Origin of the sequence: Rhodoferax sp. (assembly GCF_034520025.1) — a bacterium.
Lineage (GTDB): Bacteria > Pseudomonadota > Gammaproteobacteria > Burkholderiales > Burkholderiaceae_C > Allorhodoferax.
In genome coordinates, this window is the sequence record NZ_JAXHNZ010000002.1 from 458,766 (window position 1) to 915,429 (window position 456,664).

Below are 456,664 nucleotides of genomic sequence, written 5' to 3' on the forward strand. Positions count from 1 at the left end.
TTTTGTCCTGTTTGGCCACGTCAGCGTCGGCCAGTGCGACACGTTCGCGCGCGTTCATCACGGTGATGTCGGGATGCTGATCGATTTGGTGGGGGAGCTGATGCCCCGACAAGCGGGTGCGATGGATCGAGGGTGGCGACGAGCCCAGTGGCTGGCTTGCCGCTTCGCCCACCCAGCGCTGCAACAGCGCCAGTGCATTGGTCAGATCGGCACGCACCTCGTGCAGCCGGTCGTCAATGCGTGCCACCGCTGCGTGGGTGGCCAACACGTCGGCCTGGGCTGAGCGCCCGCCGCGATAGGCGGATTCCACAGCCTCGATCACCCGGCCGGCTTCCTCGCGCTGCCGCTGCAACAGGCCAAGCATTTGTTCCTGGAAATAGCGCTCGAACCAGGCGCGGGCGGTTTGGGTGGACAGCTTGGCCAGCTGGAGGGAGCGCATGGCCGATGTGGCCTCGGCTTCGCGCTCGAAACGCGTGCTACCAGCCTGGCGTTTGTCCGAGTTGGGGAGGGTCTGCATCAGGCTGACCGATCGCATCGTCATGAAGTCGTCCGTCAGGCTGTAGCGCATTGGCCCTTCGATGGGCAGGTTGTCTACCGACAGGCGCAGCACAGGGTCCGGCAGGCGACCGGCGGAAACCGCCATATCCCGGGCCACGCGCGTTGCAGCGTCCTGCGCTTGAAGCGTCGCAGAACGTGCCTGCGCAGCATCCAAAGCTGCTCCGAGTGTCAGGACGGGGGAGTCCGCTTGTGCCGCAGCCACGCCGACCATACCGAACAAAAATAGGGCAACTGGTACGACAACAGTGAGCGGCCTGAGCCCGCGAAGCCTGCGCTGACGAGCGCGGTGAACGGGAGGCGTACTACCCCCCAGAGAGTGAGGTAAATGCATTGACTAACTCCATGTGAGATGAATGCCCGCGCGATTGATCGAGCGCAGACAAGGAACTGTTGACCACAGCGTGGTCAACAGCCGAATCGCTGTTACACGGAATTAGCTAAGGGATGGTGGGCGCCAGATGCCCGAGGGATCAAAGGAGGCGATCAGCGCGGTCGACGCAGGCGCAAGGTCTTGCGATGCCGGTGCAAGGGGGAGGTGAGCGTGAAGCATCGGCGGGACGCAAGCACCCGATGTGCTGCATGGACTATCCGTCTTGCAGAGCTTGCCCGTCTTGGCAGCCGTCTCGGCGTCATTGCAGCAATCGTCGGCCGCTTGAACCGACTCGCCGACGAAAGCCGATTCACCACCTGCGTGATCCATGGGGCAATGGCTCTGGAACGCGTAAGCGTTCACGCTGCCCTGGAAGGCAACCACGAAGCAGAGTAACAAGGCCAAAAGGATGCGCATCGTTCGATTTTAACAGACATAGCCTCTTGGCTGGGGACAGGCTTAGCGTGCTTTATTTTCCGTTTTTTGAGACGACCCCAAGTAGCTGGCACCAAGCGCCACGAACCAGCTGGCGGCCATGAAAAGCAGGGCCGCGTCGCCATGGTCTGAGCCGATTTCGGCCCAAGCAGCATTAGCCAGCAGCAGCACGGCGTAGTGCACTAAAAACAGCGCGTAGGAGGTGCGGCTGAGCAGGGCGATGGCCCGGTCCAGAGCTTTGGCAGGCCGTTGAAAAATTCCCCGCCGCCACCTGTTTCGGCCGGTACGATCTGAAGCCATCCGATAGCAACCCAGAGTCATACGATGAGAGGCAACCAAGACTTCCAAGGTGCGATGTTCAGCTACATCAGCCTCGAAGAGCGAGTGCCAGCGGCACACCCGCTTCGTAAACTGCGCGCCGTGGTCGATGCGCTGCTGGCGACGATGAGCAGCGAGTTCGAAGCGGTGTATGCCCGCCGTGGTCGCCCCTCTGTGCCGCCAGAGATGCTGTTGAAAGCCCTGCTGCTGCAGATCCTTTTCTCCATCCGCAGCGAGCGCCAGTTGGTCGAATCGGTCAACTACAACGTGCTGTACCGCTGGTTCGTTGGTCTGAACACTGAAGACAAAGTCTGGGACCACTCCACCTTCAGCGCCAACCGCGAACGCCTGTTCAACGAAGACCTGGCCCGCGCCTTCTTCGAACGCGTCAAGCTCAGCGCCCAGTGGGGCAAGCTTGCCAGCGACGAACACTTCAGTGTGGACGGCACACTCATCGAAGCCTGGGCTTCGCACAAAAGCTTCAAACGCAAAGACGATGACAGCGCCACGCCACCCGGACGCAACCCCGAGGTGGATTTCAAAGGCCAAGAGCTTAGCAACGACACCCACGCCAGCACCACAGATGCCGATGCCCGGCTGTTCAAGAAAGCCAAGGGCGACAAATCCCGCCTGTGCCACATGGGACACATCCTCATGGAGAACCGCAACGGCCTGATCGTGGACGTTGCGATCACCCATGCCAGCGGCACCGCAGAACGCGAAGCGGCGCTGGCCATGCTCAAACGCAGGGACAACAAAAACAAGCGGGCCACGGTGGGCGCTGACAAGGGCTATGACTGCAAGGCATTCGTCAAGGGTTGCCGAAAGCTCAAAGTCACACCGCACGTAGCAGCCAAGAAGAAGCACTCTGCCATTGACGGGCGCACGAAACGCCACGAGGGCTACCGCCAAAGCATCAAGGTGCGAAAGCGCATCGAAGAGGCTTTTGGTTGGATCAAGACGGTGGGTGGACTGGCCAAAACCAAGCTGATCGGACAGGCCAAGCTCACGGGCCAGGCGCTGCTGTGCTTTGCTACCCATAACCTGGTGCGCATGGGCAGTCTGGGCGGCTGGTGGGACGCGCATCATGCGTAAAACCGGGGATACGTGCGCCCGAAATGGGCAAAACGGCCTGCAAACAGGCCGAGATGGCCCTAGCAATCGCTGTGCGAAGGCATCCGGGCGACCCGTTTCTTCGAAATCCATGACCCTGATGCGCTCGATGTGCACTTTTTCAACGGCCTGTAAGGGAACTGCAGCTGCGAGCTGCCGAAACTCGACAGCAAGGCCGACACGCTTATGGCCAGCGCCATGCGCTCCCGGAAGCTCACAGCCAGCGCGACCAGCCCGATACACAGGGTGGTGGCGTACAGGCCCACGGCATACATGCCATGGCGGGCCCGCTGACCAGCCCACCACGCCAAGGCGCCCAAGCCATACGCGCCAAAGAAATACACCGACCAGATATCCCACTCCGCATCCGTATTGAAGCAAGTGATGGATGCCACACACAGCAGAGCCACCAGCGCCATGCTCAGCCAGCGCTTGCCGCCACCCAGCCACAACACAAGGGCCAAGGTGGCATAGAGCTGGAAGTCGATGGCCACATACCAGACCCCGGCCGACAAAGATTCCACGTCCGCCACGCTATGCAGCAGGCTGGCATGGGCCAGCAGTTGGGGCAGGGCGGGGGCGGCTGGAACGACGCCCGCCTCCAGAAACGGACGCGCCACCGCGGAGCACAGAACCGTGATCAACAGGGCCGCCACAAAGGGCAGGGTCAGGCGCTGGTAGCGCTGCCAGATCGCGCTGAGCACGTCGGCGGTCGGGCGCTTGGTGAGGGCGAAGCTACGAGCGGCCAGATAGCCGGCAATCACCAGAAACACCTGCACTGCGATACGGGCGTTGTCGTACAGCCACTCAAATACCTCGGGCAAGGCACTCGAGGCTGCTTCTGACAGCGGGCCATAGGCCGAAAAGTGGTGCAGCACGATGCATTGGGCTGCAATCACTTTCAAGATATCAATCAGCCGGAACGAGGCAAGGATGGGCAGGCGGGCAACAGTCATCAGGTTTGGCAAAGTAGGCTGCGCCGGCCCGAGAGGCTCAAGCCAGCGTGTAAAGCGGTATGTCGTGGGTGCTTGCAAGCTGGTCAAGCTGCGCGCGGGTTTGGCCGGCCACAAAAGCAGCCACGGCGGCGTGGGCCTCGGGGGTCATCATCGCCACGGGGTGCGATTGTCGCAGACCAGCCGCCGCGGCCAAGCGGCCCGAGAAATGGGGCTCTAGGGCCGCCATGGCGACTCTTCCGTCTTTGCAGGGGTAAACCCGGTAACCGGCATGGCCGCCACCTACGGCGGCACCGGTTTGGGTCAGGCCCCAGCTGCGGGGTAGCGCGAGGTAGCCCGCAGCATCAGAGAGCGCGATTTCAAGGAAAACCCCTTTCCCCTTGGCTTGGCTGAGGATGCGGGTTTGCAGCACCGCTTCGCTGGTCATCAGCGAGCCTCCCATGTCTGCATACAGGGTGGGGGGCATTTCCAGGCCGGTGACGAGGTCGTTTTCAGCCAGGTAGGTGAGGTCGTGCCCGGGCTCTTCTGCACGGGCACCCAGTGCCCCGACGATGGCGACCATCGACAGCCCGGGGTATTGTTTGCGCAGGGTTTTCCACTCCAAACCCAGTTTTTTAAGGGCGCTGGGGCGAAAGGAGGTGAGCAGCACATCCGCCTTGGCAAGCTCTTTGTGCAGGGCGCGCTGACCGGCTTCTGTCTTCAAATCAGCAGCAAGCACCCGCATGCCGCGGTGCATCGCCTCATAGGCCGGGCGGTTGTAAAGCCCCATCGGATCGCCCGAAGCGCCTGCCCGTGAGCCTGCTGGTGCGGGCGGCTCGAGCTTGATGCAGGTCGCCCCCATATCGCGGCAGCGCATCAGTGCCGCAGGGCCGGGCAGATTGAGCGCAAGGCTCAGTATGCGGGTGCCCTTGAGGGGGCGCAGGCGCTGTGCAGGGGTGGCGGCTTGGAGGGGCATGGTTTGCTATCAAAAAAGAAGCTAGATGCGCTTATTCTGCCAGCGCTAGCGGCATATTTGTTACTTAAGTGTCGCCCACTCGACCGCCCAGCTCTGGAGCCAGACCACAGCATCGTCTTCCGGGGTCATGGTTTCCATGGCGTCGAGCACACAGATGTCGCCCATTTTGCGGGCACCCAGGTCTTGCAGCTTGGCGTCGAATTGTTTGCCGCCACCCAAAAAGCTGTCGCCATAGCTGCTGTCGCCCAGCGCGACCAGGCCGTAGCGCACGTGCCCGAGGTATTTGGCTTGTGCATCCAGGCTGTTGAGCAAGCCCACTGCATTGCCCGGCACGTCACCGGCGCCCGTGGTGGAGGTGCAGATGATGAAGGTGCCGGACGTGTCGAATACGGTGATGTCGAGGCCGTCCATCGGCAGTACATCGATAGTGGCGCCGATATCGTCGGCACAAAACTGGAGCGCCTCGGCCACGCTTTGGGCGTTGCCATTGACGGTGCCGACAAGAATAGTGATATGCATAGCGAGATTCAGCGGGTCTTCAAGAGGGTGTCAGGGATGATAGGGGCAATAATGTCGGCCTCTCCCGGCAACGGGATTCCCGTTTTTCTCAGGCGCACCGTGACCCAAGCTTTTAACCCTCAACTCGGCTTCGCTTTTTTGGCTGATCTGCCCACATTGGACCTCGATCCACCCAAACGCGCCATTCGCAGCCCCAAGGCCTCGGCCCCCAAAACGCCCAAAGTAGTGCCCGCCACCCAGGCTCCTTTGATGGATGCCGAAGCCATGGCCCGCGCTCTCGAGGCCCATGCCGATTACAAGGTGCAGCGCCGTCTCAAGCCTAGTCTGCAGTGGCCCGGCGAGGCGCATAGCGGCGTGAAAACCATCCTGGTGCTTGATACAGAAACCACCGGCCTGGACCAGGCCAAAGAAAAAATCATCGAACTCGCGCTATTGCGGGTTTCAGTCGATACCGAAACCGGGCTGCCGGTCGGGCCGGTGCAGGTGTATGACGGTTTGGAGGACCCGGGCAAACCGATTCCCCCTGAGGTAGTTGCCATTACTGGCATTGAGGATGCCCAGGTGCAAGGCCAGGCACTGGACGAGGCCCGCATTGCCGAGCTGCTGCAGGGTGTGGATGTAGTGATTGCCCATAACGCAGGATTTGACCGCCCGTTTGTGGAGGCGCGGCTACCGGCGTTTGCCGGATTGGCGTGGGCATGCTCTTTTGCCGACATCGATTGGAAAGCCCAAGGGCGCGGGTCTGCCAAGCTGGAGAGCCTTGCGGCGGAGCTAGGCCTGTTTTACGACGCCCACCGCGCCGAGATGGATTGCCATGCGCTGTTGGCAGTGCTGGCTGCCCCTTTGCCAAAGGCCGGTGTAGACACCACCCAGACTGGCCTTGCACACCTGCTCTATGCCGCCGGTAACCCCAGCTATCGATTGAGCGCGACCAACGCCCCTTTTGAGGCGAAAGACCTGCTCAAGGCCCGCGGCTATCGCTGGAACGGAGACCAGCGTGTGTGGGCCACCCGCTTGAGCGACGATGCCGCGCTGCACACCGAGTTCGACTGGCTGCGCCAGCAGGTCTATGCCGGCCGCCATGCTGCGGTGCAGGTAGAGCAAATGGACGCTAAAACCAAGTACTCCAGCCGCAGCGGCCACACGGTTTACCAGCAACTTTAAAGGGCCCGCTGATGACGCGACAGCTGCTCAGTGTTCAGGTGGGGCTCGCCCGCAAGGTACAGATCCAGGGCCGCAGCATTCTGACGGCGATCCACAAAACCACAGTCGACGGGCCCACCCCGGTTACGCCGCTGGGCTTGCTGGGAGACGAGCAGGCGGATCCCTCTGTGCATGGCGGGTTGGACAAGGCGGTGTATGCCTATCCATCGGAGCACTACGGCTTTTGGCGAGACGCGCGCCAGGCGGCCGGTGCCAGCGGTTTCGATGACAGCTTGCCCTTTGGCTCCATGGGCGAGAACCTGACGCTGGCAGGCCTGTTGGAAAACGAGGTGTGGGTGGGCGATGTACTGCGGTTTGCCAATTGCGCGCTGCGGGTGGTGCAGCCGCGGGAACCTTGTTTCAAGTTCAATGCGGCAATGGGTTTTGCAGGCGCTGTCAAAGCCATGGCGCTGAATGGCCATTGTGGCTTTTATCTGGCGGTTGATGAGCCCGGGCAGCTTCGTGCCGGGGAGTCGTTTGAGTTGGTGCCCGGTTCTCGGCAGACCTCGATCGCCGAACTTTTCAAGGCCCGGCTTTTCAAGCACTTGCGCTAGCCCCAGCAGGGGGGGCGGCCCTTAAGTTAGCCGCGGCTCAAGGTGGTACTGATGGCGTCGGCCAGCTCGTGGGGCTCAAACTTGGCGACATAGGCGTCAGCGCCCACGCCGGTGGCATGACCTTCGCTGGCACTGCCGGTCAGGGATGAATACACAATGACTGGAATGCCTGCGAAGCGGTTGTCGCTTTTGATGCTGCGGGTGAGGGTAAAGCCGTCCATTTCGGGCATTTCCAGATCCGTCAGCACCAGTGCGACTTTGTCGCTGGCCCGCTTGCCGTGGGCGACTGCATCGCTGTGAATCTGGGCCAGGCGGTCCCACGCTTCCTTGCCGTTTTTGACAGCCACGTAAGACACACCCATGGACTTGAGGCTCTCCTCCACCAACATGCGGGCGATGGCGGAGTCGTCGGCAAACAGGATGGTGGAGCCTTCGGGCAGCTTGATTTTCTGGATGTTGCTCGAGGACTCTGTTTGGCTGTTTGGGAACACGTTGCGGATGATTTGCTCCACATCGAGCACCTGTGCCAAGCGGGAGTCGGTGGCATCGCCGTCGATACGGGCAACGCCTGAGAGCAAGCCAGAGCTGTTGTTATCAGAGGCGATCAGGTGCTTCCAGTCGAGCTGAATGATTTCGACCACTTCGTCCACCAAAAACGCTTGGGTTGTGCGGGCAAACTCGGTCACCAGTACGATTTTGGAGTCTGTTTTCGGCACACAGCCCGCGAGTGCAGGCAGGTTGATCACCGGAATCAATTGCCCGCGCACATTGGCTAGCCCGAGGGCGTGTTGGGGTGCATTCACGATGCTGGTGATTTCAGGTGCCACCACGATTTCGCGCACCTTGAACACATTGATGCCAAATAGCTCACTGCGTTCGCTGCCGGTAGGGTCCCCGAGACGGAACAGCAGGAGCTGGAACTTGCTCTCAGCCGCCTGGCTGCTGTGTGTAGATGGTTTGCTGTTGAGTTTGGGGCTCATGGTCTCGCCTGAAAGGGGTTGAGTGTCCCTCACTTTACCCCTTATCGTGTGGGTCCTACAAGGAGCGAAGCCCGAGTCTGAAATCTTGACAAGAGCGGTGCAGAATATCCTGATTGCGTGATGTGTTGACGAAGGAATTTCATGAAGCTTGTTCGTTATGGTGCACCCGGGCAGGAAAAACCGGGCTTGCTGGATGCAGCTGGGCGTGTGCGGTGCTTGTCAGCGCACCTGACTGATGTCGGCGGCCAAGCCCTTGCGCCTGAGACTCTTGCGCGTTTGGCCCTTTTGGAGGTAGCTCAGCTCCCAATTGTGCCGGGCGTGCCCCAAAAAGATTACCGGTTAGGGGCTTGCGTGAGTGGGGTGGGCAAGTTCATTTGCATTGGTCTCAATTATTCAGACCATGCCGCCGAAAGCGGGATGCAAGTTCCACCAGAGCCGGTGGTGTTCAGCAAGTGGACCAGCGCGATCACAGGGCCCAATGATCCGCTGCAGATCCCTCCGGGATCGCGAAAAACTGATTGGGAGGTGGAACTAGGCGTCGTGATTGGGAAAGGGGGGCGGTATATCGACGAGTCTGATGCACTGTCTCACGTTGCCGGGTACTGCGTGGTCAACGATATTTCTGAGCGCGAGTATCAATTGGAGCGTGGCGGCACCTGGGATAAGGGGAAAGGGTGTGATTCGTTCGGCCCACTTGGCCCATGGTTGGTAACGACTGACGAGGTGCCGGACCCGCAAGCGCTCTCCATGTGGCTCGATGTGGACGGCAAGCGATTTCAAAGCGGCAGTACCGCCACCATGGTGTACGGGGTTCGTTTTCTCATTGCGTATCTGAGCCGCTTCATGAGCTTGCAGCCGGGTGATGTGATTTCGACTGGCACGCCACCTGGTGTTGGGATGGGGCAAAAGCCGCCCGTCTATTTGCGTGCCGGGCAAACGGTTCGTGCCGGAATCGATGGCCTCGGTGCACAGACGCAAACCACCATTCAGATGTGAGTGGGCTCGTTCTTAGCCGCTTACGTTGCACTCGCGGCGCAACAAGGCCACCGCATCGTTGAAGGTGTAGTCGTGGTCACTGGCCAGGGTGGCGCTCGACTCTTCGATAAAGTTGTTCCACAGGCTTGCGTAGTCTTCCAGGTGTTCGGCAGGCGCGTTGGCTTGGATGAACTGCAGGGGCAGGGAGGGCTGCAATCCAGATTTACGGATCTTCTTCACCAAAGTGGAGGCCGCCTTTTCGGTGAGCACCGTCTTGGCCGTGCTACCTGCCGCCATGCACAAGAACAGGGTGAGCAGGGAGCTTTCGTCGTCATTGCCACCAGTGGCTTTGGCCCAAGCCTTGGAAACATTCTTGTCGAACTGATCCACCTCGTGGATGGCGTCCTCGAGCCAAAAATACCGGCCCATGAAGGCAGGCGTCTGGTCGAACAGCTTGCGCACGGACAGGTCGGATTCCAGCCATTTGGCGGAGTCTGCCCAGACCGAGTCACGTATGGACTCCACCAACTCTGTCCATTCGGCGGGTAGGTCGGCGGGCACGGTCAAAGGCAACTTGCCCGGCTTGGCCAGATAGCGCTTGCGCAGGGCAAGGATCATCTTTTCAAACGTGACCCAGTCGGGTAGGCTGCTGCGCTTGCAGGCGCGGGCCAGCAGGGCGGTGCGGATGACGGCTTCTGCGTCTTTGCCAGCCTCTTCGAGTTCTTCAATATCCATGCCCATTTGCCCGGCCATCCAGATGGCCGCATCCACTACCGCGGAAGCCCGGCTCCGGCTAGCCAACTCCAACTGGTACTCGGTCAGGGTTTTAAGGCTCCATTTGGCCAGCAGGGGAATGTGCTCATCGCGAAAACCACTGCGCTCATTCATCCCAAAGTGCGTGGTCTGCGGCATGGTGATCAGTGCCTTGAGCATGTCAGAGCCGGCTTTGGATCGGGAAAGGAAGCTGTGATCCCTCAACAACTCAGCCGCTTGGCGGAGGTCGCCTTGGGTGCTATAGGCTAGATGTAGACTGACCAGATTGACGATACGTTCTTTGGCTAGCTCCAACTCGGGACGCAAGTATTCAGTACCGAAATAACGCGCAATCTGCACCATGCCTTTGGGCGCATCGGCGCGAATGGCGTCGAGTTTGTCTAGTCCGATCAGGCCGTGTTCTATGCCGTAGCTGAGCGCCTTTTCAAAGAAGGGTCGACTATCAAACAGGGAGACAGATTGGGGTACAACGGACATGGCGCTGGCACAAGTGGATTTAAATGGCGGATTCTTCGTCGTCTTCGCGGGCTGCCGGCGTAGCTTTGCCGCGGTCGGTGTCGCCCGTTTCCACCTTACCGTCGTCCTCCTCTTCGGCCACTTCTTCTTCATCAAGGCCCAGGTCAAACGCACGAGCCTTGGCTCGCAACACAATCAGCATTTCGATGAAGAGATCGGGGAGCTCATGGCGTAGCAGCCAGGCCATTTGCATCCAGTCCTGGTCCGCCACCTCATCCAGATCGACGCGTGGGCGCACGTAGGCGGATTGGTACAGCGCCTGCTCCGACAAGATTTCGCCGTCATCTTCGACGGTGTCAAACGTGCCACTGCGGGCAAATGCCTCCACGCGGCTCCACTTTTCAGTGAAGTAATCGGCCAGCGCTTCGCTGCCACCTTCCAGATCACCAATGGCCGTCAAAAACTCAATCGCATCCACCGCGTCGTCCCGGAAAATGACCGAGTTCATCATGCCGCGCAAATGGGTGCGGGTCAGGTCCTTGTATTGCTTTTCGATCACCACCGCATGCGCAAACTGCTGCGGTGTGATCAGCAAATTCACGATGGATTCCTTGGAGTCGTCGTACTCGCGGATCACCGCCAGAATGTCTTTGGCAGGCAGCTGCTCCAGCACCACCATCAGGGCGCCGTCGCCCTCAGAGTCGGCAAGCTCGGTCAACACGGACTCAGCCCCCACGATATCGCCGGCAGCGATCAGGGCTTGGGTTCTTTCAATTAGGGCTAATTGGCTCACAGGGGCGTCCTCTTGGTGCGGGCTCGGGATTTATTCTTTGTGGTCGAAGCCTTGCTCGACCATCCAGGCAGCGCCTTCTTCTTCGTTCACACGGCTTTGGCGTTCGTCTTCGTCCATACCTTCCGGGTCGCGCTCGATGTCGTCGCGGTCATCTTCTTCATCATCAGATTCGTTCGCTGCAGCGAATCGCGCGTCTGGCTTGTTGAGCAGATATTCCAGCGCAGCAGCCACGGTCATAAACCACGCACCCGCTGGTTGTTGCAGTACTTGCTGTGCAAGTGTCTGGGCCCAAGGTGCCAACTCCACCGCATCGGCTAGCGAGTCCCATTCCGGCAAGTCTTCTGACTCCTGACGTACCAGTTCTTCCATCACGGCTGGGCGCTTGAAACGGAAGCCCTGATGGAACACCACGGCCACCATTTCCGGGCTCAACTCCAACATACTCAACAAGAACTTGAGTTCTTTGCGGCGTTCTGCCAGCTTTTTGGTGAGTACGTTGCTGCCTTCGGAATCCGACGTCAGGTCGTCGAGTTCGGCTTGGTAGGCGCTACGAAGATGATGGAAAAAAGGAGAGAGGCTCATGGGGGTGCCTGTTCAAATAATGCGGGAAAAATAAGTAGACCAGATCTCTCGTGCCGTATCGATGGGGCTGTCGAGCAAGCCGCGGCGGCGGTTGTCGTCATAGGCCTGGCGTTTGTCCAAATCGGAAAGCACATCGTAGGCTTCCTGGACTTCACGGAAATACGCTGCTGCGTTGGGATCTGGATTGCGGTCGGGGTGATACCGCGCAGCCTTTTGACGGAAGGCTTTTTTGATGTCAGCCAGTGTGGCTGCACTGTTCAATCCGAGACTGGCGTAATGGTCTTTCATGCAGCACGTTTCCTGCCGGAAAAGAAAAAACCCCACTGCGATCGCAGCGGGGTTTTTTAATACCCTTGCGGGTTAATTTGGCTCCTCAACCTGGGCTCGAACCAGGGACCTACGGATTAACAGTCCGGCGCTCTACCAACTGAGCTATTGAGGAATGGAGCCTCAAATTATAGCGTGTTTTTTAAGTGATTCTAGAAACACGCCAAATTTTTAGATTCTGTCGCTAACTTTTTTCTTGGGTTCCAACACCGAGGAGCTGATGCAAACGCGGGCTCGTGGTGGTGTACTGCAAGAGCACTTTTTTCTCGGGAGAAATAAAGGCCATCGCTGCAAAGGTCGCTAGTGTAGCCTCATGAAAGCCACTCAAAATCAATTTTCGCTTTCCTGGATAAAAATTTATATCGCCGACCGCAAAAATTCCTGGAATTTCGCTCTGGAAGGTCTCTGTACTCACCGGTACCTGCTTGCGCTCAAGGGTCCAACCCCAGTCGGCAATCGGTCCCATCTTTGGTGAAACACCCAAGCGCACCAGCACATGATCAGCGGCTACCGATATCTCGGTGCCTTCCGCCGTCAATACGCGCAATGAATTCAAGCGCGAACCATCAGTCCCGCATCCGGTGACCTGCGCTGCCAATACCCGGATGGTGCCGCTCTCGCGAGCGGCATCGAGTTGCTGCAGTGTGGCGGTCTCACCCGTGAAAACATCGCGCCGGTGGATCAAGGTCACACTGGCAGGACGATCGTCATTCACTGGCGCATGTGCCGCTTGCAATGCTGCAGTGACTGCCGATTCATCCCCACCCAGCACCACGAAGTGGGCACCCTGCAAACTGCCTTCCGGCAGGGCGGCGTCGTGGGGGTAATGCACCTGGAGGTTCTCGAAAGGCTCAAGCTCCGGAACAGCCGGTTTGCGAGGAACGAAAGCACCCACACCGGCGGCTACAAACAAGGCCTTGGTGATGAATGTGGTGCCGGCGTCGGTGACCAGATGCAAACGACCATCCTCCAAACGGGTGACCGATTCGACCAACTGGGAAAAATGCATCTGCGCCTGAAAAGGCGCTATCTGCTGCAGCAGACTTTGCGTGAGGCCGCGGCCGGTGGTGACCGGTGTGCCGGGGATGTCGTAGATAGGCTTGTCGGCATAGAGCTCCATGCATTGGCCGCCAGCGTAGGGCAGGGCATCAATGACATGGGCCTGCACATCGTGCAGGCCCAGTTGGAACACTTGGAACAGGCCCACCGGCCCGGCTCCTATGACGACAGCATCCGTTTCGATGACGGCTGCGGTCATGGTGCGTGTGGAGTTAGCGGATCAGCTGCGAGAGCTTGCCGGTCTTGTCTTTCCAGTCGTCGGCGTCCGGCAAAGGTGCCTTGCGCTTGGTGATGCTCTTCCAGCCGGGCAGGCGGGCGAGTTCTGCGTTCAAGGCGATCATGTGTTGCTGATCTTTGGGAGCGTCTTCTTCGGCGTAAATCGCGTTGGCAGGGCACTCGGGAATGCAGACCGCACAGTCGATGCATTCATCGGGGTCGATCGTCAGGAAATTGGGGCCTTCGCGGAAGCAATCCACGGGGCACACGTCCACGCAGTCGGTGTATTTGCACTTGATACAGGCTTCGGTGACGATGTGTGTCATGTTGTTTGAGAACAGTAATTAAAGGGGCGGGCACTGAAATGCCAAGCCCTTGATTTTATTGGGTTTTGCAGACGCCCCTTGTCACGGGGGCATCTCCTTTGCGTTGTATCAACTCAGCAGCAGGGCGCCCGAGGTCTTGTGGGTGGCGGTGTCCACCAGAATCAGCGAGCCCAACACGCGACTTTGCGCGTACGGAACGGCGGTAATGGCTTCTTGCAACGCCAGCTCGATATGGCCGATGGCATTGGGCGCAATCTCGGTCGCGTCTTGCTCTTGCAGGGTGTTGATGTCCACGCTGTGCACGATGCGCTTGACCTTGGCCTTGATCCAGCGGTGGCCATGCAGCGCAAGGTACACGCGGCCTGCAACCAAGGGCTCATCGTCCATCCAGGCGACGGTCGCCTTGATTTCGCGAGTGGCTTCGGCAAAAGCCCGGGGCTTGGGCGTGTCGGCAAACTCGTCGTCGGGATCTGCGTCGGGCGTGACTTGCGCCAACAGCCAGTCGCCACGGGACACATCGACTTCACGGTCCAGCGTGATGCCTGCGCCATGGCCGGCAGTGATGCTGCCGGGGACGCGGGCGTGGTTCACCACCTGGGCCACCACGGCAGTCTGGCCGCTGGGATGGATGCTGATGGTGTCGCCCACCTGCACGGTGCCAGTAGCTACACGGCCCCAGAACACGCGGCGGCCTTGGGTGGTGTCGGCAGAGTTGTGGAATTTTTCAACCCATTGCACCGGGAAGGAGAAGGGCACATTGGTCTCGGCGGCGGTGACAGGCAGTGTCTCCAGCAGTGCCAACAGGCTAGGGCCTTGGTAGCCGCACCAGCCGGGCGTGGCTTCCACCACGTTGTGGCCCTTGAGGGCGGACATGGGGACGGTGGCCGTCACGGCAATGCCGGCTTGTTGGGCAAAGGCTTGCAGCGCTTCGCTGATTTTGGCAAACGCGGCGGTGGCGTCATCGCCCAAAGCGTCGAGCTTGTTCACGGCAAAGATGATGCCGGGTACGCGCAGCAAATTGACCAGCAGGCTGTGGCGCCGGGTCTGCGGCAGCAGGTCCACCAGGCCGTCCACATTCCACTTGAGCTTGGTGGCATCCACCAGCACCACGGCGGCGTGGGCGCTGCTGGCGGCGGTGACCATGTTGCGGGTGTACTGCTCGTGGCCGGGCGCATCGCCAATGATGAACTTGCGGGTGGGCGTGGCGAAATAGCGGTAGGCCACATCGATGGTGATGCCTTGTTCGCGCTCAGCGCTCAAACCGTCGGTGAACAAGGCCAGATCGGCCTCGCCGCTTTTGGAAACGTTGGCCAGCTGGTCTTGCAGCACCGCTTTGCTGTCCACCAACAGGCGTCCGATCAGGGTGCTCTTGCCATCGTCCACGCTGCCGCAGGTGATGAAGCGCAAGGCGGATGAAGTGTCATTTTGGCTGCTAGCCCGCGTCGATGTTGCGAGTGAAGCTATCGTATTCGTAGCGGTCATCAGAAGTATCCGTCCTTTTTGCGCTTCTCCATGGAAGCCTCAGAAGTCTTGTCGTCCATGCGGGTGGCGCCGCGTTCGCTCACGTCGGCGGCCAGCGTCTCGATCACGATGTCGGCAGCGGTGGCGGCCAGGCTCTCTACCGGGCAGGTGCAGGTGATGTCGCCCACGGTGCGGAAACGCACGTCGCGGCTCTCAATCGTTTCGCCTTCTTTGGCAGGCGTCAGGTCCGTCACCGGCACCAGCAGACCCTTGCGCTCCACCACATCACGCTTGTGCGTGTAATACAGCGAAGGCAGCGCAATTTTTTCTCGCTCAATGTACTGCCACACGTCCAGCTCGGTCCAGTTGCTGATGGGGAACACGCGGAAGTGTTCGCCGGGTTGCAGGCGGGTGTTGAACAGGGTCCACAGCTCGGGGCGCTGGGCCTTGGGCTGCCATTGGCCGAAGCTGTCGCGGTGCGAAAAGATGCGCTCCTTGGCGCGGGCTTTTTCTTCGTCGCGACGAGCACCGCCAATCAGTGCGTCAAAGCGGAATTCGTCGATGGCTTCCAGCAGCGTGACGGACTGGTGCACATTGCGGCTCTCGCCAGGGTGGGCCAGGCGCACGGTGCCTCGGGCCATGGAGTCTTCCACGCTGCGCACGATGAGCTCGGCGCCCAGTTCCTTGGCGCGGAAGTCGCGGAAGTCGGTCACTTCATGGAAGTTGTGGCCGGTATCGATCATCAGCAGCGGGTAGGGGATGCGGCCCACGCCAAATGCCTTCTCGGCGCACTTGAGCATGACCAGCGAGTCCTTGCCGCCCGAGAACAGCAGGGCGGGGCGCTCAAAGGCGGCCGCCACCTCGCGCAAGATGAAAATGGTCTCTTCTTCCAGCGCATCCAAGTGCTGGTTGGAGAGGCGGTCGAAATGGGTGGGTTCAGTCATGGCGTTCATGCTTTGGCTTCTTCGTGTTTCACATGCAGGCCGCATTCCTTGGCGGCTCCACCTTCGAGGTTGGCTTCCCACCACCAGCGGCCGGAGCGGAAGTCTTCACCCAGGCTGATGGCGCGGGTGCAAGGCTCGCAGCCGATGCTGGGGAAAAACTGGTCGTGGAGGGGGTTGTAATCCAGCTTGTTGGCTTGGATGTAGTGCCACACATCGCCCCAGGTCCAGTTGGCCAAGGGGTTGATCTTCACGCGCTTCTCTGAGCTGTCCACCAGCGGCACATCGGCGCGGGCGCCCGACTGCTCGCGGCGCAGGCCGGTGATCCAGGCGTCTTTGCCCTTGAGGGCGCGCTCCAGCGGTTCCATCTTGCGGATGCCGCAGCAGGCTTTGCGCAAGGCGATGCTCTTGTACATCGCGTCTTTGCCTTCGCGGTCCACAAACTGCACCACGGATTCATTCACCGGTTGGAACACCGTGACGGCCGCGCGGCTGGACGCCTGGAAGCGCTCCAGCAAGTCCAGGGTTTCTTTGTGGAGGGCACCGGTTTCCAGCACAAAGATGCCGGTGTCTAGCTTCAAGCTGTTGATCAGGTGGCTGATAACGACGTCTTCTGCGCCCAAGCTGGAGGCTTGGGTCACAGTCGCCACGCCACCGTCGGTGCCCGCGTATTGGGCTGCTGCTTGTGCGAGCACGCCTTGGGCTTCGGCCAGCTTGATGATGTATTCGCCGCTGGCCTCCGCGTTGCGGGCCATGGCGCTGCCGGCAGGCTGCACTTGCACCGCAAAACGGTTACCTAGGCTGGAGGTTTCCGTGCTCATGCGGCTTCGCCTTCGCGGGCTGCAATGGAATCGCCCTCGCGGGCGAAGTGCGGCTTCACCGTGACCGCATCACCTTGGTAGAAGCCGCGATAGCGGTCGAATTGGCGCTGTGCAAAGTCGATGTTCTGGTCGGCGCGCAGCACGGCTACGTCAAAACCGGTGCGTTCCATTTGCACCAGCTGGTCGATCAGCACGTCGCCGGTGGCGCGCAGTTCGCCAGTGAAGCCAAGGCGGCGGCGCAGCAAAAAGGCTTGGCTGTAGGCACGGCCATCGGTGAACTTGGGGAAGTTCAGGTCGATGCGGGTGACACCCGCAAGGTCCAAGGTGCGGGGGTCTTCGGTATTGGCCAGTTCAATGACGTTTTGGCCCTCAGCGCCCGTGGAATGTGCGGAAGCAGCTATCAATTTCATAGTGTTTTCTTTCTTTCAGCGTCCGGGGCTTCAGGCTTCCTGGGCGTCTTTGGCGTAGCCGTCTTGCTTGGGCAAGGCGTGCAGTTCTTCGTGCTTGTCGGCCAAGCGTGCAGCGTTGGCTGCCGCCTTGAACGGCTCCATGCCCACCCGCTTGAAACAGTCGATGAAGGTTTCGCTGCCCGCGCGATGCTGGCGGAAGGTGTCAAGCACCGCCTCAATCACGCCCGGCACCTCCAAAGCGCCAAAAGAGGGGCCTACGACCTTGCCGGGTACGGCATCGCCGCTCAGGGCAGAACCGTCAGAACCGCCCAAGGACACCTGGTACCACTCCTTGCCGTCCTTGTCCACGCCCAAAATACCGATGTGGCCGCTGTGGTGGTGGCCGCAGGAGTTGATGCAGCCGCTGATGTGCAGGTCGATCTCGCCCAGGTCGTGCAGCTCGTCCATGTCCTGGTAGCGCTCGGTGATCTGGGCGGCAATCGGGATGGAGCGGGCATTGGCCAATGCGCAGAAGTCGCCGCCGGGGCAGGCAATCATGTCGGTCAGCAGGCGCACATTGCTGCGGGCCAGGCCGGCGTGGCTGGCGGCCACCCACAGGGCAGGCAAGTCCTCTGCGCGCACCCAAGGCAGCAGCAAGTTTTGGTCATGCGTGACGCGGGTTTCGCCCGCGCTGAACTCATCGGCCAAAGCAGCAGCAGTGTCGAGCTGGTCGGCATCCGCATCGCCGGGGGCCTGGCCGAGGCGCTTGTATGAGAGGGTGACGGCGCGCAGCGCAGGGTTCTTGTGCGGGGCCACGTTTTGCTGCAACCAGCGGTCGTAGTCCTTCTGGCGCTCCGCGGGAATTGCTACTGTTTTGATAGCTGCTGGCGCACGTTCGGCGAGCGCTGGGGGCACAAAACATGCAGTAACGCGGTCCAGCTCGGCTTGGCTGATGGTGTGCGGCGCGCCGTCGCGGGTGATGATTTGCTCGTACTCGGCTTCCACCTCGTCGATGTAGCGCTGGCCTTCGGCCTTCACCAGAATCTTGATGCGGGCCTTGTACAGGTTGTCGCGGCGGCCCCAGCGGTTGTACACGCGCACCACCGCCTCCAGGTAATTCATGATCTGGTTCCAAGGCAGGAAGGCGCGGATCTCGGTGCTGATCACCGGAGTGCGGCCCATGCCGCCGCCCACAAACACGCGGAAGCCCAACTCGCCGGCGTTGTTTTTGATCAAGTGCAGGCCCACGTCGTGCCAACGCACGGCGGCGCGGTCTTCGGTAGCGCCGGTGATGGCGATCTTGAACTTGCGGGGCAGGAATGCGAACTCGGGGTGCAGCGTGCTCCACTGGCGCATGATTTCGGCAAAGGGGCGGGGGTCGGCAATCTCATCCACCGCCACACCGGCCAGCTCGTCGCTGGTGATGTTGCGGATGCAGTTGCCGCTGGTCTGGATGCCGTGCATGTTCACGGTGGCCAGCAGGTCCATCACGTCGGCGCTCTTGTCCAGGGGAATCCAGTTGAACTGCACGTTCTGGCGGGTCGTGAAGTGGCCGTAACCCACCGGCAGGTGGGTGGTGCCCCAGGTGGCTTGGGTGCCAATGGCCTTGTCGAACACCTCTTTGCTGGGGTGGTCGTACTCGCGGGCAATGCGGGCCAGCACGCGCAACTGGGCGCTGGACAGCTCGCCATAAGGCACTGCTACGCGCAGCATGGGCGCGTAGCGCTGGATGTACCAGCCGTTTTGCAGGCGCAGGGGGCGGAACTCTTCGTCACTCAAGGTGCCGGCTAGGTTGCGCTCCAGTTGGTCGCGGTGCTGGGCCGCTCGGGCGCGGATGAACTGGCGGTCAAATTCGGTGTATTGGTACATAGACGTGGTGCAGCAAAGATCAGAGAGCGATGAGTTTCAAGCCGGCATAGGCCAGCAGCAGGGACAGCAGGGAGCGGATCACCCGCTCCGGGGTTTTGAACATCAGGTGCGAGCCCAGCCAAATGCCGGGCAACGAGCCTGCCAGCAGCTTGGCCAACATGGGCCAGTCCACCGAGCCGAGCGACGCGTGGCCCATGCCCGCCACCAGCGTCAGGGGCACTGCATACGCAATGTCCGCCGCCACAATGCGCGGGAGGGGCAGCAGGGGGTAAAGCAGCATCAACACCGTAACGCCGATCGCCCCAGCGCCAACGGAGGTGAGTGTAACCAGCGTGCCTATGAGCGCCCCAAACAACAGCGGCAGGCTCCAATGGCGGGGGCGCGTGGCAGCGGCTTCATGGCCTGCGGCAATGTTTGTGGGGCCGGATTTGCCACGAATGGCCTTGTACAAGGTGGCCGCCGCCGTGAGCAGGAGCGCAAAGCCCAGGGTGGTGGTCATGATGTGCTGCACGGTGGTGCTAGTAGCGCCCAGCTGGTGCAACACATATAGGGTGATGAGCGCGGCGGGGATGCTGCCTGCGGACAGGTTCAGCACCACCGGCCAGTCGATGTGGCGGGAACGCGCCAGTTTGACTGTGCCCCCCATCTTGGTGAAGGCGGCAAATAGCAGGTCAGTGCCAACCGCCATATAGGGCTTGACCCCGAAAAAGAAGATCAGGATGGGCGTCATCAGCGAGCCGCCCCCCACACCCGTGAGCCCCACGATGGAGCCCACAAAAAAGCCCGCCAGTACAAACGCCAAATCTTGCATGGGGGCGAATGTAGGCGGACCGCCTTAGATTGAAAACTACTTTTTAGCTATGGGGGTATGAGGGTTGGTTATATGGGGCAAAGTGGGGAAGGGGTCTGCGTTAGCTTTCGATCCAAAGCGGGCTTCCGGCAAAACGGATTCACGGCCCGAAAGCGAACACTCAAGTCAGGCTTAAGGGGCGGGTACGATGGACAGTCGAAATTCTGCTAACGAGGACGCCTTTGCCGATAGCTGTCAACTTGGGCGCGCGCCTAGCCACGCCCTGAAGTCAATGTGTGGTCGCGCGAGTTCGTCGGCAGCATCGTTTTCGCTGTGTAGTTCATATTTTTTCTTCTGTTCATGCTCACAAGTCATGCCTTCAGTTGTGCATGATTCGCACTTTGGGCAGATCAGGCGACCGCACTTGCAACTAGTTTCCTTGCCATAGACCAATGGCCAGTGGCGACATTCTGCGAAATTTTGCTGACGCCCTCCGCAATGCGCGACGAGCGTGCGCATCATCCCGTCAGGAAAACGGCAGCGGAAAACACCGTTGGGATGTAGCGTGAATCGCGTCATGCCGGCGAACACATCGTTCGGCACGTTCGAATCTAACAGTGCAAGCACGCTCAGCAAGGCCTCTAAAGTGCGGGCTGGGTCTAGAACACCGACGCTTGAGGCTAGCGAGGGGGCTATTACTGTCGGTATCGATGCATCTGGATCGTCGACGGCTCGGAACAAGGGAGCGATGCGCGCTGCAACAGAGAGTTGTCCCGTCTGCCGCCACCGAAGCCAAGCGTGTAGTGTGAAGAGATATAGCCAAGGCAGCCTGGGAACCAGTGACACACCGTTTGACCTAGTCCTCTCCGCGCGCCATTGAAGTCGAATCCACTCCAGGTAGGCTTGCTGCTGCAATTCCAACTCCGCCAACGTCGCAGCCGGGAGGTCAAGGTCGAGAAGACTGACCAGAACCGGCGGCGCAAAGGCGAGCAAGCGCTGCATCAAGGGCGAACCGCTCTGCTCCCATTCGAGCCGTGCCGCCGCTAAGACTTCATTGCGCTCACGATAGTGCAGGTTCGGATAGTCCCACGACCAGGCAGGCATCTCGGTGAGGCGGCGCGGCGCGGGCATGTCGATGTCAGCCACATCCTTGAAGCGCGCCATGAGCTTGTGCATCTCCACTGCGTTCGTCACACCTAGCACAACCATGGGGTCTGGGCCTGTTTCGGGCAGTAGATGGGAAAGTGCAGCTGCGGAGTTCCAGTCCATTCTTGCAGTCAGAATACCGTAGCCGTCGAAAGCGGTGAAGGGGCTGCTGACGCCTAGCAAGGTGACAGGATTTCCGGCTGCATCTGATTTCAAGGCCTTGACCTTCCACTTGCCAGACCGAAGGCCTCCGTTCGGAGTGTGTCGGCAGTTCTTCACGTCAATGCCGTGCTGCCCGCTCAGTTGCTGATCCATCAGCTGCCAGTCTGTCGCACCGTCCTCAAGCTGGGAGATGGCGATGTCACGGACAGACTGGCCAAACCCCGCAAAATAGCTGAGCGCGCACTTCTCTGCCGCACGCGCCGTTAGCATTTGCGCGCGAAGCCGACGCTCGATCTCAGGTTTGTCCGTTCTCACATTCGCGCTCCATTTGCCAGCCAAAGCTTTGTCATCTGCATCAAGAGAGGCCAGCATAAGATCCGCACTGAACACAATCATCTTGGTAGTGCGGTTGACGACCGAGTGCAGTTTCGTCATCGCCGCCAGCCAGTTGCCGTGTCGTAACCCGCCGAGCGACCATGCGACTGTGGACGGTGCGTTCGTGAGCGCACCCCAAGTGTCCCAAGCTAGTGGCCATGCAGCGTTTGGTCTCGACATGGTATTTTGGATCACCGACCAAGCCGTTTTCCGTCTGGACGCATGGTGTTCGTAGTCTCTGGATGCCCACGCCAACATGGCATCCGAGGGCGCCTCTTTGCTCCAGGCAACGAGCCATGAGCCAACTGGGTGCACACTGAGCTCTCCGACGGACCACAGCTTTTCGATCTGCGACTCAGTCAGTGTGATCCCCACACGTACGCGGCTAGACTGCAGCAGATCGTAGGCACGGAGCGATTCGTGCTTGATCAATTTCGAGATCACCTTCTTCTTGACGCCAGGGCTCGCATATTCGAGCGGCAGACCCAGGTCGCTTCCAATGGCAGTCCAAGCGTGCTCAGGTAGACGCCCTACAAGGGTCTGTACTAGGGGTTCGGAGCAACCCGCATCAAGTAGGACTAATGTCAGAGGCAGCAGTGCCGGCAACTCGGGCAGCAGTGCATGCGCTGAAACCAGAACGCTTGGATCGATTTTTCGATGATCTGCCACGCGCTCCCAAAGCCGTGAGGCTGTGTAGCTATCACCCATCTCGACCGGCCAGGCTTGCAACGCAGAAACCCGGCCGTCCAACTTGTTGATCGGTTGAACGGCAACGACTGCGCCAATAAGGCTTGGACACTCCGCCAATAGGGCGGCAACCCGAGCCTCGTTTAGAAAAATTTCGCTGGCCCCAGCGCCCGTCAGAAGCTTTGCGAACGCAAACCCTCGCTCATGTATGGATATGATGCACGCAACCTCTAGAGTCAGGGACTCGGACCTACCTACCTTTGGTGATCGATGGCGATGGTCATTATTTGCCGGCAACGATGTAGCTCCCGATTCTGTTGGGCGACCAACTCGGCTATTCGCCCGTAGGGTAGTGTGTCGCACTGGGTGATTATGTCCAGACGCTTTATTACACGTGCCATTGTGCTGTGTAAATCACACTCTGTTCGTGCCGGCAATCCTGTGACGTTGCGATCACCGCAAAGGGTGGCTGCGAAATCCACTGCGCTAAGCCGGACACCCCTCAATGGCTTCAGCTGGCCCAATGCCGCCTTTACGCTGCCCACGCAGAACACAACTGCTTGCCTAATCTGCTACAAAAAAAGAAGCTGCTGGTGCCCATCCGTAGGGCGCTAGCAGCCTTTTTACTACAAAAATGCATGCAAGCCAGTGGCGCGGGTTATCTCAGTACTTCTTGCCTCGCAGTTCTTCCATGCGCTCATCAAAGTACTTTTCCACGGTGTAGCGCTCAGAGAGCACCACTTCGCGGCGGGGGTGCAAAAACAGTGGCAGCGAGATGCGGGACTTGGTGGCGCCTTCGCCGGTGGGGTTGAGCACCCGGTGCACGGTGCTGGGGTAATAGCCGCCGGAGGCTTCGGCCAACATGTCGCCGATGTTGACGATCAGCAGGCCAAAGTCACAGGGAACGTCGTGCCACGCTTCGTCCTTGCCCAAGACCTGCAGGCCGGGTTCGGTAGCTGCGGGCAGGATGGTCAGCAGGTTGATGTCGCCATGCGCCGCAGCGCGCACGGCGCCGGGCTCTTCGTCACCACGCAGGGGCGGGTAGTGCAGCACGCGCAGCAGGGTGTGGTCGCTGCCCTCAATCATGGCGGGCAGGGGCATGGAGTAGCGCGCCTTCACCTCTGCCGGCGAGTTGGCTTCCACCCAGTTCAGCAGCGTGGCGGCAAGGCTGGCGCCTTCTGCGTAGTAGCGCTGGGCGGCGTCGCTCACCTCGGCGGGGTAGCGGCCCCAGGGGTAGATGTGGAAGAACTCTTTCAAATCCTTCTTGGTGAAGTTCTTGGCCGTTTCTGACACGCTGGGCGAGAAGTAGCCGTCATGCTTGACCGGATCATTGGGGTACTTCGCCTTGGCCTCGGTTTTAAAAAAACCCAGCCATTCGGCATAAGTGCTTTCCACCAGCTCCTGGCTCAGAGGGTGGTTCTTGAGCACCCCAAAACCCGTCTCGTGCAGGCTTTTGCAAAACTCTTGGGGAGCGGTTGGGCTGGTGAAGTCAACGACGGGCAGGTGCATGACGGTCTCTCGCGCAAACGGGTCGGTAAAGCTGGCCTTACAGCCAGTTGGACATCAGGGTGGATTCGATGAGCTGCAGGGCCTCATCGGCCTTGAGTTGCAAGCAGGCGTGGGTGTCGGGCACCTCATCGCCCCAACCTGGCTGGGGATAGAAGATGTCCTTGCGGCGCATCATGGTCTGGCCATTGGCGGGGCCTTCTGTTGCCACCCGGATGCGGCCGGTCTGGATTTCAAACAGCTCGGGGTTAGTGAGCGCCGCAAAAGCCAGCACGTCGTGCCCGAAGCAGCCATGGATCTTGGCCACATGCGGGTAGATGCCGCTGTAAAAGTCCGCATAGAAGCTCACTGCGTGATGCAGGGTGTCGGTAGCGACGTGCTTGTGATGTTCTGCCACCTTTTTGAACAGGGCCAAAGGCACGATCAGTTGGTGGGTCACGTCCAGGCCCACCATGGTGAGCTTCCAGCCGGCGGTGAACACAAAGTCGGCGGAGTGCGGGTCGTTCCAAATATTGGCTTCCGCCACTGGGGACACGTTGCCGGGCTCCACGATGGTGCCGCCCATGATGATGACTTCTTGCAGCAACTGGGGCAGCTTGGGCTCCAACTTGAGCGCAGTGGCGAGGTTGCCCAAGGGGCCGACAGCGACCAATGTGATTTCGCCGGGGTGGGCGCGGGCCATGTCCACAATGAATTGCGCGGAGGGGCGGGGGTCCAACACGCTGGTGGTTGCCACGCGGGAGGGCAGGTTACCCAGGCCATCGCCACCGTGGATGAAGTCTGGCGGTGTGCCGGGCGCTTTGAGCCAAGGGGTTTTGACGCCTAGGGTCACCGGAATCTTTCTGCCGGCAATCTCGGTCAGGTACAGGCCGTTGGTGGCTGCTTGCTCCACGGTCACATTGCCGAAAGTGGTGGTGATGCCCACGACATCGATGCCGGGATGGGCCAATGCGTAATAAAGGGCCATCGCGTCATCGACACCGGGGTCGGTGTCATAGATGACTTTGCGGGCGGTGCTGGCGGTAGTGGCGTTGTTCATGGGGTATGTCTCGGTTAAATGTCGGTAGGGAAGGGCTAGCTCAAGCCGCAAAAACTGCGCAATGCGCTTTCGCTGGCGGCATCAGTAGTGGATGATGCGTCGAGCAGGGCTTGGACCTCGGCGGTGTCCGGGATGCTGGACTGGGCGCCCCAGCGTGTGCAGGCCAAGGCGCTGGAGGCACTGGCGAACCGCAAAGCCGATTTCAATGTTTGCCCCTGGCTCAAGGCAGCCACAAGGCTGCCACAGAAGGTGTCGCCCGCGCCGGTGGTATCGACTGGCGTGATTGGGAATGCGCTTTGCAGCACAAAGTCGCCCTGATGGCGCGCACAGCTGCCACGGTGGCCCAAGGTGACCACCACGGTGGGCACCGTGAGCCGCTCTAGGCACGCTGCGATGGTGCCTTGGTGGCCGGACACCACGGCAAGTTCGCCTTCGTTGACCACCAGCACATCAATGGCTGCCAGCAGTTCGGCGGGCAATGGTTGGGCGGGCGCTGCATTCAGCACCACTTGTATGCCTTGGGCACGAGCCGCCTGCGCATAGGCGGTGACGGTGTCCAAGGGGGTTTCCAATTGGAGCAAGAGGTGGGTAAACCCATGCAGTGGAGGCAGGTGGTGCGGCCGCAACTCTGCATTTGCGCCGGGGGCTACCGTGATGGCGTTTTCAGCATCGTCGGATACGCAAATGAACGCGGTGCCGGTGGGATGGTCGGGGGTGCGCACGGTGTGCAGCGTGACACCTGATGATTGGAGCGAACTCTCTAAAGGTGCTGCAAACGCATCATTCCCCAAGCCCAAGAGCATGTGGGTTGGCTCACCGCCCGCCTTGGCGGAGGCCACGGCCTGATTGGCGCCTTTGCCACCGGGAAAGGTCTTGAAGTCGCGGCCGAGCACCGTCTCTCCGGGGGCCGGAATGTGAGGGGCGCGGACTACAAAGTCCAAATTGGCAGAGCCAGCCACAAGTATCATCGTTAGCACTCTCAGTTTGCGAAGCCGCTTATTTTGACGCTGAATTTGCAGGCGCCAGATAAGCCCTTCGATATAGACCTTAATGACCCCTGATCCGTCCGCTGCTTTTCTCTCGGTCACCGTGGTAGGTGGCTCCAATATGGACGTGAGCGCCAAAGCGCATAGCGCAGTGACCGCGGGGGATTCCACGCCCGGGAGCATCCAGTATTCGCCCGGCGGAGTCGGCCGCAACTTGGCCGAGAACCTGGCTCGACTCGGTGCGAGTGTGCAGTTGTTGTCCGTGGTGGGCGATGATGTATTTGGCCCCCAAGTACTGACCAGCACCGCCGCAACCGGCGTGGGCGTGGACGCTGTGTTGACGATTACCGGTCAACGCACTGCAACCTATTTGTCCTTGCATCAGCCCGATGGCGAGGTGGCGATGGCCGTGAATGACATGGATATTCTTGAATTGCTCACGCCTGAGGTGTGTGCGGCTTCTCCCGCCTTGTCAGATGCCCATGCTCTGCTGCTAGTGGACTGCAATCTGGCGCAACCAACGCTGGCCTACCTGTTGGGCCTGAAGCGCAAGGTAGTGGTCGATGGCGTGTCGGTGGCTAAGTGCCGCCGACTGGTGGGGCTCTTGGCGGGCGTGTATCTGCTCAAACTGAACCACCTCGAGGCCAGTGCGCTCAGCGGTTTGCCCGTTGACTCACCCGAGCAATGCCTGGCCGTTGTGCAGCACTTCCTGGATGGCGGTGTTGAGCGAGTGATCGTGAGCCACGGAGCAGCGGGCCTTGCTTGGGGGCAAATGGGGTCAGAGCCCTGTTTCAGGCAGTCTCGCAAGGTGCAGGTAGTGAGCAGTACAGGGGCGGGCGATGCCTTGTTGGCAGGGGCAGTGGCTGCCCTGCTGGCGGGTAAAGTGCTGAAAGATGCGGTGGAGTACGGCGCTGCCTGCGCAGAGATCACGCTTTCAAGTACATTCGCCAACTCGCCGGATTTGACCGATGCCGCCGTCCGGCACCATATGAGCAAGAACGCATGACCCTGAATCCTTATCTCGATATCGCACCCGAGGTGCAACACGCTTTGCAAAACGGCGTGCCCGTGGTGGCCTTGGAGTCCACCATCATTTCCCACGGTATGCCGTATCCGCAGAATGTGCAAACTGCCTTGATGGTCGAGGCAGAGGTCCGGGCCCATGGCGCGGTGCCAGCCACGATTGCTATCGTCAACGGGCGCCTGAAGGCGGGTCTTCCGGAGGCGGACATCGAGCAACTCGGCCGCTCCGGCCGCGACGTTGTGAAGGTCAGTCGCCGTGATGTGCCGTTTATTGTGGCGGCGGGTGCGACAGGCGCCACCACCGTGGCATCGACCATGATCATCGCCGCGATGGCCGGGATCCGCGTGTTTGCGACAGGTGGTATCGGTGGCGTCCACCGGGGGGCGCAGGAGAGTTTTGATGTGTCCGCAGATTTGCAAGAGCTGGCACAGACCCCGGTTGCTGTGGTGTGCGCGGGGGCCAAGTCCATCCTCGACTTGCGCTTGACCCTCGAGTACCTTGAAACGCACGGTGTGCCTGTCGTGGGCTACCAGACCAAGGCTCTACCCGCATTTTTTACCCGCGACAGCGCTTTCTCGGTGGATTACCGCCTGGACACACCATTGGCAATCGCCCAGGTGTTGCATGCCAAATGGGCGATGGGCTTGAGCGGTGGCATGGTTATTGCGAATCCGATTCCTGCTGAATTCGCAATGGCCAGCGATGCGATAGACGCTGCGATTGAACAGGCATTGGCGGAAGCCCAAGCCCAGAAAATTGGTGGGAAAGAATCCACTCCGTTTTTGTTGGCGAGAGTGTGCGAAATCACCGGGGGCGATAGTTTGGCATCCAATATCCAGCTGGTGCTGAACAATGCACGACTGGCCAGTGCCATCGGACAATCGTTGCAGTCGCTGCGCTAGGCTTGTGATGCATCTGTCGGCCTGCGGAGTTGCGTAAGAGGTATATAACGACCCAGTTATATACGGAGAAGCCCTGATGCGGACACTGGAGCGCGCTGTGATTCTTGAACTACAGTGTGGCGTTGTCTGCTACGGGCGGCAAATGTGTGATTGAAGTGGCATCCGTGCCATTGGTGTGTTGAATAGACCGTTTTTTTAACTTGAATGAGAACTGAGAGAAGCTATGAACGTTAAATCTCCTGTGCGCATGACGCTGTTGGCCGCTACCCTGGCCGCCAGTTTCCAGGCTATCGCTGCTGACCCAGCGGTGGTGTTCGATATGGGCGGCAAGTTTGACAAGTCCTTCAACGAAGCGGCTTACAACGGCATCGAAAAGTGGAAAAAAGAGACCGGCAAGAAGTACTTGTCGTTCGAAATCACCAACGAATCTCAGCGCGAGCAAGCGATCCGCCGTATGGCTGAGCGCGGTGCCAGCCCGATCATCGGTATCGGTTTCGGCCAAGCCTCCAGCATTGAAAAAGTGGCCAAGGAATTCCCTAAGCTGCAATTCGCCATCATCGACATGGTGGTAGACCTGCCTAACGTGCAGTCCGTGGTGTTTAAAGAGCAGGAAGGCAGCTTCTTGGTCGGCACGATTGCAGCCATGGCTAGCAAGACCGGCAAGGTCGGCTTTGTCGGCGGGATGGACATCCCCTTGATCCGCAAGTTTGAGTGCGGCTACAAGCAAGGCGCTTTGTTCGCCAACCCCAAGGCAGAAGTTATCGGCAACATGACCGGCACGACCGGCGCTGCTTGGAACGACCCTGCGCGCGGCGGTGAATTGGCCAAGGCACAGTTCTCGCAAGGCGTGGATGTGGTGTTTGCAGCAGCTGGCGGCACCGGTATCGGTGTGTATCAAGCAGCCAAAGACAGCAGCAAGCTGGCCATCGGTGTGGACAGCAACCAGAACCACTTGCATCCCGGCACTATGCTTACCTCCATGCTCAAGCGCGTGGACACTGCGGTGTACAACGTGGCCAAGGGCCACAAGGCTGGCATGACCGTGTTGGGTCTGAAAGAAGGCGGCGTGGACTACGCGGTTGATGCCAACAACGCCAAGCTGATCACCCCTGAAATCAAAAAGAAGGTGGAAGCTGCTAAGGCCGACATCATCAGCGGCAAGATCAAAGTTGCTGACTTCATGGCTGACAACGCCTGCAAGTTGTAATCTGAAAGGGACCTCCGCGTGCGGAGGTTTTCTTTCCTGGTTGTAAAGCCCGCGGTGCTTGCACGTACCGTGGGCTTTTCGCTTCAGGGCAAGAGCCCAAAGAGGAGCAGGATTTGAGTGTAGAGAGCACAACGCCCCCGGCGATTCACATGCAAGGCATCAACAAACGGTTTGGGGCGGTAGCCGCCAATGCCGACGTGAACTTGCGGGTGAACAGTGGCACGGTGCATGGCATCGTGGGCGAGAACGGTGCGGGTAAAAGCACCTTGATGTCCATTCTGTACGGCTTCTACCAAGCGGACAGTGGCCAAATTTCGGTTCTGGGCAAGCCGGTGACGATCCGCAATGCGGATGATGCGATTGCACAAGGCATCGGTATGGTGCACCAGCACTTTATGCTGGTCGATACCCTGACTGCGCTTGAAAACGTCATGTTGGGTGCCGAGCCCCATTGGTTGTTGCACAAGGCCGATGCGACTGTGCGCGGCAAGCTCGAGACCTTGATGCAGGCGACTGGCCTGCAGGTGAAGCTGGATGCGGTAGTCGCCGATCTGCCGGTAGGCGACCGCCAACGCCTGGAAATCCTCAAAGCCTTGTACCGTGGCGCCAAGATTTTGATTCTGGACGAGCCGACCGCCGTCCTGACCCCGCAAGAGACCGAACACTTGTTCAAGGTGCTGCGGGTGCTGCGCGGGCAGGGCACCACGATTCTGTTGATCACCCACAAGCTCAAAGAAGTCATGGGCTTGTGTGACTCCGTCACCGTGATGCGTGGCGGCAAGGTGGTGCAAGAAATGCCGATTGCGCAGGCTTCTGTAGAAAGCCTGGCTGAGGCCATGGTCGGCCGCAAAGTGCAAATGGGTCGGCTGGAGGCTGATGCGCGCCCGGTAGGCGATGTGTTGCTTTCGGTGCGTGATGTGGTGGTGAAAGATGCACTGCAAGTCATTCGTCTGCATGGACTCAACCTCGACTTGCGGGCCGGTGAAATTGTGGGTGTTGCAGGTGTCTCCGGAAATGGTCAAAGCGAGTTGTTGGATGTGCTGTCTGGGCTGCTGGTCCCCGACGCAGGCAGTTTGGCAACCGGTGGACAAACGTTCAGCGCAGCTCGTTGGCTGGATCCACAAACCGCGCGGGAACTAGGGGTTGCTCATGTACCGGAAGACCGCCACGCACGCGCTATGGTGATGGACTTTGTCGCCTGGGAGTCTGCTGTGCTCGGCTATGACGGCTTGCCCGCTTACTCAAGCGGCGGCTGGATGTCGCACGCTGCCATGCGAGAGGCCACTGCCGGTTTGATGGAGCGCTTTGATGTGCGCCCGCGCGACCCTGAGCTCAAGAGCAGCAAGTTTTCCGGCGGCAACCAGCAAAAACTCGTGCTGGCACGGGAGCTGGGGCAGTCACCAAAAGTGCTGCTGGTGGGGCAGCCGACGCGTGGGGTCGATATCGGCGCGATTGAATTTATTTACTCTCAGCTGCGCGCGATGCGCGATGCAGGGTGTGCAGTGCTGGTGGTATCCAGCGAATTGGACGAGATTTTGGCGCTGTCGGATCGGGTGATCGTGATGAATCAAGGACGGGTCAGCGGAGAACTGGCCATTGAGGATTGCACAGAGGCGGGCATCGGCTTGCTGATGACCGGAGGGTCGCAATGAACGCAAACTATGCATTGCCGCGTTGGGCAGACTTGGTTCTGTTGCCTGCGGTCTGCCTTTTGGTGGCCTTGCTTGCTGCTGCCGGTGTGGTGGCTATGGTGGGGCAGGACCCTGTAGAAGTCATTTCGGTACTGGTGCAAGGTGCCTTTGGTAGCCAGCGCGGTATCAGCTACACGCTTTACTACGCCACCACCTTCATCTTTACCGGGCTTGCAGTGGCAGTGGCCTTTCACGGCGGGCTTTTCAACATCGGTGGTGAAGGGCAGGCCATTCTGGGCGGCTTGGGTACCGGTTTGATGGCCTTGTGGTTGTCTCATGCCTTGCCTGCTTGGGTGATGCTGCCCCTGATGGTGCTCAGTGGTGCCCTGTTCGGGGCAGCCTGGGCTGCGGTGCCTGCGTATTTGCAGGCGTACCGCGGCAGCCATGTGGTGATCACCACCATCATGTTCAACTTCATTGCCAGCAGCCTGTTGGTCTACTTGTTGGTGAACCACCTGCGCCCAGCCGGCTCAATGTCGGTCGAGAGTGCCGCATTTGCAGCCTCTGCCAAGTTGCCGGGTATGCATGAAGCGCTGGCGGCAATTGGCGTTGAGTGGGATGCATCACCCCTCAATATGAGCCTAGTCCTAGCTTTGCTCGCCTCAGCCGGGGTGTACCTGTTTTTGTGGCGTACCCGTGCGGGCTATCGCCTGCGGGCGGTGGGCTCCAGCCAAAGTGCGGCGGAGTATGCGGGCATCAACGTGCGGCACCAGATCGTGATTGCGATGGCGATTTCCGGCGCTCTGGCCGGCATGGTCGGCATGAACGAAATCGCCGGCGTCAATGGCAAATTGCTGCTGGAGTTTGTGAGTGGTGCCGGCTTTACCGGCATTGCGGTGGCCTTGATGGGGCGCAATCACCCGGTGGGCATCATCTTTGCCAGTGTGTTGTTTGGCGCCCTGTTTCAGGGTGGTGCTGAGGTGGCATTTGAGGTGTCAGGCTTCAGCCGTGAAATGGTGGTGATGTTGCAGGGGTTTATTGTGTTGTTCTCCGGGGCAATGGTCTATGTGATTGCGCCAATGCTGGCGTGGGTTTTGTCAAAGTTGATGAAGTCGGGGGTGCAACATGGATGACACTTTGATCGCAGCCATGTTGGCCTCGACGCTGCGTGTGTCCACGCCGCTTATTCTGTGCGCGCTTGCGGGCATGTTTTCTGAGCGCTCTGGCGTGGTGGACATCGGCTTGGAAGGCAAGATGTTGTTTGCCGCCTTTGCGGCCGGCGCAGCAGGGGCGGCTTACCAGTCCACCGCTTTGGCGCTGGGCTTGGGCGTGCTGGTAGCGGTGGCCTTGTCTTGGATGCATGGCTTGGCCTGTGTCAGCCATAAAGGGGACCAAGTGGTGTCTGGGGTGGCGATCAACATCATCGCAGCCGGCATGACGGTCGTGCTCGGTATTGCCTGGTTCTCCCAGGGTGGACAGACGCCGCCTGTGGGCAGCGACGTCCGTATCCAAGTGCTGTTCCCTGGGCTGCCCGAAGCACTCAATGGCATCCCGCTAGTGGGCCGGATCGTGGGCGAGGGGCTGTTGAGCCACAACGCCATGGTCTACCTGGCGCTGGCACTGGTGCCCGCGTGCTGGTGGGTGCTGTTCCGCACCCGTTTCGGACTCCGTTTGCGGGCAGTGGGCGAGAACCCTCAAATGGTGGATGCCGCGGGTGTTTCGGTGAGCCGCCTGCGTTATGCCGCCTTGACCATCAACGGGGTGCTGTGCGGACTGGCGGGTGCCTATCTGGTACTGGCGCAAAGCGCGAACTTTTCTGCTAACATGACCGCGGGGCGTGGCTTTATGGCCCTGGCTGCGCTGATTTTTGGCCGCTGGCATCCGGTGGGCGCATTCTGGGCTTGTTTGTTGTTCGGATTTCTGGATGCAGCGGCCATCCGTTTGCAAGGAGTCCAAATCAGCGGATTCGGCGAGGTGCCCGTGCAATTCATTCAGGCGCTGCCTTATGTCTTGACGGTGGTTTTGCTGGCCGGCTTTATCGGCAAGGCAGTGGCTCCGCAGGCACTGGGTCGGCCCTATTCCAAGGAGCGGTAAGCGTAACGTCGCTTGCAAGTCACCATGGCAATCACTGTGTGGGTCAAAGTAGTGGGGTTCAGCGATGCCGAGCGGCATACGCTGAACACGCTGTTCCGGATCTCCCGCACCGATGGGCCGAAATATGTGCTCTGGACCCCGCTGGACGGAACTTCGCCCAACGTGGCCCTGATTGATGTGGATAGCTATGAGGCCGGTCTGGACCTGGTGTCACCCGGCTTCAACCCGCACCTCAAAATCATTGCGGTGGGGGAGTCGGCACCCACGGGCGCTTGGCGCAGCCTGCAACGGCCTGTGGATTGGGGTGGGCTGGTGCAGTCACTGGATGCACTGTTTGCCAGCTCCCAAGAGGTGGACATTGACATTTTTACGGACACCTCTGCCGCCCCATCCCCGCCACCGCCACCGCCGGGAATCCGGTGTGCGCTGCTGGCCGGTATACCGCCTGTCGAGACCTACTACCTGAGGGCACGCTTGGCTCTGGCAGGTGTGCTGGTCGCGGACGAGGCGCAAACCTTGGAGGCTTGTGACCAGCGCTTGCAGTCCCGCCACTATGGTCTCGCCCTGGTGTTTGTAGATGCTCGAAAACCGGACCCCTGGGAATTTGCCAAGCACATGGGGGGCTTGGCCTCCCACCCGGCCAAGCTGATGGCGGTGATGGCATCGCCGGATTGGAGAGCCATCCGGCAGGCGGAGACCATGGGTTACTCTGATGTCCTGGAGTTGCCATTCAACCCCCAGCAGGTGTTTAGCGCCTTCCAAAAAGTCTGAGTGGCCCCGGGCGGCGCTCAGGTGCTGTCACTCTCTGCCTCTCGGACGGCACGTCGCTTGCGCAGGCGTTGCGAGTCCATCGATTTGGCCAGTGCACTCTCCACCGGCCAAGGCTCATGGCAGATGCGTGCGGCGATCATTTCTGCGCCCAGTGCTGAAAACGTCAAGCCGCGTGCGCCCATTCCCACATGCATCCACAGTCCGTTAAGACCGCTTGTTTCGACCGGTCCGGCCAAAGGCAGCCGATCGTGGGTGACGCAGCGGGTTCCGGACCATGCGTTTACTCGGCCGCCCTGAAACAGGGGGGCCGTGGCTTCGGCAGCTTCAGGCAACAGGGTTTGCAGGCGCTCCAGATTCGCGCGGTGTTGTTCTGCCAGCGGGGCTAAACGGTGTTGCGCAAGGCTCTCCGGGGTTGGTGTGCTGTTGGGCTCAAAGCTGGAGCCCGCTAGCCAGAAGGTGCCAGCCGGCCCCGACACCGAAGGGATAAAACAACCATGGCCGTTATGCGGATGACGCCAGGTGGGCGACTCGATGTGCTGGGGCATCAGGCCCATGCTGGCGGTGCCGTGGACGGCTTGCAGGTCGCCTAGCGTCAAGTGCAGCGAGGGGGCACGGTGCACTTGCATGGCGTCTGTCTCCAGCAGCGCGCGAGTGGCAAATGCAGTGGCCAAGACCACCACCTTCGCTTCTGCCAGCGGGCTGCCGTTTTGGCCCCAAAGAGACCAAAGGTCACCGTTACGCTGCAGTTGGGCTACTGGTTTTGCGTGGTGCACGGTAATGTTGGGGTGCTGCAGCCAGGCTTTTACCAAGGCCGCCGGCTTGACCCACGCAGCCGCATGGTGCAGACGGTCCGGGCCCTCTGAAAAACGGTGCTCCAGCACACCGCTCAGTGCCCACGCTTCGCCGCCTTGCAGTAGATCTTTGCAGTGTTGCAGCATTAACCTGGCACCGACCCGCGAGAGCCGTGAGCGTGGGCTGTCATCGGCCGACACGTGGGGCACTACCAAGCCGACCGGCAAGCCGGACGCCCCGGCAGCGGCTTGTGGCGCTGCCTCCAGCACGGTGACTTGCCAGCCGCGGCGGGCGAGGGCGTAAGCCACACTGGCACCTGATATGCCCGCGCCGATCACGCAGCATGAGGGTGACTTTGCAAGTAGCTCCGCCGCCACGGGGGGCTCTTTGTTGCCCAAGGGCCAAGGCGGGTCGAAAGTGGCGTTGAGCGTGCCCGTCGCTGAAACGGGGCTGCAGCGCACAAACCCAGCTTCCAGCAGCCATTCTGCGGGTGCATCCGGGGGAAGCTGCGCCTCCAGCGTTGCACCACGGGCGCACAGGCGAGACAAGGCTTTGGCCGTCCATTTGCTCCACAAGTGTGCGCTGGCCGAAAACCAGACGGTGTTGGCAAAGAGCTTGTGATCCCCCAGGAAAGTGTGGCTGTCGCCAACGCACAGGGTCAGCGACACCTGGCCCCCATCGAGCAAGATGCGGTGGATACCAGCGTCGCGGTCTTGCAGTTCTTGCAATAGAGATGGGAGCAATTCATCCGCATCGGACGGGGTCGCAGCAAGTTCACTCTGCAGCAGAGCAAGTCCGTCGGGCGAGATGTGCCCCACGTAATGCAGCATGACCGGGCGCGCCGGGTCGGCGCGCCATGCACGCCAGGTGGCTATAAATCGACGGGCTTGCTGAAAGTCGGTATCCAGAATAGTCCACGCCGCGCGGTGCGCCCAGGCACCGGGCAAGCCGCTTTGGGCGGAGTGTGCCGCGCAGGCGTTGGAGTCAGGCACCTCAGGCGCTGGGGGGAACGTAGCCTTGCGCTGCGTCTGCACCATCGCCGAAGAAATGGTTTTCCATCTGGCGGGCCAGGTACTGGCGAGCCCGGGCGTCGGCAAGGTTCAGGCGGTTCTCGTTGACCAGCATAGTTTGGTGCTTGAGCCAGGCAGCCCAGGCCTCTTTGCTGACGCCTTCCCAGATGCGTTTGCCCAATTCACCGGGGTAGGGCGCGAAGTCCAGGCCTTCAGCCTCTTTGCCCAGCTTGATACAGTTAACGGTGCGTGCCATGGGGAAAACCTCTTTGTCGATGGTGTAAGAACGAAAGGCCGCATCTTATTCGCTTTGGCCTGACCTTTGCGGTTCAGGGAACTTCGGTCGCGCTTAGCGCATCAACCCACGACGGCGCTGCGCCGCTGTGCAACTCATTGAGGGATAGATTTTGAATTTGGTTTTTAGCTGGATGGATAAAGCACCGCGTCGTGTGTTCAGTGCGGTCTTTCTCGCCTGCACCGCTATGTTGGCGTTTGGCATGTACCTGCAGCATGTGGTGGGCCTGGAGCCGTGCCCGATGTGCATTGTGCAGCGCTATGCACTCATTTTGGTAGCTATCTGCGCAGCATTGGCGGCGGCTAGCGGTCGAAAAGGCTTGCAAGTGGCCGGTTCCATATTGCTCGTGGTGTTTGCAGTTGCCGGCGCCTATGTGGCCGCACGCCAGAGCTGGCTGCAGTGGTACCCGCCCGAGGTGGTGTCCTGCGGGCGCGATCTCTACGGGATGATTGAAACCTTCCCCCTCAAGCGCGCATTGCCCATGATCTTCCGCGGCGGTGGCGACTGCAGCAAGATCGACTGGACATTCCTCGGCGGCACCATCGCCAACTGGTCGTTTATTTGCTTCAGTGCCTTTGCTGTATTTGGCGGTCTGATGACCTGGCGCCGGCTTAAAGCCGCTTGACCAAGACCTGACTCTTACGGTCCCAGTTGTATTTGCGCTTGCGAGCCTCGGGCAACCATTCGGGGTCTACCTGCGCAAAACCGCGCTTGATAAACCAGTGCATGGTGCGCGTGGTCAGCACAAAAATACTGTCGAGACCCGCAGCTTTGGCGCGTTGCTCAATGCGTTTCAAAATGCGCTCACCATCCCCTTGGCCTTGCACCTCCGGTGATACGGTTACTGCAGCCATCTCGGCGGTCTTGGCTTCGGGGTAGGGGTAGAGTGCCGCGCAGGCGAAGATCACCCCGTCGTGCTCAATGATGGTGTAGTTGCCCGCATCGCGCTCGATCTCTGTGCGGCTGCGTTTGACCAAGGTGCCGTCGCGCTCAAAGGGTTCAATCAGCTGCAGAATGCCGCCCACGTCTTCCTCGGTGGCCTCGCGCAGACTTTCCAGCTTCTCGTCCACCACCATGGTGCCTATGCCGTCGTGCACATACACCTCTAGCAGGATGGCGCCATCCACCGCAAACGGAATGATGTGGCTGCGCTCCACGCCCGATTTGCAAGCCTTTACACAGTGCTGCAGATAGAACGCGACATCGGTGGGCTGGTTGGCGGCGGGTAGGGCCTTGAGCAGTTTTTCTGCTGCCGCTAAGGGCAGCTCGGTATCAATCGGGTTGTCTTCGCTGGCGGGCAGCTCCGGATCCATGCGGATGCCGGGCACCTCGGTCAGAAAAATCAATTTGTCGGCCTGCAGCGCAGTGGCCACACTGGTTGCAACCTCTTCCATGGCGAGATTGAACGCCTCGCCGGTGGGCGAAAAGCCGAAGGGCGAGAGCAGCACCATGGCACCCATGTCGAGCGTTTTGGTGATGCCTGCGATATCCACCTTGCGCACCAGCCCGCTATGCTGAAAGTCCACCCCGTCCACGATGCCTACCGGGCGCGCGGTAATGAAGTTGCCTGATATCACCCGCACCGTGGAGTCAGCCATGGGCGTGTTGGGCAGGCCTTGGCTGAACGCTGCCTCAATCTCGTAGCGCAGCTGGCCGGCGGCCTCTTGGGCGCAGTCCAGTGTCACCTCGTCGGTGATGCGGATGCCGTGGCTGTATTTGGGGGTATGGCCCTTGGCCTTGAGCTGCTCGTTCACCTGGGGTCGGAAGCCGTGCACCAGCACAATCTTCACGCCCATGCTCTGGATCATGGCCAGGTCTTGCGCCAGGTTGTGCAGCTTGCCGGCAGCGATCGCTTCCCCTGCAATACCCACCACAAAGGTCTGGTTGCGGAACTTGTGGATGTACGGCGCGACCGAGCGGAACCAGGGAACAAAGGTGAAGTTGAAGACAGAGGTCATTGAAGGGCGGGTAGGCCGGTAAGGGTTTGCCAAGGCGGGGATAATCCGTGATTCTCTACGAAGACCATGCCTTGACTGCCAGCACCTTGAAAATCGAATTCCCAGAGTCGCTCCCGGTGTCGGGCAAACGCGACGAAATCATGGATGCCATCGCGGCGCACCAAGTGGTCATCGTCTGCGGCGAAACGGGCTCGGGCAAAACCACACAGCTGCCCAAAATTGCCCTGGCCATGGGCCGCGGCAAACTCAACTATCCCGCAGGCGAGCGCGGCAAGCTCATCGGCCACACCCAGCCCCGCCGGATTGCGGCCAGCAGCGTGGCCAAGCGTATTGCCGAAGAGCTGAAGACTCCCTTGGGCGATGTGGTGGGCTACAAGGTTCGTTTTAACGACCGGTTGGGCAAGGATGCGTCGGTCAAGCTGATGACCGATGGCATTTTGCTGGCCGAGACGCAGACGGACCCTCTGCTCAAGGTTTACGACACGATCATCATTGACGAGGCGCACGAGCGCTCGCTGAATATTGATTTCTTACTGGGCTACTTGCGCCAGATCCTGCCGCGCCGCCCGGACCTGAAAATCATCGTCACCTCGGCCACGATCGACGCGCAGCGCTTCGCGGACCACTTCAAATCCTCTAAAGGCCCTGCACCTGTCATCCTGGTGTCGGGGCGCATGTTCCCGGTAGAGCAGCGCTACCGCCCGTTTGAAGAAAGCCGCGAATACGACCTGAACGACGCGATCGCCGATGGTGTGGACGAGCTGTGGCGCGACCCGCATAACCAGGGCGACATCCTCGTCTTTTTGCCCGGCGAGCGCGAAATCCGCGAAGCGGCGGACCACCTGCGCAAACACCTGAGCCACCAGCCAGTGATGCGCAATGCCGAAGTGCTGCCCCTGTTTGCCCGCCTGAGTCCCGCAGAGCAAGACCGCATTTTTGACGGCCACACTGGCCGGCGCATTGTGCTGGCCACCAACGTGGCCGAGACCTCGCTCACCGTGCCAGGCACCCGATACGTGATTGACGCAGGTACTGCGCGCGTAAAGCGCTATAGTTTCCGTAGCAAAGTGGAGCAGTTGCTGGTAGAGCCCATCAGCCAGGCGGCGGCCAACCAGCGAGCCGGACGATGCGGGCGGGTGGCCAACGGTATCTGTATCCGTCTCTATGACGAAAAAGACTTCGCCGGCCGCGAGCGCTTTACCACCCCGGAAATTCTGCGCAGTTCGCTAGCTGGCGTGATTCTGCGGATGAAGTCGCTGCACCTCGGTATCGTGGAGGACTTCCCGTTTCTCGAGCGGCCAACTGGCCGAGCCATCGCCGATGGCTACCAACTGCTCAATGAGTTGGGCGCGGTCGACGAGGCCAACGAACTCACCCCCCTGGGCCAGGAGCTTAGCCGCTTGCCGCTGGACCCACGCGTCGGCCGTATGCTGCTGGAGGCCCGCAGCCGTGAAGCGCTAGACGAGGCGCTGGTGATTGCCAGTGCCCTCAGCGTACAAGACGTGCGCGACCGGCCCATGGAAGCACAGCAACAGGCCGATGCGGCCCACCAAAAGTTTGATGATGAGAAGAGCGAGTTCACCGGCTACCTGAAGCTGTGGAAGTGGATCCACGATGCGCGCGGTGGTGGTACACCTGCAAACGCGGGAGTTGGGGCGTCCGGGCGTTCTGCGCAGGTCAAGGAGGAGCCCGCAAAGCGGGCGGGGGACACGGAGCAGAGCGCCCGGATGTCCCCAACTCCCAGCGAACACCCAAGGGTCTGCACCTACAGCAACCCACAAACTCACCAACCGCCAATACGAACAACTCCTGCGCCAGAACTTCGTCAACATCCGCCGCGTGCGCGAGTGGAAAGACATCTACAGCCAGCTCCACACCGTGGTGGCTGAACACAAATGGCGCCTGAACACCAAGCCGGCGAGCTACGAGCAACTGCACCTGTCCATGCTCTCAGGCCTGCTGGGCAACATCGGCTGCAAGCTGGAAGAAGGGCAAAACGGTGAATACCTGGGCGCTCGGAGCATCAAATTCTTTGCCCATCCCGGCGCACACCTGACCAAAAAACCGGGCAAATGGATCGTGGCGAGCGAGCTGGTGGAAACCACCCGCTTGTTCGGCCGCGGCATTGCCGCCATCGAGCCCCACTGGCTGGAACAGGTGGGTGGCCATTTGCTCAAGAAGCAGTTGCTGGACCCGCACTGGGAAAAGAAGGCGGCCGAAGTCGTGGCACTGGAGCGAGCCACGTTGTATGGCATCTTGGTCTACAGCGGCCGCAAAGTGAACTACGGCCGGGTCGACATGACCGGAGCGCGCGAAATCTTCATCCGTGAAGCCCTGGTCGGCAAAGAGTGGGAAACCACCTTGCCGTTCCTGGCCGCGAACCACAAGCTCATCAAGCAGGTCGAAGAGCTGGAGCACAAGGCCCGCCGCCAAGACGTGCTGGTGGACGACGAGCTGATCTACGCGTTTTACGACCAGCAATTGCCCGCCGACGTGTGCAGCGGCTACAGCTTTGAGCGCTGGTACCGCGAAGAGGTCAAAAAGCAGCCCGATCTGCTCAAGCTCACCCGGGAAGAGCTGATGCGTCACGAGGCGGCCGGCATTACCACCGCGTCGTTCCCCAAAACTATCCGCTTAGGCGGCGTCGATTGCGCAGCGACCTACCTGCATCAACCCGGCGACGCAAGAGACGGCCTGACCGTGACCGTGCCATTGTTTGTGCTGAACCAGGTCAATGACGAGCGCTGCGAATGGCTGGTGCCCGGCATGCTCAAGGACAAAGTGCAGGCCTTGCTCAAAACCCTGCACCAGCGGCCGCGCAGTCGCCTGGTGCCGCTGCCCGACACCGCAGCCAAGTTTGCAGAGGCCTTGAATGCGCCCGAAAAATTCGGAACCGGCGGGCTGGTGGAGGCGGTGCTCAAGCTGGTGCGAGACGCCACATCGCTAGACATCGTGAAAGCCGATATCAAGGTCGACATGCTAAGCCCGCACTTCTTCATGAACTTCCGGGTGGTGGACGAACACGGTCGCCAGTTGGGCCATGGCCGCAACCTGGGTGCATTGAAGGCGGAGCTAGGCAGCCAAGCGCGCGGTGCTTTCCAAGCCCTAGCCAGCTTGAAGCTGGCCCAAAACCAGTCGGCAAGCCAAGAACAAAGCAGCGCCCGAGGAAGCGGGATGACTGGGCGTTCTGCGCAGGTCAAGGAGGAGCCCGCAAAGCGGGCGGGGGACACGGAGCAGAACGCTCAGTCATTCCGCGTACTAGCGCCCGCCAACATTGCGCAACCAGCTACAAAATCCGTAGCAAAGAGCAACGCCTCCAAAAATACTGCGCCTAGCATCCTGGACGGCCGCTTCACCGCTTGGACCTTCGGCGAGCTCCCCGAGCTGCTGGAAATCCGCAAAGGCGGCCAAACACTCATCGGCTTTCCTGCACTGATTGACGCCGGCGATGCAGTCACGGTGGAAGTGTTCGACGAACCCGAAGTAGCCGCCGCCAAACACCGTGCCGGCTTGCGACGCCTCTTTGCGCTGCAAATCAAAGATGCTCTCAAATACCTTGAGAAAAATATCCCCGACCTGCAAAAGATGGCGGTGGCCTTCATGCAGGTCGGCACCCTGGAGGGCGGCAAATCTGCCACCGGCGGCACCGTAGAAGAGTTGCGCGAACAAATCATTGCCGTGGCCCTGGACCGCGCGTTTTTGCTGGACCCTTTGCCAACCGATGAGTTCGCCTTCAAACGCCGGATCGACGAAGGCCGGGGGCGCCTCACCCTGATTGCCAACGAAGTCGCACGCTTGGCAGGCACGGTGCTGCAGGAATACGCAACAGCCGCTCGCAAAATCAAAGACACGAAAAATGCCCCGGATGCGGTGGCCGATGCCGCCCAGCAAATTAACCGCCTGATTCCCAAGCGGTTTCTGCAGGCCACGCCGTGGGACCGCTTGCAACATCTGGCGCGCTACCTCAAGGCCATCACCCTGCGCCTTGAGAAATACCGTGCCGATCCAGCCCGCGATACCGCACGGTTAACCGAATTGCGCCCGCAAGAGCAGCGCTACTGGCGCTTGGTGGCGGAGCGTAAAGGCGTGCAAGACGATCGGATGCAAGAGTTCCGCTGGTTGCTCGAAGAGTTGCGGGTCAGCTTTTTTGCCCAAGAGCTGCGCACCCCGCAACCGGTGAGTGTGAAGCGCTTGGACAAGGCCTGGGCACAGCTGGGGACCTAAGCTTTCGGGCTCCAGTGCTCCGGGGCTATCAGCCTTCTGGGGGCAGCAACATGGCGATGCGTTCGCTGATGGAGTCTGCCCGTTCGTGGCCGGCAATTTCTTCTACCGCAATGATCATGTCGCGTGCGGCAGCGAGCATGGTGTCGCGGTCCTTGGCGTTGCGGAGCGCTTCGCGGAATGCGTCGGCACGCGCGGGGTCACGTCGCACAAACATGCGCTCGCAGATGTCAAACAAGAACATCCGCGTGGTGGCCAGCGACCGCTTCCCCTCGAAACTATCGGCCGAAGATGCAGTAGTGACGTTTCCTGTCAGCACCTGTGGTGCGACCGGCTGTGGAGCCGGCGCCGGTGCAGGCGCGCTTTTGGGGGTGGCGCGCGGTGCTTTAACCACGGATGCAGGTTCATCCTGCGGCACCAGGTAGCCGCTTTGCATCAGATGGGTGGCCAAGCGCATCGCATCGCCGTGGAACAGGTAGTTGATGGCTTCAACCGTGTTGCGGCCATCTGCGAGGATCAGCATCGCCCGTTCACGCTGCCCGAGCGTGCGATTCCCGATTTGCAATTCTGTCCGCGCTTTGTCGGTTTTTAGTAGTTGCATGGTCCTTCTCCAACGAAGGCAGCATTACAACCACACCAGATGACAAGCCGGTGAAAGTGCCAAGTGTGCCGCAGTGGCTTAGCGCGGCAGAACCCGCAGCAGGCGACCGCGCGAGGCATCGGTCAGTAGATAGAGCCAGCCATCAGGGCCCTGACGCACATCGCGTACCCGTTCTTTCAGGTCTTGCAAATAGGCTGTTTCGCGCACTACCCGGCCGCCAAAGGGCTCGCTGAGCTCGAGTCGTGCCAGGTAGCCGAACTTGAGGGAGCCGACCACCAGGCTGCCGTGCCAACCGGGGCCGTAGCGCTGGCTAGTCACAAAGGCCATGCCGGAGGGGGCGATGGAGGGTGTCCAGTAATGCGCTGGTTGCTCCAGCCCGGGCTGTGTGGTGATGCCCGCGCCGATTTTTCCGCCCCCGTAGTTTTCGCCATAGGTGATCAGGGGCCAGCCGTAGTTACGTCCGCGTTGGACTTTGTTGATCTCGTCGCCGCCTTGGGGGCCATGTTCGAGCTCCCACAAGGTGCCATCGGGTGCTAACACCGTGCCTTGGGGATTGCGGTGGCCCAGGCTCCAGATTTCAGGTAGTGCTCCGTTGGCGCGCGCAGCGGCGGTGACAAAAGGGTTGTCTGCAGGCACGGTGCCGTCTTTGCGGATGCGAATCACCTTGCCATGGTGGTTGTTCAGGGTCTGGGCGTCGTCTTTTTTGCTGAAGCGTTCGCCGAGGGCCAGATACAGGGTGCCGTCGGGTTTGCCATCGCGCTGCCCTTCAGTGATGCGGCACCCGAAGTGCGCGCTGCTGCTGAACTTGGGTTTCTGGCTGAACAAGACCTGCAGGTTCAGCAAGCGGGTGTTGTCCGGGCTGAGTGTGGCGCGTGCCATGGCAGTGCTGTTGCCGGATTCGCCCGGCTCGGCATAGCAAAAATACAGCTGGCGGTTGCTGGCAAATGCGCTGTCCAGCACCACGTCGAGCAGGCCGCCCTGACCGCGGGCATCGATAGCCGGGAGCCCCTCCACCGGCGGGTTGACCTGGCCCTTGGCGCTCACCACGCGCAAGCGCCCCGGCCGCTCGGTAACCAGAAAGCCGCCCTGAGGCAGAAACGCTACGGCCCATGGGTGCTCCAAGCCAGCAGCCACCGTCTCTGTGCGCAACGATTCGGTTTGTGCAGCCGCAAGGCCTGCCCACAGACCGGCGCTTGCGGCCAGACACAATGCCGATTTGCGCAAGTGACGCATTACGGTGATAGTGGATGCCATGCAGTGTTTATGCATAAAAAAAGCCTTTAGCCCAGATAAAGGTTGCGGGTGTAGCTATGAAATAAATAGCAAGAGAGTCACAAGGTCTTGAGGCGCTCTAAGGCGCTTTGGAGTGTGCTGTCTTGTTTGGCAAAGCAAAAGCGCACCACCCGTTGGTCAAAACCATTCCCGTAAAAAGCCGAGAGCGGTATCGCGGCCACCCCTATCTCGCGGGTCAGCCATTGGCAAAAATCGGCCTCGTTCAAGTCGCTCACGTCGGAAATGTCCACGCACTGAAAATAGCTGCCTTGGCTGGGCAAGAGCTTGAACCGGGTACCTTCGAGGCCGGCGCGGAAGAGGTCGCGCTTGCGTTGGTAGAACGCGGGCAGTTCCAGGTAGGGCGCAGGGTGGGCCAGATACGCGGCCAGCGCATACTGGACCGGGGTGTTGACGGTGAATACATTGAACTGGTGCACCTTGCGGAACTCTGCCATCAAGGCCGCAGGGGCGGCGACCGTGCCCACCTTCCAGCCGGTCACGTGAAAGGTTTTGCCGAAGCTCGACACCACAAAGGCCCGTGCTGCGAGGCCGGGAAAGCGGGAGGCGCTCTCGTGTGCTTGGCCATCAAACACCATGTGCTCATACACCTCGTCGCTGATGAGGAACACGTTGGTCGGTGCCAGCACGTCCTGGAGGGCCAGCATATCGGCCCGGCTCCAGACCGTGGCGCTGGGGTTGTGTGGCGAGTTGATGAGCACGGCCCGTGTTTTAGGCGTGATGGCCGCGCTGATTTTGGCGAAGTCGGGTCGGAAGGTGCCGGGAGTCAGGGGCACACGCACCACGACGCCACCGGCCAGCTCGATGTTGGGGACATAGCTGTCGTAGCAGGGTTCCAGCACAATGACTTCGTCACCAGGATGCACCACGGCAAGGAGGGCGGTCAGGATGGCCTGCGTTGCACCGGCGGTGATGGTGATTTCGGTGTCGGGGTTATAGGTCTTACCATGCAGGCCAGCGATCTTGGCCGACACGGCCTGCCGCAAAGCCGGCACTCCGGCCATGGGCGGGTACTGGTTGTGTCCCGCTTGCATGGCTGCGGTCACGGCATCGACCAACTGCGGGTCGCACGCAAAGTCCGGAAAGCCTTGCCCGAGGTTGACCGCTTGGTGCTCTGTGGCGAGCGCCGACATGACGGTAAAGATGGTGGTGCCCACACTCGGCAGGCGGCTGGAGAGTGGGGGTGTCAATGCAGTGGTCATGCTTTCACAACTCATAGTCGTTTACGTGGCCTTCCATGGCCTTGGCGATCAGCGTGCGGTTCAGGCGACTGCTCAAAAATTCCGCAAACGTGAACACAAAATTGCGCAAATAGGCGCTGCGTTTGAAGGCGACTCGGGTCACGTTCTGGCCGAACAGGTAGCCTGCAGGTCGCACCACCAAGCCGCCACGGGCGCCGTTTTTCTCCATGTCCTCCACCACATCGGTGACCGCCATTTCAGCCGCAATGCCGATACCCAAGCCGAGGCGCACGTAGGTCTTGATCACGTCGGAGTCGATGGCTTCGAGCGAAATCCGGGGTTCGAGCTTGCGGGCCTCAAACGCCTGGTCAATTTTGGTGCGTCCGGTAAAGGACGGGTGGTAGGTGATGAGCGGCTCAGCGGCGACGTCTTCCAGCGTGACATGCTCTTTCTGGGCCAGAGGATGTTCCGCGGGCAATACCAGCACGTGTTGCCACTCGTAGCAGGGCAGGGTGATCAGTTCGCTGTAGTTGGACAGGGATTCGGTGGCGATCCCGATTTCGGCCACATCGTCGATCAGCATGCGAGCGACCTGGTCAGGCGCGCCTTGGTGCAGGCTCACATTGACCTTGGGGAAGGCCGCACGGAGTTGTGCCACTTTTTCCGGCAGCACATAACGTGCTTGGGTGTGGGTGGTGGCGATTGAGAGCGTGCCGCTGTCCTGTGAGCTGTATTGTTCGCCGATGCGCTTAAGGTTGTTGACCTCGCGCAGGATCAACTCGATGCTTTTGAGTACATGTTGACCGGGCTCGGTGATGCGCTTGAGGCGCTTGCCGTGGCGGGCAAAGATGTCGATGCCCAGCTCTTCTTCCAGCTCAATAATGGCTTTGGACACACCCGGTTGCGAGGTGTGGAGTGCCTTGGCCGCCTCGGTCAGGTTGAGGTTGCGGCGCGCGGCTTCTTGCACGAAGCGGAATTGGTGAAGGTTCATATCGAATTCCAGCTAAAGAAGGAATTCATTATGCCTCAGGGGATTTATGCCTCGGTCGGATCCAACGCAATCGATGCCAACATTTGCACCAGCCGATCGTCTTCCCCTACCGCCTTCTGGAGGTGGAAATGCACCGCAGGATGGCTGGCACGCAATTGGGTGACCAATTCAGGCAAATCTTCGCGGGCGTGGCGGCCGACCCCCAAAAACATGGGCACGATGGTGATGCTGCCAACGCCTGCGCTGGTGAGTTGCGCCACGGTATGGGGCAGGTCGGGCTGGCTGAGCTCCAGGTAGGCGCAGGCTACTTCGACGTCAGCGGACTGGCTGCGGATGCGCGCTGCCACCGCTTCCATGGGCTTGTGCCACAGTGGGTCGCGGGAACCGTGGGCGAACAACACAATCGCGTGGCGTGGGGCGGGGCTTGTCATCGTCGAAGTACCAACCAGGTAAAGGCTGCAAGAGAAAAGAAAGAGTAGATCATGCCCGGCAGGGCCGCTGTGATCCAGGGCTGCCAACCCTGTAAGTTCCCAAGGTCATTCACCACGTTGTTCAGCAACACAAAGCTGATGCCCGCCATCACGCCACCAAAGGTGTAGCTGGCGATGCCACCCGAGCGGAAATGCAAGTAGGCAAAAGGCAAGGAAAGCACCACCATCACCAGACAACTCAAGGGGTAGAAGACTTTTTTCCAGAATTGGATTTCATACTTCTGGGCGCTCTGGCCGTTGGCATTGAGGTGGCGTATGTACTGGAACAGGTCAATCGTGCCCATGCGCTCGGGCCGCAGTACCGCTGCGGCCACCATTTCGGCGCTGATTTGGGTGGGCCAACGGAAGGTCTCGAACGCCGCGCGGTCCACTCTCGGGATCTGGTTCGGGCCGGATGTGAATTCGGTGCGCTCGCCGTTGGCAAGCATCCAGGATTCATCGCTACCAAAAGTGCCTGTTTGGGCCTCGGTCAGAGAGACCACAAACCCCTGGTTGTCGAATTCGTAGACCCGGATGTCTTTCAGGGTTGCATCTGACGCCAGGGAACCCACGTTCACCGAGTAGCTGCCATAAGCCTGCTTTTCTTTCAGCCAGGCGCCGGTTTTGCCCACACTGATCTTGCCCTGAAAGCGGGACTTAAGTAGTTTGGCTGTTTTGTCCGCCAAAGGAGCCACATAGTCACCAACGGCAAAAGTGAACAAGACAAAGCCCAAACCCAGCACCATCAGGGTTCGCAAGGCCTTCCAGGGGCCCAAGCCACTGGTACGGAGAATCGTGAACTCGGAACTCCTGGCCAAACGGGCCATCACAAAAATGGTGCCAATAAGCACCGTGATGGGAAACAACTCATACACGTGAGCCGGGATCATCAGCGCGACATAAATCAGCGCCTGCGGCACTTGGTAACCACTTGCGCCCAGCCGGGTGACCTGCTGGAGTTCTTCCACCACGTCAAAGAAAAAAAACAGCGCGATGAATGCCAGGGTGACCAGCGCGACGGCGGTCACCACTTCGCCGTACAAGAGTTTGCGCAGCGTCTTCATGCGGAGCCCTCCTTACGGGGGTTGCGGCGCGGTAGCCGAAGCGTCCAGTGGTTGTGTCGCTTCAACAACCACAGCATGCTCACCACAAAGACACCGCCATGCAATTGGAGCAGCATGGGAATAAGCTCTGCCTGCCCGCTCTCGACCCAATTTTTGGCCAGCACCAGCAGATTGAAATACACCACAAAGGAGAGAAACGCGAAGATCAGATTGGTGCTCCGCCCTGCACGAGGGTTGGCCCCTGCGGCGGCCAAGCCGATCCAGATCAAGTTGAACGCGGCAAGGGTCAACCCCGCTCGCCAGGCGAGTTCTGCAAAGTGCTGAGGGTTTTGGGTCCGCAGCAACTCGAGAGTGGTTTTGGCATTGGACGGTGAGTAGTCGCGACCGGAGTTGTCGTCAGCACCGACCCGGGCGCCGTAGCGCTCGAAGGTGCTGAGTGTCATGTCATTTTTGCCGGTGGTCCGTTCCAGACGTTGTCCCTCCTGGAGTACCAGAAACTTATCGCCATTCATGACCTCGACAGTTCCAGAGCGCGCGCTGGTGATGGTTTGCTTGTTGCCTTCTTGGGCAGAGATGAAAACGTTCTTGCCTGTTTGTTGGCCCTTGCTGTCTTTTTCAATAAAAAAGACGCGGTCACCATTCGCTGACTCTTGAAACTGCCCCGGCTCAATGCGCGCGATGTCGCCGCGCTTGTCGTACCGGTCGCGCAGGTCTTCAATCTTGCTGAATGACCAGGGCAAGATCACGAATGCCAACGTCAAAACCACCAGCAAAATAGGCCAAGCGAACCGGAAGAGGGGGCCGACCAAGCCCAATAACCCGCGCCCGCTGCCGAACCAGATCACCATTTCGCTGTCGCGGTACATCCGGGTAACAACCGTCAACACCGAAATAAACAGACTCATCGACAGGATCGTCGGCATATCCGAAAGCACGGTGTAGCCCATGATGATCAGCACGTCGGCTGGATTGAAGGTGCCGCGCGAGGCTTCGCCCAAGGTGCGCAGCAGCGTCATGGTCATGACGACGGTCACCAGAACGACCAGCGTCGCGCCGAAACTGCGGCCTAACTCTTTGCGAATGGAGGAATGGAATAACATTGTGCGAAACGAAAGAGCGAATTATGAACTTTGAACTGAAGCCTCTGAACCTCGTGGCCTTGGCCAATGAAAAAGCCGACCTGTTGGTGCTGCTCATTGCGCAGGATTTCAAGCCTGGCAAGGACGAACTGTCCATCTTGATCGGCAAGGCCTTGAAGCAGGGGGATTTCAGTCCCAAGCCAGGCACGGTGTTGGCGCTGCATCGGCCGGTGCAAGCCAATGCTGCGAAAGTTTTGTTGGTGGCCGTAGGGGAGGGTACAGCGCGCCAAGTGCGCTCTGCAATTGCCGCGTGTGCAGGTAGCTTGAAGGCGCCGGTCGTGAAAAAGGCAGTGATCGCGTTTGCAGGTCCTGCCCGGGAAGATGCGGTCCGTGCAGTGCCCCTTGCGGTTGCGGATGCCACTTACGTGTACACCCACACGAAATCCAAGCCCGAAGGGCGCCAGTTGCAAAAAGTGCTGGTCGGCGCGAGTAATGCATCAGAGATCGCTGCCTCATTTGCGGTGGCGGTAGGCACTGTGGCGGGCGTCGAGTTTGCCAAAGAGTGGGCCAATCGCCCAGCCAACTATGCAACGCCCACCTTGTTGGGGCAAGCCGCTCAAAGTCTGGCGGAGTTTGCAAAAATCAGCTGTGAAGTGCTGGGCCCTAAAGAGGTTGCCAAGCTGGGCATGGGCTCCTTCATGGCGGTCGCTCAGGGATCTGACGAACCTTTGCGCTTCATTGTGTTGAAGTACAGCGGCGCCACCAAGGCGCAGGCGCCGCTGGTGCTGGTGGGAAAGGGCATCACCTTTGACAGTGGCGGCATTTCCATCAAACCTGCAGCGGAGATGGACGAGATGAAGTTCGACATGTCCGGTGCTGCCAGTGTGCTCGGAACTTTCAGGACGCTGGCGGAGCTGAAGCCCGCGATCAACGTGATCGGCTTGATCCCGGCCTGCGAGAACTTGCTGAATGGCAAAGCCGTGAAGCCTGGCGACGTGGTGACCAGCATGAGCGGCCAGACGATCGAAATTCTCAACACCGATGCCGAAGGCCGGCTGGTGCTGTGTGATGCACTGACCTATGCAGAGCGTTTTAAACCGACCGCAGTGGTAGATATTGCCACCTTGACCGGGGCGTGCATGGTCGCGCTTGGTGGGGTCCGAAGCGGCCTGTTTTCCAGCAAGCCAGCGCTGGCTGATGCGCTTTTCAAAGCCGGTGAGACCAGTGGTGACTTGTGCTGGCAGCTGCCTCTCGATGAAGACTATGCGGATGGCTTGAAAACCAATTTTGCGGATGTGGCCAACGTCGCGGGTCGTGCCGGTGGTGCGATTACTGCTGCCAAGTTCCTCCAGCGCTTTACCGAGAAGTTTGACTGGGCGCATTTGGATATCGCGGGCACCGCTTGGAAAGGTGGGGCCGCCAAGGGCGCTACCGGACGGCCCGTGCCGCTGTTGGTGGAGTTTGTGCTGAGTCAGGTTGCCGGTAAGTGACAGAAGTTGCCTTTCATTTCGGGGCCCCGAACAAACTAGAGTACGTAGGGCGCTTGCTGAGAAAGGCCGTCGCCCGAGGAGCGCGTTTGACAGTGCTCGCCGTTCCTGCCCAAGTGCAATATCTGGATGCCAGTCTATGGGCAACCTCGCCAACCGATTTCTTGGTGCATGGTGTCGACAACGGTGCGTCGCCTGATCTGCGTTGCCCTGTTGTGTTGACATCCAAAGTTCATCCAGCTTTGTCGAGCCATGGCGTGTTGGTCAACCTGACCCATGAGATGCCCGAGGGCTTTGGTGTGTTTGACCGGGTCATCGAGGTCGTGTCTGTGGATGAGGAAGATCGCGCCACGGCTCGTCTTCGTTGGAAGCAATATGTGCAGCAGGGCTATGCGATTCAACGACATGACCTGAAGCTGAAAGGCGCAGAGTGATGCAGGCACCCAAACATCCCCCACGTTTTTTACCTACCCTGACCGAGGTAGTGAAGCATCCCGCGCTGGCTGCGGAATCAGCCGACACTCCAGTGCTTCTTGCGGAAGATGCGCAGGCGGCAGTCGTCGATTCAACGTTCGTGGAGCCGGTGGCTTTCGTAACGACAGATGCAGAACTGATTACCAAAGTGATGGTTCAGTTAATCCCTGTTTTGGAGCAGGTGGTGCAAGACGCTTTGCAGCAGAGTTTGCAGGCGCGTTTGCAGGCATTGTTGCCCAGCGTCATGCACGATGTGGAAGCAACCGTCAGCCGTGCGGTAGCGGATGCGTTGCAGGGCGTGCATGCGGCGCAAGAGCGCCAATGACGCGCAAGCTTTCAGCTGAAAGACAGTTTTTTCTAAAAAGTGTCCTCTATCAGCTGGAATGCCCAAAATAACGGGCTAGAATACGAGGCTCAGGAGCGGTGGATGAGCGGTTTAAGTCACACGCCTGGAAAGCGTGCGTGGGGTAATACCCACCGCGGGTTCGAATCCCGCCTGCTCCGCCAGTATTGAAGAACCCTCGTAATTCAATGGGTTACGAGGGTTTTTTGTTTCTTCTATCAGGTGCGAGTCAAATGATAGGCCGTTGCGAACGAGTATACTGACCGGCAAAAACGGGGGGGGTGGGCAGGCCTGTATGGGCGTACGCCTTCATGCACCCATGGCATCTAGTAAGTGCGTCAATGCTGTCCCTCAGCCACAGTAACGCCAAGCTCTGAGTCCAGAGTGCTTTTAGCTTTCATTCAGAACAATCAAGAGGTCTTGCTTTGTTAAATGCACTCGCATCCGCTATCAAGGCGGTGTTCCATATTGCTAGCCCCACGGTAATCGGACGTTCCTTATCGCGCAGTGTTGGCCTGGTCTTTGCCGTGAGTGCGATTTATTGCAGTAACCCTGCTTTGGCTCAACGGGGCCTGCCTGCCTCCGGCTTGGGTGATGAGGCTGCATCCGCTGCGCTTTTTCCCGCAACGAGCGCCGTGGGTACCGGTACCATAAGCCCAAGCCTCCTCCAGGGTACGGAAACCACAGGTGCAAAAGCCATGCTGCCTCAGGACAGCGCGCCCATTGCAAGCCCTAAGCCGGTGATTCGCCCGCAGTTGCCCAGTCAGTTTCAGCGCTTTGTGCAAGAGTCAACTGGCAAGCTGCTTCCCATTTATGGCAGCGACTTCTTTGAATCCCAGCAGTCCACTGCAGACAGCACCTTGCCCGTGCCCGCGGAATACATTCTGGGCGTCGGTGACGAGGTGCGCGTGCAAATCTGGGGCGCTGTGGACTACTCCGGCAGTCACACCATAGACCGCAACGGTCAAATCAGCATCCCAAAAGTGGGTACCTTTTCTTTGATTGGCCTCCCGGTACAAGACTTAGATCGTGCCTTGCGCAGTCAAGTAGGAAAAGTATTTACCAACTTCCAGCTCAGCGCCACATTGGGTCGCCTGAAATCCATACAGGTCTACGTGGTAGGGCAAGTGCGCGCACCCGGCCCGCACAAGGTGCCCGGCATGGGAACCGTGGTGAATGCGCTATTTGCCAGTGGCGGCCCTGCAAACAGCGGCTCCATGCGCAACATACAAGTAAAGCGCGCAGGGCGCTTGATCGCAGTGTTTGACCTGTATGACCTCATCAGCAAGGGTGACAAGGGCCAGGACATAGCACTACAGGCCGGCGACGTCATCGTCGTTCCCCCGGTTGGCCCGCGAGTCGCAGTCACTGGCGCATTGGACCAAGCCGCCATTTATGAACTCAAAGCCACTGGCACGACCGTCGCAGAAGTTTTGTCATCCGGCGGCGGAGTGCCGACACTAGCCCAAACACAAAAAGCATTGTTAGAACGCATTGACGCATCGCAAACCCCGCCTCGCCAAGTGCAGGAACTTTCATTGCAAGGCGACGGCTCCAAATACGCTTTGCGCGACGGCGACTTGCTCACCCTGCTACCCATCAGCCAGGCATTTGGTAATGCGGTCACGCTGCAAGGTGCTGTGGCTGAACCCCTTCGTTACCGCTGGGCCGCTGGCATGCGGGTTTCTGACCTGATACCCGAGCGTGAAGCACTGATCACTGCCGCATACTACAAAAAGAAAAACCTGCTCGTGCAAAACATAGGCCCGGATTCCCGCAATCCCGAGTCTTCAAGGGCGGGCTCCAAAACCTTGTCACGCATTGGTGCCACCGATGAGCAAATCAACTGGGACTACGCCGTTGTAGAGCGTTTGGATAAGGGGCAGCTCGTTAGCCGTCTTATTCCTTTCAACCTAAAAAAAGCAGTGGTTGACAAAGACCCCGCAAATAATCTGGAGCTTCTGGCAGGCGATGTGGTCACCATCTTGAGCCACAACGACTTGCGCCTCCCTCAGGAAAAGCAGAGCCGCATGGTTCGGGTAGAGGGTGAAGTGCCCGCCCCCGGCGTCTATCAGGCACTCCCCGGTGAAACTATGCCGCAACTGCTGCGCCGTATCGGCGGCATCACCGCGCATGCCTATGTTTTCGGTATCGAGTTCAGCCGCGAAAGCGTGCGACAGCGCCAGCAAGAAAACATTGAGGCACTTATTCGCCGCCTCGAATCCCAAGCCCAAGCCCAAATCTCTGCAACTGCAGCAAACAGCAAATCCCCTGAAGCAGTCGCCCAAGCGCAGCTTGTACTGCAACAGCAGCAAGCGCAGCTTAAAGCCCAAATCGAGCGACTAAAAACCCTGCGAAGCAATGGCCGCATGGCACTAGAGCTAAATACTGCTGCGGCAACTCTGGCAGCCTTGCCTAGTGTGGTTTTGGAGGAAGGTGACCGCATCGTCGTCCCCGCCACGCCGAGTCATGTGTCTGCATTTGGCTCTGTCAACAATGAAAACGTGTTTTTGTATCGTCCGGGTAAAACGGTCGGCGAAATCGTCAAGTCTGCCGGGCTCACCGAAGACGCAGAGCCCGACCAAGCCTTCGTCCTGAGGGCCGATGGCAGTATCGTCGCCCGCCGGGATAGGTCAGGGTTCTTTGGTGGCGGCTTTGAATCTGTGGTCGTCATGCCTGGTGACACTCTGGTGGTGCCCGCACAAATCGACCGCGAAAGCCGCTACAACTTCACCGTGCGCGCCCTGAAAGACTGGACCCAAATTTTGTCCAACTTGGGCCTGGGTCTGGCAGCCATCAGAACATTGAGGAACTGAGCGCGACATGACAGACAACACAACGCCCGCCACGGGCGAAGACGACGAAATCAGCCTGCTAGACTCGCTGCAGGTGGTAGTGGAAAACCTGCGCTTGTTGGTGCTAGGGCCGTTGGCTGCGGGCTTGTTGGCCTTGGGCATCAGCTTTTCCATCACCCCCACCTTTACCGCCACCACCAAATTCATGCCGCCCCAGCAGCAGGCTAGTGGGGCTGCAAGTTTGTTGCAGTCGCTGGGGGCTTTGGGTGGGTTGGCAGGTGCTGCGGGGGGCATTAAAAACCCGGCGGACCAGTACGTAGCGTTCGTTAAAAGCCGTAGTGTGCAAGACGCTTTGATTGACCGTTTTCAGCTGACCGAGCGCTACGAGCAAAAATTCAAGCAAGACACGCGGCTTGAGCTGGACAGTAACATTCGGGCCAGCAGTGGCAAAGACGGCCTTATCACCATCGAGGCTGACGACAAAGACCCTGCCTTTGCCGCCCAATTGGCCAACGCCCACGTGGAAGAGCTGGGCAAGCTGTTAAGCCGACTGGCCGTTACCGAAGCCCAGCAACGCCGCGTGTTCTTTGAGAAGCAGCTGGCCCAAGCAAAAGACAGCTTGGTCAAAGCCGAGCAAGCGCTCAAGGCCAGCGGTGTTAGCAGCAATGTTCTCAAAGCCAACCCGCAGGCCGCAGTGGAAGGCCTGGCCAAGCTTAAAGCCGCCATTACCGCCCAAGAAATCAAACTAGCCAGCATGCGCGGCTACTTAAGCGAAAGTGCAGCCGACTTCAAGCAAGCTCAAACCGAGCTGGCGGCCATGCGCGCGCAAATGGCCCGTGCCGAGGCTGAAGAGCCCGCTGCAGGCAGCGGCGCAAATAGTGGCAACGGGAGCAATAGCGACTACATCGCCAAGTTCCGCGAGTTCAAATACAACGAAACCCTGTTTGAGCTGTTTGCCAAACAGTACGAAATAGCCCGAGTGGACGAGAGTCGCGAAGGCGCTGTTATTCAAGTGCTAGACGCTGCCCAAGCACCTGAGCGCAAAAGCAAGCCCAAGAAAGCAATGATTGCACTGGTCGCCACGCTGGCCACAGGCTTTGCCCTGTTGCTATTCGTTTTTATCCGCCACGCATTGCGCAGCGCGGCACAAGACCCGAATTCCGCAGAGAAGTTAGTCCTGCTAGGCCGTGCCTGGGGCAAAGCCCTTGGACGGGCGTAACCGGTCTTTCTAAAAATATCAAGGGCGACGCGTATGTCAATTTTGGCTATTGGGTTCGGGGCATCGTTGCTAGTAGCTTTGCTGCTGGTGTTATCTCAAAATTGGCATGGTCATTTCAGCATGGATGGCATCGCCGGTGTGCAAAAGCACCACGAGCACCCCACGCCGCGCATTGGCGGTGTGGCCGTCGTGTTGGGTTTGCTGGCGGTTTGGGCATTTGCTGCTGCAAATGTGCAGGCTATTCTGGGCCCCATGTTGCTAGCCAGCCTTCCAGCTTTTGCAGCTGGCTTGCTGGAAGACGTTACTAAAAAGGTAGGCGTGGTGCCCCGCCTGCTGGCCACCATGATTAGCGGTGCGGTGGCTTGGTACCTTACGGGGGTCGCCATGCGCAATACAGGTGTGGGTCCGTTGGATTGGCTGTTGGCATTTACACCCGTTGCAGTGCTGTTTACAGCGTTTGCCGTGGGGGGTGTGGCCAATGCGGTGAATATCATCGACGGTTTTAACGGCTTAGCCTCGGGCTCGGTGGCCATCATGCTGGCCGCCATGGGGTGGATTGCATTTGGCGTGTGCGATGCATCTGCTGCCACCGTTTGCTTTGCTGTAGCCGCCGTAGCGCTAGGCTTTGGTGCCATGAACTGGCCGCTGGGAAAAATCTTTCTGGGGGATGGCGGTGCCTACTTGCTGGGCTTTTTGCTCGCCTGGATGGCCGTGCTGCTGCCCATGCGGAATGCGCAGCTCACCGCCTGGACCACCATGCTGGTGTGCGCCTACCCAGTGCTGGAGGTTGCCTTCTCGGTGCAACGCCGTCGCAAACGCGAAGGCCACCATCCAGGCCAGCCTGACAAGGCGCACCTGCACCATTTTTTGCACCGTCGGCTGGTGTGCAAGTTGTTTCCTGGCCACAGCGCCGCCCTCAAAAATGGTTTGACCAGCCCCTTTTGCTGGTTGTACGCGGCGCTGCCAGCCGGGTGGGCCGTGGTATTCGCAGAACAGCCCGCCATGCTGGCCGTAGGTTTTGGCGTTGCGGTTTTTACGTATGCCGTCATTTATGCCCGCCTGACCCAATTCCGCTGGTGCCTGCCCTTTTTTGAGCGAAAAGCGGCAGTAGCTCCCGTCAATGTTGAGTAAGCAGCTATTAAAAATATAGCAAATCGACGTGACTATAAACACACCGATTACCCCAGACACCGCTGCAGCTTCTGCGCGGCAGCTCTTGAGTGGGTTGCTACTTTTTGGAGAATCTCAGACGTTGGAGTTCAAATCCAGCTTCGACAAAGCCACCGTGGAAACCTTGGTTGCCTTTGCCAACGCGCAGGGCGGTACGGTGCTGATCGGCGTTACCGATTCTGGCAATGTGCAAGGCATCACCTTGGACAAGGAACGCCTTAACGAATGTCTGGTGCACATCAAAGCAGCCACTAGCCCGTCCATCATTCCTGATCTTAAACCGCATCAGATTGGCGGTAAGGCAGTCGTTACCGTCGACGTGGCCGAGTTCCCTGTGAAGCCAGTCAGCACTAAAGGCCGCTACTACAAGCGTGTGGCTAACACGAACCAAGCGCTCAACGCCAGCCAAATTGCCGATCTGTACATGCAGACCCTGCAACTCTCGTGGGATGCTTACCCGGCGCCCCACGCCAAAGTTGACGATCTATCGCCAGCCAAAATAGAACGGTTTGTGAGCCAAGTCAACGCCAGTGGCCGTTTTGCACTTGATACCGCGACGCCAATGCAGGCACTTGAAAAGCTCAATTACATCCAGCAAGGCCAGCCCACTTGGGCTGCCATGCTGCTATTTGCCCAAGAGCCATTGCGGCACCACATTCATATTGGCCGCTTCAAAACGCCCGACTTGATCATTGATGACCGTCAGATCACCGACACCCTATTTGAAGCGGTTGACCAGGCGATGAAGTTCATCGTTTCATACGTCGCCGTAGCCTTTGAGTTTGATGGCAGCATTCAGCGCAAAGAGCGCTATGCCTACCTATTGCCCGCCTTGCGCGAGGCGCTGCTCAATGCCGTGGTGCACCGCGACTACACCGATGGTTCAGACATTCAGGTCAAAATTTTCGACAAACAAATCACTATATTTAGCCCGGGCACCTTTTTCGGCAAGCTGACGGTGGCAGACGTACAGGCCGACAGCTACCAGTCTAGTCTGCGTAACAAGCTCGTAGCCAAAGGTTTCTATCTGGTGAATGCCATCGAGAAATACGGTAGCGGCTTCATTCGCATCCGCAAGGCGCTGCTCGACTACCCTGAAGTTGAATTTACCGTTGAGGAAAAATTTGGCGGTGTTGTGGCAACCTTTACCCAACTTAAAAGCCAAACCAGCACTGCGGGTGAGGGTGTAAATGGCGGTGTAAATACGCCAGAGGACCTACTAGCGATCATTCGGGTGCGGCCGGGCTTGAAAGCCGCAGAATTGGTGACGCTGTCAGGCAAACCACAGCGAACCATAGAGCGCTGGCTCAAACAACTTAAAGCCGATGGACAAATACAGTTCACTGGCGCGCCCAAAACGGGCGGGTACTTCCTGACGGAGCAAAAGAAATGAGCCCGCAACACGTTGTCTATGCACGGGTGGTGCAGTTTTGCTGGTGCTTGCCGATGGTGGAGAGAAAAGTAACTTTAGCCCAGGTTAGGGTTACCTAAGTTGATATTTATTCTATAGCGAATATTCTGTGATGAGTCATCAGACGATTGCCCAAACCGTGTTAACACCCTTCTCAGTTCCGTTAGATCCTCAAGTTGTCCTGACCAATGAAGTGCCATTGGAATCGCGCGACCTAATTTGGGCGACATTTTTCGAGTCTCGCAATCGGGGCATAAGCTTGGATGTCCATTTTCCCTGGATGAGTGATGCAAGTAGCACTTACTGTTTGACAATTTACGACCAGGCTTTGAGCTGGAAAAAGACGGCTGTGGCCGCATTGGTAATACGGGTAATTCAGTCTGCAGTTGGCGATAGTTTTGGTTTGATAGGGTTGGTGTGCGTCACGCCAAAATTCAGGCGCCTGGGAATTAGTAGCAAACTTATGCTAGGTGCCGTTGAAGTTGGCATTGCTCGCCATTGGAAAGGATTGATGTTATGGACCCAAAAACCTGACGTCTATTTAGGACAAGGATTCTTCATTGCGGGGCGTGAACTGTTCGGGTCAGTCGAATGCCTGTCGGCCACGCCTATTAGCGCAGTTACACTTTCAGCCATTTGTCAAAAGGACTGGCCTACGACCACCGATATCGGATTGCGAAGAGGATTACCGCCCTTTGCCACTGGGGCAATCGAATATTCGCAGGATGGAAGCCGGCTCGTTGTTCTGCAGACACAAACGGGGCCAACAGTAGCCGATTGGGATGGGGAGGCTGATGTCGTTCTGAAAATTATAGGACAGGTGCTTCCCAGAAAATGGTTTCTAAACACTTACCCGGACGATGCGGTCATGACGCTACTGGCATCAAAAGGCATGGAATTCCAATTAACCGCTGCAACAAGTCGAATGACAAAATTGCTTTCTGACCAAGTTCCATTTAGGTGGCCGAAGGTGGGAATATTGGACCGTATTTGAATTTACCCAAAAGCACTATTTCATGAACGCAATATCTATTCCTTTAGTTAAGGTCGCGATGCCACCGCGCGAAGTATTAATGCCAGCCTTAGAACAAGTCCTCTACAGCGGCATGATTGCGGAAGGCGAGCATGTGTATCGTTTCGAGAAGGAGTTTGCTGCCACATTTGAGCTGCCAATGGCTATAGGAATGAGTAGCGGCACAGCAGCCTTACACATTGCACTCCTCTTGGCTAACGTAAATGCAGGCGATGAAGTCATTACCACGTCAATGACGGCGGAGCCCACAAATACTGTGATCCTTCAGTGTGGTGCTGTTCCGGTGTTTACGGATGTGGATGCGCAGACTGGAAATCTTTCGCCCGAGGCAGTAGCAGCAGCGGTAACGCCACGTACTAAAGCCATTGCTGTGGTTCACTATGCCGGGTTTCCGGCTGATTTGGCAGCCCTACGGCGAGTAGCCGATCTACACGGCATCGCGTTGATTGAAGACGCGGCACATGCTCTGGGAGCGAAACACAACGGCCAACCTATCGGCACTATTGGTGACTTTGGTATTTTTTCGCTGCAGGCAATTAAGCACATGACCACTATCGATGGTGGTGTGCTAACTATGCGCGATGCCAATTATGCGACGCTAGCTCGCAAACTTCGCTGGTTCGGTATGGCCAAGGGTGTACCCCGTACCGAGGTTGACATTTCTCGCTCGGGCTTTAAGTACAACATGAGCAACGTGGCCGGCGCGATGGGCGTCGTGCAACTGGAGTATATCCAGCCACTCATCGATCGCCACATAGAGAACGGCCGCTTTTTCGATCAGGAAATAGCGAAAATCCCGGGCCTTGATGTAACCAGAACCGATCTAGGCTCTGAGCCTTCTTACTGGCTCTACAGTGTGCTTAGCGAGGATTCGGACGACATTGAGCGTAGACTTGCCGCTGCCGGAGTTTCGGCGTCTAAATTACATCGGCCCAATCACCTTCATTCGGTGTTTGAACCATTTCGAAGGCCGATGCCCAACTTAGAAACCTACTACCGTCGCCTGACACATATTCCTTGTGGATGGTGGGTTACTGACGAGGATCGTCAACACATCGTCGAGACTCTTCGCAAAGGTTGATCAGTTGTGGGTACTCAAGCCGCCGTTATCCCGCTTTTCTATCCGGTTCGCCTACCGGAAATGGAAGATGCTGCGTTGAGCGTTCTGCAGTCGGGGCAGATTGCCGCAGGTCCGAATGTGGCTCAGTTCGAAAATGAATTCGGTCTCCTCGTCGGAAGTGATCATGTGGTTACTACTAGCGATATGACAAGTGCGCTTGTACTCGCGCTACGGCTCGCTGGCGTTCAGCCGGGCGACGAGGTGGCTACCCTGGCGTTTTCATGCCTCTCTTCAAACTCGGCGATTAGCATCTCTCAAGCGCGTGCTGTTTGGGTTGATCTCGACCCCGAGACAATGTCCATGTGTCCGCAAGATCTGGCGCGTAAATTGGGGTCGACCGTCAAGGCCGTTGCGCTTTATCACGTCGCAGGCTACCCTGCCAATACGGACGAAATCGCAACAATATGCCGTGCTCGTGGCATTCCGTTGATTGAGGACTGCAACAACGCATTGGGGGCCACACTCCATGGCCAGCCTGTCGGACAAGCTGGTGACTTTGCGGTGTATTCTTTTTATCCGAATCGGCAGATCAACGGGTTGGAAGGCGGTGCATTGGTCTGCCCCGATGTGCAGACTGCGCAACATGCACGTAAGCTGCGCCGTTTCGGCATCGACTTCAGTACCTTTCGCGATGCCCGTGGCGAAATTAACCCAGACTCTGATGTCCCCGAGCTTGGCATATCGGCAGTGTTCAGCCAACTGAATGCCACCGTAGCGATATCGCAGTTGCCGACACTCGCAGCCCGCCAGCAACGGACAAAGCAAAATGCGGCCCGATTGGGTGAACTGCTGGAGGGTACGGCGGGCATTCGTCTTGTGAATACAGTACCAGGTGGCTCACCTGCATATTGGGGCTTGTTGCTCTATGTTGAGCGTAGGGACCAAGTGCTTGCGGCACTTAAGAGCAATGGAATCCAATGTTCGGTTCTGCATCAGCCAAATGACACGTACTCGGGGTTTCACAGTTTGCCCGTTGATATGCCCGGTACGGGTTATGTCTTGGATCACCTACTGGCCCTGCCGTGTGGTTGGTGGCTGGACGATGATCAGATCACCCACATCGTTAACGCTGTTAGGCATGCGTGTCAACTCCGATGACAGCACCCAGCCAGTCGATATCGCGTTATCGCACAGCACTTGACTTGTTGATGCTATTCATTAGCAAGTCTGGTGCGATCGTTGTTGGTATGTTCTTTTTACCTTGGTATCAGCAACTGTTGGGGCCTGAGGCCTTTGGAATTGTGGCCCTGGTGTTGTCGCTTCAAGCGTTCTTGCTCATGTTGGATCTGGGTACGTCAACGTTGGTTGGTCGTGATTTGGCATCCGGTCAAAGTCACTACCCCGCCGACGTCACCTTGAGTGCAGCGCAACTAGTGCTGCACATCGCCTATCTTGTGCTTCTCGTCACAGCGGTTGCTGTTGGCAATATCTGGGCAAGCACAGTTTCGGTATGGCAGCTTATTGCCTGTGTTGTCTTCTTTTGGGCCCTAACTGTACAAAATGTGGGCCAGTCGGCCCTACTTGCTCGCAGGGCGTATCTGCAAGCTGGCAAAGCACAAACCATCGGTGTGATTGTCAGAGCGGTCATCACCCTTGCGGCACTCAAATTAGTCAGTGCGAACCTCACTACTTTCCTTCTTGCGCAAACGGTCACTGCAGTGATTCAGATGGTCGCCACCTCTTGGCTGTGTAATCGCGCCTTAGACAGTAGGCAGTTAAGTTTCAATATCCGACCTCTGCTGCCCATCGCCCGGGAGATCGCCTTACGTGGAAAGCCATTAGTGCTTTTTGGGTTGGCTGGTGCTGCAGTAATGCAGTTGGACAAGGTCATCATCTCCACTTTTTTATCACCATCTGAATTAGCCCCTTATTTCTTGGCCAGTGTGTTGTGCCTTACTCCCATCAGCGTTATGGCTGGTCCTATCACGCAGTATTTTCAACCCCGAATAGTCGCGAGCATCAGCAACGGCACAGCCAAGGAAACTGAGCGTCAACTACGACTATTCACTACTGCAGTTATTTGCGCTGTAGCCATACCCTCCGCCTTACTTTGGCTGGGCAGGGATTTTGTAGTGCACGCGTGGCTACACGGGCAATCCAACTCGATTGTCGTGTCGCAATATGTGTCCATACTGCTTCCCGGTATTGCATTTGGTTCACTAGGCTTCATCCCATACACCCTGTTGGTCGCCCATCAAGATTACGCGGCACAAGCTGGCATGTCTACCGCCATGACCGTTATCACACTGGTGGCAACGATTGGCTTTGCAGCAAAGGGCAGTGCTGAAGGTGTTTGCTGGGTTTACGCTGCTTATCACAGCCTATCCGCTGTGGTGTCTTGGTTGCGAGCGATACAACTGCAGCCACCCCCACCCCACCAATACGCTAGCCGCACAGCGGCTCGCGCGTTGGTAATGTTGTTACCACTTGCTGCTGGCGGGGTACTAATCGCTTACGCAGCGCCTCACTTTTAACCTCGAAACCCTGGAATTGGAAATGCTACAAGAAAAAGTTCTCATGATCACCGGCGGTACCGGATCGTTCGGCAACACCGTGCTCAATCGCTTTCTCAACACCGACATCAAAGAAATTGTGATTTTTAGTCGGGATGAAAAGAAGCAAGAGGACATGCGGATTGCACTAAACAACCCAAAGGTGAGATTTCAGATTGGCGACGTGCGTAACTACGAAAGCATTTCCAGGGCCATGGTGGGGGTGGACTACGTCTTCCATGCGGCAGCACTGAAACAGGTGCCTTCCTGTGAGTTCTTCCCGATGGAAGCCGTGCTGACCAACATCAACGGTACGGAAAATGTCATGAACGCCGCAATCGACAGGAATGTCAAAAGAGTAGTTGTACTCAGTACTGACAAGGCTGTGTATCCCATCAATGCTATGGGTATCTCCAAGGCAATGGCAGAAAAGCTGCTTATTGCAAAATCGCGCACCGTCCAGGCAGGCGGGCCTGTTATCTGCGCAACCCGTTACGGCAATGTCATGGCATCTCGCGGCTCGGTCATCCCGTTATTCGTCGATAAACTTAAGGCAGGTCTGCCGCTGACCATTACAGACCCGAGCATGTCTCGCTTTCTGATGTCGCTAGAAGACTCGGTGGACTTGGTAATGCATGCCTTTGAGCACGGTCAACAGGGCGACATTTTTGTTCAGAAAGCTCCGGGTTCTACCATTGGCGATTTGGCTCAAGCAATTCAGGACTTGTTTAAGACAGAAGTACCAATCAAAATAATCGGAACGCGGCACGGTGAAAAGCTTTATGAGTCGCTAGTATCTCGCGAAGAAATGGCTAAGGCAGAAGATATGGGCGACTACTATCGAATCCCAGCGGACAACCGGGATCTCAACTATGACAAGTTCATTCTTGAAGGGCAACCAGACGCGAATGCCCTCGACGACTACACGTCTCACAGTACTGAGCGGTTGACAGTGCCTCAAATCAAAAAATTGCTGCTCACGCTCAGCTATATCCAGGAAGAACTGAAGAAATGAGCCAGCCGGTCGTTTCGGTCGTTATCCCTACCCATGAACGGGCGCAATATGCTGTTCCGACCATTCGGTCTATGTTGGCGCTTCAGGGCGCGGTCGAAATAGTGGTTTGTGACACCAGCGCTGAAGATCTCATCTCTGCTGAGTTGCACGACAGCCCTCATCTGTCGCGACTCAAACTTGTCCGTCCTGGCAAGACCTTGAGCGTGGTGGGCAACTTCAACACCGCGCTGGCAGCGGCCACAGGCAAGTACCTGACCTTCATCGGAGATGATGACTTCGTCTCCGAGCAGATTGTGACCGTGGCCAAATGGGCAGAAATCCACCAGATTGACGCCATCAAGTTTAGCTTTCCCACCCTCTACTTCTGGCCTGACTTCCGCCACAAGACTCAGGATGACGCCATCGCGGGAACCTTGCGGACCGGTACTTTCAGTGGCAAGGTTACCCCGCACGATGCCAAAGCGGCCGCATTGCAGGCGCTCGTGAACTTTGGCGGAGGTGTCATGGAGATGCCCAGGGCATATGCAGGTCTTGTCTCAATGGAATTGGTAAAACGCATTCAGGATGAACACGGCCCACTGTTCGGCGGCGTCAGCCCCGATATATACAGCGCGTTCCTGATCTCGCAGGAGGCGCGAAAGTGCGTTTACATAGATTACCCGGTCATTGTCCCCGGCGCGTCCGGCGCTAGCACGGCAGGACTGAGTGCAAAGGGAAAGCACGTCGGAGCCTTGAGAGACAACGCACACATCCGGCCCTTCCGCGATCTCGTATGGGATGCATGTATTCCAGAGTTCTACAGTGTTCCCACAGTCTGGTCATACTCGTTGTTGAAGGCCGTGCAAAAACACGGAGCCCTCACAGAACAAATTAACTTCGTCCGGCTGTACTTGAAGTGCCTGATGTTTCACAGGCCGTTTTTGCAGGAAACACTCAAAACCGCTGCCGCATACAGACGTCAAACCACTTGGGGTCTGATTGTTCGTTCGGCATTCACAGCGACCTTTTCAGAAGCGACCTGGATCGCAAAAAAAGTCATCGAACGCCTATTGCAAAAAATCAAGAAGAACCAAGACCAACAAGTGCTCCCGAATCTGGACGACACCGAGGCAGCCAGCTTAGCGTTCCAAATGAGCATGAGCCGGCACGCGACCCAGCTAGAGTTGCATTGAACTAACATGGCCATCTATATCTTCACTTACGCGCTCTACTTCGCCATCCTCGGCGTCGGGCTGAGGCGCAAGAACACCAGACGATGGGTTGTGGCAGCGACACTTCCTATGTTTGCGTTGGTATGGCTGCGAGGGACTGTGGGCGTGGATCTCCCGATGTACGTGCAGTCCATCGAAGTAATTCAGCAGAGTGGGGGCTATAACTTCCTTTTTGAACCGGGGTTCGAATTTCTGATTCTTGCATTGGGTCATGTTTCAGCCGATCCATTGATTTCTGTGAAATTGATTGCAACAATCACAACACTGCTGCTACTGTGCACGAGGTGGCGTACCAATACCGCCTATCAGGCAATTAGCCTAGGAATCATTCCCTACTTCTATTTCGACATGACCATGAATGGCCTGCGATACGGCCTAGCATTTGCAATCATGCTGGTATCGTTGAACAGTCTCATGTCCACTCAGAGATTACGCTACGCATCATCAACACTGATTGCTGCTTCAATGCAGGTATCCTCATTGTATTTGAGTGGCATCCTCCAGATACTGCTCAAACCGAATTGGAAGTACTTGCTTTTCATGCTCACCTTTTTGATTGGAATGATATCGGTGGGCTCAGAGTACTTTCTGCTGAAAGCATCGGTCAATGCCGAGCTTTCAAAGCCGGGTATTACTGCTGGTGTGGCGCCGCTATTCCTGTCCGTTCTTGTGCTCATTGGCTGCTGGAAGAGCAAGACGATTCTGCAATCGCACCGTAGAAAATTGCAGACCCTGTTCATTCTGTCCATCTCCACTTATTGCGTGACACAAATCAGCTACGCGGGACTGCGATTTCAGCAACTAAATTACTTTTTGATATTGCTCTTCGTGATCTATGCAAGTGAAAAATCCGAACTGAAAAGCTCCAAGATAATTCTCACAACACTCATCTTGACATCTGTGATTGGCTCGGCATTCAGACTCAACAATTTTCAATCAGAAGCCGGCATTGGCGACGCCCCTTTCGTGCCATACAAATTTTACTGGTCAGAGTAATGTCGAACAACACAACCAATGAGCTCGGCATCTCTTTCATATTGCCTATATTTAATGTTGAGCCGTACTTGAAAAAATGCCTGAATAGCATCGAACATCAGACCTCCGTTCACTGGGAAGCAATACTTGTGGATGATGGATCAACCGACAACTCCTCAGACATTTGCAAATATTATGCATCACAAAATTCAAAATTCAGATACATCAGACAGGCCAATCAAGGCCAAGGCAGCGCTAGAAATAATGGATTGAAATTAGCAAAAAAGAGTTTTGTTTGCTTCGTAGATCCAGATGACTGGATCAGCAAAGAAACAACACACACCTTACTAGAGCTGATGAATACAAGTGATGCAGATTTTGCCAACTTCGGAATAGAATTCATCACAAGCAGCGGAAAAATAAAGCGAAAAATTAATAAATTCGAACAGATAGAGCTTACAGGCAGGGCGATTTTCCATAAGGCGTTGCTAGATTCTGATGTATACACCTCTCCATGCAACAAGATATACAGAACATCATTTCTGAAGATAAACAAAATTCAGTTCCCACATCTTAGAGCCTACGAAGACATATTCTTCTCAAGAAAGCTCTCATTACACTCAAGGAAATGTCTGTTTATTGAGAGTGTTTTGTATCACGCACTGATCCGAACAGAGAGCACAACAAGAACTCTTACCCCTCAAAAGATTACACAAGCGAATGATGTAATTCTCCTCGAAAAATCTGCCTTCATTGGTCCAGAGACATCAGGAAGTGAGCTAGAAATTTTCAATGCCCACATCCTAAAGTTCACAACCTACATGATTTTCCAGGCGGCCTTTCGGGTGCGCACTTATAGCGACTACATGACTTGTGTTTCGGCTATGCACTCAGCATCCAAGCCTGCATTACTTGAAACACCGCGAGCACCTCACCACCTTTCGATGAAGAATAGAGTCATGACTTACGCCGCATTCAATGCCAAAATTACCTACTGGAGCGCCAAGCTTTTTGGCTTGCTTGGTTACAGGCCTTATTGAATTAATAAGGTCAGTTTTAGGGAAAAAATTACAAGAAGCCGACATGCCATCACTCAAAAACAATCACATCACATTGTCCATTGTTAGCCACGGACAACTTTCACTTGTTTGTAATCTTTTGAGAGATCTTCAAAAATTTGAGTTACTCGAAACCTCAATCATCCTCACCATCAACATTCAAGAAGAACTGTCTGCACTTAAGGAATTTCGAAATCTGCCGATTACGATCATTCAGAACAATCAACCAAAAGGGTTCGGCGAAAATCACAATTCTGCATTTGAAGCAAGAAAATGTGATTTTTTTGTGATTATCAACCCTGATATTCGCATAGGCGAATTCAACAAAATCGCTTTGTTAGGCCCTTTCCAAGACGCTGGTATAGGCGCAATCGCGCCACTGGTTCTTTCTCCCGCGGGCCATACCGAAGACAGCGCGAGACGCTTTCCTTCGTTGACACGGTTGATCAAGAGAACCGTTTTCGGGAAACGTGAGCCCGATTACGCGTGGAATGACAAGCCAATAGACGTTGATTGGGTTGCAGGAATGTTTGTCGTTTACAGATCGGCGGCGTTCGAAGGGATCGGCGGCTTCGATCCCAGGTACTTCATGTACATGGAAGATGCGGATATCTGTCTCCGCCTGAAAAGGGCGGGGTGGCGCACAGTTCTTCAGCCGGCCTGCTCTGTGGTCCACGACGCCCGCCGAGCCAGTCGTCGCAGTTTGCGCCATCTTCGATGGCACCTCGCAAGCGCGTTTCGCTTTCTTTTTCTGTAAGCGTCCGGCCGACCCATCTTGATGGAATGAGAGCACCCGAGTTCGACAGTTCACGTCCAATTTCCCGGTGGGAATCCAATGAAATCAACGGCTTACAGCTTGTTTTCTAGATATTTGTGGTGGCACGTGTCGTATGGTTTTACTTCAGATCGTGGCTTCGCGCGATCTAACCTTATTCGTTATGCGGAAGTTTTGATGGTGGGTGACGCCAGTAGCCCTAGAAATCTAGTTCTATCCTGTGTGTGGATTGAAGTTGTGCATATCTTGCGTGAGAAACGTTTATTTTCATTAGCTATCGTTAAAAATGATTCTGTTTTGTGGTTGTGGTAACGGTGATACGAATCGAACTGAATGTCACAGATTGACATCTGCTAGATGAAGTACACTGTGGACTGTTTTTTCAAATGGAGGTTCTGATGAACGTTTCTAAATTCTTGGCGGCTGTAGTAGCTGTTTCCGCTCTGGTGGCTCAACCGGTGTTTGCGCAAGCAGCTGGTGCTGGTGCTGGTGCTGGTGCTGGTGCTGGTGCTGGTGCTGGTGCTGGTGCTGGTGCTGGTGCTGCTGCAGCAGCAGGTTCTGCTGTTGGTGGTCTTTCTGCTGGTGCTATTGCTGGTATCGCTGTCGGTGTTGCTACTGCTGTTGCTGTTGCAAGTAGTTCGAATAGCAGCTCGGCTTCCGCTTCTGTAAACTAATTCGTTGTAAGCTCCAAAAATGGCGCCTCATGGCGCCGTTTTTTTATGCCTGACCTTTCCTCAACATCTATGCGGCGCACTTTTTGGCTTTTTGTTTTCTGTTGGGCTGTGCTATCTGCGGGTTGTGCGTCTAGCACTGCGCAGCAGGCTTTGGTCGCGGCTTTACAAGGCAATTTGGCCAAGTCGGGGCCTTCTGTTGACACTGCACCGCTGAACCCAGCGTATCGCTATCTCCGGGTGGATGTGGACGGCGCTGGTTCTGCTCTTCTGGTTCTGGGGTATGTGGAGCCTCACCCCGCCGGTGCCGTAGAGGTGTGGTATTCGTCTTTGGGCGAAGTGCTCAAGACGCAGCAAGGTCGCATCGTTGGTACGGTGGGTTTGCCTACGGACTGGAGTTCTGTAAGCTATCACTCGCTGCCTGTGGCTTGGTCAGATGCGGGTGCCCAAGCGTCTGCCTACGAGCGAGTGCGCAGCGTGCTTCCGAGTTATCGCTTTGGGGTGAAGGAGCGTGTGTTGCTTGCCCCTGTTCCGCAAGCGGATTTTGGGCAGATGTCCTCTGCCATGTTTGCCGGTGGCTTGCGCCAGTCGGATGTCACCAAATACCGGTGGTACCAAGAGCAGGTGGCCGGTGCTGTGGCCCAAAGATTGCCGATAAGCTGGTATGCCCTTGGGCAGCGGGATGGACGTGACACGGTGGTTTTTTCTAGGCAGTGCCTAGCGCCTGACTTGTGTATGAATTTGCAGCTTTTGCCGGTGCGAGATAAGGCTTTGAACCCATGATTTTTCCTATGCGACAGATTGCTTGGGTGGTTTCGTTGTGGGGGCAAGTTGCTTTGCAGGCGTATGCGGCAGATGTGCCGGTGTTGCCGGGCGAGCGTGCAAGTGATTGGCTGCTGCGCACAGCGCCAGCAAGCACGCCTTCAGACATGGTGCAATGGCGTGTTGAGGGTGAGAAGGGGCCTCAGCTGCGCTTGAAAGAGGCTGTATTGGCCTACTTGACGGCGCAGCCTCCAACAGAGCAAAACAGTGGTTTGGCTGCGACTTTGCAGTCCTTGCCAATCACAGGGCGTGTGGTGCTGGCGAGCAGCGATGCGCGTTGGTTGCAAGGAACCCCCAAGCAAGACCCTGTGCTGGCGAGCGGGCAGACCATGCACCGCTATGGGGCGGCTGGTTCGGTGGCCGTTTTGTCTGATAGTGGTGGCGTTTGCTTGGTAGAGCAGGGCGCTTTCACTTCAGTGGGGGCGTATGTGCGGGCCTGCCTTGCCGATGCAGATGAGGTTGACTGGGTATGGTTGGCGCAGCCCGATGGCCGCGTCAGCAAAGAAGGTATAGCCGCGTGGAACGCCGATAAATTGGCCACCCTGGCTCCGGGTGCATGGTTGTTTGCGCCCCGCCGTGGAGTGTTGCCACTCAGCCAGTCTGAGAACATAGCCCGGATTTTGGCCACCCAAGCGCCTGCCCATGTGCTTTTCCCCGGCAAACTGGTGTTGCCTGTGGGGGAGCCGGTAAGTGGTTTGCCTGCTGCACCTGCAGAGGTCCGGCCGTTGCAGCTGACAGTATCTGATTGGGGTGATATCGGGCTGATTCAAACGCCGTCCGCGCGCATGGAGTCGGCGGGCACGGTGCGCACACATGCCTCTGCCATTTACCCCTACACCAGAATGAGTGTGCTTTTGCAGCCCATGGATTGGTTTGAGTTGGGGTTTAGGTACACCGATATATCGAACGCTTTATACGGCCCGGATATTGCCGGTGACCAGACCTACAAAGACAAGTCGATTGATGTGAAGCTGCGATTGCTCAAAGAGGGCGTTTTGACGCCCCAGGTAGCCGTGGGTTTGCGTGATTTGGGTGGCACTGGGTTGTTTGCCAGCGAGTACTTGGTGGCAAACAAGCGCTGGGGTGCTTGGGATGCAAGTGTGGGCTTGGGTTGGGGCTATATGGGCGCGCGCGCGGGGGTGTCTGCACCTTTTGCGTTTTTGGGCTCCGGCTGGAGAACGCGTTCTGTTTTCACGGTGAAACAGGGTGGTGCGACGAATGATCAGAGTTACTTCCGTGGAGACGCCGCTGTTTTTGGTGGGGTGCAGTGGACATCACCTTCGGGCAAGTGGGTGTTTAAGGCGGAGCTGGATGGAAACAATTACCAAAATGAGCCCTTCGCAACGACCCAGCCCCAAAATAGCCCGCTGAACTGGGGAGCTGTGTACCGGTATTCGCCGAATGTGGATTTCTCGGCGTATGTGGAGCGAGGCAACCGCGCGGCTGTTGGTTTGACTTTGCATTTCAACGTCAACCAGGTAGAAATGCCTAAGCCTTTGGACCCTGCGCTGCCGCGTTTGGCTGCTGCATATCCGGTGTCTTTGCAGTCGGCTCTTCTGGCGGATGAGGTCAGGCTGTATTCCGGTTGGCGGGTGCAAAGCGCGGCTGTGAATGGCACTACCTTGGAACTGCAAGCCCAAACGGATGGTGCGCTCTATATCCAAGAGCGCTTGGACCGGGCTCTGGTGATTGTGAATAAATGGGCGCCTGCCCATGTGCGCCATTTTGTGATGGAGTTGCACGAGCGTGGTTTGCCCATGACACGGGTGCAGGTGGATCGCGCCGAATGGCTGGCAAGCCAAACCCGAGCGGATGCGCCATCGCTCAAGCTGCCTCCTTTGGAGGTGTACGCAGCTCCCTCGCATATTTCTGATAAGCGAGGCACCGATCAAGCGGACAGCGCGGGTTTGCTTGGTCGAGCGCCGGTTTTGGAGGTTGAACCGAGCTACAGCCAGATTTTGGGCGGCCCGGATTCTTTTATCTTGTATCAGGCGGGTGTGCAAGCTAAATTGAACCTGAGCCTGCAGCCCAATACTTGGCTGAGTGGCAACGTCAATGCGCGTGTTTTGGATAACTACGATTCGTTCAAGTTTGATGGGCCAAGCAATTTGCCCCGCGTCCGGACGGATGCGCGTCAGTACGTCACTACCTCTCAATTCACTGTGCCCAATCTGCAGCTAACCCATGTGGAAGATTTGGGCGGTGGCCACTATGCGAGTGTGTATGGTGGCTACTTGGAATCCATGTTTGCGGGCATCGGTGGTGAGTGGCTATATCGGCCTTGGAAGGGGCCGTTAGCCTTTGGCGTGGATGTGAATCAGGTGCGGCAGCGTTCTTTCGCGCAAAATTTTGGTTTGCGTGACTATGGGATAGCTACGGGGCACGCGACGGCTTACTGGGACACCGGCTGGAACGATTTGCAAGTGAAGTTGCAGGTCGGGCGCTATTTGGCAGGCGATGTGGGTGCCACGCTGGACGTGCGCAGGGTTTTTTCCAATGGCACGACGATTGGTGCCTGGGCGACCAAGACCAATATTTCTGCCGCGCAGTTTGGCGAGGGTAGCTTCGACAAGGGTATTTATGTGTCTATACCTTTTGACCTGTTGTTGCCCAAGTCTTCACCCAGCGTAGCGAGAGTCACATGGGCACCTTTGCTGCGCGATGGGGGCGCTCGCTTAAACCGCAGCTTTGCTTTGTTTGACCTGACAGCGCAACGCGATTCGCGGGCGATGGCGTTTACCTCGAACCCTACCAGCCGGTCTGCAAACCGGTTTGTAGCAGGGGGTAATTTGTCGCGAATAGATTCAGAGCCCGTTGACCGTTGGAAGAGTGGCAAGGATGACGTTTGGGGTGCAACCCGCAGCGTCGGGGATGTGCCTTCCTCCACGTGGTTACTGGGTGCTGGTGTAGTGCTGGCTGCCAGTGCATTTGACTCTCAAGTGGACAAGTGGGTTGTGAAGCACCAAGCCAGCGAAGCTGGTCGCGCTGCCAAGATAGGCAGCGCCATTCCTTTCTTGATGGCAGCGGGCTCTGGTGTTGCGTTGACGGGCCTTGCAGGTGAGCATACAGCCAACACGGCCCAAACGGCATTGTTGTCAGCTGGCGTGGCCGTGGGCGCTAATTTGGGCTTGAAGTTTGCAGTGGGCCGAGCGCGTCCGTTGGATGGCCAGGGTGCAGCTGCTTTTCAAGGTGGGAATGCGGGGGATTCAAGCTTTGCGTCCAACCACATGGCAGCTGCATTTGCGTTGGCGACCCCCTTTGCCCAGCAGTACGACATGCCTTCGCTCTACCTCTTGGCCGCTGCAACAGGATTTGGCCGCATGCAACAGCGTGAGCATTGGCTGTCTGATACGGTAGCAGGTGGTTTGCTGGGGTATGCAGTCGGGTCGCTGATGTCTAACCAGCAACTGCGCAGGGAGAAGGGCTGGAAGCTAGAGGTGTCTCCAAGCAAGATAGGTGCCACGAAGAGTTTCTAAACCATGGATTCTTATACGGATCCCAATAAATACTGTTGAGGTGGCACTAGGGTCTCGTCGGTATGGTCCATGATGGGCATGCTGGTCGATCGGACCCAACTGCTTTCGCTTACTTGCTGGACTGCACCATTTTCATGGCCGTCGCAATCAAACCGGACACTTCACTCATGTTGCCGGGGATGATGAGGGTAGTGGTGGCGTCCGCAGCCACTTTGGCGTACGCGTCAACAGCTCGTTCAGCGACTTTCAGTTGCACCGCTTGCTCACCGCCGGGCTGGCGAATGGCGGCGGCAATACGCTCGATCGCGTTGGCCGTTGCTTCAGCCACTGCAGTAATGGAGGCCGCTTCACCCTGGGCGCTGTTGATGGCAGCCTGCTTTTCGCCTTCTGAGCGGGCAATAAAGGCCTCGCGCTCACCGGTTGCAATATTGATTTGCTCTTGGCGGCGGCCTTCGGAGGCCGCAATCAGCGCGCGTTTTTCACGCTCTGCGGTGATCTGGGCCTGCATAGCGTGCAAAATTTCTTTGGGTGGCGTGAGATCTTTGATTTCATAGCGCAGCACCTTTACACCCCAGTTGAGAGCCGCCTCATCGATGGCTGCGACCACTTGGGCGTTGATGATGTCGCGCTCTTCAAATGTTTTGTCCAGCTCCAATTTGCCGATGACTGAGCGCAAAGATGTTTGAGCCAGTTGGGAGATGGCAATGATGTAATTGCTGGAGCCGTAGCTGGCGCGCATGGCATCGGTCACCTGAAAGTACAAAATGCCGTCTACCTGCAGTTGGGTGTTGTCTTTGGTGATACAGACCTGGCTCGCGATATCAAGCGGGATCTCTTTGAGCACATGCTTGTAGGCTACGCGATCAATGAAGGGCACCAGAAAGTTCAGGCCAGGTGTCAGGGTGCCGTGGTACTTGCCCAAGCGTTCAATTACCCATGCGTGCTGCTGTGGCACGACTTTGACCGACCGCGTCACAAAAATAATGGCGACGACCAGAAGAAGAATTGCGATTTCCATAAATTTCCCTCGTTAAGATTTATCTACCAGCAGGCGATTGCCCACCATTTCTGCTACCCGGTGCGCGCCGGGTATCGGGCTGATTCCCGTGCGATGGATTGCGGTCCATGCCGCGCCGCGGTAATGGACTTGGGCAGTGCCGTCGGGGCTCCAGGCGCCGATCTGCACTACTTCGCCGATATCCAGGTTCACATTAGGGTTGGCCTGCGCAAGTGGCTCCGACCGGCCGCGTGAGCGGCGGAGGTGCCACACTGCCACCGCACCGCCACCCACCAATGAAGCCCAGACGAGCTGCGCAGTGACGCTGGCGCCAACATGGGCTGCTAGTGCCGCCGCGGCTGCGCCCAGCCCGAGCATCAGCAAATAAAACGTTCCGGTGAGCAGCTCCAGTGCGACCAACGCACCCACGGCCAGCCACCACAGGTTGGGTTCCGACATGACGGGGACTCCAGTTGTATTGATGACGCCACATTGTGGGCCAATTGCGGGACGCTGCCGCCGCGTTGCCACATTTAGTCCTTACACTTCGCGCCTGTTTGCCATTTTTAGCCCGCCGTTGGAGCCTGTAGATGAAGTTTCGTTTTCCCATCATCATCATTGACGAAGATTTCCGTTCGGAAAACACGTCGGGTCTTGGCATCCGTGCCTTGGCGCAGGCGATCGAATCCGAAGGTTTTGAAGTCTTGGGTGTCACCAGCTACGGCGACTTAAGTCAGTTCGCCCAGCAACAGAGCCGTGCGAGTGCTTTTATTCTGTCGATTGACGATGAAGAGTTCACACCGGGCCCGGATTTGGATCCTGCGGTGCTGAACCTGCGCCACTTCATTGAAGAAGTGCGCCGCAAGAACCTGGATGTCCCGATTTACGTGTACGGCGAGACGAAAACCAGCCGCCATATCCCCAACGACATCCTGCGTGAACTGCACGGCTTCATTCACATGTTTGAAGACACGCCCGAATTTGTGGCGCGCCACATCATTCGCGAGGCCAAGGGTTATCTGGAGGGCGTGCAGCCTCCGTTTTTCAAGGCCCTGCTGGACTACGCCGAGGACGGCTCCTACAGCTGGCACTGCCCCGGCCACTCCGGTGGTGTAGCGTTTTTGAAGAGCCCTGTTGGCCAGATGTACCACCAGTTTTATGGTGAGAATATGCTGCGCGCCGACGTATGCAATGCGGTGGAGGAGTTGGGCCAGTTGCTGGACCACAACGGGGCCATTGGTGCCTCCGAGCGCAATGCAGCGCGCATTTTCAATGCCGACCACTGCTTCTTTGTGACCAACGGCACCTCCACATCCAACAAGATGGTGTGGCACCACACGGTGGCACCCGGTGACATCGTGATCGTGGACCGCAACTGCCACAAGTCCAACCTGCACGCCATCATCATGACCGGGGCTATTCCCGTGTTTTTGAAGCCCACCCGCAACCATTTCGGCATCATCGGTCCGATTCCACAGAGCGAGTTTGAGCCGGCCACTATCCAAGCCAAGATCAAGGCCAACCCGTTGCTCAAGGGCGTGGATGCAAAAAAGGCAAAGCCCCGCATCCTGACGCTGACGCAAAGCACCTACGACGGGGTCCTCTACAACACCGAAACCATCAAGAGCATGCTTGATGGCTATGTGGAAAACATCCACTTCGACGAAGCCTGGCTGCCGCACGCAGCGTTCCACCCGTTCTATGGCACTTACCACGCCATGGGCAAGAACCGCGCGCGCCCCAAAGAGGCCGTGGTTTACAGCACCCAGTCGATCCACAAATTGTTGGCCGGCATCAGCCAGGCCAGTCATGTATTGGTGCAGGACTCGCAAACAGTCAAGTTGGACAAGCACTTGTTCAATGAGGCCTACCTGATGCACACCAGCACCAGCCCGCAGTACAGCATCATTGCCAGCTGCGACGTGGCCGCCGCCATGATGGAGCCACCCGGCGGCACCGCCTTGGTGGAAGAGAGCATTGCTGAAGCACTCGATTTCCGCCGCGCCATGCGCAAGGTAGACGAAGAGTACGGTGACGACTGGTGGTTTAAGGTCTGGGGACCGGACAAGTTGGCCGACGAAGGTATCGGCAAGGCTGCGGACTGGATCATCAAGGGCGAGTCCAAGAGCGCAAAGGCCAACTGGCACGGCTTTGGCAAGCTGGCCAACGGCTTCAACATGCTGGACCCGATCAAATCCACCATCGTGACGCCCGGCTTGGACCTGAACGGCAAGTTCGCCAAGACCGGTATTCCGGCTTCGATCGTGACCAAGTTCTTGTCTGAGCATGGCGTAGTGGTCGAGAAGACCGGTCTGTACAGCTTCTTCATCATGTTCACCATTGGTATCACCAAGGGCCGCTGGAACAGCATGTTGACCGCCTTGCAGCAGTTCAAGGACGACTACGCCAAGAACCAACCCATGTGGCGCGTGCTGCCTGAGTTCGTGCAGAAGTACCCGCGTTACGAGAAGATGGGTCTGGCAGACCTGTGCCACCACATCCACCAGCTCTATGCCAAGTTCGACATCGCCCGCCTAACGACCGAGGTGTATTTGAGCGATCTGGTGCCGGCCATGAAGCCTAGCGACGCCTACGCTCATATTGCCTTGCGCAAAACCGAGCGTGTCGAAATCGACCACTTGGAGGGCCTCGTATCGGTGGGCATGGTCACGCCTTACCCGCCCGGCATTCCTTTGCTGGTGCCCGGCGAAGTGTTCAACAAGAAAGTGGTGGACTACCTCAAGTTCTCGCGCGAGTTCAATGCCCAGTGCCCCGGTTTTGAGACCGATGTGCACGGTTTGGTGAGCGAAGTGGGTGAAGACGGCAAGGTCCGTTACTACGCTGACTGTGTGAAGGCTTGATTCGCCTCTGAGGGTCTGAGTCCCCAAGAAAAGAGCGCCTCCAGATCACTCTGCAGGCGCTCTTTTTTTGATAGCTACCCGCGCACATTCCATGAGCGCGAGCGGCGTATTTGGCTCAAATGTCTGTGGTTACGCCCATGGTCTGGCTGTAACCGCCGTCCACATAGGTAATCTCTGCAGTCACACCACCGGCTAAGTCGCTCAACAAGAACGCAGCCACATTGCCAACGTCTTCCGTTGTTACGTTGCGTCGAATTGGGGACGCCCCGGCCACCGTATTGAGCAGCTTGCTAAAGTCTTTGATACCGCTGGCGGCCAGGGTCTTGATCGGGCCTGCACTGATTCCGTTCACGCGGATGCCCTTGGGGCCCACGGCTTCAGCCAGGTAGCGCACGCTGGCTTCCAGCGATGCCTTGGCCAAGCCCATGGTGTTGTAGTTGGGGATGATGCGCTCAGCACCCAAGTACGACAGGGTCAGCAAAGCCGCTTTGGGCGACAGGTAGGGCAGGGCTGCCTTGGCCATCGCCGGGAAACTGTAGGCGCTGATGTCGTGGGCGATTTTGAAATTTTCGCGGGTCAGGCCGTCCAGGAAGTTGCCGGCAATCGCATCACGGGGCGCAAAGCCAATGCTGTGCACAAAGCCGTCAAAAGTGGGCCAGTGGGCCGACAGGTCTTTGAACAACTGGTCGATCTGCTCGTCATTGCCGACATCGCAATCAAACACCAGCGTGGAGTCGAAGTCTGCTGCGAACTCAGTGATCCGATCTTTGAAGCGCTCGCCCACATAACTGAAGGCCAATTCGGCGCCTTGTTCTTTGCACGCTTTGGCGATGCCATAGGCGATGGAGCGGTTTGACAGCACTCCGGTAATCAACAACTTCTTGCCTGCTAAAAAGCCCATATCGTCCTCTTAAAAATGCGTGGTCTGGTGCAGAATTGTCGCATGCGGAATTGGGCACTATTACTCTGGAGTTTCATGGCGGGCAGTGCGTGGGCGGCCCACGGCTACGCGCTTTGGGGCGACTTGCGGTACCCCGCCGGTTTTGAGCACTTCAAGTATGTGAACCCGGATGCTCCCAAGGGCGGTGAGCTGCGCTTGGTCAGTAACCTGCGGGTGTCTACCTTTGACAAGTACAACCCCTTCACGGTCAAAGGCTCGGCCCCGGCCTATCTCAGCAATCTGATGTTTGATAGTTTGCTGGCCGGTGCACTGGATGAAACCGCGGCCGGCTATGGGCTCCTTGCAAAAGATATCTCCGTAGCCCCAGACCGCTTGAGTGCTACCTTTGTGCTCAGGGCAGAGGGCCGATTCCACAATGGAGACCCGGTGTTGGCGCGCGATGTGAAGCACAGCTTCGACATGCTCAAAAGTGCGCAAGCGGCCCCCGGATATCGCAGTTTGTTGGAAGAGGTGTTAGCCGTCGAAGTGCTCGACACGCGCACGGTGCGCTATCGGTTCGCCAAGCCCAATCGGGAGCTGCCGCTGACCGTGGGAGGGCTGCCCGTCTTCAGTCATCGGTGGGGCGAGTTGGCTGGTGTGGCCAAGCCGTTTGACCAGATCGTGATGGACATCCCGATTGGCAGCGGGCCCTACAAAATTGGGCCGGTCAATTTCGGCAAAGACATTACCTATGTGCGCGACCCGCAGTATTGGGCGCGAGGCCTTCCGGTGCGGCGTGGGACGGCCAACTTTGACCGCATCACCGTGAAGATCTACAAAGACAGCACGGCGAGGCTGGAGGCATTGAAGGCCGGTGAGTTCGATCTGATGCGGTTTTTCTCTGCTGGTGACTGGGCAAGGCGGGTCAACGGTCGCAAATTCGACAGTGGTGAGCTGGTCAAGGAAGAGTTTCGCCATACCTTGCCCACCGGCTTCCAGAGCTATGTGCTGAACACCCGCTCACCCAAGTTACGGGACGCGCGAGTGCGTCGGGCGCTTGGCTTGGCGCTGGATTACGAGTGGATGAACCGGCAGATGTTCTACGGCGCCTACCAACGCGTCCAAGGTTTGTTTGGCAATACGGCCTGCCAGGCCCAAGGATTGCCCACCGATACTGAGCTGGCCCTATTGGCGCCTTTGCGCGGCCAGGTGCCGGAGCCTGTTTTCGGGCCCATGGTGCAAGCCCCCCGCACCGATGGCGCACGCAGTCTGCGGGACAACCTGCGCGAGGCTCAGGAGCTGTTGCGGCAGGCGGGCTGGACCTACCGCGATGGCGCCTTGCGCAATTCCAAGGGGCAGGCGCTGGAACTCGAATATCTGGATAGCAATGAAAGCGGCGTTCGGGTCGTCACCCCGTGGGCACGCAATTTGGAGAAGATCGGCGTCAAGCTGAATTTCCGCCCAGTGGACTTTGCGCTGTATCAGCAGCGGTTGCAAAAATTTGAGTTTGAGGTGACCTCGATTGCCTACGCAGGAACCCAAAACCCCGGACAGGAGTTTGTGGATCTTTTTGGAAGCAAGGCCGCGCTGCAAGAGGATTCTGGCAACCTGAGCGGTGTGCAAAGCCCCGCGGTAGACACGCTAATTCAACACATGACTTCTGCCAACTCGCGGGACGAGTTATTGCCCGCCTGCCGCGCCCTGGACCGGGTCATTGCCCATAGCTACCTGCTAGTGCCTCAATGGTCAGCCAGCACGCACCGGTTGGCGTACAACCGTTGGCGCTTGGACAAGCCTGCCGCCATGCCACCCTTTGCCGCCGGTGAGGGCTGGGCGATTGATACTTGGTGGGCCAAATAACCATGAACTTATTGGCTTACACACTGAAGCGCTTGTTGTTGATGGTGCCGACCCTCTTCGGTGTGCTGCTGCTGACGTTTGCAGTGGTGCAGTTCGTGCCTGGCGGGCCGGTCGAGCAGTACCTGGCCGAAGCCAAGGCAGGCGCCAGCGTAGGGGCCGAAGGCGGCTTGAGTTACCGCGGAGCGCAGGGGGTGGATCCTAAGCGCCTGGAGCAAGCCAAAGCTTTGTACGGATTCGACAAGCCGGCCCCGGAGCGCTTTTGGCAGATGCTCAAGCAGTTCGCACGCTTCGACTTGGGAACCAGTTTTTTTCAGAACCGCAAGGTGTCTGAGCTGATTTGGGAGAAGTTGCCGGTCTCCATGAGCCTTGGCCTATGGACCTTTTTCATCAGCTACGGCATCGCGGTGCCATTGGGAATTGCCAAAGCCGTCCGTGCAGGCACACGGTTTGATCTAGTGACCAGTACTCTCGTGCTGGTGGGGTTTGCGATTCCTGGCTTTGTCCTTGGTGTGGCGTTGTTGGTGGTGTTTGGCGGGCAACTGCAATGGTTTCCACTGCGCGGACTGACCTCCTCGGACTGGGAGAGCCTGAGTTGGGGGGCCCGCATCGTGGACTATTTGTGGCATATCGCTATGCCAGTGACCGCCATGGTGATGAGCAGCTTTGCCACCATCACCATCCTGACCAAAAACTCTTTTCTCGAAGAAATCCGCAAGCAATATGTGTTGACGGCCCGAGCCAAAGGCCTGCCAGAGCGTATGGTGCTTTGGAAACACGTGATGCGTAATGCGCTGATTCCCATCGTCACCGGCTTTCCTGCGGCGTTTATCGGCGCGTTCTTCACCGGATCGCTGCTGATCGAAACCCAGTTCTCACTGGATGGACTGGGGCTTCTCAGTTACGAGAGTGTGATCCGGCGGGACTATCCCGTAGTCATGGGCACCCTCTATTTGTTCACTCTCATAGGTTTGGTCACCAAGCTGGTGTCCGATCTTTGTTACGCCTGGGTCGATCCCCGTGTCACATTCGAATAACCCCGGACCCGCCGCCCGCGCATGGCGCCGCTTTCGTCGCAATCGGTTGGGATTCTTCAGCCTGTGGATCTTTGTCGCGCTGGTATTGCTAAGCCTGTGTGCAGAATTAGTCTCCAATGACCGCCCCTTGGTGGTGGTGTACCAGGGCCAAACCTATTGGCCACTGGTGCGCGATTACCCGGAAACCACCTTTGGTGGAGACTTTGCCACCCCCACCGACTATCTGGATCCCTTTATCCAGCAGCGCTTGTCGCAAGAAGGCAATTGGGCCTTGTTCGCCCCCAATCGCTATGGCCCCAAGACCTTGAACTATTTCGCGACAGCGCCCAACCCGGCGCCGCCCAGTCGTTCCAACTGGTTAGGCACCGATGACCGGGGCCGCGACTTGCTGGCCCAGTTGATTTACGGGTTCCGGGTGAGTGTGCTGTTTGCGTTGGCGCTCACGCTGACCGGCGTGGTTTTAGGCGTGTTGGCAGGCGCGGTACAAGGGTTTTTCGCCGGTAAAACCGATTTGGTGATGCAGCGCGCCATTGAAATCTGGGGCTCCATGCCTGAGCTGTACTTGCTCATCATCTTCAGCGCAGTGTTTGCACCCAGCGTGGGTTTGCTTTTGGTTTTGCTGAGTCTGTTTGGCTGGATGGGGTTGTCAGACTATGTGCGGGCCGAGTTTTTGCGCAACCGGCAGCTTGACTACGTGCGGGCGGCAAGGGCGTTGGGTGTGTCCGACCGGGTCATCATGACCCGTCATATTTTGCCCAACAGCTTGACGCCGGTCGTGACCTTTTTGCCATTCCGCATGAGCGGTGCCATCTTGGCACTGACATCACTTGATTTTCTCGGCTTGGGCGTGCCGCCGGGGACACCTTCTTTGGGCGAATTGCTGTCACAGGGCAAGAACAACATCGATGCCTGGTGGATCTCACTATCGACATTTGCAGTGCTCGTGGTGACCTTGCTTTTGTTAACCCAGATGGGGGATGCCTTGCGTGATGCCTTGGATCCACGGAAGCAGGATTTATGAGCACATCGCCGGTATTGCTGCAAGTCGAGCAGCTCAGGGTGTCATTTGACGGCAAGGACGTGGTACGGGGCGTCGACTTCATGATCCGGGCTGGTGAAAAGCTGGCGTTGGTGGGGGAGTCCGGGTCCGGTAAAACGATAACCGCGCTGAGCCTTTTGGGCTTGGCGCAAGGGGCTCGCACTTCAGGGGCTGCGCATTTCGCCACCGCGTCAGGGGCTGTCGATTTGTTGGAGCTGTCGGAGCAACAGCTCCGCGGCATCCGCGGGCAAGATATCGCCATGGTGTTTCAAGAGCCGATGACCGCTCTGAACCCATTGTTCACCATTGGCGAGCAGATTGCTGAGGTCTTGCAAGAAAGACAGGCTCTATCCCGCGCAGAGGCTGCGCAAATGGCTATCAATTTAATAGCGGATACCGGGATCGATGATCCCGCGCGTCGTGCTGGTGCCTACCCGCACCAGTTATCGGGCGGGCAGCGCCAGCGCGCCATGATCGCAATGGCCTTGGCCTGCTCACCCCGCTTGTTGCTCGCTGATGAGCCGACCACCGCCCTGGACGTGAGCGTTCGCCAGCAGATTCTCGATTTGTTGGCAGAGCTGCAGGTGCGCAAAGGCATGGCGATTTTGCTGATTACCCATGATTTGCACCTGGTGCGCCGATTTGCAGACCGGGTGGCGGTCATAGAGCGGGGGCATATCGTGGAGCAGGGCAGCGTGGGTGACGTGTTTGCCGCCCCCCAGCACCGCTATACCCGCGAGTTGCTGGATAGCTTGCCAGTGCGCGATGTGGCGCCGCTCAAGCCGGACGCGCCCGTGGTTTTGGAGCTGATGGGTGTCGACGTGGACTATCCGGTCGCCCGGCCTGGTTGGCGTGGATGGTTCTCCCGAGGGCGATTTGCTGCGGTGCAACAGGTGGGCTTTCAGCTGCGCCGCGGTGAAACCTTGGGCGTGGTGGGCGAGTCCGGTTCGGGCAAATCGACATTGGCACTGGCTGCACTGGGCTTAGTGCCGTATGCGGGCGTTGTGCGCGTCGGTGGGGTGGCTTGGACGAGGCGCTCTCGGGCAGACGTCTCTCTCAGAATGAAAGTACAAGTCGTTTTTCAGGATCCTTTTTCCTCCTTGTCGCCCCGGCTGACGGTCGAGGAGTTGGTGGGGGAGGGTTTGGATGTCCATTGCCCGGGCATCGGCCGGGAGCAGCGGCAGCAGCGAGTGGTCGATGCACTGGCAACCGTGGGCATCACAGAGACCCAGTTTCCCGGCATGCTCGAGCGTTACCCGCACCAGTTCTCGGGCGGACAGCGGCAACGTTTGGCAATTGCGCGGGCTTTGGTTTTGGAGCCAGAGGTTTTGGTGCTGGATGAGCCCACGAGTGCCTTGGATGTCACATTGGCACAGCAGGTTCTCCGTCTGTTGCAAGGGCTGCAAGAGTCCAGGGGGCTCTCTTATCTGCTGATCACCCATGATGTGGCGGTGGTGGAGGCCATGGCGCACCGGGTTGTGGTGATGCACCAAGGGCGGACGGTGGAGGCGGGGCTCCTCTCGGATGTGTTCAGTGCGCCCCAGCATCCTTACACTGCAAAATTACTCGCTGCCAGCCGGTAATTTCCTTAAGAATCAAGGGCTTTGGGCCGCTTTTCAGGTACAATCCAAACTTCACGACCAAACGGGCGGGTAATTACCGCCCGTTTTTTTTGGTCGATCGTTTTTCATCCCTACATCAGGCAGGCATTACAGACGTGGCATTACAGGACATCGTTGAACAAACCGTAGCAGGGCTGGGATATGACTTGATTGAGATCGAGCGCTCCGCCGGTGGCTTGCTGCGCATCACCATCGATTTGCCCTGGGTTGCCCCTGTTGAAGACCAGCCGGTTGTAGAGCAGTTCATCAATGTCGAGGACTGCGAAAAAGTCAACCGGCAGTTGCAGTTTGCGCTGGAGGTGGATGGCATTGAATACAAGCGCCTCGAAATCTCGTCGCCGGGTATCGACCGGCCCCTGCGTCATGTGCGGGATTTCGAGCGTTTTGCCGGCCAAGTGATCGACATCACTTTGAAGGCGCCCATGGGTGCGGCTGCCAATGGGCAGGTCAGTGCCAATCGCAAAAAATTCCGCGGCACGTTGGAGCGGGTTCCTGCTGCTGACGGCAGCACTGGTTGGCAAATCGTGTGGAGCGATGCGCCCGAGCCCAAGCCTGGTCAAAAAGTAAGTAAAAAGCGCGTTCCGCCACCTTTGCAGGCTCTGGGCTTTGCACTGGATGAACTGCGCGAGGCCCGTTTGGCGCCGATTGTGAATTTCAAAGGCCGTAACGGTCAGGCGCAAGTGGACGATGTCTGAGTTCCTTGCCCCGTATTCGATTTGTATTGGTTGATTAGAGTGTTCAGGAGAGTCATGGCATGAATCGCGAACTGTTGATGCTGGTTGAAGCAATTTCCCGTGAGAAAAACGTGGAGCGTGATGTGGTGCTGGGCGCCGTAGAGGCTGCTTTGGCGCAAGCCACCAAAAAGCTGTACGCCGGTGATGTGGATATCCGCGTCGCCTTGGATCGCGATAGCGGCAATTACGAGACGTTCCGCCGCTGGCACGTGGTCCCCGATGAGGCGGGCCTGCAGTTGCCTGACCAGGAAATCCTGTTGTTCGAAGCCAAAGAGCAAATCGCTGACATCGAAGTCGATGAATACATCGAAGAGCCTGTGGCGTCGGTGCCAATCGGCCGTATCGGTGCGATGGCTGCAAAGCAAGTGATTTTGCAAAAAATCCGTGATGCTGAGCGCGAAATGTTGCTCAACGACTTTATGTCGCGCGGCGAGAAGATTTTCGTGGGCACCGTCAAGCGCATGGACAAGGGCGACATCATTGTCGAATCCGGCCGTGTGGAAGGGCGCTTGCGTCGTGGCGAAATGATCCCCAAGGAAAACCTGCGCACAGGTGACCGCGTTCGCGCCATGATCATGGAAGTGGACCTGACCTTGCGTGGCGCACCGATTGTGTTGTCCCGCTCTGCGCCCGAATTCATGATTGAGCTGTTCCGCCAGGAAGTGCCCGAGATCGAACAAGGCCTGCTGGAGATCAAGTCGTGCGCCCGTGATGCTGGCTCCCGCGCCAAGATCGCAGTCTTGTCCCATGACAAGCGCGTTGATCCGATCGGCACCTGTGTGGGTGTCCGTGGTACCCGCGTCAATGGCGTGACCAATGAATTGGCCGGTGAGCGTGTCGACATTGTGTTGTGGAGCGAAGATCCAGCCCAGTTTGTGATTGGTGCTTTGGCTCCGGCCAACGTGTCGTCTATCGTGGTGGATGAAGAGCGTCACGCCATGGATGTAGTGGTCGACGAAGAAAACCTTGCGATCGCGATTGGTCGTGGCGGTCAAAACGTGCGCTTGGCGTCCGAGCTGACCGGTTGGAAGATCAACATCATGGACGCTGCAGAGTCCGCCCAGAAGTTGGCGAACGAAACAGACTCCGGTCGCAAGCTGTTCATGGAAAAGCTGGATGTGGACGAGGAAATCGCCGACATCCTGATTGCCGAAGGCTTTACCAGCTTGGAAGAAGTGGCTTACGTGCCGCTGCAAGAGATGCTGGAGATCGAGTCCTTCGACGAAGACACCGTGCATGAGTTGCGCAACCGTGCTAAAGACGCACTGTTGACCATGGAAATTGCACACGAAGAAAGTGTGGAAGAGGTCTCGCAGAACTTGCGTGACTTGCAGGGCTTGACCCCTGAATTGATCGGCAAATTGGCAGACGGCGGCGTGCACACCCGTGACGAACTGGCTGACCTTGCCGTTGACGAATTGACAGATATTACCGGCCAGTCTGCGGACGAGGCCAAGGCCCTGATCATGAAGGCGCGTGAGCATTGGTTTACCAATGACGGCGCTTCTCAAGAGTAACGGTCATGAAAGGTTTCACAGAATATGTCCAGTACGACCGTTGCCGAGTTTGCCAATGAACTCAAAAAATCTACCGATACCCTGCTCGAACAGCTGAAGTCCGCCGGAGTGCCTAAAGCCTCCGCCGCAGATCCGCTGACCGATGCAGACAAACACAGCTTGTTGAGCTATCTGCAGAATAGCCATGGCACTACCAGCCCAGAGCGCAAGAAGATCACCTTGGTGAAAAAGCAAACGACCGAAATCAAGCAGGCCGATGCCACCGGCAAGGCTCGCACTATCCAGGTGGAAGTGCGTAAAAAGCGCACGTTTGTGCGTCGCGATGATGGCGTTGAGTCCACGGTAGAAGTGGAAGAGCAAGACATGGCTGCGGCCAATGCTGCGCAAGCCGCTGAGGACGCCGAGCTGGCTCGCCGCGAAGAAGAAGCCAGCCGTCAGGCTGAACTGATCCGCCGTCAAGAAGAAGAGTTAGCCCAGCGTCGCCGCGAACGCGAAGAGCAGGAAGCGCGCGCCAAGGCTGCTGCTGAGCAAGCCGCTGCACAAGAGCGTGAAGCCCAAGCCGCTGCTGCCCGTAAAGCGCAAGAGCAGGTGCAGGCGACGGTGAAAGCCACGCCTGTGGCCGCCGCTCCGGCCGTGGATGCCGCCGCCGCAGCGCAAGCAGCAGAGGCCGCTGCGAAGGTCGCTGCTCAAGAGCGCGCGAATGCTGCCGCCCAAGCATCCAAGGCGGCTGCGGCCGAAGAAGCTGCACGTGCAGCGGATTTGGGTGAGCGTCGTCGTAAGGCAGAGGCCGAGGCTGCTGCTATTCGCTCGATGATGGCTGCTCCCAAGAAGGTCATGATTGCGCCCAAGAAGGTGGAAGAGCCCAAGCCGGCTGCTGACGCCAAGGCAGGCATGAAGGGTACGCTGCACAAGCCGGCCAACGGTTCGGCAGTTGCCAAACCCGGTAAGCCTGCGCCCGGCGCAGCCACCACTACTGCACCTGCTGGCAATGGCAAAGAGGTGAAGTCCGCCAAGCTGTCCAGCAGCTGGGCTGGAGATCCTGCCAAAAAGAAAGAATTGAAAACCCGGGGTGATACGTCTGCCGGTGCTGGTCGTTCTAGCAACTGGCGTGCGGGTCCCAAGGGACGCCGTGGCAATGATCGTGATCGTGATGACCATCACAACCAGCAGGCAGCGCCTGTGGAAGCACGCGTCATTGAGGTCCACGTGCCGGAAACCATCACCGTGGCTGAACTGGCGCACAAGATGGCGATCAAGGCCTCTGAAGTGATCAAGGCGCTCATGAAAATGGGTCAGATGGTCACGATCAACCAGCCGCTGGACCAAGACACCGCCATGATCATGGTGGAAGAAATGGGTCACAAGGCCATTGTGGCTGCGCTGGATGATCCGGAAGCGTTTACCGACGACGAAGTGCAGGGCCAAGAGTCTGTGTCGTTGCCGCGCGCTCCTGTGGTGACCGTGATGGGTCACGTGGACCACGGTAAGACATCTTTGCTGGACTACATCCGGCGCGCCAAGGTGGCTGCGGGTGAAGCCGGTGGCATTACCCAGCACATCGGTGCTTATCACGTGGAAACTCCGCGTGGCATGGTGTCCTTCTTGGATACTCCCGGTCACGAGGCTTTTACGGCCATGCGTGCCCGCGGTGCACAAGCGACTGACATTGTGATTTTGGTGGTGGCAGCTGATGACGGCGTGATGCCACAGACCAAAGAAGCGATCAAGCACGCCAAAGCGGCTGGCGTTCCTTTGGTGGTGGCGATCACCAAGGCGGACAAGCCCGATGCCAACTTGGAGCGCGTCAAGCAAGAGCTGGTGGTGGAAGAGGTGGTGCCGGAAGAATACGGTGGCGATTCGCCATTCGTTCCTGTGTCGTCCAAAACTGGCATGGGCATTGATGACTTGCTCGAGCAGGTGTTGTTGCAAGCTGAAGTCCTGGAGTTGAAGGCTCCTGTCGACGCCATGGCCAAGGGTCTGGTGATCGAAGCCAAGCTGGACAAGGGCCGCGGCCCGGTTGCCACCGTGTTGGTGCAGTCCGGCACTTTGAAGGCGGGCGATGTGGTGTTAGCAGGTCAGACCTATGGCCGCGTTCGTGCCATGCTGGACGAGAACGGCCACAAGATCGAAACCGCCGGCCCTTCCATTCCAGTAGAAATCCAGGGCTTGACCGAAGTGCCCCAGGCTGGTGACGAGTTCATGGTGTTGTCCGACGAACGCCGGGCGCGCGAGATCTCGACCTACCGTGCTGGTAAGTTCCGCAACACCAAGTTGGCCAAGCAACAAGCAGCCAAGTTGGAAAACATGTTTGCAGACATTGGTAGTGGCGATGTCAAGATGTTGCCGATCATTGTCAAGGCCGACGTGCAAGGCTCGCAAGAAGCATTGGCTCAGTCCTTGCTCAAGCTGTCGACCGACGAGGTCAAGGTGCAGATGGTCTACTCCGCTGTGGGTGGTATCAGCGAATCTGACATCAACTTGGCGATTGCATCCAAAGCTATCGTAATTGGTTTCAACACCCGTGCCGATGCCGGTGCACGCAAGTTGGCTGAAGGCAATGGCGTGGACATCCGCTACTACAACATCATTTACGACGCCGTGGATGAGTTGAAAGCAGCCATGTCCGGCATGTTGGCGCCCGAGAAGCGTGAGGAAGTTATCGGAACTGCCGAAATCCGTACGGTGTTCGTGGCGTCCAAGATTGGTACGGTCGCGGGTTGTATGGTGACCAATGGTTATGTGACGCGCAGCGCCCATTTCCGTCTGTTGCGCGACAACGTTGTGATCTACACCGGCGAGTTGGACTCCTTGAAGCGTATGAAAGACGATGTGCGCGAGGTCAAAGAAGGCTTCGAGTGCGGTATCAAGCTCAAGAATTACAACGACATCAAAGAAAGCGATCAGCTCGAGTTCTTTGAGATCAAAGAGATCGCCCGTACCCTGTAAGCGAGAGTCACTGCGTGCGTAAAAAGTCTTCTACCCCCAATCGGAGCTTTCAGGTGGCCGACCAGATCCAGCGTGATCTGGCGGAATTGATTGCTCGCGAATTGAAGGACCCCCGGGTCGGCATGGTCACGATTCAAGGCGTTGAAGTGACGCCGGACTATGCCCATGCCAAGGTGTTTTTCAGCCTGTTGGTGGGCGATCCTGTAGGTACGGCTGAAGGCCTGAACCAAGCGGCGGGCTTTTTGCGCGCGGGCTTGTTCAAGCGTCTTCACATTCACACGGTGCCTACACTGCATTTCATTTTTGACCAGACCACTGAACGGGCTGCAGACATGAACGCATTGATTGCCCGTGCGGTGTCTTCGCGCGCCAAAGAGGATTGACACCATGAATGCGCCGCGTGCACGGGTTGCAAGGCGCCCCGTTCACGGGGTGCTGTTGCTGGACAAGCCTTTGGGTTTGTCCAGTAATCAGGCCTTGCAGAAAGCCAAGTGGTTGCTCAGGGCCGAGAAGGCTGGGCATACCGGTACCTTGGACCCTCTGGCGACGGGTGTTCTGCCCTTGTGTTTTGGTGCGGCGACGAAATTCAGCCAGATGCATCTGGATGCCGACAAGGCTTACGAGACAACCGTCCGCCTAGGCATCAAAACCAGCACCGCGGATGCCGAAGGTGAAATCTTGCTTGAGCGCCCTGTGGCGTTCACCCAAGAGCAACTGGATGAAGTGCTGTTGCGGTTTAAAGGCCCGATTGCGCAGGTGCCGCCGATGCACAGTGCCTTGAAGAAAGATGGTAAGGCCCTGTACGAGTATGCGCGGGCCGGTATCGAGATAGAGCGCGAGGCTCGCCACGTGGTGATTCATGGGCTTAAACAGCTTTCCGCCCACATGGATAGTGCGGAGCCTGCTATCAAATTGGTAGTGGATTGCAGCAAGGGGACGTATATACGGACTCTTGGCGAAGACATTGGTGAAGCCTTGGGTTGCGGCGCGCATTTGAGCGCCTTGCGCCGTGTGCGGACGGGTGGATTTGACACCACGCACTGCATCACGCTGGAGGCACTCGAGGCCATGACCGAAGCTGAGCGCATGGCTTGCCTGCTGCCGGTGGACGCCTTGCTTGCGCAGCATGTCGCTGTCACATTGGACAGTGACAATGCGGCACGATTTTTGAGTGGAATGCGGCAGCGCGGGAGTTGGGCCGACGCAGAACAGGTCGCGGTGTACGCCGCTTCCCCCAAAGCCTTGTTGGGTACGGCGCAGGTCAAGGCCGGGGAGCTGATCCCGGTGCGGTTGTTGAGTCCGCTGGAAATCAGTGAAACCCTGGGGCAGCAAGCCGCCATGGAAACAAGTTTGAAACAGAGTAGCGAAAACTGGGCCCCTGTGGCTTAAGCAAGAAAGTGAACCATGAGTAAACAAATCCGAAACATCGCCATCATTGCGCACGTTGACCACGGTAAAACCACCATGGTGGACCAGTTGCTGCGTCAGTCCGGCACCTTCGCCGAACACGAAAAAGTGGTCGACACCGTGATGGACAACAACGCCATCGAAAAAGAACGTGGCATCACAATTCTGGCCAAAAACTGCGCGGTGAGCTGGGAAGGCACCCACATCAACATCGTGGACACCCCCGGACACGCGGACTTCGGCGGTGAAGTAGAGCGCGCCTTGTCCATGGTAGACAGCGTGTTGTTGCTGATCGATGCCCAAGAAGGCCCCATGCCCCAGACCCGCTTCGTGACCAAGAAGGCCTTGGCCCTGGGTCTGAAGCCCATCGTGGTGGTCAACAAGGTGGACAAGCCCGGTGCGAACCCCGACAAGGTGGTGAACGCTGCGTTTGACTTGTTCGACAAGTTGGGTGCGACTGACGAGCAGTTGGACTTCCCCGTGGTGTACGCCTCCGGTATCAACGGCTGGTCTTCCCTCGAGGAAGGTGCTCCTGGTGAGCAGTGGGGCCCCGACATGTCGGCCCTGTTCAACACCATCTTGAAGCACGTTCCGCCGAACTCCGGTGATCCAGCGGCGCCTTTGCAGTTGCAAATCTCCGCACTGGACTTCTCCAGCTTCGTGGGCCGCATCGGTGTGGGCCGTATCAGCCAAGGCACGATCAAGCCCATGCAAGACGTGGTGGTCATGGAAGGCCCGGACGGCAAGGCTGTCAAAGGCCGTGTGAACCAGGTGTTGACCTTCCAAGGTCTGGACCGCATGCAGAGCCCCTTGGCAGGCCCGGGCGACATTGTACTGATCAACGGTATCGAGGACATCGGTATCGGCGTGACAGTGACCGACCCGGCCAACCCTCAGCCCCTGCCCATGTTGAAGGTGGACGAGCCTACCCTGACCATGAACTTCTGCGTGAACACCAGCCCATTGGCCGGTCGTGAAGGCAAGTTTGTGACAAGCCGCCAGATCTGGGACCGCCTGCAAAAAGAACTGCAGCACAACGTGGCGCTGCGCGTCAACGAAACCGACGAAGAAGGCGTGTTTGAAGTGCTGGGTCGCGGTGAATTGCACCTGACCATCCTGTTGGAAAACATGCGCCGTGAAGGCTACGAAATGGCCGTAAGCAAGCCCCGCGTGATGTTCAAAGACATCAACGGCGAGAAGCACGAGCCTATCGAATTGGTGACGGCCGACATCGAAGAACAGCACCAAGGCGGCGTGATGCAAGCCATGGGCGAGCGCAAGGGCGAGTTGATCAACATGGAACCGGACGGCCGTGGCCGTGTCCGTTTGGAATACCGTATTCCTGCCCGTGGCTTGATCGGTTTCTCGAACGAGTTTCTGAACTTGACCCGTGGTTCCGGCTTGATCTCCAACATCTTTGACAGCTACGAGCCGCACAAGGGTGAAATCGGTGGCCGTAAGAACGGCGTGTTGATCTCCATGGACGACGGTGAAATCTTCACCTACGCCCTGGGCAAGTTGGATGACCGCGGCCGCATGTTTGTGAAGGCGAACGATCCGGTGTACGAAGGCATGATTGTGGGTATCCACAACCGTGACAACGACTTGATCGTGAACGCCACCCGTACCAAGCAGCTGACCAACTTCCGCGTGTCCGGCAAGGAAGATGCAATCAAGATCACACCTCCGATTGAGCTGACCCTGGAGTACGGCGTGGAATTCATTGAGGACGACGAGTTGGTAGAAATCACGCCCAAGTCCGTGCGTCTGCGCAAGCGTTTTTTGAAAGAGCACGAGCGTAAGCGCGCTTCCCGCGACTGATCCTGTTGCGCCGGACTTGTCCGGCGCATGGCAGGTAAGCCCAAACGGCCGCGGCCCAGCCTTGCTGGTTCCGCGGCGTTTTTACGTCTGGGCTGCCTTTTCGAAACGAAAGGGGAGGGTGATGAAGTTAAGCCACAACCGCGCTGTGCTTTTGATGGTCATGGTGACCTTAATGTGGTCCACCGCGGGTGTTGTCACGCGGCACTTGGAATCAGCGCGTAGTTTCGAGATAACCTTCTGGCGCGCATTCTTTACGGTGGCGTCATTGAGTCTTTTGCTGCCTTGGGTGAGTGGCAAAGCAGTTTTTCGCAACACCTTGAGGGCGGGCCGCAGCTTTTGGCTCAGCGCAGTGTGTTGGAGCATCATGTTCACCGCCTTTTTGGTGGCGCTCACACTCACCACTGTGGGGAACGTGCTGGTGACTATGTCTATGGGGCCGCTCCTGACAGCGATCATTGCGCGAGTCTTCATCGGCCAGACGATTCCGAAATGGACTTGGGTGGCTGTGTGGGTTGCGGGGGCAGGCATTGTGTACATGTATGCCTCGCAGCTCGGGAGCGTGTCGCTGGCCGGTACCTTGGTCGCCTTGTGTGTGCCGCTAGCCGGCGCCACCAATTGGACGGTGACCCAACATGCCCACGATCAAGGTCACGATGTGGACCTGATGCCGGCGGTGTGGGCAGGCGGTTTAATTTCCTGCTTGGCAACCCTTCCCTTGGCCTTGCCTTTGCAAGCGACTGGTCATGATGTGCTGTTGCTCGGCTTTCTAGGCGTATTTCAGCTGGCCGTGCCTTGTGTGCTGAGCGTGCGCTGTGCCCAGATTCTGAAGGCCCCTGAAATATCATTGCTGCAGCTGCTAGAGGTGATCTTCGGCATCCTGTTGGCGTGGTGGGGCGCGGGTGAAGAGCCGGGTGCTGCCGTGTTAACTGGAGGTGCACTGGTCATCGGTGCGCTGGTGGTCAATGAATGGATAGGATGGAGACAAAGAACATGACAGATTTTTCACAGTGCGATGAGGTGTTGACGGAGGTTCGCGGTGGCGTGGGCTTGGTTACTCTGAATCGGCCACGAGCCTTGAATGCATTGAGCTTGCCCATGGTGCGAGCGCTGACAGCGGCCTTGAAGCACTGGAGCAACGACCCGTTGGTGCATGCGGTGGCTATACGCGGTATGGGCAAAGAGGGGCCTTTTGGTGCGTTTTGTGCCGGTGGGGACATCCGCTTTTTCCATACCGCAGCCTTGTCCGGTGATCCTGCGCTTGAAGATTTTTTCACCGAAGAGTACGCGCTGAACCACTTGATTCACACTTATCCCAAGCCCTACATCGCCTTTATGGACGGAATCGTGATGGGCGGTGGCATGGGGGTGAGCCAAGGCGCCTCGCACCGTATCGTGACGGGGCGAACCAAGATGGCAATGCCGGAAACTGGTATTGGCCTCTTTCCTGATGTGGGTGGGGGCTACTTTTTAAGTCGTTGCCCCGGCCGTGTCGGTGAATGGTTGGCACTAACGGGTGAGCTGTTGGACGGCGAGGGTGCGGTTGCTGCCGGCCTCGCCGACGTGATGATGGAGTCTGCATCATTACCCTCCGCCTGGGATGCACTGTCGCAGATCGATTGGCAGTCACCGGCCTCGCTGGGCGAATGTGTTGCTACGTTTTCTATAGCTACAAGCGCAGTTTCTATGAGCGCTAGGCCCCTGATTGATGCAGTTTTTGCAGGTAAGGATGTGCCGGCCATCGTTCAGGCTCTGGAGTCCGATGGCTCAGAGTGGGCGCAGTCGACCCTGGCTACGCTGCACAAGCGATCACCATTGATGTTGCATGTGGTGCTTGAACAGATCCGCCGTGGGCGCGGCATGTTGCTGGCCGACGAGCTGCGCATGGAGCGTGAAATGGTCCGCCATTGCTTTGCGACCCGCCATCTGGCGCGTAGCGGCGCAAGCAGTGAAACAGTGGAAGGCATTCGCGCCTTGGCGGTTGACAAAGACCACCACCCACGCTGGTCACCTGCTGCTATTGAAGAAGTAACACCGGAGATGGTCGCGCCGTTCTTTGAGAGCCCTTGGCCTGCTGCGGCTCATCCCTTGCGGCACCTGGCGTAAGGTTCTGAGGCTGGCCCCGGCAAGTGGTCAAAGCCTAGCGGTTGCGGTCTTTCATTGCACGTTCTACCTCCCGCTTGCCCTCGCGGTCTTTGATGGTGTCGCGCTTGTCGTGCTCAGCCTTGCCCTTGGCCAAGGCTATATCGCATTTGACTTTGCCGCTTTTCCAGTGCAAGTTGATGGGTACAAGGGTGTAGCCCTTTTGCTCCACCTTGCCGGTTAGCCGTTTGATCTCCTCTTTGTGCAGCAGCAGCTTTTTGGTACGAACTTTGTCCGGGCTCACGTGGCTTGAGGCTGTGTGCAAAGGGTTAATTTGCAACCCGATGATGAACATTTCGCCATCCCGAATTACCACATAGCCGTCGGTGAGTTGCACTTTTCCCTCGCGCAGGGATTTCACTTCCCAACCTTCCAGTACCAGTCCTGCTTCAAACCTCTCTTCAAAGAAATAGTTGAAGGCGGCTTTTTTGTTGTCAGCGATGCGCGATTGAGTTTCGGGTTTCTTGGCCATGAGGTGCAAATGGGGATAGCGGGCAGGTTTGAAAGAGACGCATATGGGCTTGTCTACAATCCCACGCAACCTCGCATTCTATGAAAACCGTTCACAAGTCCGTCCTTATTTGGTACAGCCCTGCAGAAATGTATGCTTTGGTGACTGATGTCGCTCAGTACCCACGCTTTCTGCCATGGTGTGACCATGCCCAAGTCTTAAGCCAAGAGGAGGGCGGAATGACGGCGGAGGTGGGTATTTCGTTCAGCGGAATCCGTCAGACTTTCGTCACCCAGAACAATCACACGCCCAATGAGCGAGTGGGCATGCAGTTGGTGAAAGGCCCCTTCTCCAAATTAGAGGGGGAGTGGGTATTTGCCCCCGTGGGGGATGGAAGCCAGCGTGCCTGCAGGGTGAGCCTGGTGCTGAACTATGGTTTTGATAGTGGAACCCTTGCCAAGTTGGTAGGCCCGGTGTTTGACAAAATCGCGGCCAACCTGGTTGATGCGTTTGTCAAGCGTGCGCAGGATGTCTATGGTGAATGATTCACCTGAAATCGTGGTCGATCCGATCGAGGTGATGGTGGCCCTCGTCGTAGCGCCAAGACATGTCGCAGAAATCAGAGTCAAACTACCAATCGGCGCAACAGCCGCACGCGCTGTTGCTGCAAGCAGCTTGCTCGCTAATGTTCCCGATGCGCAAGTCGACACACTGGTTTTGGCGATTTGGGGTGAGAAAATTGCGCCCACGCATGTACTGAGACAGGGTGACCGTCTGGAGCTGCTGTCTCCTTTGAGGGTCGACCCCAAGGTAGCCCGACGAGAGCGGTTTGCCCGGCAGGGGTCCAAATCGGCAGGTTTGTTTGCCCAAGACAGGGGAATGCGCCCACCCCGACGCTAAAAGTCAGGCGCTATTTGCAATCTGCGTCAATCACACCTTGGATTCGCTGCATCTCACTGGCCCGGGCCGCATCATCCAAAACTTCACGTTCGCCAGCTGAATTGGTGCGTGCCAAGCGAATTCCGGATTCAAATGTAGTTTTGGCCTGACGCGCAAGTTTGCAGTTGTCCGCTTTCGCTTTGGCGACTTTTTCAGCTTCGGCTTTTTTCTGGGCTGCCTCTGCAGCTTCGGCTTGTTTCTTCTTTGCGTCTAGCGCTTTGTCTACGCCTGCGTCCTTGGCGGCGGGTGCTGCAGCACCATCCGCTTTGCTTCCTTCTGGGGTAGCTTGTGCGTTGGAATCTGCGGCAGGCGCTTTCGCGCCGGCTGGTCGTTTCAAGATGTTTTTTTCAGGCACTTCAGGCCCCGGAGCCCGATCGCTGAAAATTTTTCTGCCGTCTTTGTCCAGCCATTGCCACTGTGCTGTGGCCATCGAGGCTGCGAGTGCCAAGGGGAGCGCAACAAGAAATTTAGAGATCTGCATGGGGCCAGTTTAGCGTTTCTCGCGGAAAGAAGCTGTGTCGTCACGGGTACAATCCGATTTTTGGAGCTTTGACATGCGCCTTCTCGGCAAAGCGCTGACCTTCGACGATGTGTTGTTGGTTCCAGCGTTCTCCCAAGTCCTTCCTAAGGACACCAGCCTCGCCACCCGTTTCTCCCGCAACATCGCACTGAACCTTCCACTGGTATCGGCTGCGATGGACACCGTCACCGAGGCGCGTCTTGCGATTGCAATCGCCCAAGAGGGCGGCATGGGCATCGTGCACAAAAACCTGACGGCCGCTGAGCAAGCTGCGCAAGTCTCCAAGGTGAAGCGCTACGAGTCCGGTCTGCTGCGTGACCCTGTGGTCATCACGCCGGATACAACAGTTCGCCAGGTCATTGCCCTTTCCGAGCAGCTCGGAGTTTCCGGCTTCCCGGTATGTGATGGCGGCAAAGTCGTGGGTATCGTGACTGGCCGTGACCTCCGCTTCGAGACTCGCTATGACCAGCCAGTGCGCGAAATCATGACGCCTCGTGAGCGCTTGATCACCGTGCCTGACGGTACAACGCCTGAGGCTGCCAAGGCCCTATTGAACAAGCACAAGCTGGAACGTCTGCTGGTGGTCAACGAGGCCTTTGAGCTCAAAGGCTTGATCACCGTGAAAGACATCACCAAGCAACTCAATTTCCCCAATGCCGCTCGTGATGTGACCGGCCGCCTGCGGGTTGGTGCGGCAGTGGGCGTCGGTGAAGGTACCGAAGCCCGTGTGGAGGCTTTGGTTCAGGCGGGTGTCGACGCGATCGTGGTCGACACGGCGCACGGCCACAGCAAAGGTGTGATTGACCGTGTGCGTTGGGTCAAGCAAAACTTTCCTCAGGTGGATGTGGTGGGCGGGAACATTGCCACCGGTGCAGCAGCGCTGGCGCTGGTGGAGGCGGGTGCCGACGCCGTCAAGGTGGGTATCGGCCCCGGTTCGATTTGCACGACACGTATTGTGGCTGGTGTGGGTGTACCCCAAATCATGGCTGTCGACAGCGTGGCCACGGCCTTGCGCGGCACAGGTGTTCCATTGATCGCGGACGGCGGCATTCGCTACAGCGGTGATATCGCCAAGGCCATTGCCGCTGGTGCTGGAACCGTCATGATGGGCGGCATGTTCGCGGGTACCGAAGAGGCCCCTGGTGAAGTGATCTTGTACCAAGGTCGCAGCTATAAGAGCTACCGCGGAATGGGCAGTATCGGCGCGATGCAGCAAGGCAGCGCGGATCGCTATTTCCAAGAGTCGAGCACCGGAAACCCTAACGCGGACAAGCTGGTGCCCGAGGGTATCGAAGGTCGCGTTCCTTACAAAGGATCCATGGTGGCGATCGTGTTCCAGATGGCCGGTGGTATCCGCGCCAGCATGGGATATTGCGGATGCGCAACGATTGCAGAAATGCAAGAAAAAGCGGAGTTCGTCGAAATCACCACTGCGGGCATTCGTGAGAGCCACGTCCATGACGTGCAAATCACCAAAGAAGCACCGAACTACCGAGCCGATTGAACGTTAGCCGCCCATGCATCAAAAGATTCTGATTCTTGACTTCGGATCGCAAGTCACCCAGCTTATTGCTCGCCGAGTACGTGATGCCTACGTGTTCTGTGAAGTTCATCCCTGTGATGTTTCTGACGAGTGGGTGCGAGCCTACGCTGCAGATGGCAATTTGAAGGGCATCATCTTGTCTGGTAGCCACGCCAGTGTCTATGAAGACGAGACGGACAAAGCCCCCGAAGCTGTCTTTGGCCTAGGCGTTCCCGTATTGGGCATTTGTTACGGCATGCAAACCATGGCGCAACAACTCGGCGGCAAAGTGGAAGCAGGGCGCACGCGGGAGTTTGGATCTGCACAGGTGCGTGCCCATGGTCACACCCAATTGCTGGATGGCTTGGAAGATCTTCGTACGGAAGAGGGGCACGGCGTTCTGGATGTTTGGATGAGCCACGGGGACAAAGTGACGGAATTGCCCCCCGGCTTCTCTGTGATGGCTTCGAACGCAGCCTGCCCGATCGCGGGAATGGCTGACGAGGCGCGTCGCTTTTACGCGGTTCAGTTCCATCCCGAGGTGACGCATACCAAAAAAGGGCAAGAGCTGCTGGAGCGATTCGTTTTGCAAATCTGTGGCACCAAGCCAGATTGGATCATGGGAGACTATATCGCCGAGGCGGTGCAAAGGATCCGCGAGCAGGTGGGTGATGAAGAGGTGATACTCGGTTTGAGTGGAGGGGTTGACTCCTCCGTCGCTGCTGCACTCATCCATCGTGCGATCGGTGACCAACTGACCTGTGTGTTTGTAGACCACGGCCTGCTTCGCCTCAATGAAGGTGACATGGTCATGGAAATGTTCGTCGGGAAACTGCATGCCAAGGTTATCCGGGTGGATGCTTCCGAGCAATTCTTGGGCCATTTGGCAGGTGTCAGCGATCCCGAGGCTAAGCGAAAGATCATCGGGCGCGAGTTCGTGGAGGTCTTCAAGTCCGAAGCCTCTAAGTTGACTGCGTCTGGTGCGTCGAAGGCTGGCGCCAAATGGCTCGCGCAAGGCACCATTTATCCGGACGTGATTGAATCGGGTGGCGCGAAAAGCAAGAAGGCTGTGACCATCAAGAGTCATCACAACGTGGGTGGACTGCCTGAGCAACTGGGACTGAAGCTTTTGGAGCCTTTGCGGGAGTTGTTCAAGGATGAAGTTCGTGAGCTCGGCGTCGCGCTTGGGTTGCCGGCAGATATGGTGTACCGCCATCCTTTTCCCGGGCCTGGCCTCGGTGTTCGTATTCTGGGCGCGGTCAACAAGGAATTCGCAGACCTTTTGCGGCGTGCCGATGCTATTTTTATCGAGGAGCTACGCAACACGCCGTACACCGGGGGCAGTTTGGCCGGTGCGAATCCGCGCAAGCCTCCTAAAACGTGGTACGACGCCGTGTCTCAAGCGTTTACGGTTTTTTTGCCTGTTAAGAGTGTCGGTGTGATGGGTGATGGTCGGACATACGACTACGTCGTTGCACTTCGTGCGGTGCAAACCAGCGATTTCATGACCGCAGACTGGGCTGAGCTGCCATACAGCTTGCTCAAGACAGTTTCAGGGCGGATCATCAACGAAGTACGGGGTATCAACCGTGTGACCTATGACGTCAGCAGTAAACCCCCCGCAACTATTGAGTGGGAATAGTTTGATTATCTAGATCTGAATGAGGCGCAAAAAGCTGAGGTAACGCTCCCGTTGCCTCAGCTTTTTTAATTTTTGAGCTGTAGCGGCGTTAAATCATCATTCGATGGTTCACCATTATTCTTTGCTTGATGCACAATGTTTATATGAGTACTGGCAACTTGTTGGAACAGACCGTGGACACAGACGCCCTGCAGTTTTTAGACGATGAGGTGGCGGGAGACAGTGGCAAGCCACTTGTTTGGCGTCTGCTGGTTGTCGACGACGAACCTGATGTGCACAGAGCAACAACCTTTGCGCTGGCTGGCATTGAGATATTGGGACGTCAGTTGGAGTTTCTGCATGCCTACTCAGCAGCGGAAGCGGCCAATATTCTTTCTACGCAGTCTGATGTTGCGATTGTTCTGCTTGACGTGGTGATGGAGAGGGAAGACGCTGGTCTCGCCCTTGTCAAGACGATCCGCACTGAGCTTAACTTGACGGACCTTCGCATTATTCTGCGGACGGGACAGCCTGGTTACGCGCCAGAAATCGAAACGATTCACGACTACGACATCAACGACTACAAGACCAAGTCGGAATTAACCCGTACCAAGTTGTACGCGACGGTAACTGCTGCGCTGCGCGCATACGAACAAATCCGCAAACTAGATGAAATGGCTTTTTACGATCGCCTTTCCTGTTTGCCAAACCGTAACAAGTTTATTGACCTCAGCGAAGCTCGACTCGCTTGTGCGGCCAGTTGCAACGAGATCATCGCGATACTGGATATCGATGACTTTTCAGAGATCAATGATGCCCTCGGTCACCAACAGGGTGACAGGTTGCTTCAGTCTGTTGCAGATCGCCTCAAATTTGAATTAGGCCCTGATGCTGTTTTGGCAAGAATCGGTAGCGATACATTCGGGCTTATGGGACCGCATGATGTGGTCGATCCGATCAGAATTCTCGCGCTTTTCCGCCGTCCTTTTGTGGTTCAAGACGATGCAATGGTTGTCACTGCGACCATGGGGTTGACGAGCCTGATGAGCGGAAGTACGTCCGGCAGAGACGCGTTGAAGGATGCCAATATCGCCCTAAAGCGCGCCAAGAAAAGCCGTCGTGGAGGATTCGTGATGTTCTCCGCCGAGATGGGCTCAGACATCCGCGAACGGGTTCGTTTAATGCAAAGCTTGCGCAGTGCTGTAGAGAGCGAGCGGCTTTTTATTGTGTACCAGCCGCAAGTTGATCTGATGACAAACGCGGTTGTCGGTTTGGAAGCCCTTATACGTTGGCGCAACGAAGATGGAACTTTCGTTCCGCCCGACAGATTTATTCCACTTGCTGAAGCTTCCGGGATGATCATTGCGATTGGTGATTGGGTATTGAGGATGGCCTGCCATGAGTTGGTTCGGCTGCAGGGGCAGGGTGCGAAGCACATCCGGATGTCAGTCAACGTGTCCCAAATTCAATTCCGAAATCCTGAGTTCATTGACAAGCTGAAGTCGGCTCTATCAGATACATCTATTCAACCCGAGTGTCTGGAATTAGAGATTACAGAGTCAGTTGCAATGGAGGATGCGGACTTCATGCTGGAGACTCTTCACAGCGTGCGTGAGCTTGGAATATCGATCGCGATTGATGATTTTGGAACCGGATATTCATCACTCAGTCAGTTACGGCAATTGCCCATCGATAGGTTGAAGATCGATAGGGCCTTTGTTTCGGAATTGAGTGACGATGTGATGGGTGGCCACATTGCGTCGATGGTGATCGAATTAGGCAGGAACCTGCAGTTAAAAGTCATTGCTGAGGGTATCGAATCCGAGGAACAAGCAGAGCGCTTAAAGCAGTTGGGCTGCCACGAAGGGCAAGGGTATTTGTACGCCAAGCCCATGACCTCCGTATTGTTGAAAGAGTGGCTGAGGGAGCGCGGGGCAATCGTTGGAATCTGATGATTTTTTTATGACACTGGCCTTGGAGGAGGCTGTGTTAGCAGAGTCTGCTGGTGAAGTCCCTGTGGGTGCTGTAGTGGTCCACAAAGGACAGGTGATTGGCCGGGGACGGAATAGAACCCGAGAGTTGAACGACCCTAGTGCCCATGCCGAAATACTTGCACTGAGAGATGCCTCTCAATCCGTTGGCAGTCACCGATTGAAGGGTGCTGAGCTGTTTGTCACGCTGGAGCCGTGCACTATGTGCAGCGGAGCAGTTTTTCATAGTCGCCTCGCTCGAGTAGTTTTTGGTGCGCCTGATGCCAAAACAGGCACTGCGGGGTCTGTTTTGGATCTTTTCAGCCAGAGTCAACTGAACCATCACACGCGGGTAACCGGTGGCGTCCTCAAAGAAGAGTGTCAGAGAATTCTGCAATCTTTTTTTGTGCTGGCGCGAAAGAGAAACCGCGAAGAGCAAATTTCGCTTCGGGAAGATGCATTGCGACTAGATGCGGGGGCATTACCTTGTCTCGATGAGTTGACGATCACAGGTAGCTATTTTCATACCAGTGAAGGTTATCGAATTCGGTATCTGGATTCGAACACTGTAAACTCAGAATACATCTTGCTTTGTATTCATGAATTTGGTTTTTGGTCTTTTCAGGCGCGGTCCTTAATGAGCCGCATGGCGCGTCGTGGTGTGCGCGTCATCGTTCCGGACCTGCTTGGCCATGGCTTGAGTGATAGGCCGAAAAAAAGTGAATGGCATTCTGTGCGAGCGCACGTAAGTTCGCTTGCCGAATTGACGAAACATATGGACCTTACCCCAACCCATATCGTGGCCATAGGTAACGCAAATGCTCTTGGGACAGAACTTTGCTCTGTTTTGAACTTAGATGCATCTTCAGTTTTATCAATTCGGACAACCATGCCGCCAGCGTTGGAGGCTCTAGCCAAGCCGTCCTGCCATCAAAGTTATAGGTCGACGGGTGGTTTGTCCAGAAAACACTTGAAGGATCTGGATGGTTTTCCAGGCGATGTGGTGAGAGCCTTGATTGCGCACTTTCCAGATAAAGGGCATGCCGCCGTATTAGATGCCATAAAAAGGCCTGATTTCTCAATCGGAAATACGATCAAATCACCATCATTTTGTCCGGTCGTTGTGGATGAAGTTCATCTCGATTTTCTCGAGCGTCAGTTATTGATCCAATGAGCCCTGTTAAAAAAGTTATTTATCTGTATTCCCCATCGGGTGCTGTTCGCGACCGTGCTGCGTTCAAAAGAGGAGTTCGTCGTCTTACTGAATTGGGATATGACGTGGAAGTTGACCACGATGCCTTGACTCGATTTGAGCGTTTCGCTGGGGATGATGCGACTCGAATCCGAGCTGTCGAACGTGCTGCGAATAGTCGGGCAGATGTCGCCCTGATAACTAGGGGGGGTTACGGTATCACACGGATCATTGACCGACTGCCCTATGCATCTATTGCGTCTGCCATTGAGAACGGAACTCAGTTTGTAGGAATCAGTGATTTCACTGCCTTACAACTAGCTTTGTTCGCGCAAACTGGAGCTAGCACTTGGGCCGGTCCTGCACTGTGTGAAGGTTTTGGCGTTGGCGGTGTCAGCGGTGAAATTCCAGACGACATTATGGAAGACTGCTTTGCAGATCTGTTGACGGGGCAGGGGGAGGGGGCAGGTTGGCGACAGGACCGGAACGGTCACAACTCAGTCACCGATTTCATGATCGAGGACGCTACCCTCTGGGGCGGCAATCTGACGGTCCTAACGTCTCTGATTGGTACTGCTTACCTTCCGAATATTCGAGAAGGAATCCTGTTTCTTGAGGACGTCGCAGAGCATCCTTACCGCATCGAGCGGATGTTGACGCAACTAATAAGGAGTGGCATCCTGGCGCGTCAACGAGCCATTGTTTTAGGTCAATTCAGTGCCTACAAGCTGACTTCGCATGACAGCGGTTTCGGCTTACCAAAGGTAATCAATTGGTTGCGTAATCAGCTAAATATTCCTGTCTACACCAACCTTCCGTACGGCCACGTACCGACTAAAGTTCTCTTACCATTTGGCTCGAAAGTAGATTTAACCTCGAGCGGCAAAGACGTACTTTTGTACTGGGGGCATCACTAGTTTTAAGACAAACGCACTGGAAATTTGTTCGTCAGGTTGTGAGGCACCAGGCCTATAAACATGGTGCTAATTTGAAGAAGTTTTTCCTTCGCCACTGCCTCGCCACGCAGAGAGGCGATTGCTGCCATAACATCACCACGCAAATACCAAAAATCATCGATATCACTTGCGTAGGTAACTCGAAGCTGAACTAAAGGAAAGTGCTTTTCTGCAACATCGCCTAATGCCGCTAGCATTTCCGAGCGAATCTCGTGCAAAGTGGTCACCGACGCTTCTTTGGAGGGCGCAATGAGTCCTTGCAACAATGCACCAACGCGGCCAAGCCAGTTATTTGCAATCCAACGCATGTATATTTTCCTTGCTTTTGTGCGAACATAAAGCCATAGGGTGAGCGGTGCAATAGGGGTTTTGCGAATTGTTCCCGTTACGCAACGGCGCCGCGTGGACTTAACCGTCTCGTAACAATGTTGGAGGGTGATTCAGTTAACGCGCAATTCGCACAAACACTTGTAATGCGCTTGTAACTTATCTCACACGACGTTTCTCGGAAGATTACGGATGGGTATCAAATCAACTGTCGTTTTTACAGATCTACATGGAAGCACTGCTGCATTCGGGGCTCTAGGGAATGCGCGCGCGACCGTTGCTATTACTCAAATCCTTGACCGAATCACGGCGCTTGTTTATGCGCATCAGGGGCAACTCGTAAAAACGCTTGGCGACGGTGTCATGGCGGTATTTGGGCAGACTGGCAAGGCGTTAGATTTCGCAGTCGAGGTGCAACGGGTCCATAGCCGCCATTTGTACAATTTTGAATCAAGAGTGAGTTTGCCCGTCAAGATCGGAATCGCATTTGGTGACACTGAATTCACTGCGGGTGATTACTACGGCGATGCGGTAAATGTGGCGGCCCGACTATGTGATTTAGCTGGGCCGAGTCAAATTTGGGCGAGCAAAGGAAGTGTGGACCCGCTGTCACTGAAGAAGGGAGTGTCTGTCCGTGCTGTTGGCAACATTGCTATCCGGGGGCGTTCGCAAAACTGCGAAGTTTTACAGGTCGAGTGGAAAGAGGACGAACAGTCTGATTTCTTGACCATGCAAGCGCAGATTATGTTGAACGCGACGTCCGGCAAAGATGTTTTGGGCAAGCAAGTTGATCTTAGGTATCGGGAACAGCACATGACATTCCGCTCGTTCGAATTACCGGCACATATAGGCCGGGTGAAAAGTGCTGAGTTTGTCGTTGGGGATCCACGAGTCTCTCGGATGCACGCGCGGCTGGTTTGGCGCAACGGAGGGGTTCTGGTCGAAGACCTCAGTACTTATGGCACGTGGGTGCGGTTTGCTGAGGATTCGTCTGGTGAAATCTTATTGCGTCGTGATGAGTGTGTCTTGCACGGGTCAGGCGAGCTAGGACTTGGGGCTTCCTTTGGCGACAGTAGTGCGCCCGTCGTGTCGTTCTCTGTGAGCTGAGAATTTTCCATGAACATTTATTAACATAATATACATCGTATAAAATACAAACGTTGCAATGGCTGTAAAATAAACTGCTAACGTGGCTTGCGGATTTCTAATGCGGCGTTCGCAGTTTAAGGGGCGCGTCTAAGTAACTGACTTGTTGCACAAAGATCTTCCAGATTTAGCGCCTACCAAACGCCCTTGGGACGTAGAGCCCTCACGAAGGCTCCGAGGATTTCCATAGACTCATCTTTTTTTGCCTGTCGTGCAAAGTCCATGGCCGTGAGCCCTTTGTTATTCTTGAGACTGGGATCTGCGCCAGCCTCTAGCAAAAGCTTCACTGCAGAACTATTGCCGTACATGGCCGCCATCATCAATGGTGTTGATCCATTTGGTGATTCAGCATCAATGTAGGCGAAGTTTTCCAACAATAGCCGCACCACAGGGATACGGGCGTTAGTAGCTGCGTAATGCAATGGAGTCCAACCCGTTTTATTCACATCTGCGTCTTTGGCGATCAATGCGGCACACAAATCCACATCTCCGGCGAATGCCGCCAACATCAAGGGGCTTTCATCATCTGGAGATCTGACCTCTACACGAAGACTGGGTTGTTCCAAAAGAAGCTTCGTGGCCTTCTTTGCCGACAACTTGATGGCTAACAGCAGCGCTGGTAAGCCCTTGGGATTCACTGTGTTGGGGTCAAAGCCGCGACTCAAGAGACTTTGGATTACCAAGGGGTTGTCAGTTTCGATGGCCTTAAAGAAATCCTCATACGATCCCGCATGAGCGCCGCCGCACCAGAAGGGCAAAGTGCCCAAAACCAAGAGGAGACGTCTTTTGGGATGATTGCACATGGTTACACCTGGAACAAAACATCGAAATTCAAGCTGGTCTGCTCTGCAATCTTTTCAATAGTCACGTTTTTCACCCGAGCTAATTCTTGGGCTACATGAGGAACGTAGGAAGGATTGTTTAGCTTGCCACGGTATGGCACTGGTGCGAGGTAGGGGCTATCTGTCTCAATCAGTAAACGATCGAGTGGCACCATGGCTGCGACATCCCGGGTACTCTGAGCAGACTTAAAGGTAATGATTCCAGAAAATGAAATGTAGAAGCCCAAATCAAGAGCTTTGCGCGCGACATCCACGTCTTCCGTAAAGCAGTGAAAAACCCCCCCTGCACTACTTTGATCACCGCACTCCCCTGCTTCCTTAAGAATTGCCAAGGTATCGTCTGAAGCGCTTCGTGTGTGAATCACCAGTGGCTTGTTCAGTTTGCGTGCAGCTTCGATGTGCACACGGAAGCGCTCTCTTTGCCACTCCATCTCCGAGATGCTTCTTTGGCCGAGGCGGTAGTAGTCGAGACCTGTTTCACCGATGGCGATGATTTTGGGTAAGCTGCCCCATTGCAAGAGACGCTCAAGATCTGGCTCTCGCACTCCTTCATTGTCCGGGTGTACTCCAACCGTTGCCCAAATATGAGGCTGGGCCACCGCAAACTCTTGTACCGTCGGAAACTCTTCAAGCGTCGTGCAGATGCACAAGGCGCGAGTGACCTGCGCTGTTTTCATCGCATCAGAAATATCTGGCCATTGGGATGCGAGCTCGGGAAACGTAAGATGGCAGTGGGAATCAGTAAACATGCAAAGTCCGCAAGAAACTCGCAGCCGTCCTCGACACTACATCTGACGCCCGCCGAGTCGTGAGTTTTAAACCGTTTGGGTAGGGCGCTCAGAGGCCATGTGTGCACCCAAGATCTCTTCTATTTTCAATTTGAGTGCCCGTGACTTTTCGTCTTTGGGAAACAAAATACCCACGCCCTGGGTTCTCCCGCCTGCTGCTTTGGCGGGTGTAACCCAAGCAACTTTTCCGGCAACGGGGTAGCGCTGCATGTCTTCGGGCAACGAGAGCAAGACATAGACGTCATCACCCAAGCTGTAGTCGCGCGTTGTCGGAATGAACACGCCGCCCTCAGTAAACATTGGGATGTAGGCAGCATATAGCGCAGCTTTTTCTTTGATCGAAAGCTGGATAACACTGGGCCTCGCACTGGCGGTAGGTGTACTGGTCATGGTCTCTTGGGCACCCCAGAGTTTAGGACGGTTTGCGCTTTAGACACAAGCGACTCGGTCAATAGGCCTGCATTGAATGGATGATCAATCGTCTTCATCGACTGCGCTAATTCCTTGGACCATGCAGACAGCACAAACATGGGCACCCGCACATCCTGTAGCGCTTGACGTGGAAAAAAGCGGGGATTTGCACCCGTAGAAACTACCATGAGATCGTGACAAACTTTCTGAATCGCATCGATTTGGGAGGACGCGCTCCAATCTTTGAATATGCTCGCATCTCCCATGCGCAAAGCATGGGGAATAGAGGACCACCGGTTGAGTGCGCCTTCAGTTTGCGCCAGTGTCAAGGCGAACTCAGGTCTCCCACCTGATGCCTTAAGCGCCAGATTCATCTGCTCAGTTGCGACTGCTTGGCCTGTCAACCAACTTTCGGCTTCTTGAATAGGCGGCCATTGCAATGTGTGAGAGATACAGCGACTACGGATGGTGGGTAACAACTGGTGAGCAGATTCCGTGGCAAGGACAAACCGTACATCACCAGGTGGTTCCTCCAGAGTCTTGAGCAAAGCGTTCGCGGTAATGTGATTCATCTGCTCTGCAGGGAACACCACTACCACTTTGCCTCGGCCTCTTGCACTAGTGCGTTGGGAGAACTCCACTGCATCCCGCATTGCATCGACTCTGATTTCTTTGCTCGGCTTGCGTTTTTTGTCATCCACCTCGGCTTGGGCCTTTTCACTCAACGGCCAACCGAGCTCGATCATGGTGGTTTCGGGCATCAGCATGCACAGATCCGCATGCGTTCGCACCTCGATACCATGACAACTGCCGCAGGTGCCGCACGCCCCTGCCCCGCTCGGTGCTTCGCAAAGCCAGGCACGCGCAAGCTCCATAGCCAGAGCGTACTGCCCCAGTCCGGACGGACCTTGCAAAAGCCAAGCGTGACCATTTTGGCTCAATAACGCGCTTCGCTGGCGCTCAATCCATGGTGCAAGGTTCATGCTTTCAGCAGTCCTCGCGTCACAAGTGCTGCCAATACATCAGTGCGCACGGCAGCCATTGTTTGATCCGCATTGATCCTGGCAAAACGTATAGGGTCCTCTTGTGCCCGCCGTTCGTAGGCCTGTGCCACTTTTTCAAAGAACGCCTGAGGTTGAGATTCAAATTTATCCGGGATCCGCGCAGCCGTCAGCCGCTTGGCCGCTACTGCGGCCGGCAAATCGAACCAAATAGTCAACAGCGGCTTTATGGGTTGCGGCGAAGTAGCGTCGTTCTTCGCAACCTGCGGAGTTTGCACCCAAGCTTCAAGGGTCTCCAAGGTGCTCCAAGCGCAACCTCTGCCTCCGCCTTGATAAGCAAAGCTGGCATCAGAAAAGCGGTCACACAAAACTACATCGCCACGCGCTAATGCTGGCCAAATCACCTGTTTCAAGTGATCACGCCTCGCAGCAAACACAATCAGCGCTTCAGTCATTGCGTCCATCGGGTCATTCAAGACCAAACCCCGAAGCTGCTCCGCCAGCGGCGTGCCACCGGGCTCCCGGGTTAAGGTGACATTAGCACCCGCTGCCACAAACGCAAGCCGTACAGCATCGATATGGGTCGATTTGCCCGCTCCATCGATGCCTTCAAAACTTATAAACAGTCCCTGCATAACTTCTGGCTCAGCGCCCTCTTTGGTACTTGTCGACTGCTCTATTGTGCTCGTCCAAAGATTCGCTGAAATAGCTGCTCCCATCTCCTCGGGCTACAAAATAAAGCGCCTTGGATGACAACGGTTGAATCGCGGCAATAAGTGCAGATTTCCCCGGTAAAGAAATCGGGGTCGGTGGCAGACCGTTACGGGTATAGGTGTTGTAAGGGGTATCTGCCAGCAAATCGGAGCGTCGCAAGTTACCGTCAAAACGTTCGCCCATGCCATAAATCACCGTCGGATCTGTTTGCAAGCGCATCCCTATTTGCATCCGGTTGTGAAATACTGATGAAATCAAAGCTTGGTCGGCCGTCTTGCCTGTTTCCTTTTCAATGATGCTGGCAAGAATCAAAGCCTGCTCCGGCGTCTGTAAATGCTGGTTTGCCCGGCGAAGGCTCCATGCGGCTTCAAGCTGCTTGTCCATTGCTTTGAGGGCCTGCCCGAGCACATCCATGTCACTACTCCCCTTGGCATAGGTATAGGTATCAGGGAAAAAGCGCCCTTCCGGATGTTGCCCGGATCTTCCCAGCGCTGCCATGATGGCGTCGTCTGACAAAGCCCGGCTGTCTTGTTTGAGTGCGTCGGCTTTGGCCAATGCTTGTCTCGCTTGGCGGAATGTCCAGCCCTCCAGAATGGTGACGGACCTGAGCGCTTGGTCACCGCGTACAAACTTTTCCAGCAACGTCTTGGGCGTGATACCTGTAGTCAGCTCGTAACTGCCAGCGCGGATTTGGCGCGATTTACCAGAGAGCCGGAACCATGCATAGAGCAGGTCTTCCGACACATCCACGCCCGAACCTGCCACCTGATGTGCCACTTCACGCGCACTACTACCTGCGTCTATATGAATATCAACCACTGTTGCTTCCAACTTCAGCGGTGACTGAACCCATGCAAAGCCTGAAGCCAACAAAGCAACGACTGCCAAAACGACGGCAATGAAAAAGCGCACGGCCTACTCTCTGTCTGGATGAAACGAAGAATGATAATTGAGGCTATGACCGTACTGAACGCATCCACACCATTTGCCCTGCCTGCCGGGGTGGCAAGACTGACACATTGGGGCGTGATCCGACTTCACGGCGCCGACGCTGCCAAATTCATTCATGGCCAATTGACGCAGGATTTCTCCCTGCTGGACTCAGATCAAGCGCGCTTGGCGGCTTTTTGTAATGCCAAAGGCCGCATGCAAGCCAGCTTTGTTGGATTTAAAGCATCAGATGGCGATATTTTTTTGCTTTGTAGCAAAGATCTACTGGCTCCTACGCTCAAGCGTCTATCGATGTTTGTGATGCGCGCCAAGGTTCAGTTGAGTGACGTGTCAGACAGCTCCGCCATCTGGGGACTCTCCGGAGACGCCATCAAAACCACACCTGCGACGCATGACCAGGCATGGTCCAAGGCTGACTTGGCGGACGGCACCGCCATTACGCTTTATCCCGCGGGCCCCACCAAGCGCCAACTCTGGGTGAGCCCGTTCGATGCACCTCAACCAGAAGGTGCTGCAATGAGCTTGCAGACTTGGCAATGGGGAGAAGTTATCAGTGGCATCGCCTCCGTAACACAGCCGGTCTTTGAGGCGTTTGTGCCGCAAATGTTGAACTACGAGTCTGTGGGCGGGGTCAACTTCAAAAAGGGCTGCTACCCGGGCCAAGAGGTGGTAGCTCGCAGTCAATTTCGAGGCACATTAAAGCGACGCACCTACCTCGCACACACCACTGCCGAACTGTCGCCAGGCCAAGACGTCTGTGTGGCTGAAGACAGTGACAGCGTCGTTGGCCAAGTCGTGCAAGCTGCGGCATGCCCTGCAGGGGGATGTGACGCGTTGGTAGTGTTACAGACATCTCACCAAGACGCCGAATTGGCAGTAGCAGGGGCCAAGCTGGCACTTAAACCTTTACCGTACCCGTTGTTGGAAGACATCTGAGGCCTGTTTACCGTCTGTTTATCGGGGTTCACGGGTTGCATGTGCCGGAAGGCAGCCCATAATAAGCACTGAACGACACCGCGCCCGAAGGACTACGACCGCTTATGTCTACACCGCTTAGCAAAGAAGAAGCTTTTTCCCGATTGGGTTCCATCACCCGTGAAATGCACGAAGCACTCTCGGTTTTGGGCGCCAACCAACTCCACAACATCGTCGAAGAGATCCCGAACGCCCGTGATCGCTTGGCCTATGTGGGCAAGATGACCGAAGATGCAGCCAACAAGGTGTTGAACCTGGTCGAAGAAGCCAAGCCTGCTTGTGATGACTTGGCGAAACGAGGCGATGAACTGGGTGCTGCGCTCACGCGCTTGGCGCAGAGCGCGGACTACAGCGATGAGAAAGCCAAAGGCCTTTTGGTGACCTGCGGGAAGTTTGCCCACTCCACGGCGCAGTTTTCATCCAAGCAGGCCGAGGTCTTGAGTGACATCATGATGGCCCAGGATTTCCAGGATCTGTCGGGCCAGGTGATCAAGAAGGTGATCGACATCATCACTCGGACCGAAATGCAATTGGTCCAGCTCCTGATTGACAGTAGCCCGGACGCTGTGGTGAGCACAAAGGCTGCTGCAATCGAAGGCACTGTGTCGGTAGACGACCATGTGCTCGAGGGGCCTCAAACTGCAGACAATGCGCTCAAGCAAGATGATGTGGACGACTTGCTAGCCTCGTTAGGCTTTTAATTTAAGCCCGGCGGCCGCTCTTCAGGGCCAGCGGAATTCCATCTCTTGGTGGGCAATGCCCGCCTCTTCGAATTCTGGCCCTACGGGCTCAAACCCCTCTTTCCGATAGAACCCGGCAGCGCTTGTTTGGGCGTGCAGCACGATGGAGCTATCCCCGCGCTGCTTGGATGCGTTCATCAAGGCGTGCAGTACCCGGCGGGCCAAACCCTGCCCGCGCAAGGTAGGGTCTGTGGCCATGCGTCCGATGCGGCCGGTACCGGGTGCGTGCACCAAAAGCCGTCCGCTGGAAACTACGAGCCCTAAACCATTGACCACAGCCGCGTGTACCGCCGATTCATCGGCGTCGTCATAGACCAGAGCGGGCGAAATCTTTTGTTCGTTGACAAACACGCTATTTCGCAAGGGCGTGATGCTTTCGCCCAGAGCCTGCCATGGCCCTGTAACAGTCTCAATCATGGGCGTGCCTGCTTCGAAATCCGAGAGAACCTTTCTTAGTGCTGTGGGCACTTGGCGCGACGTACGGCTTGCGGGATCAGCGAACACATAAATCAGCTCAGCGCTGACGAGTAGCGCGCCGTTGCGAAACACCGCACCTGCATACCGCACTGAACTATTGCCGATGGACTCCAGCCGGAGCCCCACTTGCAGCAATTCGTCATACAGCGCCGGAGCGTGGTACTCCAAGGTGGCTTTTTTGACAAACAGATCGCCCGCCAAAGACGCCATCGTGTCGGCATAAGGAAGCGCCAATTCACGCCAATACGCGCCCATGGCAGTGTCGAGATACATCAGATAGTGCGCGTTGAACACGATCTTTTGCATATCCACCTCCGACCATCGCACCCGCAGCGGATGCAAGAATCTGAAGTCTTGGGGCGCATAACTCATGATCTCATCCTCCGGTAGTGGTGTGGAGTGCCGCGCGCAGTGCGCGGGCAGCGTCGGCATGCGCGTGGGCAGCCTCCGGGATGGCGCGGCCCATTTTGATGAACTCGTGGACAACGCCCCGGTAAATTTCCAGATCTACCGGCACACCCGCCATGCGCAGGCGGTCGGCATACTGCACCCCCTCGTCTACCAAGGGATCGCATTCGGCAAGCCCTATCCATGCAGGTGCTGTGCCGGCAAGATCGGCCTCCAGTCCGTCCGGGCGCACGCCGTCCAGCGGGGCAAAGCGCCAGTCATCCCGGTCAGTGACCGTACGGATGTAGTGATTGAAAAAGTAAGTGATATTGGTCTCGTCGAGAACAAAGCCTTTGGCATAGCGGCGGTGTGACGGCGTGTTTTGGTGTCCGGCACAACCTGGATAAAAAAGCAACTGCAAGGCCAAAGGCAAGCCATGGTCCCGCGCTTCAATAGCGCATGCCGCGGACAAAGTGCCTCCGGCACTGTCACCGCCAACGGCCATGCGCTGGCCATTCAACCCGCGCTCAGCACCATGGTGGGCAAGCCATTGCAGGGCATCCCAGCAGTCCTCATGCGCTGTCGGAAATTTGTACTCCGGGGCCAACCTGTAGTCGAGGGCGACCACGGCACAACCAGCCAGGTGGGCCAAGCGGCGGCAAAGGCCGTCGTGGGTGGCGAGGCTCCCCACGGTAAAGCCACCTCCATGCAAATACAGCAGCACCGGTAAAGCCGTGTGATCCGGTGCGTAGTGGCGAGCAGGTATCGCATATCCATCGCGCGCCGGGATTGAAAAGTCTTCGACCCGCGCAAGCTTTTGTACCGGCAACTCCAGCACATTGGCCGCCGCCGCATAAACCGCTTTGGCTTGGGTTGCTGAGAGTGCATGCATGGGCACGTGCCCAGCCCGGGCAATACTGTCCACCACCTTCAGCGTGGCCGGAGTGAGCAAGGCACGCGGGTTGGCGTGGCGGTCAAAATGGGGACTCATGGAACGTAGTGAATTGGGTACATTGGAAACCTGTTCAATCCTACACGGCGACACCATGGCTTTGATTCAATACCTGACCCAGATCCAGTTTGAATGTGGCGCACTGCGCCTGCTGCGCAGCGAGTGCGAGCGCGTCGGCATCAGCCGCCCGCTGATCGTGACGGATGCGGGCGTCAAAGCCGCCGGTATTTTGCAGCGGGCATTGAATGCCTTGGGGGACATGCCCGCAGCCGTCTTTGACCAGACCCCTTCCAACCCCACCGAAGCTGCAGTCCGGGCCGCCGCCGCGCTGTACCGGGCGCAAGGCTGTGATGGCTTGATTGCGGTGGGCGGCGGCTCCGCCATCGACTGCGCCAAAGGTGTTGCCATCGCGGCGACCCATGCGGGGCCGTTAACCCATTACGCCACTATCGAGGGCGGCTCTGCCCGCATCACCGACAAAGTCGCTCCCTTGATTGCGGTGCCGACCACCAGTGGCACCGGCAGTGAAGTCGCGCGGGGTGCCATCATCATTGTGGATGACCATCGCAAGCTTGGCTTCCATAGCTGGTACCTGGTGCCCAAGTCGGCCATCTGCGACCCGGAGCTGACCCTCGGCTTGCCGGCGCGCCTGACCGCCGCAACCGGCATGGACGCGGTGGCACACTGCATGGAGACCTTTATGTCCGCCGCCTTTAATCCGCCGGCGGACGGCATCGCCCTCGACGGCTTGGAGCGGGCATGGGCCCATATCGAACGCGCGACGACCGATGGCACCGATATCGAGGCGCGCCGCCAATTGATGAGCGCCAGCATGCAAGGCGCCATGGCGTTTCAAAAAGGTCTGGGTTGCGTGCATTCGCTCAGCCACAGTCTGGGCGGAGTGGATCCGCGCTTGCACCACGGCACCCTCAACGCCATGTTTTTACCAGCGGTCATTGCATTCAACGCAGACGCTGATTCTGTGAAAGCAGACAAACGCCTGCAGCGCATAGCCCATGCCATGGGTTTGAACTCCGCTGCAGATATCGGAGACGCTGTCAAAGACATGAATGCCCGGCTAGGCCTGCCCTCAGGGCTTTCCGCTATGGGCGTCACCGAAGACTTGTTCGACAAAATCGTCGCAGGCGCTATGGCGGACCACTGTCACAAGACCAATCCACGGTTGGCCAGTGAGGATGACTACAGGGCCATACTGGCGGCCTCCATGTGAGAGATGGGGTCGTAGGCTAGCGCAATCGGCTGGAGAGCGCCGGGCTCAGCGTGGCCAGAAAACCCTCTACCGTGTCGGTATAGCTGCCGGCCAGACCGAGGTTTTTGTTGATCTCGCCATGGCTGAGATCCTGGCCGGAGACTTGCACCCTCACCCCCATGGCGATGGCCTGTTGGCTGAATGCTTGGGCTTGGGCGCAGGAGTCGCCCCTGCGGGTGGAGCACACTGCCAGCATCGGTTTGGCAGAGCCCTGCAACTGGTGCTGTGGGGACACCGCGCGCCAAAAATCCGGATCGGTACCAAACGCCGGGTCGTACAGCCTGTGGTGCCGCGTTTTCATGATGCCGGCCACATCGAGCGCTGCACTGTCGAGCAGCACCGAACCCAGCCAGCCCTGGGCACCCGCTTGAGGCCCGTACACGGATGATGCCGAAAGCAAAGCCACCAGATGGGCCCCGGCCGAATGCCCCATAAGCACAAATTGCTTGGGATCCGCACCCCAGCTGCGCGCCTGGTTTTGCGCTACGGACAAGGCTTGCGCCACATCGCGCACCTGGTCGAGTGGATCGGCTTCGGGCAGCAGGCGGTTGTTGATCGAAACGAATACCAAGCCCTTGGCAAGCCAGCGATGGGCCTTGTTATCCACCACATTCCCATTGCGTTTGTCGCCGGTGCGCCAGGCCCCCCCGTGCACCATGAAAACGACCGGTGCCGGGCCCGCCGCTTGGGTGTCGGGCAGATAAACATCCATTTTTTGCAGCGCGTCGTTGCCATAAGGCACGTCGCGCAAGACCCTGAACCGGGCTTCGCTAGCTGTGCCGTCGTCCGGGGCCTCGAGGGACTCTTCGGCGCCGCGCCGGTCTCCGTTGTCCCGCCGCTCCAAGATGCGCTGCTTGATGCGGTCCAGCACATTGTCCGCATGGCTTGGCGTAGCACTGGCCCAGAGGGCCGCACACAGCAAAGGGAGTAAGGATGCGCGGAAACCGGAGCGCGGAAGGTTCATAGCGGGTGTACCTGGTTCATGTCTGGCTTATCCAGCCAGGCGATGAACTCGTCCACCATCTGCTGGCTTGCGCTTGTCGCGGCATTCCATGCTTTGACGCGCGCATCCAGATCATTGCCGTAGTGCGTAAAGTCTGTGCGGTCCGGAAGTTTGCTGTTCGGTAAAGTTTTTACCCAATCCGGGTCAGGGGCCAGCAAGACCATGGTGTCCAGAAACGGCGTGCTCCGGTGGCGCCATTTCAGCCCTTTGTCCAACCAGCCGGGCACCACACTTTGCTGGAAATGCGGGTACAGCACCAAGCCTTTAGGGTAAAAAGTGCCGGTAGCCCCCGTATTCATTGCGGGAGTAGCTCCTGAATATGTAGCAAGCTCCGCCCCCGGGTAGTTGAGGTGCAGGTGGTAATCGGTGATGCCACCATCCCAATACGCGCCTTTGGGTGCGCCGGGGATATCGTGGATGGCCCGCAACACAAACGGGATCGAGCAACTGGCCTGCAGCGCAGGGTTGAAGTTGGCCTCGCTCAACAGCACGCGCCGGGTGCGGTAGTCCTGGGTCGCAAATGGCAGGGGCGCCGGGCCCTCGCCTGCCCCGCCGCTGGAGAACACCACCCGCTCCAGCCAGGCGCCCATGGCCTTGCGTTTGACGGTGTTTGTCAAAAAGGCGCCCAAATAGCCCAGCGGGGTGCGCAAGCCATGCTCGGTGCCCAGCATGTGCCTGCCTCGGGAGGTCACGATGTGCAACCGGTACCGCGGGTGGTTCAGCACCTCGGGGACGCGCCCGCCATAAAAAGCAAGCAGGTTGCCCCCGAAGGTTTCGCTCACCTGGTCTGCGCTGACCCGCTTTTGGCCGGGCGCGAGCTCGTAATGCTGGTGAATGTAGTCGTGCTCCAGGCGCTGAAATGCGGACACCGGGTCAGTCAGACAGGCAGTCGCCATGCGCCACGCTCCGATGGAGGCGCCCACCAGATCCACCGGCTGGCTGGATCGCTGTAGCCAATCTCCAAACAAAAAGCGGTCCATCGGGCCGAGAATCAGCCCTTTAGGCCCGCCGGCAGCGCCGGGAATCGTGCGGATGTGTTCCGGTTGCAAGCCGTGCGCGGCCAATGACGCGCGGGCTGTCGGACCCGCATAGATGCGAAGTGCTTTCATATCTGGTTCAGGTGTGGGCTGCCCAGTCAAATGGGTCTTGTTGCAGCACCATGTCGATGTTCAGTCCCAGCGCAATGCCGACGGCATCCGGATAGGTAACGGCCAGCCCTTTTTCGGTCAAGCCCGCTTCTTTGGCGCGTGCACGCCAGGCTGCTAGGTGAATCACGCCGGCCAAGGGCTCATACACATTGTTGTCAAACGGGGCGTATTGGTGCTCGATAGCGTCCACCATAGGCTTCGGAAACTGCCACATCCGCGCATAGCCGGCACCCACGCTGGCATAACAGTAGCCCAGCACCGTGCGCTCTACAAAGGCCCGGTTCATCGCAAGGGGCGCGATTTCGTTGTCCAGCATGGCGCACACATCGGGCATCGCGAGGTGCATGGCAAGCTCGCCCACCGCATGTATCAGCCCCGTGGTGAATGCCGCTTGGGCGTTGAGCCGCACCAGCGTGGCCAGCGAGCGCGATACCTTGGCCACGTTGAGGCTGTAGTCCCAGAACTGCGGCAGCTGGATACCCGGCACCGCTTTGGGGGACGCCACCTCTGCGGCGGCTTGCGCCATCATCCGGACGTGGCTCAAATCCAGCAGCGCAAGGGCCTCTGAGACCGTGCTGATCTTGCCCGACTGCTGAAAAAAACTGGAGTTGGCCAACTGAAGCAGCCGGCTGGTGAGCGCAGGGTCTTTGCTGATCAGGCGATTGATTTTGTGGAGGTCGGCCTCAGGCTGGCCCAGCTCACTCAGGAGGAGTGCCACCACTTTAGGAATGCTGGGCAGGTGAAACTGCTGCTCCAGCAACGCACTGAGAATCATGTTGGCTCACTCCGGAAAACGACCTGGCTAGCTCCGCATTATCGCTGGGGTGCTATCAGTTCAACCATTGGCTGGCCCTGGGTAACGGAGCTTTGAATCCAGCGCGTACGTTGCTGCGTATAGACTGCTGAGCACTCGAATAATCCTATTCATTCCGGAGTATTTCCATGAACTTTCATCAGCAATCAGTGGGCAGGAAGCTTTTTATCGCTTTTGCCATTTTGGTCACCATTTTGGTGGGCGTATCCACGCTGGCCATTCAAAGTTTGAGCGAAGCGCAGCAAAACTTCGACGGGTTTGTGAGCGATGAGTTCAGCCGCGGTAGTTTGGCGCGTGATATCCGTGCAGCCACCAGTGCGCGCGCCATTTCGGCCCGAAACCTCATCATTCTGAATGGTCCTGAAGACATCAAGGCCGAATCCCTCGCGGTCCAGGTTGCCCACGACCGGGTCCAGGAGCGTCTTGCGTTGCTCAAGAACACGGTTGCCAGTGCCAAAGACGTGAGCCTCGAGGAGCGTGAATTGCTGGTCAAAATTGACAAACTTGAGCAACAGTACGGCCCGGTGGCGCTGTCCATCGTGGCCAAAGCTCTCGCCGGCCAGAAAGAGGCCGCCATCCTGCAAATGAACGAGCAATGCCAACCCTTGCTCAAGCAATTGATCGGGGCAACCACTGACTACTCCAAGCTCATCGCTGCAGCGGGAGGCAATGAGATCAAACGTTCCAGCGACAAATTCCGTAGCAATCGGTTGCTGCTGATCGGCGTGTCGATAGCCTCAGTCGTGATTGCCATATTGCTGGCGACCCTGATACACCGCAGTTTGATGCGCTCATTGGGGGCTGACCCCGCTCAACTAAGCGCAGCGGCACGTCGCGTGGCATCTGGCGATCTCAGCACGGTAGAGGGAAGTGCCCATGCCTCTAAAGACAGTGTGCTGGCTTCCCTGGGTGAAATGCAGGCCGCACTCGCAGGTATTGTTTCAGGTGTTCGCAGCTCAGCAACCTCGATTGCGTCTGGCTCACGCGAAATTGCCAGTGGCAACAACGACCTGTCACAGCGCACCGAGCAACAGGCCCATAGCATTCAGCAAAGCGCTGCCTCGATGGAAGAGATGACCGCCAACGTCCAGCAAAGCTCCGAGACTGCTCAGCAAGCAAGCCGCCTCGCCACTAGCGCTCGCGCCGCCGCGGAACACGGCGGCAGCGTAGTCTCCAAAGTGGTGAGCACGATGGAAGACATCTCCAGCAGCTCCCGCCGGATCGGAGACATCATCAGCGTGATCGATGGCATTGCCTTCCAAACCAATATCCTTGCGCTGAATGCAGCGGTCGAGGCAGCCCGTGCCGGAGAACAGGGACGCGGCTTTGCGGTGGTGGCGACAGAAGTGCGGACTCTTGCACAGCGCAGTGCGCAAGCGGCCAAAGAAATCAAGACACTCATTGAAGCCAGCGTAGAACGGGTAGAGGCAGGCACCACCCTGGTTCACACCGCGGGCACTGCAATGACGGACATCGTCAGCGAGGTCAACCGCGTCGCAGACCTGATCGGCGAGATCAGCACGGCTACCCGCGAACAAAGCGCGGGCATCAGCCAGATCGGGACCGCCGTTACGCAAATCGACCAGTCGACCCAGCAAAACGCTGCTCTGGTAGAGGAAATGGCGGCGGCCGCTGCCACGCTCAACCAGCAAGCCAACGCACTGGTGCAGTCAGTGGAAGTGTTTCAGGTCGAGGGCTACTCCGCCACAGCCAGGGCCCAAGCCAGCAGACTTGCCCTGCGCTGAGTCAAAAAAGGCCCCGATGTCGGGGCCTTTGATCGGGGTTGCGCCGGCTGCGCGAATCTCGGGTCTTAGCGCTTGAGCTTGGCAAACGCCGCTGCCATGGCGTTGCCTGCGGAGGGTGCGCTGTCCTGGTAGCGGCCAGTTTGGCGCTCGCCACGGGCCGGGCCCTGGTAGCGGTTATCACCGGCTTTTTGCCCTCCAGCGCCCTTGGCGCCTGCGGTAGCTGCTCCTATTTTCATAGTAAGGCCGATGCGCTTGCGGGCCACATCCACTTCCACCACCTGCACTTTGACGATGTCGCCGGTCTTCACGACCTCGCGCGCGTCGTTCACAAACTTGTGTGCCAGCTGGCTTACGTGCACCAAGCCGTCCTGGTGCACGCCGAGGTCGATGAAGGCGCCGAACTGGGCCACGTTGCTCACAGTGCCTTCCAAAATCATGCCTTCCTTCAGGTCGGCAATATCCTCCACACCATCGTTGAAGCGGGCCACCTTGAAGTCAGGGCGCGGGTCACGGCCGGGCTTTTCCAGCTCGGTGAAGATGTCCTTGACGGTGATCACACCGAACTGTTCGTTGGCGAACAGTTCGGGCTTGAGTGTCTTGAGCATGTCGGCACGGCCCATGATCTCGGCGACGGGCTTGCCGGTTTTGGACATGATCTGCTCCACCACCGGGTAGGTTTCAGGGTGCACGCCCGTCATGTCCAGCGGATTGCTGCCACCGCGGATGCGCAGGAAACCAGCCGCTTGCTCGAAGGTTTTGGCGCCAAGGCCGGTCACTTTCATCAAGTCTTGGCGGCTGCTGAATGCACCGTTGGACTCGCGCCAGCGCACCACGGCCTTAGCCACGGTGCCCGACAGGCCGGAAACCCGGCTGAGCAACGGCACAGAGGCAGTGTTCAGGTCCACGCCCACCGAGTTCACGCAGTCTTCGACTACCGCGTCCAGGGTTTTGGCGAGCTCGCTCTGGTTCACATCGTGCTGGTACTGGCCCACGCCGATGCTCTTGGGGTCGATCTTCACCAGCTCGGCCAATGGGTCTTGCAGGCGGCGGGCAATCGAGGCCGCGCCGCGCAGGCTCACGTCCACATCGGGCATTTCTTGGCTGGCGTATTCGCTGGCGGAGTACACCGAGGCACCCGCCTCGCTCACCACCACTTTGTCGACCTTGATTTCCGGGGCACCGGCTTGGTCCGCCATCGTGGCCAAGAGCTTGATCAGGTCCGCGGCCAGCTTGTCGGTCTCGCGGCTGGCCGTGCCGTTGCCGATGGCGATCAGGTCCACGCCGTGTTTGGCGCACAGCTTGCCCAGTGTGTGCAGCGAGCCCTCCCAGTCCTTGCGCGGCTCATGCGGGAACACGGTTACGGTCTCCACCAGCTTGCCGGTGGCATCGACCACCGCCACTTTCACACCGGTGCGGATGCCGGGGTCCAGGCCCATGACCACGCGCGGGCCGGCAGGTGCTGCCAGCAGCAGGTCGCGCAGGTTGTCGGCAAACACCTTGATGGCAACTTTTTCTGCATCTTCCCGTAGGCGGGCGAACAAGTCGCGCTCGGTGGACAGGCTGAGCTTGACCTTCCAGGTCCAGGCCACACATTTGCGAATCAAGTCGTCGCCGGGGCGGCCCTGGTGGCTCCAACCCAGCTTGAGCGCCAATCGGCCTTCCGCCAGAGACACTACTGCCGCAGGTCGTTTTGCTACTGAATTCGTAGCTGCTTGCGCAGATGCTGCGGGCGCTACAGCCACATTTGCTACAGGTTCTGGTAGTACCAGCTTGGCATCCAGAATATCCAGCGACCGGCCCCGGAACACCGCCAGCGCACGGTGGCTGGGCACGCGGCCAATCGGCTCGTCATAGTCAAAGTAATCACGGAACTTGGCCACATCGGCGTTGTTTTCGTCCTTGCCGTCCATCAGCTTGGAGCGAAACAAGCCCTCTTGCCACAGCCATTCGCGCAGGTCTTGCACCAGCACCGGATCTTCGGCCCAGCGCTCGCTCAAAATGTCGCGCACCCCGTCCAACACTGCCAAGGTGTTGGAGAAGTCGGGTTGTTTGTCTGCGATTTGCTCAGGCGTAAGTGGCGGCTGCACATAAGGCAGTGCTGCCTCAAGAGGTACCAAGGTGGGGTCGGCAAACAAAGCGTCGGCCAGTGGCTCCAAGCCGGCTTCTTTCGCCATTTGGCCCTTGGTGCGGCGCTTGAGTTTGAAGGGCAGGTAGATGTCTTCCACTTCTTGCTTGGTGGCTGCGGCATCGATGGCCACCAGCAGCGCCGGCGTGAGCTTGCCTTGTTCGTCAATGGCTTTGACCACGGCCTCTTTGCGGTCGCGCAGTTCGCGCAGGTAGCCCAAACGGGCTTCCAGTTCGCGGAGCTGGATATCGTCCAGCCCGTCTGTCACCTCTTTGCGATAGCGGGCGATGAAGGGCACAGTAGCACCTCCATCTAACAAGGCTACGGCGGCCTCGACCTGCTGGGGCCGTACCCGGATTTCTTGCGCAATTTGCGCGATGATTTTCTGCATTGCGAAAAAGCCGGTCAAAACCGGTGATGGAATTCAATCAAGGGCGCGAGTGTGCCACAGAGAGGATCTACACTTTGCCGATGCCGCGTGTTCTCTCTTTCCTGCTGGGTGCCAGCCTATTAGCCGCCTTTTGTGGCGCGGCATGGGCGCAGCCGCTGACGGTGGGAATGGGCCTGAACAAGCCGCCGTATGTGATGGACGGCGGGCAGGCCGGCCTTGAAGTGGAAATCGCCCGCGAGGCATTGCAAGCCGTGGGGCTTAGCATGCAGGCCCAGCAGTTTCCTCCGTCCAGAGTGCTTATGGTTTATCGCGCTGGCCAGCTCGACGTGCTTTTGACAGTGGATGAAGGTATCGGAGGTGATGGCTTCTTTTCAGAGGTTTATATTGCTAACCAAAACGTGGCCATTACGTTGGCTGCCAATCGCTTCCCGATCAAACAAATAGAAGACCTGGCCGGCTATTCGGTGGCGGCTTTTCAAAATGCGAGTTTTTTGTTGGGCGAGCGGTTCAAACGGGTCGCGGGTAGCCACACCCGATACACCGAATACCCCCTGCAGGTCACTCAAAATAATTTGTTATTCGTCGGGCGGGTTGACGTGGTGGTGGGGGACAAACGCATCCTGTAACATCTTTTGCGAGAGCTCGATCCCAAGCTCGACCGCAGCAAGCCCCTCACAACCCACCCCATTTTTCCGCCCAACCCGCGGAAAGCCGTGTTCAAAAACTCTGCTGTGCGTGACCAGTTCAATGCCGGCTTGAAGATCATCCAGAGCAACGGCGTGTACGACGCGATTGTCAAAAAATACGCCAATTTGTGGTACTCCGTCTGGCCCCGGTGGCTTAATGCGGTACAACCTACCCTCTTCCCTTCCGCCCACCACTTCTCAGCGAACAAACCGATGCAGTCGATTACCCCCAGCGTCGGCACCTTGCCCGCCCGCGCCCCCACGCAATACATCCATTGGACCGAAAAGGGCCAAGCCTGCTCCGCGGTCTGGCGCTCTGAACGCGGTGCGGCGCCGCCTACGAAAGTGGTGCTGGCGGACGACACCTGGACTGCTGATGCGGCGTACGAGATGGCCTGTGGCGGTACGGCCCTGCTGTGGCGGGGCGACTTCCATAACGCGCGGCAACTGCTGCAGGCCCTGCAACGCCGCATTGACACCCCGCCCAGACGCAAAAACCGGGGTGCAAAAGGCCCGAGTGCAGCGCCTACAGACGGCCCGATGGACCCCCAGGTTTTTCATTTGCACCGCCAGGCCCAAGCGCAGCGGGCCCGGATTCTGGCCATGGTGCTCGTGCCCTTGGATGGCAATTACGACATCACGCTGCGCCGCGCGCCCGACTCGCGCCTCGCCTGCACAGAAGCCTGGGGACCGGTGGTCGAACCGGCGCAGGCAAGCGTGGCCTCGCTGCGTGATGTTCTGGCGATGCGCAGTGCGAGCGAATGGCGCAAAAATGGCGTGGAGATTGCCGCTCTGGGCCCCGCACCCGGCAACAGAATCCACCCGCACTACGGCGTTTTTTCGCCGGTCCGTGGGGAGTACATCGACTTGGTGGCCGCGCAGCCTTTGCCTGCGCAAGACGCAGCAGGTGTTCTGGAGAGCGTCCCCTACCGGGCTTTTGACATTGGTACGGGCTCCGGCGTGCTGGCGGCGGTGCTGGTTCGCCGGCAGGTGCCTCAAGTTGTAGCCACCGATCAAGACAAGCGGGCACTGGCCTGCGCCGGCGAAAATTTCGCCCGATTGGGCGTGGCTGCTTCGATTGAATTGCAGCAAACCGACATGTTTCCGGAGGGGCGCGCCAACCTGGTGATGTGCAACCCCCCGTGGCTCCCCGCCAGGCCGAGTGCGCCGGTGGAATATGCGGTTTACGACGAAAACAGCCGGATGCTGCTTGCGTATTTGGCGGGCTTGTCGAGCCATTTGCTGCCCGGTGGCGAGGGCTGGCTGATTTTGTCGGATCTGGCCGAGCGCTTGGGGCTGCGCAGCCCCACGATGTTGACGGACGCCATAGCGGCTGCTGGCTTGGTGGTGCTCGGCCGCAGCGACGCAAAACCTATCCACGCCAAAAGCCAAGCCCGTGAAGATGCGCTTCACCCGGCGCGTAGCCGCGAAGTTACCAGCCTGTGGCGCTTGGGCGTAGCCCCGGCAGTGCATTAAGTCACTGAAACTTTCCACCAAAACAAAAGGCCCTGAAACAGGGCCTTTTGTTTTGCAAGTCTGCCGGCCATCAGCCGGCAGCGGTTGCAGGGCTTAGCGGTGACGCTTGCCTGGGTTCTTCTTGCTACGGGTAGCAACACCACGCTCCAAGCTCACGCGCTGGCCACGGCCGCCGGTAGGCAGGGTGAAGCCGGGCAGTGGCTGGGGAGCGGGAGTAGCTTTGCGGTCTGCTTCAGTAAAGATTTTGTTGCCCATGTGGCGATCCTGTTGAGGTTGGTGAGAAAACCGCTATTTTCTCATTTTTTTGGGCCGCTATCGGCGACCATGTCAATCAAGGCCCCACAGCATGGCGAAAAGCGCGGATTTGCCACAATCCAAACATGCTTGCCTACTACTCGGACCAGTTTGTTTTGCCCTTGCCGGACGGTCACCGCTTCCCGATGGCCAAGTACCGTATGTTGCGCGACCGGATCGCGGCGGAGCTTCCCGCAATCGCATTGCACGAAGCACCGCCCGCCACCGAGGGCGAGTTGGCGTTGGTGCATACGCCGGCCTATATTGACTCGATCTTGCAAGGCACGGCGGAGCCTGCGGTGCTGCGGGAAATCGGTTTTCCATGGAGCCCTGCGATGGCCGAGCGCGCACTGCGGTCGGTAGGCGCGACGGTGGCAGCCGCCCGCTCCGCCCTCGTGGCGGGCGTAGCAGCGAACCTTGCCGGCGGCACTCACCATGCCTATGCCCACAAGGGCGGCGGTTTTTGCGTGTTCAACGACCTTGCCGTAGCTGCCCGGGTCATGCAAGCAGAATGGGGCCGCAGCCGCAGCCCGGACGGTAGCCGCCGCAGTGAATTGCAGGTGGCGGTGATTGATTTGGATGTGCATCAGGGTAACGGCACCGCCAGCGTGTTTCAAGGCGACAACACGGTGTTTACCCTCTCGTTGCACGGCGAAAAAAATTTCCCCTTCCGGAAGGAAGCCAGTGACTTGGACATCGGGTTGCCCGACGGCTGCACCGATGATGAATACCTAAGCACCCTGGACCACGCCCTGCAGGAGCTGGAGCAGCGCTTTACCGCAGATTTTGTGTTTTTTCTCGCCGGTGCGGACCCACATGAAGGGGACCGCTTGGGGCGGCTCAAGCTCACTGCGGCCGGTCTTCAAGCCCGCGACCAAAGAGTATTGGAATGGTGCCTGGACCGGCGGCTGCCTGTAGTGATCACCATGGGTGGTGGCTACGGCCACGACTTGGAGCAGACGGTTGCGGTGCAAATGCAAACCTATAGGCTCGCCGCTGCCCATGCGCGGCGCTGGGCAGAGCCTGAGGTCTATATTTGAAAAGTGGGAGCGGTCTGAACCGCAGCGGTTTCAGAGAACTTCAAGCGCCAGGCGTTGAACTGATCCAAGGGCAGAGGCCGGCTCAAGTGGTAGCCCTGAGCCTCATCACACGACAAAGCACGCAGCTTATCAGTGATCGCCTGGTTCTCCACCCCTTCGGCCACCACGGTTTTGCCAAGGTTATGGGCGAGTTCAATAGTTGATTTCACAATGAGACTGTCGCTCTCGTTGCTGTCCATCCCCATCACGAAGGATTTGTCAATTTTGAGCTCATTGACCGGCAAACGCTTGAGATAGGCCAGTGACGAGTAGCCCGTTCCAAAATCATCAATGGACAATTTAAAGCCGCGCTGCGAGAGGCGGTTAAGGGTTGCCTCGGCCCGATCCGGGTCGTCCATGATGGCACTTTCGGTGATCTCCAGGCAGAACGAGTCGGTAGCCACACCGTGCTTGCGCATCAGGTCTTCCAGCTTGTCAGGGAAGTCCTGGTCCAGCAAGTCACGGGTCGACAAATTCACCGACACACACAAGGGCCCGCCGCCAGCGTTCAGCAGCTGCATATTGCGGGCTACTTCTTCAAACATCCACAAGGTCATTTGCCGGATATAGCCTGTTTGCTCTGCAAAAGGGATGAACTGCATCGGCGGCACCAGGCCGCGCACAGGGTGCTGCCAGCGCACCAAGGCCTCCGCAGACGAGACGGTGCCGCTGGCGATGTGGAGTTTGGGTTGGAGGTAGACCCGCAACTCGTTGTTTTCCACGGCGTGACGCAGCTCCGAGAGCATCGAGAGTGTTTCCGGGCTGGAGGAATCCAGAGCCGCGTGGTAAATCTGGATGCCGGTCGACTTATTCTTCGCGACATACATGGCAATCACGGCGCGGCTCAGCAGGCGGTCTACATCACCTGCATCACTGGGCCAGCTGGCAATGCCGATGCCCGCGCTGATGTCGACCGTTTGGTCTTGCATCTTCATCGGAGCCTCGAACGCCTGCGCCACCTGTTTCGCAAACGGCAGCGCGCCGGCTGAATCCACACCCTCCAGCACGATGGCGAACTCATCGCCGCCAACCCGCGCGATGTTTTCACGCACGATACCGGGGATACTGACTAGTCGCTCGGCCACTGCGATCAATAGTTGGTCGCCGAACGCGTAGCCGAGCACGTTGTTGACAAACTTGAAGCGGTCCAGGTTCAGCATCACGATGGTCACGGGCTGGCCGGTACCCGACTCTTGGTTGTTGCTATTGATGGCCATCGTCACCAAATCGCGAAACTGGATCCGGTTGGGTAAGCCGGTCAAACGATCCCAAAAAGCCAATGCGCGGATTTCGTCTTGCTGGCTCTGGATGCTGGTCCGCATGTGGTTAAACGCACGCGAAAGATCACCAATCTCATCCCGGTGCCGCAGCGCAGGCAGGGCCATGGAGTAGTCCCCGGCGCTCAGCTGGTCAGACGCCTTGGAAAGTTTGCGCAAGGGTACCGTGATTCGCCGGGCAAGAATGAAGCTGCCCACCGTAAACAGCAGCAAAGCGATCGCGGCCAGTGCGAGCAGTGCCTGCTCCACCCGGGAGAAAGGCTCCACAAACACATCAATCGGCCGCAGCATGTAGACCTCGAGCCCCGATGAGTGGCTGCGGTCGCTCGATTTGCGCGCCACGTATTCGCGGCCGTTCAAAATGCCGTTGCCGCCATCTTTGAGGTTCAAGAGTGCCGGATACGTGGATGACGGCAAACTGCTGACCGTCACTCCACCGGTGGAGCCGATGATGGCCAAATCGGCCCGGCTCACTTTGACCAGGTCCTCCACCTGCTCTCGGGTGATGGGGAAGGCCATCATCACCCAGCCCGCCTGAACCGGAGCGTTCAGGGGGACCATGACGGTAACCAGCAGCTTTTCGTCAAAATCGATGAGCGCATAGCCATCGCCGCCGGAGGCCAGTCGGCTCGCCGTTTGCTGGAAAAACTCGACCAAGCCGGCTTCGGTGAACTCATCAGTGCTCGAGGCTTGCAGCTTGTAGTCCACCGTCAACAGAGCTGCGAAAGTCGCACCAATGCGGCCGGAGCTGTTGTCCAGCACCGAGCGGATCGTCTCGGTATCGCCACTCAGCACCGCATCGCGGAAGCCAAAATCGCTGGCGAGTACCAAAACGCTCTGGCGCAAACTGGCTGCCCGCTGCTCCATCAAGGCCCACCAATTGGCGTCGACCGTAATCAGTTCATCTTTGACCTGCTGGCGAACGATGGAGTCAATGTTGCGCTCGGTGACCAAGTAGGAAGCTGACTGAATCACCAAAAGGATAGCGATTGACGTGGACACGAACTTGGTGCCCACCCCGAATCTGCGCATAAAACGAAACAACTTCAAGCCGAGCTCCCCGCAACTTTGACGCTGAGAGTGTCATTACCCTGCGTTATTTTGACCGGCTGCTCACTCAAGGGCGCGCCTGGCAAAACCGTGGAATGCCACGCTTTGAGTTGGTAATTACCGGCCGGAGCATCCAGGGTGAGACGGCCCTTGCCGTCAGTAATGCCGAAGTACGGGGTTTCTACGATCAATACCCACGCCACCATGTTGTCGTGGATGTTGCAGCCCAGCACGGCCACTCCGGGTTTGTCGAACACTACGGGAGCTGACGGAACGCCGGTATACAGCTTCAATTCAAATTTCTTGGCCGGAGAAAACGAATAGACGTGGTGCCTGACCGTGTCTTTGTTGGGAAACAGAACCGATGTGTTGGGTGTCACCACGGCGATTTGGGGTGAAAACTGTTTCGCAATTTGAATGACCTCGACCCCGGACAGCGGCTTGGCTGCGGCTTTTGCGGCGGGCGACTCTAGAAAAATCACCGCATTAGCGAGAGGCTTGCCGTCTTTGTCGGTCACCGTCACTTGGGTGTCGGCAAAAGCCATGCCCGCGGTGCAAAGGGTGACGAATGAAAGCAGTCGTAAGGGCAGTAAATTCCAACGCATCGAGCTCTCCAACCAAGTGTTCAGTCCGGGCTTTGATCCCATTTTGCCTGAAACTAACAGATAGTCAGTGTTTCAGCGGAGTAATCTTTTCAATTCCTCTCCTAAGTGAGGCTTATGTGCAAACGGGTCGGTGGGGTTGCGCGCCAGCATCACATCTTCCAGGCGGGTTTGCACAGAAGCAATCGCCTTGGGATGGCTGTAGATATAGAAGCGCCCCTCGGCCACCGCATCGAACACCATTTGTGCGACTTCGGCGGCCGTGACCTTGCCGCTTGTCACTGCCTTGTCCGTCATGGCTTGGCCGATCAGCTGGCTGCGGGTGAGTTGGGCGGGCGCCGCACCCGATGGGCGATTGCGCTCGCTCTGGCTGATGCCGGTGGGCACAAAGAAAGGGCACAGCACGCTAGCGGAAACCTGGTCGGTTACTAGCGCTAAGTCTTGGTACAGGGTTTCGCTTAGCGACACCACCGCATGTTTGCTCACGTTGTAAACACCCATGTTGGGCGCATTCAACAGGCCGGCCATGCTGGCGGTGTTGACGATGTGGCCGTGCCACGCCGGGTCTTGTTGGGCGGCCTCCAACATCATGGGAGTAAACACCCGCACGCCGTGGGCAACGCCCATGAGGTTGACGCCCAGTACCCATTCCCAATCGCGAGCGGTGTTTTCCCAGATTAAGCCCCCTGCCCCCACGCCGGCATTGTTGAACACGAGGTGCGGCGCGCCAAAGCGCTGCAGCGTGGCGGCGCCCAGGGCCTCCACCTGCTCCGCCTGCGACACATCCACCCGCATGCCCAGTACCTGGGCGCCTGCGGCTTCCATTTCGGCGACTGCCTTGTCCAGCGCGTCTTGCTGCACGTCAGCCAGAACCAGGTTCATGCCCAGTTTGGCGCCTATGCGCGCACATTCCAGCCCGAAACCGGAGCCGGCACCGGTCAATACGGCGGTTTTGCCTTGAAAGTTTGATATCACAGGGGTTCTCCTCGTTATAGGTGTGGGTCAACGCTGCTTTTCAGGCGCCGCGTAGCATTTCCAGATGGGGAATGCCGTCTTCGATGTAGGGCATGCCCACGTCCACAAATCCGTGTTGCTCATAGAACGACTTGAGGTGGGCTTGCGCACCGATGCGAATCAGCTGAGGGCCCCATTCGCCTTCCAGCGCTTTGACGGCCTCAGCCATCAGCACGTGGCCCAGACCACCACCTCGGGCATCGGGCTTGGTCACCACGCGGCCAATGCTGGCCTCGTCAAAAGCCACGCCGGCAGGGAAGCAGCGCACATAGGCGACTAGTTCGGTCTTAGCCCGACCAACAAGTTCGCCAAGGAGTTCAGGTAGCAGTGGGTTCTGCGCAAGTAAAGGAGGAGCCCGCAACGCGGGCGGGGGACACGGAGCAGAGCCCGCTGCTGCCCGAACTCCTAGCAAATGCATGGCCTTGTCGTCCAGCCCGTCCATATCCAGGAACACACAGTTCTGTTCCACCACAAACACCGCGCTGCGCAGGCGCAGAAGCTCATACAACTGGTCGCGGCTCAGCGCATCAAAGGCGAGCCACTGCCACTGGATGTCCAAACTCATGCCTGCGCCGCCTTAATCACATAGCCGATGCGCGGAAAGTGCACATGCACCGTACCGGCACGCTCGTCCACACGCTTCAACGTGAAGCGGGTGCGGGTGGCGGCGACCAAGGTGCCGGCAGTGGTTTCCTGGCCGAAGGTCTCGGCGGCGATGGTCACTTCGCTACCCAGCGGGATACCGTGCTCGTCCTGGAAATAAGTGTCTGATGGGGCTGTAGCCCCCGCGGAATATGCGCAAGCTGCTATGGCTTCTGTAGCAGATAACTTCTCAAAGCTTCCGTGGCCGATGGCCGCCATGCGTGCCATCCAAGCTTGCACCAAGGGCGTGGCATTCAAGATGTCGGCCATCACCGGCACCCGTTTGGCGGTGAACCACAGGGGGTGGTAGGCAGCGAAGTCGGCCACGCAGGGAGCACTGCCGAGCAAAAAGTCCTGGCCTTCGAGCATGCTGGCAATGCGGCGCAAGTAGCTCTTGTAGGCCGCAGCAGCGTCACCGGGGCGCAGACGCGTCATGCCACTGGACATGGCGGCGCGGTCGGCGCCGAAGGCCTTAGCGGCTTCAGGGGGCGCTCCTTCAAACATGCTGGCTGCCCCTTTGGGCTGCAGGTTGTAGGCCATGGCAGCCCAGAACAAGGTGCTGTCTGCCCACTGCGCCACGATGCGGCTCAGGCCTTTGTCGTTTTCGGGGTAGAGGGTGGGCGTGGGGCGCAGCTGCTCCAGCACTTCGCAAATGAGCGCGCTGTCGCAGTACACATCAGCACCGATCTGCAAAAACGGAGTCTTGCGGTAGCCGCCGGTCAGTGCCACCACATCAGGCTTGGGCATGATGGCCGGGATGATGACCGACTTCCAAGCCAGCTGTTTGTAGCCCAGCACCAGGCGCACTTTTTCAGAGAATGGTGACGTGGGGTAGTGGTGAAGAATGAGGTCTGTCATGGGTTTCTCCAGAAAAATCAATAAGGCATGGCGCGCTGCAGGATGGTGTCAAAGTCCACTGCAGCCCCCAGGGTGCCGAAGCTGTAACCCCAATTGCCACCTAGCCGGGAATCACAAAATGCCTCGAACACCGCAGTGGGCGCCGTTTGGTAAAGCAGCGCAGCTTGCACGGCGAGTGACACGTCTTGCGCCAGGCGGCGGGCTTCCATCTCGGTAGCCATGAGTTCCACCCTTGTGGGCAAGGACGCTGCCAGCCGGTCGAGTGCGGGGTGGGCCCCATGGGCGGGAGCAAGTTCACGGGCCAGGGCTGCTGCGGTATCGCCCTTGCGCAGCGCGCGCAGCAGGTCCAGCGCCATGATGTTGCCAGCGCCTTCCCAGATGGAGTTGAGAGGCATCTCGCGGTAGATGCGGGCCATGGTGCCTTCTCCGCCCTCTTCCGCATACCCATTGCCGCCCAAGCATTCCATGGCCTCTTGGGCAAAAGCAGCGCCGCGCTTGCAGATCCAGTACTTAGCCACCGGCGTCAGCAGGCGTCCCATCAGCAGCTCGTGCGGGTCAGAAGCATGATCAAAAGCGCTTGCGATGCGCATGGAAAGTGCGCAAGCTGCTTCGCATTCAATAGCAAGGTCAGCCAGCACATTGCGCATCAGTGGTTGCTCGATGAGCGCTTTGCCGAAAGTCTGACGCTGCGCGGTGTGGTGCAGCGCGATGCTGAGCGCCTGGCGCATCAGACCTGTCGTGCCCAAAGCACAGTCCAGCCGGGTCATGGTGCCCATTTCCAGAATCTGCGGCACTCCGCGCCCCTCCACGCCCACCAGCCACGCAGTGGCGTGCTGGAACTCCACTTCCGAGCTCGCGTTGGCGTGGTTGCCCAGCTTGTCTTTGAGTCGCTGGATGCGGATGGCGTTCACCGTGCCGGGTGCTTGCGGATCCGCAAAATCGGGAAGGATGCGGGGCACAAAAAAGCAGGACAAGCCCGCCGGGCTTTGCGCGAGCACCAGAAAAGCGTCGCACATAGGGGCCGAGAAAAACCACTTGTGGCCCAGCAGCTTGAAGCGCGGGCCCCATGCGTCCTCACCGTCGGGGATGGCTTGCGTGGTGTTGGCGCGCACATCAGAGCCGCCCTGCTTCTCCGTCATGCCCATGCCCATGGTCAGGCCGCGTTTGTGGCGGTAGAGCTTGAACTCGGGGTCGTAGGCACGCGCCATCAGGCCCGACGCCCAGGCCTCAAACACGGCCGGGTTGCCCCGCAGCGCCGGTAGCACCGCGTAGGTCATGGAAATCGGGCACAGGATGGACGGCTCGGCTTCGGTAAACAGCATGAACGCAGCCGCCCGCCGCAGGTGGGCGCCCTCTCGCGCCGCGGGGTCCCAGGGGCTGCCATGTAGGCCGGCTTGCGCTGCGGCATCCATCAGCGCGTGGTAGCTGGGGTGGAACTCCACCTGGTCCACCCGGCGGCCCAGCCGGTCGTGGCTGTGGAGTACCGGTTTGTGGGTGTTGGCTAGGCGTGCATGGGTTTGCATGGACAGGCTGCCCATTTGCGCGCCCACGGATTGCAGTGCGGATGTGTCCAGATTCGGAGCATGAAAACGCAGTGCGCTCTGCAAGGCACGATTACCGGTCAGCAGATTGGTGTTGAACAACGGCTCAGCCTGGTTGAGCACCGTATGGGTGGCGGGGAACGCTGTCTCGCTGTGCATGCTATCTCCTCAAACGCTATTCTTTTGATAGCTGCTTGCACTCGCTGAACGGGCGCTAGAGGCCAATTTGGCTAATAGTGTGTTAGTCAGTGGCAATACTGGCGCCCGGTGCGCTCAGCGCGTTCACGCTGCGTGCGCCGGTGGCCAGGCGCTTCATATACTTGAAGGTACCGGTGGCATGCGCACAGGCTTTGCCGTTGGCGTCATACACAGTCGCCTGGGTAAAGGCCATGGTGGCGGTGCGGTGCATCAGTTCGCCCTTGGCGGTCAGGGCGCCGACAGCGGGTTGCATAAAGCTGGTTTTCATCTCAATAGTGACCACGCCCAGCTCAGGTGTTTCACTGCGCGCCGCGCTGGCCATGGTCACATCCAGCAGCGTCATTTGCGCGCCACCATGGGTGACGTTGAACGAATTCAGGTGCTCGTGTCGTGGCGTGTAGCGGATCTCGGAGCGTCCGCCCTCAAACACCGTGAGCTCGAAGCCGAGATGGGTGGCGAAGGGAATCTCAACGCCGAAGCCCACCGCTTTTTCCCAAAGGTTATTCATGCACCGGTAACCACGCTGACGCCGCCATCCACCGCCAGCCATTGGCCCGTGATGTGTTTGCCGGCGTCAGAAGCGTAAAGCACACACAGGCCCTTCAGGTCTTCGTCGTCGCCCAAGCGCTTGAGCGGTGCGGCAGCGGCCAGGTTCTCTTCGCCCATGGCTTGCAACAAACCGGCTGTCATCTTGCTGGGGAAAAAGCCCGGGCACACTGCATTGACCGTAATGTTGTACTTGCCCCATTCCGCTGCCAAAGCGCGGGTGAAGTTTATGACTGCACCCTTGGAGGTGTTGTAGGCAATGGTTTGCATAGCTGGCGGATTGCCGTTTAGCCCGGCAATCGAGGCTAGGTTGATGATGCGACCGGTTTTGCGTGGAATCATGCTCTTTTTGGCGATGATCTGGCTCAGCAAAAAGTAGCCACGCACATTGAGGTTCATCACCTTGTCCCAGGCCTCCAGTGGATGGTCTTCAGCGGGTGCACCCCAGGAGGCGCCGGCGTTATTGACCAGAATGTCCACATCGCCCAAGCGCTGCAGGGTTTCATCCGCCAGGCGCTGAATTTCGGACTCTTTGGCGCAGTCGGCAGCCACCCAGCGGGCATCGATGCCGGCGGCTTGCAGCTCGGCACAGGCTTCTTCCAGATCCGCCGCTTTGCGCGAGCTGATCAGCACTTTGGCGCCGGCTTCGCCCAAAGCGTGGGCCAGTTGCAGACCCAGGCCGCGAGAGCCTCCGGTAATCAAGGCGTTCTTGCCAGTGAGGTCGAAAAGTTGTTGGATGGTGCGTGTCATGCTGTCAGCCTAGCGTTGCAAAAAAGATGGACGGAATTGTGTGCAGAACCCTGCGTAAAAGCCTGTCCCCTCAGCGATAGAAGCGGGTGCTTGGCCCTATTCGCCGCGCAAGCGCGAGCGGATAAACACCATGACCACCCCGCCCACGACCGCGAGGCCGCCCAGGTTGTAAAACAAGGCTGCGTCTTGCGCCTCTTGTTGGTCAATAAAGTAGCCCAACACCATGGCCAGCAGGCCGCCGTAAATCAGCGCCCAGATCAAGCGCTCCATGCGCACCAATTTGACGTTGGTGGTGCCGTTGTATTTCTTAAAAAATGCCATCAGAAAGCTCCTTCGGGGAATGTTGCGCAAGTCAGATCCCTCGATTGCACCACACCCAGCCAGGCATTTATCTTTGGCAACTCATAGTGGAAGAAGAATTTGGCGCAACCCACATGGCCCTGCGTCTCCAGCGTCTCCTGTTGCGGGTCGTTGTCCAGCGCGCAGGCGGCCACATCGAGCCAGATCCAGGCGAGCACCGTGTGGCCGAATGCCTGCATGTACGGCACCGCGTTAGCCAAGGCCTCGCCGGGCACGCCGGTGGACCAGGCTTTCTGGGTAGCAGCGCCCACATCCTGCAGAGCTTTGCCGAGCGTTTTCGCATGGGGCGCCAACGCGGGAATGCCGTTGCAGCGGTTAACGGTCGCCAAGATGCGGTGGCTCAGCAGTGTGAGGCCTTTGCCCTCCTCCATCAGCACCTTGCGGCCCAGCAGGTCCAAGGCTTGAATGCCATGGGTGCCTTCGTGGATCATGTTCAGGCGGTTGTCGCGCCAGAATTGCTCCACGGGGAAGTCGCGGGTATAGCCATAGCCGCCATGCACCTGGATCGCCAGTGAGTTGGCCTCCAGGCACCATTCGCTGGGCCAGCTTTTGGCAATCGGGGTCAACACCTCAAGCAGCAAGCGGGCTTCTTCAGCGTCTTGCGCGGTACCGGTGTGCTGCTCGTCAATCAGTCGGGCGCAATACAGTTCCAGCGCCAAAGCACCTTCGCAATAGGCCTTTTGCGTGAGCAGCATGCGCTTCACATCGGCGTGTTCGATGATGCGGGTTTGCGGAGCTGCGGCATCCTTGCCGGCACCAGTAATGGGCCTACCTTGCGGACGATTCTTGGCATAGTCCAGCGAGGCGTAGTAGCCCGCCATACCCAGCATGGTGGCCGCAATGCCCACGCCAATGCGGGCCTCGTTCATCATGTGGAACATACAGGCTAGGCCTTTGCCCGGCTGCCCCACGAGGTAACCCACGGCGCCTGCGCCGTTTCCAAAGGGTCCGCCGGCTTGGCCATCCACGGGGAACTTGCCCTCACCAAAGTTCAGCAGCGTGTTGGTGGTGCCGCGCCAGCCCAGCTTGTGGTTCAGGCCGGCGAGCGCCACGTCATTGCGCACGCCGGTCAGCTCACCCTGGGCGTTCACCATCTTCTTGGGCACGATAAATAGCGAGATACCACGGGTGCCCGGCACCAGTTTGCCATCTGCATCCGGAATTTTGGCGAGTACCAGGTGCACGATGTTTTCGGTGAGCTCGTGCTCGCCGCTGGAGATCCACATCTTGTTACCGCGCAGACGATAACGCACGCCCAGCGGGTCAGACTCAAAGCCCTCGCCGTCCGGCACCGCACGGGTCGCCACATCGCTAAGGGATGAGCCGGCCTGAGGCTCGCTCAAGCACATGGTGCCGGCCCAGCGGCCCGAGAACTCGTTGTGGGCAAACACCTGCTTTTGCAGTTCGGTGCCATGCGCCATCAGCAGGTTGGCATTGCCCACCGACAGCAAGCTGGAGCCGATGCTGACCGACGCGCAGGCGAAAAATGCATTGGCTGCGGCTTCCACACTGTAGGGCAACTGCATGCCGCCTATGTCGTAGTCTTGTGCGGCGCTGAGCATGCCGGACTCGGCATACGCCTTGAAAGCGTCATGCGTGGCCTGCGGCAGCGTGACTTTCTCGCCATCAAAGTGAGGCTCCTGCGTATCCACCAGCCGGTTGAAGGGCGCGTATTTCTCGCGTGCAATGCGCTCGCAGGTGTCCAGCACCGCGTCAAAGGTTTCGCGGTTGTGGTCCGCAAAGCGCTCACGGCTGGTGAGGCCAGTGGTGTCCAGCCAATCGTGGAGCAGGAAATCGAGGGTGGTGCGCAAGGTCATGGACGGAGTCTCAAGAAAATAAAAAAGCCGGACTGCGGATTGTGCGCAGACCGGCTCGTTTCAGATGGCCAATAGTGTCGTGCGGGTTACAGCACTTCAAACACGCCCGCTGCGCCCATGCCGCCGCCGATACACATGGTGACGCAGACTTTTCTGGCGCCGCGGCGTTTGCCTTCGATCAGCGCATGGCCGGTCAAGCGCTGGCCGGATACGCCGTAGGGGTGACCCACCGCAATGGCGCCGCCGTTGACATTGAGGCGATCTGCGGGGATGCCCAGTTTGTCGCGGCAATAGAGCACCTGCACCGCAAACGCTTCGTTAAGTTCCCACAGGTCGATGTCGTTCATGGTCAGCCCCAGGCGCTTCAAGACCTTGGGGATGGCGAAGACGGGGCCGATGCCCATTTCGTCAGGCTCGCAGCCGGCCACCGCAAAGCCCAAGAAGCGACCCAAGGGTTGCAGGCCTTTTTGCTCGGCCAGCTTTTCATGCATCAGAACCGCAGCACCACCGCCATCGGAAAACTGGCTGGCGTTGCCTGCAGTGATCAGGCCGCCGGGCAGCGCCGAGCGCAGCCCACTGATGCCTTCTTTGGTGGTGCCGGCGCGGATGCCTTCGTCGTCGCTCACGGTAACCTGTTTGGTCATCAGGCCCATGACTTTGTCGGCCACACCCATCGTGACCGTGATGGGGGCAATTTCGGCGTTAAACAAGCCGGCTTCAAGGGCTGCGGTGGCTTTCTGCTGGCTCGCAGCGCCGTACTCGTCCATCGCGTCGCGGCTGATGTTGTAGCGCTTGGCCACGTTCTCAGCGGTTTGCAACATGTTCCAGTAGATCTCGGGCTTGTTTTTGCTCAGCCACGGGTCGTTGAGCATGTGGATATTCATTTCCTGCTGTACGCAGGAGATAGCTTCCACACCACCCGCCACGTAGACATCGCCTTCATTGGAGATGATGCGTTGGGCCGCGGTGGCAATGGTCTGCAGGCCGGATGAGCAGAAACGGTTGATGGTCATGCCCGACACAGTGACCGGGCAGCCGGCGCGCAGGGCCACTTGGCGCGCGATGTTGGCACCGGTAGCGCCCTCGGGGGTGGCACAGCCCATGATGACGTCGTCCACCTCAGCGGCGTCGATGCCGGCGCGCGCAATCGCGTGCTCCACGGCGTGTCCGCCCAGCGTGGCGCCATGGGTCATGTTGAAAGAACCCTTCCAGCTCTTGGCCAGGGGGGTGCGTGCGGTAGAAACAATAACTGCTGATGTCATGGTGATTCCTTGAATGATGTGAACGGCGCGAACGCTCAGTTGAAGGTTTTGCCTTCAGCGGCCAAACGGGCCAGCAGCGGCGCGGGTTGCCAGAACTTGGCATCGTCCAGCGGGTTCTTGGCAAAGCGGTTCATGGCTTGCACTACATTGAACAGGCCCACTTCGTCGGCGTAATTCATGGGGCCACCGCGGTGGGCAGGGAAGCCGTAGCCGAAGATGTACACGATGTCGATATCGCTGGCCTTGGCGGCAATGCCCTCTTCCAGAATGTGAGCGGCTTCATTCACCAAGCTGAATACCAGCCGCTGCACGATTTCTTCGTCGGAAATTTTGCGGGGGGTGATGCCCAGCGCCTTGCGGTGTTCTTCGATCATGGCCACCACTTCCGCATTCGGGATGGCGTCGCGCTTGCCGGGCACGTAGTCGTACCAGCCGGCACCGGTCTTTTGGCCAAAGCGGCCTTTTTCGCACAACAAGTCAGCCGTTTTGCTGTACTTCATGTCGGGCTTCTCGGTGTAGCGGCGCTTGCGGATGGCCCAGCCAATGTCGTTGCCGGCCAGATCGCCCATGCGGAAGGGGCCCATGGCCATGCCGAATTTCTCCATGGCCTTGTCCACTTGTTCGGGGGTGCAGCCTTCATCCAGCAGGAAACCGCCCTGGCGGCCGTACTGCTCGATCATGCGGTTGCCGATGAAGCCGTCGCACACGCCAGACACCACGGCCGTCTTTTTGATCTTTTTGGCGACCGACATGACAGTGGCCATCACGTCTTTGGCGGTCTTTTCGCCGCGCACCACTTCCAGCAGCTTCATCACGTTGGCAGGGCTGAAGAAGTGCAGGCCCACCACGTCTTCCGGGCGCTTAGTGAAGCTGGCGATTTTGTTGACGTCCAAGGTAGAGGTGTTGGATGCCAGGATGGCGCCGGGCTTTATCACGCGGTCCAGCTCTTTGAACACGGCTTCTTTAACGCCAATCTCTTCAAACACCGCTTCAATCACCATATCGGTGCCGGCAAGGTCGTCGTAGCTCAGCGTGGTGGTCAGCAGGCTCATACGCTGCTCGTACTTGTCTTGCTTGAGCTTCTTCTTGGCGACTTGGGCTTCGTAGTTTTTGCGAATGGTGGCAATGCCACGGTCCAGTGCCTCTTGCTTCATTTCCAGCATCTTCACGGGAATGCCGGCGTTCAGGAAGTTCATGGCAATGCCGCCACCCATGGTGCCGGCGCCGATCACTGCTACAGAGTTGATAGCGCGCTGCGCAGTGTCCGAGGGCACATCCGCGATTTTGGATGCCGCACGCTCTGCCAGGAACAGGTGGCGCAGCGACTTGCTCTCCGCAGTAAACATCAGGTTAATGAACGCCTCGCGCTCGACCTGCATGCCTTCGTCAAACTTTTTCTTGGTAGCGGCTTCCACCACATCCACACACTTGGCGGGAGCCGGGAAGTTTTTGCTCATGCCCTTGACCATGTTGCGGGCGAACTGGAAGTAAGCATCGCCTTGCGGGTGCTTGCACTTCAGATCGCGCACCAGTGGCAAGGGGCGCACATCGGCCACCGAACGCGCAAAGTCCAAGGCCTCTTCAGCGAGGCTTTCTGCGGAGGCGGACAGTTTGTCGAACAGCTTTTGGCCGGGCAACATGGCGAGCATTTCGCTCTTGATGGGCTCGCCACTCACAATCATGTTGAGCGCAGGTTCCACACCCAGCACGCGTGGCAGGCGCTGGGTACCGCCGGCACCGGGCACCAGCCCTAGCTTGACTTCCGGCAGCGCAATGCTGGTTCCGGGGGCCGCAATGCGGTAGTGGCATCCCAAGGCCAGCTCCAAACCGCCGCCCATGGCCACGGTGTGGATCGCCGCGACCACCGGCTTCGCAGAGTTTTCAAGCACCTTAATGACGCTGATCAGGTTGGGTTCTTGCAGGGCCTTGGGGCTGCCGAATTCAGTGATATCCGCACCGCCGGAAAACGCCTTGCCGGCACCGGTGATCACAATGGCTTTGACCGCGGCATCGGCATTGGCCTGGGCCATGCCGTCTGCAATTCCCTGGCGGGTGGAAAGGCCCAAACCGTTGACCGGCGGGTTGTTCAGGGTGATGACGGCGATATCGCCATGGACTTGGTACTGGGCGGTCATGCAGGCTCCGTGGGTGAGGTTAATTTCAAAATAGAACGATCGTTCTTTTTTCGATTGTAGGAGCTTTACCCCCCTCACCAAGCCCCTTTGTCACCGCTGGGACAAAGGGTTTTCCCGAATCTCAGCGCTGGCTCACCCAGCCTTTGAACGCTCGCTTACGCGCCGGGGAGCTTGTAGTCTTTGAGCAGTTCCCGCAATTTAGTTTTCTGCATTTTGCCGGTGCCCCCCAAGGGAATCGCCTCGACAAACACCACATCGTCCGGCACCTGCCATTTCGCGGTTTTGCCGTCGTAAAACGAGATGAGCTCATCGCGGCTTACTTCGCTGCCCGACTTTTTAACGACTGCAATGATGGGCCGCTCGTCCCATTTGGGGTGCTTCATGCCGATGCAAGCCGCCATCGCTACTGCGGGGTGGGCCATGGCGATGTTTTCGACATCGATGGAGCTGATCCACTCGCCGCCGGACTTGATCACGTCTTTGCTGCGGTCGGTGATTTGCATAAAGCCGTCGGAGTCGATGGTAGCCACGTCACCGGTGGGGAACCAACCATCCACCAGCGGCGAGCCGCCCTCGCCTTTGAAGTACTCGCTGATGACCCACGGGCCTTTGACCAGCAAGTCGCCATAGGCTTTGCCGTCCCACGGCAGTTCTACGCCCTCGCCGTCCACGATCTTCATGTCCACGCCATAAATGCCACGGCCTTGCTTGAGGCGGACCTTCATCTTGTCGGCGGAGTCCATGGCGAGGTGCTTGTTCTTTAGGGTGCACACCGTACCGAGGGGGGACATCTCTGTCATGCCCCAGGCATGGAGCACTTCCACGCCATACACATCGTTGAAGGCGGTGATCATCGCTGGCGGGCACGCCGAGCCGCCGATGACGGTGCGCTTCAGGGTCGAGAAGCGCAGGCCGCCCGCTTGCATATGGCTAAGCATCATTTGCCACACGGTGGGTACACCGGCCGCAAAGCTGACCTTTTCGGCTTCGATCAATTCAAAAATGGACTTGCCATCCATCGCAGGGCCGGGGAACACCAACTTGGCGCCGGTCATGGCAGCCGAATACGGCAAGCCCCAGGCATTGACGTGGAACATGGGTACCACCGGCAGCACCGCATCACGGGCGCTCATGTTGAGCGCATCGGGCAAAGCGCCGGAGAACGCATGCAAGATGGTGGAACGGTGGCTGTAGAGCGCCGCTTTGGGGTTGCCGGTAGTGCCACTGGTGTAGCACATGCTGGAGGCCGAGTTTTCGTCAAACTCGGGCCAGGTGTAGGTGGCGGGCTGCTGGCCGATCCAAGCCTCGTAGCTTTGCAGGCCGGGAATGCCGGAGTCGGCGGGCAGCTTGTCCGCATCGCACAGCGCGATGAAATGTTTGATGGTGGTGCAGCGGCTGTGCACGGCTTGCACGATGGGCAAAAAGCTCATGTCGAAACACAAGACTTGGTCTTCGGCGTGATTGGCGATCCACACAATCTGGTCGGGGTGCAAGCGCGGGTTCAGGGTGTGCAGCACGCGACCCGAACCACTCACCCCGAAATACAACTCCAAGTGGCGGTAGCCGTTCCAAGCCAATGTGGCTACGCGGTCGCTAAACGCGAGGCTCAGACCATCGAGGGCGTTGGCCACTTTGCGGGAACGGGCGGCCACCTCTTTGTAATTGGTGCGGTGGATATCGCCCTCCACCCGACGGGAAATCACTTCACCTTCACCATGATGGCGCTCGGCAAAATCAATCAAGGTGGAGATCAGCAACTGCTGGCTTTGCATCAGACCTAACATCAAGTCACCTCTGTCTAAATTTTTGTAACAAACACACCAACGCGCGAAACACACTGTTGCAACTTCGGCGACACACATAGTAATGCGAGCAAGTCCCCTCGGAGACGCTGAATTAGTCATATGCGGGACAATTCATCCATGCCCCATTTGCCCCCTGCGCCCGACGCTCTGGACCTCCCCCTCCGCTGGAATAACCGCTTTGCCACACTCGGAAGCGCGTTTTATGAGCCCCTCTCCCCCACCCCGCTTCCGGCACCTTACTGGGTGGGCACCAGCGCAGCTGCCGCGCGCAGCGCCGGTTGGGACGAGGCTTTGTTGCGCGACGCTGAGGTGTTGCAGGCGCTCACCGGCAACCGCCCGCTGAGCGGCAGCTTGCCGCTGGCCAGTGTGTATAGCGGCCACCAGTTCGGCCAATGGGCCGGGCAGTTGGGCGATGGGCGCGCCATCCTGTTGGGCGAAGTCGATGGCTTGGAAGTCCAGCTCAAGGGCGCGGGCTTGACCCCCTTCTCCCGCATGGGCGATGGCCGCGCTGTGTTGCGCAGCAGCATCCGCGAGTTTCTGGCCAGTGAGGCGATGCATGGTCTGGGCGTGCCCACTTCGCGCGCGCTGTGTGTCACCGGGGCCGATGTGCCAGTACGGCGCGAGACGATAGAAACAGCCGCAGTGGTGACGCGTATGGCACCAAGTTTCATCCGCTTCGGGCACTTTGAACACTTTTGCCATCACGGCATGCCCGGCGAGCTGAAAACCTTGGCCGATTTTGTCATCGACCACTATTACCCCAAGTGCCGCAACGAAGTGCGTTGGAACGGCAACCCCTATGTGGCGCTGCTGGCCGCTGTGACCGCGCGCACCGCCGAGATGGTGGCGCACTGGCAGGCGGTGGGCTTTTGCCATGGGGTGATGAACACCGACAACATGAGCATCTTGGGCCTGACGATCGATTACGGGCCCTTCCAGTTTATGGACGCTTACGACCCCGGTCACATCTGTAACCACTCGGACACCAGCGGTCGCTACGCCTTTTACAAGCAGCCTAACGTGGCCTACTGGAACCTGTTTTGCTTGGGCCAGGCCATGATGCCGTTGATTGACGAACAAGAGCATGCAATTGCTGCGCTTGAGACGTTCAAGGATTTGTACCCCCACGCGTTTGCGCGTCGCATGGCGGCCAAGCTCGGTTTTACCGAAGTGCAAAAAGCCCAGAAGCCGGTCATCGAAAGCGTTTTGAAGTTGTTGGCGGCTGACAAGGTTGACTTCACCATCTTCTGGCGGCGCCTCAGCCACTGGGTGGCTGACCCAGCAGCAGCTGCTGACTCGGTGCGCGACCTGTTCCTGGATAGAGCCGGCTTTGACGCCTGGTTGCTATCTTATTCGGAGCTACTCGCGCAAATTCCACGGGCGCCAGCGGCTGATTTGATGCTAAAAACCAACCCCAAGTATGTGCTGCGCAACCATTTGGGCGAGCAAGCCATCCAAGCGGCCCGGCGAAAGGATTTCAGCGTGGTCGCTGATCTGCTCAAAGTACTGGAGACGCCGTACGACGAGCATCCGGAGTTCGAGCCATGGGCCGGCTTTCCGCCTGACTGGGCCGCGCAGATTTCCATCAGCTGCAGCTCCTGAACTTTCAGCGCTGCATTGCATCCACTCACCCATTGGAGTTTCCATGACCTTCCCTATCCAAAAAACCGACGCTGAATGGAAAGCCCTGCTCGCCGAAAAAGGCGCGGAGCCGGTCGCGTTTCAGGTGACCCGCCACGCCGCCACCGAGCGGCCGTTTACCGGCAAGTTTGAGGGCCACTGGGCCGACGGCAGCTATCACTGCATGTGCTGCAGCGCCAAGCTGTTTGACTCCGGCACCAAGTTTGACGCGCATTGCGGTTGGCCCAGCTTTTCGCTCGCGATTCCGGGTGCGATCACCGAAATCACCGACCGCAGCCATGGCATGGTGCGGGTGGAGACCGTGTGCAGCCAGTGCGGCGCGCACTTGGGTCATGTGTTCCCAGATGGCCCTACCGACACCGGCTTGCGCTACTGCATGAACTCGGCCTCGCTACACTTCACGCCCAAATGAAAACACTCCTCGACTTCATCCCCATCCTCTTGTTCTTTGCGGCCTACAAGCTGCATGACACCTTCGGCATCAGTAAAGACGAAGCGATCTATTTCGCCACGCCGGTGCTCATGGCAGCCACCGTGGCGCAAATGGCGATCATCTATTGGATCGACAAAAAGCTCACTACCATGCACAAGATCACCTTGGGCATGATTCTGGTGTTTGGCGGTATCACGCTTGCGTTGCACGACAAACGCTTCATCATGTGGAAGCCCACCGTGTTGTACGCGGGCATGGCGATTGCACTGGCCGTGGCGATGTGGGGCATGAAGATCAACTTCCTCAAGTCCATGTTGGGCAGCCAGCTGGAGCTCCCCGACCCGGTGTGGCACAAGCTCAATATCGCTTGGATCGGCTACACCCTGTTCATGGCAGTGAGTAACGGATATGTCGCCGCGTATTTCAGCGAAGACTCATGGGCCAACTTCAAACTCTGGGGCTATGTGTTCCCGCTGGCCTTTTTGATCGGCCAAGGTCTCTATATTTCGCCGTACCTCAAGGGGGATAGCGCACCCGAGGAGCCCCCTAAGCCATGAGCGCCCAAGCTCCCACTGCCCACAACCTGGAGCAGCGCCTGCAAGCCAAACTGCAGCCGCTACGCCTCGAAGTCATCGATGAAAGCTATCAGCACGCCGGCCATGTAGGTGCCAACGACAGTGGTGTCGGTACCCATTTCCGGGTTCGAATTGCTTCACCTTTATTTACCGGTTTGAGCCGGGTAGCACGGCATCGCCTTGTGTATGATTCGTTGCAAGATTTCATTGATCAAGGCCTCCATGCCTTGGCCATTGAGGCCGAAGCCTCGCCCTCTGGCAACACTAAGATTTAAGCATTCCTGAAGGAAACGGTATGAAGAAGCACATTTTGTCCTCCTTGGCTGTAGCCAGCCTGATGGCGGTCTCCCAAGGCGCTGTGGCGCAGAACATTGCCATCGTGAACGGCAAGGCAGTTCCCACTGCGCGCATGGAAGCCCTGGCCCAGCAGGTCGCCCGCTCCGGCCGCCCGGTAACGCCTGAAATGCAAGGCCAGATGCGCGAGGAAATCATCGCCCGCGAAATTTTTGTGCAAGAAGCGCAGGCCCGCGGCTTGGACGCGACCGATGACTACAAGAATCAGCTCGACCTGACTCGCCAGTCCATCCTGATCCGCGAGTTGTTTGCCGATTTCCAGAAAAAGAACCCGGTCACCGACGAAGAAACCAAGGCTGAATACGACAAATTTGCCTCGGCCAACGCCGGTAAAGAGTATCGCGCCCGCCACATCCTGGTGGAAAAAGAAGACCAAGCGAAGGCGCTGATTGCCCAGCTGAAAAAAGGCGCCAAGTTTGAAGATCTGGCCAAGAAGAATTCCAAAGACCCAGGTTCCGGCGCCAACGGGGGTGACCTCGATTGGGCCAACGCCAGCAGCTACGTGAAAGAGTTCTCGGACGCGCTGATGGCCTTGTCCAAAGGCAAGATGACCGATACACCAGTCAAGACCCAGTTCGGTTTCCACATCATCCGCCTGGATGACATGCGCGAAGCCCAATTGCCCAAGTACGAAGATGTGAAGCCGCAAATCACCCAGCAACTGCAGCAACAAAAGATTGCCAAGTTCCAGGAAGACCTGCGCGCTAAAGCCAAGGTCGAATAAGCCTCTACAGGCTGATTCCACTCAAGCGGCGTCGGCCGCTTTTTTGTTGCCTGGCACTGGCTTGCACCCCAAGTCCGCTGCACCCGGCGAGGGTGTGCGGCCGTAAAGCTAGCGGCCTACTCCGGCCAACCAAAGCAGGCCCAACAACACCGGCTGGTGCAGCAGGTAGTAACTCAAACTCCACTGCCCCAGTGCTGCCAGCTGCCGCGTCAGGGCTTCTGGCAGTGGCAGCCGCCCTGTGCGGGGTTGGCGCTGCCACCCGTGCATGAACGCAAAACCCAGCAACATGACGCCCAGCCACGGAAACAGGGGCACATAGTCTTCAGTCCGCGGCAGGCGGGTAACCCACCCGATCCAGTTCAAGGCACGGCCATTCATATCTAAGCCAAATTGAGCGCTAGCCCAATTAGATATTGCGCTACCTGCTATGAAATGCGTAGCAATGATCGTAAGGCCCAGCAAACCGCAGCCAAGCCCCAGTGGTGCTGCCAGGCGGGTGATGAGCAGCATCACCGCCATGGCGTGCAACACCCCGAAATAGATATAGCTGCCGGGAAACATGAACCATGAACCCACCGACACCAACGTAGCGGCGGCAGCAATCTGGAGCCAACGCCGTGCGAACTGCCACCCGCTCTGGCCGCAGGCATGAGCCAGCGCCTGTCCGGCGCCCGCACAGCACAAAAACAGGCTGAGGATGGCAGTGCGCTGCCACGTCCAGACGGGGTCTTGCAAAAAGTTTTGTTGGATGACGCCAGCGTTGTTCAGGTCGAAGCAAAAGTGAAACACCGTCATCCACACCATGGCCAAACCACGCACAGCGTCCAAGGTGTCCAAGCGGCGGGGGGTCATGGCCGTTTCAAGGGCTTTGAGGCTTGCCGGTGGCAGACCGTTGCATGATGCTGCCCCATTGGGTGAGCACAGCGCCGGTCGACGCTAACAAAAGCACCGGTATTGCAAGCCCCCAAGCGTTGTGCATGGCGGTGGACCATGCAAAAAGGGGTGGCCCTAGCGTAGCGCCCAGATTGCCCATTTGGGCAACTGCGCCGTTGGCCCGGGCTTGTTGAGCGCTGTCGTGGTTGAGGTGGGGAATCAGAGCAAACGCGCTGCCCCCGGCCAGGCCGGAGATCAGCATCAAGGCGATGGCCGCCTCGACGTAGCCCCAGCCGGTCATGGCGCTCCAAGCACATAAAACGCCTGCCAGGCCAAGGCTGGGATACAGCATTCGTAGCAAGCGCAAGGGGCTACTCCGCTGGGTGAGCCACCCCGCACCAAAAGTGCCGGCGATGCCCATCAGGGGCAATACCGTGGCGGCCCAGCGGTCTGTGTCGGTCAGCCCCCTGGGTAGAAACGTCAACAGCGCCACCGCCATGCCGGTATAGCAAAAGAAACACAGGCCCGGTAGTGCGGTGCGCCAGTCGGTATAGGTGCGCACATGGCGTGCCAGCAAACCGGCTCCATGGGCGGCGGTGGCGGGCGGCGGCTGGTCCAAGGGCAATACGACCCAAGCCAGTACCGCTGCCATGAGCAGCAGCAACGCATGCAGTGCAAACATGGAGGGCACACCGGCATACGCCAAAAACTGCTGCCCTCCTGCGGCGGTGAGCGCGAACGCGGTGCCCACAAAGGTGCTCCACAAGCCCATGGCAATGGAGCGGTGACGTGCAGCAGTGGTGCCTGACAGGAGCGTGGGCGCAGCCACCACCACGGCCAGGTGCGACGCTCCTTCCAGCACCCGGGTCACCACAAACCAATGAAACGGCAAGTCCAGTGCCTGCATGCCCGCGAGCACCGCGCCCAGCAGCATGCCACCGCACAGCAGACGCCGGTAGCCGATGCGCGGGGCCAACAAACCCATGCTGACGCCCAGACTCAAGCCCACAACCCCCACGACTGACAGCGCCCACCCCATCTGGGTGGCGCTCACGCCAAACTGCTGCTGCAACAAAGCAAACGCGAGGGACACCTTGGCGAACTGCATGGCCGCCAAAATGCCGCAGCCCCACAACAGCAAAACGCGGGGCCAATGGGTGATGAGTGTGTGAGGCATGGGAGCCGGTGAGTGTAGCGGCAGCCCGCGCGCCGGCGGGGCCACGCTGCGGGATAATGCCCCCCCATGTCTTTGCAAGATTTTCAACTCGAATTGCTGGCTCCCGCCCGTACCGCCGAGATCGGCGTCGAGGCGGTGAACCATGGTGCCGATGCGGTTTACATCGGCGGGCCCGGCTTTGGCGCACGGTCCAGCGCCGACAACAGCATTGCCGATATCGAGCGTCTGGTCGCCCACGCCCATCGCTTCAACAGCCGCATTTTTGTCACGATGAACACCATCCTGCGGGATGACGAGCTCGAGCCCGCCCGCAAGCAGGCTTGGCAGTTGTACGAGGCGGGTGTGGATGCCTTGATCGTGCAGGACATGGGCTTGCTGGCGATCGACATGCCGCCGCTGCAGCTACACGCCAGTACCCAGACAGACATTCGCACGCCCGAGAAGGCGCGCTTTTTGCAAGATGTGGGCTTGTCCCAAATCGTGCTGGCGCGCGAACTCACGGCCCGGCAAATTGCGGCCATTCGTGCGGCGACGGACCCTGAAAAATGCACGCTGGAGTTTTTCATCCATGGTGCACTGTGCGTGGCCTACAGCGGCCAGTGTTACATCAGCGCAGCCCACACCGGCCGCAGTGCCAACCGGGGTGAGTGCAGCCAAGCCTGTCGCCTGCCCTACCAGGTGGTAGACGACAAAGGCCGCTTCGTCGCCCATGACAAGCATGTGCTCTCGATGAAAGACAACAACCAGAGCGAGAATCTGGCCGCTTTGGTGGATGCGGGCATCCGCAGCTTCAAAATCGAGGGGCGCTACAAGGACATGGGTTATGTGAGGAACATCACCGCCCACTACCGCAAGCTGCTCGACCGCCTGATCGAAGACCGCCAGTACTCAGACCAACCCCTGGCCCGTAGCAGCAGCGGTAGCACCAGCTTCACGTTTGAGCCGGATCCCAACCAGAACTTCAACCGCGAGTTCACCGACTACTTTGTGCAAGGCCGGCAGATCGACATTGGCGCCTTCGATACGCCCAAAAACCCCGGCCAGCCGATTGGCTACGTCACCAAGGTGAACGCCGACAGCGTGGAGCTGGAGCTGAGTGACCGCAGCAAGACGCTGAGCAATGGCGACGGTCTCTGCTACTACGACTTGCAAAAAGAGTTGGCGGGCTTGGCCATTAACCGGGCCGAAGCCATCAACGCGGCCAAGGGTTTGTGGCGCGTGTTCCCCAAGGACCCCCTCCCCGGGCTTAAGGACCTGCGCAAGGGGGTCGAGGTCAACCGCAACCGGGATGTGAACTGGACCCGGGTGCTCGATAAAAAGAGCAGCGACCGCCGCATTGCTATCTGGGCGGTGTTGGCGGAAACCGATGGCGGCATGGCACTGACCTTGACCGACGAAGACGGCTTTACCGCCACCGCCAGCACCAGCATGCCGTTGGAGCTGGCCAAAGACCCGGCGACGGCGCTCGACACGCTGCGCGCGAACGTGAGCAAAATGGGCACCACGATTTTTGCCACACTCGATGTGCAAGTGCAATTCAGCCAGCCATGGTTTGTGCCAGCGTCGGTGCTGAACCCCTTGCGGCGCGAAGCTGTCGAGGCCCTGGAGCGTGCCCGCAAGGGGGGCTTTGTGCGTTTAGCAGCCGGCCATGTGGTGGAGCCACCGGTGGCGTATCCGGAGGACACGCTCAGCTACCTGGCCAACGTGTTCAACCAGGCAGCGCACGGTTTTTACGCCAAGCACGGGGTGAAAGTCATTGCGCCCGCTTATGAGGCGATTGAAGAGTTGGGTGAAGTGAGCTTGATGATCACCAAGCACTGCGTGCGCTTTTCGCTCAGCCTGTGCCCCAAGCAAGCCAAGGGCGTGACGGGGGTGCAAGGGCAGGTCAAGGCCGAACCCTTGCAACTGATCAATGGCAAAGAGAAGCTTACCCTGCGGTTTGATTGCAAACCCTGCGAAATGCATGTGGTCGGCAAGATGAAAACCGGTGTCGCCAGCCAAAGCCGCCTGGAGCTACTGGAAGCTGCGCAAGGCGTGCCGATGACTTTCCACAAAACCCGCCCGAAACAAGAGTTCGGACACTGACCGCTTAGTGGGGGCGTTGGGGTCTGCGCTTTTCAGGCGCCTGCGTTTGCAGCAGTTGGCGCATAAAGTAAAGCCCCAGCACCATGTTGCCCACCGCAAACACCACCACTGCGGTGGCCGCTGCGGGCTGCAGTGTGTGGTGTTGCACGATCCAAACCAGCGCCGTCGACAGTGCATTCAACACCAGCATGAGCCAGAAGGCCGGCTTGCGAGGCTGAAACAGACGGCGCAGATAGTTCACTTCAGCTCAGTGACAAAGTGTTCACGGCTGCGGCGCACTTTTTTCAGGTTTACCAACCAATCGCCTTCCTCGGCTCGGTAGCCCAGGGGCATGATCACCACGCTGCGCAAGCCGCGCTTGTCCAGGCCCAGGATTTCGTCCACGGCTTTGGGGTCAAAACCTTCCATGGGGGTCGCGTCGACCTTTTCTTCAGCAGCCGCAATCAGGGCGGTGCCCACGCCAATATAGGCTTGGCGGGCTGCGTGCTGGTAGTTCACCTCGGCCTCGCGGGGCACGTAGGCCCCCAAAATCATCTTGCGGTAGTTTTCCCAACCTTCGTTCACGAATCCGCGCTCAGTATTCACCAGGTCGAAAGACGCATTGATGCGCTCCGCGGTGTAGTTGTCCCAGGCAGCGAATACCAACAGGTGCGAGCCATCGGTGATCTGGGCTTGGTTCCAGGCCACGGGTATGATTTTTTCCCGCAACTCTTTGTTGCTCACGACGATCAGCTCATAGGGCTGCAAGCCGCTGGAGGTGGCCGTCAGGCGCACGGCTTCCAAGATGCGGTCCAGCTTGTCTTGCGGTACCACTTTAGTGGGGTCAAGTTTTTTGGCGGCGTAACGCCACTGAAGTGTGTGGATTAGATCGGACATGAAAACTTCCTAAGTAAAAGCCGCCTCCCAAGATGGGCGACATGTGTGGACTATTTGGTGACAAACACCCGCGCTTCAAGCCCGCGAATGTACCGGCTCCGACATAACCTCGTGGAACGTCGCAAATGTCTGCACAGCCGCGGCAACTGCTTCATCCACCATACTGGGCGGCACGGCCGCCTCCAGCCGCCCACAAAACTCCTGCCAGCGCAGTGTCACCGACTCGGATGGATCGACAAAATAGAGAGAAGGCCGCAAGGTGTGCCCACGACTTTTCCACTGGCGCGCAATAAACTGACCTCCGAGTGCAGACCCCTCCAACACATACAGCACGCCCATATAGTCGGCGAAAGTCCGAACTTCAAGGGTGTGTGCCTCGGGCAAAGGTCCACTGCATTCACCCAACGCAACCAGGTCGAGTTTTCCCCTGGCGGACAAGCCGGGATGCTTCCAATGCCCTTGCGGGTGAACAGCACTCCAACGCTCAAGCGCTGATTCTGCAGTTTGAGCTACGGCAATAAGGCCACGCAAGGTATCCGCATGGTCTGCAATCGACAGCGAGTCGCTGAGCAGGCGTCTCACCCTCGGAAGCCGGTTTAAGGCACGGTGGGCTGCGCTTGTTCCTTGTTGCAAAATCAATCGAACGGAGTTGTTCACAAAGAGCGCCCCGCAACCGCCCGCACCCGCAGCGCACTCAGCCGATGGGCAGAAGTCCACTCGCGGCTATTCCCGTGACGTATTTCCACCCATTTTTCAAACGAACGCCTTGGACTCAGCGCCGCCGACGCGGCCTCGCGCGGCTTGTCAGGATGTCCCGCCCATGTGATCTGCTGCGACTCACTTAGACGAAACCAGTAAAAACGCAACCAGCCGCGTTGTGCGCTCCAAGCCCTGACCGCCAACACACCTGCAAAAAGCGTCGCAACGGCGTAAGAATGAACGCCGAACTCCGTGAGCCGGTGTGACATCAACAAATAATCCTCATACTCCTCGACAAACCAGCGGTCGAAGTCGGCCAATGCATCCAAGTTCAAACCTTCGCCTGCGAGGGCCGCACGGTCTTCCATGGCCACTGCAACCGCATCTGCCTCCATGAGCTGCTGCAATGCATGCGCACAGGTGTGAAGGGCATCAAATGGGTGGTCTGCCTGCAGCATAGATTGCAGTGCGGCATGGACTCGCCGATCCACCGAATCGACAAGCCGCAAACTTTCCGCTGCACGGTAATTGGCCAGTCCTAGGGCATAAGCATTCGCCAGCAAGACAGCGCAATGCCGCTGGTCATGGCTGAGCAAACACGGCCCAGCATAGCTGTGCCCCACCACCAGGCCCCACAGCTGCCCGCCAATTAACACCGGTAGTGACAAAGATGCTGCTACCCCCATATTTCGCAGGTACATCTGGTGCATGGGAGAGACACTGCGCAGGTCAGAAAATGACAAGTCTGGTGCTTCGGCAATCAGGGACCGGATAACGTATTCGGGCCCTTCCACATCCGGGATTGTGCGTATCGGGTTTTGTTCATACAACTTGCGTGCGATGGCGGGGATATCGCCTGCCGGAAACCGCAGGCCCATGTAACTGCCCAAGGGACGGTCTGTGGCTTCTGCTATGACCTCACCGCTCCAATCGTCTCGGAATCGGTAGACCATGACCCTATTCATGCCGGTGATCGCCAACAGATGCTGTACCAAGGTTTCCTGGTATGCGGCAAGCTCAGCGGGAGTGTTGGGGGGGCGAATCAGACCCCGGTGGAGCTGGTGAATGGGGATTGGGGGCGACACAGTACCGATCGGCTCACATTCGATCAACAAGTAGTCACCACTCCGAATAAGTGTGAAAACCCATGGCCCATCCATCAACTCCGAGCGTTCCCCGTGGGTCTGCGGAATGCGATCTGCCCACCCCAACGACCAGAAACCCACTGTCCGAACGTCTGTGCCCAAGCACTGGTCGATCCCACTTCCTAAAAAAGAATCCGCGTTATCACTGGCGTGGGTAATGATCCAGTCGGACAACCGCACCACAATCAGTGCGCCGAAGCCCTGAATCTTTCCCGACAAATGCAAGCGCTCAGACTCACAGTCTGTCAATGTAGTGTGTTGGGCATCGAGAGAGGTGTCATGCATGTTCTGCGGAACCTTCGACACAGGGGGGCAACTGAAGCAGCAGGTCTTCCATGTCTTTTGCAACCATCGGTCGGTAAAAGTAATAGCCTTGGGCGATTTCGCAGCCCTCGGCCTCCAGTGCCGCGACTTGTTCCTATGTTTCCACCCCTTCCGCCACTACCCGCAGCCCCAACGTGTGGGCCATGTTGATGATCATCTTGGCGATGCTACGGTCGTCCGGCTCACTCGCAATCCCGGCCACAAAACTCTGGTCAACTTTGAGCTCGTGGATCGGCAAGCGGCGCAGATACGCCAGCGAGGAGTAGCCGGTGCCAAAGTCATCCACACTGAGCTGGATACCGAGCTCTGCGCAGCGCAACATTGAGTCCATCGACTTGTCGAGTTGCATCATCAGCGCACTCTCGGTGAGTTCGAGGCAAATAGATGACGCATCGACGTCGAACTCTTTCAATATCTTCTGCAACTGATCCAGAAAGTCTACCTCTCGCAATTGGTGGGCAGAAACGTTAATAGCGGTGCGTGGCACATGCAAGCCCTTAGCTCGCCAGGCCGCGATATCGGCGATAACCCTGCGGATCGAAAAATAACCCAAAGGAATGATCAGGCCTGTGGATTCCGCGAGCGGAATAAACACCGAGGGCGCTACGCTACCGAGTGACGGATCTTTCCACCGTAACAGCGCCTCCATGCCCATGAGACGCCCATCTTCCAAATAGAGCTTGGGTTGATAGACCATGAACAGACGGTCATTTTCGAGCGCCTCACGCAAACCGCTCTCCAGTGTGAGTCGTTGCAGGGCAGCAATTTTCATGTCGTTGGCGAAGTACTGGAACTGGTTTCGACCTTTTTCCTTGGCCGAGTACATTGCGATGTCTGCGTTTTTAAGCAGCGCCACGCTGTCGTCCCCATCGTTGGGAAACACGCTGATGCCGATGCTGGCTGACACAAACAACAACTGTCCTTGGATCGCAAAAGAAGCCGACATGGCATCGATGATCCTTCGGGCAATCGTCTCCAGCTCAGGCAGGTGAATGCGTTCCATCACCGCAACGAACTCATCCCCACCCAATCGCGCGAGGGTGTCGGAGTCTCTGAGACAAACCTCTAGGCGCTGAGCTGCTTGCACCAGCAGCACATCGCCCACGTCGTGGCCGAGGCTGTCATTGATTTTTTTGAAGTTGTCGAGGTCGATAAACAGCAGCGCAACCTTGGAGCTGTTTCAACGTGCAATCGAAAGCGCGTGCTTCAATCGGTCCGTCAACAGGCGGCGATTCGGCAGACCTGTGAGCTCATCATGGGTGGCGATGAACTCCACCCGCTGCTGGCTATTCTTGATCGCCGTAATGTCACTGAACATCAACACGTAGTTTTGGACATCGGCTACCGAGTCATCCGTGAGAACCCGGCTGACGGTCAGCCACTGCGGGAAAACATCGCCCCTTTTGCGCCGACTGGCGACCTCGCCTTGCCACGAGCCGTCTTGCTGCACGGCCGTCACGACATGTCGATAGAACTCATCGCCCTGCACCTGGGACAGGAGTTGCCGCATCGTCGTTCCCTGCACTTCCTCACTGGTGTAGCCCGTGATCCGCATGAAAGACTGATTCACGCGCAGTATGCGACCTTCCTGATCCAGCACTGCAATGGCTTCGCCGGCATGGTCAAACACTTTGGCGGCTAGTCGCTGCTCCAACTGGGCATGGCGCTTGTCGGTGATGTCGGTCGACTCTGTGCAGATCGAGCGAACCACACCGTTCGTGTCCAAGATTTGAAAACGCATGCTTTGTAGCCAACGCACCTGCCCGCGGACCTCAATGCGCTCTGTGGCTTCTCGCGGGCCGTTTGATCGCATGGTGTCGAGGTCGTGGCCACGCAACTGGGCCGATTGCTCTGCATTGAAGATCTGCTGATCGGTTTTACCGACTACATCAGCAGCAAGCACCGAAAACAGCTCTTCAAACCGGCGGTTTACAAACTCGTAGCGGCCCGCTGTGTCCTTGAGAGACACCGCAGACAAAGAGTTTTGCATGATCGCTGCTAACTGCTCCTGGCTCTCGCGGATACGCTGCTGCGCGTCAATCAAATCCGTGTTGTCGAGTGTGACCAATACCACCCCTAGAACTGACAGACTCATGCTCATCACAGGGTTGACTTGGAGCTGATAGACACGACCGTTATGTTCACGGTCGAGTACACGCTTCGTCCCTTGAACCACCACCTCTTCCAAAACGGGTGCAATGCTCTCTAAATAATCAGGCAGTTTGAGGCGGCTGATATGGTGACCAATGTGCGTCATTGGCATCGAAAAACCACGTACGGCTGCCCCATTGATACGACGCAAACTTAGCGTGGTGTCAAAGACCAACACCGGAAAGTCGAGCGTGTTGTACATGCTCTCAAACTCGCTGTTGATCGACGCAAGCGCCGCCGATTTGACTTGGCTTTCCTCATTGACACTGAGCAACTCTTCGTTGGTGGCTTGCAGCTCCTCATTAGCCGCTTCCAACTCTTCGTTGGATGCCTGTAGCTCCTCGTTGGCGGCTTGAATTTCCTCATTCAATGCCTGCATCTCTTCATTCGAGGCTGCCATCTCCTCCATCAAGGTCTGAAGCTGCTCACGGGCATTGTCCAGCTCATTGCTGAGATCCACATGCGCCGAGGTAGGCAACTGAGGGGAGATATCTGCAGCGGCATCGCGGCCTTTGCCCTCTTCAAAGACAACCAGAAACAAATTACTCTCTCCGGGCAGGGAGGCCGGCCGGATGACGAGTCGCCAAGTTTCCCCCTGAAGCGAGGAAATACGGCGGCGACGGCTGGCCACGGGTTCTTTGCCGCGGTTACTGCGCTGAAGGGTCGACAACAGCTCGCTAGAGAGCTCTGGGACGATGAGCTGCGCAAGAATCATCTCCGGGCTCCCCGTGGGGAACGCGATCAGCTTCCCGACAGCGCCATTGCTATGCAGAATGCGGGTCGCCGAGTCCACCAGCATGGCAGGCCCTACAAATTGGGCCAATGCTTGACTGAACATTTGTTCGTGCGTGCGCGCTGGCTTGCGAACGAAGGCGATGCTGCTGGCCTTGCTCGAAGCATTCGCGAGTGCGCCTATGGTGATAGGCCCGGCAGCCACCTTGCAATGAAAAATCCGTGCACGCCGGTCTGCCACCGAAAACAGATTGTCTTGCTGCGACACCGTCTCAGAGCGCCCCAGAAACAAGAGACCACTGTCTTTGAGCGAGTTGCGGATGATGGACATCACCCTGCTTTGCAAGTCATTGTTGAAGTAAATCAGGACGTTGCGACAGGTCACGACGTCCAAGCGCAGGAACGGAGGGTCGGCCGCAACGTCCTGCCGGGCAAACGTCACACAGTCGCGGAGCGTTTTGACAGGTTCGTACCCCTCACCCACAGGCTGAAAATACCGCTCTAGCAAGTGCGTGGGTATGTCGGCCATCGCGGCCATGCCATACACGCCTTTACGGGCAATGGCCAAGGCATCGTTATCCACGTCGGTGGCAAATAGATGCAAGCGAATTCGAAGGTCAGCCTGGCGAATCAGCTCCAGAAGGGTGATACCCACTGAATAGGCTTCCTCGCCGGTCGCGCACCCGATCACCCACGCTCGAAACTCATCGCCCGGTTGCTTGGCGGACAAGACATCGGCACACAGGCGCTCAAACGCACTGAAGGCCTCTTTGTCCCGGAAAAACTCGGTGACCGAAATCAGCGTTTCTTTGGCCAACGCCTCCAACTCGTCCGGATGCGCATCGACATAGTGAAGGTAGTCCTGCAGATGGTCGGTGCGGCAGGCAAGCATCCGGCGTTGAAGGCGCCGCTGCACGGTGGAAAGTTTGTAGCTCGAAAAATCAATACGGGTGTGGTCTTTGACTTTACTGAACAGAATCGCCAATTCGCCGGGTGGTTGGGTAGGCGCTTCGGCGCTGGGCGGTGCCTCCGCAAAGCACACTAAGCGTTCTAAATCGCTACCGATATTCTCAGGCGTGACGATCCTGTCCACCACTTGTGCATCAATCGCGGAGCGCGGCATGCCATCGTATTTGGCCGACTCTGGCAGTTGCGCCATGGTCAACCCGCCAGCGGCCCGGATGGCCAAAAGCCCTCGGGTCCCGTCAGACCCCGTACCGGAAAGGACTACGCCGATACCCAGCTCACCATATTCCTGCGCAATCGACTGAAACAGCACATTGATGGAAGGTTTTGGCGAGAGCTCTGCTGGGGGCTTCGTTAGCCGGAAAACGCCCTTGTTCAGGACCAAATTTGCACCGGGTGGGACGATATAAACCGTATCTTTTTGAGGCCGAACCCCGTGCTTCGCCTCCAGCACAGGCAGTGTGGTTTCACGGCCCAAAATCTCTGTCATCAGACTGCGGTGGGTCGCAGACATGTGCTGGGCGACGACATAAACACAACCGAGTCGGACCGGCAAATTTTTGACGACGGCGGTTAACGCCTCAAGCCCCCCTGCCGAGGCCCCCAATCCCACCACATAAGACTTTGTGGGGGACAAAGCGGGATGGGTATCAACAGTTTCTACAGACACTCGCTCTCCCTGCGCGGTAGCGCTTCCTAGAGAACGAAATCGTACCTTAGAAACCCAGCCTGATCGAAGGGGCTTTTACCCCTTCGATCAGGGTGTCAGCCCATCCACTTGCGTGCATTGCGCCACAGCTGCATCCACGGGCTGAACTCGCTCTTGTCCAAGCTGGTCCAGCTCATCTGCACGTTGCGAAACACGCGCTCGGGGTGCGGCATCATGGCGGTAAAGCGGCCGTCAGCAGTAGTCACCGCCGTCAGGCCACCGGCGCTTCCGTTCGGGTTGAACGGATAGGCTTCGGTCGCAGCACCCGTGTTGTCCACGTAGCGCATGGCGGCAATGGCCTTATCGGCATTGCCACGGTACTTGAAGTTGGCGTAGCCCTCGCCGTGCGCCACCGCGATGGGCAGGCGCATACCGGCCAAATCGGTAAAGAACAGGGACGGGGATTCCAACACTTCCACCATCGAGAGGCGAGCTTCAAAGCGCTCGCTCTGGTTGGTGGTGAAGCGTGGCCAGTCTTGCGCACCGGGGATGATGTCGGCCAGCTCGGCAAACATCTGGCAGCCGTTGCACACGCCCAAGCCAAAAGTGTCTTGGCGGGCAAAGAATGCCTTGAACTGCTCAGACAGCACGTCGTTGAACGTAATGCTGCGCGCCCAGCCAATGCCGGCACCCAAGGTGTCGCCATAGCTGAAACCGCCGCAAGCCACCACACCTTTGAAGTCCTGCAGTTTAGCGCGGCCGGTTTGCAGGTCGGTCATGTGCACGTCATAAGCCTCAAAGCCCGCTTCCGCGAAGGCATAGGCCATTTCCACATGGGAGTTCACGCCTTGCTCGCGCAGTACTGCCATCTTCGGGCGGCTGGTCATCACCGCATGTGATTGCAAAGCCGTGGCAGGCACTCCTGATTTGATAGCTGCTTGCGCAGATTCCACGAGGGCTAGAGCCTTATTTGGCATGTAAACGTGCATGCCGGGGTCGTTTTCGGCCCCTGCCGCGGCGTGCTCGGCATCGGCGCACACAGGGTTGTCGCGCTGCTGGGCGATCTTCCAGCTGACCGCATCCCAGACCTGGTGCAGGTCGGCCAGCTTGGCGCTGAAGATGCTCTTGGCATCCCGCCAGATTTGCAGCTCGCCCTTGCCAGCAGCGATGGCATCGGTTGCCGGACGTGTCTTGCCGATGAAGTGGCTGAACTTGGACAAGCCATGTTCGCGTAAGGTAGCCATCACCTCCGAGCGCTCAGCCGTGCGCACCTGCAGCACCACGCCCAGCTCCTCGCTGAACAGGGCCTTGAGTGTGGCTTCTTCACGGCGGGCACCCACCTGCCCTGCCCAGTTTTTGCTGTCGCCCACGTCCATGCGGCTGTCAGAAATGCCGTCGCCTTCGGTGACCAGCATGTCTACGTTCAGAGCCACCCCCACACGACCGGCAAAGGCCATTTCGGCTACGGTCGCTAGCAGACCACCATCGCCACGGTCGTGGTAAGCCAATACTTGACCCTTGGCGCGCAATGCATTTACCGCGTTGACCAGGTTCACTAGGTCTTTAGCGTCGTCCAGATCGGGCACCTTGTCGCCGACTTGCTCCAAGGTCTGCGCCAGGATGCTGGCGGCCATGCGGTGCTGGCCCTTACCAAGGTCCACCAATACCAGCGTGGTGTCTTCAGACGCATTGAGCTGGGGTGTCAGTGTGCCGCGCACGTCTTGCAAGGTGGCGAAACCGCTCACGATCAGGGACACGGGGGATGTGACTTTTTTGTCCTTGCCCTCATCCTTCCACTGTGTGCGCATGGACAAGGAATCCTTGCCCACGGGAATGGAGATACCCAAAGCCGGGCACAGCTCCATGCCCACGGCCTTGACGGTGGCATACAGCGCCGCGTCTTCGCCGGGTTCGCCACAGGCGGCCATCCAGTTGGCGGACAGTTTCACGCGCGGCAAGTCGATAGGGGCAGCCAGCAAGTTGGTAATGGCTTCTGCAACCGCCATACGGCCAGAGGCCGGTGCATCCAACGCGGCCAGCGGTGTGCGCTCGCCCATGGACATGGCTTCTCCGGCAAAGCCCTTGAAGTCGGCCAAAGTGACCGCGCAATCGGCCACCGGCACTTGCCAAGGGCCGACCATCTGGTCGCGGTGGGTCAGGCCACCCACGGTACGGTCGCCAATGGTGATCAGGAAGCGCTTGGAGGCCACCGTGGGGTGCGCCAGCACTTCGATGACGGCCTTCTGCAGGTCCACACCAGTCAGGTCCAGCGGCTTGAATTGGCGAGCCACGGTCTGCACGTCGCGGTGCATCTTGGGCGGTTTGCCCAGCAACACGTTCATGGGCATGTCCACCGGAGACTCAGCGCCCTCGTCCACCAACTGCAACTGGCGCTCTTCGGTGGCGACGCCAATCACCGCAAATGGGCAGCGCTCGCGCTCGCACAAGGCTTCAAACTGCGCCAATGATTCAGGGGCGATGGCCAGCACATAACGTTCTTGGCTCTCGTTGCACCAGATTTCCTTGGGCGCCATGCCTGATTCTTCGAGCTTGACGGCGCGCAGATTAAAGCGCGCACCGCGGCTTGCGTCATTGGTCAGTTCGGGGAAGGCGTTACTTAAACCACCGGCGCCCACGTCGTGGATGGCCAAAATGGGGTTCTGCTCGCCTTGCATCCAGCACTGGTTAATCACCTCCTGGGCACGGCGCTCGATTTCGGGGTTGCCACGCTGCACCGAGTCAAAGTCCAGCTCAGCCGCGTTCGCACCCGTGGCCATGGAGCTGGCCGCGCTGCCGCCCATGCCGATGCGCATGCCGGGGCCGCCCAGCTGGATCAGCAAGCTGCCTGCGGGAAATTCAATTTTGTGGGTCTGGTCGGCATCGATGATGCCCAGACCGCCCGCAATCATGATGGGCTTGTGGTAGCCGCGTGCCACGGTGTCCACATCGCTAGCCACGGTTTGCTCGTACTCGCGGAAGTAGCCCAGCAGGTTGGGTCGGCCGAACTCGTTGTTGAACGCAGCGCCGCCCAAGGGGCCTTCGACCATGATTTGCAGCGGGCTGGCAATGTGCTCGGGCTTGCCCAGGGTGCTTCCCCAGAGCTTGGAGACGGTAAAGCCCGTCAGGCCCGCCTTGGGCTTGGAGCCCCGGCCGGTGGCGCCTTCGTCACGGATTTCGCCGCCCGCACCGGTGGAGGCACCGGGGAATGGGGAGATGGCAGTGGGGTGGTTGTGGGTTTCCACCTTCATCAGGATATGGTTGGTTTTGCTATGCTTTTCATAGCTAGCCGCGCTTATTTCACCTGCGCCAGTGGCCGATTTTGCTATAAATCGCTCGACCTGTACGCCTTCCATGACTGAGGCGTTGTCCGAGTAGGCGACCAGCATGTACTGCGGGTTCAGCTGGTGCGTGTTGCGGATCATGCCGAACATGCTCTTCGCTTGCGCCACGCCGTCGATGGTGAACTGTGCGTTGAAAATCTTGTGGCGGCAGTGCTCGCTGTTAGCCTGCGCGAACATCATCAGCTCCACGTCGGTGGGGTTGCGGCCCAGCGTGGTGAAGGCGTTCACCAAATAGTCAATCTCGTCAGCGGCCAGCGCCAGGCCGAACTGGGTGTTGGCTTTCACCAGTGCATCTTTGCCACCGGCCAACACGTCCACATGGTCCATAGGCGCGGGTTGCAGCGCGTTAAACAGCTCTTGCGCCTGTGCACGGTCCAGCATGGCGCTTTCGGTCATGCGGTCGTGCAGCAGAGCGGCCACGGCCTGTAACTGTTCGGGCGTCAACACGGTTTTGCTGAGCAAGCCATTCTTCAGGGTCAGGCGGTATTCCACCAAGCGCTCTACCCGCTTCACGGCCAAGCCGCAGTTGTGGGCAATGTCGGTCGCTTTAGAGGCCCAAGGGCTCACGGTGCCGAAACGCGGGCTCACCACAATCGCGGGGCCATCTACCGGCCCCGTGTACGGGTCACCGTAGGTCAGCAGCGCAGCCAGTTTGTCGGCCAGGGGCTTGTCTAGCGCCGCTTCGGTGGCAGCCAGGTGCACAAAACGGGCTGCAATGCCGGTGATTTTGTCGCTCACGCCGTGCAGGGCGGGCAGAAGTTGTTGGACGCGGAAATCGCTCAGGGCGTTGCCGCCCTCGAAAGAGGTGATGTGCAGGGTCACTGTGGTGGCCTTGTAATGGGCTGGAGCGTTGGGGAGTGGTGATCCACACGCGGCCGCTGACTGGGTACGCACATGGAAACTCCGGATTTTACCCGCCAGTGCGACCCGCTTTTCCACATCGGCATTGCGGTGGCTGTCGGATGGGATAATCACACCCCATGACTATCACTTACAAAGACGCCCGAGGCATTGCCGGCATGCGCATCGCGGGCAGACTCGCCTCTGAAGTTCTGGACTACCTCACGCCCTTTGTGCAGCCCGGCGTGACCACCAACGAACTCGACAAACTGGCCCACGACTACATCACCCAAGTGCAAGGCGCTATTCCGGCGCCCTTGAACTACACCGGTGGTGGCAACACGCCGTACCCCAAGTCCATCTGCACCTCGGTGAACCAGCAGGTGTGCCACGGCATTCCCAATGACAAACAACTGAAAAAAGGCGACATCGTCAACATCGACGTGACCGTCATCAAAGACGGCTGGCACGGCGACACCAGCCGCATGTTCCCGGTGGGCGACTGCTCGATCGCGGCCAAGCGCCTGTGCTCTGTCACCTATGAAGCCATGTGGGTCGGCATCCAGATGGTCAAGCCCGGCATCCACCTCGGTGACATCGGCCATGCGATCCAGCGTTTTGCCGAAGGTAAGGGCTTCAGCGTGGTGCGCGAGTTCTGTGGCCACGGCATCGGCCAGGTGTTCCATGAAGAGCCCCAAGTGCTGCACTACGGCAAGCCCGGCACCCTGGAAAAGCTGAAAGAAGGCATGACCTTCACCATCGAGCCGATGATCAACGCCGGCGGTAAAGATATCAAAGACGGCCCCGAAAAAGACGGCTGGAGCATTGTGACCAAAGACCGTTCTTTGTCTGCTCAGTGGGAGCACACCGTGCTTGTGACCCCCACGGGCTATGAGGTGTTGACCTTGTCCGCCGGGAGCCCCGCCACCCCTGACTTTGTGACCGCCTGACCGCCCCACGATGACCGAGCTGCAAGCACTGCGCACTGATTACCGGGCCCGCAAGGGCCAGTTGCTGGATCAAGTGGCCTCGCCGCAGGCGACCGGCCGCCAAGTGCGCAGGGTGTTGCAGCACATGGCAGACCTGACTGACGAGGTGCTGCGCAAACTGTGGCTGGTCGCGGGTCTTGGCGAGCCGTTGGCGCTGCTGGCCGTGGGTGGCTACGGCCGCGCAGAGTTGTTTCCGCACTCCGATGTGGATGTGCTGGTGCTTTTGCCTGATGGGCAATCTGCAGATACCGACAGCGAACTCAAAAAGCGCATAGAGGGTTTCATTGGCACCTGCTGGGATGTGGGCCTGGAAATCGGCTCCAGCGTGCGCACGCTCTCCGACTGCTTGTCGGAGGCCGAGAAAGACGTCACCGTGCAAACCGCTCTGCTGGAGTGCCGCCTGATCACCGGCAGCGCGGAGCTGGTGGCAACCTTCCAAGAGGCTTATCGGCAGGCCATGGACCCCAAGGCGTTCTTTGTCGCCAAGACCTTGGAGCTGCGCCAGCGCCACACCAAGTTTGAAGACACGCCCTACTCGCTCGAGCCCAATTGCAAAGAGTCCCCCGGCGGTCTGCGCGACCTGCAGGTGATTTTGTGGGTGGCCAAGGCCGCGGGCTACGGCGAGCACTGGAGTGATCTGGCCCGGGGTGGCTTGGCCACCGCGTTTGAAGTCAAGCAGATCGAGCGTAACGAAAGCCTGCTGCTGCTGATTCGCGCCAAGCTGCATTTCATTGCCAAGCGCCGCGAAGACCGCTTGATTTTTGACCTGCAAAACGCAGTTGCCGAGTCGTTTGGTTTTGTGCCGGTGCAAGCCGACAAAGACCGCAAGCAAATGGTGCGCGCCAGCGAAGCGCTGATGAAGCGCTACTACTGGGCGGCTAAGGCAGTGACCCAGCTGAACCAGATTTTGCTGATGAACATCGAAGAGCGGCTCAACCCCTCCACCCACGCGCCACGCCGGATCAACGAGCACTTCAATGACAAAGCGGGCATGATCGATGTGGCCTGCGATGACCTGTATCGCCGCAACCCGCATGCAATTCTGGAGACCTTTCTCGTTTACCAGACCACGGTCGGGGTGAAAGGCTTGTCAGCCCGGACCCTGCGCGCGCTCTACAACGCTCGCGACCTGATGGACGCCCGCTTCCGCAAAGATCCGGTCAACCGCGCAACCTTCTTGAAAATCATGCAAGCGCCTGAGGGCATTACCCACGCCATGCGCCTGATGAACCAGACCTCTGTGCTGGGTCGCTACCTGTGGGTATTCCGCAAAATCGTGGGCCAGATGCAGCACGACCTGTTCCATGTGTACACCGTGGATCAGCACATCCTGATGGTGTTGCGCAATGCGCGTCGCTTCTTCATGGTGGAACATGCGCACGAGTACCCGTTCTGCTCTCAGCTGGCCTCCGGCTGGGACAAGCCGTGGATTTTGTATATCGCATCCCTGTTTCACGACATTGCCAAGGGCCGGGGCGGCGATCACTCCGAGCTGGGCATCGTCGAGGCGCGCCGCTTCTGCAAACACCACGAAGTCCCGGCTGAAGATGCCAAGCTGATCGAGTTTCTGGTCGGCGAACACCTGACCATGAGCCGCATCGCCCAAAAGTCAGACCTGTCTGACCCTGATGTGATCCAGGCATTCGCGCAGCGTGTGGGTAACGAGCGTTATCTAACGGCGCTTTATTTGCTGACTGTGGCTGATATCCGCGGCACCAGCCCCAAGGTCTGGAATGCATGGAAGGGCAAGCTCCTCGAAGACCTGTACCGCTACGCTGCGCGCGCACTGGGTGGCCGCGCCCCCGATGCAGATGCCGAGGTGGAGCAGCGCAAACGCGAGGCGCTTGTCATCGTGGCCCTCTACGCCCTGCCCTTTGAGGCGCACAAGCCCCTGTGGGACACGCTGGATGTGGGCTATTTCATGCGCCACGATGCCACTGACATTGCCTGGCACACCAAGCAGTTGTCGCGCTTAGTGGGGACCGAGCAGCCGATTGTCCGGGTGCGCCGCTCGCCCGTGGGCGAAGGTCTGCAGGTGGTGGTCTATACCCAAGACCAGCCGGACTTGTTTGTCCGTATTTGTGGCTATTTTGACCAAGGTGGATTCAGCATTTTGGATGCACGCATCCACACCACCAAAAAGGGTTACGCGCTGGACACTTTCCAAGTGGTGACCTCGGCCGATATGGACGAGCATTACCGCGAGATGACCAGTTTGCTGGAAAACGGGCTGGCCCACGCAATCGCCCAAGCAGGCCCACTACCGGCGCCCAGCCGCGGCAGGGTGTCACGCCGGGTCAAAAGCTTCCCGATTGCGCCCCGCGTGTCCCTGAAGCCCGATGAGAAAGCCCAGCGCTGGCTACTCAATATTTCTGCCAGCGACCGATTGGGTCTGCTGTATTGCATCGCCCGGGTGTTGGCCAAGCACCAGATCGTGGTGCAACTGGCCAAAGTTGCGACGCTGGGCGAGCGGGTGGAAGACACCTTTTTGATCCATGGCTCGCAGCTTCAGCACAACAGGGCCCAGATCGACATTGAGACCGAAATACTGGACGCCCTCGCGTCCTGACACCTATGCCCGCTACTGAAATCACCGTGACTGAAGCTGGCTCTGTGGCCGGAAAACAACTGCTGATCCCCACCGGTCAACAGGCCGAAACCCTGCCCCACATTCAAGACTGGGTCACAGCCCAGCTGAGTGCAAAAAAACCGGTCAAAGACGTGAGTAACAAGGTCTTGGTGAAAGGCATCAAGCAATGGGCGGCTTACGAGCACAAGGTGGGCGGCAAGCGCGTACTGACGGTGTTCAAAATCACCTGATCGACCCCAAGGCCGCACTGGCGGCGGGCTTAGTGCGTATTCCATTGAATACAGCCACCAATTCAAATCCAAACCCGGACATCCATTCCAATTGAAACCAGGTCACCCGTTCCACTCAGTAGCCGGCCATTCGTTTCACACATCCTGGCCAGTACCCGCAAACTACCCAAAGCGGAACTTGAGAGCTCCATGCTTATTGCCGGATACCGGTCATTCAGGGTGGACCACCAGAGAGAGGACTATGGGCAGCCGGAATGCATCCGGCTAAATCCTGTTATGGAGAAATCATGCTGTGGCAAGCCGCTCCTTAGCCAGCCGCGTGCCCTCTGCCAGCGCCTGCAGCTTGCGCCACGCCACGTCCCGCCCCATGGGCGCCAAGCCGCAATTCGTGCAAGGGAACAGCCGCTCTTTCGGCACAAACTCTAGCGCTCGGGCTATGGTGTCGGCCACCTCCTCGGGTGTCTCGACCACGTCGCTGGCCACATCGATCACGCCGACCATCACGTCCTTGCCGGCCAGCAGCTTCATCAGGTCAGGCGGCACGTGGGAGTGGATGCACTCCAGGCTCACTTGGTCGATGCTGCTCTTGGCTAGCGCGGGGAACACGGCCTCGTACTGGCGCCATTCTTCGCCCAAGGTGTTTTTCCAGTCGGTATTGGCCTTGATGCCGTAGCCGTAACAAATGTGGACCGCTGTCGTGCAGGTCAGGCCCAGCGCCGCACGCTCCAGCGCTTTCACGCCCCAGTCGGCGGCATCCTTCATGTAGACATTGAAGGCGGGCTCGTCGAACTGGATGATGTCCACGCCATCTGCCTGCAGCGCAAGCGCTTCCTGGTTGAGCAGCTCGGCAAACGCGAAAGCCATCTTCACCTTGTCACCGTAGAAACGGTCGGCCACCGTATCAACGATGGTCATGGGGCCGGGCAGGGTGAACTTCAGCTTCTTTTTGGTGTGTGCGCGCGCCAGTTGGGCCTCGAAGGCATGCACGCGGCCTTTCAGGCGCAGGCTTGAGACCACCTGCGGCACCATCGCGTCGTAACGGTTGTCGCGGATGCCCATCTTCACCTTGTGCTCGAAGTCGATGCCCTCGACCTGCTCCAGGAAGCCGTGCACAAAGTGCTGTCGCGATTGCTCACCGTCGCCCACGATGTCCAGGCCTGCGTCTTCTTGGGCCTTGATCCACAGCAAGGTCGCGTCGGCTTTGGCCTGGCGCAGTGCATCGCCTTCGGCCATCCACTGGGGCCAGAGCTTGTTGGTTTCGGCCAGCCAGGCGGGTTTCGGCAAGCTGCCAGCGATGGAGGTTTCAAACATCAGAGAACTACTTTCAAGAAAAAGAGATTGGAGGTGGTGAGTGGGTCAGAGCGCGACACTGGCAGCCCAGTGGCTAAGGACGTTGCCATATGGTTTCATGAAATGCTCCTCTGCAAACTTGCCTTGCTTCACAGCCATCTGGCGGCGTTCTTCGCGGTCATACACAATCTGCGTCACCGAGTAATCCTGGTTCTTCAGGCTCGGTTGGTAGAGCCTCCCCGCTGCAGAATTGGCGTTATAGATTTCAGGGCGGTAAATTTTCTGAAAGGTTTCCATGGTGCTGATGGTGCCGATCAACTCGAAGTTGGTGTAGTCGCCCAGCAGGTCGCCGTGAAAGTAGAAAGCCAGTGGCGCAACGCCATTCGGTGGCATGAAAAATCTAACCTGCATGCCCATTTTTGCGAAGTATTGGTCGGTAGACGACAGTTCATTTTGTTGGTATTCCACACCCAGTGCGGGGTGCTGGTTGCCGGTGCGTTGGTAGGTCTTGCTGGTCGACGCGCTAATGCAGATTACCGGCGGCTTGTTGAAGCGCTCTTGGTAAGCGCGCGAGTTGGCAAATTGCTTGAACAGCTTGCCGTGCAGGTCGCCAAAGTCGTCCGGCACACTGAATTCCGCCCGGTTGAGGTTGTGGCTCGGTAGCACGACGCTGAAGTCGTAGTCGCGCACGTAGGATGAGAAATTGTTGCCCGCAATGCCGGCTATGCGCTTGTTTTCTCGCTTGTCGTGGATGCTGGTCTGGAGTATTTCAATCAACGGAAATGCATCGGTGATGCGCTTGGCTTCGATACTCATCTCGACGGAGATAATGTCCAGCTCAACGGCGTAACGATCGCCGGTCGGATTGTCCCAATGCGCCAAATCATTGAAGCGGTTGTCAATCATCTTCAGCGTGTTGCGCAGGTTCTGTTGCCGGCTCGCTCCCCGGGCCAGGTTGGCAAAGTTGGTGGTGATGCGCGTGCTGTCCGATGGGTGATAGTTCTCATCGAAACGGATGCTTTTGAGGTGAAAGCTGAGTTCTTCGTTCATGGCGATCTTGTTAGTTAGGTTGTGCTGGAGGGGCGACTCTTGTTTCAGGCCGCAAGCATTTTTTCGGCCAAATAGGGCTTGGCTTGGTTCGTCATTTCCACCAAGGGCAATGCGTGTTGCACAGCCAATGCGGCGCGCTGGATCAGGGCCTCGTTCTGAAGTTGGTACTCGACAAAATCCTGGTCGGTCGCGTAGACACCCAGCGGCAATGTGCGTGCCTGGAAGAAGCTGAACAGCGGCCGCAATTGGTGGTCGATCACCAAAGCATGGCGCTCGCTGCCGCCGGCGGCCGCCAGCAACACGGGCTTGTCGATCAAGGCATCCTGGTGAATGAAGTCGAAGAAGTGTTTGAACAGCCCCGTGTAAGAGCCCCGGTAGACCGGTGTTGCCACCACTAACACGTCCGCTTGTTCGACCGCGACAAGCTCCCGCTCCACCATGGCGGGCAATTGAGAGCGCCATGTTGCGCCGGCAAACTGCGGTGCGAGCTGACCCAGTTCGATCAGGTGTTGCTCGCAAGGGACTTCATCTGCGATCAGGTCCAGCAGGTGCTCTGCCAGTGCTGCAGCCTTGGAGGGGCGTTGCAGCCCGCCGGAAACGGCTACTAAGCGGAGTAAACGTGTCATGCATGCTTTCATATTTAAACAATGGAGCGGATGCTACCGGCGGCAAATCATGAAGTAAAATGGTCTTTTCTCATTAATCCATGAATTAGGATCATTCGAATGCTGGAGCGCATGCACCTGAACATCGTTCAGCAGGTTGAGAAACAAGGTTCTTTGACGGCAGCCGCAGGCGTGCTGAATCTGACCCAATCGGCCCTGAGCCACAGCATGAAAAAGCTGGAGCAGCAACTGGGTACCGACGTCTGGTTGCGCGAGGGGCGAAGCCTGCGCCTGACGCAGGCTGGCCAGTACCTGCTGGCGGTGGCAAACCGGGTGCTGCCGCAACTGGGCCTGGCCGAAGAGCGCCTGGGCCAATTCGCGCAGGGCGAGCGCGGTGCGTTGCGCATCGGCATGGAATGCCACCCTTGCTACCAGTGGTTGCTGAAAGTGGTGTCGCCGTATCTGGCCGCATGGCCCGACGTGGATGTGGACGTCAAGCAGAAGTTCCAGTTTGGCGGGATCGGTGCGCTCTTCGGCTATGAGATCGACCTGCTGGTCACGCCCGACCCGCTGTTCAAGCCGGGGCTGAAGTTCGTGCCTGTTTTCGACTACGAGCAGGTGCTGGTCGTGGCCAAGGGCCATGCCCTGGCAACGGCTGCCTATGTGAAGCCCCAGCAGCTGACCCAGGAAGTGCTCATCAGCTACCCCGTAGACATTGAGCGCCTGGACATCTACAACCAGTTCTTGTTGCCCGCCGGTGTCACGCCCAAGCGCCACAAAGCGATTGAGACCACCGACATCATGGTGCAGATGGTGGCCAGCGGCCGCGGTGTGGCCGCACTGCCGCGCTGGCTGGTGGAGGAATACGCGGCCAGGATGGACGTGATGCCTGTGCGGTTGGGCGCACGCGGCATCGCCAAGCAGATCTTTCTAGGGGCGCGTGAGTCGGAAACCGGCATCGACTATGTGCGGGCTTTTATTGAACTGGCCCGCCAGCCTGCTGCTATGACCATAGCGCAAGGCGCCAAAGGGTGAATGCCGCTATCGAGCGGAAACAAGCGCTCCCGGGATTGCGTCAATTAATGTGCGCTGGCAATTCCAGCCACACACGGGGCGCTTCTTCTTGCAGGCGCACGTTCCAACCCAAGGCCTTTGCCATGCGCAAGATAGCAGGGTGACCGTTTTCACACACCAGCGTCGCCAGGTTGGCATCCGTACGTGTTTCCACAACGTATTTCAATAGGGAAGTCGCCACGCCCAGGCGTCTAGCCTTGGGATGCACCGTCAAGGCCAATTCATTGACCCCAGGATATGAAGTTGGCGTGAGCTGCAATGCACCCAGCAGTCCGATGTCGGCAGCCGACCACGCGCCCCACCACCGTGACTGTTTCCAGTCCATGCCCTGCACCCACGCCAACACGGCGTCATCGCACAAGGTACGCCCGAACCTGGCATAGCGATCGTCCTTTTCCAGCGTCATCAGATGCAGTTGCAGCGCATGGCGGTGCCCGACATCCAGAGTGCCGATTTCAGTGATCAACGGATACATAGACCAGACTCGAAGAAGTGCACAAACGGCGTGCGCCGGTGACGGGAGACTCCGACCACATGTCCGCCTGCACGGTGATGGATCGGTTGCCAACGCGCGTAACGTGGGCTATTACCTCAACCACCTCACCGACGTGGGCCGGGGCCACAAAATCCATGCGTTCGCTGCTGGCCATCACCACCGTGCGGCGCATATGGCGGGTTGCGGCGACAAACCCCGCCTTGGCCAGCCAAGCCATGGCGGGGCCACCATGCAGAATTCCCCGATGATTGGCATGGCCCGGAAAGACGATTTCTGCCAATCGAACCACAGTTCGATCCGATATTTCCTGCAGGAAACCACCCGCATCCGCAGCTGTTGGTGCAAGGGCTGATGAAGTCTCCTCGGGCGCCTGTTGGCGGACCATCACAAAGTCACCCGACAGACAGCGTGTGCGCTCACCGGTCAGCAAAGCCTCGGCGACCAGCTCAGTTTTCAGGGTCACCGACCTGCGCCCGCGGTGCACCACCTCCGCATTGCACTCGATCAGATGGCCTGCGGGCGCCGGCGCCGCGAAGTCCAGGCGGCTGACGGCGGCGGTCACCACCGTTCCGCGCAGCACCTTGCTGCCCATGATGAAAGCCAGGCGATCCAGCGCAGCCAAGGCGGCGCCACCGAACAGGGTTCCATGGTGGTTGGACTGGTCCGGCCAGACCATGTCAACCACAGACATCCGGGAAGGTTCTGTGCCAGAAACCGGGGGGACCGGTATCGCCGGGATATCCGGTGCATGTGTTTCAGCCAAGTCAGACATTCATCCTCCAAAAATAATGGAGGCGGAGCGCGGCCAGAAATCGTTTATGCAATAGGCCGCCCCCTGGTTGGAGCCATAGGACGGAGACAGCACCGGCGAGCCCGTCTGCCATGAGAAAAAACGACACTCGCACAGGGACACCCCGCCCTTACATAGGTCACTTCCTCAGGGCAGGTCTCCTGGCTCTCGGGTCGTCGTTTGCATGTCGGCCTTCCCAGCGCGAAGCCAGTGGCGTGGTGGACATGAAACTTGCCGATCACAGTTGCGGGGGCAGCCACAGCACGGGTTGAAACTCAACCGTTCTGTCGTTCCCTTTTCATTCTTGCCGTTCAGCAAGAAACCGCGAGGACCTGTCAGTCTAGCACTGCGCTTCCAGCGCGTGGGCTCCTTGCGGAGCAGCGGACTTCAACGCTTCATCAACGAAGCCAAATGTGAAATGGGAGGCGAGCTTGCAAGGTTGCGTCGCACTCTCCCAGTCCTGCACGGCCAACACGCGGGGATCCAAGATCGGTCACTCGCGAATGCCCGCTTCTGGCCCAATGCGGGTACAGAACGAGGTGCGTGAAAACGGTGGCCAGCTATCGATTGGAACGGGTGGCGTTGTTAACTGGAATACGCACTTAGTCGTCTTCGGCCGCCTCAATCCCCGGAAACAAGACTTCGGTGAACCCGAACTGGGACAAGTCGCGCATACGCATCGGGTACAGCTTGCCCCACAAATGGTCGCACTCGTGCTGTACCACGCGCGCGTGGAAGCCCTCTACCGTGCGGTCGATGGCGTCGCCGTAATGGTCAAAACCGGTGTAGCGGATATGGGTCCAACGTGGCACCTGGCCCCGCAGGCCGGGTACCGACAAGCAGCCCTCCCAGTCGCTTTCTTCGGCCTCACCTATCGGGATGATCACCGGATTGCACAACACCGTAGGTGGCACCACCGGCCGGTCCGGGTAGCGCGGGTTGCGATCGTTGCTGCCAAAAATCACCACTTGCAGGTCGACCCCGATTTGCGGGGCAGCCAAACCGGCGCCATTCGCAGCCCGCATGGTGTCCAGCAGGTCGGTAACCAAAAGGTGCAGCCCATCGCTGTCGAAGGCAGTGACCGGCTGCGCGGTGCGCAGCAAGCGGGCATCGCCCATTTTGAGAATGTCGCGGACTGTCATTTCAGCAACTCCAATAAACCGGCTTCATTCAGCACCGCCAGGCCCAGCTCGCGGGCTTTGTCCAGCTTGCCTCCGGCCTCAGACCCTGCTACGACGTAGCTGGTTTTTTTGCTGACCGAGCCACTAACCTTGCCACCAGCGGCCTCGATCAGGTCTTTGGCCGCATCGCGCCCGAGGGTCGGCAGCGTTCCGGTTAGCACCAGTGTCATGCCCGCCAAAGGCTTGGGGCCGGCGTCAGCCGGTGCGCCCTCAGGCCAAGTCACGCCGCAGGCGCGTAGTTGCTCGACCACCTCACGGTTGTGGGGCTGCTCAAAGAAGGTGCGAATACTTTTGGCCACGATCGGCCCTACGTCGGACACCCCAAGCAAGACATCTTCCGTCGCGTCCATCACGGCATCCAGAGTGCCAAAATGCCGCGCCAACTCTTTGGCAGTGGCTTCGCCCACATGGCGTATGCCCAGCCCGAACAAAAAGCGAGGCAAGGTAGTGCGCTTGGATTTCTCCAGCGCATCCATGATGTTGAGGGCCGACCGGTCGGCCATCCGGTCCAGGCTGGCCAGCGCGTTCAGGCCGAGCCGGTAGAGGTCGGGCAAATTACGGATGACGTTTGCATTTACCAGCTGCTCGACCAGCTTGTCACCCAAGCCTTCGACTTCCACCGCGCGGCGCTGGGCGAAATGCAGGATGGCCTGCTTGCGTTGGGCGCTGCAAAACAGACCACCGGTACAGCGGTAGTCCGCTTCGCCCTCTTCCCGCACGGCCGCTGATTGGCACACCGGGCAGCTATGCGGCATGGTGAACTGCGTGGCATCAGCCACCCGCTTTTCGGCTACTACCGAGACCACTTCGGGAATGACATCGCCGGCCCGTCGAACAATGACGGTGTCGCCCACCCGCACATCTTTGCGGCGGGCCTCGTCCTCGTTGTGCAGGGTGGCATTGGTAACGGTCACCCCGCCCACAAATACCGGGGCCAGCTTGGCAACCGGCGTGAGCTTGCCGGTGCGGCCAACCTGCACATCGATCGCCAGCACCGTAGTGAGCTGTTCTTGGGCCGGGTATTTGTGCGCGACCGCCCAGCGGGGCTCCCGGGTCACAAAACCCAGGCGTTGCTGGAGCGCGAGGCTGTTGACCTTGTAGACCACACCGTCAATGTCAAACGGCAAGGTATCGCGCCGCGCACCGATGTGCTGGTGATATGCTATCAATTCAGTAGCGCCTCGCGCAATATCCACCTCGGCTGCGACCGGAAAACCCCATGATTTGAGGGTTTGGAGCATGGCGAAATGGGTGCCGAACTGCGGGCCGCCTGCGGTAGCGGGTGTGACTTCACCAAGCCCGTAGGCGAAAAAGCTCAAGGGGCGCTGCGCTGCAATGCCCGGGTCGAGTTGCCGCACCGCGCCGGCAGCGGCGTTGCGTGGGTTCACAAAGGTCTTTTCCCCTTTTTCGCCGGCCGTAATCCGGTTGCGCTGGCGCTCATTCAGGGTCTCAAAGTCATCGCGGCGCATGTACACCTCACCACGCACTTCCAGCACCGGCGGCACACCCTCGGGCAGGCGCAAGGGGATCTGGCCGATGGTGCGGATGTTTTGGGTTACGTCTTCGCCGTATTCGCCATCACCACGGGTGGTTGCTTGCACCAATACACCCTGGTGGTAACGCAGGTTCATGGCCAAGCCGTCGAACTTGAGCTCTGCCACATATTCCACCGCGGCATCCGAATCGCTGAGCTCCAGCTCCTTGCGCACCCGGGCATCAAAGGCCAGGGCGCCGGTCGATTCGGTGTCGGTTTCGGTCCGGATGCTGAGCATGGGCACCGCGTGTCGCACGCTGGTGAAGGCATCGAGGGGTTTGCCTCCTACCCGTTGCGTCGGGGAGTCAGTGCTGGCCCATTCCGGGTGGGCTGCTTCCAAAGTTTGGAGCTCCCGAAACAGCCGGTCGTATTCCGCATCCGGCACCGTGGGGGCGTCGAGGACGTAATACGCATGGCCATGGGCGTGCAGTTGCTCGCGCAGGGCCAAGAGGCGTTGGTGGGCAGCGGTATCCGGCTGTGCCGGCTCTAGTGAAAACAAGTCCAGCGTAGCCATAAAGAAGAAAAAACTTAGCTGAAAAGGCGGCGCGCAATCGGCGAGCCGGCGGCAATATCGCGCTGCTCCAGCGTGTCATAAAGCACCTGCAGGTCGGCGGCGATCATGTCCATGGTTTGGGGCGCCAATGGTTGACCGTGGTCGTCGGTGACCACGCCTTCCATGGCCTGCGCCAAGGCATTGGCGGTTTCCCGCATCCGGACAAACGGCTGCTCGCCACGATCCACCTGCGCCACATCAAGGTGCAAGGAGAGCTCGCGGATCGCACTTTGGGCCGGGTCGTCTGCAAGCGCGGCTTGCGAATCGAAACCCAGCACCAACACCGGTGGCAAGCCCTCGGCCGTTGCCGGAAGCACCATGCGGCCGGGTATTGCACCGGCCACAAAGCCAAGGCGTGCGGCATTTTGATGGATATAGCCGGGGCTCCAGGACGCATTGCGGGCGCGGATGGTGAAGCCGAGCTGAGCGTCGTGCGCGCTGGCAAAGTGGTCGAGCTCGCGGGCGCGGGCCACTTCGTCGATCATTTCAGGGAACTCAGGCGTGGCGTTGATCGCATCGGCAAAGGCTTGGGTCTTAACCACATATTCGGAATACTCAATGTCGTTGAGCGCGCCAGAGCGGTTCGCCAGCTGTACACCTGCTTGAAAGCCCCCGTAGCGCTGCCCAGCGGCGGGCACTTCCCAGACCTGGGTGTTCAGGTTGAAGCCCTCCACCGAGAAAGGCTTGGTGCCCGCACGCCGGGTGGCGGGCATGGCGGCCAAAGCGGCGTCGCCAGAGACTGCCGGTGTTGCCGGGTCCAAGGCGATGGTGGCAATCACATCGATCAGGGAGTCCATGGCGGGCCGCGCCGGTGGCCGGGGCAGGTGGAAGGCGGGGGTATCCGCGTCTACCTCGGTCAGACCCGGCTCCATGGCCGAGGTGTCGTCTATCGGCTCTTGGGGTGGCTGGGCCTGGCGGGGCGCACTGCGGCGCGAGGACCAGGCACCGTGGGCCACGACTCCGGCCAACACGATGCCACCTGCGATGGCCAAACCGATTTGTAAGTTGCTCATAGTGATGTAGTGACCGTTCAGGCAAGCTCAGCAAGGTGCACTGCAGACTCCATGTCCACTGCGACGATGCGCGAGACGCCTTGCTCCTGCATCGTGACGCCGATGAGTTGCTCTGCCATTTCCATGGCGATTTTGTTGTGACTGATAAACAGGAATTGGGTTCCCTTGCTCATGGCGGAGACCAGCTTGGCGTAACGCTCGGTGTTGGCGTCATCCAGCGGCGCGTCCACCTCGTCGAGCAAACAAAAAGGTGCGGGGTTGAGTTGGAAGATCGCAAATACCAGCGCGATCGCAGTCAATGCTTTTTCACCGCCCGACAGCAAGTGAATCGTCTGGTTTTTCTTGCCAGGCGGCTGGGCGATCACCTGCACACCGGAGTCCAGAATTTCATCACCGGTAATGACGAGGCGCGCATTACCACCGCCGAAGAGCTCAGGGAACATGCGGCCGAAATGAGCGTTCACCTGGTCAAAGGTGCCTGACAAGAGTTCGCGGGTTTCTGCGTCGATCTTGCGGATCGCGTCTTCCAGGGTGTTCATGGCCTGGGTCAAATCGACGTTTTGCATATCGAGGAACTGCTTGCGCTCGCGGGCCGCAGCCAATTCCTCCAGCGCTGCCAGGTTCACGGCACCCAGCGCTGTGATTTCGCGATTTAGGCGGTCGATGTCGCCTTGCATGCCAAATAGCCGCACATTGCCATCTTTGATGCTCTGCTCGATTGCGACGAGATCGGCTTGCGCGTCGGCAAGTTGGTTCTCGTATTGCTCAAAGCCCAAGCGCGCTGCTTGCTCCTTGAGCTGGAATTCGGTGATGCGCTGGCGCAAAGGGTCGAGTTCACGTTCAAGTTGCAAGCGGCGCTCGTCACTGGCGCGCAGCTTGGCGGTCAGGTCGTCATATTCGCTGCGCTTGGCACCGAGGGCCTGCTCCCGTTCTAGCTTCAACGCCAGGGCGTTTTGCAGCCCTGCTTGCGCAGCGGCGTCGGTCAGACGATTCAGCTCATCCTGCGCCCGCTGCTCTTCGGCCTGAATGCTCTGGTTTTGCTGGATGGCGGTTTCAATGGCGCGCGCGAGTTCGGCATTGCGGGCTTGCAAACTGCGCTGGGCAAACACTGCTTCTTGCGCCTGTCGCTCGAGGCTGCGCTGTTGTTCGCGGCACTGGTTTAACTTGCCTTGGAGCTCGATGACCCGCTCGTCCAGTTGGGCGTGGCGCTCCTGGCTATCGGCCAGCTGCATGTCCAAGGACTCAAAGCGGGCCTCTGCCTCGACACGGCGCTCTTGTAAATCGTCGAGCTGGGCTTCCACCTCGGCCATGTCTGCTGCGATTTGCGCACTGCGGGCACGGGTTTGCTCCAACATCTGGGACAGGCGGAGTGTCTCCACTTGCAGCTCGTGCGCACGACTCTGGGTTTCCGCGGCCTCGCGGCGGGCACTCACCAAGCGCTGGGCGCTCTCGGCATAGGCGCTCTCGGCGCGGCTCAGTGCGACCCGGGATTCATCGGCGATCAGCACCTGGGCGCGGACTTCCTTTTCGAGGTTTTCAATCTCTTGCGCGCGCGCCAACAAGCCTGCCTGCTCCGAGTCTTGGGCGTAGAAGCTCACGCTATGGGCGGTAACCACATGGCCCGATTTGACAAAGATGCTCTCGCCGGCAGCCAATTGCTCACGCTGGCCCAGCGCTTCTTCAAAACTGCTGGCGGTGTAACAGCCGTGCAGCCAGTCGGTGAGCACCGCTTTTTGGCCCGCGTCGTGCACGCGCAGCAAGTCAGACAAGCGCGGCAAACGGCCTGAGGGCTCGAAGACCTGCGCCGAAGGCGGGCTGTAAAACGCGAGTTTGGCGGGGGGGCCTTCATGGGCAAAGGCTTTGAGCATGTCAAGGCGGGACACCTCCAGCCCGCCTAGTCTCTCGCGCAGCGCACCTTCGAGCGCGTTTTCCCAGCCTTGTTCGATATGGATGCGGCTCCACAGTCCCTGCAAATGGTCGAGGCCGTGTTTGGCCAACCAAGGCTGCAACTTGCCGTCCGTCTTGACTTTTTCTTGCAGGGCTTTGAGGGCCTCGAGCCGGGCGGACAGGTCGGATTGGCGCGAAGACTCGGCGTTGACCCGGCTTTGCTGTTCTTTGCGGGCTTCGTCCAACTGGGGCACCGCTTCTTGCAACTCTTGCAGGCGGGCATCCGCAATTTGATGGCTTTCCTGCGCCACTTCCAACTGCTCTTGAAGACCCTGCAAGCGAGATTCGTCCGGGGCAGACAGCGCGTTGCGGTCGGTGGAAAGCCGGTCACGGCGGCTACCCAGCTGGCGGCTTTGCTCTTCGATGCCACGCTGCTCCGCAGCCAAGACCTGGATCTGTTGTTGCACTTGAGTGACCGCGCCGCGCTGGTCGTTGGCGGCGCCTTGGGCTTCGGCCAGTGCCTCCTCCACATCGGGTAGCTGTTGCGCCTGTTCTTCGACCTGGGCGGCTAGCAACTCGGTCTGCTCTTCTCCCATAGCGGCCAGCTCGGCCAAACGCTCCATTTCGTTCTGGGCGTCGTCTTTGCGGGTAGCCCACTGGGCGATTTGCTCTTTCAACGTGATCAGGCGCTGCTCCACCCGCTGACGCCCTTCCACCACAAAGCGGATTTCGGCCTCCAGGCGACCGACATCGGTGCTGGCCTCGTACAGCAAGCCTTGGGCTTGGTTAACCTGATCGCCCGCTGCGTAATGCGCTTGGCGCACGGTTTCCAGATCAGCTTCAATATGGCGCAGATCGGCCATACGCGCTTCGAGCGCATTCACTGCGGCAAGCCCCTCGGTTTGCACTTTGGCTTTGTCGGCCAAGGCCTCAGCCCGCTTCAAAAACCACTGCTGATGCTGCTTCAGGGTGACCTCGGCCTGCAAGGCGTTGTACTTTTGCGCGACCTCGGCCTGCTTTTCGAGACGGTCTAGGTTGCTCCCCAGTTCGCGCAAGATGTCTTCGACCCGGGTCAGGTTTTCGCGGGTATCAGACAGGCGATTTTCAGTTTCGCGACGTCGTTCTTTGTATTTGGAGACCCCGGCTGCCTCCTCAAGGAATAGGCGCAGCTCTTCGGGTTTGGATTCAATAATCCGGCTGATCGTGCCCTGGCCGATGATGGCGTAGGCGCGCGGCCCCAAGCCGGTGCCAAGAAACACGTCCTGCACATCGCGGCGGCGCACCGGCTGGTTATTAATGAAATAGCTGCTGGTGCCGTCGCGGGTCAACACCCGTTTGACTGCAATTTCACCAAACTGGCCCCACTGTCCGCCGGCGCGGTGATCGGCATTGTCAAACACCAATTCCACGCTGGATCGACTGGCAGGTTTGCGGGTCGTGGTGCCATTGAAGATCACGTCCTGCATCGACTCGCCGCGCAACTCACTGGCTTTGCTTTCACCGAGCACCCATCGCACCGCATCCATGATGTTGGATTTGCCGCAGCCATTCGGCCCCACCACCCCGACCAGTTGCCCAGGCAGCAGGAAGTTCGTGGGTTCAGCAAATGACTTGAAGCCCGAGAGCTTGATGGAATTGAGTCGCACGGTGGAGCTTGATTGACGCTAAGTATTTGATTTTATTGAGCTTTGCCGATCTCACACCGACACAGCCGAGCCGCGGATGATACCGCGCGGTGCCCTCAACACCCGAAAGCAGCAGGCGGCCTAAGCAGCAAGGCCGAGGTATTGGGCGACTTCGGCCTTTAAACGGAGCAGTTCAGGCGCCAACTCTGCGTAAGCGGCAGACACCGCGGCAACGTCTCCCTTTTTGCTCATGAGCTCGACCTCGGACACCCTGCCATACAGCTCGGTGGTGCAAAAAATCGGAATAAAGCCCTTCAAGGGGTGTAGCAAGTGGTTGGCGCCTTTGATATCACCCCGGGCCAACAGCTCGGTGATGGCAGGTACATCGTTAGTCAGGGACTCGAGCACCATGGGCAGCATCTCTCGCAACGCGCCTTCATCACCAATTTGCTCCATGGCACCCGCAACATTCAGGTAGCGTGGGGCATCACCGTGGGATGGGATTGCTGACATGGCTCACTCCTCAAATTCAAAGCTGGGCTCACCCGATGGCCAGCAGCCCCTGAGTTTAACGATGACTCAGGGATAATGCCGCCCCATGAATCCGAATTTGTCCCGCCTGCAGGCCTACCCCTTTGAACGCCTGCGCCAGCTCTTTGCCGCAGTCACGCCTAACGCGGCCTTCAGCCCGATCAGCCTGGGCATCGGCGAGCCCCGCCACCCGACGCCACAACTGATCAAGGACGCTTATTGCCACGCCATCCAGTCCGGCGAAAGCGGGCTCGCTGCCTACCCCGCGACGGCTGGTGACCCTAAGCTCCGTCAATCCATGGTCAACTGGATTCAGCGCCGCTATGGGCTCGCGCTCAACCCGGCCACCCAGGTGCTGCCGGTTAATGGATCACGGGAGGCCTTGTTCGCTTTTGCCCAGGTGGTCATCAATCCGTCGGCTACCGATGGCACGGTGCAAGTGGTGTGCCCCAACCCTTTCTACCAAATCTACGAAGGTGCGGCGCTGTTGAGTGGTGCGCAGCCTTACTTTGTGCCGTCCGTCGCCGATCGCAATTTCGCCCAGGACTGGGACAGTGTGCCTGCCTCCATCTGGAAAAACACCCAACTGATGTTTGTATGCTCCCCCGGTAACCCTGCGGGCGCCGTGATGCCGCTCTCCGAGTGGGAGAAGCTGTTTGCCCTGAGTGATCAATACGGGTTTGTGATTGCTTCGGACGAGTGCTACAGCGAGATCTATTTCCGGCATGAGGCGCCTCTGGGCGGTCTTGAAGCCGCAGCACGCTTGGGACGCACCGACTTTAACAATCTGGTGTCGTTCACCAGCCTGTCCAAGCGCAGCAACGTTCCCGGCATGCGAAGCGGCTTCTGCGCGGGCGATGCGCACTGGATTCAAAAATTCTTGCTCTACCGCACTTACCATGGCAGCGCGATGAGTCCGGTGGTGCAGGCGGCCAGCATTGCCGCGTGGGACGACGAGGCCCACGTCATTGATAACCGGGCCAAGTACCGAACCAAGTTCGCAGAGGTCACCCCACTTCTGGCCGAGGTCATGGATGTGGCTTTGCCAGATGCCGGCTTTTATTTGTGGGCGGATGTCAAAGGCAGCGACACCGAGTTCGCCCGCGACTTGCTCGCTCAATACAATGTGACCGTGTTGCCGGGTAGCTACCTGGCACGTGAAGCCCACGGTTTCAACCCGGGCGCAGGCCGTATCCGCATGGCGCTAGTGGCAGAGACCGCAGAGTGTGTCGAGGCTTCGCAACGCATCGTGCAATTTGTGAAAAACCGGGCAGCTTGAGTACAGCGCAGCCCCCTCCCCCTTTAACTCCTGAAAACACCATGACACAACAACTCCAAACCGTGATCGAAGCTGCGTGGGAAGACCGCGCGAATATTTCTGTGGCCTCCGCGCCTGCTGAAGTCCGCGATGCCGTGGAACATGTCCTGAATGAACTCGATGCAGGTCGCCTGCGTGTTGCCACCCGTGAGGGCGTGGGTCAATGGACGACCCACCAGTGGATCAAAAAGGCGGTGTTGTTGAGCTTCCGCCTCAAAGACAACGAAATCGTCCAATCCGGCGACCTCGGCTTCTATGACAAGGTGCCTACCAAATTTGCCGGCATGAGCGCTGAAGCCTTGAAGGCGACCGGTGTGCGCGTGGTGCCGCCGGCGGTTGCACGTCGCGGAAGTTTCCAGGGCAAAGGAGTGATCCTGATGCCGTCGTATTGCAACATCGGCTCTTATGTGGATGAGGGCACCATGGTCGATACATGGGCCACGGTGGGCTCTTGTGCTCAGATCGGTAAAAACGTGCACTTGTCCGGTGGTGTCGGCATTGGTGGCGTTTTGGAACCGATGCAGGCGGGCCCGACCATCATTGAGGACAACTGCTTCGTAGGCGCGCGCTCCGAGGTGGTCGAAGGCGTGATCGTCGAGGAAAACTCGGTGATCTCGATGGGCGTGTACATCGGGCAAAGCACTCCGATTTATGACCGCGCCACAGACACTGTGAGCTATGGCCGCGTGCCTGCCGGCTCGGTGGTGGTGAGCGGCAACCTGCCCAAGGGTGACGGCAAATACAGCATGTATGCAGCGATCATTGTGAAAAAGGTCGATGCCAAAACACGCTCCACGACCAGCTTGAACGATCTGTTGCGCGACTAAGCGCATCCCACGGAAGGCAACTATGGCCACGACTGGCACCGCGCAACCCGTTGGCACGATGGAGCGCATCCTGCGCCTGATGAGTGAGAAGAAGGCGTCCGACGTCTACCTCTCGGCCCATGCGCCCGCGCTCATCAAAATCAACGGGCAATGTGTCCCGATCAATAGCCAGACCTTGCCTTCTGATGCGCCTAAAAACCTGCTGGCGGAAGTGCTGCAACCCCAGCAGATCGCTGAGTTGGAGCGAACCGGCGAACTCAACATCGGTTTCCCGATTCCCGGAGTGGGCCGGTTCCGCGTAAGTGCCATGCGCCAGCGCGGCACGATTGCGGCGGTTATCCGCTACATCAGCGTGGATGTGCCCCCGCTGCACAGCCTGCAACTGCCGCCGGTGTTGGCCGACTTGATCATGGAAAAGCGGGGCTTGTTGCTGATGGTCGGTGCAACCGGTGCCGGCAAGAGCACCACCCTCGCATCGATGCTGGACCACCGCAATGAAAATGTGTCAGGCCATATTCTGACGATTGAAGACCCGGTGGAGTTTTTGTTCCGGAACAAGAAGTCTGTGGTCAACCAGCGGGAAGTTGGAACCGATACCGAGTCTCTGCAAGTTGCCCTGAAAAATGCGCTGCGCCAGGCGCCGGACGTCATTCTGATCGGAGAAATCCGTGACCAGGAAACTATGTCAGCCGCGATTGCTTACGCGCAGTCGGGCCACCTGTGCCTGGCTACGATGCACGCCAACAACAGCTACCAAGCGCTGAACCGTATTTTGAGCTTCTACCCGGTAGAGGTTCGCCCCACGATGTTGGGTGATCTGGCCACAGCCTTGCGCGTGATTGTGTCGCAGCGCTTGATGCGCACGACCTCGGGACTGCGTGCCCCCGCTGCAGAGGTATTGCTCAACACCAAGCTGGTGGCCGAAATGATTGAAAAAGGCGACTTCTCGGCGGTGCGCGAAGCGATGGAGCAGTCGATGGCAGAGGGCTCTCAAACCTTCGAGGCGGACATTGCGCGCTTGATCCGAGACGGCGTGGTGGATCGCAAAGAAGGCTTGGCCCATGCGGACTCGCCCACCAACCTGATGTGGCGTTTGCAAAACGACTTCACTAAGGCCGCGCAGAGCGCCGCCTTGCCGGAGGAAGACGATGAAGCGTCTTTCACCGAAATTACCCTGGATGTAAAACACTGATGACGAGAACCCTGCAGCTCACCGAGCAACTGATATCCATGGCGTCGGTGACGCCTTCCGACGGTGGCTGCCAGGCCTTGATCGCTGAGCGACTGCGCCCATTGGGCTTTGTGTGTGAAACCGTAGAGAGCGGCCCCGATGACTTCCGGGTCATCAATTTATGGGCAAAACGACCTGCAGGCCCCGCAAGTAATGCGCAGGCAGCTAACAAACTTATAGCAAAGACGCTGGTTTTTGCCGGGCACACGGACGTGGTGCCCACCGGGCCGCAAGCCCAATGGGACAGCCCCGCCTTTGTGCCCAGCCACCGCGACGGCAAGTTGTTCGGCCGTGGCGCGAGTGACATGAAAACCTCGCTGGCAGCCTTTGTGGTGTCGATTGAAGAGTTTTTGGCGGAACACCCTGCCCCCGACCTCAACATCGCGTTGCTGTTAACTAGCGACGAAGAAGGACCTGCACTCGACGGCACCGTGGTGATGTGCCAGTTGCTGCAAGCGCGCGGCGAGGTGCTGGACTATTGCATCGTGGGTGAACCCACCTCGGTCGAGCGCACCGGTGACATGATCAAAAATGGGCGCCGTGGGACCATGAGCGGCAAGCTCACTGTCAAGGGGGTGCAAGGTCATATTGCCTACCCGCATTTGGCAAAAAACCCCATCCATTTGGCAGCCCCTGCCCTTGCCGAATTGGTAGGCATTGAATGGGACAAGGGCAATGACTACTTCCCGGCCACGACTTGGCAGGTGAGCAACATTCACGGCGGAACTGGCGCGAGCAACGTCATCCCGGGTCATGTGGTGATTGACTTCAATTTCCGTTTTTCGACTGAATCCACGCCGGAGAGCTTGCAAAAGCGATTGGCCAGCGTGTTGGCCAAGCACGAGCTTGACTACGACCTCGTCTGGACCATAGGCGGCCTTCCATTCTTGACGACACCCGGCCCGCTGGTGGATGCGGTGCGAGATGCCATCCGGTCGGAAACCGGTATCGAGACCCAACTCTCCACCACCGGCGGCACCAGTGACGGGCGGTTCATTGCCCAAGTGTGCGCCCAAGTCGTCGAAGTCGGCCCACCAAACGCCACCATCCACAAAATCAATGAGCATGTGAAGGTGGCAGATATCGAGCCGCTTAAAAACATTTATCGCCGTGTGCTCGAAAACCTGAACAAGGCGGGTGCGGCATGAACTTGTTGGAACTGGTTGCGGAATCCAAGCAGCGACTTGAGGAAGCCGGCGTGTCTTTTGGGCACGGCACCACCAATGCGGCAGACGAAGCAGCATGGCTGGTGTTGCATGCTCTGAACCTGCAGCTTGATACCCCGCTCGGCCCCGATGATGAAGCATCAAAACGGTCGGTAGCCCCCGAAGAATATGCGCAAGCCGCTACGCTTTTAGGAGCGCGCATCAACACGCGCAAGCCTGCTGCCTACCTGACCCGTGAGGCGTGGTTGCAGGGTGTGCCGTTTTACGTCGACGAGCGCGTAATTGTTCCGCGCTCGCTGATTGCAGAGCTGCTGGTGGACGGCGGTATCGACTACTGGCTCTTGGAGAGCACCCACAAAGTGCTGGATTTGTGCACCGGCAATGGCAGCCTAGGTATTCTGGCTGCGATGGTGTACCCCGATGTGGTGGTGGCTGCCGCCGACATTTCTGCAGATGCCTTGGCGGTAGCACGTATCAACGTTGACAAACACGCGATGCAGGAGCGCATCACGCTGGTGCAGTCCGACGGTTTGAACGCGGTACACGACACGTTTGACCTGATTCTGTGCAACCCACCGTATGTCAATGCCCAAAGTATGGCTGCGCTGCCTGCCGAATACAAAGCCGAGCCCTTTATTGCCCTGGACGGTAACCAAGCCAGTGGTAGCGGGGATGGCATGGACTTTGTCCGCACTCTTTTGAGTAGCGTGTGTTCGAAGATGACTGAGGATGGGGTCCTGGTACTGGAAATCGGTAACGAACGGGAGTTTTTTGAAGCGGCTTTCCCGGATCTTGAAGTCGTCTGGCTCGAAACAAGCGCAGGTGAAGACCAGGTGCTACTGGTGACCTATGACGCTTTGCAGCGCTTGCAGACACACTGAATTTTTTCTCTGAATTGATCAGCTCCGTGTCGGGGCTGATAAACCATTGCCCGCCACAAGCGGGGCAACTATCTGCGGCTCGCGCCGCATTCACATCATGATTACTCTTAAAAATGTCACCTTGCGCCGCAGCGCCAAGGTGTTGCTCGAAGGCGCCTCCGTCGCCCTGAATCCGGGCGAAAAAGTCGGCCTGGTTGGCCGCAATGGGGCGGGTAAGTCAAGCCTGTTTGCGCTGCTCAATGGCAACCTGCATGAGGATGCTGGCGAGTACTACATTCCTGCCCAGTGGCGCATGGGTCAGGTTGCGCAGGACATGCCTGAAACCGAACAAGGTGCCACTGACTTTGTGATCGAGGGTGATACACAACTGGGGGCTGCACGTGCTGAGGTGACGGCTGCTGAGGCAACCGATGATTACGAGCGCATGGCAAATGCCTACACCGCGCTCCACGATGCGGGTGAGTACGATGCAGCAGCCCGCGCACAAGCACTGATTTTGGGCCTCGGGTTCAAAACGACCGAACTCGACAAGCCGGTGAACAGCTTCTCAGGTGGCTGGCGGATGCGTCTGCAGTTGGCACGCGCACTGATGTGCCCGAGTGACTTGCTACTGCTCGACGAGCCAACCAACCACTTGGATTTGGATGCCTTGGTATGGCTGGAAGCATGGCTCAAAAAGTACGAAGGCACCATGGTCGTCATCAGCCACGATCGGGAGTTTCTGGACGCGGTGACCAATGTCACGCTGCACATCGACATGGGCAAGCTGGTGCGCTACGGCGGCAACTACAGCAAGTTTGAGGATATGCGCGCCGAACAAATGGAACTGCAGCAAAACGCCTTCTCCAAACAGCAGGACAAGATTGCCCACCTGCAGAAGTTCATTGCCCGTTTCAAGGCCAAGGCCAGCAAAGCCAAGCAGGCCCAGAGCCGTGTTAAGGCCCTGGATCGGATGGAGAAAATCGCGCCCTTGCTTTCGGAGGCGGACTTCAGTTTTGAGTTCAAAGAGCCGGCGAACCTACCTAACCCCATGCTGTCCATGCAGGGGGTGAATTTTGGCTACCCGCCCCCTGAAGATGCGCCCAAAGGCACGCCCCCGACGGTGATCGTGCACAACGTCAGCAAATCGGTGCTCGCGGGCCAACGTATCGGTATCTTGGGCGCAAACGGCCAGGGCAAGTCGACCCTGGTAAAAACGGTTGCGCGGGACCTTAAAACCCTTGGCGGTGAGGTCACTGAAGGCAAAGGCCTGAATATTGGTTACTTTGCGCAACAAGAGCTGGATGTGTTGCGGCCCGATGAGACGCCGCTGGAACACATGATCCGCTTGGTCAAAGATATGACGGCCGCTGGAAAAATTTCTGGCCAACAAACCCGTGAACAGGATCTGCGCAGCTTTCTTGGCACCTTCAATTTCAGCGGCGACATGGTGAAACAGTCGGTCGGTAGCATGAGCGGCGGGGAAAAAGCGCGTTTGGTCCTGTGCATGATTGTTTGGCAGCGCCCCAACCTCTTACTGTTGGATGAGCCAACCAACCACTTGGATCTAGCGACTCGTGAAGCGCTTGCTATGGCGCTGAATGAATTTGAAGGCACTGTGATGCTGGTCAGCCACGACCGTGCGCTGCTTCGGTCGGTTTGCGATGAGTTTTGGATGGTGTCGCGCGGTGGCGTGGAGCCTTTCGACGGCGATTTGGACGATTACCAACGCTATTTGCTGGACGAAGCCAAGCGCCAGCGCGAGCTTGCCAAAGAAGAAGCTAAGGCAGGAGCTATTGCCCCCTCACCTGCCAGCCCTGCCCTGCCCGTGGCTCCCGCCGGCCCCAGCGCAGATAGCATCAAGAAATGGAAGAAAGAGTTGGCGCAGGTGGAAGCCCAAATGGCGACCCTTAATACCGAAGGGGCCGAATTGGAGGCCAAGCTGTCTACCAACCCACACCCTTCCGTGATTGCTGAGGCTGGTAAACGCTTGAAAGCAGTCAATGCCGAACTTCAAACCCTCGAAGAGCATTGGTTGGAGCTGACAACGCAACTCGAAGCGTAAAGGCTTCTGTACGCGGGAGAGGCCTGAACGCCTTCTCCCGTGCGTTGCCTACGCTCACGCATGACAATTCGCAGACGTAAAAAACCCGCCATTTCGCAATGACGGGTTTTGATCCACTTGTACCGTGGTGGGAACTGAGAGATTCGAACTCTCGACCTACGGATTAAGAGTCCCGTGCCGAAACGCCCTCGTAGACCGCATGAATACGAGGATTTCAGTCTCACTTTGTCCAACAAAACCCACGAATCTAGCAACGGTAACACGCGGGTTTGCCGAGGGTTTTAGTCTCCGAACTACTGAATATTGGACAAATTTCCGCGTAGACAGCTGAACCGCAGGGCCTGTATGCTTCGACAGTGTTTTGCACCATCTACCCACTCAAGAAAAACGGCCAGCGCTTGCCTGATTCCGATGTCAAGAAATCGGGAATTCAAGGTGATTTACGCCTGACTCAGAAGCGCCCCAACGGTATGCCGGCCGTTGAAGCCAATGTGCTCGATGAAGCTGGGGCGCAGCTTAGGACGCTCACTCAAGCCGAAGTTCGCCAGGTTGATGAATGCGGGATGCTCATTCGTGGCTACGAAAAAGAGCTCCATACACTCATTCCGCAGGTTTGGTGGTGTGTAGTTGAGCAGTCATCCGCTTGACGATACCTATACAGCGCTCTACCACCGCTGCTTTCGCCGGGTAGCCCTGATCTCTCAGCTTTTGGCGATACGCTGCCAAGGCTTCCAACAATTGCTTCTCGTCAATCATGGTTGGGGAGTCTCGTACACTTTGGTTTTCAACAATCGACTCAGGGGAATCCGGCATGCGGGTAGTCTCTATTTTTTGTATCGTACTGATGGCACTGGGTGGATGCGCCGCAAAGATTACATCTAGCAGTGAGCGCACCGTGATGGTCAATGCTGGTTCAATGGACGGCGCTGGGGCTCAGGCCCTAGCGGATACCGAGTGCAAGAAGAACGGGCGATTTGCCCGCCTTCTTACAAAGCCCACCGGTGACCGTCAGTGGGTGTTCGACTGCATCAATTGACGGCAGCAGCCTTGATTTTTTCGGCCGGCGTTGGCTGTCGGGTTTCTAACTCAAGACCCTGAACCGCCTGGTTGAGCTGGTCCATGATCTGAACGCGGGTCTCGTCAATTTCCTTCATTGCCTGCACATCACCGATGGTGCTGACCGCCAGCTTATTCAGCTTCGCCACCGAGGATTGAACTTTGTTGCCAAGCGGGATCAATGCGACTTCAGGATGCTCCGCATTGAACTCGGCCAGGGCATCGGCATCACCGGACTTGACCATGCTCCGTTTGGTGCTCTCCAACCGATCCAAATTCTTGGTGTTCTCGAAGTAGCGGCTCTTGGTGACATCCTCGCTGTTCACTTCCCCGTAAAACCGGCCTAGCACCGGGATGGCGCTGGACTTCAAAGTCTCACCGCGGCTCGCGGCCGTGCTGGCGTTGATCGTCTTTTCGATTTCACGCAGCACGCCACCTCCCACGGTCTGGGCAACGTATCGCACCATCTCAGGTGACGGGCTCACTTTGCCGGCTTCGTAGTCGTTACCGCCGGTCATCGTGTTGATGGCCTTGCTGATACCAATGTAGGCCTGTCCAGTGGTGGTGCGCTGAGTGGCTTCTTTGGCGCGAGCTGCCCCGGGCCGTGTGTCGGCAATGCCGCTTGACTCACGCTCAATGCTGTTGCCTGCAAAGTTTCGGTTGTACCCAATCTCGATGACCGGATCCGCCACCGTCGGCGCCAGAGTCTTGAGCAGGCCATCCGTTGTGAAGATATCCCCACCTCCCAATGGATTGAACGCCCCAGCCAGTTCGCCGATAGCTTCACCACTGCGTTTTGCCATGTCCTTTCCGCTATTCAGTGCGAGCTCAGCAATCACGCGGCCGGTGTTCGGGATGACGTGCAAGCCCAGCGGGTATGGCACCAGCACGTGGGTCTTTTCACCCTTTCCGGTCCAGTTCAATGGTACGACTAGCGCCCTGGTCTTCACGAATCCGGGCACCTCGTCGTCGTCATAGCCGGCTGCCAGCAGCATCAAGGCCTGCATGGCGCCCAAACCTAGACCACCGGCAATCACTTTGGCGCCAGTGGGGCCCTTCAACGTCTCCAGAGTGCGCGCGCTACCTTGCACACTTGCATTAAAGAATGCGTAGAGCGGACCAACTTCACGCCCTGCCCTGCCCTTGCGGTTGAAGTCTACGGTCAGTTCACGCCCAAGGCGCGCGGCCTCTGGGCGGCTCATGCCTTTGTCCAAGGCTGCGGAGTAGGCGCTGACGCGAACTGCGTTTTCCAGCGTAGTGTTGAACCCATCCAGCAGATCCAGCAGGGCATGGGCGGCACGGCCGGGGTGAAGGGATCCGGCTCGCTTGAGATCCGTCAGCTCGGATTCGATGGCTTTGGCGCGGTCGCCGGCATCGCGAAAATTCTCCTTGTAGCCTGTCTGTCCGCCATCCTCTTGGAACTGGCGGTACAAGGTCGACCACTTTCCTGTGCCACTGCCCATCAGCTCTTTGGCTATGCCAGCGATTGCCACTGGTGTGGTGGCAAGCACTTTGAGCGAATCTCCGCGGAGCTGGGTACTACCCAAGTTCACCACCGCGCCCAGCGTGTCACGGGTCAAGTTCACCAGTCCGAAAGCTGGGTTGTACTGCGTGTTCACGCTGGCCAGCCACCTGGTCGACTTCCCAATGATCGAATTCGCCAAGTCCAATTTGGTCAGGCCGTCCAGATTCTTCAGATTTTCGGCCAGGCGGGCGCCGCGCTCTTGCTCCACATTGATCATCAGCACACGGTCTTCACCGTTGACTTTGAGCGGGATCGCGCCGGGTAGGCTCTTATACAAAGGGTTCGGGCGTTCCACCTTCTTGCCAGTAGCCACATCCACGGTGGTGATCGTTGGCACGGTTTCCATGCCGATAGCAGCCGTTGCGGGATCAACTCCCATTGCCTGCAGCTCTTTGACGATGGATGCCGGGGTCATGCTGGGCTTGATAGTCGTCCAGAATTCCCGATTCGGATGTGAAAGCGCTTGACCGTAAAGGGCCAACGCCACACGGTTCTTTTCTGCCCGGGTGATCGCGGCCTCACGCTGCATCAGCACGTGCGCCAGGATGTTGGTCACTTCTTTGGTCGAACCGGTGGCCCGCTTGCTGGCGCTGCCCTTCACCGTGAATCCGCTGCCCTGTGGGTGTGGTGCACCGCTTTGGGCTTCATCACGGAACATGGGAACATAGTTCTGGTAGGTCTTCGTCCAGGCGTCAATGGTCTCCTGCTTTTCCAAGCCCTCGTCCACCAGCAGCTTACGAGTTCCTGCGGTGATGGTGTCCACCTTGGCGGCCAGTACGTCCAACAGTTGCTTGCGAGCGGGGGTAATGCTGGCCAGATAGTCGCGGGCCGCCTGATTGGTCATCAGCACGCCTTTGGTATTCTTGCCAGCGCCACCATCTGGCAGAGCATCATTCACTTTAGCGACTTGGGCATTGCGTTCTTCAGCACCCCGAGCGTGAAGGTAGTCCGCAAGCTCGTCCATGGGAACCTTGTAAACAGCCAAGGCCTTGAGCAACGGCTTTACCTCTGCATCAAGGAAGCTTTGGCTTCGGTGCGCCACGCGGCCGGGGTACAAAGTCTCAGCAAGACGTGCATCCCACTGTTCATTGATCTTTTGACCAGACTTCTCGATAGCCTGCTGCACGCGCTTGAGGTCAATGCGCCCATCCTGCAGCTCGTAAATGATCTTGTCGGTTCGAGTGGCGTCCGGTGTGTTCCAGACTGTGGGGGTGGCCGAAGGTGTTACGCCGCGGGCGAATGCGGCCGGCTGTCCAGCATCTGATTGATCTTCACTAGATCGCGCTGCGTTTCCTCGCGCAACGATTTCAGCTCGGAGGGTGTCAGCAGGTTTGAAGTTTGTGAGATAGCGGACCTCGGACTGTGTGAACGCACCGAATCCATAGCCGGTTGCGGCTTGGAAGTCGTTTTCGATGTCGCCAAATTTGTCACGAAGTTGCTTAAGAGAATCTGCGGAAGGCTGTAGTGTCGCGCTGTACTGCTTGCCTGTCAATGCGACTGCTCCTGCAACGCGCCCGCCGTTATCTCGAATATGGGACTCCAGCGCAGCAAAGGTGGCGCCTTGGGTGAGTGTGTCGTCCAACAACAAATACGATTCACCAGCCGACACTTCGCCATCAAAAACGGGGGGCATAAAAAGCCTATCTAAGCCCCCCATGGCCGTGCGCTTGGGGCTGTTGCTTTGGGAGATGCGCGTCTCCACTTGAAGCCCCAGCTTCTTTGCCAAGACTGCGGCCGCTGCGAGCGGGATCTTGTTGTGTCCCGTGGCTTCCAGCGATACAACGGGTACGACTAGGGGCTTGGCATCGCCAATGGCACTTTTCACCCGTGTGACCAAATCCGCTGTCACAAGCGATTGCGCCACCCGCACGGCAGCGCCTACATTCCCAGCCTTTGCAGCCGCATAGTCAGGGTGCTGACTGGCGGTACCGAGCGTGTTCCCAATGATGGCTTCTTGAGTCTCCACGGCTGCATCAGAGCGCGCAGCAGCCACCAGCACATTGCCGCCACCGTCAAGCCGGTGTCCAGCCTCCAAGCCGCGCAACGAAGTAACCAGCATGCCTTGCAGCTCAACGTTGGTGAACTTCACTTGGATGCCAAGACCGCGCAGGAAGTCTGCAACCTTTGCCCATACCTGCTTGAAGAAACCATAGCCGGGATTGAAGTTGCCGTCAGCATCCAAGGCCGCTTCCACTGCAAAGGCCGCAATCTCGTTGGCTTCTTGGGCGGGACTCAGATTGAACTTACCCGCTTCATCCACGTAGAGCTCACGCACTTTGGCAGCAATGGCGTTCAGTGGTTTGTTGCCTGACTTCAATGCCAGCTGCAGGTTCTGCTCGAACTGTCGACGGCCATCTTTGCCCAGTGCTTTCCACAGACCGTAGTGCCCGATAGCTTCGTGGGCCAGTGTGCGGGCCACGCCCGCGCGGTCGAGGTGGTTAACTGCCACCACGTAGGCGGTACCCTTATGGATCAGCCCGCGAGCGTCGCTCGGTGCATCAATTGGCAGTTCGTCAGTGGACCGGACAACCTTGATCTTCGGGCCGTTAAGCCATTTGGCAGAGAGTTCATCTACAGCCGCCTGCACAGCGTTCACCGGCATGTACTTGCGGGGGGTAATGCCCAAGCTGAAGGCTTCGGCACCCAGGGCAAACATGGCAACGCCCTTATCTGTTTCCTTGGTCTGGATGGTGCTGGCCAGCTTGTCGAACGCAGCATTGATGGTGGCGCGCTCCTGACCGGTTGGGTATGGGTTGCCCTTGTAGCCACCGCCGGCAAAGCGATCTTCCTCCACGCCGTGCACCAAGTAGTCAGACCTGGCACCCATAGCGGCCACCTTGTCAAACACCCAGCTCTCGAAGGCTCGCGCAAACATTTCAGTCGGACGGGTCCAGTAGCCCGTTGCTGACTTACCCACCAGCTTCTGCGCTTGACCGGCATACGATGAGCGGCCCTTGGGATAGGTCTTGTCCTCTGGATCCTGGAGCAGCTCTTCCAACGCCTGCTGGCGGGACTTGATGCCATTCAGGTAGACCGCCTTCATTTCTGGGTCAGTCTCTTTGTCAGCCAGCGCCTTGTAGCGCTCGATGGCCAGCTCTTCGCTGCGCACCATTTGGGCCTTGGTTTCCTGCCCGCTGAACAGCGCAGACATCACCCCGTCGAATGCCTTTGACATTTCGGGGCGAAGGTTGTCCAGGCGCATCTTGGTGACGTTGGCCCACTTGCCCTGGGCGTCTTTCTCCATGCGGGTCATCGGTAGGCCCTTGTATTGCTGCTCGTCATACCAGCCCGAAGCCCCGCGCGCCTTAGTTGTGTAGGCGTCCTTCTGATTAAGCTCTCCGAAGTAGTGGTCCAGTGCGTGCGCCCATTCATGCGCTAAGCTGCCGCCACCATTGATCTTGGTCATGTTGATGACCAGCTTGCCGGGCTCGTAGTGAGCAGCGAACTTGCCGCCGCCGCGCGCACCAAACGCCATGCCCATGGTTCCGTTCAGGCTCATGGCTTTGGGCGGCACTCCCATGATCTCGGCTAGGTCCATCAGCCCGTCATAGGCCATGTTGATGATGCGCTGGCGCTCGTCCTGGGCTGCCCAGTTTCCAAACTCCACGCCGCGGAAGCCGAAGTCCTTCACGAAGTCTTCTGCTGACACATCGCGGTCTGTGCGTTTTGGCAGACCTTCACGCTTCATCGCGTCCAAGTTCGGGCGGTTCGGCTCAGCCTTGCTGTCGGCGCCTTTCTTCAGGTCGCGCTCATAGATGGTCTTGGCCGTGGCTTCAGCATCGGCCTTGGTGGGGGCGTAGCCCACAGGCTTGCCGTCCTTTGTATTAATGCGGTAGAACCCGGCGGCCACCTGCTCTCTGGTGAGGGGGGTTCCCAGTTCGGCAGATTCATCCAGCGTGATTTCTATGCCACGAGGTGTGAAGCCGGCCGCAGAATAAGCGCGCAGTGAGAGACGCTTCTTCCAAGGCTCGCCCTTGGCGGGGAAGCCGTCCTCGACCATCTTCTTGGCTTTGGAAAGTTCTGTGTATCCCAGCACAAATGGATCGCTGCGCCCCTTGTAGACGGAGAACAGGACTTCGCGCGCCTGCTTCTTTTGCTCTTGGTCATCGGTATACAACCCAATAGTGCGCTTCACCTTCTCGCCTGCCAGCTTCACATCTTCCGGGCTCTTGGCTTCGGAGTAGGCCTTGCGCACGGCTTGCATCATGGTGACGTAGTTCCGGCGCCCTTCGGGTGTGTTCTTCTTCGGCTGGGCGGCCAGCTGGTCATAGACGGTTTTCACCATCGCAGCAGTCACCGGCTCAGTCGCCTCGGCCATGGCTTCGTAGTCGGGCTTCCACACATTGGCCTTCGTGGCCAGCTCGGCGCCCTCGGCCTCGCTCATGCCGTCCAAGTCACTCAAGTCCAAACCACGATCTTTCCAGCGGTCCTTGCGGGCCCCGCCGATTTTCTCGCCGGCATCCTCGATCTTGACGGGATCCTGCTTGCCCACTGGCTCGCTGGCAAAAATGTCCTGCTGTCCAGTCAGGTTGGTCATTGCATCGCCACCCAGCTCGAAAGTGTCAGCTGCAGCTTCGCTAGCCTGAGCGATTCGCTTGCGGTCCTCGGCTTCACGGGCTTGCTTTTCAGCGGCGCGGTCGGCGCTTTCTTTTGCCTTGGCTGTCTGGGCAGCACGGTCCTGCTGCGCCACAACGTCTTCCTTGGTGGGCGCCTTCAATCCAAACGAGTTGAGTAGGGATGTCACCTCATCGATCTGCGCATCTACAGCTTGAATTGCGGCTTCATTTACAGAAACCCCTTGCTTGCGCAACTCAACGGCATTTTTTTTTTCGGCCCCAGAAGTAGAAACCCCCGCATCGGCGGGGGTCTCAATCGAACTTATCTGCTCAGGCTTTGGCGTCGTCTCTTTTCGTCTTCCAGAAGCTTCTTCCTTTTGGCCGGCGGCACTTTCATCAACGCCACCACCGCTTTCGCTACCGCTTTGCGGTTCTCCGGGTTCATTGGCAATGGCATCACTAATCTCCTGTTCGCTGAATCCGAGTGCGCGCATGGCGCTCTCGGTGTCTGTGTTGCTGGCGGCATCCCATGGGATATCCGCATCCATCAACGTGTCAAATTGAGTGTCGCTGAGTGCTTCGATCTCCGCAACAGCCTCGTCCTCATCCAACTGTGCCGCGTCAAACCGTTCCATGCTGTCCAGTTCGGCCAGGCGCTCATAGCCTTCGGCATTGTACTGAGGCTTGGTCAGGCTGCGCTTGATGAGGTTGCGCGCGTCGTCATGGCTGGCGCCTTCTGGCAGATAGCCATCCTCCACCAGTCGCTCTGTCGCACGCTCAATGGTCAAGCCCTTGCCATCGCCGGCAAACAGCTTCCGGTTCCCAATCTGCACATTGCCCTGCATGCCCATGTCTGCGCGCGTGCTGGGGGCCAAGCCGCCGGCCGCGGCGATCATGGCGTGCGCCGGGATAGGCTCACCTGGTGCGCTGGTCTGCGGATTGCGCAGGCGCTTGGCGGCCTTCTCTTGAGCTGCCAGCTGTGCAGGCGTCTTCTCCGTCAGTGCGTAGCCTCCCTCGGCACGTACTACCCGCATCATGGGGTTCAGCTTGCGTGCGTCATCGGCAGCTTTGCGGGTCTTGAATGGGGCGTCCACTTCTTGGGCGCTTGTCAGGGCCACGGCCTGGTCAACCTTCTCGTCGCGAGCTGCTTCAAGAATGGCCTTCTCCTGCTGCGCGCGCTCATTGGGCTTGGTTTCCAGCCCTGCGTACATAGCCTCCACTTCCCGTCGCTTCACTTCGTCCTTGGCGGCTTGGCGATCTGCCTCACTCGCGGTTTCCAAGTTTGCAAGTCGCAGGAGCTGCCCGGTCTGCATGTCGGTGCGGTACATGCTTGTACGGCCGCCATCTACCCCAAACGCTTGTACTGTGGCGCCTCCGGCTCCGGGTAGTCCCTCGGTGCCGGCTGCATTGCCTCCCATTGCTGCTGGCGCTTGAGCTGGCGTGGCTTGGGCTTCGGCTCCGGCACTTGGTGCTTGTGTTGGGTCTTGAACATTTGCTATTGTTTCCGTAGCTGCTTGCGCAGGTGTATCGGGGACCTGTGACTGATTTGCAGGATTTTCCAAAGCCTGAACGGCATTCATCATTGACTTCACCGGCTGATAGGCATTACCGATAGCTGCATCCATAGCCTCGTCGCGCGCGGTCTCAAGGCTGGTGCTGATGGCGGCCAGCGTATCGGTAGGCTGAATGAGCCCGCGCTTTGCCAGTCCCTCGGTGAATCGCTGGAAGAAGCCCGGCACTTTGTCCAGTGGCATGTCCTTGGCGGCCGTCATTGCTACCTGCAGTGCCTTATCCGGCACACCAGTCTGCTGAGCGAGTCCTTGGAATGTGACGCTGACAGCTGAGCGAGCTGCAGCCTCGGCCGGCTTCACACCGGCTGTGCGCAGCGCGCGGTAATGCTGAGCAAATCCCTCATTTCCAGGCATGGCGTTCAGTTCGGCATCTACGGCCTCTGCCGCACTGGCCTTTTCATGCTTTTGCTGAAGCAAATCGGCTGCCGCAGTTTCACCGGCATCTCGCAGCGTCTTGATGCGTAGCTCCCGCGCAGCGCCAGCGGCTTCCACGCCACCACCCATGACGGCGCCCAACGTGCCAGCCACAGCCAATCGCTTGCCAGCGGCATTCGCATCGAACTGCTCGCCCTTACCGATAGTCTCGCCAGCGTACTGACCACCTTCTTCCACCACTTCTTGCGCGCCCTCTTTGAGCATGGCTTTTGGGATCTCTTTTGCAGCGCCCCGAGCGGTACCGGCCAGCATGTTAGATACGTTGCCCTCGGCGCCACCGCCGGTCATCTTGCTCGCGATAACAGTTGCCGGCACGGTAACTGCTGCACCCGCATAGGCTTCGCCCAAGTCGCCACCATCGTCACGGATGTCACTGAAGGTGCCAGCGGCGTTCTGTGCAACAGTGGCGCCCAGCACACCCGCATTGCGCACCGTGTTTGCCCGATTGATGACGCTGGCCTCATCGATGACGCGTGCAAGTTGCGCTGCGCGGCTGGTGGTTGCCAGCTTGCCAGCTGCTGCACCAACGCCCACGGGCAGGGCCATGCTGCCAAGTGTGGGCAACACCTGGTCGGACAGTGCGCCGGGGTTGCCGACGACGACATCGACGGCATTCATGGCTGGATCAGCGATGTCCTGATTGAAACGGGTCTGCTGAGCGTTGGAGCGGTCAGAACCTACAACTTCCTGAATGGCTTGTGTCCCGCGATCAGCGAACTCGGTGAGGCCCTTTCCGACTCGGTCGGCAGAGGCAAGGCGGGCAATATCGCCTACGCCCTTCACCACTGTGGGGCCGATTTTCAGGGCGCCGGCTGCAACGTCTTGGGCTACAGACTTTGCGCTCACCGGTGGGATGTCAGCATCCAATACACGGCCAGGAGTGCGGGTGCGCTTGGCATCCATACCGCCGCGGGCATCAGTTTGCAGCGCCTTCACCGCGTTGTCGGTCACCGGCAGGTAGTCTGGGTTTGTCGGATCGTTCTCGCGCTCCATTTCCGCAATGCGCTGTGCACGGGTAAGGGCCTTCGTTTCTTGAACGCGCGGCAGGGAGTTCGCCAGCGATACCGGCGGCTGGGTCGGCACAGTGGTACCACGGCCGGCACCGGCACTGGAAGGCGTCACACCACTGGGCAATTCACGGCGCCCCACACCGGCATCCCGGGAGAAATCGCCCCACACGCGATCCACATGCTCAGCGGGCACCTGTGGTGCAACCACCTGATCGAAGTACTGCCGGCGTGCACCATCCTGCTGGTCGGGGGTCAGGCTCTTGAAAGCGTCAGACGCTGCAACTTCACTCCACTTTTTTGTCATGTTGTTACTTCCAGAGGTTGGAGTAGTCACCGTTGCCAGTGGCTTTGGGTTTGGGTTTGGGCGTCACTTTGGGTGATTTGGAATCAGCCAGGCTGGGCTTGGCGTTGTCGGTGGTGTTGCTGCCGCTAGTGGTGGAGCCTGCCAACAGGCCTTGATACAAGGTGCGCTCTTCACCGTATGACTTGATCGAATCCTGTAGGTCGTTCAGCTGCGTGGATTCAGGCGTACCGGGCTTGCGAGCATTCATCATGAACAGCGGATCCTTTTGCAAGGAACCCAGCGAGCGCTGCGCCTCACCCAGCCGGCGGCCGGCGTCACTGAAAAGGCTGGTGTAGCGCAGGCGTTCCTCGCGCCCCACAGCCCCACCAGTAGCGGCTACCTTCAATGCCTTTGCTGCGGCCACGTCGCCAGCCAGTTCGAGCGCCTTGATTTTTGTGTCCAGCAAGGCGGTCTGATATGCGGCTTTGCTGTCGCTGTCAGAACCCTTTCGCTGCAGCTCCAGCGCTTTTTCGTAGGACATCATCTGCATGCTCAGGTCATGGCTGTTGTAGGCTTTTTCCTGCACCTGACCATCGGGGCCCACAATGCGCAGCTTGGCGCTGTAGGTTGGCACTTTGCCAATGCCCGGGATCTCACGGTCCTCTTTGGTGATAACGGGCTCGCCTTCCAGCTTGTACTCACCGCCGGCATTAAAGGCTTTGGCCAGACCCGATGCATCGCCCGCACGGAATGCGCGCACAGCACTGAAAACGCCTTCTTGATGCAGCTTTGCAGCGCGGTCGGTCTGCTCCTGGGTGTAGCGATCATCTGCCCGCTTGCGATCCACAGCGCTGTTTTCCAGCGTGATAGCCTTATCCACAGCACCCTTTGATCGATAGACATTGGCGATGCGCGCTGACTGTGCATCGGGCGCATCCCACTCCTTAGCGGCTTTGTCAGCTTCTTCTTTCGTTCCAACAGTGCGACCATCTGCAAGCGAAAAAGATGTTTTGCGGGGTGCCGTTGGGTTATTCGGGTCGATATCAGTGACCTCCGTTACTTTCATTGGGGTTGCAGCGTTGGCAAGTGAGATGCGCAGGTCTTTGGCTTGGTTGACGTCATCCATCTGGGCATCAAAAACTTGCCTGCGCATTGCACGGTCTTGATCACGTTCTTGGCGGGCCAAATCGTCATCTTTGATTCTTTTCTGCCCTTGAACAAAACCACCAGCGAGGGTGATGGCAGCAGCTATATCTCGTCCGTTCATTTGAAACTCCTGAAGTTTTGGGCTATTTCTGACGTTTTCCGGCGCTAAGCGAGATGCGTTGAACCTTCTTGTCGAGTTCCTGCACTGCCGCGAGCGTGACCCCCACCATGCTGATGAGGTCTACTTTCTTGCCGCCAGGGGCTGCCTTATCACCCAGCGCGGCCTGAACGGACTGCGCCATGGGCCCAATGTGCTTGCCGCCATCTCCAGCACCCTTCTTGTATTTCCACGACTCCACTGGCATGCGGCGTGCCGCCGCCAGCGCAATCTCTGTTTTCAAGGGCTTTCGATTTTTCTTTTTCTTCTTATCTGAAAGCACCTTGAGGCTCGCGCCGGCTTGCCCAAGAGCTGCAACGTCGCTAAGTGAAGTCGCGTTGCTGGCCTGTGTGCGGGCAATATTGCCGTAAGTGTTTGCCGCCCCGTTCAATCCCTGTTGCGCACCGCTGTACCCATTGTTCACAATCTGATTGCCTTGGGCTGTAATGTTGCCCACCGATGCAGCATTGCCAGCAGATGCATTGCCAGCATTGAGGGCTACGCCAGCGCTGGTAGCTTGAGCGCTTGAAAGGCCGCGTCCTAAATTGGCGGCATCCATCTTTCGGGCGTAGCCCTGCAGCTCGATGTCTTTCCGAGCCTTGTTTGAGGCGCCCGCCAGCGTGGTGGCCTTTTGAATTTGAAGCTGATTACCCAGAGACAAAGCGGTACCGGAGGCCGGATTCACTCCGCGGCGGTCCAAGTTGCGCAGAGTCTGCCCTTCCACGTTGTTGAACGAAGATTGCACGTCGGCCTGTGCTTCTGCGGCGGCTGCCTCGCGCCGTGCCGCCGTGTCGTACTCATTGGCCGATTGCACGATCCCCTGTTCCAAAGGGCGGAAGGTGTCCTTCTGGTAGTCCCAATAGTCCTTGGATATCCCGTCGTTCAGCTTCATGGATGCCAACTGGACATCAGAAACCTCAGTAGCCCGCTTGGCTGCTGATGCACGGTCTGGTGCAGTTTCCGCGTAGACCTGCTTTGCCCACGCCAGCTGCTCGGCAGACAACTGAGCTTGCTGCAAGGCTGCAGCGTTTTGCCCGGACATATCGGGTGAACTTGAACACATAGTCAGCTCCTTAGAAATTTGTGGAAAACGTTGGCCACATGGGTGTAGCCAAGGTAGGTATTGAGGCGGCCAACTTGGTTGACCAACTTGCTGTCGGTGGTGATCTCCTGAACACCGATCTGTTGCAGGCAGCGCTCCATGTACTGCCAGAACCGGATAGCGGAGAACCCTTTGCGCACTGCAGGCGTCATGAAGAACGTGTCTTCTTTGGCACTCAGGGTCTGGGTGTGCAGGTTGTTGAACAGGTACATGCGGATGTTTCCCACCAGCTCGCCTTGGGCGCGAGCGGTGAACTGAAGCAACCCACCATCCCGCTCACAGCGCCGGAAGTGTGCGTAGTCAGGATTCATTGGCACACCTGCACGGTAGGCCTCCGTCTCTGCGTAGTGCGCTACATGCAGTGGGTGGATCTCTTCTTCAATGTCGGCGAAGCGCTCTACCTGAAATGTCAGCCTCTGATAGGTTGCTGGCTCGAACTGGCGGGGATCGTGGGACCGGTCAGGGGTAGCGCTCACTGCTTTGGCAATCGCCTTGGCGTCCTCCAATGTGAGCGTCTTTCCGATGTACTGGCTCAATGCAATGCTGAGTTGAATGCTCATAAAAAAAGCCCCTTTCGGGGCTTCGCTGGTTGGAAAAATGTAGCTTCAACTAAGGCTAAACACGGCATCTGCCGGCACTGCGCCGTGCTCCTTAAGCTTTGCCGTGATCCACTCAAAAAGCGCCTTAGGATCTGTCGGGGTTTCCACCATGCCTACATTGATCGCGGTGAACGCATCGGCTGGGCCCAATCTGTAAAGAATGTGCTTTGCGTCAGGTGTGGTGTTCAGTCTGAATTGCATACTTAGCTCGTCAAAATCGAGGCCGCGATCGCCTTGGTCTGCCCGTTGGAATACGGGAAAGTGTTGTCCTTGGAGTAGAAGCCGAATGCACCGGTAAAACTGCTACCAGGATCAAAGATGAATGGGGGCGGGTTGTACCCCGGCGGGGCGCTGGGTGAAAACGAATACTCAAAGTAGTTGATCGCCACAACATCCTTGTAAAACCCGGAAGTGTGAACAACCCAATCCTGCACGTAAGTATCGGGTCCCGTGCGCCGCGCCACCGATCGCTTAAGCGCCCAATTTGTTGTACGAACCCTGGGTATCACATCTACCGTGTGATCCGTGCGGATCATCTCGTATCCGCACACAGTCACATACCCACATGAAAAATTGCCCTGGTAGTCTGTATTGCACTGAAACTCGTCTCGGCAAACGTAGGTCTGCTCAAATGTGGTGTACACGTAGTAGGCGTAATACACATCGGCCTCGCTGGCACTGCGCTCCGTGATCGAGGCCAGCGCCGGAAAGGACACCATCGAGCCGGCGCCAGTGAAGCTCCCACCTATGCCCATGGCGCCCGCCGCCCTCACGTTCAGCGTTTGAGCTCCCGCCTTGAATGTCAGTGCTTCGGAGGGGTCAAACGCCGCCACACCAAAGCCGGCAGCGCTGCTCACCCGCTTAAACACATTCACCGGGTAGGCACCATCGCCAATGATCCGAACCTGAGTGCTTGTCGAATCGAGGATCCCGGCCTTGCCACCAATCGGAACCTCGATGAAGAACATCGGGTAGTCCACCGCACTGAATGTATAGGTGGTCACGTTGCCGGCCACCGAGCCAACTGTCAGGCGCTGGGCAAATTCGTAGTTCGCGCTGTCGCTGGATGCGAGCAGAGCGCCGTTGTCGCCCTTGGCAATAAATCCGAACGTCATTGAACGAACACCACTACAAAAAATGAAGCACTTCCACCAACGCCAACAACACTCGCGGTCCCATTTACTGTGTCAATCGTGGCCGTTAGCGCTGGATAGTCGAACAGGGTGTGATCCGGCGCACCGCTCGATAGCGTAATAAACAGCCGGATCCGGTTTGCGTACTTCAGCACCGCGCTGTTGTAAGCCTTGTTGATCGATGAGCCGGCTGCCACCGTGAAGCTGTCCAGCACGGAGAACCCCGCCGAGGTGGAGTCAAAGCCATCGAGGAACCAGCCGAAGCTCACGCCAGGTTACCAATCTTGACTCGCACCGCGCCGGATGCGTCGTACACGATGATCTTGTCGTTCAGTATCTCCAATCGGGCATTGCCAACCGGTGCGCTGCGTAGGTTCAAATTGGTACCGTCAAAGGTCAGGCGGTTGCCGTTGGAGTTGCCCAGCGAAAACCGGCCATCGGCACCCAGCCAAAAGCCAGAACCATTGTTGAACCCTGTTTGTCCGGAGCGGATCGAGGTTGCATCCACGATGTTGCCGCCGATCCGGCCGTACTCTGCGTACACGCCACCGCGCAAGACTGCGTTGTTGAAAGTCGCCAAGCCGTTGGAGTCGATTGACCAGTCCCAATCCATCGCGCCGTTGTATTCATGCTGCGCGGCACTCCGAATGTATTGCCCCACCGACAGGGAGCCGGCCACCAGTTTGCCCACACTCATGCTGGCAATCTTCTGGTCGTCGACCGCTAGGTTTGCAATCTGCGCATTGTTCACCGTGGCGTTGACGATCAAAGCGCCATCCACATACATGCCGGGCGCGACCGTCACGCCATTGATTTCGGCGCTCGATGTCACGATTGAGAAAGGCACGCGACTCGCAATCTGCCATCTTGCCGTGCCATCTTCAACGATCGAGCCAATACCGCCCGCAATGCTGGGGGTGCCTGCCCCGGACGTGCCGCCCACCTTGCAGACCAGCATTTTTGTGGTGCTGCCTGGTGCCGAGGCAATGTTGCCAGACTTGTACAGTCTACCGGCCACCCATGCAGGGATGGAGCTCGTTGGCGTAGCAACCGCGAACTGGTCAGCGCTGATGATGAACTTGGAACCACTGGCATCGCCATACAGGCCGAATCCGCTCACATTGCCGTTCACATCCAGCTTAACCATGTATTGACCGGCGATACCGTCAATCACTTGCTGCTGCACACTCAAGCTAGCCGTACTGGAAAGAAGATTCCTCAGTGTCGCCTCTGCTGCGGCATCATCCCGGCGGCGTTGCAATGCGCTCTGTGTGACGATTGAAGTAATACCGCTCACGCCGCCTGCCGCCGAAAGCGTGGATTCTGCGGTGCCGATACGAGTGTCCAGGCCGCCGGTGACGCTGGTAAATGTGGCCGCGTCCACCTTGCTTGTAATCGCACCAGTCAAAGAACTGATGTTGCTCTCTGCGGTCGTTACCCGGGCCGTTGTGGCATTCAGCGCAATCGAGGATGCTTTGAGTGCAACCGAGGCGTTTAAGCCGCTGATGTTGACCTCCGCCGTATCCATTCGAGAAGCCAGCGCACCAAACACCGGCACTTGACCAGGATCGAGCACGGCCGTCGCAATCGCGTTGTCCACGTAGGTCTTTGTCGCCTTCAGCGTGATTTGCGACTCTGCGGCACTCAGGCGCGCATCTACGGTAGACAGGTAGGCATTGGTAGCCTCGAGCCCGGCGATTTTGAGAGTACCGGTTGCGGAGTCCACAAAAATGCCCGCACCGGCTACGAGTCCTGCCGTAGTGTTGATGCTGGCCGCGTTAAGCAACAGGCTTGCGCCAGTGTCCGACAGGTCGCGCATGATCCGCTGATTCAGAGCATCCTGGGCCGCGGCAAGAGTCACCAGCGGATAGGCCAGCTTCGTGAGCTCCGAGCCACCGTCGATCAAATCGATACGCGCGTTCAGATCCGCATACAGCTGCGTGCTCGTAATCTGGCCGGTCAGGGCTTCCAGCAACTTGCTGGGATCCGAGGCGGTCTGCACTGCAAAGCCATTGATCCCACCCGCGGGTATGACCGACTCGATACCGTCTTTTGTCACCCATGTGATCCACAAGCGCCAGGACGTTGCAGGATCCGTGGGGTAGGAGAACACCGAGCCGGTGAACTCTGTGAGCATGGAGGCACTGGCGAAGAGCGGCAAAGCGCCCTCCCCCTCGTAGGTTGTACCGTACACCCGTGTCTTAGCGTAGCCGTTGCCGGCCTTGAACGCGGGCGCATCGTGCTCAATGATAATGTTGGAGACAGCCGCAGCAGCCGCAAAACCCTCGGGCATAGGGGGCGGAGTCAGGTCGACCACGTAGGCTGCTTGCAGCTTGGCGCCAATGTCCGCGATCGCGCCAGTCGTGCCACCACCCTTGTATGCGTCGCTGACTTCAATCAAGCCCGCGTCCGCCAGGTCGCGCACCGTCATGCCTCGGTCCAGCGGATCCCCGCGCTTTCCAAGGTAGACAGACACTACCTCACGCATACGCGCGAGGAAGTTGGGGGAATTCACGCTAGGAAGGTCCCGGCGCTCGTCCCAATTCCCCTCGTCAAAGGCGGGGGCCTGGGGCGCTTCGCCTCGGTCCGATCGCCGGGTGCCAGCTGTTGCCACTTCGGCCACGGCCGGGGTGCTCAGGGATCCACGATTACCGCGCCGTGTGCTCATACTTGGGCCAATTCATCCATGCCATGTGCCACGGCCACCGATTGCACCGGGCCAGCCGCACTCACTTCAATTTGCCACTCACGCCCATGGAAGCCACCAGGCAGCCGGAAGGGATCGGGGCCCGCTACCGACTTGGTGAACTTCAGTACACGATCGGCATACAGGCGGAATGTCACCGGGTAAGCGTCGGCCAGCACTTGCGCGGAAGAAAATGCAGGCATTGGCTTGGGTAGCGTAAACAGCTTGGACTTGAAAGTAACGTTAAGCGCTGCTCCCGCGTCCCACTTTTTGATTACGGTACCGTCGAGCACATACAGAGCGCCACCCAACTGATCTACCGCGATCGCATCGGCGCCAAAGTCCATGAAATAGATGCCGTCCGGGTTGCCGGGGTCCAGCATAAACATGCGGGTAACACTGGCAACCGTGTACAAGCCAAAGTAGCGGCCCTCAAACATCACACCCCGAATCGTGCCGGGGTTCAGCGACTGCCATTCTGTGCGGGTCATTATGTTGGCAGTCAGCACTCGAGCGCCGCCGGCGCCGACCCATGCCAGGCCATCCGGGCACGCCCAGGCCACACCGGTACCCATGCCCACCACTGACTGCGCAGAAACGCACGAAGCAATGAATTCGATAGGCTGCTCGTCCAGAGCATCTGGGCTACCGCCAGCCACCAAAATAGGCTTGCCGTTGGTAACCACTACCAAATTCTGACCGAAGGTTCCGAGGCCCACGGGCGCTGTATCGCTCGGAAGGACCTCATAAGCAGTTGGCCAGGCATAGGGGACATACGCCTCACACACCCGCACCGACTTGCCGGATATGCCGGCCATCATGCCGTTCCACATCCCCGTCAGGTGCTTCAAGTCCGCCGGCGGGGCAATCCAAGTCACCGTGGGCAGCACTTCGCCCAAGGTCTGCCCAGTGTCGCCGGCCGTGTTTCCGGTGCTCACAATCTCTGTGAGGTAGTAGAAGTCTGTCGAGGTGGATCCTGTCTGCGTGCGGTACACGCGGATACGGTTGATGCCATACGCGCCGGCCGGCACAGGCCCCAGGCTCGTAAGGTTCACCGTGTCGCCCACCTTGACAGTGATCGCAGCAGAAGGCGGAGAAGGCGGCCCCTCTTCCCCTGCGTCGGTTACAAAGGTGTACACGTAGTAGCGGGTTTCGGTTTCGCGGCTGTCTGTGACGGCGTAGGAGGTGCCCAGCTTCACATACACCGGCGTACCGGCCACCACGGGATTGATCCGCTTAACGACCAGCTTTGCAGCTGTGCCCACCGCATCGGTGCGCACTACGATTTGCTTGTCCACGTTGTTGGGGGCATTGCCAACTACGGCAGTCATTCCCGGTACGGTTGCGAGTGCATCTGCAAGGCTTTGGCTGTTGACGCGCGCGGGAAAAGTTGCGGCGCCGGCCACCAGCTTGATAGACACGGGCGGCAAGCTGTTGACTGTCACAGCCCAGCGAGAGCCCACCGCGGCATTGGCCTCAGTGATCCACGACTCAGGAATGGTGTAGGTTGCTGGGAGTCCAGCGGATCCGGCCAGGTCCTGCAAAGTGGTGTACGTGACCACCAACGGGTCATAGTTCGCTACGCCATCGGTACCGATTTGTTTTTCAATGGTGAAACTCACGCCCACCGCATCAGACAGCAGCTTGACCCCAGCGCTCACCGATCCGAAGGCCACGACGACCACGGCGGAAATGCCGGCCAGTGCATCCAGCTGAGCAGCCAGTGACGCCAGGGTGACGCCTCCACCCACGCCGGCCGCTGTCGTGACAGTCAAAGCGGCCGCTTCGCCCACCTTGACCCGGAGCACAGTACCCACGGCCAGGCCGGTGACGGTGGACTCTTCCAGCTTGTAGGTGTGCTTTCCAATATCCGCACCGGCCGCCGATACCACCGAGAGCAGGCACGCGGAACCAGGCGCAGGCACGCCGAGCTCACGGTAGCTGCTGGGATACGCGGCGCCAGATATGGCTTTTGCGAGGTCCGTCCACTTGGGGGCACCGTCGCCGGTGTAGTACGTGCGCTCGAGCGTATCGCCGGCATTGGGCCCTACCACCGCATGAACTTCGCCAGGCCAGCGCAGCCAGTGGGCGGTATCGCTCTGCGTAGTGCGCCCCATGCGGTAAATGGTCTTGGTACCGGCGGCGACACTGACGCCCACCGCCGCCGGCGCTTTCCACGGTCGCAAGTCACCATAGCCAGGCTTTTGGTTGAGCGAGCTCACACCCACCGAATCGGGTAACAAGCTGGGATGCAGCGCGCGGTTTTCACCGCGAAAGCCAACGACACGTAACACGGCCATGGGATTACCCTACCGGTTCACCAGTGGCTCGGTCGTGATCGCGCGGAAAAGCACAATTCCGACAGCCAAAGCTACGCCCACGTACATCTGCTGCAAAGGCGTGATGGGCAGCAGGAATACAAAGCCTTGCAGCACCGACAGCGCGGCAATGACCAGCGCATACAGGACGGTGCGCGATTGGAAAACTTGGACGACTTTGCTCATGTAGGATCCTGTTGAGTGGGTTGCTGGGGATGTTGGCGGGCCATCAGCTGGCCCTCGGCTTGGCCTTTTATTTTTTGGATCAGGCTTGCTACTTGGTTATACGGCTGGTGCGCTAATGCGTGCAGCACTTGATTGACCTCTGTGAGTGGGATGGCCAGCTGAATGTTGTGTGGGTCAGTCATTGGGATTTACTCTCAAGCACATCGATACGAGCGGTCAGCAGCTCAAGCGCGCGCTGTTGTTGCTGGATGACAGTTCCCATACGACCAATGAGGCTGATGTAGTTAACCTGCTGATACACCGGGACTTCGCGCTGCTCTGTAATGGCGGGCTGCTCGGGGGTGATAACGACCGTCTCATATACCGCCTCTTTGCCCTCGACGCCCTCAACGGCCGCCACGGCGGGACGGGCCTCTACCGCAGGCTTGATTTCCAGCAACGAGCGGCGAATGATGGTCGTTTCGATGCCGTCAATCAGCACGATCTCTGGCGTTTCCACGGTCCGGTATTCAGCGGGCGAAGCCTCTACAGCCTCCGCGGCCTCTACGGCCGCCACCGCCTCCACAGCGGGCGAAACGATGCGTTTCTCAGTCACCGCCGGCACATAGGGCGAGACTTCGACCTCTCGCATCTCTGTGGCGTCCTTTTCTCCGCTCACCAGGTCGGGGTAGATTTCTTGCAGCTCATGCGCGATCACACCGCAATCGTGTCGACCATCAGTCCACTCGAAATCACGGAACCGTATTTGCATAAACCGCCGGGCATCGGAGTCGCGGACATTGGTTTTGAGGCGCCAATCAGACGTGGAGTTGTAGGTGACTGATGTTGTGCCGGACTGGGCAATGGAGCCAATTGCCGTGCCGTTAAAGTTGAACTGAGCAAATCGCGTACCATCCACACTACCTACAGTGTGTTCAATACTTAAAGTTCCGGTGTCGCTAAGCGACATGCGCTCATTGGGTAATGCGGCATTGCCATTGCTAGCAAAACTCTCTCCGCCCCACGCTGTCGCGCCAATCCGAAACGCCAGTTTCAGACCTATAGAAGTCACGTTACTTACGTTTTGAGCCAACAACGTCATGCCGCCCAAGTAGGCCGTGCTCCGCACATCACGGTATCCCGCCATCAGCAACCCACCAGCGATGTAAGACGTACCGCTTGAGCCGGGCAAGCCACGGCTATTAGTGACGAGATATGGCATTGCCTGTGGGGTCACACCGGCGCTGCCCACCGTAATGTTGCGACCCGTATCCCCGATTTGGCTAACAGCCAGATTGCCCTGCACAGTGTAGTTGCCAGCAGCATCCAGAATGGCCCGCGACTGACCATTGACGATGAATCCAAGGTCATGATTCGAGAAAGAACCCACTTCTACTCGTGCGCTGTGGCTGATCCCCCCTTTGATCACGCCATTGCCAGCGTATAAGGAGCCCGTAACGGTTGCCCCGCCCAAATCGACTTTTAAACGCTCGCCGCCGTTAATGTAGACGCAATAAGGATTGTTGCCATAAACCCAGTTCACCAAGCCGGTGCCGCTGCCAATTGCTTCCGCGAGGTCGCCAACAAGCCACGAGGGCGTCGCGCCACGCATTCCTTGAAATGCGCCACCATTGTTGGTCGCACTCTTTACATAGCCCCTGAAGTCAGTGGAGCCTTCGTAAAAAACAACTCGGTCATTGCCGCCTGTAACCACCGAGATAACGTTCTGAGAAACCCGCCTAAAGCCGGTATCGCCATCCGCTGTGAATGAAATGCCAGGCGCAGCTATGCTGCCGTCTTGAAACTTGCCGGCGCCCGCACCATCCTTTACTGACTGGTAAGCGTTGACCAAGGCGGCCGCTTGACTAGCAAGCTCCCGGATATAGCTCTGCGTGGGAACAATCGAGTAGCCTTGAGCGCCAGCTGTAGCACCTAGATAAGGCGAGCCCAACGTAATGCCCACATCCGAATTGACGGAGGCAATCTCGTACACCTTTCCATCGGGTGCAAGTAAGCCCTCTCCGGAAGCGGCAGCCTGAACCCAGGCCGTACCAGTACCGGTGACGGTCAAGGATCCGTTAACGAGTGCGATTGTTCCGGTGCGATACCAGCTCATGTGTCTGTCCTTCAAATAGTTTTCTTCACGCGCAAGGGCTCGCGCGTGTTGCCAACTTGGGCTTGATAAGCTGCGAACCCCAGAGCGGAGTTCCAGCGGCTTGCGTAGACGGAAGCCAGCTCACGGTCTGTCCAAGGCTTCTTGCCCATGGCCATCAAGCGAGACAGCACGCCATAGCGGATGGCTTCGCTGTGCTGCGATTTCAGGAAGTCAGGCACGGCAGGAGCATCGAGAGAGGGCTTCAATGCCGCGGTGATCTCCATGCCGCCGATAACAGTGGCTTCTGGCACTTCCATCAGCGTAATCTGGGTCAGTCCCTCATTCATGCTGAATGGTGGGGTGCTGGGTACGTACTTCGGGCGAGCAACGAGCGCAGAGCGATCAGCCCCACGATCACTGAGTTGCCACAACAGCAGGCCAGCTACCGCAAACTTGGTGATGCGGACCAGCGCACTGTTGGCAGGCACAACGACGGTGTAGGTTGCTTGATCCGCAACTGTGTCGATGCTTGCCAATGGAGTACGCCAGACGCTTGTTGCCCCGCAAAACTCGCGGGTGACGTCACGCAAGTGCAAATCCAACAGACCCGTAGCACAACCCGGCAGCTCAGGGAGCAACAGGTCGTAGAAGTCAGCAAGTGCGCTCATTGGAGAAATCCTTGGGCCATCTCGGCCATCAGCTCAGCGCGTGCATTCGTCACATGCTCGGCGTCTTTGGTCTCGCAGCGGGCAATCACATAGTCCACGACTGGCCGGAAGTACTGCTCATCAAGCGGCAAGGCTGAAGAGCTGGTCAAAGTACCGATAGGCGTAGTGAGCCGGCCAACGAACAGATCGGGCCGCACGTTGCGGATGTAGTGCAAGGCATCCACAACGAAGCCGATGCGCTCCGGCTCTGGGTACCGAATGCGGTCTGTGTCATTGAGCGTGCCATCAGCAGAGCTCAAGACATCTGCAACAGTGCGGGCCATGGCTTACGGGGCTTTCGCTGGAAAGGCTTCTTGCAATGCCGCAATCAGCTTGGCAGGGCCGAGAGCGGGGTGGACTTTCAATCCGAGCTCTTTGGTCAGTTCGTACAGAGCAGGCTTGTCCAAGCCGTCGAGCACCTTCACGGTACCGTCAGCCAACGTGATCGAGACAGGGGCGGGGTTTTCAACCACGGCGCCAGGCGAAAGCGACAATGCGGCCGGGTCGACAGCGTTGTCATCAGTGGTAGGGGCAGACTGGGGAGCGGCAGGGGCCAGGGTGATTTGCGGTGCTGCGGTCTTAGCCTGAGGCACTGCTGCGGAGTCAGCCAGCGCAAACACGTCGGGGTGCTGCAGCATGCGGGTGGCAACGCCATCTTTCACTTCGAACGAGTCACCGGGCATCCAGCGCTCAATTCCAGACAGGCTTGCGAAGGCGGTCTCACCATCTTGTTTGACGCCGACATATTTGATCTTCATGGGAGTTCTCCAATAAAAAGGGCCAGCCTCCAATGGAAGCCACCCCTCTTGAGGTACCGCAAACGCGCGGTAGCGGGTTTCTTACTTCGGACCGCGGCAATTACCCTCAGCGATCATGTGGATCTCTGGGTTGCCCGAGATGCCAGCGGGCCCAGTGCCCACCAGCAACTGGACAAAGACGTCCTCGTCAAACTGGATAGGCTTGAAGCTGCACTGCAAGCGGCCACCAGCTTGGCCAACTGTCTGCCCGGTAGGGGCAAAGTAGTTGGTCACAGCAGGTAAGGCACTGCCGCTGCTGGCCGGCCGATAGCCTGCGGAGAACACAAATGCTGCGCCCGTATCGCAGTCGTCCAAAACAAAAGCCAGATTGCAGAGCTGGAAGCCAGCAGGCACCAGAAAGTCGATGGTGTCCGTGGCTACTGGTGTACCCAGACCGCCGCCGGAAGCTGCACCGAGGACCGCTTTGTCAGTGAGGAATACGCCGCGACCGTCGTTCGGCATGAACGCTGGTACAGTGGCTTTTTGTGCTTTGAGACTTGCCATGATTGGCTCCTAAAAAGTGAATGAAGGGATACAGAGTCGGGCGAAGATGCCCAGCAAAGCGGGGCCGAAGCCCCGCCATCGCTTAGACAAAACGCTTCTTGACCACGCTGTCGATCACGGCCACGCCAAAGTCGGTCATTTCCAACTCGCCGTTGGCGTTAGGCAGAGCCCAGCGCAGCTTCTCTTCAACGCCCATGATTTCGCCGGCCAGCTCGAGGTTGCGCTCGAAGTTGGTTTTGTTTTCCAACAGCGAGTAGGTTTCCTCGGACGACTGGTTTGCACCAGACACCAGCGCCAAAGCTTGCGCGCTCAGGAACACCGAGCGAGCCATCTGGTGCGTGGTGGACAGGCCTGCAGCCACTGTTGTGGTGGTTTCGTTGCCAGTCAAGCGATTGGCAGCTGTGACGATGTTCACAGAGTCGCCAGCGTCTTGGCGGATGCCGAATTGCATCTTGCGCACCAAGATACCGTTCCAGAAGATCGGAGCTCCGCTGAACAGTGGGTGGCGGCGCAGGTCACCGTAGTCAGCGCGCTTGATCGCATTGGCTTCCCATGTGCGGATGTTGCTGCTGGAAGTCGTGTCGGTGATCATCGCGTCCCAGACTAGGGGGTCCACCATCAGGACACCCTTGATAGGGTCGTCGCCGGCGGCAGGGTCACCTGGAATATTGATCGGTGCCATCTTGATGGACATTTCGTCCCACAAGGCAGCCAGCTCATCGATGTGAGACAGCTTCATTGCGTCGGTTGTCGCAATGGATGCCAGCTGCGCACCACCTTGTCTCAAACCAGAGCCATTCACAACCCAGTGGCGGTTGTAAGTGGGAGCGCGCACAACGTTCACCATCATTTCAGCGAACTCAGGGTCAGTCGCCAGAGGCAAGACCCAATCGGTGCCATCCTGCTTGCCGCGAGCGCCGGCCAGCAAGGTCAGGCTTCGCTGCCACCGGAAAGCCGGGATAGCGCGCTTGAGCTGGGCCAGGGCGTTCAGGCGCATGCTGTGTGGCGTGCGTTGCTGAGTCATCTTGCCACCAGCGGAAACCGGCAGAGTCGCCATATCCAGCGTGATGTCTTTGGTGCTGTACTTCAGCGAAGCGCCCATACCTTCAGCATTACGGTCACCCATCACTGGGCGCAGCTTCACCACGTGTGCACAGTCAACCTGAACCACATCGCCGGGGCCCTTCGCCAGTTCATCCACGCGGACAACAGGCATGTCCGTGGTGGTTTGCTGCTTGAGCTTGCGCAGTGCGGTGTTTTCGTTGGACATTGGGCCAGTCAAGGCCTGCAGTGGGGTTGGAGCGCGAACTGCCATGGCGGACAAAGCCGTGGAGAACTGCTTATTGGCAAGGGAACTGCCTTTGGGAACGGAAGTAGTAGACATGGAAAGGTCCTAGATCGGAAGCCTTAGGTCAAGCTACGGGCAGGGACGCCATGATTTGTTCGTCCGTCATGCCCTTGTAGTTAACTGTTGGCGGTGTTGCAGATGCGCCGCCTCGGAAGTCACTGATGCCCTTTGGTCCTTCGACCTGGGCGTTCTCAATCACTTGGGCGGCATCAAGACGGGGTTTGGCTGCGGGTGCAGCCGTTGCAGCTGGTGCTGCAGGAGTGGTGGGTGCTAACGCAGCCTTGGTGCGCCGAGCGGCTTCAGCGAAGCGCTCGGAAGCGCTGCGGCCTTGCCAGTCCGGGTCCACTGCAAGCGCCTGGTCGTACTGGACGGCACGGGCAAACTTGTCTTGGGAGGCTGGATCGTGTTGCCAAGCCAGGAGGTCTGGCACGGTGTCGATCACTTCCTGAACCTCTAGGTCGTAACTCAGCGGTTCAAACTCGGGTTCGGGCGCATTGGAAGCTGTGGTTTGTGCCAGTTGCTCTTGAATCTGGCGCTGTCGGCGGACGATCTTGGCCTGCAATGGGAAGTCTTGGTCAAGGATGGCCAGCTCCTCATCCGAGATGGATGTGTCGACTGGGGCCTTACCTTGGCGGAGGGCTTCGTTCTCGCGCTGAAGCTCTGCCATTTGGTCACGCAAACGCTTTTCAGCGCGTCGTGATGCACGCAGGGCGGCACGGGTATCGCCTTGAGGCGGTGCGGGCTCTGCACTTGCTGGGGCAGTTTCAGCTGGCTGTGTCGTTACTGGCTGCTGCGTAGTTGCGTCCACGGGGGCTACAGGCGCATCAGCTGCTGGGTGTGCTGTGGTGTCACCCGGCAGGTCTTGATTGACCTCTTCCACGGGATCGGCGTCGGGCACGATAGCGCTCAAGATTGCACGTTCTTCAGCATCGAACGCGGCGTGGTTGGCATCAATAGTCACTCTTCACTCCTTCGCTGTTTACGGTCAGTCACCGAGGCACAAGGCCACCGTCGTTGAATACGCACCTGCTGCGCGACGTATCGCAGCAAGCGGCTGCCGCTGTTACGCGGCGTAGAAATGAAAAAACCCGCTCAGGGCGGGTTTCATGGATGGAGTCGGGTCGGTTTACGCTGCGGCTTCGGCCAGGGCGTCATTGATCAGGTCGTCGTCATTCGCGGCCTGCGACATCAAGTTTTCAGTGCGGGCCAGCGTCTCAGCGACATTGGCCGGTACTTCGCCGGCGTCCAGGCGCTTGGCAATCAAGTCCGCTTGGGTGTTTGCCAGTCGAGCTGCAGCGCGGTGGCGCTCCGCGTTGGCGACATCCACATCCACCTTGGCTGCACCGACCGCCTGCTCTTGGGCCAGCTTCTGTTGGAGCTGCTGCTGTTGCATCTGGTCGGCTTGGGCCTGAGCGTTCTTGTCGCCCGGGGTAGGCAGGCCAGAAGCCTTGCGCAAGCTGTCGGCCACTTCCTGACGGTTGGGCAGCCCACTGGACTCGATGTAGGCAGGCGCCAAGATGGCGGTAGCCTGCGGGTTGTTGCCCAGTGCTTGAACTATGGCGGCAATCTGCTGCTGGGTCTGCTGGCGGAATGCCGGGGTGTTCGGTGTCTCGGCCACAGCTGTTTTGATATCAGCATCCTTGACCTGATTGACGGGCATACCCTGCGGATCCCAGTCGTTGAGCACGATGACGCGGCGAGACTTGCCCGAACCAATGGGCACTTGCAGGCGCTCTTCGCGGTGGTCGGCGGTGATCTCATCGACCAGACACTCGAACACGGAGCGGCGGTAGTAGCTGTAGTTGTCGTTCATCTCGCCCATGGCCTGCTCGCCCTGCTCCACCAGGATCGAATTGGCAATGCCAGAGGTCACACCGGCTGGCCTGTTGCCCAGCTGGCTCGCATAGCGGCCGGCGGTGTCTTGAATCAGCTGCTTGCTGTCGGCCATCACGTTGAACTGCTCAGGCTGCATCTGCAAGTCATTGCGGATCTTGATAGCGCTCTGGCCTTTGTTCGTGCGATTGGGGTCTGTGATCGCCACAAGGTCGGGCCGCATGATGCTGTCGGCAATGTCAGAAATGCTGTTGTACTTGGTATCCAGCGCATCGCTGTCCATTTCCACCTGACGCGCCTTGAGCATCCACTGAATGCGCAGGCGGCGCTCGTTGTACTCGTCCTGCGGGGCGATCATGCCGTCGATCAGTCCATACGGGCTCTTGTCGTCGTCGTCGCGGAAGGCGAAGAACGGGATGTAGGGGAAACGGCGCTTTGTGGTGCCTTCATCCAGCAAGCGGTGCGGGCCGGCGTACAGCGCACGGCGCACTTGGCTGGTGATGCCTTTCGAGACCTTCACCAAGCCACGGCTCACAGCTTCGACGTGGCGCGGGTCTTGGGGGTCGTACTCGACGCGCTTAGTCGGGCTCATGTGCAGCACGGCCACCGTGGCCGGTACGCGGTACCAGACCTCGTACACCTTGACCATCTTGCGAGCACCGTCCACCCAATCGGTGCGGTTCACAGTCAGGCTGAACCGACTTTCGTTGGAATAGGCGCTGGCCAGATCGTACTGCTCAGGCTGTCCAAGCAAGTTGCCGCCCAAATCCATGAAGCGGTCCCAGCCGTTGACGCTGTTCTCCAGCACGTCCTTGAACTTGGGCATCGAGGCTTGCAGCTCGTCCAAGTCAATGAAGCGGCTGCGCACCAGCCAGCGGCATGAGTCGGTCAAAGTTGCGCCACGCTGGCCGCGCCAGTCCCACCACACTTCATCGAGGGGCACGAACTCCACACGGTAGGGATAAGCCAGGGGATCGCTGTTCTTTCCAACGTAGACCCAGCCCAAGCCCTTCTTGACGCCAGACGCATAGCCATCGCTCACCGCCATGTGCGCCATGGTCTCGCGCTCTGCTTCCTTCAGCTTGGCGCTGACGACCTCTGCGACATCCGCATAGCTGTCGTCATCGGCTTCCACCTTCACATCGGTGCGGCTCTTGGCCTCCTGGCCCAGCACGCTGTTGATTACTGGCCGAATCAGGTTGATGGCACGCTCTTCCAAGTCCTCTTGTCGGATATGCCACTTTTGCAACTCGGATAGTTGTTTGCCATCGTAGTAAGCGCCTGCGAGGGCTGCTCGCAAACGCCACAAAGGCTGCTCAGCGCAGTCTCGAAGCATCCGCTCCAGTGAGTAGAGGCTAAATCGTCCACTTGCCGCGAAGTCGCGCGAGTCGTCCCCTGGGCGATCGTCATATTGCGTTGTTGGCTTCATGCTGCTTCTACCCACAGTTTTTCATTGAAGACGCGGCAAACCTGACCCGAGCTAACGCCGAACTTGCGAGCGAATGCGGATTGACCACGTTCGCCGCAGCCAGGTACACAGGAGCTTCTGATTTCGGCGACCTGCGCCTTGGTCAGTTTTGCGGCTGGGCTTTTTTCACCCTTGCGGATATTCAGCAGGTGGCGGCCACGGTTCACACGATCGGCAGAGTTGTCAGTTCTTGTCCCAATCTGCATGTGCACTGGGTTGATGCAAGCAGGGTTGTCGCAGTCGTGGCGGACAACTTGGTTTGCAATCGAACCCAGTGTGATGCCGTGATGACCGCAATAGGCCAAGCGGTGGACGTAGACAACCTTGCCTTCGTGATGCTTCTGCCCGTAGCCGTCTTTGGTCTTGTAGCCCGTCCATTCGATACAGGGCGTTGGCAAGACGGTGATGGGGTTCTTGTTCATCCTAAGCCTCGTTTCTTTCGATACTCTTCGGCGTCTTTGGTCTTGTCAGAGCTGTTGCCCTGCACCACAGCCACGCCTTCACCACCACCCAGCATCAGGTACTGCCCTGCTTCGCACGGGTGGCTGCAATCGTTCTTGACGGGCATGTCCTGGTAGCGCTCATCACCGGCCACTTTCATGCGGCGGAACTTGTAGCCACCTTGCATGCCCTTGCGAGTCACCTTGCAGTCGGGGTGCAGCAAGAAGCCGGGTTCCCCGTCGATCATTCGGCGCAACGGGCTAGACACTGACTCGGTACGAATCGTGAAATCGTTGTTGAAGGGTGCCGGCACAGCCTTGACGCCATTGGCTTCCAGCAGCTGGAACACGGTTCGCTCTGCGTTGTCACCGGCTTGGCGCTGGTCTCCAGCGGGGTCACCGGTAATACTTCCAATCGTGTAGCCCTTGCAGTTCGCTGCAATGAACGCCTTGAGCTCGTTGGCAAACCGGATCACACCGGTATCTGTCGTCACCAGCTCGTAGCGAATCCGCCACTGGCCGTTCACCATGCGTTGGCCGATCTGTGCGGCCGGCGTCAATCCGAAGTCCAAGCCGACGTGCAGCGGCAGGCCAGGTGTCAATTCAAACGACCGGCAGTGCGTTGGGTCGTGATAGTCGGGGTACACCGGCTTGCCATCGCTCACATAGCCGTAGGCGTTGGCCAAGTTCACCAAAATCCAAGCGTCCGTCTTGCCTTGGGCGCCGTTGGCGTAGTAGTTCAGCGGCAGGTTCTGGACGTTCTCAGCGTTCGGGTTTGGCTCCCAAGGCGAAGTCGCCGTCTTGCGAATCACGCCACCCGGCTGTTTCAGGAACACCCAGCCTGCGGGGCGCATCTCTTCGGCCAGTCGGTGGTACCAATGGTCCGTATCGGGCGCGTTCGTGTCACCAAAGATGCCGTACCACGTCGGGCGCACATCCTTGGGGTATCGGCCTACTCGCAAGTCCAGCATCTGGATGACGCTGAATGGCAGCTCCTTCACTTCATTGACCCAGCCGAACGTGGCTTGCAGGCCTCGCAGCTTCTTGATGTGGTCCTCACGGTCCAGCGCCAAGAACACCATCTCGGCTTCAACCGTCGTGCCGTCACCGAGCTTGAACTTCAGGTAATGGGTCGGCGGCTCCATGCCACCTTGCTTGAACTTCCCCAGCGGCTCGAACATATCGAGCCAGTCTTTGATCGTCGTCCCGAACAGGTCGGGATAGGTATTCCGGATCGCTATTCCGCGGCTGCGGCGGATGCCTTGAGCGTCTGGCTCCTGCGCACACATGATGCGAAAGGCCTTCCAGCAGCTGCCGTTTGTTTTCCCAGAACCCAGCGGGCCCATGATGAAGGTTCGCTGCGCTTCGCTCAGAATGTACTCTTCCAGTACAGGCCCCTGCGGCTTGTACGAATACTCGACCTGCGCGCTCATCAGTCTTTACGGCCGGTGAGGTCTTTAATCAGCACCGTGGGCATCGTGAGCTGGATCTTGTCGTTGTACAGGCCCAGGTGACGGAACACCTTATCCATCGCACTGTCTTTGCTGTGCAGCTTGATCTCCAGACCTTCCTTGGTGTCCTTCACGCCGGCAAACAAGCTGGCAGCAGCTGGGCTGATATTGCGGGTGTCTTTGAACACCGTGCGGCCCTCGCCTTCACCAGCACATTCAGGGCATTCAGGATTCGGTGAGCGGCGCTTGTCGTAGCCAACACCACCCAGCGGGTCGAAGTCCTTGACAGGTTTCCCAGACTCGATTGCGGCTTCGTTCACCTTCGCCAGCTCGGCTTCGGCACGGTCGAACTCAGCTTGTGTGCGCTGATACAAGAAGCCTTTGCCCCAGCAGAAGCGGCAGCAGCCAATCCGGTGCTCCATCAGCTCGCGCGGATCGGCAGTCATGATCGCCCATGCTTCCTTGATGGCGATATCAGCCGTGATTCCAGTGCGCTCAGACCTTTCAGCCTTGCCTTTTGTCACCGAAGCCTGAATGTTTGGTTTTGCAAGCAGCTTGCTGGATTCAGTCCTTGCCGTCGTTTCCTTCGCTCCTGGCTTGGCTCTCAGGTAAGCCTGCGTTCCATTCAGGTCCACCAAATACTCTTGAACGAACCGTGCTTCCAATTCCGAAAGTCCGGCCACTGATGCAGGCACAACAGCTTCTGGCGATTTTGGGGCGCCTGTTTTGCTTAATTTCTGTGCAATCGCGGTCTTTTTGACGGGTTTGACCTTGGCTGCTGGCTTCTTGACTGGTTTGGGGGCGGCGCTTCGCGCCTTGGCTGCAATCTTCTTGGCGGGCATTACTTCTGAGTTCCTGCCTGTGCCAGCAGCTGGTTCTTGTTTGCGCTGCTGAAGGTCGTGGACACATAGAAGGCAACGCATGCACCCCACACGGCGGAGAGTTGGCCCACCATTACCAGGACGATCTCGTTGGCCTTCAGCTCAGGGTTGCGGAGTAGCGCAGTCAGCACGCCGAAGAATCCGATGGTCACCATGATCGTGAGCGCAGCTGGCATCTTGCTGTGGGTGGCGATTTGCATGCCGCGTGCGCTGTCGCGGTCACGGGCGATTAGCTCAGTCGTTTTGAACTCCAGCTCAGCGAAGCGGAACCCGCGTTCCTTCTCTTGGTTTTGGTAGTCCAGCTCCAGTGACTTGATGCGTTCCACGGCTTCGGGTGTCAGCTGGCCGGCGGTGAATGCTTTCTCCACGGCTTCGCGCGTCGGGGCGTCGATCCCGATGGCTGCGCCCAGAGCTGTAATTGCCATGCCACCCAAGGGGCCCAGAGCTGCGCTGGCTACCGTGGGGGCGAGCGTCTTGAGAATGTCAGTCCAGTTCATGCGAATGCTCCTTGAGCCAGCGAAGCCAAGTGCTCTCGATCATTGAGGCCAATCAGCGCGCCATTCACACGCTTTGTCACCTTCAGCGGGTCACCAATCATGTGATCCGGGATCCGGTCTTCCCACCAGGCAATCGTTGCTTCCAATGAGTAGCGGGGCTGCTCCATCAGTTCAGGCAGAACCACAAGGTCTTGGCCGATGAGCTCGCTCACGGCAGCGTAGTTGTCCTTGCCAGTCAGCTGGATGGGCCCACGGCCGCGGTATCGCCATCCGTCACCTGACTCGGTGTTGCCCATGCGGCCGCCGTACACCCGATTTGCAAGTGCTTCGGGGTTGTTGGCATACGGGCGGGCGTCGGCAATCGTGGGGAAGCGAGAGGGCCACACTTGGCACAGTCGCTCAGCGCTGTAGTTCAGGTTCTCGGTGAATCGAGTCAGGCCGGCGCTTTCATGGAGAACCTGCCCCAAGAAGTCGTCCATCTCCAAGTCGCCCAGGTTGAAGCTACGCTCTTGAATGACATCAGCGAACACGGATGACCATTCAGCAGCGACCTTCGGCTTGACTTCGCATCGCACCAGGATGCCGTACCAGTCATGTGCAGTTCGCATGGCTTACCCCTGATTCGGTGTGCTGGGAAAGCGTGACTGGCCCCACTGCTCAAGCATGGTCATGGCTTTGGTGCCCATATGCCCCACGATGCCGGTCAGCGCGGCGGTCAGCAGCGGCGCGGATCCGGCCCACTCGCATATCCAGAAACAAAGCAGGCCGGCCAGGGCGCTTGTTGCCAGCTCTCCAACCAAGTGATTGATGCTCCAGTTGGGCAGCTCACCCTTGCGCACCTTGGCGCCCCAACTAACTACGCCACCCAGCAGCGCAATACCGAGGATCAGGCCGTACTGCTTGAGGCTGTAGTCCAGCGGATTCTTGGACCTACTAGCATCCTGGGCCATCACAGCCAGAGGGAGCAGCAAGTGCAGGCTCAAGATGATGATGCGGAGGATGTTCATAGGGCGACGGGAATAAAAAACCCGCCAAGCGTGAGCCGGGCGGGTGTAAACCTGACCTTGCGATTAAGGAGACAACAACCGGGGGGTCCGCTCAGCTCCCGGCGTCCTCGGAGAAGGAGCTATGCCGGGAGCCTCACGGGGCTGCCCTATACGTCCCTGGGGCAGCTAGGGTTCGCCTTGATCTTCCAGAACTGCGTATGGGAGCGTCAGTAGGTCAAACAGAGGTGGACGGATTCTTTGCGCTGGGCCCTGTTTGCGATCTGGTGCAAGTCGGGACCCAATGCAAAGAAGCCCCACTCGGGGGCTTCTCATGCGCTTACTGCGTCAAATGGATGGGCACATGCGCCAGCCGGGTGTCACGTTCGGGCGTTCACGCTTGAGGATGCGTTGCACAAAGGCTTTGACCTTGACCTTGGCCTTGGTGAAACTGGGCTGCATTTTGCGGGCGTGCGCTGGGGCAAATGCCTCGATGCCGGCTACCAGCCAACTGGTGGCGAGGCGATAGAGCGAAGCGGCCGCTCGCAAGACGGGCTCCACAAAAGCAAAAGCGGCAATGCAAACAGCAGCGACCAACATACCCAAGCGAGAACTAGAACGGTACATAGTGATTCCAATCAAGTGATGTGCCGTGGCTGGCGGCGGGAGGCCCTTGCCATAACGGGAATTGATGCCGGTTACGCAATCCGGCGGTATGCCACCCGAGTTAAGCCTGATGTATGCCGCAGGCGCCAGTCAGTACGCGATGGCACTGAGTCGCTTCACCCTGCTTGATGGCTCCGATCTGAGGCCGATATGGTTAAAGGCTAGATTGATGCCGTTGAGGGTTCGCCAGTCCCAAGGTGTTGCCAGCCATATGCTGGCCTTACCCGGCGCTCCCAGCGAAGTGCTGGTGCTGAAATGCAAAAAGCCACCGCAATGGGTGGCTTAAGGTATCACTTTCCAATCGGTCTTGCAGGGAAGTCCAAGTTCACAAGGATTCCCTTCCTGTCTGTCTCGAACTTCGTGCCAAAGAAGAAAATCAATTTTGATTCAAGCTCCAACGCTTCACGCTCTGTCAGGCCATCACGAATGATCTCTACAACCTCACTGTCTGCAATACCGGCTTCCTTCAACTTTCTCAGTTGAACGCCGTGCCCTTCATTCCTGTTGAGCTGCCACCCACGACGACCAGTGCCTTTTCCGATGTAGAAAGGGATGCCCTTCATGAATAACTGGAACTCTCCAGCTTTCCGAATATGCTTTTTCCGTGGGTCAACGTGTGCGTAAACGTAAAAACGTCGATCCAAACTGCCTTCCGGAAATAGTTCGCTCCAGTCTTCCGCGACTAACGCATCCAGCTCTTGGAATCTGTCCTTGTAGGCCTTTTCTTGCGGCTGAATCGCACCGCGTCGAAAAACTCGCCCTCCAACTTGCAGCTGCTGCAAGTCTTCCAGGTTGTTTACATGGCCTCGCCTGGTGAGTTCTTTACGCAATTGTTCGCGCATCAACAAAAGAACTTCGGTGGGCAACTGCCGATATGGCAATTGAGCTATTTCGGCGAAATTCATGGTTTTTTGCGCCCCTGCAGAAATAAGGGGCGCGGCTCCGCCACGCGGGGCGGGGTCGTATTTTTGCTTTTAGAGGACGACATGAAATTTGTAAATTAAAGCCCAGAGCGCGGCAACGTTTTTCACAGATTTAGCGACGGTGCCAATGCCTTCATTGCCGCCGGACCCGCCATGTTAGCTTCGCGCTCCAACTGCGCCATCACCCAGCGCACCAGTTCTCGCTGCTCCACTCGGTACAGCTGCTCCAGCTGGACCTTACCGGTGCCGTTGCACGGGTGGCAGCGCGAGTCACCCAGCGTCTTCGTTCCCTTGATGATTTTGAAGCCGTGCCCGCTGCAGGCCCTGCATGCTGGCGCGCGGAACCTTCCCAGCGTGGCCTTAGCCATGTCCGTGGCTTGCGTCACCGTCATGTTTATGCGCAGGGCCTTGGCTTTGCCGCGGATGACGCCCGACAAAATAGAAACAATGGTGCTGGCGGCCGAGCTGTCACCGGCGAACATGCGCTCGAGCGGCACGGCTAGGGGATGCTTGCTGAAATGGTCATCACCTGACGACAGCCGGCGGTCAGCAATGCCATAGGCGCCGAGCACATCGGTATCGGACCATTTTGTGTCGGGTGCACTCTTCAGGTTGGAGCTATTTACAGCGGATGCGTAGCGGTCTTTTATTGATGTCATGTTGTTGCCTTGCTATTTAATTCGTAGCTACTCGCGCCTATTTAATGAGGGCCGGTGAGGCATTTAACTTTTCTAAAGCCCACAATGCCGCCTTACGATCGCGCGGCTTTTCGGTGGGGTCTTGGGCGATCCGGCGCCACTCCAGCACCTGGTCGATGTGCGCCAGCCTGAAAGCCATCTGCTTGACGTCTTTAGCCGCCCTGCCCTGATCCAGCCAGCTATGGCAGCCAAAACACCCCCACACGCTGTATTGGTCGTCAGCCTTGCGGGCGCCGGCCTTGCCGTGGCAAGCCCAGTTACTGTGGGCGGCCACTGTGGTTTCGGTACCGCCTTGGCACACACCGGGCACGCGGAGTAGGCAATGGCGGCCTCGGGCCATGGTCAGCAGCGTGGGATTGCGGTTCACCTCCACCTTGGGGCATGGGGTGGGCCTAGACCCAGCAATTGAAGTCATCACAGGGGTGCCTTTCACTATCGAATTGATAGCTGCTTGCGCACGATTCATGAGGGCTAGAGGCCGATTTGGCTCCATAACACGTGTGCGACTTCCCCCTGGGCCCAACTTGCGGGGCCAGGGGGAGCGTTTCATGGGTGTACGCCTCACGGCCGCTCTATCCGGAGCTGGGCGAACGCGATAGCTCGCATGTCTTGCAAGTGGCTGCCCACTGCGTCTACTTGCCCTTCGGACTGCTTGCCCTGAGTGGGGCGAAAGCCTACGTTCCAGAGCTCATCCATCAGGCTCTGCGCGCTCTCTGGGTGCAGCTGCATCATGGGTGGGGTCATCTCATCGTCTTTGACGTCCTGCATCACGACTGGCTGCACGATGGTGCGCGTGCCGTTCAATAGGTTCTCTCCAACCATGTGCAGGCTGATGAGGCGGCCGAAGTTGGCGCGTTCAGCGAAAAAACGGAAGCGGCCATTCATGACAGAACCACCCAGTCTTCAGCCAGCATGTCGGACTGCGATGCCAGCCAACCCATCAGGATGGATTCGTCCGCCGTCTTCATCGTGATGCAGGGCAACACATTGGCTTGGTTGTTGGGTTGGTCGTAGGCAAAGGTAGCGTTGTTGAGTGACCAGAACTTGTCGTGACTGATCTTGCGGCCTTCCAGTGGTTCAGACAGAGAAAGCCACATGCCCTTGCCATTCCAACCAGCGCGGGCCACTCGCTTACCGGCTTTCAGTGCTCGGATGGCATCTCCGAAGTCCAGTCCATGCACTTCGCGGTAGGCTTCTTCAAAGGTGTCCTTGGGGGACCAACTGGCGTAACCATCTTGGTAGATGACCTTGTAGCCTTCGATCTGACTGGGTGATTCGCCGGGGCGATCCTTACGTTCGGCTCTAATGATCTTGGTTCCAATGTAGGTCTTCACGTTCATTCCTTTCAGGGTTTGCAATCAGTGGTCCCGGTCATGGCTTTGCAGGATCGAATCCAGCATGTCTTGACGGGCGTTGGGTTGGTTCATCGGTGGTTCTCCCAGCGGGTTTCGGAGAACTGGACGCCTAGGTCATTGGCGCCAAAGGCAATCACCTTTTCGATAAAAGCGCTCATCTTTTTTACGCTCAGGCCCTTGGTGGTGCCGATGGTCGTAGTGATCACGGGGCGCGGCTTCCCGGCAACATAGACCCGTTTGGATACCCGAGGCAGAAGCTGGCGCTTGAATAGTTCGTGCCATGCGTCCACGGTGTAGCGCTGGCCTTCGATGCGGGCCTGTTCGCTGATCTGCACGAGGATGACCCCCCAATAGAACTTGCCCTGCTGGACGGTCTTGGCGTCTTCTTCGGGTTCGATAGTCACTGCCAGTCGGGCGTGGCCGTTCTGCCACTGCGCGCGGCAGTAAGGAGCAATCTGCTGGGCAATGGCAGCCTTCGCCTGCTCTGGGCTGATGAACACGGTGTGCAGGGCGTATTCGCTCATGGCATTACTCTCCCGCCATTTCGTGCACAACGCGCCTTGGCGGCATCGCTCATCTTTTTCCTGACTTCGGGGGTGGCCTTTGGCGGCACGCGAACTTGTGGTGGGCGCGGCTCGCCTCCAAGTGCCTGCCGCAAAGACCATTTTTCAAGGCGTTCGTACAGGGTGGCCTTATTAATGCCCAACTTGCGAGCCCAACCTGCCCTCGTCAGGCAAATCCCGTCTAACTCAAGCCATACCACGCTCTTGCGGTTTTCGTTCTGGGTTTGTTGTGTCGCCCAGCGACAGTTTCCCGGTTCATAGTGACCAGCGCTGTTCTCACGATCAATGGACATCCCATCAGGAGCCTCGCCCATGTCGGACAGAAAGTTACGGAAGTCCATCCAGCGTTGGCAAACTTGGATGCCTTTGCCACCGTACTGGTCAAACCCAGTCGCCGATGGTGTTTTGCAGCGTGCAAGCATGCCACTCCATATCTTGTAGGTGCGGGTCTTCTTCCCCGGCATAGCGCATCCATGTTTCACAGGAAAGTGATGTCTATTGCTCATGGCTGCACCTCGCAGATACGCAGCAGCAGGTCACCTAGCGGGATGATCTGGCCCACTTGCGCACGGAACATGTCCACGGGTAGGGTTAGCTTGATGGTCACGACGTGCCAGTTGCCACGGCCTTTGGGTTTGCAGATGAGGGTCATGCCACTGCTCCCTGATCACATAGACCATAGGACGAGCTGCAACCGCCATCTCCATCGTTCTCCACTTCGTCCAGTAGGTTGAACTGCTTGCCGCCTCGGCTGGTCTTGCTCCACTCAATGCGGGCCCAAATGTTGAGATCGGCACAACAGACTCGCGAGGGCAACGCGCAAGGGCCAGCAGCAATGTGGCGGTGCTGTCCTTCCCGCCAGAAACCGAGATGACGTGCTTGATACTCACGCCAGCTCCTTCTGCATCCAGTGACCCAGCAGTGCGCTCTCTGCCCTGTTGTGGTCACGAGCGCGCTTGAATTCCGTGCAGTGCGGATACAGGCGGCGCGCGGTGGCCAGCGACTTGGCCTTCATTTGGGTGGGTGTGGCCTTGGGGCCAAAGGTACTGGACTCGATCAGGCCGAAGTACCGCTTCCATGTCTGGGGGTGGGCATAGGTAGGCTTCAATCCCAGCAGCTCCAGCACGGTCTCAATGGCGCCCAGCGTACGCAACAGGCTGCCTTGGGTCTGGATCGCGTTGTTTTTGCCGCCCATGGTGCCCACGGCTTCGATCACGGCGCGCGCGGACTCGCCGGCTGGGCAGTGCTTCAACAGCAGGTTCTTGAAGGCAACGCCGTCCAATTTGCACTTCACCAGCGCGGCGGGGCCCACACCGGGAATGGGCATGGTGGGCAGGTCAAATACGGCACGCAGGCCGTTGTGGTCAATGATGCTGCAGGCACCAGTTAAGCCGGGGTCTATGCTGATGACGATCATTTTGTTTGTTGCTCCGGGTAAAAGTCCACTGCCTCTATGGGCACTCGCTTGGTGAATACAGAAATGGCTTCGCCGTTCTCAAAGGCCAGGCGCTGGTCGTAGTGCACGCGCTGCACGACTGCTGTTGCCTCTTTTGCCGGCGCTCCAGTGTTGGGGCAGTCGGTCACAGCTCCCTCCCCCGCGCGCTGCGCACAAGCTTCGTCGGCACTTCCAGCGTGGCCGGCCAGCTGCTGAAGCGGGTGTATTCACCCTCAAAGAACAAGTTCAGATAGCCGGGCTCACCGTCACGCACCTTTGCCATGTGGGCGCGGGTGTAGTTCTTCCATTCGGGGCCCAGGTCTGGCTTTCGGCGAAACGGGCGGTCAAACAGCACGATGACATCGGCGTCTTGCTCAATGGAGCCACTGTCCGACAGGTCAGAGACACGTGGCATGGGGTCTACTTCCTTGTCCACGGTGCGATTGATCTGCGCCAGTCCGATCACTGCACAGCCAAGCTCTTTGGCCAGAGACTTCAGGCCGCGGCTTCCCTCTGCCAGCTGGTAGGTCCGTGGGGCCTTGGGATCGCTGCCTTTCAGCAACTGCAAGTGGTCCACGATGATCAAACCCAGCTTGCCGCGCTTGCGATGCAGCGAGCGGGCACGTGCGCGGATCTGGTCGATGGTCATGCCGCCCTGGTCATTGATGTCGTAGTGCATCTTTCGCATGGCGTCCGTAGCGTTGGAAATACGGGTCCACTCGAAGTCATTCAGGCGCTCGGGGTGGTTCAGCTTGCTCAGGTGCACACCGCTAATGCCCGACAGAATCCGCTTTCGCTGCTTGGCCTCTGCCATCTCCATGGAGAACTCGCCAACGGCATGCCCTGCCTTTGCCACATTGCTGCCAATGGTCTTGGAGAGTGCTGACTTGCCGTGTCCGGAGCGCGCGCCAATGACGATGAAGTCACCGGGGCGCATGCCACCGTCCAGCCGGATGTCCAGTTCTTCCAGCCCTGTAGCAATCACTTCATCCTGGCCGCCGTCCATCAGGTGTTGAATGCGGTCCATGACCTTCACCACACCGTCATCCATCGCCGTCCACTCATCCAAGCTGCCGGCGCGGCGGGATTCGCTGATTGCGAGCAGCTGGCCTTGCGCTTTGTCCAGCATCTGTTCGACGGTTGCGCCTTGGGGATTAAACGCTGCGCTGGCTATCTCGTCGCTGGTGGTGATCAGCTTGCGCATGACCGAGCGTTCCCGCACGATCTCGGCATATCGGCGGATGTTTGCCGCGCTGGGCACGTACTGGGCCAGGTCATTCAGGTAAACCAAACCGTCAGCATCGTCAACAGTGCCTTGGTTTTGCAGGTAGCCAAACACGGTCACCACGTCGGCTCCCTTGTTGCTGTTCAGCAAAATGCCGATAGCAGCAAAGATCAGCCGGTGTTCGTGCCGGTAGAAGTCAGTCTCCAGCAAGATGTCGGAGACACGGTCCCATGCGGCGTTGTTAAGCAGCAGTGCGCCCAGCACGCTGGATTCCGCTTCTATGCTGTGCGGGGGGACTCGCAAGGCAGCAATGTCGTGCTCGCTCGAAGCAAATTCGGCACGGGCGTTCATTGGGTTCCTTTGTTTTTGTAGTTGCCCTGGACGACCTTCATGAAGTTATCGCGCTTCATGAGCCATGACAGGTCAAATTTGCCGTTACCAGTCCTGCCAGAGAGGAAATCGGATTCATCAATCGCGTCAAACAATCGACCAAACCAGTCAATGGCTTCGGAAGCTGATGTCGCGTAGCGTTCTCCGCTGTCACGTACGGTGTCGGCAGAAAGCAGCCACTTCCAGCGCTGGCGCATGGCATCTGCGCCTTGGCTATCTTTCCAAAGTTCAATCCGTGGTTTGGGCAGTGTTGGGCACCGATCGACGAAAAGCGCAACCAGTTGCCGAACCGGGCACGGCGGGATGGGCGGCTGCGCAGCTGCCGACGAAGACTCGTTAGAGTCTGGTATTACTAATAGTTGTCCCTGTCCCTGTCCCTGTCCCTGTCCCTCTCCCTTTCTCTCTCCCTTTCTCTCTCCCTGTCCCTTGGATGGTGTTTCCTCGGGGACAGGTTGGGGACAATTTGTCCTTGTCTCTGAGGACAGTTGATTCTTGTCCTCGGGGACATGAAGCTGGTGTCCTTGGGGACGACCGCTAGCGAGCCAGGTCTCAAAGTCTGGCGGCTCTGTGTTTAAGCTGTGCCGCTGATTGTGCTTTTTGATTCGAGCGCATTCGGTGCGCCATAGCCGCTCAAGCTTTCCGCGCCAGGCCTCCACCGCCTTCTCCGCAACTACCGGGTGATACAGCCGACCATCGTCACAGAGCACCCAACTACGCAAAGCGCCCTCACGCTCCTTCATCCACTCTTTAACCACACGGCCATAGCCGGCCAAGTTTGCGAGCACACGGTCATCATTGGGAAGGCTGGCTGCAGGTAACTGGTGCCAGCTTGCACACCAAAGCAGCACAGCCGCACGGAATGATTCGGCTGACTCCGTGGCAGCAAGATCAGAATCGCGCAACCGAACAACGTCCAGCGGGAGAAAAGCAAAGTCCCGCAGGTCGCAATCTGCGGGTGTCATTGGACTGGGTGCTAAAGTTGTCACAGGTCGCCCAACCCTTCATTCATCGACTGCACATAGCTTTCTGGGGCCGGTTTTTCAGCGTTCTGACGCAATGCGTCTACAAAGCGCATGACCTCCGCATGAACAACCCAACGCGGTGCGGCACGTAAGGCCGATAGCAAGGCAAAAAGGTGGTCAAGTCCCAGGCTGCTTTCCATCGTGCTTGCGACCTCACCCACCACGTAGTTATGTGGATCCTCCTCAAAAACCTGGGAGAAATCCAAACCCTGTAAGCCATTGGCCCAACCAGCCAACATGCAGCGTGCGCTGTCAATGCAACCGGGGCCGTCCACTGGCAACTTAGCGGTGACATCGCGCAGCATCCCTTGTTGCTCGTGCATGGTGTCGTGGCACGCTTCGCAAAGCGTCACCAGTTCGTCGTTTGGGTATTCCCATGCCATACGACCTTTGCCGTACTGCTTGTGGTGTACGTGTAGAGTGGATTCCTTGTCCAAACAAAGCTTGCAGGCGAAGTCATCGCGCTGAAGAATCTCTAAGCGTTTACGCTGCCAGTTGGGGTGCAGCAGCTGTTCTTTGTAAGTCATGGTGGCCATTTGCATCTCCGATATGCCCGGCAAAAAGGACATCGGCAGAGCGGGCCGGAAGACCGCCTTTTCGGTAGCGAACCTAGCCGCGCCTGAAATCAATTTGTTGCTCCAACAAGTTCCAAGCGATCCACGTCCCCAGCAGCGGCGAAATAGCACTCACCTTGCTCTGTAGCTACTTGAATGCGGAGCTCTCGGCGTGCATTGACAAGCGACTCCATGATCCGGAGGTGCTTGCGGGCCAAAGAGCGACGGCCACGCGCCATAGCAAGCTCTACGCGCTTACCTGCCAGCTCGGCCTTTAGGCCCAAGATGGCGTCCTGAATTTTTTGAGTTGAGGTCATCATTGCGACCTCGCCTCATTGCGCCGGCCGATGATTTTGAGAGTCTTGTCGTGGTCAGCCCGAGTCGACATAGCAATGTTGCTCGGTGCGTTCTTGCGCAGGATCTCTTCTTCGGTCTTGGGCCGTGCACGCTTGATGTCACGGTGACCGTAGATTTCAGAGGCTTGACCAGCCCAGTTGAATGCGTTGGTAGTAGTACTCACAGCTTGGGCCCCATCTGGTCCAAAGCCGGCCCTGTTCCGAAAAGAGCCTCACGCTTACTCTTCGCTGCATCCACCTGAATGTCAGTGAAAGTCTTCCCATGAACCACTTGGTAAATCCAGTCACGCAGCGCCCCGGAGGTATCCGTGCCCGCTTCACGTGTCTTGCGGCGGAATTTCTCAGCTGTTTCCAGATCGACGTGCGTCTTCAAGCATTCGTCAAGCAAGCCCATGGGACTGGCACCGGCCCTAGCCATGAAGGCATCGTCATCAAAGTCTGTTTGTTCGGTGGTCATGTTGTCTTGGTGGTTTTTGTTGGAAGGGTTGCCCGGGTGGGCGGTGACTCAGGCTGGACTCAGCTCTGCCTGGCGGTGGCTGTGGTCCGCTTGGAACCAGTCAAAGCTGTGGGTTCTAGGAACAAAAGGGTTGGCGGTGTCGACAGACTCCCCGCGATCAGCAGCGGCGTAGGCAAGCTCGCGCACTTCGGAGCGAGTGAGGGAGTGCAGAGGTTTGATGACGTGCATTCAGACCTCGCTTGCTACAGTTTCAGTAGCTGCTTGCGCACTGGGGGCATAGGCTTGAGGGACTTCTGGCGCACCTTCCTTGCCGATGAGTTCGGGCCAGTGGCGAAACCAATCACTCCGCAGCTCCCAACGCCGAACTTTGCCGCCCGACTCTCGCTCGATCAGCACAGCAAGATTAGTCGCACACGGCTTGATGCCGTACATGACGTTCTGCAAATGCCCTTTTGTTGTTTCGCATTGAGAAGCAAACAGCTCGCGCTCAGCTTTACTCAGGGGAGTGATGAATTTTTTGAGGTCCATGACGCATTAAACCATCTGGTTTAATTTACGTCAACACCGTATGGTTTTACCTGCTTGGTTTACTGTTGAAATGAGCGACGATGCACTTATTCGACGGAAAAACCTCAAAGGTCTGGGCCTCACTCCAGGGGACTTGGTTACAAGAGTCGGGAAAAGCTATCAGTACTGGCGAGACTTGATGGAGACCAATAAATCATTTGGGGAAAAAGCTGCTCGCAACATCGAAGAAAAGCTGGGTTTAGCGCGCGGCCAGCTTGACATGGTGGTTTTTCATGAGGGACAAAAGTCTCCCGTCGTCATCGAATTCAAGAAACCTGATGCCAGCGGCAGCAGGTCAGGCACCAAGGAAACCAAGCCAGAAGAGCTTGTGATTCCGCAATTTGACACAGGGGGATCAATGGGGAGGGGTTTGCTATTACGTGACCAGCCTGGCGTCATTCAAGGCTGGCGAGTTAGTCACGAGTGGGTGAACAAGAACATAAAGAGCCACACTGGCTCAGCCAACCTTTGCATAGTCACTGGTTTTGGTGACTCGATGAAGGGCATGTTCAATTCCGGAGACCCTATCGTCGTAGATACCGGCATCAAGACGGTTGGCTACGATGCTGTGTACTTCTTCCGGGTTGATGATGAGGGCTTCATCAAGCGGCTACAGCGTATACCCGGGGAAGGCCTACGCGTTCTGTCAGAGAACAAACAGTACGATTCTTGGACGATCAAGCCCGGGATGGACTTTGAAGTGTTTGGCCGTGTGGTGAAGGCTTGGCAGGGGGAAGACTTTTGACCAGTGCGATCGTTGCCTACGCCGTTGCCTTTCTTTTTCTTGGCGCATGCAGTGCCATTTTGGGTAGTGTTCTAACGTCTGTAGGCTTGCTTGGCATAGGTAAGCCAACAACATGGTCACTGATAGGTGGTACTGCTGGAGCCATAGCCGCCTACTGGATTTGCAAACACTTCTTCAACTGGATGGACATTCACTTCGGCTGGTACTCATACCTTGCAAGTATGTTTCTAGTGGTTTTGAATGATGGTAAGCGTGCCTCGTATGAAGGACCAGAGGCCGCTGGGATAGAAAGCTCTCGTGCTCGCGGGACGTTGATGGGAATAATTGCGTCTCTCACAACACATTTCATTTTGTGACATGACAAATTTCAAAGACTTTTTGAATGTTTTGTTCTGGATGGCGCTTGGTGCAGCATTGGTCTGGGGCTATGGAGCGGCTACCAATATAAAGGCTGAAAAATCACTCGCAGTCACCGAGGGGGCTGAAAGGCTACGCTCTGCCATTAAGGAAAAGATTGATCGAGGCCCACAGGTTGAGACTTGGGACACAGGCGAAGGCCAGTTGGTTACCGTCTACATCCCCTCGTCACTTGCTGGCGTAGCGGTTTCGGTAAAGCGGTGCTTTGTATGGCGCGACGCCATTACAAAGTCTTCTTCAATGTCTTGCCCCAGCGATTCCGATGATCGCATTGACTATCTTGAAGCGGATGGCCCAGATTACTCGGACTATCGTTGAAGTTCGCTCTCATATTCATAGCTTCCTGCGCTCTATCCATGGGCGCTAGTGCTGAATATGCGCGCAGCAAGAAGGTGCTGCGCGAGTTCGTAAAGGAACAGGCCTGCCCAGCAACGGGTTACACCGACTGCCCTGCCCCGGCTGGCATATGGATCACATCACGCCGCTGTGCGCTGGTGGTGCTGACACAGTGGAAAACCTTCAATGGCTCACAAAGGAAAGTCATAAAGAAAAGACGCGCGGTGATGTCCGCCAATGCAGATTACTTAAGCCGCACTAGACGGTACAAGTTGGGCCGCACCCATGCGGATCGTGGGATGTTAGGGAGAAACACTATGAAGCTCATCGTAATTGCGGCCATACTTTTGGCCTCCAACTTGTCATTTGCCCACTCAGGCGGTACGGACCGAGATGGCTGCCACACCAACCACCGAACTGGTGATCGGCATTGCCACTGAGGCGTCATCACCAAACAAAACCCGCTTCGGCGGGTTTTTTTACGCCTGTTGAATATGGCCGGCAGAAGAAATTAAACCATTTGGTGTTGACTGTTTTAAAACCATCTGGTTTAATTCTCCCAAGTCGCAAACAAACAGCCGGGTAACCAAGGGGAAGCGATACGAACCCCGAACCCACCAGGATGCAGAGGGAAGGCACCGGTTGTTTGTGAGTGGCGTGGAGAGAGTAGATAGGTGGTGAAAGGCGCATGGTCAGTCGTTCGGCGGACTTCCATGAGGCAAAGCAGTAACAAGTGAACCTGCTGCGCTGCTGGATGGTACTACCGGCCACAACCTACCTGCTCTCTCGATGGTGGGAGTCAGTAGCAAAGGGTTGATTTATTCCATGTGAGCGGGCCTGAAGGCTGGCACTTTTGGAGGATTTCAGTCCTTTGCTACGGGCTCCCAGTTCAACCACTTGGGAGCAGCATCTTGGATCAAATCACTCTGGGGCTTATGAATGCCTGCAAGGCCGCCTTGCCGCATTTCAGCAACCCCAAATCTCTCGTACGGCATCAGCTTCAGTCCGCGATTGCTATGGCTGAGTCGGGCCATATCCCCCGCCGCCCACTGTCTGAAATCTTGCAGCGTGAAGCAGTTGCGGCCGGTGCGCCTCTGGATGCAGAGTCGTTGGAGCAGGCATCGTGAGCGCGCAAGACAACAGCGGGCCAGCCTTCCCGACGCTGGAAGAGCACGGGTTCAATCAAGGCATGCCCGGCATGTCCCTGCGCGACTACTTTGCCGCTCAAGCGCTGACCGGAATGCTGGCTGATCCAAACTTGAAGGCGATGCCCGATGAATTCGCGCGTCGGTCCTACGCACTTGCAGACGCAATGTTGGAGGCTCGCCAGCAATGAACGCCCAGCTCCCCCACTGCCTGGCCGCAGCTCTGGCGCCCTTTGCCCCGCCCTCTTCCATCGTTCACCAGATCGTGAGCGAAGAGCAGGCCAAGCGCATTGATGCAGCCATGCATGCTGACAAGAAGCAGGACGGCTACGTCCAACGCCTGGAAGCCAACGCAATGCGCCTGCAGCTGGCAGAAAACGCACGTCAAGGGTATGCGACATGAGCAAGCGTGACGACCTCCCGCCCTGCCCTGCCAATTGCTCCAAAGCTGGCATGTGCCTGAGCAATGACATGGACTGCCCTTGTTCTGACGCTGACCGCGTGGGCACTCCCGAAAAGCGCATTGCCCGTGCCGTGGGCTTGGGCTGTGCCGTGACCTTCTTCCTTCTCGCAATCGCCTTCGCATTGTTTGGAGTCGCCCAATGACCAAGCTCTACATCGTACGCATCCCCGGATACCGGCTCACCGTGAGCGCCACTAGCAGCTGGGACGCCATCAATCAAGTGCAGCGCGAGTTCATCGTCCCACGGATCAGCGCGAGGCTCGCATGAAGCGCCTCGCCAAGCGATTGCATGAGCTGCGCTGCCGCATCGACAACACCAGGTACTGGCTGGCCCGTGGCTTTTCGCTTCGACGTGCTTGGAAAAAAGCAGACCTGACCCTTTAACCACCACCAACCAACCAACCAACCGAGGCAACAAATGAGCAACGAAGTAGCAAACCCCAACGCCTTTGCGCCGGCGTTAATTCCACAGGGAATTGAATCGGCCTCCAGCGCGGTAGCGGCACAGGCGAAAGCCATGGTCGAGTCCCGTTACATCATGGCTATGCGCAATCCGCGCAACTGGGACCAAGTGCGCTCGGATCTGATCAAGGAATGCCGCCGTCCGTCCTTTGCGGACAACAAGAGCACCTACTACATCAAGCCTATTGGCGAAGGTGTTGAAGGCTTGGGGATTCGCTTCGTAGAAGTGGCCCTGCGCTGCATGAAGAACGTGCTGGTTGAAACCACCATGATTTTCGAAGACGAGATGAAGGAAGTGCACCGCGTGAGCGTCACTGACTTGGAAGCCAACATCACCTACCCGCTGGACGTCCGCGTCAGCAAGACGGTGGAACGCAGCAAGCCCAACGCTGATGGCTCATTCCTGAGCGTTCGCAAGAACAGCCGCAACTACAACGTCTACACCCTAATTGGTACGGACGACGACATTCTGAACAAGCGTGGCGCTCTGATTTCCAAGGCTATCCGCACTATCGGCCTGCGCATCATCCCGGGCGACCTGTGCGACGAAGCAGAGCAAATCATCAAGGCTGTGCGCCTGGACAGCGCTGCTAAAGACCCAGACGCCGAGCGCCGCAATATCGTTGATGCCTTCGCTGAAATCGGCGTCAATGCCACTGACTTGACCAACTACCTTGGACACGCCATTGCGCAGTGCTCCCCCGCCCAGATTGTGAAGATGCGCGGCATTTACGGCGCAATCCGTGACGGCGAATCCACTTGGCAGTCTGTCATGCAGAACAAGGCCGAGCAAGCTGGGGCTGCCTCCGGCTCCACCGGCGAGAAGCAACTGCCGGCCTGCACTACTGAGTCGTTCGACAAAAACAAGGCTGGCTGGATGAAGGTCATCAAGGACGGCAAGAAAACCGTCAACGACCTGATTACCACCATTCAAACCAAAGAGCTGTTGTCCGACGAACAGCGCATGGAAATCGCGAGCTGGGCCACAGCCGCTGCAAATGAAGGAGCTGCACAATGATCACTATCGACGTACAACAGGGCTCTTCGGCATGGCTGGAGCTCCGCCGAACACACGACACAGCATCCGAAGCCCCTGCGGCCTGCGGAGTCTCCAAGTACACCAGCCGCACGGCGCTGATGCACCAGAAGTTCACCGGTGAAGTCGAGATCGTTGGAAGCGCTAAGCAAGCAGTATTTGATCGCGGCCATGAGGCGGAAGCCTTGGCACGGCCCTTTGCCGAAAAGATCGTCGGTGCCGACCTGTACCCCACAACCGGCACATTGGTGGTGGACGGTCTGAACTTGCTGGCCAGCCTGGACGGCGCCACCATGGATGAAGAAATCATCTGGGAACACAAGCTCTGGAATGCCAGCCTTGCTGAAGCCGTGCGCAATGGGACTCTGGATCCGCACTACACAGTCCAAATGGACCAACAGCTCCGCGTCAGCGGTGCCAAGAAGTGCCTTTTCATGGTGTCTGACGGCACTGAAGAGAACATGGTGTGGTGCTGGTATGCCACATCGGAAGAAAAGCAGACTGTCCTGATTGCTGGCTGGAAGCAGTTCAATGCTGACCTGGCCACCTATGTGCCGCCCGAAGTAATCGTCCCGCCCGTGGCCGCGCCCCAAATGGGCCTGCCGGCTGTTGCCATTCAGGTGACTGGCTCCATCGCCTTGGTGGACAACTTGGACAAGTTCGGGGCTGCGCTGAATGCCTACATTGCCAAGCTGAACCGCAAGCCCGAAACGGATCAGGATTTTGCGAACTTGGAAGATGCAGTCAAGCGGTTGAAGGTGGCAGAGGAACAGCTTGATGCTGCCGAATCCAGCGCGCTTGGGCAAGTTGAGAGCGTCGACACGATGCGCAAGACCGTCGCCCTGTACCGTGAGACAGCACGCACCAATCGCTTGCTGGTGGAAAAGCTGGTGAAGGCTGAGAAAGAGAACCGCAAAACTGCCATCTTGAGCGAAGCAGCTGCCGAGCTGGTCACCCACATCAAGAAGCTGAACGAGCGTTTGGGCAAGCCCTACATGCCATCCATCACAGCCGACTTCCAAGGCGTGGCGAAGGGTTTGAAGAGCCTGGACAGCATGAAAGACAAGGTGGCAACTGAGCTGGCGCGCTGCAAGATCGCCGCCAACGAAGCTGCTGACCTCATCCAAGCGAATCTGACCACCTTGCGCGAGCTGGCCAGCGAGCACGCCTTCTTATTCGCTGACGCGGCCCAGCTGGTGCTGAAAGCCAATGACGACCTGACCGCCCTGGTGAAGACTCGCATTGCAGACCACAAGGCTGTTGAAGCTGCGAAGGAAGAAGCCACCCGCGAGCGCATCCGCGCCGAAGAACAGGCCAAGGCCGAGAAAGAGGCCCGCGAGAAGCTGGCCGCCGAGCAAGCCGCGGCTGCAGCTGAACAGGCGGAGCGTGAGCGCATTGCGGCGGAGGCCGCAAAGGTCGAGCGTATCGCTACAGCGCCAGACGTTGTCCCGGTTGCCACACCAACACATGCACCGGCCGCCGTGCCGTTTGAAGCCGTAGTTGCCATGATGCCGCCCGCTGTGCGAAAGGCCATGGCACCTGCCAAGGCAGACAAGCCAGACAGCGAACCCACCTTGAAAGTGGGCGAGATCAGCGAACGCCTTGGCTTCACCTTGACTGCCGACTTCATCAAAGTGCTGGGCTTTGAGCCTGCCAAGGTGGACCGCGCCTCCAAGCTCTTCCACGAAGAGGACTTCCCCGCCATCTGCCAAGCGCTGATCAACCACATCAGCGAAGTGTCGGACCAGTTCAACGCCGTCGCCGCGTAACAAGTTTGGGGGCGAGTGGCAGCTATCGGCTCACCGTTTAAAGGATACGGACAAGTCGGCCCGACTGAAAAACATTCCCCCCGCCCATCACCCCAACGGAGATCACCATGACCAAGACATTCACCCCCGCCCAACCCTACAGCGAAGAACCACGCCCAGCAATCCAGTTGATGCCTGTCGTCAGCAATCAGGTCGCTGCTATCGGCTACGACGAGGCCACTCAAACGCTGGCCGTTATGTTCACGCGCGGCCAGGGCGCGATCCATCACTACACCAACGTCAGCAAGGAAACCTGTGAAGCCTTCGTTACAGCCGAGTCTATCGGTAAGTACTTCGGCGAGCACATCAAGAACCTGCCTTTCACCAAATACCCAGCTGAGCCGGCACCCGAATCGGAAGACGGTCCGCAAAGCGATGTGGCCGCTGCGACCGGCAGCTTGGCTCAAACGGCTGTCGAAGCCTGAACCTGTTCCCACTCACGAAAGACCAACAACATGAGCCAAATTCAACAAGGCAAATTCGAGTTCCCCAACGCCATCAGCGTGCAGATGCTTAACGTCAACCCGCGCAAGGAACTGCATGGTGAAGAGCATGTGCAAGCCGTAGACCTAAGCTTCAAAGCAGATTTTGAAAACTCCATCCTGAATGAAATCTTCTGCCCTGGCTTGCGTGAAGCCCTTTACTTCAATGCTGCAGGTGAGTCGGGCCAAGAGCGTATCGAAGGCGTGCCAGAAACAATCCCCAACCTGCGTTTCTCCAAGCTGAACGGTCAGCGCTACACCTGGGGCGGCAAGGAAAAATTGGTGGGCTACGTATTGCGTTTGGAATACGGCTTGGGCGACTCCATCAGCAACATCGAGCTGGAGCTTTGCAAGGTCTCTGGCCGTAGCTTTGAGATCAAAGAAGGCGGCACCGTCACCGTGTACTGGAAGGTTCAGAACGCCAGTGACCGCCTGGACATGGAAACCTGCGGCAAGCTGGTGCTGCTGGCCAGTGATGAAGTCACCATGAGCCTTGTTGCCCCCACCGTCTACCAAGAAGAGACCGTGAAGGACATCGAAAACCCCTTCATTGATCCAGACCCTAAGCCCTTGGAAGGTCAGGAAGGTGGCAATCTTGCCACCTTACCACTCTTCGCGCAGACGCCCGAAGACGCTTTGGCTGCATCTGTTACTGAAGAGGCGTAAGCCATGAAAGCCATCGACCTCTTCGCTGGCGCCGGTGGCTTTTCCACTGGTGCCACCATGGCTGGCGTGCATGTTGTCTGGGCGGCCAATCACTGGCCAGCCGCAGTGCAAGTGCACGCCAACAATCACCCCAGCACCCAGCACGTTTGTCAAGACCTTCAGCAAGCGGATTGGAGCCAAGTCCCTGCACATGATCTGCTGATGGCATCGCCGGCCTGCCAAGGTCACAGTCGCGCCCGAGGCAAAGAACGTGCACACCACGATGCGCAGCGCTCCACCGCGTGGGCGGTTGTATCGGCTGCTGAGTTCCACAAGCCCGAGACAGTGCTGGTCGAGAACGTACCAGAATTTGCCAAGTGGGCGCTTTACCCCGCTTGGTGTTCTTCTATGGGTGCGCTGGGGTATGCCCTATCGCCGATGGTTTTGGATGCCGCTGACCACGGCGTGGCTCAACACCGCCGCAGGTTGTTCATTGTGGGCACTCGTAGCAAGCACCCCGTGGAATTGACCATGCCCCGCCGTGAGCATGTCGGATCCGCTCAGATCATCGACTTTGATGCAGGCCGCTGGTCTGCCATCGATAAACCCGGACGCAGCCTATCTACCCTGTCCCGCATCACCGAAGGCCGTAAGGCGCACGGCTCCCGCTTCTTGACTGCCTATTACGGGAACGAGCAAGGCGGCCGCTGCCTCAGCCGCCCCGTGGGGACCATCACCACCCGTGACCGCTGGGCCGTCATCGATGGTGAACGCATGCGGATGCTGTCAGTGGACGAGTGTCGCAAGGCGATGGGCTTCCCCGCCGAATACCAATTACCCACCCGCGCCAAAGACGCCATGCACATGCTGGGCAATGCCGTTGTGCCAGTAGTCGCGCGGGACGTCATCCAAGCATTGAGGAAGGCAGCATGACCACAGCCGACAAAATACTCAAAGTGTGCGAATCGCCCAACGGGCACACCCGCGCGGAACTTGCAGAGCTGCTGGGCAAATCAGGCTCACAAGCAGTAGGTATCGCCGAATGGCTTATCGCGAATGGCCGCTTGCACAAGTCCGGGGTGCGGCGTGCATATCGATACTTTACAGACAAGGCACACGCTGACGCATGGGCACTTATCGCACCAGAAGCGTTCAAGGCACAGCTCCGAGCAACCAAAGAGGCAGAGCGGATTGCTAGAAACGCTGCATATCAGCGCAACAAAGCGACAACGCACGCGAAAAGGCCGAAGGAGCAGGCAGCGGTGGCCGTACCTGTAGCACCTGCAGCCCCTTCACTTGAGCAGAGTCGCCCGAAGCCAGAAGCGAAACCCGCGAAGGTCTCGTGGCCAGCGCATGTATCTATCCAGGTAATACCTACGCCACCCAGCCGGTTTGCTTTCCAGCCACGAGAGGGCTGGCGTGGTCAGATCACGTCAGATTGGATGGCACGTCGGCAGCAGGAAACAGACGTATGAAGCAGACCCCTACCCTCTTTCAGCGCCCCATGGTGCAGGCCATCGTGCGTGAAGTCGACCCAAAGACCCAGACGCGCCGCCATGTCAAAGGCGAAGCACTGGACTGGCTGGAGGCGCACAACTTCACACCAGAGTTTGTGGCGCTCCCTGAAAACAGGATGTCGCCCTACGGGTATGCCGGTGACCAAATCTACGTGAAGGAAACCTTCTTCGCATGGGGCCGCTGGGAAACCCGATTCAGCGCCAAGAAAGGCCGCGATGAGTGGCACTTTGTGGACATGACGTTGGAAACTGGCCATCAGTACGTGTACGCGGCTGACGGCATACAGCCAGCATTGCTCGGAAGGAAGCGTTCAGGAGGTGTCTCACCAGCATGGTGGAAGCGCCCCGCCATCTTCATGCCGCGCACCGCCGTGCGCATCTGGCTGGAAGTGGTCAGCGTGCGCATTGAGCGGGTGCAGGCAATCAACGAAGTGGATGCCATTGCCGAAGGCGCGCCGTGGGCAGCATGTGGCTCGCCGCAAGAAGGCTCTCACAAGGCTGGGTATGCACAGCTCTGGGAATCGATCAACGGCCCCGGGAGCTGGGATGTGAATCCATGGGCTTGGGTAGTCGAGTTCAAACGTATTTCCGGAGCCACCCAATGAACAACCACGCGATGTTGAACGCCCCCATGATGCTGAACGGCCTGAAGATGGTCATTGCCCCCGTCTTCCCAAAGATGACGCTATCGAAGAGCGTGACGGTTTCCCCAGAGTTCCGCGAAGAAATGGACGCATGGATGCTGGAATTCTTCGGCACCACGTGCCTGGTGGAGCGGGGCCAAACATGGGTCTTGCAGCAGCAAGGAACGATCGTGCTTCACCCAGATGACTACGCGGCCATCAAGCATATGAACTTGAACTTGGGGCGCGTAGTGCTATGAACGGCCCTTTTTATCAACGTCAATCAGGTTTGGACAAAAACCAGTCTTGGCCCACCTGCTCAAGCTTTGCGCAGCAAATTCCACACTCGAAATGTTTGGTATCGAAACTGGTGGGCGCAGTAGCGGCTGCCCTCAGCTCCGAATTGCTGCTGCGTGAGTGCGAAAGCGATCCATGTGGTCCTTTACGCTCGCCCTTCAAAAGGACGGAGCAGTCGGCGCAAGGCTCGGAATTAGTCATTTGTTTCTCCGCTTGAGGCGTCAATGATGACACACCACCGCATTACCCCCAAAGGTCTGCACATGGGCAAGAACGCGACCCGCCTTGCTGCGCTGGGCTTCAAGCGCCTGGAAGCCGATGGACTTGCCAATCTCGGTCTGCCCATGCTGCGCGATGAGATGTGCAATTCCTGCGCCTGCCAGCCCGACACGGTGCCGAATGGCTGTTTGCAGACCCAGCTTGACCTGCTCAAGTCAGCCGCCGAGGGAAAGCCATTTTTCTGCCACGCCCCCAAAGACGGAAAGATGTGCGCCGGTTGGGTGCGAGTCCGCGCCGAGCTGGTGGCAACCCCCTTGCCGCAGACGGTTATGGAATTGCTGGACAAATGGGAATACTCGCCACCTGATGAAGTGGAGGCAAGCCAGTGACAAACCTACCTTGGTTCTCTGATGCGGAGGTCGACGACCTTTGCACAGGACTCAAAGTCAACGCCGCGAAGGTGCGTCACCTTGAGTCCTTGGGGCTTACGGTCAAGCAGAAGCCCAACGGCCGCCCGCTGGTCATGCGATCCCATGCTGAGCTGACGCTCAGCGGCATGAAGGCTGCACAGGTTGCGATTGAAGTCGCATCCGATACCAGTCGCCAACCCAACCGGGATGCGCTGGTGCTCAAGTTCAAAAAGAAGGCGGCGTAACATGGGCACGATGGGACGACGAAGAAAAGATAGTGGCCACGGGATGGAGCCCCGCGTGTATGAACGACGTAGGGTCTTCTTCTACGTGCACCGAGGCACTGGCAAGTGGGAGAGCCTTGGAAAAGACAAAGATGCCGCGAACCGCAAGGCTCGCCTGTACAACGATCCTGACGACCTCTATGGCACGGTCGTGTACTGGCTGGAGCAGTTCCTATTGGACTGCGAAGCTCGAGTGAATGCCAAGACGCTTGCAGCCCGGACGCTTGCCGACTATACGAAGGCGATTCGTCTGAAGCCAGAAGCACCGTCACATGGGGCACTGAGTACCTATTTTGCGGCACCTATGACGCCGCTGGACGTGAAGCCTAGCCACATTGAGGACTACCTCACTATCGGATTGAACGCTGGACGCGCTGTACCCGCCAATCGCGAAAAGGCTTGCTTCTCGGCTTTCATGGGCTGGTTGATACGGGGAGGCAAAGTGCCTGGTCTCACCGTGAACCCATGCTTGCGGGCAAGCGGTGTACACCGCAACCCCGAGAAAAAGCGAGAGCGATACGTCAGCCACGAGGAATACCGAGAGGTTTTTGCAGTCGCCACACGCTCAGAACGCCTGCTCATGGAGCTGACTTACCGCACTTTGCAGCGGCCAGAGAGTGACATCATCCTATGGGATAGCCGCGTGGTGATCACCGAGGGCGGCCGGCGCAAACTGGAATTCGTGCAGAACAAGACAGGCACGCCGCACAAAATTGGATTCAGCGCTGCCATGGAGGAACTGATTCCCCGGCGTGACGGCAATGTCCTGAAGTTGCGAGAGCCGCTGATCAAGACACTGAAGGGCGAGCACTACACCTACACAGGCTTGAACTCCATGCTGCGCCGCTCAATCGAAAAAGCGAACAAACTGCGTGCAGCCAAGGGCCTTGATGCCATGCAGTTCTTCGGTTTCCGAGACCTTAAGGGCAAGGGAGCCAGTGATATGTACTACTTGGGCAAAGTCCCGTTGGCACAGATACAGCAGCTGCTTGGACATGCAAATCAGACCACTACGGAGATCTATATCAAGGCCCGTTGGAGGGAAACTGCAGAGCCGAATATGGTCGTGATGGCCTGACGGGAAACACTGGATATTGGACACACATCCAACAAACGTCCAATAAGAAAAAACCCCGCTACCATTTCGATAGCGGGGTTTCCTTGAGGCACAAGGCCTAACTGGTGGGAACTGAGAGATTCGAACTCTCGACCTACGGATTAAGAGTCCGCTGCTCTACCAGCTGAGCTAAATTCCCAATAAATTGGTGGGACCAGCGGGGGTCGAACCCACGACAAACGGATTAAAAGTCCGCTGCTCTACCAACTGAGCTATGGTCCCGACAGTGTTCTTTAATTACTTATTGAACCCTGCGAAGCCTCAAATTATAGCGCGGTTTTTTGGGTCAAAACGCTGTTCGAGGATAGTTTATCAATAATCCATCCAGCAGCACACATGCCAAAGGTTGCAGTCACGCTGACCATGGAGCCATACCCGTGGCAATTGAGCGTGCCATCACCTTCCAGGGCGCAGGGGGCATCTGGGCCGCGCACGGCCTCTTTGCTGTACACACAAGAAACGCCAATGGACTTTCCTTCTTTAGGCGCTCCATGCTCCTTGCGCAAGCGGTACCGGAGTTGTGCGAGCAAGGGGTCGTGTGTGCAGACACTCAAGTCTCCAATTTCCACCAAATGCGCAGCCCGCTTGCCACCCGCGGCACCCACCGAAATCATCAGTTTCTTATTGAGGCGGGCCCACGCCGCGATCGCTGTCTTAGCGCGAACCTGATCGCAAGCATCAATCACCGCATCCACCTCGGATCTAAGAATGCCAGGCCAGTTGTCCTGCGTCACGAAGTCATCGACCAAGTGCACTTTGCAGGCTGGATTGATTTGCCCGATGCGCTGTGCCATGGCCTCGATTTTTGACTGGCCAACGGTATCGGTCAGTGCGTGCAATTGCCGGTTGATGTTCGACTCAGACACATGGTCCATATCCACCAGGGTGAGCTCTGCGATACCGCTACGAGCAAGCGCCTCTGCAGCCCAGGACCCCACCCCACCAATTCCGATGACTGCGACGTGCGCACTTCGGATACTGCGAGCAGACTCCTGGCCATAGAGACGCGCGAGTCCTGAAAACCGACGCTCACTATCCACGGGTGAAGGATACAAATCGGCCGACACCGTCACTTCAACCGAGCTAAACGATCTTTAGCCGCGGATGCAGCTTCGGATGAGGGGTATGTAGTCAGCAACTCTTCAAGTGTCTTCTTACCGCCCTTGGCATCTTTCAACTCAAGAAGGCAATTGGCGAGTGCCAAAAGTGCCTCAGGCGCACGCTGGTGATCAGGCGACTGCTGAACAAGCAAGCGGAAGTTGATCAGTGCGCTCTTATAGTCTCTCGTCGCGTACTGAGCGCTACCTGTCCAATAAAGAGCTGACGGGCGGAAGCCGGAATTCGTATACCGAATCAAAAAATCCGAAAACAAAGACTCGGCAACCGCAAAGTCACCCTTTCGAAAGATGGCCAGCGCCGCGTCAAAGTCCCGTTTTTCCGCGACTTCCACCAGAAAATCGCGCCCTTCCCAGCTGATTTTCACCGGCTCCAGCTTGCGCAAACGGTCTTCCCACGACTGGGCAGAGTCCTTTTGCTTGCGCTGGACATCGGCCACATCTTTGGTGAGCTGCTCGACCTGCCCACGCAGACGGGCATTTTCTACCCGGCTTGTTTCTAGCTGGTTCTGCAACTCGACCAAAGACCGGCGAAGTTGAGAAGACTCTTCGGTCATCAGCCTTTGGAGATCCGCTGACTTTTGATCTGAGTCGGCGCGCACGGCCTCGATTTTTTGCCGCAAATCGAGGATCGCGCGGCGCGCTTCATCGTCGTCAAATAAGCCCGCAGCAGCAGGACCTACGCCACAAACCATCGTCAGGGCCAGGGCTGTTGCTCGCAATCGGTGAACCGGTAAACGCATGATCGGCATTAGCGATAGCTGAATTCAGCGCGGCGGTTCTTCTCGAGGGCAGCCTCTGTATTACCGGTCACAGCGGGTTTTTCTTTGCCGAAACTCACCGATTCCATCTGGGATTCCGCAACACCCAGCAGCGACAGCGCTTTGCGCACTGCATCCGCCCGCTTTTGGCCTAATGCGAGGTTGTATTCACGTCCACCGCGCTCATCGGTATGGCCTTCCAGGTTCACTTTGCGTGACTTGTCGGCCTTCAAATAGCGAGCGTGTGATTCCAATATGGACTGAAATTCAGCGCGGATCACGAAGCTGTCATAGTCAAAGTAGACGGTTCTTTGTGCTGCGCTCAAGGCCGGGTCTTGTTTGGATTTGTCGAGCTCAACACTGGCAACTGCGCTCTTTGACACACCAGAGCCATCGCCGGCTTGTGCTGCCATGCCACCCGCGTTAACCGCCTGACCGCTTTTGTCTTCCACGGGGACGTTGTCCAACTTCACGGACGAACCGCAGGCACTCAAAACTGCTGCCACGGAAACTGCCAATACAAACTTCTTCATCTGATCTCTCCAAGTAAATTAAGGTTTATTTCTGCGCAGGACCCCAATCGGGCTCCCGAATGTCACCGGATTGACCGGCAAGTCGAGCCTTGATGCGGCCGTCCAAAGACGCTGTCATCAGGGCCTCTTTTCCTTGCATCAGGGTGGCGTAAATCACCATCCTGCTATTTGGCGAAAAGCTGGGACTTTCGTCGGCGGTCGTATCGGTGATGGCCACTGCGGTGCCGGACACAAGGTCCATGACATGCAGCTTGAAGGCGCCGCTAACCCTTGAAATATAGGCAAGCCACTTCCCATCAGGACTCACCGCTGGCGAGATGTTGTAGTTGCCGGAGAAAGTGATTCGCTCGGCATTGCCGCCGGTCACACCCACCCGGTAAATCTGCGGAGCACCGCCACGGTCGCTGACGAAATAAATGCTTTTGCCATCCGGTGAGTAAACCGGCTCCGTATCGATAGCCGAAGACTGCATCAGGCGGCGTGGCTCTCCACCACGGGCATCCATGACGAACAGTTGCGAGCCGCCGTCACGACTGAGCGTCAATGCGATGGAGCTCCCATCGGGAGACCATGTCGGTGCACTGTTGGAACCCTTGAAGCTTGCGACCAACCTGCGTTTGCCGGAATCTATGTCTTGTACATAAACCACTGGCTTCCGGGCTTCGAACGAAACATAGGCAAGTTGATTTCCATTAGGCGCCCAAGCCGGGGAAATGATTGGCTCTGGGCTACTGAATGCAGGTTGCGCATTCTCTCCGTCGGCATCAGCGACCCACAGGCGATAGCTAGACCCAGCTTTGGTTACGTATGTCAGTCGTGTGGAAAAAATCCCTTTATCGCCTGTGAGCCGTTCGTAAACAAAGTCGGCAATCCGGTGGGCTGTCAGTCGCAGATCTCCCGCGGGGACTGCATGACTCTGGCCACCGAGATCCTGATTCCGAACCGTGTCCCACAGCCTGAACCTCACGTCGTACCGGCCGTCGGCCAATCGGGAGACGCTTCCGGCGACTAACGCATCAGCGCCTCGCAGACGGATGGCGGACAGATCAGGTCTTGCAGTCTCATCCAACCCGGGTGCTGTATCGAGCGGTTTGAATTGCCCGCTGCGCTCCAGGTCCGCCTGAACAATGGCCGCAATCTTCTGTGGCGACTGATCGTCACCCCGAAAACCGGAAATCGCAACGGGTATTTGGGTCAGACCGACCCCGGATACCTCCACTCGAAACTGGGCTTGCGCCTGCATTGCCAGCACACCCAATACACAGGAAACCAAAAAATTTTTCATTAAGTAGATTATCGTTGGTGTGTCACACGGACTTCTGAGTGGCCTAAGCTCTCTCGGTAGCCGATGGTTGCATTGATTTGTTTTGTTAAGATTCGTTCCCGAACCAAGCGTGCATTCACGTTTTCCATGTCGCGACTGCTCTCTCGATGCCACAAGTGATAGACCTCTGTCGACCAGAAGCCGTTTTTGCGGCACAAACCCGCGTTATGGAGACGAAGAACGAAATCAGCGTCTTCGTGCCCCCACCCTACAAATGTTTCATCAAAGCCGTTGACCGCAATGTAGTCAGACTTAAACAGTGCCATGTTGCAACTGCGAATTGCTTTCCACTTGAACGAGCGCTGGAGTCTTGATGGGAAATCCGGTAAACGGAGTTTAGCGCCTAGCTTGCTGCTCTCACCCCGGACACGCCGGCCCATCCAAGTAGGCCAAGGCTGGTCGATCACTGCGGCTTCGCTGCTTAGGACCTTGCGCGTGAATGCCTCACTTAGCAAAACCCTGCTTCCATTTACAAAGCAATTCTTTTGCGCGAGCGATCGGTGCCGAGCAACAAAATCCACTTCGGGCACGCAGTCCCCGTCGAGAAGTATCAGGTAGCGGCCCGACGAGGCTGCGACACCCAAGTTGCGGGCCTGAGCAGCAGTGAAGCCCGCATCAGGGTGCCACACGTGGGTCAAAGGGAAAGACGCGCTTGCCTGCAACTCATGGATTCGCGCTTGATGGCTGGGAGTTGATCCATCGTCGGCGATGATCACTTCAAAGTTTTTATCAAACTGATGCTCCAGAGCACCAACAACACAGGCGAGCGCGTCGCTCCGGTTGTAGGTGGTGATGACGATGGAGATAAGGTCTGCGCAGGACATTTTCGACTAGACTAGGCCGCCCTCTTGCACAGCCGCAAACAGACAGCATGTCGATGCTCAGAAGAGGGCTGAAACTTTTGGATGTTATCACCCCATGCCGACCATCTCCGTCTACATCATTGCCTACAACGAAGTGGCAAAAGTGCAACCAGCGATAGAGAGTGTTTCTTGGGCAGATGAGGTCATCCTAGTCGACTCAAATAGTACCGACGGTACTGCCGAGTTGGCCCAAACTCTGGGCGCGCGGGTGGTCCAAGTCGAATTCAAGGGATTTGGTCACCTGCGTAACCAAGCCATTGCAGCCTGTACCAAGGACTGGATTTTCAGCCTGGATGCTGATGAACGTTGCACTCCACAAGCAGCCCAAGAAATTCAAACGCTCATCAATAGTCCCCAAGCGCTCGACGTTTATCAAACGCCCCGCCGAAATTACTTTATGGGGAAGTGGATCAAACACTCGGGCTGGTATCCCAATTACCGACAGCCACAGTTGTTCCGTCGGGGAACCATGAGTTACGACATGAAGCCGGTTCATGAAGGCTATGTGCTTCATTCAGACAAGCCCATTGGACATATGGTGCAAGAGATTTGGCAGTTCCCGTTCAAGAACATGGCGGAGGTGATGTACAAAGCCAACCGATATTCAAGCCTGGGCGCTGAGAAGATCAAGCACAAGAAGATCACCATGTTTACGGCACTCAGTCATGGAATTTGGGCATTCGTAAAGCACTTCATCTTTAAAAAGGGCTTTCTGGATGGCTGGGCAGGCTTCGTCATTGCGCTTGGCAATTTTGAGGGCACATTCTTTAGGTACGTGAAAGCGATTGAACTTCAGCAAGGCGAACGTTGGAAGGCGCCTGCGGCAAGCGATCGGACTAGCAATGAATAAGGAAGACCGGGCGCTCTACATCCGGCTTATGGGCTTTCTGAAGCCCTACTGGAAGGCCTTTTCGATCGCTGTGGCTTGCATGGTGTGCACTGCGGCAACGGAGCCAATGTTCCCCGCCATCATGAAATATCTGCTGGACTCAGGGTTTCAAACGGCAGACAAAAAAATGGTGTGGCTTATTCCGGCGAGCATTGTGCTGCTATTCGTCGTACGTGGCCTTTTGTCTTTTGTTACGAACTATCTGATGACGTGGGTTTCGACGCGTTTGGTTGTCGACCTGCGACGCGCCATGTTTGACAAGCTTTTGAGTGCGCCAACACAGGTTTTCCAGTCTGAGCCGGCGTCTCGCTGGATATCGCGTTTGCTCTATGACGTGGACAACATCAATCAAGCGGCAACCAATGTTTTGGTGACTGCATTGAGAGAGTCGTTAACCGCCATTGCGCTTCTCAGCTACCTGCTATACCTAGACTGGAGGCTCACTCTGGTTACATTGACAGTAGGTCCCATCATCGCGGTCCTCATTCAAAGCTTTGGAAAGCGCATCAGGAAAGCGAGCAAGGCCAGTCTCGAGTCCTTACGCGCGATCGCCCATACCGTCGAAGAAACAACTGCTGCCAACAGAGTAATCAAGGTGTACGGCGGACAAGAACAACAAAGAGCCAGATTCCATCGTGTCACCGAAAGCTTCCGGCGGAGCATGATGCGCGAAGCTGTGCCGGCATCTGCTCTGACACCTATTACACATATCGCCGCGTCGTTCGCCATAGCTTTCATCATTTTCATGGCGCTTAGCCGGTCTATGGGGCAGGCAGGGGATTCAGCGGGTGGCTTCGTCTCTTTTATCACCGCGATGTTGTTATTGATTTCGCCCATCAAGCAGCTCACAACGATCAGCCCTATCTTGCAACGAGGCCTTGCCGCGTGTGAGAGCGTGTTCGGAGTCCTTGATGCGGAACCAGAACCCGACTCTGGAAAGCAATCGCTTACAGCCGCCAGAGGCGAATTGGCGTTCGAGAATATAAGCTTTCAGTATCCGGGAAGCGAGAGAAATGCATTGGAAAATATCAGCTTCACCGCAAGGCCGGGCCAGACTGTCGCATTGGTTGGAGCCTCTGGAGGGGGAAAGAGCTCGCTAGCTGCTTTGATTCCGCGCTTTTTCAGCCCAATATCAGGGCGAATCACCATCGACGGCGTGGACATAGCAAATTTGACCTTGCCGAATCTGCGAAAACAGATCGCCTTGGTTAGCCAAGATATCGTCTTACTCAATGACACGATACGAGCCAATATTAGCTTCGGAGAGGCATCTGAGGCTAGTGATGCGCAAGTGCGTGATGCAGCGATGGCTGCACATGCCTGGGAATTTATTTCAAAGCTTCCCAACGGGTTGGATACTCCAGTAGGGGAAAACGGAGCAGCACTTTCTGGCGGACAGCGGCAGCGGATTGCGATCGCACGCGCGCTTTTGAAGAATGCGCCCATACTTATTCTTGACGAGGCGACATCAGCGCTGGACACGGAATCAGAACGAATGGTCCAAGAGGCCTTGGCCTCACTAATGCTCAATAGAACGACATTGGTGGTTGCGCACAGACTGAGCACGATTGAAGGTGCTGATTTGATTCTTGTAATGGATCAAGGGCGTATTGTGGAACGCGGCAATCACTCCAGCCTAGTGCAAGCGAACGGTTATTACGCCAGTCTCCAGAGGTTGCAAACATGAAGATCCCTATTCTGATGTATCACCAAATCGATGCACCGCCCCCTCGCGGAACTATGTTGCGAGGGTTGATCGTGGCGCCATCCTCATTTAATTGGCAAATGAAAATGCTGCGTTTGATGGGATACACCGGTCTTTCCATGCGGGACCTAGAGCCCTATTTACGAGGTGAGAAAAAGGGCAAAGTGGTTGGAATAACCTTTGACGATGGATACCAAAATAACCTGACCTATGCTTTACCCATTTTAAAAGCCAATGGTTTCACGGGAACATGCTACGGCGTGAGTCGCATGATTGGCGGTACTAATTCATGGGACTCTGGAAAGGTTGCTGAAAAACCTCTCATGACCCAACAAGATTGGCGTTCATGGCATGCGGCAGGAATGGATGTAGGCTCGCACACGCAAGACCATGCCAAGCTAACCGAGCTTATACAAGATGATGCGCGTAAACAAATTACGCAATCTAAATTGGAGTTGGAGCAAATGTTGGGAGCGGAAGTGAGACATTTCTGCTATCCCTACGGCTGGTTCCAACCAGAGCACGAAAAAATGGTACTAGAGGCTGGCTATATATCCGCTACAAGCACACGTCGTGGTCGTGTTCAAGCGGGGGACAATCTTTATGCGCTCAAGCGAATCATGGTCGCGAGAGCCACCAATCCCCTGCAGTTTCTCATGAAAATCGCCACATCGTATGAGGACCGCCGCTCGTGATTGCATTTGCTCTCTACTGCAAGAGTTACCGAGTCGATGTCAAGCGTGCAAAGCGTTTGGCGCTGACAGTGGAGAAATATAACGTAGATAAAATTCCATTTTATATTTCTTGCCCGCAAGCAGACCTGCCGATATTTAGGGAATACCTCTCTAGTTTGAGTGTCAAACTCATCACTGACGAGGAGATAATTCTGAGTAATCCAATGCACAGCCTCGACAAGGTGAATACCATCCCGGGGCATCTGTCACAACAAATTATTAAATCAGAGTTTTGGCGCCTAGGACTTGCAGAAGCCTATTTGTGCTTAGACTCGGATTGTCAATTCATCAGACCATTCCATCTGAGTGAATTTCTGGACACTTCAGGCACCCCATACACGGTAGTCGACGAATGTCGCGAGATACTTCTACCCGCTGCATCCTTGCGCAAGCAGAAAGTCATTGATAACTTTTATAAAGAGTCTGTCCTAGTTCAGCGGGCTTTTGAAAGAGCTGGCAAGCATTACAATTTTGGGCCCAATTGCCCTGTTTGGCATCGTGATGTCTGGATGAGTCTCGACGAAAGTTTTATCAAACCACGCGATACAAGTTTTGCTCAGCTCATAGTGGAGCATCCAATTGAAATGCGTTGGTATGGTGAGGCGCTACTCAAGTATGGTGCGATCAGGCTTTTACCTTCTCAGCCGTTCTTTAAGATGTACGCCTATGCTTGGCAGCTGCGGAGAGATCGCGCTGAAGGCTTGGTAGAAGAAGATCTAGCTCAATTTTATTGTGGAGTAACTTATCAGTCCGCCTGGGAACGGGAAATGGATTGGCCAAGCGAAGGCGGCAATCTGGCATCCAGACTTGGCCGTCGTTTAAGGCGATCACTGGGACGCACATAAACCGCATCATGACATTGATCACTACAAAGAAATCAGGGACAGTATTAGTTCTTTCAGCAGCTATTCTTTTAGCAATTTGGCCCTTGCCGAATACTATGGGGGCTCGTCATTTAATGCTGCTTACAGGTTTTATAGCTGCAGCATTCATATTGCTGCCAAATCGTCATGTCTTCAATTCATGCCAAGCTTGGCCGATTTATTTTTTCTTTTCTTTTTTCATTTGGCTCTTATTTCACCTGTTGATACCGAGTAATCACTTTGCCGAGCAATGGAAAGAACTAACGGGAGACTGGTTAAGAAATTTCTTGGCTTCAATAATAGGCCTCGCTCTTGGCATCGTGCTCAGTGCCCCCAAGAAACACCTCTCTCCGAAGTTACAGAAGATGCAGGAACCGGTGCTGATATGGGGCTTAGCTGGTACGACCAGCATATTTTGCGTCCGATATATTTTTGAAGTCTTTCAGACGGGTCAGTGGATCCATTCGGATTTTTACATGACGCCCTATCTTGGCAAAACACCATTGGTCATTTTTGGTGGGCTTTTAATCCCCGTCATGCTCACCAAAGCACTGGACGCGCTACAAGGCAAGGAGCGGCAAGTCTGGTATCTGTATAGCTTTATGGGGTTACTAGCAACTCTACTGATGTTTTATTTCGCAAACACAAAAAACGGTTTCGCGATGTTTGCCTTGCTGCTCAGTGTTGCTTTCTTTGCGGCCCTCAAGAATCTGGCAAGAGTTAAAGTTTCTCTCCCTAAGTTGGGCGGGGTTACTCTGGTAAGTGTATTGATATTTGGTTACGTCATATACAAGCACCTCGATACCAACACTGCTTGGTCAAATTTAGTGGCTGATTACAAGACCAGCGTCAAAATTGAAGAGCATGACAACTGGAAAGATAAGACCTCGCCGCTCCCAATCAACGGCAACGGCATAGCCGTGAACGGCAGCACCTATGAAAGAGTAGCGTGGGCACGAGCTGGGCTCGAACTTCTGATTGATCATCCCCTAGGCTACGGGCTCATCAACCACTCTTTTGGGGCCTTGGCAATCCAAAAGTGGAGCGACTTTCACAAACCTGACGGAAACAATAGAGGTTCAACCCACAGTGGATGGCTGGATTTCACATTAGGCTTCGGAATACCAGGGCTGTTACTAGTTTGCATTCCTCTTGTGACGAGCTATTCCAGAGCACGGAAAAGGACAGACTTTTGGGGCGCATACGCGCTATGGACAATTCCCTTAATCGGAGTTAGTTATGTGACGACCGAAGTATGTACTGGCCACTTTATTGAGCTTTTGTTTTTCTTAACCGCAATGTTCAGCGGCTTGACGCTCCAACACAGCCGCGGACCCACTGACGAAAACGTCGACTGAGTTTAAAGTCTTTGGCCTCGTGATCTGAATAAAGCCGAGTCTGAGGGCGCGAGGTATCAAGCGTTCGCGTGTCCTCCGATAAGTCTAAGGTCGGATACAGTTTTTCCAATTCAGAAAAAATATTGTATTCATACATTACACGACGCTTGGCCTCTCGACGCACTTCCACACTCTTTTGGTCAAAGTCGCTTCGTAAGACCTCTTGAATTATCTTGAATGCCTCTCGTGGGCGATCAATATCAATGCGGGCATAGCTCCCTTTCGGAAAATACTCGGCCACGTTGATACAACCGCTATAAATCGGGAAACAATCTCTCAGAAACGGATCTGCTAGCTTTTCTGTCCAATAGTTGTGGTGAATGGAGTTTTCGAGGGCTATGTGAAAACGATACTCGGCTAAGGCCTCGTCTTTGTCGGCCATGGTTCGACTACCTCGTCCGAAGTAATCAATCTGATCCCCGAACTCCTCTTTTAACTGCTCGACAAACTTGATTCTCTGTCGATGACCGCTTGTCACCGCATTGTTTGAGCAAATCACAGAGCACAGCTTTGTTTTTACTGGACTTTGTTTTTCTAGCGAAGAGAAATCCAACTCCGCGCGAAAGCGCTCAATCCCGTCAACGAACTTGACACCCGCGAACCAATTAATGCCTGGTTGCATCAGAATGGCTCCGGGGTGTTTTGTGTTGCTCTGGGTGGTAATCACCGTACCGAATTGTTCAAGGAATCGCGGTTGATAGCGGTGAAAACTCTCAGGTTCACCTGCCACAAAGATGCGACGATGCAAAGGCACGGAAGTCACAAGTGGCATATCTGGCCATGCTGAATAGACCACCAACCAGTCATACCCCCCCGTACAATCGGTGCCAAAAGAATAATCGGTCTGTCCCCACGAGTCACCGACTTCTTGCATCTGCCTGCTCCAGGGCCACGCGCCACCAGACTCATCGACGAATAGCACTTTACGTTTTTTCACTGTTATGTCGCCTGTTTTTTCCATCGTGCTTTGCACCTATAACGCTCAACCTTATCTTGATGAATGCATTCAGAGCTTGCTCCAACAGACATTCCACGATTTTGAGCTGATTATCGTGGACGATGGGTCCCAAGACGGAACTCTTGCCTATTTGAATGCCCTGACGGATCCACGCATTCGCGTTATTCCTCTAGATACAAATCAAGGTTTGATCTTTGCAAGAACAACCGGGTTTGATGCCGCGAAAGGCCGCTACACCGCCATCATGGACGCGGATGACATTTCTCACCCCCGCAGACTAGAAGAGCAGCTCAAGGCAATGGATTCGGGAGAGGCGGATGTGTGCGGTTCTTTCCACATCACTCTGGATACAAAAAGTGGAAGGCGTCGCTCCCGACGATCTGCGTTTTCGGACAGCGATATCAGGGCTTTGCTGACCATCTACTGCCCGCTCTGCAATCCGAGCACGAGTGTGGCCACTGAACTACTTCGCCAACACCGCTACGACCCGAGCTACCCACACGCTGAAGACTATGGTCTATGGTGTGATATTGCCTCACAAGGCGGGCGGTTTAAAAATATCACAAGCCCCTTATTGACGTACCGTTTGCACCCCGGCCAAATTAGTATTGTTAAAAGAGAGACTGCCAACAACTCATTCAAGGCGATCCAAGCCAAATATGTACAGGCTGTCACGGGCAACAGCTTAGTCCCTCACTCCATGCCGGTTAAGCAGCGATGGGAAGACGCAATAGTCTTCATGAAAATGATTAACCAAAAAATACCCGGCATCTCGTTTAGTGCTAACTACGAGCTATATGCAGAATTTCAGTATCGCAGTAACGGCTGGCTAACGCCCCTACTACGTATAGAACGTTTGGTAATCGCTTTATGGGCGACTCGGCGAGGTCGCTACAAGAAATCCTGAGCCACAGGTTCATGAAGGACTAATTCGAAAGACATAAGGCCGAGGTTAAGCGGGCTATCTCTTGGAGATCTTCCTGCCCAAGAGCATCGCCCAGCTCAAGTACACCATCAGCCCCGCGATATGAATGCCACATTGAAGGAACAAATTTAGTTTGTCCGCCGAGTATTCCGGCTAAATGCGTCATACCACTTTTAGAGCCCACAAGGATATCTGCTCCGGTCAACACCCGGAATGACTCAATGAGCGGACTATCAATCAACTCAATAACCTTGCATCGTCCAGGCGGCAACAATTCTTGCCAACTCACTGGAACGCCATTTTCAGAACAGTAGCCACCGTTCAGACCTTCACTCACCACATAGACGGAGAGAGCTCTATTGCCACTGGATTGCAAAATAGTCGTCAAAATTTGAAGGTACCACGCATCAGGTAGCATACGTTTAGATAGATCTGCGAATTGCCGGCCAGGCAGCAGGTCACCTCTTCGAACGTGAACTGCGACCTTCAGGGTATCGGATAGCTGGGGGGCATATTGCTCTGGGAAGCCGCCTTGCCCCGCTGCGTCATAGCAACGTTTGAACCAGGCTCTGGTGGCCTCATATTCAAAATCACCTGTACGCTTCTCCGGCAGACGAAAAACGACGCCATCCTCCGGATTGGCTCTCACAGCTTCATCAACAATGCGGTAGGCTTCGTCATCCTCCTGATGATTAGATGGGATACAAATCGCTGTTGCTGGAAGCTGAACGAGCCTCAGCTTTTTATTACGCAAAAGTAGCTCAATCTCACTGCGATTTTTGGTGTGCGTGGAAAATCCAAACAGCGCATTGATATCGTCGCCAATATTATGTGTTTCGTAGACTTGCCTAAATGTCATTCGACGTATCCACTGCTTTATCCGCCATGCCCACTGGGTGCTGCTTGATTTCCTAACTTGAGAGTCCGAATAAGCAAAGGTAAGCCCATGACGCAGGCATATTTTCACCGCATTGTTAACATGTCCAAGTGAGTGACCAATACCGGCGTCTGGATTCTCATAGTCGACTAGATAACGCCCTAACTCACTCATAGTTCAACCCTCAGCGTACAAAAACATGGTGCACTAAACAACATCGCAGCTCTATCTTTGCGCATTAGTCCAGCCAATCATTGCTGCAATAGCTGCATTGGTGGTGTAAGGACTTTGAAACCCGTTATCCGATAACGTGAACTCTGACCATCGAACGAATAATTCTCGAACCGATTCCGCCAGATCCCAAGAGGCCGGAGCATTGGGTACAGCCTCGACAGCACGTTGGCCCGCGCACCCAATTAACTCGGACATTTGAGGATTGCCATACACAGTCGCCAAAATAGGCCGCTGCATCCAAAGATACTCATACAGTTTGGACGGAATGTATTCGGCACAAATAGGCTCTGTACCATGCAATAACAGCAATACATCCGTATTGCGCATGCGGCGCAAGATCTGCTCCCGCCCGGAGAGACCAGTGACCGGATCGGCCTCGATCCGCCCAAGTTGTCGCACGATATCTCTGATCGGCGATTTGTGTAAGGCCGCTTCAGACACCTCATCCAGTGGCCCACCAGTAAGTTGCAGCTCAATCCGCCCTTTTAAATCGGGGCTCTCGGACACCAAGGTTTCTAACGCGCCGATGATGGGGGTGAGGTTACGGGTCCCAGACAGGGACCCGAAATGCCCTATCACCATCTTCGGGCCCGGCACATACGGAGGCATTACTTTGAATGGCGCATCAATTCCCGGCAACATCATCTTGCCGCGCTCACCCAATTGGGGGTGACGGCGCCTAGCACTTGCCAGTGCCTGATCCGTGAACCAGATCGCCACATCCGCGTGGGTGCAAATAATGCGCTCAACCTCAGCTTGCATCAACTCTTGCTTGCTCACGGGCTCACTGCCCGGCATGACCAATGGATCGTGCACCTCAGCCAGCCAGCGCACGCCCAGCGATCGCTTTAAGGCGTTACCGGCCAAATGGGCTGCAAACGCACCGCCTGTGGAATAGATGAGATCGAACTTCCGGTCACGAGCCAACAGCCAGCCCTTCAAATAAGCAGATAGCCACCAGGACCAAGAGCTCTCCACAGGCCGGAGAACCTTTTCGAGCAACATGAAAGGCAACAAAGGCAGCGAGAGCAGCAACATCACCAGCCGGTACACCAATGGAGAACTCAGATGCTTGCGTAAAACGTGACGCAACTCAAAGCGAATTCCTGCCGGCCCTGCCGGCCAGAGTTGGTAATGCTCGTAGTGACGATCACGACTACCCGACACACCGCTAAATACCACCAGCTCTATGCCTGCAGCCTCTAGGTGCGGTAACTTATCGGTAATCGTTTGACTTGCAGCACGTCCATCCATATTGAAGGCATGGGAGAGTACCAACCATCGCTGACGGTACCGACGCGTCACACCGGAAAAAAGCGTGCTGTAGCGCCGCCCGGCCTCGGTCCAAGAGTTCGCGCTAGCGAAGTTCACCCCACAAGCGGCCAACGCTAAGGCCTTCTCTTTGTTACCTAGAAAAGCCTGTATGTTGAAAGCAAGTTCCAGGGCATCGGTCGGTGTTGAAAGCAAGATGGCGTTCAAACCCTGCGTCAAATCCTTGGCAATTCCACTAAACGGCGCGTCGCTCACCACCACGGGCAAACCATGCGCCATGGCCTCCAACACAACCATGCCGTAAGAGTCTTCCAAGGTGGGATGCACCAACATGTCCGCAGCGCTGTAGGCCACTGACATCTCTCGAAAGCTGCCCCTAAAGTGCACCCGAGACTGCACGCCCAGCACTGTGGCTTGTTGCTCATAGTCACTGGTGCGCTCCGAACGGCCGATCACCAATAGCTGCACCGTACTATCAAGCGTGGCCAACGCGTCCAAAAGAGTTTTGAGCCCCTTCTTGCCGAAGTCATTGCCCACAAAGAGGAGCACCGGAACATCATCGGGCAACTCCAAGGCGCGTCGCGCTTCGGCTTTGACCGCTGCGGTGGCCGGCCCGGGCACTGCATCCACACCTGGCGTAATGACCTCCAGCATCCCGCGTGAATCCGGGAATGCTCGCTCCACCACCTCTTTTAATGTAGTGGAAGCGCAGACCACTTTCTTTTTGTACGCAAATGCAAAGCGCCGCTCTTCCAGCCACAGATAGGCTAGCAAGCGTGGGCTGGTCACCACTTTCAACCACCGCAGAGCCAAACCAAAGCCTCGCTTCCCGGTAAACAGCGTGTGCTTAACCGGCAACACATGCACGGTCTGCACATTCCCATGCCAGGTGCTCTCGTGAGAGTGAACGATATCGAAGCCACTGCGCGTGGCCCGCCAGGTTTTCCAGGCGAAGTAAAGTTGGTTGATCCAGCGTGGGCGCTCCATCGGCTTGGGCACCCGGTGGTAGGTCACTCCGGGGCAATCATGCGAAATGGTTTGCGCAAACACATGCAAGTCATGCTCTTGCGCGAGTTGCTCTACCACCGATATGGAGTAGCGCTCTGCCCCACCCCCGGTTACCGAAAAATTGCGGCTCAGTACCGCGATACGCAAACGCTCAGTCACAGGCCACCATCACAGCAACACGATGTCGTATTGCTCCTGGGCCATGCCTGCTTCGCTCTGCAGCGACACCGGTTTGCCGATGAACTCCGAGAGCCCGGCCAAATGCTGGCTTTCTTCATCCAACAGGAGCTCAATCACCTTGGGCGATGCCACTACCCGGAACTCGCGTGGCGTGAACTGACGGGCTTCACGCAAAATTTCACGCAAGATGTCGTAGGCCACACTGCGCGGAGTTTTGACAATGCCCTTGCCTTCACAGGTAGGGCAAGGTTCACACAACATGTGAGCTAGGGATTCACGCGTGCGTTTACGTGTCATCTCGACCAGACCCAACTGCGAGAATCCACCCGCCATAGTCTTCACCCGATCACGTCCCAGCTGCTTGCGGAATTCCGCCAACACGGCATCACGATGGTCTTCGCGCACCATGTCAATGAAGTCGACAATGATGATGCCGCCCAGATTACGTAACCGAAGCTGTCGTGCAATTGCCTGTGCCGCTTCAAGGTTGGTCTTGAAGATGGTGTCGTCAAAGTTGCGCGCACCAACAAAGCCACCCGTGTTTACATCCACCGTGGTGAGCGCTTCAGTCTGGTCTACGATCAGGTAGCCACCCGACTTGAGCTCCACCCGCCGCGCTAGCGCTTTGGCGATTTCTTCGTCGATGGAGTACAGGTCGAAGATAGGTCGTTCACCCTTGTAATGCTGCAACTTCTCAGCCGCTGCGGGCATGAACTCCGCTCCAAAGGTCTTTAGCGCATCAAACTGCTCGCGCGAATCCACGCGAATGGTCTGTGTCGATTCCCCCACCAAGTCACGCAACACGCGCTGCAACAGGTTCAAATCCTGGTGCAACAAACTTTGCGGCGGCAGACGAAGCGATGCGTCCTTGATCCGGGCCCACGCCTTGCGAAGGTAAGCGATATCGTCGCCCAGCTCCTTGTCCGACGCATCTTCGCCATTGGTGCGCAAGATGAACCCGCCGCCTTCTTTGCCGGCAAGCGCCTGCATGCGGCTGCGCAGCTCATCACACTGGGCGGTAGGGATTTTTTGCGACACGCCGATGTGGTCGTCTTGCGGCAAAAACACCAGCAGGCGGCCGGCAATGCTGATTTGCGTAGACAGGCGGGCGCCCTTGGTACCGATCGGGTCCTTGATCACCTGCACCATGAGGGACTGGCCCTCAAACACCTGCTTCTCAATCGGAATCTGGGGCTGCGATGCGCGAGAGGCACTCAGCGACTCACCCTCTGCCGGGGGATGCCACACATCAGCCACATGCAAAAAGGCCGCGCGCTCCAAGCCAATGTCGATAAACGCCGACTGCATGCCGGGCAGCACCCGCGCCACTTTGCCAAGGTACACATTGCCCACCAGTCCGCGCTCCAGCGTGCGCTCCACGTGCAGTTCCTGCACTGCACCGTGTTCCACGATGGCCACCCGCGTTTCTTGCGGGGACCAATTGATCAGGATGTCTTGTTGCATGCGAAGCCCACCTCGCGCAAGGCCTGCGCTGTTTCAAACAAAGGGAGGCCCATGATGCCAGAGTAAGAGCCCTCAATGCGCGCGATAAACGCGGCCGCCCTGCCCTGCACACCGTACGCTCCGGCCTTGCCCATGGGCTCGCCACTGGCAACGTAAGCGGCAATGTCGTCTTCGCTCATGGCCGAGAACGTGACTACCGATTCCGAACATGCCTGCGCCGTTTTGTCGCCCCATGCCACCGCGACAGCCGTAAACACGCGGTGGGTTCCGCCTGCCAACGCGCGCAACATGCGCTTGGCATCCTCTGCATCCTCCGGCTTGCCAAGGATGCTATCCCCCAAGGCAACGGTCGTGTCCGCACAAAGAATAGGACGATTTTGACCGCTAGCGCCCGCCAGACGTGCGCGAGCAGCTATCAATTTAAGAGCAGTCACCCGCTGCACATAAACTGCAGGCGTATCGCCCTCGAGCACCACTTCCAGGCTCTCCGCATCTTCATCAGGAGTCGGCAAAAGTAATTCATGTGCGACTCCGATCTGGGTCAGCAACTCGCGGCGGCGCGGGCTCTGGGAGGCGAGATAGATGAAATCCGGGGCATTCATGGTCATTCCCTGTGGTACGGGTGATTGGCGTTGACCGACCAGGCCCGGTAGAGCTGCTCAATCAGCAGCACCCGCACCATGGCGTGGGGCAAAGTCAGGTCGGAGAGGCGTATGCGTTCATGCGCAGCCTGTCGAAACTCGGGGTCCAGACCGTCGGGACCACCGATGATGAGCGCCACATCGGTGCCGCCCAGCTGCCATTCCTTCAGACGGTCGGCCAGTGCGGTGGTGCGCAGGCTGGTACCGCGTTCGTCGAGCGCCACAATTCGCGCCCCTTTGGGGATGGCTTCCTCTATGCGCTTGCGTTCAGCGGCGTAAAGCTGTTCTACCGTTTTGGAGCCTCTCGGCTCCGTCTTGATGGCTTTGAGCTCTACTTTGAGTTCATGGGGAAAGCGCTTGGCGTAGTCGTCCCACGCGGTTTGCGCCCAGTCCGGTACCCGCTGACCGACAGCGACGATGACCAGCTTCACGCAGAACCTCAGGCTTTACGGGGAGCGGCTTTCTTCGCAGGCGCCTTTTTGGCGGTAGCGGGCTTGGCCGCAGCTTTTTTGGCGACCGTCTTTTTGACTTCGGGCTTGACCACCACCGTCTTCACCGCCGCCTTGGCCGCAGGCTTTGCACCGCTGGTTTTGGAGGCGGCTTTCTTGGCAGGTGCTTTTACGCCAGCGGCTTTGTCTGCAGCCTTCTTCAGTGCAGCTTTGGACGGGAATGCTTCTTCCACGCCCTTCTTGGCCGCGCTGGAACGGCGCATGCTCGGCTCCACAGCCTTCGCACTGATTTTCTTGGCGGCAGGTTTGGCCTCTTCGCTGGCTTTGGCGACCACGGGCTTGGCCGCACCCAGCTTCAAGCGAACGGGCTTCTCGCCCCACAGCTCTTCGAGGTGGTAGTACTGGCGGAAGTTGGGCTGCATGATGTGCACCACGACCTGGTTGCAATCCACAATGATCCACTCGCCATTGCCTTCGCCTTCAATACGGGGCTTGGCAAAGCCGGCTTCGCGCACCGCATCGCGCACGCTGGCAGCCAGGGCTTTGGTCTGGCGGTTGCTGGTGCCGGAGGCGATGATCACGCGCTCAAACAAAGCCGACAGGTGCTCGGTGTCGAACACCACAATATCTTGGGCCTTCACATCTTCCAGACCATCGACGACGGCACGTTGGAGTTTTTGGGTGTTTTTGGCAACGGTGGAAGTAGTCATCAGTCGGATCGATAAAGAAGGTGTTGGTCAATATAACGCGCAACCGGCTCAAAAACCAGTGGGGCAATGCTTTTGCCCGAGGCGACGCGTTGTCGGATGTCGGTGGCGCTGACTGCCACGGGGGGCATGTGCAGCACAGTTAGGCCGGGTATGTCGTTGGCGAGGCCATCAAAACGGCCATAGGCGCCCGATGGATCTGCGCGAGCAGCTACACAAATTATAGCAAGTGCCGGCAGATGCTCCCAATGGTGCCAAGTTCTGAGCCGCTGGGCCTGGTCCTCCCCAATCAGCAAGTACAGCTGCGCACCCGGGTTTTCTGCCTGGAGTTCGCGCAAGGTGTCCACCGTGTAACTCGGCCCGTCCCTCAAGGTTTCGCGTGGGTCTACATCCATGCCAGGCACTAAGCTGAACGCCAACTCCGCCATGTGCAGCCGGTGTTTGGCGTCGGTCAGCGGCCGTGCCTTGTGCCAGGCATGCCCTGTCGGAACCACGACCAAGCGCTGCAGGCCCAGCTGGTTAATGGCACTTTGTGCAAGGGCCGTATGTCCCAGGTGTGGCGGATCAAACGCCCCACCGAACACACCGATATGCAGCTGAGCGCCTTCACCCGTCAAACCCACTCCCGTGCAGTAAGGAAATGACGAGTCAATGCCTCTTCGGGCGACCCGGCCTCCGGCACTTGCTGATAAGCCCAGCTTGCGTGTGGAGGCATCGACAGCAGGATCGACTCGGTGCGCCCCCCCGATTGCAAGCCGAAATGGGTGCCGCGGTCCCATACCAAGTTGAACTCAACATAGCGGCCCCTGCGGTACAACTGGAAATCACGCTGCCGCTGCGTGTAGGCCATGTGCCTGCGACGCTCCACGATGGGTAAATACGCCTTCAGAAAAGCATCGCCTACCGACTGCAAGAGCTCGAAACTGCGAACCGGGCCCAGTTCGGAGAAGTCATCAAAAAACACCCCACCAATTCCGCGTGGCTCGTTGCGATGCTTCAGGAAGAAATAGTCATCACACCACTTTTTGAAGCGCGGGTACTTGTCGTCGCCGAAATCGGACAACGACTCTTTGCAGATGCGGTGGAAATGCACCGCATCGTCCTCAAAACCGTAATAGGGCGTGAGATCCATACCGCCGCCAAACCAGCACACTTCTTCGCCTTGGGGATTTTTGGCTGCAATCATGCGCACGTTCATGTGCACGGTGGGCACATAGGGGTTGCGCGGGTGAAACACCAAAGACACGCCCATGGCCTCAAACGGGGCGCCAGCCAACTCCGGCCGGTGCTGGGTGGCGCTGGGTGGGAGCTTCGGCCCTTGCACATGAGAAAACCCGCAACCGCCGCGCTCAAGCAGTGCCCCGCCCTCAATGATCCGAGTGACGCCTTGCCCCTGCAGCGGTTCGCCCGCAGCCTTCTCCCACGAATCAGAGATGAACTGGCCGCCATCCGCCGCCTCCATGGCTTCCACGATGCGGGTTTGCAGACCCATCAAATAGGCGCGCACCTGCATGGAGCCCGCTGGTGAATCACTCATCTTCGAGCTTCCTTAAACCTAATTTGGGGGATGCCGGTCATTACCCTTTGACTGCGCGGTAGCCGATATCGGTACGGTACTGCATGCCTTCAAAGGCAATCTCATCAATCACCTGATAAGCCCGCTGTTGGGCTTGTTTGACGCTGTCTGCCAGCGCCGTCACACACAGCACCCGGCCGCCGGAGGTGCTCAACACACCGTCTTGCAATTGGGTACCCGCGTGAAACACGGCCGCGTCTTCGGCCTCTTTGGGAATACCGGTGATTGCATCGCCTTTGCGCGGATTCATCGGATATCCGTGCGCTGCAAGCACCACGCCTAGCGCGGTGCGGCGATCCCATTGCAGTTCGACTTCATCCAGCTTGCCGTGCTGGCCGGGCTCGGTGGCGGCCATCAGCACGTCCACCAGATCGGTCTTGAGGCGCATCATGATCGGTTGCGTTTCAGGGTCACCCATACGGCAGTTGAACTCCAGCGTCTTGGGCTGGCCGTTCTTGTCGATCATCAGACCGGCGTACAAAAAGCCACTGAAGGGAATGCCGTCGGCTTCCATACCCTTGACCGTGGGCAGAATGATTTCGCGCATCGCCTTGGCATGCACATCGGGTGTGACCACCGGTGCTGGCGAATAAGCGCCCATACCACCCGTGTTCGGGCCCTGGTCGGCATCCTGCAAGCGCTTGTGGTCTTGGCTGGTGGCCAAGGGCAGCACGTTCTTGCCATCCACCATGACGATGAAGCTGGCTTCTTCGCCTTCCAAAAACTCTTCAATTACCACGCGCGCGCCGCCGTCGTTGTGCGCCACGCCCAAGGTGCTGTCCACCAGCATGAAGTCGATGGCTTCATGGGCTTCGGCCACGGTCATGGCCACCACAACGCCCTTGCCGGCAGCCAAGCCGTCGGCCTTGACCACCGTGGGCGCGCCCATTTTGTCCACATAAGCGTGGGCGGCCGCCGGGTCGGAGAAAGTGGCGTACTCTGCGGTTGGAATGCCATGGCGGCGCATAAATGCCTTGCTGAAAGCCTTGGAGCTCTCTAGCTGAGCGGCGGCCTTGGTCGGTCCGAAAATACGCATGTTGTGGGCGCGGAACTCGTCCACTACACCGGCGGCCAGAGGCACTTCAGGCCCCACGAGGGTGAGCGTGATCTTGTTGTCCTGCGCCCATTGACGCAGCTGCACCACATCGGTGATCGGCACATTTTTGAGGCGGCTATCGGTAGCCGTGCCGCCATTGCCGGGCGCGACATAAACCATCTGCACCTTGGGGGACTGGGCCAATTTCCAAGCCAGAGCATGTTCACGGCCACCGCCGCCGATTACGAGTACGTTCATATGAAACTTCTAAAAATTAAAGGGCAGCGTTGTGGAAGATGTCCTGAGCGTCGTCCAGGTCTTCCAGTACATCCAGCAGTTTCTGCATGCGCTCGGCATCTTCACCGGAGAGTTCAATCGTGTTTTCAGCGCGCATCGTCACCGTTGCGATTTCAGCGGTCAAGCCAGCAGCCTCCAGCGCGGCCTTAACGGCTTCAAAGTCAGCAGGCGCTGTCAGCACCTCGATGGCGCCATCGTCATCGGTGATCACGTCTTCTGCGCCGGCTTCCAGGGCCACTTCCATGACCTTGTCTTCGCTGGTGCCAGGCGCAAAAATCATCTGGCCCACATGCTTGAACTGAAAGGCCACCGAGCCCTCGGTGCCCATGTTGCTGCCGTGTTTGCTGAACGCGTGACGCACTTCGGCCACGGTGCGCACCTTGTTGTCCGTCATGGTGTCAATGATGATGGCGGCACCGCCGATGCCATAGCCCTCGTAGCGGATTTCTTCGTAGGTGATGCCGTCCAATGAGCCTGTGGCCTTGTCGACGTTGTATTTCACCCGGTCGGCCGGCATGTTGGCGGCTTTGGCTTTCTCAATGGCCAGGCGCAAACGCGGGTTCATGGCCGGGTCGCCCCCACCTTGTCGGGCCGCTACCGTGATTTCACGGACGATGCGGGTCCAAATCTTGCCTCGCTTCTCGTCCTGACGCCCCTTGCGGTGCTGAATATTGGCCCATTTGCTATGTCCTGCCACACGAAACCCTTCAAAAATTCGTTACGCTACTCATTCGATTGTACTTTTTGAGACACCTATGGCTTCCATCCAAGACGAAGGCATCCTGATTGCCCAACACGCGGGCAAGTCCGCAGTCCAATGTTTCTTGCGCCCCGACAAGGCCAACCGCCACGGCCTCATCACCGGCGCCACCGGCACCGGCAAGACCATCACCCTGCAAAGTCTGGCGGAAGGCTTCTCTGCCTTGGGCGTGCCGGTGTTCATGGCTGACGTCAAAGGTGACCTGACCGGTATCTCCCAAAAAGGTGTGTTGAGCGAAAAGCTCGGAAAAATCATCAAAGAACGGGGATTCGACGAACCCGCGTTCTCTGCCTTCCCCACCACCCTGTGGGACGTGTTCTGCAAACAAGGCCATCCGGTGCGCGCCACCGTGAGCGACTTGGGCCCCCTGCTGCTGGCACGCATGCTCAACCTGAACGAAACCCAGGCCGGCGTGCTGCAACTAGTGTTCAAGATCGCGGACGACGATGGCCTGCTGCTGCTCGACATGAAAGACCTGCGCGCCATGTGCCAGGACGTGGGCGACAACGCCGCCAGCTACACCACCGAATACGGCAACATCAGCGCCGCCAGCATTGGGGCCATCCAGCGCGGCCTGATGCAGATTGAAGAGCAAGGCGGCGACCAGTTCTTTGGCGAGCCCATGCTCAACATTGAAGATTTCATGCAGACCGACGGCTCGGGCAAAGGCGTGGTCAACATCCTCGCGGCCGACAAGCTCATGCAGTCGCCCCGCTTGTATGCGACCTTTTTGCTCTGGATGCTGAGCGAACTCTTCGAGGCCCTGCCCGAGGTAGGCGATCTCGACAAGCCAAAGCTGGTGTTCTTTTTTGACGAGGCCCACCTGCTTTTTGCCGACGCGCCCAAGGTACTGATCGAGCGCATTGAGCTGGTGGTGCGCTTGGTACGCTCCAAGGGCGTGGGCGTGTATTTTGTGACCCAAAACCCGCTGGACATCCCGGACAGCGTGCTGGCCCAACTGGGCAACCGGGTGCAGCACGCCTTGCGCGCCTTCACTCCGCGCGACCAAAAAGCGGTCAAGAGCGCTGCCGACACCATGCGCGCCAACCCCGGTCTGGACGTAGCCAGCGCCATCACCGAACTGGGGGTAGGCGAAGCCCTGGTGAGCCTGATGGACGAAAAAGGCCGCCCTTCTCTCACAGAACGCGTGTTCGTCATTCCCCCGGCCAGCCAGATCGGCCCCATCACCCCCGAGCAACGCAAAACGCTGATCCTTGAATCCATCGTGGCCGGCGTGTATGAACAAGCGGTGGACCGCGAATCTGCGTTCGAAGCGCTCAAAGGCCGCACACAAAACCGTGCGCCGGCCGGTACTGACGCTGAAGGCGAGGCCATCCCTGCCGCTCCGCGTGCCCGCGCAGGTCGCGCAGCGCCCGCTGCCGAGCCAGAGGCCGCGTCCGGCGGCGGCCTCTTGGACAGCTTGGGCGATATGTTGGGTGGCGGCGCCCGCCGTTCACGCGCCAGCGTGGGCGAGCAGATTTTCAAAAGTGCCGCCAGCTCTATCGGTCGCGAAGTGGGCCGCCAAATCATCCGCGGGGTGCTGGGCAGCATCCTCGGCGGCAGCAAGCGATAAGCACAAGGAACAAAAACATGGTCACCATCGATCCCGCAGCACGTGCCAACGTCACCCTCATTGACCACCCTCTGGTACAGCACAAGCTCACCCTGATGCGCAAAAAAGAGGCCAGCACCAGCAGCTTCCGCCGCCTGCTCAACGAACTGGCTGGCCTGATGATTTACGAAGTGTGCCGCGATATGCCGTTGCAAGACCTGGAGATTGAAACCCCGCTGGAGAAGACGACTGGCAAGGTGATTGACGGTAAAAAGCTGGTGTTCGCCAGCGTGCTGCGCGCCGGCAACGGCATCTTGGATGGCGTGCTTGGCGTAGTGCCCGGTGCCCGCGTAGGCCATGTGGGCCTGTACCGCGAGCCCAAAACCCTGCAAGCCGTGGAGTACTACTTCAAGATGCCCAGCAATATGGAAGAGCGCGATGTGGTGGTGGTAGACCCCATGTTGGCCACTGGCAATTCTGCAGCCGCCGCCGTGGCGCGCCTGAAGGCCTGCAACCCCAAGTCCATCAAGTTCCTGTGCCTGCTGACCTGCCCAGAGGGCATCAACACCCTGTACAAGGAACATCCCGATGTGCGCGTCTTCACCGCCGCCATCGACCGCGGGCTGAACGACCACGGCTACATCATGCCGGGCCTGGGCGATGCGGGCGACCGCATCTTCGGCACGCAGTAATTTCAAGCCAAATAGGCACCTAGCCCCCGCCGAATCTGCGCAAGAAGCTCCTGAAACCATAGCAAATTCACGCCATGCTCGACTTGCTCATCCACAACGCCACCCTGCCCGACGGGCGCACCAACATGTCAGTGGCGGTGCAATGCGGGCGCATCACCGAAGTGACGCAAGGGCTCACGCCCGAGGGGGCTCCAGCCGCTGAGGTCGTGGACGCCGGCGGCATGTTGCTGTCCACACCCTTTGTGGACGCGCATTTCCATATGGACGCCACGCTCAGTTTGGGCCTGCCGCGGCTGAACCAGAGCGGCACGCTGCTGGAGGGCATTGCGCTGTGGGGCGAACTCAAACCCCACCTCACCTTTGATGCGTTGGTGGACCGCGCCCTGGCCTACTGCGACTGGGCGGTGGCCAACGGCCTGCTCGCCATCCGCAGTCATGTGGACACCAGCGACCCGAGCATGCTGGCGGTAGAAGCCCTGTTGGCTGTCAAAAAGAAAGTCGCGCCCTATATCGACCTGCAGCTGGTCGCCTTCCCGCAGGACGGCGTGCTGCGCAGCAAGGGCGGCGTGGACAACCTGAAGAAGGCATTGAGCCTGGGCGTAGACGTGGTGGGTGGCATTCCCCACTTTGAGCGCACCATGGCCGACGGTGCTGCCAGCGTCAAACTGCTGTGCGAACTGGCCGCCGAGCAGGGCAAGCTGGTCGACATGCATTGTGACGAGTCAGACGACCCGCTTTCGCGGCATGTCGAAACCCTGGCCTTCGAGGCCAACCGCCTGGGCCTGCACGGCCGCGTGACCGGCTCCCACCTCACCTCCATGCACAGCATGGACAACTACTACGTGAGCAAACTGCTTCCGCTCATGGCGGAGGCGCAATTGAGCGTGGTGAGCAACCCGCTGATCAACATCACCCTGCAAGGCCGGCACGACACCTACCCCAAGCGCCGAGGCATGACCCGCGTGCCCGAAATCATGGCCGCCGGCATGACCGTGGCCTTTGGCCAAGACTGTTGCATGGACCCGTGGTACAGCATGGGCAGCGGCGACATGTTGGAAGTAGCCAGCATGGGCCTGCACGTGGCGCAAATGACCAGCCAGCCGGCCATGCAGCAGTGTTTTGACGCCGTCACCAAAAACCCCGCCCGCATCCTGCACCTAGAGGGCTATGGCCTTGAAAAAGGCTGCCACGCCGACCTGGTGTTGCTGCAAGCGCAAAACCCCATTGAGGCCATCCGCCTCAAAGCCACCCGCCTCAAGGTCTGGCGGCGGGGCGCGTTGGTGGCACAAACTCCGCCACGGACAGCGACCCTGACTTTGCCCGGCCGGCCAGCGAGCACATCCTTTTTACACATCAAATAGGCATCTAGCGCTCATGGATATTGCGCAAGCAGCTATCAAAAACATAGCATTCACGATAGCCGCTGCGCAAAGCACCTCGATCCCGCTGGACGTGGTGGCCAACGTGCAAAACCACCTGCGCTTTGTGGAAGCCGCGGCGCAGCATGGCGTGCAGTGGCTGGTCTTCCCGGAACTGTCCCTCACCGGCTACGAGCTGGCCGCAATGCCCGGCTTGGTGCTCCACCCCGAGCACACGCTCTTAGCCCCCTTGCGCGAAGCAGCCCGGCGCACCGGTATGGCCATCACCGTCGGAGCTCCGGTGGACAGTGGCAGCGCCCTGCCCTCTATTGGTGCCATCACGCTGGGGCCGGATGATCGCCGTGCCGTTTATGCCAAGCACCACTTGCACGGCAGCGAAACCCAGTTCGCCACGCCCGGCCCCGCGCCGGTGCACCTGCAGGAATGGCGAGGCCATTCAGTTGCCAGCGCCATCTGCGCCGACACCAATCACCCAGGACATGCAGCGCAAGCTGCAGCAGCAGGCGCCCGCGTCTACGCGGCGGGCATCCTCACTTCCGCCAAGGGCTACGCCACCGAAGCACCTCTGTGGGCCCGCTGCGCGCGCGAACACGAGTTGACGGTTGTAATCGCGAACCACGGGGGAGCGTCGGGGGGTTATGTATCGGCAGGACGAAGCGGGATCTGGGGTTCCGACGGGGTGCTAATCGCGGAGGCAGCAGATACCGGGGATTGGCTGGTTGTTGCAAAGGCGGCTTGAGCGCTGTCTGTCAGCCTACCTTCTTACCTTTACTCATCTATGAACGGCTAAGTGTGGAAAATTACTCTCCGTGGCCCAGGGTATCCATGGCGCGCTTTGACCCGCACGCCTTCAAGCTATAGTGAGGCCGAAGATCTCGCCAGTACGTTTTTCTGAAAAAACATGGGCTACACAGCTTTGGATGCACACCGGGCTTCATGGAAAATTTATATCTAACTTTTTGTACAGTTAATGCCTCGCAAACCCAATGTGCAAGCGGGTTTCGGCGTTTTTCTGCAAAGTATGTATCGTCAAGACCAGGATGTATCAACTGGGCGTTGCCGTCCACATTACGTTAGGCCGATTCACGATGCAAAAGAAGACGCTTGTCGTACGGACTCTCGCTCTTGGAGCTGTAGCAGCCCCAGTCATAGTCTATCTACACGTATTCGGCACGCGGCTGTCATCGGACCACACACGATGGGCCGAATTCGGATCCGCAATCGGCGGGATCTATGCACCGTTGATCGCCATGTTCACGCTGGCTGTACTACTAAAGCAGGTGATGTTGCAGGCGCACATGAATACGCACGAATCCGATCAAGCTTACCTTCAGCAGGCAAGAGAAGACATTGAGTTTTACAGTACCCAACTCGTGCAAGTTATGAACGGGGTCGCTCTTCCAGGTAAGACCCTGCGCACTGTCCTGCATGACAGCTTCGAGCCGTCAAGCGTCAAGCAATTGGACTCGCAGCAGTTGCAGCAGCTTGCGGCAAACATCCATGCCACTATTCCGCCCGCCCCGGATATCTGGTCGGCGATCTACCCGATACTGATGGGCCTTGCGGCTGGCAAGACGTACATGTACCAAATGACACTTGGATCATCAACGCAAAAGCTGACTGCGCTTCTCAGCTTCGAAACGTGCGTTGCACTCGACAATTTCCATCGGGCCAGGACGGGTGGTCGCGCGGGCGTCAGCTACGTGTTTAGCCCTCTCTTGCGGGAGCCTTCAGTTCATGAGTCATCGGCCTAACCCATCGCTCAAGCGGAGCACCGTCGGCAGGGCACCAAGCCCGCGAGGCCGTCATGTTTATCATCGTCCTCGCGGGCCTGGCACCATGCCGCCGTCGCCCGCTTAGCTCAAACGTTAAACCGGAGCCCGCCTCTGCTAATCGAACGTCTGCTGTCCCTTCTGGTCCAGATCGGCTTTCGCAGCAGAGTTGAAAGTAAAGTTCGGCAATTGAGTGACCGCTGTACGGTAGGCACTTCCCAGTCTCGTACGTCGCCTTTGGGTCGGAAGTTCGCATTTCACCAACGCGCTACGCTAGAGGCATTTTCAACCTTACACCAAACCCATGCCCAACTATTGGCTCATGAAAGCCGAGCCCGCAGAGGCCTCGATTGACGATGTGCTAGCCATGCCCGACGCCACTGTGGGCTGGACGGGCGTGCGCAACTACCAGGCCCGCAACTTCATGCGTGACAGCATGCAGCTGGGCGATGGAGTTCTGTTCTACCACTCCAGCTGCGCGGAGCCGGGTGTCGTGGGCATTGCGCGGGTCGCGTCCGGCATCAAGGTGGACCCTACCCAATTCGACCCCGCGTCGCCCTACTTCGATGCGGCCAGCAAGCCCGAGGCACCCCGTTGGCTGCTAGTCGATGTGCAGGTAGTCCACAAGACTCACAACCTCACTTTGCCGGAGCTGCGGGCTGACGCGGCACTCGCTGATCTGCTGATCCTCAAAAAAGGCAACCGGCTGTCCATCACGCCGGTGGAGCCTGCGCATTGGCAGCACATTGTGCAAAGATTGGGAATACCCGCTAAACAAGCACCTAGCGCTCACCCAATATGCGCGAGCAGCTCCTGAATAGATAGCAAAAACCATGACCATAGACACTGACCTCGCCCGCCTCGCCCTCCAGGAAGATCGCCTGCAGTTCGACACCTTTGACCAGCGCACCGCATGGGCGCTGGGCAGCCGCATCAAGGCGCTTAGCGAAGAAGCCGGCGTGGCGCTAGCAATCGAAATCCGGCTGGGCAAAGACACCGTGTTCTTCTACAGCATGCCCGGCACAGGCCCCACCAACGCGGACTGGGCACGGCGCAAGCGCAACGCGGTGGAGCTGTTGCACACCAGCTCCTACGCGCTCAACCTCAAGCTCGAAAAAGAGGGCAGCACCCTGGAAGCCAAGCAAGGCCTGCCCTTGCGCGACTACGCCACCCACGGCGGCAGCGTCCCCATCCGCGTGCGCGGCGTGGGGGTGGTCGGGGTGGTGACCGTTTCAGGCATCCCGCAGCGGGACGACCATGCCATGGCCATCAAAGCATTGGCAGAGCTCTGCGGTGTGCCTCTGCACGAGGTGGCGCTGAATTAGCGCGGAACCGGTTAGCGTCGCCGTGCGGAACGCACGCCGGAGAGCTCGTTCACGATCTTGAGGACGCGGGTTAAACGGCCGGACTCGGCCACTTCCACGGTAAACGTCATCCAAGCCGTACCCTTCACCGATTGGGTTTGTACGCCGATGACGTTCATCTTTTCTTTGGCAAACACCTCGGAGATGTCGCGCAGCAGGCCCTGGCGGTCGTTCGCTTCCACCGCCACATCTACCGGGTAGACATTGCCGTCTTTGCCACTCGGGGCGCCCCACTCCACGTCAATCAGGCGGTCGCCACTGCGCTGCACCATATTGCGCAGGTTGGAGCAGTCTGACCGGTGCACGCTCACGCCCTTGCCACGGGTCACAAAGCCGCTGATCAAATCCGGCGGTGCCGGCTTGCAGCACTTGGCCAACTGGGTCATCAGCGAATCGATGCCCACCACCAGCACCCCGCCCTTGCCGCCGGACACGCCGCGCGGTTTCTTGAGCGGCATGTAGTCGTCCTGCGTGCTGGCCGGCCCCGGCGGGCGCAGCAGAAGCTCGATGTTGCGCAGCGAAAACTCGTCCTTGCCCACCACCTCAAACAAAGCGTCTGCGTTATTGAAACCCAGCTGACTGGCGAGGTCGTCGAGCTTGATGGCGGTTTTGCCTTCGCGCTGCAGCAGCTTTTCTACCGCCTCGCGGCCCTTGGCCATGGTCTCACCCATGGCTAGCGCATTGAACCAGGCCCGCACCTTAGCGCGCGCGCGGTGGCTGACCAGGTAGCCCAGCTCGGGGTTCAGCCAGTCGCGCGAGGGGCCACCTTCTTTCACCGCGGTCACCTCCACGGTCTGGCCGTTTTTGAGCGGCGTGTTCAGCGGAACCATGGCGCCACCCACCTTGGCACCCCGGCAACGGTGACCCAGGTTGGTGTGTACGCTGTAGGCAAAGTCCACTGCGGTGGCCCCCTGCGGCAGCTCCACAATGGCGGCATCCGGTGTGAGCACATAGATGCGATCGTCAAACATCCCCTGCCCGTCGGCCGTATGGGCGCCGGAGAGGTCGCGCTCCCAGGCCAGCAACTGGCGCAGCACGGCAATCTTGGCGTCGTACTCGCCAGCAGCCGTCACGCTCCCGCCATAACCTTTGGCGCCCGCCTCTTTGTAGGCCCAGTGGGCGGCTACACCGTGCTCGGCATGGTCGTGCATCGGCTGGGTGCGGATCTGCACCTCAATCGGTTGGCCCCCAGCGTCCCGCACCACGGTGTGCAGCGACTGGTAGCCGTTAGGTTTGGGCCGGGCAATGTAGTCGTCGAACTCTTCGGTAATGGGCGTGAAACCGGTGTGCACCAGGCTGAGCGCCGCGTAGCAGTCCGGCACTGTGGGCACCACGATGCGCAGCGCCCGGATGTCATACACCTGATCAAAACCTAGCGATTTGCCCCGCATCTTTTTGACGATGCTGTAGATGTGCTTCGGCCGGCCCTGCACCGTGGCTGTCACGCCCTGAGCGGCCAGGTCATTGGCGAGTTGCTGACGCAAGCGCTCCACCGAAGCCTCCCGTTCCACACGCTTTTCGTCCAAGAGACTGGCGACCTGTTTGTAGGTATCGGGCTCCAGAAAGCGGAAAGACAAGTCTTCCATTTCCCACTTGATTTCCCAAATACCCAGCCGGTTGGCCAGGGGCGCAAACACCTGCAAGCCCTCAGAGGCCAGGCCGGACGGCACCGGCAGCTTGGTCGCCGCAAAGTGGCGCAAGGTCTGCAGGCGCGAAGCTAGGCGCAGCATGACCACGCGCAGATCTTTGCTGAAAGCCAGCAGCATCTTGCGCACACTCTCGGTTTGCGCCGCTGCGGTTTGTGCCATGGGTGCAGCGCTAATGCTGTGGCCCGCCGACTGGTGGGTCAGGCGCGCCATGCGCTGCAAACGCACCAGCTTGGTGGTCTCCATCGCGAGATCGGCAAAGTTGTCCCCAAAGGCTTTGGCGATGATTTCGTGCGGCTTATTCAGGTGATCGCAGGCGTACACCAGATAGCTGGCGGCCTGCATGGCCTCCGAGCCGCCAATGGTGCGCAGAATGGCGGCCACCGCGTCGGCGTGCTGCAGCACGTTTTCGCTGGTGTCCAGCAACTCTGTTGCCAACAAAGGCTCAGCAAAAGCGCGGGCGCGCTGCAAGGCGCCAGCCTGCTCGGGCAGGCTGTCTGCGGTAGCCGCAATCACTTGCGGGGTGGCCGAGGCCATTTCCCCGGCGTACAAACTTTTCATGGAAGGCTCACAAGGCAGGGGACATTACCCCAGCAAAAAAGAAGTCACGGCGTCCTGTTGGTCTTGTGCAATCAGGGTCGGGGCGTGGCCCACACCGGCAAACTCCACGAGGCGGGCTTGGGGACCACGCTGTGTCATGGCCTGCGCGGTCTCGGGCGACAACAGGTCAGACTCCGCGCCGCGCAGCAGCAAGGTATCTGCCGTGATGGCGTCATACAACTGCCACAGCTGGGCTTGGCCGGCCAGGGCCAACTCTTCGGTCACGGCCCGGAAGGGGATGGCAATCGCAGGGTCGTAGTGCAGCCCCACTTTGCCGTCGGGCAGCGTCTTCACCATATGGCGCGACAACTCCAGCCACTGCGCTGGGGTGTGCGGGCCGAAGCTGCTGCTGATGGCCCACATGGCATCAGCGGCTTGTTGCAGGTTGTCGAAGCTCACTGCACGGCCCAAATAGGTGCCGATGCGCTGAAGCGACGACCACTGAATCACCGGGCCGACATCGTTGAGCACGAGTTTGCGCACCTGCACACCTACCGAGGCGGCATGCGCGGTCACTGCCAAACCGATCAAGCCGCCCATGCTGGTGCCCACCCAATCCAGCGTGGCCGGTTGCAAGTGTGCCAACAGACCCAACATGTCGGCCGCATACACCGGCACGCCATAGCCGGCAGGGTCCTTGATCCAATCGCTCTGGCCGCGGCCGGCCACATCGGGGCACACCACGCGGATCGGTTGAGATGATCGAGCCACTAGCGCCCGAGCCAACACATCGAAATCGCGCCCCTCGCGCGAAAGGCCATGCACACACACCACCGTGTGGGCGGCATCCGCAGCGCCCCACTGCCAATACGCCATGCGGCGCGGGCCGTTAGCGTCAGCGCAGGATACGTAGTTCAGCGTAGGTTCAGACATGGTGCAATCACTCGTTTGATAATGACCACATCCTAATGGAATCCCCCCACCACTTTGTGAAGGAAGACGCATGTTGAAAGGTAAAACCGCCCTCGTTACCGGCTCCACCAGCGGTATCGGTTTGGGTATCGCCAAGGCACTGGCCGCACAGGGCGCCAACATCGTGCTCAACGGCTTTGGCGATGTGGAAGGCCCCAAGGCGGAAATCGCGGCGCTGGGTGTGCAAGTGACTTACCACGGTGCAGACATGAGCAAGCCTGCCGAGATCGCAGCCATGATCGAGCACGCCAAGACGACTTTTGGCAGCGTGGACATTCTGGTCAACAACGCGGGCATTCAGCATGTGGCGCGGGTCGAAAACTTCCCCATCGAGAAATGGGACGCCATCATCGCCATCAACATGAGCAGCGCCTTTCACGCCACGCGCCTGGCCCTGCCCGGCATGCAGGCGAAGAACTGGGGCCGCATCATCAACGTGGCGTCTGTCCATGGGCTGGTGGGCTCGGCCGAAAAATCGGCCTATGTGGCCGCCAAGCACGGCGTGGTGGGCCTAACCAAGGTGACGGCTCTGGAAAACGCCACCACCGGCGTCACTTGCAACGCCATCTGCCCCGGCTGGGTACTGACCCCGCTGGTACAAAAACAGGTGGATGCCAAAGCTGCCGCGCAGGGCATCAGCAATGCAGACGCCACCAAACAGCTGCTGGGTGAAAAAGAGCCTTCGATGCAATTCACCACGCCCGAGGAGCTGGGCGCGCTGGCAGTGTTCTTTTGCTCCCCCGCTGGAGACAACATTCGCGGGGTGGCGTGGAACATGGATGGTGGCTGGACCGCCCAGTAATTGGGATGAAATCAGGCTCTAGCGCTTTTAAATACTGCGCCTGCAGCTATTAAAAACATAGCAAAAAGCCCCGGCAGTTGCCTGCCGGGGCTTTTTTTATGGAACCTCGCCCGGCTAGCTCGACTGTTTGAACGCCATGACCGCCTGATTGCGCAAGGTGCGCAGCAAGGCCAGTTCTTTCTCATCCAGCTCCAGCGCGCCGTACTGGAGTTTGTCGGCATAGATCAGTCCGAAGGGCGCCCCCTTGATCTGCAACGGCAGCAGCAAAAAGGCCGGTGCGTTCAGACCTTGGCGGTACCAGAGTGGCAGGCGTTGGGCAATGCGCAGTTCAGTGGCGTCGCTGATCATGGTGTCCGCCCCTTTCGCGCACACCACACCAAACAAATCGGGGCTCGTGGCCCGCAGGTGGGTTTTGAAGCCTTTGATATGCGCCTCGACACCATGCCCCAGGCCGAAGCGGGCCGTCATCATTTCAGTTCGGGCATCACGCATACAAAAAATCACCCGATCAAAACCTAGGGCCCGATACATGGTCTCCAGCACCATGCGCAAAATATCGGACAGCTTGGAGTCCTCCACCATCGCGTCCGTGATGTCTTGAATACCTGCCGACAAAAGGCTCACCACCTCCGCCCGCGGCAGGGCTGGCGCTTGCGCAGTCGGCGGGCTGATCCGGACCGTCGGCGTGGCCTGCAACGCGAACCCGCCCAGCGAATCATCCGTCTTGGCAGGTAGTTCTGGCGTCGTACCGAGTGCATCCGCAGGCAACAGCAAGAGCTTGGCAGCCACCGACCCCGGCGCCACATGGATATCCATCGCCTGTACAAGGTCCACCAACTTGTTGCGTGCCTTGGCGGTCGCCTCGTGCAATTGCGGGAGGCTGGCGCCCAAGACCGGAGCGTATTTCTTGAGTACCGCAGCAACCCGCGGAGCCACAGCCTGTGCATCTGCTTCTAACAACACATCCGCAATCTCGTTGGATGCGAAAGCAATCCAGCGGACCCGTTCCATGGGGTCAACAGGCAACGCTGCGGGCGGTGCACCGACTGGCTTACGCATGCAACGTTGGATACCCGCTGGCAAGCCCCAGCTTTTCGCGATGCCGAGGCCCAAGTCCTCAAAACTCAGACCCAATACGCCCAAAGCTGCCGGAGTCTCAATAGAGCTCTCTCGACTTCCGCGGGTCAGGGTACGGATGTTGGCTACCTCTTCCGGAAAGTAGAACTGGGCTAACAAGCGTCCGAGATTTTGAAACATCGACCCGATAAACGCCTCTTCGCTTCCACGGGCGATGGGGCTGATCTCGCCACCGATCGCGCCCGCCATCAAAGATCGTAAAAACTCCTCTTTCAGCAATGCGGCGTGCGCTTTGTCTTGCATGTGTTCCAGCAAGACCAGGCTCAGGGCCATGTTGCGCACGCCGTTGAAACCCACCAAATGCACTGCCCGGGACACGGTGCTGATACTCCCTCGGTGGGCGAAGTGGGCGCTGTTGACCAGACGAAGCAACTTGTTGGTCAACGCAACGTCTTTGAGGATCTCATTGGTGACGCTACTCACACTCCTTTTTTCAGAAAGCGCCATACTTTGAATGCGCGAAATCGAATCCGATAGGGCCGGAAAATCGCTCTTGTGGCGCATGCGGCGCAACAAGAATTCGAGGGTCGCGTCCGCACCTGTCGCTTGCTCTGCCGCCGGCGCCCGGAGGGAATCGGACCACTCCACCAACGCGCTGCGAAACAAGTCCGCACTGGAATAACGCTGCTGGACATCCAATGCCAAGGCCCGATGAACAATGGCGCGCAAGCCGTCATCCACGCCTGCGGGCGTCGGTGTCGGCAGCATCAGCTGTTTATGGGTGACGCGTTGAATGGCTCGGTAGACATCGGTCTCAGCCAACAAGCGACGGCCGGTCAACATCTCTGCCAAGACCAAGCCTGCCGAGAAAATATCCATGGCGGGGCTCGGTGCCAAGCCACTGGCCAATTCGGGGGACAGGTAACCAATGGTTCCCATCAAATCTTCTTCGGGGGCGGGGCTGCCTGCATCGCGCATGCGGGCGGCGATGCCAAAGTCCATGATCAGCGCCCTGCCCTCGGTATCCAGCACGATATTGGACGGTTTCAGGTCACGATGGACAACCCCGGCTGCGTGAGCGGCCGCCACGGCCGACAACACATCAGCCATGACCGCCACCGCCTGGCTGGCCGGCATGGCACCGTGGCGCTGGAGATGTTGATCAAGGGGAAGCCCCGCCACATACTTGAACACCAGGTAAGGCCGGGTTTCGTGGATGTCGGCCTCGTACACGGGAACAATCTGGGGATGGGTCACGCGGCCCACACTGCGCGCCTCTTCCAGCCAGCGGCTCACCGCCTGCCCATCGGCGGTACCGGCGGGCCGCAGCAGCTTCAGCGCAACATCCCGCTCCAGCCGCGGATCGAACGCCAACCACACGGTGCTTTGTCCGCCTTCCCCGAGGATTTTGACAAGTTGAAACCGACCAACGTAATCATTTGCTTTCAAGACTCAGCCCTTTGCATGGTGTTTTTTTAGCTGGAGCGGTACTTTCCTGCATAGGTCTCAAAGTCCACCAACGACAAGGGGCGGCTGAACAGGTAGCCCTGAAAAAACCGGCAGTGGTTCTCCAGAAGGAAATCCCTCTGGCCGGGGGTCTCCACCCCTTCTGCAATCACCGACAAGCCCAAGCTCTCGCCCAATTGCAACACAGTCCGCGCAATTGCCGCATCGCTCGGGTCGGTGAGCACGTCGCGCACAAAGGTCTGGTCGATTTTCAACTGATCGAGCGGGAGCTTCTTCAAATACCCGAGCGATGAAAAACCGGTACCAAAATCATCCAGCGCGCAACCCACACCCAAAGCGCGCAGTTGCTGCATTTTCTGGACGATATCGTTCATGTCGTGAATCAGGGTGCTCTCCGTCAGCTCAAGCTTGAGGCGCGAAGGGTTCAGGCCGAACTCATGAACCACGGCTGCCACCTGATCCACAAAATCCGCCTGCAAAAATTGCCGCGCACTGACATTGACCGACAAAGTCAGCCGCGCCAAAGCGGGCACCTGCAACCAATGGGCCAAGGTCTGCCCTGCGGTTGACAACACCCATGCCCCCACAGGCAATATCTGACCCGACTGCTCTGCCACCGGAATAAAGTCCGCCGGGGAGACCAGCCCAAACTTGGGGTGCCGCCAGCGCAGCAAAGCCTCGGCCCCGATGACACTGCCATCCGCCTGCACTTGGGGCTGGTACAGCAAAAAGAACTCCCCGCGCTTCAAACCCAGATCAATATCCCGCTCCAGCGAGTTGGCGGGCATTCCTTCACTGAGCATGATGTGAACGAGAGCAATCAACCCCACCATGGCAGTCGCGGTATTGATCCAAGCACCCACCAGGCGAAGCGATGGGGGAATGAAGAGCTCGGAGGAATGGGGCCACTTGGAGCTGGCAAACACCACAAAAGTTGCCATCAAGACGGCAACGGTACTCCAACGCAAAAGGGGCGACTCGTTGCGGAAAACCAGCATGCTGGCCAGTGTCAAAACCAAAAAATAGAGGTGAGAGGTCCGCGGCGACACCCCATCGTGCCCGTCAAAAAACATGGCGAACAGGCAGAGCGTGACGTAGCCTATGGCCAGCACCAGACCCCACGCCAAGCGGGTGCGCTGGTGTTGGGTCAGCCAGGCTACCGCACCCGCGGTCACCAAGAGCACCACCTCCAAACCCACCAGGTCCCAGCGACCCATGAGTGAAAACACCAACGACCATGCACCGCCCAGCCCTGCTAACAGGGCCACACAGACCCACAACAGACTCACCACCCGTCGTTGGTGTATCTTTTTAAAAAGCGCAGATTGTTGGACGTTCATCACACACTCCCGTTGCCCACCGGCGCGCTATCGACCCGCGAGGCCTCGCTTTTGGTTTTTACGGACGCTTCTCTCGGGGTGACAATGGCATAGACCGTGCACCACGTCAAGGCGTGGGGCCGCGGGTAGTGGTAAACCCCGCTACGAACCCGACTGGGTTTTGAGTTGCCCTCGTAGCTCGTCTCTGGCGTTAGGGGTCATGCGCTGGGTGCCCACGGGGGCGACCGGCGGTGTTTGCAGCAATGCCGCTCTGAGCGTTTCGCGCTGGCTTGCCCGGCTACGCACCGGGGGCTTGGCTTCCTGCGAAGGCTGCGCCGCCGGGTTTGCAGCGGGCGCTTGCGCCACAGCGGCACCGGACACACAACCTGCCGCTGTCATCAGCCAAAAAATCCGACGCACCATGACCTCAGCCTCCGTCTCTAGAAGATTCCAATAGTGGCCTGAGCCCCAGCGGAAATACGTGAGAATCCGTCCTTATTTGTAACACGGTGTCAAAGACGGCCGCATCTGGGCGGTTTTCGAAAAAGTCAACGCGCAAAATCTGCCCTGTTACAAATTTGAGGACGTCATGCAAACCCAAACCAACCGACCCAACAAAATCCTGGTGGTGGACGACGATGCCCGTATCCGTGACCTGCTGCGCCGCTACCTGACGCAAGAAGGCTTTGAAGTGCTGACTGCTGAAGACGGCAAGGCATTGACCCGGGTCATGTTGCGTGAAACCGCAGACCTGATCGTGTTGGACCTCATGATGCCCGGCGAAGACGGCTTGTCCATCTGCCGGCGCCTGCGCGCAGCCAATGACCAGACACCGGTGATCATGCTCACCGCCAAAGGCGAAGACATCGACCGGATTGTGGGTCTTGAAGTCGGTGCAGACGACTACCTCGGCAAGCCTTTCAACCCGCGGGAGCTGTTGGCCCGCATCCATGCGGTGCTGCGCCGCCGGCCTGCCCAAGAGGCGCCGGGCGCACCCTCGAGTGACAACGAGATCGTCCGCTTCGGCCTGTTTGTGTTTGACCTGGGTGCCCGCACCCTGAAAAAAGTTGACCAGGAAATCATGCTCACCACCGGCGAATTCGCCATGCTCAAGGCCTTGGTGCGGCACCCGCGTATCCCGCTGTCGCGGGAAAAACTGGCCCAGCTGTCGCGGGGGCGCGAGTTCGAGCCCTTTGACCGCAGCTTGGATGTCCAAGTGTCCCGCCTGCGTAAATTGCTGGAAAACGACCCCTCCACCCCCCGTTTCATCCAAACCGTGTGGGGCGTGGGCTATGTCTTTGTGCCGGAAGAAACCACGACTTAACGGCCCCTCCACCCCGGAACCCCGCTTTGCAATCCACCCAGATCCCCGACTTTGATGCGAGTGCTCCCTCTGAACTGGGGGACGCACCGTCCAGCGGTTGGCGTAAGCCTTTCTCGTCGGTCAGTCTGTTCTGGCGCACGTTTTTCCTGCTGTCGATCTTGCTGATCGGCAGCATTCTTGCCTGGTTGCAGACGCTACGCTCACTGGAGTTTGAACCCCGGGCCGTGCAGACGGCGCAGCTGTTGGCATCGCAAGTGAACCTGAGCCGCGCTGCGCTGGTCTATGCGGATGGGATCGCTCGTATCTCCCTCATTAAAACCATGAAGGATGAAGAAGGCCTGCGGATCGTGCCCCGCGAAGCCAGTGACAGCTTTGAGTCGCGGGACAACGACGCTTTCAGCCGCCGCGTGATCGCGGAACTGGGCAGCCGCTTGGGCAAAGGCACCATTGTGGCCAGCCGCATGAACGGGCAGCCCGGCTTGTGGGTGAGCTTTGTGATCGATGGTGATGACTATTGGTTGCAAACCGACCAGACCAAGTTCAATCCGGCAGACGGCACCACCTGGCTGATCTGGCTCGGTGTAGCGGCTGTGCTGTCGCTGGCCGGTGCGGCCCTGATTGCAGGCCTGATCAACCGGCCACTCAAGGAACTCTCTTTTGCGGCCAGCCGCATGCGGGACGGAGATTTTGAGGCCAGTCAGCTCGACGAGCATGTCAACACCAGCGAAATCCGCGAGGTCAATATCGGCTTCAACCGCATGGCCCAGAAGCTCGCCAAGATCGAGCAAGACCGCGCCTTGATGCTTGCGGGCATCTCCCATGACTTGCGCACGCCGCTGGCCCGATTGCGCCTGGAGACCGAGATGAGCGTGAGCAATCTCGAGGCCCGCGCCCACATGGCATCGGACATCACCCAGCTCGACGCCATCATTGACAAATTTTTGGACTACGCGCGGCCCGACCGGGTGAAGCTGACCCCGGTGGTCTTGGGCGATGTCATCGACAGCTGCATCTACTCGATGCGCAAACTGTCCGACGTGAAAATAGAAGTCGATCTGGAGGAGGACTTGCTCGTCTTTGCCGACGAGGTTGAACTCGGCCGCGTCATTACCAACCTGCTGGAAAACGCGCGGCGCTACGGCAAATCGGTGAACACCGGCATCGCCGATATCCGTATCTCGGCCTTGTCGCGGGATCAATGGGTGCTACTGAAGGTGCGAGACCGCGGCATTGGCGTCGCACCATCGCAGCTGCACCAGCTTACCCAGCCGTTTTTTCGCGGCGAGGCGGCGCGCACCGCCGCCAACGGAGCAGGCCTGGGCCTGGCGATTGTGGAGAAAACCATGCAGCGTATGGGTGGCACCTTCCAGCTGGCCAACTCCAACACGGGCGGCCTCTCTGCCCATTTGCGCCTGCAGCGCGCGACCCGCTTTTAGATTGGCCGGCCGCTAGCTCAGAACTTGCTGAGCAGCACCACCGCGCGAGCTTCCATCGCACGGCCTTCGCCAACAGGGCCCATTTTTTCGGCCGTTTTGGCCTTGACGTTGACGCAACCGACATCCAGCGCCAACACTGCAGCAATCCGCGCCCGCATAGCCTGGATATGGGGCGCGAGCTTGGGGGCTTGAGCGATCACGGTGCTGTCGAGGTTGATGATCTGATACCCCAGCGCCCGCACATCGGCCGCCACCTTCGCCAACAACACGGTGGAATCCGCGCCCTTGTACTGCGCATCGGTATCGGGAAAGTGCGAGCCAATATCGCCCAAGGCGGCCGCGCCTAGCAAGGCATCCGTGATGGCGTGCAACAGGGCATCCGCATCGGAGTGGCCCAGCAGGCCCTTGGTGTGCGGGATCTCGACTCCACCCAAAATAAGTTTGCGGCCTTCCACCAGTTGGTGGGTGTCCCAGCCTTCACCGATGCGGATATTCATGGTTTGCTCTTTCGTAGTCAAAAGTACCACTAGCGCAGGTGTAGATTGCGCTGGTAGCTATTATTTTTATAGTGGGTGCCCAGCGCGCGCAGCGAGTACCGCAGCGGCCAACGCGAAGTCTTGCGGGTAGGTCACTTTGAAATTTTGAGCGCTGCCGTCCACCAATCGAGGGGATTGGCCCACCAACTCGAGGGCGCTGGCTTCGTCGGTGACAGCGTCGCCAGCTGCCACATAGGCCGCCTGGAGCGCGCCGATGCGGAACATCTGCGGCGTTTGTGCCAGCCACTTGTCGCTTCGGTCCAAGGTGGCTGCCACCCGGCCGCCCTGCTCTTGCTTGAGAGTGTCGGGTAGCCTCAAGCCTAACAGGCCGCCCACCGGGTCGTCTTTGCAGGCGTCGATCAGGCGATTCACATCCGCTGCGGTGATCAGGCAACGCGCGGCATCGTGCACCAGCACCCAGTCCAGCGGCTGCGCGCCTTGTGACAACAGAGCAGATAGACCATTCAAAACGCTTGCGGCCCTTGTGGAACCTCCGCAGTCCGCTACAAAAACAGGAGCGCCATTGGGAGCATCACATTGCTGCGCTGCAGTGTCGAAAAACCGGTCGCCGGCCGACACCACCACCTGAATGCCTGCCAAGCGGTCTACCGCCGCCAAGGCCTCCAGGGTGTGCAGCACCAAGGCCTGTTGGCCCAGCACGGTGTATTGCTTGGGCCCCGCCGCCCCGGAGCGGCTGCCATTGCCCGCACAGGGCACCAGAGCCCACAAACGGGGTGTCACCGCCATAGGCTCCGGGGTGGACGGGGGCTGCGGGCTGGCCTCGGAGGCCGGGTCGCTGTGCAGCGCGGGGGATATTGGCGTGGTGTGGGTCATAGTGGGGCCTGCCATTCTAAAATCAAGGTCGCCCCCTCCCGCACACTTTGGACCCATGGACCTCCCCAAGCTCACCCCCGGCAAACGATTCACCCTGCCCCGCCCTACCGGCTCTGCCGATGCCATGTTGCTGGCGCGCCTCGGTGCCCGCGACAAGGCGGCGGGCAAACCGATGACGGTGATCACCGCTGATGCGAGTGACGCCCAGCGGCTGCTGGAAGAAATTGCGTTTTTTGCGCCCGACCTGCGCTGCGCCCTCTTTCCCGATTGGGAAACGCTGCCCTACGACACCTTCTCGCCGCACCAGGACCTGATCAGCGAGCGCTTGGCAACCCTATGGCGCATCAGCCAGCGGGACAAGGACAATGGGGCCGATGTGGTCATCGTGCCGGCCACCACCGCGCTGTACCGGCTGGCACCGCCCAGCTTTTTGGCGGGCTACACCTTTGAGTTCAAGGTCAAGCAAAAGCTCGACGAGGCCAAACTCAAGAGCCAGCTGACCCTGGCCGGCTACAGCCATGTGACCCAGGTGGTCAGCCCCGGCGAATATGCGGTGCGCGGTGGCCTGATCGATCTGTTCCCCATGGGCAGTTTGGTGCCCTACCGGGTGGATTTGTTTGACGACGAGATCGACAGCATCCGCACCTTCGACCCCGACAGCCAGCGCAGTCTGTACCCCGTGCCCGAAGTGCGCCTGCTGCCCGGCCGCGAGTTTCCCATGGACGATGACGCCCGTGCCAAGTTCCGCAGCCGCTGGCGCGAGCTGCTGGACGGCGACCCGACCAAGAGCCGTATTTACAAAGACATCGGCGCAGGTGTGGCGACCGCCGGTATCGAGTACTACCTGCCTTTGTTTTTTGATGACACGGCTACCGTCTTCGACTACGTGGGGGCAGACGCCACCGTGGTCTTGCACGGTGACCTGGAGCCGGCGTTCCAACGTTTCTGGCAAGACACCAAAGACCGCTACCGCCTGGTGCACGGCGACCCTGAGCGTCCGGTGCTGCCGCCCGAAAGCCTGTTTCTGGCGACCGAGCAGTTTTACGCCAAGGCCAATGCCCACGCCCAGCTGGCCATCCGCCCGCAAGCAGACGGCACCGAGTTTGCAGAACTCGGCCCCTTGCCGGAGCTGGGTGTCCAGCGCAGTACCGAAGACCCCTTGGCCCTGCTCAAGCAGCATGCCCGCAACACCCCGCAGCGCCTGCTGGTGCTGGCCGAGAGCGATGGCCGGCGTGAGAGCTTGCTGGACTTTTTGCGGGCCTCGCAGTTCAGCCCGCCGGCGTTTGACAGCCTGCAAGAGTTTCTAGACAGCAAAGAGCCTATCGGCATTGCCACCTCGGGCCTGACCAAGGGTTTCAGCTGGCTCGAAGCCGGCATTGACTTGATCACCGAAACCGAGCTGTTTGCCGCGGGCCCTACCACCCGCCGCCGCAAAAAGCAGGAGCAGGTCAGCGATGTAGAGGCGCTGATCAAGGATCTGTCAGAACTCAATGTGGGCGACCCGGTGGTCCACAGCGCCCACGGCATCGGGCGCTACCGTGGCCTTATCAACATGGACATGGGCAACAAAAATGCCGCGGGCGAGCCGGAGCTGCAAGAGTTTTTGCACCTCGAATACGCCGACAAGGCCACGCTCTATGTGCCGGTGAGCCAGCTGCAAATGATCAGCCGCTACACAGGGGTGAGCGCCGACGAGGCCCCCCTGCACCGCTTGGGCAGCGGCCAGTGGGAAAAAGCCAAACGCAAAGCCGCCGAGCAGGTGCGCGACAGTGCGGCCGAGCTGCTCAATATCTATGCCCGCCGTGCCGCCCGCGAAGGCCATGCCTTCCGCTACAGCGCGGGTGACTATGAGACGTTTGCCAACGACTTCGGGTTTGATGAAACCGCCGACCAGAAGGCCGCTATCCACTGCGTGATTCAGGACATGATCTCCCCCCGCCCGATGGACCGTTTGGTCTGCGGCGACGTGGGCTTTGGCAAGACCGAGGTGGCGCTGCGCGCCGCATTTGTGGCCGTCACCGGCGGCAAGCAAGTCGCCTTTCTGGCGCCGACCACCCTGTTGGCGGAGCAGCACTATCAGACGCTGGTGGACCGCTTCAGCAAATGGCCGGTCAAGATCGCCGAGATGAGCCGCTTCCGCAGTGCCAAAGAAATCACCGCCGCCCTCAAGGGCGTGGCCGATGGCACGGTCGACATCGTTGTGGGCACCCACAAGCTGCTGTCTGAGAGCACCCAATTCAAAAACCTCGGCCTCTTGATCATCGACGAAGAGCACCGGTTCGGCGTGCGCCACAAAGAGCAAATGAAGGCGCTGCGCGCCGAGGTGGACGTGCTCACCCTGACCGCCACCCCGATTCCCCGCACCTTGGGCATGGCGCTCGAAGGCCTGCGCGATTTGAGCGTGATTGCCACCGCTCCCCAGCGGCGCCTGGCCATCAAAACCTTTGTGCGCACCGAAGGCAATGGCGTGATCCGCGAAGCGGTGCTGCGCGAACTCAAGCGCGGTGGGCAGGTGTACTTCTTGCACAACGAGGTGGAAACCATCGAGAACCGGCGCCAGAAGCTCGAAGAGCTGCTGCCCGAAGCCCGCATTGCCGTGGCCCACGGTCAGATGCCTGAACGCCAGCTCGAAGCCGTGATGCGCGACTTTGTGGCCCAGCGCTACAACCTGCTGCTGTGCTCCACCATCATTGAAACCGGTATTGACGTGCCGAGTGCCAACACGATTGTGATGAGCCGCGCCGACAAGTTCGGCCTGGCCCAGCTGCACCAACTGCGCGGCCGTGTCGGGCGCAGCCACCACCAAGCCTATGCTTATTTGATGGTGCCCGACCTGGAAGGCCTGACCAAACACGCCCAACAGCGCTTGGACGCCATCCAGCAGATGGAAGAATTGGGCAGCGGCTTTTATCTGGCGATGCACGACCTCGAGATCCGCGGCGCCGGCGAGGTGCTGGGCGAAAACCAGAGCGGCAACATGCTGGAAGTGGGCTTTCAGCTCTACAACGAGATGTTGTCGGAAGCGGTGCGCTGTCTGAAGAACGGCCAGGAGCCGGACCTGCTGAGTCCGCTCAATGTCACGACCGACATCAACCTGCACGCCCCCGCCCTGCTGCCCGACGACTACTGCGGCGATGTGCACCTGCGGCTGTCGTTCTACAAAAAGCTGGCCACTGCCAAAAACACCGACCAAGTAGATGCCTTGCTGGAAGAAATTGTGGACCGCTTCGGCAAACTGCCCGCCCAAGCGCAAACCTTGATCGATGTGCACCGCCTGCGGGTGATTGCCAAGCCCTACGGCGTGCTCAAGGTCGATGCGGCACCGGGTGTGATCAACATCACCTTCAAGAAAAACCCGCCGATCGAGATGATCAAGATCATCGAGCTGATCCAGAAAAACAAGCACATCAAGCTGGCCGGCAACGAGAAACTGCGCATTGAGCGCGAGCTGCCCGAGGTCAAAGACCGGGCCCAGATGGTGCGTGACATTCTGCGAGCCCTGGGCCAGCCCAAGGCGGAAACGGCAGCCGCTTAAAGACCAAATCAGCCTCTAGCGCCCGAATATATTGCACAAGCAGCTCCTTTATTGATAGCAACAACCATGTCAAGCACCGAACCTACTCCCGGCCTCGTCGTTCAAAACCTGCCCGCCAAACTGCGCTTGAGCGATTACAAGCTCATCGCGTTTGACATGGACTCGACCCTGATCAACATCGAATGCATTGATGAAATCGCCGATGCCGTGGGCCGCAAAGCCGAGGTCGCCGCCATCACCGAAGCTGCCATGCGCGGCGAGATCACCGACTTTAAAGACAGCCTGCGCCGCCGACTGGCCTTGCTGCAAGGCGTGACCGTGGCCGATCTGGAAGGCGTCAAAACGCAGCGGCTCCGCCTGAATCCGGGCGCCCGTGAGCTGGTTGCGGCATGCCAAAAGGCCGGCTTAAAAGTGCTGCTGGTGAGCGGTGGCTTCACCTACTTTGCGGAACACGTGTGTGCGCTGCTGGCCATCGACTTCATGCGCTCCAACGCGCTGGAGATCGACGGCGGTGCGCTCACCGGTGGCTTGATCCAGCAAAGCTGGGGCGAGATTTGCGACGGTGCCGAAAAGCGCCGCACGCTGCTCGAAGTAGCGTCCCTGATGAACATTCGGCCCGAGCAGTGCATTGCGGTGGGCGATGGTGCCAACGACCTGCCGATGATGGAAGCGGCCGGCCTGTCGGTGGCTTACCATGCCAAGCCTGCGGTGCGGGCGCAAGCCGACGTGGCCATCAACGAGGGTGGGCTGGATCGCCTGCTGGAAGTGTTGTCACGCTAAACGCGCTGCAGTTTCGGACTGCCGGCCTCGACCGCGAAACGCGCCAAGGTGCTCACCCCGCTATCGGTGCGGGTCACGTCGTCAACTACCCGTAAGCTCACGTCGAGTTGACGGGGTGTGAACTCCGCCACCCCGTAACCTCGCTGTTCCCGGTCAGTGAACACAAAGTGCGGGTTCTCGGCGAGCACCGCGGCAGCTCCGTCGTTACTGCCCCCGCGCGATGTGATGCTGGTGCCGCAAAATTCGACGCCCACCGCTGCACTGTCAGGGCGGCTGTAATCCGCCTTGACGTGCCCCACCCAATTGGCATGCACATCGCCGCCCAGAAACACCGGGTTGCTAACGCGGCGTTTTTGAAGTGCTTGGGTGAGTCGGCTGCGAGCGGGCGCATAGCCGTCCCAACCGTCGTTGCCCAGCACCTGCCCCTCACCGGGGCGGAAATCGCGCTGCCCGAATACGGTTTGCTGGGCCAATACGCTCCATGTGGCTCCACCTGCTTTCAATGATTGGTCCAGCCAGCGCTCTTGCACCGCGCCCAGCAGGCTGCGGGACGGGTCACTCCATGAGGAGCATTGCGCGGGGTTCACGGTGCTGGAGCCCGGAGCGCCCGCTTTGGTGCAGGCCTGCCGGTCCCGGTATTGGCGGTCATCGAGGGTGTGCAACACCGCCAAGTTACCAAAAGCCACACGGTCATAGAGGCGCAACTCGCTGCCCGGCTGCATCACGCCTTGCAGGGCTTTTTGTAGCGTACTGGCCCGTAAGGGCATGTGCTCGTAATACGCCTGGTAGGCCGCGGCACGGCGGGCCGCGAAGTCCACACCGTCCGGCCCGTGAGTGCCTTGGTACAGGCCGGCGTAGTCGTTTTGAACTTCGTGGTCATCCCAAGTGAAGATCCACGGACAAGCCGCATGCATGGCTTGCAGGTCTGGGTCGCTTTTGTACAGGGCATAGCGGGCGCGGTAATCGTCCAGCGTCACCGTGGCGGCGCTCGGCACCTTGCGTACCGCTTTGCTGCTGCCCCCGTATTCGTAGATGTAATCGCCCAGAAACATCACCGCATCGAGCGTCTCAGTGCGCATATGGCGGTAGGCGCTGTAAAAGCCATGTTCCCAATGCTGGCACGAGGCATAGCCCAGCCGCAGCCGGGAGGCCACAGCCCCCAGTGCCGGGAAGGTGCGGGTATGCCCGACAGCGCTGCTGGCTTGCCCCACCTGAAACCGGTAAAAGTACCAGCGATCTGGCTCCAACCCTTGGAGCTCCACGTGCACCGCATGCCCCAACTCGGGTAATGCCATCGCAGTGCCGCTCTGCACCATGCGCTTAAAGCCATCGTCGTGGGCAAGCTCCCAGCGCACCGCTACAGGTTCCCGCGCACTGCCGGGCTGGGCAGGGTCCGCTGCCAACCGGGTCCAGAGCACAACGCCGTCGTGCCGGGGCGAACCACTCGCTATGCCGAGCGCAAAAGGGTCACTGCCACTACGCCATTGGCTCCGGGCGCTGCCTGGCAACCAAAGGCCGGCGGCACTCGCACCTGCAAGGGCCAGCAGGCGACGGCGATCGGCGGTGAATACCTGGCTGCCCATAGCGCGCAGATCAGCCCGCTGCAATCTGCCGAAGGGCTTGCTCAAACACCTCAGGGGGCTGGCCACCCGAGATCAAATGCTTGTCATTGATGACCACAGCCGGCACCGAGTGAATGCCCGCGCTGAGATAGAACTGTTCTTGCTCGCGCACCAAGTCTGCATAGTCGTCTCCCGCCAGAATGGCACGGGCCTCATCACCCGACAGGCCTACCGACTCCGCGGCTTCAACGAGCACCACGTGCTGACTCGGGTCTTTGCCATCGGTGAAATAAGCCTTGAACAATGCTTTTTTCAGGGCGGTTTGCAAGCCAGTGTCTTCGGCCCAGTGCAGCAGGCGGTGGGCATCAAACGTGTTGTAGATGCGGGCGCGCTTGTCCATGTTGAAGATGAATCCCAGTGCCTCGCCACGAACGCGGATGTTCTCGCGCGCGGCGGCGGCTTGCTCGGGGGTAGAACCGTACTTTTTGCTCAGGTGTTCGGTGATGTCTTCGCCTTCGGGCACCATGTTCGGGTTGAGCTCAAAAGGCTGGAAGTGCATTTGCACAGCCACTTCGCCATCAAGGCGCTGCAGCGCAGTTTCCAGAGATTGCAGCCCGATGGCGCACCAGGGGCAAGACACATCGGATACGAAGTCAATTTTGAGAGTGGTGGGGGTCATAGTGAGTGGGTGCGTTGGGCGATGGAATAAGAAAGAAACAGCGATGTTCCAGAGAAATGGTGCAGCGCCACATAAAATCAAGGCCGCTGTATCTTTTTATCCCCCGACTGTATGTCCGCCGTACGCTTTTTGGTTGCTGACAGCAGCCCCGCACTCCACACTTTTGCCAGAAAAATGATCGTGGGTTACGGGTTTGAAGCCAATTGGATCCATACCGCAGCCTCCGCAGAGTCCGCACTGGCGCTTGCCAGTGACATCGCGCCCCACTTTGTGCTCACCGACTGCTTCAGCCGTGAGGCGACTACTGGTCTTCAACTGGTGGAGACCCTGCGGGCGCGCCTGCCCGGCCTGCGTTGGGCCCTGATGAGTATGGAGCTCAGCAACGCACTCGGCAGTCGTGCAGCGACGCTCGGTGCCATGTTTCAGCTGCGCAAGCCATTCACCGCGCCGGACATGCAAACCGCCATGGGCAAAGCGCTCGAAACATGGGGCCAGGAGTTTGATGAAGTCGGCCGCCGCATGCCGGGCTACCGCCGCCCGCGCTACAGTGGTGCGCCCCACCTGCCGAGCAATACACCCACCTTCAAGGCGGGCGATTTGGTCGAATACAACGGTGTGCGCCAGACCGTAAAAAGCGTAATCATCAGCCGCGGAGAGCTGAGCGTTCAGCTCAGTGACTACCCCGGCGTCGTGTCGGTCCACAAGCTCTTCAAGTACTGAGACAACCGTTGACACCGCAGCGCGGCGTCAGCGTCAGCATCTGCGTGAACCAAGCGCCTTACAGCGCCTGGCCCAGGCGGGCAATACCCTCTTCAATCTTGGCTACATCGGCCGTGGCAAAGCTCAAGCGCAGCGTCGTCATGTCCGGGTCATGGGCGTAAAACGGGGCCCCGGGCACGAAGGCCACCAGCTTGTCGATCGCCCGTTTGGCAAAGTCGCCTGCGTGAGTGGGCTTGCCGTTGGAACCGGTCAGCCGCGCCCAGAAAAACATGCCGCCCTGTGGCGCATCAAAAGCAATCGCATCGCCCAACTCGGCTTGCAGGCGGGCCGCCATCACACGGGCGCGCTCGGCATAGGTAGCGCGCACAGCAGCCAGCGCGGTCGGCAGGCAATTGAGAGTCAAGTAGTGGGCGGCGGTGGCTTGGGTCAGGTTGCTGGTGTGCGCATCGCTGAACTGCTTGCACATAGTGGCGCGGCTCAACAAGGCGGGCGGCGCAATCAGCCACCCCACCCGCAAACCGGGGCTCAACACCTTGCTGAACGAGCCGCAATGCGCCAGCCACTCGCGGCTTCCCGGCACCGAGTCGCTCAGGGCCAGCAGGCTGGGGGGAGGCGCCTGGTCGAAGAACAATTCACCATACGGGTCGTCTTCCACCACCAGGGTCTGGGTCCGGGCTGCGATTTCGAGAATGCGTTTGCGGCGCTCCAGGCTCAGCATGGCGCCGCTCGGGTTGCCGAACGACGGAATCAAGTACACCAGCTTGGGCTTGTGCTCTTCGATCAGGGCTTCGAGCTTGTCGACATCCACCCCATGGGCATCGATCGGAGCACCGATCACCTGCGCGCCATACAGCCTGAAACATTGGATCGTCGCCAGAAACGTAGGCGCCTCCATGATGACCTTGTCGCCGGGGGAAATCATGGTCTTGCCAATCAAGTCCAGCGCTTGCTGGCTGCCGGTGGTGACAATCAGGCCGTCGGGCGCAACCGTGGCGCCTTTGCCGGCCATGTGCAGGCTGATGCCCTCGCGCAGCGGTTGGTAGCCTTCAGTGGCACCGTATTGCAAAACTGGGCCGGGGTTGTTTTTCAATACCGCGTCGGTGGACTCGCGGATACCCTCCACATCGAACAGCGCCGGATCCGGAAAGCCACCGGCGAAACTAATGATGCCGGGCTTGCCCAAGAGCTTGAAAAGCTCGCGGATGGCAGATGTCTCGACATTGTTCAGGCGATCAGCGAATAGCATATGTAAATTCACATTTCAAACAAAAAATATTAAAAATTAGCAAAAACTCAGATTTTCAAACCGCCAAAAAGCAGGTAAATTTTGTCTGTGTCCCGGTCATTCAATCAACTCAGGAGCCACCATGACCCAGCTTGCGGCCTTTTTTGAATCCGTCAAATTACCTTCGATGTCTGAGGTTGCACACGCCCTCATTCGGTCACTCAACGACGACGATGTGGGGATACCCGAGATCCGCGACCTGATCAGCCAAGATCCGGCACTCTCAGCCAAACTTCTGCGACTGGCCAATTGTGCCCAGTTTGGCCTGCCGCGCGGCGTCTCCTCGCTCGACGACGCTATCACCATGGTCGGTATGCAGAAAGTCCGTACTTTAGCGCTGGGCGCCTGCCTGTCTGAGTCTTTTCCAATCATCGAAGGCTTGGACCGCAAAGAATTCTGGCGCACCAGCATGGCCTGCGCGGGTTACTCCCAGTGGCTGGCCGTAGGCCTGGGCATGGACGGTCAAGAGGCGTGGTTGACCGGCATGATGCTGCGTCTGGGTGAGCTGCTAATCGTGCAGGCGGAACCCGGAGCGCTCCAAGAGATCGAAAAGCTGCCACATATTCCCGGCGTGCGTTGGCAGCGCGAGGCCCGTCTGGTGGGCTTTACCGAAGGGCAAATCACCTCCGAGTTGGCACGCCGCTGGAATTTCCCGCCCCAGATTGTGCAGGCACTGGCCCAATCGGCCGACCCGGTCACGCCCCACGGTTTCTCACGCCTGGCAGGAGTTTTACACCTTGCAGGCCTGATGGCCGAAACCGAGCACAACGGCCCGGAAGTGATCGACACCCTCCCTGCCGATGTCGTCACCGCGTTGATGCTGGACAATGACTGGATGCACGCCAAATTTCCGGCACAAGAAACTTTCATCAATGTGACCAGTCTGTGAAACCTGCTCAGATAAAACAATTCTTTTCCACCCTGCAAGCTGCCAACCCTCACCCCCAAACTGAACTGGAGTTCAGTTCGGTGTTTGAGTTGTTGGCAGCTGTTCTTTTGTCAGCACAGGCCACGGATGTGGGGGTGAACAAGGCCACCCGACGGCTTTTTGCCGTGGCCAACACGCCTCAAAAAATAATAGATCTAGGTATTGCGGGTCTTGAAGACCACATCAAAACGATAGGTCTGTTCCGCAGCAAAGCCAAGCACCTGATGGAAGCCTGCCGCATGTTGGTTGAACAACATGGCGGCGTGGTGCCTGCCGACCGCGAGTCGCTGGAGGCCCTGCCCGGCGTGGGCCGAAAAACGGCCAATGTGGTGCTTAACGTCGCATTCGGGCAGCCCACGATGGCGGTCGACACCCATTTGTTCCGGCTCGGTAACCGCACTGGCCTAGCGCCGGGAAAAACACCCCTCGCGGTAGAGCTCAAACTGCTCAAGCGTATTCCGGCCCGCTATTTGGTCGATGCGCACCACTGGCTAATTTTGCACGGCCGCTACGTGTGCCAAGCACGTAAACCTTTGTGCCAGTCATGCTCCGTTCATGCGTATTGCGGATATAAACTGAAGGGGTGAACCGCGAGACCTTCGCGGAGGGTAGCCCAGTACAAAAAGCTTTTATGCCGGACATCAATACTTTTATCCAAGCGGTCAAATTCCCGGTGATGCCGGAGGTCGCGCAAGCGCTCATTCGCACCCTCACCGACGACGACGCGGACGTGGTGACGGTGCGCGACATCATCGCCAAAGATCCCGCGCTCACCACCACCCTGCTGCGCATGGCGAACAGTGCATTGTTCGGCCTGTCAAGGACAGTGACGACACTGGACACTGCGGTGAGCGTAGTTGGCATGTCGCAAATCCGGGCGCGAGCACTGGGCATCTGCATGTCGCAGGTTTTCAAGCTGCCGGATGGCATTAACCGGCTGGAGTTTTGGCGCTACAGCATGGTGAGTGCGGGGTACTCTAAATTTTTAGCCCACCAGCTCAAGCTGGACGAGCAGCAATCTTGGCTAACCGCGACCATGTTGCGGCTCGGCGAGCTCTTGGTCGCTTTGCACACCCCAGCAGTGATCGCTGATTTGGAAGCCAAACCTTGCGAGCCCGGTGAGCGTTGGGCCCGTGAACAGCGCTTGGTCGGACACCACGAAGGTGAAATCACCGGCGAAATCGCACGTCGCTGGGATTTCCCAGACGAGGTGGTGCACGCCCTGACCCACTGCGCGGCTCCATTGGCTGCGGCGGTCCCGTCGAAACTATGTGCTGTGGTGCACTTGGGCGCGTTGTGGGCCGACAAAGGCAAAACGCTCGCGGAGGTGCAAGCGGCCATTGCAGCCTCGCCCCAACACGTCATGGACTTTCTGGGGTTGGACGCCCAAAAACTCATCGACTCCGCGCCGGACCCCGAGCAGTTCAGCGATATCTCTGCCCTGCTGCAGTAAGGTACGTGCTCAAGGCGGCTACCGCCCACAAAAAAGGCTCCCCGACAGGGAGCCTTTTTTCTTGTGTTGCTGCGAATCAGCCCTTGAGCAGTGCGCCCAAAGAACCCAACAAATCACCCGCGTTGCCCAAGCCTCCGGTCGGCAACGTGCCGCCGGGCGTGAGCTTGTCCACCAAACCGGGCAGCATGCTGGAGAGCTGACCTGCCACATCGCCGGAATTCAAACCCAACTGCTGAGCGAAGCCAGACAGGGCGTCGCCACCCAACACGTGTGTCAACTGGTCTGCAGAGACCGGCTGGTTGGCACCGCTGCCAATCCACGAGGCCACCACTTCGCCGAGGCCCGCTTCCTGGAATTTGCTGACCAAACCCTGCAAACCGCCAAGGCTGCCATCGTTGGCAAGCAACTGACTGGCCAACTGCATGAGCTGCGGGTTGCCTTGCACCATTCCCATGATGTCTTGCAGGCCGCCGGAGCCACCGTTTTGCGCCACGGCGCTCAGTACGGAATCAAATAGTCCCATCCCCATCTCCTAGAGTGAATTGAAAAATCGGTGGCAGTGTGACACAAGCCCGTGAAGGTTTGCTACAGGCAAACCCACTCGCCAAATGCCGGGCCGGCCACCGGCCACTCGGCGGCGTGCGTGATCGTGCGTTGGCCTTTGCTGATTAACTGCGCAGCCCGGGCCACACCCGCATGGCTGATCCACACCTCGTGATTCCCGGTGTTGCTGCGATAGGCGTCCCAGGCCTCAGCTACCCGCCCCATAAACCCGGCCACCGTTTCGCCGCCGCCGAATGCGTGGTGCGCAAAATCGTCGGTCCAGGCTGCCATCTGCTGCGCGGAGATATCGGCCCACAGCGTGCCCTCGTGGGTGCCAAAGCCCATTTCCATGAGCCGCGAATCCGGCTTGCAATCAAGAGCCAAATCAGGCCGCAGCGCACACAGCGCTTGCATGAGGCGCTCACATCTTTGTAGCGGCGAGTAGCGCAGGCGGGCACCCATGGGCAGCACTTGGGCCGCTGCAAGGGCCGCTGACTCTGTCAGCGCTGCATCGGCCGGAACGTCCAGTTGGCCATAGCAGCTACCGGGCGCAATCAGGGGCAAGGCATGCCGCACGATCCACAAACTCATGGCGTGGTACCCGTGGGCCCCAGCCCCCAAGCCAGCGCCAGACCCAGGTAAAACGCAATCTCACTGACCTGCTGCGCGGCACCAAGGCAGTCGCCGGTGAAGCCTTGCAAGCGCTTTGCAAACCAGCGGTGCATCCAGCCCCAGCTCAGCACACTGAACACCGCCGCCAAGCCCCACAAAGGCCACAGGCTGATGGACGCAGCGCCCGCTTTTACTACGAAAAACATAGCATCAGGCGCAATCAAGACGAGGGCTAGAGCCATCAAACACCATAAATGGGCTACACCCAAAGCAGGCAGGCTGATCTGTGCGGCCAGCGGTTTGGATTTGGAGACTGCACTATCCCCCACATGCGGCAGCAGCCGGATGGTGAGTAAAGGCCAGGTGCGCGACACCACATGCGCAGCAAACACGCCCGCCACCATCAGGCCCGAGCTGAGCGAACCCAACATCGCCAGGAGAGCCACTTTGCACAGCAGTGCCAGCATGACGGCGATGGCCCCGAAAGCGCCGACCCGGGAGTCTTTCATGATTTCCAGCGCCCGCTCGCGGTTGTAGCTACCACCCAGCCCGTCTGCCACATCGGCCAAGCCATCCTCGTGGAAGGCACCAGTCATCACCACGCTCAGTGCGGTGCCCAAAGTGGCCGCTACCAAGGGGGCAAACGGACCCGCAGGCAGAAGCGCCAACAGACCACACGTAAGCAGCGCCACCACGCCGCCCACGAGCCAGCCCACCCCGGGAAAGTGCGCAGCACTTGCCCGCAGCATGGCCGGGCTGAAGCCCACCCACTCGGCCAAGCGGCCGGTCAACGGCACGCGGCTGAAAAACTGCAGGGCCAGCAGGTAGTGGCGGATGAAGCTGCGCATGGCTACCGCGCGCCGGGCTCAGCCCACCGACACCGGAGCGTCTGACTTTTCAGACACACCGGCCGACGCAAAGCTCGCCATGTCGCGCAGAACCGTGCAAGCGGACTGCAGCAGCGGCCACGCCAACGCAGCGCCGGAGCCTTCCCCCAAACGCAAGCCCAAATCCAGCAGTGCCTGCACGCCCAAGTGCTGCAACATGAATTCATGGCCCCGTTCGCCCGAGCGGTGCGCGAACACACAGCGTTGCAACACCAACGGCTGCAAGGCATGCGCCACCACGATGGCGCTGGTGGCAATAAAGCCGTCCACCACAATCACCCGCCGCTCGTGGGCCGCCTGCAAGACGGCACCCACCATGGTCGCTATCTCAAAGCCACCCAAGGCGGCCAACGCATCCAGCGGCGCGGTCGCCTCAGCGTGCAAGGCCAACACCTCGCGCAATACCTCGGTTTTGCGCTGCACTGCAGGCGCATCCAAGCCGGTACCGGCACCCGTGCAAACCGCAATGTCCAAGTCGCCCAAACGCGAGAGCAACATGGACGCGGCAGATGTATTGCCAATGCCCATTTCACCCAACAAAAGCGCATTGCCGGGCAGGCCCTTCACCAGCGCCATGCCATGCCGCAGCGCTTGATCACGCTGGCTGGTGGTCATGGCCGGTTGGGCTGACGAATCTGCTGTGCCCTGCTCTGCACCCAGCGCTTTGCGCACCTGCAATCCGGGCCGTGTAGCGCCCGCGGGCAAGCCGGCCAGAAAGTCGTGCTTCACACCGCAGTCCACCACCGTCAAGGCGATGCCGTTTTGTTTGGACAGCACGCTCACCGCAGCGCCACCCGCCAGAAAGTTCTCCACCATCTGCCAAGTCACATCACTCGGAAAGGCGGAGATGCCCCGGGCCGTAAGCCCATGGTCGCTCGCAAACACCACCATTTGCGGTTGCTCCAGCACTGGTGCGGTGCTGCCCAAAATCTGTCCGATTTTGAGCGCTGCATCTTCCAGGCGCCCGAGCGAGCCCAGTGGTTTGGTTTTGTTGTTGAGCGTGTCTTGCAGTGCTTGCGTCAATGCAGGATCGACAATATCGGCCAGGCTGTCACGCCCGAGAGCAAGGTCCCAAGCGGCTGCAGTGTCAGTGTGAATTTCGGAAGTTTGGGCGTGAGAGCCCGGTGCGGCCTGCGCCGGCGATGTATTCATGGCATTCCCCTGTGCTGAATCAAAGAAGCACAGCCCGGCCTTGCTGTGCATAAACAACATCAGGCCGGTCTTCTGGCTCGGAATCACCTGACCCGACGCGCCTTCCCGGCCTTGGCGGCCAGTGGCATACAGCGCGGGTCATCATCCTTACAGCGTTGGGCACGCGACGGATTCACACCGTCTTCCCGATTCTCCCCAAGCCGTAACAAGGGGCACCTGAAGCGGCCGATGATAGCAGCGCCGCCCCGCTCAGGGCTTCAAAAAGCCATCCAACACACCCGGCGCAAAGTGCGTGCCGATGTAGTCCGCCAGCCCGTCAAACACCTTGTCCAGCGTGGGCACCTCGCCCTGCAGGCGCTCGCCGAACAAGGCCTGCAAAACGGCCGCGTCTTCCAGCATGCCGTGCAAATACACACCCATGACGTTACTAGCCGCGTTGCACCAGCCCAAGTCATCCGGCAACACCGGCTGCGCCACATTGCCCGCCGCCGCCATGGCCACATGCTGCGCCGTTTGCCCGTGGTGAATCTCATACCCAGCAACAGGTACGCCAGCGAGGGCCAACCAAGGAGAGGCAGGTTGTAAAGCGTCACCCGAGAGCTCCACCGGGCGCGGGGAGGCAAAGTCGGGGGGCGATTTCTGCGCATTTGGCAGCATGAGCCCCCCGGCTTCGCCTTCCTGCGCGGGCGAGTGCAAACCAGACAAAAAACGCGTGGACGTATGACGAACCGTCTTGTCCTCCGCAAACACCGTCACCAACGGCAACAGCCCCAAGCCCGGCGCATTGCCATCAATCCCGTGCGGGTCAATCAGCGCCTCACCCAACATTTGCAAGCCCCCGCACACCCCCAATACCGCCCCACCCTGCCCCGCATGCAGCGCCACCGCCGCATCCAAGCCCTGCGCGCGCAACCACGCCAAGTCGCCACTGGTGTGCTTGGAGCCGGGCAGGATGATCCAGTCGGCAGGCTTCAAGCCCGCCAGCTCGCTGGGGCTGCGCACCCACTGCAACTTGAGCCCCGGAATATTCTTGAGCGGCTGAAACTCATCCAGATTGCTCATGCGCGGGTAGGCAATCACCGCCACCGTCAAGTCCACCGAACCGCGCGCCACGCTGCGGTCGTCAAACACGCCATCCTCCTCAGGCAGCCCGTGCTGCCACCACATGGGCAACACCGCCACCGTGGGTACGCCGGTCAACTCCTGCAGCCGCTCGGGCGCAGGCGACAACAAGCTGGCATCGCCCCGGAACTTGTTCAGCACAAAACCCTTGATCAGGCGGCGCTCGTCCTCAGGCAGCAAGGCCCAGGTGCCATACAAATGGGCAAACGCGCCGCCCTTGTCGATGTCGCTCACCAGCAGACAGGCCGCATCGGCATGCTTGGCCACCCGCATGTTGACCACATCACTGCTGGAAAGGTTGATTTCGGCGGGCGAGCCGGCGCCTTCAATCACCACCACATCGTTTTCCGCGCGCAACTCGTCCAGCGCCGCGGCAATCTGCGGCCACACCTTCAGGCTGCGCCCGCGCCAGGGCAAGGCGCTCAGCTCCGGGCTCACCTGCCCCATCAGCACCACTTGGCTGTGGGTGTCGCGCTCAGGCTTCAGGAGCAAGGGGTTCATGCGCACTTCCGGCACGGTGCGGGCCGCCAGCGCCTGAAAGTACTGTGCGCTGCCGATCTCGCCCTGCCCGCTGGCCGAGGACACGACCCGCGCGTTGTTGCTCATGTTCTGCGCTTTGAAGGGCACTACTTTGAGGCCCTGCCGCGCGTAGTAGCGGCACAGTGCGGTGGTCACCCAGCTTTTGCCGGCGCCACTGGTGGTGCCGAGCACCATGATGCATTTAGCCGTCATATTTCAGAGTGTTGTATTGGTTGCAGCCGAAGTGACCCGAAGCAACTCGGTCACGGCAGGCACAGGCAACACACCCAGCCGGACCCAGCCGGGCAAGCCGAAAGAGGTTGCGTCGCGCAGCTTGATGCCACCGACGCGCAAGGTTGCCAACAGGGTGGGCACATCATGGCCCGCAGGCGGGCGGGCACAGAAAAAGTTGGCAGCGCTGGGCATGAGCGTCCAACCCGCGTTTTCGAGCACGCTGACTTGATGCTGCTTCCACTGGCGCAAGGTGTCCAGACTCTGGATTACCCACGCCTGCGTGTCCGCCTCTGCCCAAGCGCTCAACATGGCTACGCCATGGGCGCCAAGCACCCACGACGGCGCCATGGCGTCCAGCGCAAGTGCAACCGCTTGCGCATACACGGGTGCAAGCGCATAGGCGGCACGCACACCGGTCAGCCCCAGCGCCTTGTTGGGCGAAAACAATTGCCACACAGCTTCGCGTTGCTTTGCGTTCAACGCAGGCTCACCACTTAAGCGCAAGGGCGCATACGCCCCATCCAGCACCAGCGTGTTGCGGTCCAGCACTTGGGGCCAGCCAGTGTGGTTCTGACCGGTGGGGCTCGCGGGGTCGCAGGCCCAGACCAGATCGGCGGTATCGGCGTAAGCGCAAGGCAGCAAGCCCCAAGCCTGCGCCGCATGCGCGTAGTCGCCATAGGCGTGCTGCGGCAGGTGTACCCGGCTCCCGCCCCCTTGGCGCACCCATGCACTGATACGGAAAATGAATTCACTGGCGCTGCCCGCCAGCACCACTCGCCAAGGCTCCACGCTGTGGTGGGTGGCCAAGGCCGCTTTCAGGGCGGTGTACTGCGGGTCCGGGTAGCGGGTCGCGTCGGCGGACTGCACTGCGGCCAGGGCGATGGGGCACGGTCCGCAGGCGTTGCTGTTGGTCGAGAAGTCGTGCAGCGCCACCCCGCCTGCATCGGGCCCGCCGTGGATTCGCATTGCCGAGCTCACTTCAAACCCCAATTGCTATCAAAAGAAGAGCTGTCAGCGCAATCAGCACCTGCGCCAGCACTGCTTTTGATGCATAAACCTGTGCCGCCCCAGTATCAGCCGCTTGTGCTGCGCGCCCCTCGGGGTTGAGCACATACACCGCCGGTTTGCGCAAGGCCACGCCCAGCACCAAGGCCATGGCGGCCATGGGCCAGCCACTGTTGGGCGAGGGGGTTTTGCGGGCCTCAGCGCGCAGTTCCCTCCGCAAACCCCAGCCACGCCCGCCGGCAGCCAGCAAGAGCAGCACCGCGGTGATGCGGGCCGGCACCCAGCTCAACACATCGTCCGCACGCGCGGCCCACTTGCCAGCCCAGGCCCAGTTTTGGCCTTTGTAGACACCCGGGTAGCCCCACATGGCATCGGCCGTGTTGGCAAAGCGGTAGAGCACCGCGCCCGGCAAACCGAGCAGCAAAAACCAGAAAATGGGCGCCACTACCGAGTCGTTCAGGTTTTCGGCCAGCGTCTCGATAGCGCTTTCGCGCACCTGCACTTCGGTGAGCTGGGTCACATCCCGGCTCACCAGCCAGCGCAGGCGCTCCCGCCCTGCCTCCAACGACTCGGCCAGCGCCGCCTCTACGGCGCACACCTCGCTTTTGAGCATGGCCAGTGCGAGCACGGGCTTGAGCAGCAGGCCCATCAGTACGCCGGCAGCCCACCAAGGCAACTCAAGTGCGACCCCTTGCAATAGCAAAGCCGCTATCAAAAACAGAGCAGCACCCGCAAACCACATGAGGGCTGCGAGCACAAAAACCCTTAAATCCCGCGCATCAGGGTCTTGCAGCGCAAGCCGCTGCACACGGTCGCCCGCACGGCCCAAAAAGTTGCCCATCCACACCACCGGGTGCCACTTGACCCGCGGCTCGCCCCAGCGGCGGTCTACCCAGAGGGCGACGATCAGAGCCACGCCCACGGCGCCGGCCCAATGCTGGGGGGTGAATTCAGTAGTCATCGAAGGTGTGAATCTTGTAATCGCGCCGAAACGGGGCTTGGTGCGGGACTGGGAACGGGGTTGGGCGCACGATCATACGTGCGTCAGGCGGCATGAAGGTTGGTTATGCATAGTGGGGTTTTTAACGAGGGGATAGTGAGATACTTGAGAGTTACCGACGCGTTTCCCCCCGTGCAAAGCCATCTTTCCCCCTCCACTGCCAGCGAGCCCCGCATTCAGGGCTGGTGCCCCGGCGCGCTGCGGCCCATGCCGTCCGGCGACGGGCTGGTGGTGCGGGTCCGACCCACCTTGGGGCGCCTCACGCCCATGCAGGCGCAAGGGCTGGCTGGCTTGGCGCAGCAATACGCATCACCCGTGCTAGAACTCACCAGCCGCGCCAACCTGCAACTGCGCGGAGTCTGCCCCGACAGCTACCCCGCTCTGATCAACGGCCTGCGCAACTTGGGCTTGCTAGATGAGCGTGCCGACGTCGAAGCCCGCCGCAACCTGCTGCTCAGCCCTTTCTGGACTGACTCTGATGGCACTCCTGCCGTTTGCGAGGCCCTAACCCAGGCTTTGGCAGCACCCGACGCCCCGACCCTGCCTAGCAAATTCGGTTTAGCCATTGATTTGGGTACACAGCCCGTGCTGAGGGCAGGTTCTGCCGACATCCGACTGGAGCGCCAGCGTGATCAGGTGCTGGTCTATGCCGATGGCGCCAGCACTGGCGCCTGTGTTTCACCGGACCGCGCTGCGCAAACAGCCCTGGAACTGGCTCGCTGGTTTGTTGCCAATGGTGGCGTGGTTAACGGCCGTGGCCGCATGGCCCGGCTGCTCCAACGCCAAGCCCTGCCTACACCGTTCACCACCACAAGCGTGCCCGAGGCCCCTGCACACGCCGCCACCGTGGGCCGTTCCGCCACCGGCATGGTGGTCGGCCTGGAATTCGGCCAGCTGCCCGCCGACACCTTGCACCGGCTCGCCGCCCTAGCCCCCCTGCGCATCACGCCCTGGCGCGGCTTGGTGCTCGAAGGCGTGCACACCGCGCCTGCCCTGCCAGAGCTGATCACCCAGCCTGGCGATGCCCGCCTGCGCGTCATGGCTTGCACCGGCGCACCCGGTTGCACCCAGGCGCTGGGCCCCACCCGCGCGCTGGCCCGTTTTTTGGCCCCTTTGTTGCCCGCCGGCCGCACAGCCCATGTATCGGGCTGCACCAAAGGCTGCGCCCACCACGGCGCCACCCTCACGCTGGTGGCCAGTGACGCGGGCTACCACCTGATTGACCACGGCACTGCCCACAGCCCGCCCGACGCCACCGGCCTCGACGCAGCAGGCATTGCCGCCTACCTAGAGCAACAACGATTGCATGCGCCACACGTATGAAACCGATGGCGACGCCATCTACCGACAGTCTTTTGCCATCATCCGCTCCGAAGCGGACCTGGCCCGCTTCAACCCTATCGAAGAGCTGGCCGTGGTCCGCATGATCCACGCCGCAGGCATGGTCGGGCTGGAAGCCCATGTGCGCTTTTCCGCGGGCATGGCCGAGGCCGCCCGCACCGCACTGGAAGCAGGCGCCCCCATCTTGTGCGATGTGCGCATGGTGAACGAAGGCATCACCCGCACCCGCCTGCCCGCTGACAACCAAGTGATCTCCACCCTGCAAGACCCGTCGGTGCGCGAGCTGGCCAAAAGCATGGGCACCACCCGCAGCGCCGCAGCGCTGGAGCTGTGGCGCCCGCACCTGGCAGGTGCCGTGGTGGCGATTGGCAATGCGCCTACCGCCCTTTTCCATTTGCTCAATATGTTGCAAGACCCCGCCTGCCCCCGCCCTGCGGCCATCATTGGCTGCCCGGTGGGCTTTGTGGGTGCGGCAGAGTCCAAAGTCGCGCTCATGGCCGACCTGCCCGCCCCTAGCATGGTGGTGCATGGGCGCCTAGGCGGCAGCGCTATCACCGTGGCCGCAGTGAATGCACTCGCCAGCCGGAGGGAAATCTGATGGGACGCATCCTCTGCGCGGGCCTGGGGCCCGGTGACCCGGATTTGATGAGCGTGCGCTCCGACCGCGCCATCCGCGCGGCCACTCACGTGGCCTATTTCCGCAAAAAAGGCCGCCCCGGCCAGGCGCGCCGCATTGTCGAAGGCATGTTGCTGCCCGGCGCCACCGAGTACCCGATGGAGTACCCGGTGACCACCGAGCTGCCCTTTGACAGCCCTGAATACATCCACTGTCTGGCCACGTTTTATGACGACTGGGCCGAGCGCCTGGCCGCGCTGGCCCAGACCGAAGACGTGCTGGTGCTGTGCGAGGGCGACCCGTTTTTCTATGGCTCTTTCATGCACCTCTACACCCGGCTGCAAGGCCGCGCCACGGTGGAGGTGATTCCCGGCATCCCCGGCATGGTGGGCTGCTGGTCTGCCACCGGCGTACCCATCACCTGGGGGGACGACGTAATGACGGTGCTCATGGGCACGCTGCCCGAGGACGAGCTGGTGCGCCACATGCAAACTGCCGATGCCCTCGTGGTTATGAAAACCGGCCGCAACCTGCCCCGCGTGCGCAGCGCGCTGGCCAAAGCCGGCCGCTTGGACCAAGCCTGGCTGGTAGAGCGCGGCACCATGCCCGGAGAGCGCGTCATGAAGCTGGCGGACGTGGACGGCACCGACTGCCCTTACTTCGCCATCGTGCTGGTGCACGGCCAAGGCCGCCGCCCCGAGGTGCAGGAATGACTGCGCCCCAGACCGCAGGCACGCTTTGCATCGCCGGCTTGGGACCGGGCGACGCGCAATTGGTCACGCCCGAAGTGACCGCTGCCATTGAGGCCTCCACCGACATCGTGGGCTACATCCCCTACGTGGCGCGCATTGCGCCGCGCCCCGGCCTGACGCTGCACGCATCCGACAACCGGGTCGAGATGGACCGCGCCCGCGCCGCCTTGCAGATGGCCGCCGAGGGCCGGCAGGTGGTGATCGTGTCTTCTGGCGACCCCGGCGTATTTGCCATGGCAGCTGCCGTGTTTGAAGCGCTGGAAAGCCGGCCCGGCTGGCAGGCGCTCGATATTCGGGTGTTGCCCGGCATCACAGCCATGCTGGCCGCCGCAGCCAAAGCCGGTGCGCCCCTGGGCCACGATTTTTGCGCCATCAACCTCAGTGACAACCTCAAACCCGCCGAGTTAATTGAAGCCCGGGTGCGCGCCGCCGCCGGGGCCGACTTTGCCATGGCGTTTTACAACCCCCGCTCTGCCAGCCGCCCGCACACCTTCGGCCGCGTGCTGCAAGTGCTGCTGGAAGCCTGCGGCCCGGAACGCCTGATCACCTTTGCCCGGGCCGTGAGCACCCCAGAGGAAAAGCTGCTTACGGTGTGCTTGGGTGACGCCACCCCCGAGATGGCAGACATGCGCACCGTGGTCATCGTGGGCAACAGCGCCACTCGCCACGTGGGCCGCTTTGTCTACACCCCGCGCTCGGCGCTATGAAACGCTCAATGGCCCGACACGCCCAACCAGCGCAGCACCTCGGGCTCGCTGCCCACGGTGGGCCGGCTGGGAATGTGCGGCCGGTCTATCAGGATGACGGGCAAGCTCAACTCACGGGCGGCGACCAGCTTGGCCTCGGCCCCCGCGCCACCGGAGTTTTTGGCGACGATGTGCGTGATGCCATGCGCCTGCAGCAAGGCGCTGTCGCCCTGCAAGGTGAAGGGCCCACGGTCCAGCACCACATGGCCTCGCTCTGCGGGCAAGTCCAGCACAGGGTCCACCAAGCGCAACAAGTACCAGTGCTGACTGCAGGCCAAAAACGGCGCCAGGTTTTGCTTGCCTATGGCCAAAAACACGCGGGCGGGCTCAGCGGGCAAGGCTTGCACAGCGGCAGCCATGTCGGCCACAAGCGTCCACACATCGCCGGTCTGCGCCTGCCAAGCGGGCCGCTCGAGCGCCAGCAAGGGCACGCCAGCGGCTGCACAGGCCTGCACCACATTGCTGCTCATTTGCGCGGCAAAAGGGTGGGTGGCGTCCACCACATGGTTGATGCGCTCGGCCTGCAAAAAGGCTTGCAAGCCCGCCACCCCACCAAAGCCACCCACGCGGGTGGGCAGCGGCTGGGCGATGGGCGCATCGGTGCGGCCTGCGTAAGAAAACACCGCGTCCACCCCGGCCTGCGCCAAGGCCTGCGCCAAGCGGCTGGCCTCGGTGGTGCCGCCCAACAACAACACCCGCAAGGAGCCGCGCGCCATGTCTGAACCTGGGCTGTCTAAACCTTGGCTAACTGTCATTGGGTTGGGTGAAGATGGTCTGCATGGTCTGAGCGATGGTAGCCGCTCGGCACTGGCCCGCGCTGAGCATGTATTCGGCGGGCCGCGCCACTTGGCACTGGCCGAAGTGGGCAGCCGTGGCATTGCTTGGCCGGTGCCGTTTGACGTGGCGCCCGTGCTCGCCCTGCGCGGCCAGCCGGTGGTGGTGCTGGCCTCGGGCGACCCGTTTTGGTTTGGAGCGGGTGGCAGCCTGGCGGCGCATTTGCAGCCCGGCGAATGGGTGGCCCACCCCGCGCCGTCTACTTTTGCACTAGCCGCCTCGCGCCTTGCTTGGCGGCTGGAGGCCGTGCACTGCTTTGGCCTGCACGCCGCGCCGTTTGAGCGCACCCGAAGCAGCCTGCACCCCGGCGCGCAACTGCTCTGCCTGCTGCGCGATGCCGCAGCCGTGGGCGAATTTGCCCAATGGCTCGCCGCCCAAGGCTGCGGCGCATCTACCGTGTGGGTGCTAGAAGCCCTGGGCGGCCCGCGTGAGCGCGTTCGCCAGACCACAGCCGCCGCACTTGACTTTGCGGACATCCAAGCCCCAGTCGCTGTGGCCGTGCACGTAGCCAGCACCGACAACACCTTCAAAGGCCAGCCTCGCAGCCCCGGCCTGCCAGACGCAGGCTTTGCCAGCGACGGGCAAATCACCAAGTCGCCCATACGCGCATTGACTTTGGCCGCACTCGCCCCCCGCCCCCGCGAACACCTGTGGGACTTGGGCGCGGGCTCGGGCTCGGTGTCGGTGGAGTGGTGTTTGGCCGGTGGCACCAGCAGCGCGGTGGAGCAACACGCCGAGCGCGTGAGCAACATCCGCAGCAACGCGGCAAACTTTGGCATAGACCACCGCCTGACGGTGCACCACGGCCACTCGCCCGACCTGCTGGCGAGCCTGCCCAAACCCCACGCCATTTTTGTAGGCGGCGGGTTCGACCTGGCGCTGTTTGCCCAACTACAAGCCGCCGCGCCGCAAGGCACACGTCTGGTGGTGAACGCGGTGACGCTGGAAACCGAATCCGCCCTGATGCAACTGCACGCCCAACACGGCGGCGAGCTGCTGCGCATTGAGCTAGCGCAGGCCGCGCCCCTGGGCCGCATGCGCGGCTGGCAGCCCAGCCGCGCGGTGGTGCAATGGAGCGTGACGCTGTGAACCGCGCGCGCTTGGCGTCCACCCACCTCAATGAATGGTCCGCATGACGCTGGTGGCGGGCTTGGGCTTTAGAGCCGGATGCGAAGTGTCGTCGCTGCAGAGCGCCTTGCAGAGCGCGCTGGACGCAGCATCCACAACAAGCGGACAAACCATCACCCTGGCCCATCTGACCGCACTCGCCACCGCCGCCGACAAAGCCCAGCACCCCGCCTTGCTGCAACTCTCGGCCGAATTGCAAGTCCCCATCCACCCCATCGCCCTGCCCGCGCTGGCCAAGCAGCCCGCTGCCCCCAGCGCCCACGTGCCCGCGCGCTACGGCGCCCACAGCGTGGCCGAGTCGGCTGCATTGGCAGCGGCAGGCCCCGGCGCAACGCTGCTGGGCCACCGCAGCATCTGCCCCGACCGCATGGCAACAGCGGCACTGGCTTTCACTGAAAATACCTTCCCATGACTGTTCACTTCATTGGCGCCGGCCCCGGCGCACCCGACCTGTTGACCCTGCGCGGGCGCGACCTGATTGCTGCCAGCCCTGTCTGCCTTTATGCCGGCTCGCTGGTGCCCGAGGGCGTGTTGGCTCACTGCCCGAGCGGTGCGCGCATCGTCAACACCGCGCCGTTGTCGCTGGAGCAAATTTTTGAAGAAATCAGCACCGCGCACGCCGCCGGGCACAACGTGGCCCGCCTGCATTCGGGCGACTTGTCGGTGTGGTCGGCCATGGGCGAGCAGCTGCGCGGCTTGCGGGCCCTAGGCATTCCGTACACCGTGACGCCGGGGGTGCCTTCGTTTGCCGCCGCCGCTGCCACGCTAGAGGCCGAGCTGACGCTGCCGGGCCTGAGCCAATCGGTGGTGCTCACCCGCACTTCGGGCCGCGCATCCGCCATGCCCGACACTGAGTCGCTGGCCAACTTTGCGGCCACGCAGGCGGTGCTGGCGATTCACCTGTCCATCCATGTGCTGCCGCGCGTGGTGGCCGAGCTGTCGCCCCACTACGGCGCGGACTGCCCGGTGGCCGTGGTTTGGCGTGCCAGCTGGTCGGATGAGCGCGTGGTGCGCGCCACGCTGGCCACCATCGAAGCGGCTATTGGCGAAGGCATGGAGCGCACCGCGTTGATATTGGTGGGCCACACGCTGGGCCCCAACTTGGGCGAAGGCGACTTTGCCCACAGCCGCCTCTACGCAGGCGACTACGACCGCCGCTACCGCCCGCTGGGCACCGCGCCCCGCTTCCCGGCGGGCACCGAATGACAGCCGCTGTAGATGTGGGTGCCAAGGTAGAGCTGTGCCTGGTCGGCATTGGTACCGGCAACCCCGACCACGTCACCCGCCAGGGCGTAAAAGCACTGAACGCAGCCGACCTCATCTTGGTGCCGCACAAAGGCGAAGGCAAAGCCGACCTGGCCGAGCTGCGACTGGCGCTGTGCCAAGAGCTGGTCACCAACCCAGCCACGCAGGTGGTGCAGTTCGACATGCCGGTGCGCGACGCGCACGACCCGGACTACCCCGGCGCCGTCAACCGCTGGCACGACGCCATTGCCGAAGTGTGGCTAGAGAAAATCCGCGCCCATTTGCCCGAGGGGGGCCGCGTAGCTTTGCTCGTGTGGGGCGACCCGTCTTTGTATGACAGCACCCTGCGCATTGCAGACCGGCTGGCGCTGCAAGTGCCGCTGGCGGTGTCGGTGGTGCCCGGCATTACCGCGCTGCAAGCGCTGACCGCCGCCCACGCCATTGCGCTCAACGACATCAACGCCCCGGTCACCATCATCACCGGCCGCCAACTGCGCGACCACGGCTGGCCCGAGAGCGCCGACACCATCGCCGTGATGCTGGACGGCCACTGCGCCTTTCAACACCTGCCGCCCGAGGGCATCACCATCTGGTGGGGCGCTTACCTCGGCATGCCCCAACAAATCTGCATCGCCGGGCCGCTGACCGAGGTGAGCGAACGAATTCAGGCAGAACGCCAAGCTGCGCGCGCGGCGCATGGGTGGGTGATGGATATTTATTTGATGAGGCGGGGGACTGATAGTCCAGAATCAAAAGCAGTTGCGAATATCAATTCGCTTTAACCAGCCCCAACGCTTTAGTAAGTACGTCGCTCGCTCCAAGATAGATTTTAACTCACGATAGATTTATGACCGACTCAATTATCTTATTCCTTTTGCCTACGATTATTGTTCAGGCTTTTTTCATATGGATTACCTATGAAGCTATTGGTGCATCCGCATTCTCGAGGCCACGTTGGATACTCTTTATTGGTATTATTTTTATGGCTTTTGCAGCTTTATCAAAATCCATATTACAACCTTTAGCAAATATTGACAATTCCTTAGTTTCAAGCATCCCCGCAGCTATAATTGCAATAGAAGTGAGCACTGCAGCAATAGGGGGCAGTTTAGTAGCTGCGGCTATTGTTTTAAAGGCACAGATACTTCACAACACATGGAAATTACATGAAGAGGAAAACATTTCCAGTCTAAAAATACGCTTCACCCACATCCAAAAACAAATTACCAAACTAAAACATCAGCGCAAATCAATGAGTATTGAAAAATACACTGAAAAACTTGACTCCCTCATAGAGCGAGAAATTGATTTAAAGGAGAGAACAGAGCAACGAGCGGAAGAACTTAAGAAGCGAAAAATTATATGAATCAACTGCATGATATTTGCAATAGAGACATACACAAATAAACATACAAACATTACTGAAAAACAAGGCCCAGTACTAATGATCCAAGCAGCAAATAATTCTCCACAGGAATGCCACCATTACAAAAACAAGTTAGGAAAATCCGAAATGTCAGCGTTGATTGGGGCGCAATGGAATCCCAGTCCTATATATCCTATTGCCAGGGTCGCTTACGCTGGCATCAGTTAGGCCCATCAACAAGGCCTACCCTATCGCGTCAGCATGCTCGCATGGACCTATAAGCACTCGATCGACAAGCTTGTCAGGTTCAAGTCCAATCAATCCTTGATCAGGATGGTCTTTAAGCTCGATTTTTAGGACCCTTTGAGGAATACCGCCTACAGCCTCGACTGTTACTGGGACCAGTGGACTGCGCTGAAGAGCGGGTGACGCTACAACTCTCCACTCACGCTCTTCCTCAAAAGCGGGATGCTTGGTACAAACAGTTGCGAAGCGAAGTATGTTGAAGATGGCGTTGCATGTGGCTTGGCGACCAATCGCCTTGAGGAGATCGACGTTCATGCCGATTCCACTCACTAATTCAGTCAATTTTTTCCGTAAACCACGTTCATCTAGATAGGCGACTGGCATTGAGTAGGCCGCGAGAGCATCACTCTCCCGGAACATAACATTACCGTTTATGACTAAGGCGACCCCTGCTTCACCTCCATAGGCACGCCACATCGACAAACGGCCGTAGGCATCGTCCGGTGAAAAATGCTCAGACAGGCAAAGGATAAATGTGTCACTACTAAAGCCTGGAGCCCATGCGACAAAGGAATCTACAACCTCTTTGGTCAGCCCTGGATATTGCTTATCCAATACCTTTTCTAGCTGAGAGCCAACGTCTGATTTCAAAGCACTCAATACACACGAAAGGCCATGTTCTATCTCTGAAGAGTCATTCATAACCATCGTGCCTCGCATCCACATTGCTCGACTTTTTAGTATCAACATCGCCGTCGCCGCAGTCGTGTAGTACGCAAATCGACCACCTTGGGCCTGCATTCTCTCAACGGCTTCGTTAGCGTATGGAAAAAATACCTTCTTGTAGATGGGCAATAGTTCAGGTGCAATGGTCATTCTTTTACTTCCCAAATTGATTGTTAAAACATTTCAATTCTGCTTGTAGCTGTCAGCTCGCCCCAAGCCAGCCGACGAGGTGGCCCACTTGGTCAATGGCCGTCCGCGCGTAGTACCTAATCAGGCACTGGAAGACGTTCCCGGCGCTATCACGACTGCATTTATGCATGAAAAGTGCCTCCAGCGCCCATGGCATATGCGCAATCAGCTCCCAAATCCATAGCATTTCTACAAGTTCACGCTCGTCCGCAGCAATGCAGTCCTCAACTCCCGAGTAGCCTCATTCGCCCCCCCCCCCTGCACCGCAAGCGCAAACGGAGCGCATGGCTTGATGTGGGTGGGCAGTAGTTTCCCGATGGGAGTCACGGCGGGGTAATTGCCGCTCGGCACAAACATGCGAACTAAGAATCCATATTCGTCGAGCACCCCTTTGGCATACAGCCCTGCCAGGCGGTGAAACGACACGAAGGTGGAGCGCTTCACGTCTTTGGCGCCCGGCTCGCGCACGGTGCGGACGATCTCGAACTTGCCAAGCGAATCGCGCTGGGTGTTGGTAAACGGGTGCAGCACGACGTTCACACTCAGCCCCCCCTTGGGTGGTGCAATGGTGTGCTCTACGGCAATGTCGGTTAGCAGCATGTTGCGCCCTTGGTAGTCAAATCAGGCCCTAGCCCACGTATTTATTGCGCTATTTGCTTCCAATTTTATAGCAAATATGCGCCCTGCCGGTATTCTGCACCCCAGCGTGCAGCCCAGTCGGCACAGCGCCCTACCCTGACTTTGGCGTCGTCAAAGCCCACCACCACCAGTTGATCCGCACCCTGCGGGGCTTGGGGTTGCTCCGGGGTACGGCCATCGGTCAGCAGCCATAGAACCGTCGACGCGGTGCTGGCGCTGGTGCCGCGCACGCGGCGATGTTGGGCCATCAAGCTATCAGCGGCGGCCATGGCCTGCGCCAAGGGCGTGCCGCCACCGCCGCCGCGCTGTTGCACCCGCACGGCGGCGGCGCGGCGTGCGGGGCCGGGGGGCACCAGCACTTCTACCCCCTGCCCGCCAAAGCACAGCAGCGCCACATGGTCGCCTGCGCGGGCGGCCTGCTCCAGCACACTAGCCGCGTAGCCCTTGGCCCGCGCCAGGCGGCCGCCTTGGCGCATGGAGCCGGAGGTGTCCAGCAGAAGCAAATGCAAGGTGGATGGCTTGGCTTGGGGCTCGCGCCAGCGCAGGTGCTGTGCAGCCAAGGCACTGCGGCCTTTGGCTTGCAGGGTGGGCAGCCAGGCGATGGCACCGCGCGGTGTTGCGGGGCCGGATGGCGCGCGCGCAGCCACCGCGGGTGCATGGGCACCAGTCGGTAAAGCTACTGCGCGCCACCGCCCGCCGCCCGCCGCACTCTGGGACGCAAGGCCGGGGTGGCTCAGGCTTTTTTTGGTGGGAGCACTCCTGCAGCCGCAGGCCGCACGGTGCCCACGGGCACGGGGGGCATAGCGCCCCAATCGCCATCGGCACCGCTGGCACCGGCTGATTCGGGCTGAGCATTGCTGACGTCTTGGCCTTGAGCAGCAGGGGCTTGTGGCTTTTGAGAAGCTTGTGGCGCAGGTGGTTGCGCTTCAACCTGCCTGCGGTGGTGCAGGGCCAGCTCGGCCACAGCATCCACATCGGCCACCGTCACCGCATCCCGCCCGTCCAGTGCGGCGGATGCGCGGGCGGCGCGCAGCATGACCAAGTCGGCCCGAACACCGTCCACCCCAGCGGCCAGGGCCAGTGCACCGGCGTGGGCCAGTGCGTCGTCGGGCCACTGCACGCGGGGCAACAGGGCTTGCGCGTCCAGCACGCTGGCGGCCAGGTTTTGCAGGGCGTCGGCATGGCATGCGGCCGCGGCGCTGGGGTCGGCGTCAAACAGCAAGCGGCTGCGCACGATCTGCTGGCGCTCTGCCGCATCCGTCGGGTTGTGCAGCCATACCGAGAGGCCAAAGCGGTCCAGCAGCTGGGGGCGCAGCTCGCCCTCCTCCGGGTTCATGGTTCCCACTAGCACAAAGCGCGCAGCGTGGCGCTGCGAGATACCGTCGCGCTCAACGGTGTTGACGCCGCTGGCGGCTACGTCCAGCAAGGCATCGACCAGCGCGTCAGGCAGCAAATTCACCTCGTCCACATACAACACGCCGCCATGCGCCCGCGCCACCAGGCCGGGCGAGAGGCGCACCGCGCCGCTTTGCAAGGCGTCTTCAATGCTGAGCGTGCCCACCAGTTGCTCCAGGCTGGCAGCCAGCGGCAGGGTGACAAACGGGGCCTGCGGCAGCAAGGCAGCCAAAGCGCGCGCGGCGGTAGATTTGGCCGTGCCACGCGGCCCGCCAATGAGCACACCACCAATGCCGGGGTCTACCGCCACCACCAACAAAGCGCGCTGCAAGGCCTGCTGGCCTACTAGGGCTGTGAAGGGAAAAGGCACTGGCTCGGGCGCGCTGGCTTTCAGGTCAGGATTCATGGGCATGGTTAGGAGCCTTCTAGTTGGTTTTCGAGCGCCAGCACATGGTCTTGGATGCGTTCGCGGTGGTCGCCGGGCTCGGCCCACAGGCCGCGCTGCATGGCTTCCAGCAGGCGCTCGCCAATGCTGCGCAGCGCGCCGGGGTTGTGTTGTTGCAAAAAGGCGCGGGTGTCGTCGTCGTGCACATAGGCGTCGGCCACCAGCGCGTATTGGTGGTCGGCCACCACGCCGGTGGTGGCGTCAAAGGCAAACAAAAAGTCGACGGTGGCGGCCATTTCAAACGCGCCCTTGTAGCCGTGGCGTTTGACGCCGTCTATCCACTTGGGGTTGACCACGCGCGAGCGCACCACGCGGGCTACTTCTTCGCCCAGCGAGCGGATTTGCGGTGCGCCGGGCACGCTAAAGTCGCCGTGGTACAGGGCGGCGGTTTTGCCGCTCAGGTGCTCCACCGCCGCTGCCATGCCGCCCATGAACTGGTAGTAGTCGCCCGAGTCCAGGATGTCGTGCTCGCGGTTGTCTTGGTTGTGCAGCACGGCTTCCAGCCCGGCGATACGCTGGGCAAAGGCCTCGGAGGCGGCTGCGCCATCGGTGCCCTGGCCGTAGGCGAAGGCACCGGCGCGCAGGTAAGCCTCGGCCAGCTCAGAGCGCTCGGTCCAGTTGCCGCTGGCAATAGACGCTTGCAAGCCAGCGCCATAGCCGCCGGGCCGGGGGCCAAACACGCGCCAGGTAGATGCGCGCTCGGCATCCTCATCGCTGTGGCCAGCGGCTTGGGCCTGCGCGGCTTCAGCCTGCACCCGCACGCGGATGGGGTTGACATCGTCGGCCTCGTCATCGGGGGAGATGGCAGCCACGGCGCGCACGGCGGTGTCAAACAAATTGATCACATTGGGGAAAGCATCCCGAAAGAAGCCGGACACGCGCAGCGTGACGTCCACACGCGGGCGGCCCAGCACGGTCATGGGCATGACTTCGATGTCGGTGACACGGTTGCTGCCCGGCGCCCACTTGGGCCGCACGCCAAGGAGGGAGAAGGCCTGGGCCACGTCTTCACCGCCGGTGCGCATGGTGCTGGTGCCCCACACCGACAAGCCCATGGCCGTGGGATAAGCGCCGTGGTCTTGCAAGTGGCGCTCAACCACGCGGTCTGCGCCCTTGGCGCCCATGGCGTAAGCGGTTTGGGTGGGGATGGCACGGGTGTCCACCGAGTAAAAGTTGCGCCCGGTGGGCAACACATCAGGCCGGCCGCGCGACGGTGCGCCGCTGGGGCCGGGGGGCACAAAGCGGCCATCCAGGCCACGCAGCAGCTGGTTGATTTCATTCGGGCCACAGGCATCGAGGCGCGGGGCCAGTACCGTCTGCAGGCGTTGCAGCACTTGAGCGGTGTGGGGCCACAGGCTTGGCACATTGCCAGGCCCACCGGGCAGCTCGTGGCTCGGCGCTGCCATGTCTTGCACCACGCGGGTGGCCAGCAGCTCCAGCCGCTCGCGGGTGTGGCCGGCGTGGCGCCATGGGTCGTCGCTCAAGGCTTGCAACACCTCGGGGCGCTCGCCTGTCCACGGGGCAGCCCAGTCGGGGCTCAAGGCGTCAAAGTCTGTCAGACCCAGGTCTTGCGCCAAGGCCACTGTCAAGCTAGCTTGGGCCGCGCACGACCCGCCGGGGTAGCGGGCCAGCGCCACCAGCGTATCCACCCGCTGGCGCCCGGTGGGCGACTGGCCGAAGGTGTGCAGGCCATCGCGGATTTGGGATTCTTTGATTTCGCACAAATAAGCGTCTAGGCGGCGCAGCAGCGCTTCGCGCTCGGCGTTGTCGGCAGGCTTGGTAAAGCCCAGCTCTATGTGCAGGCCATCGGCCAGCACCTGCTCCAAAATGCTGCCGCGCAGCAGCTTGGCGCGGCGCGGGTCTAGAGACAAGGCTTCGTAATACTCGTCCATGCGACCTTCTAGCTGCTGCAGGGGCCCGTAGGTTTCAGCCCGCGTCATGGCGGGCATGAGGTGGTCGATGATGACGGCCTGCGTGCGGCGCTTGGCCTGCGCGCCCTCGCCCGGGTCGTTCACGATAAAGGGGTACAGGTGCGGCAGCGGACCCAGAATGGCGTCGGGCCAGCAAGCCGCACCCAGCGCCACGCTTTTGCCGGGCAGCCACTCCAGGTTGCCATGCTTGCCCACGTGCACCACGGCGTCTACTGCGTAGGCGCGGCGCAGCCAGAAGTAAAACGCTAAGTAGTTGTGCGTGGGCACCAAGTCGGCATCGTGGTAAGTGGCCACCAAATCGAGGTCGCGGCCGCGTGCAGGCTGGTTACCCACAAACACATTGCCGTAGCGCTGGCCGGAAATCATGAAGCGGCCATGGCGCACCAGCGGGTCTTGCTCAGGCTGGCCCCAGAGCGCGTTGATGGCGGCCTGGCTCTCGGCGGGCAGTGCACCGAAGTCTTGGAGGTAGTCGGCCATCGCCAAGCTTTGGCCTACGGGGCGGGCGTCGTTGGCGTCAAGGTTGTTGGTGATGCCGCGGGTCAGGTCGGCCATGAGCGCATCGCTGTCTACGGGCACATCGCCGGTGGCATAGCCTGCGGCTTGCAAGGCTTGGAGGATGACCACGGTGGAAGCCGGTGTGTCCAGCCCCACGCCGTTGGCGAGGCGTGAGTCGTCGTTGGGGTAGTTAGCCAGCACGAGGCCGATACGCTTGTCACTATTCTTTTTGGAGCGCAGTGCGCACCAGTTACGGGCGAGAGCAGCTACATAAGCCATGCGCTCCAGCTCGGGCTGGTAGCGCACCACGTCGATCTCGGCGCGCTCGCAGCGCCAGGCCAGGCCCTTAAAACTAATGGGTCGGGTGCCTATGCGGCCATCCACCTCGGGCAGCACAATTTGCATAGCTAGGTCGCGCGGGGTGAGGCCATGTGGGTCGTCTTGCCACTGCTCTTGCGAGCAGCCGGCGGCAATCACTTGCAACACCGGCGCGTCGCCCGCCAGCAGCACGGGCTGCACTTCGGCCCCGCTGTCGTTGCCGTCGATAGAGCCCACCGCAAAGCTGGTGGCGTTGAGCACCACGTCGACCGAGAACTCTTGCGCCGTGCTTTGCAGCAGCGCCATGCTCTCAGGGTTTTTGAGTGAGTCCAGCGCCAAGGCCAGGGTGTTGAGGCCCTGCTCTGCCAGCGCGGCCAGCATGGCGTCAAACGCGGCAGTGTTGCCGGCTTGCAAATGGGCTTTGTAGAACACTAACAGGGCGGTGGGCGCGCCCGTGCGCCACGGAGCTAGCGCTTGAGCGGGCTCATAGCGCACTGCGCCGGGCAGCACCTGCGCAGGCGCAGGCCGCTCGCCACGGCCGAAAGCGGCGTGGGCAATCAGCTGGTAAAAGTTCTCAGCATTGGCGCGCCCACCTTCGCGCAGGCAGCGCCAGAGGTGGGTGCAATCGTCTTTCGCAGCGGTGCTGCGCAGCAACAACTGCGCGTCTTCCACACACTCGCCTGAGACCATCACCAGCCACTGGCCCCGCGCTGCGGCCGACTCGCACACCTGGTCCACGATGTAGGCCCAGTCGCTGGGGCTGCCCAAATGCTCGATGACGATGGCCTTGGCGTGGCGCAGCACATCGTCCATGTACAAGTCAATCGACGCGGGCTGGCGCAGCCACATCAAGTTGGCCAGGCGCACAATCGGAAAATCAGCCGGCAGGTTGCTGGCCACGTCTGCCAAAAGCGACAAGGTGGTGTCCGCCACCGTCAGCACCACAATATCGCCCGGCGTTTGCTCCACGCGCACGATGCCATTGCCATCGTCTTCAACATGGCCGCCGGGGCGGGTGGAAAGCAAATGCATGGTGAACTGCCTTTAATGAACTGCCCTTAGGCCAACGCGGCTTGCAACTCAGCCTGCAGGGTGGCCGCGTCGAGGTGGTCGCCAATGAACACCAGACGGGTGGCACGCAGCTCATCAGCACGCCAAGCGCGGTCAAAGTAGCTGTCAAAACGCTGGCCTACGCCCTGGACTACCAAGCGCATAGCCGCACCGGGCAGCGACACAAAGCCTTTCACCCGGTAAATCTCATGACGCTGCACCAGGGCAGTCAGCGCCGGAATGAGCTTGGTGCGGTCGGTCACTTGCAGGGTGAGGGACACGGAATCGAAGGCATCGTGGTCGTGGTCCTCTTCCTGGTCGTGGTGGGTTTTGCGACCATCGATCTGGTCTTCCACCGCGCGCTCCAGGCCCAACAACACGTCCATAGGTACATCGCCGTGCGAGGCGCGCACCAGGTTCACGCCCGCTGGCGCTTCTGTGCGGATGGCGGCTTCCACCGCTTCGAGCGCGGCGGCGTACATGCCGTCTACCTTGTGCACGATGACCAAATCGGCCGTGGCCAGCTGGTCTTCAAACAGCTCGTGCAGTGGGGAGTCGTGGTCGAGGTTGTCGTCGGCACGGCGCTGGGCGTCTACCGCCACCGGGTCGTCGGCAAAGTCGCCAGCAGCCACAGCGGGGGCGTCCACCACGGTGATGACCGAGTCCACAGTAAACGTGTTGCGCAGCGCGGGCCACTGGAAGGCCTGCACCAGCGGCTTGGGCAAGGCTAGGCCGGAAGTTTCGATGACCAAGTAGTCGATCTGGTCGCGGCGGGCGGCCAGTTGCTCCATGACTGGAGCAAATTCTTCTTGCACGGTGCAGCACAGGCAGCCGTTGGCCAGCTCGAACAGCTGGCCGTTTTCGACACCGTTTTCATCGCAGCCGATGCCACAGCCGCGCAGCAATTCGCCGTCAATGCCCAGCTCGCCGAACTCGTTGACGATGACCGCAATGCGGCGGCCTTGTGCGTTGGTGAGCAGGTTACGCAAGAGTGTGGTTTTGCCACTGCCTAGAAAACCGGTGACGATGGTGGCGGGGATTTTGCGGGTTTGCATGATGTGGAAATGAACGTAAAAAAATGAACAAAACAGGTGGCAATCAGGCGCCGTCAGACTGGTGCAGCAAGGTGTACATGACAAACAAGGCGCCCACGCTGGCGGTCACGATACCCACCGGCAGCTCTTGCGGGGCCAAAACAGACCGGCTCACCACATCGCTGAGCAATAGCAGCAAGGCGCCAATCAGCATGGCAATGTGTAGCATGTGGCGGTGCAGTGCGCCAGCCAGCGCGCGGGCGAGATGCGGAACCATAAGGCCGACAAAACCAATCACCCCTGAGACTGCCACAAAACACGCGGTGGCAAAGGCGCACACCACAAAGGCCTGCACCCGCAGCCGCTCGGGCGCGATGCCCAGGCTGTGCGCGGTGTGGTCGCCACTGAGCATGGCGTCCAGCGCGTGGCGCCTGTGCCACGAGAAGACCGAGAGCACCGCCAAACCCGTCAGTGGGATAAACAGGTTGTCCCAGCGGGCTGAGCCCAGGCCGCCCATCGTCCAAAACATGACTGACTGGGCGGCACGCTGGTCGCCCAGAAAAGTGAAGTAGTAGGTCAGTGCGGTAAACAAAAACGAAACCGACAGGCCCGCCAAAATCATGCGCTCCGGCGTGTGGCTGCGATAGCGGCGCAACAGCAGCAACACCACCACCACCGACGCCATGCCGCCAACAAACGCGGCGAGCGGCAGCGTCCAGACGCCCAACACCTCGCCGGTGAGCGTAATCACCGCCACGGCCCCGGCCGCCGAACCCGAGGACAGGCCGAAAAGATAGGGGTCAGACAAGTCGTTGCGGGTGGTGGTTTGCAACAGCGCACCCACTAAGGCCAGACCGGCTCCCACCACAATCGCCAACAACATGCGGGGCACGCGCAAATCCACCACGATGCGGTCGACCATGGTGTAGTCCGCATCGGGCGCGCCGCGCAGCCAAAGACCGAGGCCATGCCCAACCTGCGACCACGCCACCTCGGTAGCACCCGACAGCACCGACAGCAAACTCACGCACGCCAGCAACAGCAGCAGACACACGGTCAGCAGGCTGGTGGATCGCACAGCAGATGCCAGTCGCACGGGGGTGGACCCGGGCATCAGCGGTTGACGGCCCGGGCCATTTTTTCAATGGCGGCTACGTTGGCCGGGCCGGGGGTGAGCTCTTCGTAGCGCAAAGCGACAAAGCGCTTGTTTTTGACGGCCGTGGTGTGCTGCATCAGCGGATGCTTTTGCAGGAACTGGAGGAGCTTGTCAGCGCCGCCGTCGTTTTGATAGTCGAGCAACACCAGGAACTCGGGGTTGCGGGCGGCCACGGCCTCCCAAGCCACGGTGCCCCAGCTGGCGTCAACATCGTCCATGATGTTGCGGCCGCCCACGGCTGCCATCATCGCGGTGGGGATGGCGAATTTGCCGGCAGTGAACGGCTTGTCTTCGCCCGAGTCAAACAGGAACATGCGTAGCGGCTCTTTGCCGGTAGCTTTGGGCAGAGCGGCCAAGCGCTGCTTCCACTGGGCGATTTGCGCTCTGGCCTGGGCTTCTTTGCCGAAGATGGTGCCTAGCTTGAGGTAGTCGGCGTAGAGCAGCTCCATGCTGGCAGGTGGGCGGGCCTTGTCCACATGGATGCAGCTTTCGCTCAGCACCAGCGTGGGGATTTTGTATTTTTTGAGCGTGGTGGGCGTGACCTCGCCGCCCACCGCCATGCCGTAGTTCCAGCCTGCAAAAAAGAAATCAGGCTTGAGCGCCAGGATGTTTTCCAGGCTGGGCTGCTTGGGCGAAATTTCTTTGATGTTGCCCAGGGCCTGCTTGAACTCGGGGCTCATCTTGTACCAGCCGGTAATGCCGCTCACGCCGGCCATCTGGCTTTGCAGCCCCAGCGACAAAGCCATGTCGGTCATGTTGATGTCGTGGATCAGCGCGGCCTTCGGCGGCGCGGTGAACGTGAGCTTTTCGCCACAACTGTCCACCGTCACCGGGAAGGTCTGGGCGTATGCTGCCAAAGACAGCACCGAAAGGCCACAAGCGGCAAGCCACGAGCGGCAGGAAAAAATGAGTTGGGGTTTAGTTTTCATATTCTTGGATTGCCGGGCGGGGCCCGGGGGATTCAAACACGGCGACCGGCTGGTCACGGTGGGGCAGCGGCAGGTAAAACACATCCATCCCGAAATTGCCCAGTACCAGCTCGGGCGTGAGCACCCGGGCGGGCACATCGTCAGCCACCACCCTGCCCTCACCCAGCAACACGGCGCGGTGGGCAAAGCGCTGCACGAGGCTCAGCTCGTGGAGTGCGGCCACCACCGTGATCTCCAGGCTGGCTAGCAAGTCCAGCACATCAGAGCGGGTGCGCAGGTCCAAATGGTTGGTGGGCTCATCGAGCAGCAAGATGCGGGGTTCTTGGGCCAAGGCACGGGCGATGGCGCTGCGCTGCTGCTCGCCGCCAGAGAGCGTGCCCATGGCCCGGTCTTGCAGGCCTTGCAGGCGGCAGCGAATCAGTGCAGTGTCGATGGCGTGCGCATGTTCAGCGCGGTTCGCACCGCTGTGAGGTGTGCGGCCCAGTGCCACGTAGTCGCACACCCGCAGCTGGGCGTGGACAAATTCATGCTGATGCACCATGGCCATCTGCCTCGCCCGGCCGGGGCCGGGCATCTGCTCCAGATTGGTACCGCCCAGCAACACCTGCCCTGATTCAGGCCGCAAGCGACCGGCCATCAGGTGCAGCAGGCTGGACTTGCCCGCGACGTTGGGCCCAAGCAGTGCAATGTGCTGGCCAAATGGAATGTCCAGCGACACCTGCTCCAGCACCGCCCGCCCCTGCCGCTGATACGACACGGATGCGAGGGACAAGGCGGGCTCAGCGGACGCGACCCGGGGCACGGTCATCAGTCTTCAATCCCGCGCTGGGCGGGCACACCGACTTTGAAGTGGTGTTTGATCAACGTCATCTCGGTGACGGTATCTGCCAGCTCGATCAGCTCAGCCGGCGCGTTGCGGCCAGTGAGCACCACGTGCACATGCGGCGGGCGCTCGCGCAGGCAAGACAAGATGGATTCGAGAGGAATCCAACCGTAGCGCAGCGGGTACATGATTTCATCCAGCACCACCATGAAGTGTTCGCCGGACATCACGGTCGCTTTGGCTTGCTCCCAGCCAGCTTGGGCCAGCTCGGCGGAGTGGTCGAGGTCTTTGCTTTTCCAGGTGAAGCCGTCGCCCAAGCCCGTAATGGGAATGCCCAGCTGCTCGAACAGGCGGTGCTCACCGAAACGCGCAGTGGGCACTTTCATGAACTGGTAGACCTTGACCGCCTTGCCCCGGCCATGGGCGCGCAGCGCCAGCCCGAAGGCGGCGGTGCTTTTGCCTTTGCCGGTGCCGGTGTGCACCAATATCAAACCACGCCGCTCGCCCTGCGGGCGGGGCGTGTCACGGTCTACGGGGGGAGCGATCAAATCCACAACAACAGTCCTTCAGTTCAGCAAATGCTCAGGCCGCGGAGTACACCCGCTGGTTCACCAGCGGGTTGCCTTGCAGGCGACGCAGAGCCTTGGCAGCAGCCAATACGCCCAGGTCCACCAAAGGCTCGACCAGCACCACGGTCATGTAGGCTGCGCCAAAAGTGGCGATTTGGCTCATGTTCTCCATACCCACGCCACGGCCATAGATGGCCCAGAAGGCGACCCAAGCCACGATGCCGCCTTGGTAGGCCGCAGACAGCTTGAAAGCCTGGACGTATGTCAGGTCCACATAGGCCACGTTAGCGGGCACGATGCGGCGGGCCAAGGCGGAGGCGGCAAACAAGGGCACCAGCAAGGTGGTGACGTTCATGCCGTACTGGGGCAAGTCTTGCTGCGCGAAAAACACGCTCTGGATCAACAAGCCGCTCATTAGGCCGATGGCTGCAGGCGCAACGCCGAAAATCAACATCAGCGTAGTGCCCAGAATCAGGTGCACCTCGGACACGCCCACAGGGTGGTGCGGCGCCACTTCAAAAAAGCAAAACACCAAACCAATGCACAACAAGGCACGAGCGATCACGGCCAAAGGGCCATCTTTTTTGACGGCATCGACCGCCAGTTTGGTGGCGTACAGGGCCGCCGTGGTGGCGGTGGCGTAGCTCAGGAAAATTTTGGTGGTGTCCACCAGACCGGGTTCGATGTGCATGAGATTGCTCCTTGGTAAAAATATTTCAGGGTGCCTTCAAGGTCAGCGGCAAGCCGGCGGCCATGAGGATGACACGTTCGCAGGTGGCAGCCACCTGTTGGTTAAGCCGACCCAGCGCATCCACAAAGGCGCGCACCTCGCGCCCCATGGGGATCACGCCCAGACCGATCTCGTTGCCCACCAGCACCACAGGGCCGGGGGCTTGCGCGATTGCTGTCAGAAAAGAAGCTACTCGCGCAAGATCTACATGGGCCAGAGGGCTATTTGGCTCAAAATCTACCGGCATCAGCTGGTTGGTGAGCCACAGCGTCAGGCAGTCTACCACCACCAGTGTGGCGGGGGTGCTGTGTTGCCCAATGATTTCGGCCAGTGCCAGAGGCTCTTCCACGGTCGTCATGCCGGGCACGCGCTCAGCCCGCTCCTGCTGGTGGCGGGCGATGCGCAGGCGCATCTCGTCATCCCACGGCTGGGCGGTGGCGATCATGACGGCGCGGTGCCCGGACGACTGCTGCACCCACTGGCGGGCCAGTAATTCGGCACGTCGGGACTTGCCGCTCTTTTGGCCACCCAGAATGAGCTCGCTGCGGGCGATCGTGAATTCGGTCATCCGGGCGCTCCATCAGCGAACATCGTCTTGTCCATCCATTGCATGAAGATGCGGTGCATCTGCTGCACGCCGTCGGTCAGGGCTGCGGGGCCGGGTTGGAGAATGTCCGCCGACTTGATTTCAAACAACTGGCCCTCACGCACCGCGGGCACATCGGCCCAGCCTTCGCGCGCAGCCACTTTCTCGGGGCGGAATTTCTTACCGCACCAAGAACCCAACACGATGTCGGGCGCGCGCTGCACGATGCTGGCGCCATTTGCGATGATGCGCTGCTTGCCCATGGGCCCAAGAGAGAGCTCGGGAAAGCAGTCGTCTCCGCCCGCAATCGTCATCAACTCTGACACCCAGCGGATGCAGCTGATATGGGGCTCATCCCACTCCTCAAAAAACACCTTGGGCCGGCGCGCGCCAGCCGCGAGGCGGGCGGCCACCGAGGCTTGCATGGCCCTCAAATCGGCTTGCATCGCCTCAATGCGCCGGGCGCCCTGCTCTTCCTCACCCACCATGGCAGCGACTTGGTAGAGCATAGAAAAAATATCGGCCACGCTGCGCTGGTTAAAGATGGTGACCTGCACCCCGCGCTTGACCAGATCGGCCGCAATGTCAGCCTGCAAGTCTGAGAAACCGAACACGCAGTCGGGCTGCAGCGCCATGATCTTGTCGGTTTTAGCACTCAGGAATGCGCTGACACGCGGCTTCTTTTCCCGCGCGCGGCGGGGGCGCACCGTATAGCCCGAGATGCCGACGATGCGGTGCTCTTGGCCCAGCAGGTACAGCCACTCGGTGGTCTCTTCGGTCAGGCAGACAATGCGCTGCGGGCCGGGGCTGAAATGCAAGAGGTCTTGCGTCATGCAGCCCCCTCATGTGCCGGGGTAAACAGCTCTACCACCGCTTCGGGGCAGGACGGAAACCAGGCGTGGAAATAACTGGCCCACACAGAACCTTGCTGCCACACCGCCTCGCCCGCATCGGGCATGGGGTCGTGGTCGGGGCGCGCGGTGCGGGCCACAGGCACCAGCGGGCTGGCACTGGTGGAGTAGTGAAAGGCATGGCCGCGCAGGGCGCCCGACTGCAGTGTTAACTGCTGCGGGCCCAGAGCTGACAAGCGCTTGTGCATGGTGACTTCGCCGGGCAGCAGGCCCCAGAGGGTGTGTTGTGCACCGTCGGTGGTCATGATTGAGTCGAACAACACCATCATGCCGCCGCATTCGGCCCACACGGATTTGCCAGCCTGCACATGGTGGGTGAGGCTATCGCGCAAACGGGTGTTGGCTGAGAGTGTGTTGGCGTGCAATTCGGGGTAGCCGCCGGGGATCCAGACTGCGTCGCAGGTGGGTAAGGCAGTGTCTGTAAGCGGCGAGAAGAACACCAAGTCGGCGCCCAACTCTTTTAGGCAATCGAGGTTGGCGGTGTAGATGAAGCAGAAGGCGGTGTCTCTCGCCACTGCGATAGTTTTGCCTTTGAGGTTTTTCTTTGTGTTCGCTTGGTTAGTAGAGGCATGAGTGGTCGGGCGAAGCGGCAGAGCGCTCTGCTCCGTGTCCCCCGCCCGCTGCGCGGGCTCCTCCTTGACCTGCGCAGAGCGCTCTGCCGCTTCGCCCTGGCGGGCTGGCTTTAGCTCTGACACTTGTTCTTGAAATTCCACTGACCACTGTTGCAGGTCTTGCAGGCTCATTTTTCCCAGCGGCGTGGTGGCCAATGCGTCCGCAGCAGCATCGAGGCGTGCTTGGGCGTCGGCGACTTCGCTTGCGACCGTCAGGCCCAAGTGGCGCTCAGGTAGTGTCATTGCAGCGTTGCGCATCACAGCGCCCAGCCAAGGGCTGTCGCTGCGAAGGCTGCGTTGCAACATGGCGGCGTGGCGTTCGGTGGCAACGCGGTTGGCCAAAGCGCCGGCCCAGCGCAGGCCGGGGCGGAAGGTTTGCAGGCCGTAGGCCAGCGCGCCAAAGGTGCCGGCCATCGAGCCGGAGTCCATCACTACCATGACGGGCAGACCGAAGCGCTGGGCCAAGTCGGCCGCGCTCGGGTCGCCATCAAACAGGCCCATGACGCCTTCCACCAGAATCAGGTCGGCCTCATCGGCGGCCTGGCTCAGGCGCTGGCGGCAATCGGCGTCACCGGTCATCCACAAATCGAGCTGGTACACCGGTGCTCCACTGGCGAGCTGGTGCCAGTAAGGATCGAGAAAATCAGGCCCGCACTTGAAGACGCGGACACGCCGCCCTTGGCGCGCATGCAGACGCGCCAATGCGGAGGTGACCGTTGTTTTCCCCTGTCCGGAAGACGGGGCGGTAATCAATAGTGCCGGGCAGGAACGTGACATTGCAGGCGCTGTCTCATGCCTTGTGTTGCGTCACTCTCCCCGGCTTCCCCGCCGGGGCTTGAGCGTTACGGACATGCGCTGAGCGCGTGTCCACCTTGTTGGCCGGTATCCGGGCTGGTGGAGGCAACCTTCATCGTCTTCCCAAGCGCGTGTTCAAAGCGTTCAGTGACTGTGATGAAAGCGGTGCCAAAGCGACACGTCCACTTACCGTTGCGGGGGCAGCGCAGGTTAGGTTGGCTGGCATCAGCCGCACCCCCCTGCTTCCCGTTGAACTGCGGCATGTGAACCACACCGCGAGCACCAACACCGCGCATTTTACGCAGGGAATGCTTGCGCCACCCCTACAATGAAACACTTATGGCGAATCAGACTCCCATCGACCAAATTGCCGAGCGTGTGGAACGCTTGTTGCTCCGCTACGAGGAACTTCAGCGGACCAACGCGCTACTCACCAGCCAAGTGGAAACACTCAGCCACGAGCGGGACTCCCTCAAATCAAGATTGAGCGCCGCGCGAGCGCGGGTCGATGCGCTTTTGGAGCGCATTCCCGATCACCTGCTGACCCACAAAGACCCGACATGAAACAGCTGGAAGTTCAAATCATGGGGCAGAGCTACCTGCTTGGCTGCCCCGAAGGCGGTGAATCCCGATTGCTGGAAGCCGTGGAGCGCGTGGATACTGCTATGTGCAAAATTCGGGATGCCGGCAAAGTTCGAGCCCGCGACCGGATTGCCGTGCTTGCAGCGCTGAACTTGGCGTTCGACCTTTCTGACAAGTCTTCAGCCCCCGCAACCGTGGCAGCAAGCGCTGGCACGCCGCTAGCCATTGAGGGCGACAGCGCCCTGCTGCTGACTTCGCTGCTGGAGCGACTCGACGTCGTGCTGAGCGACGATGGCCGCTTGCTATAAGCACTGCAAATAAGCCCCTGAGGGCCACTCAAGCTCAGGGTTGACCCCTACAATGCAGGTGTCTGCGAACCCGCCGGGCTTTATATTTCCTTGAACCAATGCTCATTGAGCCAGGGCTTGGAACATCGCTCCGCTAGCGTGATCATCTCGCGTCAGATGAACCCAAAGTGGCAGCTGACCTCGCCCACCTGAACCCCGGTTCAGGATGCGGGTCCGGTGGAGTTTCGCAGACACCCTCCTCCGGCTAACGCCATCACGCCTCGGCACTAGCCGTATCCAACTTCGCCGCCTGCTCAAAGAAATACGCAATCCGCTGACGCGGCGCCAAATAGTCCAGCGCTGCAGCCGGCAAGTTACCGGGCTTTAAGCTGCGCCGGATGCCCAGTTGCGGCATTTTCTCTAGATCCAAAATCAACGCCTCAGCGCGCGCCACACCCGGTTCGTGGAGGATGATTCGCGGCTTGAGCGGCCGCGCCGAGTTGACTGACACCACAATGCCGAAGCGGTCATCGATCAGCTGCACCACTGACCCCGGGGGGTACACCCCCATCATGCGGATGAATGCACTCAAGGTTACCGCGTCGAAACGGGCTTTGAACTGCGCAAATATCAGCGAGAGCGCCTCATGCGGCGTCAGCGCAGAGCCCGGCCGGCTTGGGTTGCACAGGTTGTCATACCGATTCACCAAGGCCAGTATCCGCCCGCTGGTACCCACTGCATCGCCGCGTAAGCGTGATGGGAAGCCGCTGCCGTCCACCATCTCGTGGTGCTGGAGCATGGCCAGCAACACAGGGGACCGCAGCTCCATGCACTTTCCAATAGCGAGGCCCTGGGGCACGTGCTCTTGATAGAGGCGGTACTCTGCACTTGAAAAGTTGTCTTCCAACCAGCGCACCCGATCCGGCAATTTCACTTTGCCGATATCGTGCAAAAAAGCCGCCATGCCGAGGTCGATCAACTCAGCTTTGTTCAACCCCATGGCTTTGCCGAGCAGCAAGGAAATCACGGTGACATTGACAGGATGCATGGCCGATTTGTCACCTGCCGCCTCGGAGAGCAAGCGGATGGCTGCCTCTCCGTTGTCCATCAGCTCAGTGACATAGGTGTTGACCATCCCGAGACAGGGATCCGTCGCCATTTTGGGCTGCGACTGCACCATGTCCATCGTTTTGCGATACAGGCGCACAGACTCTGCGAATCTGCGCTCACAAGCGATCAGACTGCGCTCCTGGGCGGTGAGCATGGCAGCGCGAAGTCTGCGCTGCTCAGCGTCCGCCTGCTCTTGGGTCAAAAGGTTGGCGGCTTCAGGCGGAATGGGTGTCGCCGATTCAGACGGTAAATCAGCGGCCTCCGAAGATGGCTCATCGCTCTTGCGAGGAACCACACGCACTTGCTTTTTGCCCAAGCCTTTGATGATCTCGATCTGCTTCTGGGAGTTGATTTTGAAGCTGCTGGTCGGAAAGGGATGCGCCATCCAGCCTACGTCTAATTCCACGTAATGACCCACACGCAAAAGCGCAACATCGATCCAGACAGACTCTTCAGATTTCATAGGTTCCCGGGGTTGGCCCTTGGTGCTTGCGGGCCAACAAAACTACACGCTGAGGAGGATACCCCAGCGCCCGCCAGCGATCGCTGAACACACCTGCTTTCTTGTGGTGCGACCTCACTACAGACGCAAAAAAACCCGCCGAAGCGGGTTTTTGGGTTGCGCAGGGCCAAATCAGCCCATATGCAAGCCGCCGTTGACCGAGAAGTCAGCACCGGTGGCGTAGCCGCCTTCCTCAGACGCCAGCCAGGCGATGATGGAGGCGATTTCCGAAGGTTCACCCAAACGCTTAACCGGCACGGTTGCCACGATCTTGGCCAACACGTCTTCACGGATGGCTTTGACCATGTCGGTACCGATATAGCCCGGACTCACTGTGTTGACCGTCACGCCCTTGGTGGCTAGCTCTTGGGCCAGCGCCATGGAGAAACCGTGCATGCCGGCTTTGGCAGCGGAGTAATTGGTTTGGCCGGCTTGGCCTTTCTCACCGTTCACGCTGGAGATGTTGATGATGCGGCCCCAGCCTTTTTCCACCATGTCAGGCACCACTTGCTTGGTAACGTTGAACATGGAGTCGAGGTTGGTGCTCATCACCGCTTGCCAGTCTTCGCGGCTCATTTTCAAAAACATGCGGTCGCGGGTGATACCGGCGTTATTGACCAGCACGTCGATGCTGCCGTGCTCGGCCTTGGTCTTGCTGAAAGCTTCGACGGTGGAGTCCCAATCACCCACGTTGCCCACCGAGGCGTAGAAGCTGTAGCCCAGTTCCTTTTGCTCGGCCAGCCACTTGGCGTGGTCGCGTGTGGGGCCGCAACCGGCGATGACTTTGAAGCCCTCTTTGTGCAGGCGTTGGCAGATGGCAGTTCCGATGCCACCCATGCCACCGGTCACATACGCTACTTTTTGACTCATTTTGTTTCCTCTTTTTAAACCAGTTTGCTATTCAATTTATAGCTACCGGCGCACATCCTGCGGGCGCCAATAGCCAAAAACACTTCAAATCAACGCTCAACGGCCAGGGCTACGCCCATGCCGCCGCCGATGCACAGGGATGCGACCCCCTTCTTGGCACCACTGCGCTGCATTTCGTGCAACAGAGTCACCAAGATACGGGCGCCGGACGCGCCGATAGGGTGGCCGATGGCGATGGCGCCACCGTTCACGTTGACCTTGGCCGGATCGATGTCGAGCAACTTATTCACCGCGCAGGCTTGTGCGGCGAACGCTTCGTTCAACTCAAACAAATCAACGTCAGCGGCCTTCCAGCCGGCGCGCGCCAGCGCGCGCTGAGTAGCAGACACCGGGCCCAAGCCCATCAGCGCCGGGTCGAGACCGGTGGTACCGTAGCTGGCAATACGCGCCAAAGGTGTCAGGCCCAGAGCCGCAGCCTTATTAGCGGTCATGACCATGACGCCTGCGGCGCCGTCGTTGATGCCGGAGGCATTGCCCGCCGTCACGCTACCCGCCTTGTCAAACGCGGGGCGCAGGCCAGCCAATGCTTCGGCATTGGTTTTCTTGTTGATGAATTCGTCAGCGTCAAACACCACCGGGTCACCTTTGCGCTGGGGAATCACCACCGGCACGATTTCGGACTTGAACTTGCCCGCGTCTTGTGCCGCAGCTGCCTTTTGCTGGCTGCCGAGCGCCAAGGCGTCTTGCATGTCGCGGGTGATGTCGTTGGCCTTGGCGACGTTTTCAGCGGTGATGCCCATGTGGTACTGGTTGTACACATCCCACAGACCGTCGGTGATCATGGTGTCAGCCATTTTCCACTCGCCCATGCGCTGGCCGTCACGGCTGCCCAGCAGCACGTGGGGGGATGCGCTCATGTTCTCTTGGCCACCGGCAATCACGATTTCGCTGTCGCCCCAAGCCACAGCCTGAGCGGCGAGCATCACAGCCTTCAGGCCGGAGCCGCAGACGGCGTTGATGGTGAGCGCGGGAGTTTCTTTAGCCAAACCGGACTTGATACCGGCCTGGCGCGCAGGGTTCTGGCCTACGCCAGCAGCCAGCACTTGACCGAGGATGACCTCGCCTACCGCGTCCACCGGCAGCCCGCTGCGCTCGAGCAGGCTTTTGATCACAATGCTTCCCAACTCGGTCGCGGGCACTTTGGCCAAAGAGCCACCAAATTTTCCAACTGCAGTTCGGGCTGCAGCAACGATCACGATATCTTCCATCAGGTGTCTCCTTCTTGATAAATCGAAAACTCAGGCCTTCGCCTGTACATAGCGCCCTGGAGCCGCCTCTATGGCCTTGTACTTCCCTTTGCCATAGGTCTTGGGGGCAGCAATTTGCTTGCCAGCATGGCTTTTGAGCCAGTGGGACCAGTCGGTCCACCAGCTACCGGCATGCTCGGTCGCCCCTTCCAGCCACTGCGCATGCGTTTTGGGCAATTTGCCGTCAGCGCGGATCCAGTGGCTGCGTTTGTTTTTGGAGGGTGGATTGATCACGCCCGCAATGTGGCCGGAAGCGCCTTGCACAAAGCGCTTTTTGCCCGGTAACAGCTGGGTGGACGCATACGCACCGCCGATCGGCACGATATGGTCTTCACGCGAGCCGTAGATGTAGACCGGAATATCGAGCGCGCTCAAGTCCAGCTTTTCGCCGCATACGGTTAGATTGCCCGGCTTTTTGAGGTTATTTTCCAGGTAGGTATTGCGCAGGTACCAGGCGTAATACGGGCCGGGCAGATTGGTGCTGTCGCTGTTCCAGTACAACAAATCAAAGGGCGGTGGTGTCTCGCCCTTGAGATAGTTGCCCACCACGTAGTTCCACACCAGGTCGTTCGGGCGCAAGAAACTGAAGGTGCTGGCCAGGTCTTGGCCCTTCATCAGGCCACCCTTACCCAGCTCGGCCTCACGGAACTTGACCATGGCCTCGTCGATGAACACATCGAGAATCCCGGTGTCTGAAAAATCGAGGAAGGTGGTGAGGAAGGTCGCGCTGTCCACCGGCTTTTCGCCCCGTGCAGCCATCACGCCGAGCGCGGTACCCAGCATGGTGCCCCCGACGCAAAAGCCCAGCGCATTGATGGTGGGCGAGCCGCTGATATCGCGGGTCACGCCAATCGCACGGATCACCGCGTGCTCGATGTAGTCGTCCCAGGTCTTGTTGGCCAAGGTGTCATCAGGATTGCGCCAGCTCACCACAAAGGTGCGGTGGCCTTGCTCCACCGCGTAGCGGATCAGCGAGTTATCCGGCTGCAAGTCGAGGATGTAAAACTTGTTGATGCAAGGCGGCACCAGCAGGAACGGCTTTTCATAGACCTTGGCAGTGAGCGGTTTGTATTCGATGAGCTGAAACAGCTCGTTTTCGAACACCACCGCGCCTTCGGTGGTTGCCACATTTTTGCCCACTTCAAACAGGCTCTCATCGGTCATCGAGACATGGCCTTGCTGCAGGTCGTGCACCAGGTTTTTGACGCCCTTGGCAATGCTCTCACCCTTGGTTTCAATGGCTTTTTTCTGGGCCTCGGCATTGAAAGCCAAATAGTTGCTCGGGGAAGCGGCGGCCATCCACTGCTCTACCGCGAAGCGGATGCGATTTTTGGTTTTGCTGTCTGTCTCGACTGCCTCGGCCAAGCCCATCATGGTGCGGGCATTGAGGAGATAAGCCGCTGCAGCGTAGGCCGCCACAGGGTTATCACCCCATGCGGGTGCTGCAAACCGGCGGTCCGGCAAGGGCGGCGTGTGGCCCATACCCAAACTGAAGAGCTTGAAAGCCTCTTCCGCATAAGACTTTTGCAAGGCTTGCAAACGGTCCTGGGAAAACTTGATGTCTGGCGCCGCCTCGCCCATGGCCGGAAAACCTGCCCCGGCGACACCTGTGTCCAGCCCTTTGAAGGACTCCAGCGCTTTGGCAAAGCTTTGGGTCAATGCCTGTTGGAACTGCTCGGCCGCTTGGGCCATAAAGTCAGAGGAGGGTTGCGTCACGCCATCACCTTCAAAATTAGTGGGTCTAGTCTAACGTGCAAGTATGGCAGTCTTAAGCTGCGATATCCTGACACGCCTCACCCTCCGAAACCCTTATGTACATCGTCCCCATCGCTTGGATTTACGTGGCGCTCATGATGAGCGTTGCCGAGGCCACCAACACCAACGGTTCGGTACTGGGCGCGATCTTCACCTTTGTGCTATTCGGCGTGTTGCCCGTCGCTTTGATGATGTATTTCATGGGCACGCCCGCCCGCAAGCGGGCCTTGCGGGCCCAAGAGCAGGCAGAGCGCAACGCGGCTATCGCAGCCCACCTGGCCGCTGCCGGCGACAGTCCGTCACTCCAGCCAGATGCAAGCCGCGAAACGACCGCTGACCCGGTCGCGCCGGTGGCTGAAAAACCGTGAAGGGTTGTTAACGGTGCACCACGCGGTGCTGCCGTCATTGCCAAACATGCGGCGTACCCCGGCCGCCTGCAAGCGGTAACGCACAAGCCCCGGCAAATCAGCCCACCACTTGCCAGCCGTGTGGGCGGCAAAAAATGCAGAGGTATCCGGCTGAGCCTCCACAAAAGCCGCGCGCACCTCGTCACCGACTTCAAAAGCCGATGGCCCAATACAAGGGCCTAGCCACGCTATTAATTCAGGAGCATCTCTCGCAGCATCTACTTGGGCTAGAGGCCTAAATGACTCTAAAGTCGCCTCCAGCACGCCTTTGCCGCCCTGCCCCAGCAAGCCACGCCAGCCCGCGTGAGCTGCGGCTACCCGGCTTCCATCCATGGCAGCAAAGAGCACCGGCAGGCAATCTGCCACCATGACGGTGCACACCGCACCAGGCTGGACCGTAGTGCAGGCGTCAGCCTCGGTGCCGTCGGACGTAGTGGCATCAATCGCCACACAGGCGGTACCGTGTACCTGGTTCAAAAATACCGGCCTGCTACCGATGCCACTGGCGAGTCGCTGCCGGTTGATGGCCACATGCGCGGCATCGTCTGCCACATGCAGTCCCAGATTCAGCCCGGCATAGGGTCCCTGCGACACGCCACCTTGGCGCGTGGTGCACAGGGACCGCACCTGCGCAGGAACCGGCCAATCGGGAATCAGCCAGTCGGGCGCAAGCCCCTCTTGCGTTGTGGTGTTAGTGAGGGGCATCAGGGCACGCCTCCGGTCTGGCTGCTTGGAAGGCAGGCAGTGCCATACAAGCATCAAAAGCCGCCATAGTGCGCGGCAAGCCGTCCAGCGACACCGCAAAGCGGCGGGCATTGAAAATCAACGGAACCAGACAGCAATCAGCCAATGTGGGCGAGTCGCCAAAGCAAAAAGTGGCAGGTGCGGGGCACCCTTGCTCTTGCTGCCAGGCATCAAGGCGCAGCAGCTGCACCTCAAAACTCTCGAGGCCCTGCCGCGTCCAATGGTGGTACCACTGATCTTTGGCGGGATCGGCAAGCCCCATGCCTTCTTTCAAAAACTTGAGCACACGCAAATTGTTCAAGGGGTGGATTTCGCAGGCAATCGCCAGCGCCAGCGCCCGCACTTTGGCTTTGGCACGCGGGCTGGCCGGCAGCAAGGCGGGGGCTGGATGTGTCTCGTCCAAGTACTCCATGATGGCCAGCGACTGGATCAGAAGCTCGCCCCCCTCGTCCAAGACAGGAACCAAGCCATCTGCATGGATGACCCGGTAATCGGGATCGAGCTGTTCACCGTGGGCAAGGTGGACCGCTGCGTATTCGAACGGCAGGCCCTTGAGGCCCAGAGCGATGCGCACCCGGAACGCGGCAGACGAGCGGAAATAGCTGTACAACTTCATGCCGGCGAGCATAAACCGATGCCGTTACTATTCCCGCTTACCCCGATTTTTTTGGAGACCCCATGATTCTTGAGCTTGCTGACATCCGCATTCATCCCGGCCAGAACGCCGCTTTTGACGAAGCCATTGCGCGCGGTTTGCGCGACGTGATCAGCAAAGCCAAGGGTTGCCAAGGCTACAAAGTCAACAGGGGCATCGAGAGCCCGGAGCGCTATGTGCTGCAAATCTTTTGGGACACCTTGGAAGACCACACGGTGGGCTTTCGGGAAAGCGAACTATTCACCCAATGGCGTGGGATCGTCGGCCCGTTTTTCGCACAACCACCGGTCGTAGAACACTTCGACCTGGTGGTGAAGTCCGCCTGACCACCGAATCAGCCCAACGCTCACCGACTGGAGTTGCTGATGAGTTTTGTATTGCCACCACCCGCCATCCCCAGCATTGCGGTAACAGGAGCAGCCGGCCGTTTTGCGGTGCACCGCATCTACTGCGTGGGCCGCAACTACGAGGAACACGCCAAAGAAATGGGGCACACCGGTCGGGAGCCGCCTTTCTTTTTCATGAAGCCCGCAGACGCCGTGCTCGCGGCGGATGCCGGACAAGCGGTCGACATGCCCTACCCCACCCTCACCTCCAACCTGCACCATGAGGTGGAGCTGGTGGTGGCCATTGGTACAGGAGGCAGCAACATCCGTGCAGCGGACGCGCATCGCCATATTTACGGCTACGCCGTGGGCTTGGACATGACCCGTCGCGACCTCCAGAACGACATGAAAAAACAAGGTCGACCCTGGTGCATCGGCAAGGGCTTTGAGCACTCGGCACCCATCGGCCCCATCACCCCTGCGGCACAGGTGCCGGGCGTGGAGGCAGCCGAGATTGCACTGACCGTCAACGGCACGGGCCGCCAACGCAGCAGCGTGGCCAAGCTGATCTGGAACATTGCTGAGACCATAGAGCAGCTGTCTGCCGCGTGGACCCTGCAGCCCGGGGACCTGGTCTTTACCGGCACCCCCGAGGGTGTGGGCGCCGTGGTGCGCGGTGATGTGCTCTACGCCACAGTCGAAGGGCTGGAGCCCTTGACCGTGCGGGTGCTCTGAACCGTTTTCAGAACTTGCGCTGGTAGCGCACGCCGAGTCCCAGCTGGGGTTCGGCGTTTCCATCATGGCCGGGCTCGAGCTTCAGCAGGGCTTGAGCGGCTCCGGTGCCACCCCACACCCTGGGGCTTTGGTACGAGAGCGCCACATCCTTTTGCATGCCGCTCGGGGCCAGGGCGAGGGTCTGCTGGGCGTAACGCAGGCTGCCGTCTTCCTGGCTTTGCTCTACTGCGGTGGTGACCTGCATCTCGCCGGACATGGTGCGCAAAGGCATGGAAACGCTGAAACCCAGCTTGTCGCCGGTGCGCCACAAGCTCTCACGCGCCAAACCAAAACTCCAGGCCATTTGACGCACCGCGCTGGTTCCATCGATCAGCGAAGCACCTTCATTGCGGAAGGCATCGGCCTGCCCCAGGGTCAACATGGCCGAGGCAGACACATTGGAAGCGACCGGCTTGGACGCAGCCAACGTGACGAAGCGTGTGCTGGCTTTGCCTTCCATGGCCCAAGCCTCGGTGCCGCTGGCGCCCAGCAATGAGTTGTTTTCGAGGAGCTGCCCGGCGGAGATGACCGTGGTCGCATCACCCCAACGGCTTTGGTACTCCAACACCGCGACGGTGCGCTGCGTATCCGCAAAAGGTGCCGATTGCCAAGGCGAGCTGTTCAAGGGATTGCCTTGGACCACGGAGCCCATGCGCAAAACATCCCCGCTAGCAAGCTTCCACGAAGTGCCGGCATGGGTGGCGTTCTGCGCCAAGCTGAAATACGGCGCATTGAAGCGGCTCGCCTCGTCGGCCAGGCTCAAAGGCGCGCTACCTGTGGCCTGCAGGCCGAAAAATGCATCGCTGCTGCCACCGGTGCCGACGCCCCAGGCAAAGCCCGCATTTGACGGACTGGAAAAGCTCATGCGGGCGAAGGTCAGGGGCGTCTGCTCTGCCGCTAAGCCCAGCATGGTTTGCTCGGTGACCAAGGCGGTGTACTCCGCGCTGAATTTGGCGCCGGTGGTCGTTGTGGTCGTGGTCTTGCTGATGGGCAAAGCGGATGTCGCTGTCGATGCACTGCTCACACTGGCGCCCACATTGACCTGAAAGGCCCGGTTGAACTTGTCGACGGCCAAGGTATTGACTATTTTGAACCCTGTGGCGAGCCCGCTTTTGGGCGTGGCGAGGCTGGCACCCGCAAAGCTAATCACTGCGCCTGTTTTGGTGCCCAGGTTAAGACCGCCAATAGGCTGCAAAGAAGCTCCGACGTTCACCAAGCCCCACCCGTACACAGCGTCCGCCTTGGTGCGAGAGAGGCACACAGAGGAGGCCACGTTGTCGCTGCATAAACGGGTGGCGGATTGAAAGATGATTTGGGCAATATCCGTGGCGGGTAAAAAATTCCAGTTGCTTTTGATCAATGCAGCTTGCCCCGCCACGATGGGCGTTGCCATCGAGGTGCCTGACATGTACACATAGCTCCCGGGCATCGACGGTGTGGAATAGCTGGAGGCGATGTTGACCCCAGGCGCAAACACGGTCCAGTTGGCCAAGGTGGCGTCGTAGTTGCTGAAGCTGGCGCGCTTGTTGTTGGCGTCGAGTGCGCCCACCGCGATGATCTGCCCTTTGGCCCACGCTTGTTTGGCGTAAGCGGCAGGCCAGCTGCCGCTGGCGCGACCGTCATTACCAAAGGCGGCGGTGATCAGCACGCCTTTGTTGACCGCGTTTTGAATGTTGGACTGCATGGCTGCTGCGCTACTGCCGAGACTGAGCGTGACGATGGGGGCCTTTTGCACAGTCACCGCCCAGTCAATACCTCGGCCGATTGTTAGGCTGGCAGAACTACCGGTGGTGAATACTTTTGCGACTACCAGCTTCGCACCGGGAGCCACACCCTCGAGCAGAGACCCGTTCGCCAGGCTTCCGGCGACCAAGCCACTCACGTGGGTGCCGTGGCCCATTTGGTCGGTCACATCAGTGCCGCCATTGAAGGCGTTGTAGGTCGCGATCACTCGACCACGCAGCTCAGGGTGGCTGACTTACACCCCAGAGTCCACAACCCCGACGACGACACCACTGCCATTGCCGCTACCAAGTTGATTGGCATAGGGCTTGTTAACTTGATTCAAGAAGGTCTGATAACTGCGCGCCCGGGCTTCTGCCGCCGTGGGCGCTGCTTTCGCCAGGGTGGACGCGCTCAGCTTGGGCGCTGTAGCAGCCGCAAGCGCCTCCCAGCCGCTGCCAGCGTCTTCATGCACCTCCAGAACTTGGGCATAGGCTCCGGAGGCGAAGGCTGAAATCAACGCCGCGAAAAGAGGGGACGGCTGAAACATGGTGCGATTCCTTGTTGACAAACACACAAGGGCTACGCGATCCAATCACGGGCGCTGGCAAACAGCCCCATGAACCGGCAACCCCGCTGGCATGGCACTCTGAAAAGTGCGACAGCCCGGTGGCTTTGCGTCCCGACCTTTCGATCGGTTTGCCCAACAAACTCAACAAATCTGCCGAGTCAGCCGCAATAATATCTCAAATTGTTATTTGTGTTTTATTCGATTCAATCAGTGCAATGCAAGCTGGCGACACTTGCATTACAGTGAAGCACTGTTTATCCCGACTCAACGTCACTTCCACCAGGGTTTCATGCAGCGCGCTCCCCTCAAACATTGCAAAGAATGCGGTACCGGAGTGGTCTACCGCGTGCCGGATGACGGCGACACCAAGCCTCGTGCGGTATGCCCTGCCTGCCACACCATCCACTATGAAAACCCCCTCAACGTGGTGGGCACAGTCCCGTATTGGGGTGATCAAGTGTTGCTGTGCAAACGCAACATCGAGCCACGCTTTGGCAAGTGGACATTGCCAGCCGGCTTTATGGAGCTCAACGAGACCACCGCGGAAGGTGCTGCTCGCGAAACCGTGGAAGAAGCAGGCGCCCAGTTTGAACTCGAAGGCCTGTTTAGCCTGCTCAACGTGGCGCGCGTGGGACAAGTGCACTTGTTTTACCGTGCCCGGCTGACCAGCGATCAATTTGAGCCCGGAACCGAAACCATAGAAGCCAAGCTGTTCAGCGAGCACGAAATCCCTTGGGATGACATTGCATTCCGCACCGTCAAAGAGACGCTGGACTGCTATTTCGCGGACCGCAAAGCGGGCCACTACGGCATCCATACCCTCGACATCACGTGATGCTGGCCATGCTCCCTAGCTATGTGGTCCTCGACCTTGAGACCACCGGCGGGAATGCTGTGAACGACCGCATCACCGAAATAGCCGCGGTGCGAATCGACAACGGGGTTGAAACTGCGCGCTGGTCAAGTCTGGTGAATCCGGGCGTCCGGATCCCGCCTTTTATCCAGAGCCTCACCGGCATTACCGATGCGATGGTGGAGGATGCCCCCACCTTCGAGCAGCTGGCCAAACCGCTGCTGGCCTTGCTAGAGGGCGCCGTCTTCGTGGCCCACAACGTTCGCTTTGACCATGGGTTCGTTCTGAACGAATTGGCACGGCTAGACATCGCGCTGAAGGTCAAAACCCTGTGCACCGTGCGCTTGTCGCGGCGCTTGTACCCGCAGCACAAGGGCCATGGGCTCGACGCCATCTTGCAGCGCCACGGCTTGCAGACCTTGGCAAGACACCGGGCCATGGGCGATGTGGACGTGGTGCTGGCCTGGCTGGATGTGGCGAACCGCGAGTTGGGCGCGGAGGCCTTGGCACGCGAGGCGCAAGGGCTTATGCAAGGGAGTGCCGCCGTACCGCCCATGCTCGAAACCCCGGTGTCTGACATTCCAGACACACCCGGTGTGTATCTCTTTTACGGCGAAAGCAGCATCCCGCTGTATGTGGGCAAAAGTGTGACAATGCGCACCCGGGTGATGTCGCACTTTCAGGCGTCCACCAAAGTTGCACGCGAGATGCGTATCTTGCAAGAAATCCGGCGCGTCGAATGGCGCGAGACGGCCGGTGAACTCGGGGCTCTGTTGCTGGAGTCCCGCCTCGTGAAAGAGCTGCAACCCATCCACAACCGGCTGCTGCGGCGCGAGAAACAACTCACGGCCTGGAAACTGCACGACGACCCCGCCACCCGCCCTCTAGTGCAGCTGGTGCGGCTCGATGAGGTAGACCCGTCTGACATGGGCCAGCTCTACGGGGCTTACCGCTCCAAACGGCAGGCGATGGAGGCACTGCGCAGCCTTGCTGACATGCACCATTTCTGCCCGCTGGTGCTCGGCCTAGAATCCGGCAAAGGCGCTTGTTTCGCCAGCCAGATTGGACGTTGCAAAGGGGTGTGCGCCGGCCGGGAGCCAGCGCCATTGCACCGGGTGCGCCTGCAAATAGCGCTGGCCGAGCATCGCCTGCAATCGTGGCCCCATGCCGGACGTATGGGGATCCGCGAGCACAACCCCATCACCGGCCGCACAGATATCCATGTGTTTGACCAGTGGTGCCATGTGGCCACCGTCCATGACGAAGCGGAGCTGCAAGAGGCTATTGCCCAGCGGCAGGTGCTTGCCTTTGACCTCGACACCTATCGCCTGCTTGTGAAGCGGCTCACAGGCACCGGACTGCGTTCGCGCGAGGTTTTGCATTTGGGAGGGCACCCTGTCGCAGCCACCTAACCCTGTGCGCGCACAGATCGCCCATGCGCTCCTGGAACTCGTCGTGCAAGTGCCCGAAAGCTCCGAGAAGGCAGCTAACGACGTAGCACTGCGTGTGCACGCCATTTCGCGCAAGGCCGCACGACAGGCCAGCATGGTGGCAGCGGGCCTGTCACTACCGCCGGGCTGGATGGGGTGGCTGACCGTGCTACCGGAGATGATCAGTGTTTGGAAGATCCAAGCCCAGATGGTTTCGGATATTGCAGCCCTGCACGGCCAGCAGAGCCGATTGGGCAAAGAACAAATGCTGTATTGCTTGTTCAAACATGTATCGGCACAGTTGTTCCGCGACTTTGCCGTGCGTGCGGGTGAGCGTGTGGTCGTGCGTTCTAGCACGATGAAAGCACTGGAAGCGCTGGCGCTGCAAATCAGCGGCAAGCTCTTGGGCACTGCGCTGCGCAAAGGCGCCTCGCGCTGGGTTCCACTGGTAGGTGCCGTTGGCGTGGGGGCATATGCGTACTACGACACCTTGCAGGTGGCAAAAAATGCGCAGTATCTCTTTCAGACCCAGAGGCCAACTGGCGGGTAGATTTATATCAAATCTGCCCTGAGCCCACGATTTAACTGCGCATATCGCTATTTATTTGATAGCAAATCAAATCCGGTCACAATAGCCCCCTTTTAGCCCGCCCCCGCACTCGCTCTCATGGCCAAACTTTTCTTCCGCTACTCGGCCATGAACGCCGGCAAATCCACCTCCTTGTTACAGATTGCGTACAACTACGAAGAGCAAGGCCAGCAAGTAGCCTTGTTCACCGCACAGATTGACGACCGTTGCGGCGTTGGAAGCATTGCATCGCGTCTCGGTATTCAACGGGCTGCAGAAACCTTTGATGAACATACCGATTTTGAAACTCTGCTGACGCAGCGCCTCGGTTTGGCCTGTGTGCTGATTGACGAGTCTCAGTTTCTACAACCGGATCAGGTACGCCAACTGCACCGGGTTGCCCACATAGCCAATATCCCGACGATTTGTTTTGGCCTGCGTTCAGACTTTCAGGGCAAGCCATTCCCCGGCGCGGCGCACCTGCTCACGTTGGCGGATGATATCGAAGAGATCAAGACCATCTGTGCATGCGGCCGCAAAGCCACCATGAATGTGCGTGTGGACGATAACGGCCAGAGAGTTCGTGAGGGCGAGCAGGTCGTGATCGGCGGAAACGACCGCTACCACCAAGCGTGCGCGCGTTGCTTCTACGAGGGTGCTGCCATCTGACACACCAAACGGCTTTGGGCCTTCGTAATACGGGGCTCCTGCAAAACCAGACAGGCAAGAAAAAAGCCGCTAAACATTACTGCTTAACGGCCTTGTCTTATTTTTGGTCGGTGTGAAAGGATTCGAACCTTCGACCCCTTGCACCCCATGCAAGTGCGCTACCAGGCTGCGCCACACACCGATCGAGCCTCAAATTATAGCGTGTGTTTCAACAGCTTCAGGCTTCGATCACCAGAAGTTCACGAATATCTAGCAATTCCTTTTTCACCTGCTGCCATTCCATAGAGACCTCTGCCACCACCGGAACGTCTTCGGTAGATTCCTCCAAGTCGTCCAACTCCGTGTCGTCAAGTTCAAGAACCTCGACGCCATCGAGCATGACTTCGCCATGACGCTTTTTGTCTCGTTCGGTTTGCAGGATTTCCTGCATCTTGTTTCTTGCACCGCTGATGGTGAAACCCTGGTCGTACAACAAATCGCGAATACGGCGAATCATCAAGACCTCATGATGCTGGTAGTACCGGCGATTGCCGCGCCGCTTCATCGGGCGCAACTGCGTGAATTCCTGCTCCCAATAACGTAGCACGTGAGGTTTGACACCGCACAGATCGCCGACTTCACCGATCGTGAAATAGCGCTTTGCGGGGATGGGTGGGAGCGTTTTCTCCATTGAAATCAAGGCTGTACGAGACAAAGCGTAGAGGTTACTCTAAGTTTTACCTGTCTGCAAAGTTTCGTTGGAGATGTAGCGAGAAATAAACCTGACGCCAAGTCACTGCTTAAGAACCGGCCTTACCTTCGTCTTGAATTTGCTCTTTGAGCTTATGGCTGGCGTGAAAAGTGACCACGCGTCGCGCCTGAATGGGAATCGCCTCGCCGGTCCGTGGATTGCGACCTGGCCGGGGCGCTTTGGTACGGATCTGAAAATTGCCAAAGCCGGAAATCTTGACATCAGTACCTTCGACAAGACTGCTGGCAATCAAGTCAAAAAAAGCATCAATCATGTCTTTGGACTCACGCTTGTTCAGTCCGATCTGCTCAAAAAGCAGATCGGAAAGTTGAGCCTTGGTCAGCGCCGGGGTTTCCAGACTTTCTACAGAAAATTCCATCACTGTACCGTTCTGTTTTACAAAGATCAGGCGCGCTGGCGGGCACCTACCGAGGTGACCAATTGCTCAACCACCGCCTTCATGGCGGATTCGATCTGGTCTTCGGTGAGGGTGGACTCGTCGCTGCTCAATGTCACGCGTAGTGCCAAGCTGCGATCGGTGCTTCCGGCAATGACTTCGGCATCCTTGGCCAGCTTGGGGCGGTACACGTCGAACAACTGAACATCGCGCAACAAGCCTTGGGTCGGTGCACTTTTGACAGCGGCGATCAGTTCCGCGTGGGTCACCTGATCTGCCACCACCACGGCGATATCACGCTGAACCGCCTGGAACTTGGCAACGCTCTGGAAAGCGGGCACCTGACGCGCCAACACAGCATCCAACTCCAACTCAAACACTACCGGGGCTGCGGCCAACTCATACGATTGACGCCACTTGGGGTGCAATTCCCCCACAAAGCCGATCGAACGCCCTTGGATCTTGACCTCCGCGGTACGACCGGGATGCAATGCGGGATGCGTTGCAGGCACGAACTCGGCTTGGAGCGGCGCGAGCAAGGCCTCTACATCGCCCTTCACATCGAAGAAATCAACGGCTTGCTCTTTACGTCCCCACTGCAAGGTGTCTGCCCCACCGCTGGCCAAGCCGGAAACCCGCATGGGCTGGTCGAAGCCTTCTACCGTCGTATCCGAGCTCTTCACTGCGGCGTCACGCAGAAATACGCGACCAATTTCAAACACCCGCACACGCGGCGCTTTGCGGGCGAGGTTGAACCTCAGCACCTGCAATAAGGAGCCGATAAGGCTACTGCGCATCACACTCATTTGGCTGGCGATCGGGTTCAGCAACTTGATCGGATGGGGGTTACCCGCCAGTTCGTTTTCCCAGCGCTCTTCCACGAAACTGAAGTTGATAGTTTCCTGGTAGCCCAAAGCGGCCAGCGAGCGGCGCACTGCGAACGCGCTACGCTGGTCTTCCTGTCGGATCTTGGCCGTGATGGGCGCTTGGGGTGGTGTGTGTGGCAGGTTGTTGTAGCCCACCATGCGCGCAACCTCTTCAATTAGGTCTTCTTCAATTTGCAAATCGAAGCGGAATGACGGGGGTGTCACCGTGATCAACCCGGGCTCCTCTTGCACCGGCAAACCGAGGCGGCGCAGCGCATCCGCACATTGCGCTTGGGTCAGCGGCATGCCGATCACCTTAACCGCGCGTGCAACGCGCAAGGTCACCGGAGATGCAGCGGGCAACTGTGCCACTAGATCGTCCACCGCACCGCATTGAGTTTCTGGCGTGCCACAAATCTCGATGATGAGCTGGGTGATGCGCTCAATATGCTCCACGGTCCACTGAGGATCTACACCGCGCTCAAACCGGTGGCCAGCATCGGTCGAAAAATTGAAACGGCGTGAACGCCCGGCGATAGACTTGGGCCACCAGAAAGCTGCTTCGAGGTAGATGTGACGGGTGTCGTCCGACACGGCGGTTGCGTCCCCACCCATGATGCCAGCCAGCGATTCGACTTGCTGGTCGTCCGCAATCACGCCCACCTTTTCATCGAGGGTTACCGTATTGCCATTGAGGAGTTTGAGCTGCTCACCACGCTTGGCCCAGCGGACGTCGAGACCGCCGTGGATTTTGTCGAGGTCAAAAATGTGGCTGGGGCGGCCGAGTTCGAACATGACGTAGTTCGAAATATCGACCAAAGGACTGACACTGCGTTGGCCACAGCGAGCCAAACGGTCCACCATCCATTGCGGTGTACTGGCCTTGGTTTTGACGTTGCGGATCACCCGGCCGGAAAAACGCCCACACAGATCAGGTGCGCTGATCTTGACAGCCACTTTGTCTTGGATCGCGACAGGTGCTTGCGGGAACTCTGGCGCCAGCAAGGGGGCACCGGTCAATGCAGACACCTCACGCGCAACCCCGTACACGCTCAGGCAGTGCGCAAGGTTGGGCGTCAGTTTCAAGGTGAACAAGGTGTCATCCAAGTCCAGATATTCGCGAATGTTTTTGCCCAGCGGAGCATCCAATGGCAGCTCCATCAGGCCACCATGGTCTTCAGACAGTTTGAGCTCGCGTGCAGAGCACAACATCCCTTGGCTTTCCACCCCGCGCAGCTTGCCGACCTTGATCAGGAATGGCTTTCCATCCTCGCCCGGGGGCAGCTCTGCACCCACCATGGCACATGGAATACGGATACCAACGCGTGCATTGGGTGCACCACAAACAATATTCAGCAGCTCGGACTGACCTACATCGACCTTGCAAACGCGCAAGCGGTCGGCATTAGGGTGTTGCTCGGCTTCCTTGATTTCACCCACAACGATATGGATAAAGGGAGGTGCAACTGGCTTGAGCTCCTCAACCTCGAGCCCTGCCATGGTCAGAGTTTCGGCAAGTTGGGCGGTAGAAATGGCGGGGTTGCAGAAAGTGCGCAACCAAGATTCTGAGAATTGCATGTTCGGGACCGGCGTGTGTGTTGTTCTTGTGGATTACTGGAATTGCGACAGGAAACGGACGTCACCGTCAAAGAACAGGCGCAGGTCGTTCACGCCATAGCGCAACATCGTCAATCGATCGGGCCCCATGCCAAAGGCAAAGCCGATAAATTTTTCAGGGTCCAAGCCCATATTACGGATCACATTGGGGTGCACTTGGCCGGAGCCTGCCACTTCCAGCCAGCGACCAGCGAGCGGGCCGGTTTGGAACTGGATGTCGATTTCTGCGCTGGGCTCGGTGAAAGGGAAGAAGCTGGGGCGGAATCGCAACACCAGATCGTCCGATTCAAAGAAGGTACGGCAAAAGTCGGTAAAGACGAACTTCAGGTCTTTGAAACTCACATTTTCACCCACCCACAGGCCTTCGCACTGGTGGAACATAGGCGAATGGGTCGCATCGCTGTCCACACGGTAGGTGCGGCCTGGAGCGATAACACGGATTTCGGGCATATCACCGGAGTAGAGGCCTTCCGCTGAAGCGCCAGCGGCCGCGCGGTGGGCTTTGACGTGCTGCACCGCGTAGCGGATTTGCATGGGGCTGGTATGGGTGCGGAGCAGGTTCGGCGCTGCCTCGGAGCCACCTTCTACATAGAAGGTGTCGTGCATCGAGCGAGCCGGATGGTCTTCGGGCGTATTGAGGGCGGTGAAGTTGAACCAGTCGGATTCAATTTCAGGGCCTTGTGCCACATCAAATCCCATCGATCCAAAGATGGATTCTATCCGCTCTAGTGTCAGGGACACCGGGTGCAAACCGCCTTGCCCGCGCTGACGACCTGGCAATGTAACGTCCAGCGCTTCCGCTTGGAGCTGGGTCTGCAACTCGGCGTCGGCCAGTGCTTGGCGACGTTCTGTGAGCGCGCTCTCGATGGCTTGCTTGGCCAAGTTGATAGCGGCACCGCGGGATTTTTTCTCCTCCACGCTGAGGGCGGCCATGCCCTTCATCAGCTCGGTGATCTTGCCGGATTTTCCCAAAAACAGGGCTTTAGCATTTTCCAGATCAGCCGGCGTGAAAGCTTGCAGGAATACAGCTTTAGCGGTGTCAACGATGTCGTTCAACTCGGTCATAAATAGGTACTTGACGATTCAGATCAATGAAAAAGGGCTAGTGCTTTTTCAAGCGCTAGCCCTTGTTTCTGGTGCGCGAAGTGCTACTGAATCAATAGCACTCTGCTGCGGACTCAAGCAGCCAGTTTGGCTTTCACTTGTTCCACGATGCCAGCAAAAGCAGCCATGTCATGGATTGCGATATCGGACAGAACCTTACGGTCGATCTCGATACTGGCTTTCTTCAGACCATTGGCAAACTGGCTGTATGTCATGCCACATTGACGGGCTGCAGCGTTGATACGCGCAATCCACAACTGACGGAACACACGTTTCTTGGTACGGCGGTCGCGGTAGGCATATTGCCCGGCCTTCATTACCGCTTGTTTAGCGATACGGTAGACATTACCGCGGCGACCGCGGAAACCCTTAGCAAGGGCCAGAACTTTTTTATGGCGGGCGCGAGCCGTTACACCACGTTTGACGCGAGGCATGTGATTACTCCTTGTACGTCGTTAATTAAATACCACGACCGGGCAGCATCTGTGCCATGTGACCCATATTGGTCTCATGAACTCCAGTGGAGCCGCGCAAGTGGCGTTTATTTTTAGTGGTCTTCTTGGTCAAGATGTGACGTTTGAAGGCTTGACCGCGTTTCACGGTACCACCTGGACGGACGCGGAAGCGTTTCTTCGCCGCGCTCTTGGTCTTCATTTTGGGCATATTCATGCTCCTTTTCATTTGTGCTCGTGAGGCGTCTGAGAAACTTTCCCAGCCTTGTTGGCCCCGAGCCACTTGTGCGAGGCTATTTCAGACCTCGCTTTGCAAGGCCGCTTACGCAACCTTGCTCATCACAAACAGGTGACCAGACCTGTCTGCAAATTTAACTTGCTGCTTCTGCAGCAGGCTTTGGTGGACCACCCGGCTTTTTACGACCCGGTGCGATCATCATGATCATCTGGCGGCCTTCGAGCTTCGGAAACTGCTCAACGAGGATGGTGTCACCCAACTCATCACGCATCCGCTGCAACATCGCCAAACCGATTTCCTGATGGGTGATTTCCCGACCGCGGAAACGCAAAGTGATCTTGCACTTGTCGCCATCCGCCAAGAAGCGCTTGATGTTGCGCATCTTGATGTTGTAGTCGCCGTCATCGGTGCCCGGGCGGAACTTGATTTCCTTGATTTCAATGACCGTCTGCTTAGCCTTCGCTTCCGCTGCCTTCTTTTGCTCTTGGTACTTGAACTTGCCATAGTCCATCAACCGGCACACAGGCGGGTTGGCAGTGGCAGCAATTTCAACCAAGTCAACGTCGAGGTCGCCCGCCATGCGGAGCGCCTCCATCAGGCTGACGACACCCAAAGGCTCGTTCTCAGGCCCGGAGAGGCGAACCTCGGGGGCCATGATTTCACGGTTCAAACGGTGTTTACGTTCTTCGCGCTGGCGGCGGTCACGAAATTCAGTAGCGATGGCTCAATCCTTCACAATATCTGCTACACAAACTGTAGCGGTTGCCGCACAACACGCACCAACAAACCATTGAATCCTTGGAGATATCTTCAGGAAGTTTTGTTGGCAATGTCTGAGGTGATACGTTCAATGAACGACTCCAGAGACATTGCACCGAGGTCTTGACCACCCCGGGCACGCACTGCGACAGCTCCTGCCGCCATCTCTTTGTCACCAATGACAATCAGGTACGGCAGCTTCTGCATCGAATGCTCGCGTATTTTATAGGTTATTTTCTCGTTGCGCAGATCTAAATGGACCCTAAGCCCTTGATCCTGCAGCGTTTTCGCTACGTTCCGGGCATATTCAGCCTGTGCATCGGTGATATTGAGCACGGCGATTTGCACTGGCGCCAACCAAGCAGGCAAAGCTCCCGCGCTTTCTTCGATCAAGATCCCGATGAACCGCTCAAGGCTTCCGACGATCGCGCGGTGCAGCATCACCGGGCGATGGCGGCTGCCGTCTTCCCCGACAAATTCGGCATCCAAGCGCTCCGGGAGGTTGGGATCCACCTGGATAGTGCCGCACTGCCACGGCCGACCCAACGCGTCTTTCAGCGTGTACTCAATTTTGGGGCCGTAAAAAGCGCCCTCGCCCGGCAAATACTCAAAGCCGCAGCCAGAGGCGCGCAAGCCCTCTGCCAAAGCATTTTCCGCACGATCCCAGCTCTCCTCGGTCCCGATCCGCTTCTCGGGGCGAGTCGACAATTTGTAAATGATGTTGGTAAAACCGAAGTCTTTGTAAACTTTTTGCAGCAGCGTGGTGAAAGTTTTCACCTCCTCCTGTATCTGGGCTTCCGTACAAAAAATATGTCCATCATCTTGGGTGAATGCGCGGACACGCATGATCCCGTGCAAGCCACCTGATGGCTCGTTACGGTGACACTGACCGAACTCACCAAAGCGTAGTGGCAAGTCGCGATAGCTCTTGATGCCCTGCTTGTAGATCAAAATGTGACCGGGGCAGTTCATCGGCTTCAGCGCGTAGTCGCGCTTTTCACTCTCTGTCGTGAACATGTTCTCGCGGTACTTATCCCAGTGGCCTGTCTTCTCCCACAAGCTTTTGTCAATGATCTGAGGCCCCTTGACCTCTTGGTAGCCATTGTCCTGGTACACCTTGCGCATGTACTGCTCAACACCCTGCCATAGCGTCCAGCCCTTGGGGTGCCAAAACACGGTGCCGGGCGAGTGCTCGTCGATATGGAACAAGTCGAGCTCGCGGCCGAGCTTGCGGTGGTCGCGCTTCTCGGCCTCTTCCAGCATGGTCAAGTACTGCTGCAACTCGTCTTTGGTGGCCCACGCGGTACCGTAAATCCGCTGCAACATTTCATTTTTGTGATCACCGCGCCAGTAGGCGCCTGCCACCTTCATCAGTTTGAAGTGCTTGAGCTTGCCGGTGCTGGGCACGTGGGGGCCACGGCACAGGTCCTCGAACTTGCCTTCGCGGTAAAGCGAAACATCTTCATTTGCAGGAATACTGGCAATGATCTCCGCTTTGTACTGCTCACCCAGGCTCTTGAAGTACTCCACCGCCTCATCACGCGGCAACACACGGCGAAGCACAGGCTCATCTTTGCCGGCCAGCTCAGTCATCTTCTTTTCGATGGCGACCAAATCTTCGGGGGTGAAGGGGCGCTTATACGAGAAGTCGTAAAAGAATCCGTGCTCAATCACAGGGCCGATCGTCACTTGCGCATCAGGAAACAACTCCTTGACGGCATAAGCCAACAAGTGGGCTGTGGAATGTCGAATGACTTCCAGCCCATCTGCATCTTTGGCCGTGATGATGGACAACGCACTGTCCGCTGACATCTGAAAACTGGTGTCGACCACCTTGCCGTCCACTTTGCCCGCCAGCGCAGCCTTAGCCAATCCGGCACCAATAGAGGCCGCGACTTCAGCGACAGTTACCGGGCCGGGGAATTCACGTTTGGAGCCGTCAGGAAGTGTGATGTTGATCATGGTGGTATCTAAAAAGAGGATTCAGAAAAACAAAAAGCGCGGAATGGTCCGCGCTTTACTATGAATTTGGTAGCTGATTGCGCACAAGGCGCGCGGACTACGGCCTTATTGCACAGTGAATGTTGCCGGAGTAGTTCGCGGTGTCATAACCAAACTGCCTTTCTCGCTCTTATACAAAGTTGAGCGGCTATTTTACTCAATAAAAAAGGCCAGGCGCCTTGTGAGCTGCCCGGCCTTCGCTCCACAGCGGGTTGCTTAGTGGAACTGCTCTTCTTCAGTGGAACCAGTCAGTGCCTTCACGGAGGAGGAACCGCCCTGGATCACGGTGGTGACGTCGTCAAAGTAGCCAACACCCACTTCTTGCTGGTGAGACACGAAGGTGTAACCCTTTTCACGTGCGGCGAATTCAGGCTCTTGCACCATTTCGGTGTAGTGCTTCATGCCTTCGCCCTGGGCGTAAGCGTGAGCGAACTGGAAGGTGTTGAACCAGTTGATGTGGATGCCAGCCAAGGTGATGAACTGGTACTTGTAACCCAGCGCAGACAGGTCTTCCTGGAAGGAAGCGATCTGGCTGTCGCTGAGGTTCTTCTTCCAGTTGAAAGAAGGCGAGCAGTTGTAAGAGAGCAACTTGCCGGGGCACGCAGCATGAACCGCTTGGGCAAATTCACGGGCAAAGCCGATGTCTGGCACGCCGGTTTCGCACCACACGAGATCCGCGTACGGTGCGTAGGCGACGCCACGGCTGATGGACTGCTCCAAGCCGTTTTTGACACGGTAAAAACCTTCTTGCGTACGTTCGCCGGTAATGAACGGCTTGTCGTTTTCGTCGTAATCGCTCGTGATCAGGTTGGCTGCTTCAGCGTCCGTACGAGCCAGAATGATGGTGGGCACGCCCATGGTGTCTGCTGCAAAACGCGCTGCGATCAGCTTCTCGATGGCTTCGCGGGTAGGCACTAGAACCTTGCCCCCCATGTGACCGCACTTCTTCACAGCTGCCAATTGATCTTCGAAGTGCACACCGGCTGCACCCGATGCAATCATGTTCTTCATCAGCTCAAAAGCGTTCAACACGCCGCCAAAGCCTGCTTCAGCATCCGCCACGATTGGCAAGAAGAAATCGATGAACTCTTTGTCGCCGGGGTTGATACCGCGACCCCATTGGATTTCGTCAGCGCGCTTGAAGGTGTTGTTGATGCGACGCACCATGGTCGGCACCGAGTCGTAGGCATACAAGGACTGGTCGGGGTACATCGTCTCGGATGTGTTGCCGTCAGCAGCCACTTGCCAACCAGACAGGTACACGGCTTCCAAGCCGGCCTTGGCCTGCTGCATGGCCTGGCCTGCAGAGATGGCACCAAAAGCATTCACGTAGCCCTTCTTGGCGCCACCGTTGACTTTTTCCCACAATTTCTCGGCACCGCGCTGGGCCAAGGTGTATTCAGGCTGCACGCTGCCACGCAAGCGAACCACGTCTGCAGCGGAGTAACCGCGCTTGACTCCCTTCCAGCGGGGATTGGTCGCCCAGTCTTTTTCCAGGGCTGCGATTTGTTGTTCGCGGCTCAATTGTTCTTTGATGGATTGCGGCATGTGAACACTCCTAGGTTGATTGAATGATTCGGCAGCCATGTCGCTGTCGATGAGTGAATTCTAAGTCTTATATAAGACAGAAGTCCAATCTTATGTCTTATATAAGACATAAATTTTCTCAATAAAAATCAATGACTTAGCAGGCACTTACTGCAATATGAAATGACTTCATGCAATCTGAAAATCAAACACGTCGAATCAAGCAGGAGACTTCCACAATGCGACATTGAAATGTAAGTCGCAAAAAATCGAAAAACACTACACGCCGTTAATACGCATCAGCGTAGCGATTTAACTCCCAATCACTGACAGCTTGATGAAACTCGCTCCACTCCTGTCGCTTGACGGCAAGAAACTGCTCGACGAACTCATGACCCAATGCCTCAGCCAAAACGGTGTCATTCGCCAAGCAGTCAAGTGCATCAATCAAGGTACGAGGAAGAGCTGGCGGTAAAGCGGCACCGCTGGCCGCCACCGCATAAAGATCCGCATCGCAAGGCTCCGGAGGCACTAAAGCCTTGTCGATACCGTCTAGACCTGCCAATAAAGTGGCAGCTATCGCTGCATACACATTGCAAGACGGGTCAGGCAGCCGCCACTCCAGGCGCCCCGCCACTGTGCGCACCAGGCAGGTACGGTTGTTGTTGCCATACGACTTCCACACAGGCGACCAAGTCGTCCCCGAAGCACTGGCACTACTCGCCAAACGCTTGTAACTATTGACCGTAGGAGCGCAAATCGCCGAAAGCGCATCCGCATGCGCCAGTAAACCAGCTGCAAACTGGTGCCCCAAAGGGCTCAGTCCCAAAACGTCCTGCTCACTACTGAACACCGCCTCCCCCTGGGCATTAGTAATGCTCACATGAAAATGCAATCCACTACCGGGTGCATGGGCCAGTGGCTTGGGCATGCCGCTAAACACCATTCCATGCCGCTCGGCCACCGCATGGGCCGCCATCTTGAACAGCATGAATCGATCTGCGGCGGCAAGTGCGTCGTCAAATCGGTAGTTCACCTCGTATTGCCCCGTCGCATCCTCATGGTCGATTTGCTGGATCTCAAAACCCAAACTCACCAAAGTCTGGCGCATGTCATCCAAATAGGCCGCGTTGCGGTGTATCGACTTCAGGTCGTAAGACGGTTTGGACAACTGGTCGCCGTCATCGGCAATCACCCAACGGCCATTTCGCTTATTCAGCAAAAAGAACTCAGGCTCTATGCCTACCCACATGGTCCAACCGCGCGAGCGCAGCCAATCAACGGCTTTCAGGAGCAACTGCCGCGAGCACGTTTCCAGCGGAACGCCACCGGCATAGCCATCACAGACCGCGTGCGCCACCCCGGGCATGAAAGGCAAAGGGCGAATGGTTTCCGGAATGATGCGCCCGTAGTACTCGCTACGCGGACCAAAACGAGGCAAACCCGTACCCCAGATGCTAGGGCCGGCGAAGCCAGCGCCGACCTCCACCCACTCCTTTAAGTTCGCCAAAGGGACTAACTTGCCCTTTGCAACACCGTGGATGTCAGTGAATTGCGGCAGGAGCGAATGGATGCCTTGCGCGCGCAACGCCTCAATCAGCGCCGGGTAATCATGCATAAAAACCCTTATGGCGCTCAGCCATCAAGCGGAGCGCGCTACAAAATAAATAGCAAATCAACAACCTTTAAGCGGTCGGAGACTGCAGTACACCTGTCACTATCCTTGAGGCTGCAGCAATCTCACGCTCACGTTTACGCGTCTGGCGTGCCACCCAGATGCTGTAGCACACAATCACAGTAGTTACCGTGACGATCAGCAAAGTGGCGGCTGCATAGATCGTCGGGTTGATACCGCGGCGGGCATAGCCAAAGATGACCTGAGGCAAGGTATTCACCCCCGGACCCGACAGGAACTCTGAGATCACCACATCGTCAAACGACAAAGTAAAGCTCAACAAAAAGGCCGCCAAAATGCCTTGTGCGATGTTGGGGAGTGTGACCAGAAAGAACACCTCATGAGGTCGTGCACCCAGGTCCATGGCGGCCTCTTCGAGGGAACGGTTCACCTCCAGCAGGCGGGACTGAATCACCACCATGCCATAGGCCATTCCCAACAGGGTGTGGCCCAAAATAATGGTGAACATGCCGCGTTCGGGCCAACCGAACACATTCTGGGCGCCGACCATCAACAACAAAAGCGACAAACCGATCACCACCTCTGGCATCACCAAAGGTGCGTTGACCATGCCGGAAAAGGCGGTACGGCCGAGAAAGCGGCGGTAACGCACCAGTACAAATGCGGCAAAAGTGCCCAATACAGCGGACAGCACGCCTGTGACCAGTGCCACTTGTATGGACAACCAAAACCCTTCCACAATTTTGGTATCCCGCGTCAGGGCTTCGTACCAGCGAAGGGAGAATCCGGTGAAGTTGGCATCCTGACGGGTGCTGTTAAACGAGAACACCACCATAAACAACAGTGGCATGTAGAGGAACAGATACACCAAAGCCAACCAGGCTTTGCCGAAATGTTTTTCTATCCAGGCTTTCATGGCGATCCTTAATGCTTGGGCTCAGCGGCTTCGCCGGTGTAGCGGTAGTACAGGGCCAAAGGCACCACAATCAGGCCAATCATCACAACGGCCAAGGCGCTGGCACGGGGCCAGTTGTTGCTGGTGAACATCTCATCCCAGACCACCCGGCCAATCATGATGTTCTCTGGCCCGCCCAAGAGCGAGGGAATTACAAATTCACCGACCGAAGGGATGAACACCAACATGAAACCGGCCACGATGCCCGCTTTGGACAATGGCACTGTCACCAACCAAAAGGCTTTGAACGGCGAGGTTCCCAAGTCGTAGGCCGCCTCTAGAAGACGGAAATCCATCTTCACCAAGTTGGCGTAAAGCGGCAAGATCATGAACGGCAGGTAGACATAGGTCATACCGACCAACATCGACACATTGGTATAGAGCATCTGAATCGGCTCCGACGTCAGCCCCACCGCCATCAGCAGTTGGTTGATAACCCCCTGATCCGCCAAGATCCCTTTCCATGCATAGACCCGCAGCAGAAAGGAAGTCCAAAACGGCAACATCACCATCATCAACAGCGCGGGCCGCACACTCGGCTTGGCACGGGCGATGAAATACGCAAACGGGTAGCCAATCAACAGACACAGCACCGCCGTGCACAGCGCATACCAAATGGAGCGCAGATAGGCCTCAATGTAGAGCGTCTGGAAAAGCGCCCCCCCCTCTCCGGTGCGGAAGATGGACCAGTAATTCTCGTACTTCAACTTCAACAGACCCGTTCCCGAATCCCAGATCGGCTTGAACGGGTTGATGTCATTGCCCATGTCTACAAAGCTGATGTAGACCAGAATCAGAAAAGGCAACAAGAAGAAAATCAGCAACCAACTGAATGGCACACCGATCACAAATCGGCGCCCGGGGGAAGGCAGAGAGTTCGTGGACATAAGCGACCTCAATCCCGCAACACGATGCCGGAACGATCACCCCACCAGAAAAACACATCGTCCTCCCAAGTGATATCGCTCAGATCTTGGCGCGAGGTGTTGGCCTCGGTGATCTTGACCCGGGTTCCGTCAGTCGCGACCACGATGAAGGTGTTGTACGAGCCGAAATAAGCGATCTCTTTCACCTTCCCGGTGAACACGTTTACATTGACAGGCGGGCGCGTCTTGCTGATTTCGATTTTTTCAGGCCGCACAGCGATGCCCACCGGCATGTTGAGCGTGCCACTCACGCCATGGCCGACTTGTATCTCGCCGATACCGGTGACTGCGGCACAGCGGTCGACTTCGTCTACGCTAAGGCGACCTTCAAACACATTCACATTGCCAATAAAACCCGCCACAAAGCGGTTGGCAGGATGTTCATAGACCTCTTCAGGCGACCCCACTTGCAAGACACGGCCTTTGCTCATGACTGCTATCCGGCCTGCCATGGTCATGGCTTCCTCTTGATCGTGGGTCACCATGACACACGTCACGCCGACTTTTTCAATAATGTTGACCAACTCGAATTGGGTTTGCTCGCGCAGCTTTTTGTCGAGGGCACCCAAGGGTTCATCCAACAACAAAAGCTTGGGCCGCTTGGCCAAACTGCGTGCCAGTGCCACCCGCTGCTGCTGCCCGCCGGACAGTTGGTGGGGCTTGCGCTTGGCATAGGCGCCCAGCTGAACCAAATCCAGCATCTCGCCCACACGCTGCTTGATTTCATCTTTGGGCAGGCCTTCCCGCTTCAAACCGAAAGCGACGTTCTCCCAGATATCCAGATGGGGAAACAATGCGTAGCTCTGAAACATCATGTTGATCGGCCGGTCGTAGGGTGCCAACTTGGCCACATCTTGCCCGCCAAGCAGAATACGTCCCGAAGTAGGCGACTCAAAACCAGCCAACATGCGCAGCAAGGTCGATTTGCCGCAGCCCGAGCTCCCCAAAAGAGCGAAGATTTCACCCTGGGCGATAGATAGCGAGACCTCGTCGACTGCAACAGCTTCGTCGAAGCGCTTTACCAGTTTCTCGGTGACGAGATATCCCACTTTGTCGGGTTGCACTGCCATGTTATAGACCTTTGAAGATGTCTTTAGATGCAAAAAGGGCTGTTCATACCGGGGGTACAAACAGCCCTGAAGTACGTTAAGAACGGGGCTTACTTACCTTTTTTAAACGCGTTGTAGGCGTTAGCCATCGATTCACGCGCTTCGTTGGTAAAGCTGCTCGGTGGAATCATCTTTGCGAAGTAGTCTGCGTCTACAAAGATGCTCTTATTCGCGGTCATCTCCGGGTTGATTTTCTCCACCGAAGCTTTGTTGCCAGTGTTGTAGTTCATCTCGTTGGTCATGGATGCACCGCTCTCAGCGCGGAGGTAGAAGTCAATGAACGCGTGGGCATTGTTGGGGTGCTTGGCGTCTTTGGTCAGCCCCATTGCATCAATGAAGATCAATGCGCCTGTGCTGGGCAACATTGCTTCGATCACGTCTTTGGAGCCGTTCTCCTTGGCGCGGACCGCTGCAATATTGATATCGCCAGCCCAGCCGATGGATGCACAAGCCTTGCCGCCCGCGAGATCATCAATCATGGTGGAGCTGAACAAACGCACGTCTTTACGGACTTTCGCCAGCATGGCTCCCGCTTCCTTGTAGTCATCGGCGCTGTTGGAATACGCGTCTTTGCCAATGTAGTGCAAGGCGACCGGCAGAATTTCAGTGGGCGAATCAAGGTAGGCAATACCGCAAGACTTCAGCTTGGCAGTGTATTTAGGGTTGAATACCAGATCCCACGCGTTTTCGGGCATGGGCATGCCGCCCAAGGCTTTTTCGACTTTGGTCTTGTTAATACCCACGGTGGTAAAGCTCCAAGCCCAAGGTACGAGGTGCTTGTTATCCGGATCTGCCTTGGTCATGGTGGCCATTAGGGCTGGGTCCAGATTGGCCAAGTTTTTAATTTTCGACTTATCCAAAGGCTGCAACAAGCCACCTTCAATTTGTGGCTTGGCGAAAACAGTGCCTGGCACTACCAAGTCATAACCTGTGTTTCCTGCAACCAATTTGGCATGCAGCGCTTCGTTGGTCTCAAAGGTATCGTAGTTGACCTTGATACCGGTTTCTTTCTCGAAAGCGGCGATCATTCCTTCGGGAATGTAGTCCGGCCAGTTGTAAATATTCAGTACCTTTTCTTCGGTGTTCACCGCCTCAGCCGGGGCACTCGCCACTGGCGCGGGTGTTACGGCAGCAGCGGGTGCTTCCTCTTTTTTGCCACATGCGGCCAAAACCAGCGCAGAGAGCGCAAACGTGCAAAGGTACTTATTCATGGTGAGCTGATTCCCGTAGAAATGAAGGTGTTGAACTACGAACGACTAGCCTGACTCAAGCAATATTCAGACCAAAAAAGATTATAGAAGTGCTATGCCAGCCCTTTGGCCCTCAGCTCCGCGTGGGTAAGGCCCAATGCCAAATAAATCAAGCGCATCATTTCGTCGATGTCAGCGCGGGACATGGTCAGCGGCGGGGCAATGATCATCCGGTCACCAACTGCACGCATCACCAATCCACTGCGGAAACAGTGGGCCCGGCACACCATGCCCACCGCATCTTGCTCAGCAAACCGGGTAGCCGCGCGCTTGTCTTTGATCAGCACCATGCCAGCTACGAATCCACAGGTTTCGGCAGCGGTGACCAAGGGATGCTCGTTCAGCTCTGCAAAACGCTGGGCAAAGTACGCCCCAATATCACCGTGCACCCTTTGCGGGAGCTGCTCACTCTCCATCAAGGCGACATTGGCCAGCCCGACCGCACATGCCACGGGGTGACCGCTATAGGTGTAACCATGGTTGAACTCGCCACCCTGTTCAATCAGAACCTTGGCGACACGGTTGCCCACCATCACGCCGCCCAAGGGGATGTACCCGCTGGTGATGGCTTTCGCAAAAGTCACCAAGTCGGGCTTGTAACCGAATTTCTCGTACCCGAACCAGTGACCCAAACGGCCGAACGCACAAATCACTTCGTCACTGACCAGCAAGATGCCGTATTTATCCACAATCCGCTGGATCTCGGGCCAATAGCTGTCTGGCGGAATAATCACCCCACCCGCGCCCTGCACAGGTTCTGCAATGAATGCCGCGACCTTGTCGGGGCCCACGGACAAAATTTTTTCCTCTAGCCATCCCGCTGCCCGCACCCCGAACTCCTCGGCCGACTCGCCGGGCAAGCCGTTCTCGAAGAAATAAGGCTGCCCGATATGGGTGATGTTGGGAATCGGCAAGTCACCCTGCGCGTGCATGCCGCTCATGCCCCCCAGGGAGGCGCCCGCCATCGTGCTGCCGTGGTAGGCATTGAGACGGCTGATGATGACCTTGCGCTGGGGCTGCCCCAGCAAATCCCAATAGCGACGCACCATGCGCACGTTCGAATCGTTGCTTTCACTGCCGCTTGATGAGTAAAAGACATGCTGAAAACTTCGGTCGCTCACATCTGGCGCCAAGGATGCCAATTTGGCGGCCAATTGCACGGCAGGCACATTGGTCGTCTGGAAAAAGCTGTTGTAGTAGGGCAGCGTCATCATTTGTTGATGGGCTGCATCTGCCAGCTCGCGGCGCCCGTAGCCGGCATTCACGCACCACAAACCACTCATGCCGTCCAAGATGCGGTGACCTTCGGAGTCCCACACATAAATGCCATCCGCATGGCTGATGACCCGGGCACCGCGGCCCTGCAGGTCTTTAAAGTCGGTAAACGGATGCAAAAAGTGCGCGCTGTCGAGCGCCTGAATATGTGCGGTATCGATGGATGCGTTCATGGCGATTCAAATCAAAGGTGGGTATAGGCGTTATACGTGCAGCAACAAGTGCTCACGCTCCCAAGGCGAAATCACTTTCATGAACTCGTCGAACTCCAGCTCCTTGATCTCTGAATAGACAGTGACGAACTCTTTGCCCAAGACTTCATGCAAATCGGTCTCTTTGCGCAACCAATCCAGCGCCTCCCCAAGGCTCCGTGGCAAGGCATACGGGGACAAATAAGCATCCCCCCTCATCTCCGGCTTAGGTTTGATTTTATTTTTGAGGCCGAGATAGCCACACGCCAAGGTCATGGCCATCGCCACATAGGGGTTGGCATCGGCGCCAATGACCCGGTTTTCTACCCGGCGGGCTGCAGGCGAGGAGATGGGCGAACGGATACCGACGGTACGGTTGTCATAGCCCCACTCGATATTGATAGGTGCCGCCGTGTTGCGAGACAGGCGCCGGTAGCTGTTTACATAGGGTGCCACCAACACCATGGCGGCCGGAATGTAGCGCTGCAATCCACCGATGTAGTGCATAAAAGCTTCGGACGGTGTGCCATCCTCATTGCTGAACACGTTCTTACCCGACTCCACATCCACCAAGCTTTGGTGCACGTGCATGGCACTGCCGGGTTCGCCTGCAATCGGCTTGGCCATGAAGGTGGCATACATGTCATGGCGCAGTGCAGCTTCTCGCACCGTGCGCTTGAAGAAAAACACCTCATCCGCCAAGCCCAGCGGCTTGTTGTGGAAGAAGTTGATCTCCATCTGCCCTGCCCCGACCTCGTGGATCAACGTATCCACGTTGAGCTCCATCTTGTCGGAGTAGTCGTAGATTTCCTCAAACAAGGGGTCAAACTCGTTCACCGCATCGATGCTGTAAGCCTGGCGGGAGGTCTCTGCCCGACCGCTGCGGCCCACCGGTGCACGCAACAGGGTGTTGGGGTCGGTGTTACGGGCGGTGAGGTAAAACTCTAACTCGGGAGCCACAATCGGCTGAAGCCCCTCCGCTGCATACAGGTCAAGGACCCGGCGCAAGACGCTGCGCGGTGCAAAAGGCACCAGCTTGCCCTCGTGATCAAAGCAGTCGTGAATCACCTGCGCCGTGGGGTCCGTAGCCCACGGAACGATACGCACCGAGGAGGGATCGGGCCTCAACTGCATGTCTTTGTCAGTAGGGTCAATGACGTCGTAATACGGGCCACTTTCAGGAAACTCCCCTGTCACCCCCATCGCCACAATCGCTTGCGGAAGCCGCATGCCACGGTCTTCGGTGAACTTGGCGCGTGGCAAGATTTTTCCGCGAGCGACTCCGGTCAAGTCAGGCACCAAACACTCTACCTCCGTGACCCGGCGCTCGTTGAGCCATTGCTCCAGATCGTTGAAATTCATGTTTTTGTTTTCCGTCATGTTCTATCTCCTTGGGGTGCTGCACCACCATCATGCCTGTAGTGCGGCTCTGTAGATCAAACCATTCTGGTGCAAAATTGGTTGCAAACCGGAGCCATTTAAAAGGCCTCCATGGTGCCACTTTAACCCCCTTGCATGCCCATGCTGTCAGAACTCATCCTCAGTGAAATGCACCAGCTCAGCAGCAAAGGGCAGATGCCACTGCACCGCCAACTATATGAAGCCCTGCGCCGGGCAGTGCTGCAAGGCAAGCTCCATGCTGGAGACAAGCTCCCCTCCAGCCGCGAACTCACCCAGGATCTGAATTTGTCGCGCAACACGGTGGTGGCCGCTATCAACCAGCTAGTCACCGAGGGCTACCTCGTCAGCCGGGTAGGCAGTGGCACCTATGTCAACGATCAATCACGCCCGGTGACGCGCCTCCAGCCAGCGCGGGAAGACAAGGGTTCCGGGCTCTCGAGCCGGGGAATTGCTGCCTCCACCCAGTTCACCTCCGCCCAACTTGAAGTGCAGCCGTTTACCCCGGGTGTCGCCGACTTCAGCGCTTTTCCGGTGGCCCTATGGCAACGCCTGCAAAACAAGCATTGGCGTATGACTTACCCCGAAATGCTGGACTACTCGTACGGCGGTGGCCACACCCCTCTGAGGCGTGCAGTGGCCGACTACCTCCGGGTATCGCGCAGCGTGCCGGTCGATATGGATCAAGTGCTGATCACCAACGGAACCCAACAGTCCTTCGATTTGTGTGCCCACATGCTTGCGGACCACGGGCAATGCGTATGGATGGAAGATCCCGCCTATTGGGGCGCCGTCAAGTCGTTTACCGCAGCCGGCTTACAGCTCCACCCTGTTTCCGTCGATCCACACGGGATGGCGCCCGGCCTTCTAGACGACCAGCACCCGCCTCGGCTGATTTACACCACGCCCTCGCACCAGTACCCGACCGGTGCTGTCATGTCGCTGGCCCGCCGGCAACAACTGCTGGCTTTGGGCCGGCAACACAACGCTTGGATTCTGGAGGACGACTACGACAGCGAGTTCCGTTTCAGCGGCCCTCCCCTCTCGTCCTTGGCCGGGCTCGATCACAGTGGCCGGGTGATGTACCTCGGCTCCTTTTCCAAAGTGCTCTATCCAGGCCTCAAGCTGGGGTATTTGGTCGTCCCCAAAACAGTGGCCGCTGCTTTCAAGCAAGCCCACTACGACCTCAACCGGCCGGGGCAGCTCCCCCTACAGGCGGCGCTCGCGGAATTCATTGAGTTGGGCCATTTTGCAGCGGCTTTGCGCAAAGCGCGGCAAAGCTATGCGCAGCGCCGGAAATGCCTGCTGGACGCGCTCCAGCCCATATTGGGCCCTAGCGCCAGCATCAGTGGCGCTGAGCAAGGCCTGCACCTGTGTCTGCAACTTCCCACGGTGTTGGACGACGAAGCATTGGCCCGCCGGATCGGACAAGCCGGCATGGTGGTTCGCCCCCTGTCCGCCTACTGCCTCGCACGGCGCGACGCCAAAGGCCTCGTAATTGGCTATGGATACGCGACCTTGCAGGACATTGCACAGTGGGGCCCGCAGCTCGCCCGCTTGGTCGCTGGCGCACTCAAAGATCTTTGAGCTGGTGATACGCCATGCCCAGCACCAGACTGGGAGTGCGCAACCAGCGCCCACCGGGAAAGCTGCGATGCTTGATGCGCGCAAACACATCAAACCGCTCTGCCTGACCTGCAATCGCTTGCGCGACCAAACGACCGGCCAAGCCCGTTAGAGCAACTCCGTGCCCGCTGAAGCCCTGCAGGTAATACACATTGCCGTCGATACGGCCGAAATCAGGTGCCCGGTTCATGCTGATATCCACAAAGCCGCCCCATACGAACTCTAGGCGCACCTTGGCGAGTTGCGGGAACACCCGGGTCATTCGCTGCTGCATGGTGGCCGCCAGATTCCACGGCGTGGCCGTGGAGTAGCTCACCCCGCCACCGAACAGGAGCCGGTGATCCGCACTTCGGCGGAAATAGTCCACTGCAAAATTGTTGTCGCACACCGCCGCGTTGGCGGGCAGCAAGCTGCTGACTAGTGTCTCTGGCAGTGGCTCGGTGCCCAGCATATAAGTGCCCACCGGCATGATGCGGCTGCGAATCTCTGGCGCGACCCAGGGGCCGAACTCCGGCAGGGTGCAATTGCCGGCAAGGACAGCAAAGTCGGCTTGCACCTCACCGGCGGCTGTTTTGGCCATCACCTTCGCCCCCCGCTCCATCGCAATCACTGGCGAGTACTCAAACACCTGCACCCCTGCCGCTAGCGCTGCACGCATCAGACCCAGGCCGTACTTCAAGGGGTGCAAATGCCCGGAGACGGGCTCCCAAGTGGCGGCGACATAGCGCTCGCTCTGAATCTGCTCCTGCAGGGTAGCTCCTTGCAGCCAGCGAGTGCGGAACCCGTAGTTACGCTCCAGCGCTGCGGCATCGGCTTTCAGCGCACGCGCTTTGCGAGGACGGTCAGCCACCGTCAGGTACCCGGTGGCCAGATCACACGCAATCTGGTGCTCTGCCACGCGTTCTTTGAGCAATGCCACGGCTTCCAAAGACATGTCCCACACGCTCCGCGCGAGTGCTTTGCCCCCCTGCTGCTCCAGCGGCTCCTGCCCACTGGCCACGCCCACGATAAATTGCCCCCCATTGCGCCCCGACGCCCCGCTGACGACCCGATCCGCCTCCAGCAGCACGACCGAATAGCCCGCTACGCGCAAATCCAGCGCACAGCACAAACCGGCAAAGCCACCACCCACCACCACCACATCCGCCCGGTGCGCGCCTTGCAGCACCGCAGAGGCCGGGGGACGGGCCACACTCGCCTCGTAATAGCTGTTGCGATGAAGCTGGGTGTCGGACTTCAGCAAAGACATGGCTATTTGCGTGTTACTTGGACAATTTGGCGGCCTGCCCGCTCAGGTAAGTCCAGACAAACGTTGCAGCGGCATTGCTGGTGAGTTCGGCATGGTCATACGCGGGGGCGACCTCGACACAGTCCATCCCGATGAACGACAGCGGCGCCAATTCCTCCAACAAGGTCAGCACTTGAGAGCTGCTCATTCCACCCGGCTCGGGGGTCCCGGTACCGGGAGCAAATGCAGGATCCAGGCAATCGATATCCAGCGTCAAATACACCGGCGTATCGCCAATACGCTCCCGGATGGCCGCGACCACACCTGCCAGTCCATCGCCATCGCGCCCCCGCAGATCGCGGGCAGTAAAGATCAGTCCACCCTGGTCCCGCACGTATTCCCGGGCGTCCCGGGTGCCACTGGATCGCAGTCCGATTTGGATGGTCTTTTCAGGCTGGACCAGCCCTTCTTGCAGGGCTTCGTAGGTCCAGGTGCCATGGCCTGAGGGCTCCCCGAATGGATCCTCCCAGGTGTCACAGTGCGCATCAAAATGGATCAGCGCCACCGCACCATGGCGGCGCTTGATCGCACGCAGCAACGGCAAGGTGACGGAATGGTCGCCCCCGAGAAACACACAGTGATGTTGGGCAAGCAAGGCGTCTGCTTGCGCCTCAATCGCCGCACGAACATTCACCAAGGGCGATGCATTCGGCAACGCAAACTCGCCCGCGTCACCCAGAACATCAGTCGGGCTCACACCAAAAAGCGGATGCAGCTCATCACACATCATCAGCGATGCGCGCCGGATCTCCTGGGGGCCAAAACGCGCGCCGGGGCGGTTGGTAACAGCGCCGTCAAACGGGATGCCCGCAAGAGCAAACGGCTGATGTTGAAGCGGCTCGCAAGCCAAAAATCGATTGCTGTTGCTAGCGTAAGCGAAGGTACCTGCACCCATGAAGCATCCTTTGGTCAACACGTGGATTGATTGGAACGGGTGTGACCTTACCTGAGCGATATCGCTTGCATGGAGCCACTTGGCGCTAGTGACTTGGTGTAGGCTCATCGCGTCTTTGTCAGTCCGATTCACAGTGCCCCCATGAACACCACGCCCCGGCTCTTCTCCTACGCTTTGCTGGCCTCCAGCATGGCACTCATCGGCAGTTATGTCGCACTCTCCAAGCCGCTGGTGATGGTGCTCCCGGTATTTTTGCTGGCGTGGTTGCGCTTTGGTATTGGCGGCTTGGCCACCATCCATTGGCTCAAGCGCCCCGCAGACGAAATGCCGATGAGCCCCTCCACCCGCAAGTTTTTGTTCTTGGAGTCTTTCTTCGGAAACTTTCTGTTTTCTATCTGCATGTTGTACGGTGTGAGCATGACCACCGCAGTGTCTGCAGGCGTCATCATGGCGGCCATTCCGGCAGTCGTGGCGCTGATGAGCTGGGTGTTTCTCAAGGAAAAAATCAGCGGTCGCACGTGGCTGGCTGTCGCGTGCAGCGCCTTGGGCATCAGCTTACTGGCACTATCAAAAAGTGAGCACTCTGCGCACGGACCATCTGCGCCAAGCAGCGATTTGACTCAGAACAACCATCTTTTGGGCAACGCTCTGGTGTTTGCCGCAGTGCTCTGCGAAGCCGCCTATGCGGTGATCGCCAAAAAGCTCACCGGTGCCCTGACTCCGCGCCGCATCACCGCACTCATTAATTTGTGGGGCTTTGCGTTGATGACGCCTCTGGGCGCGTACGTTGCGTGGTCGTTTGACTTCGGCGCAGTGACGACAGGCTCATGGCTTCTACTGCTGTTTTACTCTTTGGCCGCCAGTGTCTGGACCGTATGGCTATGGATGAGCGGCCTGAAAAACGTACCGGCCTCGCGCGCCGGGGTGTTCACTGTGATGCTGCCGATATCGGCCGCTGTGGTGGGCGTTTTGGTTCTGGGCGAACCACTGGCCGGCCTTCAGATGTTGGCGTTCGGCATCGCTCTCTTGAGCGTTGTACTGGCTACGCTGCCGGGGCGCGGCAGCGGACCCTCACACTAAGGGGCGGGGTGCGATCACCATGCCGTCCCGGTCGGCATACAACCAGTCACCCGGGCGCACCCACACGCCCTGCACCCGCACCGGGAGCTGCACCACACCCTGCTGACGTTTTTCGGTAGGCAACGGCATGGGCGCCAGAGCCCGGATGCCCACGGGCTGCTGCTCCAGCTCTGCAAGATCCCGGACACACCCGTTCACCACAATACCGGCCCACCCATTCCGGGCCGCTGCTGCGGCCAGGTTGCCTCCGACCAACGCCCGCTGCATCGAGGCACCGCCATCAACCACCAGCACCTGCGCCACACGCCCCGTTGGCGTATCGAGCCACCCCTGAGAATCCACCGCCTGTTTCACAAAGCTGTTGTCTTCCAAACACTGCACGGTGTACACCGGCCCACAGAAGGCTGACAGTCCGCCGAACTCCCTAAAAACAGGCGGCATCACCCTGAAATCACCGCTACTGTCACCCTTGTAAATATCGCAAAAGTCACAGGTAGAAAACGAAGGAAACACGAAACCGGACATCAGGGCACTCCTTGAGGACTCAATTGCATGGATTCTCCAATGAAAAAAACAACATTCGCGCAGGAAAATTGACCATGCTCCCTTGGAAAGCCGCTTTTTTGCCATTAGCATGTGCGACACCAGTGAAGAAGCTTTTTTTTGCTGGGCTAAAACCAACTTCAAAAAGGACAATTCACCATGGCAACTGCGAAAAAAGCGCCGGCTAAGAAAGCCGCTGCACCAGCAAAGAAAGCTGCTCCTGCAACCAAGGCTGCAGCACCTGCGAAGAAAGTAGCCGTCAAGGCTGCGGCTCCTGCAAAGAAAGCGGCTGCACCCGCCAAGAAAGCTGCAGCACCTGTGAAGAAGGCCCCCGCCAAAAAGCGCACTGTGAACGCCGCGTTCATGAAAGCGCTGACCCCCAGCTCCGCATTGGCTGCAGTGGTCGGTTCGGCTGCCTTGCCACGCACCGAAGTGGTGAGCAAGCTCTGGACATACATCAAAAAGCACGGCCTGCAAGACGCGGCCAACAAGCGCAACATCAACGCCGATGCCAAGCTCAAAGAAATCTTCGGCAAAGCCCAAGTCACCATGTTTGAATTGGCTGGCCTGATCGGCAAGCACCTGAAGTAAGTCGCCTGCGTGACTACCAAAAAAGGCCGGACTCTCCGGCCTTTTTTTATTCGTGGTAAGGGTGAAAAAAGCCGCGATCTGGACCCCGGAACACCTAGGGTTTTCCGCCAATTTTTATTGGTATGGTTTATGCATAATCGCCACCTTTAAACCAAGGGATTTTTACCCATGAAACTCCAGGTACTCGCTCTCGCCGCAACCATGGCATTCGGAGCAACCGCATTGCAGGCCAAGACATTCAAATGGTCCAGCTCCAGTGATATTGCAACTTGGGACATCCACTCCCAAAACAACGCACTCCAAAACGGCATTCACGCCGCGGTCTACGAAAGCCTTGTTTACTACAACAGCAAGACTTTCAAGATCGAACCCGTACTGGCAACTGCCTGGAAAGACATCTCCCCCACCCAGATGCGCTTCACTCTGCGCAGTGGCGTGAAGTTTCATGACGGCAGCCCGTTGACTGTGGATGACGCTGTGTTTTCCATCCAGCGCGCCATGATGCCGACATCGAACTTCACCCCCTACATCCAGGGCGTGGACAAGGTCGTCAAGGTCAACGAAACCACCTTCGATGTGTACAGCAAGACACCCAACCCCGTGCTGCTGAATCAGATGACCGAGCTGCGTGTAATGAGCAAAGCGTGGGCCGAGAAGAACAAGTCTGTGGCCCCCAAGGACATCAAAACCCAGGAAGAGAACTTTGCCCACCGCAATGCCAACGGCACCGGCCCCTACATGCTCAAAGATTGGTTGCCGGACCAGAAGCTGGTTCTCACCCAAAACAAGGGCTGGTGGGGCAAGAGTGAATCCAATGTGACAGAAATCGTCTACACCCCCGTCAAGGCAGTGGCCACCCGTATGGCGGCTTTGCTTTCCGGCGAAGTGGACCTGGTGCTGGACCCCAGCCCGCAAGACTTGCCTCGCGTGCGCTCTAACGCCGATTTGAAGGTGATGGACGGCATTGAAAACCGCACCATCTTCTTCGGTATGGACCAGTTCCGCGACGAGCTCGTGGGCAGCAACATCAAGGGTAAAAACCCTCTGAAAGACGTGCGCGTCCGCAAGGCGCTTTATCAAGCCATCGACGCAGACGCAATCACCCGTGTCACCATGCGTGGACTGGGTCAAGCCACCGGCGCCATCGTGGCCCCTCAGGTCACTGGCTGGACCGAAGCCGTGCACAAGCGTTACCCGTTTGACGTGGCTGCTGCTCAAAAACTGTTGGCCGATGCTGGCTACAAAGACGGTTTTGAAGTGGATCTGGCGTGCCCGAACAACCGCTACATCAACGACGAGCAGATCTGCCAGGCAGTGACTGCCATGTGGTCGCGCATCGGCGTGAAAGCGAGGCTGCGCACCCTGCCATTGGTGACCTACTTCCCCATGATTCAGCGCAATGAAGCCAGCATTTACATGCTGGGCTGGGGCGTGCCCACATTTGATGCGTTGTACAGCCTGCAATCCCTGGTTCGCTCTGTGGGCGCTGGCGGTGACGGCAACTACAACGTTGGCCGATACAGCAACCCCCAGATGGACGCTTTGATCGAGCGCACCAAAAAAGAAACCGACCTGAAGCTGCGCACCGAATTGCTCACCAAAGCACTTCAATTGCACAACGACGACGTTGCCAATATTCCTTTGCATAACCAAGTCATTCCTTGGGCCATGAAGAAGAACATTGACGTGGTCCACCGCGCGGACAACCGCCTGGACTGGCGCTTGGTCAAAGTTAAGTAAAACCGCACTTCTTTAGTAAACGGGGTCGCGGCAGTATCTGCCGCGGCCCTCATTTTTTTGAATCTATGTTTGCATTCATAGTGCGGCGCTTGGCGCAAGCGGCATTGGTGATGGTCACCGTTGCCCTCATATCGTTCATGCTGTTTCAATACGTTGGCGACCCCGTCGTCTTCCTGTTGGGACAAGATGCAACGCAAGAGCAAATCAAGGAACTGCGTCAGGCCCTGGGCCTTGACCAACCTTTTATTGTTCAGTTCTGGCATTTCCTCAGGAATGCTGCCCAGGGTGAGTTCGGTTTCAGTTTGCGCCAGGGGACCCAAGTCTCCACGCTGATTGCCGAGCGCTTCCCTGCCACCCTTGAGCTCGCCTTGGTCGCCGGTTTTCTGGCACTTGCAGTCGGGATCCCTATGGGGGTTTATGCCGCGCTCAAACGCGGCTCGTTCTTGAGTCAAGTGTTCATGACGCTGTCGCTTCTGGGAGTCTCGCTACCCACTTTCTTGATCGGCATCTTGCTGATTTTGGTGTTCGCCGTAACGCTGGGCTGGTTCCCGAGCTTTGGCCGCGGAGAAGTGGTGAAGATCGGCTGGTGGACCAGTGGTTTGCTGACGGCCAAAGGCTGGCACCACATCGTGTTGCCGGCAGTCACTCTGGCTATTTTTCAGCTCACCCTGATTATGCGACTGGTACGCGCGGAGATGTTGGAAGTCTTGCGGACCGACTACATCAAGTTCGCGCGCGCACGGGGCCTGACGACACGGGCTGTTCACTTCGGGCATGCGCTGAAAAACACGCTGGTACCTGTGATGACGATCACCGGCTTGCAGCTCGGCGGTTTGATTGCCTTCGCCATCATCACGGAAACTGTTTTCCAGTGGCCGGGCATGGGCCTCTTGTTCATTCAGGCCGTGACGTTTGCAGACATTCCAGTCATGGCCGCTTACCTCTGCCTGATTGCCCTGATCTTTGTGGTCATCAATTTGATCGTGGACCTGCTGTATTTCGCGGTGGACCCGCGGCTGCGTGCCGGCAAGTCCGGCGGGCATTGAGTCACAAAACCCAACCTTATTTCCCTCACAGAGGAACATCCATTGAACTCTCTATTTCACCGGTGGTGGGATGGCGATGTGGGCTATAGCTTCCGCACGTCCCCCACTGCCATCTTCGCTGCGCTGATTGCACTCACCTGTCTGGTGTGTGCGCTCTTTGCGCCCTGGATTGCACCTCATAACCCGTTTGACCTGTCCACGCTGCAGCTGGACAACGCCCGACTCCCGCCCGCTTGGAGTGAAGGCGGCAAAGCCGGCTACCTGCTGGGCACCGACGATCAGGGCCGCGACATTTTGTCTGCCTTGATGTACGGCGCCCGCATCTCACTGGCTGTGGGGCTCGCCTCTGTGGTGTTGTCACTGCTGGTCGGGGTCAGCTTTGGGCTGCTGGCGGGCTTCCTGGGTGGTTGGGTTGACGCCTTGCTCATGCGCTTGTGCGACGTGATGCTCTCCTTCCCCGCGATCCTGGTCGCCTTACTGATCGCGGGTGTGGGGCGCGCGCTCTTCCCCAATGCGCATGAGTCACTGGCCTTTGGGGTGCTGATCATCTCGATCTCCCTGACGGGATGGGTGCAATACGCCCGCACCGTGCGCGGAAGTACCCTGGTCGAGCGTAACAAGGAATATGTGCAAGCTGCACGGGTCACTGGTGTGGCACCGCTTCGCATCATGCGCAAGCATGTGCTGCCCAACGTGCTCGGCCCCGTGTTGGTGCTGGCCACAATTCAGGTAGCCACGGCCATCATTACCGAAGCCACCCTCTCCTTCCTAGGCGTTGGTGCGCCCCCCACCTCCCCGTCGCTAGGCACCCTGATCCGGGTCGGCAACGACTACCTGTTCTCCGGCGAATGGTGGATCACCATCTTCCCGGGCGCCATGCTGGTCTTAATTGCCCTGAGCGTCAATTTGCTGGGCGACTGGTTGCGCGATGCCCTGAACCCCCGCTTGAGATAACCGCATATGAGCTTGTTACAAGTCAAAAATCTGGTGGTGGAATTCCCATCACGCAAAGGCACGCTGCGTGCGCTCGATCAAGTCTCGTTCGACATTGCACCGGGAGAAATTCTGGGCGTTGTCGGTGAATCCGGCGCCGGCAAATCGCTGACCGGGGCGGCGATCATCGGCCTGTTGGAGCCGCCGGGCCGCATCGGCAGTGGCGAGATCCTGCTGGAAGGCCAGCGCATCGACGACCTGCCACAAGACCGCATGCGTGCGATACGAGGCCGCAAGATCGGTGCGATCTTTCAGGATCCGCTGACCTCGCTGAACCCGCTGTACTCAGTCGGCCGGCAACTGATTGAAACCATCACCACCCACCTGCCACTGAACCAGGCACAGGCGCGTGAACGGGCCATCCAGCTGCTCAAAGACACCGGCATTCCTGCCGCCGAACAGCGGATCGACCACTATCCGCACCAGTTCTCTGGCGGCATGCGGCAGCGCGTCGTGATCGCTTTGGCCTTGGCCGCAGAACCCAAGCTGATCGTGGCTGACGAGCCCACCACGGCACTGGACGTCTCCATCCAAGCGCAAATCATCACCTTGCTTAAAACCATTTGCAAAGAGCGCGGTGCTGCGGTCATGCTGATTACCCACGACATGGGCGTCATTGCCGAAACCTGCGACCGCGTGGCTGTGATGTATGCGGGCCGGGTGGCAGAAATCGGCCCCGTGCACGATGTGATCAACCGGCCGTCACACCCCTATACGGCGGGCCTGATGGCCTGTATCCCCGACATGAGCCAAGATCGCGAAAACCTCCACCAGATTGATGGTGCCATGCCACGACTGAATGCCATCCCACAAGGCTGCGCATTCAACCCCCGCTGCACCCGCACCATCGCCAAGTGCACCCAACAACGCCCCGACCTGATGCAGGCAGGCAACACCCAAGCAGCCTGCTGGCTGCACGAGACTGGAGGTGCCGCATGAGCCAAGATGCACAACCCCTCGTAAGGGCGACTGACCTCGCCAAGACCTTTGACGTCTCTGCCCCCTGGCTGAACCGGGTGATCGAGCGCAAACCCAAGATGCTGCTGAAGGCAGTGAATGGCGTGAGCTTTGACATCGAACGCGGCACCACCCTCGCACTCGTGGGTGAATCCGGATGCGGCAAAAGCACGGTGGCGCGTTTGCTGGTCGGTTTGTATGAACCCACCCGTGGCGGCTTTGAATTCGATGGGCAAGATGCCCATGCCGCATTCAAAACTCCAGAAGGACGCAAACTGCGCCGCCGGGTGCAAATGGTGTTTCAAGACCCTTATGCCAGCCTGAATCCACGCTGGACAGTAGGTGACATCATTGCCGAGCCGCTGATCGAGCATGAAATCCTGAGTGAACAAGCGGCTCTAGATCAACGTGTGGGCGAGTTGCTGGAGTCCGTCGGACTCTCGGCGCAAGACAGCGTCAAGTTTCCGCACCAGTTCTCGGGTGGCCAGCGTCAACGCATTTCCATTGCACGGGCTTTGGCGACCCAGCCAGAGTTTCTGGTGTGCGATGAACCCACGTCCGCTCTGGACGTGAGTGTGCAGGCGCAAGTGCTCAACATCATGAAAGACCTGCAGCGCAAGCAGGGCCTAACCTACCTGTTTATCTCGCACAACCTCGCGGTGGTGCGGCATGTCAGCGACCAGGTCGGGGTCATGTACCTGGGTGGCTTGGTGGAGTTGGCTGACAAACACACGCTGTTCGACAGCCCGCGTCACCCCTACACCCGCATGTTGCTGGACGCGATTCCTAAAATGCACGACACCGGGCGCGCACGCACAGCGGTGGCAGGCGAAGTGCCGAACCCGCTCAACCCGCCATCGGGTTGCGCGTTTCACCCACGCTGTCCGCATGCCAATGCGCGTTGCAAAAGTGAAAAGCCAGAGATGAAACTACTGGACAAGGTTCGTATAGCCTGCCACGCTGTCGAAGAAGGCAGGATCTGATCGGTGCAACGGGTACCTCTCGGTAAGGGGTACTAACACATCAACAGCGCCCCCCGACATGGTTCGGCGGGCGCTCTTTTTTTGGGGCAGTGAATAGCCCGATCTGCACCGGTTTGGGGAAGGTCTTTTATGATGGGGAGACACAAATGATCCATTGGAGACACCCATGATCGCTGCACTCTCTCGTATAGCACTCGCGGTGCTGATAGCGCTAGCACCAACTGTCAGTTCAGCAAAAACATTCAAATGGACTGCTGCCAGTGACGTATTGTCTTGGGATCCGCACAGTCAAAATGCCGGACTGCAAAACGGTATCCATGCAGCGGTGTACGAAAGTCTGGTGTACTACAACAGCAGAACTTTTGAGGTGGAGCCCATGCTGGCGCGTCAGTGGCAGCAGATTACGCCGACCCATTTGCGTCTCAGCCTACGTACCGGAGTCAAATTTCACGATGGGCGCCCCTTCACCGCTGACGATGCAGTCTTCTCCATCCAGCGTGCGATGAAGCCCAACTCCACCTTTCAGCCTTTCACCCAAGGCATTGCCCGCGTAGTAAAAATTGACGATTTACGACTGGACATCCACACTTCCACCCCCAATCCGGTGCTTCTCAATCAACTGACAGAGCTGCGCATCCTCAGTGAATCATGGGCCAAAGAACACGACTCTACGAATCCAAAAGACGTCAAGTCAAAAACTGAAAACTACGCCCATCGCCATGCCAACGGCACTGGCCCCTTCATGCTGAAAGAGTGGATACCCAACCGGGATATCACTCTGACTCGAAATCCGGCATGGTGGGGCCCTTTGGAATCCAACGTCACCGAGATCATTTTTAGTCCGTTGCCCAGTCTCACGAGTCGTATCGCAGCGTTAGAAAGCGGAAGCATAGACTTGGTGCTAGACCCTACCCCGCAAAGTTTGCTGGCCTTGCGCAACAACTCAGACTTCAAATTACTCAACGGACCTGAAAATAGAACGCTCTTCATTGGGATGGACCACTTCAGTGACCAATTGCAGGGCAGCAATATCAAGGGAAAAAATCCGCTCAAAGATAGGCGTGTCCGCAAAGCGCTTTACACGGCCATCGACACGGCTGCCATCACTCGGGTCACCCTCCGTGGACAGGGCCAAGTCACCGGCGCATTGGTCATGCCCAAAGTCAATGGTTGGAGCGAGGCACTCAACAAGCGTCCCGAATTCAGCGTCTCCAACGCGAAAGCCCTGCTGAGCGAGGCTGGCTTTGCAAACGGGTTTGAACTGGAGCTCTCATGCCCGAACAACCGCTACCCCAATGACGAGGAGATCTGTCAAGCCATCAAGGCGATGTGGGAGCGCATAGGAGTAAAAGCCAAGCTCACGACCTATCCGTTCACCGACTATTTCCCTCGCTTGCAGCGCCATGAATTGGGTGTCTATCTCATCGGCTTCGGCCCAGCTACTTTTGACGGCCTCAATACATTGCAATCGCTAGTCCAGACCCGCACACGCAACAGTGGAGACGGGAACTTCGGTCGCTACAGCAATCCCGCCATAGACTCCTTGATCAACCGGATTAAGAAAGAGGCCGATCCCAAAGTCCGCACCGGCCTGATCACGGAAGCCTTGCAGTTACAAAACGACGATGTAGCCACCATCCCGTTGATCAACCTGATCATCCCTTGGGCTATGCGCAGCAACGTCAACATCGTTCACCGGCCCGACAACCGGATCGACTGGCGCATTCTCCAACTCAATTAAACCAGCGGCACCGCCCACGCCTTGCGCAGCTGCAGCACATGCTAGCCAGCTTGATAAAGCTCCAAGGGCAATCCGTCAGGGTCCGAGAAAAACGTGAAGCGCATTCCGGTGTATTCATCTATGCGCACTGCTTCTACTGCCACACCTGCAGCCTCTAATCGCTGCTTTGCCGAGTCCACATCGGCCACCCGGAAACACAGGTGGCGCAAGCCACAGGCTTCCGGACGAGAGGGCCGTGGCGGAGGCGAGGGGAAAGAAAACAGCTCGATCTGCCCCCCATCAGGCAAACCGAGATCCAATTTCCACGAGCCACGGGCCTCCCGGAAATTCTCGGCCAACACCTGCAGGCCCAGCACCTCGGTGTAGAAATGTTTAGAACGGGCGTAGTCTGATGCAATGATGGCCACATGGTGCACAGACTGCAGCCCCAAACCGGCAGCGCTCATCGCTTGAGTGCTGCCTGCGTCATGGCGCGCAGAGTGCCACGGGTGCTGATGAGCTCAGGCTCCAGCACCACCTCTATAACGGTGCCCTGCGGCCGGGCCAAGGCGGCAAGCAGCTCGGCCTCAAAATCTGCACTCTTGCGGATCGTGACACCGGCATAACCGTAAGCCCGGGCCAGTGCGCTGAAATCCGGGTTTGCCAACGCAGTACCCGCTGCATGCTCCGGGTATTCGCGCTCTTGGTGCATGCGGATGGTGCCGTACATACCGTTGTTCAACAGCAAAATAATGCTCTTGGCACCGTGCTGCACTGCGGTGGCGAGCTCCTGCCCGTTCATCAGGAAATCACCATCCCCGGCAATCGTGAATGCCACCCTGCCCTGGCCGCTACCAGGCGCTTCTTGGCTCAAAATCGCCGCCGCAATCCCTGCGGGCACGCCATAGCCCATGGCGCCGTTGGTCGGCGCCAACTGGGTTTTGTGCCCGGCGGCCAAACCGGTGTAGCGGTAGAAGCGGTGCAACCAACTTGCAAAGTTGCCGGCACCGTTGGTCAGCACCGCATCAGCCGGCAAGTGCTTTTGCAAACAAGCAATCACATGAGGCATGTCCACCAACCCGCGCTCGTTGTCGGCCGGCAAATCAGCGATCACAGAGGGTACGAGGTTGGCCAGGTAGTCCGCGTTGCAGCCATGCGTCCACGCCTCCCACGGCACATTCATTGGTGCTGTCAACACCTCCAGAGAGCGGGCTGCCGCTCGCATGCTGGCGTGGATGGCCAGATCTGCTTGGTACACCCGGTTGAGCTCTTCTGCACTCGCGTGGATGTGCACTAGCGTCTGCGCCGCTTTGGGCGCTTGCAGCAGGGTGTAGCCACCGGTAGTCATTTCACCCAAGCGGGGGCCGATGGCGATGATCAAGTCACTGTCGCGCACCCGCTTGGCAAGCGCCGGGTTGATGCCGATGCCCACATCGCCCGCGTACTGCGGGTGGTGGTTGTCAAAGGTGTCTTGAAAGCGAAACGCATTGCCCACCGGCAGACGCCAGTTTTCGGCAAAGCGCTGCAGCGCCTGCGCGGCCTGCGGCGTCCACCCCCCGCCCCCCGCAATCACGAAGGGGCGCTCTGCTTTCAGCAGCAGCTGGCGCAGATCCCGCAGGGCACCCGGGTCGCTCCAGGCCTCAACCGGCTCGACACGGGCCAGCGGCTGAGGACGCTGCCCCGCCGCATTGGGCTCTAACACTTGCGTCAACATGTCTTCCGGCAACACCAGCACCACCGGACCAGGGCGCCCATTCATGGCGGTGGCAAAGGCGCGCGCCACGTATTCGGGAATGCGTCTCGCATCATCAATCCGCTCCACCCGCTTGGCCATGCCCAAGGCACTGGGGCCGAACATCACTCGGTAATCCATTTCCTGAAAAGCCTCGCGGTCGCGCTGGTCGCTGGCCACATCCCCGATGAAAAGCACCATCGGCGTGGAGTCCTGAAACGCGGTGTGCACCCCGATGCTGGCATTCGTTGCCCCCGGGCCGCGGGTTACAAAACAAATGCCGGGGCGGCCGGTCAGCTTGCCCTGGGCTTCTGCCATGAACGCAGCACCGCCCTCTTGCCGATTGATGATGAAGCGAATCTGATCCCTGTAGCGGTGAAAGCCATCGAGCACCGCCAAATAACTTTCGCCCGGCACACCAAAGGCGTGGGTAACGCCCTGTGCAATCAAGCACTGGACCAAGAGGTGCCCGGCGAGTGCGGGGGTGGAGGTGTCAAGAGTGGGTGTGGATGTCTGCATGCCCGACATTGTGCCGCTAGGTGCCATGCGCAGAGAGCACAGACCTATGCCATTTCAGCCAGTGCCACTCCACCCTCCAGGTGCCACACCTGTGCGTGCCCGCGCGCGCGCAACAGTGCCGCGGCCTGGCGACTGCGTGCGCCGCTGCGGCAGAACATGACCACTGGGCCGAAGGCTTGCGACAGGTCCGCAGGCATGTTGTGGCGCAGGGTCTCCAGGGGCACATTCAGCGCAGTGACTTGCGTCCACGGAAGCCAATTGTGGCTGGCCTGGTGTTCGGCTACATCGCGGACATCGACCATACGGGCGTTTGGATGGCGTTGAAAGAAATCATCCAGGGCATCGGCAGACAGGCCGCCCTCGCTAGCGCACTCGATGGCAAGCGTAGGCCCGCCATGGGCTGGGGCGGCACCCGGCACGCAGGCCCGCAGCACTTGGCCGCAGCTGGCGATACGAGCGCACGCTTCGTCGGTAAATGCTGCGTCTACCGTGGCGCCTATCGAGAGGCGCACCGCGCCCTCGGTCTGCCAGGCCGGCAAGCACATGGCCTGCAGCACATAGCTGGGTTCAGCTTTGGCGGCACTGCAAGCGCTGCCAGCGCTGATACGCATGCCGGCCGCGTCAAACACATTGAGCAGCGTTTTGCTGTCCATGCCCGGAACCGAAAAGTTGAGCGTGGTTGGCAAGCTGCCCTCAAACGGCATGTTGAACACCACGCCAGGCAAGGCCTCGCGCAGCGCATCGGCCAGGCGCGCACGGTAGTCCGCCAGTTGCGCGTGGCTGCGGAACACCGCGTCGCCGCCGTCTTCCAGCGCCTGCAACACGGCACCGAGGGCGGCAATGCCGGGCATGTTTTCGGTACCGGCCCGCTGCCCGCCCTCTTGGCCACCACCAGCCATCAGCGCGGTGTAGGGGCTGCCAGCGCGCACGTAGAGCATGCCGATACCTTTGGGCGCATAAAGCTTGTGGCCGGAGAACGGCGCGTAGTCAATGCGGGTGGCCGCCAAATTCAACTCGAGCTTGCCCAGCGCCTGCACGCAGTCCACCAGCCACAAGGCACGGGAGCCGCTGGCCTGCAGTGTGGCCTCGATGCCGGCAATGTCAGACACCACGCCCGTCTCGTTATTGGCTGCCATAGTGCACAGCAGGGTCGCGCCCGGCAGGTGTTGCTGCAGAAACGCCAGATCATGCAAGCCTTGTGTGTTGACCGGCACGGTAAGCACCGGCAGATTGAGGCCCAGGAGCTGGTTCCAGTGCGCCACCGCTTGTGGCACCGCCTTGTGCTCGGTGGCGCCCAGCAAAATCGGCCCGCTAAGCGCTTCGCCGGCTTCACGGCGCGCGCGCGCTGCACACAATGCCGAGAGCACAGCGGTCTGAATGCCTTCTGTGGCGCCGCTCACAAATAGCAACTGTCCATCGCCCGCACCCAGCACCCTTGCTGCACGGGCGCGTACGTCTTCCAGCAAAGCTTTGGCGCGCAAGCCGGCACTATGGCTGCTGCTGGGGTTACCAAACTGGCCCATCAGGGCCCGCTGGGCCGCATCCCGCGCGGCCGGTAGCACCGGCGTGGTCGCGTTGCAGTCCAAGTAGATTTCGTGGGTAGGTGCTTGCATGACAGGCGTCTTTGGGGATTAACAACAAGCATCAAATGGTAGGCAAGCAGGCGCAAACATACATGCCAATGTTTACGCACATAGCGCAAAACATAGAATGTTTATTCCACATCTATTGAAATAACAGCAATGGCAATCTACAAAGAACTGGATCGCACTGACCGTGCCATCCTGAGCGAGTTGCAGCAGGACGGCACCCTGTCAGTGGCCCAACTCAGCGAAAAAGTAGGCCTCTCCACCACCCCGTGCTGGAAACGGGTGAAAGCGATGGAAGAGTCCGGCCTGATCGAAAAGCGCGTGGCTATCGTCAACCGCGAGCAAGCCGGGCTGCCAGTCACCGTGTTTGTGAGCCTGCGCACCAACCGGCACGACGAAGCCTGGCTGCGCGAATTTGCCGCTGCCGTGGCCGGCATGCCCGAGGTGCAAGAGTTCCACCGCATGAGTGGCGATGTGGACTACCTGCTCAAAGTAGTGGCCGCCGATATCGCCGGCTATGACCGCTTTTACAAGCGCCTGATTCAGCTTGCAGAGCTCTCCGGCGTGTCATCAGCCTTCTCGATGGAGCAAATCAAAAGCACTACAGCGCTACCATTGTGATAGCAGTCTGCGCATATTCAGCGGGGGCTAGAGGCCGGTTTATATCGTTCCCATCACGTCGGGCCATAGCGGCTCAACACGTCGGACAGGTACTCCGCCGCCGGGGTGAGCGGAAAGTCCGGGCGCTGGACCATCACAATCGCAGGCGCCGGCAGCGGCTCGCGGACCCGGATAACCTGCAGTGCATCCCGGGTCATCGGGAATTCCTCCCACTGGACGGGCAGCATCGCCAATAAATCGCTGTGGGCCAAGCTCACCATGATGGACATGGCAGAGCTGGCCTGTAACACCACGTTCGGTGCCGTAAGTCCGTGGCTTTCAAACAGACGGGCAATATCGTCCTCTACGTTGTAGTCCACCCCCGTAATCGCCCAATCTGCGGCCTGCAAAGCCTTGAGTGAGCGCACGTTGGCCAGCGGGTGCCCCTTGCGGCACACCACGGCACGCCGGTTCTCAAACATTTTGCGCATAGCAAGTCCCGGTGCAGGCGGTGTCCGGGGGGCTGCCCCCAGATAAAAGTCAACGGTGCCATCACGCAAAAGCCCTTCCGCGTCCGGGAACAAGCCTTCCATGATTTGAAGCTTGACACCCGGGTAACGCGCCCTGAAGGTCTTGAGGGCGAAAGGCAACATCCCCACGTGCGGCATGATCGACAGAGCCACCACCACCGCCCCACGGTCATCGCCCCGGTGCTGGGCGATTTCGTCTTGCGCCCGGCGGGCCTCGTGGACGATGTTGCTGGCGCGGATATGAAAGCGCCGCCCGGTGTCGGTGAGCGTCATGCCAGTCGTCTCGCGCATGAACAGCGAGCCCCCCAACTCCTTCTCCAAGGCACGGATACTGCGTGTTACCGCAGGCTGCGGCACGCCTAAGCGCCGGGCTGCAGAACGCAGGCTGCCATGCTCCACGATGGCGACAAAGTACTGGAGTTGATCAAGCTTCATGGGAGATGCGAAATATGAATCACGATTTGCAAATTGCCATCTTATGTGAATCACACCGCACTTTTACAGTCGCACCCAGATCGACATATTCGTCGACGACCACAGGAGACAATATGAAACCCCTATCGCGTCAACGTCGCGCCGTGATTGCGGCCGCCTGCTTACTCGCGGGAGCCGCAGGAGCCTTTGCACAGAACTGGCCCGCCAAACCCATTCGCATGATTGTTCCTGCCCAAGCGGGCGCTGCACCGGACGTGGTGGCCCGCTTGGTCGGAGACCGCTTGAGCGCCGCACTCGGCCAGGGCGTGGTGGTGGACAACCGCCCCGGTGCGGGCGGCATCCCAGGCATGTCTGCACTGGCCCGCTCAGCCAACGACGGCTACACCATCGGCTTTGTGCCAGCGGCCATGGGCAGCATCACGCCCTTGGTGTACAAAAACCCGCAGTTCAATCCCGATACCGATCTGCAATCGGTCGCTACCGTCGGCATCAGCCCGCTGATTCTGGTCACCCAGTCGGGCAACAACATCAAGTCGCTGGCGGATCTGGCCAAGGCCTCCAAAGCCCAGCCCGGCAAGCTCAACTTCGCAGCACCGCAAAACAACTCACTGCCCCACCTTGCAGGCGAGCTGGTCAACAAGGCGGGCAACATGGGCCTGTTCACCGTGCCCTATGCAGGCCCACCGGCCGCCATCGTGGCAGTGATGACGGGTGAGGTCACTATGACCGCAGACGGCATTCCCGGCCTGCTGCAACACGTCAAAGCGAAAAAACTGCATGCACTGGCAGTGACCTCGTCCAAACGCCTGCCGGGCTTCGAGGATGTCCCTACCGTGGCAGAGACCTATCCAGGCTTTGAGGCCGTCGGTTGGTTTCAGATCATGGTGCCGGAGGGCACGCCACCCAAAATCATCGAAACGCTGAACAGAGAGATCAACAAGATCACCCAGTCAGCCGATATCACTGCCCGCCTGTCAGACCTTGGCGTCTACCCACGACAAGACAGCGTTGAGGGTGCCCGCGAGTTCTTCGCCACACAGCAAAAAGCCATGAAAAAGATCGTGGCTGACCTTGGCATCCAGGCCCAGTAGGCCCTGGCACCCCTCTCACCTATCCACAGAAAGATCCCCATGAATGAACGTAAAAAAGCGCTGGTGACCGGCGGAGCCACCGGCATCGGACGCAGCGCCGTGCTTGCCCTCGCCAATGCTGGCTACGACATTGCTATCAACTACGCCTCCAGCGCCAAAGGCGCCGCAGCCACTGCTGCAGAAGCCCAAGCCCTGGGCGCCAAGACCCTGCTGCTGCAATGCGATGTGTCTGACGACGGCGCGGTGCGCGCCATGATGGACAAGATCGTCGCTGAATTCGGTCACCTCGATGCCCTGATCAACAACGCCGGCACCACTGCCACCTGGAAGGTTAAAGACCTCGAGAGCCTGGACATGGCGGAATGGGACCGCACTTTCGCGGTGAACGTGCGGGGCACTTTCCAGGTGACTCGAGCGGCGGTCCCGCTACTGAAAAAAGGCAGCAACCCTGCCGTCGTGAACAGCGCCAGCATCGTGGGCCTTCGCCCCGGCCCACAACCGCTGCCCTACGCTGCCAGCAAAGCGGCTGTAGTCAATCTGACCAAAACACTGGCTTGGAATCTGGGCCCCGATATCCGCGTGAACGCGGTAGCGCCAGGCTGGATGGAAGGTGACTGGATGCAGCGCATGCTGGGCGACAAGTACGACGATCTCATGGGCAAACGCGCCAAAGCGACCCCGCTCAAGCGCTGCGTGACCTCGGAAGACGTGGCAGAGACCATGTTGAACCTACTCACCGCTAACCGCTTTGTCACCGGTGAAATCGTGGTGATCGACGGTGGCTTCACCAGTTCAACCTGAGACACGGAGGCTCGCCATGTTGAAAGGTTTTGTTCCCTTCCCCCCCGAGTTTGCCGCCCGCTACCGAGCGAAAGGCTATTGGCAAGATAGATCGCTCGCCCAAGAGTTTGACGCGGTGTATGCGCGCTTCCATGATCGCACCGCACTCGTCGATGGCGATGTGAGCTTGAGCTATGCCGACCTCGACCGGCTGAGCACCAACCTAGCGCTCAACCTGCTGGAGATCGGTCTCCAACCGCTGGACCGGGTGGTGCCCACCCTGCCCAATGTGCATGAATTTGTGGTGCTCTACTTTGCCCTGCAAAAAATCGGCGCGATCCCGATTGCTGCGCTGGTGTCTCACCGCTATGCCGAAATCAGCCAGTTTGTACAGCTCTCAGGCGCCACTGCCTGCGTGTACCCGGAGGTGGCGGGCGACTTTCACTTCTCTCCAGTCATCGACCGCGTGGCAGCGGAAAACAGCGCACTGCGTATCCGCATCGTGTTGGGGCAACCCAAGCCGGGTGAACACTCTTTGCGAGAGCTGATTGACCGCCCTGCGCAGCTGCCGGCGTCACGCTTGGCCGACATTGCCATCGACCCTACCGACCCCTGCATCTTCCAGCTCTCGGGCGGCACCACAGGCATTCCCAAGCTGATTCCCCGCACCAACAACGACTACGCCTACAACTCCAAAGTGGCGGCCAGCGTGTGCGAGGTGGATGCGGAGTCGGTCTTGCTGCTGGTGTTACCCATTGCGCACAACCTGCCACTGGCCTGCCCGGGCATTCAGGGGTTCATGTTCAACGGCGCCAAGGTGGTGGTGCACGCCAATACCCGGCCGGCCGAGATGTTTGCGCTGATCCAAAAGCACAAGGTCACACACCTCAAGGTGGTGCCGGCTTTGCTGATCCGCCTGATCAATGACCCGGCAGTGGGCGACTATGACCTTTCCAGCCTCAAGCTCATCCAAAGCGGTGGCCAGCGCATGCAGCCGGAGGTGCGGGCCAAAACCCGCGCGCTGATTCCGGGCGTGTTCGTGCAAGAGAACTTCGGCATGTCTGAAGGCACTCTGATGTTTGTGCGCTCCAGCGATCCGGAAGAGGTCAAGCTGGAAACCTGCGGCCGCCCGGTCTGCGAGGACGACGAAGTCAAACTCCTCGACGAAGACGACCGCGAGGTGGCACCTGGCGAGGTGGGCGAGTTCACGGTGCGCGGCCCCTACACGCTGCGCGGCTATTTCGGTGTGCCGGAGTACAACGCCAAGCAGTTCACCACCGATGGCTTCTACCGCTCGGGTGACCTGATGCGCAAACACCCGTCCGGCAACTACGTGGTCGAAGGGCGCAAAAAAGACCTGATCAACCGCGGCGGCGAAAAAATCAGCGCTGAGGAAGTCGAGAACCTCATCTTGATGCACCCGGCCGTGCAGAACGTGGCCTGCGTGCCCATGCCCGATGCCCACATGGGCGAAAAAATGTGCGCCTTTGTCATCTTGCGGGCAGGTCAGGCCCTGGACCTCAAAACGCTCGTCGACTTTTTGCTAACCAAGGAAATCGCCAAGTTCAAGTTGCCCGAGCGCCTGGAGGTATTGGCCGACTTTCCGGTGTCTACCTTCGGCAAGGTGTCCAAAAAGGCGTTGGGCGAAATGGTCGCAAATATGCTCCAAAAAAGCCTGCAGCCCTCTTAAATATTGCGCAACCAGCTATAAAAACAGGAGCAACCATGAGAATTATCGATCTGCACTGCTACCCCGGCACCCAAACCTGGATTGATGCCCAGGGCCCCTACCCCGAGGCCCTGGCCACCTACTGGAAACGCGACTGGGTTGCCAAGTCGGAAGACGACGTTATCGCCGAATTCACCACTGCTGGTGTGGAGGCATGCTTGGTCGCGCTGGACCTGGAAACCACCGTCGCCACCCCACCCTGCACGAACGAATATGTGCACGACATGTGGAAGCGCCACCCGCAACGGGTGATCCAGTGCTGGGGCGCTGTGGAGCCCGCCAAGGGCGAAATCGCCATCCGACAGGCCGAGAAAGCCGTGAAAGAGCTGGGCTTTGTAGGCTTTCACTTTCACCCGATCATGCAGCACTTTGCGGTGAACGACCGGCGCTACTACGACCTCTTTGAAGTCATCAACGGCCTGGGCGCTGCGGTAATGATCGACGTGGGCACCACCGGTATGGGCGCCGGCATGCCCGGGGGTCATGGCGCGCGCATCAACCACGCCCACCCCTCGGCCATCGACGACCTGGCGGCCGACTTTCCGAACCTCAAAATCATCATGGCCCACCCCGGCTGGCCCTGGGTGGACGAAACCACCGCCGTCGCGCTGCACAAAGGCAATGTGTACTGGGAAATGTCAGGCTGGGCGCCCAAGCACTTTCCGGGCAACCTGAAGGTGGATATTCGGGGCCGCTTGCAAGACAAAATCATGTTCGGTAGCGACTACCCTAGCCTGCCCTACGAACGCATCTTGCGGGAGTGGGATGAACTTGGCTACAAGCCCGAGGTGATGGAAAAAATCATGCACGGCAACGCTGAGCGGGTGCTGGGGCTGTGATGGCGCACGCCTACCTGTGTGATGGTGTGCGCACCCCCATCGGCCGATACGGTGGCGGCCTCTCGGGTATCCGCACCGACGATCTGGGTGCCCTGCCTCTCCAAGCGTTCATGGCACGCCACCCGGGCCTGGACTGGGAGCAGTTGGAAGAGGTGTACTACGGCTGCGTCAACCAAGCCGGCGAAGACAACCGCAATGTGGCACGCATGAGTGCCTTGCTCGCAGGCCTGCCGCACACCGTGGCAGCTGCCACCGTGAACCGCCTGTGTGGTTCGGGCCTGGAGGCTGTGGCCAGCGCTGCCCGCGGCATCGCTTGTGGCCAGCTGGATCTCGCGATTGCGGGCGGCGTCGAGAGCATGAGCCGTGCGCCTATGGTCATGCCCAAGGCGACCACCGCGTTTTCAAGGCAGGCCGAGATCTACGACTCCACCATCGGCTGGCGCTTTGTGAACCCTGCGATGGAACGCCTCTACGGCATCGATGCCATGGGAGAGACCGCTGAAAACGTGGCCGAAGCGCACCACATCAGCCGCGCCGACCAGGACGCTTTTGCCCTGCGCAGCCAACAACGCGCGGCCCGGGCACAAGGTAGTGGCGTGCTGCGGGAAGAAATCATCCCGGTCACCGTGCCCGGCAACAAGCGGGGCACAACCCTGCAGATCACCGAAGACGAGCACCCCCGCGCTGACACCACCCTCGAGAGCCTCGCCCGCCTCAAACCGGCATTCCGGGAAGGTGGCAGCGTCACCGCTGGCAACGCGTCAGGGGTCAATGATGGCGCCGCAGCATTGCTGCTTGCCAGCGAGGCAGGGGTGGCGCGCCATGGCCTGCAGCCCTTGGCCCGCATCACCGGCTTCGCCACTGCGGGTGTGCTTCCGCGTGTGATGGGCATCGGACCAGTGCCTGCAGTCCAAAAACTTCTGGCCCAGACCGGTTTGCAAATCGCTGATTTTGATGTGATTGAACTTAACGAGGCCTTTGCCGCACAAGGCCTGGCGGTGCTGCGCGGCTTAGGGCTGCCGGACGACGGCGAGCACATCAACCCGCACGGTGGTGCTATCGCCTTTGGTCACCCACTGGGCATGTCCGGCGTGCGGCTGACGCTAACCGCAGCCCGCCAGCTCAAGCGCACCGGAGGGCGCCGGGCGCTGGTGACCATGTGTATCGGCGTAGGCCAGGGCATTGCATTGGCGATAGAACGCGTTTGAAAGAATCCATGAGTACCGACCCTATTCAATTCACCCGCCATGGCCACCTGGCCGTGCTCACCCTCAACCGCCCCGACACCCGAAACGCCCTAAGTGGTGAAGAGATGTTTGCGGCATTCGAGCAGCTGTTCGCAAACATGAACGCCGATCTCTCGATCCGCGCGGCGGTGCTCACCGGCGCGGGCACTGCGTTTTGCTCAGGGGGCAATGTGGCGGAAATGCGGGATCGCACCGGCATGTTCGGTGGCTCGCCTGCGCAGATTGCGGCCAATTACCGCGCGGGTATCCAGCGAATCCCGCGGGCGTTTCAGACCTTGCAAGTGCCCATCATTGCGGCGGTCAATGGCGCGGCCATCGGTGCGGGCAACGACCTGGCCTGCATGTGCGACATCCGCATTGCCGCAGACACCGCCCGCTTTGCGGAAAGCTTTGTGAAGGTGGGCATCGTCCCCGGCGACGGGGGCTGCTGGTTGCTGCCACGGGTGGTCGGTGGGTCCAAGGCTGCTGAGTTGGCCCTGACCGGGGACACCATCGACGCTGCCGAGGCCCTGCGTATCGGCCTGGTGAGCCAGGTAGTGCCGGCCAGCCAACTGCTGGAAGCGGCCATGGCCCTCGGCCAGCGGATCGCAGCCAATCCGCCACAGGTGCTGCGCTGGACCAAGCAACTGCTCCAAGAGGGCCGCAGCAGCAGCCTCGACCAAGCGCTGGACGCTGCGGGCCAGTTTCAGGGCCTGGCTCACCACACCGCAGACCACGCGGAGGCGGTCACGGCATTTTTTGAAAAGCGCGCTCCCGTGTTCGGAGCAGGCAACGCAGCAAACGCGGGTGGCGCCGTATGAGCCCTTTGCTCCGTGAAACCGTTGCACCCGGTGTGGTGCTTTTGCGTCTGCACCGCCCGGAGGTGCTCAACGCATTGAACCTGGCGCTGCGGCAAGCGCTCGCAGATGCGTTTAGTGCACTTGACCAAGACCCGCAAGTTCAGGTGATCGTGATCGCAGGGAGTGAGCGGGCCTTTTGCGCCGGTGCCGACTTGCAAGAATATGTGGACGCCACCCCCACCGACATCTTGGCCAGGCAGATGGACCAGCTCTGGGGTGCCATCAGCGGGTGCAGCAAGCCAGTGATCGCCGCGGTACGTGGCCATGCGCTGGGCGGCGGTTGCGAGCTCGCGATGCACGCCGACATCATCGTGGCCGGTCAGGGGGCTCGCTTCGGCCAACCCGAGGTCAAGATCGGCATCATGCCGGGCGGGGGTGCTACCCAGCGCCTCACCCGGGCGGTCGGCAAGTTTGCTGCCATGAAAATTTTGCTATGTGGGGAGCCTTTTACTGCGGCTGACGCCTTGGCCATGGGCTTGGCCAGTGAAGTCGTGCCAGACGCCGAGGTGGAACAACGCGCCATAGAGCTCGCCAGCCACTTGGCAGGGCTGCCGGTGCAAGCGTTGAAATTCATCAAAGAGGCCGTGCTGGAAAGCATGAACCTGCCACTGGCCCAAGGCCTTCAGTGGGAGCGCAAGTCGTTTCAGTTATTGTTTGCTACCCCAGATAAAACCGAAGGCATTCGCGCCCGTTTGGAAAAGCGCCCCCCTGTGTTTGCACACCACCATGACCATTGACCCCACCCTCGATCCGGTGCGCATTTCTGCCCAGCTACCGGCCGCTGTACAAACCGCTCTCCAGTCTATGGGGCGCGTCGTCGCACCTCAGCCCTCCGAGGCGCTGTTTGCACCCCTGCACTCCAAAGCGATGCCGCAGGATGTCCGGATTGAGCGCGACGTGCCCTACGGCCCCAATGCCCGGAACCGGCTAGACATTTTCACGCCAGCCAACGCCACCGAGCCCCTGCCCGTGTTGCTGTTTGTGCATGGCGGCGCCTTTATGCGGGGAGACCGGCGTATCGGTGATGGTACCTTTCACGACAACATAGGCCTGTGGGCTGCGCGCAATGGGATGGTAGGTGTCAACATGTCGTACCGGCTTGCGCCGGAGCACGGGTGGCCCTGTGCCCAACGCGATATTCAATCCGCCATACAGCATTTGCGCACAGCCCCCGCTGGGAACAAGCTGCCCAACGGCCCGATGGTGCTCATGGGGCACTCCGCCGGGGCCGCCCATGTAGCCCAGTATGTGGCGATGCCAGAGTTCCACCAAAGCGTGGGCGTCGGCGTGCGGGCTGCGGTCGTGTTGTCCGGGCTGTTCGACCCGGTAACCGCCGAGGACAACCCGCCACTCAAGGCGTACTTCGGCGCGGACAGGGCCCGCTACCCCGAGCGCAACGCAGTGCCAGGCCTGGTGACATCGGCCGTGCCACTGTGGATTGGCTATGCGGAACTCGACCCGCCGGACTTTGTGGAACAAGCCCACCAGTTGGGCACCGCACTGCAACGCGCCGGCAAACCCACACCGGTGCACCGGCTGGATGGACACAGTCACATGTCGGAGCTGTATGCAATCGGCACCGCAGACACATCGCTCTCGGAGGCGCTGATCCGTTTCATGCGGAAGGCTGCCTCGCTATCACTTTAGTAGCTGCTTACGCATACTCAACGGGGGCTAGAGGCGTATTTGACTTCAAAACTCGACCGATTCATGCCATGCAGGTTGGGGTGGAATTGGAGATGCGTCCGTAACTGCTATTCCCCCGCTGAAACAACGTGTCGCTAGCCAGCACATCCCCCGGCGCATAGCTAGGCCCGCTGTTTAGCCGTTCGTAAATCGGATCAAAATCGATGCGCGCCAAAGCCAGCAGGTCGTCCAGGCTGTCCAGCACAAAGTAGGACTCCTGAAAATCGTCGATGCGGTAGCGGGTGCGCATCACCCTCTCCAGGTCGAAACCGATGCGGTGCGGTGACGGGCTTTGCACCGAAAAAGCGCTCTCAGTGAAAGACGAGGCGATGCCCGCGCCGTAGATGCGCAGGGCATCTTCAACGCCAGCCTCGCCCTGCACCTTTTCTTTCACCAGCCCGAACTCCACGGTGTACCAGTACACGCGCGCCAGTTCGGTGAGCTTGCCGATGCGCTGGGCCCGCAGGCCGGCCTGGCCATAAAGCTGGATGAAGTCCGCCATGACCGGGTGCATGAGCATGGGCACGTGGCCGAACACATCGTGGAAGACATCGGGCTCTTGCAGGTAGTCCAGCTGGTCCGCACTGCGGATGAAGTTGCCACTGGGGAAGCGACGATTCGCCAAGTGCTCAAAAAACACCTCGTCGGGCACCAGCCCCGGTACAGCCACCACTTGCCAGCCGGTGCAGGGCATGAGCACTTCGTTGAGCGCGGCAAAGTCGGGGATGGCGTCTGGGCTGAGCGGGAGCGCGCGCATGCCTTCTACAAACTCACGGCAGGCCAGTTGGGGGAGCAGCGCGGTCTGGCGCTCAAACAGCGTCTTCCAGACTGCGTGGTCTGCGGCGCTGTAGTGCGCCCAGTTTTGGGGGATAGTGTGGTCGCTCATGACTGCGCAACCATTCAGCGTGCGGCCAGCACGGTGCCCCGGCAATCACCAAAACCAATGCGGCGCGCGCCCGCGCGCTCGCCGCTGCCGCGCAGGATGACGGTATCGCCGTCTTGCAGGAAGGTGCGAGTCTCGCCGTTGGGCAAGGTGATGGGCTGCTTGCCACCTTGGCTCAGCTCCAAGAGCGAACCGCCCTGCTCCGGTTTGGGGCCGGACAGCGTACCTGTGCCCAGCACATCGCCACCGCGCAGGTTGCAGCCGTTCACCGTGTGGTGGGTCAGCAGCTGCGCCAGCGTCCAGTAGGCGTCCCGCATATTGGATTGCGACAGGCGCACACCTGCCTCGCCAGCCGCGCGCATGGCGGGCGTTTGCAGCCAGACTTCGAGCTGCACATCCAGCGCACCTTGAGCGCGGTTGGTCTCGCCGTCCAAATACGGCAGAGGCTGTGGGTCGGCCGCGTCGCGCACAAACGGTGCGCGGAATGGCGCCAGTGCCTCCATCGTTACCAACCAGGGCGACACAGTGGTGGCAAAGTTTTTAGCCAAAAACGGGCCCAGCGGCTGGTACTCCCAGGCCTGCACATCGCGTGCACTCCAGTCGTTGAGCAACGTAAGGCCGAAGATGTGCCCCTCCGCCTCCGCTATGGAAACAGGAGCACCCAGCGCATTGTCCATGCCGACCCAGGCTGCCATTTCCAGTTCATAGTCCAGCCGCGCGGTGGGGCCGAAGTCTGGCACCGAGGCACCGGGTTTGAGCGTTTGCCCGCGCGGGCGGTGAAACTGCTGGCCGCTGGCACCAATGCTGCTCGCGCGGCCGTGGTAGCCAATGGGCACCCACTGGTAATTGGGTAAGAGCGGGTTGTCCGGGCGGAAGAGTTTGCCCACCGTAGTGGCGTGGTGAATGCCGGTGTAAAAGTCGGTGTAGTCGCCCACCTCACAGGGCAGGCCCAGCTCTACCTCGGATTGGCGCAACAGTGCATCGGCCCACACCGCCTTCAGAGCCGAGCCTTCACGCAGCCCTTCCCAAATCGCCAGCCGTAAAGCGCGGCGCTCTGCCACCGGCAGGGCCAGGAGGCGGTGCATATCGTTGTGATCCACCAAGCCCACGGCGTGCAGGTCCAGCACACGGTCGCCAATGGCCACGCCAATCTGCCAAGGCTCCAGCGGGTTGTGGCGGAAGCGGCCGAACGGCAGGTTCTGGATCGGAAAGTCGGTGTCGGGCGCGTTGGCGCTCTCCACCCAGCTCAGCGTGGCGGGGTCGTGCGTAGCATCCAAGGTGATCAGCGTAGCGTTCATGCAGATGCCCCCAACTCTTTGGCATGCAAAAACGCGGCGTGCTTGGGCGCGCGCTTGGTCACACTCCATTCCTCCAGCATCTGCCATTTCACCGCGTCGGCCTGGGCGATCTTGGCAGCCTCTTCGGGGTCCGGGCAAGCCAGTTCCAGACGATGGCCGTTGGGGTCGAAGAAGTAGATGCTATGGAACATGCCGTGGTCGGTCACCCCCAGCACATCCACGCCGTTGGCTTCCAGGTGCGCCTTGAATTCCAGCAGCTCCGCCCGGTCCTTCACGCGGAAGGCAATGTGTTGCACCCAGGCGGGGGTGTTGGGGTCGCGGCCCATCTCCGGTTGCGTGGGTAGCTCAAAAAAGGCCAGCACATTGCCCTGTCCTGCATCCATGAAGATGTGCATGTACGGGTCGGGGGCTTTGGTGCTGGGCACCACGTCTTCGGCAATCGCCAGCACAAAGTCCATGTTGAGCATCTTTTGGTACCAGAGCACAGTTTCTTTGGCGTCTTTGCAGCGGTAGGCGACGTGGTGGATGCGGTCGATTTTCATGGTGTTGTCTCCTCGGTGCATCTGGGTTTATTTGGCCGCGTCAATCACGCCACGGTTGATCTGGTCGCGCTCCAGCGACTCGAACAAGGCCTTGAAATTGCCCTCGCCAAAGCCCTCACGGTAGTTGCCCTTGCGCTCGATGAACTCAAAAAACACCGGGCCCAGCAGCGGCTGCGAAAAGATTTGCAACAGCAGGCGCGGTTGGCCGCCTTCCGTCGTGCCGTCCAGCAAAATGCCGCGGGCTTGCAGTTCACCCACTGGCTGGCCGTGGCCCGGCAGGCGCTTGGACAGGTTTTCGTAGTACACGCCGTTGGGTGCGGTGAGTAGTGGAATACCGGCCATCTGCAGCTTGTCGATCGCGCCGGGCAAGTCCTCGCACAGCAGGGCGATATGCTGAATACCTTCGCCGTTGAACTGCATCAAAAACTCTTCAATCTGGCCGCCGCCTTGGCGCGCTTCTTCGTTCAGCGGAATGCGCACCAAGCCGTCCGGCGCGGTCATGGCCTTAGAGGTAAGGCCGGTGTATTCGCCTTGAATGTCGAAATAGCGAATTTCCTGAAAGTTGAACAACTTGCTATAGAAGTCTGCCCAATACGCCATGCGGCCACGGTACACGTTGTGCGTCAGGTGATCGACCACACTGAAGCCATGGCCCACCGGATGGCGCTCCACGCCCTCAATGAATTCAAAGTCGATGTCGTAAATCGATTTGCCGTCTTCATAACGGTCAATCAAATACAGCGGCGCGCCGCCAATGCCCTTGATAGCAGGCAGGTTCAGCTCCATGGGGCCGGGGCGCAGCTCAACAGGCTGGGCGCCGAGTTCGAGGGCGCGCTTGTAGGCGAGGTGCGAGTCTTTCACACGGAACGCCATGCCGCAGGCGCTAGGCCCGTGCTCGGCGGCAAAGTAGCCGGCCACGCTTTTGGGCTCGCGGTTGACGATGAAGTTGATGCCCCCCTGGCGGTACAACACCACGTCTTTGGAGCGGTGCTTGGCCACCAACGTAAAGCCCATGCGCTCGAATATGGGTTCAATCACACCTGCTACGGGCGCCGCAAACTCTACAAATTCGAAACCCATCAGCCCCATGGGGTTGTCAAACAAATCGGCCATATCGTGCTCCTCAAACGCTGTGCTTAAAGCCTTGATTGTGGTCAATTGGGCGTGCAAAGGGTGTGCAAGTTGAAGGCCGCTTGCCACCCCACATGCATAATTTGTGCATGAAAATGGAAAAGAACGAAGATTCGCTGCTGGATAGCTTTGATATTAGCCTTCTTGCTGCACTGCAGCAGGATTCGCACGCCACCCACCAGCAAATCGGGGAGCAGGTGCATTTGTCCGCCTCGCAGGTGAGCCGGCGGGTGCAGCGGCTGCAGGCCGCAGGCATCATCCGCCGCTATGTGGCGCTGCTGGAGCCACAGGCCATCGGCCTTGGCGTGCGGGCCATCAGCTACGTGACACTCACCCGGCACAGCGGCGACGAGGGCCTGGCTTTTGAGCGGGAGATTGCCAGCTTTCCCGAGGTGCTGGAGTGTTACTCGGTGGCCGGCGAGTCGGACTACATCTTGCAGATCGTGGCAGCGGACCTGGGCGTACTGTCCGAGCAGGTTTTGCGCCGCTTGACCAGGATTCAGGGGGTTGGCAGTATCCGCTCAAACATTGTGCTGGGGCGCATCAAGAGCAGTACCGAGCTGCCCTTGGCACACCTGAAGCGGTAACGCGCGCCAGAGCTGGTTGGAAACGGGTTCAGCCCCCGGCTCACTTGCCGGTGCGCAGCCCCACGCCCAGCGCAGCGCCCACGCTCAGCAGCAGCACCAGCGCAGCGCCCAAAAGCGTAGCGCCGTACCAGCCCCGGTCCATGAACACGCCGAACACCAGCGGCGACACCGCAAAGCCAGTATCCAACCCGGAGTACACCAGGCCGTAGACACGACCAGTAGCACCTTTGGGGGTGGCTTTCTTGATCATCATGTCGCGCGAAGGGCCGCCGATACCCACCGCAAAACCCGTCGTCGCCAACACCACCATGGTGCCGGTGCCCCCCAACCAGCCGGTGCCGCACAGCGCTAGCAGTGCCGCACCCGCCGCCATGGCCATGGCCACTACCCGGTCGGAGTGCTTTGACTTGGCGGCCACAAACCCGCCAATAAACATGCCCACAGCGCCAAACAGCATGTACGACGAAATGGTGTACGTAGCTGCTTCAAAGCTCACGCCGTGCATGGCCTTAAGGATGGAAACCGCATAGCTCTGCACCACGGCCAGCGTCATGGTGCTGAGAAAAAAGAAGCCAAAGCACCACCACACCACCGGCAGCTTCATAAACGCCATTGCATGCTCCGCTTGGGGGCCGCCCTCTTCAGACACTGCCTTGCGGGCCACTGTGGTGCGCAGGTGCTCGCGGTGCGTTGCCAAGATAGCAATCACCACCACAAAAAACACGGCGGCAGCCAAGTAGGTCTGGCGCCAGCCGATCACGGCACCCAAGCTCGCAAAAAACACCGGAGCCAACGCCCAGCCCAAGTTGCCGCTTAACCCGTGCGCACTAAAGGCATAGCCCAGTCGGGGTGCAGACACCCGCTGGTTAAGAATGGTGAAATCCACCGGGTGAAACGTGGCATTGCCCATGCCAGCCAGTACAGCCACCAGCAATAGCCACGCGTAGCTGGTGGCAAATGAGGCAATGACACAGGCCACAACAAACAGGCACAGCGACATGAACAACAGGGGCCGCGCACCAAACCGGTCCACCACAAAACCGGCGCAGGCTTGCCCCACGCCAGACACCACAAAAAATGCGGTCATCAGCAAGCCCAGCTGCGAGTAATTGAGGCCGAACTCTTTCATAAACACAGGAAACAGCAGCGGCAGTATCAAGTGCCCGAAGTGCGAACTCCCGTGGGCTAGGCCAATCAGGCCGATGACCGTGGCGTCTTTTTTAAATGTGGCTGTATCCGCGGCGGCAGGCAGGGTGGCAGTGGTCATGCGTTCATCGTACGTCCGCGCCGATTTTCTGAAATGCGACAAAAAGACAATAATCATCGAAAACACGCCAAATCTGCCCAACCAGCTACCCGATGACCCGCACCACCAAGCCCGCCCGCCTGCACCCGGTGCAGAGTGACACCTCGCCCCAGCGGCCGCCCACTGCACAACGCCCCGTACGCAGTCGCGGCCGGGCGCTGGCCATGAATGCGCATATCGAACCGCACCAACACGCCTGGTCGCAGTTCACCTATTGCGCCAGTGGCCTGATGCAGGTCACCGTGACCCAGGGAGCCTGCGAAACCACCTTCATCGTGCCGCCTAGCCGTGCAGTGTGGATTCCACCCCGGGTACAACACAACGTAGTGGTACTGGAAAGCGCCGAGCTGCGCACCGTGGACATCGCCCCCGCCGCCCTGCCCGCCGATTGGATGGACTGCAGGGTGTTGGTGGTCAGCCCGCTGCTGCGCGAATTGATCGGAGCGCTACAAGGCAGCGAACCCGGACCGCGCGAAGACGCTGTCATGGCCCTGGCGCTGGACGAGATTCAACATGCCGACACCCATGCACTCGGCGTGCCCATGCCACACCCGGTGCTGGGTGACAAGCGGCTGCGCGCCTTGTGCGAAGCCGTGCTGCGCGACCCGGCCCAGAAAAACCAGCTGCGCGAATGGGTAGCCGAGGTGGGCGCCAGCGAACGCACCGTGGCCCGCTTGTTCCGCGACGAGCTGGGCACCAGCTACCAGCAATGGCGCACCCAGGCAGTGCTCGCCCACGCACTGCCCCAACTCGCGCGGGGTGTGCCGATTGCACAGGTCGCTGCGGCCAGTGGTTACGCCAGCGATAGCGCGTTTTCGGCCATGTTTAAACAAGCCATGGGCAAAGCGCCCAGTCACTTTCAGAGTAAAACACTCTCCAAATAAACCATCAATTCCCTTTGTATGCACTTCTCGAACTGGCTCGTTTTCTGTAGCGTCGCGTTTTTAGTTACCTTCAGCCCCGGGCCTGGCGTTCTGCTGGCCATGACCAATGCTATGGCGCATGGCAAGCAGCACTGGCTGGCCAGCTCGCTGGGCAATGCCACCGGCTTGTTCGTCATCTCGGGTGTGGCGATGGCCGGCATGGGCGCCATCTTGGCTGTGTCAGCGCTGGCATTCACGGTACTCAAAGTGGTGGGCGCGCTCTACCTGATCTACTTGGGTATCCGACAATGGCGCAGTCAGGCCGTGTCATTTGCTGCTGCAGAATCCGCCGCACCACAGGCTGAGATACCGGGCATCAGCCGCCGGCTCTATGTGCAGGGCATGGGTGTGGCGCTCACGAACCCCAAAGCCATCCTCTTTTTCTCTGCGCTGTTTCCGCAGTTCATCGCAGCGGACGCGCCTGTGCTGGAGCAAGTGGCAGTGCTCACCTGCACCTTTGTGGTCATGTCTCTGCTTTCGCACTTGTTTTATGTGCTGGTAGCGCGTCTGTTCAGGGGCCAACTGGCCAACCCGCACAAGCAGCAACTGTTCAACCGCATATCGGGCGGATTGTTTGTCTTGCTGGGCCTGAGCCTGCTGCGCCTGAAGAACAAGATGGCGGCCTAAAACGCTATCAAATCAGGAGCTGCTTGCGCTTTATCTACGGGGCCTATAGTCCAATTTTGCTTAGAAACCAGCACGTCAGCGTGCCGATTGCGGCAAACCAAAAATGCGGTCAAACGCCCAGGTAAAGCCCACGGTGTAAAAGAAGAAAAACACCAACAGCCCCAAGTCCGCCACAAATGCGGCCCAAAGCGAGATGTCGAGCCAATACGCCATGACCGGCATCAAGATGATGGCGAGGCCACCCTCAAACCCTAGACCATGCACAAAGCGGCGCAAGGGCGAACGCCCTTTCACCGCCTGCTGCGCCTCCCAGCGCTCAAACAGGCTATTGAAGATGTAGTTCCACGCCAGCGCAATGCTGGACATCACCACCGCCAGTGCCAGTGCCGAACCGGGCGGGTGAGAAAAAGCCAGCGCCAAGGTAGGCGTGACGACAGCGATGGCGATACCCTCGTACAGGGCAGCTTGAAGAATGCGGCGTTGAATCGGAGACATGGGGCTGGATGGTAAAGGCTGCAGGTGTTTACGCCGGGCTACCCTCCGCAGAAAAATGGCCACAATAGGCCTATGCCCCGCCTGACCCAAGCCCCCAATCTGCAAATCGCCACGCTATGGGCTGATGCGCTCAAGGCCGAGGGGATTGACGCGAGCGTTCAGCGGCAATACCTGGGCAGTGTGGTGGGTGAGTTGCCGCCCGACCAATGCCTGCCCGAGGTGTGGATTCGCCACCCGGAGCAGGAATCCAGCGCGCAGGCACTACTGCATCACTTGCAACACGTCCCGCAGCGGCGGTGGTTGTGTAGCTGTGGCGAGCAGGTGGAAGGCGGTTTTGAGCAGTGCTGGAGCTGCTCCGCTTGGATGCCGGCCCCGCGCTAGCCCGGCGAGTGGTTTACGGGGTAGCGTTTTTCTTGGCGATTTCATTGCCAATGTAGCCGCCACCGACTGCACCGGCGATGGTGGCCAAGGTTTTGCCGTCGCCGTGGCCGATCTGGCTGCCCAGTGCGCCACCCACCACCGCCCCGATACCAATACCTATCGCGCTATTTGCGGGGGCCGGTGCTGCGGCAGGCTGCGCAGTGGGTGTGGGTGCCGCCGGCGCGGTGCTAACAGCGGGTGCGGGCTTGGCTGCGGGTGCCTTCTGGCTTAGCGCCTTGGGTGCGGCCGGCCGCACGGCCTCGGCAGTCGGTGCCTTTGCTTCTGGCACGGCGCTAGCCACGCTGGCGGCCGGGGGATTCGCGTTAGAACTGGGGAGCAATCCCGTCAGGGCGGCTGCGCCCAGCAGGCTGACCAGCACCACCGAACCGGCAGCCACTGCCACCAGAGGGTGCAGACGGGCGATAGCGTGTTGTTGGGCTTGAAGGGGGTAGTCGTTCATGGTGTTTCCTTTAGTGGTGATTGAAAAATCACAACGTCAGTGTGGCCGACCAGCGCCTTGGCCACTAGCGGACACCATCTCGACTTGATGTAGGCAATTTCCTACACCGCCGTGACCTGCACACCCTTCCAGAACGCCACACGGTCGCGCACCATGGCGGCTTCGGGCTTAGGGTCGGCGTAGTACCAAACGGCGTCGATGTTCATTTCGCCGTTGACCAGCAGAGAGTAGTAGCTGGCCTGGCCTTTCCAGGCGCAGCTGGTTTTGTGGTTGCTGAACTGCACGTAGTCGCGGTTCAGGCTGGTAGCGGGAAAGTAGTGGTTGCCTTCTACGAGCACGGTGTCGTCGCTCTGGGCAATCACGGTACCGTTCCAAATGGCTTTCATGGCGGTTTCCTTGAGGTGGTGAAGGTGACATTGCAACACAGCCCGCCGTGCAGAGGGTGTACCCGGGGCAATGGGTTTCGCTTATCCTGTGCACTCATTCTGAAAGGCTCCTCATGCGACTGACCCACTCTCTTACGCGCCGTCTCTCTCTTGTCCTGGCCACGGGCCTTCTTACCAGTTTTGCCAGCTTCGCCAGCCACGCCCAGACCGCGGTGCGTGTGAGCTCCAAGATCGACACAGAAGGCAAGCTGCTCGGCAACATCGTGGTGCTGGCGCTGGAGGCCAATGGCATCAAAACAGAAAACAAGGTGGCCTTGGGCAACACCAAGGTGGTGCGCACCGCCCTGCTGGCCGGCGAGATCGACCTCTACCCCGAGTACACCGGCAACGGCGCCTTCATGCTGGGCGACGAAAGCAACAAGGCCTGGAAAGACCTGCGCGCCGGCTACGAGCTCGCCAAGAAGATGGACCTTGAGAAAAACAAGGTCGTCTGGCTAGAGCCCGCCAACGCCAACAACACCTGGGCGATTGCGGTTCGCCGCGATGTGGCGGTAGCCAACAAGCTGCGCACCCTGGACGATATGGGCCAGTACATCGCCAAAGGTGGCGCCTTCAAGCTGGCCGCGTCTGCCGAGTTCATGGAACGTGCGGACGCCATGCCTGCGTTCCAAGCCGCCTATGGCTTCAAACTGCGCGCGGACCAGGCGCTGGTGCTGGCCGGTGGCGACACTGCAGCCACCATCAAGGCTGCGGCCGAGAAAACATCAGGCGTGAACGCCGCCATGGCCTACGGCACCGACGGCCCGGTGGCCGCGCTGGGCCTCGTGGTGATGGACGACCCCAAGGGTGTGCAGCCGGTATATGCCCCTGCCCCGCTGGTGCGTGAAGACGTGCTCAAGCGCTACCCCGCTATTGCCACGGTGTTGGCACCTATCTTCAAATCGCTGGATGGCCCCACGTTGCAAATGCTGAACGCCCGCATCCAACTCGAAGGCCAGGACCCCCGCAAGGTCGCTAGTGCCTACCTGCAGAGCAAGGGCTTCCTGAAATAAGCGCTACTGTGATGGACGCGCGCGCCCAGCGCTGGAACCCGGTGCTGGCGCTGTGTATGGCGCTCGCATTGGGGGCCGCATGGGGCCTGCCCTTTGTTCGGGTCGCACCGAACCGGCTGCTATCTGGCGAGCCGGTTTTTTTATGGCAATGGCTCGTGGGCACCAATGCCTGGATGGCTGCAGCCTCAGCCATAGGGCTAGGGGTGTTGTGCCTTGCACTTGCACAAGCCCACCGCCGGGCCGTGCAGGCCTCAGCGGCGCTGGTGCTGTCGGCAGGCTTAGCCGCGCTGTGGCTGGCGGCCGGTCACCATGCCAACAGCATCAGCCTCGCGAGCCAGGCAGACAACCCGCTGGTCCGCACTTCGTTGGGTGCCGGTTTTTGGACGCTGGCGGCACTGGCGTGGATGGCGGCACTCGACGCAGTCGCCCGCATGCGGCTGACAACCCTGCCACGCTTGCTGCTGCAAAGCACTTTGTTCGCGCCCCTGTTGCTGTTGTTGAGTGCGGGGCAGGACTTGTCTATCGCCAAGGAATACGCTAACCACAGCGATGTGTTTGGCCCTGCCATCCTGCGCCATTTGCAGATTGTGCTGCTGGCTATTGCGCCGGCGGTGGCCATCGGCGTGCCGCTGGCCTGGCGCATGACCCGTGCACCGCGCCTGCGTGAGACGCTGTTGCCGGTGCTGAATGTGATTCAAACCATACCGTCCATCGCCCTGTTCGGCTTGTTGATGGCGCCGCTGGCGTGGCTGGCAGCGCAGGCCCCCGTGTTGGGCCGGCTGGGTATCAGCGGTGTGGGCCTGGCGCCTGCGGTGCTGGCGCTGCTGCTGTATGCACTGCTGCCCATCGTGCGCTCGGCCTTGGCTGGGCTGGAGCAGGTGCCCGTAGCCACCGTGACCGCAGCGCGCGCCATGGGCATGACACCACGGCAAGTGCTGTGGCATGTGGAGCTGCCGCTGGCCTTGCCGGTGCTGCTGATCGGGCTGCGCACCGCGGTTGTGCAAACCACGGGCCTGGCTGCAGTGACCGCATTGGTGGGTGCGGGTGGTTTGGGCAGCATCATGTTTGACGGCTTATTCAGCGCGGCTAACGAGCTGGTGATGCTGGGTGTGATTCCCATCGTGCTGCTAGCTTTGCTGGCAGACTATTTTTTCAAGGCGCTCAGCACCTTGCTGGAGACGCCCGACGCATGATTACTTTTGACCACACCTGCAAGTCTTACGGCGGTACACCCGCCATCACCGACTTGAACCTGCATATCACCCAGGGTGAACTGGTAGTGCTGCTAGGGCCCTCGGGCTCCGGCAAATCCACCGCGCTCAAGATGATCAACCGCATGGTCGACCACGATGGCGGGCGCATTCTGTTCAATGGCGCAGAGATTTACAGCTTCAATGTGCAGGACTTGCGCCGCCGCATGGGCTATGCCATTCAGTCGGTAGGCCTGTTCCCCCACTGGACGGTGGCGCGCAACATTGCCACCGTGCCCACGCTGCTGGGCTGGGATGCCGCCCGCGTGCAAGCCCGGGTCACCGAACTGCTGCAACTGCTCGACTTGGCTCCCGGGCAATACGCCAGCCGCTACCCGCACCAGCTCTCAGGCGGGCAACAGCAGCGTGTGGGCGTGGCGCGTGCGCTGGCCGCAGACCCCGATGTGCTGCTGATGGACGAGCCCTTTGGTGCGCTGGACCCTGTGACCCGCGCCACCCTGCAGCTGGAGCTCAAACGCATTCACCGCGCCACCGGCAAAACCATTGTGCTGGTCACCCACGACATTGACGAAGCCTTGCTCTTGGCCACCCGCATCGTGCTGTTGAACCAAGGCCGCATCGCGCAAGTGGGTACACCGCTGGAGCTGCTGCAACAACCCGCCAGCGACTTTGTGGCCGACTTTATGGGGCGCGCAGACCTCGGCCTGAAACAACTCTCGCTGCGGCCGATTGCACCCTTGGTGCAAGCGCTGCAGGATGTCACGCCCCCTCATGTGATTGTCGATACCGCCACGGTGCGGGAAGCTATCTCACAAATGGCGGCGCTGGGCGTGTCGTGCCTGCGCGTCACCAACCCGAGCGGCACGGTGCTGGGCCAGGTGAGCGCCGCCGATTTGCTGGAAGCCCGGCATGGCTGAGGCACCAGGGCACAGACCCCACTGGTGGAGCGATCGGCTACTGTGGACGCTGGCCGCGTTGCTGGCGCTGGCCTATGGCCTGCCGCACAGCACACCTGTGTTTGCCGCGCTTTTTCCGGCCCTACCTCGCCCGGTGTATTTGCAAGAGCCCTTGGCTCAATTGCTCTGGCAGCACCTCGGGCTGGTGCTGTTATCCAGCGCAATCGCTGTTTTGCTGGGCACAGCCGCCGGCGTGGCAGCCACACGGCCTGCGGGCCGCGCCTTCAGGCCTTTGCTGGAGGCACTGGCCGCCATGGGCCAAACTTTCCCGCCGGTAGCGATATTGGCGGTGGCGGTGCCGGCGGTGGGTTTTGGGGAGCTGCCGGCCGTGATTGCTTTGTCACTCTTCGGGCTTTTGCCCGTGTTGCAAGCCACGCTGGCTGGGTTGGAGTCGGTGCCGCGCCCGGTGCTGGAATCCGCCCGCGCCATGGGGCTGTCACCTCGGCACATCCTCACCCAAGTGCAGATTCCGCTCGCCCTGCCTTCATGGCTTTCCGGCGTGCGCACGTCCGTCATCATCAACATCGGCACTGCGGCCATTGCCTCAACCGTAGGGGCCAAAACGCTGGGCTCGCCGATCATCGTTGGGCTCTCGGGGTTTAACACCGCTTATGTGCTGCAAGGCGCAGTTCTGGTAGGCCTGCTGGCGATCTCGGCAGACCTCGCGTTTGATCGCCTGGCGCGCCGGCTGCAGTGGGACACCACTGACACCGCGGGCAAAACGCTCCTGAATTGATAGCTACTCGCGCATATTTCACGAGCGCTAGAGCCCTATTTGATCTTAAATTGCGGCGCATCAAGGCGCCAAGGTGCCGCGGTGCCTACAGTGGGTTTTTCCTTATCCCACGGTAAACCCCATGAGCTCTTTCGACCACAGCACCCTCATCAAACAGATCAACGAAAACTTGGGGCCCCTGCGCAAGGCACAACCCGAGGCCATGCAAGGCTTCGGGCTATTGGCCAAGGCATCGATGGCGGAGGGCGCCTTGAGTGCCAAGCACAAGGAGTTGATGGCGCTGGCCATTGGCATCACCCAGCACTGCTCGGGCTGCATCGGTTTTCATGTGAAGGCCTTGCACAAGCTGGGGTGCACCCGCGCTGAGCTGGATGAGATGTTGGCCGTGTGCGTGTACATGGGCGGTGGCCCCGCCCTGATGTACGCCGCGGAAGCCGCCGCAGCCTGGGACGCCATGGCGCCCCAGACGGCTTAGCTGAAGCTGAACTGCCCCGGCGCCAGGATGGGGTCCACCCCGACCTGTATCGTCGATTTGGGCAGGAACTTGCCTTCGAGCAGCAGCTTAGAGAGCGGGTTCTCAATGCGCTGCTGGATGGCGCGCTTCAAGGGTCGTGCACCGAACACAGGGTCGAAGCCCACCTTGGCCAGCTCGGCCACCGCAGCGTCGCTCACCGCCAGCGTCAAGTCCATCTTGGCCAAGCGGCCCATCAGCGTGGCCAACTGGATCTTGGCAATCGAGGCGATGTTGGCCGCATCCAGCGAGTGGAAGACCACGGTCTCGTCGATCCGGTTCAGTAACTCGGGGCGGAAGTGGTTTTTCAGCTCGCCGGTGACTGCTTCTTTCACATCTTCGTAGTCCTGCCCCACCATGCTCTGGATGAGCTGGCTGCCGATGTTGCTGGTCATCACGATGACCGTATTCTTGAAGTCCACGGTGCGGCCCTGGCCATCGGTCAGGCGACCATCGTCCAGCACTTGCAGCAGCACGTTGAACACATCGGGGTGGGCTTTTTCCACCTCGTCGAGCAGCAGCACGGCATAGGGTTTGCGGCGCACGGCTTCGGTGAGATAGCCGCCCTCCTCGTAACCCACATAGCCGGGGGGCGCACCAATCAGACGGGCGACCGAGTGCTTCTCCATGAACTCGCTCATGTCGATGCGCACCAGGTGCTCTTCGCTGTCAAACAAAAAGCCCGCCAGCGCCTTACACAGCTCGGTCTTGCCCACGCCCGTAGGCCCAAGGAACAAGAAGGAGCCGGTAGGCCGGTTCGGGTCCGACAGGCCCGAGCGCGAGCGGCGGATGGCGTTGGCCACGGCCGCAATCGCTTCTTCCTGCCCCACCACGCGGTCGTGCAGCTTGGCTTCCATTTGCAGCAGCTTGTCGCGCTCGCCTTGCATCATCTTGGAAACCGGAATACCGGTGGCACGACTCACCACCTCGGCAATTTCTTCGGCGCCCACCTGGGTGCGCAGCAGCTGGTTGGCTTTGCCGCTGGCGGCCTTGCCGGCTTCTTGGTCTTGAGCGGTTTTGAGGCGCTTTTCCAGCTCCGGCAGCTTGCCGTATTGCAGCTCCGCCACCTTGGCGAGGTCGCCCTTGCGGGTCAGGGCTTCGATCTCGGTGCGCAGCTTGTCGATCTCTTCGCGCACCTGGGCACTGCCTTGGGCGGTGGCCTTTTCGGCCTTCCAGATTTCGTCCAGATCGGCGATCTCTTTTTGCAGGCTGTTGATCTCTTCGTTGATCAGCTCAAAGCGCTTGAGCGAGGCTTCGTCTTTTTCTTTTTTGACGGCTTCGCGCTCGATCTGCAGCTGGATCAAGCGGCGGTCCAGCTTGTCCATGACTTCGGGCTTGGAATCCAGCTCGATTTTGATTTTGGAGGCAGCCTCGTCAATCAGATCGATGGCCTTATCCGGCAAAAAGCGGTCGGTGATGTAGCGGTGGCTCAGCTCAGCCGCAGCCACAATGGCCGGGTCGGTGATGTCCACGCCGTGGTGGACTTCGTAGCGCTCTTTCAGGCCGCGCAGGATGGCGATTGTGGCTTCCACCGTGGGCTCGCCGACCAGAATCTTCTGGAAGCGGCGCTCCAGCGCAGCGTCCTTCTCAATGTATTTGCGGTACTCGTCCAGGGTGGTGGCGCCCACGCAGTGCAGCTCGCCACGGGCCAGTGCCGGCTTGAGCATGTTGCCGGCGTCCATGGCCCCCTCGCCCTTGCCCGCGCCCACCATGGTGTGCAGCTCGTCGATGAAGACAATGGTCTGGCCTTCGTCCTTGGCCAGGTCTTTGAGCACGTTCTTCAGGCGCTCTTCAAACTCGCCACGGAACTTGGCACCGGCCAACAACGCGGCCATGTCCAGCGAGAGCACGCGTTTGCCCTTGAGGCTGTCGGGCACCTCGCCCTCCACGATGCGCTGAGCCAGGCCTTCGACGATGGCCGTCTTGCCCACGCCGGGCTCGCCAATCAGCACCGGGTTGTTTTTAGTCCGGCGTTGCAGCACCTGGATGGCGCGGCGGATTTCGTCGTCCCGGCCTATCACCGGGTCCAGCTTGCCCATGCGGGCGCGCTCGGTCAGGTCAATGCAGTATTTCTTGAGGGATTCGCGCTGGTCTTCCGCGTCCGAACTGTCCACCTTCTGGCCGCCACGCACGGCGTCGATGGCGGCTTCCAGGCTCTTGCGGGTCAGGCCGTTGGTGCGGGCCATTTGCCCGGCGTCGCCCTTGTGGTCCGCCACGGCCAGCAAAAACAGCTCGCCGGCAATGAACTGGTCGCCCCGCTTGATGGCCTCTTTCTCAGCCGCTTGTAGCAGCGACACCATATCGCGCCCCACTTGCACCTGCTCATGGCCTTGCACCTGCGGCAGGCGCTTGATGCCGGCCTCAGCTGAGGCCAGCAAGCCAGCCACATTGACTCCGGCCCGATTCATCAGGGCTTTGGGCGCGTCATCGGTGCGGATCATGGCAGCCAGCACATGCACCGGCTCAATAAAGGCGTTGTCATGGGTCAGCGCAAGCGTTTGCGCCTCTGCCAGGGCTTCTTGAAATTTGGTGGTCAGTTTGTCGATTCGCATGGGCTTACTCCTCACGGTTCATCCGTTGATGCATCAGCTTGGGCCCTGCCGAGGGTTTTCAAGTCATGGGCAGTGGCGATGTTTGACCCAGCGCAAACTCTGGGCTGAAAGACCCCGGAGCCCGATAATGCGTGCTGGCCATTTTGTCGTTGAGTCCGCATGCAAGTCCACCAGTTTCAAGTCAGCTATGTCGCCGAGCAAGACCGCCTGCTGGTGCGGATGAACTCGACCGCCGGCGATGAGCAAGGCCTGTGGCTGACCCGGCGTTTGATGCTGGACCTGTTTCCCCATCTCGACAAGGCCGTGCACGAGCTCAGCCTGAGTGATCCGCAGACCGTGGGCCACGACGGTGCGGCCGAAGGTGCCGTGCGAGCCCACCAGCAGGCGGAGACTTTGGGCCAGTCCGACTTTCAGACCCCGTATCAAGAAGCATCGCCCGACGCAGGCGGGCCGCTACTCGTGACGGCAGCCCACTACCAGCTGCTGAACAAACACGAGATGAGCTTGCGCTTTGACGAAGCGTGCCAGGGACAAACCGAGACTCGTACCGTCGAAATTCATATGGTGAGCGAAACGGCGCTAGCCCTGCTCCATGTGTTGCGCCTCGGTTTGCAGGCCAGCGGATGGGGAATCAGCGGCGCGCATCCACAAGACACGCCACTCGCCTTGCCCGGCCAAGGGGCGATGGAAGCGGACACCAGCGACTGGGATGCATTTGCCCTCGCTGAGCGCCCCAAGTACCTGAACTGAGCCCTTGCCCGGTCACGCGTTGCGGGTGGCAATGCCCCAGCGGGCCAAAGCCTCGTCATCACTCACCCGCGCATCCACCCAATGGGCGCCATCGGGTGTGGTCTCTTTTTTCCAGAATGGCGCCTGGGTCTTGAGGTAATCCATGATGAATTCACAAGCCTGAAAACTCTGGCCACGGTGGGCCGAGCTGACGGCGACCAGCACCACCCCCTCGGTCGGTTGCAGCAAACCCACCCGGTGTACCACTCGCGCGCCGAGGATATCGAAGCGGGCAAACGCGGCGTCCACCATGGCTTCGATGGACTTTTCGGTCATGCCCGGGTAGTGCTCCAGCTCCAGGGTCTGCACCGAGCCGGCAGCACCCGGCACATTGCGGTCGCGCACCGTGCCGACAAAACTGCACACCGCACCGACGCGGGGGTCGCCCGCCTGCAGCGCAGCGAGTTCGGCAGCGACGTCGAACGCTGCCTCTTGGATTCGTACCCGCGCACCAGCGCCGGGGAGCGTATTTGGAGCCACCATGGGTCTCAGTCAACCACCAGTCACCGGCGGAAAAAACGCGACTTCACAGCCCTCGTGCAACGAATCGCCAGGCGCACTCATCACCTGGTTCAGCGCCATCCGCACAGAGCGGTCGGCGCCCAAGGCCTCGGCGCCAGGTCCGCCGCGGGCCATCAGCTCCGCGCGCAACTGCGCCAAGGTGGTGGCTGCCGTGTCAAGCACTTCGCTGGAAGTGCCCATGGCCTCGCGCATGGAGGCGAAGTACCGCACAGTGACCCTCATGCCAGCAAACCGTTAAAAGGAATGAAGCGCACGGCCTGGCCGTACAGAATTGGCTCGCCCGGGGCGACATCGACCAAGCCATCCCCCCAAACTGCGGACGTCAGCACTCCGGAGCTCTGGTTACTGAACAGATCGAGACCGCCATTGGCGTTATGGCGGACCCGCAAAAATTCGCGGCGTTTATCGGCCTTGGGCCAGTCAAAATCTGCGCGGACCGCTATGGTTTTCATAGCGGATTCCTGCACACCTTGCAGGCGCAAAAGGAACGGCCGCACCAGCACCAGACAGGTTACAAAGCTGGACACCGGATTGCCGGGCAGACCGATGAAATGAGCAGCCCCGACGCGCCCGTGGGCAAAGGGCTTGCCGGGCTTGATAGCAATTTGCCACAAGTCCAGCGTTCCCAGGCTTTGCACCGCGGGCTTGATATGGTCTTCCTCGCCCACCGACACGCCACCGCTGGTGAGGATGACGTCGTTGTCAGCCGCCGCTCTTTGGAGCGCCGCGATGGTGGCCTCCCGGTTGTCAGGCACGATACCCAGATCTGCGACCTCACATCCCATGCGGCGCAGCAGGCTCAACAAGAAAAAGCGGTTGGAGTTGTAAATGGCGCCCGCCGGCATGTCGTGTGGAGCCACTGTGCCGGGCATCACCAGCTCGTCACCGGTAGAAAACAAGGCCACCCGCGGCTTGCGCACCACATCCAGCTGCGCCATGCCGATGCTGGCAGCCAGGCCCAATTCTGCCGGGCCCAGGCGGGTGCCAGCAGGCAACACGCAGTCACCGCTCTGCACATCTTCACCCGCATGGCGGATGTGCTGGCCCGGCAAGGGCGTGGTGTTGACGCGGATGGTCTCTGGCTGGCCAAGGTGCTCGTCTTGAATGCGGGTGCAGTCTTCTTGCATCACCACCGCATCGGCCCCAGGGGGGACCGGCGCGCCGGTGAAAATGCGAGCCGCTGTGCCGGCTTGCAATGGCTCACCGACCGCACCTGCGGAAATCCGCTGCGTGACCCGGAGCTCGTTGGAGCCGAACATCAGGTCCTCAGCCCGCACCGCGTAGCCGTCCATGGCACTGTTGTCAAAGGCCGGCACTTGCAGGCCAGACACCACGTCAGCGGCCAGCACGCGGCCGTCTGCATCGAAAGTGGAGACCTGCTCGGTCGCTGTCAGCGGGGCAACAGCCGCCAGCAACTGCGCCAGCGCATCGTCCAAAGGCAATAAAGGCTTGCGGGGGGCGCCGGGTGCAGAAGTCATTTGCTATCGATTCAGGAGCTGCTCGCGCACTATTGACGGGCGCTAGGCAGCGTTTTCACACACAAGTTAAACACACTCACGCTCAATGAGCGCTTTGATCGCGGGCACGTCAGCGTCCATCACCAGCACGCGCTTGGGCAGGGCTTCGATGCCTTCAAACTGCGCCGGGCGGACGGGGTCACGGCCCAAGGCCTCGACCACGGTAGCTGCGAACTTGATGGGCAGTGCGGTTTCCAACACCACCATGGGCACGCCGGCAGTCAGGTGCTCCAGCGCTACCTTCAGGCCATCGGCGGTGTGGGTGTCAATCATCATGCCGTGCTGCTCATAAGTGGCACGAATGGTGTCGAGACGGTTGGCGTGGGTGCTCTTGCCGCTCACAAAGCCATACTTGGCGGCTGCCTGCCCGAACACCGGGTCGGCACTCAGGTCGAACTGGCCGGTTTTGGACAGGCCTTCACCGAACAGCGCCTTGACCCGCGCACCGTCGCGGCCCAGCAGGTCGAACACAAAGCGTTCGAAGTTGCTGGCCTTGGAAATGTCCATGGACGGGCTGGAGGTCTCATGCGTGTCTGCGGTGCCGCGCACGCGGTACACGCCGGTGCGGAAGAACTCGTCGAGCACATCGTTTTCGTTGGTGGCGACCACCAGCTTGTCAACCGGCAGGCCCATTTGGCGAGCCACATGGCCGGCACACACATTGCCGAAGTTGCCGCTGGGCACGCTGAACGACACCTTTTGGGCGTTGGACTCGGTCGCTTGGATGTAGCCGGCAAAGTAGTACACCACCTGCGCCAGCAATCGCGCCCAGTTGATGGAGTTGACGGTACCGATCTTGTACTTGCGCTTGAACTCGAGGTCGTTGGACACCGCCTTCACGATATCCTGGCAGTCATCAAACACGCCCTTGATGGCGATGTTGTAGATGTTGGCGTCCTGCAGGCTGAACATTTGTGCCTGCTGAAAGGGGCTCATGCGTCCGTGCGGGCTGGTCATGAAGACGCGCACACCCTTCTTGCCACGCATGGCGTGCTCTGCGGCGCTGCCGGTGTCGCCGCTGGTGGCGCCCAGAATGTTGAGTTCTTCTCCGCGGCGGGCCAGTTCGTATTCGAACAGGTTGCCCAGCAGCTGCATCGCCATGTCCTTGAACGCCAGAGTCGGGCCATTGGACAGGGCTTCGATCCAGACACCGTCTTGCAGGTGGCGCAGGGGCACGATCTCGCCGGTGCCGAATACTTCGGCGGTGTAGGTCTTGGCGCACAAGGCACGCAGGTCGTCGGCTGGAATGTCGTCGATGTACAGCGACAGGATTTCAAACGCCAGCGTGGCGTAGCCCTGCTCGTGGTAGACCTTGCGCCAGCGGGTCAGCGTAGCGTCGTCCACTTGCGGATAGGCCACCGGCATGTAAAGCCCGCCGTCCGGCGCTAGGCCTTCGAGCAGGATTTCGCAGAAGCGTTTGCGGTCAAGGTTGCCGCGGGTAGAGATGTAGTGCATTCGGCAGTGTCCTGATTACGCCAGCTCTTCCTTGCGGATGCGGGTGATGGGCTGCAACACGGTGGGAAGCGCCTGCATCTGGGCGAGGGCCGCGTTCATCTTGGCTTCTGCGCAGTCGTGGGTCAGGATGATGACGTCGGTCTGGGTCGCAGCTTCACCGCTGATTTCGTCCGCTTCACGTTGCAGCACTGCATCAATGCTGATGCCGGTCTCGGCCAGCAAACCGGTGACCTTGGCCAGCACACCGGCCTCGTCGGCCACGCGCAGGCGCAGGTAGTAGCTGGTCACCACTTCGCTTATGGCCACTACAGGGGTGTTGCTGATGGCGTCGGGCTGGAAAGCCAAGTGCGGCACGCGCTGGGCGGCATCCGCAGTGTGCAGGCGGGTGATGTCCACCAGGTCGGCAATCACGGCGCTGGCAGTGGGCTCGGAGCCTGCGCCCTTGCCGTAATACAGCGTGGTGCCCACAGCGTCGCCATGGGCCATGACGGCGTTCATGGCGCCTTCCACATTGGCGATCAAGCGCTTGGCCGGCACCAGTGTGGGGTGCACGCGCAGCTCAATGCCCGCCGCGGTGCGCTTGGTAATACCCAAGAGCTTGATGCGGTAGCCCAGTTGCTCGGCATAACGGATGTCGGCCGCGCCCAGCTTGGTGATGCCTTCGACATAGGCCTTGTCGAACTGCACCGGAATGCCGAAGGCAATCGCGCTCATCAGGGTGACTTTGTGGGCGGCGTCCACGCCTTCGATGTCGAAGGTCGGGTCGGCTTCGGCGTAGCCTAGACGCTGGGCTTCCTTGAGCACGACATCAAAGTCCAAGCCCTTGTCGCGCATTTCGGACAGGATGAAGTTGGTGGTGCCGTTGATGATGCCGGCAAGCCACTGGATGCGGTTGGCGGTCAGGCCTTCGCGCAGCACTTTGATGATGGGAATGCCCCCCGCCACTGCCGCTTCAAACGCCACCATCACGCCCTTGGCGGAAGCGGCAGCAAAAATTTCGGTGCCGTGCACAGCAAGCAGGGCCTTGTTGGCTGTGACCACATGCTTGCCGGCGGCAATGGCTTCCAGCACCAGCGCCTTGGCAATGCCGTAGCCCCCAATCAGTTCGATCACGATATCGATGTCGGGGTTGGCAATCACGGCACGCGCATCGTTCACCACCTTCACGTCGGGGCCGACGAGGCTTTGGGCACGGGCCACGTCGAGGTCAGCGACCATGGTGATTTCGATACCGCGGCCGGCACGGCCCTGGATTTCTTGCTGGTTGCGTTTGAGCACATTGAATGTGCCGCTTCCCACGGTGCCAATGCCGAGCAGGCCCACTTGTATCGGTTTCATATCGTTTTTTGTTAAAAAGTGCGTCTAGCCCTTGCAAACAGTGCGCGGGCAGCTATCAAAATCGGAGTGAGTCAGTTCCCGTTGCGCTTGCGATAGCTCTCAAGGAACTTGGCAATGCGGCCGATGGCTTCACGCAGATCGTCCTCATGGGGGAGGAACACGATGCGGAAGTGGTCGGGCGCGTGCCAGTTAAAGCCGGTTCCCTGCACCAGCATGACGCGGGTCTCGCGGAGCAGCTCCAGGAAAAATTGCCGGTCATCCGAGATGGGGTACACCTTGGGGTCCAGCTTGGGGAACATGTACAGCGCAGCCTGCGGCTTCACACAGGTCACGCCGGGGATTGCGGTAATCAGCTCAAAGGCCAGGTCGCGCTGGCGGCGCAAACGCCCGCCTTCGCACACCAGATCGTTGATGCTCTGGTAACCGCCCAAGGCGGTCTGGATAGCCCACTGGCCGGGCACGTTGGAGCACAGCTTCATGTTCGAGAGCATGTTGAGGCCCTCGATGTAATCAACCGCGGACTTCTTGTTGCCCGACACCACCAGCCAGCCCGCGCGGTAACCGCAGGAGCGATAGCTTTTGGACAGGGAGTTGAAGGTGAGAGTCAACACATCAGTCGACAAGCTGGCCAGGGCCGTGTGCTGGATGCCGTCGTACAGCACTTTGTCGTACACCTCGTCCGCCAGAATCACCAAGCCGTGCTGGCGGGCGATTTCGATGATGCCTTGTAGCAGCTCGGTGGAATACAACACGCCGGTCGGGTTGTTGGGGTTGATGACCACAATGCCCTTGGTGCGCGGTGTGATCTTGGCGCGGATGTCGTCCAAATCAGGCATCCAGCCATTGTTCTCATCGCACAGGTAATGCACCGGGGTACCGCCAGACAGGCTGGTGGCTGCGGTCCACAAGGGGTAATCAGGCATGGGCAACAGCAACTCGTCGCCGTTGTCCAGCAGGGCGTTGGTGGCCATGGTGATCAACTCACTGGCACCGTTGCCCAGATAAATATCGTCGAGAGTAACGCCGGCAATACCCTGCTTCTGGGTCTCGTGCATTACCGCTTTGCGGGCCGCAAAAATGCCTTTGCTGTCGGAGTAACCTGCCGAGTTGGGCAGGTTGCGGATCATGTCCTGCTGGATTTCCTCAGGGGCATCAAAACCGAACACCGCCAAGTTGCCCAGATTGAGCTTGATGATCTTCTGGCCCTCGTCCTCCATTTGACGCGCCGCGTCCATGATGGGACCGCGGATGTCGTAGAGCACGTTGGCCAGCTTGGCAGATTTCTGAATGGTTTTCAAAGTCCCTCCGGGAGGTGTCAGCACGGGGCGAAACCTATAATTTGACCACAGTTCGGCAGGCACTCCGCTTGCATCTTCCGGTATCACCCTCCCCATGAAATTCATCCCCGACGCAACACAAGGCCCTTCCATTACCGGCTACGGCCTTGATTGGGTGGAGGTCAACGGCGAAAAGCACCACAGCAGCATCATCGTGAGCAGCCAAGGCATCTGCCGACCATGGGCCTGCACCCGGTTTGAAGACCTGACGGAAGAGCTTTTTCAAGAATTGGCTGCGCTCGCGCCGGAATTGGTTCTCTTCGGGAGCGGCAGCAAGATCCGGTTTCCGCACCCGAAATGGGTATCGCCCCTCTACAGCGCCCGCATCGGCATAGAAACCATGGACACCCAGGCTGCCTGCCGCACCTACAACTTTCTGTCGGGCGAAGGCCGCAAGGTCGTGGCGGCCCTCATGGTCTGAGAAAGCAACTCACCGCCCGATGCTTGGTGGGGGCATTTCAGAGTAAAATAGCGGGTTGCGGTCCAGAGCGAAGAATTGCTGTCACGTTCGACGCTCTCCCCTATGACTGACATGTCCGGCTAGCCGGTCAACACACCGAGATTGAAATTCCATATGGCGATTGTTGTCAACAAACCCCTTCCCGAATTCGAAGCCAACGCTACCGGCGGCATCAAGGTGACCAACACCACCCATGTCGGGAAAACCATGGTCCTGTACTTTTACCCGAAAGACAATACACCTGGTTGCACGACCGAAGCTATGCAATTCAGGGACAAGTACAAAGATTTCGTGAAAGCGGGCGCTGAAGTGTTCGGTGTTTCTCGCGACAATATGAAGTCCCACGACGAATTCAAGGCCAAGCTCGAGCTGCCTTTTGAGCTGATTGCTGATACTGAAGAAAAAATGTGCCACATGTTCGGCGTGGTCAAAAACAAGATCATGTACGGCAAAAAGGTCAAAGGCATTGAGCGCAGCACATTCCTGATCGGCGCGGATGGCCTAGTAAAAGAAGAGTGGCGTGGCCTGAAAGTTCCGGGGCATGTCGACGACGTGTTGAAAGCCGTCAAGGTTCTCAAAAAAGCCGCCTGATCCCCTTGTTGTTTTGATGCAGCCGTTGCCGATTGGCGTCACGGGGCTCATGCATAATGGTTCGCATGCCGTTGAAGCTTGCAACCGCGATCACACAAAAAGCCGCCTTGGCTCAAGGCGGCTTTTTCGCTTTTTCGGCATCGTTTTTTTCACTCCCAACTTCTGCGAATCCACTCCATGCCACTGCCCACTGCCCCGTCCAAGCGTGCTGATCGATTGACCGCCAAAGACTTTGAGGCTCCCGCGCGTGCCAAACCCCGCGCAGCCCGCAAGGCTCCGACAGAAGTTATCGCCGAACCTGTAAGCGCCGTCGCAGTCAAGCGCAGCACTGAACGGGAATCCAAGCGCTCCACCCAATCTGCGGCCTTGACCCATAGCCCGGTTATGGCCCCTACGGCCGCAAACGTGCCCAGACCGAGCGCTAAGCCCCTACCAGTCGCAGCACCTGTGGCTGCTGCTGCGACTACCGCAGCGCCGGACACCAAACGCAGCAAACGTGCCAAAACCAGCGGCCCGAAAAAACTGTTTGTGCTGGACACCAATGTGTTGTTGCACGACCCCATGTGCTTGTTCCGGTTCGAAGAGCACGACATCTACCTGCCCATGATCGTGCTTGAAGAGCTGGACGGCCATAAAAAGGGGATGACAGAGGTCGCCCGCAATGCCCGCCAGACCAGCCGCACACTGGACACGCTGGCAGGCGCACCGGGCGCAGACATTACTGCCGGCTTCTTGCTCGACAGCACCGGGCACAAAGATGCCAACGGCAAGCTGATGTTTCAAACGCAGCCCCTGAACTACACACTGCCCACCAGCTTGCCCCAAGGCAAAGCAGACAACCAGATTCTGGGTGTGGTGGAGGCCCTGCGCCAGCACTACGCGCCCCGCGAAGTGGTGTTGGTCTCCAAAGACATCAACATGCGCGTCAAGGCGCGCGCTCTGGGCTTGGCCACCGACGACTACCAGAACGATAAAACCCTGGAAGACGGCGACTTGCTGTATTCCGGATCGCTCGCCCTGCCCTCTGACTTCTGGGCCACCCATGGCCAGAGCGTGGAAAGCTGGCAGCAAGGCCCACACACCTTCTACAAGGTGGACGGTCCGTCTGTGCCCAGCATGCTGATCAATCAGTTTGTGTATTTCGAGTCGCCCGGCGAACCCAGCCTTTACGCTCGTGTGACAGAGATCCGCGGGACCACTGCGGTGCTGAAGACACTCAAGGACTTCAACCACCTGAAAAATGCGGTGTGGGGAGTGACCACCCGCAATCGTGAGCAAAATTTTGCGATGAACTTGCTGACCGATCCTGAAGTGGACTTTGTGACCCTGACCGGCACGGCCGGCACCGGTAAAACACTGATGGCACTGGCAGCGGGCTTGACGCAGGTGTTGGACGATCGCCGGTATACCGAGATCATCGTGACCCGCGCCACGGTGAGCGTGGGCGAAGATATCGGCTTCCTGCCTGGCACTGAGGAAGAAAAGATGGGTCCCTGGATGGGCGCCTTGGATGACAACCTCGAAGTGCTGGGCAAGACCGATACCAATGCCGGCGAATGGGGCCGCGCGGCGACCAACGAGCTGATCCGCAGCCGGGTCAAGATCAAGAGCATGAACTTCATGCGGGGCCGCACTTTCTTGAACAAGTACGTGATCATCGACGAGGCCCAGAACCTGACACCCAAGCAAATGAAAACGCTGATCACCCGCGCAGGGCCGGGAACCAAAATCATCTGCATGGGTAACCTCGCGCAGATCGACACGCCTTACCTGACTGAAGGCTCTTCCGGCCTGACGTTTGCCGTCGACAAGTTCAAGGGCTGGCCACACGGCGGACATATCACCCTTGCGCGCGGTGAGCGCTCCCGCCTCGCTGACTTCGCCAGCGAAGTGCTATAAAAATAGTAGCTATTCACGCAGATGTAAAAGGGGCTGGAAGCCGATTTGGCTTCCAGCCCTTTTTCTATGTCCATCGCTAAAGCTCAGTAATCGTCACCACCGCTATGGGCCAAGTTCTCGAACTTGGTGAAGCGGTTCATGAAGGCGAGTTTGACGGTGCCGGTCGGGCCGTTACGCTGCTTGGCAATAATGACTTCTGCCACACCGGGCTCTTTGCATTGATCCTTGGTGTAGTACTCGTCGCGGTAAATAAACATGATGATGTCCGCATCCTGCTCAATAGCGCCGGATTCACGCAAGTCACTCATCATGGGGCGCTTGTCAGGCCGCTGCTCCACCGAGCGATTCAGCTGAGAGAGCGCAATCACAGGGCACTTCAGCTCACGGGCCAGCATCTTCAAGCCCCGGGAAATTTCACCCAGCTCGGTCGCGCGGTTTTCACCATCGCCACCGCTACCGCTCATCAGCTGCAAATAGTCCACCACGATCAGGCCGAGCTGCCCACACTGCCGCGCCAAACGACGGGCATTCGCACGCACCTCACTGGAGTTCAGGCCCGCGCTCTCATCGATGTGCAAGGAAATAGTCCGCAGCTTCTCGATCGCCTCCGACAAACGGGGCCACTCTTCGTCGGTGAGCTTACCGGTACGTAAATGGCCTTGGTCCACGCGACCGATAGAGCCGACGATACGCACCGCCAATTGGGCGGCGCCCATTTCCATCGAGAAGATGGCAACCGGCAAGCCTTCATTCAAGGCGACGTGCTCGGCAATGTTGATGGCCAAGGCGGTTTTACCCATGGAGGGACGCGCCGCCAACACGATCAGATCACCGGCCTGCAAACCAGCTGTCATGCGGTCAAAGTCGATGAAGCCCGTGGGCACGCCGGTTACGTCATTCGGGTTGTCCGCCATCTCCTGCACACGATCGAGCAGGTTGACGACCAGATTGTCCATGGACTGGAAGCCCTGCTTGTTGCGCTTGCCGGCTTCGCCGATGTTGAAGATCTTTTGCTCAGACTCGTCAACGATTTCAGAGACCGGACGCCCTTTAGGATTGAATGCGTTGGTCGCGATCTCATCACTGGCGCTGACAAGTTTGCGCAAGATCGAACGATCGCGCACGATTTCCGCATAGCGGCGGATGTTGCTCGCACTTGGCACGTACTGGGCCAGCGAGTTCAGATAGGTGAGCCCCCCCACCTCCTCTGCCTTGCCCTGGTTCTGCAGATGCTCAAAAACGGTAATGACGTCAGCCGCCTTATTGCCGTTGATCAACACACCAATAGAAGCGTAGATAAGACGGTGCTCGTGGCGGTAAAAGTCTGCATCCATCAGGATGTCGCTCACCCGGTCCCAAGCTTCGTTATCGAGAAGTAGGCCACCGATCACGCTGGACTCCCCCTCAATCGAATGCGGGGGCACCCTGAGCTGGGCAATCTGGCGATCGGATTCAAATCCTTCGGTAGCGAACGGTACAGCAGACATGTGGTTTCCTATGAGCTCTTCATCCTACGGCGCAGCGGGCACCGCGTCGAGTGAGAAGCTGGGGGCAAGCTGTGGAAAAACTGTGTAAACCAAGGGATAAACCCGGTCCCCAAATACAAAAGCCGCAAGGGCGGACCCTGGCGGCTTTTGTAGGTGTTCAGCCTGCGAGCAGGCTGCACGGACAATACTGATTAAGCAGTTTCGCCGTACACGGACACGGTGATATCTACCACCACGTCAGTGTGCAGAGCAACGCTCACAGTGCTGTCGCTCACGACCTTGATAGGACCGTTGGGCATACGCACTTGAGACTTAGCCACCTTGTAACCGGTTTTCACCAATTCTTCAGCGATGTCATAGTTGGTGACGGAACCAAACAAACGGCCATCCACACCAGCCTTTTGAGTCAGCTTGATGGTAGTACCACCGAGCTTTTCGCCCAAAGCTTGGCACTCAGCCAGCTTAGCTGCTGCTGCCTTTTCCAACTCAGCGCGCTTGGCTTCGAATTCTGCCTTGGCAGATTCGGTAGCACGGCGTGCACGGCCGGATGGGATCAAGAAGTTACGAGCGTAGCCATCTTTCACCTTGACGATTTCGCCCAGGTTGCCGAGGTTCACGACCTTGTCGAGCAGAATGATTTGCATGGTCGGGACTCCTTAGATCTTGTGCTGGTCGCTGTAAGGCAGCATCGCCAGGAAGCGAGCGCGCTTGATAGCGGTGTTCAGTTGGCGCTGGAAAATAGCGCGGGTGCCTGTCAGGCGTGCGGGGATGATCTTGCCGTTTTCAGCAATGAAATCACGCAATGTGTCGATGTCTTTGTAGTCGATCTCTTCGACGCCAGTGACGGTGAAGCGGCAGAAGCGCTTGCGCTTGAACAACAACGATTGCGTGTTGCGCTTGGGGCGCTTGTCTTTATTGAAACGTTTTGGTCCGGGCATGATGGACTCCTAAAAATTAATTTTGCAAAAATTCTTGAATGTGGAAAACGACTGACTTTCCTTGGCGTGCATTTGCCATGAATCCAGTGAACTGCCACACACTGCCGACTGCTTGCTTTGCAAGCCGTTCAGCCAGCGTGCCGAAGGCCACCGCTTTCATCACAAGCTTCACGGTTCGTACAGATCCAGCTTCTGAAACCTGAGACTCGTGTTCGAGCCGTAGATTCAGGGCCGGGAGGCCTGACGGTGTGTAGCGCATCGTTTCGAACTCTGCGATACCAGCACTTAAAACCAATGAATTCGCCTGCACTCCTTCAAGGAAAAGGTTCGTAAACCCGCTCAATTAGGCTTGGTACTCGGCCTGCTGGGCCTTGCGTGCGTCTTCGCGCTCGACAGTCTTCATCATGGAAGAAGGACCGGTTTCGGCTTTCTTCTTGGACACTGTCAGGTGACGCAACACGGCGTCGTTGAACTTGAACGCGTGTTCGAGTTCAGACATCACAGCTTGGTCAGCTTCGATGTTGACGCACAGGTAGTGAGCCTTGGCCAGCTTGTTGATCAGGTAAACCATCTGACGACGGCCCCAATCTTCAACACGGTGCACCTTGCCACCGCCAGCAGTGATCATGCCCTTGTAACGCTCCAGCATTGCAGGAACTTGTTCGCTCTGATCCGGATGGATCATGAGGATGATTTCGTAATGACGCATTGATACTCCTTGAGGATTTCCCAGCATCTGGGTTTTCCGGCACTCTCGTGTCGGCTATGAAAGCTGCCCCCGGCGTCTAGACAGGGTGCAGCAAGGCGAAGCTAATGATTATAGCCTAACCCAAGGGGGGGTGACAAATTGCGATCTTCGGCAGAGTCGGGCGCTGTCAACAAGCTGACCAAAATAGACATCAGCAGCCCTACCGGCACTCCAAAAACACCGGCAGAGACGGGCTGTATCCCAAACCACAAATGCTCTTCCGAAAAACCAAACCATTGCCGCAATACCAGAAAGTTCAGCACCAAGTAACCCACCGTGGTGCCCAAGCCTGCCAACATGCCAGCGACCGCGCCTGCCCTGGTCATGCGTTTCCAAAAAATACCCAGCACCATGGCTGGCACGAATGCAGCGCCTGCCAATGAAAACGAGGCGGACACGAGATACAAGATGCCCGCGGGTCGCTGCGCAGCGGCATAGGCAGCCATCAGCGCCACCACCAAGAGCGCGAACTTGGACAGCATCACCCGACGCATGGCTTCGGCCTTGTTGCTATTGCCTTCAAAATAAACATCGTGGGCCAGCGCGTTGCCGATGGTGAGCAGCAAACCGTCAGCGGTGGAGAGCGCCGCTGCTAAGCCACCGGCTGCCACCAACACAGACACCACATATGGCAAACCGCCAATATCTGGAGACGCCAACATCACCAAATCCGCACCGACCCGCAACTCGGCAAATTGCAAAACGCCATCCGCATTCACGTCGCTGAACGATAGCAAGTTGGGATCACGCGACCACTGCAGCATCCAGGCGGGAAGCGCATCAAACGGCTGCCCGACCAAATTTGCCATCACTTCGTACTTCACCAAAACAGCCAAAGCAGGTGCAGACAAATACAACAGGGTAATGAAAATGAGAGACCAAGCCACGGAGCGCCTGGCTTGTGCAACGCCCGGAGTGGTGTAGTACCGGGTCAAGAGATGAGGCAAACCGGCGGTACCCACCATCAGACAAAACATCAAAGCCAGAAAGTTGGCGCGCGACGTCGAAAACTCCGCCTGTTCCGATGCAGACCCCTCCGGATCCCCCGCAAAGGGCCGCGTCTGCGGCGCCATGCCACCCAGTGCTTTGGCTTTTTCGGTATTTTCGAGCCAGTTTTTGGTCCACAGCTCACGGGCTGCATTCACATCTTTGGGCAGCGAAGCCAATGCCTTGCGCGCCGCCTGAACCTGAGCATCCGGCGCCTTGCTGTCGCCAAGGATCCGCAACTGTCGGCGCAATTCCTCGCGCTCCATCGCGAGCGAAGACTCTACATCCACCAACTTGCGCTTGAACTCTTCTGCGCGCCGCGCATAGATGGCGATCACATCTTGCTCTTGGGGAGACACCGCAAAGGCCTGCTCCATCTGGGTAATTTTCCCCAGTTGCTGCCCGTAGGCCAGTGGCGCCAAAGGATTGCCGGTCTGCTGGTAGGAGAGCCATGACACCGGAATCAGAAAAGCCAGTATGACCACGACATACTGCGTGACCTGGGTCCATGTCACCGCACGCATGCCACCCAAAAAGGAACATACCAGCACACCGCCCAACGCCAAGAGGATCCCAATTTCGAAATGCACACCCGTCAGGCGGGAGGTAATCAAACCCACTCCATACAGCTGCGCCACCACATAGGTGAAAGAGCACAGCACGGCAGACCACGCAGCAATCCGGCGAGGCCAATGTCCACCAAACCGCACCCGAAAATAGTCAGGAACGGTATACAAATTCATGCTGCGCAAATAAGGTGCTACCAATAAGGCGACCAGACAAAAGCCCCCAGTCCACCCCAGCACATAAGCCAAGCCGCCGGGCTGAGACCCGGAACCGCTAAAACCCTGGGTATACAAACCACCCGCCAAGCTGATGAACGAGGCAGCACTCATCCAGTCTGCCGCTGTGGCCATGCCGTTGTAAACGCCGGGAATGCGGCGCCCGGCCACGTAATACTCGTTGGCGTCAGCGGTGCGCGCAAACACGCCAATCACCGCATAGAGCACCAAGGTGACGGACAGAAAAATGCCGGCAACCCACGCCTTGGGCAAGCCGTACTGCTCTGCCACACCCAAAGCCACCAAAAACAACAACAAACCGAACACAAAACCAAAGAACCGCCTGCGCAACGATGCGGTGTAAGAGCCATATTCAGCAGGGTCGAACTGAAAGACTTCGGGCGAACGCCGGTTGGCCACCAAGGCAAAGACCAACACGATCGCAATGAATACCAACAATGCCCCTTGGGCAGTCAGCCAGTAAGCAAGCGGCCACGAAAAAAACGTACCGCTCAGGTCCCGGGCGGAAAAAACGATGCCGAAAGAAAAGACAAACCACAGCGCAAGCAGCACTGCGTGCAGGTGCCAATTGCGCTGGGTCGTCGTGTCGAGCATCAAACCGCGAGTTGCTGCCAGGTGGCGATCACCGAGTCTGGGTTTAAGGAGATAGACGAAATCCCCTGTTGCTCCAGCCACTTGGCGAAGTCAGGGTGGTCACTGGGCCCTTGACCGCAGATGCCCACATACTTACCTTGGCGTTTGCAGGCGTCGATCGCCATCGTGATGAGAGCCTTGACAGCGGGGTCGCGCTCATCGAAGTCAGCCGCCAACAATTCAAGGCCGGAATCGCGATCCAACCCCAAGGAAAGCTGAGTCAGATCGTTGGAACCGATGGAGAAACCGTCGAAGTACTCCAGGAACTGGTCCGCCAGAATGGCATTGCTCGGAATCTCGCACATCATGATGAGCTTGAGATCGACCTCGCCCCGACGCAGCCCGTGGCGCCCCAGCAGTTCGGTGACCCGCTTGGCTTGGCCCAGAGTACGCACAAAAGGCACCATCACTTGCACATTGGTGAGCCCCATTTCATTGCGAACCCTTTTAAGGGCTTCACACTCCATGGCAAAGGCTTCGCCAAACTCGGTACTGACATAGCGCGCAGCGCCACGGAAGCCGAGCATCGGGTTCTCTTCTTCGGGCTCGTAGCGGCTGCCACCAATCAGCTTGCGGTACTCGTTGCTCTTGAAGTCGCTCAAACGCACGATCACCGGCTTGGGCCAGAACGCTGCTGCAATAGTGGCTACCCCTTCTGCCACCCGGTCCACGTAGAACGCGCGGGGCGATGCATGTCCACGCGCCACGGATTCCACTGCCTTTTTCAGATCGGCATCTACATTCGGGTAGTCCAGAATGGCTTTGGGGTGCACTCCGATGTTGTTGTTGATGATGAACTCCAACCGCGCCAGGCCCACGCCTTCGTTAGGCAACTGGCAAAAGTCGAAAGCCAATTGAGGGTTGCCCACGTTCATCATGATCTTCACCGGAATTTCCGGCATCACACCGCGCCGTACTTCAGAGATTTCTGTCTCCAGCAGTCCATCGTAGATAAAGCCGGTATCACCCTCTGCACAGCTTACGGTGACCAGCATCCCCTCTTTGAGAAGGTCGGTGGCGTTGCCGCAACCCACCACGGCGGGGATGCCCAACTCACGCGCAATGATGGCGGCGTGGCAGGTACGACCACCCCGGTTGGTCACAATCGCGCTGGCGCGCTTCATCACCGGCTCCCAATTGGGGTCCGTCATGTCGGTAACGAGTACGTCGCCCGCCTGGACGCGATCCATTTCGCTGATGTTGTGCACGATGCGCACCGGTCCGGTGCCAATCTTTTGACCAATGGCACGGCCTTCGGCCGCCACATTGCCTTTACCTTTAAGCTTGTAGCGGTACTCCGCAGCGGTGCCGGCCTGGCTTTTCACGGTTTCAGGGCGCGCCTGCAGGATGTACAAATGGCCGTCAATACCGTCTTTGCCCCATTCGATATCCATCGGACGGCCGTAATGCTCTTCAATCACCAAGGCGTATTTGGCCAACTGCTCCACATCCGCATCTGTTAAGGAGTAGCGATTGCGCAGTTCGGTGGGTACATCGGTCGTCTTGACCAACTTACCGCCAGCTGCCTTCTCTTCGGCACTGGTGAACACCATTTGCAATAGTTTGGAGCCCAAATTGCGACGAATGACAGCACGGTTACCCGCTTTGAGCATGGGCTTGTGCACATAGAACTCGTCAGGGTTCACAGCGCCCTGCACCACGGTCTCACCCAAGCCGTAGCTAGAGGTAATGAACACCACTTGGTCGAAGCCGGATTCCGTGTCGATGGTGAACATCACACCAGCCGCTCCCAAGTCTGAGCGCACCATGCGCTGCACACCGGCACTCAAGGCCACTACATCGTGGGCAAATCCCTTATGGACGCGGTAGCTGATCGCGCGGTCGTTGTACAGAGAAGCGAACACCTCTTTCATTTTATGGAGCACATCTTCGATGCCGACCACGTTCAAGAAGGTCTCTTGCTGACCGGCGAAAGAGGCGTCGGGCAAGTCTTCAGCAGTGGCGGACGAGCGCACCGCAAAGCTGGCTTGGTCATTGCCCGCAGACAGCGTCACAAAGGCCTCGCGAATCGCTTGCTCTAAATCTGCAGGGAAAGGCTGAGCTTCAACCAAGGAACGGATTTCGGCTCCGACGACTGCCAAAGCGCGCACGTCTTCGGTGTCCAGTGTCTTCAGCCTGGCGCTGATCTTGTCGGCCAGGCCGTCGTGGGCCAAGAATTGGCGGAATGCGTGGGCAGTCGTGGCAAAGCCCGTTGGGACCCGGACGCCTTGCGGAAGCTGGGAAATCATCTCCCCCAGACTGGCGTTTTTGCCGCCTACGGACTCGACGTCCGTCATGCGCAAGCGCTCAAAAGGCACGACCAGGTCGGTCGCATTGAAAAGTTCAGACATAGGATGCTCCAGAAGTTAAAACCTTTCTTTGACCCGCCGGCCAGGCCTTGGGCGGGTCGCGCGACCTGTCACTTTCCTGTTGTTGCTGTTATGGGAAACGTAACCGGTACCTAAATGCGCTAAATTGCAATCATTGTAGGTGGGCACATCGTGTAACCCGATTACGAAACCCCGCCATGCCCTTGCATCTGACTGACACCACCAACGACCTCTATATGCCCCAACGCACCGTATTCTTTATTTCTGACGGCACCGGCATTACCGCTGAAACATTCGGCAATGCGATCCTGGCCCAATTTGAGACCAAGGCACGGCATGTGCGCCTGCCCTTTGTCGATACGGTGGACAAAGCGCACCAAGCGGTCCGGCAGATCAACCATACAGGCGTGGTCGACGGCAACAAGCCGATTGTGTTTACGACTTTGGTGAACATGGATGTGCTGAGAGTCATCCAAGAAGGCTGCCAAGGCATGTTGCTCGACATGTTCGGCATGTTCGTACACCCGCTGGAGCAAGAGCTGGGCTTGAAGTCCAACCATCGCATCGGCCGGTTCAGTGATGCCAGCAAGAGCAAGGAGTACCAAGACCGCATTGAGGCGATCAATTTCTCATTGGCGCACGACGACGGTCAGAGCAACCGCGATCTGGAGCAAAGCGACGTGATTCTGGTGGGGGTGAGCCGCAGTGGCAAGACGCCTACCTCGCTCTACCTGGCCATGCAGTACGGGTTGAAGGCGTCCAACTACCCACTGATTCCAGAAGACTTTGAGCGCCGCCAGCTGCCCCCTGCGCTGGTGCCACACAAAGGCAAGATTTTCGGCTTGACCATCCAGCCCGAACGCCTGAGCGAGATCCGCAATGAACGGCGACCCAACTCGAAATACGCCTCGCTCGAGAACTGCCGCATGGAAGTCAGCGAGGCCGAAGCCATGATGCGGCGCACCGGCATCCGCTGGCTATCGACTACCACCAAATCCATCGAAGAGATCGCGACTACCATCCTGCAGGAAATCCATCCGGAGCGGCTGGTGTATTGATCTGGCCCATCCCCGCGCTAAACCGCTATGATATTGATAGCTGCTCGCGCAACATCTACGTGCGCTAGGTGCCAATTTCACTATTAAGCGGCTATTCCGGCACGTAGACGATGCCGCCGTCCTTCATGCGGTAAGCCGTCCCGGCCTTGGCGCCCTCGCCCTGCCCGATCTGGCCGCTGGACTTGTAGCGTTCGATCCTCTCGCCTTTTTTGACCATCATCTCCATGGTGGGCTTGCCAGCATCGGTGATCACCGTCACGTCCTGCTTGCTGAGAGCATTGAGCATCGGGTTTTGCGCCACGGTAATTAGCAGCGCCGCGATGATGACCAGAAAGATATCAATGATGTTGACGACCGAGAGGATGGGATCGTCGTTCTCGGGTTCGTGCAGCAACTTCAGGCTCATAGGATTTTCCTTTGCTGCAGAGACACCAACTCTTCGGCCAACCAGCGGCGGCGCACATTGGCTACCCAGTAGGTAATGCTGGCCGCGATCAACGCCAGAATCACCGCGGAGAACGCCACCGTCAGGCTGCCAGAGACCTGGGCCAAATTGCCATCTGACACGGACTTGAGTGCCGGCCCCATGGGAATCATGGTGCCCACCAAGCCCAGCATGGGCGCGATGCGGCTGGCCAGGCGCTCGGGCTCCAGTAGCTTGTGGGCAAACAGGTCCAACTCGTCTTCGGTGGCTTCGGGGCGGCTTTCGACGTAACGCATCAAGGGATAGCCCCCCAATTTGGCAGGATTGCGACGTTGCAAAGCCTGCACCGTGAACGAGCCCAGCACGTAGAGCGCATACACAAACAACAGGGCCACCAGGGCCAGCACCGGCAGCAAAAACAGCTGCCCCACCTGGTACATAAAAATTTCAATCATCGAGCTTTGGCTCATGGGGTTTCCTTAAAGCTTGGGATTTGGAGATGGGGTTGAAAGGGTTGCGGGCGCCGTGGCAGCGGGTGCCGCGAGGCCCGGCAAGGGCGTAGCACAGGGGTCGGGACGCACTTCACCGGGCTCGGTGAACCAAAGCACATCAAAGCCCGCGCGGTCATAGTCGGCAGGCGCGGTTTTACCCGCCACCGTCTCGACCAAAGCAATCGTCAAGGCTTGATCAGGGGCGGCCAGGTAACGCGGCACTGCGCGGTCGCTGCGTACGTGGCCCGCTCCGGCAATCAGCACCACCGGGCCCGCCACAGCGTCCAGCACCTGGGCCATGAGTGCATCACGTGCACGCTGCGCCGCCACAATGCCGGCCAAACGCGCAGGCTCAGGCCGGTGGCCGCAGTGGCCTTGCACCACATCGTTTTCCAATGCCTCCAACTGGGTGGGCGTGGCCGCAGGCAATACCGGCTTCACTTCGCCCAATGCGATCTTGCGGGCCTCGGCACGCGAGAGATTGGCCGCACGCAGGGGCCACTGGCGCTGGGCAACGAACGCTATCAAGTCCTTGTACATGGGCCAACGCCAGCCCTTGCGGTTGAGCTGGCCTGCATCGGCCAAGGCTTCCGCATCCGTCTGACCGGTCGACTGCGCGCGGCTCAGTGCGCCCTGGTGTTCAGCATCCAGCTGCTCCATGGCCAGCGCGGGCTGCGCGCCCAAGGCTGCCATGCCTCGCAGCACATCCAACTGCCGCACGTGGTGGGCTTCGCTGTCGTGCTTTTCGCCCAGCAACACATAACGCGCAGCCACCGCGCGCTGGTACAGCACGGGCTCGGAAATGAACTGCTGGGTGCGTGTATCCCAGATGCGCCCCTGCAGCGCATGCGCCGGTTGGACGGGCGTTTGGGCCGTGGCGGCGCCGCTCAGGCACACGCCAAGACCAAGGCACAGGGTCATAGCCCATCGTTGGTTTCTCATGCTTTTCTCCATTGGCGCCAGGCCCCAATGGCCGGCGTCATCAACAACACACCCAGGGCCAACAAGAGCATGGTGCTCAAGGCTTGGACCACAGGTTCACTCACCTTCTCCAGTTTCATGCCTTCAATCAAGGGGGGAACGGAAGGCTCCACTGGTCGTGCCTCAGCAACAACCTCAGAGGGCGGTGCAGCGGTGGACGGACGGGCAGGCGCCGGGCTTGCAGCCGTCACCGCACCATCCACCGCTTGACCAAGCCCATAACCCGACAAACCGACAAACTCCTGGAAGGTGGTGTTGCTGGTGCGCACATCAAAGCGCTGGGCCAAATCGGTGTAGCGCGCCTTCAGCTCGTCCACGGTGGCGGAATCAGCTTGCCAGTAGCCCTGGCGGGCCATCTCCAGCATGCGCTCCATCATCTGGGCCAGGGCGTGGGGGTTGTTCTTTTCCATGTACTGGCGCATGCCGAGCTGGTGTTTGTCCCGCACATACACATCGGCAAATTCCTGCCACTGGTCGTCCCGCACAATCTCGCGCGCCACCGTGGTCCAGCCCGTGAAGTTGTTGATGCCGTCCAGCATCTGCAGGGTGCCCGCGTAGCCCTCCTTCATCAAGCCCTGGATATAGCCGGGGTGGAAATTGCGCGAGGCCAGCTCTTTGGACAGAAAGCCCGCGGCATCTTCGGCCTTGCCCGAGCCCGTACCGCGCAGGTTGGAGATGAACAACTCAGGCGCTTTGCCGTCCAGGTAGCGCACTGCCGTAGCGATGCCACCCAGGTACTGGAAGGGGTCGTCGGTGGTGAGCATGCCGTAGAGGTTGGAGCTGCGGGCCAGAACCGCGCCTTGGGTCCCCCTGAGGTGGGCGGCGTAAAGATTCATGCTGGCACCTCCGCTGCTGCCTCCGGCCTCGCGGGCCAGATCACTGCCACTTTTGCCCCAATCGGCCTCCACCGGTCCGTAGGCAAACTGCATTTTGCGCAAATACAGCTCAGCCATCTTGCGGTCGCCCTCCTCCTTGGTTTTCCAGGTATCGGTGGCCAAGGCTGCGTCATCCAGCCCCGAGCCATAGTTACCCGAGGCGCCCGAGAAAATACGCGTCTCCCCTGCGCGCTGCGCCGCGTCGGCTCGCCAGCCCTGAGCCTGCAGTTGGCTGGTGATGGTCTTGGCATTCTTGGCCACCGCGTTGTCTGCTTCCCCCGTCGCTTGCGATGCGAGTTGTGCCGCACGCGACAGCTGCTTCATGACATTGGGGAAGTGATCGCGGTACAGGCCGGTGGCCGACAGCACCACGTCAATACGCGGGCGCCCCAAGTCTTTGCGCGGCACCAGCTTCACATCGGTCACGCGGCCACCGGCATCCCACACAGGCTCCACGCCCATGGCCCACAAAGCCTGGGCCTCCAACATCCCCATGTGGCGCATGGTCTCGACGGACCACAGCGTGAAAGTGAACTTCGAAGGCGTCACACCCGTCTTCTGCTGGTGTGCAGCCACCAGTTTGTCCAATGCTTCTTTACCCGCCGCCCATGCGGCCTTGGTGGGCACACGAGTGGAGTCAAAACCATACAAATTACGCCCTGTGGGCAGGCTGTCGGGGTTTTTGATCGGATCGCCGCCGTACGACGTGGGGATGTAGCGGCCGCTCAACGCAGCCAGCAGCCCACGGGTTTCGCCCTCGGCCTGCAAATCGTTGTACCAGCGCCGTCCCTGCTCGAGCAAGGCCTTGAGCTTGGGCGGCAAACCATCGGTGGGCTGGCCTTGCACCGCATGCTTGGCCAGCAGCTTGTACGGTGCCGTCTGCGCCATCTTGGCGTAATCGGCAATCAGCGCCTCGTCAGCCTCCAGGTCATTGCCATCGGCCAGGGTGGCTGCCGCCTCCCAGAACGGCCTGCCCAGCATCATGAGCACGGTGTAGAGGCGCCCCTGCTTGTCCGAGCCCTGCCCAAAGGTGTGCAGGCCCAGCGGCTGCGCGGTGGTGGCCAGCTCGTGCAGGTGGTCGTGCAAGGCAGTGATAAAGGCTGGGAACTCGCGCTCCATGCGTTCCGGCGTCCAGGCCATGTCGCGGTCTATGCGCTCCTTGCGCACCAGGGCAGTGATGGACAGGCGCAGCTGTTCTTTCACCGCCCCCTGGTCCTGGGCCAGCCAGGCATGCAATTCGTCGTGCAACTTGGTGAGCACGGCGTGCAGACCGGCGGGCGCAAATGGTGGCGTCTGGTGGCTGATGTTCAATGCACGGCCACGACGTTTGGTTTGCACGGCCTCCCCAATGTTGTCCACGATGTAGGGATAAATCACCGGAACGTTGCCCAGCGCCATCAGCGGGTAGTCATGCACCCACAGGCCGCGCTCCTTGCCGGGCAGCCACTCCTGTGTGCCGTGGGTGCCAAAGTGAATCAAGGCATCTGCCTTGAACTGTGCGCGAGTCCACAAGTAGCCCGCCATGTAGGAATGGGGTGGTGCGGCGGTACTGGAGTGGTAAATTTCTTTGCCTTTGGCATACAAGCCACCGCCTATCGGCTCTCCGCGTGGCGGCTGCGGCATGATGACCACATTGCCCAGCTTGAGGCGCGGAATGGCAAAAAAGGCTTCTCCATTGCGGCGCACCAGAAACACCGATTTTTCGGGCTGAGCGACGGCGGAGGACCAGACCTCGCGCCGCTCTTCGGGCAGGGTGTCCAACCACTGCTTGTAGGTTGCCAATGGCATCAGCTCAGCCAGGCCATCGCGCACCAGCGCATCCATCTCGTGCGCAACACTGCCGGGCCGGTAAAACGGCGTTAGCAGCCGCTGCAGGTTGCGCGTCAGGGTGGCAGCGTCCATCGCGTCGGTACGGTACCCCTCGGCTTTCATGGCAGCCAAGGTGCTGTGCAAGCTGGTGGGCAGGTTCATGAAAGAAGCCCCCAAGTTCTTCTCCCCTGCAGGGTAGTTCCAGAACATGATGGCCACTTTTTTGTCCGCATTAGCGGCGCGGGCCAATCGGGCCAGCCCCAAGGCCTTGCCCACCACCGCATCAGCTTGTTCCGGAATCGCGCGCAACTGGTCATCACCATCGGTAGCCGCCGCCACCATGATGTCGTGCACCCCCGCGTACTCGGGCTGGACCAGGTAAAACGGGACATCCATGAGCGCAATCCCTGCGCTGTCGTTCCACCAGGCATCGACACCGCCCTTGCGGTAGGCCATGGCCTGGATCACCGGGATGCCCAACTTCTCAAACTCGGTGCGCCGCCCCTCCGGGTTCAACATGATCTGCGTGGTGATCAGCACATCGGCCAAGGGCTTGCCCTCTGGTGCAAGAATCTTGGTGTTGGCGTCGTTGTCCATCACCGGGCTATAGAAGGCCAACGGTACCGCCCCAGCAGCTTCGATGCGGGCGATGAAGTGATCAATCATGCCGGTCTGCTCGGCCGCAATCGCCTGCTGGTGGAAGGCCACGCCAATCACCGGTTTATCCTTGGGAGCACCCTTCCAGCGCAGATAGGACGCGGTATCCGCAAACACCAGCGCAGGTGCCTTGGGATGGTAGATGGCCGTCGCCGGAAATACCTGGGGCGCAGCTATCTGCATCCATGGTTTCTTGGCCAAATGGGCCGCTACGGTTGCAAAAAAACCTGCACTGTTGGTGCGCCCACCATTCACGTAATAGGCATGCAAACGCTTGGCAAGATCATCCTGCAGGTGGGACCACTGGGGCTTGCTGGTGTGCAACCACAGCACGGGCGTTTTGGCCTGTGCCAGCGCGGGCAACGCGTCTTTAACCTTGGCGGCCACGGCGTCCCGGATGTGGTCGCGCGGCGCATCAAACAACACCATGTCATACCCCGCCCAGAGGCGAGCATCAACCACACCCAGCTTTTCAATGAACTTGGCCTCGACCTTGACCCCGTAAGGCGCAGCGGCTGCAGACAAGACAGTGAACTTGCCTGGTGTGATGGGGCCCGTGGTCACAAACAACAGCGATGCGGCAAAGCCCATAGACGGCAACAGCCAGCCACCCAGCACCCAAGCCGCCCAGGAAACGAGCCGGCGCCAGCCCTTGCACCATGTCATATCAGTCATTGCATTCTTTGAGTAAAAAAGCCGGAAGCCTCCGAAAGCGCTTCCGGCAAACGGTGCCCTAACCGTTAAAAACTGTGGGTCAAACTCACTTTGAAATTGCGGCCGGGCTGGGTGTAGGCGTCAACAGTGGTGCTGGTGGCAGCCAAGTCACGCACATCCGCCCATTCCACATACTTTCTGTCAAACAGGTTGTTGATGCCGGCCGTCAAGCGGGTAGCCTTGCTGACGTTGTACCAAGCGGACACGTCCACCAAGCTGTAGCCGCCTGGCGTGACTTTGGTGGCATCGGGGTTGCGCAGCTTGCGCTCCACCGCAGTGATTTGCGTGGCCAAGCCCCAGTGCGCGCCGTGGGCATAACTCAAGCCAAGAATCAGCTTGTCAGGATCAATCGTGGCCAAGGGTGTGCTGGCTCCGTTGCTCTCTGAATCACCCTCGGCGTGGGCATAAGCCGCTGACAAGTTCCAGTCTTTCGACAGCGCCCAGTTGGCACGCGCCTCAAAGCCGCTGATCGTGACTTTGCTCAAGTTGATGGACTGGTATACATCCGCCATGGGCGCGGCGTTATCGGTCACCTTGACGTTGCTGGCAATAAAGTCTTTGTACTTGCCGTGAAACACCGACACGCTGTAAGAATTTTTGGTGCCAGCCATATGACCCTGCAGACCCAACTCTACGGAATCGCTGGTCTCTGACTTCAGGTTCGGATTGCCAGTCGACGTATACGGGTCGGCGGCCGTCAAATTGGTAACACCGCCATTCACCTGGCTGGCCTTGGGGGCCCGGAATCCATGGGCGTAGTTCGCAAACAACTGGGCCATGGGAGCCAGCTTCCACACAGCACCTAGTCGCGGAGACAGCGCCGAATCGCTCAACTCTGATGGAGCGGCCGAATTGTTAACCCGGTACAGGGCATCCGGCTTGGGGGTGAGCTTGAAGCTGTCGTAACGCAAGCCGGGCGTCACACTCACGGCGCCAAAGTTGATTTCATCCTGGATGAATGCACCCAACACGCGGTAGTCGGTATCTGGGAAACTTTTGTTGCGTACAAAGGCAGTGCCAGAGCTGTTGTATCCCTCTTTCAACGAGGTCACGTCCGTAATGGAGGTGTCCAGCCCATACACCCAGCGGTGCTTGATGCGATCACCAAGGTTGGTTTCTATTTGAAGATTCGCACCCAGCGTGTTTTCCCCATAGCCGGTATCCCGATTGCGCACTAGCGGGGCTGTCGAACGCGCCTCGTAGCCGTACTGCTGATTTTTCGATTGCTGTGCGTATACACCTACGTTCATCACATCGAACCACATTCCATTGGGCGCAAAGCGGTAATCCAGCTTGACCAGGTCGCGCGAAATGTCTTCGCGCACATCCACATCCGTGAGCGTTGCTGCAGCAAATGAATCACCAAAAAAACTCTTGATGTCTGTGTTGTTCTGGCGCCGAATGGTTTCTGCGCTCAGCTTCACTTGGTGGGTAGCACTGGGTGACAAGACCAACTTGGCCAACACGTAGTCCGCCTGGTTGTTGGCCGGGTTGGGTGTGGTGCGGCTGTTGTTGGCGGAATCATTGGTGCCCATGTTGTCGGTTTCATGGCTACGCCGCATGCTCGCCAACACCATGCCTTTAACACCTTCACCCGCAAACGCAAAACTGGGCGCCAACTGAAACGAGTTGTCTACCGACGCGTAGGCAGATTTCAGGGTGAATTGCTGAGGTTTTCCCAAAGTGAGCAAGTCTTCCGGCTCCTTGGTAACAAAACTGACCGCGCCGGCCAGCCCATCCGAACCAAACTGGCTGCTGGAGCCACCGCGCAGAATCTCGACCCGCTTGTAGCCTTCAGGGTCGATCGTGTCACCCCTGCCCGCCGCATATGGACCGCTGGCATAGGTGGAGGGCAAACTCACGCCGTCGACCTGCAAGCGCACTTGATCCCCCTCAAGGCCGCGGATATTGACACCCTCATTGCCGCTACGTCCAGTGGCGTAAAACACTCCCGAAGAACGGTTCGGCTGGGAGCGCACCGAGACGCCCACTTCGTTGCCCAGCAGCTCTTCCAAATCGGTGGGGTTGTCCAACGCAATGTCTTCGGCCGTAATCACAGTGAGAGTGGCCGGCACATCCTCCAGCTCCTGCTCAACACGGCTGGCGCTCACCACCACCTCTTTCAACGTCGCCACCGGACGCACGGCGACCGGCACTTCTTGGGCCCACAGGCCGCCACTACCAAACGCCAAACCCAAACACAGAGACAGCCGGGTCAGCGAAAACTGACCGGACCTACGGATACGCGCCATACACCACCTATTGAAAAAACGGTTGTTTCACATTGGCTGGCTTTGCGCAGGGCTTTCCGTTCGTCTATCCGGACCTAGTGGCGTGGCTTGCTATTCGAATGAGTTATCGTAATGCGAATCGTTCGCATTACATATCGGTGCTGACTATTTATTTGTCTCAGTGATGAGCGAACCCGCCGCAGGCTTGTTGAGGGCAATCTGAACTAGACCTCGCTCCAACGACGAGGCACTGGGATTTTCGACAAACACACAACGCTTGCCCGTGCGTTTACAAAAGTCTTTAACCCGCCAGTAGGCGTTGTGACTGATGCACCCCGTCTGGCAGATCACCAGATCGGCAGCAGCCAGGTTGGCATCCAATACCGAGGCGTTGTCTTCCACACCACCATCATGGTGCGCAAACCTGCCCCCCACCCGCTCCACTACATCGCGGTAATTCGAAATGTTGCCGCTGCGCCCACCGACGCACAAGACCACTTTTTGGTGCAACTCCACCACCACGGACGGCTCATCGTTGGTGGATACATCAAGACTCAATCGCCCCACGGACGCGCGCTCGACTGCAGTGCGCTCTGAAGCTAGCAAACGGCGCCTCAAATCGGAGTTTTGAGCTTCCAATTCCAGCTGACGCTGAGCCATTTGCTCAACCCGCTTGTGCAGCTTTTGCTTGTCCTCCAACTGCGGAATCGACGCTTGTAAGCTCTCCAGATCTTGCGCAAGAAATGCCAAGCGACTGTCCTTCGCAATGGACTCAGCGCGCACCTGCAGCAACTCCGCCTGGAGCCGATCAATATCCGCTGTCTTCTGTGCCATCACCCGGCTGATGCGCTCCTGCACCTTCCCGAGCTCACGCCCCAGCACCGCGTTTTCTTCTGCCAGTGCGTTGAAACGGGCAATCTCCAAACGCACTCCAGCGCCGGCTTGATGCTGGAACATGTGCAAATCTTTGCACATGGCGTCTTGCAGAGCGGCATCACAGCGCGGATGGGTCAAGGCTGCCCAAAATGCGCCCGCTATGTCACCCGCCTTCAGATAGCTCACCCACATCTCGGCGACAGCCAGACTACTTTTGGCCGCTTTAAAGGCATGAATTTCGCGCACATAGCGCGCCTCCAGCTCACTTTGCATCAGCTCCGAGAGCTTGCAGCGGCGCGCCGCCTCCGACACAGCCCCTGCATGTACCTCGTAGTCGTTGGCCACCGCGTTTGCGCCCAGGGACTTGTTCACTAAACGGCGCAGCATCTCCATAGGCAAACTCACCCCCACCAAGGGGCAATGGCAATGGGTGCCCAATTCCCAGATCCGCTTTCTCCGTGAGCCGGTAGAGGCGGTCGGAGGCATGTGGGTGTCAGGACATGGCTCCGGGTAGCTCGATGGAACACTGCGGGGCTTCGGGTCCGGTTGGGTGATTGGCATGGTTACTCCTCTTCGGTTTCAGTATTCAGACTCACAAGGTCTTCGAGGCCATTGGCGAGCCGGACCCGCCAGGCCATGACCGGCCGGGGCCTGGCCTGTTTCACGGGACGCCCACGCACCACCTCGGCTTCAGGCTCGCAGCAGGGACACATCGAGCCATAGCGTCCGCCAGCGCGATGACCGGTGTGCTCCGTGCTCACTGCACAGCCTCAGGCGTTGGGTGCCATAAGCCACTTTCCACGTGCACCGGTCGTACCGCGGTCGCAGCTTGCCCCTGGGCTAACCAACGCTGCCGCAAAGACCACAACAGCGCCTGAAAGCCTGGCGACAGCAAGGGGTCCGAGGAAAGCCGGGACAAATTACTCACGATCTTGGTCGCCATAGCCTCGCGGTGCTCAGCGCAACACGACTGCACGTGACCCGTCATCAAGGCCATGGTGCTGGCCAATAGCGCTTCTGCGCTCGGAATCATGTATTCCTCATCTTGTGGTTTCCAATGCAGGGGCATCGTCCTCTCCTATGTGCGACAGGCTCACAGCGAGCACTGTTGAATGTTTAGTATATGCGAATCATTCTCATTTCCTAAAATATTCGCACTGACTCGTCTATTTTTTGATCGACGCCATTCCCCCGGACATGCCCAAAGGGATAATGGCCTTTTTTCAAAAAAGGAGCCCCGTATGAAAGGCGACGCACAAGTCATTGGCCATTTGCAGGCCCAACTCAAAAATGAGCTCACCGCAATCAACCAGTACTTCCTGCACTACCGGATGTACAAGCACTGGGGCTTTGAAAAACTCGCCAAGAAGGAATACAGCGAGTCCATTGGCGAAATGAAACACGCCGACATGTTGATGGACCGCATCTTCATGCTCGACGGCCTGCCCAACCTGCAGGACATGGCCAAAATCATGGTCGGAGAATCGGTGCCTGAGGCATTGGAATGCGATCTGAAAGCAGAGACCGGCGCACAGGCAACCATCAAAGCCGGCATTGCCCACTGCGAGTCGGTGCGCGACTACGTGTCTCGTGATTTGCTCCAAAAAATTCTGGACGACACCGAAGAACACATCGACTTCCTGGAGACCCAGATCGACCTGATCGCCAAAGTCGGCTTGCCCAACTATCTGCAGTCGCAGATGGGCGCAGTCTCCTAAACGAGAGCGCCTATGCGTCACCCCAAACGCTGACTCGCTCAGCGTTTTTTTTAGTTTATTTTGAGAATGATTTGCATTAAGATACGCATTTACTCCACTTTGGAAAAAGAGACTTCATGCAAAAACGTAGCTTCCTTCAAGGCACCCTTCTCGCGGCCACGCTGTTGAGCGGCCTGCCTCTGCATGCGCAGTCTGTTGATGCGCCCACCGTAGTCCGGAACTACGCCGCCTTGGTCTCCGCCAACTACCAAGACGTCCTGACCAGTGCCCAAACACTGCAAAAAGCCATTGGTGCACTGGCCGCCAGCCCTTCTGCCCAAGGACTTGAAGACGCCAAAAAAGCCTGGCTCGCCGCACGTGAGTTTTATGGTCAAACAGAAGCATTTCGCTTCTACAGCGGCCCTATCGACGATGACAACGGCCCCGAAGGCCGTCTGAACGCTTGGCCCCTGGATGAGTCTTACATTGACAGCGTTCCGGGCAAGCCCAAGGCCGGCATCGTCAACAACCTCAAGGTCAAAATCAACAAAGCCACCCTCTCCAAGCTCAATGAGCGCGGTGGCGAGGAAAACATTGCGGCAGGTTGGCACGCTATTGAATTTCTGCTGTGGGGCCAGGACCAAAGTGACACAGGCCCGGGCAATCGCTCGTTTGAAGACTTTGTGGACGGCAAGGCCCCCAACGCGGACCGTCGGCGCACCTATCTGACCGTAGTGACCGAGCTGCTGATCGACGACCTGAGCTTTTTGGTCAAGGCCTGGGCTCCCGGCGCTAAAAACTACCGCGCCAAGTTTGAACAAGGCGGCATCCAGTCCGTGCGAAAGATCATTGTAGGCATGGGCTCTCTGTCCCGTGGTGAACTGGCCGGCGAGCGCTTGGAAGTGGCCATGAACACGCAAGACAAAGAAGACGAACACTCTTGCTTCTCTGACAACACCCACCGCGATGTGGTGGCCAATGCACAGGGCATTGAAAACGTCTGGCTGGGCAGCTACAAGCGCCTGGACGGCAGCATGCTGCAAGGTGCTTCGCTCAAAGACCTGGTGGCCGCCAAAAACGCCGCACTGGCCGACAAGGTGAGCAAGCAGATTGCCCAAAGCGTTGCCAACGCCACCGCCATCCAGGCTCCGTTTGACCGCGAAATCATGGGCGCCAAAGACGCGCCCGGCCGTGTGCGCGTGCAAAAAACGATCGACAGCCTGGTCCAACAAAGCAAAGACATCACCGAAGCCGCGGCCGCCTTGGGTATTACGAAATTGGCACAAGCCAAATGAAACTGCGCCCCCGTCAAAAACTGGGGCTGCTCATTGCAGCCGGAGGCGCTGCCTCCGCTCTGCTATGGCCTCTGTGGGGCCACAGCCATAGTGACAAAGTCGGGCGCGCCCAAGGTGAACTCACTGCAGACCAAGCCACCGCTTTTGTCACCGGGCGCAACGCGTTTTCTATGCCCCTACCCACGCTGGACGATGAGGAACGCGCACGGTTTGCCGTGGGGAACTCGTTTTTCCGCCGTAATTGGGTCGAGGCACCGGCATCCACCACCGCACGTGATGGCCTTGGCCCGCATTTCATCGCCCGCTCCTGTGGCGGCTGCCATGTGCAAGACGGCCGTGGTGCCCCACCCGACTTCCGCAAAGGCCTGAGCGATCAGCCCGTCGCACTACTGATGCGCCTGTCCATCCCTGGCACCGGGCCTCACGGCGGTGTGGTGCCGGACCCCGTGTATGGCGACCAGCTCAACAACGCCGCCATTCAAGGAGTGGAGCCTGAAGGGCAGGTCCAGATACGCCACGAACTCATACGCGGGCGCTTTGCCGACGGCACGCCCTACACCCTGCGCAAACCCATCTACTCCCTCACGCGCTTGGCCTACGGCCCTTTGGCACCGGGCGCCATGCTCAGCCCGCGCATTGCGCCGCAAATGGCGGGCCTGGGTTTGCTCGAAGCCATTGCCGAGACCGACATCCTGGCCAACGCCAGTGCACAGGCCGCCATGTCAGGCCCCATCAAGGGCACGCCCAACCGGGTATGGGACGACCTTGCGGGCGCACACCGCGTGGGCCGTTTCGGCTGGAAAGCAAACCAAGCCAGTCTGGCCAGCCAGACAGCCGGTGCTTTTTTAGGTGACATCGGCATTACCTCCACCCAGCACCCTGAGGAGGCCTGCACGCCCTCGCAAAAAGACTGCTTGGCGGCCCCGAAAGGTGCCCAAGGCAAGGCCCCTGAAATTGACGATCGCACGCTGGGCGATGTAGTGTTTTACCAGGCCACTCTGGCACCCGCAGCGCGGCGCAACGTCGAACGGCCCGCTGTTGTGCGAGGGGAGGCGCTGTTTGTGCAGGCCCAGTGCGCCAGCTGCCACCGCCCGAGCTACACCACCGGTGCCCCGCCCTTCCCGCGCCTGTCCAGCGCCAAGGTGTCGGGCCTCAAAATCTGGCCCTACACCGACCTCTTGTTGCACGACATGGGGCCCGACCTGGCCGATGGCCGGCCTGACTTTGCCGCCAATGGTCAGCAGTGGAAGACACCCCCACTGTGGGGCGTGGGCCTGATTCATGATGTCAACGGCCACCGCCGCCTGCTGCACGATGGCCGAGCCAACGGTGTGCTCGAAGCCATCCTCTGGCACGGGGGCGAAGCACAAGGTGCCAAGCAGCAAGTGCTCAAGCTCAATGCCCGCGATCGCCAGGCGCTGGTCGCGTTTGTGGAATCCTTATGAATCGGCGTACTTTTCTTCTTTCAGTGCCTTTTAGTGCTCTAGCGCTTACAGAATATGCGCATGCAGCTCCTAAAACAGTAGCACCCGGCTGCCACAAAGAACCTATGGTCGCCACCCCTTTCTACCGCGCGAGTGAGTTGACTTTGGGCGGCATGCAAACCCATTGGTTGCCGCGTGCCCAAGCCTTCGCGCAGTCTGCTGCAGAGTTAGAGCACTCGGTGCGCACCGCCTCTAGCCCGATCAGCACGCAGCGCTTGGCCTGGGTGCGCTGCATGCTGGACTGGGAACGGCTCGCCGCCGTGCCGGTGGGTGCCGTGCTGGAACGCCGCTCGGTGCGGACCCTCGACTTCTGGCCCACCCGCACCGTGCAAATACAAGAGCTACGGCAATCGGCCAGCACCCAAGAGCCTGCGCTCCTGGCCAGCCGGGTGCGGGCAGCCGGTGTGGGTGCCAAGGGCCTCCCGGCGCTGGAGTGGTTGCTATGGCGCCAAGCCAACGAGCCGGGCACCCGCGCCCTGGCCTCGAGGCTGTGTATTGAGCTCCACGCGGAGGCCACTGTACTTCTGCAAGACTACCAAGCACGAGCCCGGGCACCGGAGCCGGAGGCTGTGGACGAGGCGCAATCCTGGACCGACTACGGCGAGTGGTTCACCCAGTGCATGGGAAGCCTCGACCAGCTACGCCTGAAGAAGCTGCGGACCAACACCCGGGGAAAAGACAGTGCGATCTGGGTCCGCGGTGTGAGTGGCCAAACCGCACCGGCTTGGGCGGCGCAGTGGGAGGGCATTACCCATTTTCTGGCCGGCAGCCCGGCCCGCCGCTGCGGTGCGGCGAACGGAGCGCCCCACAGCTTTACCGACTTGCTGCGCTCACGCGGCCACTTGGCCCCGGCCGACCGGCTGGAGCGGCAACTCGCCGTCAGCCAACCCGCGGTGCTGGCGGCCAACCCTAACCAACCCGCCAGTGTGCAGCGCGCGCAGCGAGCGCTGCTGGCCTTGCACACCCTGGCAAGCGACATGGGGAGCCAGCTCTTCGACTTTAGCCAAGGCTTTACCGATGCCGATGGCGACTGATCCCGCAGCGACCCGTCCAGCCCCCACAAGGCGACAGGCACTGGGCACCTTGGGCGTGGCCGCGTGGTCGGCCTGCTTGCCCACTGCGGCGGCAACCGCACAGCAGGTGCGATCCGACACACTGCAAGTGCTCACCGCCTGGCAAACCGGTGGCCGGGCCTATGCCGGCGTGTGGACGCCGCAGAGCATCCGCTGGGCGATCGCCTTGCCCAATCGAGCACACCAACTGCTGCCCTTATCGGCTCGGTACACGGGCGCGGTGCGAGAGGCGCTGGTAGTTGCACGGCGGCCCGGTGAGTACTTGGCCCGTGTAGATACCCGCAACGGGCGCTTACTGCACCTACACACGGTGGAGGTGGATCGCTACTTGGGCGGTCATGCCGTGAAGTCGCCTGATGGACGGTTCATTTTCACGACGGAGAGCGACGGTGACACCGGCCAAGGCTTGATTGCGCAGCGGCACGCAGGTTCTCTGGAAACGATTCGCGAATTCCCCAGCGGGGGCATCGGCCCCCACGCCCTGATGTGGGAGCCTGGCGGGCAACTGATCGTGGCGAATGGCGGCATCTTGACCCTGCCCGAAACCGGTCGCCGCAAACGCAACCTGCCGCAAATGGCCTCCAACCTGACGCGGCTGGACAGCACGAGTGGCAGCATCGTTGCGCAGTTTGCGTTAGACGACCCGTATTTGAGCCTGCGCCACCTTGCGCTTGCACCCGATGGCACCTTGGCGGTGGCACTGCAGGCGGAGCATTCCGACCCTGCGCTGCGGCAAGCGGCTCCGGCGTTGGCGTTATTGCACTCTGATGGGCTGCACGCGTTGGCGTGGCCCGCTGACGGCGCAGCGCTACAAGGGTGGCAAGGCTATGCGGGCGACGTGTGCTGGGCTGGCGACACGTTTTGGGTCAGCGCCACCCACGCAGGCCAAGTGATGGGCTGGTCCACCGCTGGCGAATGGCGGGGCATGTTGCCCTTGGCAGGCGCCGGAGCCCTGATGCCTGTGGGCAACGGTGCTGATGGCTTTATGGCGGGCGGTAGTCGTGAGGCACTATCTGCGCCCACAAGCACCAGCGCCACTGGCAGCGGCAGCGCCCATAGGCTCTACCGCTTGGCCAGGGGCTGGGACAACCACGGCACTCTGCTATCTATTTAATAGCTACCCGCGTAATATCGGCGGGCGCTAGGCGGCTTTTTGAAGCATGGATTCGCCAATGCTGCGAATCTCGGGGTAGCTGGAGTCCAGCAGTCGCTGGCCTGCTTGGCGCAGGTAAGCGGCCGTCGCGGTAGCAGGCACTTTGCTCAACCAGTGCAATGCCGCCTGCAATTCACCGCGCTGTGCCAGCATCGTGGCGTAATTAAATTGCCCACGGAAGTCGCCGCCTGTAGCTCCGCCCTCAAACCAGACAAAGGCCGCATTCAGGTCACGGGCCACAACCCTGCCATCCTCGTAAAAGTAGCCAATCTTGGTCATGGACTTGGCATGCCCGCGCGCCGCTGCGTGGCGGTACCACTCGAGTGCAGCGGCATCGTCTTGTGCAACCCCCATGCCCGCTGCGAGCAGGTTGGCGTAGTTGTACATCGCTGCATCCAGCCCCGCGTGCGCTGCTTGGCGGTACCAGTTGGCGGCCGCAAAGTAGTCCACGTCGCCCCCCCAACCGTTTTCAAAACAACGGCCGGCCATATTCATACCCATGGGGTGTGCCTGCTGCGCCGCTTTCAAAAAACTGGCTCTAGCAGCATCCACATTCCGCGGTTGTCCGTGGCCATCGAGCAGCCATTGCCCGGCGATAGCTTGCGCATCCGCACTGCCAAGCGCGGCGGCGGCTTCCATCCAGCGGGCTGCTGCTTGCGGTTCGGCCTGTGTCACCGCTTGCCAGTCTTGCGGCGTCATGGATTGGAGAGTGTCGGGAGAAGGAGGTAAATGAAGTTTTAGCGCGGGCATGGTAAACAAAAGTAAATTTTTTAAGAACTATAAATGCAAATGCGATAACTTCTCATTTACAATTTAATTTTTCCACAGCATCGGACTTTCCATGATTGTTTGTGTCTGCCACCGCGTATCCGACAAAGAGATCCACCATCACGCCAGTGAAGGCAAGAGCTTTGAAGACATCCAGATCGATCTGGGTGTGGCCGCTCAGTGCGGCCGCTGCGAAGACTGTGCACGCGATGTCGTGGAACGCTGCCACGCCAACGCCACCATGGTGCACGGTGCTTGGAAAACCATCACCATGACCCGTCATTCCTAGGTCATTTTTTTGAAACCAAACAGGAATGCTTCTTGTTTGGTTCGCACGTTAGCAAGCCACGTCCAAGACCGCTCTGCCGGTGGGAGACATAGCCAGCAAATTCTTTTCATTGAACGTTGAGAGCGCTATGCCCACTACTCGCCCCTTCCCTTCCCCGACGCCTTTAGCGGCCAACCCTGCGACCTTGCTCCCCTTGGGCGCGATGCTGCTGGCAGGATCTTTCTCTGCGGTAGCCCAAGACACCGGGGCGGAAGCTGTCAAAACACTCAAACCCGTCACCATCACCGAAAAGGCCGAAGAGGCACGGGGCAAAGACTCGGTGCGTGCCACCACGACATCGATCGGCAAAGGTAAGCAAGAGCTGCGGGACATTCCCCAGTCCATTACCGTGGTGACTGAAAAGCTAGTGGACGACCGGAATCTGGACACCTTGAAAGAGGTGCTGCACAACACAGCTGGCGTCACCTTTCTGGCGGCAGAGGGTGGCGAAGAAGATATCCGCCTGCGCGGCTTTTCGCTGGCGCAAACCGGCGATATTTTTGTCGATGGCATGCGCGACCCTGCCTTCTACGACCGCGACACCTTCAATAGCGACAAAATCGAACTGCTGCGCGGCTCCGCATCCATGCTGTTCGGCCGCGGCTCCACCGGGGGCGCTGTCAACCAAAGCAGCAAGCAAGGTCGTGCCATTGACGACCATGAAATCAGCACCACCGTCGGCATGTACAACTACCGCCGGGTGACAGGCGACTTCAACATCCAAACCGGTGAAGACTCGGGCCTGCGTATCAATGCCATGGCGACCAAGGCCGACAACAACGCCGCAGGAAGCAGCATCGACAAACGCGGTATCGCCGCCAACTACCGCTGGGGTATCGGCACCAAGGATGAGTTCTCGGTGGGACTCATGTCGCTGGACAACGACAACGGGATCAACTACGGCGTGCGCTGGATCCGACCCACTTCCACCGCAGCAACCACGAGCTCTGTCTTGAACGACGCTATCGCGCCCCAAACCTATTACGGCATGGCCAGCGACTACAACAAGGGGACCGCAGATTACATCACCGCTAGCCACACCCACCGCTTTCAAGACGATAGTGAGCTGAAAACCTCTGTGCGCCGTGGCGTCTACACCCGCGACCAGCGCGCCACCCTCTGGAGCTACGCCACAGGCACCGGCATCAACAACTTCACTGATGCCACTGTTTTAACCCGCCGCCCTCAAAACAAGATCCAAGACCTGAACTCGGTGTATTTGCAAACGGATTACACCAAGAAATTCTCGGCCTTTGGCGTGAAGCATGAGTTGTTCACTGGCGTGGATTTTGGCCAAGAAAACAAAAACGTTTTCAGGGCCACCGGCGGCGCATCCCGCCCCGCCACCACCGTCGGCACCCCTAACGACGGAGCTTCAGTGGACGAATCGGCGCGCATCGTCACGCGAGCGAACGCATTCCAAGCCGACAACCTCGGCCTGTACGCCATGGACTTGGTTCAAGTGGCCGATCATTGGAAAGTACTGGGTGGCTTGCGTTTTGACCGCATGCGCGGCAACTACATCACAGAAAGCGCAGCTGGCGTGAAAACGGCAGCCTTTGAGCAGAGTATTGCCAATTGGAGTCAGCGGGTTGGCGTGATGTACCAACCCACTGAGCTGAGCTCGTTCCACTTTTCTTGGGGAACATCTTTCAACACTTCCGGTGACACCTATTCGTACAGCGCCGGTAACTCCAATGCGAAACCGGAACAAAGCCGGAACGTGGAAATCGGTGCCAAATTGGACTCCGCAGACAAGCGCTACACGACGCGTCTGGCGATTTTCCAGTCGGTGAAATTCAACGAGCGCAACACCGACCCTGACAATGCCGCAGCAACACCGGTGCTGTCCGGTCAGCGCCATGCCACCGGGCTGGAAATTGACGCCTCGGGCATGTTGACCCCAAAGTGGGAGATTTACGGCTCCTACATGTGGATGCCCGACGCCATGGTGGATGCGGCAGCCCCGTGCCCTGCAACAGGAAATTGCTCTCAGAACACAGCGGGTGACCGTGTAGGCGATCGACCTTCCTTGACCCCCGTGCATAGCGGTACGGTGTGGACTACCTACCAATTCACTCCCCAATTCCGTGCAGGCACTGGCGTGAACTTCCGTAGCGAGCAGTCGCCCAACCGCAATCCGGGCTTCTTTGCACCCGGCTACGCCACGCTCGACCTGATGGGCGAGTACAAGTTCAACGAAAAAGTAGTGCTCAAAGTCAACCTGACCAACGCACTGGACAAGTTGTACGCAGATGGTCTGTACACCAGCTTCTACACACCCGGCCCCGGCCGGAATCTGCAAGCCACTTTGAACCTGAAGTTCTAAGCCAGCGACCTTAACTGCCAGCCACCGCCATGCTTTTGCACCTGCCCGATCTGCTGACCTCTGACGAGGTCGCCCATGCCCAGCACCTGTTAAAGGAGGCTCCGTGGACGGATGGGCGCAAAGGCACCGGTGAGTTGGCCAGGCAGGTCAAAAACAACGAGCAGCTGGACCACGAGGGTGACATTGCCCGCAGCATCCGCGAACTGGTGTTGCGGGGTCTGGACCGCAACACCACCTTCTTTTCCGCAGCACTGCCCAAAAAGGTGTTCCCACCCCGCGTCAACCGGTACGGGGGGGGCAGTAACTTTTACGGCAACCACATTGATGGCGCGGTTCGCTATATGCCCGAGAGCGGACAGCGGTTGCGAACGGATGTGTCCTGCACCGTCTTCCTTAATGACCCAGAGGACTATGACGGCGGCGAACTCACGATCGCTGATACTTACGGTGAAAAGATGGTCAAGCTGCCGGCGGGTCACGCGGTCCTCTATCCAGGCACCAGCCTGCACCAGGTCAAACCCGTGACCCGCGGGCACCGTATCGCCTGCTTTTTCTGGATTGAGAGCCTGGTTCGCAGCGACGAGCAACGCCGGATGCTGTATGAACTCGATATGAATTTGCTGGCAATCCGGCGTCGGCACGGCGATTCGGAGGAAACCACGGCACTCACCGGCGTTTATCACAATATGCTGCGTATGTGGGCCGACACCTGAGGCCACAGGCCACGCACAACGCCCTTGATGATTTTTATTGCCTATGTCTACTTTTGCACTTCCGCGTTTTGGCGCACTTCCCGCCTTCAGTCGTAACACCAGCATCGTCCTGACGGTAGTTGCCTTCCACGTGGCGGTTTTGTGGGCCGTTCAGAGCGGCTTGCTCAAGCGCGTCGTAGAGGTGGTGGTGCCCGCCGAAATCTTGGTGGAGTTTGTAACCCCCGCATCGCCACCACCCGCACCGCGTGCCACCCCACAGCCCAAAACACCCACCAAAACAGTCACCACCAAACAACCGACACCGCCAGTGCCTGCACCCACACCCACAGTGGCACCTGAACCCGCGCCCACACCCTTGGCGATTGCCCCCTCTGCCAATACACCTGCACCTTCTGTGGCAGCCCCTACTGCAACGGCGGCTACACAAAGCAATGCCACTGGCAGTAGCAATGCACCTGCAGCCCCGCCCGCACCACCGGCTCCGCTAAAGATCGAATTGCCTTCCAGCGATGCCGATTACCTGAACAACACCAAACCTGCCTACCCCGCAATCAGCAAGCGCTTGGGTGAGCAAGGCCGCGTCGTGGTGCGGATATTCATCGATGCTGACGGGCATCCCAGCCAAGCCAGTGTCAAGCAAAGCAGCGGTTTTGACCGCTTGGATCAAGCCTCGATAGAGACCGCTCTGAAATGGCGCTATGCCCCGGGCAAGCGCGCTGGTGTCGCTCAGGGCATGTGGTTTGACGTGCCCCTTAACTGGCAGCTCACACGGTAGTCAGCTCTTTCTCTTTTATTTAATTCGTTTTTCTTCGGAGCTATTTATGGAATCGCAACTCGGCCTCATCACCCTCTGGAACCAAGGCGACTGGGTCACCAAATCGGTGGCTATTTTGCTGCTCGGCATGTCCTTGGCATCATGGATCGTGATCCTGATCAAGGCCTTGGACATATTCAAGTTCAAGTCGCTCGCAGGCCGCACCGAAAGCTTCTGGCATAGCGCTGACTTTGAATCCGGCATGACGACCCTGGGCAACCCAGTCGACAACCCGTTCGTTCAATTGGCGCGTTCGGGGCAAGAGGCTACCGCCCACCACCGCCACACCCAAACCCAATTGCATGACGCCCTGGACATCAGCGACTGGATCAGCCGCGCCCTGCGCAACAGCATCGATGACAGCACCGCGCGTTTCCAGAGCGGCTTGGCCGTGTTGGCGTCGGTCGGGTCTACAGCACCTTTCGTGGGCTTGTTTGGAACCGTTTGGGGCATCTACCACGCACTCATGGGCATTGGCGCATCAGGCCAAGCCACTATCGACAAGGTCGCCGGCCCGATCGGCGAGGCGCTGATCATGACCGCCTTGGGCTTGGCTGTGGCCATCCCGGCAGTGCTGGGCTACAACGCGCTGGTGCGTGGCAACAAGTCCATCCTGACCAAGCTCAACCGTTTCGCCCACGATTTGCACGCCTACTTTGTGACGGGTGCACGGGTCACCCACGTCCAAAGCGGTGACAGCAAAGTCGTCGCCATGAAAAAAGCCTGATCCGCCCAAGGAGCCCCCATGTCATTTGGAATGCAAGACGCTGGATCGGATAACGACGCCGAGGTTATGAACGAGATCAACATGACACCGCTGGTCGATGTGATGTTGGTGCTGCTCATCATCTTCATCATTACCGTGCCGGTGATGAAACACGCTGTCAATGTAGAGCTGCCCACCGCCACAAGCCAGCCGAAGCAGGTCAAGCCGGAAACACTGCAGCTGAGTGTGGACGCGCAAGGCGCTTATTTTCTGAACCAATCGCTGGTCGCCAGCGATGCCCTGAGCGGGGTACTGCAAGCCGAGGCTGCCAAGAATCCACAACCGGAATTGCATATCCGCGGGGACAAAGCCGTGCGCTATGAATTCGTGGCACAAGCCATGGCACACGCCCAACAGGCGGGGCTGCGAAAAATCGGTTTCATCTCCGAGCCGACACGTTGAGCGCGGCGCGTATCGACTTGACGTATGGAATCCCCTCAGTCACTACCCGGCACCCTTGCCCCCATGCCCAGCCCGCTGGGGTCCGGGGAGCGGCGCAACGCCGCCAAGCCGGTCGATAGCGCCGGCAACCGGGTTGTCAAGGCGAGCACACTGCTCGGCGAGCGCCAGAGTGTGGACATTGAATACAACGGCCAGCGCTACCGCCTGCAAACCACGAAAGCAGGCAAACTGATTCTGACCAAATAGCAGTATCACCATAAAAAAAGCGGGTAGCGCACATAGAACGTGCACTACCCGCTATATTTTTAATAGCAATCCGTTGGCTTATAGACCAATAGCCGCAATACCGGCCTTGGCGATCTGGGCGTCTTCGTTCGACTTCACACCGCTCACACCCACCGCACCCAAGCATTGGCCGTCCTTCATGATCGGCACGCCGCCTTCCAACAGGGCATCGAGGTTGGGTGCGCTCAAAAACGACACGCGGCCGCCGTTGATCATGTCTTCATACACTTTGCTCTCGCGACGTCCCAAAGCAGCGGTGCGGGCCTTTCCGGGTGCGATGTGAGAAGAGATGGGAGCCGCGCCATCCAGGCGCTGGAATGACAACAAATGACCACCATCGTCCACGATGGCAATACTCACGGCCCAGCTGTGCTTCGCAGCTTCTGCCTGAGCGGCGGCGGCGATGGCGGTGACGTCGGCAAATTCGAGAACGGCTTTGGTTTTCATAAGGTGTGCAAGTGATAAAGGTGAAAACCTTTAGCATAACCAAACGCGGCGTCCCTTTACCCCGCTTGCACGCAGATCACCTCTACCCGAATTGACAAGAATAAGCATACAAACCGTGGGGGTGGCAGCACGAAGGCCTAGAATGTACATACCGTTTGCTGTAACCGTGCATGTGCGCGACTCAAGCAGTCAACAACTGGAGTTACACCATGACCGATCGCACTACTACCTTTGGCCAGAGCCTGGGCTATGGCGCATCAACCGCGCAACGCAACAAGGTGCTGCGCAACACATATTGGCTGCTCTCACTGAGCATGATTCCCACCGTAGTGGGCGCTTGGGTCGGTGTGGCGATGAACTTGGGCCCGATTTTCAGCGGCATCCTTGGCTTCGTGCTGTTCATGGCAATTGCTTTCGGCTTCATTTTCGCGATTGAAAAGACCAAGAATTCTGCTGCCGGCGTCCCGGTGCTACTGGCCTTTACTTTCTTCATGGGGCTGATGATGTCTCCCCTGATCCAGCGTACCCTGGGCTTTAGCAATGGCCCCCAACTCATCATGACGGCATTTGCCGGCACCGCGGGTGTGTTCTTCGCCATGGCCAGTTTGGCCACCGTGATCAAGCGCGATCTGAGTGGTATGGGCAAATGGCTGTTTGTCGGCACAATCGTGCTGATCGTGGGTGGTTTGGTAAACGCCTTCGTGGACTCTACGGCCGGCATGATGGCTTTGTCCATGGCCGCCATCGGCATCTTCAGCTTCTGGATGCTGTATGACGTGAAGCGCATCGTGGACGGCGGCGAAACCAACTACATCACCGCGACCCTTAGCCTGTACCTGAACATCGTGAACGTGTTTCAGAACTTGCTTGCTTTGCTGGGCATTTTCGGCGGCGAGCGCGACTAAGCGGGTCTGCTGCCGCAAATGGGCAGCTGTTGCGCAAAAAAGGCCCTGAGGGGCCTTTTTTGTTGTCAATATCAACACCGGAATGCCGATAACACCAGTAGCACTTCATCCGCCCTATGACACTACGCCCTCTTCTGTTGCTACTCCCCTTGCTGCTCTCAGGTTGCGATCTGCAATCGATTCAGGCAGCAATGGCCGACCCGAGGATCGCGCAACGCGAAGCGGAGGCCAAAGCCATCGGCAGTGCCTGCCGGCACGGGCTGCGCAGTATTGAAGACTGCTACTCGCTCAACGAGAAAGCATCCAAATCCGCCATTTTCAACGGCTGGAAAGAGATGGATCTCTACATGCGCGAAAACAAAATTGAAGGGGTTGCGCCCCAAGGCTTGAAACCCCCTCCACCTCCACCACCACCACAGCCAGCAGAGGCCGTGATCACGGAAGAAGAGGAAGATCCCAAAGCGAAACCCAAGGTCAAACCCAAAGGTTAGTGCTTCGCGCCAAGGGCTCAGTCTTTTCGCTCAAACACCGCAATGCTCTCCACGTGCGCCGTGTGGGGGAACATGTTTACTACGCCAGCCTTGGAGCAGGTGTAGCCGGCCTCATTGACCAGCACTCCAGCGTCCCGGGCCAAGGTGGCAGGCGCACAGCTCACATACACAATGCGCTTGGGTGGTGTCCAGCCCTTGCGCAGCTCGGGCTGCTGGCATAACGCTGCCAAGGCTTGCACCAGTGCATAGGCACCCTCACGCGGTGGGTCAATCAACCACTTGTCAGCGGAGCCGTCCGCAATCAACAGCTCAGGCGTCATTTCGAACAGGTTACGCGCTACAAATTCAGTAGCTGCCAACGGAGATTCTGCGAGGGCTGCAGCCGCTTTTCGCTTGGAATTGAAGACCAGGTTTTCACGCGAGCGGGCCACCAGGGCTTCCGCCCCTTCAATACCCAGCACTTCTCGCGCTTGGGTGGCCAGTGGCAAGGTGAAATTACCCAAGCCGCAGAACCAATCAATCACGCGTTCAGTCTTCTCCACCTGCAAAAGTCCCAGCGCCCTTGAGACCAGCACCCGGTTAATGTGGGGGTTGACCTGTGTGAAATCGGTCGGGCGGAACGGCATGGTGATGCCAAAGTCAGGCAGGCTGTAAGCCAACTCTCCAGTCTCATGGCCCGGCAACTCATCAAGGCGGTGAATGGTTTCGGGGCCCTTGGGCTGCAACCACCATTGCAAGCCCGCTTGGGTCGCTGCAAAGGCCCGCAGGCGGCCTTTGTCAGCCTCCGACAGGGGCTCCATATGGCGCAGGACCAACGCAATAACGCCAGCCTGATTGTCTTGTTGGTCGCTGATGTCGCCCATGGCGAGCTCAAGTTGCGGAATGGTTTCCACGGCGTCCATGGATTCGATCAGCTGACGCAGGGGCATCAGCATCGCGCTGACCCTGGGCGCCAGCACGTGGCAGACCTTCATATCCGCCACATAGCGGCTCTTGCGCTCATGGAAGCCAATCAGCACCGCACCCTTTTTCCGCACAAATCGCACGGACAAACGACCCCGGTAGCGGTAGCCCCACGAGGGACCCTCGATCGGACGTACCACATTGTCCGGCTTGAGTTTGCCGATGTGATGCAGGTTGTCTTCCAGTACACGTTGCTTCACGGCCACTTGGGCCCCTACGTGCAAGTGCTGCATCTTGCAGCCGCCACAGGCGCCTTCATGCAGACCAAAGTGCGGGCAAGCCGGCTGCACCCGTTGAGAAGACTCGATGTGGATCTCGGTCAGAGTGCCCTTTTCGAAACTGGCCTTACTGCGGTGCATCTGAGCACTCACCACTTCAAAGGGGAGCGCCCCTTCGATAAACACCACTTTGCCGTCAGGGCGGTGGGCGACCCCCTGGGCCTCGAGGTCTAGAGATTTCACTGCCAGCCAGCCATCAGGCAGCTGCGGCGTGGCCGCTATGTCGTTGTTGTGTTCGTCAGTCATCCCTGAATTGTCTCAGGTCCGACCGCATCCCCTCCACAACTCCGCGCCGATCTCTCCTCGGATTGCTTAGGCGATAAAAAAGCCTCAGCAGCCTAACGAGCGGGTAGGTATTTCATCGGATCCACCGGTTTGCCTTGGCGGCGAACCTCGAAATGCAACTTGACGCGATCTGCATCGGTGCTGCCCATTTCGGCGATCTTTTGACCCTTCTTCACCGTCTGGTCTTCTTTCACCAGCAAGGTCTGGTTATGGGCATAGGCCGTCAAGAAGGTGTTGTTGTGCTTGAGGATGATCAGGTTGCCATAGCCGCGCAATCCGGCACCGGCGTACACGACTTTCCCCTCACCCGCTGCCAAGACGGGGTCTCCGGCATTCCCGCCGATGTCCAAGCCTTTGTTTTTGACTTCATCGAACCCAGCTAGCACCGCGCCATTGCCCGGCCACATCCAAGCGACTGCATCGTCGCTCGCGGCAGCGGGGGTTGCCGCCGCAACCGCAGGAGCACTGGTAGAAGCAGATGCTGCCTTGGCCGGTGCACTCGCTGCCGCGGTGGTGGCGGAGGCCGCTCTGGCCGGCGCACTCGCTGCCGAAGACTGCCCGTTAGCGGGCGGCAGCGCCGTCACAGTGCTACTGCTGTTAGCGACCGGCTTGGTACCAGCAGCTTCCGCAACCGCTACCGGCTGCACGATCCGCAGTACTTGGCCCACTTCAATTTTGTTGGGGTTGTCCAGCGCGTTCCAGCGTGCGATGTCTTTATGACTTTGGCCGCTTTCCAAGCCAATACGAATCAGCGTATCGCCGGGCTTGACGGTGTAATAGCCCGGTTTGCCTGCATTCTCAAAGCCGGGAGGCTGCTTGACCGCTTGGGTGCGCGGGTCGGTGCTCACCGTTTGTTGCGGCGCTTGGCTGGAGCGATCCTCGACAGGCGCACGGGTAATGGGCTTCGAGCCACAACCCGCCACCACCAGTACCGCGGCACCCGCAACACCAAACCACAAACTACGCTTACCAACCATATTGATTTTTCCCTTCAGGCAACGCCCGATTTTAGGGGTACAAAATGCACCGCCTCCAGAATGCTCTGGCGCAGGCCCTGGGCTGTTTTGTCAACGACCAGGAGCGCCTGCCCTCCGGCGTGCACCACGGGAGCAACCAAGCGTCCACCCACAGCTAATTGATCAATCCACGCTTGCGGCAAAGCATCGCCTCCGGCGGCCGAAATAATTCCTGCATAAGGCCCACCCTTGGGATAACCCGCCATGCCATCCCCGAACAGTAAATGCACATTGGGCAAGCGCAGAGGCCTCAAATTGTCTCGGGCTTTGTCGTGCAAACCCTTCAAGCGCTCAATGCTGTAGACCTCTGTGGCCACACGGCTCAGCACTGCCGCTTGGTAGCCGCAACCGGTGCCAATTTCCAGCACGCGGCCCGTGGGCCCGGTCGCTCCATTACGCAACAGCTCGATCATGCGAGACACCACTCCCGGCTTGGAAATGGTTTGTCCCAGCCCGATGGGCAAGCTGGTGTCTTCGTAGGCCTGGTTCACTAAGCCACTGTCCACAAACCGGTGTCGCTCAATCGACCCCATAGCAGACAAGACCAAGGGGTCTGTAACACCTTGCCCGGCCAGCTTTTGCACCATGCGTTGCCTCACCGCCAGCGAATCCATCCCCAAACCTTCGGGGATAGGTACGCCGGAGACTCCACTTTTGGGAGCCACCGTTTTAGCAGTACCTGTTACGGAAACTGCTTGGCCCCGCGGTCCCAGTGGCATTACCGCACCTGACGGATGCGGCCGGTTCTTCGCAAGGGTAGTGTCGAGTCGCGCCGGAAAGGAGGGCCGCTCCTTCATACCTTGGGCGATGAGGTCAAACGGTTCATCGACTGAGCCCAATAGCCCAGGTTGTCATGGTCTGTGAGATCGACTTTGAGCGGGGTCACGGCAACATGGCCTTGGGCTGTGGCATGGAAATCAGTGCCATCAGCATCGTCTTTCACCGGACCCGCGGCACCGATCCAGAACATGGTTTCCCCTCTGGGGCTCTGCTGCTTGATCACTTTCTCGGCGGCGTGTCGCTTACCCAAGCGACACAGTTTAGCGGCGCCGATCATGTCAAAAGGCAAATTGGGAATGTTGACATTGAGGAGCCACGGTGCGGTAGTAATCATTTGCTGCTGCATCGCCAGCACCATCTCACGTGCTTTTTGTGCTGCAGATTGCAGGTGAACCCAGTCCCGCTCCACTTGGGAAAACGCAATCGCTGGAATACCGAACAAAAAGCCTTCCATTGCGGCACCGACAGTGCCCGAGTAGATGGTGTCATCCCCCATATTGGCACCGTTGTTGATGCCTGACACCACCAAATCTGGGCGGTAATCCAGCAATCCGGTAAGCGCGATGTGCACACAATCTGCAGGTGTGCCGTTCACGTAGCGGAAACCGTTCGCGGCCTGGTGCACATACAAGGGCGAGTGCAGCGTCAGTGCATTGGATTTGGCGCTGTTGTTTTGCTCAGGAGCAATAACCTCCACTTCAGCAACATCTTTGAGCGCTTCGTAAAGCGCCACGATACCGGGGGCTTGATAACCGTCGTCGTTGGAAATGAGAATTTTCATAGCAAGAAATAGTGTGGAGGCATTGTAGGGGGCAGTACTGCAGCCGGTCGCCGTCGGGACAATTGGGCGCAGACACTCCGCGCACGGGTTCTATGATTTGGCGAATTATCTTTGGAGAAACACTATGCATGCTTGGCTATGCGAAGACCCCACAGGCGTTGACGCCTTGCATTGGAAGGAACTACCAACCCCTGAGCCCCGGGCCGGAGAAGTCCTGCTGGAGATTCACGCTGCAAGTCTGAACTTTCCAGACCTGCTGATTGTTCAAAACAAGTACCAAATGAAGCCCGCACTGCCCTTCGTGCCAGGTTCAGAGTACGCCGGAATCGTGGGTGCAGTCGGGGAAGGCGTCACCCATTTGAAAGTAGGCCAAGCAGTCGCATGCCTCAGCGGTACCGGCGGTTTTGCGACCCATACGATCGCACCCGCTGCCATGTGTATGCCGCTTCCCTTAGGGTTCCCGATGGTGGATGCCGCAGCATTCATCATGACCTATGCGACTTCACACCATGCATTGCTAGACCGTGGGCAACTGAAGGCAGGTGAAACGGTCTTGATTTTGGGCGCCGCTGGCGGCGTGGGTACTGCAGCCATCCAGATCGCCAAAGCCGCAGGGGCCAAGGTGATTGCCGCCGCATCGAGCGCAGAAAAATGCGAACTTTGTACCCGCACCGGCGCCGATGCCACGATCAACTACAGCATCGAGAATCTGCGCGATGCCCTAAAAGCACTGACGCAAGGACGTGGATCCGATGTGATCTACGACCCTGTGGGCGGAGATCTTGCAGAACCGGCATTCCGCTCCATCGCATGGCGCGGTCGCTATTTGGTCGTAGGCTTTGCCGCAGGTCCTATTCCGGCGCTTCCCTTCAACTTGGCACTCCTGAAAGGAGCCTCTGTCGTAGGCGTTTTCTGGGGCGACTTTGCCAAGAAAGAGCCGGGTGCGAACGCCAAAATGATGCAAGAACTTGCCGGCTGGTACATGCAAGGAAAAATCAAGCCGGTGATTGACCGCACACTACCGATGGGCGAAGCCAAAGCCGCTTACGCGCACATGGGTTCACGCAAAGTAATGGGCAAAGTGGTCCTAGTGAATAGATGAAAGCAGGCGGCCGCCACTTTTCAAAACCAAAAAAGAAAAAACCCGCTAACTTGCGTTAGCGGGTTTTTTTAACTGGGGTGGCTGATGGGGCTCGAACCCACGACAACAGGAATCACAATCCTGGACTCTACCAACTGAGCTACAGCCACCGTAGAGCTAAATTATAACCCGAATTTCCAGCTCATTTTCAATTCAAGCCGGTTTTGCGTCTCAAGGTGCAGGCACCTTCATCTGCACTTTGAAACGCTGCTTCAAGCCTTCATAGTAGGCAGCGCCCTCAGCGGCAGCCACCCATTGGGCGTATTGCGCTTGTTCCTGCTTGGACTTTGCCTCTTCCACTACAGTGCGCTGCAAAACCTTGTTAACTCGCACAATGGCGTAGCCTTGTGTCCCCAGGTCGACGCCCACAAATGCAGGGAGCTTGGCAGGACTGGCACGCAGAGCGGCGTCTACTATTGCGCCTTGCAAGCCTTGGCTCGCGTCACGAGACATGGTCACAGCGGCAGCGAAGCTGACACTTGACGGGTCTTTTTGCACCGAAGCCAATTTATCCGCGCCTTCTTTTTTCGCCTGCTCCAGCGCCCGGCTAGCGATCAAACGATCCCGCACCAAAGGTTTGACTTCTGCCAGCGACATGGCGCGCGAAGGGCTATAGGAGATGACCCGCGCGGATACCAATTGATTGGCACCAAGTTCAAGGGCTTCCGTGTTGCGCTTGTTCTCCAGCGAGTCAGCACTAAAAATAGCCTCTAAAAAGCGGCTATTGGCGAGGGGACCAGTAGCACCTGGCTGCACCGACCGCTGAACCCCGTTCGCGGTCTTCACTGCGAGCTTCAAACGATCGGCAACAGGTGCCAAGCTGTCCGACTGCTCGTAAACACCATTCGTAAATGATTCAGCCGCTTCGGCAAATTTTCGTTGTGCCAGTTGCGTCCGCAGCTCCGGCTCGAGGCTGGCTTTGACCTCGTCAAAAGACGGCTGCTTGGCGCTCTTGATATCCGCCAATTTGATAATGTGGAAGCCAAAATCAGACTCCACCAGATCGCTGATATCACCCTTTATCAGGGAAAAAGCTGCATCCTCAAAAGGTTTCACCATGGCGCCACGACCAAAATAGTCCAAATCACCTCCGCGGACAGCAGATCCGGCATCTTGCGAATTCTTTTTGGCAACCTCTGCAAAGGTCTCGGGTGCTTTGCGAACTTGGGCGAGCAGCGCAGCTGCGCGTTCTTGAGCCTTGGTACGCTCAGCCGCAGGCATGTCCTTCGGCGCATTGATCAAAATATGGCTCGCACGTCGCTCTTCCTGGGCACTAAAACGGCTTGCGTTTTGATCGAAGTAAGACTTCAAATCAGCGTCGCTCACCACAACCGATTTCTTCAGCGCTTCAATATCAAGGAGCACATATTCAATGTTGGCAGTTTCAGTGAACTGAAACTGCGCAGTATTCGCTTGAAAGTAGGCTTCAATATCAGCCTCTGAAGGATTTACCTTCGCAACAAAATCTGCCGGGCCGAAGCGGGTTACTTGAATTTCGCGGCGCTCAAAAAAAGCGTTGAGCGCAATGTCCGCCAATGCTTTCGGTGAAAAAGCGGTAGACGAAATGGCCGACTCCACCTGCATCAACGAGAGATCGCGGCGCACACGCGCTTCAAAGCCTTCTGGCGTCAAACCTTGACTTGCCGCCAATTGCCGGTAACGCTCCATGTCCATGGTGCCGTCGGGTTTGCGCAGACCTGCAATCGTCGGGTTTTGCTGCAACTCTCGCGCCAGGCGAGCATTGCTCATGGTCAGGTGCGACGCTTGAACAGCCTCGGCCATCACCTTGTCGCGCACCAAACGCTCAAGTGTCGCGTAACGTGCTTGAGGGGAATCTAGGAGCTTGGGATCCAAATTGGGTACGGAGGTGCGCAGTCTGTCGACTTCGTTTTTGTGGGCAAAGTCCCATTCTTCCTGGGTAATCTTTGCTTTGCCAACGGTCGCTACCGTTGCGCCCTGATCTGCCATGCTTTTGTAACCATCAACCCCCACCAACACAAAGGCGGGAATGAGTAGCAAGAACATCAAGAACATCAACACCTTGGTGTGCTTGCGAACAAAATCGAACATGCGCTAACTCTCCATTTGAACAACAAAAAAGGCGAACAAACTGTTCGCCTTTGCTGGATAGGTGTGGTGGGTGATGACGGGCTCGAACCGCCGACATTCTGCGTGTAAGGCAGACGCTCTACCAACTGAGCTAATCACCCTCCTGAAAACCGGTTTTCAGTTCAGGGCATCTTTCAATGCTTTACCTGGACGGAATTTTGGAACTTTTGCTGCCTTGATTTTAATCGCATCGCCGGTACGGGGGTTGCGACCAGTGCGTGCAGCGCGCTTGCCAACTGCAAATGTACCAAAACCTACGAGCGACACTGTACCGCCTTTTTTCAAGGTCGTCTTCACGGCACCGATGGTGGACTCCAAAGCGCGTGTAGCAGCAGCCTTCGAAATATCTGCGTGCTTGGCAATGTGCTCGATCAATTCTGTTTTGTTCACAAGGGCCCCTTAATCGGAAACGGAGTTAGACAATGTCTCTTCAAATTTCTGGTGACTCGCCTCAGGGCACCGCAACTTAACGGGGCACCGCGAATCACGCTTTTCTGCGACTGATTTCGATCAGCGCGGAGGCGAATTCTAGACTGAATTCCGGGCCCTTCTCATCAACGCACAAGTTTTTTATTGTGAGCTTTTGTCAGCGGCTCGAAAGCAAGATGCGCAAGCCGAATCCGCAGCGATTACGAAGCACGGGCCCGAATCTCAGGGATTGCCTTTTGCAGGTAGTACACCATCGACCACACAGTCAAGACGGCCGCACCCCACATCAACCAAACGCCCCACAGGTGGGTATCAATCACGCCGAACAACAAGCCGTTAAAAAGTAGAAAGGGGATCGCAACCATCTGGACCACCGTCTTGAGTTTGCCGATCATATGGACAGCCACGCTCTTGCTTGCACCGATTTGCGCCATCCACTCACGCAGGGCAGAAATTGCGATCTCCCGCCCGATGATGATCAATGCGACAAAAACATCCGCACGCTGCAAGTGCACCAGCACGAGCACACATGCACACACTAAAAACTTGTCGGCTACCGGATCCAGAAAGGCTCCGAATGAAGAGGTTTGATTGAGCTTGCGGGCCAGATAGCCATCAAGCCAATCGGTTAAAGCAAACAGCACAAACATTACCGTTGCGGCCAGGTTCTTTTCGTAATCGCTGGCCATGCTACCGGGCAGGTAGAACACGCCCACAATGAGGGGAATCGCGAAGATCCGCGCCCAGGTCATGATGGTGGGGATGGTGGTAAACATGTCAGGATTGTGGCACGGCTTAATGCAGCGCCCGGTAGATTTCCTCCGCCAATTCACGCGAGATACCTTCGACCGATGCAATGTCTTGCGCACTGGCCTGCTCCACGCCGCGAACCCCGCCGAAACGCTGTAACAAGCGCGCGCGCCGCTTGGGGCCGATGCCGGGTATTTCTTCCAACTTGCTGCCACCCGTTCGTACCTTGGCCCGAGCGGCACGCATTCCCGTAATAGCGAAGCGGTGGGCCTCGTCGCGAATTTGAGCGACCAACATCAGCGCAGCCGAGTCTGCACCGAGGTACACCTTGTCTCGGCCATCGGCAAACACCAATTCCTCAAGCCCCACCTTGCGGCCCTCGCCTTTTTCGACACCGACGATCAGCGACAAATCCAGACCGAGGCTCTCGAAAACCTCCCTCGCCATGGACACTTGCCCCTTACCGCCGTCCACCAAGACGAGGTCAGGCAACCGCGCGTTACCAGCCAAGGTGCTTCCGCTGTGCTTGGCTTCACGCACGGCCTCTGCGATCTTGCTGTAGCGCCGGGTGAGCACCTGACGCATTGCTGCGTAATCATCTCCACCGGTGATGCCATCGATGTTGAATCGCCGGTACTCAGCGTTCTGCATCTTGTGCTGCTGAAACACCACGCACGAAGCCTGCGTGGCTTCCCCTGCCGTGTGTGAAATATCGAAGCACTCGATTCGCAGATCATCCAAGTTGTCCATGGCGAGATCCAAAGCATCCGCCAAGGCGCGAGTGCGCGCCTGCTGCGAGCCCTCTTCAGACAGCAAGCGCGCCAATTGAAGGGCCGCATTGGTTTGGGCCATTTCCAACCAAGCCCGGCGCTGCTCCCGGGGTTGGTGCACTGCCGCGGCCTTGACACCGGTTTGCTCCGCCAGCGCCTGCATGAGCGCTTTGCTCACCGGCTCACTCACCACAAGCACCGAGGGCATGGGTACTTGCAAATAGTGCTGGGCGATAAAGGCCTCCAACACTTGCACTTCGACGGGCTGCGCGCTCGCACCCTCGTCCGTCACATCCATCACCGAGGCATCTTCCACATGCACTGGGAAATAAGGCCGATCGCCCAAATGGCGCCCGCCCCGCACCATCGCCAGGTTGACACAGGCTTTGCCCCCCTGCACTTTGACGGCCAAGATGTCCACATCCCGGTCCGACACGTTATCTACCGATTGCTGATGCAAAACATTAGATAGCGCCGCTACTTGGTTGCGCAACTCGGCGGCTTTCTCAAACTCCAGCTTGTCCGAGTGCGCCATCATGCGGGTCTCCAGCCCGCGCATGACGTCCTGCGCCTCCCCTTTGAGAAAGCGCTCGGCATTTGCCACATCCTGCGCATAGTCCAGCGGCTGAATATGGCCGACACACGGCCCTGAGCAGCGCTTGATCTGGTAAAGCAAACAAGGGCGGGTGCGGTTGGCAAATATCGAGTCTTCACAGGTGCGCAAGCGGAACACCTTTTGCATCAACAGAATGGCCTCTTTGACGGCCCACGCGCTGGGGTACGGGCCAAAATAACGGTGCTTTTTCTCAACAGCTCCCCGGTAATACGAAACCCGCGCAAATTCCACCGGTTGAGGAGCTCGTGCGGCCACCGGGGGCTCGGCTGGCGCCAGTTTTTTGGGCACGGGAGGCGTACCCGTCATCTTCAAATAGGGGTAGCTCTTGTCATCCCTGAACAGAATGTTGTACTTGGGGTTCAGGGTTTTGATGAGGTTGTTTTCCAGCAGCAGCGCTTCCGCTTCAGAGCGAACGACCGTGGTCTCCATACGCACAATCTTGCTGACCATGTGCCCGATACGGGTGCCGCCATGGTTTTTCTGAAAATAGCTGCTCACCCGCTTCTTTAAGCTGATGGCTTTGCCGACATACAAGACTTGGCCATCCGCATCAAAATAACGATAAACGCCGGGCAAAGACGGCAATGCCGCTACTTCACGCAGTAGCTCTTCAGGATGGGTATCACTCATGGGGCGCTATTGTCCGCCCAGTGGCGCCCCTTGTGCACAATCGGGCGCATGTCCCTAGTCACCTCTACACCGACTTCCCGCCACGACTCCGCACCACCATGGCAATGGGATGTGTTCTGCCGCGTGATCGATAACTTCGGCGACATCGGCGTATGCTGGCGCTTGTGCACAGACCTCGCGAGCCGGGGCCACCACGTCCGTTTGTGGGCGGACGATAGCAGCCCGTTAACCTGGATGGCTCCCGGTGCGCGTGAGGGCCTATGGCCGGGCGTTCAAGTACTGGACTGGGCACAGTCCCAAGACGCTGCCTTTGTCGCACAACTCCCCCCTGCAACCGTGTGGATTGAGGGATTCGGATGCGAAATCGCTCCTGAATTCATAGCGTCATATGCAATTTCCATCAGCGCACGCGCCTCAGAAGTCATCAAAACCCCGGTATGGATCAACCTCGAATACCTCTCCGCAGAGAGTTATGTAGAGCGCTGCCACGCCCTGCCCTCGCCAGTAATGCAAGGTCCCGCCAAAGGTTGGACCAAACATTTTTACTACCCCGGCTTTACCGCGGGCACGGGCGGCTTGCTGCGGGAATCCAAACTGCTGGCAGCCGCAGCGCAATGGGACCACACAAAGCGCTCCGACTGGCTGCGCAGCCATGGAGTGACTTGGCAAGGCGAGCGGCTGATCAGCCTGTTTTGCTACGAGCCCGAGGGCTTGAGTGCCGCGCTTGCACATTGGATGCGCGGCCCCGAGCAGACGCTGCTGTTGGTGACCCCGGGCCGTGCTGCCCGGGCCGTGCAAGCGGCATGGAGCACTGCCGTAGAGGCTTCTGGTGTCCCTGCGGGTGACAACAAACTGCGTCTCCACCACCTTCCCGCGCTTGCGCAGGCCGAGTTTGATGAGCTGCTGCGCAGCTGCGATGTCAACCTGGTTCGGGGCGAAGACTCGCTGGTGCGCGCACTTTGGGCAGGCAAGCCTTTCTTATGGCACATCTACCCCCAAGACGACGGGGCACACCGCGACAAGCTCAACGCTTTCCTCGACTGCCTGCAAGTCCCCGCCGGCTTACGCACGCTCTTTGCCGCCTGGAATGGCCTCCCCTTGCCAAGTGGCGCCGAAAGCACGCCCATAGACTGGGCTCTGCTGCACGCCGAAGAATCTCGCATGGCAGCGCACGACTGGCGCCTTCAGCTGGCTTCTCAAGAGGACTTGGTCACAGCGCTGGTCAATTTCGTGGAGAAAAAGCGATAAAATACGAGGCTTTGCTGAATTAGCCGCCCGAGTTTTGGGGCGATTCATGCCCCCGCCGCAGACTGCGGCCTACAGTCGCACTTAGCGACACTCGCTCAAGCAACCCTATGAAAATCGCACAAGAAATCCGCGCCGGCAACGTGATCATGCACGGCAAAGACCCCATGGTCGTCCTGAAAACCGAATACAGCCGTGGCGGCCGTAACTCTGCCACCGTGCGCATGAAGCTCAAGAGCCTGATCGCCAACTTCGGCACCGAAGTTGTGTTCAAGGCCGACGACAAGATGGACCAGATCATCTTGGACAAAAAAGATTGCACCTACTCCTATTTCGCAGACCCCCTGTATGTCTGGATGGACGCTGACTACAACCAGTACGAAGTGGAATCGGAAAACATGGGTGATGCCCTGAACTACCTCGAAGACGGCATGACCGCTGAAGTGGTGTTCTACGAAGGCAAGGCCATTTCTGTCGAATTGCCGACCAGCGTGGTTCGCGAAATCACCTGGACTGAACCTGCAGTCAAGGGCGATACCTCCGGCAAGGTGCTCAAGCCTGCCAAGATTGCAACCGGCTTCGAAATCGGCGTGCCAATTTTCGTGGCTCAGAACGACAAGGTCGAAATCGACACCCGCACCGGCGAATACCGTAAGCGCGTCTAAACCCCGTGCTGCACAGGCCCTTCAGGACCTGCTCATAAAAAGCTCCTTCGGGAGCTTTTTTTATGCCTGCGAACAAGCCGCAAAAAACGGTACGTCTCTTGCCTTCAGAGTGCCACGAAACTGCCGCACAATGAAGCCATGGAAAACACGCAAAACCTCAACGAAAGCCGTATCGCCAACGCCTGGGCGGACCTGCAAAACCACTCTGACCAAGGTGGCGCCCTCGACCAGGACGCCTACCGACTGGCCTTCGCCGATCCTGAATTTCTGCTGCGCCGCGAGACCCGTGGCATCCGCATCCAGCTCGAGATGCTCAAGCCCGACCTCGACCAAGCCGCACAGGGCGTGGACAACACCGTGGTGGTCTTTGGTAGCGCGCGTTTCCCGTCACCGGAAGATGCCGAGGCGTTTGCACAGGCCGCCGAATCATCGGGCGATGCCCAGCAAATCGCGGTGGCCAAGCGCCACTTGCGCAACGCCAAGCACTACGACAACGCACGTTTGTTTGCCCGCTTGGTAGCCGGGCACAGCGCCCGCAAACCCAAAGACCAGCGCTTGTTCATTTGCACTGGCGGTGGCCCCGGCATCATGGAGGCGGCCAACCGCGGCGCCCACGAAATGGGTGCCCTCACCCCCGGCCTGAACATCACCCTGCCGCATGAGCAACGGGCCAACCCCTACGTGACGCCGTCTTTGAGCTTCAAGTTTCACTACTTTGCCACCCGCAAAATGCATTTCATGATGCGTGCCAAAGCGCTGGTAGCGTTTCCCGGCGGCTTCGGGACCCTGGACGAGCTGTTTGAAGTGATCACGCTGGTGCAAACCAAGAAAGCTAAGCCGGTGCCCATCATCCTGTTCGGCACCGACTACTGGAAACGCCTGATCAACATGGATGTACTGGTGGAAGAAGGGGCCATCTCACCGGAAGACCTGAACCTGCTCCACTACACCGACGACCCGCAAGACGCTTGGGACGTGATCCGTAACTTCTACGGACTGCCAACTTAAGGCCCCCACGCTCCGCCGCTGAGCGGGTCGCTGCCCCCCAAGGGGGCTAATTTGCCTTGGGGCGACCCCGCGGCAAATTGTCCTCAGCACGCAGCCCCCACGCTGCGTGTGAACCCAGCCCCACCAAGGCACCCACGGTCCAGAACACCACAGACACCCCCACCACCACGCCTGCCGTGCCAAAGAGCATGGGCATGAGCACACTAGACAGGTTGATAGTCATCAGCCGCAAGGCAATCGCCTGCCCGTGCAGTGCATGGGGCGTGATTTGGTGCAGCATGCTCATAATCATCGGTTGTACCGTGCCCAGCGCCAGCCCCAGCAATACCGAGCACATGCCCATCGCCCAAGCACTGGGCATCAAGGGGTAGACCGCAAACAGCACAGCGGTTACCACCATGGCTGCGGTAACCACGGCCCACTCGCGCAGCCGGGCCGCCAGCATGGGCAAGAAGACCCGCACCACTGCAGCCGCAACCGCAAAGGCGCCCAGAATCGTGCCGATCACAGAGGCGCTGTAGCCCCGTTCATGGCCGAGCACCGGCACCACAAAGGTGTGCACATCCCAGCAGCTGGAGAGCAACCAATTCACCAACAGCAGCCGGCGCATGATCGGCTCTTTGAGCAGCGGCCACGCGCTGGGTGCAACTCCTCCCACGTGCACAATGGGCTCCAGCTCTCGGGTAGAGCGCACGCACAGCCACGCCAACGAGGGCAACAAGGCAGTGAGTGCAAATGCCGCCACAAAACCGTTGCGGTCTGCTGCACTGCCGCCCAGCCAGACACCCGCATAGTCAATCAGCAAGCCCGCACACACAGGCCCCACAAAGTTGGAGATCGCGGGGCCGATGGACAGCCAGCTGAACACACGGCGCAAATCAGTGGCATCCGCCGCCGCACGCCCGACATGGCGTTGCAGAGCAATCGAAGCCGCGCCGGTGGCCCCCCCCCATCATCAAGGCCGCAAAACACAGCACGACAAAATGCGGAAAAACCACCGCCGCGCTGGCGCCTATCGTGGCGGCCACCACCGCCCGGGATACCGGCTTACGCAGACCATGGCGGTCTGCGAAGCGCCCCGCCGGCAAGGCTAAAAACACCTGCGACAAAGAGAACAAAGCCAGCAAAAAACCCACCGCCAAGGGGCCATATCCGTGCTGCAAAGCCCACAATGGCGCAGCGAGCCGCATGCCCGCCATACTGGCATGCAGACAGACGTGTCCGCTGATCAAGCGCAGCAGCGCCCTGGGTCCCTGCTGTGGGTCAGTTGCGGATGGCGCGGAAGGGTGAAGGCCGCTCATAGGCCGGCACCGTCAGCATCCCGGTCCAAATCGCGGTCTATGGGTAGCAGGGCTTGCGCCTGGGTGTCTGGCAAGGCCTCCACTTTTTTGAGTGCCCGCCCCATGGCGCGGCTGCGCACTTCGGCGCTGTCAAGGGTTTTGAGCACGGTCTCGGTTTGCGACTTGACCCGGGCCAGCACATCGCCGAACTTGCTGAACTCAGTTTTAACAGCACCCAGCACCTGCCACACCTCGCTGGAGCGCTTCTCCAACGCCAGCGTGCGGAAGCCCATTTGCAAGGAGCTGAGCATGGCCAGCAAGGTGGTGGGCCCGGCCAGGGTGACGCGATGCTCGCGCTGCAAAGCTTCCATCAGGCCGGGGCGGCGCAGCACTTCGGCGTACAGGCCTTCGGTCGGCAAAAACAGAATGGCGAAGTCGGTGGTGTACGGGGGCTCCACATACTTCTCGGAAATCGACTTGGCCTCCAGCCGAATACGCATCTCGAGCGCCTTGCCCGCCGCCTCGGCAACGGCAGCATCCGCCCTGCCCTGGG

435 protein-coding genes, 7 tRNA genes, 3 pseudogenes and 4 riboswitches (2 of these 449 only partly in view) are annotated in these 456,664 nt (G+C 58.9%); of the genes and pseudogenes, 189 read left to right on the forward strand and 256 right to left on the reverse strand.

Going from position 1 to position 456,664, the window contains the following annotated elements:
* From U5L73_RS10405 to U5L73_RS10415, 3 genes are all read right to left on the reverse strand, one after another.
* Positions 1-769 carry the 5' portion of a TolC family protein gene (locus U5L73_RS10405; protein ID WP_322563494.1) on the reverse strand. Its footprint begins 503 nt before the window's first position, so the window shows 769 of its 1,272 coding nt (coding positions 1-769); its start codon is at positions 767-769; its stop codon lies beyond the left edge, outside the window.
* A gap of 222 nt (positions 770-991) precedes the next feature.
* Positions 992-1,345 carry a hypothetical protein gene (locus U5L73_RS10410; protein ID WP_322562287.1) on the reverse strand — a complete coding sequence of 118 codons (354 nt, stop codon included), beginning with the start codon at positions 1,343-1,345 and terminating at the stop codon, positions 992-994.
* Between the two features lie 42 nt (positions 1,346-1,387).
* A complete protein-coding gene (locus tag U5L73_RS10415) occupies positions 1,388-1,711 on the reverse strand; it encodes a hypothetical protein (RefSeq protein ID WP_322562288.1) in 324 nt (107 codons plus the stop codon).
* Here U5L73_RS10415 and U5L73_RS10420 point away from each other — a divergent pair.
* Entirely contained in the window at positions 1,688-2,776 is a 1,089-nt protein-coding gene (locus U5L73_RS10420; protein WP_322562289.1) for an IS5 family transposase, read from the forward strand. The two genes, U5L73_RS10415 and U5L73_RS10420, sit on opposite strands and share 24 nt — an antisense overlap.
* 59 nt (positions 2,777-2,835) lie before the next feature.
* Here the strand turns inward: U5L73_RS10420 and U5L73_RS10425 are convergent, their stop codons facing one another.
* The 3 genes from U5L73_RS10425 to U5L73_RS10435 are packed head-to-tail and all read right to left on the reverse strand — an operon-like array spanning position 2,836 to position 5,221.
* Positions 2,836-3,750: an acyltransferase family protein gene (locus tag U5L73_RS10425; RefSeq protein ID WP_322562290.1), complete on the reverse strand. Its 915-nt coding sequence runs from the start codon at positions 3,748-3,750 to the stop codon at positions 2,836-2,838.
* Positions 3,751-3,787: 37 nt separating this feature from the next.
* Positions 3,788-4,702 carry a CoA transferase gene (locus U5L73_RS10430; protein ID WP_322562291.1) on the reverse strand — a complete coding sequence of 305 codons (915 nt, stop codon included), beginning with the start codon at positions 4,700-4,702 and terminating at the stop codon, positions 3,788-3,790.
* 60 nt (positions 4,703-4,762) lie between these two features.
* Positions 4,763-5,221 carry a flavodoxin domain-containing protein gene (locus tag U5L73_RS10435; RefSeq protein ID WP_322562292.1) on the reverse strand — a complete coding sequence of 153 codons (459 nt, stop codon included), beginning with the start codon at positions 5,219-5,221 and terminating at the stop codon, positions 4,763-4,765.
* 99 nt (positions 5,222-5,320) lie between these two features.
* Here U5L73_RS10435 and U5L73_RS10440 point away from each other — a divergent pair, with 99 nt between their 5' ends.
* Entirely contained in the window at positions 5,321-6,385 is a 1,065-nt protein-coding gene (locus tag U5L73_RS10440) for a 3'-5' exonuclease (protein WP_322562293.1), read from the forward strand.
* An 11-nt stretch (positions 6,386-6,396) separates the two neighbouring features.
* Positions 6,397-6,978: an MOSC domain-containing protein gene (locus U5L73_RS10445; RefSeq protein ID WP_322562294.1), complete on the forward strand. Its 582-nt coding sequence runs from the start codon at positions 6,397-6,399 to the stop codon at positions 6,976-6,978.
* Between the two features lie 26 nt (positions 6,979-7,004).
* On the opposite strand, the gene U5L73_RS10450 is transcribed toward U5L73_RS10445, so the two are convergent.
* Entirely contained in the window at positions 7,005-7,958 is a 954-nt protein-coding gene (locus U5L73_RS10450; protein ID WP_322562295.1) for a chemotaxis protein, read from the reverse strand.
* A 141-nt stretch (positions 7,959-8,099) separates the two neighbouring features.
* Between U5L73_RS10450 and U5L73_RS10455 the strand changes: the two genes are divergently transcribed.
* Positions 8,100-8,954, forward strand: a complete 855-nt coding sequence (locus U5L73_RS10455) for a fumarylacetoacetate hydrolase family protein (RefSeq protein ID WP_322562296.1) — start codon at positions 8,100-8,102, stop codon at positions 8,952-8,954.
* A 12-nt stretch (positions 8,955-8,966) separates the two neighbouring features.
* Here the strand turns inward: U5L73_RS10455 and U5L73_RS10460 are convergent, their stop codons facing one another.
* From U5L73_RS10460 to U5L73_RS10540, 17 genes are all read right to left on the reverse strand, one after another.
* Entirely contained in the window at positions 8,967-10,184 is a 1,218-nt protein-coding gene (locus U5L73_RS10460) for a hypothetical protein (protein ID WP_322562297.1), read from the reverse strand.
* A gap of 19 nt (positions 10,185-10,203) precedes the next feature.
* A complete protein-coding gene (locus U5L73_RS10465; protein ID WP_322562298.1) occupies positions 10,204-10,956 on the reverse strand; it encodes a hypothetical protein in 753 nt (250 codons plus the stop codon).
* Positions 10,957-10,986: 30 nt separating this feature from the next.
* Positions 10,987-11,538, reverse strand: coding sequence for a hypothetical protein (locus U5L73_RS10470; RefSeq protein WP_322562299.1), 552 nt, complete (start codon positions 11,536-11,538; stop codon positions 10,987-10,989).
* A gap of 12 nt (positions 11,539-11,550) precedes the next feature.
* Positions 11,551-11,826: a DnaJ domain-containing protein gene (locus U5L73_RS10475; RefSeq protein ID WP_322562300.1), complete on the reverse strand. Its 276-nt coding sequence runs from the start codon at positions 11,824-11,826 to the stop codon at positions 11,551-11,553.
* 78 nt (positions 11,827-11,904) lie between these two features.
* Positions 11,905-11,980 (reverse strand) — tRNA-Asn (locus U5L73_RS10480).
* A gap of 69 nt (positions 11,981-12,049) precedes the next feature.
* Entirely contained in the window at positions 12,050-13,123 is a 1,074-nt protein-coding gene (locus U5L73_RS10485) for an NAD(P)/FAD-dependent oxidoreductase (protein WP_322562301.1), read from the reverse strand.
* Between the two features lie 13 nt (positions 13,124-13,136).
* Complete coding sequence (gene fdxA, locus U5L73_RS10490; RefSeq protein ID WP_087493766.1) at positions 13,137-13,466, reverse strand: ferredoxin FdxA; 330 nt, start codon at positions 13,464-13,466, stop codon at positions 13,137-13,139.
* Positions 13,467-13,574: 108 nt separating this feature from the next.
* Complete coding sequence (locus U5L73_RS10495) at positions 13,575-14,948, reverse strand: sulfate adenylyltransferase subunit 1 (protein WP_322562302.1); 1,374 nt, start codon at positions 14,946-14,948, stop codon at positions 13,575-13,577.
* Complete coding sequence (gene cysD, locus U5L73_RS10500; RefSeq protein WP_322562303.1) at positions 14,948-15,880, reverse strand: sulfate adenylyltransferase subunit CysD; 933 nt, start codon at positions 15,878-15,880, stop codon at positions 14,948-14,950. Before cysD ends, U5L73_RS10495 begins: the two co-directional genes overlap by 1 nt.
* A complete protein-coding gene (locus U5L73_RS10505; protein ID WP_416221301.1) occupies positions 15,877-16,689 on the reverse strand; it encodes a phosphoadenylyl-sulfate reductase in 813 nt (270 codons plus the stop codon). Before U5L73_RS10505 ends, cysD begins: the two co-directional genes overlap by 4 nt.
* Complete coding sequence (locus U5L73_RS10510) at positions 16,686-17,099, reverse strand: DUF934 domain-containing protein (RefSeq protein ID WP_322562304.1); 414 nt, start codon at positions 17,097-17,099, stop codon at positions 16,686-16,688. Before U5L73_RS10510 ends, U5L73_RS10505 begins: the two co-directional genes overlap by 4 nt.
* A 30-nt stretch (positions 17,100-17,129) precedes the next feature.
* The gene (locus U5L73_RS10515) at positions 17,130-18,947 is read right to left on the reverse strand and encodes a nitrite/sulfite reductase (RefSeq protein WP_322562305.1); all 1,818 of its coding nucleotides are present in this window, start codon (positions 18,945-18,947) and stop codon (positions 17,130-17,132) included.
* 19 nt (positions 18,948-18,966) lie between these two features.
* Entirely contained in the window at positions 18,967-19,758 is a 792-nt protein-coding gene (locus U5L73_RS10520; RefSeq protein ID WP_322562306.1) for a sulfite exporter TauE/SafE family protein, read from the reverse strand.
* 234 nt (positions 19,759-19,992) lie between these two features.
* Complete coding sequence (locus U5L73_RS10525) at positions 19,993-22,128, reverse strand: hypothetical protein (protein WP_322562307.1); 2,136 nt, start codon at positions 22,126-22,128, stop codon at positions 19,993-19,995.
* Between the two features lie 642 nt (positions 22,129-22,770).
* Positions 22,771-23,616, reverse strand: a complete 846-nt coding sequence (locus U5L73_RS10530) for a 2OG-Fe(II) oxygenase family protein (protein ID WP_322562308.1) — start codon at positions 23,614-23,616, stop codon at positions 22,771-22,773.
* 37 nt (positions 23,617-23,653) lie between these two features.
* Positions 23,654-24,652, reverse strand: coding sequence for a nucleoside hydrolase (locus tag U5L73_RS10535; protein WP_322562309.1), 999 nt, complete (start codon positions 24,650-24,652; stop codon positions 23,654-23,656).
* 35 nt (positions 24,653-24,687) lie between these two features.
* A complete protein-coding gene (locus U5L73_RS10540; protein ID WP_322562310.1) occupies positions 24,688-25,620 on the reverse strand; it encodes a ribokinase in 933 nt (310 codons plus the stop codon).
* An 82-nt stretch (positions 25,621-25,702) separates the two neighbouring features.
* On the opposite strand from U5L73_RS10540, the gene U5L73_RS10545 reads away from it, so the two are divergent.
* The 7 genes from U5L73_RS10545 to U5L73_RS10575 all read left to right on the forward strand — a co-directional run bounded on the left by U5L73_RS10545 (position 25,703) and on the right by U5L73_RS10575 (position 33,267).
* Positions 25,703-26,644, forward strand: coding sequence for a PfkB family carbohydrate kinase (locus U5L73_RS10545; RefSeq protein WP_322562311.1), 942 nt, complete (start codon positions 25,703-25,705; stop codon positions 26,642-26,644).
* A 2-nt stretch (positions 26,645-26,646) separates the two neighbouring features.
* The gene (locus tag U5L73_RS10550) at positions 26,647-27,564 is read left to right on the forward strand and encodes a pseudouridine-5'-phosphate glycosidase (protein ID WP_322563496.1); all 918 of its coding nucleotides are present in this window, start codon (positions 26,647-26,649) and stop codon (positions 27,562-27,564) included.
* 223 nt (positions 27,565-27,787) lie between these two features.
* Complete coding sequence (locus tag U5L73_RS10555; protein ID WP_313876111.1) at positions 27,788-28,771, forward strand: BMP family lipoprotein; 984 nt, start codon at positions 27,788-27,790, stop codon at positions 28,769-28,771.
* A 149-nt stretch (positions 28,772-28,920) separates the two neighbouring features.
* Positions 28,921-30,423, forward strand: a complete 1,503-nt coding sequence (locus tag U5L73_RS10560; RefSeq protein WP_322562312.1) for an ABC transporter ATP-binding protein — start codon at positions 28,921-28,923, stop codon at positions 30,421-30,423.
* Positions 30,420-31,535 (forward strand): ABC transporter permease, encoded by a 1,116-nt coding sequence (locus U5L73_RS10565; RefSeq protein WP_322562313.1) that lies wholly within the window; start codon positions 30,420-30,422, stop codon positions 31,533-31,535. Before U5L73_RS10560 ends, U5L73_RS10565 begins: the two co-directional genes overlap by 4 nt.
* A complete protein-coding gene (locus tag U5L73_RS10570) occupies positions 31,528-32,496 on the forward strand; it encodes an ABC transporter permease (RefSeq protein WP_322562314.1) in 969 nt (322 codons plus the stop codon). Before U5L73_RS10565 ends, U5L73_RS10570 begins: the two co-directional genes overlap by 8 nt.
* A 24-nt stretch (positions 32,497-32,520) precedes the next feature.
* Positions 32,521-33,267: a hypothetical protein gene (locus U5L73_RS10575; protein ID WP_322562315.1), complete on the forward strand. Its 747-nt coding sequence runs from the start codon at positions 32,521-32,523 to the stop codon at positions 33,265-33,267.
* Positions 33,268-33,284: 17 nt separating this feature from the next.
* Here the strand turns inward: U5L73_RS10575 and U5L73_RS10580 are convergent, their stop codons facing one another.
* Both U5L73_RS10580 and U5L73_RS10585 read right to left on the reverse strand, forming a co-directional pair.
* The gene (locus tag U5L73_RS10580) at positions 33,285-35,051 is read right to left on the reverse strand and encodes an FAD-dependent oxidoreductase (protein WP_322562316.1); all 1,767 of its coding nucleotides are present in this window, start codon (positions 35,049-35,051) and stop codon (positions 33,285-33,287) included.
* A 1-nt stretch (position 35,052) separates the two neighbouring features.
* Positions 35,053-35,325 (reverse strand): oxidative damage protection protein, encoded by a 273-nt coding sequence (locus U5L73_RS10585; protein ID WP_296510743.1) that lies wholly within the window; start codon positions 35,323-35,325, stop codon positions 35,053-35,055.
* A gap of 172 nt (positions 35,326-35,497) precedes the next feature.
* Between U5L73_RS10585 and U5L73_RS10590 the strand changes: the two genes are divergently transcribed.
* On the forward strand, positions 35,498-35,989 hold the full coding sequence (locus tag U5L73_RS10590; RefSeq protein WP_322563497.1) for a disulfide bond formation protein B: 492 nt from the start codon (positions 35,498-35,500) through the stop codon (positions 35,987-35,989).
* Here the strand turns inward: U5L73_RS10590 and argA are convergent.
* Complete coding sequence (gene argA / locus U5L73_RS10595; RefSeq protein WP_322562317.1) at positions 35,976-37,322, reverse strand: amino-acid N-acetyltransferase; 1,347 nt, start codon at positions 37,320-37,322, stop codon at positions 35,976-35,978. The genes U5L73_RS10590 and argA overlap by 14 nt on opposite strands.
* 140 nt (positions 37,323-37,462) lie before the next feature.
* Between argA and hrpA the strand changes: the two genes are divergently transcribed.
* Positions 37,463-39,211 (forward strand): ATP-dependent RNA helicase HrpA, encoded by a 1,749-nt coding sequence (gene hrpA / locus U5L73_RS10600; RefSeq protein ID WP_416221331.1) that lies wholly within the window; start codon positions 37,463-37,465, stop codon positions 39,209-39,211.
* Positions 39,212-39,266: 55 nt separating this feature from the next.
* Entirely contained in the window at positions 39,267-41,546 is a 2,280-nt protein-coding gene (locus U5L73_RS10605) for a DUF3418 domain-containing protein (protein WP_416221332.1), read from the forward strand.
* Between the two features lie 28 nt (positions 41,547-41,574).
* Here the strand turns inward: U5L73_RS10605 and U5L73_RS10610 are convergent, their stop codons facing one another.
* From U5L73_RS10610 to lptF, 7 genes are all read right to left on the reverse strand, one after another.
* Complete coding sequence (locus tag U5L73_RS10610; protein WP_322562320.1) at positions 41,575-42,144, reverse strand: hypothetical protein; 570 nt, start codon at positions 42,142-42,144, stop codon at positions 41,575-41,577.
* Positions 42,145-42,222: 78 nt separating this feature from the next.
* A complete protein-coding gene (locus U5L73_RS10615; RefSeq protein ID WP_416221302.1) occupies positions 42,223-43,398 on the reverse strand; it encodes a PQQ-dependent sugar dehydrogenase in 1,176 nt (391 codons plus the stop codon).
* 77 nt (positions 43,399-43,475) lie between these two features.
* A complete protein-coding gene (locus U5L73_RS10620; RefSeq protein WP_322562321.1) occupies positions 43,476-44,636 on the reverse strand; it encodes a pyridoxal phosphate-dependent aminotransferase in 1,161 nt (386 codons plus the stop codon).
* A 4-nt stretch (positions 44,637-44,640) separates the two neighbouring features.
* Positions 44,641-45,606 (reverse strand): CysB family HTH-type transcriptional regulator, encoded by a 966-nt coding sequence (locus tag U5L73_RS10625; RefSeq protein WP_322562322.1) that lies wholly within the window; start codon positions 45,604-45,606, stop codon positions 44,641-44,643.
* Between the two features lie 44 nt (positions 45,607-45,650).
* The gene (locus U5L73_RS10630) at positions 45,651-46,037 is read right to left on the reverse strand and encodes a CbiX/SirB N-terminal domain-containing protein (RefSeq protein ID WP_322562323.1); all 387 of its coding nucleotides are present in this window, start codon (positions 46,035-46,037) and stop codon (positions 45,651-45,653) included.
* Complete coding sequence (gene lptG / locus U5L73_RS10635) at positions 46,034-47,140, reverse strand: LPS export ABC transporter permease LptG (protein ID WP_322562324.1); 1,107 nt, start codon at positions 47,138-47,140, stop codon at positions 46,034-46,036. The genes U5L73_RS10630 and lptG overlap by 4 nt, the downstream gene beginning before the upstream one ends.
* Positions 47,137-48,240: an LPS export ABC transporter permease LptF gene (lptF, locus tag U5L73_RS10640; RefSeq protein ID WP_322562325.1), complete on the reverse strand. Its 1,104-nt coding sequence runs from the start codon at positions 48,238-48,240 to the stop codon at positions 47,137-47,139. The genes lptG and lptF overlap by 4 nt, the downstream gene beginning before the upstream one ends.
* Before the next feature lie 23 nt (positions 48,241-48,263).
* Between lptF and U5L73_RS10645 the strand changes: the two genes are divergently transcribed.
* From U5L73_RS10645 to U5L73_RS10740, 20 genes are all read left to right on the forward strand, one after another.
* Positions 48,264-49,709, forward strand: a complete 1,446-nt coding sequence (locus U5L73_RS10645) for a leucyl aminopeptidase (protein ID WP_416221303.1) — start codon at positions 48,264-48,266, stop codon at positions 49,707-49,709.
* Positions 49,706-50,140 carry a DNA polymerase III subunit chi gene (locus tag U5L73_RS10650; RefSeq protein WP_416221304.1) on the forward strand — a complete coding sequence of 145 codons (435 nt, stop codon included), beginning with the start codon at positions 49,706-49,708 and terminating at the stop codon, positions 50,138-50,140. Before U5L73_RS10645 ends, U5L73_RS10650 begins: the two co-directional genes overlap by 4 nt.
* On the forward strand, positions 50,140-50,505 hold the full coding sequence (locus U5L73_RS10655; protein WP_322562327.1) for a hypothetical protein: 366 nt from the start codon (positions 50,140-50,142) through the stop codon (positions 50,503-50,505). The genes U5L73_RS10650 and U5L73_RS10655 overlap by 1 nt, the downstream gene beginning before the upstream one ends.
* Before the next feature lie 92 nt (positions 50,506-50,597).
* A tRNA-Ser gene (locus tag U5L73_RS10660) sits at positions 50,598-50,687 on the forward strand.
* 534 nt (positions 50,688-51,221) lie between these two features.
* Positions 51,222-53,339, forward strand: coding sequence for a polysaccharide biosynthesis/export family protein (locus tag U5L73_RS10665; protein WP_322562328.1), 2,118 nt, complete (start codon positions 51,222-51,224; stop codon positions 53,337-53,339).
* Positions 53,340-53,346: 7 nt separating this feature from the next.
* Complete coding sequence (locus U5L73_RS10670; RefSeq protein ID WP_322562329.1) at positions 53,347-54,537, forward strand: Wzz/FepE/Etk N-terminal domain-containing protein; 1,191 nt, start codon at positions 53,347-53,349, stop codon at positions 54,535-54,537.
* A 33-nt stretch (positions 54,538-54,570) separates the two neighbouring features.
* A complete protein-coding gene (locus U5L73_RS10675; RefSeq protein WP_322562330.1) occupies positions 54,571-55,668 on the forward strand; it encodes a glycosyltransferase in 1,098 nt (365 codons plus the stop codon).
* Positions 55,669-55,696: 28 nt separating this feature from the next.
* A complete protein-coding gene (locus U5L73_RS10680) occupies positions 55,697-57,100 on the forward strand; it encodes an RNA-binding domain-containing protein (protein ID WP_322562331.1) in 1,404 nt (467 codons plus the stop codon).
* A gap of 130 nt (positions 57,101-57,230) precedes the next feature.
* Positions 57,231-58,112, forward strand: a complete 882-nt coding sequence (locus tag U5L73_RS10685; RefSeq protein ID WP_322562332.1) for a GNAT family N-acetyltransferase — start codon at positions 57,231-57,233, stop codon at positions 58,110-58,112.
* 22 nt (positions 58,113-58,134) lie between these two features.
* A complete protein-coding gene (locus U5L73_RS10690) occupies positions 58,135-59,232 on the forward strand; it encodes a DegT/DnrJ/EryC1/StrS family aminotransferase (RefSeq protein WP_322562333.1) in 1,098 nt (365 codons plus the stop codon).
* 6 nt (positions 59,233-59,238) lie between these two features.
* Positions 59,239-60,369 (forward strand): DegT/DnrJ/EryC1/StrS family aminotransferase, encoded by a 1,131-nt coding sequence (locus tag U5L73_RS10695; RefSeq protein WP_322562334.1) that lies wholly within the window; start codon positions 59,239-59,241, stop codon positions 60,367-60,369.
* Complete coding sequence (locus U5L73_RS10700; RefSeq protein WP_322562335.1) at positions 60,366-61,745, forward strand: lipopolysaccharide biosynthesis protein; 1,380 nt, start codon at positions 60,366-60,368, stop codon at positions 61,743-61,745. Before U5L73_RS10695 ends, U5L73_RS10700 begins: the two co-directional genes overlap by 4 nt.
* Before the next feature lie 22 nt (positions 61,746-61,767).
* Complete coding sequence (locus U5L73_RS10705) at positions 61,768-62,778, forward strand: polysaccharide biosynthesis protein (protein ID WP_322562336.1); 1,011 nt, start codon at positions 61,768-61,770, stop codon at positions 62,776-62,778.
* A complete protein-coding gene (locus tag U5L73_RS10710) occupies positions 62,775-63,950 on the forward strand; it encodes a glycosyltransferase family 2 protein (protein WP_322562337.1) in 1,176 nt (391 codons plus the stop codon). Before U5L73_RS10705 ends, U5L73_RS10710 begins: the two co-directional genes overlap by 4 nt.
* Before the next feature lie 6 nt (positions 63,951-63,956).
* A complete protein-coding gene (locus tag U5L73_RS10715; RefSeq protein WP_322562338.1) occupies positions 63,957-64,985 on the forward strand; it encodes an EpsG family protein in 1,029 nt (342 codons plus the stop codon).
* Positions 64,985-66,004 carry a glycosyltransferase gene (locus U5L73_RS10720; protein ID WP_322562339.1) on the forward strand — a complete coding sequence of 340 codons (1,020 nt, stop codon included), beginning with the start codon at positions 64,985-64,987 and terminating at the stop codon, positions 66,002-66,004. Before U5L73_RS10715 ends, U5L73_RS10720 begins: the two co-directional genes overlap by 1 nt.
* Positions 66,005-66,047: 43 nt before the next feature.
* On the forward strand, positions 66,048-66,779 hold the full coding sequence (locus U5L73_RS10725; RefSeq protein ID WP_322562340.1) for a glycosyltransferase: 732 nt from the start codon (positions 66,048-66,050) through the stop codon (positions 66,777-66,779).
* Positions 66,780-67,259: 480 nt separating this feature from the next.
* Positions 67,260-67,466, forward strand: a complete 207-nt coding sequence (locus U5L73_RS10730; protein WP_322562341.1) for a hypothetical protein — start codon at positions 67,260-67,262, stop codon at positions 67,464-67,466.
* Between the two features lie 113 nt (positions 67,467-67,579).
* The gene (locus U5L73_RS10735) at positions 67,580-68,251 is read left to right on the forward strand and encodes a YjbF family lipoprotein (RefSeq protein WP_322562342.1); all 672 of its coding nucleotides are present in this window, start codon (positions 67,580-67,582) and stop codon (positions 68,249-68,251) included.
* Positions 68,248-71,766: a YjbH domain-containing protein gene (locus U5L73_RS10740; protein ID WP_322562343.1), complete on the forward strand. Its 3,519-nt coding sequence runs from the start codon at positions 68,248-68,250 to the stop codon at positions 71,764-71,766. The genes U5L73_RS10735 and U5L73_RS10740 overlap by 4 nt, the downstream gene beginning before the upstream one ends.
* A 109-nt stretch (positions 71,767-71,875) precedes the next feature.
* Here the strand turns inward: U5L73_RS10740 and U5L73_RS10745 are convergent, their stop codons facing one another.
* On the reverse strand, positions 71,876-72,784 hold the full coding sequence (locus U5L73_RS10745) for an SPFH domain-containing protein (RefSeq protein WP_313876128.1): 909 nt from the start codon (positions 72,782-72,784) through the stop codon (positions 71,876-71,878).
* A 12-nt stretch (positions 72,785-72,796) separates the two neighbouring features.
* Complete coding sequence (locus U5L73_RS10750; RefSeq protein ID WP_322562344.1) at positions 72,797-73,222, reverse strand: NfeD family protein; 426 nt, start codon at positions 73,220-73,222, stop codon at positions 72,797-72,799.
* Between the two features lie 131 nt (positions 73,223-73,353).
* Between U5L73_RS10750 and U5L73_RS10755 the strand changes: the two genes are divergently transcribed.
* Positions 73,354-75,624, forward strand: a complete 2,271-nt coding sequence (locus tag U5L73_RS10755) for an arginine/lysine/ornithine decarboxylase (RefSeq protein WP_322562345.1) — start codon at positions 73,354-73,356, stop codon at positions 75,622-75,624.
* 115 nt (positions 75,625-75,739) lie between these two features.
* On the opposite strand, the gene fabI is transcribed toward U5L73_RS10755, so the two are convergent.
* Positions 75,740-76,525 (reverse strand): enoyl-ACP reductase FabI, encoded by a 786-nt coding sequence (fabI, locus tag U5L73_RS10760; protein WP_322562346.1) that lies wholly within the window; start codon positions 76,523-76,525, stop codon positions 75,740-75,742.
* Positions 76,526-76,567: 42 nt separating this feature from the next.
* Between fabI and U5L73_RS10765 the strand changes: the two genes are divergently transcribed.
* From U5L73_RS10765 to U5L73_RS10820, 12 genes are all read left to right on the forward strand, one after another.
* On the forward strand, positions 76,568-78,364 hold the full coding sequence (locus tag U5L73_RS10765; protein WP_322562347.1) for an extracellular solute-binding protein: 1,797 nt from the start codon (positions 76,568-76,570) through the stop codon (positions 78,362-78,364).
* Positions 78,365-78,366: 2 nt separating this feature from the next.
* Positions 78,367-79,398, forward strand: coding sequence for a microcin C ABC transporter permease YejB (locus U5L73_RS10770; RefSeq protein WP_322562348.1), 1,032 nt, complete (start codon positions 78,367-78,369; stop codon positions 79,396-79,398).
* Entirely contained in the window at positions 79,355-80,419 is a 1,065-nt protein-coding gene (locus U5L73_RS10775; RefSeq protein WP_416221333.1) for an ABC transporter permease, read from the forward strand. The genes U5L73_RS10770 and U5L73_RS10775 overlap by 44 nt, the downstream gene beginning before the upstream one ends.
* Positions 80,416-82,020: a dipeptide ABC transporter ATP-binding protein gene (locus U5L73_RS10780; protein WP_322562350.1), complete on the forward strand. Its 1,605-nt coding sequence runs from the start codon at positions 80,416-80,418 to the stop codon at positions 82,018-82,020. Before U5L73_RS10775 ends, U5L73_RS10780 begins: the two co-directional genes overlap by 4 nt.
* Before the next feature lie 134 nt (positions 82,021-82,154).
* Positions 82,155-82,754, forward strand: coding sequence for a ribosome maturation factor RimP (rimP, locus tag U5L73_RS10785; protein WP_322562351.1), 600 nt, complete (start codon positions 82,155-82,157; stop codon positions 82,752-82,754).
* Between the two features lie 59 nt (positions 82,755-82,813).
* Complete coding sequence (gene nusA, locus U5L73_RS10790; protein ID WP_313876136.1) at positions 82,814-84,310, forward strand: transcription termination factor NusA; 1,497 nt, start codon at positions 82,814-82,816, stop codon at positions 84,308-84,310.
* A gap of 24 nt (positions 84,311-84,334) precedes the next feature.
* On the forward strand, positions 84,335-87,256 hold the full coding sequence (gene infB / locus U5L73_RS10795; RefSeq protein ID WP_322562352.1) for a translation initiation factor IF-2: 2,922 nt from the start codon (positions 84,335-84,337) through the stop codon (positions 87,254-87,256).
* A gap of 14 nt (positions 87,257-87,270) precedes the next feature.
* Positions 87,271-87,639: a 30S ribosome-binding factor RbfA gene (gene rbfA / locus U5L73_RS10800; protein WP_293661605.1), complete on the forward strand. Its 369-nt coding sequence runs from the start codon at positions 87,271-87,273 to the stop codon at positions 87,637-87,639.
* Positions 87,640-87,643: 4 nt separating this feature from the next.
* Positions 87,644-88,645, forward strand: a complete 1,002-nt coding sequence (gene truB / locus U5L73_RS10805; protein WP_322562353.1) for a tRNA pseudouridine(55) synthase TruB — start codon at positions 87,644-87,646, stop codon at positions 88,643-88,645.
* A 15-nt stretch (positions 88,646-88,660) separates the two neighbouring features.
* The gene (gene typA, locus U5L73_RS10810; RefSeq protein WP_322562354.1) at positions 88,661-90,484 is read left to right on the forward strand and encodes a translational GTPase TypA; all 1,824 of its coding nucleotides are present in this window, start codon (positions 88,661-88,663) and stop codon (positions 90,482-90,484) included.
* Positions 90,485-90,605: 121 nt separating this feature from the next.
* Positions 90,606-91,478 carry a DMT family transporter gene (locus tag U5L73_RS10815; RefSeq protein WP_322562355.1) on the forward strand — a complete coding sequence of 291 codons (873 nt, stop codon included), beginning with the start codon at positions 90,606-90,608 and terminating at the stop codon, positions 91,476-91,478.
* Positions 91,475-92,587, forward strand: a complete 1,113-nt coding sequence (locus U5L73_RS10820; RefSeq protein WP_322562356.1) for an enoyl-CoA hydratase/isomerase family protein — start codon at positions 91,475-91,477, stop codon at positions 92,585-92,587. The genes U5L73_RS10815 and U5L73_RS10820 overlap by 4 nt, the downstream gene beginning before the upstream one ends.
* Before the next feature lie 34 nt (positions 92,588-92,621).
* Here the strand turns inward: U5L73_RS10820 and smpB are convergent, their stop codons facing one another.
* Entirely contained in the window at positions 92,622-93,095 is a 474-nt protein-coding gene (smpB, locus tag U5L73_RS10825; protein ID WP_313873007.1) for an SsrA-binding protein SmpB, read from the reverse strand.
* Positions 93,096-93,175: 80 nt separating this feature from the next.
* Here smpB and U5L73_RS10830 point away from each other — a divergent pair, with 80 nt between their 5' ends.
* On the forward strand, positions 93,176-93,619 hold the full coding sequence (locus U5L73_RS10830) for a type II toxin-antitoxin system RatA family toxin (RefSeq protein ID WP_322562357.1): 444 nt from the start codon (positions 93,176-93,178) through the stop codon (positions 93,617-93,619).
* Positions 93,612-93,974: an RnfH family protein gene (locus U5L73_RS10835; protein WP_322562358.1), complete on the forward strand. Its 363-nt coding sequence runs from the start codon at positions 93,612-93,614 to the stop codon at positions 93,972-93,974. Before U5L73_RS10830 ends, U5L73_RS10835 begins: the two co-directional genes overlap by 8 nt.
* 10 nt (positions 93,975-93,984) lie before the next feature.
* On the opposite strand, the gene U5L73_RS10840 is transcribed toward U5L73_RS10835, so the two are convergent.
* Complete coding sequence (locus U5L73_RS10840) at positions 93,985-94,494, reverse strand: DUF4124 domain-containing protein (protein ID WP_322562359.1); 510 nt, start codon at positions 94,492-94,494, stop codon at positions 93,985-93,987.
* A 73-nt stretch (positions 94,495-94,567) separates the two neighbouring features.
* Between U5L73_RS10840 and guaB the strand changes: the two genes are divergently transcribed.
* The 5 genes from guaB (at position 94,568) to U5L73_RS10865 (ending at position 101,755) form a co-directional block, all read left to right on the forward strand.
* On the forward strand, positions 94,568-96,037 hold the full coding sequence (gene guaB / locus U5L73_RS10845) for an IMP dehydrogenase (protein WP_313873010.1): 1,470 nt from the start codon (positions 94,568-94,570) through the stop codon (positions 96,035-96,037).
* 13 nt (positions 96,038-96,050) lie between these two features.
* Positions 96,051-97,697, forward strand: a complete 1,647-nt coding sequence (gene guaA, locus U5L73_RS10850; protein ID WP_322562360.1) for a glutamine-hydrolyzing GMP synthase — start codon at positions 96,051-96,053, stop codon at positions 97,695-97,697.
* A 173-nt stretch (positions 97,698-97,870) separates the two neighbouring features.
* On the forward strand, positions 97,871-99,628 hold the full coding sequence (locus U5L73_RS10855; protein WP_322562361.1) for a putative bifunctional diguanylate cyclase/phosphodiesterase: 1,758 nt from the start codon (positions 97,871-97,873) through the stop codon (positions 99,626-99,628).
* Positions 99,618-100,820 (forward strand): tRNA adenosine(34) deaminase TadA, encoded by a 1,203-nt coding sequence (gene tadA, locus U5L73_RS10860; RefSeq protein WP_322562362.1) that lies wholly within the window; start codon positions 99,618-99,620, stop codon positions 100,818-100,820. Before U5L73_RS10855 ends, tadA begins: the two co-directional genes overlap by 11 nt.
* Positions 100,817-101,755, forward strand: coding sequence for an LD-carboxypeptidase (locus tag U5L73_RS10865; RefSeq protein ID WP_322562363.1), 939 nt, complete (start codon positions 100,817-100,819; stop codon positions 101,753-101,755). Before tadA ends, U5L73_RS10865 begins: the two co-directional genes overlap by 4 nt.
* Before the next feature lie 2 nt (positions 101,756-101,757).
* Here the strand turns inward: U5L73_RS10865 and U5L73_RS10870 are convergent, their stop codons facing one another.
* Positions 101,758-102,102: a hypothetical protein gene (locus U5L73_RS10870; protein WP_322562364.1), complete on the reverse strand. Its 345-nt coding sequence runs from the start codon at positions 102,100-102,102 to the stop codon at positions 101,758-101,760.
* 211 nt (positions 102,103-102,313) lie between these two features.
* Here U5L73_RS10870 and U5L73_RS10875 point away from each other — a divergent pair, with 211 nt between their 5' ends.
* A complete protein-coding gene (locus U5L73_RS10875) occupies positions 102,314-103,228 on the forward strand; it encodes an adenylate/guanylate cyclase domain-containing protein (protein WP_322562365.1) in 915 nt (304 codons plus the stop codon).
* 173 nt (positions 103,229-103,401) lie between these two features.
* Here U5L73_RS10875 and U5L73_RS10880 read toward each other — a convergent pair whose 3' ends face one another.
* From U5L73_RS10880 to mltG, 6 genes are all read right to left on the reverse strand, one after another.
* On the reverse strand, positions 103,402-104,070 hold the full coding sequence (locus U5L73_RS10880) for an ankyrin repeat domain-containing protein (RefSeq protein ID WP_322562366.1): 669 nt from the start codon (positions 104,068-104,070) through the stop codon (positions 103,402-103,404).
* A gap of 2 nt (positions 104,071-104,072) precedes the next feature.
* Entirely contained in the window at positions 104,073-104,858 is a 786-nt protein-coding gene (locus tag U5L73_RS10885; protein ID WP_322562367.1) for a TatD family hydrolase, read from the reverse strand.
* Between the two features lie 66 nt (positions 104,859-104,924).
* On the reverse strand, positions 104,925-105,287 hold the full coding sequence (locus U5L73_RS10890) for a PilZ domain-containing protein (RefSeq protein ID WP_313873019.1): 363 nt from the start codon (positions 105,285-105,287) through the stop codon (positions 104,925-104,927).
* Complete coding sequence (locus U5L73_RS10895) at positions 105,284-106,291, reverse strand: DNA polymerase III subunit delta' (protein WP_322562368.1); 1,008 nt, start codon at positions 106,289-106,291, stop codon at positions 105,284-105,286. Before U5L73_RS10895 ends, U5L73_RS10890 begins: the two co-directional genes overlap by 4 nt.
* A complete protein-coding gene (tmk, locus tag U5L73_RS10900) occupies positions 106,288-106,944 on the reverse strand; it encodes a dTMP kinase (protein WP_322562369.1) in 657 nt (218 codons plus the stop codon). Before tmk ends, U5L73_RS10895 begins: the two co-directional genes overlap by 4 nt.
* Before the next feature lie 10 nt (positions 106,945-106,954).
* Entirely contained in the window at positions 106,955-107,935 is a 981-nt protein-coding gene (mltG, locus tag U5L73_RS10905) for an endolytic transglycosylase MltG (RefSeq protein ID WP_322562370.1), read from the reverse strand.
* Between the two features lie 45 nt (positions 107,936-107,980).
* Here mltG and U5L73_RS10910 point away from each other — a divergent pair, with 45 nt between their 5' ends.
* Together U5L73_RS10910 and U5L73_RS10915 are read left to right on the forward strand one after the other, a co-directional pair.
* Positions 107,981-108,910: a folate-binding protein gene (locus U5L73_RS10910; protein WP_322562371.1), complete on the forward strand. Its 930-nt coding sequence runs from the start codon at positions 107,981-107,983 to the stop codon at positions 108,908-108,910.
* Between the two features lie 104 nt (positions 108,911-109,014).
* A complete protein-coding gene (locus tag U5L73_RS10915; protein ID WP_322562372.1) occupies positions 109,015-109,650 on the forward strand; it encodes a protein phosphatase CheZ in 636 nt (211 codons plus the stop codon).
* Between the two features lie 21 nt (positions 109,651-109,671).
* Here the strand turns inward: U5L73_RS10915 and U5L73_RS10920 are convergent, their stop codons facing one another.
* Together U5L73_RS10920 and U5L73_RS10925 are read right to left on the reverse strand one after the other, a co-directional pair.
* Positions 109,672-110,538: a YbgC/FadM family acyl-CoA thioesterase gene (locus tag U5L73_RS10920; RefSeq protein ID WP_322562373.1), complete on the reverse strand. Its 867-nt coding sequence runs from the start codon at positions 110,536-110,538 to the stop codon at positions 109,672-109,674.
* Positions 110,539-110,542: 4 nt separating this feature from the next.
* The gene (locus tag U5L73_RS10925; RefSeq protein WP_322562374.1) at positions 110,543-111,544 is read right to left on the reverse strand and encodes an alpha/beta hydrolase; all 1,002 of its coding nucleotides are present in this window, start codon (positions 111,542-111,544) and stop codon (positions 110,543-110,545) included.
* A 55-nt stretch (positions 111,545-111,599) separates the two neighbouring features.
* Here U5L73_RS10925 and U5L73_RS10930 point away from each other — a divergent pair, with 55 nt between their 5' ends.
* A complete protein-coding gene (locus U5L73_RS10930) occupies positions 111,600-112,736 on the forward strand; it encodes an iron-containing alcohol dehydrogenase (RefSeq protein ID WP_322562375.1) in 1,137 nt (378 codons plus the stop codon).
* Positions 112,737-112,752: 16 nt separating this feature from the next.
* Here U5L73_RS10930 and U5L73_RS10935 read toward each other — a convergent pair whose 3' ends face one another.
* From U5L73_RS10935 to U5L73_RS10945, 3 genes are read right to left on the reverse strand one after another with little or no spacing between them, the layout of a single operon-like run.
* Complete coding sequence (locus U5L73_RS10935; RefSeq protein WP_322562376.1) at positions 112,753-113,739, reverse strand: alpha/beta hydrolase; 987 nt, start codon at positions 113,737-113,739, stop codon at positions 112,753-112,755.
* Complete coding sequence (locus tag U5L73_RS10940) at positions 113,736-114,887, reverse strand: phospholipase (RefSeq protein WP_322562377.1); 1,152 nt, start codon at positions 114,885-114,887, stop codon at positions 113,736-113,738. Before U5L73_RS10940 ends, U5L73_RS10935 begins: the two co-directional genes overlap by 4 nt.
* Positions 114,888-114,894: 7 nt before the next feature.
* A complete protein-coding gene (locus U5L73_RS10945; protein WP_322562378.1) occupies positions 114,895-115,701 on the reverse strand; it encodes an HDOD domain-containing protein in 807 nt (268 codons plus the stop codon).
* Positions 115,702-115,868: 167 nt separating this feature from the next.
* Here U5L73_RS10945 and U5L73_RS10950 point away from each other — a divergent pair, with 167 nt between their 5' ends.
* On the forward strand, positions 115,869-117,485 hold the full coding sequence (locus U5L73_RS10950; RefSeq protein WP_322562379.1) for a methyl-accepting chemotaxis protein: 1,617 nt from the start codon (positions 115,869-115,871) through the stop codon (positions 117,483-117,485).
* A gap of 65 nt (positions 117,486-117,550) precedes the next feature.
* Here U5L73_RS10950 and U5L73_RS10955 read toward each other — a convergent pair whose 3' ends face one another.
* Complete coding sequence (locus U5L73_RS10955) at positions 117,551-120,001, reverse strand: Tex family protein (RefSeq protein ID WP_322562380.1); 2,451 nt, start codon at positions 119,999-120,001, stop codon at positions 117,551-117,553.
* A gap of 26 nt (positions 120,002-120,027) precedes the next feature.
* Between U5L73_RS10955 and U5L73_RS10960 the strand changes: the two genes are divergently transcribed.
* A complete protein-coding gene (locus U5L73_RS10960; RefSeq protein WP_322562381.1) occupies positions 120,028-120,627 on the forward strand; it encodes a transporter substrate-binding domain-containing protein in 600 nt (199 codons plus the stop codon).
* Between the two features lie 273 nt (positions 120,628-120,900).
* Positions 120,901-122,163: a methyltransferase gene (locus U5L73_RS10965; RefSeq protein WP_322563499.1), complete on the forward strand. Its 1,263-nt coding sequence runs from the start codon at positions 120,901-120,903 to the stop codon at positions 122,161-122,163.
* 93 nt (positions 122,164-122,256) lie between these two features.
* Here U5L73_RS10965 and U5L73_RS10970 read toward each other — a convergent pair whose 3' ends face one another.
* Positions 122,257-122,418, reverse strand: coding sequence for a hypothetical protein (locus tag U5L73_RS10970; RefSeq protein WP_313880613.1), 162 nt, complete (start codon positions 122,416-122,418; stop codon positions 122,257-122,259).
* Positions 122,419-122,543: 125 nt separating this feature from the next.
* On the opposite strand from U5L73_RS10970, the gene U5L73_RS10975 reads away from it, so the two are divergent.
* Positions 122,544-123,497, forward strand: a complete 954-nt coding sequence (locus tag U5L73_RS10975) for a histone deacetylase (RefSeq protein ID WP_322562382.1) — start codon at positions 122,544-122,546, stop codon at positions 123,495-123,497.
* On the opposite strand, the gene U5L73_RS10980 is transcribed toward U5L73_RS10975, so the two are convergent.
* The 13 genes from U5L73_RS10980 to U5L73_RS11040 form a co-directional block, all read right to left on the reverse strand.
* Positions 123,488-125,863 (reverse strand): EAL domain-containing protein, encoded by a 2,376-nt coding sequence (locus U5L73_RS10980; RefSeq protein ID WP_322562383.1) that lies wholly within the window; start codon positions 125,861-125,863, stop codon positions 123,488-123,490. The genes U5L73_RS10975 and U5L73_RS10980 overlap by 10 nt on opposite strands.
* On the reverse strand, positions 125,860-126,468 hold the full coding sequence (locus tag U5L73_RS10985; RefSeq protein WP_322562384.1) for a methylamine utilization protein: 609 nt from the start codon (positions 126,466-126,468) through the stop codon (positions 125,860-125,862). The genes U5L73_RS10980 and U5L73_RS10985 overlap by 4 nt, the downstream gene beginning before the upstream one ends.
* Before the next feature lie 72 nt (positions 126,469-126,540).
* Positions 126,541-127,440: an SDR family oxidoreductase gene (locus U5L73_RS10990; RefSeq protein ID WP_322562385.1), complete on the reverse strand. Its 900-nt coding sequence runs from the start codon at positions 127,438-127,440 to the stop codon at positions 126,541-126,543.
* Positions 127,441-127,480: 40 nt separating this feature from the next.
* On the reverse strand, positions 127,481-128,044 hold the full coding sequence (locus U5L73_RS10995; protein ID WP_322562386.1) for a GNAT family N-acetyltransferase: 564 nt from the start codon (positions 128,042-128,044) through the stop codon (positions 127,481-127,483).
* Entirely contained in the window at positions 128,041-128,979 is a 939-nt protein-coding gene (locus U5L73_RS11000) for a glutathione S-transferase family protein (protein WP_322562387.1), read from the reverse strand. Before U5L73_RS11000 ends, U5L73_RS10995 begins: the two co-directional genes overlap by 4 nt.
* Before the next feature lie 17 nt (positions 128,980-128,996).
* Positions 128,997-130,679, reverse strand: a complete 1,683-nt coding sequence (locus tag U5L73_RS11005; protein WP_322562388.1) for an isovaleryl-CoA dehydrogenase — start codon at positions 130,677-130,679, stop codon at positions 128,997-128,999.
* A gap of 82 nt (positions 130,680-130,761) precedes the next feature.
* Positions 130,762-131,226: a PaaI family thioesterase gene (locus U5L73_RS11010; protein WP_322562389.1), complete on the reverse strand. Its 465-nt coding sequence runs from the start codon at positions 131,224-131,226 to the stop codon at positions 130,762-130,764.
* Positions 131,223-132,014 (reverse strand): SDR family oxidoreductase, encoded by a 792-nt coding sequence (locus tag U5L73_RS11015; RefSeq protein ID WP_322562390.1) that lies wholly within the window; start codon positions 132,012-132,014, stop codon positions 131,223-131,225. The genes U5L73_RS11010 and U5L73_RS11015 overlap by 4 nt, the downstream gene beginning before the upstream one ends.
* 96 nt (positions 132,015-132,110) lie before the next feature.
* Positions 132,111-132,335: a hypothetical protein gene (locus tag U5L73_RS11020; protein WP_313880603.1), complete on the reverse strand. Its 225-nt coding sequence runs from the start codon at positions 132,333-132,335 to the stop codon at positions 132,111-132,113.
* Entirely contained in the window at positions 132,335-134,191 is a 1,857-nt protein-coding gene (locus tag U5L73_RS11025) for an acyl-CoA dehydrogenase (protein ID WP_322562391.1), read from the reverse strand. Before U5L73_RS11025 ends, U5L73_RS11020 begins: the two co-directional genes overlap by 1 nt.
* 86 nt (positions 134,192-134,277) lie before the next feature.
* Positions 134,278-135,453 (reverse strand): acetyl-CoA C-acyltransferase, encoded by a 1,176-nt coding sequence (locus U5L73_RS11030; RefSeq protein ID WP_322562392.1) that lies wholly within the window; start codon positions 135,451-135,453, stop codon positions 134,278-134,280.
* A 35-nt stretch (positions 135,454-135,488) separates the two neighbouring features.
* A complete protein-coding gene (locus U5L73_RS11035; protein ID WP_322562393.1) occupies positions 135,489-137,588 on the reverse strand; it encodes a 3-hydroxyacyl-CoA dehydrogenase NAD-binding domain-containing protein in 2,100 nt (699 codons plus the stop codon).
* A gap of 155 nt (positions 137,589-137,743) precedes the next feature.
* The gene (locus tag U5L73_RS11040) at positions 137,744-139,372 is read right to left on the reverse strand and encodes a 3-(methylthio)propionyl-CoA ligase (protein WP_322562394.1); all 1,629 of its coding nucleotides are present in this window, start codon (positions 139,370-139,372) and stop codon (positions 137,744-137,746) included.
* 138 nt (positions 139,373-139,510) lie between these two features.
* Between U5L73_RS11040 and U5L73_RS11045 the strand changes: the two genes are divergently transcribed.
* From U5L73_RS11045 to U5L73_RS11065, 5 genes are read left to right on the forward strand one after another with little or no spacing between them, the layout of a single operon-like run.
* Positions 139,511-140,995 carry a protein adenylyltransferase SelO gene (locus tag U5L73_RS11045; protein ID WP_322562395.1) on the forward strand — a complete coding sequence of 495 codons (1,485 nt, stop codon included), beginning with the start codon at positions 139,511-139,513 and terminating at the stop codon, positions 140,993-140,995.
* Between the two features lie 43 nt (positions 140,996-141,038).
* The gene (msrB, locus tag U5L73_RS11050; protein ID WP_322562396.1) at positions 141,039-141,446 is read left to right on the forward strand and encodes a peptide-methionine (R)-S-oxide reductase MsrB; all 408 of its coding nucleotides are present in this window, start codon (positions 141,039-141,041) and stop codon (positions 141,444-141,446) included.
* Positions 141,443-142,024, forward strand: coding sequence for a septation protein A (locus tag U5L73_RS11055; RefSeq protein ID WP_322562397.1), 582 nt, complete (start codon positions 141,443-141,445; stop codon positions 142,022-142,024). The genes msrB and U5L73_RS11055 overlap by 4 nt, the downstream gene beginning before the upstream one ends.
* Positions 142,021-142,317 carry a BolA family protein gene (locus U5L73_RS11060; RefSeq protein ID WP_322562398.1) on the forward strand — a complete coding sequence of 99 codons (297 nt, stop codon included), beginning with the start codon at positions 142,021-142,023 and terminating at the stop codon, positions 142,315-142,317. Before U5L73_RS11055 ends, U5L73_RS11060 begins: the two co-directional genes overlap by 4 nt.
* A 20-nt stretch (positions 142,318-142,337) precedes the next feature.
* Entirely contained in the window at positions 142,338-143,120 is a 783-nt protein-coding gene (locus U5L73_RS11065; RefSeq protein WP_322562399.1) for a foldase protein PrsA, read from the forward strand.
* Between the two features lie 108 nt (positions 143,121-143,228).
* On the opposite strand, the gene U5L73_RS11070 is transcribed toward U5L73_RS11065, so the two are convergent.
* Together U5L73_RS11070 and U5L73_RS11075 are read right to left on the reverse strand one after the other, a co-directional pair.
* On the reverse strand, positions 143,229-143,972 hold the full coding sequence (locus U5L73_RS11070) for a heparan-alpha-glucosaminide N-acetyltransferase (protein WP_322562400.1): 744 nt from the start codon (positions 143,970-143,972) through the stop codon (positions 143,229-143,231).
* A 7-nt stretch (positions 143,973-143,979) separates the two neighbouring features.
* The gene (locus U5L73_RS11075) at positions 143,980-145,170 is read right to left on the reverse strand and encodes an MFS transporter (RefSeq protein WP_322562401.1); all 1,191 of its coding nucleotides are present in this window, start codon (positions 145,168-145,170) and stop codon (positions 143,980-143,982) included.
* Between the two features lie 66 nt (positions 145,171-145,236).
* On the opposite strand from U5L73_RS11075, the gene U5L73_RS11080 reads away from it, so the two are divergent.
* Positions 145,237-147,255, forward strand: coding sequence for a U32 family peptidase (locus tag U5L73_RS11080; protein ID WP_322562402.1), 2,019 nt, complete (start codon positions 145,237-145,239; stop codon positions 147,253-147,255).
* Between the two features lie 4 nt (positions 147,256-147,259).
* Here the strand turns inward: U5L73_RS11080 and U5L73_RS11085 are convergent, their stop codons facing one another.
* The 8 genes and pseudogenes from U5L73_RS11085 to purL form a co-directional block, all read right to left on the reverse strand.
* The gene (locus U5L73_RS11085) at positions 147,260-147,496 is read right to left on the reverse strand and encodes a hypothetical protein (RefSeq protein ID WP_322562403.1); all 237 of its coding nucleotides are present in this window, start codon (positions 147,494-147,496) and stop codon (positions 147,260-147,262) included.
* The gene (locus U5L73_RS11090; protein ID WP_322562404.1) at positions 147,493-148,131 is read right to left on the reverse strand and encodes an NAD(P)H-dependent oxidoreductase; all 639 of its coding nucleotides are present in this window, start codon (positions 148,129-148,131) and stop codon (positions 147,493-147,495) included. The genes U5L73_RS11085 and U5L73_RS11090 overlap by 4 nt, the downstream gene beginning before the upstream one ends.
* A 75-nt stretch (positions 148,132-148,206) precedes the next feature.
* Positions 148,207-148,788 carry a biliverdin-producing heme oxygenase gene (locus tag U5L73_RS11095; RefSeq protein ID WP_322562405.1) on the reverse strand — a complete coding sequence of 194 codons (582 nt, stop codon included), beginning with the start codon at positions 148,786-148,788 and terminating at the stop codon, positions 148,207-148,209.
* Positions 148,785-150,260, reverse strand: coding sequence for a GAF domain-containing protein (locus U5L73_RS11100; protein WP_322562406.1), 1,476 nt, complete (start codon positions 150,258-150,260; stop codon positions 148,785-148,787). The genes U5L73_RS11095 and U5L73_RS11100 overlap by 4 nt, the downstream gene beginning before the upstream one ends.
* A gap of 133 nt (positions 150,261-150,393) precedes the next feature.
* Positions 150,394-151,071: a putative bifunctional diguanylate cyclase/phosphodiesterase gene (locus U5L73_RS17305; protein ID WP_416221334.1), complete on the reverse strand. Its 678-nt coding sequence runs from the start codon at positions 151,069-151,071 to the stop codon at positions 150,394-150,396.
* Between the two features lie 24 nt (positions 151,072-151,095).
* A pseudogene (locus U5L73_RS17310) lies at positions 151,096-151,464 on the reverse strand (diguanylate cyclase domain-containing protein); the annotation flags it as partial.
* A gap of 15 nt (positions 151,465-151,479) precedes the next feature.
* The gene (locus U5L73_RS11110) at positions 151,480-154,818 is read right to left on the reverse strand and encodes a chemotaxis protein CheB (protein WP_322562407.1); all 3,339 of its coding nucleotides are present in this window, start codon (positions 154,816-154,818) and stop codon (positions 151,480-151,482) included.
* A gap of 95 nt (positions 154,819-154,913) precedes the next feature.
* Positions 154,914-158,960 (reverse strand): phosphoribosylformylglycinamidine synthase, encoded by a 4,047-nt coding sequence (purL, locus tag U5L73_RS11115; RefSeq protein ID WP_322563501.1) that lies wholly within the window; start codon positions 158,958-158,960, stop codon positions 154,914-154,916.
* A gap of 158 nt (positions 158,961-159,118) precedes the next feature.
* On the opposite strand from purL, the gene map reads away from it, so the two are divergent.
* Genes map through U5L73_RS11130 form a run of 3 tightly spaced genes read left to right on the forward strand, consistent with a single transcriptional unit; the run spans position 159,119 to position 162,787 of the window.
* Positions 159,119-159,928: a type I methionyl aminopeptidase gene (gene map, locus U5L73_RS11120; protein ID WP_322562408.1), complete on the forward strand. Its 810-nt coding sequence runs from the start codon at positions 159,119-159,121 to the stop codon at positions 159,926-159,928.
* Positions 159,929-159,938: 10 nt separating this feature from the next.
* Entirely contained in the window at positions 159,939-162,536 is a 2,598-nt protein-coding gene (locus U5L73_RS11125) for a [protein-PII] uridylyltransferase (protein WP_322562409.1), read from the forward strand.
* A gap of 5 nt (positions 162,537-162,541) precedes the next feature.
* Positions 162,542-162,787 (forward strand): hypothetical protein, encoded by a 246-nt coding sequence (locus U5L73_RS11130; RefSeq protein WP_322562410.1) that lies wholly within the window; start codon positions 162,542-162,544, stop codon positions 162,785-162,787.
* A 285-nt stretch (positions 162,788-163,072) separates the two neighbouring features.
* Here U5L73_RS11130 and U5L73_RS11135 read toward each other — a convergent pair whose 3' ends face one another.
* Genes U5L73_RS11135 through msuE form a run of 3 tightly spaced genes read right to left on the reverse strand, consistent with a single transcriptional unit; the run spans position 163,073 to position 165,753 of the window.
* Positions 163,073-164,098: a methionine synthase gene (locus U5L73_RS11135; RefSeq protein ID WP_322562411.1), complete on the reverse strand. Its 1,026-nt coding sequence runs from the start codon at positions 164,096-164,098 to the stop codon at positions 163,073-163,075.
* A 45-nt stretch (positions 164,099-164,143) separates the two neighbouring features.
* Positions 164,144-165,127, reverse strand: coding sequence for a DUF1852 domain-containing protein (locus U5L73_RS11140; RefSeq protein WP_322562412.1), 984 nt, complete (start codon positions 165,125-165,127; stop codon positions 164,144-164,146).
* A gap of 44 nt (positions 165,128-165,171) precedes the next feature.
* Positions 165,172-165,753, reverse strand: coding sequence for an FMN reductase (gene msuE, locus U5L73_RS11145; RefSeq protein WP_322562413.1), 582 nt, complete (start codon positions 165,751-165,753; stop codon positions 165,172-165,174).
* Positions 165,754-165,852: 99 nt separating this feature from the next.
* Here msuE and U5L73_RS11150 point away from each other — a divergent pair, with 99 nt between their 5' ends.
* Positions 165,853-166,767, forward strand: a complete 915-nt coding sequence (locus U5L73_RS11150) for a LysR family transcriptional regulator (RefSeq protein WP_322562414.1) — start codon at positions 165,853-165,855, stop codon at positions 166,765-166,767.
* A 40-nt stretch (positions 166,768-166,807) separates the two neighbouring features.
* Here the strand turns inward: U5L73_RS11150 and U5L73_RS11155 are convergent, their stop codons facing one another.
* The 7 genes from U5L73_RS11155 to U5L73_RS11185 all read right to left on the reverse strand — a co-directional run bounded on the left by U5L73_RS11155 (position 166,808) and on the right by U5L73_RS11185 (position 176,398).
* Entirely contained in the window at positions 166,808-167,281 is a 474-nt protein-coding gene (locus U5L73_RS11155) for a GNAT family N-acetyltransferase (RefSeq protein WP_322562415.1), read from the reverse strand.
* The gene (locus U5L73_RS11160; protein ID WP_322562416.1) at positions 167,262-167,993 is read right to left on the reverse strand and encodes an acyl-CoA thioesterase; all 732 of its coding nucleotides are present in this window, start codon (positions 167,991-167,993) and stop codon (positions 167,262-167,264) included. The genes U5L73_RS11155 and U5L73_RS11160 overlap by 20 nt, the downstream gene beginning before the upstream one ends.
* Before the next feature lie 232 nt (positions 167,994-168,225).
* A riboswitch (cobalamin riboswitch) is annotated at positions 168,226-168,434 on the reverse strand.
* Positions 168,435-168,694: 260 nt separating this feature from the next.
* Complete coding sequence (gene def, locus U5L73_RS11165) at positions 168,695-169,234, reverse strand: peptide deformylase (protein WP_322562417.1); 540 nt, start codon at positions 169,232-169,234, stop codon at positions 168,695-168,697.
* Entirely contained in the window at positions 169,231-171,321 is a 2,091-nt protein-coding gene (gene ligA / locus U5L73_RS11170; RefSeq protein WP_322562418.1) for an NAD-dependent DNA ligase LigA, read from the reverse strand. Before ligA ends, def begins: the two co-directional genes overlap by 4 nt.
* A 14-nt stretch (positions 171,322-171,335) precedes the next feature.
* Positions 171,336-172,373 (reverse strand): cell division protein ZipA C-terminal FtsZ-binding domain-containing protein, encoded by a 1,038-nt coding sequence (locus U5L73_RS11175; protein WP_322562419.1) that lies wholly within the window; start codon positions 172,371-172,373, stop codon positions 171,336-171,338.
* A gap of 17 nt (positions 172,374-172,390) precedes the next feature.
* Positions 172,391-175,906: a chromosome segregation protein SMC gene (gene smc / locus U5L73_RS11180; protein ID WP_322562420.1), complete on the reverse strand. Its 3,516-nt coding sequence runs from the start codon at positions 175,904-175,906 to the stop codon at positions 172,391-172,393.
* 120 nt (positions 175,907-176,026) lie between these two features.
* Positions 176,027-176,398, reverse strand: a complete 372-nt coding sequence (locus tag U5L73_RS11185) for an Hpt domain-containing protein (protein WP_322562421.1) — start codon at positions 176,396-176,398, stop codon at positions 176,027-176,029.
* 85 nt (positions 176,399-176,483) lie between these two features.
* Between U5L73_RS11185 and dapC the strand changes: the two genes are divergently transcribed.
* The 6 genes from dapC to U5L73_RS11215 all read left to right on the forward strand — a co-directional run bounded on the left by dapC (position 176,484) and on the right by U5L73_RS11215 (position 183,883).
* The gene (dapC, locus tag U5L73_RS11190; RefSeq protein WP_322562422.1) at positions 176,484-177,695 is read left to right on the forward strand and encodes a succinyldiaminopimelate transaminase; all 1,212 of its coding nucleotides are present in this window, start codon (positions 176,484-176,486) and stop codon (positions 177,693-177,695) included.
* Positions 177,696-177,736: 41 nt separating this feature from the next.
* Entirely contained in the window at positions 177,737-178,561 is an 825-nt protein-coding gene (dapD, locus tag U5L73_RS11195) for a 2,3,4,5-tetrahydropyridine-2,6-dicarboxylate N-succinyltransferase (protein ID WP_322562423.1), read from the forward strand.
* A gap of 22 nt (positions 178,562-178,583) precedes the next feature.
* Complete coding sequence (locus tag U5L73_RS11200; RefSeq protein ID WP_322562424.1) at positions 178,584-179,753, forward strand: PilT/PilU family type 4a pilus ATPase; 1,170 nt, start codon at positions 178,584-178,586, stop codon at positions 179,751-179,753.
* Positions 179,753-180,940: a succinyl-diaminopimelate desuccinylase gene (gene dapE / locus U5L73_RS11205; protein WP_322562425.1), complete on the forward strand. Its 1,188-nt coding sequence runs from the start codon at positions 179,753-179,755 to the stop codon at positions 180,938-180,940. The genes U5L73_RS11200 and dapE overlap by 1 nt, the downstream gene beginning before the upstream one ends.
* Positions 180,937-181,839 (forward strand): 50S ribosomal protein L3 N(5)-glutamine methyltransferase, encoded by a 903-nt coding sequence (gene prmB / locus U5L73_RS11210; RefSeq protein ID WP_322562426.1) that lies wholly within the window; start codon positions 180,937-180,939, stop codon positions 181,837-181,839. Before dapE ends, prmB begins: the two co-directional genes overlap by 4 nt.
* Positions 181,840-181,936: 97 nt before the next feature.
* Positions 181,937-183,883, forward strand: a complete 1,947-nt coding sequence (locus tag U5L73_RS11215) for an ABC-F family ATP-binding cassette domain-containing protein (RefSeq protein ID WP_322562427.1) — start codon at positions 181,937-181,939, stop codon at positions 183,881-183,883.
* Between the two features lie 440 nt (positions 183,884-184,323).
* Here U5L73_RS11215 and U5L73_RS11220 read toward each other — a convergent pair whose 3' ends face one another.
* The 27 genes from U5L73_RS11220 to U5L73_RS11350 all read right to left on the reverse strand — a co-directional run bounded on the left by U5L73_RS11220 (position 184,324) and on the right by U5L73_RS11350 (position 217,256).
* Entirely contained in the window at positions 184,324-184,479 is a 156-nt protein-coding gene (locus tag U5L73_RS11220; protein ID WP_322562428.1) for a hypothetical protein, read from the reverse strand.
* 4 nt (positions 184,480-184,483) lie between these two features.
* Positions 184,484-184,696, reverse strand: a complete 213-nt coding sequence (locus U5L73_RS11225; protein ID WP_322562429.1) for a hypothetical protein — start codon at positions 184,694-184,696, stop codon at positions 184,484-184,486.
* A 215-nt stretch (positions 184,697-184,911) separates the two neighbouring features.
* Complete coding sequence (locus U5L73_RS11230) at positions 184,912-194,340, reverse strand: LPD38 domain-containing protein (RefSeq protein WP_322562430.1); 9,429 nt, start codon at positions 194,338-194,340, stop codon at positions 184,912-184,914.
* Positions 194,341-194,344: 4 nt separating this feature from the next.
* Positions 194,345-195,586 carry a hypothetical protein gene (locus tag U5L73_RS11235; RefSeq protein ID WP_322562431.1) on the reverse strand — a complete coding sequence of 414 codons (1,242 nt, stop codon included), beginning with the start codon at positions 195,584-195,586 and terminating at the stop codon, positions 194,345-194,347.
* A gap of 22 nt (positions 195,587-195,608) precedes the next feature.
* Entirely contained in the window at positions 195,609-196,685 is a 1,077-nt protein-coding gene (locus tag U5L73_RS11240; RefSeq protein WP_322562432.1) for a tail fiber domain-containing protein, read from the reverse strand.
* Between the two features lie 2 nt (positions 196,686-196,687).
* Complete coding sequence (locus U5L73_RS11245) at positions 196,688-197,284, reverse strand: hypothetical protein (protein ID WP_322562433.1); 597 nt, start codon at positions 197,282-197,284, stop codon at positions 196,688-196,690.
* A gap of 242 nt (positions 197,285-197,526) precedes the next feature.
* A complete protein-coding gene (locus tag U5L73_RS11250; protein WP_322562434.1) occupies positions 197,527-198,438 on the reverse strand; it encodes a hypothetical protein in 912 nt (303 codons plus the stop codon).
* Complete coding sequence (locus U5L73_RS11255; protein ID WP_322562435.1) at positions 198,435-198,725, reverse strand: hypothetical protein; 291 nt, start codon at positions 198,723-198,725, stop codon at positions 198,435-198,437. The genes U5L73_RS11250 and U5L73_RS11255 overlap by 4 nt, the downstream gene beginning before the upstream one ends.
* On the reverse strand, positions 198,722-201,124 hold the full coding sequence (locus U5L73_RS11260; RefSeq protein ID WP_322562436.1) for a hypothetical protein: 2,403 nt from the start codon (positions 201,122-201,124) through the stop codon (positions 198,722-198,724). The genes U5L73_RS11255 and U5L73_RS11260 overlap by 4 nt, the downstream gene beginning before the upstream one ends.
* On the reverse strand, positions 201,121-203,442 hold the full coding sequence (locus tag U5L73_RS11265) for a hypothetical protein (protein ID WP_322562437.1): 2,322 nt from the start codon (positions 203,440-203,442) through the stop codon (positions 201,121-201,123). The genes U5L73_RS11260 and U5L73_RS11265 overlap by 4 nt, the downstream gene beginning before the upstream one ends.
* 9 nt (positions 203,443-203,451) lie before the next feature.
* On the reverse strand, positions 203,452-203,646 hold the full coding sequence (locus U5L73_RS11270; protein WP_322562438.1) for a hypothetical protein: 195 nt from the start codon (positions 203,644-203,646) through the stop codon (positions 203,452-203,454).
* Positions 203,643-203,828 carry a hypothetical protein gene (locus U5L73_RS11275; protein ID WP_322562439.1) on the reverse strand — a complete coding sequence of 62 codons (186 nt, stop codon included), beginning with the start codon at positions 203,826-203,828 and terminating at the stop codon, positions 203,643-203,645. Before U5L73_RS11275 ends, U5L73_RS11270 begins: the two co-directional genes overlap by 4 nt.
* Entirely contained in the window at positions 203,825-205,741 is a 1,917-nt protein-coding gene (locus U5L73_RS11280) for a tail fiber domain-containing protein (protein ID WP_322562440.1), read from the reverse strand. Before U5L73_RS11280 ends, U5L73_RS11275 begins: the two co-directional genes overlap by 4 nt.
* 11 nt (positions 205,742-205,752) lie before the next feature.
* Positions 205,753-206,388 carry a hypothetical protein gene (locus U5L73_RS11285; RefSeq protein WP_322562441.1) on the reverse strand — a complete coding sequence of 212 codons (636 nt, stop codon included), beginning with the start codon at positions 206,386-206,388 and terminating at the stop codon, positions 205,753-205,755.
* On the reverse strand, positions 206,385-206,711 hold the full coding sequence (locus tag U5L73_RS11290) for a DUF6682 family protein (protein ID WP_322562442.1): 327 nt from the start codon (positions 206,709-206,711) through the stop codon (positions 206,385-206,387). Before U5L73_RS11290 ends, U5L73_RS11285 begins: the two co-directional genes overlap by 4 nt.
* A 3-nt stretch (positions 206,712-206,714) precedes the next feature.
* On the reverse strand, positions 206,715-207,185 hold the full coding sequence (locus U5L73_RS11295; protein ID WP_322562443.1) for a hypothetical protein: 471 nt from the start codon (positions 207,183-207,185) through the stop codon (positions 206,715-206,717).
* Between the two features lie 81 nt (positions 207,186-207,266).
* The gene (locus U5L73_RS11300; RefSeq protein WP_322562444.1) at positions 207,267-207,728 is read right to left on the reverse strand and encodes a hypothetical protein; all 462 of its coding nucleotides are present in this window, start codon (positions 207,726-207,728) and stop codon (positions 207,267-207,269) included.
* 82 nt (positions 207,729-207,810) lie between these two features.
* Positions 207,811-209,112, reverse strand: a complete 1,302-nt coding sequence (locus U5L73_RS11305; RefSeq protein ID WP_322562445.1) for a DUF4043 family protein — start codon at positions 209,110-209,112, stop codon at positions 207,811-207,813.
* A 28-nt stretch (positions 209,113-209,140) separates the two neighbouring features.
* A complete protein-coding gene (locus U5L73_RS11310; RefSeq protein WP_322562446.1) occupies positions 209,141-210,037 on the reverse strand; it encodes a hypothetical protein in 897 nt (298 codons plus the stop codon).
* A 165-nt stretch (positions 210,038-210,202) separates the two neighbouring features.
* Complete coding sequence (locus tag U5L73_RS11315; protein WP_322562447.1) at positions 210,203-212,338, reverse strand: hypothetical protein; 2,136 nt, start codon at positions 212,336-212,338, stop codon at positions 210,203-210,205.
* Positions 212,335-212,799 carry an HNH endonuclease gene (locus U5L73_RS11320; protein WP_322562448.1) on the reverse strand — a complete coding sequence of 155 codons (465 nt, stop codon included), beginning with the start codon at positions 212,797-212,799 and terminating at the stop codon, positions 212,335-212,337. The genes U5L73_RS11315 and U5L73_RS11320 overlap by 4 nt, the downstream gene beginning before the upstream one ends.
* A complete protein-coding gene (locus U5L73_RS11325) occupies positions 212,796-214,250 on the reverse strand; it encodes a TerL (RefSeq protein ID WP_322562449.1) in 1,455 nt (484 codons plus the stop codon). The genes U5L73_RS11320 and U5L73_RS11325 overlap by 4 nt, the downstream gene beginning before the upstream one ends.
* Positions 214,250-215,110 (reverse strand): terminase small subunit, encoded by an 861-nt coding sequence (locus U5L73_RS11330; protein WP_322562450.1) that lies wholly within the window; start codon positions 215,108-215,110, stop codon positions 214,250-214,252. Before U5L73_RS11330 ends, U5L73_RS11325 begins: the two co-directional genes overlap by 1 nt.
* The gene (locus U5L73_RS11335; protein WP_322562451.1) at positions 215,110-215,646 is read right to left on the reverse strand and encodes a hypothetical protein; all 537 of its coding nucleotides are present in this window, start codon (positions 215,644-215,646) and stop codon (positions 215,110-215,112) included. The genes U5L73_RS11330 and U5L73_RS11335 overlap by 1 nt, the downstream gene beginning before the upstream one ends.
* Entirely contained in the window at positions 215,643-216,254 is a 612-nt protein-coding gene (locus tag U5L73_RS11340) for a glycoside hydrolase family 19 protein (RefSeq protein WP_322562452.1), read from the reverse strand. Before U5L73_RS11340 ends, U5L73_RS11335 begins: the two co-directional genes overlap by 4 nt.
* Before the next feature lie 3 nt (positions 216,255-216,257).
* Positions 216,258-216,653 (reverse strand): phage holin family protein, encoded by a 396-nt coding sequence (locus U5L73_RS11345; RefSeq protein WP_322562453.1) that lies wholly within the window; start codon positions 216,651-216,653, stop codon positions 216,258-216,260.
* Positions 216,654-216,977: 324 nt separating this feature from the next.
* Entirely contained in the window at positions 216,978-217,256 is a 279-nt protein-coding gene (locus U5L73_RS11350; protein WP_322562454.1) for a hypothetical protein, read from the reverse strand.
* Between the two features lie 64 nt (positions 217,257-217,320).
* On the opposite strand from U5L73_RS11350, the gene U5L73_RS11355 reads away from it, so the two are divergent.
* Complete coding sequence (locus U5L73_RS11355; RefSeq protein WP_322562455.1) at positions 217,321-217,581, forward strand: hypothetical protein; 261 nt, start codon at positions 217,321-217,323, stop codon at positions 217,579-217,581.
* 4 nt (positions 217,582-217,585) lie between these two features.
* Here the strand turns inward: U5L73_RS11355 and U5L73_RS11360 are convergent, their stop codons facing one another.
* The 18 genes from U5L73_RS11360 to U5L73_RS11445 all read right to left on the reverse strand — a co-directional run bounded on the left by U5L73_RS11360 (position 217,586) and on the right by U5L73_RS11445 (position 226,801).
* Positions 217,586-218,200, reverse strand: a complete 615-nt coding sequence (locus tag U5L73_RS11360; protein WP_322562456.1) for a hypothetical protein — start codon at positions 218,198-218,200, stop codon at positions 217,586-217,588.
* 122 nt (positions 218,201-218,322) lie between these two features.
* Positions 218,323-218,877, reverse strand: a complete 555-nt coding sequence (locus U5L73_RS11365; RefSeq protein WP_322562457.1) for a hypothetical protein — start codon at positions 218,875-218,877, stop codon at positions 218,323-218,325.
* A gap of 37 nt (positions 218,878-218,914) precedes the next feature.
* On the reverse strand, positions 218,915-219,331 hold the full coding sequence (locus U5L73_RS11370; RefSeq protein ID WP_322562458.1) for a nuclease domain-containing protein: 417 nt from the start codon (positions 219,329-219,331) through the stop codon (positions 218,915-218,917).
* 146 nt (positions 219,332-219,477) lie between these two features.
* A complete protein-coding gene (locus tag U5L73_RS11375; protein WP_322562459.1) occupies positions 219,478-219,801 on the reverse strand; it encodes a hypothetical protein in 324 nt (107 codons plus the stop codon).
* Positions 219,798-220,256: a DUF2829 domain-containing protein gene (locus tag U5L73_RS11380; RefSeq protein ID WP_322562460.1), complete on the reverse strand. Its 459-nt coding sequence runs from the start codon at positions 220,254-220,256 to the stop codon at positions 219,798-219,800. The genes U5L73_RS11375 and U5L73_RS11380 overlap by 4 nt, the downstream gene beginning before the upstream one ends.
* Before the next feature lie 83 nt (positions 220,257-220,339).
* Entirely contained in the window at positions 220,340-220,795 is a 456-nt protein-coding gene (locus tag U5L73_RS11385) for a recombination protein NinB (protein ID WP_322562461.1), read from the reverse strand.
* Complete coding sequence (locus U5L73_RS11390; protein WP_322562462.1) at positions 220,792-221,340, reverse strand: hypothetical protein; 549 nt, start codon at positions 221,338-221,340, stop codon at positions 220,792-220,794. Before U5L73_RS11390 ends, U5L73_RS11385 begins: the two co-directional genes overlap by 4 nt.
* Positions 221,337-221,486 (reverse strand): hypothetical protein, encoded by a 150-nt coding sequence (locus tag U5L73_RS11395; protein ID WP_322562463.1) that lies wholly within the window; start codon positions 221,484-221,486, stop codon positions 221,337-221,339. Before U5L73_RS11395 ends, U5L73_RS11390 begins: the two co-directional genes overlap by 4 nt.
* 234 nt (positions 221,487-221,720) lie before the next feature.
* A complete protein-coding gene (locus U5L73_RS11400; protein ID WP_322562464.1) occupies positions 221,721-222,251 on the reverse strand; it encodes a hypothetical protein in 531 nt (176 codons plus the stop codon).
* A complete protein-coding gene (locus tag U5L73_RS11405) occupies positions 222,248-222,418 on the reverse strand; it encodes a hypothetical protein (RefSeq protein ID WP_322562465.1) in 171 nt (56 codons plus the stop codon). The genes U5L73_RS11400 and U5L73_RS11405 overlap by 4 nt, the downstream gene beginning before the upstream one ends.
* Positions 222,415-223,845 carry a replicative DNA helicase gene (locus U5L73_RS11410; protein ID WP_322562466.1) on the reverse strand — a complete coding sequence of 477 codons (1,431 nt, stop codon included), beginning with the start codon at positions 223,843-223,845 and terminating at the stop codon, positions 222,415-222,417. The genes U5L73_RS11405 and U5L73_RS11410 overlap by 4 nt, the downstream gene beginning before the upstream one ends.
* Positions 223,842-224,846 (reverse strand): DUF1376 domain-containing protein, encoded by a 1,005-nt coding sequence (locus U5L73_RS11415; RefSeq protein ID WP_322562467.1) that lies wholly within the window; start codon positions 224,844-224,846, stop codon positions 223,842-223,844. The genes U5L73_RS11410 and U5L73_RS11415 overlap by 4 nt, the downstream gene beginning before the upstream one ends.
* Positions 224,847-224,866: 20 nt before the next feature.
* A complete protein-coding gene (locus U5L73_RS11420) occupies positions 224,867-225,442 on the reverse strand; it encodes a hypothetical protein (protein WP_322562468.1) in 576 nt (191 codons plus the stop codon).
* Between the two features lie 89 nt (positions 225,443-225,531).
* The gene (locus tag U5L73_RS11425; protein ID WP_322562469.1) at positions 225,532-225,777 is read right to left on the reverse strand and encodes a hypothetical protein; all 246 of its coding nucleotides are present in this window, start codon (positions 225,775-225,777) and stop codon (positions 225,532-225,534) included.
* Positions 225,777-225,980, reverse strand: coding sequence for a hypothetical protein (locus U5L73_RS11430; RefSeq protein WP_322562470.1), 204 nt, complete (start codon positions 225,978-225,980; stop codon positions 225,777-225,779). The genes U5L73_RS11425 and U5L73_RS11430 overlap by 1 nt, the downstream gene beginning before the upstream one ends.
* A complete protein-coding gene (locus U5L73_RS11435) occupies positions 225,977-226,273 on the reverse strand; it encodes a hypothetical protein (protein WP_322562471.1) in 297 nt (98 codons plus the stop codon). Before U5L73_RS11435 ends, U5L73_RS11430 begins: the two co-directional genes overlap by 4 nt.
* 48 nt (positions 226,274-226,321) lie before the next feature.
* A complete protein-coding gene (locus tag U5L73_RS11440) occupies positions 226,322-226,501 on the reverse strand; it encodes a hypothetical protein (RefSeq protein ID WP_322562472.1) in 180 nt (59 codons plus the stop codon).
* A complete protein-coding gene (locus tag U5L73_RS11445; RefSeq protein WP_322562473.1) occupies positions 226,502-226,801 on the reverse strand; it encodes a YdaS family helix-turn-helix protein in 300 nt (99 codons plus the stop codon). It lies immediately after the preceding gene.
* A 40-nt stretch (positions 226,802-226,841) separates the two neighbouring features.
* On the opposite strand from U5L73_RS11445, the gene U5L73_RS11450 reads away from it, so the two are divergent.
* The 20 genes from U5L73_RS11450 (at position 226,842) to U5L73_RS11545 (ending at position 238,807) form a co-directional block, all read left to right on the forward strand.
* Positions 226,842-227,585, forward strand: coding sequence for a S24 family peptidase (locus tag U5L73_RS11450; protein ID WP_322562474.1), 744 nt, complete (start codon positions 226,842-226,844; stop codon positions 227,583-227,585).
* Between the two features lie 357 nt (positions 227,586-227,942).
* Positions 227,943-228,320, forward strand: a complete 378-nt coding sequence (locus U5L73_RS11455; RefSeq protein ID WP_322562475.1) for a hypothetical protein — start codon at positions 227,943-227,945, stop codon at positions 228,318-228,320.
* A 148-nt stretch (positions 228,321-228,468) separates the two neighbouring features.
* Positions 228,469-228,600 (forward strand): HNH endonuclease signature motif containing protein, encoded by a 132-nt coding sequence (locus U5L73_RS11460; protein ID WP_322562476.1) that lies wholly within the window; start codon positions 228,469-228,471, stop codon positions 228,598-228,600.
* Positions 228,601-228,655: 55 nt separating this feature from the next.
* On the forward strand, positions 228,656-228,778 hold the full coding sequence (locus U5L73_RS11465; protein ID WP_322562477.1) for a YHYH domain-containing protein: 123 nt from the start codon (positions 228,656-228,658) through the stop codon (positions 228,776-228,778).
* A gap of 471 nt (positions 228,779-229,249) precedes the next feature.
* A complete protein-coding gene (locus tag U5L73_RS11470; RefSeq protein ID WP_322562478.1) occupies positions 229,250-229,465 on the forward strand; it encodes a hypothetical protein in 216 nt (71 codons plus the stop codon).
* A complete protein-coding gene (locus U5L73_RS11475; protein WP_322562479.1) occupies positions 229,462-229,674 on the forward strand; it encodes a hypothetical protein in 213 nt (70 codons plus the stop codon). The genes U5L73_RS11470 and U5L73_RS11475 overlap by 4 nt, the downstream gene beginning before the upstream one ends.
* Positions 229,671-229,886: a hypothetical protein gene (locus tag U5L73_RS11480; RefSeq protein ID WP_322562480.1), complete on the forward strand. Its 216-nt coding sequence runs from the start codon at positions 229,671-229,673 to the stop codon at positions 229,884-229,886. The genes U5L73_RS11475 and U5L73_RS11480 overlap by 4 nt, the downstream gene beginning before the upstream one ends.
* The gene (locus tag U5L73_RS11485) at positions 229,883-230,089 is read left to right on the forward strand and encodes a hypothetical protein (RefSeq protein WP_322562481.1); all 207 of its coding nucleotides are present in this window, start codon (positions 229,883-229,885) and stop codon (positions 230,087-230,089) included. Before U5L73_RS11480 ends, U5L73_RS11485 begins: the two co-directional genes overlap by 4 nt.
* On the forward strand, positions 230,086-230,214 hold the full coding sequence (locus U5L73_RS11490) for a hypothetical protein (protein ID WP_322562482.1): 129 nt from the start codon (positions 230,086-230,088) through the stop codon (positions 230,212-230,214). The genes U5L73_RS11485 and U5L73_RS11490 overlap by 4 nt, the downstream gene beginning before the upstream one ends.
* A 150-nt stretch (positions 230,215-230,364) precedes the next feature.
* The gene (locus U5L73_RS11495; protein WP_322562483.1) at positions 230,365-231,426 is read left to right on the forward strand and encodes a hypothetical protein; all 1,062 of its coding nucleotides are present in this window, start codon (positions 230,365-230,367) and stop codon (positions 231,424-231,426) included.
* Positions 231,423-233,213 (forward strand): YqaJ viral recombinase family protein, encoded by a 1,791-nt coding sequence (locus tag U5L73_RS11500; RefSeq protein WP_322562484.1) that lies wholly within the window; start codon positions 231,423-231,425, stop codon positions 233,211-233,213. The genes U5L73_RS11495 and U5L73_RS11500 overlap by 4 nt, the downstream gene beginning before the upstream one ends.
* Before the next feature lie 107 nt (positions 233,214-233,320).
* Entirely contained in the window at positions 233,321-233,677 is a 357-nt protein-coding gene (locus U5L73_RS11505) for a KTSC domain-containing protein (RefSeq protein ID WP_322562485.1), read from the forward strand.
* A 30-nt stretch (positions 233,678-233,707) separates the two neighbouring features.
* The gene (locus tag U5L73_RS11510; RefSeq protein ID WP_322562486.1) at positions 233,708-234,400 is read left to right on the forward strand and encodes a hypothetical protein; all 693 of its coding nucleotides are present in this window, start codon (positions 233,708-233,710) and stop codon (positions 234,398-234,400) included.
* A gap of 3 nt (positions 234,401-234,403) precedes the next feature.
* Positions 234,404-235,312 carry a DNA cytosine methyltransferase gene (locus U5L73_RS11515; protein WP_322562487.1) on the forward strand — a complete coding sequence of 303 codons (909 nt, stop codon included), beginning with the start codon at positions 234,404-234,406 and terminating at the stop codon, positions 235,310-235,312.
* A complete protein-coding gene (locus tag U5L73_RS11520) occupies positions 235,309-235,854 on the forward strand; it encodes a hypothetical protein (RefSeq protein WP_322562488.1) in 546 nt (181 codons plus the stop codon). The genes U5L73_RS11515 and U5L73_RS11520 overlap by 4 nt, the downstream gene beginning before the upstream one ends.
* Entirely contained in the window at positions 235,851-236,501 is a 651-nt protein-coding gene (locus tag U5L73_RS11525; protein ID WP_322562489.1) for a hypothetical protein, read from the forward strand. The genes U5L73_RS11520 and U5L73_RS11525 overlap by 4 nt, the downstream gene beginning before the upstream one ends.
* Positions 236,498-236,779: a hypothetical protein gene (locus tag U5L73_RS11530; protein ID WP_322562490.1), complete on the forward strand. Its 282-nt coding sequence runs from the start codon at positions 236,498-236,500 to the stop codon at positions 236,777-236,779. Before U5L73_RS11525 ends, U5L73_RS11530 begins: the two co-directional genes overlap by 4 nt.
* A 264-nt stretch (positions 236,780-237,043) precedes the next feature.
* Positions 237,044-237,424, forward strand: coding sequence for a hypothetical protein (locus U5L73_RS11535; RefSeq protein ID WP_322562491.1), 381 nt, complete (start codon positions 237,044-237,046; stop codon positions 237,422-237,424).
* Positions 237,421-237,690: a DUF4224 domain-containing protein gene (locus U5L73_RS11540; protein ID WP_322562492.1), complete on the forward strand. Its 270-nt coding sequence runs from the start codon at positions 237,421-237,423 to the stop codon at positions 237,688-237,690. Before U5L73_RS11535 ends, U5L73_RS11540 begins: the two co-directional genes overlap by 4 nt.
* Before the next feature lies 1 nt (position 237,691).
* The gene (locus U5L73_RS11545; protein WP_322562493.1) at positions 237,692-238,807 is read left to right on the forward strand and encodes a site-specific integrase; all 1,116 of its coding nucleotides are present in this window, start codon (positions 237,692-237,694) and stop codon (positions 238,805-238,807) included.
* Positions 238,808-238,909: 102 nt separating this feature from the next.
* On the opposite strand, the gene U5L73_RS11550 is transcribed toward U5L73_RS11545, so the two are convergent.
* The 7 genes from U5L73_RS11550 to U5L73_RS11580 form a co-directional block, all read right to left on the reverse strand.
* Positions 238,910-238,985, reverse strand: a tRNA-Lys gene (locus tag U5L73_RS11550).
* Positions 238,986-238,992: 7 nt separating this feature from the next.
* Positions 238,993-239,068: transfer RNA gene (locus tag U5L73_RS11555), tRNA-Lys, on the reverse strand.
* A gap of 44 nt (positions 239,069-239,112) precedes the next feature.
* Complete coding sequence (locus U5L73_RS11560; RefSeq protein ID WP_322562494.1) at positions 239,113-239,919, reverse strand: tRNA threonylcarbamoyladenosine dehydratase; 807 nt, start codon at positions 239,917-239,919, stop codon at positions 239,113-239,115.
* Positions 239,916-240,704, reverse strand: coding sequence for a tol-pal system protein YbgF (gene ybgF, locus U5L73_RS11565; RefSeq protein WP_322562495.1), 789 nt, complete (start codon positions 240,702-240,704; stop codon positions 239,916-239,918). The genes U5L73_RS11560 and ybgF overlap by 4 nt, the downstream gene beginning before the upstream one ends.
* Before the next feature lie 8 nt (positions 240,705-240,712).
* Entirely contained in the window at positions 240,713-241,255 is a 543-nt protein-coding gene (pal, locus tag U5L73_RS11570) for a peptidoglycan-associated lipoprotein Pal (RefSeq protein ID WP_322562496.1), read from the reverse strand.
* Between the two features lie 25 nt (positions 241,256-241,280).
* Entirely contained in the window at positions 241,281-242,540 is a 1,260-nt protein-coding gene (gene tolB, locus U5L73_RS11575) for a Tol-Pal system beta propeller repeat protein TolB (protein ID WP_322562497.1), read from the reverse strand.
* An 8-nt stretch (positions 242,541-242,548) separates the two neighbouring features.
* Positions 242,549-243,403: a glycosyltransferase family 2 protein gene (locus U5L73_RS11580; RefSeq protein ID WP_322562498.1), complete on the reverse strand. Its 855-nt coding sequence runs from the start codon at positions 243,401-243,403 to the stop codon at positions 242,549-242,551.
* A 94-nt stretch (positions 243,404-243,497) separates the two neighbouring features.
* Between U5L73_RS11580 and U5L73_RS11585 the strand changes: the two genes are divergently transcribed.
* Genes U5L73_RS11585 through U5L73_RS11605 form a run of 5 tightly spaced genes read left to right on the forward strand, consistent with a single transcriptional unit; the run spans position 243,498 to position 248,991 of the window.
* Positions 243,498-244,292 (forward strand): glycosyltransferase family 2 protein, encoded by a 795-nt coding sequence (locus U5L73_RS11585; protein ID WP_322562499.1) that lies wholly within the window; start codon positions 243,498-243,500, stop codon positions 244,290-244,292.
* Positions 244,285-246,018: a lipid A export permease/ATP-binding protein MsbA gene (gene msbA / locus U5L73_RS11590; RefSeq protein ID WP_322562500.1), complete on the forward strand. Its 1,734-nt coding sequence runs from the start codon at positions 244,285-244,287 to the stop codon at positions 246,016-246,018. Before U5L73_RS11585 ends, msbA begins: the two co-directional genes overlap by 8 nt.
* Entirely contained in the window at positions 246,015-246,731 is a 717-nt protein-coding gene (locus U5L73_RS11595) for a polysaccharide deacetylase family protein (protein ID WP_322562501.1), read from the forward strand. The genes msbA and U5L73_RS11595 overlap by 4 nt, the downstream gene beginning before the upstream one ends.
* Positions 246,728-247,615, forward strand: coding sequence for a DUF6492 family protein (locus U5L73_RS11600; RefSeq protein ID WP_322562502.1), 888 nt, complete (start codon positions 246,728-246,730; stop codon positions 247,613-247,615). Before U5L73_RS11595 ends, U5L73_RS11600 begins: the two co-directional genes overlap by 4 nt.
* 8 nt (positions 247,616-247,623) lie before the next feature.
* Positions 247,624-248,991 carry an O-antigen ligase family protein gene (locus U5L73_RS11605; protein ID WP_322562503.1) on the forward strand — a complete coding sequence of 456 codons (1,368 nt, stop codon included), beginning with the start codon at positions 247,624-247,626 and terminating at the stop codon, positions 248,989-248,991.
* On the opposite strand, the gene U5L73_RS11610 is transcribed toward U5L73_RS11605, so the two are convergent.
* A complete protein-coding gene (locus U5L73_RS11610; protein ID WP_322562504.1) occupies positions 248,936-249,991 on the reverse strand; it encodes a glycosyltransferase family 10 domain-containing protein in 1,056 nt (351 codons plus the stop codon). The genes U5L73_RS11605 and U5L73_RS11610 overlap by 56 nt on opposite strands.
* Here U5L73_RS11610 and U5L73_RS11615 point away from each other — a divergent pair.
* Positions 249,972-250,895 (forward strand): glycosyltransferase family 2 protein, encoded by a 924-nt coding sequence (locus tag U5L73_RS11615; protein WP_322562505.1) that lies wholly within the window; start codon positions 249,972-249,974, stop codon positions 250,893-250,895. The genes U5L73_RS11610 and U5L73_RS11615 overlap by 20 nt on opposite strands.
* A gap of 19 nt (positions 250,896-250,914) precedes the next feature.
* On the opposite strand, the gene U5L73_RS11620 is transcribed toward U5L73_RS11615, so the two are convergent.
* From U5L73_RS11620 to U5L73_RS11665, 10 genes are read right to left on the reverse strand one after another with little or no spacing between them, the layout of a single operon-like run.
* Complete coding sequence (locus U5L73_RS11620) at positions 250,915-251,964, reverse strand: hypothetical protein (protein ID WP_322562506.1); 1,050 nt, start codon at positions 251,962-251,964, stop codon at positions 250,915-250,917.
* 51 nt (positions 251,965-252,015) lie between these two features.
* Positions 252,016-254,463 carry a glycosyltransferase gene (locus U5L73_RS11625; RefSeq protein WP_322562507.1) on the reverse strand — a complete coding sequence of 816 codons (2,448 nt, stop codon included), beginning with the start codon at positions 254,461-254,463 and terminating at the stop codon, positions 252,016-252,018.
* A 9-nt stretch (positions 254,464-254,472) separates the two neighbouring features.
* Positions 254,473-255,948 (reverse strand): ribonuclease G, encoded by a 1,476-nt coding sequence (gene rng / locus U5L73_RS11630; RefSeq protein ID WP_322562508.1) that lies wholly within the window; start codon positions 255,946-255,948, stop codon positions 254,473-254,475.
* Positions 255,930-256,550 (reverse strand): Maf family protein, encoded by a 621-nt coding sequence (locus U5L73_RS11635; RefSeq protein ID WP_416221306.1) that lies wholly within the window; start codon positions 256,548-256,550, stop codon positions 255,930-255,932. Before U5L73_RS11635 ends, rng begins: the two co-directional genes overlap by 19 nt.
* Positions 256,551-256,552: 2 nt before the next feature.
* Positions 256,553-257,020, reverse strand: a complete 468-nt coding sequence (gene rlmH / locus U5L73_RS11640; protein WP_322562510.1) for a 23S rRNA (pseudouridine(1915)-N(3))-methyltransferase RlmH — start codon at positions 257,018-257,020, stop codon at positions 256,553-256,555.
* An 8-nt stretch (positions 257,021-257,028) separates the two neighbouring features.
* Positions 257,029-257,748, reverse strand: coding sequence for a ribosome silencing factor (gene rsfS / locus U5L73_RS11645; protein ID WP_322562511.1), 720 nt, complete (start codon positions 257,746-257,748; stop codon positions 257,029-257,031).
* Positions 257,748-258,368: a nicotinate (nicotinamide) nucleotide adenylyltransferase gene (gene nadD, locus U5L73_RS11650; RefSeq protein ID WP_322562512.1), complete on the reverse strand. Its 621-nt coding sequence runs from the start codon at positions 258,366-258,368 to the stop codon at positions 257,748-257,750. The genes rsfS and nadD overlap by 1 nt, the downstream gene beginning before the upstream one ends.
* Complete coding sequence (gene hemF / locus U5L73_RS11655) at positions 258,359-259,282, reverse strand: oxygen-dependent coproporphyrinogen oxidase (protein ID WP_322562513.1); 924 nt, start codon at positions 259,280-259,282, stop codon at positions 258,359-258,361. The genes nadD and hemF overlap by 10 nt, the downstream gene beginning before the upstream one ends.
* 40 nt (positions 259,283-259,322) lie before the next feature.
* Entirely contained in the window at positions 259,323-260,615 is a 1,293-nt protein-coding gene (gene purD, locus U5L73_RS11660) for a phosphoribosylamine--glycine ligase (RefSeq protein WP_322562514.1), read from the reverse strand.
* A 16-nt stretch (positions 260,616-260,631) separates the two neighbouring features.
* Positions 260,632-261,351, reverse strand: coding sequence for a YebC/PmpR family DNA-binding transcriptional regulator (locus U5L73_RS11665; RefSeq protein ID WP_322562515.1), 720 nt, complete (start codon positions 261,349-261,351; stop codon positions 260,632-260,634).
* Between the two features lie 58 nt (positions 261,352-261,409).
* Between U5L73_RS11665 and U5L73_RS11670 the strand changes: the two genes are divergently transcribed.
* From U5L73_RS11670 to U5L73_RS11700, 7 genes are all read left to right on the forward strand, one after another.
* Positions 261,410-262,987, forward strand: coding sequence for a helicase HerA-like domain-containing protein (locus tag U5L73_RS11670; protein WP_322562516.1), 1,578 nt, complete (start codon positions 261,410-261,412; stop codon positions 262,985-262,987).
* Positions 262,988-263,004: 17 nt separating this feature from the next.
* Positions 263,005-263,658: a uracil phosphoribosyltransferase gene (gene upp, locus U5L73_RS11675; RefSeq protein ID WP_322562517.1), complete on the forward strand. Its 654-nt coding sequence runs from the start codon at positions 263,005-263,007 to the stop codon at positions 263,656-263,658.
* Positions 263,659-263,732: 74 nt separating this feature from the next.
* On the forward strand, positions 263,733-265,019 hold the full coding sequence (locus U5L73_RS11680; RefSeq protein WP_322562518.1) for an amidohydrolase family protein: 1,287 nt from the start codon (positions 263,733-263,735) through the stop codon (positions 265,017-265,019).
* A gap of 13 nt (positions 265,020-265,032) precedes the next feature.
* A complete protein-coding gene (locus U5L73_RS11685) occupies positions 265,033-265,776 on the forward strand; it encodes a carbon-nitrogen hydrolase family protein (RefSeq protein ID WP_322562519.1) in 744 nt (247 codons plus the stop codon).
* A 511-nt stretch (positions 265,777-266,287) separates the two neighbouring features.
* On the forward strand, positions 266,288-266,791 hold the full coding sequence (locus tag U5L73_RS11690) for a hypothetical protein (RefSeq protein ID WP_322562520.1): 504 nt from the start codon (positions 266,288-266,290) through the stop codon (positions 266,789-266,791).
* Positions 266,792-267,113: 322 nt separating this feature from the next.
* The gene (locus tag U5L73_RS11695) at positions 267,114-267,626 is read left to right on the forward strand and encodes an EVE domain-containing protein (protein WP_322562521.1); all 513 of its coding nucleotides are present in this window, start codon (positions 267,114-267,116) and stop codon (positions 267,624-267,626) included.
* Between the two features lie 16 nt (positions 267,627-267,642).
* On the forward strand, positions 267,643-268,134 hold the full coding sequence (locus U5L73_RS11700) for a heme-degrading domain-containing protein (protein WP_322562522.1): 492 nt from the start codon (positions 267,643-267,645) through the stop codon (positions 268,132-268,134).
* Between the two features lie 11 nt (positions 268,135-268,145).
* On the opposite strand, the gene U5L73_RS11705 is transcribed toward U5L73_RS11700, so the two are convergent.
* The gene (locus U5L73_RS11705) at positions 268,146-270,380 is read right to left on the reverse strand and encodes a bifunctional (p)ppGpp synthetase/guanosine-3',5'-bis(diphosphate) 3'-pyrophosphohydrolase (RefSeq protein ID WP_322562523.1); all 2,235 of its coding nucleotides are present in this window, start codon (positions 270,378-270,380) and stop codon (positions 268,146-268,148) included.
* A gap of 24 nt (positions 270,381-270,404) precedes the next feature.
* Entirely contained in the window at positions 270,405-271,292 is an 888-nt protein-coding gene (locus U5L73_RS11710) for an alpha/beta hydrolase (RefSeq protein WP_322562524.1), read from the reverse strand.
* Between the two features lie 70 nt (positions 271,293-271,362).
* Between U5L73_RS11710 and U5L73_RS11715 the strand changes: the two genes are divergently transcribed.
* Positions 271,363-272,133 (forward strand): 3-hydroxybutyrate dehydrogenase, encoded by a 771-nt coding sequence (locus U5L73_RS11715; protein ID WP_322562525.1) that lies wholly within the window; start codon positions 271,363-271,365, stop codon positions 272,131-272,133.
* A 114-nt stretch (positions 272,134-272,247) separates the two neighbouring features.
* On the opposite strand, the gene U5L73_RS11720 is transcribed toward U5L73_RS11715, so the two are convergent.
* The 3 genes from U5L73_RS11720 to U5L73_RS11730 form a co-directional block, all read right to left on the reverse strand.
* Positions 272,248-274,659 (reverse strand): protein kinase domain-containing protein, encoded by a 2,412-nt coding sequence (locus U5L73_RS11720; RefSeq protein WP_322562526.1) that lies wholly within the window; start codon positions 274,657-274,659, stop codon positions 272,248-272,250.
* Between the two features lie 26 nt (positions 274,660-274,685).
* Positions 274,686-276,017, reverse strand: a complete 1,332-nt coding sequence (locus tag U5L73_RS11725) for an EAL domain-containing protein (RefSeq protein ID WP_322562527.1) — start codon at positions 276,015-276,017, stop codon at positions 274,686-274,688.
* Positions 276,018-276,158: 141 nt separating this feature from the next.
* Complete coding sequence (locus U5L73_RS11730; RefSeq protein ID WP_322562528.1) at positions 276,159-276,419, reverse strand: hypothetical protein; 261 nt, start codon at positions 276,417-276,419, stop codon at positions 276,159-276,161.
* Between the two features lie 166 nt (positions 276,420-276,585).
* On the opposite strand from U5L73_RS11730, the gene ompR reads away from it, so the two are divergent.
* Positions 276,586-277,320 carry a two-component system response regulator OmpR gene (gene ompR / locus U5L73_RS11735; protein WP_313873116.1) on the forward strand — a complete coding sequence of 245 codons (735 nt, stop codon included), beginning with the start codon at positions 276,586-276,588 and terminating at the stop codon, positions 277,318-277,320.
* 26 nt (positions 277,321-277,346) lie between these two features.
* Positions 277,347-278,756 (forward strand): ATP-binding protein, encoded by a 1,410-nt coding sequence (locus U5L73_RS11740; RefSeq protein ID WP_416221307.1) that lies wholly within the window; start codon positions 277,347-277,349, stop codon positions 278,754-278,756.
* A 17-nt stretch (positions 278,757-278,773) separates the two neighbouring features.
* On the opposite strand, the gene ispF is transcribed toward U5L73_RS11740, so the two are convergent.
* Both ispF and ispD read right to left on the reverse strand, forming a co-directional pair.
* On the reverse strand, positions 278,774-279,253 hold the full coding sequence (gene ispF, locus U5L73_RS11745) for a 2-C-methyl-D-erythritol 2,4-cyclodiphosphate synthase (protein WP_322562529.1): 480 nt from the start codon (positions 279,251-279,253) through the stop codon (positions 278,774-278,776).
* A gap of 66 nt (positions 279,254-279,319) precedes the next feature.
* Positions 279,320-280,141 carry a 2-C-methyl-D-erythritol 4-phosphate cytidylyltransferase gene (gene ispD, locus U5L73_RS11750; RefSeq protein ID WP_416221308.1) on the reverse strand — a complete coding sequence of 274 codons (822 nt, stop codon included), beginning with the start codon at positions 280,139-280,141 and terminating at the stop codon, positions 279,320-279,322.
* A 40-nt stretch (positions 280,142-280,181) separates the two neighbouring features.
* Between ispD and mfd the strand changes: the two genes are divergently transcribed.
* Together mfd and serB are read left to right on the forward strand one after the other, a co-directional pair.
* Positions 280,182-283,661, forward strand: coding sequence for a transcription-repair coupling factor (mfd, locus tag U5L73_RS11755; protein ID WP_322562530.1), 3,480 nt, complete (start codon positions 280,182-280,184; stop codon positions 283,659-283,661).
* 66 nt (positions 283,662-283,727) lie between these two features.
* Positions 283,728-284,441, forward strand: coding sequence for a phosphoserine phosphatase SerB (gene serB / locus U5L73_RS11760; protein ID WP_322562531.1), 714 nt, complete (start codon positions 283,728-283,730; stop codon positions 284,439-284,441).
* Here the strand turns inward: serB and U5L73_RS11765 are convergent.
* Entirely contained in the window at positions 284,438-286,069 is a 1,632-nt protein-coding gene (locus tag U5L73_RS11765) for an alkaline phosphatase D family protein (RefSeq protein ID WP_322562532.1), read from the reverse strand. The genes serB and U5L73_RS11765 overlap by 4 nt on opposite strands.
* Complete coding sequence (locus U5L73_RS11770) at positions 286,035-286,682, reverse strand: DsbA family oxidoreductase (protein WP_322562533.1); 648 nt, start codon at positions 286,680-286,682, stop codon at positions 286,035-286,037. The genes U5L73_RS11765 and U5L73_RS11770 overlap by 35 nt, the downstream gene beginning before the upstream one ends.
* Before the next feature lie 111 nt (positions 286,683-286,793).
* Here U5L73_RS11770 and U5L73_RS11775 point away from each other — a divergent pair, with 111 nt between their 5' ends.
* On the forward strand, positions 286,794-287,402 hold the full coding sequence (locus U5L73_RS11775; RefSeq protein ID WP_322562534.1) for a response regulator: 609 nt from the start codon (positions 286,794-286,796) through the stop codon (positions 287,400-287,402).
* A gap of 58 nt (positions 287,403-287,460) precedes the next feature.
* On the opposite strand, the gene U5L73_RS11780 is transcribed toward U5L73_RS11775, so the two are convergent.
* A complete protein-coding gene (locus U5L73_RS11780) occupies positions 287,461-288,648 on the reverse strand; it encodes a PLP-dependent aminotransferase family protein (RefSeq protein WP_322562535.1) in 1,188 nt (395 codons plus the stop codon).
* A 121-nt stretch (positions 288,649-288,769) separates the two neighbouring features.
* Here U5L73_RS11780 and U5L73_RS11785 point away from each other — a divergent pair, with 121 nt between their 5' ends.
* Genes U5L73_RS11785 through U5L73_RS11795 form a run of 3 tightly spaced genes read left to right on the forward strand, consistent with a single transcriptional unit; the run spans position 288,770 to position 291,068 of the window.
* Positions 288,770-289,576, forward strand: a complete 807-nt coding sequence (locus tag U5L73_RS11785; protein WP_322562536.1) for an HDOD domain-containing protein — start codon at positions 288,770-288,772, stop codon at positions 289,574-289,576.
* A complete protein-coding gene (nth, locus tag U5L73_RS11790) occupies positions 289,573-290,202 on the forward strand; it encodes an endonuclease III (protein ID WP_322562537.1) in 630 nt (209 codons plus the stop codon). The genes U5L73_RS11785 and nth overlap by 4 nt, the downstream gene beginning before the upstream one ends.
* A gap of 44 nt (positions 290,203-290,246) precedes the next feature.
* Positions 290,247-291,068, forward strand: coding sequence for an HDOD domain-containing protein (locus tag U5L73_RS11795; protein WP_322562538.1), 822 nt, complete (start codon positions 290,247-290,249; stop codon positions 291,066-291,068).
* Positions 291,069-291,144: 76 nt separating this feature from the next.
* Here the strand turns inward: U5L73_RS11795 and U5L73_RS11800 are convergent, their stop codons facing one another.
* The 7 genes from U5L73_RS11800 to cbiB all read right to left on the reverse strand — a co-directional run bounded on the left by U5L73_RS11800 (position 291,145) and on the right by cbiB (position 298,103).
* Positions 291,145-291,591 carry a YidB family protein gene (locus U5L73_RS11800; RefSeq protein ID WP_322562539.1) on the reverse strand — a complete coding sequence of 149 codons (447 nt, stop codon included), beginning with the start codon at positions 291,589-291,591 and terminating at the stop codon, positions 291,145-291,147.
* Positions 291,592-291,653: 62 nt separating this feature from the next.
* A complete protein-coding gene (locus U5L73_RS11805; RefSeq protein WP_322562540.1) occupies positions 291,654-292,202 on the reverse strand; it encodes a histidine phosphatase family protein in 549 nt (182 codons plus the stop codon).
* Complete coding sequence (locus tag U5L73_RS11810) at positions 292,199-293,071, reverse strand: adenosylcobinamide-GDP ribazoletransferase (protein ID WP_322562541.1); 873 nt, start codon at positions 293,069-293,071, stop codon at positions 292,199-292,201. Before U5L73_RS11810 ends, U5L73_RS11805 begins: the two co-directional genes overlap by 4 nt.
* 18 nt (positions 293,072-293,089) lie before the next feature.
* Positions 293,090-294,262: a nicotinate-nucleotide--dimethylbenzimidazole phosphoribosyltransferase gene (gene cobT / locus U5L73_RS11815; RefSeq protein ID WP_322562542.1), complete on the reverse strand. Its 1,173-nt coding sequence runs from the start codon at positions 294,260-294,262 to the stop codon at positions 293,090-293,092.
* Positions 294,263-294,306: 44 nt separating this feature from the next.
* A riboswitch (cobalamin riboswitch) is annotated at positions 294,307-294,497 on the reverse strand.
* 14 nt (positions 294,498-294,511) lie between these two features.
* Positions 294,512-296,116, reverse strand: coding sequence for a cobyric acid synthase (locus U5L73_RS11820; protein WP_322562543.1), 1,605 nt, complete (start codon positions 296,114-296,116; stop codon positions 294,512-294,514).
* Between the two features lie 3 nt (positions 296,117-296,119).
* Positions 296,120-297,103 (reverse strand): aminotransferase class I/II-fold pyridoxal phosphate-dependent enzyme, encoded by a 984-nt coding sequence (locus U5L73_RS11825; protein WP_322562544.1) that lies wholly within the window; start codon positions 297,101-297,103, stop codon positions 296,120-296,122.
* A 13-nt stretch (positions 297,104-297,116) separates the two neighbouring features.
* Positions 297,117-298,103 (reverse strand): adenosylcobinamide-phosphate synthase CbiB, encoded by a 987-nt coding sequence (gene cbiB, locus U5L73_RS11830; protein WP_322562545.1) that lies wholly within the window; start codon positions 298,101-298,103, stop codon positions 297,117-297,119.
* 144 nt (positions 298,104-298,247) lie between these two features.
* Here cbiB and cobG point away from each other — a divergent pair, with 144 nt between their 5' ends.
* The 4 genes from cobG to cobJ are packed head-to-tail and all read left to right on the forward strand — an operon-like array spanning position 298,248 to position 301,558.
* Positions 298,248-299,465: a precorrin-3B synthase gene (cobG, locus tag U5L73_RS11835; protein ID WP_322562546.1), complete on the forward strand. Its 1,218-nt coding sequence runs from the start codon at positions 298,248-298,250 to the stop codon at positions 299,463-299,465.
* A complete protein-coding gene (locus tag U5L73_RS11840) occupies positions 299,449-300,081 on the forward strand; it encodes a precorrin-8X methylmutase (RefSeq protein ID WP_322562547.1) in 633 nt (210 codons plus the stop codon). The genes cobG and U5L73_RS11840 overlap by 17 nt, the downstream gene beginning before the upstream one ends.
* A complete protein-coding gene (locus U5L73_RS11845; protein ID WP_322562548.1) occupies positions 300,081-300,812 on the forward strand; it encodes a precorrin-2 C(20)-methyltransferase in 732 nt (243 codons plus the stop codon). The genes U5L73_RS11840 and U5L73_RS11845 overlap by 1 nt, the downstream gene beginning before the upstream one ends.
* Positions 300,809-301,558 carry a precorrin-3B C(17)-methyltransferase gene (gene cobJ, locus U5L73_RS11850; protein ID WP_322562549.1) on the forward strand — a complete coding sequence of 250 codons (750 nt, stop codon included), beginning with the start codon at positions 300,809-300,811 and terminating at the stop codon, positions 301,556-301,558. Before U5L73_RS11845 ends, cobJ begins: the two co-directional genes overlap by 4 nt.
* Positions 301,559-301,563: 5 nt before the next feature.
* On the opposite strand, the gene U5L73_RS11855 is transcribed toward cobJ, so the two are convergent.
* Complete coding sequence (locus tag U5L73_RS11855) at positions 301,564-302,313, reverse strand: cobalt-precorrin-6A reductase (RefSeq protein ID WP_322562550.1); 750 nt, start codon at positions 302,311-302,313, stop codon at positions 301,564-301,566.
* Here U5L73_RS11855 and cbiE point away from each other — a divergent pair.
* The 5 genes from cbiE to U5L73_RS11880 all read left to right on the forward strand — a co-directional run bounded on the left by cbiE (position 302,312) and on the right by U5L73_RS11880 (position 306,170).
* Positions 302,312-303,520 carry a precorrin-6y C5,15-methyltransferase (decarboxylating) subunit CbiE gene (cbiE, locus tag U5L73_RS11860; RefSeq protein ID WP_322562551.1) on the forward strand — a complete coding sequence of 403 codons (1,209 nt, stop codon included), beginning with the start codon at positions 302,312-302,314 and terminating at the stop codon, positions 303,518-303,520. The genes U5L73_RS11855 and cbiE overlap by 2 nt on opposite strands.
* 43 nt (positions 303,521-303,563) lie before the next feature.
* Positions 303,564-303,971 (forward strand): cobalamin biosynthesis protein, encoded by a 408-nt coding sequence (locus U5L73_RS11865; RefSeq protein WP_322562552.1) that lies wholly within the window; start codon positions 303,564-303,566, stop codon positions 303,969-303,971.
* Complete coding sequence (gene cobM, locus U5L73_RS11870; protein WP_322562553.1) at positions 303,968-304,765, forward strand: precorrin-4 C(11)-methyltransferase; 798 nt, start codon at positions 303,968-303,970, stop codon at positions 304,763-304,765. The genes U5L73_RS11865 and cobM overlap by 4 nt, the downstream gene beginning before the upstream one ends.
* Complete coding sequence (gene cobF, locus U5L73_RS11875; protein WP_322562554.1) at positions 304,762-305,586, forward strand: precorrin-6A synthase (deacetylating); 825 nt, start codon at positions 304,762-304,764, stop codon at positions 305,584-305,586. The genes cobM and cobF overlap by 4 nt, the downstream gene beginning before the upstream one ends.
* 65 nt (positions 305,587-305,651) lie before the next feature.
* Positions 305,652-306,170, forward strand: coding sequence for a hypothetical protein (locus tag U5L73_RS11880; RefSeq protein WP_322562555.1), 519 nt, complete (start codon positions 305,652-305,654; stop codon positions 306,168-306,170).
* Between the two features lie 243 nt (positions 306,171-306,413).
* Here U5L73_RS11880 and U5L73_RS11885 read toward each other — a convergent pair whose 3' ends face one another.
* From U5L73_RS11885 to U5L73_RS11950, 14 genes are all read right to left on the reverse strand, one after another.
* On the reverse strand, positions 306,414-307,292 hold the full coding sequence (locus U5L73_RS11885; RefSeq protein WP_322562556.1) for a DUF2971 domain-containing protein: 879 nt from the start codon (positions 307,290-307,292) through the stop codon (positions 306,414-306,416).
* A gap of 228 nt (positions 307,293-307,520) precedes the next feature.
* The gene (locus tag U5L73_RS11890) at positions 307,521-307,931 is read right to left on the reverse strand and encodes a hypothetical protein (protein WP_322562557.1); all 411 of its coding nucleotides are present in this window, start codon (positions 307,929-307,931) and stop codon (positions 307,521-307,523) included.
* Positions 307,932-307,996: 65 nt separating this feature from the next.
* On the reverse strand, positions 307,997-308,617 hold the full coding sequence (locus U5L73_RS11895) for a vWA domain-containing protein (protein WP_322562558.1): 621 nt from the start codon (positions 308,615-308,617) through the stop codon (positions 307,997-307,999).
* Positions 308,618-308,703: 86 nt separating this feature from the next.
* A complete protein-coding gene (locus U5L73_RS11900; RefSeq protein ID WP_322562559.1) occupies positions 308,704-309,777 on the reverse strand; it encodes an ATP-binding protein in 1,074 nt (357 codons plus the stop codon).
* Between the two features lie 2 nt (positions 309,778-309,779).
* The gene (gene cobN / locus U5L73_RS11905) at positions 309,780-313,586 is read right to left on the reverse strand and encodes a cobaltochelatase subunit CobN (RefSeq protein ID WP_322562560.1); all 3,807 of its coding nucleotides are present in this window, start codon (positions 313,584-313,586) and stop codon (positions 309,780-309,782) included.
* Positions 313,587-313,612: 26 nt separating this feature from the next.
* Positions 313,613-314,659 (reverse strand): cobalamin biosynthesis protein CobW, encoded by a 1,047-nt coding sequence (cobW, locus tag U5L73_RS11910; protein ID WP_322562561.1) that lies wholly within the window; start codon positions 314,657-314,659, stop codon positions 313,613-313,615.
* A 43-nt stretch (positions 314,660-314,702) separates the two neighbouring features.
* The gene (locus U5L73_RS11915) at positions 314,703-315,752 is read right to left on the reverse strand and encodes an iron ABC transporter permease (RefSeq protein ID WP_322562562.1); all 1,050 of its coding nucleotides are present in this window, start codon (positions 315,750-315,752) and stop codon (positions 314,703-314,705) included.
* Complete coding sequence (locus U5L73_RS11920) at positions 315,752-316,723, reverse strand: ABC transporter substrate-binding protein (protein WP_322562563.1); 972 nt, start codon at positions 316,721-316,723, stop codon at positions 315,752-315,754. The genes U5L73_RS11915 and U5L73_RS11920 overlap by 1 nt, the downstream gene beginning before the upstream one ends.
* Positions 316,713-317,495, reverse strand: coding sequence for an ABC transporter ATP-binding protein (locus U5L73_RS11925; RefSeq protein WP_322562564.1), 783 nt, complete (start codon positions 317,493-317,495; stop codon positions 316,713-316,715). The genes U5L73_RS11920 and U5L73_RS11925 overlap by 11 nt, the downstream gene beginning before the upstream one ends.
* Before the next feature lie 35 nt (positions 317,496-317,530).
* Positions 317,531-318,100: a cob(I)yrinic acid a,c-diamide adenosyltransferase gene (gene cobO / locus U5L73_RS11930; RefSeq protein ID WP_322562565.1), complete on the reverse strand. Its 570-nt coding sequence runs from the start codon at positions 318,098-318,100 to the stop codon at positions 317,531-317,533.
* Between the two features lie 28 nt (positions 318,101-318,128).
* Positions 318,129-318,806 carry an energy-coupling factor ABC transporter permease gene (locus U5L73_RS11935; RefSeq protein ID WP_322562566.1) on the reverse strand — a complete coding sequence of 226 codons (678 nt, stop codon included), beginning with the start codon at positions 318,804-318,806 and terminating at the stop codon, positions 318,129-318,131.
* Positions 318,807-318,831: 25 nt separating this feature from the next.
* Positions 318,832-319,413 (reverse strand): bifunctional adenosylcobinamide kinase/adenosylcobinamide-phosphate guanylyltransferase, encoded by a 582-nt coding sequence (locus U5L73_RS11940; RefSeq protein WP_322562567.1) that lies wholly within the window; start codon positions 319,411-319,413, stop codon positions 318,832-318,834.
* Positions 319,410-320,264 (reverse strand): ABC transporter substrate-binding protein, encoded by an 855-nt coding sequence (locus U5L73_RS11945; protein WP_322562568.1) that lies wholly within the window; start codon positions 320,262-320,264, stop codon positions 319,410-319,412. Before U5L73_RS11945 ends, U5L73_RS11940 begins: the two co-directional genes overlap by 4 nt.
* A complete protein-coding gene (locus tag U5L73_RS11950; RefSeq protein WP_322562569.1) occupies positions 320,261-321,730 on the reverse strand; it encodes a cobyrinate a,c-diamide synthase in 1,470 nt (489 codons plus the stop codon). The genes U5L73_RS11945 and U5L73_RS11950 overlap by 4 nt, the downstream gene beginning before the upstream one ends.
* A gap of 82 nt (positions 321,731-321,812) precedes the next feature.
* Positions 321,813-322,050, reverse strand: a riboswitch (cobalamin riboswitch).
* A 37-nt stretch (positions 322,051-322,087) separates the two neighbouring features.
* Here U5L73_RS11950 and zapB point away from each other — a divergent pair.
* Positions 322,088-322,312, forward strand: coding sequence for a cell division protein ZapB (gene zapB, locus U5L73_RS11955; protein ID WP_313873159.1), 225 nt, complete (start codon positions 322,088-322,090; stop codon positions 322,310-322,312).
* Positions 322,309-322,638 (forward strand): cell division protein ZapA, encoded by a 330-nt coding sequence (locus U5L73_RS11960; RefSeq protein WP_322562570.1) that lies wholly within the window; start codon positions 322,309-322,311, stop codon positions 322,636-322,638. The genes zapB and U5L73_RS11960 overlap by 4 nt, the downstream gene beginning before the upstream one ends.
* A gap of 253 nt (positions 322,639-322,891) precedes the next feature.
* On the opposite strand, the gene U5L73_RS11965 is transcribed toward U5L73_RS11960, so the two are convergent.
* The 4 genes from U5L73_RS11965 to U5L73_RS11980 all read right to left on the reverse strand — a co-directional run bounded on the left by U5L73_RS11965 (position 322,892) and on the right by U5L73_RS11980 (position 328,098).
* Complete coding sequence (locus U5L73_RS11965) at positions 322,892-324,190, reverse strand: HD-GYP domain-containing protein (RefSeq protein WP_322562571.1); 1,299 nt, start codon at positions 324,188-324,190, stop codon at positions 322,892-322,894.
* 171 nt (positions 324,191-324,361) lie between these two features.
* On the reverse strand, positions 324,362-325,099 hold the full coding sequence (gene phbB / locus U5L73_RS11970) for an acetoacetyl-CoA reductase (protein ID WP_313873162.1): 738 nt from the start codon (positions 325,097-325,099) through the stop codon (positions 324,362-324,364).
* An 89-nt stretch (positions 325,100-325,188) separates the two neighbouring features.
* Positions 325,189-326,367, reverse strand: a complete 1,179-nt coding sequence (locus U5L73_RS11975; RefSeq protein ID WP_322562572.1) for an acetyl-CoA C-acetyltransferase — start codon at positions 326,365-326,367, stop codon at positions 325,189-325,191.
* A gap of 30 nt (positions 326,368-326,397) precedes the next feature.
* Entirely contained in the window at positions 326,398-328,098 is a 1,701-nt protein-coding gene (locus U5L73_RS11980; protein WP_322563504.1) for a class I poly(R)-hydroxyalkanoic acid synthase, read from the reverse strand.
* A 119-nt stretch (positions 328,099-328,217) separates the two neighbouring features.
* Here U5L73_RS11980 and U5L73_RS11985 point away from each other — a divergent pair, with 119 nt between their 5' ends.
* Complete coding sequence (locus U5L73_RS11985) at positions 328,218-328,529, forward strand: hypothetical protein (protein WP_322562573.1); 312 nt, start codon at positions 328,218-328,220, stop codon at positions 328,527-328,529.
* Here the strand turns inward: U5L73_RS11985 and pgeF are convergent.
* Complete coding sequence (pgeF, locus tag U5L73_RS11990; RefSeq protein WP_322562574.1) at positions 328,461-329,273, reverse strand: peptidoglycan editing factor PgeF; 813 nt, start codon at positions 329,271-329,273, stop codon at positions 328,461-328,463. The two genes, U5L73_RS11985 and pgeF, sit on opposite strands and share 69 nt — an antisense overlap.
* Complete coding sequence (gene maiA / locus U5L73_RS11995; RefSeq protein ID WP_322562575.1) at positions 329,260-329,928, reverse strand: maleylacetoacetate isomerase; 669 nt, start codon at positions 329,926-329,928, stop codon at positions 329,260-329,262. The genes pgeF and maiA overlap by 14 nt, the downstream gene beginning before the upstream one ends.
* 62 nt (positions 329,929-329,990) lie before the next feature.
* Between maiA and U5L73_RS12000 the strand changes: the two genes are divergently transcribed.
* Both U5L73_RS12000 and U5L73_RS12005 read left to right on the forward strand, forming a co-directional pair.
* Positions 329,991-330,293: an antibiotic biosynthesis monooxygenase gene (locus tag U5L73_RS12000; RefSeq protein WP_322562576.1), complete on the forward strand. Its 303-nt coding sequence runs from the start codon at positions 329,991-329,993 to the stop codon at positions 330,291-330,293.
* Between the two features lie 39 nt (positions 330,294-330,332).
* Positions 330,333-331,028, forward strand: coding sequence for a fumarylacetoacetate hydrolase family protein (locus U5L73_RS12005; RefSeq protein ID WP_322562577.1), 696 nt, complete (start codon positions 330,333-330,335; stop codon positions 331,026-331,028).
* A gap of 7 nt (positions 331,029-331,035) precedes the next feature.
* Here U5L73_RS12005 and U5L73_RS12010 read toward each other — a convergent pair whose 3' ends face one another.
* Positions 331,036-333,030, reverse strand: a complete 1,995-nt coding sequence (locus U5L73_RS12010; RefSeq protein WP_416221335.1) for a S8 family peptidase — start codon at positions 333,028-333,030, stop codon at positions 331,036-331,038.
* A gap of 15 nt (positions 333,031-333,045) precedes the next feature.
* Entirely contained in the window at positions 333,046-333,339 is a 294-nt protein-coding gene (locus U5L73_RS12015) for a hypothetical protein (RefSeq protein ID WP_322562579.1), read from the reverse strand.
* Between the two features lie 73 nt (positions 333,340-333,412).
* Positions 333,413-333,503: riboswitch (cyclic di-GMP riboswitch) on the reverse strand.
* Positions 333,504-333,649: 146 nt separating this feature from the next.
* On the opposite strand from U5L73_RS12015, the gene U5L73_RS12020 reads away from it, so the two are divergent.
* The 4 genes from U5L73_RS12020 to U5L73_RS12035 all read left to right on the forward strand — a co-directional run bounded on the left by U5L73_RS12020 (position 333,650) and on the right by U5L73_RS12035 (position 336,880).
* Positions 333,650-334,195 carry an NUDIX hydrolase gene (locus U5L73_RS12020; RefSeq protein ID WP_322562580.1) on the forward strand — a complete coding sequence of 182 codons (546 nt, stop codon included), beginning with the start codon at positions 333,650-333,652 and terminating at the stop codon, positions 334,193-334,195.
* Positions 334,195-335,625: an exonuclease domain-containing protein gene (locus U5L73_RS12025; protein ID WP_322562581.1), complete on the forward strand. Its 1,431-nt coding sequence runs from the start codon at positions 334,195-334,197 to the stop codon at positions 335,623-335,625. The genes U5L73_RS12020 and U5L73_RS12025 overlap by 1 nt, the downstream gene beginning before the upstream one ends.
* 4 nt (positions 335,626-335,629) lie before the next feature.
* On the forward strand, positions 335,630-336,193 hold the full coding sequence (locus U5L73_RS12030) for a hypothetical protein (protein WP_322562582.1): 564 nt from the start codon (positions 335,630-335,632) through the stop codon (positions 336,191-336,193).
* A 117-nt stretch (positions 336,194-336,310) separates the two neighbouring features.
* On the forward strand, positions 336,311-336,880 hold the full coding sequence (locus tag U5L73_RS12035; RefSeq protein WP_322562583.1) for a thymidine kinase: 570 nt from the start codon (positions 336,311-336,313) through the stop codon (positions 336,878-336,880).
* Positions 336,881-336,984: 104 nt separating this feature from the next.
* Here U5L73_RS12035 and U5L73_RS12040 read toward each other — a convergent pair.
* The 17 genes from U5L73_RS12040 to U5L73_RS12120 form a co-directional block, all read right to left on the reverse strand.
* Positions 336,985-337,061 (reverse strand) — tRNA-Pro (locus tag U5L73_RS12040).
* A gap of 36 nt (positions 337,062-337,097) precedes the next feature.
* Complete coding sequence (locus U5L73_RS12045; protein ID WP_322562584.1) at positions 337,098-337,550, reverse strand: MerR family transcriptional regulator; 453 nt, start codon at positions 337,548-337,550, stop codon at positions 337,098-337,100.
* 109 nt (positions 337,551-337,659) lie between these two features.
* A complete protein-coding gene (locus tag U5L73_RS12050) occupies positions 337,660-337,989 on the reverse strand; it encodes an integration host factor subunit alpha (RefSeq protein ID WP_322562585.1) in 330 nt (109 codons plus the stop codon).
* A gap of 26 nt (positions 337,990-338,015) precedes the next feature.
* Positions 338,016-340,451: a phenylalanine--tRNA ligase subunit beta gene (pheT, locus tag U5L73_RS12055; protein WP_322562586.1), complete on the reverse strand. Its 2,436-nt coding sequence runs from the start codon at positions 340,449-340,451 to the stop codon at positions 338,016-338,018.
* 33 nt (positions 340,452-340,484) lie between these two features.
* Positions 340,485-341,555 (reverse strand): phenylalanine--tRNA ligase subunit alpha, encoded by a 1,071-nt coding sequence (gene pheS, locus U5L73_RS12060; protein ID WP_322562587.1) that lies wholly within the window; start codon positions 341,553-341,555, stop codon positions 340,485-340,487.
* A 113-nt stretch (positions 341,556-341,668) separates the two neighbouring features.
* The gene (gene rplT / locus U5L73_RS12065) at positions 341,669-342,028 is read right to left on the reverse strand and encodes a 50S ribosomal protein L20 (RefSeq protein WP_313873189.1); all 360 of its coding nucleotides are present in this window, start codon (positions 342,026-342,028) and stop codon (positions 341,669-341,671) included.
* A gap of 25 nt (positions 342,029-342,053) precedes the next feature.
* A complete protein-coding gene (gene rpmI, locus U5L73_RS12070; protein ID WP_094481090.1) occupies positions 342,054-342,257 on the reverse strand; it encodes a 50S ribosomal protein L35 in 204 nt (67 codons plus the stop codon).
* Between the two features lie 160 nt (positions 342,258-342,417).
* Positions 342,418-343,005 carry a translation initiation factor IF-3 gene (infC, locus tag U5L73_RS12075; RefSeq protein ID WP_322563505.1) on the reverse strand — a complete coding sequence of 196 codons (588 nt, stop codon included), beginning with the start codon at positions 343,003-343,005 and terminating at the stop codon, positions 342,418-342,420.
* An 89-nt stretch (positions 343,006-343,094) separates the two neighbouring features.
* Positions 343,095-345,005 (reverse strand): threonine--tRNA ligase, encoded by a 1,911-nt coding sequence (gene thrS, locus U5L73_RS12080; protein WP_322562588.1) that lies wholly within the window; start codon positions 345,003-345,005, stop codon positions 343,095-343,097.
* A 255-nt stretch (positions 345,006-345,260) separates the two neighbouring features.
* Positions 345,261-346,592: an isocitrate lyase gene (gene aceA, locus U5L73_RS12085; protein WP_313873191.1), complete on the reverse strand. Its 1,332-nt coding sequence runs from the start codon at positions 346,590-346,592 to the stop codon at positions 345,261-345,263.
* Between the two features lie 268 nt (positions 346,593-346,860).
* Positions 346,861-348,189, reverse strand: coding sequence for a type III glutamate--ammonia ligase (gene glnT, locus U5L73_RS12090; RefSeq protein ID WP_322562589.1), 1,329 nt, complete (start codon positions 348,187-348,189; stop codon positions 346,861-346,863).
* 67 nt (positions 348,190-348,256) lie between these two features.
* On the reverse strand, positions 348,257-349,123 hold the full coding sequence (locus U5L73_RS12095; RefSeq protein ID WP_322562590.1) for an ABC transporter permease: 867 nt from the start codon (positions 349,121-349,123) through the stop codon (positions 348,257-348,259).
* Positions 349,124-349,131: 8 nt separating this feature from the next.
* The gene (locus U5L73_RS12100) at positions 349,132-350,049 is read right to left on the reverse strand and encodes an ABC transporter permease (protein WP_322562591.1); all 918 of its coding nucleotides are present in this window, start codon (positions 350,047-350,049) and stop codon (positions 349,132-349,134) included.
* 8 nt (positions 350,050-350,057) lie between these two features.
* The gene (locus U5L73_RS12105; protein WP_322562592.1) at positions 350,058-351,158 is read right to left on the reverse strand and encodes an ABC transporter ATP-binding protein; all 1,101 of its coding nucleotides are present in this window, start codon (positions 351,156-351,158) and stop codon (positions 350,058-350,060) included.
* Between the two features lie 89 nt (positions 351,159-351,247).
* On the reverse strand, positions 351,248-352,408 hold the full coding sequence (locus U5L73_RS12110) for an extracellular solute-binding protein (protein WP_322562593.1): 1,161 nt from the start codon (positions 352,406-352,408) through the stop codon (positions 351,248-351,250).
* A gap of 92 nt (positions 352,409-352,500) precedes the next feature.
* Positions 352,501-353,895 carry an aspartate aminotransferase family protein gene (locus U5L73_RS12115; RefSeq protein ID WP_322562594.1) on the reverse strand — a complete coding sequence of 465 codons (1,395 nt, stop codon included), beginning with the start codon at positions 353,893-353,895 and terminating at the stop codon, positions 352,501-352,503.
* A 30-nt stretch (positions 353,896-353,925) separates the two neighbouring features.
* On the reverse strand, positions 353,926-355,293 hold the full coding sequence (locus tag U5L73_RS12120; RefSeq protein WP_313873198.1) for a glutamine synthetase family protein: 1,368 nt from the start codon (positions 355,291-355,293) through the stop codon (positions 353,926-353,928).
* 141 nt (positions 355,294-355,434) lie between these two features.
* On the opposite strand from U5L73_RS12120, the gene U5L73_RS12125 reads away from it, so the two are divergent.
* Entirely contained in the window at positions 355,435-356,898 is a 1,464-nt protein-coding gene (locus U5L73_RS12125) for a PLP-dependent aminotransferase family protein (RefSeq protein WP_322562595.1), read from the forward strand.
* Here U5L73_RS12125 and U5L73_RS12130 read toward each other — a convergent pair.
* Positions 356,885-358,186: an FAD-binding oxidoreductase gene (locus U5L73_RS12130; protein ID WP_322562596.1), complete on the reverse strand. Its 1,302-nt coding sequence runs from the start codon at positions 358,184-358,186 to the stop codon at positions 356,885-356,887. The genes U5L73_RS12125 and U5L73_RS12130 overlap by 14 nt on opposite strands.
* A gap of 13 nt (positions 358,187-358,199) precedes the next feature.
* Entirely contained in the window at positions 358,200-359,120 is a 921-nt protein-coding gene (gene speB, locus U5L73_RS12135; protein WP_322562597.1) for an agmatinase, read from the reverse strand.
* A 141-nt stretch (positions 359,121-359,261) separates the two neighbouring features.
* Between speB and U5L73_RS12140 the strand changes: the two genes are divergently transcribed.
* On the forward strand, positions 359,262-360,200 hold the full coding sequence (locus tag U5L73_RS12140) for a DMT family transporter (protein WP_322562598.1): 939 nt from the start codon (positions 359,262-359,264) through the stop codon (positions 360,198-360,200).
* Here U5L73_RS12140 and rraA read toward each other — a convergent pair.
* On the reverse strand, positions 360,192-360,725 hold the full coding sequence (rraA, locus tag U5L73_RS12145; RefSeq protein ID WP_322562599.1) for a ribonuclease E activity regulator RraA: 534 nt from the start codon (positions 360,723-360,725) through the stop codon (positions 360,192-360,194). The genes U5L73_RS12140 and rraA overlap by 9 nt on opposite strands.
* A 177-nt stretch (positions 360,726-360,902) precedes the next feature.
* On the opposite strand from rraA, the gene U5L73_RS12150 reads away from it, so the two are divergent.
* From U5L73_RS12150 to U5L73_RS12180, 7 genes are all read left to right on the forward strand, one after another.
* A complete protein-coding gene (locus tag U5L73_RS12150; protein WP_322562600.1) occupies positions 360,903-361,334 on the forward strand; it encodes an SWIB/MDM2 domain-containing protein in 432 nt (143 codons plus the stop codon).
* Between the two features lie 168 nt (positions 361,335-361,502).
* The gene (locus U5L73_RS12155) at positions 361,503-363,074 is read left to right on the forward strand and encodes an ABC transporter substrate-binding protein (protein ID WP_322562601.1); all 1,572 of its coding nucleotides are present in this window, start codon (positions 361,503-361,505) and stop codon (positions 363,072-363,074) included.
* A gap of 65 nt (positions 363,075-363,139) precedes the next feature.
* Positions 363,140-364,120, forward strand: a complete 981-nt coding sequence (locus U5L73_RS12160; RefSeq protein WP_322562602.1) for an ABC transporter permease — start codon at positions 363,140-363,142, stop codon at positions 364,118-364,120.
* 42 nt (positions 364,121-364,162) lie between these two features.
* Positions 364,163-365,074 carry an ABC transporter permease gene (locus U5L73_RS12165; protein WP_313873207.1) on the forward strand — a complete coding sequence of 304 codons (912 nt, stop codon included), beginning with the start codon at positions 364,163-364,165 and terminating at the stop codon, positions 365,072-365,074.
* 6 nt (positions 365,075-365,080) lie between these two features.
* On the forward strand, positions 365,081-366,052 hold the full coding sequence (locus U5L73_RS12170; RefSeq protein ID WP_322562603.1) for an ABC transporter ATP-binding protein: 972 nt from the start codon (positions 365,081-365,083) through the stop codon (positions 366,050-366,052).
* Complete coding sequence (locus U5L73_RS12175) at positions 366,049-367,053, forward strand: dipeptide ABC transporter ATP-binding protein (protein ID WP_322562604.1); 1,005 nt, start codon at positions 366,049-366,051, stop codon at positions 367,051-367,053. Before U5L73_RS12170 ends, U5L73_RS12175 begins: the two co-directional genes overlap by 4 nt.
* A gap of 166 nt (positions 367,054-367,219) precedes the next feature.
* Positions 367,220-368,794, forward strand: coding sequence for an ABC transporter substrate-binding protein (locus tag U5L73_RS12180; RefSeq protein ID WP_322562605.1), 1,575 nt, complete (start codon positions 367,220-367,222; stop codon positions 368,792-368,794).
* Between the two features lie 41 nt (positions 368,795-368,835).
* On the opposite strand, the gene U5L73_RS12185 is transcribed toward U5L73_RS12180, so the two are convergent.
* Genes U5L73_RS12185 through U5L73_RS12195 form a run of 3 tightly spaced genes read right to left on the reverse strand, consistent with a single transcriptional unit; the run spans position 368,836 to position 372,637 of the window.
* Positions 368,836-369,240, reverse strand: coding sequence for a VOC family protein (locus U5L73_RS12185; RefSeq protein ID WP_322562606.1), 405 nt, complete (start codon positions 369,238-369,240; stop codon positions 368,836-368,838).
* A complete protein-coding gene (locus tag U5L73_RS12190) occupies positions 369,237-371,024 on the reverse strand; it encodes a thiamine pyrophosphate-binding protein (protein ID WP_322562607.1) in 1,788 nt (595 codons plus the stop codon). The genes U5L73_RS12185 and U5L73_RS12190 overlap by 4 nt, the downstream gene beginning before the upstream one ends.
* Positions 371,025-371,068: 44 nt before the next feature.
* On the reverse strand, positions 371,069-372,637 hold the full coding sequence (locus U5L73_RS12195; protein WP_322562608.1) for an aminotransferase class V-fold PLP-dependent enzyme: 1,569 nt from the start codon (positions 372,635-372,637) through the stop codon (positions 371,069-371,071).
* Positions 372,638-372,766: 129 nt separating this feature from the next.
* Between U5L73_RS12195 and U5L73_RS12200 the strand changes: the two genes are divergently transcribed.
* Complete coding sequence (locus tag U5L73_RS12200; protein ID WP_322562609.1) at positions 372,767-373,234, forward strand: Lrp/AsnC family transcriptional regulator; 468 nt, start codon at positions 372,767-372,769, stop codon at positions 373,232-373,234.
* A gap of 53 nt (positions 373,235-373,287) precedes the next feature.
* Here the strand turns inward: U5L73_RS12200 and U5L73_RS12205 are convergent, their stop codons facing one another.
* Complete coding sequence (locus tag U5L73_RS12205; protein ID WP_322562610.1) at positions 373,288-374,178, reverse strand: LysR substrate-binding domain-containing protein; 891 nt, start codon at positions 374,176-374,178, stop codon at positions 373,288-373,290.
* Between the two features lie 113 nt (positions 374,179-374,291).
* Between U5L73_RS12205 and U5L73_RS12210 the strand changes: the two genes are divergently transcribed.
* Genes U5L73_RS12210 through U5L73_RS12245 form a run of 8 tightly spaced genes read left to right on the forward strand, consistent with a single transcriptional unit; the run spans position 374,292 to position 382,350 of the window.
* Entirely contained in the window at positions 374,292-375,269 is a 978-nt protein-coding gene (locus U5L73_RS12210; protein WP_322562611.1) for a tripartite tricarboxylate transporter substrate binding protein, read from the forward strand.
* 39 nt (positions 375,270-375,308) lie between these two features.
* Positions 375,309-376,070 carry an SDR family oxidoreductase gene (locus U5L73_RS12215; protein ID WP_322562612.1) on the forward strand — a complete coding sequence of 254 codons (762 nt, stop codon included), beginning with the start codon at positions 375,309-375,311 and terminating at the stop codon, positions 376,068-376,070.
* A gap of 16 nt (positions 376,071-376,086) precedes the next feature.
* Positions 376,087-377,739 carry a (2,3-dihydroxybenzoyl)adenylate synthase gene (locus tag U5L73_RS12220; RefSeq protein ID WP_322562613.1) on the forward strand — a complete coding sequence of 551 codons (1,653 nt, stop codon included), beginning with the start codon at positions 376,087-376,089 and terminating at the stop codon, positions 377,737-377,739.
* Between the two features lie 35 nt (positions 377,740-377,774).
* Positions 377,775-378,617, forward strand: a complete 843-nt coding sequence (locus U5L73_RS12225; protein ID WP_322562614.1) for an amidohydrolase family protein — start codon at positions 377,775-377,777, stop codon at positions 378,615-378,617.
* On the forward strand, positions 378,617-379,825 hold the full coding sequence (gene pcaF / locus U5L73_RS12230; RefSeq protein WP_322562615.1) for a 3-oxoadipyl-CoA thiolase: 1,209 nt from the start codon (positions 378,617-378,619) through the stop codon (positions 379,823-379,825). Before U5L73_RS12225 ends, pcaF begins: the two co-directional genes overlap by 1 nt.
* Positions 379,826-379,833: 8 nt before the next feature.
* A complete protein-coding gene (locus U5L73_RS12235; RefSeq protein ID WP_322562616.1) occupies positions 379,834-380,664 on the forward strand; it encodes a crotonase/enoyl-CoA hydratase family protein in 831 nt (276 codons plus the stop codon).
* Entirely contained in the window at positions 380,661-381,440 is a 780-nt protein-coding gene (locus U5L73_RS12240; RefSeq protein ID WP_322562617.1) for an enoyl-CoA hydratase-related protein, read from the forward strand. The genes U5L73_RS12235 and U5L73_RS12240 overlap by 4 nt, the downstream gene beginning before the upstream one ends.
* The gene (locus U5L73_RS12245) at positions 381,430-382,350 is read left to right on the forward strand and encodes an alpha/beta hydrolase (RefSeq protein ID WP_322562618.1); all 921 of its coding nucleotides are present in this window, start codon (positions 381,430-381,432) and stop codon (positions 382,348-382,350) included. Before U5L73_RS12240 ends, U5L73_RS12245 begins: the two co-directional genes overlap by 11 nt.
* A 61-nt stretch (positions 382,351-382,411) precedes the next feature.
* On the opposite strand, the gene phhA is transcribed toward U5L73_RS12245, so the two are convergent.
* From phhA to hppD, 4 genes are read right to left on the reverse strand one after another with little or no spacing between them, the layout of a single operon-like run.
* Entirely contained in the window at positions 382,412-383,275 is an 864-nt protein-coding gene (gene phhA, locus U5L73_RS12250; protein WP_322562619.1) for a phenylalanine 4-monooxygenase, read from the reverse strand.
* Between the two features lie 14 nt (positions 383,276-383,289).
* Positions 383,290-384,570 (reverse strand): fumarylacetoacetase, encoded by a 1,281-nt coding sequence (gene fahA / locus U5L73_RS12255; RefSeq protein ID WP_322562620.1) that lies wholly within the window; start codon positions 384,568-384,570, stop codon positions 383,290-383,292.
* Positions 384,567-385,112: a VOC family protein gene (locus U5L73_RS12260; RefSeq protein ID WP_322562621.1), complete on the reverse strand. Its 546-nt coding sequence runs from the start codon at positions 385,110-385,112 to the stop codon at positions 384,567-384,569. The genes fahA and U5L73_RS12260 overlap by 4 nt, the downstream gene beginning before the upstream one ends.
* A gap of 27 nt (positions 385,113-385,139) precedes the next feature.
* The gene (gene hppD, locus U5L73_RS12265; RefSeq protein WP_322562622.1) at positions 385,140-386,225 is read right to left on the reverse strand and encodes a 4-hydroxyphenylpyruvate dioxygenase; all 1,086 of its coding nucleotides are present in this window, start codon (positions 386,223-386,225) and stop codon (positions 385,140-385,142) included.
* Between the two features lie 107 nt (positions 386,226-386,332).
* Here hppD and U5L73_RS12270 point away from each other — a divergent pair, with 107 nt between their 5' ends.
* Positions 386,333-386,830, forward strand: a complete 498-nt coding sequence (locus tag U5L73_RS12270; protein ID WP_322562623.1) for an Lrp/AsnC family transcriptional regulator — start codon at positions 386,333-386,335, stop codon at positions 386,828-386,830.
* 40 nt (positions 386,831-386,870) lie between these two features.
* Here the strand turns inward: U5L73_RS12270 and U5L73_RS12275 are convergent, their stop codons facing one another.
* Positions 386,871-388,097, reverse strand: coding sequence for an MFS transporter (locus U5L73_RS12275; RefSeq protein ID WP_322562624.1), 1,227 nt, complete (start codon positions 388,095-388,097; stop codon positions 386,871-386,873).
* Positions 388,098-388,189: 92 nt separating this feature from the next.
* Between U5L73_RS12275 and U5L73_RS12280 the strand changes: the two genes are divergently transcribed.
* Positions 388,190-389,020 (forward strand): helix-turn-helix transcriptional regulator, encoded by an 831-nt coding sequence (locus U5L73_RS12280; protein ID WP_322562625.1) that lies wholly within the window; start codon positions 388,190-388,192, stop codon positions 389,018-389,020.
* Between the two features lie 18 nt (positions 389,021-389,038).
* A complete protein-coding gene (locus U5L73_RS12285) occupies positions 389,039-389,686 on the forward strand; it encodes a LysE family translocator (protein ID WP_322562626.1) in 648 nt (215 codons plus the stop codon).
* Between the two features lie 75 nt (positions 389,687-389,761).
* Here U5L73_RS12285 and U5L73_RS12290 read toward each other — a convergent pair whose 3' ends face one another.
* Positions 389,762-390,181, reverse strand: a complete 420-nt coding sequence (locus U5L73_RS12290; RefSeq protein ID WP_322562627.1) for a PACE efflux transporter — start codon at positions 390,179-390,181, stop codon at positions 389,762-389,764.
* Positions 390,182-390,253: 72 nt separating this feature from the next.
* Here U5L73_RS12290 and U5L73_RS12295 point away from each other — a divergent pair, with 72 nt between their 5' ends.
* Positions 390,254-390,562: a DUF2007 domain-containing protein gene (locus tag U5L73_RS12295; protein WP_322562628.1), complete on the forward strand. Its 309-nt coding sequence runs from the start codon at positions 390,254-390,256 to the stop codon at positions 390,560-390,562.
* Between the two features lie 13 nt (positions 390,563-390,575).
* Here the strand turns inward: U5L73_RS12295 and U5L73_RS12300 are convergent, their stop codons facing one another.
* Positions 390,576-391,061 carry a glycine zipper 2TM domain-containing protein gene (locus U5L73_RS12300; protein WP_322562629.1) on the reverse strand — a complete coding sequence of 162 codons (486 nt, stop codon included), beginning with the start codon at positions 391,059-391,061 and terminating at the stop codon, positions 390,576-390,578.
* 101 nt (positions 391,062-391,162) lie between these two features.
* Positions 391,163-391,447, reverse strand: a complete 285-nt coding sequence (locus tag U5L73_RS12305) for a DUF427 domain-containing protein (protein ID WP_322562630.1) — start codon at positions 391,445-391,447, stop codon at positions 391,163-391,165.
* 113 nt (positions 391,448-391,560) lie between these two features.
* On the opposite strand from U5L73_RS12305, the gene U5L73_RS12310 reads away from it, so the two are divergent.
* The 5 genes from U5L73_RS12310 to U5L73_RS12330 all read left to right on the forward strand — a co-directional run bounded on the left by U5L73_RS12310 (position 391,561) and on the right by U5L73_RS12330 (position 395,877).
* Positions 391,561-392,499, forward strand: a complete 939-nt coding sequence (locus tag U5L73_RS12310; protein WP_322562631.1) for an ABC transporter substrate-binding protein — start codon at positions 391,561-391,563, stop codon at positions 392,497-392,499.
* Between the two features lie 11 nt (positions 392,500-392,510).
* Entirely contained in the window at positions 392,511-393,692 is a 1,182-nt protein-coding gene (locus U5L73_RS12315) for an ABC transporter permease (protein ID WP_322562632.1), read from the forward strand.
* Complete coding sequence (locus U5L73_RS12320; RefSeq protein ID WP_322562633.1) at positions 393,689-394,627, forward strand: ABC transporter ATP-binding protein; 939 nt, start codon at positions 393,689-393,691, stop codon at positions 394,625-394,627. Before U5L73_RS12315 ends, U5L73_RS12320 begins: the two co-directional genes overlap by 4 nt.
* Positions 394,620-395,402: an ABC transporter permease gene (locus tag U5L73_RS12325; protein WP_322562634.1), complete on the forward strand. Its 783-nt coding sequence runs from the start codon at positions 394,620-394,622 to the stop codon at positions 395,400-395,402. Before U5L73_RS12320 ends, U5L73_RS12325 begins: the two co-directional genes overlap by 8 nt.
* Positions 395,403-395,523: 121 nt before the next feature.
* The gene (locus U5L73_RS12330; RefSeq protein ID WP_322562635.1) at positions 395,524-395,877 is read left to right on the forward strand and encodes a carboxymuconolactone decarboxylase family protein; all 354 of its coding nucleotides are present in this window, start codon (positions 395,524-395,526) and stop codon (positions 395,875-395,877) included.
* Here the strand turns inward: U5L73_RS12330 and clpB are convergent.
* Complete coding sequence (gene clpB / locus U5L73_RS12335; RefSeq protein ID WP_322562636.1) at positions 395,874-398,465, reverse strand: ATP-dependent chaperone ClpB; 2,592 nt, start codon at positions 398,463-398,465, stop codon at positions 395,874-395,876. The two genes, U5L73_RS12330 and clpB, sit on opposite strands and share 4 nt — an antisense overlap.
* A gap of 159 nt (positions 398,466-398,624) precedes the next feature.
* On the opposite strand from clpB, the gene U5L73_RS12340 reads away from it, so the two are divergent.
* A complete protein-coding gene (locus U5L73_RS12340; protein WP_322562637.1) occupies positions 398,625-399,215 on the forward strand; it encodes a hypothetical protein in 591 nt (196 codons plus the stop codon).
* A 12-nt stretch (positions 399,216-399,227) separates the two neighbouring features.
* Here U5L73_RS12340 and U5L73_RS12345 read toward each other — a convergent pair whose 3' ends face one another.
* The 6 genes from U5L73_RS12345 to U5L73_RS12370 form a co-directional block, all read right to left on the reverse strand.
* Positions 399,228-399,737, reverse strand: coding sequence for a molybdenum cofactor biosynthesis protein MoaE (locus tag U5L73_RS12345; protein WP_322562638.1), 510 nt, complete (start codon positions 399,735-399,737; stop codon positions 399,228-399,230).
* 9 nt (positions 399,738-399,746) lie between these two features.
* Positions 399,747-399,998 carry a molybdopterin converting factor subunit 1 gene (moaD, locus tag U5L73_RS12350; protein WP_322562639.1) on the reverse strand — a complete coding sequence of 84 codons (252 nt, stop codon included), beginning with the start codon at positions 399,996-399,998 and terminating at the stop codon, positions 399,747-399,749.
* Positions 399,995-401,254: a gephyrin-like molybdotransferase Glp gene (glp, locus tag U5L73_RS12355; RefSeq protein ID WP_322562640.1), complete on the reverse strand. Its 1,260-nt coding sequence runs from the start codon at positions 401,252-401,254 to the stop codon at positions 399,995-399,997. Before glp ends, moaD begins: the two co-directional genes overlap by 4 nt.
* Before the next feature lie 66 nt (positions 401,255-401,320).
* On the reverse strand, positions 401,321-402,748 hold the full coding sequence (gene thrC, locus U5L73_RS12360; protein WP_322562641.1) for a threonine synthase: 1,428 nt from the start codon (positions 402,746-402,748) through the stop codon (positions 401,321-401,323).
* Positions 402,749-402,763: 15 nt separating this feature from the next.
* Positions 402,764-404,086 (reverse strand): homoserine dehydrogenase, encoded by a 1,323-nt coding sequence (locus tag U5L73_RS12365; RefSeq protein ID WP_322562642.1) that lies wholly within the window; start codon positions 404,084-404,086, stop codon positions 402,764-402,766.
* Positions 404,087-404,157: 71 nt separating this feature from the next.
* Positions 404,158-405,384, reverse strand: a complete 1,227-nt coding sequence (locus U5L73_RS12370; RefSeq protein ID WP_322562643.1) for a pyridoxal phosphate-dependent aminotransferase — start codon at positions 405,382-405,384, stop codon at positions 404,158-404,160.
* A 94-nt stretch (positions 405,385-405,478) separates the two neighbouring features.
* Here U5L73_RS12370 and U5L73_RS12375 point away from each other — a divergent pair, with 94 nt between their 5' ends.
* From U5L73_RS12375 to U5L73_RS12385, 3 genes are all read left to right on the forward strand, one after another.
* Positions 405,479-405,844: an Mth938-like domain-containing protein gene (locus U5L73_RS12375; RefSeq protein WP_322562644.1), complete on the forward strand. Its 366-nt coding sequence runs from the start codon at positions 405,479-405,481 to the stop codon at positions 405,842-405,844.
* A 153-nt stretch (positions 405,845-405,997) separates the two neighbouring features.
* Complete coding sequence (locus U5L73_RS12380) at positions 405,998-406,474, forward strand: peroxiredoxin (RefSeq protein ID WP_313873264.1); 477 nt, start codon at positions 405,998-406,000, stop codon at positions 406,472-406,474.
* A 177-nt stretch (positions 406,475-406,651) separates the two neighbouring features.
* On the forward strand, positions 406,652-408,373 hold the full coding sequence (locus U5L73_RS12385) for a PhoH family protein (RefSeq protein ID WP_322562645.1): 1,722 nt from the start codon (positions 406,652-406,654) through the stop codon (positions 408,371-408,373).
* Between the two features lie 83 nt (positions 408,374-408,456).
* Here U5L73_RS12385 and dnaB read toward each other — a convergent pair whose 3' ends face one another.
* The 7 genes from dnaB to ppsA all read right to left on the reverse strand — a co-directional run bounded on the left by dnaB (position 408,457) and on the right by ppsA (position 416,320).
* Entirely contained in the window at positions 408,457-409,860 is a 1,404-nt protein-coding gene (gene dnaB / locus U5L73_RS12390; RefSeq protein ID WP_322562646.1) for a replicative DNA helicase, read from the reverse strand.
* 191 nt (positions 409,861-410,051) lie between these two features.
* On the reverse strand, positions 410,052-410,504 hold the full coding sequence (gene rplI, locus U5L73_RS12395; protein ID WP_313873267.1) for a 50S ribosomal protein L9: 453 nt from the start codon (positions 410,502-410,504) through the stop codon (positions 410,052-410,054).
* Between the two features lie 12 nt (positions 410,505-410,516).
* Positions 410,517-410,798 carry a 30S ribosomal protein S18 gene (gene rpsR / locus U5L73_RS12400; RefSeq protein ID WP_029708819.1) on the reverse strand — a complete coding sequence of 94 codons (282 nt, stop codon included), beginning with the start codon at positions 410,796-410,798 and terminating at the stop codon, positions 410,517-410,519.
* A gap of 16 nt (positions 410,799-410,814) precedes the next feature.
* Positions 410,815-411,108: a primosomal replication protein N gene (gene priB / locus U5L73_RS12405; RefSeq protein ID WP_322562647.1), complete on the reverse strand. Its 294-nt coding sequence runs from the start codon at positions 411,106-411,108 to the stop codon at positions 410,815-410,817.
* 33 nt (positions 411,109-411,141) lie between these two features.
* Positions 411,142-411,507 carry a 30S ribosomal protein S6 gene (gene rpsF / locus U5L73_RS12410; RefSeq protein ID WP_296507481.1) on the reverse strand — a complete coding sequence of 122 codons (366 nt, stop codon included), beginning with the start codon at positions 411,505-411,507 and terminating at the stop codon, positions 411,142-411,144.
* A gap of 101 nt (positions 411,508-411,608) precedes the next feature.
* Positions 411,609-413,930, reverse strand: coding sequence for a VC_2705 family sodium/solute symporter (locus U5L73_RS12415; RefSeq protein ID WP_322562648.1), 2,322 nt, complete (start codon positions 413,928-413,930; stop codon positions 411,609-411,611).
* Positions 413,930-416,320, reverse strand: a complete 2,391-nt coding sequence (ppsA, locus tag U5L73_RS12420) for a phosphoenolpyruvate synthase (protein ID WP_322562649.1) — start codon at positions 416,318-416,320, stop codon at positions 413,930-413,932. The genes U5L73_RS12415 and ppsA overlap by 1 nt, the downstream gene beginning before the upstream one ends.
* Before the next feature lie 215 nt (positions 416,321-416,535).
* Here ppsA and U5L73_RS12425 point away from each other — a divergent pair, with 215 nt between their 5' ends.
* Complete coding sequence (locus U5L73_RS12425) at positions 416,536-417,357, forward strand: pyruvate, water dikinase regulatory protein (RefSeq protein ID WP_322563506.1); 822 nt, start codon at positions 416,536-416,538, stop codon at positions 417,355-417,357.
* A gap of 91 nt (positions 417,358-417,448) precedes the next feature.
* On the opposite strand, the gene U5L73_RS12430 is transcribed toward U5L73_RS12425, so the two are convergent.
* From U5L73_RS12430 to U5L73_RS12460, 7 genes are all read right to left on the reverse strand, one after another.
* On the reverse strand, positions 417,449-417,757 hold the full coding sequence (locus tag U5L73_RS12430; RefSeq protein WP_322563507.1) for a DUF2149 domain-containing protein: 309 nt from the start codon (positions 417,755-417,757) through the stop codon (positions 417,449-417,451).
* A gap of 2 nt (positions 417,758-417,759) precedes the next feature.
* The gene (locus U5L73_RS12435; protein WP_322562650.1) at positions 417,760-418,251 is read right to left on the reverse strand and encodes a MotA/TolQ/ExbB proton channel family protein; all 492 of its coding nucleotides are present in this window, start codon (positions 418,249-418,251) and stop codon (positions 417,760-417,762) included.
* 9 nt (positions 418,252-418,260) lie between these two features.
* Positions 418,261-419,214, reverse strand: coding sequence for a ChaN family lipoprotein (locus U5L73_RS12440; protein WP_322562651.1), 954 nt, complete (start codon positions 419,212-419,214; stop codon positions 418,261-418,263).
* Positions 419,211-423,269: a cobaltochelatase subunit CobN gene (cobN, locus tag U5L73_RS12445; protein ID WP_322562652.1), complete on the reverse strand. Its 4,059-nt coding sequence runs from the start codon at positions 423,267-423,269 to the stop codon at positions 419,211-419,213. Before cobN (U5L73_RS12445) ends, U5L73_RS12440 begins: the two co-directional genes overlap by 4 nt.
* 65 nt (positions 423,270-423,334) lie before the next feature.
* Positions 423,335-425,560 carry a TonB-dependent hemoglobin/transferrin/lactoferrin family receptor gene (locus tag U5L73_RS12450; RefSeq protein ID WP_322562653.1) on the reverse strand — a complete coding sequence of 742 codons (2,226 nt, stop codon included), beginning with the start codon at positions 425,558-425,560 and terminating at the stop codon, positions 423,335-423,337.
* A 144-nt stretch (positions 425,561-425,704) separates the two neighbouring features.
* On the reverse strand, positions 425,705-426,976 hold the full coding sequence (locus U5L73_RS12455; RefSeq protein ID WP_322562654.1) for a DUF2325 domain-containing protein: 1,272 nt from the start codon (positions 426,974-426,976) through the stop codon (positions 425,705-425,707).
* A 196-nt stretch (positions 426,977-427,172) separates the two neighbouring features.
* On the reverse strand, positions 427,173-427,484 hold the full coding sequence (locus U5L73_RS12460; protein WP_322562655.1) for a hypothetical protein: 312 nt from the start codon (positions 427,482-427,484) through the stop codon (positions 427,173-427,175).
* 172 nt (positions 427,485-427,656) lie between these two features.
* Here U5L73_RS12460 and bfr point away from each other — a divergent pair, with 172 nt between their 5' ends.
* The 5 genes from bfr to U5L73_RS12485 all read left to right on the forward strand — a co-directional run bounded on the left by bfr (position 427,657) and on the right by U5L73_RS12485 (position 433,078).
* Positions 427,657-428,133, forward strand: coding sequence for a bacterioferritin (gene bfr, locus U5L73_RS12465; protein WP_322562656.1), 477 nt, complete (start codon positions 427,657-427,659; stop codon positions 428,131-428,133).
* A 116-nt stretch (positions 428,134-428,249) separates the two neighbouring features.
* Positions 428,250-429,407, forward strand: coding sequence for an imelysin family protein (locus tag U5L73_RS12470; RefSeq protein WP_322562657.1), 1,158 nt, complete (start codon positions 428,250-428,252; stop codon positions 429,405-429,407).
* On the forward strand, positions 429,404-430,852 hold the full coding sequence (locus U5L73_RS12475) for a di-heme oxidoredictase family protein (protein ID WP_322562658.1): 1,449 nt from the start codon (positions 429,404-429,406) through the stop codon (positions 430,850-430,852). The genes U5L73_RS12470 and U5L73_RS12475 overlap by 4 nt, the downstream gene beginning before the upstream one ends.
* Positions 430,853-430,956: 104 nt before the next feature.
* Entirely contained in the window at positions 430,957-431,925 is a 969-nt protein-coding gene (locus U5L73_RS12480; RefSeq protein ID WP_322562659.1) for an imelysin family protein, read from the forward strand.
* On the forward strand, positions 431,915-433,078 hold the full coding sequence (locus U5L73_RS12485) for a DUF1513 domain-containing protein (RefSeq protein WP_322562660.1): 1,164 nt from the start codon (positions 431,915-431,917) through the stop codon (positions 433,076-433,078). Before U5L73_RS12480 ends, U5L73_RS12485 begins: the two co-directional genes overlap by 11 nt.
* 27 nt (positions 433,079-433,105) lie before the next feature.
* Here the strand turns inward: U5L73_RS12485 and U5L73_RS12490 are convergent, their stop codons facing one another.
* Complete coding sequence (locus tag U5L73_RS12490; protein WP_322562661.1) at positions 433,106-433,816, reverse strand: tetratricopeptide repeat protein; 711 nt, start codon at positions 433,814-433,816, stop codon at positions 433,106-433,108.
* 142 nt (positions 433,817-433,958) lie between these two features.
* Here U5L73_RS12490 and U5L73_RS12495 point away from each other — a divergent pair.
* The 7 genes and pseudogenes from U5L73_RS12495 to hemP all read left to right on the forward strand — a co-directional run.
* Positions 433,959-434,120, forward strand: a pseudogene (locus U5L73_RS12495) (bacterioferritin-associated ferredoxin); the annotation flags it as partial.
* A 181-nt stretch (positions 434,121-434,301) separates the two neighbouring features.
* Positions 434,302-436,542, forward strand: a complete 2,241-nt coding sequence (locus U5L73_RS12500) for a TonB-dependent receptor (RefSeq protein ID WP_322562663.1) — start codon at positions 434,302-434,304, stop codon at positions 436,540-436,542.
* Between the two features lie 29 nt (positions 436,543-436,571).
* Positions 436,572-437,255: a Fe2+-dependent dioxygenase gene (locus U5L73_RS12505; RefSeq protein ID WP_322562664.1), complete on the forward strand. Its 684-nt coding sequence runs from the start codon at positions 436,572-436,574 to the stop codon at positions 437,253-437,255.
* Positions 437,256-437,298: 43 nt separating this feature from the next.
* Positions 437,299-438,030, forward strand: coding sequence for an energy transducer TonB (locus U5L73_RS12510; RefSeq protein WP_322562665.1), 732 nt, complete (start codon positions 437,299-437,301; stop codon positions 438,028-438,030).
* 46 nt (positions 438,031-438,076) lie between these two features.
* The gene (locus U5L73_RS12515) at positions 438,077-438,796 is read left to right on the forward strand and encodes a MotA/TolQ/ExbB proton channel family protein (protein WP_322562666.1); all 720 of its coding nucleotides are present in this window, start codon (positions 438,077-438,079) and stop codon (positions 438,794-438,796) included.
* 18 nt (positions 438,797-438,814) lie between these two features.
* Positions 438,815-439,237: a biopolymer transporter ExbD gene (locus tag U5L73_RS12520; RefSeq protein ID WP_322562667.1), complete on the forward strand. Its 423-nt coding sequence runs from the start codon at positions 438,815-438,817 to the stop codon at positions 439,235-439,237.
* Positions 439,238-439,261: 24 nt separating this feature from the next.
* Complete coding sequence (gene hemP / locus U5L73_RS12525) at positions 439,262-439,483, forward strand: hemin uptake protein HemP (RefSeq protein WP_322562668.1); 222 nt, start codon at positions 439,262-439,264, stop codon at positions 439,481-439,483.
* A 78-nt stretch (positions 439,484-439,561) separates the two neighbouring features.
* Here the strand turns inward: hemP and U5L73_RS12530 are convergent, their stop codons facing one another.
* Complete coding sequence (locus U5L73_RS12530; RefSeq protein ID WP_313880385.1) at positions 439,562-439,969, reverse strand: heme-binding protein; 408 nt, start codon at positions 439,967-439,969, stop codon at positions 439,562-439,564.
* A gap of 209 nt (positions 439,970-440,178) precedes the next feature.
* Between U5L73_RS12530 and U5L73_RS12535 the strand changes: the two genes are divergently transcribed.
* Both U5L73_RS12535 and U5L73_RS12540 read left to right on the forward strand, forming a co-directional pair.
* Positions 440,179-440,874, forward strand: a complete 696-nt coding sequence (locus U5L73_RS12535) for a Bax inhibitor-1/YccA family protein (protein ID WP_322562669.1) — start codon at positions 440,179-440,181, stop codon at positions 440,872-440,874.
* A gap of 116 nt (positions 440,875-440,990) precedes the next feature.
* Positions 440,991-441,365, forward strand: coding sequence for a hypothetical protein (locus tag U5L73_RS12540; protein ID WP_322562670.1), 375 nt, complete (start codon positions 440,991-440,993; stop codon positions 441,363-441,365).
* A gap of 17 nt (positions 441,366-441,382) precedes the next feature.
* Here the strand turns inward: U5L73_RS12540 and rlmD are convergent, their stop codons facing one another.
* The 4 genes from rlmD to surE form a co-directional block, all read right to left on the reverse strand.
* Entirely contained in the window at positions 441,383-442,852 is a 1,470-nt protein-coding gene (gene rlmD / locus U5L73_RS12545) for a 23S rRNA (uracil(1939)-C(5))-methyltransferase RlmD (RefSeq protein WP_322562671.1), read from the reverse strand.
* Between the two features lie 92 nt (positions 442,853-442,944).
* The gene (locus U5L73_RS12550) at positions 442,945-443,868 is read right to left on the reverse strand and encodes a peptidoglycan DD-metalloendopeptidase family protein (RefSeq protein ID WP_322562672.1); all 924 of its coding nucleotides are present in this window, start codon (positions 443,866-443,868) and stop codon (positions 442,945-442,947) included.
* Between the two features lie 14 nt (positions 443,869-443,882).
* A complete protein-coding gene (locus tag U5L73_RS12555) occupies positions 443,883-444,704 on the reverse strand; it encodes a protein-L-isoaspartate(D-aspartate) O-methyltransferase (RefSeq protein WP_322562673.1) in 822 nt (273 codons plus the stop codon).
* Positions 444,701-445,468, reverse strand: coding sequence for a 5'/3'-nucleotidase SurE (surE, locus tag U5L73_RS12560; protein WP_322562674.1), 768 nt, complete (start codon positions 445,466-445,468; stop codon positions 444,701-444,703). Before surE ends, U5L73_RS12555 begins: the two co-directional genes overlap by 4 nt.
* 124 nt (positions 445,469-445,592) lie before the next feature.
* Here surE and U5L73_RS12565 point away from each other — a divergent pair, with 124 nt between their 5' ends.
* Positions 445,593-446,570 (forward strand): NADPH:quinone oxidoreductase family protein, encoded by a 978-nt coding sequence (locus U5L73_RS12565; protein WP_322562675.1) that lies wholly within the window; start codon positions 445,593-445,595, stop codon positions 446,568-446,570.
* Positions 446,571-446,643: 73 nt separating this feature from the next.
* Here the strand turns inward: U5L73_RS12565 and U5L73_RS12570 are convergent.
* The 6 genes from U5L73_RS12570 to uvrC all read right to left on the reverse strand — a co-directional run bounded on the left by U5L73_RS12570 (position 446,644) and on the right by uvrC (position 451,913).
* A tRNA-His gene (locus U5L73_RS12570) sits at positions 446,644-446,719 on the reverse strand.
* 61 nt (positions 446,720-446,780) lie between these two features.
* Complete coding sequence (locus tag U5L73_RS12575; RefSeq protein WP_322562676.1) at positions 446,781-448,679, reverse strand: peptidylprolyl isomerase; 1,899 nt, start codon at positions 448,677-448,679, stop codon at positions 446,781-446,783.
* A 64-nt stretch (positions 448,680-448,743) separates the two neighbouring features.
* Positions 448,744-448,819: transfer RNA gene (locus tag U5L73_RS12580), tRNA-Val, on the reverse strand.
* A 16-nt stretch (positions 448,820-448,835) separates the two neighbouring features.
* Complete coding sequence (locus tag U5L73_RS12585) at positions 448,836-449,108, reverse strand: HU family DNA-binding protein (protein ID WP_142810653.1); 273 nt, start codon at positions 449,106-449,108, stop codon at positions 448,836-448,838.
* A gap of 239 nt (positions 449,109-449,347) precedes the next feature.
* Positions 449,348-449,923: a CDP-diacylglycerol--glycerol-3-phosphate 3-phosphatidyltransferase gene (pgsA, locus tag U5L73_RS12590; protein WP_322562677.1), complete on the reverse strand. Its 576-nt coding sequence runs from the start codon at positions 449,921-449,923 to the stop codon at positions 449,348-449,350.
* Between the two features lie 19 nt (positions 449,924-449,942).
* Positions 449,943-451,913: an excinuclease ABC subunit UvrC gene (gene uvrC, locus U5L73_RS12595; protein WP_322562678.1), complete on the reverse strand. Its 1,971-nt coding sequence runs from the start codon at positions 451,911-451,913 to the stop codon at positions 449,943-449,945.
* Positions 451,914-451,961: 48 nt separating this feature from the next.
* On the opposite strand from uvrC, the gene earP reads away from it, so the two are divergent.
* The 3 genes from earP (at position 451,962) to U5L73_RS12610 (ending at position 454,831) form a co-directional block, all read left to right on the forward strand.
* The gene (earP, locus tag U5L73_RS12600) at positions 451,962-453,161 is read left to right on the forward strand and encodes an elongation factor P maturation arginine rhamnosyltransferase EarP (RefSeq protein WP_322562679.1); all 1,200 of its coding nucleotides are present in this window, start codon (positions 451,962-451,964) and stop codon (positions 453,159-453,161) included.
* A gap of 107 nt (positions 453,162-453,268) precedes the next feature.
* A complete protein-coding gene (gene efp, locus U5L73_RS12605) occupies positions 453,269-453,823 on the forward strand; it encodes an elongation factor P (RefSeq protein WP_296507542.1) in 555 nt (184 codons plus the stop codon).
* Between the two features lie 138 nt (positions 453,824-453,961).
* Positions 453,962-454,831 (forward strand): TIGR00730 family Rossman fold protein, encoded by an 870-nt coding sequence (locus U5L73_RS12610; RefSeq protein WP_322562680.1) that lies wholly within the window; start codon positions 453,962-453,964, stop codon positions 454,829-454,831.
* A gap of 46 nt (positions 454,832-454,877) precedes the next feature.
* Here U5L73_RS12610 and U5L73_RS12615 read toward each other — a convergent pair.
* Positions 454,878-456,021 (reverse strand): annotated as a pseudogene (locus tag U5L73_RS12615) (MFS transporter).
* 107 nt (positions 456,022-456,128) lie between these two features.
* Positions 456,129-456,664: the final stretch of a DNA recombination protein RmuC gene (rmuC, locus tag U5L73_RS12620; protein ID WP_322562681.1), read on the reverse strand. Its footprint extends 868 nt past the window's final position; the window shows 536 of its 1,404 coding nt (coding positions 869-1,404); its start codon lies off the right edge, out of view; its stop codon occupies positions 456,129-456,131.

Excerpts from the sequence above, each read along its gene's own strand:
- U5L73_RS10410 (WP_322562287.1), bottom strand. The coding sequence starts at position 1,345 with ATGCGCATCCTTTTGGCCTTGTTACTCTGCTTCGTGGTTGCCTTCCAG.
- U5L73_RS10420 (WP_322562289.1), top strand. The coding sequence starts at position 1,688 with ATGAGAGGCAACCAAGACTTCCAAGGTGCGATGTTCAGCTACATCAGC.
- U5L73_RS10425 (WP_322562290.1), bottom strand. The coding sequence starts at position 3,750 with ATGACTGTTGCCCGCCTGCCCATCCTTGCCTCGTTCCGGCTGATTGAT.
- U5L73_RS10430 (WP_322562291.1), bottom strand. The coding sequence starts at position 4,702 with ATGCCCCTCCAAGCCGCCACCCCTGCACAGCGCCTGCGCCCCCTCAAG.
- U5L73_RS10435 (WP_322562292.1), bottom strand. The coding sequence starts at position 5,221 with ATGCATATCACTATTCTTGTCGGCACCGTCAATGGCAACGCCCAAAGC.
- U5L73_RS10445 (WP_322562294.1), top strand. The coding sequence starts at position 6,397 with ATGACGCGACAGCTGCTCAGTGTTCAGGTGGGGCTCGCCCGCAAGGTA.
- U5L73_RS10450 (WP_322562295.1), bottom strand. The coding sequence starts at position 7,958 with ATGAGCCCCAAACTCAACAGCAAACCATCTACACACAGCAGCCAGGCG.
- U5L73_RS10455 (WP_322562296.1), top strand. The coding sequence starts at position 8,100 with ATGAAGCTTGTTCGTTATGGTGCACCCGGGCAGGAAAAACCGGGCTTG.
- U5L73_RS10460 (WP_322562297.1), bottom strand. The coding sequence starts at position 10,184 with ATGTCCGTTGTACCCCAATCTGTCTCCCTGTTTGATAGTCGACCCTTC.
- U5L73_RS10470 (WP_322562299.1), bottom strand. The coding sequence starts at position 11,538 with ATGAGCCTCTCTCCTTTTTTCCATCATCTTCGTAGCGCCTACCAAGCC.
- U5L73_RS10475 (WP_322562300.1), bottom strand. The coding sequence starts at position 11,826 with ATGAAAGACCATTACGCCAGTCTCGGATTGAACAGTGCAGCCACACTG.
- U5L73_RS10485 (WP_322562301.1), bottom strand. The coding sequence starts at position 13,123 with ATGACCGCAGCCGTCATCGAAACGGATGCTGTCGTCATAGGAGCCGGG.
- fdxA (WP_087493766.1), bottom strand. The coding sequence starts at position 13,466 with ATGACACACATCGTCACCGAAGCCTGTATCAAGTGCAAATACACCGAC.
- U5L73_RS10495 (WP_322562302.1), bottom strand. The coding sequence starts at position 14,948 with ATGACCGCTACGAATACGATAGCTTCACTCGCAACATCGACGCGGGCT.
- cysD (WP_322562303.1), bottom strand. The coding sequence starts at position 15,880 with ATGAACGCCATGACTGAACCCACCCATTTCGACCGCCTCTCCAACCAG.
- U5L73_RS10505 (WP_416221301.1), bottom strand. The coding sequence starts at position 16,689 with ATGAGCACGGAAACCTCCAGCCTAGGTAACCGTTTTGCGGTGCAAGTG.
- U5L73_RS10510 (WP_322562304.1), bottom strand. The coding sequence starts at position 17,099 with ATGAAATTGATAGCTGCTTCCGCACATTCCACGGGCGCTGAGGGCCAA.
- U5L73_RS10515 (WP_322562305.1), bottom strand. The coding sequence starts at position 18,947 with ATGTACCAATACACCGAATTTGACCGCCAGTTCATCCGCGCCCGAGCG.
- U5L73_RS10520 (WP_322562306.1), bottom strand. The coding sequence starts at position 19,758 with ATGCAAGATTTGGCGTTTGTACTGGCGGGCTTTTTTGTGGGCTCCATC.
- U5L73_RS10525 (WP_322562307.1), bottom strand. The coding sequence starts at position 22,128 with ATGGGTGATAGCTACACAGCCTCACGGCTTTGGGAGCGCGTGGCAGAT.
- U5L73_RS10530 (WP_322562308.1), bottom strand. The coding sequence starts at position 23,616 with ATGCACCTGCCCGTCGTTGACTTCACCAGCCCAACCGCTCCCCAAGAG.
- U5L73_RS10535 (WP_322562309.1), bottom strand. The coding sequence starts at position 24,652 with ATGAACAACGCCACTACCGCCAGCACCGCCCGCAAAGTCATCTATGAC.
- U5L73_RS10540 (WP_322562310.1), bottom strand. The coding sequence starts at position 25,620 with ATGATACTTGTGGCTGGCTCTGCCAATTTGGACTTTGTAGTCCGCGCC.
- U5L73_RS10545 (WP_322562311.1), top strand. The coding sequence starts at position 25,703 with ATGACCCCTGATCCGTCCGCTGCTTTTCTCTCGGTCACCGTGGTAGGT.
- U5L73_RS10555 (WP_313876111.1), top strand. The coding sequence starts at position 27,788 with ATGAACGTTAAATCTCCTGTGCGCATGACGCTGTTGGCCGCTACCCTG.
- U5L73_RS10560 (WP_322562312.1), top strand. The coding sequence starts at position 28,921 with ATGCAAGGCATCAACAAACGGTTTGGGGCGGTAGCCGCCAATGCCGAC.
- U5L73_RS10565 (WP_322562313.1), top strand. The coding sequence starts at position 30,420 with ATGAACGCAAACTATGCATTGCCGCGTTGGGCAGACTTGGTTCTGTTG.
- U5L73_RS10570 (WP_322562314.1), top strand. The coding sequence starts at position 31,528 with ATGGATGACACTTTGATCGCAGCCATGTTGGCCTCGACGCTGCGTGTG.
- U5L73_RS10575 (WP_322562315.1), top strand. The coding sequence starts at position 32,521 with ATGGCAATCACTGTGTGGGTCAAAGTAGTGGGGTTCAGCGATGCCGAG.
- U5L73_RS10585 (WP_296510743.1), bottom strand. The coding sequence starts at position 35,325 with ATGGCACGCACCGTTAACTGTATCAAGCTGGGCAAAGAGGCTGAAGGC.
- U5L73_RS10590 (WP_322563497.1), top strand. The coding sequence starts at position 35,498 with ATGGATAAAGCACCGCGTCGTGTGTTCAGTGCGGTCTTTCTCGCCTGC.
- argA (WP_322562317.1), bottom strand. The coding sequence starts at position 37,322 with ATGACCTCTGTCTTCAACTTCACCTTTGTTCCCTGGTTCCGCTCGGTC.
- hrpA (WP_416221331.1), top strand. The coding sequence starts at position 37,463 with ATGGATGCCATCGCGGCGCACCAAGTGGTCATCGTCTGCGGCGAAACG.
- U5L73_RS10605 (WP_416221332.1), top strand. The coding sequence starts at position 39,267 with ATGCTCTCAGGCCTGCTGGGCAACATCGGCTGCAAGCTGGAAGAAGGG.
- U5L73_RS10610 (WP_322562320.1), bottom strand. The coding sequence starts at position 42,144 with ATGCAACTACTAAAAACCGACAAAGCGCGGACAGAATTGCAAATCGGG.
- U5L73_RS10615 (WP_416221302.1), bottom strand. The coding sequence starts at position 43,398 with ATGGCATCCACTATCACCGTAATGCGTCACTTGCGCAAATCGGCATTG.
- U5L73_RS10620 (WP_322562321.1), bottom strand. The coding sequence starts at position 44,636 with ATGACCACTGCATTGACACCCCCACTCTCCAGCCGCCTGCCGAGTGTG.
- U5L73_RS10625 (WP_322562322.1), bottom strand. The coding sequence starts at position 45,606 with ATGAACCTTCACCAATTCCGCTTCGTGCAAGAAGCCGCGCGCCGCAAC.
- U5L73_RS10630 (WP_322562323.1), bottom strand. The coding sequence starts at position 46,037 with ATGACAAGCCCCGCCCCACGCCACGCGATTGTGTTGTTCGCCCACGGT.
- lptG (WP_322562324.1), bottom strand. The coding sequence starts at position 47,140 with ATGAAGACGCTGCGCAAACTCTTGTACGGCGAAGTGGTGACCGCCGTC.
- lptF (WP_322562325.1), bottom strand. The coding sequence starts at position 48,240 with ATGTTATTCCATTCCTCCATTCGCAAAGAGTTAGGCCGCAGTTTCGGC.
- U5L73_RS10645 (WP_416221303.1), top strand. The coding sequence starts at position 48,264 with ATGAACTTTGAACTGAAGCCTCTGAACCTCGTGGCCTTGGCCAATGAA.
- U5L73_RS10655 (WP_322562327.1), top strand. The coding sequence starts at position 50,140 with ATGCAGGCACCCAAACATCCCCCACGTTTTTTACCTACCCTGACCGAG.
- U5L73_RS10665 (WP_322562328.1), top strand. The coding sequence starts at position 51,222 with ATGCTGCCTCAGGACAGCGCGCCCATTGCAAGCCCTAAGCCGGTGATT.
- U5L73_RS10670 (WP_322562329.1), top strand. The coding sequence starts at position 53,347 with ATGACAGACAACACAACGCCCGCCACGGGCGAAGACGACGAAATCAGC.
- U5L73_RS10675 (WP_322562330.1), top strand. The coding sequence starts at position 54,571 with ATGTCAATTTTGGCTATTGGGTTCGGGGCATCGTTGCTAGTAGCTTTG.
- U5L73_RS10685 (WP_322562332.1), top strand. The coding sequence starts at position 57,231 with ATGAGTCATCAGACGATTGCCCAAACCGTGTTAACACCCTTCTCAGTT.
- U5L73_RS10690 (WP_322562333.1), top strand. The coding sequence starts at position 58,135 with ATGAACGCAATATCTATTCCTTTAGTTAAGGTCGCGATGCCACCGCGC.
- U5L73_RS10700 (WP_322562335.1), top strand. The coding sequence starts at position 60,366 with ATGACAGCACCCAGCCAGTCGATATCGCGTTATCGCACAGCACTTGAC.
- U5L73_RS10705 (WP_322562336.1), top strand. The coding sequence starts at position 61,768 with ATGCTACAAGAAAAAGTTCTCATGATCACCGGCGGTACCGGATCGTTC.
- U5L73_RS10710 (WP_322562337.1), top strand. The coding sequence starts at position 62,775 with ATGAGCCAGCCGGTCGTTTCGGTCGTTATCCCTACCCATGAACGGGCG.
- U5L73_RS10715 (WP_322562338.1), top strand. The coding sequence starts at position 63,957 with ATGGCCATCTATATCTTCACTTACGCGCTCTACTTCGCCATCCTCGGC.
- U5L73_RS10720 (WP_322562339.1), top strand. The coding sequence starts at position 64,985 with ATGTCGAACAACACAACCAATGAGCTCGGCATCTCTTTCATATTGCCT.
- U5L73_RS10725 (WP_322562340.1), top strand. The coding sequence starts at position 66,048 with ATGCCATCACTCAAAAACAATCACATCACATTGTCCATTGTTAGCCAC.
- U5L73_RS10740 (WP_322562343.1), top strand. The coding sequence starts at position 68,248 with ATGATTTTTCCTATGCGACAGATTGCTTGGGTGGTTTCGTTGTGGGGG.
- U5L73_RS10745 (WP_313876128.1), bottom strand. The coding sequence starts at position 72,784 with ATGGAAATCGCAATTCTTCTTCTGGTCGTCGCCATTATTTTTGTGACG.
- U5L73_RS10750 (WP_322562344.1), bottom strand. The coding sequence starts at position 73,222 with ATGTCGGAACCCAACCTGTGGTGGCTGGCCGTGGGTGCGTTGGTCGCA.
- U5L73_RS10755 (WP_322562345.1), top strand. The coding sequence starts at position 73,354 with ATGAAGTTTCGTTTTCCCATCATCATCATTGACGAAGATTTCCGTTCG.
- fabI (WP_322562346.1), bottom strand. The coding sequence starts at position 76,525 with ATGGGCTTTTTAGCAGGCAAGAAGTTGTTGATTACCGGAGTGCTGTCA.
- U5L73_RS10765 (WP_322562347.1), top strand. The coding sequence starts at position 76,568 with ATGCGGAATTGGGCACTATTACTCTGGAGTTTCATGGCGGGCAGTGCG.
- U5L73_RS10770 (WP_322562348.1), top strand. The coding sequence starts at position 78,367 with ATGAACTTATTGGCTTACACACTGAAGCGCTTGTTGTTGATGGTGCCG.
- U5L73_RS10780 (WP_322562350.1), top strand. The coding sequence starts at position 80,416 with ATGAGCACATCGCCGGTATTGCTGCAAGTCGAGCAGCTCAGGGTGTCA.
- nusA (WP_313876136.1), top strand. The coding sequence starts at position 82,814 with ATGAATCGCGAACTGTTGATGCTGGTTGAAGCAATTTCCCGTGAGAAA.
- infB (WP_322562352.1), top strand. The coding sequence starts at position 84,335 with ATGTCCAGTACGACCGTTGCCGAGTTTGCCAATGAACTCAAAAAATCT.
- truB (WP_322562353.1), top strand. The coding sequence starts at position 87,644 with ATGAATGCGCCGCGTGCACGGGTTGCAAGGCGCCCCGTTCACGGGGTG.
- typA (WP_322562354.1), top strand. The coding sequence starts at position 88,661 with ATGAGTAAACAAATCCGAAACATCGCCATCATTGCGCACGTTGACCAC.
- U5L73_RS10815 (WP_322562355.1), top strand. The coding sequence starts at position 90,606 with ATGAAGTTAAGCCACAACCGCGCTGTGCTTTTGATGGTCATGGTGACC.
- U5L73_RS10820 (WP_322562356.1), top strand. The coding sequence starts at position 91,475 with ATGACAGATTTTTCACAGTGCGATGAGGTGTTGACGGAGGTTCGCGGT.
- smpB (WP_313873007.1), bottom strand. The coding sequence starts at position 93,095 with ATGGCCAAGAAACCCGAAACTCAATCGCGCATCGCTGACAACAAAAAA.
- U5L73_RS10830 (WP_322562357.1), top strand. The coding sequence starts at position 93,176 with ATGAAAACCGTTCACAAGTCCGTCCTTATTTGGTACAGCCCTGCAGAA.
- U5L73_RS10840 (WP_322562359.1), bottom strand. The coding sequence starts at position 94,494 with ATGCAGATCTCTAAATTTCTTGTTGCGCTCCCCTTGGCACTCGCAGCC.
- guaB (WP_313873010.1), top strand. The coding sequence starts at position 94,568 with ATGCGCCTTCTCGGCAAAGCGCTGACCTTCGACGATGTGTTGTTGGTT.
- guaA (WP_322562360.1), top strand. The coding sequence starts at position 96,051 with ATGCATCAAAAGATTCTGATTCTTGACTTCGGATCGCAAGTCACCCAG.
- U5L73_RS10865 (WP_322562363.1), top strand. The coding sequence starts at position 100,817 with ATGAGCCCTGTTAAAAAAGTTATTTATCTGTATTCCCCATCGGGTGCT.
- U5L73_RS10870 (WP_322562364.1), bottom strand. The coding sequence starts at position 102,102 with ATGCGTTGGATTGCAAATAACTGGCTTGGCCGCGTTGGTGCATTGTTG.
- U5L73_RS10875 (WP_322562365.1), top strand. The coding sequence starts at position 102,314 with ATGGGTATCAAATCAACTGTCGTTTTTACAGATCTACATGGAAGCACT.
- U5L73_RS10880 (WP_322562366.1), bottom strand. The coding sequence starts at position 104,070 with ATGTGCAATCATCCCAAAAGACGTCTCCTCTTGGTTTTGGGCACTTTG.
- U5L73_RS10885 (WP_322562367.1), bottom strand. The coding sequence starts at position 104,858 with ATGTTTACTGATTCCCACTGCCATCTTACGTTTCCCGAGCTCGCATCC.
- U5L73_RS10890 (WP_313873019.1), bottom strand. The coding sequence starts at position 105,287 with ATGACCAGTACACCTACCGCCAGTGCGAGGCCCAGTGTTATCCAGCTT.
- U5L73_RS10895 (WP_322562368.1), bottom strand. The coding sequence starts at position 106,291 with ATGAACCTTGCACCATGGATTGAGCGCCAGCGAAGCGCGTTATTGAGC.
- tmk (WP_322562369.1), bottom strand. The coding sequence starts at position 106,944 with ATGCAGGGACTGTTTATAAGTTTTGAAGGCATCGATGGAGCGGGCAAA.
- U5L73_RS10910 (WP_322562371.1), top strand. The coding sequence starts at position 107,981 with ATGACCGTACTGAACGCATCCACACCATTTGCCCTGCCTGCCGGGGTG.
- U5L73_RS10915 (WP_322562372.1), top strand. The coding sequence starts at position 109,015 with ATGTCTACACCGCTTAGCAAAGAAGAAGCTTTTTCCCGATTGGGTTCC.
- U5L73_RS10920 (WP_322562373.1), bottom strand. The coding sequence starts at position 110,538 with ATGAGTTATGCGCCCCAAGACTTCAGATTCTTGCATCCGCTGCGGGTG.
- U5L73_RS10925 (WP_322562374.1), bottom strand. The coding sequence starts at position 111,544 with ATGAGTCCCCATTTTGACCGCCACGCCAACCCGCGTGCCTTGCTCACT.
- U5L73_RS10930 (WP_322562375.1), top strand. The coding sequence starts at position 111,600 with ATGGCTTTGATTCAATACCTGACCCAGATCCAGTTTGAATGTGGCGCA.
- U5L73_RS10935 (WP_322562376.1), bottom strand. The coding sequence starts at position 113,739 with ATGAACCTTCCGCGCTCCGGTTTCCGCGCATCCTTACTCCCTTTGCTG.
- U5L73_RS10940 (WP_322562377.1), bottom strand. The coding sequence starts at position 114,887 with ATGAAAGCACTTCGCATCTATGCGGGTCCGACAGCCCGCGCGTCATTG.
- U5L73_RS10945 (WP_322562378.1), bottom strand. The coding sequence starts at position 115,701 with ATGATTCTCAGTGCGTTGCTGGAGCAGCAGTTTCACCTGCCCAGCATT.
- U5L73_RS10950 (WP_322562379.1), top strand. The coding sequence starts at position 115,869 with ATGAACTTTCATCAGCAATCAGTGGGCAGGAAGCTTTTTATCGCTTTT.
- U5L73_RS10955 (WP_322562380.1), bottom strand. The coding sequence starts at position 120,001 with ATGCAGAAAATCATCGCGCAAATTGCGCAAGAAATCCGGGTACGGCCC.
- U5L73_RS10960 (WP_322562381.1), top strand. The coding sequence starts at position 120,028 with ATGGAATTCAATCAAGGGCGCGAGTGTGCCACAGAGAGGATCTACACT.
- U5L73_RS10965 (WP_322563499.1), top strand. The coding sequence starts at position 120,901 with ATGCAGTCGATTACCCCCAGCGTCGGCACCTTGCCCGCCCGCGCCCCC.
- U5L73_RS10970 (WP_313880613.1), bottom strand. The coding sequence starts at position 122,418 with ATGGGCAACAAAATCTTTACTGAAGCAGACCGCAAAGCTACTCCCGCT.
- U5L73_RS10975 (WP_322562382.1), top strand. The coding sequence starts at position 122,544 with ATGCTTGCCTACTACTCGGACCAGTTTGTTTTGCCCTTGCCGGACGGT.
- U5L73_RS10985 (WP_322562384.1), bottom strand. The coding sequence starts at position 126,468 with ATGCGTTGGAATTTACTGCCCTTACGACTGCTTTCATTCGTCACCCTT.
- U5L73_RS10995 (WP_322562386.1), bottom strand. The coding sequence starts at position 128,044 with ATGAGTTTGGACATCCAGTGGCAGTGGCTCGCCTTTGATGCGCTGAGC.
- U5L73_RS11000 (WP_322562387.1), bottom strand. The coding sequence starts at position 128,979 with ATGACAGACCTCATTCTTCACCACTACCCCACGTCACCATTCTCTGAA.
- U5L73_RS11005 (WP_322562388.1), bottom strand. The coding sequence starts at position 130,679 with ATGCACAGCGAGACAGCGTTCCCCGCCACCCATACGGTGCTCAACCAG.
- U5L73_RS11010 (WP_322562389.1), bottom strand. The coding sequence starts at position 131,226 with ATGAATAACCTTTGGGAAAAAGCGGTGGGCTTCGGCGTTGAGATTCCC.
- U5L73_RS11015 (WP_322562390.1), bottom strand. The coding sequence starts at position 132,014 with ATGACACGCACCATCCAACAACTTTTCGACCTCACTGGCAAGAACGCC.
- U5L73_RS11020 (WP_313880603.1), bottom strand. The coding sequence starts at position 132,335 with ATGGCATTTTTTAAGAAATACAACGGCACCACCAACGTCAAATTGGTG.
- U5L73_RS11025 (WP_322562391.1), bottom strand. The coding sequence starts at position 134,191 with ATGACCTTGCGCACCACCCTCGATTTCCTGCTCCACGATTGGCTGGAC.
- U5L73_RS11030 (WP_322562392.1), bottom strand. The coding sequence starts at position 135,453 with ATGACATCAGCAGTTATTGTTTCTACCGCACGCACCCCCCTGGCCAAG.
- U5L73_RS11035 (WP_322562393.1), bottom strand. The coding sequence starts at position 137,588 with ATGACCGCCCAGTACCAAGTCCATGGCGATATCGCCGTCATCACCCTG.
- U5L73_RS11040 (WP_322562394.1), bottom strand. The coding sequence starts at position 139,372 with ATGTTAGGTCTGATGCAAAGCCAGCAGTTGCTGATCTCCACCTTGATT.
- U5L73_RS11045 (WP_322562395.1), top strand. The coding sequence starts at position 139,511 with ATGCCCCATTTGCCCCCTGCGCCCGACGCTCTGGACCTCCCCCTCCGC.
- msrB (WP_322562396.1), top strand. The coding sequence starts at position 141,039 with ATGACCTTCCCTATCCAAAAAACCGACGCTGAATGGAAAGCCCTGCTC.
- U5L73_RS11055 (WP_322562397.1), top strand. The coding sequence starts at position 141,443 with ATGAAAACACTCCTCGACTTCATCCCCATCCTCTTGTTCTTTGCGGCC.
- U5L73_RS11060 (WP_322562398.1), top strand. The coding sequence starts at position 142,021 with ATGAGCGCCCAAGCTCCCACTGCCCACAACCTGGAGCAGCGCCTGCAA.
- U5L73_RS11065 (WP_322562399.1), top strand. The coding sequence starts at position 142,338 with ATGAAGAAGCACATTTTGTCCTCCTTGGCTGTAGCCAGCCTGATGGCG.
- U5L73_RS11070 (WP_322562400.1), bottom strand. The coding sequence starts at position 143,972 with ATGACCCCCCGCCGCTTGGACACCTTGGACGCTGTGCGTGGTTTGGCC.
- U5L73_RS11075 (WP_322562401.1), bottom strand. The coding sequence starts at position 145,170 with ATGCCTCACACACTCATCACCCATTGGCCCCGCGTTTTGCTGTTGTGG.
- U5L73_RS11080 (WP_322562402.1), top strand. The coding sequence starts at position 145,237 with ATGTCTTTGCAAGATTTTCAACTCGAATTGCTGGCTCCCGCCCGTACC.
- U5L73_RS11090 (WP_322562404.1), bottom strand. The coding sequence starts at position 148,131 with ATGTCCGATCTAATCCACACACTTCAGTGGCGTTACGCCGCCAAAAAA.
- U5L73_RS11100 (WP_322562406.1), bottom strand. The coding sequence starts at position 150,260 with ATGCATGACACCTCTCTCGATGCCCAACACACTACATTGACAGACTGT.
- U5L73_RS17305 (WP_416221334.1), bottom strand. The coding sequence starts at position 151,071 with ATGAAAATTGCTGCCCTGCAACGACTCACACTGGAGAGCGGTTTGCGT.
- map (WP_322562408.1), top strand. The coding sequence starts at position 159,119 with ATGACTATCACTTACAAAGACGCCCGAGGCATTGCCGGCATGCGCATC.
- U5L73_RS11125 (WP_322562409.1), top strand. The coding sequence starts at position 159,939 with ATGACCGAGCTGCAAGCACTGCGCACTGATTACCGGGCCCGCAAGGGC.
- U5L73_RS11130 (WP_322562410.1), top strand. The coding sequence starts at position 162,542 with ATGCCCGCTACTGAAATCACCGTGACTGAAGCTGGCTCTGTGGCCGGA.
- U5L73_RS11135 (WP_322562411.1), bottom strand. The coding sequence starts at position 164,098 with ATGTTTGAAACCTCCATCGCTGGCAGCTTGCCGAAACCCGCCTGGCTG.
- U5L73_RS11140 (WP_322562412.1), bottom strand. The coding sequence starts at position 165,127 with ATGAACGAAGAACTCAGCTTTCACCTCAAAAGCATCCGTTTCGATGAG.
- msuE (WP_322562413.1), bottom strand. The coding sequence starts at position 165,753 with ATGACACGTTTACTCCGCTTAGTAGCCGTTTCCGGCGGGCTGCAACGC.
- U5L73_RS11150 (WP_322562414.1), top strand. The coding sequence starts at position 165,853 with ATGCTGGAGCGCATGCACCTGAACATCGTTCAGCAGGTTGAGAAACAA.
- U5L73_RS11155 (WP_322562415.1), bottom strand. The coding sequence starts at position 167,281 with ATGTATCCGTTGATCACTGAAATCGGCACTCTGGATGTCGGGCACCGC.
- U5L73_RS11160 (WP_322562416.1), bottom strand. The coding sequence starts at position 167,993 with ATGTCTGTGGTTGACATGGTCTGGCCGGACCAGTCCAACCACCATGGA.
- def (WP_322562417.1), bottom strand. The coding sequence starts at position 169,234 with ATGACAGTCCGCGACATTCTCAAAATGGGCGATGCCCGCTTGCTGCGC.
- ligA (WP_322562418.1), bottom strand. The coding sequence starts at position 171,321 with ATGGCTACGCTGGACTTGTTTTCACTAGAGCCGGCACAGCCGGATACC.
- U5L73_RS11175 (WP_322562419.1), bottom strand. The coding sequence starts at position 172,373 with ATGAGCAACTTACAAATCGGTTTGGCCATCGCAGGTGGCATCGTGTTG.
- U5L73_RS11185 (WP_322562421.1), bottom strand. The coding sequence starts at position 176,398 with ATGTCAGCAATCCCATCCCACGGTGATGCCCCACGCTACCTGAATGTT.
- dapC (WP_322562422.1), top strand. The coding sequence starts at position 176,484 with ATGAATCCGAATTTGTCCCGCCTGCAGGCCTACCCCTTTGAACGCCTG.
- dapD (WP_322562423.1), top strand. The coding sequence starts at position 177,737 with ATGACACAACAACTCCAAACCGTGATCGAAGCTGCGTGGGAAGACCGC.
- U5L73_RS11200 (WP_322562424.1), top strand. The coding sequence starts at position 178,584 with ATGGCCACGACTGGCACCGCGCAACCCGTTGGCACGATGGAGCGCATC.
- dapE (WP_322562425.1), top strand. The coding sequence starts at position 179,753 with ATGACGAGAACCCTGCAGCTCACCGAGCAACTGATATCCATGGCGTCG.
- prmB (WP_322562426.1), top strand. The coding sequence starts at position 180,937 with ATGAACTTGTTGGAACTGGTTGCGGAATCCAAGCAGCGACTTGAGGAA.
- U5L73_RS11215 (WP_322562427.1), top strand. The coding sequence starts at position 181,937 with ATGATTACTCTTAAAAATGTCACCTTGCGCCGCAGCGCCAAGGTGTTG.
- U5L73_RS11220 (WP_322562428.1), bottom strand. The coding sequence starts at position 184,479 with ATGGAGCTCTTTTTCGTAGCCACGAATGAGCATCCCGCATTCATCAAC.
- U5L73_RS11225 (WP_322562429.1), bottom strand. The coding sequence starts at position 184,696 with ATGCCGGATTCCCCTGAGTCGATTGTTGAAAACCAAAGTGTACGAGAC.
- U5L73_RS11230 (WP_322562430.1), bottom strand. The coding sequence starts at position 194,340 with ATGACAAAAAAGTGGAGTGAAGTTGCAGCGTCTGACGCTTTCAAGAGC.
- U5L73_RS11235 (WP_322562431.1), bottom strand. The coding sequence starts at position 195,586 with ATGAACGGACGAGATATAGCTGCTGCCATCACCCTCGCTGGTGGTTTT.
- U5L73_RS11240 (WP_322562432.1), bottom strand. The coding sequence starts at position 196,685 with ATGTGTTCAAGTTCACCCGATATGTCCGGGCAAAACGCTGCAGCCTTG.
- U5L73_RS11245 (WP_322562433.1), bottom strand. The coding sequence starts at position 197,284 with ATGAGCATTCAACTCAGCATTGCATTGAGCCAGTACATCGGAAAGACG.
- U5L73_RS11250 (WP_322562434.1), bottom strand. The coding sequence starts at position 198,438 with ATGACGTTCGGATTTATTGCCAAGGGCGACAACGGCGCTCTGCTCGCA.
- U5L73_RS11260 (WP_322562436.1), bottom strand. The coding sequence starts at position 201,124 with ATGAGCACACGGCGCGGTAATCGTGGATCCCTGAGCACCCCGGCCGTG.
- U5L73_RS11265 (WP_322562437.1), bottom strand. The coding sequence starts at position 203,442 with ATGGCCGTGTTACGTGTCGTTGGCTTTCGCGGTGAAAACCGCGCGCTG.
- U5L73_RS11270 (WP_322562438.1), bottom strand. The coding sequence starts at position 203,646 with ATGAGCAAAGTCGTCCAAGTTTTCCAATCGCGCACCGTCCTGTATGCG.
- U5L73_RS11275 (WP_322562439.1), bottom strand. The coding sequence starts at position 203,828 with ATGACTGACCCACACAACATTCAGCTGGCCATCCCACTCACAGAGGTC.
- U5L73_RS11280 (WP_322562440.1), bottom strand. The coding sequence starts at position 205,741 with ATGAGCTGGTATCGCACCGGAACAATCGCACTCGTTAACGGATCCTTG.
- U5L73_RS11285 (WP_322562441.1), bottom strand. The coding sequence starts at position 206,388 with ATGAGCGCACTTGCTGACTTCTACGACCTGTTGCTCCCTGAGCTGCCG.
- U5L73_RS11290 (WP_322562442.1), bottom strand. The coding sequence starts at position 206,711 with ATGGCCCGCACTGTTGCAGATGTCTTGAGCTCTGCTGATGGCACGCTC.
- U5L73_RS11295 (WP_322562443.1), bottom strand. The coding sequence starts at position 207,185 with ATGAAGATCAAATATGTCGGCGTCAAACAAGATGGTGAGACCGCCTTC.
- U5L73_RS11300 (WP_322562444.1), bottom strand. The coding sequence starts at position 207,728 with ATGGCAAGTCTCAAAGCACAAAAAGCCACTGTACCAGCGTTCATGCCG.
- U5L73_RS11305 (WP_322562445.1), bottom strand. The coding sequence starts at position 209,112 with ATGTCTACTACTTCCGTTCCCAAAGGCAGTTCCCTTGCCAATAAGCAG.
- U5L73_RS11315 (WP_322562447.1), bottom strand. The coding sequence starts at position 212,338 with ATGAAGCCAACAACGCAATATGACGATCGCCCAGGGGACGACTCGCGC.
- U5L73_RS11320 (WP_322562448.1), bottom strand. The coding sequence starts at position 212,799 with ATGAACAAGAACCCCATCACCGTCTTGCCAACGCCCTGTATCGAATGG.
- U5L73_RS11325 (WP_322562449.1), bottom strand. The coding sequence starts at position 214,250 with ATGAGCGCGCAGGTCGAGTATTCGTACAAGCCGCAGGGGCCTGTACTG.
- U5L73_RS11330 (WP_322562450.1), bottom strand. The coding sequence starts at position 215,110 with ATGCCCGCCAAGAAGATTGCAGCCAAGGCGCGAAGCGCCGCCCCCAAA.
- U5L73_RS11335 (WP_322562451.1), bottom strand. The coding sequence starts at position 215,646 with ATGAACTGGACTGACATTCTCAAGACGCTCGCCCCCACGGTAGCCAGC.
- U5L73_RS11340 (WP_322562452.1), bottom strand. The coding sequence starts at position 216,254 with ATGCGAACTGCACATGACTGGTACGGCATCCTGGTGCGATGCGAAGTC.
- U5L73_RS11345 (WP_322562453.1), bottom strand. The coding sequence starts at position 216,653 with ATGAACATCCTCCGCATCATCATCTTGAGCCTGCACTTGCTGCTCCCT.
- U5L73_RS11350 (WP_322562454.1), bottom strand. The coding sequence starts at position 217,256 with ATGTACCGTTCTAGTTCTCGCTTGGGTATGTTGGTCGCTGCTGTTTGC.
- U5L73_RS11355 (WP_322562455.1), top strand. The coding sequence starts at position 217,321 with ATGCCGGTTACGCAATCCGGCGGTATGCCACCCGAGTTAAGCCTGATG.
- U5L73_RS11360 (WP_322562456.1), bottom strand. The coding sequence starts at position 218,200 with ATGAATTTCGCCGAAATAGCTCAATTGCCATATCGGCAGTTGCCCACC.
- U5L73_RS11365 (WP_322562457.1), bottom strand. The coding sequence starts at position 218,877 with ATGACATCAATAAAAGACCGCTACGCATCCGCTGTAAATAGCTCCAAC.
- U5L73_RS11370 (WP_322562458.1), bottom strand. The coding sequence starts at position 219,331 with ATGACTTCAATTGCTGGGTCTAGGCCCACCCCATGCCCCAAGGTGGAG.
- U5L73_RS11375 (WP_322562459.1), bottom strand. The coding sequence starts at position 219,801 with ATGAATGGCCGCTTCCGTTTTTTCGCTGAACGCGCCAACTTCGGCCGC.
- U5L73_RS11380 (WP_322562460.1), bottom strand. The coding sequence starts at position 220,256 with ATGAACGTGAAGACCTACATTGGAACCAAGATCATTAGAGCCGAACGT.
- U5L73_RS11385 (WP_322562461.1), bottom strand. The coding sequence starts at position 220,795 with ATGAGCGAATACGCCCTGCACACCGTGTTCATCAGCCCAGAGCAGGCG.
- U5L73_RS11390 (WP_322562462.1), bottom strand. The coding sequence starts at position 221,340 with ATGAGCAATAGACATCACTTTCCTGTGAAACATGGATGCGCTATGCCG.
- U5L73_RS11395 (WP_322562463.1), bottom strand. The coding sequence starts at position 221,486 with ATGACCCTCATCTGCAAACCCAAAGGCCGTGGCAACTGGCACGTCGTG.
- U5L73_RS11400 (WP_322562464.1), bottom strand. The coding sequence starts at position 222,251 with ATGATCGTCATCAGCATAGACCCCGGCTTAACTGGTGCCTGCAGCATC.
- U5L73_RS11410 (WP_322562466.1), bottom strand. The coding sequence starts at position 223,845 with ATGAACGCCCGTGCCGAATTTGCTTCGAGCGAGCACGACATTGCTGCC.
- U5L73_RS11415 (WP_322562467.1), bottom strand. The coding sequence starts at position 224,846 with ATGACACCCGCAGATTGCGACCTGCGGGACTTTGCTTTTCTCCCGCTG.
- U5L73_RS11420 (WP_322562468.1), bottom strand. The coding sequence starts at position 225,442 with ATGGCCACCATGACTTACAAAGAACAGCTGCTGCACCCCAACTGGCAG.
- U5L73_RS11425 (WP_322562469.1), bottom strand. The coding sequence starts at position 225,777 with ATGACCTCAACTCAAAAAATTCAGGACGCCATCTTGGGCCTAAAGGCC.
- U5L73_RS11435 (WP_322562471.1), bottom strand. The coding sequence starts at position 226,273 with ATGACCACCGAACAAACAGACTTTGATGACGATGCCTTCATGGCTAGG.
- U5L73_RS11440 (WP_322562472.1), bottom strand. The coding sequence starts at position 226,501 with ATGCACGTCATCAAACCTCTGCACTCCCTCACTCGCTCCGAAGTGCGC.
- U5L73_RS11445 (WP_322562473.1), bottom strand. The coding sequence starts at position 226,801 with ATGGACCTCAAAAAATTCATCACTCCCCTGAGTAAAGCTGAGCGCGAG.
- U5L73_RS11450 (WP_322562474.1), top strand. The coding sequence starts at position 226,842 with ATGGTTTTACCTGCTTGGTTTACTGTTGAAATGAGCGACGATGCACTT.
- U5L73_RS11455 (WP_322562475.1), top strand. The coding sequence starts at position 227,943 with ATGACAAATTTCAAAGACTTTTTGAATGTTTTGTTCTGGATGGCGCTT.
- U5L73_RS11460 (WP_322562476.1), top strand. The coding sequence starts at position 228,469 with ATGGATCACATCACGCCGCTGTGCGCTGGTGGTGCTGACACAGTGGAA.
- U5L73_RS11465 (WP_322562477.1), top strand. The coding sequence starts at position 228,656 with ATGAAGCTCATCGTAATTGCGGCCATACTTTTGGCCTCCAACTTGTCA.
- U5L73_RS11480 (WP_322562480.1), top strand. The coding sequence starts at position 229,671 with ATGAACGCCCAGCTCCCCCACTGCCTGGCCGCAGCTCTGGCGCCCTTT.
- U5L73_RS11485 (WP_322562481.1), top strand. The coding sequence starts at position 229,883 with ATGAGCAAGCGTGACGACCTCCCGCCCTGCCCTGCCAATTGCTCCAAA.
- U5L73_RS11490 (WP_322562482.1), top strand. The coding sequence starts at position 230,086 with ATGACCAAGCTCTACATCGTACGCATCCCCGGATACCGGCTCACCGTG.
- U5L73_RS11495 (WP_322562483.1), top strand. The coding sequence starts at position 230,365 with ATGAGCAACGAAGTAGCAAACCCCAACGCCTTTGCGCCGGCGTTAATT.
- U5L73_RS11500 (WP_322562484.1), top strand. The coding sequence starts at position 231,423 with ATGATCACTATCGACGTACAACAGGGCTCTTCGGCATGGCTGGAGCTC.
- U5L73_RS11505 (WP_322562485.1), top strand. The coding sequence starts at position 233,321 with ATGACCAAGACATTCACCCCCGCCCAACCCTACAGCGAAGAACCACGC.
- U5L73_RS11510 (WP_322562486.1), top strand. The coding sequence starts at position 233,708 with ATGAGCCAAATTCAACAAGGCAAATTCGAGTTCCCCAACGCCATCAGC.
- U5L73_RS11515 (WP_322562487.1), top strand. The coding sequence starts at position 234,404 with ATGAAAGCCATCGACCTCTTCGCTGGCGCCGGTGGCTTTTCCACTGGT.
- U5L73_RS11520 (WP_322562488.1), top strand. The coding sequence starts at position 235,309 with ATGACCACAGCCGACAAAATACTCAAAGTGTGCGAATCGCCCAACGGG.
- U5L73_RS11525 (WP_322562489.1), top strand. The coding sequence starts at position 235,851 with ATGAAGCAGACCCCTACCCTCTTTCAGCGCCCCATGGTGCAGGCCATC.
- U5L73_RS11530 (WP_322562490.1), top strand. The coding sequence starts at position 236,498 with ATGAACAACCACGCGATGTTGAACGCCCCCATGATGCTGAACGGCCTG.
- U5L73_RS11535 (WP_322562491.1), top strand. The coding sequence starts at position 237,044 with ATGACACACCACCGCATTACCCCCAAAGGTCTGCACATGGGCAAGAAC.
- U5L73_RS11545 (WP_322562493.1), top strand. The coding sequence starts at position 237,692 with ATGGGCACGATGGGACGACGAAGAAAAGATAGTGGCCACGGGATGGAG.
- ybgF (WP_322562495.1), bottom strand. The coding sequence starts at position 240,704 with ATGCGTTTACCGGTTCACCGATTGCGAGCAACAGCCCTGGCCCTGACG.
- pal (WP_322562496.1), bottom strand. The coding sequence starts at position 241,255 with ATGAAGAAGTTTGTATTGGCAGTTTCCGTGGCAGCAGTTTTGAGTGCC.
- tolB (WP_322562497.1), bottom strand. The coding sequence starts at position 242,540 with ATGAAAAATTTTTTGGTTTCCTGTGTATTGGGTGTGCTGGCAATGCAG.
- U5L73_RS11580 (WP_322562498.1), bottom strand. The coding sequence starts at position 243,403 with ATGTCCTGCGCAGACCTTATCTCCATCGTCATCACCACCTACAACCGG.
- U5L73_RS11585 (WP_322562499.1), top strand. The coding sequence starts at position 243,498 with ATGCCGACCATCTCCGTCTACATCATTGCCTACAACGAAGTGGCAAAA.
- msbA (WP_322562500.1), top strand. The coding sequence starts at position 244,285 with ATGAATAAGGAAGACCGGGCGCTCTACATCCGGCTTATGGGCTTTCTG.
- U5L73_RS11595 (WP_322562501.1), top strand. The coding sequence starts at position 246,015 with ATGAAGATCCCTATTCTGATGTATCACCAAATCGATGCACCGCCCCCT.
- U5L73_RS11605 (WP_322562503.1), top strand. The coding sequence starts at position 247,624 with ATGACATTGATCACTACAAAGAAATCAGGGACAGTATTAGTTCTTTCA.
- U5L73_RS11615 (WP_322562505.1), top strand. The coding sequence starts at position 249,972 with ATGTCGCCTGTTTTTTCCATCGTGCTTTGCACCTATAACGCTCAACCT.
- U5L73_RS11610 (WP_322562504.1), bottom strand. The coding sequence starts at position 249,991 with ATGGAAAAAACAGGCGACATAACAGTGAAAAAACGTAAAGTGCTATTC.
- U5L73_RS11620 (WP_322562506.1), bottom strand. The coding sequence starts at position 251,964 with ATGAGTGAGTTAGGGCGTTATCTAGTCGACTATGAGAATCCAGACGCC.
- rng (WP_322562508.1), bottom strand. The coding sequence starts at position 255,948 with ATGCAACAAGACATCCTGATCAATTGGTCCCCGCAAGAAACGCGGGTG.
- U5L73_RS11635 (WP_416221306.1), bottom strand. The coding sequence starts at position 256,550 with ATGAATGCCCCGGATTTCATCTATCTCGCCTCCCAGAGCCCGCGCCGC.
- rsfS (WP_322562511.1), bottom strand. The coding sequence starts at position 257,748 with ATGACTACTTCCACCGTTGCCAAAAACACCCAAAAACTCCAACGTGCC.
- hemF (WP_322562513.1), bottom strand. The coding sequence starts at position 259,282 with ATGAGTGATTCACCAGCGGGCTCCATGCAGGTGCGCGCCTATTTGATG.
- purD (WP_322562514.1), bottom strand. The coding sequence starts at position 260,615 with ATGAACGTACTCGTAATCGGCGGCGGTGGCCGTGAACATGCTCTGGCT.
- U5L73_RS11670 (WP_322562516.1), top strand. The coding sequence starts at position 261,410 with ATGGCTTCCATCCAAGACGAAGGCATCCTGATTGCCCAACACGCGGGC.
- upp (WP_322562517.1), top strand. The coding sequence starts at position 263,005 with ATGGTCACCATCGATCCCGCAGCACGTGCCAACGTCACCCTCATTGAC.
- U5L73_RS11680 (WP_322562518.1), top strand. The coding sequence starts at position 263,733 with ATGCTCGACTTGCTCATCCACAACGCCACCCTGCCCGACGGGCGCACC.
- U5L73_RS11685 (WP_322562519.1), top strand. The coding sequence starts at position 265,033 with ATGGATATTGCGCAAGCAGCTATCAAAAACATAGCATTCACGATAGCC.
- U5L73_RS11690 (WP_322562520.1), top strand. The coding sequence starts at position 266,288 with ATGTTCACGCTGGCTGTACTACTAAAGCAGGTGATGTTGCAGGCGCAC.
- U5L73_RS11695 (WP_322562521.1), top strand. The coding sequence starts at position 267,114 with ATGCCCAACTATTGGCTCATGAAAGCCGAGCCCGCAGAGGCCTCGATT.
- U5L73_RS11700 (WP_322562522.1), top strand. The coding sequence starts at position 267,643 with ATGACCATAGACACTGACCTCGCCCGCCTCGCCCTCCAGGAAGATCGC.
- U5L73_RS11705 (WP_322562523.1), bottom strand. The coding sequence starts at position 270,380 with ATGAAAAGTTTGTACGCCGGGGAAATGGCCTCGGCCACCCCGCAAGTG.
- U5L73_RS11710 (WP_322562524.1), bottom strand. The coding sequence starts at position 271,292 with ATGTCTGAACCTACGCTGAACTACGTATCCTGCGCTGACGCTAACGGC.
- U5L73_RS11715 (WP_322562525.1), top strand. The coding sequence starts at position 271,363 with ATGTTGAAAGGTAAAACCGCCCTCGTTACCGGCTCCACCAGCGGTATC.
- U5L73_RS11725 (WP_322562527.1), bottom strand. The coding sequence starts at position 276,017 with ATGAACGTCCAACAATCTGCGCTTTTTAAAAAGATACACCAACGACGG.
- U5L73_RS11730 (WP_322562528.1), bottom strand. The coding sequence starts at position 276,419 with ATGGTGCGTCGGATTTTTTGGCTGATGACAGCGGCAGGTTGTGTGTCC.
- ompR (WP_313873116.1), top strand. The coding sequence starts at position 276,586 with ATGCAAACCCAAACCAACCGACCCAACAAAATCCTGGTGGTGGACGAC.
- ispF (WP_322562529.1), bottom strand. The coding sequence starts at position 279,253 with ATGAATATCCGCATCGGTGAAGGCTGGGACACCCACCAACTGGTGGAA.
- ispD (WP_416221308.1), bottom strand. The coding sequence starts at position 280,141 with ATGGCAGGCCCCACTATGACCCACACCACGCCAATATCCCCCGCGCTG.
- mfd (WP_322562530.1), top strand. The coding sequence starts at position 280,182 with ATGGACCTCCCCAAGCTCACCCCCGGCAAACGATTCACCCTGCCCCGC.
- serB (WP_322562531.1), top strand. The coding sequence starts at position 283,728 with ATGTCAAGCACCGAACCTACTCCCGGCCTCGTCGTTCAAAACCTGCCC.
- U5L73_RS11770 (WP_322562533.1), bottom strand. The coding sequence starts at position 286,682 with ATGACCCCCACCACTCTCAAAATTGACTTCGTATCCGATGTGTCTTGC.
- U5L73_RS11775 (WP_322562534.1), top strand. The coding sequence starts at position 286,794 with ATGTCCGCCGTACGCTTTTTGGTTGCTGACAGCAGCCCCGCACTCCAC.
- U5L73_RS11780 (WP_322562535.1), bottom strand. The coding sequence starts at position 288,648 with ATGCTATTCGCTGATCGCCTGAACAATGTCGAGACATCTGCCATCCGC.
- U5L73_RS11785 (WP_322562536.1), top strand. The coding sequence starts at position 288,770 with ATGACCCAGCTTGCGGCCTTTTTTGAATCCGTCAAATTACCTTCGATG.
- U5L73_RS11795 (WP_322562538.1), top strand. The coding sequence starts at position 290,247 with ATGCCGGACATCAATACTTTTATCCAAGCGGTCAAATTCCCGGTGATG.
- U5L73_RS11800 (WP_322562539.1), bottom strand. The coding sequence starts at position 291,591 with ATGGGACTATTTGATTCCGTACTGAGCGCCGTGGCGCAAAACGGTGGC.
- U5L73_RS11805 (WP_322562540.1), bottom strand. The coding sequence starts at position 292,202 with ATGAGTTTGTGGATCGTGCGGCATGCCTTGCCCCTGATTGCGCCCGGT.
- U5L73_RS11810 (WP_322562541.1), bottom strand. The coding sequence starts at position 293,071 with ATGCGCAGCTTCATCCGCCACTACCTGCTGGCCCTGCAGTTTTTCAGC.
- cobT (WP_322562542.1), bottom strand. The coding sequence starts at position 294,262 with ATGAATACATCGCCGGCGCAGGCCGCACCGGGCTCTCACGCCCAAACT.
- U5L73_RS11820 (WP_322562543.1), bottom strand. The coding sequence starts at position 296,116 with ATGACGGCTAAATGCATCATGGTGCTCGGCACCACCAGTGGCGCCGGC.
- U5L73_RS11825 (WP_322562544.1), bottom strand. The coding sequence starts at position 297,103 with ATGCGAATCCACGGCGGGCCCGATGCAGGCGGGGTGGCGCTGCACGAC.
- cbiB (WP_322562545.1), bottom strand. The coding sequence starts at position 298,103 with ATGACTACTGAATTCACCCCCCAGCATTGGGCCGGCGCCGTGGGCGTG.
- U5L73_RS11840 (WP_322562547.1), top strand. The coding sequence starts at position 299,449 with ATGCGCCACACGTATGAAACCGATGGCGACGCCATCTACCGACAGTCT.
- U5L73_RS11845 (WP_322562548.1), top strand. The coding sequence starts at position 300,081 with ATGGGACGCATCCTCTGCGCGGGCCTGGGGCCCGGTGACCCGGATTTG.
- cobJ (WP_322562549.1), top strand. The coding sequence starts at position 300,809 with ATGACTGCGCCCCAGACCGCAGGCACGCTTTGCATCGCCGGCTTGGGA.
- cbiE (WP_322562551.1), top strand. The coding sequence starts at position 302,312 with ATGTCTGAACCTGGGCTGTCTAAACCTTGGCTAACTGTCATTGGGTTG.
- U5L73_RS11855 (WP_322562550.1), bottom strand. The coding sequence starts at position 302,313 with ATGGCGCGCGGCTCCTTGCGGGTGTTGTTGTTGGGCGGCACCACCGAG.
- U5L73_RS11865 (WP_322562552.1), top strand. The coding sequence starts at position 303,564 with ATGACGCTGGTGGCGGGCTTGGGCTTTAGAGCCGGATGCGAAGTGTCG.
- cobM (WP_322562553.1), top strand. The coding sequence starts at position 303,968 with ATGACTGTTCACTTCATTGGCGCCGGCCCCGGCGCACCCGACCTGTTG.
- cobF (WP_322562554.1), top strand. The coding sequence starts at position 304,762 with ATGACAGCCGCTGTAGATGTGGGTGCCAAGGTAGAGCTGTGCCTGGTC.
- U5L73_RS11880 (WP_322562555.1), top strand. The coding sequence starts at position 305,652 with ATGACCGACTCAATTATCTTATTCCTTTTGCCTACGATTATTGTTCAG.
- U5L73_RS11885 (WP_322562556.1), bottom strand. The coding sequence starts at position 307,292 with ATGACCATTGCACCTGAACTATTGCCCATCTACAAGAAGGTATTTTTT.
- U5L73_RS11890 (WP_322562557.1), bottom strand. The coding sequence starts at position 307,931 with ATGCTGCTAACCGACATTGCCGTAGAGCACACCATTGCACCACCCAAG.
- U5L73_RS11900 (WP_322562559.1), bottom strand. The coding sequence starts at position 309,777 with ATGCCCATGAATCCTGACCTGAAAGCCAGCGCGCCCGAGCCAGTGCCT.
- cobN (WP_322562560.1), bottom strand. The coding sequence starts at position 313,586 with ATGCATTTGCTTTCCACCCGCCCCGGCGGCCATGTTGAAGACGATGGC.
- cobW (WP_322562561.1), bottom strand. The coding sequence starts at position 314,659 with ATGCAAACCCGCAAAATCCCCGCCACCATCGTCACCGGTTTTCTAGGC.
- U5L73_RS11915 (WP_322562562.1), bottom strand. The coding sequence starts at position 315,752 with ATGCCCGGGTCCACCCCCGTGCGACTGGCATCTGCTGTGCGATCCACC.
- U5L73_RS11920 (WP_322562563.1), bottom strand. The coding sequence starts at position 316,723 with ATGAAAACTAAACCCCAACTCATTTTTTCCTGCCGCTCGTGGCTTGCC.
- U5L73_RS11935 (WP_322562566.1), bottom strand. The coding sequence starts at position 318,806 with ATGCACATCGAACCCGGTCTGGTGGACACCACCAAAATTTTCCTGAGC.
- U5L73_RS11940 (WP_322562567.1), bottom strand. The coding sequence starts at position 319,413 with ATGACCGAATTCACGATCGCCCGCAGCGAGCTCATTCTGGGTGGCCAA.
- U5L73_RS11945 (WP_322562568.1), bottom strand. The coding sequence starts at position 320,264 with ATGACGCAAGACCTCTTGCATTTCAGCCCCGGCCCGCAGCGCATTGTC.
- U5L73_RS11950 (WP_322562569.1), bottom strand. The coding sequence starts at position 321,730 with ATGTCACGTTCCTGCCCGGCACTATTGATTACCGCCCCGTCTTCCGGA.
- zapB (WP_313873159.1), top strand. The coding sequence starts at position 322,088 with ATGGCGAATCAGACTCCCATCGACCAAATTGCCGAGCGTGTGGAACGC.
- U5L73_RS11960 (WP_322562570.1), top strand. The coding sequence starts at position 322,309 with ATGAAACAGCTGGAAGTTCAAATCATGGGGCAGAGCTACCTGCTTGGC.
- U5L73_RS11965 (WP_322562571.1), bottom strand. The coding sequence starts at position 324,190 with ATGAAATCTGAAGAGTCTGTCTGGATCGATGTTGCGCTTTTGCGTGTG.
- phbB (WP_313873162.1), bottom strand. The coding sequence starts at position 325,099 with ATGAGTCAAAAAGTAGCGTATGTGACCGGTGGCATGGGTGGCATCGGA.
- U5L73_RS11975 (WP_322562572.1), bottom strand. The coding sequence starts at position 326,367 with ATGGAAGATATCGTGATCGTTGCTGCAGCCCGAACTGCAGTTGGAAAA.
- U5L73_RS11980 (WP_322563504.1), bottom strand. The coding sequence starts at position 328,098 with ATGGCCCAAGCGGCCGAGCAGTTCCAACAGGCATTGACCCAAAGCTTT.
- U5L73_RS11985 (WP_322562573.1), top strand. The coding sequence starts at position 328,218 with ATGTACATCGTCCCCATCGCTTGGATTTACGTGGCGCTCATGATGAGC.
- pgeF (WP_322562574.1), bottom strand. The coding sequence starts at position 329,273 with ATGCCCCTCACTAACACCACAACGCAAGAGGGGCTTGCGCCCGACTGG.
- maiA (WP_322562575.1), bottom strand. The coding sequence starts at position 329,928 with ATGAAGTTGTACAGCTATTTCCGCTCGTCTGCCGCGTTCCGGGTGCGC.
- U5L73_RS12000 (WP_322562576.1), top strand. The coding sequence starts at position 329,991 with ATGATTCTTGAGCTTGCTGACATCCGCATTCATCCCGGCCAGAACGCC.
- U5L73_RS12005 (WP_322562577.1), top strand. The coding sequence starts at position 330,333 with ATGAGTTTTGTATTGCCACCACCCGCCATCCCCAGCATTGCGGTAACA.
- U5L73_RS12015 (WP_322562579.1), bottom strand. The coding sequence starts at position 333,339 with ATGTTTCAGCCGTCCCCTCTTTTCGCGGCGTTGATTTCAGCCTTCGCC.
- U5L73_RS12020 (WP_322562580.1), top strand. The coding sequence starts at position 333,650 with ATGCAGCGCGCTCCCCTCAAACATTGCAAAGAATGCGGTACCGGAGTG.
- U5L73_RS12025 (WP_322562581.1), top strand. The coding sequence starts at position 334,195 with ATGCTGGCCATGCTCCCTAGCTATGTGGTCCTCGACCTTGAGACCACC.
- U5L73_RS12035 (WP_322562583.1), top strand. The coding sequence starts at position 336,311 with ATGGCCAAACTTTTCTTCCGCTACTCGGCCATGAACGCCGGCAAATCC.
- U5L73_RS12045 (WP_322562584.1), bottom strand. The coding sequence starts at position 337,550 with ATGGAGAAAACGCTCCCACCCATCCCCGCAAAGCGCTATTTCACGATC.
- U5L73_RS12050 (WP_322562585.1), bottom strand. The coding sequence starts at position 337,989 with ATGGAATTTTCTGTAGAAAGTCTGGAAACCCCGGCGCTGACCAAGGCT.
- pheT (WP_322562586.1), bottom strand. The coding sequence starts at position 340,451 with ATGCAATTCTCAGAATCTTGGTTGCGCACTTTCTGCAACCCCGCCATT.
- pheS (WP_322562587.1), bottom strand. The coding sequence starts at position 341,555 with ATGACCGAGTTGAACGACATCGTTGACACCGCTAAAGCTGTATTCCTG.
- rplT (WP_313873189.1), bottom strand. The coding sequence starts at position 342,028 with ATGCCTCGCGTCAAACGTGGTGTAACGGCTCGCGCCCGCCATAAAAAA.
- rpmI (WP_094481090.1), bottom strand. The coding sequence starts at position 342,257 with ATGCCCAAAATGAAGACCAAGAGCGCGGCGAAGAAACGCTTCCGCGTC.
- thrS (WP_322562588.1), bottom strand. The coding sequence starts at position 345,005 with ATGATCAACATCACACTTCCTGACGGCTCCAAACGTGAATTCCCCGGC.
- aceA (WP_313873191.1), bottom strand. The coding sequence starts at position 346,592 with ATGCCGCAATCCATCAAAGAACAATTGAGCCGCGAACAACAAATCGCA.
- glnT (WP_322562589.1), bottom strand. The coding sequence starts at position 348,189 with ATGCATGATTACCCGGCGCTGATTGAGGCGTTGCGCGCGCAAGGCATC.
- U5L73_RS12095 (WP_322562590.1), bottom strand. The coding sequence starts at position 349,123 with ATGAAAGCCTGGATAGAAAAACATTTCGGCAAAGCCTGGTTGGCTTTG.
- U5L73_RS12100 (WP_322562591.1), bottom strand. The coding sequence starts at position 350,049 with ATGTCCACGAACTCTCTGCCTTCCCCCGGGCGCCGATTTGTGATCGGT.
- U5L73_RS12105 (WP_322562592.1), bottom strand. The coding sequence starts at position 351,158 with ATGGCAGTGCAACCCGACAAAGTGGGATATCTCGTCACCGAGAAACTG.
- U5L73_RS12110 (WP_322562593.1), bottom strand. The coding sequence starts at position 352,408 with ATGAATAAGTACCTTTGCACGTTTGCGCTCTCTGCGCTGGTTTTGGCC.
- U5L73_RS12115 (WP_322562594.1), bottom strand. The coding sequence starts at position 353,895 with ATGAACGCATCCATCGATACCGCACATATTCAGGCGCTCGACAGCGCG.
- U5L73_RS12120 (WP_313873198.1), bottom strand. The coding sequence starts at position 355,293 with ATGACGGAAAACAAAAACATGAATTTCAACGATCTGGAGCAATGGCTC.
- U5L73_RS12125 (WP_322562595.1), top strand. The coding sequence starts at position 355,435 with ATGCTGTCAGAACTCATCCTCAGTGAAATGCACCAGCTCAGCAGCAAA.
- U5L73_RS12130 (WP_322562596.1), bottom strand. The coding sequence starts at position 358,186 with ATGTCTTTGCTGAAGTCCGACACCCAGCTTCATCGCAACAGCTATTAC.
- speB (WP_322562597.1), bottom strand. The coding sequence starts at position 359,120 with ATGGGTGCAGGTACCTTCGCTTACGCTAGCAACAGCAATCGATTTTTG.
- U5L73_RS12140 (WP_322562598.1), top strand. The coding sequence starts at position 359,262 with ATGAACACCACGCCCCGGCTCTTCTCCTACGCTTTGCTGGCCTCCAGC.
- rraA (WP_322562599.1), bottom strand. The coding sequence starts at position 360,725 with ATGTCCGGTTTCGTGTTTCCTTCGTTTTCTACCTGTGACTTTTGCGAT.
- U5L73_RS12150 (WP_322562600.1), top strand. The coding sequence starts at position 360,903 with ATGGCAACTGCGAAAAAAGCGCCGGCTAAGAAAGCCGCTGCACCAGCA.
- U5L73_RS12155 (WP_322562601.1), top strand. The coding sequence starts at position 361,503 with ATGAAACTCCAGGTACTCGCTCTCGCCGCAACCATGGCATTCGGAGCA.
- U5L73_RS12160 (WP_322562602.1), top strand. The coding sequence starts at position 363,140 with ATGTTTGCATTCATAGTGCGGCGCTTGGCGCAAGCGGCATTGGTGATG.
- U5L73_RS12170 (WP_322562603.1), top strand. The coding sequence starts at position 365,081 with ATGAGCTTGTTACAAGTCAAAAATCTGGTGGTGGAATTCCCATCACGC.
- U5L73_RS12175 (WP_322562604.1), top strand. The coding sequence starts at position 366,049 with ATGAGCCAAGATGCACAACCCCTCGTAAGGGCGACTGACCTCGCCAAG.
- U5L73_RS12180 (WP_322562605.1), top strand. The coding sequence starts at position 367,220 with ATGATCGCTGCACTCTCTCGTATAGCACTCGCGGTGCTGATAGCGCTA.
- U5L73_RS12185 (WP_322562606.1), bottom strand. The coding sequence starts at position 369,240 with ATGAGCGCTGCCGGTTTGGGGCTGCAGTCTGTGCACCATGTGGCCATC.
- U5L73_RS12190 (WP_322562607.1), bottom strand. The coding sequence starts at position 371,024 with ATGCAGACATCCACACCCACTCTTGACACCTCCACCCCCGCACTCGCC.
- U5L73_RS12195 (WP_322562608.1), bottom strand. The coding sequence starts at position 372,637 with ATGCAAGCACCTACCCACGAAATCTACTTGGACTGCAACGCGACCACG.
- U5L73_RS12200 (WP_322562609.1), top strand. The coding sequence starts at position 372,767 with ATGGCAATCTACAAAGAACTGGATCGCACTGACCGTGCCATCCTGAGC.
- U5L73_RS12205 (WP_322562610.1), bottom strand. The coding sequence starts at position 374,178 with ATGAAGCTTGATCAACTCCAGTACTTTGTCGCCATCGTGGAGCATGGC.
- U5L73_RS12210 (WP_322562611.1), top strand. The coding sequence starts at position 374,292 with ATGAAACCCCTATCGCGTCAACGTCGCGCCGTGATTGCGGCCGCCTGC.
- U5L73_RS12215 (WP_322562612.1), top strand. The coding sequence starts at position 375,309 with ATGAATGAACGTAAAAAAGCGCTGGTGACCGGCGGAGCCACCGGCATC.
- U5L73_RS12220 (WP_322562613.1), top strand. The coding sequence starts at position 376,087 with ATGTTGAAAGGTTTTGTTCCCTTCCCCCCCGAGTTTGCCGCCCGCTAC.
- U5L73_RS12225 (WP_322562614.1), top strand. The coding sequence starts at position 377,775 with ATGAGAATTATCGATCTGCACTGCTACCCCGGCACCCAAACCTGGATT.
- pcaF (WP_322562615.1), top strand. The coding sequence starts at position 378,617 with ATGGCGCACGCCTACCTGTGTGATGGTGTGCGCACCCCCATCGGCCGA.
- U5L73_RS12235 (WP_322562616.1), top strand. The coding sequence starts at position 379,834 with ATGAGTACCGACCCTATTCAATTCACCCGCCATGGCCACCTGGCCGTG.
- U5L73_RS12240 (WP_322562617.1), top strand. The coding sequence starts at position 380,661 with ATGAGCCCTTTGCTCCGTGAAACCGTTGCACCCGGTGTGGTGCTTTTG.
- U5L73_RS12245 (WP_322562618.1), top strand. The coding sequence starts at position 381,430 with ATGACCATTGACCCCACCCTCGATCCGGTGCGCATTTCTGCCCAGCTA.
- phhA (WP_322562619.1), bottom strand. The coding sequence starts at position 383,275 with ATGAGCGACCACACTATCCCCCAAAACTGGGCGCACTACAGCGCCGCA.
- fahA (WP_322562620.1), bottom strand. The coding sequence starts at position 384,570 with ATGAACGCTACGCTGATCACCTTGGATGCTACGCACGACCCCGCCACG.
- U5L73_RS12260 (WP_322562621.1), bottom strand. The coding sequence starts at position 385,112 with ATGAAAATCGACCGCATCCACCACGTCGCCTACCGCTGCAAAGACGCC.
- hppD (WP_322562622.1), bottom strand. The coding sequence starts at position 386,225 with ATGGCCGATTTGTTTGACAACCCCATGGGGCTGATGGGTTTCGAATTT.
- U5L73_RS12270 (WP_322562623.1), top strand. The coding sequence starts at position 386,333 with ATGAAAATGGAAAAGAACGAAGATTCGCTGCTGGATAGCTTTGATATT.
- U5L73_RS12275 (WP_322562624.1), bottom strand. The coding sequence starts at position 388,097 with ATGACCACTGCCACCCTGCCTGCCGCCGCGGATACAGCCACATTTAAA.
- U5L73_RS12280 (WP_322562625.1), top strand. The coding sequence starts at position 388,190 with ATGACCCGCACCACCAAGCCCGCCCGCCTGCACCCGGTGCAGAGTGAC.
- U5L73_RS12285 (WP_322562626.1), top strand. The coding sequence starts at position 389,039 with ATGCACTTCTCGAACTGGCTCGTTTTCTGTAGCGTCGCGTTTTTAGTT.
- U5L73_RS12290 (WP_322562627.1), bottom strand. The coding sequence starts at position 390,181 with ATGTCTCCGATTCAACGCCGCATTCTTCAAGCTGCCCTGTACGAGGGT.
- U5L73_RS12295 (WP_322562628.1), top strand. The coding sequence starts at position 390,254 with ATGCCCCGCCTGACCCAAGCCCCCAATCTGCAAATCGCCACGCTATGG.
- U5L73_RS12300 (WP_322562629.1), bottom strand. The coding sequence starts at position 391,061 with ATGAACGACTACCCCCTTCAAGCCCAACAACACGCTATCGCCCGTCTG.
- U5L73_RS12305 (WP_322562630.1), bottom strand. The coding sequence starts at position 391,447 with ATGAAAGCCATTTGGAACGGTACCGTGATTGCCCAGAGCGACGACACC.
- U5L73_RS12310 (WP_322562631.1), top strand. The coding sequence starts at position 391,561 with ATGCGACTGACCCACTCTCTTACGCGCCGTCTCTCTCTTGTCCTGGCC.
- U5L73_RS12315 (WP_322562632.1), top strand. The coding sequence starts at position 392,511 with ATGGACGCGCGCGCCCAGCGCTGGAACCCGGTGCTGGCGCTGTGTATG.
- U5L73_RS12320 (WP_322562633.1), top strand. The coding sequence starts at position 393,689 with ATGATTACTTTTGACCACACCTGCAAGTCTTACGGCGGTACACCCGCC.
- U5L73_RS12325 (WP_322562634.1), top strand. The coding sequence starts at position 394,620 with ATGGCTGAGGCACCAGGGCACAGACCCCACTGGTGGAGCGATCGGCTA.
- U5L73_RS12330 (WP_322562635.1), top strand. The coding sequence starts at position 395,524 with ATGAGCTCTTTCGACCACAGCACCCTCATCAAACAGATCAACGAAAAC.
- clpB (WP_322562636.1), bottom strand. The coding sequence starts at position 398,465 with ATGCGAATCGACAAACTGACCACCAAATTTCAAGAAGCCCTGGCAGAG.
- U5L73_RS12340 (WP_322562637.1), top strand. The coding sequence starts at position 398,625 with ATGCAAGTCCACCAGTTTCAAGTCAGCTATGTCGCCGAGCAAGACCGC.
- U5L73_RS12345 (WP_322562638.1), bottom strand. The coding sequence starts at position 399,737 with ATGGTGGCTCCAAATACGCTCCCCGGCGCTGGTGCGCGGGTACGAATC.
- moaD (WP_322562639.1), bottom strand. The coding sequence starts at position 399,998 with ATGAGGGTCACTGTGCGGTACTTCGCCTCCATGCGCGAGGCCATGGGC.
- glp (WP_322562640.1), bottom strand. The coding sequence starts at position 401,254 with ATGACTTCTGCACCCGGCGCCCCCCGCAAGCCTTTATTGCCTTTGGAC.
- thrC (WP_322562641.1), bottom strand. The coding sequence starts at position 402,748 with ATGCACTACATCTCTACCCGCGGCAACCTTGACCGCAAACGCTTCTGC.
- U5L73_RS12365 (WP_322562642.1), bottom strand. The coding sequence starts at position 404,086 with ATGAAACCGATACAAGTGGGCCTGCTCGGCATTGGCACCGTGGGAAGC.
- U5L73_RS12375 (WP_322562644.1), top strand. The coding sequence starts at position 405,479 with ATGAAATTCATCCCCGACGCAACACAAGGCCCTTCCATTACCGGCTAC.
- U5L73_RS12380 (WP_313873264.1), top strand. The coding sequence starts at position 405,998 with ATGGCGATTGTTGTCAACAAACCCCTTCCCGAATTCGAAGCCAACGCT.
- U5L73_RS12385 (WP_322562645.1), top strand. The coding sequence starts at position 406,652 with ATGCCACTGCCCACTGCCCCGTCCAAGCGTGCTGATCGATTGACCGCC.
- dnaB (WP_322562646.1), bottom strand. The coding sequence starts at position 409,860 with ATGTCTGCTGTACCGTTCGCTACCGAAGGATTTGAATCCGATCGCCAG.
- rplI (WP_313873267.1), bottom strand. The coding sequence starts at position 410,504 with ATGCAAATCATTCTGCTCGACAAGGTCGTGAACCTCGGCAACCTGGGC.
- rpsR (WP_029708819.1), bottom strand. The coding sequence starts at position 410,798 with ATGCCCGGACCAAAACGTTTCAATAAAGACAAGCGCCCCAAGCGCAAC.
- rpsF (WP_296507481.1), bottom strand. The coding sequence starts at position 411,507 with ATGCGTCATTACGAAATCATCCTCATGATCCATCCGGATCAGAGCGAA.
- U5L73_RS12415 (WP_322562648.1), bottom strand. The coding sequence starts at position 413,930 with ATGCTCGACACGACGACCCAGCGCAATTGGCACCTGCACGCAGTGCTG.
- ppsA (WP_322562649.1), bottom strand. The coding sequence starts at position 416,320 with ATGTCTGAACTTTTCAATGCGACCGACCTGGTCGTGCCTTTTGAGCGC.
- U5L73_RS12425 (WP_322563506.1), top strand. The coding sequence starts at position 416,536 with ATGCCCCAACGCACCGTATTCTTTATTTCTGACGGCACCGGCATTACC.
- U5L73_RS12435 (WP_322562650.1), bottom strand. The coding sequence starts at position 418,251 with ATGAGCCAAAGCTCGATGATTGAAATTTTTATGTACCAGGTGGGGCAG.
- U5L73_RS12440 (WP_322562651.1), bottom strand. The coding sequence starts at position 419,214 with ATGAGAAACCAACGATGGGCTATGACCCTGTGCCTTGGTCTTGGCGTG.
- cobN (WP_322562652.1), bottom strand. The coding sequence starts at position 423,269 with ATGACTGATATGACATGGTGCAAGGGCTGGCGCCGGCTCGTTTCCTGG.
- U5L73_RS12450 (WP_322562653.1), bottom strand. The coding sequence starts at position 425,560 with ATGGCGCGTATCCGTAGGTCCGGTCAGTTTTCGCTGACCCGGCTGTCT.
- U5L73_RS12455 (WP_322562654.1), bottom strand. The coding sequence starts at position 426,976 with ATGCCAATCACCCAACCGGACCCGAAGCCCCGCAGTGTTCCATCGAGC.
- U5L73_RS12460 (WP_322562655.1), bottom strand. The coding sequence starts at position 427,484 with ATGCCCCTGCATTGGAAACCACAAGATGAGGAATACATGATTCCGAGC.
- bfr (WP_322562656.1), top strand. The coding sequence starts at position 427,657 with ATGAAAGGCGACGCACAAGTCATTGGCCATTTGCAGGCCCAACTCAAA.
- U5L73_RS12470 (WP_322562657.1), top strand. The coding sequence starts at position 428,250 with ATGCAAAAACGTAGCTTCCTTCAAGGCACCCTTCTCGCGGCCACGCTG.
- U5L73_RS12475 (WP_322562658.1), top strand. The coding sequence starts at position 429,404 with ATGAAACTGCGCCCCCGTCAAAAACTGGGGCTGCTCATTGCAGCCGGA.
- U5L73_RS12480 (WP_322562659.1), top strand. The coding sequence starts at position 430,957 with ATGGTCGCCACCCCTTTCTACCGCGCGAGTGAGTTGACTTTGGGCGGC.
- U5L73_RS12485 (WP_322562660.1), top strand. The coding sequence starts at position 431,915 with ATGGCGACTGATCCCGCAGCGACCCGTCCAGCCCCCACAAGGCGACAG.
- U5L73_RS12490 (WP_322562661.1), bottom strand. The coding sequence starts at position 433,816 with ATGACGCCGCAAGACTGGCAAGCGGTGACACAGGCCGAACCGCAAGCA.
- U5L73_RS12500 (WP_322562663.1), top strand. The coding sequence starts at position 434,302 with ATGCCCACTACTCGCCCCTTCCCTTCCCCGACGCCTTTAGCGGCCAAC.
- U5L73_RS12505 (WP_322562664.1), top strand. The coding sequence starts at position 436,572 with ATGCTTTTGCACCTGCCCGATCTGCTGACCTCTGACGAGGTCGCCCAT.
- U5L73_RS12510 (WP_322562665.1), top strand. The coding sequence starts at position 437,299 with ATGTCTACTTTTGCACTTCCGCGTTTTGGCGCACTTCCCGCCTTCAGT.
- U5L73_RS12515 (WP_322562666.1), top strand. The coding sequence starts at position 438,077 with ATGGAATCGCAACTCGGCCTCATCACCCTCTGGAACCAAGGCGACTGG.
- U5L73_RS12520 (WP_322562667.1), top strand. The coding sequence starts at position 438,815 with ATGTCATTTGGAATGCAAGACGCTGGATCGGATAACGACGCCGAGGTT.
- hemP (WP_322562668.1), top strand. The coding sequence starts at position 439,262 with ATGGAATCCCCTCAGTCACTACCCGGCACCCTTGCCCCCATGCCCAGC.
- U5L73_RS12530 (WP_313880385.1), bottom strand. The coding sequence starts at position 439,969 with ATGAAAACCAAAGCCGTTCTCGAATTTGCCGACGTCACCGCCATCGCC.
- U5L73_RS12535 (WP_322562669.1), top strand. The coding sequence starts at position 440,179 with ATGACCGATCGCACTACTACCTTTGGCCAGAGCCTGGGCTATGGCGCA.
- U5L73_RS12540 (WP_322562670.1), top strand. The coding sequence starts at position 440,991 with ATGACACTACGCCCTCTTCTGTTGCTACTCCCCTTGCTGCTCTCAGGT.
- rlmD (WP_322562671.1), bottom strand. The coding sequence starts at position 442,852 with ATGACTGACGAACACAACAACGACATAGCGGCCACGCCGCAGCTGCCT.
- U5L73_RS12550 (WP_322562672.1), bottom strand. The coding sequence starts at position 443,868 with ATGGTTGGTAAGCGTAGTTTGTGGTTTGGTGTTGCGGGTGCCGCGGTA.
- U5L73_RS12555 (WP_322562673.1), bottom strand. The coding sequence starts at position 444,704 with ATGAAGGAGCGGCCCTCCTTTCCGGCGCGACTCGACACTACCCTTGCG.
- surE (WP_322562674.1), bottom strand. The coding sequence starts at position 445,468 with ATGAAAATTCTCATTTCCAACGACGACGGTTATCAAGCCCCCGGTATC.
- U5L73_RS12565 (WP_322562675.1), top strand. The coding sequence starts at position 445,593 with ATGCATGCTTGGCTATGCGAAGACCCCACAGGCGTTGACGCCTTGCAT.
- U5L73_RS12575 (WP_322562676.1), bottom strand. The coding sequence starts at position 448,679 with ATGTTCGATTTTGTTCGCAAGCACACCAAGGTGTTGATGTTCTTGATG.
- pgsA (WP_322562677.1), bottom strand. The coding sequence starts at position 449,923 with ATGTTTACCACCATCCCCACCATCATGACCTGGGCGCGGATCTTCGCG.
- uvrC (WP_322562678.1), bottom strand. The coding sequence starts at position 451,913 with ATGAGTGATACCCATCCTGAAGAGCTACTGCGTGAAGTAGCGGCATTG.
- earP (WP_322562679.1), top strand. The coding sequence starts at position 451,962 with ATGTCCCTAGTCACCTCTACACCGACTTCCCGCCACGACTCCGCACCA.
- efp (WP_296507542.1), top strand. The coding sequence starts at position 453,269 with ATGAAAATCGCACAAGAAATCCGCGCCGGCAACGTGATCATGCACGGC.
- U5L73_RS12610 (WP_322562680.1), top strand. The coding sequence starts at position 453,962 with ATGGAAAACACGCAAAACCTCAACGAAAGCCGTATCGCCAACGCCTGG.